The organism is Rickettsiella endosymbiont of Dermanyssus gallinae (assembly GCF_019285595.1).
Lineage (GTDB): Bacteria > Pseudomonadota > Gammaproteobacteria > Diplorickettsiales > Diplorickettsiaceae > Rickettsiella_B.
In genome coordinates this window covers 288358-749730 of the sequence record NZ_CP079094.1, presented here as the reverse complement: position 1 = coordinate 749730, position 461373 = coordinate 288358, and the positions used below count along the sequence as shown (strand labels likewise).

Sequence of the window (461373 nt, the reverse complement as noted above, 5' to 3'; positions counted from 1 at the left end):
CTATGATGCCCTCAACGAAATGTTAGGTTTTGAACAAGTGCTACAATGTGTAGAACAACATATTATTGAAGTCGTTGCATTAGCTTATATGCGCGGCCGTACACTCAACGATGCATTTATTATTTTAGATGAAGCACAAAATACGACCAAAGAACAAATGAAAATGTTTTTAACACGTATAGGCTTTAACTCTAAAGTCGTCATTAACGGCGACATTACACAAACTGATTTACCACGCGGTGTAGAATCCGGTCTACGCCACTCATTAGCTATTTTAAAAGGTATTAAGGGTATTAGCTTTACTGAGTTTGATTCACCCGACATCGTCAGACATTCTCTTGTACAAGCCATATTACATGCTTATGCCCAATACGAAACCCAAAAAAAAGCAGATTAAAATCGCCATACAAAACATGACGCGCCGATCTTTTATTCCTAAGCGCTATTATTTTCAACGTTGGGTCGATAAGGCGCTGATTAATCGCACACGCTTATCAGAAATTACCATTCGATTGGTGGACAAAAAAGAAAGCACGGATCTCAATGAAGCTTTTCGTCATAAAAAAGGACCGACGAATATCTTATCTTTTCCTTTTGAACCACCGCCTGAAATTTATTCGCCTTTATTAGGTGATTTAGTAATTTATGCCGGTCTTGTTAATCAAGAAGCCAAACAACAGAAAAAAACACGTTTAGCGCATTGGGCACATTTAGTGATTCACGGCTGTCTGCACTTAATCGGCTATGATCATGCAAATGAAAAAGATGCCACTAAAATGGAAACACTTGAAATTCAATTATTACAGGAACTAGGTTATGCAAACCCCTATCTCTGACGATAAACGACAAAGAAAAAAAAATCGTCACTCCTCCTGGTTAAAACGGTTTAATCAAATATTATCCCGCGGCCCTAGAAATAGAGAGCAATTAGTCCAGCAACTACGCACCTCCAAACAACGTAAATTACTGGATGCACAAGCACTAAAAATGATAGAGGGTGTATTACAAATATCGGATCGTCACGTACGCGACATCATGATTCCACGCGCTAAAATAACCGTTATCTCAGACACCACCTCCCTACCTGAACTTTTACCGATTGTGATAGATTCAGGCCACTCTCGTTTTCCTGTTATTAGCAATAGTAATAAAGAAGTCATTGGATTATTACTTGCAAAAGATTTACTTAAATATAATCCTCTAGTGCACTCACAGCAATTGGATTTTCGGCAAGGCGCCGCGAAAACGAAGCCACCGGAGTGTATTAAAATACATGAGGATGGCGAGTTGAGCGGCAACACAGCCGAAGATTCAAGTGCGCAGATTGCACATCAAGATAACTTTAATATTCGCGATATTATACGTCCTGCGGTGTTTATACCCGAAAGTAAACGCTTAGATAGCTTACTCGAAGAATTTCAACATAAACACTATCACATGGCTATTGTGGTAGATGAATATGGTGCGGTTTCAGGACTTGTCACCATTGAAGATGTACTCGAAGAGATTGTGGGCGAGATTGAAGATGAATATGATGATAACGAAGAAATTTTTGTGCAAAAACAAACAGAACATCAATTTTTAGTCAAAGCACTCATGCCGATTGAAGCATTTAATCATTATTTTTCTTCCGATTTTACAACCGAACAATTCGATACCATTGGTGGATTTATCGCCAACCGTTTTGGCTACCTACCCAAACGTGGCGCTAGCATTACGCTAGCACCTTTACATTTTAAAGTATTGCGTGCCGATAATCGTCAAATCCGTTTATTACAAGTCACTAGCGACAACGATACCTAATCGTGTTAGCAGAAATTTCAATCGTTTCTTTTTTATTTTCTAGTCTGTCCTGCATTTTTTTTAACGGAGAATGCAGACTGCTAAAAGCTTCTTTGTGTTTAAGACGCGCTTGATCTTCGCTTCCATTCTCCTTTTCTTTTTCAATATAAGCGGCTACTCCGTCGTAATGCACTGCAGGCGCATGAGATACCGGCTTATTAAAAGCGTTAATCTTTGCCCGGATATTTTTTATTGGCTTTATAATAAACCGTTCAACGATTTCTTTAATTGTATAGAAAAAATTCTTTAACCAATTAATTTTCCTTGAAATAAAGGCTTTAAAGTAGGCTTTGCGAGCATCCCTATAACGTCGAAGCATCGGATAGAATTGCTTTTCTCTATACCATACGAATCGCCTATAAGCCTCATCACCTTTACCCTTCGCATTTGCCGCTAACTCAAGATTTTTTTCTTTAAGATAGGTATCCCTTAAACATTTTAACGTCTGCTCTGCACACTTTAAATCATAACGCGCCTCTACGAATGCTATTTTGAAAGAAAGATAGGATGGCTCTAGAAAGGCTTCCTCTTCTTCCTCACAACAAGATTGTTCGGCAATCGCCTCATTCGGCAATTGAGGTTTGACTGCCACGCTCTCTGCGCACGCTTGAAACTTTGCGCTTGCTCGCATTTGAAACATTGCTACTGCCTCTTCCGCTGCTAACATGCTGCTATCTACCTCGTCCTCGTTTAATTGAGACGACGAGCAATCACTCAAGCTTTGATGAGGCATTGTCAATTTTATCTGTCAATATAGAGATAACTCATGGTACTGACAAATCCTTAAACAACCCTTAAGTTGACCCCCATAACATCAATTGCATCTTTAAACTAAAAAATTTCTACTTCTATTTCTCGCGGCTAATACTAAGGTTTAATTACATTAAAAGCTCTGTGCTATCATAATATTTTCTACGCCACATAGAAAAAACAAAAAAATCTCAATTATAAATTAAACTATTTAAATCATCTTACTTAACAAATATGCATAAAAATAATATTACAAAAAAAATAGTTAACCACTGGAACAACTTCGTGTTACCCATAGAAGAAATGATCTTAACTAGAACACCTGAAGAAGCATGCTATAAAAAAATAATCAATCCCTTACTAGATAGCTATAGAAAAAATATGACACACAGTATTAACTTATATAGAGAAAATAGAGAATTAAAAACTATATTAACCAAACGACTCACTTGCATAGAAAATTTTGTTAAATTAAAAAAATATTAGCAAATAAACCCTCGTTCAATGAACAAAATGAAAATAATATTTTTTTTCATACCGAAAGAAACTCCCTAAAGCAATTGACGAAGGAACTAATCAAACATAACCAATACATTCAAACCCATAGTATACGCCTAGCAAGTCATCAAATACCTGAAGATCATATACAACCATTAATATTTAATATTCTTGCCGAAGCTTTTGATCATTTAGCTGCTTTAGATTGGAATAGCATGGTTCTAAACCGAACCGATTCAAATCCGGAGGAGTTTTACCCTATTTGCTTAAGCGTATTAAACGCCTATGAAACACGCCTTAGATGCCTAAGAGCAGAAAAAGAACGCTTACCTAACATCGAAATGCGTCTATTATGTGATAAAAAAATATTAAACACCCTTGAAAATATAAGCATGACGATTTATGAATCCTATAAAACATATAATATCCTTTTATCTACTCGCTATTTAGTAAATAGCGGGCAAGAATTAAATGCTATCGGAAATAAATCCGATATCCCTCTGAAACAGGCACCTATAACCCGTAAAAAACGATTAAGTAAAGATATGCGTCAAAGTAATAACGATAGTAGTTTCTTCAAATGTAAAAAACCTAAACTTACACCTATTAAACAAGTCACAAAACGCCAGGCAACACAACGGTCATAAGTTAAAAGACCAGATGTATCAGCAATAAAGCATACAAGTGACTTGTATGCTTTATTTTATTGCACACCTGAATGACCAAATCCGCCTTGCCCACGCTCGCTTTCAATAAATTCAGGAACAATCTCAAACTGCGTTCTGACCACAGGAACAAAAACCAGCTGAGCAATGCGCTCCCCCGGCTGAATAGCAAAACTATCTTTGCCTCGATTCCAGCAAGAAATCTTTAACTCACCCTGATAGTCCGAATCGATTAAACCTATCAAGTTACCTAATACAATGCCATTTTTATGCCCTAAACCCGAACGTGGCAAAATAACCGCCGCCATATCCGGCTGTGCAATATGCATGGCTAATCCGGTGGGAATCAACTCCACTTGATTGGGCAGCAATTGGACTGTTTCTGTCAGGCAGGCGCGTAAATCGAGGCCTGCCGACCCATCCGTGGCATAAGCGGGCAATGGGAAAGCTTGTCCTAAACGCGCATCTAGAATTTTAAGCTGTATATTTTTCATACAATTTCCTTCTTTTAGACCATGGTTTTGCCCGCTAGATTATACCCTCTATCTGGCAAATAGCCCCTCCCCTACTATACTTTTCTTATACAGACAGTGAATAGAAATACAGCATTTTTTTTCTTCGTGGAGAATAAATTATGAAAAAATTCAATTCTTTTCTATTAATCGGCGTTGCCCTCGTTGGGTTAACAGCTTGTGACAGTATGTCACCTGACCAACGTGCTGTTGCCGGTGGATTAGGTGGTGCTGCTGTAGGTGGTCTTTTAGGTAACACTATCGGTGGCGGTACAGGTCGAACCGTCGCTACCATCGCTGGCGCAGGTATCGGTGCTGTTGCAGGTAGCTCATTAGCGCGTGGCAGCAACAATAATCAACAACAAGTACGCTACTATCGTGGTCAAGACGGTAGATACTATCCTGTTCGATAATCTAAAAGGGATTCAATGTCGTTCAAGCATATGCTTTTAACCTAGCACATGCTTGAACACTACCCCTCTCTCCATCCCCCTCTTTACAACCGTATCGCTGAATTTACTGAAAATGCTATACTTTGAAGCTTAAAATCACTATTTGGCTTACTATGCGTTTAGAAAGTATCAAATTAGCGGGATTCAAATCATTTGTTGATCCAACGACCCTCGCCTTTCCTAGCAATTTAACGGCAATTGTAGGGCCCAATGGCTGTGGAAAATCAAATATTATCGATGCCATTCGCTGGGTGATGGGCGAAAGCTCTGCGAAACAACTACGCGGTCAATCCCTAGACGATGTCATCTTCAATGGCTGTACCACACGTAAACCCCTGGGCCAAGCCGCCATTGAGCTCAATTTTGATAATTCTGATGGTAGCCTAGGCGGCAAATATAGTAGTTATGCGCAAATTTCTATACGACGTGAAATCACCCGAGAAGGCCAATCCATCTATTATCTCAATGGATCACGTTGTAGACGTCGCGATATACGAGATATCTTTCTAGGCACTGGCCTAGGCCCTAGAAGCTACGCCATCATCGAACAAGGCATGATTTCACGAGTGGTAGAAGCAAAGCCCGATGAATTACGTGCCTATATAGAAGAAGCGGCGGGAATTTCCAAATATAAAGAACGACGCCGCGAAACGGAGAACCGGCTAGAACATACGCAAGAAAATCTAAATCGATTAAATGATCTGAGAGAAGAGCTCGCTAAACAAGCTAAACATTTACAACGTCAAGCCAACGCGGCGGAACGTTATAAAAACCTTAAAGAGGAAGAACGCTTACTCAAAGCCCGTCTTCAAGCACTGCGCTATCGAACACTGAATAATCAATTACAATCCCAATTAATTGCTATTACTGAAACCGAGGGACAGCTTAATGAAACACAGGGTCAGCAACAAACGCTACTAAAAGAGTTAAACCAGGATCGCGATCAGCAAAATGTAATAAGAACAGACTGTGATGTGTTGCAAAGTCGTTATTATGAATTAGGTAATGAAATAACGCGTTTAGAAGAAAAACTACGCAGCCAAACCGCGCAGTTTAAACAAAACCAACAGGAAGAAAGTGAGCTCAGCCAAAAAAACATTTTCTTAGATCAACAATCGCAAGAAAACCAAGCCCTACAAAATCACTTGAATCAAGAGATAGCGATCTTACATAAAGACTGGACTGCCGCTCAAAAAACCACAGCAGAAAGTCAAACCGCCTTAAAACAAAGCGAACAAGACTTAAAAAATTGCCAATTACAATGGGAAGAATTTCAAGCGCATGTTGCGCAATTAACACAGCAAAATCGTGTTGCACAAACGCAACATCAACACTATCAACAACAGTCAGAAACATTAAAAAAACGCATTGAACGATTAGAGCAAGAACAAACGGAACAGAATCAAGTTTTGAGCAACGATAAAGATATTGCCGATCTGACTGTCGCGTTAACCGAATCTCAGCAAAAACAAGCCGATGCTCAATTAGAACAAACACAAACCACCCAACAAATTAATGCACAACGCTTAGCGTTGCAGCAATTAGCCAAAGAATTAGATCATTGTAAAAGCCAACTGCAAAAAAATCAGGGACATACCGCTTCTTTAATGGCGTTACAACAAGAAGCGTTAGGACAGCGTGAAGAATCACTGCTGACTTGGCTAAAAAAACATAACTTAAATGAACACCCTCGTCTTGCACAATTAGTACAGGTTGAAACCGGCTGGGAACGCGCGGTAGAAGTCGCTTTAAATCAGCATATACAAGCTGTTTGTTTCACTGATCGCGACTCCTTAGACGACTTTTTCCAGCAATCACTACCTGACAGTTCCGTTAGTTTGATGGCAAAATCTACGCCGTGTGAACACACCTCATTGCAATTTGAATCGCAACTCCCGCTGCCGCGACTGAGTACAAAATTAACCGCGCCTTGGCCACTTGATAACTTATTAGCGGGCGTTTATGTCGCCGAAACGCTGTCAGAAGCACTGACACACAGCAAACAATTAAAAGGCTATGAGTCTATTATTACCCGCGAAGGTGTTTGTTTAGGCAATCATTGGCTTAGCTTGAGTAACAATAGCACGGTTAAAACAGGACTCTTACAACGTGAGCGTGAAATAAATACTTTAAAGAAAGAACAGAATGCGCTTCAAGCACAAATTGACACACAACAAACCGATTACACCGCTAAACAAAAACAGCTTAAAGAACTAGAAGAAAAATTAGTAGAAAAGCAAAAACAATTAAGCGAAGTGATGTCTTGTCAAGCGGATTTAAAAGCACGCCATCAAGTCAAAGAAGCTCGGTTATCGCAGGCAAAACAACGCATGCAACGTATCCAGCAAGAACTACAAGAAAATAAAGCACAATGCGACGAAATGGACATACAATGGCAGCAAGTCAGACACGATCAAATAAGCACGCAAACACAACTCGATGAAGTACAGCCACAACGCGAAGCTTTACTTGAAAATAAAGCCCAACTACAAAAAAGATTAAGCGCAGCGGCAGAAAAAGCGAAAACGGATGAAACCCAACGCCATCAACTCGAACTACGTAAACAAACGGCAGAACATCAATTTAAAACGCTAGAAGAAACGATTACACGCTTACAGCAGCAACAAACACGGCTAAAAGAACGTGTTTCGCATCTTCAGCAAACACTTGAAGGCGCAGAAAATCCCTTACTCACGATAAAACAGCAACTGGATTCCCTGAGCGAACAACGTCATACGCTAGCAAGCGAACTCAAACAAAGCCAAACAATACTTCAAGATATTGAACAACGTTTGAAGCGCAAGGAACAACAGACACAAAGCTTAGAAACGGATCTTAGCCTGGATCGTGATGATCTAGAACAGCGACGTCTGCAATGCCAAGAATTACGCGTGCGTGCTAAAACGCTGGAAGAACAACTACACGAACAAGCCTATGAAGTAGAAACCTTACTAAACGAATTACCAGATGAAGCTGATATTTCAAACTATGAAACACAACTTAGGGAAATAACACGCCATATTGAACAAATTGGCGCAGTTAATCTAGCCGCCTTAGAAGAACACCAATCTGTTTCAGAACGAAAAATCTATTTAGATGCACAACATCACGATTTAGAACAAGCATTAGAAACCTTAAAAACAGCCATCCAAAAAATGGACAAGGAAACACGCAGTCGGTTTAAAGAAACGTTTGATAAAATTAATCAGAATTTTAAAGACTTATTTCCGCGTTTATTTTCTGGTGGCGAAGCGTCATTACAACTTCAAGATCCTGATTTATTGAGTAGCGGCATTTGCATCATGGCGCAACCGCCAGGAAAGCGTAATAGCAGCATCCAATTATTATCGGGTGGAGAAAAAGCGCTGACCGCAACAGCGTTGGTATTTTCATTTTTCCAACTCAACCCAGCGCCTTTTTGTATGTTGGATGAAGTAGATGCGCCGCTTGATGACACCAATGTGCTTAGATTTTGTAAACTGGTAAAAGAAATGGCTACTGACGTACAATTTATCTTTATTAGCCATAATAAAGTCGCTATTGAAATGGCACAACATTTAGCCGGCGTTACGATGCATGAACCTGGCGTATCGCGCTTAGTTACCGTAGATATTGAGAAAGCGATAGCCATTGCATCCGCTTAAGTCTACAATTTATTATTTGCAAAGCGTTGGAGAGTGTAGAGTATGGATATCGATTATTTATTAATCATTCTACCTGGCATTGTTTTCCTTGGATTTCTCGGGTTAATTCTCGTTATTTGGCAATATGGTAATTTCCGTAGCAAAAAAGACGACGAAGATGAAGATGATGTGCTATCAACCATGCCTTCTAAAAACCTCTATAAAACAACACCTCATTATTCTCATGTAGAAGATGAAGAACTCATACTCGATGAATCCATGAGTGAAATCAATACAAAAGAAACTAGCGCGAACGTAACAGAATCACTTATCATTCTGCATCTACTCGCCGCAGAAGAAAGACCTTATGTAGGTTATGAATTGGTACAAACACTGAGTAGCGCTGGATTTTACTATGGCACCATGAATATCTTCCATTACTATGAAGATCAAAATGAAAAGAACCCACGCTTATTTAGTCTGGCTTCGGCCGTTGAACCGGGTACGTTTGACTTAACACACATTGCTGAGATCCTAGCGCCGGGATTATGTTTATTTATGTCACTTAAAGATAAAAATGCGCTGGCTAACTTTGAATTAATGTTAGAAACGGCACAACTGCTTCTTCAAGATTTAGGCGGCACACTGTGTGATGGACAACGTCAAGCGCTCACTGACGACGTATTAACGCATTATCGTTCACAACTCTATAGCTATGCCTAAACCATCCTCCGCACTTATAAAAAAAATTACCGCACTTAAAAAAAAAATCAATGAACATAATTACCGTTACCATATTCTAGATGATCCACAAATCAGCGATGCCGCCTTTGATAAACTTTTTCGAGAATTACAAACACTTGAGCAACAACATCCCGAACTTATTACGCAAGACTCACCTACCCAACGGATAGGCGCGACACCTTTAAGCAGTTTTAATCAAGTTGAGCATGCCATGCCCATGCTTTCGCTGGACAATGCTTTTTCTGATGAAGACGTTTTGGCTTTTAACAAACGCATTCAGGATAGACTGGGTAGTGACAAAGCCGTCGAATATGCTTGCGAACCCAAACTCGACGGCATCGCCGTCAGCTTGACTTATCAACATGGAAAATTAATCCGTGCCGCAACGCGTGGTGATGGAAATATCGGTGAAGACATCACCTTAAACAGCCGAACTATTTTAAGCATTCCTTTACAATTACGCGGTTCTGATTATCCCGATACCTTGGAAGTACGTGGCGAAGTTTATATGCCTAAAAAAGCTTTTCAGCAACTCAATCAGAAGCTACAGCAAGCCGGCGAAAAAACGTTTGTTAATCCACGCAATGCCGCGGCAGGCAGTCTACGCCAATTGGATCCGAAAATAACCGCACAACGCGCCTTAGCTTTTTTTACCCACAGTGTTGGTGCCATTAAAAATGGTCAATTAGCAGATAAACACACCGCTATTTTGCAACAATTCGAACAATGGGGCCTACCCCGCTGTCCGCAAACACAATGTGCACAAGGCATTGAAGCTTGTTTAGACTATTACCATAAAATAGCTGAACAACGATCCCAACTACCCTATGAAATTGACGGTGTCGTTTATAAAGTCAATGCCTTGGCATTACAACAACGCTTGGGCTTTATATCACGTGCACCTCGTTGGGCACTGGCACATAAATTCCCTGCACAAGAGGAATTAAGCCGCGTTTTAGCGATTGAGTTTCAAGTGGGGCGTACGGGTGCCCTAACTCCTGTCGCGCGCTTAGAGCCGGTCTTTGTAGGCGGGGCTACGGTTAGCAACGCTACTTTACACAATATCGATGAAGTGACGCGCAAAGATATACGGGTAGGCGATACGGTTGTTGTACGCCGTGCTGGTGACGTCATTCCAGAGGTCGTTCGTGTTATTAAAGAAAAACGCCCTCAACACACACACCTGATACAACTACCCAAAAACTGCCCTGTCTGTGGTTCAGAGGTCACTAAATTAGCCTCTGAGTCCGTGGCACGCTGTAATGCTGGTTTATATTGCCCCGCACAACTTAAAGAGGCCATTAAGCATTTTGCTTCACGCAAAGCCATGAATATCGAAGGCCTGGGTGATAAAATTGTTGACCAACTCGTAGAAAAAGCGCTGATCAACGATGTAGCCGATGTGTATACACTCACTACCACTCAATTAGCTAGCTTAGAACGCTTAGGGGGAAAATCAGCGGGCAAACTATGTCGTGCCATTGCGGCCAGTAAAAATACCCGCTTTTCCCGCTTTCTATATGCCCTAGGCATACGTGATGTCGGTATTTCTACGGCTTTAAATCTTGCTCAACACTTTCAGCAACTCCAACCTTTAATGCAAGCCGATAAAGCACATCTACAGTCCATTTCTGATATTGGCCCTATTGTCGCGATGCATATCAAGAAATTCTTCACACAAACCCACAATCAAGAAATCATTCAACGTCTCTTGGCGGCGGGTATCCATTGGCCCAAACCCACCTTAAGTAAAAAACAAACGACCCTGGCAGGAAAAATTTTTGTTTTAACCGGCAGCTTAAATGATTTAAGCCGTGAAGAAGCCACCCATCAACTACAAGAACAAGGCGCAAAAGTCAGTAGCAATGTCAGCAAAAAAACAGATTATGTGGTCTTAGGCAAGGATCCTGGCTCAAAATTCAGCCAGGCTAAAAAATTAGGGGTTACTTGTTTGACCGAAGCAGAGCTGCAAGCCTTGTTAAGAAGCCTTTGAGGCTAAACACCATACACTTCGCTTTTTAACTAAAGTCTGTATTGACATTTAATGACTTATACAGTTTATTAGTCCTCTTTCAAAAATAGGGGTTTATCCTATTTTCATATGGAAATATCAAGGTAATTTATCGAGCTTATGTAAGTATTTTTAGCCTTTATGTGATTTTCGTCAAATCCAGAAGGTATAAAACCCAGGACCAACCGATTTTTTAAACATTTTTGGCCAGTCTACACTGCAAAGGCATTGCACTAGAAATAATAATAATAATAAATAAGAGGAAGATATGCGCATTCTTTTAGTTGAAGATGATGAGTCCTTAGGGGATGGCATTTACAAAGGACTCAAACATTATGGCTATACGGTCGATTGGTTGAAGGATGGGAAGACAGCCCTCAGCTTTATTAAGACAGAAACCTTCGATGTTATCTTACTCGACTTAAACCTACCGGGTTTAGCGGGCTTATCCGTTTTAAGTGAAATGCGCGCAGCTGGGATAACAACGCCCGTTCTGATCCTAACCGCTCGCCATGCGGTAGAAGACAGAATAAAAGGTCTAGACGGTGGCGCTGATGACTACTTAACCAAACCTTTTGATCTAGATGAACTATCGGCAAGAATCCGTGCTTTGCAACGCCGTTTTTCGAGTAATCGAGCCGTATCTGTTTTAACGTATCGCGATATTCAACTTGATCCCAGCTCATTCTCCGTCACGGCCAAAGGACAAGCTGTCAGCCTCTCTCGCCGCGAATTTAGCTTATTGCAAAAATTATTAGAAAATGCAGGCCATGTCATTTCTCGCGACTCGCTCAACCAATGCCTATATGGCTGGGACGACGAAATCGACAGTAATACACTTGAAGTGCATGTGCATAATATACGAAAAAAATTAGCGGGCATTAATTTTATACGTACTATTCGTGGTGTAGGCTACATGGCGGAAAAGGAAAATAATTAATGTACACCATTCTGTCCATTAGGCGATTTTTATTATTTAATCTGGTCACTACCGTCATCGCTACGATTATCATTACCGCCCTTGGTAATTATTATATTGATAATCAAGCCATCAATGAGAATTTAGATAGTTCATTAGTAGAAACGGGTTCGTTAATCAAGACGATGATGCATACCCCAGACATGTCAATGCCCTCTAAGCTTCAAGCTATTCAAGCACGATTTACCCTTCCTACCCTGCAAAAAGATCTTGCAGATGAGAGTAAATTCAAAATAGATGAAATAATTAAACAAAATAATCGTTATAAATTTCAATTATGGGATGGTGATGGCAAACTCCTACTCAACTCACCTCAAACCCCTACCATTCCTTTAACGGGAGCCCCTGGGCTTAGCAATAAAATCATTGATGGGACTAAATGGCGCACCTTTACTATTTATGATCATAAACAAGGTTTAATCCTTGCGATTGGAGAACAGTATAAATCGCGTTATACCATGATCCGCCACATGCTCATCGATGATACCTACCTCACACTACTCATTTATCCCTTATCCGGACTTTTTATCTGGCTTATTATTGGTAGTAGTTTAAAAAGCATTCGCTTTTTTGCTAAAGAGCTTGCTGAACGCGCTGCGGATCATCTTGAGCCCGTTGATCTTAATCAGGTACCCATAGAAATTAGTCCTTTAGCCGACGAACTTAATAAACTTTTTTCGCGTCTACAACAAGCTTTTGAGCGCGAACAACGCTTTGCCGCGGATGCAGCGCATGAACTCCACACGCCGCTCGCTGCACTGAAAACCCAAGCGCAACTCGCCCTTAAAGCAGCCGATGCACAAGAATGCTATGCGCATTTAAAACAGGTGATTGCCGGTGTTGATCGTTGCACGCATGTCATACAACAATTACTCACGCTGTGCCGTTTAAGCCCTGAAACCATCATGCCTGAGCACTTCACTCAGATTAACTTAGCACGCATAGCAGCTGAAGCAGTTGCACAATTAGCGCCCCAAGCTATTTTAAAACAAATTGAAATTGAACTGGTGGCGACAGACCCTGAATACAAACTATTAGGAAACGCTACTGGCTTACATGTTCTCATCCGCAATCTGGTTGATAATGCGATACGCTATACACCACACGGCGGTATGGTCAAAGTCGTTATTTCAAACCGCCCGGATACCATACATTTACATGTTATAGACAATGGTCCAGGAATTCCCGAAAAATTACGTGCACGCGTATTTGAACGTTTCTTCCGCGTATTAGGTAATAATGCACAGGGTAGCGGCTTGGGTCTTGCGATTGTAGAGCAAATTGCCAAACTCCATCATGGTTCCATTCACTTAGATCAACCTGAAACAGAAACAGGACTTAAAGTGGAAGTACGCTTCCCAAGAAATAAAAGCTAATACTTTCGTCATTGCGAGCGCCGTAAATGCGAGTAAAATTTTTATTTTAATTGCTTTTTTAATATTTTCCCTAACGATGATTTTGGAAGATAATCAAGAAAAGAAATTTGCGTAGGTAATTTATAAGCGGTGAGATATTGATGGCAATAACTTAATAACTCCTCTACCGTTAACGTATTATCACTACGTACTACAAATGCTTTAACGGCCTCACCTGTGCTTTCCGAAGGAATACCAATAACAGCAACTTCACTGACCTTAGGATTTTTTTGAATAACCTCTTCTATTTCGCCAGGATAAACGTTAAAACCCGAAACAAGAATTAACTCTTTCTTGCGACCCACGATAAAAACGAAGCCTTGTTGATCGAGCCTTGCTAAATCACCGGTCAATAACCACCCTTCATTATCAAAAACAGGAATTGTCTCCTCTTCACCGGCGGTCCAATACGCCTTCATCACTTGAGGACCTTTAACACCTAGTTCTCCCACTTCTCCTAAAGGTACTTCACGTCCTTGCGTATCACACAAACGAATATCCGTAGAAGGCAAAGGTAACCCCACATGATTACCGGCCACAATCAAATCCCAGGGCGGTGCACAAACCACCGGTGATGCTTCTGTCAAACCATAACCTTCTAGTAATAATTTCCCTGTCACTTCTTTCCAACGTTTTTTTACAACATCCTGAAGTGGCGCACCGCCACCTAATGCAATTTTTAATGAACTAAAATCTAATTGTACAAAAGCAGGTTTCTTTAAAAGTGCCCTAAATAAGGTATTCACACCTAGCAATACACTAAAATGCTGTTTTCCTAATACATTTATTAATTGCCGAATATTTCTTGCATCAGGAATGAGCACATTCGTCGCGCCTAAACGTAACCCCATTAAACCATTCACCATCAATGAAAAAATATGATACAGCGGTAATGCCGTAATCATCGTTTCTGAACCTTCTTTCAATATAGGTCTTACCCATGCAGTTAATTGCTCAATATTTGCTAGCATATTGCGATGCGTTAACATCGCTGCCTTTGGCGTTCCTGTTGTGCCGCCAGTATATTGTAAGAACGCAATATCCTGGTATTGTAATGCAGATGGTAGACAATGCAAACCTTTCGCTTCTTTTAAACATCGCGAAAATTTAATCGCTGAAAAATGACGTTTTACTTTTGGAGTATTTTTTATCGTTCGTCGCGCAAACCAACTGATAATCCATGAACGCCACCAAGGCAATAGATCGCCTAACTCACTACTAATCACATGTTTGACATGCGTCTCTTTTAAACCTTGTGATAATTTTGGTAAAAAATTTTCGAGAATAACAATCGTTTCTGCTTGTGAATGTTTAATTTGTTGAATCAATTCTGAAGGGGTATACAGTGGATTTACATTAACGACCGTCAAACCGGCTTGTAGCACTGCAAAAACACAAACCATATACTGCGGGCAATTAGGCAACATCAACGCCACCCTACCGCCTTTTTTTAAATTTAATTGTTTTTGCAAATAGGCAGCCAGCTGCTCACTAAGCATGGCCCATTTTTGGTAGCTAATTGATGTATTAAAAAAATTCAATGCCGGTAAGTTTTTAAACTTTTGACATGAGTCGGTAAATAAGGCGTTAAGTGAAGGATAGATATCAGGATCAATTTCAGAAGGTACTTGTTGCTGATAACGATTTACCCAAATCTTTTCCATTATTTAGTCCATTGGCGGTTAACGCAAGTTAAGTAAAGGCAGTCACCTCTTTTTTTTAGTATATAATACTTATCTATCTCTTACTCTGAATGTATACTCACAGCAATGGGATTTTCGGCAATTGCCGCGAGGCCGCCGAAAGCTCAAGTGCGAAGGGTATATTAGCAAATCACAGGTGAACATTACATGAACAGTTTAATGGGGGCATCAGAAAGCTTTAAATTAAAAGCAAGCCTGTTTACCTTGACGACATTGCATTTATTTAATGCAGATCCTTTATTCATACAACAACAATTAAAATCTTTAATTGAACAAACACCGCACTTCTTCCAACAGCTGCCTATTATTCTCGATCTCGCTGCGTTAAAAAATAATGCTGAACAAATCATTGATTTCCCTGGCATCATCAGTTGTTTGCGTCGTTCGGGTGTTATTCCGGTTGGTATTCGAGGTGGTAATGCGGAACAACAAACATTAGCCATTCAAGCAGGCCTTACTATTTTACCTAATGTCAAATTAGAGAATACCGATTCAACACCAAAACCTTCCTCTACCCCTACGGCTACCGCCAAACTGATTACCCAACCGGTACGTTCAGGCCAACAAATCTATGCTAAAAACGCTGATTTAATTGTACTTGCTTCAGTCAGCCCGGGCGCGGAATTATTAGCAGATGGAAACATTCATATTTATGGCCGATTAAAAGGCCGTGCGCTAGCCGGTGTAACCGGCAACCAAAATACACATATTTTTTGCAAACACTTAGAAGCTGAATTAGTTGCTATCGCAGGTCATTATTGGCTAAGCGAAGATTTACACGATTTAGAACAAACCCAATCTTTAGCCAAAGAGGGTGTACATATTTCGCTACATCAAGAGCGTCTACAAATAAAAACCTTGAATTAAGCTAAAGATAAGGTCGTTATGGACGTCCATTTTTCTAAGATGGACATTATTGATTCTAGACTGATAGGTTTAATCAGTACTTCATCCATGCCTGCCGCAAGAAATCTTTCTTTATCTTTTGCCTCACCATGTGCTGTGATGGCAATAATGGGTACTCGCTCTCCTTTTGTTTCCTGCTGTCGAATAATTTGCGTCAGATCTATACCCGAACTATCTGGCAAACAAATATCCATGAAGATCAAATCATAAGAATATTGCATATAATACTCCAACGCCATCTGCGCATTCATTGCACTATCTACAGAACAACCCTCTATTTGTTCTAATACAGCCCTATAAACTCGTTGCAGAAGATCATTATCTTCAACCAATAAAATGCGTAATTCACCTGCCCCCAATGATAGGCTTTTACGTTGTACCTCTATTTTTTCATCCAAACTATCTGTCATTCGCCGCAACGGTATGCTACAAGCAAATAAACCGCCTTTCTCTGTTTCACTTGCTATTTCTAAAGTGACATTCAGCAACTTGATATACGTTAGTGTAATCGACATGCCTAAGTCGATACCTCTATAGTCACGTATATAATTGGGATCAAACTGATCTAAGCATGCCTTTAATCTGATTAAATCTTTTTTTTGTATCCCTTGCCCACCATCTTTAATACTCAGTTTAAATTGATCCGGCTCTTGCTCATCCTGACTTTGTTCGCAATTTACTTGTATTACAATCGAACCATGATCCATATTTTTCATCGAATAATTACTTAAATGTATCACCATTTGATAGATCAAATCCGGCGCGCCAATGACATTGACAGGCACATGACTAGGATAATCCAGCAAAAATTGCAACCCTTTACTCTTCGCTTGAAATAATAATTGCTTAATCACCTTTTCTAATAACGTTTTTAAATTAAAAGGACGTACACTCCGCCTCATTTGCTGAGCTTCTTGTTCAGAAAGATTTAATAGCCGGTTAACTAAGGGTAAAATAGAATCGCTAACATTAAGAATATCCGTGACATATTGCTGTTGGGTAGGTAATAAGCAGTCCATCGTTAAAAGTTGCGCTGTACCCATGATGCTGGCCAGCGCGGTGCGTAACTCATAGCTTAAATTAGCAATCAGTTCGGATTTAGCACGCTCCGCTTTCATTGCCGCTCGTGCAACTTTAATGGTCGAGGACAACAAACATTTATCTTCTTGTATCATTGTTTCCTTCTCATCAAATACTTAACTGCTATTTCTCTATCATTAAACTTCCATGAGCTTAGAAAATTGAATCTCTGGCCAACGCTCTATAGTCAAATTTAAATTGACATTACTCGGTGCTAAATAAGCAAGATTATCTTTACTATCGACAGCTAAATGCATAAAGGCTTTGGTTTTGAATTCTTCTAATCGCTTCGCATCATTACAACTAACCCAGCGTGCGGTTACAACATTGATCGGTTCATAAGCACATTCCACTTTATATTCGTATTTTAAGCGGTATGCAACTACATCAAATTGTAAAACACCAATCGCGCCTAGAATTAAATCGCTGCTTGCTAGAGGGCGAAAAATTTGTATCGCCCCTTCTTCTGACAACTGCACTAAACCTTTTAGCAACGCTTTTGATTTCAGCGGATCTTTTAAGCGTACGCGTTGGAATAATTCGGGCGAGAAAGAAGGGATACCCATAAACTTCAGGGTTTCACCCGCGGTAAAGCTATCACCAATTTGTATGGTGCCATGATTATGCAAGCCAATGATATCGCCTGGCCATGCTTCATCGGCACGACTACGATCACCTGCCATAAAGGTAAGCGCATTATTAACCATTAACTCGCGCTGTGTACGTACGTGGTACAACTTCATTCCGGGTATATATTTTCCAGAACATAAGCGCAAAAAGGCAATTCTATCCCGATGTGCCGGATCCATATTCGCCTGAATCTTAAATACAAACCCGCTAAAATTCGGCTCTTCCGGTTTAACTAAACGCGTATCCGCTTGTCTTGGTTGAGGAGAAGGCGCAAACTTAACAAATGCGGCTAGTAATTCTTGTATACCAAAATTATTAATGGCTGAACCAAAAAATACCGGGGTTAATTTTCCATCTCTATAAGCCCGCTCATTAAATACCGGACATGCGCCCCGCACCAGCGCTAATTCCTCTTGTAATTCTTGATATAAAAACCCAATGCGCTCTTTCACGGTAGGATCATCTAATCCAGAGAAACATTCACCTTCCTTTCTTTTTAAATTACTTGAAGGTGCATGAAAATAAACCTTGTCCTCGGGTATATGATAAATACCCTTAAATTGTTTGCCCATACCTATAGGCCAGGTCATCGGTACACAACTAATTCCCAACGTAGCTTCAATATCATCTAATAGTTCAATAGGCGGCCGCGCTTCTCTATCCATTTTATTAATAAAAGTTAAAATGGGTATCTGACGTAAACGGCATATCTCAAGTAATTTTTTCGTTCGAGGCTCAACACCTTTGGCGGCATCAATCACCATCAAAGCAGAATCGACAGCCGTTAAGGTACGATAGGTATCCTCTGAGAAATCAGCATGCCCTGGGGTATCTAACAGATTAAAAATACAACCTTGATAAGGAAATTGCATCACCGACGTAGTGACCGAAATACCACGCTCTTTTTCGAGCGCCATCCAATCAGAAGTAGCATGATGGGCCGCTTTACGCGCCTTCACCGTCCCTGCTAGCTGTATGACCCCACCCCACAATAAAAGCTTTTCCGTGAGCGTGGTTTTACCCGCATCGGGGTGCGAAATAATGGCAAATGTCCGTCTAGCTTGTATTTCAGGTTCTAACATTCGGCCCGGCCTATAAAAATGGATGGGAGATATATAACATAAGGATGATATAATTCTACACGACTCTCTATAAAAGTGTTTAAAATTTAATCGTAGAAAAACCGATTAGGAATAAAATAAAGGCGGGCGTTTTTTTTCATATAAGCTGTCTTTTATAAAAGCTTTTATTTGATAAAATCTTTATTCTAGTTTAACCTGGGCCCCTTTCTTATGGGAGAGGTGTCCGAGCGGCTTAAGGAGCACGCCTGGAAAGTGTGTGTAGGTTCATCCCTACCGCGGGTTCGAATCCCGCCCTCTCCGCCAATGGTGGTTATATGGGTCCCTTCGCAGCGCGAAGCAACGAACCCCGTCAGATCCGGAAGGAAGCAGCGGTAGTTGTAGATGCGGGTGCCGAGGTGAGGCTGGTATAACCGCCGCCATTCAAGGTGATCGTGAAGTATGAGTTACCAAGTCCTTGCTAGAAAATATCGACCTCGTTCTTTTACTCAATTGGTGGGCCAAGAATCCACTTGCCGTATTCTAAGAAACGCCCTTGAAAGTCAACGTATTCACCATGCTTATCTGTTCACAGGAACCCGTGGCGTTGGAAAAACCAGCTTAGCAAGACTGCTTGCCAAATGCTTAAACTGCTCCACAAAAATAACGTCTGAGCCCTGCGATCAATGTTCTGCATGCCAGGCGATTAATGCTAATCGATTTACCGATCTCCTCGAAGTCGATGCGGCTTCGCGTACCAAAGTAGAAGATACGCGTGACCTACTGGCCGACATTCACTATGCGCCTAGCCAAGGACGCTACAAAGTTTATCTGATCGATGAAGTGCATATGCTGTCGTCACACAGTTTTAATGCCTTACTAAAAACACTGGAAGAACCGCCACCGCATGTGGTTTTTTTGTTGGCTACCACCGACCCACAGCGTCTGCCCGCTACTATTCTCTCGCGTTGCCTACAATTTCATTTAAAAGCACTGTCTGTTGAGCAAATTAGCCTGCACTTAGAAACGATTTTAAAAAACGAGCACGTCCCTTATGAATTGAATGCATTACACCTGCTTGCTCAAGCTTCAAGAGGAAGTCTACGCGATAGCCTCAGTTTATTAGATCAAGCTATCGCTTATGCCAAGCAAACGATTACAGAACAAGATATAAAAACCTTATTAGGCAGTGTGGCCACAACCGATATAACAGAACTACTTGAAGCACTCATTTTACAGGATGTAGTTAAACTCTGGGCTATCGTAGAAAAACTCAATACACAAGCGGCTGATTTTTTACAAGTGATTGATGCGCTTTTAGCACACTTACATCAGATGGCACTTGCTCAAGTAATCACGGTTAGCATTACTAAAGAAAATGAGCACATTCAGCAGCTAGCACAACAACTTTCTGCCGAAGATACACAGCTTTACTATCAAATTGCTTTACTAAGCCGACGTGACTTATCGCTTGCACCTACGCCTCGCTTGGGTTTTGAAATGATGCTGTTAAGAATGCTAGCCTTCAACCCCATCAAACACGCTGAAAGCAGTCAACCCGCTGCGAAAAAATCGTTACCCAGTGAAACGGCTTCGCTAGCAAAAAATCGGCAGCCCATCGAAAGCAAGCAACTCGATAAAACGATTAAAAAACCAGCACTAGACTGGATTACACTAGTTAAACAATTAAATTTAACCGGACTAAGCTACACATTTGCCTGTCAATGTACGCTGCAAGAATATGCTAATAATCAAGTTAAATTATTACTGGATCCCAAACAAACTGCGTTACACACGCCCAAGCAAGAAGAAAGATTAGCGCAGGCGCTTTCTAAGCATTTTGCTCAGCCAACTGGTTTATTGATCAGCCTAGGGGACAGCAATCTTTTAACGCCCGCACGTTACGAACAGCAACAAAAAGCACAACGACTCGAGGAAACAACAAAAAACTTACAAGAGGATCCGACGCTGCAAGCTATTATCAAAACATTTGATGCTAAACTACAGCCTGAATCCATACAGCTCTTAGATGAAAATTAACGCGATAAAAATTGATATTCTTAAATAACAGAGGAAAATAAATATGAATATGAAAGTTGATCTTAATAACCTTTTAAAACAAGCGCAAGATATGCAGTCGAAAATGCAATCTGCTCAGGAAGAGTTGGCAAAAATAGTCGTCACTGGTGAAGCTGGCGGTGGTTTAGTTAAGATTGATATGGACGGCCGACACACCGCCAAATCTATCTGGCTTGATCCTTCTTTATTAAAAGAAGCGAAAGAATTTATAGAAGAATTGTTGATAGGTGCATTTAACAATGCCCTACAAAAAGTTGAAAAAGCTTCGCGACAAAAATTAACCGATTTAACCGCGCAAATTCAAACTAAATTTACTGACAGCGCAATAGAAACCGAGTGATTCATTACGTAACAACATAACTTTATGCTGATATACTCACAGCCATGGGATTTTTGGCAAGGCGCCGCGAAAACGAAGCCACCGCAGTGTATATAACATACATGAGGATGGCGAGTTAAGCGGGAACGCAGCCAAAATTTCAAGGGCGAAGAGTATATGAGAGAGGAAACATATGGCCTTTAGTCCTCTAATAACACAGCTCATGACGCATTTGCGTTGTTTACCGGGCATTGGCCCTAAGTCGGCGCAACGTATGGCCTTTCATTTACTAGAAAGAGCGAGGCCCGAAGGTTTAGCGCTAGCAAAAACCATAGAACAAGCGATTCAGAAAGTTGGCCATTGTGAGCAATGCCGAAGTTTAAGCGAAACACCGATTTGTACACTTTGCGCAAACCCCAATCGAGATAATGATCTGCTTTGTGTGGTTGAAACACCTATTGATGTCAGGGCCATTGAACAAACCGCTAGTTATAATGGTTATTATTTTGTACTCATGGGGCGCTTATCCCCTTTAGATGGGATTGGACCTGAAGAAATCGGCATTAAACACTTCATTCAGCGACTACACATACATCCTCCCAAAGAAGTTATTTTAGCGACAAATCCCACGGTAGAAGGAGAAGCCACTGCGCATTATCTTGCAGAGCTGCTTAAACAACACCACATTAAAACAAGTCGTATCGCACACGGTGTTCCCTTAGGTAGCGAGCTTGAATTTATAGACGGCAATACCATTATTCGATCACTGCATTCACGCATTACTCTTGCAGAAAATGCTTAAGGCCCGGGCGATTCAATTTTTATTTTTTTCTGCGCTGGCTCACAGAAGTCGGAGCGAAGATCCTGAATAATAGCGTCTAATTGATCGCTAGGAATATCGACCTTTAAGCTAGCCGAAATATCCATCGCTACGTCACTTGCATTATCAGCCGATAAAAAATTATTACCTTCTGCTTTCCTTTTGTTTATTTGTCCTTGCTGATGAACCCCTGTTGCTAGGCGAAAAAAACGAGCTGTTGTATTAGCGAAAAGATTTTCCTCTGCATTTAATAGCGAAGTAGACTCTGTTTTTGACATGTTTTTACTCCATTAACTTATTTGTTAACCCATACCTAGGTGTAGGCTAACAAACAAATTTATTCAAATTAAAAAACTCAACGCCATTTCTCAAGCTATCATCGCTATGCTAAAATCCATCTGATTTATTTTGCACATTAAAAATAAATTTAAATACGCATAAATATCAGGGAGAAAGTAAAAATGAAGATGAATATTTTCCGTTAGGAAAAGAAGATAAAATATTTGCCGTGTGTCCTAGTAAGCCTGTTAGCGATTTAATCCGTGTACCTGGCCCCGCTATAAAAAAAAACCCTACTCAAATAATTCCAGTGATTTACCTAGGTAGTGAGGAAAGGAATTTCCCCCCCGATTTAAAACGTACTGCAAAGTTAGTGATAAGCGGTCACTATTTCCCTTCTTTTGCCATCGATGAGCTGTGCAGAATACTCAATGTATCCAACCACTTAGATACTAAATATATTCGCCCGATCCTTCGAAGTGAATCACTACAAAAATCGCTTAAAAGTACAATCTTAGGCACGCTATCCAATTTTACAGCGGCTCGGCGAACGACAAATATAAGTGCTTTAAACTATGCACAAATTCTGAAAAATGAAACGCTAGAAGCAGCGAAAGAGTTAAAAAATGTCTTAGCTTCAGTGTCCAAGTTAGAGCAACAGGAAATTGCCGATATTTTAAAAGACTCCCCATTAGGCAAGTGTTTAGAGAAAACTGACCTAGAAAAAGCAGCCGCTATAGCAACCACGAGTTTCCGTCATTAAAGAAATTTTTGCTTAGATGAACCGCTAGCCAATCCTCTGGTTTTTCGACCAGAGGACAGCGCACGGAATCGAGAATAATGCGTTAAACTAAAGCTTGTTTTGCTTTTTCTACCAACTGAGCAAAGGTTGCTTTGTCGGTTACAGCTAAATCAGCTAATACTTTACGATCAACTGCAATCTCTGCTTTAGCGAGACCTGCAATTAAACGGCTATAGGATAAACCGTTTTCACGCGCACCCGCATTAATACGGACGATCCATAACGCACGGAAATCACGTTTTTTCTGTTTTCTATCACGGTAAGCATATTGACCTGCTTTTGTTACCGCTTGTTTTGCAGCCCGTATAACGCGACTACGCGCGCCTTTATAACCCTTCGCTGCTTTTAATATCTTCTTATGTCGGGCTCTAGCAGTGACCCCTCGTTTTACTCTTGCCATTGTATTAAACCTCTATCAATCTCTAATTATTTTAAGAACCTTGCAGCATACGATCGACAGAACGTACGTCACTTGGGTGAACTAAATTTGTTTGACGCAAGTTTCGTTTGCGCTTGGTATCTTTCTTCGTCAAGATATGGTTATGATGTGACTGTGCACATTTATAACCTTTAGCTGTAGGCTTAAATCGCTTAGCAGCCCCTCGATGGCTTTTTAACTTTGGCATAATAATCTCCGCATTACTTATTTAAATAATATATTTGTTACTTAGTTTTCTTAGGGCTAACTACTAAAACCATCTGTTTCCCTTCCATCTTAGGTCTATCGTCAATCACGGCATAAGCAGCGAGATCCTTTTCTAAGCGTTCAATTAGCTTAGCACCCAAGTGGATATGTGCGATTTCTCGACCCCGAAATCGCACGGTAATTTTAGCTTTGTCGCCCTGTTCTAGGAAACGGATCAGGTTGCGTAGCTTGACCTGATAATCTCCCTCTTCTGTCACGGGTCGAAATTTAACTTCTTTTAACTGAGTCCTTTTTTGTTTCTTCTTTTGCGCTGTTTTCTGTTTGCTAAGCTCAAAAAGATACTTACCATAATCCATAATACGACAAACAGGCGGTGCTGCTGTTGGTGCAATCTCTACTAAATCAAGACCGGCTTGTTGAGCCTGACGTAAAGCTTCTGTTAAAGAAAGAACACCTAATTGTTCGCGCTCAGGACCTATTAACCTAACTTGAGGAACTCGAATTTCCCCATTCACTCTTACTTTCTTCGTATTCCCACTACCTGTTCTAGGTTGATACGCGCCCCCTGGCCTTGGCCTCACTGGCTGCTGAATCACTTTTTCGTTGCTAATAATTATTTCTCCGCCTCATCAATTCGACATTGTTCAAGCCCTTCTCCCTTCACCATCTTTTCGAACTCTCGAACGGACATAGAAAGAGGCTGAGGGGGGGACATACTACCTAAATTACCCCCCCCCTGTCTACGTACATTAACCTGTTTGGCCTGCACTTCTTTATCGCCTATGATCAGCTGGTAGGGGACTTTCTGCAAACTATGCTCGCGGATTTTATAACCGATCTTCTCATTTCTCAAGTCTAACTTTATTCTAAACCCTAGAGACTCTAATTCTTGGGCCACCGCCTCCGCATAATCATTTTGTTTGTCCGTAATCGTCATGACAACGGCTTGGATAGGCGCTAACCAGACCGGGAAATGCCCGGCATAATGTTCGATAAGAATCGCTATAAACCGCTCAAAAGAGCCTAAAATAGCCCTATGTAGCATAACCGGCGTCTTGCGCTCCCCTTGCTCGGTCGTATATTCAGCCCCTAAACGACCTGGTGTAGAGAAATCAACCTGGATCGTCCCACATTGCCACGTACGTCCCAAACAATCCTCCAAAGTAAATTCAATTTTAGGCCCATAAAAGGCGCCTTCACCGGGTAAATACTGCCATTTTAGCGCTTTGCCATCCAATGCCTGGGCTAGCGCCTGCTCTGCCTTATCCCAGTTTTCGTCGTTACCCACGCGTAAATCAGGGCGTGTGGCTAATTTGATCAAGATTTCATTAAAACCAAAATCCGCATATACCGCATAAAGTTGGTCTATAAACGCCGCAACTTCTGACTGAATTTGTTCTTCAGTACAAAAGATATGTCCATCATCTTGTGTAAAGCCACGCACTCGCATCAAGCCATGCAACGCACCCGATGGCTCATTACGGTGACAACAACCAAATTCAGCGAACCGTAAGGGTAGATCCCTATAACTTTTCAAGCCTTGGTTAAAAACGAGAACATGTCCCGGGCAGCTCATAGGCTTTATGGCAAACTCGGTATTTTCAGAAGCACGGGTCGTAAACATCTCGTTAAAAAATTTATCCCAATGGCCTGAGCGTTCCCATAGCTGGCGTGCCAGTAATTGTGGCGTGCGTATTTCCTGGTAGCCACATTTTTCTAGCCGTTTTCGGATATATTGTTCGATGATTTGATAGATACTCCAGCCCTTGGGGTGCCAAAATATCATGCCCGGTGCTTCTTCTTGGATATGAAATAATTCTAATTGTTTACCCAATTTACGGTGATCACGCTTTTCTGCTTCTTCAATGCGTTGTAGATAGGCATTTAAATCATCCTTAGTAAACCAAGCGGTGCCGTAAATCCGCTGCAACATCTCATTTTTAGCATCACCGCGCCAATAAGCACCGGCCACACGTGTTAATTTAAAAACCTTTAATTTACTCGTATTGGGAACATGAGGACCGCGACAGAGATCAACAAAATCACCCTCTTGATAAAGCGACAATACCTCGCCTTCAGGAATATCCTCAATGATTTTGGCTTTATATTCCTCACCCATTTTACGAAACAGTTCAATGGCCTCTGTTCTAGAAAGCGTAAAACGCTTCACCGGCAACGCTTGCTTGACCAATTCCTGCATGCGCTTTTCTATCTGTTTGAGATCATCGGGTGTAAAAGGACGCTCAAAAGCAAAGTCATAATAAAACCCATTCTCAATGACAGGCCCGATAGTTACTTGGGCTTGAGGAAATAATTGTTTGACCGCATGGGCTAGTAAATGGGCGGTAGAATGCCGAATCACCTCAAGTGATTCAGTATCACGCTCAGTAAGGATACGCAATGCAACATCGGATTCAATCACATAAGAAAGATCAACGAGTTGTCCATCCACGGCCGCCGCTATAGCATTTCTTGCTAAGCCAGGGCTGATGTCGGCAGCGACTTGATAAGCGGTAGTAGGCTCAGAAAAAGTCAGCTGTTTTGAATCGGGTAAGGTAATAACAGGCATAACATATAAAATTTTTGGTAGGCACGAGTGGGATCGAACCACCGACCACCACCATGTCAAGGTGGTGCTCTACCACTGAGCTACGTGCCTGTCGTCATTAATCGTGCGTTTATGCTTTTCAAGCACCCACAGCGGTAACCGTTATAGTCGGGGCCCTGTCACCCGGGTACGCTTTTTTTGATGTCTTACGCCACAAAAGAAAGCGCACCCGGGTGCACCCCTCGCAGTCATTATTTCTTAACCTGCAATTGTATGAAACACACGATTAATTTGTGTTAATGGGGTTTGTTAAAAGAGGAGAAAATAGCATTCTTATTTTCGCGATGCAACTCTTTTTAAATTAACGGAATAACACGCTCAAGATCCGCGTCATTATTAATAAAGGGGGTTAGAATATCTTTAACGTAAGGAAATAGAAGCTCACGTCGTTTAGCATCTAACTCTTTAAAAACGAACTCAAACTTATCGATATTCGTAATACAAGTGAGTCGCTATGCTCCCGAAGAATTTCGGCCATCGTGTCCCCGAAATTCGTTCGCATGACGCGACTGAAATTAGGCCGCGATACGTCCTGCGTCCGGCACGCACTCACTCCTTCGGAGTTCATGCCCGTGCCTCCCACAAATGACTTTACGGCGTGATGCGTTTCCTGCTTCGCCCGTCAACGCACGCCTATCGCGGGCTCTTCGACTTCGCATTGCTTTCACAATGCTTTCCTGTCTCATCGATTGAAGATAGAGCACTAGAAATCATGCTAACAAACTCAACACTATCATCAATTTTTAATTGTTTAAAGAACATTATAAATTTATCCGCTGTATTAATAATAAGGTTTTTTTGTAGCCCATCAGCCAAAGATAAATGAAAATTCGATCCAAAAGCGTTAAAAATAGCTTGAAAGCTGGCCTCCTTGCCAAATAATATGGCGGTTTCCTTTATAGTTAACAGCACTTTGAATACTTCTAAACGGTCTATAGTAGGAAATTTTTTAAGAAACATTATGACACTTGAAGTATCCTTAAAATTAAGCAATGTATTTATTTTTCCTTCTTTATTTAATTCATTAAGCACAACTAAATAATCACTAGGTTCGAAATAGTCTAAAAATCTTTGAACGCTAGGCAAATTACCAAATAAGGAACTTACTTTCCCTTCGCTATTTAACATACTAAGAACAAGGAAACGATCTTTACGTTCAAAACGTAAAATAATCAAATAAAGTTTGGATATATCATCAGATAGTAAGCTTACTTTACCTTTTCTAATGAAGAAAGTAATTAATTTAAAACGTAGAACAGGGATTAATGCGTTAAAAATATCATAAAAATTACTAAAATTTTTTATCAGTACTATCATTCCTTTATAATTATTGAGTATCTGACTTTGTTGATTTCTATCTAAACAAGAAAAAACCAGAAAAAAATCATATGAATTTTTGATTAAATGAGGCAACTTATATTTTATATACGGAAAAATAGCATTACGTTGAACAGTAGATAATAATTTAAAATAATCGAAAAAAGAGCTTGCTGTCTGCATAGACATTATTGTAAACAGAATTGGTGAAGCACTAGGCACATCCATATATCCTCCTGTTATTTTTATTGATTATAAAAATAACAAAGAATATAAGCAATCATAGATTTATGATGTTAATCAATACCTATTATTTTTTCTTTTAAAAGTTTTAATTGATCTCTTACTTTTGCGGCATCTTCAAATTGCATATTTTTGGCGTATTGCAACATTTCTCGTTCTAACTGCTTGATTTTTTTTACTAATTCTTCGGGGGGTAAAGCGGCATAGTGGGCTTGCTCTTCAGCAACTTTAAGAAGATGTTGTTTGTTGGTTGAAACATCGGATCGCGCACCTTCTAAAATGTCATGCACCGCTTTAGCAATCCCTTTGGGCGTAATATGGTGCTTTTTATTATAGGCTTGTTGCTTCTCACGGCGTCTATCGGTCTCCCCTATCGCCCGTTCCATAGAACCGGTTATTTTATCGGCATAAAGAATAGCACGACCATGGATATGGCGCGCTGCACGGCCAATCGTCTGTATCAGTGAACGTTCTGAACGTAAAAAACCTTCTTTATCGGCATCCAAAATAGCGACCAAAGAAACCTCTGGCATATCTAAACCTTCGCGCAGTAAATTAATCCCTACCAACACATCAAATTTACCTAAACGCAAATCACGAATAATTTCTACCCGTTCAACGGTATCAATAGCAGAATGTAGATAACGTACTTTTACATCATGTTCCGCAAGATATTCGGTTAAGTCTTCGGCTAATCGCTTGGTCAGCGTGGTCACTAAGACGCGTTCTTTTAATAAAACACGCTTATGAATTTCAGAAAGTAAATCATCCACTTGCGTGCCTACAGGACGTACTTCAATAATCGGATCGACTAAACCGGTTGGGCGCACGACTTGTTCAACCACCGCACCTGAATGTTCTAACTCGTAAGCGCTGGGTGTTGCAGAAACATAAATCGTTTGTAACGCGAAATCTGTAAATTCTTGAAATTGTAACGGTCGGTTATCCAAGGCGGAAGGTAAACGAAATCCATACTCCACTAAGGTTTCTTTACGGGAACGATCACCTTTATACATAGCACCCAACTGCGGTATGGTGACATGTGATTCATCCACCACCATCAAACCATCACGCGGTAAATAATCCAGTAAGGTAGGCGGCGGTTGACCCGGATCACGCGCGGATAAATAACGCGAATAATTTTCAATGCCGTTGCAATAACCTAACTCCAATAACATCTCAATATCAAATCGGGTACGCTGTTCTAAACGTTGGTATTCCACCAATTTATTAGCGAGTTTGAGTTGCGCTAAACGTTCTTTTAATTCTACCTTAATGCACTCTATAGCTTCTAGAATACGTTCCCGTGGTGTCACATAATGCGTTTTTGGGTAGATGGTCAAACGCGGCACTCGCCTTAATAATTCACCCGTTAACGGATCAAAATAACTTAGGCTTTCAATTTCATCATTGAATAATTCAATACGTACCGCTTCTTCAGCGGATTCTGCCGGGTAGATATCGATAACATCACCACGTACACGATAATTAGCACGACGAAAATCAGTATCATTTCGGATATATTGTAATTCAGCTAAACGTCGCAAGATAAAACGTTGATCGACTTTATCGCCGCGACGAATATGTAACATCATATTGATATACGTATTCGGATCACCTAAACCATAGATAGCTGAAACCGTTGCCACAATAATCACGTCGCGACGCTCTAATAACGATTTTGTCGCTGACAAACGCATTTGTTCTATATGTTCATTAATGGCCGCATCTTTTTCTATAAACGTATCGGTGGTGGGCACATACGCTTCTGGCTGATAATAATCGTAATACGAAACAAAATATTCCACCGCATTATTAGGAAAGAAGCTGCGCATCTCCCCATATAATTGTGCGGCTAATGTTTTATTAGGCGCTAAAATAATGGCGGGTCTTTGTATTTTTTGTATCACATGCGCAATACTAAAGGTCTTACCCGAACCGGTAACACCGAGTAATGTCTGATGCGCTAAACCGGCATCTAATCCCTCTAGTAACCCTTTAATAGCCTGCGGTTGATCGCCGGCAGGTTTAAAATCCGAAACTAATTCAAAGGGTTTTGACATAGGACTTGCTCTTAATCAAACGAGAAACTGAATCATACTAAGGTCGAAGGCTATATAACCTATCTAGCCTGAAAAAGCCAAACTTGCTTTATTATTAATCTCTCGCCGATAATAGCGCCATTAATGGATAATTAACTCTTTATTTTAACTCAACTATCTCATTCTATGAAAATAACACTTTCGCGCCGTGTTGCGCAAATAAAGCCCTCGCCTACTTTAAGTCTTTCCGCGGCGGCTAATCGTCTAAAGGCTTCCGGAAGACCTATTATCAACCTCACGGTGGGTGAACCTGACTTCGATACACCTGAATTTATTAAGCAAGCCGCCCATCAGGCGCTTGATCAAGGCTGTACTAAGTACACCGCAGTCGATGGCATCGCCAGTCTAAAACAAGCGATCATTGATAAATTTAAGCAAGAAAATAAATTAAGCTATGAAGCGAATCAAATTATTGTTTCTAGCGGTGCTAAACAATGTATTTACAACCTCATGCAAGCGCTATTAAACCCAGGTGATGAGGTTATTATCCCTGCGCCGTATTGGGTTTCTTATCCTGATATGGCCCTGATGGCTGAAGCAAAACCAGTTTTTATATCCACCACTATCGAACAGCATTTAAAAATTACGGCAACGCAGCTTGCGCAAGCCATCACGCCGAAAACGCGACTATTGATTATCAACAGCCCCTCAAATCCAAGTGGCATGGTCTATACGCGTGAGGAACTCACTGAGCTTGCGGCGGTCTTATTAAAAAACCCACAGGTTTTTATTCTAACCGATGATATCTATGAACATATCTATTGGGGAGAACAAGCATTTGAAAATATAGTGAATGTATGTCCTGAACTTTATGAGCGAACCATTGTATTAAATGGCTGTTCAAAAGCGTATGCGATGACGGGCTGGCGAATCGGCTATGCCGCAGGCGCTAAAGAAATCATCCAGGCCATGACAAATATACAATCTCAAAGCACTTCAAACCCTAACTCCATTGCCCAAGTTGCCGCAAAAGCCGCATTAACGGGTAATCAAGATTGTGTACGCGAAATGAATAAGGTTTACCAGCAAAGACATCAGTTTTTTTCTGAAGGGCTTAATGATATTCCGGGTGTAAACTGCTTAGCGGCGATGGGCGCCTTTTATTGCTTCCCTTCCTTCAGTCATTTTATTGGCGAAGGCAAAGCATTTAATTCTGACTACGAACTAGCGGATTATTTGCTTAATAAAGCGGATATCGCCACTGTCCCAGGCTCCGCCTTTGGCGCGCCGGGACATTTACGACTTTCTTTTGCTACCGATGAGATTAATCTAAAAAATGCATTGGTTAAATTAAAAGAAGCATTGAACGCCTTCAAATAAAAAGCCTACTAATCATTGCGATTGCCACTCTGCACTCGCAATGACGAATTTTTTATCATTTGGCGATAGTACCGCGTGTCTCTTTGACAAAAAGTGTCAGTACTGCTGCAAGAACAAATGCAATAGGAATAATACTCAGCGCATGCTGAAAGCTTGTCGTTGAAAATGCCATTAAATTGCCTTTTACATGCACGCCGGTTAAAACATCCAACACTTTTCCTATCAAAGGCTGTGATAATGCGCCGCTTAACATGACTAAAGAATTAATCACCGCAATCGCTGTTCCCGCCAAAGCCACTACGTTAAGTTCTCTTGCAATCGGAAAAACAATAATCTGCGTTGAACTACACACACCAAACGTAAAAAGTAATAGTTTCAGGTAATGGGTGGACATACTAGGGAAATAAATAATCAAAGAAAACAATATCGAGCCTAATAAAGCACCTAGAATAATCGGATAACGTCGATTACCCATTTTATCTGAGATCCAACCCACCAGCGGACTCCCTATCGCCCAACCTAGAAATACAAAGGAAATAGCCGTTGCTGCCGAGACGTTTGATAAGCCGTACACGCGTATCAAATAAGGTATACCCCAAACTTCTGCAAACCCAGAAAGTGATAAATATAAAAGACTTCCTATTACACCAATCAACCACATTTGCGGATTTTTACAGAGCTTAAAAACCGCCTGAAAAAATTCTCTATAGCTTAATTTAGATGATGCAGACGCCGCGGCTGTTTTAACGGCTTTCGTTTCTGGAATTACCAGCCACATGGCGACAGTTAAAACCACACCGACCACAGCGGCAAGATAGAGTGTGGTGTTAGAACCTATAGAAACGACTAGCTTTGATAATGTGATATCACCGATCATCGCCCCAATCATACCGAGTGAGGTAGCCATACCGGCAATGAAAGCAAAACGCGAGGGGGGGAACCAAAGGGAAGCGAGTTTTAGAACACCTACAAAGGCAAACGCAGAACCAAATCCGACTAAAAAACGACCGACTTGTGCCGTAGGCAAATAATGGTGAGCAAATAAATAAGTACCCAAGGCACAGACTAAGGATGCAAATACCAACAATTTACGCGGACCGAATCGGTCCATCATAATCCCGACGGGCAATTGCATCGGTGTATAAGCGTAATAGTAGAAGGCCACTAAGTTACCAAAGGCAACCCCACCGATACTAAACATTTTTAGCAAATCTTCCGTCATCACACTCGGTAAGATTCGCAAAAAATATTCATAACAGTAGAAAAGGGCCCCTAAACCACATACTAACCAAGGAAATATGCTAATAGGTTTTTTCGGCATAAATCTACCCCACCGTTATAATAATTAGTAAATTAGGCTAGCTTTGTCCCTAAATTAAGCGCCTAATGTAAGCGCTTAATTCAGAAGCAAGCCGATTCAATGAAATGATAAGAGATTAAGCAACTTCTGCTGTATCACTGGACTTAGCAGAAGACGCTTTAGAGGAACGATTGCCGTACTTCTGTTTAAATTTATCAATACGTCCACTGGAGTCAACGATCTTTTGCTTACCCGTATAAAAAGGATGGCATTTCGCACAAACCTCTATAGAAAGATTTGCATCGCCTAAGGTGGAGCGAGTTTTAAAGCTATTGCCACAGCTACACGTTACCGTAACCACTTCATAACCTGGATGGATATCTTGTTGCATATAATTTTTATATCCCTTGAAAACAAATTAGGGCGGCATTATAACAGAAGGAACTGCAAAACAAAATTTTGCGTTAGCAAAAAGTCTTCTCATCGGAGCTAAATTCAGATATAAAGCGCTTAAAGCGCTAAAAAGTAAGCATTTTTTTGACAAAAAATCGCCTGGAACGGCCCCCAGGCAGCGTCTGTGTGATAAAAACTCATTTAGGCAAAAGGACAGGTCTATTTTGATAAAAACAAGCTTGTATACAAATAAAAAACTCCGCCTTTGCGGCTTAATCCTCAGCCTTATTTTTGTTTATTTTTACCCTAAAAAAGCCTTTGCCTTCAAACCCGGATTAAGCCTTTCTTATGGAACAGGGAAACCTGACCATGTAAACGGCTATAGAATAGCGCTACAAGATTTTTGGCCCTTTGTAGGGTTTCCAGAATCAGCCCTCAACTTTACCGGCTACTGGGATTTGAGCTTGGCCAATTGGGCAAACCACCCGCCGCTAGCGAATCAACCGCGCCATATTTCCATTATCGCCGCCTCACCGGTCATCCGATTACAAACTCGAAAATATTGCTTTCTATATGCCCAACCCTATTTAGAGTTGGGGATAGGGGCTAGCCTATTGTCCAATAATCACTTCGGACATCGAAACCTAGGCGGTCAATTTGCCTTCCAGGACTTACTTGGCATAGGATTACGCTGGAAAGCAAGCCAAGTCTGGTCATTAAGCTACCACTATGTACACTATTCAAATGCACATCTACTACCGCCCAATCAAGGTATAGACGTAAAACATTTATTCAGTTTAGGGTATGAATTTAATTAATAAATGATGAACTTCTTTAAAGAAAGTGCTATGAAAAAACCAAGTGTTGTAAAATCTATTCAGCATCTTATACTGCATTCACTTATGATTTGGACCGAATCCATCCTTCTAACGGGGCTCAGCCATGGCCAAGACTAAAACAACTGAATTATCTACCACAGAACATCAACCCTTACGTGTTTTTACTGAAAAAGCGTATCTTGATTATTCCATGTATGTCATCCTTGACCGGGCATTACCGCATATCGGTGATGGTCTAAAACCGGTACAACGCCGTATTGTTTACGCCATGTCGGAATTAGGGTTAACCGCTGTAGCAAAATATAAAAAATCAGCGCGAACCGTGGGTGATGTACTCGGTAAATTCCATCCACACAGTGATGTCGCCTGTTATGAAGCCATGGTATTAATGGCGCAATCTTTTTCCTATCGTTATCCATTGGTTGATGGTCAAGGCAATTGGGGCTCGCAAGATGATCCTAAATCGTTTGCCGCGATGCGTTACACCGAATCGCGGCTCACGCAATATGCACAAGCCTTACTCTCCGAACTCGCGGATGGTACGGTTGATTGGGTACCTAATTTTGATGCGACCTTAGATGAACCGCATCTTTTACCGGCCCGGTTACCCAATATCCTTTTAAATGGTGCAGCGGGTATTGCGGTAGGGATGGCAACCGATATTCCTCCACATAATCTTAGAGAAATCGTCAGTGCCTGTATTCGTTTACTCGATGATCCAAAAACAACACTGAAGGATCTTTTTGATCATATTCAAGGACCTGATTTTCCAACCACCGCTGAAATCATTACGCCCGCCGATGAAATTCGTAAAATGTACCAACAAGGCCAAGGCGCTGTACGTGCACGTGCTGTTTATAAGGAAGAAAACGGACAACTTATTATTACCGCTTTACCTTATCAAGTATCCGGTGCAAAAATTATTGAACAAATTGCCGAACAAATACGTGAGAAAAAACTTTCGCTCATCGAAGATTTACGTGATGAATCGGACCATGAAAACCCAACCCGCCTGGTGATTACGCCACGCTCAAATCGTGTAGATACCGAAGCCTTAATGAGTCATTTATTTGTAAGCACCGATTTAGAACGTAGCTACCGCATTAATCTCAATATGATCGGCCTTGATGGCCGTCCTCACGTCAAAAATCTGTTAACCATTTTAAAAGAATGGCTAGACTATAGGCAACAGACCGTTCGTAAACGTTTAGAATTTCGTTTAGACAAGATTTTAAATCGACTGCATTTATTGGAAGGTTTTCTGATCGTTTACCTTCATATCGATGAAGTCATTAAAATTATTCGACAACATGACGACCCCAAAGCACAATTAATTAAACGCTTTAAATTAAGTGAGCTACAAGCCGATGCCATTTTAGAAATACGTTTACGTCAACTGGCTAAACTTGAAGAAATTAAGCTACGCACGGAACAAAAAAACCTGGCGACTGAACGCGATGAATTAGAAAAAATCCTGGCTTCTAACGCAAAATTAAAACGTCTTATTCGCGATGAATTACAAAAGGACGCAAAACTATATGGTGATGAACGCCGCTCAAAGCTCGTGCAGCGCAGCGCCGCTCAAGCCATGCAGAAAACAGAAATTATCCCCTCCGAACCCATCACCGTTATTCTTTCTACACGCGGCTGGATACGTGCCGCCAAAGGTCATGACTTTGATGTCAGCGGTTTAAATTTCAAAACCGGCGACTCACTTAAAATGGCCATTCCAGGCCGTAATAACCAACTCGTTGCCTTCATCGATTCAACAGGACGCAGTTATTCAACCTCTATTCATACCCTTCCTTCTGCACGTAGCAGCGGTGAACCCTTAACCAGTCGCTTTAATCCTGCTCCCGGTGCTAGTTTCCAAGCCATGATTACGGGTAACCCTGAACAATCTATTTTAGTCGCATCGGATGCGGGTTACGGATTTATCACACAAATCAGCGAGCTTTATTCTAAAAACCGTAATGGAAAAAACCTATTAAAATTACCTACACAAAGTCAGGTACTACAACCACGAAGGATAGACAATCTTGAAGACAACTATCTTGCCATCGCGACAAACAGCGGTTACTTATTAATTATTGCTGCCAAGGAGTTACCGATTTTAGCTCGAGGCAAAGGAAATAAAATAATACAAATACCCACGGAAAAATTAGAACAACGTGAAGAATTTGTCATTGATATCGCTGTATTACCTACAAAAAATAGTTCACTGGATATCATTGCAGGAAAACGACAAGTCACCTTAAAAGCGTCGGACTTAGCCCATTACCGAGGAAAACGTGGACAACGAGGTCACAAACTACCACGCGGTTTACAAAAGCTTGATCGGCTAGCCGTTCATACAAGTTAATTTTATGTCGAATAAACACCTTAATTATCTTTGGTTTTTCTTACTGGCCTCATTTTGGGGTGGTTCATTTGTCGCTATTAAAGAAGTAGTAAGCACCGTTCCGCCTTTTTTTGGCGCGGCGCTACGCGTTGGTTTGGCCTTATTTTTCCTTATCATTATGTTGTGTTGCTTAAGGAAAAAGGTATCCGCGCCTTTTTCCACTCGTTGGCGCATTTGGATTATGGGACTTTTCTCACAGGGGATTCCATTCTCCTTTTTATTCTGGGGCGAACAACATATTTCATCCGGTTTAGCCGGTATATTAAATGGAACCGTCCCTATCTGGACCTTATTATTTAGCCTAACCTCGCCTAAAACCAGAAACTTTTCGGCTTTGAAAGGCATCGGTTTATCCATTGGCTTATTAGGTATTTGTATTATCTTTTGGCCCATGCTGCACTTTAACCATACGCCTTCCTATTTATTAGGTACGATATCCGTACTGTTCATGGCGGTTAGCTATGCGATAGGAAACTTACTCAATCAACGTATGTTATCTGGCAAAATAAAATTAGATTTTTATGCCAATATCTATCATCAACATTGGGCCAGCTTAGTTTTTTTAATCCTGGCTTCGCTTTGCTTTGAAAATTTACCGAGCAAAATCGTGCTGCTTCATACGCCTTTACTCTGGGTAGCCAGCATTTATATGGGCTTATTCTCTACCGCCTTGGCTTGGATTATTTACTATCATCTGATTCGAGAATGGGATGCTGTTCGAGCCAGCGCAGTCATGTATATAGTTCCTATTATGGCGATACTGTGGGATTTTATTTTTTTCCACAATCGCCCGCAATGGACAGAAGGCTTAGGCATTATTACGATCTTATTCGGCGTTATTTTAATACAACTACCCAAAAACAGACGCCTTCAACCAGCGCCCTGAATTTAGCCGCGCATCAAACAACGCTATTTAGCGGATAAAACCTGCTGCAAATGCTTAGCAAACGCTTCATGACCTACTTGGCCAACGATTCTTTGCGCATTTAACTCTTTACCATCTGGCGTAAAAAACAAAAAAGTCGGTGGTGCAATCACATTAAACTTTTTCTCTAAGGCTTTATCAACGGCATCATTTGCCGTGACATCCGCACGCAATACGATAAAACGCGATAACAACGATTTCACCTGCGCCTCAGGAAATACCGCATGCTCCATTTCTTTGCACGAGATACACCAGTTCGCATAAAAATCTAATAATACCGGTTTATTTTCCTGCTTCGCTTTAATCAACGCTCGATTGAGATCCGGAATACCTTTTACCGCCTGAAAATTGCCATTCACGGCGACTTGATTTGATTTAAATAAATTAAAAGGCTGTAAATTTGGCGGAACAATGCGTAATAATAACCAGCCCGCCATGATTAACATCATAATTCCCAATACTATTTTCACACCATTCATCCAAGGGCCTGATTTCGGCAACCATTTCCCAGCGGAAGTACCAATAATCAATAAGGGCACACCCGAACCCAAGCCCAAAATAAACAACGCAAAACCACCTAAAACGGCATTACCGGTATTACCAATATACGTCAACACACCGACTAAAGGCGCAGTGATACAAGGCGAGATAACCAAGGTGGACAAACAACCCATCAAGGCGACACCCCAATAATCCCCCCCCTGTTGACGATTGGTTAAATTATTTAGTTTCTCCTGCCAACTGGCGGGAAGCTGTAACTCATAAAAACCAAATAAAGAAACAGCCAGCAATACAAACATTAAGCTAACAAAAATAATAACCCACGGACTTTGTAGAAACGATTGCAAATAGCTACCGGCCAACCCGGCAAAAACACCCGCCAGCGCATACGTTAACGCCATCGCTAGCACGTAGGTTAAAGATAAGCTAAATGCTTTCAGCGTCGTTAATTGTTGTTTCTGGCCTAAAATAATGGCGGATAGCACGGGGATCAGGGGGAGAACACAAGGCGTTAGTGATAATAATAACCCAAAGCCAAAAAAACCTAATAAAATTAAGCCAATATTATGACTGGCTAACAAGCGCATAGCTTTGCCTTGCTCGCCCTTCGCTGGCAATGAGCTACTGCCTACTCCCTTCTGCACTGACAAAGTAAGCTGCTGAGTAACCGGCGGATAGCAAAAACCGGCCGCCGCACAGCCCTGGTAATGGATACTGAGCTTTAAAGTATTTTTTAAAGGATGAAGAAACTTCAGTAAGACGGTCGTTCCACTTTGATATACTTGATATTTATTGAGAAATTTATTCTGTTTAGGGATACCCGGCGGTAAAACCACAGGCTTTATAGGCTGATCGCTTTCAAAATGAATTTTTTCACGATAAAGATAGTAGCCCGGCTTGATGGCCAAGTGAACTGAGATAGTTTCAGCATCCAGTTGCTTCGTTGTTACTTGAAAAACCTGTTCCACCGGTAGGGGTTGGTCTGCATAAGAGGGAGCGAATACCCCGCCTAATAGTAAACCTAACACGAAAATTTTGATGAGTTTAGAAAAAAATAACAAAATACACCCTCTCAGATAAGCAACAACCTAGAAAATCTGTTGAATCGTGAAAACCCCAAGCCGGATTTATTATCCTTAAATAGATAGTCCTTTTCCCAAGATTTTTCTAGCCGATCAATGAAATAATAATGAAAAACACAGTAATTTTATAAAAATCTCAACCCTACTTTCCAAGCGCTCTAGCACTAAAGCTTTAAAATCTTGGGCTTAATGCCCAAACTTCTTCACAGAATCCCTAAAAAAATTAAAATGGTTGCTATAATACGCTTGTCGCCACACCGCCCCTACTATATCATGGGAACTCCTCTGGCCTAGTCAAGATTCAAAGGATACTGTATATGCAAAATGCAATTGATCAACTGCCCGTTCTATCCATTCAAGCTAGTCCTAGCACGGATACCGCCCAACAACCATTAAAAACTTACGTTAAGCGGGCATTAGAAAATTATTTTTCACACTTAACTACTGAAAATAACTTGTCTTCTACACCGCCTAAACTGGATCTTTATGGACTCGTTTTAAGTGAGGTTGAATACCCGTTACTAGAAATTGTGTTACAACAAACCCGAGGCAACCAAACCAAAGCAGCAAAATTGCTTGGGATTAGCCGAGGCACGCTGCGTAAAAAATTAAAACAATATGATCTTGCATAACCAGATATGAATGTCTAATTAGCTTCAGCTTCTTTCTTATAAAAAATAACAATAAAAATAAAAAACAATGGCTTCTTCGGCTATCAAGAAAGCTTATATAAACTGGATATTCTGGTTTTTTGTCGGTAACGCTATTTTATTCTGGGTGATAGGACTACACTATTTCGCCGTCATCCTTCCTTTTCATTTATCTACGTCTACCGTCGTTAATCAGTTTATTGCCTGGCTATTTTTACTGAGCGCCTATTTTGGTCAATTGGGCCTATTTGCCTGCTTAGCCGCTGCTTTACCAACCCTACTCGTATTTATATACCCAAAAAAATACCTGGTTTTTACTAGCTCAGTGATCCTTGCGTTTTTAATCACGTGGCTACTTTGCCTAGATACCTTTGTATTTAGCCAATACCGTTTTCACTTAAATGGGATCCTATGGAATTTACTCACCAGCGGCCAAGCCACTGAAGTCTTTGATCTATCTTGGCTAGAATGGCTTACGACTGGATTGCTGTCCCTCTTTCTACTCGGTTTAGAAGTAGGCTTAGCCATATTGATATGGAAAAAATGTAGCACCAAGCCCTTTCGTTCGAAATATCCGCTTTCTTTAATAGGGTGTCTCTTATTTTCCTACTACATGTTAGCCTTGATTGTGCCTTTTTCAGGCTCCTTATCGTTGAATCAACAAGCCTATACCATTCCACTTTACTATGAGATTCTCGCTAAATTTTTACCTGGAAATAGATTGCCGGCACTAGAAAGTCTATATCGACAGGATTTTGTGGAAATTAATCATACCAATGCAAAATTAAATTATCCCCTTCACCCTTTAATCTATAAAACCACTCAAAAGCCGCTGAATATCGTCTTTATACTTATTGATACCTGGCGATTCGATATGATGAATGCGGTTAATACACCGAATATTTATCGTTTTGCACAAGAAAGCTGGCAGTTTCAGCAGCATTTTAGTGGCGGCAACGGCACACAACCCGGTATTTTCTCATTATTCTATAGCCTACCCGCTACGTACTGGACCGCTACGATTAACGAACATAAAAGCCCTGTATTCATCAATAAACTTTTAGATGAAGGTTACCATACCGGTGTTTTTGCTAGCGCAACCTTACTAGCACCGGCCTTTAATCAAAACGTCTTTAGCCAGATAAAAAATTTACAAACCATAACGCCCGGTGATTTTCCTCCGCAGAGAGACGAACGCATCACCAACGAGTTTAAACAATTTGTTAGCCACAACAGCTCATCGCCTTTTTTCAGCTTTCTATTCTATGACGCAGCACATAGCTTCTGTTATGGAAAGAGCCCAGAAAATCCATTTCAACCGAGTATTAGTGTCTGCGATCGTCTGACCTACACCAACCATACCGATCCAATGCCCACTTTTAATCGCTATAAAAATGCCTTGTATTATATTGACGAATTGGTAGGGCAAGACTTAGCATTACTTAAAAAACAACATTTACTCGACAACACAATTGTTGTAATCACCGGTGATCATGGGAATGAATTTAATGATAACCATCTAGGTTACTGGGGACATGCGAGCAACTTCACTCACTATCAAACACAAACGCCTTTAATCATACATTGGCCAGGCCAAAAACCGGCTGTGATTAAGCATCGCACCACCCATTACGATATCGTGCCCACTATTTTAAAGCGCCTCTTTGGATGCCAAAACCCTACGGATGATTACAGTATCGGCCAATCATTATTTGACCAGAAAAAGCGCCCTTATTTACTCTTACATAGCTATACTAATTTAGGCATTATCAAAGATAAGCATATTATTAGCATTTACCCTTCAGGTTATTTTCAAGTTCAGGATATGCACGCAAAAATACTAGCTCATGATCAACTACCCATGGAAACTATATTAAGTGCCCTATCACAAACAAAACGATATTATGCTGCCCAATAAAATTCATTATTTAAAGGTTTTAGCTTGACAGGCTTAGCCCGCCTTTAGCACAATAGGCGACCGTTTGGCTATGTAGCTCAGTTGGGTGAGCAAGAACAAGAAAAAGCAACGCTTTTTCCTTGCGAACGCCCGAAGCAGGAGCGTAGGGCCGGCTTTCAAGCGGAGCAGGATTGCGTAGCGCAGAAAGGAGCACACCCAGAATAGTTCGAAGATAAAAAGTTTTGGCTATGTAGCTCAGTTGGTTAGAGCACAGCATTCATAATGCTGGGGTCGGTGGTTCGAGCCCACCCATAGCTACCAAAATAATCGTGTTAATTCAAATAGTTACTTAAAATTTCCTCTTCCCTACCTTAAGCTGTTCGAGTGTACTGTAGGGAATTTGTAACAATCCTTTCAGCCGCATCCTTTAAATGGTCACTGCTCAAGTGAGCATATCTCAATACCATATCAAAAGAAGCCCAGCCACCGAGCTGCTGCAACTCCTGTAACGATGTTCCATTTTGTACATGCCACGAAGCCCAGGTGTGGCGCAAATCATGCCAGCGAAAATTTTCTATTCCTACTCGTTTTAATGCTTTCCGCCAAGCTTTAGTATTACACTGTTCAATAGGCTTACCTTTATAAGTAAAAACAAACTTGGTATGTTTTCCCATTTGTCTTTTTATAATAGCAACAGCTTCACTGTTCAGTGGAACAGGAATAGCTTTTTTAGATTTCGCAAGTGAGTCGCTATGCTCCCGAAGAATTTCGGCCATCGTGTCCCCGAAATTCGTTCGCATGACGCGACTGAAATTAGGCCGCGATACGTCCTGCGTCCGGCACGCACTCACTCCTTCGGAGTTCATGCCCGTGCCTCCCACAAATGACTTTACGGCGTGATGCGTTTCCTGCTTCGCCCGTCAACGCACGCCTATCGCGGGCTCTTCGACTTCGCATTGCTTTCACAATGCTTTCCTGTCTCATCGACTGAGCAGCGCGAACAAATGCATGTCGCTTGACCAAATCGATATCCTGCCAACATAATCCTGTCACGTTCTTTTTTCGTAATCCTGTCGCTAAAGAAAAAGTAGCTAAATCAGCTAGATGAGATGGTAATACTTGAAGTAGCCTTTGAGCCTCTTCTCGTGTCAACCAACGTTCTCGCCTTTCTCCCAAACGGCGCATTTCCACAAAAGGAGCTTTTTCAATCCATTTCCACTTTTCTTCTGCTTTTTTTAAAATTGCTCTTAACACAGCTAACAGCCGATTGACTGTAGCAGGCGCAACGCCCTCCTTTTCTTTTTCTCTTGCAATGTCCTCAAGCAAGTCACCGTCGATTTCACTTAATTTCTTATCCTTAAGATAAGGACATACCCAATCAAGGTGAAATTTGTCAGTATCAAGACTACGTTTATAAGTTGCTTCGTTTAACCAACGTATTACAGCTTCTTGCCATAAACGTTGTGGCTTTTCTTTTAATTTGCTTCGACGCCATAAATCAGCTTTTAATCGATCATGCAATTCCTGCGCCGCCGCTTTGTTTGACGTCCCAGTAGTTCGTTGTATTCTTTTTCCATTGTGAGTAAGGTCAATCCACCAAACTCTGTTTCTCGCGTAGAGTGCCATGTTTCTCTCCTATTATTAGAGACACCCTGCGATATTTGGTTGCAGGGCTGATCGTAAAGCGAACGAACATAATTAACAAGGTCTTCTTCTAAAAAACACCAACCCCGCCCAGGTTTAGCGGCAGGAATTTTTTTACTTGCCGCTAACCTTCGAAGACCACCCGGGCTCATCTTTAAAAATTGCGCCGCTTCTTCAAGATTGAAGGTTTTCATATTGCTAACTCCTATTTGTACAAACAAATCAAACTACGGATATTGATTGCCCCCCCCATTTCAATTCATCCAAATTGATTAACTGAAACCTAATTTAGATTACTAAATAAAAATGTATGCATGCGTACATTTTTTTTGAATAAACTACGCGGGTAGCCAAAAAATAATAAGGAGTTTTTTTATGCAAGAAACAACTCTAAGAAAAATAATTCGTTATTTTGGAAGCATTACTAAAATGGCCAATAAAATTGGGGTTAGCCGAACAACTATTTATCGTTATCTCGATGGGAGTTCCATTCCACCGGACATTGCCTTTCGTATTGAGACTAAAAGCAAAGGAAAATTTAACTATAAGGCGTTAATTCCTTGGAAAGTTAAATACAACTTAGAGCTTGATACTTTTCCATCAACCCTAATGCACTTACCATTAAAGTACATCGTTATTCCAGAAGAAATTCCTTATTTTACCGATCAAAAAAACCTATCGCTGCATGAACACCGTGCTATCTGCGTAGATGAAAATAATCAGCTTATTTATGGCTTAGAATCCATCGAAACCAGCAAGAAACATGAGAAGAAAACGGTACTTGCTTGGCGGATTTCTTTATCCGCTCTACTAGAAAAAAAATATGAACTCACTGTATTAATGCAAACGTTTTTAATAAGCGAGCGTGTAGCAATAGGAATTGCACTAGAAAAATTTTTAGGAGAGCGTCGTGGTAGACAAAATGTGCAGAATTCTACACCTTTCAATTTTAAAAAAGGAATTAAAACGAGAAAATTGGTTGCTACATATTTAGGTTTTGGCAGTCACTTTACCTACCAGAGAGCCAAAGAAATATTCAAGCAAGGTTGTGGAGAATTGATTGAAAAAACCGATCAAAAAAAATTAGCGATATCAAAAGCCGCACATTTAGCAAAGTTTACTCATCAAGAACAGAAAAATAAATTAAATACTAATTAATCAATAAATTTTTATTAAAAAAGGAAAAAATACCATGCGTGATTATGCAAAAATCTCATCCGAATTTTGGATAAGTCCAATGGGTAAAAAAATAAAAAATTGTGGGTTAGAAGCAAAAGTCATTGCATTCTATTTAATGACCTGTAGCCACACCAACATGATTAGTTTTTATTATTTACCCCTCTATTTTATCGCTCATGAAACAGGAATCCCCTTAGAGGACGTTTCAAAAGGAATCAACGATCTTATAGAAATAAAATTCTGCTCCTATGACGATGATACCGATCACGTTTGGGTGCATGACATGGCTGCGGATGAATTAGGATCACTTAAAAAAAGCGATAATCGTGTTAAACATATTCATAAAATATATAAAAAACTCCCTAACATATCCCTTCGAAGAGCCTTTTTTGAAAGATACCGTGACTCGTTTCATCTACAACCCATTCTTAGCGTTTCTTCTAAGCCCCTTCGAAGCCAGGAACAGAAACAGGATCAGAAGCAGAAACAGAATCAGGATCAGAAACAATTTCAGAAACAGGATGATGATGATGTTGGCGCGACAGATGTCGCGCTCAGCAGCAGCCCATTAAAAATTCCTGTTAATAAATCTTTATGTTTAGTAAAAACACCACTCGCTATCGACATTGCCATACCGTTAAAAAATAACCATCATTTTTTGGTAACGCCTACACAGCTAGAAAATTGGCAAAAAACGTATCCAAATATCAACGTTTTACAAGAACTACGCCAAATACAAGCCTGGAATGAAGCAAATCCCACCGAGCGTAAAACAACATTGACAGTTTTTCGACATATCAACACCTGGTTGGCTAAAGAACATCGGGAATCGTTACATCGTCAACAATCACCGCCCGTAAAACACGCTAATCGCTTAGCTGAGCGCGGCCTAAGCCCTACCTTAGACCATAACCTTATTGTGTGCGAGAAGTGGCTCAACCGAACCGTTGTAACAGAAGAATAACTTGGAGAAAACAACATGACTGACGACGATAAAAAAGAATTTTTAGAAGGGCTAACGTTTTTAGCAGAGTCCTTTAACAAAAGAGTTTCTAGTTTATTGCTCGAAACTTACTGGCAATGTCTACGGCCTTATCCTATCGCTAAAGTGAAAATGGCTATGGCAAACATATTGACCAATCCTGATCGCGAAGTATGGGGTATGCCTATACCTGCTGAATTAATCTCATTAATCCAAGGCGACTGTCGGCAATTTGCCCAACATGCTTGGGCGCAAGTTATCCACGCTATAAAGACAATCGGACGCTATGACAGTGTGGTCTTCGATAACTCAATTATTCATTGCGTTATATGTGACCTAGGGGGATGGATTTACTTGTGTCATCAACCTGAACGGGATTTATCATCTTTACGGGAAGAGTTTATAAAACGTTTTCAAAAATATTACGCTAACCCAAGCATTCATTATCCCTGCGTGCTCAAAGGTATTTCAGAGCACGATAATGAGGCAAGAGGATTTTCTCATAACAAGCCCGATCCGACCCTGATAGGTAATTCTAAACGTGCTTTAGAGGTTTATAAAAACGGTAATAAACAATTGGAGGTAAATCCCCCATTGTCTCTTTCAAAAGCCACTCAGCAATTTGAACCCGAAAAATAAAAATAAATAGGAAACAAATTATGTTTAATTTAGTTGAAGCCATCTTGCAGTACAATCAAGCACATCAATCAAACATAAAATCAAATAAAACCTGGGGTCTTGCCTATCTACAACCCGAAGGCTTGGCTGCTTTAAACGACTGTGAACAACTCACTGAAAAATACGTTTATCATGCCTCACACTTTGTTACCGATCGTAAAGCCTTACGCAAGGCATTAGCCGAAACAAGACATCAATCGACCCATCAATCGCTACCCGTTTTAAAAGATATCGTTCAACGACTAAAAATCGATCAATCTATTTTAGATCGCTTCAATTGGGAAGAATTGATCGCACGTTCATTCAGTTATCCTATTTTACAGCAACGTTTTAAGGAGGCAAGAGTAGAAAACGATGACAAGACTCAACAAATGATTATTCAAGCCTATAAACAATGGAAAATACATGAACCTTTTCAATATTATTCAAGCCAAGGTTTATTATTTTTATTAGATGTTATTACTCAATATCAAGATCGTTTTTCAGAAGCGCAAAAAGAACTAGCAGCAAAACAAAAAGCGTGGATGACCTCTATGCGTCTTCCTACGGCTATTGCTGAAAGTTATGAACATTTTTTATTGACGGAGTCAAATAAGCTGGTCGTATTAAGGGAACAGGTGATTGAAGCGTTGTTATTACGCTTAAAAGGCATCGAATCTCAAAAACAAGTCACGTGTGATGACCCTAGTTATACGTTTGTAAAATGTATCCCTTCATTAGGGTTGCCCGCTATTTCCTTACCTCACTATCAATTGAAGCTGGATAACGCTACCTTTTATCAAATTCAGTATGCTATCGAAAAATACGGCGATGTGAATCAAAAGAAACGGCTATATCAGCCAAATAGGTATCAATCCAAAGGATATAGTTCTATCACCCTAGGATCACACCGTTTATTAATTCCAAGACCTATAAAAAAATGGGTTGGGTTATTTTCCCGTCGTCGCCGCTTACAATTTTTAGAGTCACAGCAAGCGTTATTAGCGCAACTTTCTTTTCCTATGATTTTTTATGTTCAATCACCGGATGCACTGACCTTATCGGATCCCGCATTACAGGTGTATATGGCACGCCATCAAGCATTACAACAGTCACTTCAATTACTCATTAAACAACAGCCTAATCGCTGGTGGCAATGGCAGCAAAAATGCTGGTATAAAGCATGGCAAGCCTGGCTGATCGAACAGATTCATAAAAACCAAGAAGGTTTGTCAGATTGCGTAGTGGCTTTTTATGAGCATGTGCAAAGCCATCAAGAACGGCTAAATGAAACGACGTACCGAGAGAAAGTACAAAATACTATTCAAGTTATCCAAACATTAATCAACAATGATCTATCTGACCATCAAGATATATTATTAAATTCGACACTTGAAGGCTTGTCTACCTTGCTAAAAGAACAAGAGGAGAAACATAACAGACACTCCTTTTCTGCTTCAGATGTTTTGTTACTGAATTTTAAACAGGACTTATCGACTGTTTTAGCCAATTATATGCAATCTTACCAGAATCAAGGCGTTCCTATTCCGGACAAAATACTCTCAGAGATTAACTATTTATCAAACATGCTCACAAACTCCATTGATATTGTGAAATTTGGGGAGGAACTTACGCAGCGCTATCGACAACCTATTTTGTTTAAATGGGTGTCTGCATTGGATTTCAACACATTGCGTCGTCATTTAAAAACCGTGCTTGATAATCCAAAATACAGTATGGAGCAGTTAACACTAGCCGCGCAGCCTCACGTTGAGCAAGCTGTCTCTCAGGATACTGATGATTTATCAGATAGCTCATGGGAAAAAATTGATCCGCTACCAACTCAAGCCCAACCGTTAATAAATAATTCCAAAAATCCCCCTTCTTTTTTTAGAAATTCTTTTAAATTCACTGAGCAAGCATCAAACGCTTTTACCATTCGTGCGACTGCATAAATAAACTTCAAAAGAATTTCTGACGAGGAAAAATAATGATCGATAAACAAAAAAATATCACTACTATAAAAGGGCATAGGGATACAGATGACGTTTATTACCAAAAAGCACTCAAGATTAATCAAATATTACACGATGGCTCAATCAATAAGAGCAATCGGGTACGGGTTGTTGCAACCACCATTATAGCTTTATTAAAAGACAGTGATATAAATCGTGAAAATGACTGCCTTTCTATGATAAACGAGTTAAATAGTAGGGCTGAAGAAGCATTACACGAAAAAGACAAACGAGAATTTATACATTACATAAAAATATCAGTTCCGCCTATCTTCGATAATCACCTTAAATTTAGAAACGCATTACTAGAAACCCTGCACGTGCTTGAGAGTATCAATATTCGTTCATCAATGAATTCAGGTACGGATATTTTGGGTATATTTTATGAGAAATTTTTAAAATATGGCAATGCAGCAAAAGAAATGGGGATTGTTTTCACGCCTAAACATATCACTCGTTTTGCTGTTGAGGTATTAAATATTACAAACAAAGATAAAGTTTTAGACCCTACCTGTGGAACAGGCGGGTTTTTAATTTCTGCGCTTGATAAGGTAAAAAATGAAGTTGACCACGAAGAATTTGAAAAATTTAAGTCAGAAGGGATTTATGGCATAGAACAAGACCCCGAGATTGCTGCGCTAGCGCTTGTAAATATGATATTTAGAGGAAGTAGCCGCGTTAATCTTGAAGGCGGAAATTGTTTTACAACCACGAAATTTATGGACTTAAAAGTATCAAAAGTCCTCATGAATCCGCCTTATTCCCTTAAAAACCCCAATGAAAAAGAATATAAATTTATAGATTTTGCTTTAAATAAGATGGAAAAAGGAGGTTATTTATTCGCTATCGTTCCTAACTCCGTCATGTTGCTATCGAATGCTAAAAAATGGCGTTCTAAGCTATTAGAGGAAAACACCTTAAAAGCGGTGATAAAGCTGCCAGATGACCTGTTTTACCCTGTCAATGTATGCACTTATGCCATTATTATTCAAAAAGGAGTTCCCCATCAGGATGCTAGTGTTATGTGGGCTTGGCTAAAAGATGGCCTGGTAAAAAGGAAAGGTATTATGGTTAGCGCTTCTTCACAAAAAAATAATATAGAAGCGATAAAGCATGCGCTTATTTCACACCTTAATAACATTAAGGTAGAGGCTAGCCGGCGTGAATTTATACAGAAACCAATCAATTATGATAGCTATCTTGAATACGCTCCAGAGAGCTATTTAGAGGATGAACAATTTTCAGATACCGAATTAGCATTACAAACCAAAATCGTCGTAAAAAACCTTATTCCTTATTATTTATGCAAACAATAGATTTTTATTTTGATATACAACGGTGCGAGTCTAGTAATTTATATGATTACTCCGCGGGGGAAATTCCTTTTGTCTCGAGTACAAAATTAAATAATGGCGTGGTGAAACATGTCAGCCTTTTAGACGAAAGCGAGCTAATAAAAAATGTTCCTTGTATCGTGGTCAATACCTTTGGCTTTGCGACGGTTCAAACAAAACCATTCATTGGTGGTGGTAATGGAGGCGGTTATATTAATCCATTAATTCCAAAACAAGCCATGAGTATGATTGAGTTAGCTTATTATGCCGGTCAAATAAATTTACAATCTTGGCGTTTCTCTTATGGCAGACGAGCCATTAAACGTAGATTGATAGCGTTAAAACTGAAAAAATTTGACAAAAATATTTTCAATGAGAATATTTTAATCGATTTAAAAAATAATATGATGCTTCAAATCAACAACTTTATTGATGATTTTAGTCATATCGCGTTGTTATCTAAATAAATTGTATTAAAATAATATATTATCTTTATTTTTAAACAATGTGTACCTCCATATATCCCTAATCCCGTTTCTTTCTCCCTTTTTTATATAAATTTCTTTTAATAATCTTTAAATAGAATGAAAATTTTTATGGTATATTAATGCAACATATATTTTTAATAGATGCTTACTATGTCTAGAATATATCAAACATTAGTCTGTCTTTCTTCAGGTGTTATTACGCTCGATCAATATCTACAAATCCCATCATATAAACGCGAGAGCATGCAATATCTTTTCTCACCCGATGGACGACAAGCTATTGCTGAAGGTGTTATTACACTTGAGCAATACCTACAAATCCCATTAGATGAACGCAAAAGCATGCAATATCTTTTTTCACCCGATGGGCGGCAAGCGGTTGCTGACGGTGTTATTACACTCGAGCAATATCTACAAACCCCATTGGACTTCTGGGATCAACGCAAGAGCATGCAATATCTTTTCTCACCCGATGGACGACAAGCTATTGCTGACGGTGTTATCACACTCGAGCAATACCTACAAATCCCATGGAATGAACGAAAAAATGTAATAACTGAATTACAAGACTACTGTTTTAGCTATATGCGACAAGCTATTGCCAATGGGATTATCACATTCGAGCAATACATACAAATCCCGAATCGTTATAGCATGAAATATCTTTTTTCACCCAATGTGCAACAAGCAGTTGCTGACGGCATTATTACATTCGAGCGATATCTACAAATCCCATCAGATGAACGCTATAGCATGGCATATCTTTTTTCACCCGATGGGCGACAAGCACTTGCTGATGGCATTATTACACTCAAGCGATATCTACAAATCCCATCAGATGAACGCAAGAACATAGAATATCTTTTTTCAGCTGATGGGCGACAAGCTATTGTTGATGGTGTTATTACACTCGAGCGATATCTACAAATCCCATCAAATGAACGCAAAAACATGGGGTATCTTTCTTCATCTGATGGGCGACAGGCAGTTGCTGACGGTATTATTACACTTGAGCGATATCTACAAATCCCATCAAATGAGCGCGAGAGCATGAAATATCTCTTTTCACCCAATGGGCGACAGGCAGTTGCTGACGGTATTATTACACTTGAGCGATATCTACAAATCCCATCAAATGAACGCGAGAGCATAGAATATCTTTTTTCGCCCAATGGGCGGCAAGCTATTGCTGACGGTGCTATTACAATCGAGCAATATCTACAAATTCCACGGCATGGGTATAAACGCCAAAATGTAATGATTGCATTAAATGTTCCCTATATGCGGCAAGCTTTTGCTGACGGTATTATTACACTTGAACAATATCTACAACCCAGATGCGATGAACGCCAAAATGTAATTTTTGCACTACAAGATCCCGGTGTACAACAAGCTATTGCTGACGGTGTTATTACACTCGCGCGATATCTACAAATCCCATGGTATGAACACCAAAGAGCAATGATTGCATTACAAGATCCCGATGTGCGACAAGCTATTGCTGACGGTGTTATTTCGCTCGAGCGATATCTACAAATCCCATCAAATGAACGCAAAAATGCAATGACTGCATTACTGGATCCCCATATGCGACAAAGAATAATAAATGGCCAGATCGCTATTGAAAACATTATAGGCACCGATCCTGCTCGTCATTATGCTGACGTTGTTGCCTTTGCTGCACCCAATATTAACAACACACAAAGTACTCATACCACTAGTGTTCATCAATCTGTTTCTGAATCTGCGACTCGATTAGCTAATCTTTATAAATCAAGAATTAATGGTGCTTGCTTAGAAAGTACTATCGGAAAAGCACAAACCTATATCAATAATTTACCAGATGACTCTGAAAAAAATACAGCAGCTAAACGAGGTTTTTTAAGGATCGTAGCGCCCGATTACACTTTTACGGATCCTAAATCTCAAATCTCAATAAAACAGTTATTAGCATTGGTATATTTAGCAATACATGATGACGAAAACCGAACCAGTAGTCTTGAAGATGCGGAAACTCAATTTGTCGAAGCGCTATATGAAATACAACGAGAATATAACTTATCAAAATCAGGCATTGATCTAGGCGGTCAAGAAGACCAATATACTTGTTCAGCAGGGGCATTTAATAAGTTCATTGAGAAATTAGTTGGTATTCATCCTGAATGTCGAGTTCTATTTATTACAAGAGAAACTGCTTCATTTAAATTACCTATCGTTGTTCGTGAAGAAGCCATGAGGTATTTAACAACCTTTGCTAATCTTAATACGGCTGAAGCACTATCCTCATTCACACACTTAATAACACAAGTAAAAAAAGATGGCGTAGAAGTAATTTGGGAGCATATTAGAAATAATATCGCTACGCGTATGTTTGATGAATTTGGCCGCCTCTATCGAAATAGAGCCGATCCCGATTTTACCGCGCTCATTGAAGCGGGTAAATATGAGGAATTAAAAGACTTAAACACATTTCAAGAGCAAATACAAAAGGGCTACCTTAGTAAGCACAAAGCTGATGGTGCAGAATCTCAGAAAGAAGATGTTATAAATCCAGAAAAATTAATCTATACCCAAATTGAGATGCAACTAGCTAAGCTTGAAAATAAAGCTAAAAGTTTACGTGCTTATGACCACATCCTAGCTTATTGCAAAGCAACTAATATAGTTCTTATATTACGCGATTTAAATCGTGACTATTTCTTAGAGAAAAAAATCGACTATAAAACTTATAAGGAAAAATCATTCGATATCATTAACCAACAACGACCTGAATTAGATAAACATCGTGGCTATAAACAGGTTTTAGGCAATTTATTGATATTAATTGCCACATTAGGCATAGGGCAACTACTTAATAAAGCATGTACAGGTAACTTTCTATTTTTTAAGACAGATTCAGCAAAACACATTGATACGTTGAGTAATATGATAGAGAAAATGGAATTTACTTGTCCAAGCCGAGGGGTTTCCTAATTTTAATACAATGTAATCTGTTACGGCTGTTAGAAATCATGTTTTCCATGTTTCATTTGGTGAATAGCATATCAGCGTTAGGAACCCAAAGGATATTTTGCTATGACGAGATTTTTAACATCAGTCGATGCTTGAGATGTAGTTGGAAGCGAAAAGAAAGTCGCCGGTGATTCTGCTACGGTTACTACTGGCGCTGGAGTATTTTGTTCTGGCTCAGCTAATAAAGCTTTTAGATGTTCTATCTCCACTTGATTCTTTTTTATTCGAGCTTCTGCTTCTTTTGTATTTTTGCGTGTTTGGGCTGTAGTAGCATCCATCTGCTTGCGTTCATTGATGTGTTGACGGGTTTCTTCGCTATACGCTTGTAGTTCATCAGGCGAGAGAGAGAACATATAAACACTCCATTGCATGCTGTTGACATGATAATGCATGCAATCAAGCACAACATTTTTCAGGTGCATTAATAAGGAATCTGCTGCTCGTTCAGCATCGGAATTTTTTAATTCATTGGGATTTCGCTCTCTGAATTTTTGCAAGTCATTTTTTACAGACTTGATCTGTCCAAGATAGTACTGCGATTGCTCTTTTAATAGCGCATCATTCCTGTGAACTTCAGATTTTTTATCCAAATGAAACATCAATAATAATTCTTTAATGATCCCGGCAATTTTTGCATCGTATTGATGTACAAATTCTACGGCATTACCTGAATGTGCGGTCAACACTTCTTGAAAAGCAAACCAACGTTTTTGGAACGGTGGAAAGAAATAGAAGCCAGCGCCTAAACGTTCGACCGCTTGCAGCATGAGAAGGGCAAGCTTAGGAATAGAATCTTCTGTCCATATTACTGGTTCTTGGTTTTTTTGATATAACCAACGTCCTGGTTTTAATAGACTATTGGCTAAATCAGCCTGAGGAATAATGAGTCCAATTTCTTGAAACCAAACACTTAGAATCATTTGCGTGACCTGATTTAAATCAGTGCAAAAATCTTTATGAATCTCTTGCACCAAACGATAAAGGTTTCTTTTGTCAAAAAAAGGAATTTCCTTTTTTTGGAAAGCCCATTCTTCTTTGCTTGCATACTCCTTGATCTTGGCCATGAGACGAGGTTCCTGTCGAGAAAGTAGCCACTGTTGAAAGGATCCCTTATGGGGATAACCATGATACTCAAACCAATCCCTCATAAAGAAATCAGCACACAGTTTATTTAAGGCGGGATCCAGTAAGGATTCCCAATCCTCAAGCGGTATGCCTTGTCTGGCACTATGGCGTAAAATTTTTTCTTTAAACTTAATGAGCCAACCAGAAGATTTTAGAGGATTCTCGCCTAAAATCCCTTTTTCAAACGTATTTGGCCAATCAAACGTACTCATAAAACTTTTAAATAAGGCCAGTGCTGTTGATTGATATTCTGAAGCATGTTTCTCCTTATCCACCCATTGGGTAATGAGTTGCTCATGCAATGAAAAATATAACCAACAACCTTCTCGTATCAACTCGGGCGATTGGAGTTTTTTGTTTCGAGCGGCTTTTTTAGTGGATTTTCGCAATCGCTCACTGATAGTGAGTAATTGTAAATAGGAAGTTTTTGCAGCGCTGGGTGTCGTTGTATATAACGACGTCAATTGACTAATACATTCTTGTACCCACTGCTTCAAGCGTTCTATCCAGGAAGGCGATAAATCCAGTGTGCTGGTTTTTTCTATAAGTTGCGTTAATTGTTCCAGTAAAAGCTTTGATAAATGTGCTGTTTCTTTTTCTTTTAGTGATGAATCATCTATTTCACCAATGTAAACATGTAGTACACCAACCATTTTAGTATAGTGATTATAGGCACTATCTTCTTCATCGGAACGCAGATGGTCTTGGGCCGTATTACCCAGCTCATCCAAAAATTGTTTAGAGTAAAAATTCAATGCATGCTTCTGGATTCTAAGTAAAGCACGATCGACTGTGCGGTCGATGGGTTTTTTATAGATGGCTTTATAGACTAATTGGTGCAACTGATGTAAGTAGGCCGCTTTAGGTACCGTCGCTATCACCTGGTCAGCATGCTTTGTCCATGACATTGCGGGGAGTTCAACTAATTGATCACGATAGCATTCTGTAGCGTTTTCTCTATAGACATACATCACAAGTAGCTTTAATAATAAAGCAGACGTCCAATCATTTTGTATATTCTCGTCAGTTAGGTGTTGCTGTCCCAGCAGGCTGTTGAATTCTTCAGTGAGTAGCTTATATCCCCATTTAATGGTCACTGAGCTTGTCTTTTTCAGTTCTATCTGCAAGGGTTCGAGCCAATCGGATGCCCATACGCGACTCTTGATTTGAGACATCGGAAAACAATTTGTTATCCAGCGGTAGAGAAGTGGGTTGCGCTGCAACAACTGGTTTGCAGAGTCTGTACCGGGAGTGTTGGTTTTAGGAGGCATTGCTACATCCTGGTAAATTAAGATTAGCAGCCTCAGTATTTGGTGCTTGGGATTTAGTTGGGGGCGAAAAGAAAGCCGCCGGTGATGCTGTTACAGTTGCTTGTGATGTAGTTGGTCGTCCTTGTTTAGCTAATAAAGCGTCGTGTAGCCGTTTCTTCTCTGCTTCTGTCGTTTGTTCTTGCACGTTTGTCTTTTGTCCTCGAGCTTTTTCCCCTGCTATCTCTCTGTGTTCGTCAGTGGCTGCCGGTGTTTCTGTTCGTTGCGCAGTGGGTTCCGAGCCTGAGGCGAGCCCAGGAGCATTTTCCTTCAGTTTTTTGATGTCTACAAGAGGGCCATCTATGAATCTTTCCATTATCTTATACAAAACACTGCTACGGCCAAGTGTGGCTTTCTTACTCATGTCCCCATAATTTTTTTCCAAATTGACTAAAGCCTTGTTAATGGCTTTTACATCCTCTTCCGATAATAGAGTGCATAAATCGCTAATATATATTCGCACACTGTCCAGTCGCTCTTGTCTGACTTCAGGTTGCCCTTGTGCAACTTGAAGATTAGATCTAATTCCATTTTTAAATGAACACTCCCACCGCTTTATAAACGGTAATTCGTTGTAATACTCCGGCTCCATTCTCGCTAAAGCTGACAAATAGTAATCTAGCAAATCTGTAAAAATAATCTCTAGTGTTTTCACCATTTCCGGTGGCACACTGCTCAATGCCTTACTGTTAGTAATGATAGACAGCGTTTTTTGGGAATCTTTGACGATAGCTTGTATGGAAAGACTATTATTAATCGCGACTAGTGATGATGTTGGTGCTGGGTTAGGCGTGTTTGTTGAAACTAAGAAGCGATCGGTAAATAAATGAAAGAATAGAGGCACCCTATCTATTTGACATTCGGTGCAAGCGTAAAACCAAGCTTTCTTTCTTGAGTCATCTTTTTTTTTATCCGGGTAAAAATAATGCGTGAGTTGCTTGGATCGGGAAGAGGTTTTAGTATTTTCTTTCCAGTCGCAAACCCCATTCGGATCGACTCCTCTATAAATCACATAGGATAAATCATCTAGGGTTGGTACTTGCTGTTCTTTATCTGCTTTATTGATGGTTTTAGTCTGATACAAATAATGAAATAAGCTGATGGTTGAAGAGGGAGAAGAAAATCTCATTACAGATACGTCTTTGGGCTTGCTTGATACGTGCTACGCTCGCTTGATGTGCTTGATTTTCGTGTACCTCGGAAGCTGTTGTTTGTTTTCTGGGGAAGGCGTTAATTATCTCTGTATAACGAGATTGACTTCCCTCCAACGCCTTTTGTAACCGTTTAAGATCGGCAACAACATCTTTGGATAGTTGCCACATCTCAAGAGAGATGGGGAGAGATTTTTGTCTTGGGTCATCTGTGCGATGCTTCGATCCAACATTCGTCGTAAATGATTTTGGTAACTGGATCAAGGTATCATTTTTTTTCCAGATAGCGCCCCAGCGGCTGCCTCGATGTTCTTGAATAAGCTCATCAGACAATAAGCTTTTTCAAGTGCTGATTTTATGTTGTCTTCGCTAAAACAACAGGGTAAAACTAAAATTTCTTTGTACAGTTCGATCAAACTCTGTTTTCTTTCGTTTGTTCTGAGCCACTCTATTAGCAAGTGCCGATCCTTCAGTTCCCGTCGCAGTTCCTCCAGTTGCCGTTCTACTGGTCGCTGCTCCTCCGGTTGTAGTCCTTCCAGTCGTTGTCGCAGTTCCTCCAATTGCTGTTCCTCGTAATCCTTATCCGGTAACCATACTATTTCTATTATTGTACTGAGAAGCCGAATAAGTTGTATGCACTTCTCGATTTGCCAATTGCGTAAACTGCATGCCATCTTATGAGCCTGCTGATCGACTTCAATTTGTTCCATCTCGTATTCGGAAATAGCTTTAGGTAAGAAATATGAGCCATCAGTAATTTTTCATCCTCTTTGGCAGCGTGCACATCCATCGTATGTAGAAAAATACGCTGCCCGACTACTCTCTGTTTAGCTTCAGTTAGTAGGGGAGCCCAATCTGGTTTGGTCTCAAATGGGTTGGTCAGTTTTGCTTTGTAGGCTTGTTGAATGGTTATGAATAGCTTGAGGATATCAGTACAGGTAGTGGCAAGTACTGGATTGTTTGGCAGGAACGCATGCATTCTTTGCGATATTTGATCAGGGTAATTCATGCACAGTTGGATGATTTGCTGTAATGGATCATTAGGCCGCACTCTACGGAAAACGCTAACAGTGCTTGAGTTTGTTGCAGGTCTCAAGTAGATGGCACTGAAGCTTTGATAAACCTGGGCAGCAATTGCTTGTTCTTTTTTTTCAGTTGTTCAATGCAACCCTCAATGCTTTTTAAGCGGTTATTATATCGAGTGATTACGCTTGGCGCTTTTGGCTCTTTCTCACATAATAAATCGGCGATATACAACGTTTGACGAGGTGGCAATACAAGCGAATCAATAAATTTTGTGAAATTGTTTTCAAAGATTTGAAAGTAACCGCTAACCCTTCCTAAATAGGAGGAAAGCGTGCGGTAATCATCAGAGGTCAATACAGAAACGAGATTTGTTAAAGCTGTCTCGATTTCTATAAAACTTGTTAGTGCCTTTTCTAAATCACTAACACGATCATTTAGATTAGTCAGATACTCTTCAGCTTCTTTTTTAATTTTCAGAATAGCTTTGTCAGCATTGCCAGTAATCTTAAAATCGTAGCGTGTTTTTGCATTTCGCACTATTTCTTGATTTGGATTTTTTTCATCTTGGCGTTTTTGATACTGCTTTTGGGCGAAATGTACAATAAAGCTCCCTCCTTCATAAGCCTTGTGGAGAGCCTCTTCAGATAAGATTACACGATGCAGATATTCAAATAGTATATGTATGACTTCAGCCGCCGTGATTCCTGCCCCTACTACTGCTACTGCATGCATTGCTATCTCCTGTAAAGTATTTATTTACTAATAAAATTCCGTAGAATGTATGATAATTGAATATATTTTATAAATAGATAAATTAATTGTCCTTAATATACCATTTGCTAAACTAATATTCAGTTTAACTTATTATTAATTTATAAATTTTATAATAATCACTTTTTAAATTAAAAATAATTTATTTAGAAAATACTATCGATATCCAGGAACAAGAAAACCTATTATTGATGTTTTTTATGTATTTGCAACAAAATAAGTAAGCTATTACCCACTATATTGAGCTAGCTATTTGAAGTTTAGTAGACTGCAAATGCTTCTAAGCTTGATTTATAAAGGATGCCCGCCCATTTCACGATGTGAAAACCAGCCAAGACCTCACTTTTCCATCGTCTCTACGATACTTGTAAAACTGAGGTCTTGGCTGTTGGGCGGGCATAACAATAAATCAAAGTAGAAGTAGTAGGAAGGAAAGAGAAGGAAGAAGAAAAAACAACATATAAAAACTATTTCTATTGTTATAAGCTTATGATCTATGTTTAATACTAAGGATTTATTTCATGGGTACAAAATATATTTTCTTAGATACCTGTGCCATTGACCAATTAATACGTTGTGGTATCTCTCCAGAATTATTTATCAAACTATTAAAGAATAAAATTCCTGTTGTAAGTCCCTATGTAATGTATGAACTTGCAAGGGTCATTACAACTGATAGTTCTAGAAAAGCAATTGCCTTATTTACTTTTTTAAAAGCTATAAATCCCAAATTTAGCTACCGCTCTGATGAATATTATAAATTAGAAGTTCAGAGGTTAAGATATGATATACCTTTTAACCCCTTCTTAGATCAAGAAAGAGAAGTTGCTATTCTTCAAAGGATAGAAAACCTTATCAATGGAAAAATTGATCCAGAAATAGAAGAATTTATTAAACAACGTCAGGATCTCGTGAAAAAATCTTGTAGCCTTTGGAACCAAAAGCCATGTGAAAAATATAAAAAATATAAAGGTGATTTCCAGTTTCGTTTCAATTCTCGTCTCAATGATTTTTTCAAGGATTTTAAAGTTACGATTGGTAAAATAAAATCTGTTAGAAAATTAATTAGATATACACCCTGGAATGAATGTAATTTAACTGGTAATGAAATATTTAAATTTTACGATAACATGGAAACTTATCCTTCACTTACAAATTTACTTCGCTCTCAGTTATATTTGGATTTTTTAACCAATACAAATCCTGACACCCCATCTGAAAATAAATTTACGGATGCCATTGTATTAATAGAAGCATCGTATTGCACCGACTTTTTGAGTCATGATAGAAATTTTATTAAGATGCATGCAAAATGTATTAACCCTAAAATTAATAGCATTATTTTAAATGAGTTTTTAAGCCCCAACAAAACGAAAGAAGAAGAAGAAGAAGAAGAAGAAGAAAATATAACAGAAATAAGCTGAAAAATTATCCACAGTCGCTTGGGCTTTTATGAATAGCCCCGCTTTGTGGATAATTTTTTTAACTATTTTATAAGTTGAAAATGACTTGGTTTCTATACAAAAAGTGTCTATTATTTATATAAAAATAAGTAGGATAATTCTTTTTGAAATTAACATCACGTGATGTAGAGATTTTAAAATTTATCAATGAATTTGGCTTCTGTGAAATGCCACAGCTCAACCAACGCTTTTCCTTACGAAAACCCCGTAATTATCAATTACTCGGTAAACTAGTTCGTCATAATCTGTTACAGCATGAACGAATTTTGTATAAGGAGCATGGCATATTTCGCTTAACTCCAGCTGGCGCACGTTTCACGCCATTACCTCCGATGCGCCGAGTCACTTTCGCAAATTATTACCATGATCGCATGGTAATCAATCTTCATATTAAATTAAGAGCGATTTATCCCGATGCCACCTGGATTAGCGAACGAAAGCTAAAGCATGAGAAATGTAAACTAGGCGTGGGTAAAGAAGGCCACTTACCGGATGGGATATTAGTGTTTCCCAATGGAATCCAGGCTGCTATTGAAGTAGAACTGTCCTCTAAAAGCAGACAGCGCTTAGATGATATTTTAAAAACCTATGCGACCCAATTTGCCTTACAGGAAGTTTGGTATTTTTGTCATGAACCAATGGTGCCACGATTAAAAGAAGCGGCAAAAGCGATGCCTTTTGTCAAAATTTATGCGCTAAAAACATTTTTAGAAAAACAGCCCACTCACGTGCCTGCGCTTACAGGATAGTGTTTTATCGAACAACCACGAGAAATTATACAATGCGTGCTGATTGGACTTTGTTGTTTATGGCAAAGTATCGTCGGTTTGCTGGGTGCTTTGCTTTTTCTTATCTTAATTCGTGGACTTCGTTATTCCGTTTGGTCGATATTTTTAGTGGGTATGGTGTTGGCACTTGCCAGTATTTTATTGATCGAATGGCAATCACACTTCACCTTATCTTTTTTGGATTTTATTCACGCCGGCTTTGCAACACAGTATTTTTGGAAAGTGTTGTTTTCATATGGCTTTGGTACCGCCTATTTATTTGTTTATCAGCAGGTATTTTACTATGTGCTTGGCTTTCCATTAGTATTTGCTGGTATTTCAGGCATGACCGAATGGATTCCGAATGCAACGCATGAATTTGAACTCAAAGCGATACGACGAGGCAAAGCTTCATTGTCGAATCAGTCAGAATTTAAGTGGAAAAAATACATTACCCATCCGCGTAAACAACCACAAGAAGGAACTCTATTGGGCTTCTCTGTTAAACAAGAAGCGGTGGTTATTCCTGATGACGCTATCAATCAGATGCTCTTGGTATTGGGTACGACGGGCGGTGGTAAGACAGTGACTTTACGGCGCTTTTATCAACGGGCTGTGCAGCAAGCGTATCCCCTGATTATTATTGATGGTAAACCCACCGAAGAAAACGTCGCTTGGTTACAGAAAAAAGCACAGGATCACGGCCGCACCTTCTATGGTTTTAACTGCGCGGATAAACACCATTATGATCCCCTCGCCCACGGTGGTTATACGGAACTTAAAGACAAGCTGATTAGTTTAAAAGATCAATGGGAAAACGATTATTATCGCTCGATTGCTGAAGATTATTTGCAAACTACGTTTGAAGTGCTATTGCATTTGAATAAACCCTTTGATTTAAAGACCGTCGTTAATTGTTTAGATTTTCGAGAATTGGCACTTAAAGCACGTTCCATTGATGATGAAAAACTGAAAACCCGTGTACTCCGTTTACAACAGTATGACGCGAAAGATATTACGGGATTACAGGCACATTTGAATTTATTAATCCATTCTGAACTCGGTGCTTTTTTTGAAAGAACAGAGCATACTTTTAATTTAGAGGAAATCATTCAAACTAACAGCGTAGTGTATTTTGCCCTACCCGCCTTACGTTTTCCCAGCTTTGCAAAAGTTTTAGGCAAGTTAATTATTAATGATATTAAAGCGGTGATTGATCGTTTAGAAACCAAGCAACGTATTTTTACGGTATTTGACGAGTTCTCTGTTTTTGCCGGCGAGCAAGTATTAAATCTCGTGAATATGGGGCGCGGTAAAGGCATTCATGCGATTTTTGGTACGCAAGGCTTAGCGGATTTAAAGCGTGTTGATGATAATTTTGGTAATCAATTATTAAATTGCGTGAATACACTCATTTGTCATCGCTTGAATGATCACGAAAGCGCCGAAAGCGTAGCCAGTTGGATCGGAACACAAGATGGATTTGTGGTTACCGCACAGATTAGCGAAGATAAATCAACGGGAATGGGTACAGCAAAACGTAATAAATCCTTCATTATTCATCCTGATTCTATTAAACAAGAATTACAATCAGGCGAAGCGTTTTACATTAGCAAAGTGAATCAATTTCAGCATAAAAAAGTAAAGATTATTTTTACAAAATAATTAAAAAAATACTATTTTTATAGTGATTTTTTATAAAAATTAAGTTAAAATAAGTGAATCAAATACTATCCTTTTTTATTAAAAAATGTCATTACGAAAAGGGAAAAAAAGAAGATTCAAATTAATCTATTTAGCACTAAGTCTTTTCTTGTTTTTCCCTTCCTTATCCTGGGCCTATGGTGGTGAAACACCGGTTAGCCAAGGCCTTAGTTATATTATTGATGCTATTTTTGGCACAACCGGCATAGCGCTTGCGACTGTTTCTGTTTTTGGTGTGGGAATAGCCTGTGCGTACCATTATTTTGAATGGAAAATATTTTGGCAAACGTTACTCGGCATCTCCGTTATGTTTGGTGCCGACGGCGCAGTCAGAGTGATACATAGCCTTTTGCATTAAAAATGATAATAAGGAGTAGCATGAAAGATTATCCGATCGAAATTGATTCTTTAGCACTCGCTTTAACACGACCTGCCCTATTTATGGGCATACCACTGCGTCTATTTTTCGCTAATCTAGGGGGAAACATAATTATTTGTCTTAATCTGCATTCCTTAATCGGCATCCCCTTGTTTGGTGTCATACATCTCATTTTATTTCGATTAACGATGAAAGATTTGCAATTTTTTCGAGTGTGGCACAAATACATCACCCAAACACCACCGGTCTTAAACAGTGGCTTTTGGGGTGGAACGAATAGTTATTCGCCAGAATAAAATAGGCTTTCTATCATAAAAAAACTAAAAAAGCGTAAATTTAAGCCATTAGAGCGATTGCTGCGAGTAGAAGCCAAGGCATCACGGCACATTAATATCATAGGACACTATGACGATCATACCTTGATCGATAAAAACGGGAAATTCATTCAGATTATTCGATTAGCCGGTATAGATGGACTCGCACAAGGTGAAGCCACCTTAGATGCCTATAAAAATCGTCGCAATAGTTTATTAAAAAGTTTTTCCTCTGAATATGCTATTTATTTTTGGACAATACGTCGTCGAACCACTGATTTCCCTAATGGCGACTTTAAATCAGGCTTTGCTCAACAATTAAATGAGAAATATCGCCAGCAAATTCAGCAACGACCCCTATTTCAAAATGACATGTATATCGGTATCGTTACCAAATCCGCTGAAGGGATTTTAAATCAAGGATTTGATTGGTTTAAAAAACTAAACCATCAAGCAAATAAGCTGGCACAGCAACAACAGTTAATAAAAACGCATGAAGCCTTAACGGCGGCGACTCAAAAAGTATTACAAACCTTATCGGACTATCAACCCCATTTACTCAGTGTTTATGAGAAAGGTAGCATTACCTTTTCTGCGCCTTTAACGTTTATCGGACAACTGATCAATGGAGATAAGCTGTCTATCCCCTTACTCAAACAGGATGCGTCCTGTTATCTACCTCGGAAACGATTATTTTTTAATCGACATAGCGGCAGCCTTGAATGTCGTACCAATGATCAATTAAAACAATTTGCCGCCGTCATTTCGATTAAGGCGTATCCTGCCATGACTTATCAAGGGATATTAGATGGTCTTAATTCACTACGGATAGACTATACGCTCACCCAATCGTTCCGCTTTTATGATCGCTACCTCTCTAAAAAACGCTTACGTGATCAGCAATACGATATGCGGCAAACCAAAGAAGAATCGATCCGCCAAACCGAACAACTTGATGACTCGTTTGATGATACGGCGAGTGGTGAGGTCAATTATGGTAAACATCATTTTAGCTTGGTTTGCTATGCTGAAACCTTAGAACAATTAAACCAACACGTGAGCGAAATTACCGCCTTATTATCCGATCGCGATATTGTCTGTGTTCGGGAAGATGTGGCATGTGAATCGAGTTTTTGGGCACAACTACCAGGGAATTTTAATTACATTGTACGAGAATCCGATATCTCGACTAAAAATATCGCCGCCTTTGCGAGCTTGCATGATTCGCCTCGTGGCCAACACGAAGATAATTTCTGGGGTAATGCGGTTACGGTGTTAGAAACCTTATCCGGTAGTCCGTATTATTTTAATTTTCACTATAAAGATGTTGGCAACTTTATGGTGGTGGGTGCTACGGGTAGTGGTAAAACTGTTCTGCTTGGATTTTTGATCGCCCAGAGTATGAAATTTGGCGGAAAACGTGTTATTTTTGATAAAGATCGTGGACTAGAAATCTTAGTCCGTGCCCTGGGGGGTATCTATGAAGTGTTAAAGCCAGGTATGGATACTGGCTTTAATCCTTGTCAATTAGCGGATACATCAGAAAACCGCACTTTCCTGCTACAACTCTTTAAACAACTTTTAACATCACCGACGAAGCCATTGGATGAGTCCGATATCAAAGTGATAGAAGACGCCATTACTGGCCTGTATCGTTTGGATACTAGTGAAAGACAATTTTGTCATGTGGCACCGTTTTTCGGTAAAAATAGTAAAGGCTCACTTCGTGCACGATTTGAATCATGGCACAGTGGCCGTGAAAATAGCTGGTTGTTTGATAACGCACAGGATTGTTTTGAACAGCAGCATTATGATTCCGATGTCGTTGGTTTAGATTTAAGCCATATCCTAAAGGATAAAAGCTGCAAGACACCGACTTTAATGTATTTATTACATCGTTTTGGTCAGCAACTGGAAGGTCAACGTGGCATGATCTTTCTTGATGAAGGCTGGTTAGCCTTACAAGACGGGTATTTTAAAAATATTATCAGCGATTTATCTCGTACACCGCGCAAGAAAAACAATTGCTTTGGTTTAGCCACACAGGCCGCTTACGATACGACCGCATCAAAAAGTTACCAGGTTATTAACGAAGCGGCGGCCTGTAAGATATTTTTCCCTAATCCCAGCGCCGATCAAAAAACTTATATTGATGGCTTTGGTTTAAGTGAACGCGAATTTGAATTGATTAAAACATTACCCGATGACAGTCATTATTTTTTACTCAATTACGGTCGCGGTAAAGAATCTGTGGTACTCAGAGCAAACCTACTCGGTTTAGAAGACGAGATTGCCATTATTTCAGGACGTACAGAAACGGTGGCATTGCTGGATAGGATTCGTGTTGAAGTGGGTCATGATCCCGCTGTATGGCTACCGATTTTTCATCAGCAGAGAAAATCTCATGCGGCGTAACGTGGTCAAATTTATCCTCTTAAGCTTATTGATACTTTGCCCCTTAAAGAGTTATGCAGACCCTTTCATTAGCAGCGTGTTGCAAATTGCGTCACAAATCAAAGATTATCAAATGCAAATGGCCGATATCCAATCGACAATTCAACGCTTAGATAGTCAGATACAACAGGCAGTATCTGGTCACTCGGAATGGGGAAATTGGCAATTTAACGATTTTAACTCTTGGGGACTTAATGCGGATCGTTGGAGTTCGCTTTTAAATAGTACGGTCAATGGCGATACTAATAGTCAATTAGGATCAATGCTGCGTTTATTATCGCGAGAGTTTCCATTAGCCGTGGAACTTTACAATCGTGTTAATCCGAACAAATCCGATCAAAAATTCTATAGCTTAAAAGCAAAAACCGCGTTAGTAGCAAGAGCCGCCAGCCAATTGAGCTACGATAAAATTCAAGAACAAATTAACTACACGAACCAGTTACGCCAGCAGATTGGGACAACCGCTACCTTAAAAGAAGCCGTTGATCTCTCAAGCCGTTTAACCATCGAAAATAATTTGATTCAGATTGAAGTATTGCGTCAATTAGCACTCATGAATCAACAGCATGCGATTGATGCACAAGCTGAGATCAATGATGAATTAGAGAATGCACGTTTTGTTGATGCGATGAGGTAACACATGAAGGAATATCCACTATGTCAAAATTAACGCCGTATATCACCTTAATTTTATTTTTAGGCATTTGTCTTGTGAGCTGTGCCGCAGAACCCCTACGGGCACCGTGTGATGCGATGGTGCTGGCTAAAACAAAAATTAATACATGGTAATGCTTTTTGTCGAAAGCTTTATTACGGATACGTTAGCGGCGGTTGATGAGGTCATTGGCTACTTTGTGCATACGACCTATGAACAATGGGTACAACACTATAGCAACACCTTAGTCGCATTGAGTACCCTTTATATTATGTTACTCGGCTATCGTTTTCTCATACGTACCTTGGATGCCGATTTAATGACTATTTGTCGGCATCTGATCGTTTTATCGATTGTGTGTAGTTTATGTACCAATTGGTCGCTTTATCATTTATTGATCTATGACGTGTTCACTAACGAACCCAATTATATCGCACAAATGATCGGACAAGCCCCAGGCCATGCCACCTCTCATGACTCCGTTGCACAAGGATTAAATCAAATCTTTAGCACGGGTATGGGCGCTGCAAAAATGATGTTTAACAAAAGCATTCGTCTTTTTTTCTGTGCGGCGGCTGTCTTTGTCTTTACTTTTTTATGTTGTATCTGTGCGTTAGGACTTTTAGTTTACGCCAAATTAGCGATGGCCATTGCCTTGGCACTAGCGCCACTTTTTTTGACCTTTGTATTGTTTGAATCCACACGCGGTTGGTTTGTAAGTTGGTTAGGAAAGCTCTTTAATTTTTCACTGGTACCTATCATCACCACCGGCATCCTGGCGTTGATGCTATCGGTTATCCATCTGGTGTTACCGGATTTAATTTATGAAGCCAGCGTCGGTAAGCCGAATCTTTTTACGATGGGAATTTTTGGCGGCTTATCGTTAGTCACCGCGTTTCTATTAAAACAAAGCTTATCCATTGCTGGCACTTTAAGTGCGGGACTTACCTTAGCCGCCTTAAGCCAAGTTGGCGGTATGGTCAAATCGGCATTAAAGAATAGTGGTATTCATGCCGCCGCTAACTTAGCCGGTCAAGGTTTTAACACGGCGCGCCGTGCATTCTCAAATCGTGCTGCCGCCCAAAAACACGCCACAATGAATGAGGCGGTACAACAAGGGAAAAATCATTAAATCGGGCTGCTTTTTAAATAACAAAAAATAGTAAAAAAACGATGCGTGATACAAAAGAAATGAACAGCGATTTAAAAGAAGTGTATTACCAAACGGCAGCCGATTGGCGTTACGATATTTATCAAAGTAAAACGCTTTGGTTGCATTATTCCTTGATAGGTAATGCCGGATTATTACTGGCTTTGCTATTGGCACTGCTTACGCTGGCTTGTTTAGTGCCACTCAAACAAAAAGTGCCTTATCTGTATGCGTTTAATCATGCGACCGGCGAAATAACTAAGCTTGGTGAATTAGAACCCTCGCACTTAAGCGCCAATTGGCAAATGACCCGCTTTTTCCTCATTCATTATGTCATTAATAGAGAAAGCTATGACAGTGATTATTTGGAAGAGCCTTATCAATTAGCGTGGGCACAATCCAGTGCAACGATTCGTCAACAATACGATGCTGAAGTGGATAGTCAGGCCAAAACATCCCCTTACCAGAAATACGGTAAAAATAAAGCGATTAAGATACCTCTATCTCAAGTGTCGGTTTCTCCTTTAAATGACCACACAGCCGTTATTCGATTTGAAAAGCAATTGCGTGATAAAAGCACCCATACACAACAAATCGCGTATGAAGAAGCCATTGTGAAATGGCAATATCAATCCGTTAAAGCCACACAAACCCAATTAGATAGAAATCCACTCGGATTTACCGTGACGTATTACCAAGTAACGCCCGTGACTTTAAGCGCTGAAGAAGGAAAATAAAATGACTAAAAAACTAAGTTTCTTTGTTTGCATCCTCATGATCATTGTCCCGCTTCATGTGGCAAACGCCGCTTTAGTACCTCGATCTGTCACGGCGGATCGGCATATTAAAATCGTGAATTATGATCCGAATAATGTGGTCATGATCCAAGGTGCTTATGGTTACGAAACGCACATTGTCTTTGCACCCGATGAGGAAGTACAAAATATATCGATTGGCGACAGTGTCGCCTGGCAGGCGGCACCCGTTAAAAACAATTTGTTTATCAAGCCAACCACTGCCTCTAAAACCAATATGACCGTGCTCACGAATGTGCATAGCTATAATTTTCAACTCGATTCTAATGATGCAAAGATTTCACCGACCTATCAATTAAAATTCAACTATCCGGTAGCCGGTTATGATCCTCAAGGACAAAGTAATGCGGTAGGTGTATGTGATCCGACAAAAATTAACTGGAAATACAGTTTCACTGGCGACCCACGCTTAGCACCGATGGAAATATTTGATTGCAACGGTCAGTTTACTTATTTTCGCTTCAAAAGTAATTTGCCAGCCATTTTTGTGGTGGATAAAAAGCATAAAGAGACATTGGTTAATTATCATATGAAGGGTAACTACGTGGTGGTTAATACCACCGCCGCGCGATTTACTTTACGTCATGGGTCTACTGTCACCAGTATTTACAACAATGCGCTTATAGGTGATTGGCAAGACGTGGTTAACGCGAGGTAATCGAATGGAAAAGCCAACCTCACAAACAGCCTCCTCGGAAGGATTACCCGAGATTGCAGCGACAGCGAGTAAAAAGCGGGTACTACTCGTTATTATCGGTGGACTGTTATTGTTATTAGTGACGCATTTTTATTTTAATTCTAAAAAAGCAACGACTAAGAGCGAATTTCCCGTCGAAGAAAGCTATATCACGCCAAATACCCAGCCAAAAAAATCAAAAGAAAAATCAGATTCAGTCGAAACAAAACCTTTATCCGAACAACAACTCGCTTTATTGGGAGAAAAACAAAAAGAATTACAACAACGCTTAGCCGCACCGATGATGGTATTCAATCAAGAAAATAACAGCAGCCCTACCGTCAAGTCTAATAAAACAGCGAATGCCGGTGAAGTGGATGCTAACCGTCAGTTTTTACAACAAGCCAGTACGGCTTCCAATTCCAATCAAACTGTTAAAGCGACAAAGATGGGTGCTTTAAATCAATTGATTGCAGAAGGACACATGATCCATGCCATTTTAGAGACCGCGATTAATTCTGATCTGCCAGGCAATTTAAGAGCAACGATTGATCAGCCGGTTTATGCCGAAGATGGATCGCAAGTATTAATACCGCCAGGCAGTCGCTTAATCGGCCAGTATAAAAGTGGCATGCTGCAAGGCCAATCACGGGTTTTTGTGGTGTGGACACGTTTAATGACGCCAGACGGTGTGAGCTTAAATCTGGCTTCGTCTGGTGTGGATTCGCTTGGAATGGCGGGCATGTCAGCAGACTCCATTAATCATCATTTCTGGCAACAGTTTGGTACAACGGCATTACTCTCGATCTTAGGCGTCGGTACATCGAATGTTGGTGTAGATAGTAACGCGTCTTATAACGCTTCACAGGCTTATCGTATGGCGATAGCCAACAGTTTCAACCAAACAGCACAGCAAACGCTACAGGCCGGTATGATTCCACCGACCCTATGGGTTAATCAAGGCCGTCCTATTCAAGTGTTTGTTGCACATGACTTAGATTTTAGTGCGGTTAATCAAACGACTGCTTCAAAAATGAGTATTTTTTAACCAATAAAAAATCGATGTCGACTAAAGCCTTAGAAAAATACTTAGCCCCGTTACAACCCTGTTTTCAAACAGACGGTGTTACGGAAGTGTGTATAAATCAACCCGGTGCGGTGTTTGTTGAAGAAAAAGGGAAGTTTACCCGATACACCAGTGAACCACTCGAATTAGGGTTTCTTGAAACCTTAGCCAATCTGATTGCGGAATTTAATCATAAGCACTTTCCTCATCCTTTGCTTTCCGGCTATTTACCCACCGGCGAGCGGGTGCAATGTGTGATGTCACCTGCTTGTGAAAAAAATAAGATTATCTTTTCGATTCGCTGTCATTCACGACGCGATATAAGTTTACAAGATTATCAAGCCAGTGGGGTTTTTGATCACTATGCCACTTCAAATGAAGACACACATAAAAAAATCAACGACTCGCTCAAAGCGTTGCATAAGAAAAAAGATGTTTTTGGTTTTCTGAAAGTAGCCATAAAAGCCAAAAAAAATATGATCATTAGCGGAGGAACCGGCACAGGTAAAACCACCTTTCTGAATGCGTGTTTAAAGTTGATTTCGGAAACAGAACGATTAATCACCCTAGAAGATACGCGCGAGGTCAAGGTTAATCAGCCCAATACTGTACATTTATTGTTTAACGAAGACGATGAAACCATCACTGCAGAAAAGCTATTTAAAGCCTGTTTACGTCTAAGACCCGATCGAATTCTGCTTTCTGAATTACGTGGAAGCGAGGCGTGGTCTTTTCTGAGAGCCGCTAATAGCGGTCACCCCGGCAGTATCAGCACTGTGCATGCTGATACACCGCAAGGTTGTTTTGATCAGCTCGTTTTTATGATGCAACAAGCAAATTCGACATCGAGTGAAAAAAATTTACGGGATTATATTCGATCCATTATCCCTATCGTTATCCAGCTAAAACGCCGCACTAACCCAAATAGATTTGTGGAAATAGCCGAGGTTTATTTTGATAGCAGATCAATGTAGCTAAAATTATCAATCAATTTCTTCCTGTTAATAAAGGCAGGCTTGAAACAGAATCATTCAAAGCCGGTGTGTTAGCAGGATTCATAAATAATATACTCTTCTTAGTGGTCGACTTTATGTCTGATAACTTATGCGAGCTAGTTGCAAGCTCTCTTTTTAGAAAAAATCCTGTTTTCTGTCCGAAGTTAGCATTTTTGCCAAACGTTGCTACCGCTTTTTCAAGCTTTGCTTCTATCTCATCTAATCGATTTGACGACGTATTGTCAGGTGTCAGTATTTGTTCTGCTTGATGCATTCGCTCTGCAAAAGAAGTCTTGCCAAACAAATAAGATAAAAATCGAGCGCCTAAGGTTAGATGCGTCGTATCAAATGCGATGTTGTTACTAGCTTGCTGACTGGCTATCGTTGCTCGGCTTTGAGCGATCTCTCTTTTGCTTCTGACTTGGCTTATTTTCTGCGCTTGAAGTGAATAGACGGCTTGCTGCTGATGATCTAGCGTAAAGGCATTACGCTTAAACAGCTTTGATTGTTCGTTAAAATCACTGGCTTGATTTATTTTTTCCATTTCTGCTTTGAGCGTTATCTCTTTGTCTTGGAACTTGATGGTTAGCGTTTCAAATGTTGGCGTTTGATAAAACTCCTTAAGAACCAGCGTAAAACATTCACTACTATTGATATTCTTAATAAAGACATTGCTTAGCATTAAATTATTTTCTGAACGATAAAAACCATAATCTTTAGCTGATTTTACTATCACTAATTCACTGTGTGCGCCAACGTCTTCGGGATTAACTACCATGATATTTTTATCCGCACCAAACACTAAGGGCTCGGGTTTTAAATCAAAGCCTTCTAGCTTCATAGGAAAATGTGTGATGATAACGTGCAATCGCTCATACCAATGGGTTAGCAACGCCTCTTTTAATCGTACTGTCAGCAGCGCCTTCTCTCGCTTAGGACAGCATAATTCAATTAAAAGATCTTTATTATCCAAACTCGTTTTTGCTTCAACCTCACACTGCAAATCTTTTTGAAGCTGTTGGTTTATTTCACGTAAATCTAAGGTGTCCATTTTATTTTCGGTATCTGCATCGTAAATAATGACTTCGGGTAACGGTAATTTCTTCTCGTCTAAGGTTTGGTAACCTGAGCTTACGACAAAGATATTTTCTCCACCGTTTCCAATTAAATGGCTTTTACGATAAGGATCATTGTAAAGCACTTCCTGTTGGCCATGACCGATGGCAATGCTTTCATTGCTTGATAGCGTTTGCACAAATAGCGATAGCTTTAAACGGTTCGCTAGCGCGGGGTAATGTTGAATGATGTGTTCTAGGGACTTATTGCTGGCTTGCATCGCATAGAAGCCCTTTTCCCCTATTGTTAGCACGGTATTATCGTTTAGCTGATACTGTGTGCTCTCCGCTTCTTGATTGATCACTGTCATCGTAAAACGGGCATTGGGCTCATAGTGACCCGTGGGCTTGATCGGTTTGAGTAATCCTTCCAACACACCCTGTTTTATAAAACTAAGCGTAAGCGTATGGTTTATACGCGCTAACGTATGCAAATCTTCTAAGCTATAAGCAAACTGAAATTGATGTGAACTATTGCGACTGCTTATGTCAATCCATGCCTCACCTTCTGTTGCAACAGGCATAATATAGGTAAATCGGCTGTTATCGGCCTGATTGATTACTTTAGTATAAGGCCTAATCATCAGCGTCAGATCGTACGTACACGCATTATTTTGCTGAATAAAAATGCTATCTACGTTCGCTTTATTCTCTCCGCCCCTTGCATCGATCCACTGTGTATTACAAACCGGATAAACATGATCCTGTTTGTTTTCCCTTAAAAGAACGTTATGTATTCCATACACTTCTAATAAATCACCTTTATCTAGCGCATGGATATAACCGACACCTAGCGTTAAATGCACATAGATGGCTTTTAAGGTCTTAGCAAAAAATCCTAAATCTAGCGTGTTAGTGCCCTTTCCTCCATCGAGAATACCCGTTGTGTCTCCCTCTAAAAAATAGTGATCATTTCCTGCTCCTAAGCGAACGTTTTTATATCCATCGCCCAATACCACGATATGATCGCCATACGGAAAGCCTATCGCCACATCATTTCCATTTCCCAGGTTAAGATAGGTCGTATTGCCTGTACGAGATTCCGTATATTCTACCCCCATTACTCCGTCGCAAAGATAGGCGGGTTCGCGGGAGCGTTCGCCATCCTTTCCTTTTGGTACACAAAAAAGACGACCTTCGCTAACCTCCGGTTTTGCTCGACTCCACCTAATATCATCACTTTTTTCATTAAGATTAACTTCATTATTCGAATGTATTTCTAATTTATCTATACATTCTGTTATTCTTCGCTCGAATGGGGGTGAACAAACCGCGTCCCCTAGGCCACCACCGCAAAACGAGGGAATAAGCGCCTTCACCTCTTTGCACACCTTCACTGTTTTTGCTGTTGGCAGAATAGATCGCTGTATATCCGTGTTGTTTTTTAAGAAAGCCATTCCATCCATAAATAACCGCGTATTAGCCTGCTTTTCTTCTAGTAACCTCGCTATATTTTCTGCAGCGCTCAGCCCTGTAAAAGCACGCAAGCCTTCAATGAATCTTTCTTTGCCGGTTAAATGAATCAGCGTGTCTTCTTTCTCTACCTGTTTAACCGCTACATAGACATCGGTTCCCACAAAGACTATCGCGCCTATACCTGCACCGATAGGACCGGTAATCGATGACACCCCTTCTAATAGCGCAAACGCTTCGGCTACCTCTATTCCAACTTCTGCCGCATCGACGCCTAAGTAAATACTATCGCCCACGATACTCACGACGGCATCAGGATTTCCTTTTTGATAGGCTTTTATTTGATTCACTAAATCATACGCCACAAAAACAGAGGTGCCTCTGGCTAAAAACGGTGACGCTGCTCTTAATGACGAACCTAATAAGCGACGACCTTCTAAAGCCAGTTGGCTTCCCTTCGCAGAGGCTATTTGCGCCACTCTAGCAAAACCTTGACCGCCCGCAATAAAACCTAGATTGATTGCAACACCCGTATTATCGCCGCGCATGAAATCTCGGAAGGTGTTTTTTAGCATCATCCCCTGCATCAACGATCCCGATAGACGTCCTACCCGATGTAAATGTTGTAATATTTTTTTTTATTAATCAACTCGCTAAGATGATGCGTCGACTTGCCTGTAACCACCACGCTATCCGCTAAATTAATGAGCTGCGCCGCTTTAACCTCTGAGTGCTGTTTGCTTTGCAGGTAATCGATAAATTGCTCGCTATTTATTTTTATCTTATCAAAATCTCGGGGCTTTTCTTTCTCGGCATTGAACTCGTCTACATCTTCCCAACTAATCTCACAGCCTTTATCCGCTGCATTTCTTTTCTGTCGTGTAGAGGGGCCAGGTAGACAGTCTAGTGGCGATCGGTTGCCATTAGCCGATAATTCCGCTTTCTGTTGAACCAGCTTCGATTCAAGCAACGTGATCATCGTTTGATAAAGCGCTTTTTGCTCTTGAGTCGGATTTAACGTATTGATTAAATCTAATGGCGTTCGAGATTGTGTATCTTTAACCGTAACATCAGCACCTCTTTGAATAAGTCTCTTAAATATTTCTAACTGAGGATTTCTAATGGACCAATGTAAGGCTGTCATACCTTCATTATTTTGGGCATTAATGTCTACTCCATAATCTAGTAGTACAGTCACCACTTCACTTTTCCTTTTCTCCACAGCCCACATCAATGGCACATCACCTTCCGAATCTTTTGCATTAATAGCTTCATACCACGCCCGTGGATCTCCACCACCCACTTTTTCTTTAATTTTTTCGAGCATTAATTTGACTATCTTTTCATTAGTATGTATCGCTTGATGCAATACCGAGTCATGATTATTTTTTTTAAGAACATCAGCACCGTTTTCTATCAAAAACTCAACGATATCTACATTGACTTGGACAACGTTAATAATAAATGCTAGTTCTAAAAGCGTTTTCCCTTCTTTATCTACTGCATTAACGTTAGCGCCGTTTTCTAACAAATATTTAACGATAAGAACCCGGTTAGTTAAAACTGCAAAATGTAATGGTTCATTTCCATATTCATCTTTAATAGCAACAGGAGCGCCTGCCTCCACCAAGTATTTAACGCTATCCAAATAGCCATTTTTAACTGCTTTGTGTAAGGGAGTAAGTCCCCATCTATCGGCTGTTTGAAAAATTTCCTCTAAAATAACGTCAGCACCCTCTCCTAAATTTTCCTTAACAAGATCTAACAATACTTTGACCATTTCCGCCTTCCCACTCTCAACAGAACGGCAAAAAATAGTGAGATCCCACAAATCTGCTTCAAAAAGCTCAGCAGTAAGCTTTCTTATAACAAGGTCAGAGTCCACATCTAAATTCGCTTTAATAAAATTAAATAGTTTTTTAAGTAGATCCGCATTACGACCTTCAGCTACGTTATATAACGCACTCTTACCAAAATAGTCCTTTGCTTGAATAATTTCTTTTAAATCCTCCAGCTTTTCTGCACTTTTTAAACTATCAAATAAAAAAGAGATAACCGAAAAATTATCTTCACTTGCCGCAACATGAAATATTGTCTTTCCATTTTCACCGCGCCATGAATTTTCGACTTTTGACTGACGCCATAATTCTTCAATCTTATTCCCACAGAATTCTAAAATATTTTTTGCTAATGGATTCCCCTCAATATTGCTATTTAAAAAAGCACGTATAACTTTATATTCAGGTTTAAGTAAAATCTCTTTCAGCAAAAAATCTTGTATTTTCTGATTTTGATTATTAGTCGCTAATTGATCAGCAAAAAAATCAGCCACAAAGTATTCTGCGAACGTGGGATGAATAAAATGAGGTTTGCCTTGAATAACTCGTTCAACAATACCTGTTCTTTCTGCTCCTTCTTTTACACTAGCTAAAACCTTAGCTTTAAAATCATTTACTTCTTTCTCCGACAATAAATTCCTTATAACTTCCTCACCCAATACGCTATATAAGGCTAACTGCCGATGGCTTTCTAAAAGAATTTTATAATCCCTTTTAATCCGTTCTTGTACTAGAGAGTTACTGAAAACAGCTTGATATTTTTCACCTTCTAAAACATCACAAAATTTTTTGTATACAAAGAGTTCATATAAATTATGCAAATTAAGCTTCTCTGGGAACTTAGCTTCCTCTTTCCCAGAAGTATAAAATTCTTCTAGCCCTTCTTCTATGATAAAAAAATCTTCTTTTAGTATGCCTGGGACTTGAATTTTTTGTTGTTTCTTTTCAAAAATTTCAGCGAGCATTCTGAGCTGCAACGGAATACCCGTAAATGTTTTTTCTTTTTCGCTAATCCATTGATTAGCCTGAACAATGAGCTTTTCTGCATAGCTTTCTACTTTATTAGTATCCCTTAGCATGGGGTTTCGCGTTTGCCAAAATTTTTTCAAAAATGTTTTCTTGTCGTTTTCAGAGAAGGATTCTAAGGTATAGGAGAATTGCTGTAGCGTATCTTCCAAAGCTTCTCTCAAATGCGGTCGAGTTGAGATCCAAAACTGCTCAATCGCACTTTCTTTCAGTGTATTGACTAAGCCCATCACCGCATCTTTACGCTCTGGACTAACTTCATCAATACCATCAAACATCACGATTATTTTCCCTTCTTTCTGACTACAACGTTCAAACAAAACCTGGGCTAATGAAGCAGACTCTAGATTTAACGCGGTTTGAGATAAAAACTGCATGACACCAGTCGGTTTCTTTAACCTACCCACCTTCTGTGCTTCATCCAATAGCTTGGCATAATTAGATGAATCGAGTCTCACGACCCATCGATCAGGATACTGCTGCTTGATCTGTTGTGCTACGTGGGTTAGAACGGTCGACTTCCCCATCCCCGGCGTATCCGAAACAATCACAACCTTGGAATGCTTTTCCGAATTTAACCAATCGCTATTCTGATAGGTTTGGGTATATTCAGGATCAATATATTCACGCAATGCCGATAAGCTACCTTGCGATTGCTGCCAGATTAGGTGCTCTGCTTCCAGTTTTAACCAATGCACGCTTTTCTTAGGATGCTCTTGACACAGTTTTTTAAACCCCTCTTGTGTTTCGCTCCAAAAATCTGAAAATGATTTAGCATTCTTTATTTCAGGCTTGATCGCTACCTGATAATTAAACGTTCGATCAATATAATAAGCATCCATTTCACCTAAGGTGCTTAGCTGTTTTCCTATTATGATTTCTTTATTACTAACCAGTTCTTCCAACATTTTCGTATTGATAAGCGCCGCTGTCTCTTTATCCAGTAATTGATTTAAAACCGTGGTTTCCCCTTGAAAAATAACCTTTTTTTCAAGCAGGGCTTGTTGTGAAGCGACTGTCAGATCTTTCCAACGGTACGCCTTATCTTCTTCTACTGTAAACAATGCTTCGTCAGAAAGCTTTAATGCATCCACTAGTTTTTGCCTTAGCATAGGCGTCGTAATCAATATAATCCTTTTTTTGGCGATACCTTTAATCGTCTCCCTCACCGTTTCTAACGACTGCTCTTCAGCAGGCTCAGAGTAGCTAATAATTAATCGTGGCTGCGCCACCGATTGACACGCCTCCAATATTTTTTCGGCTAAAAATTGATTATTGAAATCATGTATTTGCGTAAAAATAGAAGACTTAGTGACATCCTCTAGCCCATTCTGCTCAAAGTCTTGATAAAGATTTAAACGACTTAAAGCAGGACTATCTGTCTCTAACAAGAGAATAAATTCACCGCTTTTACTTAAGGTACTTACTAAGTCGACTGACTCTAAACGTATAGGCGACCCTTCTAACGCTGCCTGGCTACCGAGTTGTTTGTTTAAATCTCCGATATGGTAGCTACCCTTAAATGGCTCTGGATTTTCTATATAGATTTTAAAATCAGGTGTAATCTTTTCCTCGTAATACTTCCATAATTCCGGCACTTGCGCTTGCAGTTGGTTCACACCGCTTACACGTTCCTTAGCCAATAGATGCGGTACTCTGACAATTAATTCCGGCACCCAGCGGTCATAAGGATAATTTACAAATACTCGCTTAATCACGTCATCCAGTGCTGCCTGTTTAGAATCCAGCTTCTTCTCTTTTATTAAACCAATAAAATCCTTTATCCCTTGCGTTATTTTTTCATTCTTACCAAGAGTATATTTACTTTTGGCTTGTAATTGCTCCAGTATGATGACTTCATCACTCGAATCGAGAATCACAGGGTTTTCAAGTAGGGCTTTAGCCTTTTCACTGAGCTGCGGCAACGCTTGCTTAAAAACTTGCTGCACTATTTTCTCAAACCATTCCTTTTTTTCTATATCACCCGCTCCATAAGGCTTAGCGTCATTTTTATAACGCAGTTGCATCGCAAAATGCGTCATTTCATGCGCCAAGGTACCCAGCACCTCCCCTTTCATCGCCGACTCGCCTTCAACATTGGCCCCCTTCGCACCCATATAAAGACGCCCCCCATTCTTGGGGTTATATAGTCCCATTTCATCGCTTGAGCGTGAGGTCGGATCTAAATCTTCAATACATGCTTTATTAAAATCAAAACAGAGCTTCGCCGTTTCTGATGTCGCCACCACTTGCATGACGGCTTTTAGCTGAGGAATTTTATTTAATGTCCAATAAAATTCATTCACAAATTTAAACTGGTCTCGCGTATTATCCCGCCCCAGTTGTGACTTGTTTGATAGAGAAGTAAGATAGGAATCTTCTGGCTCAAGAAATTTCGCGGCTAAAAAGGGCCTGAGTGCCTCCCGTTCAGGCATCCCTAAGTTATTGAAATAATACTCTTCCTCTGGGTGATGAGAAAAGCGCATCGAAAGAAGCTCTACATAAATCTCATACTGTTTCGCCTTCAATGCCGTGACAAGGACGGATTGGTTTTCAGCATTCAATCCATATCGTCCACAGGTCGACGAGCTAATAATGCTTTTAACGCCGGCGACATCCCCTGTTTGAATTAATTGATGTAATTGATTACGCTTAGCTATCCATTTTTTTAAATCTTCAATTGTCTCAATCTCACTTTCTATTTTTTGCGTAGGTGCTAAGCCTTTTTTTTCTTCACCTTTCCCTTTTTTCTCTTCTTCTTCTTTTGCAAGGGTACTTAGAACTGCTGGAAACGCCATATCGGCTTCTAATAATATCCGTACACACCCATAACACTTTTCTTCCCAAGCGACATCCATTACATCGTATTCATTTTCATTAACTTTTTTTTTATAATGTAGATCCGAACCACTCTGAATTAATAACTTTACATTTTCTTCCTTGCCTGCTTTAGCCGCAATAAAAAGTGGCGTATTCTCCTCTAGATCTTTTAACGCTAATAAGACTTTTGTTTTTTCTGAAACAAAAAATCCAAATCTATTGGCAGTTGCTGACAATGGAATATCCAATAACGCTTTTAACGTCGCTTCATTGGCCTGTTCCGCTGCAATTTCTAACGGCCTCCGACCCGCTTCGTTCCGCTTGGCGAAATTCCATTGATGTAACCGTAAAAAATGTAATGATAAATCATCACTGTATTGCGCGGCGCAACCCGCTAAGGTCAATTCATCAAATTCTGCTTCTTTATCAAAGCTAATCCCTAATAAACTTCTTCGAGAACCTTGTTCTTTAAAATGACCCCCTAACCCTGATTTCAAACCATCGAGCAATATCGATAGATCAAAATGACCCTTTTGAGTTTGATCGGCTTGCTCAAGACTAATCTTCGCTTCAAACGCTTCTTTATCTGAAAATGAACTGGCGGCATTTAAGTCGAACAATTTAAATTCTGTCGTTTGCGCTGGCTTGATATAGATTTTGTTTCCTGACGGGAATTCCCATTGCGTCATTAAGGGACGTTGTTGATCAATATTACTGCTGAATTCCTTCAAAAAGACTTCTGTTAATCCCTCTTCTTGTTCCTTGACGCGTACCACAATCAGAAACAAGTAATTGCTTTTATCGAAGTCATTGTCTTTGATCAACTTGGATTTAATAAACGCTTGCGCTGTACTTAACTTCTGACTCCTTAACGCTAAGATCTTGAAGGTGTTATCTTCTGCTAAGGCTTTCTCCCAGTGTGATTGGTAATCTGTGTCTAAATTGAGCGTTAAAGCAATGTGCTCAAGTTCCGAAGGAATGAGTGGGCTGTCGTCAGGTTGAAGAATATCCTCCTGTGCTTTTCGGGTTGCCAATAACGAGAGAATCTTTGGATTATCTTTAGCCAGATCTAACGGTGTCTCGCCTTTGTTATTCTTTAGCTGAACATTTGCGCCTCTCTGTAGTAGGACATCCACTGTTTCCTCTTGTTCTTTTTTAACTGCAAGATGCAAGGGAGTATTTTTATTGTTTATATTATCGTGTTGAGCATTAACATTGGCACCTCGCTCTAGTTCCTCTTTAACTCTTTCTAGCCTTGCATCGGGTGTTAAATTCTTTTTAATAGCATTAAATAATTTAGCATCCCTTGCTGCCTGCTCAGCATCCCTTGCTGCCTGCTCAGCATCCCTTGCTGCCTGCTCAGCATCCCTTGCTGCCTGCTCTCCTTCACTATCACTATCCGAACGACGCTCCCGTTTTAAAAGCTTAGCTTCTTCTTTTTCCAATTCCTCTATACGATGAGTCAATAATTCCTTACACTCTATCCATTTCGCTACCGCTTCAGCGGGGTCGGTATAGCCGATCATTATCTCTAGTCTTGATAGCCTATAGGGATTTTCTGAAGCAGGCCCTGTGTAATCGCTCAAATATCCTTCAATCACCTGAAGCGAACTAACACCATCTTTACTCAGTCTTCTTGGCTCAGAATTAAACTCTAACAGTAAAGCCACTGCTTCCGGACGCGCTTGATAAACAGCCCAAGATAATGCTGTACTACTAATGTCATCGAGTTCATCTACCTTAGCACCATTTTCAAGCAAACATCTTAAGGTATTAACACTAACCCATTTACTGCGGAAAATAGCATAAATTAGTAAGGGGACGTTACCCCTTTTACAGTTAACATCCGCCCCTTCTGCTATCAATCGCTTTACTTGCTCGATGTCATTTCCTTCAACAGCAGAAATTAATTTTCCATTTAAGGCATAATCGGTTTCATTTGGCATATTTACTTCCCTTTATAATTTTAATATTAAACGTAACTTGGATATTTCTTTGTTATCTTTTCTGAGTTGATAATGTTACCTCTTCTTGTTGCTCAGTCTTTACTGCCTTAAGCGGTGGCGTATTAATCTCTAAATCTTTTAACGCTAATAAGTCTTTAGTGCTTTCTGAAGAAAAGAGTGCAAATCTATTGGCTGTTGCTGGCAAAGAAATATCACTCGATGTGCTTGCTGAATCGACGTTAATGACCGGCTGAACAGCCTCCAGATCAGCACCACTCACGTGCTCTGTCAGCAATTTCAGAATTCCGGGATTATTTTTAGCAAGGTCTAACGGTGTCTCGCCTTTGCCGTTCTTTAGCTCAACATTTGCACCTCTCTGTAACAGAAAAGCTATCGTTTCCGCTTGCTCTTTTTTTACTGCAAGATGCAAGGGAGTATTTTTATTGTTTATATTATCGTGTTGAGCATTAACATTGGCACCTCGCTCTAGTTCCTCTTTAACTCTTTCTAGCCTTGCATCGGGTGTTAAATTCTTTTTAATAGCATTAAATAATTTAGCATCCCTTGCTGCCTGCCAAGCATCCCTTACTGCCTGCTCTCCTTCACTACTACTACTACTACTACTACTACTACTACTACTACTATCCGAACGACGCTCCCGTTTTAAAGACTTACCTTCTTCTTTTTCTAATTCCTCTATACAACGAAGTAATAACTCCCTACATTCTTTCCATTTTTCTGCTGCTCGGTAACAACTGCTATATCCAGTCTGTTTTTCTAGCTCCATAAGCGTCATCGAACAGAATGAATAACGGTCGTACTCTTGCGTATAAATTTTAATAAATCTTTCAGCCAGATCGAGAGGGGTTTCCTCTTCTTTATTACGCTCTCTTGGATCAGCACCAAACTCTAACAACAACGCCACTACTTCTGGCCGTGCCTGCCAAATAGCCCAATATAATGCGGTTTTTCCACGGTCATCGTGTTCATTCACCCTAGCACCATTTTCTAGCAGACATCTTAAGGTATTAACACTAACCCAAACTCTATACATCCTTCCCACTTCATCCATATGAGAAAAGTATTCAGCTTCTCGAAGGGCATAAATCAGTAAAGGCCTATTTTTCTCTTTACAGTTAACATCCGCACCTACCGCTATTAACTGCTTTACTCGATCCGTGTTATCTATTTCAACCGCGGAAATTAATTTTTCATTCGCGTGCGATTTCAACCGCTCTAGAATCCCGGAGTTATTTTTTACTAACGCTAACGGCGTTTCTTCTTTATTATTCTTTAGCAGAACATTAGCGCCTCTTTGAAGCAGAAGCGCCACGATGCTAGCTTCATCGATTTTTACGGCTAGATGCAGTGGCGTATTTTTATCGTTTATATTATCGTATTGGGCATTAACATTGGCACCTCGCTCTAATGCCTCTTTAACTTTTTCTAACCTTGCCTCAGGCGTCAAATTCTTTTTACGAATAGCCTTAAATAATCGATCATCTTTGATTAGCTCACTTTCACTTCCACTACTACTATCCGAACGACGCTCCCGTTTTAAAAGCTTAGCTTCTTCTTTTTCTAATTCCTCTATACGCTGAGTCAATAATTCCCTACATTCTTTCCATTTTACTGTCGCGTCTTCTCGTGCGAGGCCTGTCCAACTCTCTAGGATATTTTGCATATTCAGTGTTATATTGGGTCTATGCATCATTTCCAAATAGTAATCAACCGTATCAAGCGCGCTATCTCCTCCTATCCTCTGCCTTGGATCTACACCAAACTCTAATAGCAGCGCTATAAACTCTGGACGAGCCTGCCCGCTAGAAGCAACTAATGCTGTTACACCAGAGGAATTAGTTGCATCCACCTTCACGCCGACTTCAAGCAACCCTCTCAATGTATTAACATTAACCTGGTTGCGAATAGCATGAATTAGTAAGGGGTTTCCATCTTTTTTACAGTTAACATCTGCGCCTTCTTCTATCAATCGCTTCACTTGCTCGATGTCATTTTCTTCAACCGCAGAAATTAATTTTTCATTTAAGGCATAATCGGTTTCATTTGGCATATTTACTTCCTTTTATAATTTTAATAGTAAACGTAACCTGAATATTGTATTCAGTTATCTTTTATTTTTTTAACTCAATAAAATTCACAGTTTCTAATAAGTTAATTATACATTTTTTCTGCAAATTATTTCATTAATCTTGGATTATAATTTTTTCAGAAAAATTAGCTGAACATTATGACGCGGCCAAAAGCCTTTTAGCTGAAGATATGCTCATAGAACTGCTAAAAAGTAACTGGGCGTTATTTTTATTTTAAAGTGGACTAACTCGCCATATTTTTTCAGTTTTTCCATGAAATTTCATCCAAAAAAATCTCGGTTATCTAGACTAACCTAATTATATTGGCACCAAAATTTAAAATAAATTTAATAATTAAAAATATCACTACACGTAAGTTAGCCTTGTACTAGAGAATTATTCAGAAAATGAAGTTGAATTAGGTTATGCCATAAGACCTGAATACTGGGAAAAAGGTATCGCTGTAGAGATGTCTTTAATAGCTATTGAGTTAGCATTTAATAGGCTCTCTTTGCCAGAGCTTATCTGCTTTACGAGAGTTCAAAATTACCAATCACTACGTGTTATGCAGAAACTGGGATTTGGCTATGAAAAAGATTTTGTCTATTTGGATATCCCTCATAAATTGCACCGTTTAAAAGCCTTTTAAGAAAATTAACTTACTGAAAAACGGGCCTCATACTTGGCGTGAACGATGTACAATGCCTTAAAACCTTATCTGCACTATCCCACGAAGCACTATGCCCTGTGTCGCCATGTCCATAGCAATGCACAATAAGCAATTGTTTAGCATGCGTATTATCTACTTCTTCTTTAATTGATATTATCCTTTTTCACATAATACCTTTTTAATAAACTCACCTTTTTTATCTGTATATAACTCACGATCGGTTAAATGCGCTTGTGACAATTTAAGCTTAAGTGTTTCGTATTCAAGTCTAATTTTTTTATCGCGTCTTAAGATATCTCTAAATAAAACTCGATGCTCCATTTTATCACTGCTGTTCTCGATAACAAGTGAGTCGCTATGCTCCCGAAGAATTTCGGCCATCGTGTCCCCGAAATTCGTTCGCATGACGCGACTGAAATTAGGCCGCGATACGTCCTGCGTCCGGCACGCACTCACTCCTTCGGAGTTCATGCCCGTGCCTCCCACAAATGACTTTACGGCGTGATGCGTTTCCTGCTTCGCCCGTCAACGCACGCCTATCGCGGGCTCTTCGACTTCGCATTGCTTTCACAATGCTTTCCTGTTTCATCGTCGGTAATTACTTTTTTGAGATAATCAGGAAGATGATGGGTTATTCCATCCAATGATCTGAGTTGATAGGGATCACGGCGCTGTACTTCTTGACCGACGGTTAAAAATTTTAATAAGTAATCCGGCAGCAACATCGTATGTAGCAACGGCGAGTGATGCAGCGTCGTCGGCGCAAAGCGCATTTGGTTAAAGGGGTGATACGGCATGTCAGGATCGGCCGCATCTAAACTGAATATAGCGGAACCCAGGCGACGCTGGAACATCTGGTCGAGATCAAATAGCGTTAATAAACGCAAGTGAGTCGCTATGCTCCCGAAGAATTTCGGCCATCGTGTCCCCGAAATTCGTTCGCATGACGCGACTGAAATTAGGCCGCGATACGTCCTGCGTCCGGCACGCACTCACTCCTTCGGAGTTCATGCCCGTGCCTCCCACAAATGACTTTACGGCGTGATGCGTTTCCTGCTTCGCCCGTCAACGCACGCCTATCGCGGGCTCTTCGACTTCGCATTGCTTTCACAATGCTTTCCTGTCTCATCGAATGATTTTTGTCATATTTATAAAAATTTAAATGTAGCACAACGTGCGATTTTATTTGATCAGGTTAAGGAACGGTTCCCATCATTTATCCAGGTTTCGGATGATTTTTACCGTGTTTATAAAAATTTAAATTCTGAGCAGCGCGCAATTTTATTTGATAGCGCTAAGAAAACATTGCCATCGCTCATTAAAAGTGCGGACGATTTTTATTTTATTTTTATAAGTTTAAATCTTGAGCAGAAAATAAATATATTTGACATTGCCCGGTACACAAGAAGAAACAGCGCTTGAAACGGAAAATTATCCGGTTGTTATTCATGATTCCGTCATAGAAACTGAAAAAAATCAAATAGAGGATAACGCAACGCCTGTTTTTATAGAAGAAGCGCTTTGGTATGAAGAAGGGAACGTACAAAAAAAATTAACCCTAATGATACAGTTTATATTTTTGAGCCGGTCAATCTGATTGGAATAACCTTCAATAACGATAATACTATCTACTTATTATATAAGGGGAAGGCATGTGGTTGTATTTTCATAGCGAGCTATGATGTCAAAGAACGAACCCTGTCCCCCTTAGTTTATTCTATTACGACCGATGAAAGCTTAGAAAATGGAAATGCGATATTTGGCCGAATAACCGATAAACAAATCACGTGCTTTCTATTGAATAAAACAAGTGAGTCGCTATGCTCCCGAAGAATTTCGGCCATCGTGCCCCCGAAATTCGTTCGCATGACGCGACTGAAATTAGGCCGCGATACGTCCTGCGTCCGGCACGCACTCACTCCTTCGGAGTTCATGCCCGTGCCTCCCACAAATGACTTTACGGCGTGATGCGTTTCCTGCTTCGCCCGTCAACGCACGCCTATCGCGGGCTCTTCGACTTCGCATTGCTTTCACAATGCTTTCCTGTCTCATCGTAGGGGTTTTTTCTCTCAAGATTGATTTATTGAATCATTTTCAGGGTTCTTATCAGCAGTTTTATAGTGTGCCTTGCCCTTTAAACAACGCAAGTTTAGCAAATATAGCGGACTATCCCTATGTGCTGGGGGGGGAATTGGCAGAGATTTATCAGGCTGTGCTGGCATAATAAAAAGTGAGCTTACGCGCTACGCACCCTACCCCAGACAACAATTAAGTTATGCGCGAGATAATCCTCTCGTTGAATACTTTCAAAACAAAATAATCGTGATAGGCGCTAATCGTGATATGACACAACCCTGTATAGAGATAAGAGAAGTCACCTTGCCAGAAAAAGAAAATTTTTATGAGACGGGTGATCTTATTTTAGCTTCTCCTAGCTTTCCGGTATTACGTTGTTCGGAAAAAGATAACTATCAAGCCTGCTTAAGTACGGTCAATTCATTAACACATGTGCATTGTCGAGTGGAAGGAAAAATTTTTATTTTTCCTTCCACTTACTTCAAGAAGAAGGCATTAAATTTTATATCTATGATCTGATTAATTTAACTTTTTCTAGTCAAGTACTTCCAATGGCTTTTTTAGAAAAGATAAACTTTGAAAGTTTAATCTATGATACCTATAAAGTAGTGCCCGTTAATAAAAAAATATACTTTTTTTAACTCAAAGTAATAATCAATACTTTCGCCAAAAAACCCTGGTTTTTAATTCTGAAAAATTAAATTTACCATGATTGTTGTTTTGTTCAAAAAGTTAGCCTATAACCCAATGACTGTTAATCATTGGGTTGTATCATTGAACCCTGCCCTAGAAGCCAGAAATATTAAACCATCAGACCCTGCATAGATTCCAGTTATCATATACTCTGTGCGACTTTTGCGTCTTTTAAAAAATGCTAGCAAGCACATTCGCTGGAATAGCCGTGTTCACTCACTTTGTGGCAAAAGGAATGGGGAGAATGGAAAATCAATAGAACTCCCCCTAGGTTGGATAAATTCTTTAGCGCCTGATATTTAAATCAAAATATCAGGAGGATAAGAGATTAATCGCCATGCGTTTCTCCTTATTGGGATAATTTAAATAGGCATAAATTTCAATGGACGTATAACGTTCATTACACTTAGGGCAAAGCCGTCTACGTAAAACACCTTTTCCCTGTTGTGTTTTTCTGGAATTAATCACTTTTGTTTTTGGATAATTACACGATAGATTTAAACACTTCATTATCATACTCCCTATTTATTACCATTAGATTTAAAAACGTCGAATGCTTTGCGCTAACATCAAATAGCGCTTTAAATATTTATTTCTCTCTTGTTTAAGATACCTATAGATTCTTCTTCTTTTTCGCTGCATTTTTTTCTTAAGTGGTATTGTCGCAACCAATAAAAATAACTAAAAAATATCGAGATAGATGAAGGTAATTTCAGCATAATGAATCCTTGTATAAGCTTAGGCGATTTTTGATAGCACATGATTTTCCTCATTAGACGTAGATTTAGCATGCAGCGATAATTCGTTTGAACAACAAACCCTGCCTATTTCAAAGGCTTTTTTAATAATATTCTTTTTACTTTGGGTTAAAATAGTATTTTGCTCGGCAATAGAAAGTTTACTCAGCCGTGCGGCTGTTGAAATTGCTAATTCTTTCTGATCAACGCGTGCTATCAACTGCTCACTCCCATTCGATTTAATTTTTTTTGCACTCAGATAAGTAAAATGACTGCCGAAACCTAATCGACTTGCAACTAATGCACGCAGCTTTCCAAAGTTTTTAAGACAAACTTGTGCAGAATGCTGCATAAGTTTAGAAGAAATCTCTTCTTTTATAGGTTCTAGCGCTGATATTTTTTTATTTTTTAAGTCATTACGCTGCCCTTGATGCTTTCCTAGAAAGTTTTCTAGTGCAATACCAATCGCTACCCGCTCACTAATAAAGAATGCCCGAATAAATAATTCCTGTTCATAGCATCCTTCGGCTAAGTCAGCTAAGGAGATTCTCCAAGCAGGTATGGTCCTTTTATGGTGTTGCTTATAAAAACTTAAGGTTTGCTCACCAAAAATAAGTGAGTTATCGGAATCGATACAAATAGGGCGCTTTTTATTAAGTAGCAGCGGATCGTTTTCTGATTGAATCAAATAAGTATGCGCCTTGGCACATTTAATACGTTCTATTGACACATACACTAACTCGCACGGTGGTAAATCAAACTTTGGCAACACCAAGGTTAAATGTCTTAATCGCTGTACGACATGAAAGGGAACTAATTCTTTCCAATCAATCTCTCCTCCGGTTAAATAATCAATTTGCAGTGCATACTCTAATGGGATCTTACTTACCCCCTTAATCCAGGCATAAATATGTTCACGTTGTATGCCTAATTTCTTAGACATATCTTTAACTGAACCCAAATTATAAATTGCTTTATATAAACTATTTTCTTGCATCAACTCATCCTTGTTTTTTTTAAGTTTATGAAAGTCTATATATAAAAAAGTTAGTTTTTTTTACATCTTTATTGCATACCCTTATCAGGAAAAATTGATTTAAAGTGCGCCTAGGGCGGCCTTTTAAAATACTGATGAAAGACAGCTTAGAGATAAGCTAACTTTTAACTTAGAAAATAATCGTTTTATATCAGGAGGATGAAAGTCTATAAAATAGAGCGCTAATACAATTGTGTTATCAAAATTTCGCATTGATAATAAACTTATTATTAGAAAAGGTTTGACGCGTATCCTTATGAATTCAAAAAAATTAATACAATGGCTTGGTCACTAAACAATTCTGACATCTATTAGCCGTAAATACAAAATTGAATTGACCTTATCAGTCATCCTTATTTAAATGTTTTTGCACCACCATTTGATGGGCTGATACTTTAATCGGTAGCGGAATATACTGCTCAAAACCATGTACCCTATTTTGGTGTTCTATTTGTCCTGTTAAATGATCGGGTGTAACCATCATTTTATTACCTGAAGAGTAATCTTTATAACGACGCTCAAATTCTTTTTGTAAAAAAATCAATTCTCGTTCGGGTTGTTTACAAAGAAATATCCACCCCCCCATATCGTTGATAACGGTATGAATGATGGGATCACTAAAGCTAACACTTTCATACTGCCCCACATGACGAATCGTCTTAATGACTTTAGTCCAAGCCGCTAAGCTCCTGGTTTCGCTATCGCCTTCTATCGCTTTGACCCAATCGGCAGGACTAGGAAACGTTTTTTTTGCATAATCTGGATTTTTTAAAAAATGATAAAGTGCCTTCTGAAATAAGGGTAAAGAATATGCTTTTAAACAATCCCAATAAGTCTGTAATAGCAACGCAGAAAGCTTTCTATTATAAACTTCTGCTAAAATCATCATGCCTTTGCTAAATTCAATTTTTTCAGTGCTATTCATACTATTTATTAAGACTTAATTGCTGCCAAGCAAAAAAATGATCCTCTTCATGATCTATTTTATTCAGCCAACCCATTGCAACCGTAAGATTATGTTCGACCGTGAGCATATAATTTCCTCCTACACTTTGCCTTCTCTGGGTTTGTCTGTTAGGAGCACACGCGGGATGTAGTTTTAGTTTCCTAATTTCCTGTTCCTGTTCCTGTTCCTGTTCCTGATTAAGCAAAGGCTTATAAGCTATAGCTTGTCTTTTTGCATGTGCTTTACATAAAGATTCTTCAAAGGCTTGCGCAAAAGCTTTACCTAAACCTTGCGTAGCACCTTTAAGAAATTTATAGGCCTCATTTTTAAGTGCACACTCGGGTATTTCATCCCAATGCAACGCCCAACTTTTCACAACATTAGGCGATTGTGGTTTATTATATTTAATGGCGTTCGCTATAAAAATGACGCGTGCCTTCAGATCGACTTTAACTAAACCCTGCTCAATAATCTCTTGCAATGCACGATTAAAGCCCAGTAATGACCAACCTAACTCTTCTGCCATTGCCGCAGCGCCTGCGCGATATAAGCCTGGAATTGAAGTCGTGTTTGGGTTAGTTAATAGATAAATAAAAAGTGCTTGCGCACTTGGCTTTAAGGGACTTAAAGCACGGAATTTTTCATCACACCAAATTCTGACATCTAACATTCGATAGCGCATGTTTTTCTCCATTAAGCGTAAATTTAAAATTCACAGATAATTTGTTTTCATATAAACTTGTGCAGAATGCTGCATAAGTTCCTAAAAAATACCTTATTTTTTATCGCTCCGCACAGCCGCATCGTTTTATTTTTTAAGTCATTACGTTGACCTTGACGCCCCTCCTTAATCCAAGCATAAATATGCGCAGGTTGAATCCATAATTTCATCGCTACCTCTTTAATCGAAACAAAATTATAGATTGCTTGATATAAACTATTTTCTCGCATCAACGCATCCTTGTTGTTTTGAGCTCATGAAAGTTTATCTATATAAAAGTTAATTTTTTTTACTTATTTATTGAATATATTTATAAGCGAAAAGGAATACCCCTGGATAAAATAGGATATTTTATGCAACCTCGTTTAATTCGTTTACGTGACGCACCGCGCTATCTTGGCATGGATAGAAATCGATTCAATATTGAAGTAAGACCTTACCTAGTCAATATAAAAATTGGCCAACAAGGCATTGCTTTCGATCGGCTTGATTTAGATAAATGGACTGATTCGTATAAACAACAGAAAGGTTTACCGGCAGAAAGGAGAATGATATGGGGCGCAAACGATTGCCAGGACTCATTAAACGCGGCGCAATCTGGCACATCAATAAAAGAATCAGAGGACAACGAATTTCAGAAAGTACTGGAACACATTATCTTGAAGAAGCCGAATCCTATTTAATGCGACGTATCGAACAGATTCGCCAAGCGAGGATTTATGGTGTACGGCCTAGCAGAAACTTCTGCGAAGCCGCCATTAAGTTTTTAAAAGAAAATCAACATAAAGTCAGCTTATCAACCGATGCGCGTTTATTAAAACAGTTAGACCCTTTTATAGGTCGTTTACCGCTGGCAGCTATTCATAGTGTTAACCTACAACACTATATTGATTCACGTAAAGCAGCGGGCGTTAAAAACCGTACTATTAACTATGGATTACAAGTGGTACGGCGAATTCTAAACTTAGCGGCACAAGAATGGCGAGATGAACACGGTCTAACGTGGTTATCGATTGCACCCAAAATCCGTTTACTTAAAGAAACCAACAAACGTTTACCCTATCCTTTAGATAGAGAAGAAGAGACGCGGCTGTTTAATCAACTGCCCCTTCATTTACGCCAAATGGCTTTATTCGCGGTTAATACCGGTTGTAGAGATCAAGAAATCTGTCAACTCAAATGGTGTTGGGAAGTCGCTGTGCCTGAACTACATACCTCTGTCTTTATTATCCCGGCTACACACGTTAAAAACCGTCATGATCGTTTAGTTGTTTTAAATGATGTGGCTAAACGTGTTATAGAAACGCGACGCAAATTACATCCGCGCTTTGTATTTACCTATCGCAATAAAGCCTTAACACGTATGTCAAATTCAGCCTGGCGCCGTGCACGTATTAAAACAGGATTAACCCAAGTACGCGTACATGACTTAAAACATACCTTCGGACGTCGATTACGTGCCGCTAACGTCAGTTTTGAAGATAGGCAAGATTTATTGGGACACAAAAGCCAGCGAATTACCACACATTACTCATCTGCTGAATTGGGTAACCTGATTATTGCGGCTAATAAAGCCTGTTCGCAAAAAGACAGTACGCCTATTTTCTCCTTATTAAAAAAATCAATTTATTGTAAAACTATTTACCAATAAGCCACGTATGATCTTTTAGCCTATTAATTCAATAAAAAACGGAGGTTTTTTATGAAAACTATTCTTATAACCACTTTATTAAACACGGTAATAACAAAACTGACAGCAATACGTAGTTTAGTCGATCACCTCGATGGTATACAGGAGGTACATCAACAAATAGTAGACAAGCTAAACAATGCCATCTTTTCACTAAAAAATGCATTAGCACACGTCAATACAAATGCACTCGTTAAATAATTTTAATACACAACACCTATTTTATTGATATTTACTTAACATAACCAAAAGGAAAAAAGTATGAATTCCCTTATAGTTTCATTATTAACAACTGAGGTTGATACACTTAAAACGGCAATATCGCTGTTAACATCAAGACCCGGCGCAGGAGATGCCATTACGCCAACACAAACCGCTAAAGCAGAAATTAGAGTGGTATTAAATATTCTAAACGCATTATAAAAATCCATCTATTATAAAATAATTTACAAACAAATCATTTATTATTATTTGGTTTATTAACTCAGTAACAAAATTGGAGGTTATTTATGAACACTGCGATTATAATAACATTATTGAACACGGCATTAACAACGCTCACCACGGTACTTGGCTTGGTGAATACAGTACCTGGCGTGGCGAACCTATCTCAACAAATCAATGCTGCCATAACAGCAATTACAGGGTCATTAAACATACTTTCCATCCCTAACCGATAATCTATTGCCTATTTTTTATTAAAAAATAGCACTTTAAAAACATGAAAAATTATTTAAATATTTTTAAATTAATGGTTACACAAAATCAATTAACATTATTGTTTTATTACGAAGCAACTGATAATTTATATTTATCATAAACATATAATAATGATATAAAAATCTATTATGATAAAAAATAATTAAATATCAAAAACTTTCATGAACAAGGAGATTATCATGGGCGTAAATGCACTGTTACAAACTGTTTCAGGACTTCTGTCAACTGTATTAAGCTTATTGCCCGCAGGAAATCCAGCTGCAGCCGGGATACAAAGCGCCTTACAAATAATTCACTCCGTATTGGCTGGTCTACCTGCAACGGGTACATTGCCAATATAAAATAATAATAAAATAGAATAATAAATTCACGAGGCCAGAAAAATTATTTTTTGTCCTCGTGAAACTTAAATGCATTTTGCATGCTTAAGTCCTGCAGACTAAGGCACGATAAGACAAACAGCATTCTCAATGCTCTTCAAAAAGAAATCTTAAATCAAAAAGTTAGCAAGCCAAGTGCATGACTGTTAATCATTGGGTCAACGGTTCGGATCAAAAACTTTAAGTCCGTGCTTAAATCGCTGGATTTTTTCAAGATAATGTTGTGAATATTTTTTCATCCGATGAGACAGGAAAGCATTGTGAAAGCAATGCGAAGTCGAAGAGCCCGCGATAGGCGTGCGTTGACGGGCGAAGCAGGAAACGCATCACGCCGTAAAGTCATTTGTGGGAGGCACGGGCATGAACTCCGAAGGAGTGAGTGCGTGCCGGACGCAGGACGTATCGCGGCCTAATTTCAGTCGCGTCATGCGAACGAATTTCGGGGACACGATGGCCGAAATTCTTCGGGAGCATAGCGACTCACTTGGCTTCTATTTGTTGTTCCGATAAGGTGGCTTTTATTCTGCCTGTACCAATCACAAACGACGCATCTGGGATGGTCTGATTCTCAAGCACCAATGCATTTGCGCCGATCATGCAATTTTTTCCAATTACCGCATTGCTCAATACTACCGCACCAATCGCAATAACCGAGTTTTCGCCAATACTACGACCATGAAACATCGCATTATGTCCAATAGTAACGTTTTTTCCTATTGTGACCGGATGTCCTGGATCGGTATGAATAACCGCACCGTTTTGAATATTCGTATTTTCGCCAATCTCAATCGTATCGTTATCGGCACGAATAACCGCCGATGAGACAGGAAAGCATTGTGAAAGCAATGCGAAGTCGAAGAGCCCGCGATAGGCGTGCGTTGACGGGCGAAGCAGGAAACGCATCACGCCGTAAAGTCATTTGCGGGAGGCGCGGGCATGAACTCCGAAGGAGTGAGTGCGTGCCGGACGCAGGACGTATCGCGGCTTAATTTCAGTCGCGTCATGCGAACGAATTTCGGGGACACGATGGCCGAAATTCTTCGGGAGCAGCGACTCACTTGATTAGAAAGAATGATGACATTATTATGAATAATGACTGAACCGATAATATCGGCACTTTCAGCAATAAAATAATGATCGCCTATTAACGTGGGCGTTCTCTCTTCAAAAGAATAAAGCATGTTAAAAACCTAATGTTAGTTTAAAACGGATAAGCACATCTGTGACTCTCATCGCCCAAGGTTGGTGCTGAATCATTTTCTTTTATATCCGCTTTTACAGAAGGAAAGAAACCTGGTTTGGAATGACCTGCCACTTCGTTGCTTTCTTTCAATGGTGCTCGAGACGCATTTTCTGTCTCTTGCGCTAAGAATAGGTTTATCTCCTTCATTAAACGTTTTAACTGTTTCTCACTTTTTACGGTATGCCTATGTGTATGTATATTATTGATGCCGGTGGCTATACCCCAGCCTATGGCTGAACCTAACAGCCCAAAGATGGCGACAGGAATACAAAGACTTACCACGGCCATTACTGCTATCCCAATGGTCAGGGGCAATGCAAAAATCGAATAGACTGCCGTCTCCTTGCAAAAATTAAGCACGTTTGTAATAAAAGAACTATATCCACCCAATAAAAACACGCCATACAGCCAAATAATAATACCCAGATAAAGCCCAATCTTGGCTCCCAGCTCCTTCGCCGCTTGAACATCGAGTGGCTTTTCAGTCGCCGTTATATAGATTCTAAGTGCTTCTATTAACTCATTTTGCTTTTCATCCTCAGACGGCATTCTTTCTAAAGTTTCAAGAACCGTTTTAATTAACTCAAATTGACAATAGAGCGGCAATGCACGCATATCAACCGTAGTTTCTTGCCTGTCTTCTACCAGTTTCTTTTTAATACCTGGCAAGCCATAGAGAAACGATGCTTGTTCTGGCAAAACATTCATATTGTTTTCCATTGATTATCCCCTACCAATAAATGGCATGTGTTCTTTTATCTTAGGGAGCAGAAGACGAAAGCGTTTGCGGTACTGTTTCATTTTCTTTTACCTTTGGTTTTGTAGCAGAAAAAAAAGATCCTGAAGAACTTTCGGAATAATCTTCACTGCTTACTGCATGTTTGTCATCGTTAGCCGCCAATGATGCTTGGACCTCATATTCTACTTCTTGTTCTAGCATGGGCTTTATTTCCTGAAGTAAATCTTTTAAGCGTTTTTCACTTTTTGCCGTGTTCATACCCCTATTACCTAAGCATAGCGTTAAACCAACAAGGCCCCTAACGGTTAATAGGCCCGCTCCTGCTGCAATTAGACCTGCCGCTATTATGTTGCCCACAACAGCAGGCTCTGATCCTGTTCGTATCGCATATCGCATTCCTGCCCAGCCAACCATAAAGCAAACCAACGTACTGAAAGAAGCAACCAGTAGCCGCTTCCAAACTGAGTCAAAATCTATAGGCTTTTTAGTGGTGGTTATGTATGTTCTAAACGCCTGTTCTAAGGCTTCCTGTTGCTCTTCACAGCACCCTACTTCTTCCAAAACGTTAAACGTATTAACCGTTGCTTCAACTAACGCGTATTGGCAATGTGCGGACAATGAATCCCTATTAATCACCATCTCTGCCTTATCTCCCCCGCTTACCATTTCAATGCCTAGTAATTCAGGGAGGAAAGATGCTTGTTCACTAGCAAAATGAGTATTGTTTTCCATAAACACGCTCCTTATGAATAAGCTACATTCTGACATCCGTATTGAAGACAATAAAGACCGAAATCTATAGGTAATATGACCAATCCTGTCATGGCGTAACGCCTTTATTGCCAAAGCAGTCTATCCTTTATAAGAAAGACGACAAAATCGTCTGAAAACCCCAAAAAAACCCTTTAGAAGGGTCAGGCCCCATCCTTCATTCAGGCTCTATTTGTGTATCATTTGCTCAATAAGCCTGATAGAATGACCGCTTTTAGAGCTAAAGACTTACTTGGCTCATTTATTAGCCAGGATACTTTAGTGAATTTCAGCAAATTTAAGTTAGACCCCCGTATTTTATTAGGTGTAGAAGCCTTAGGTTATAAGGACCCAACGCCTATTCAAGCACAAGCCATACCTCTTGTCCTACAGGGCAAGGATGTCATCGGCTTGGCACAAACCGGAACCGGAAAAACCGCTGCCTTTACCCTCCCCCTATTACATAAGCTAATGGATGGACCTAGAGGACGGCTACGCGCTCTGATCATCGTTCCTACCCGTGAGCTTGCCGAGCAAATCCATGATGCAATTAGACTGCTAGGCAAAGAAACCGGCTTACGCAGCGTCACCTTATATGGTGGTGTCAATATCATGAAGCAATTCCAAACCCTGCGTCGGGGTGTTGATATTGCTATTGCTTGCCCCGGACGCCTACTGGACCATATCAATCGAAGAAACATTGATTTAAGCCAAGTACATACACTGGTGCTCGATGAAGCCGATCAAATGTTTGATTTCGGATTTTTTCCCACCATTCGTAAAATTCTTACGTATTTGCCTAAACAACGCCAAAGCTTACTTTTCTCAGCCACCATGCCAAAAGCGATACGCAGCTTGGCGGAAGAAATCTTAAGCAATCCTGTCCCTGTACAAATTGGGGAGTTAGTGCCGGCTACCACCGTGACACAGAAGCTGTATCCGGTGAATGAAACGCTTAAAACAGAATTATTGGTAAAAATCATACAAACCCATGACACAGAATCCGTGCTCATTTTTACACGTACCAAACACCGTGCAAAACGATTAGCTGAGCATCTTGAATCATTGGGCTATAGCGCAACGTCTTTTCAAGGCAATCTATCGCAAAGCAGACGCCAAATGGCACTGGATCGATTCCGTACCGGGAAATTAAAGTTTTTAGTGGCTACGGATATTGCGGCGCGCGGCATCGATGTTCAAAACGTATCTCACGTTATCAATTTTGATATGCCTGCTACCACCGAAGCTTATACGCACCGTATCGGTCGTACCGGTCGTGCCAGTAAACTAGGTGCGGCTTTTACGTTGATTACTAACAGTGACCGACATCAAATACGTTCGATTGAACGCAAGCTCAATCAAGTATTAGAAAAATGCATCATTCCTGACTTTGATTATAAGGCAACCGCCAATAGCAACACCGCACTCATCACCATGGATGATGATGAACGACCAAGACGAAATATGCATGCACCACGTGGCGGCGCACATCATGATGCTAGAAAAAAATTCAGTGGCGCACCTAAATCGAATAGAGGCCCCGAAAGCGGCTCACAGAGCACGGCTTTCAAAAAAAGCAAAAAGCCTTTCTATTCTAAATTTAAGAGTAGTGCTGGCCGAAAATGAAGTGGCGATAGATAGTATTCGTACCTAAAGCGAGAAAGGCCCTTCTGCCTTTCTCTTTAGCAATCTTGATAGACTCATAGCAATGGGGTTTGTGGCAAGGCGCCGCGAAAACGAAGCCGCCGCAGTGTATTCAACATACATGAGGATGGCGAGTTAAGCGGGAACGCCGCCAAAAATTCAAGTGCGAAGAGTCTAGCATTCCTATAATATAGAGGGTACAGACTCTCTATTATATTGCTCATCAAGAACTCCTCTATGAAACAAAAATTCGTAGTCGCTTCAAAGTTCATTCATCATAGCCTACAACAGTTTAATGATACCGGTTGCAGTTATCGTGCCGCCGCGTTGAGTTTCACCACGTTGTTGTCATTAATCCCCTTAATGACTTTAGGTTTCAGTATTTTAGCCAAATTTCACCGATTCAAAAACCTTAGCCACCAAATCCAAGATTTTATTTTTACCAACTTTTTAGCCAGTTCTGGCACAGGGAAAAGTATTCAAGTTTATCTAAATAACTTTGTCGCACAAGCCGGTCAATTATCCTTGATCAGTTTAATCTTCTTGATCATTACCGCGACGATGATGATGTTTACACTCGAACAAACCTTAAATAGCATCTGGAAAACTGATAAACGGCGACACTGGACATTAACCGCCTTACTTTACTGGACCGCACTACTCTTCATTCCTATTCTGATTGGGTTTGCACTGTTCTTATCTTCGCATCTTGCACCCTTGCCGTTCTTGAAATCGAGTTTGATTAGCAAATCCTTTTTATTATGGCTACCTTTCTTTCTAAGTATTTTTGCATTTACTTTTTTATATACACTGGTACCACATTGCAAAGTACCTTTTCGTTATGGATTGATCGGCGCACTGATTGCTACCTGCTTGTTTGAAGGCGCTAAATATACGTTTAGCCTTTACCTGCATTATTTCTCCACCTACAAAATCATTTATGGCACGCTATCGGCCTTTCCACTTTTTTTAGTATGGATTTATATCTGTTGGGTCATTACTTTATTAGGTGCTGTTATTAGTTATTCTTTAACCGCACAAACTCTTCGTACTTAAATTCATAGAAACTGTTATACAATACGCCACCAATAAAAAATTTTCCTGACGGAGATAGCACGCATGAATTTTTTTGACAATCCTCAATACCGCGTAAAAATAGGTCTTGCCGAAATGCTAAAAGGTGGCGTGATCATGGATGTTACCACGGCAGAACAAGCTCGCATTGCCGAAAAAGCCGGCGCCTGTGCCGTAATGGCTTTAGAACGTGTTCCTGCTGATATTCGTAAAATGGGCGGCATTGCACGCATGGCATCACCACAAATCATCAGCGACATTATGGCCGCTGTTTCTATCCCCGTGATGGCTAAAGTACGTATTGGTCATTTTGTTGAAGCACAAATTCTACAAGCACTTCAGGTTGATTTTATTGATGAAAGTGAAGTATTAACCATCGCCGATGATGAATGCCATATCGATAAACAGAATTTTGAAATTCCTTTTGTTTGTGGATGCCGTAACCTCGGTGAAGCGTTACGACGTATTGCAGAAGGTGCCGCCATGATACGCACCAAAGGCGAAGCCGGTTCGGGTAATATCCTTGAAGCCGTCAGACATATGCGTGCGATTAGCAGTGAGATCAAACAACTTTCAGTTTTAAAAAAAGAAGAACTGTTTTCTAGAGCAAAAAATTTAGGCGCGCCCTTAGAATTAGTACAATGGGTAGCGGAAAATGGAAAATTACCCGTTCCACATTTTTCGGCTGGCGGTGTTGCGACACCGGCTGATGCGGCATTATTGCGTCAATTAGGCGCAGAAAGTGTGTTCGTAGGCTCAGGCATTTTTAAATCGGCCGATCCTGAAAAACGCGCCAAAGCCATTGTTATGGCAACAACCCATTTTGATGATCCGGATGTTCTACGCGATGTTTCTATGGATTTATTAGAAGCCATGTCGGGTTTTCAAGTATTAGAAACCTGCCCTGCTTAAGTATGAATATCGGTATTTTAGCCTTACAAGGTGGCTATCAAGCACATGCAGCGTGTTTAAAAAAACTCAACGTTGGCTATTCTTATGTACGCCACCCGAATGAACTTAAGCATAGCGATGCTTTAATTATACCGGGTGGCGAAAGCGCTGTTTTTATCAAACTATTATCAGAAAATAATTTATGGGACGCATTAATAGCCTATAAAAAACCTATCTTAGGCACCTGCGCGGGCGCTATTTTACTGGCAAAAAAGGTATGTTCGCCTGCGCAAGCAACCCTCAATCGCATCAATATAACTATAGAAAGAAATGCCTATGGACGACAACTATCTAGTCACATTGCAACAGGCACTTACTTAGCAACACAAAGCGACATCGAAATGCTGTTTATACGCGCACCAAAAATTACGGCAATTGATAAAAAAACAGTTAGTGTATTAGTTTCTCACGACCATCAGCCCATGGCTGCTCAAGAAGGTAATTGCATTGCGGCTACGTTTCATCCTGAATTAAGCCGCGACAGTACCTTACATCGCTATTTTATACAGCAAGTCTTAACTCAGGAGACAGCGATTGGCTGATTCTGATTCTTGTTCTTTTTTCTCTGCTTTCTCGGCCTGTTGTGTCTTTTGGCAATATTCAAACGCTTGCCAAAATAAAGTCGCTCGGCCTGTACTACGGAAAAAAGACTGGTGAAAAGGCGCGGGTGGCTGTTCATCTTGATTCAAACTTTTTGAATCCGTATAAGCACAAAACAAATCTATTAATAAACTATTAGGTTTAGAGATTGATCCATCGCAATCCTGCTTATATTGGATTAATTCATCTAACTCTTTTTTAAAGCCATTCACATTATTTATATTTTGCATCGTATTTAAATTTAATGGCTTAGCGGCCAATTGATCGGCATCCCGAGCAAACGCTTTTTTCACTTGTATTAACAGTGCTATTAAATAGTCACTATCATTCTCTTCATTCTTTAAGGTTTTAGCTAGCCCATATATTATATATTTTATTTTTATTTCTATTTTTGATTTTTCTATAAACAGCCCTAATCTATTTTCCTTTTCTAAGTGATGAAGTTTATTTTTTAATTCGTGGGCGTAAACTAATGTCTCCTTTATAAGTGCAACATGATTGCTTTCTACGCGATGAGATGCAGGATGGCTCAATGCCTTATTGTTTACATCCACCACTGTATTTTTCTTTAAAGAAAATAAAGGGTTTTTACTCGCATAATAACAGCTTAAGGTATGGCCCTCTAAAGGATTGCTTGTGACTAAGTTATCAGGCAATTTAGGGCGATCTGATTTTGTTTTAAAATAATAATAAGATGAATTGACTGCGTCGTATAAATAAAATAAAACCAGAAAAGCAGGTATAAGCCCTAATGCCGGCACGGTTGGAAGCGCACAACTAACACCGACCAGCAAGCAACAAACTGACCAAAATGCAAAAACTTTCGCAAAGTTTTTACTACTCTCATCATACGCTGTCTTTTCATCGGCTATTTTGCTCTTATAGCGTGTATAAATAAGACCCAAAAAATATCCAAGTGATGTGAGCGTGACAACACTCGCAACGGCTAGCGTGAGTAGAATAACCGGGCTCGTCCACACGATACCCGCTACCCCGCCGGCTAAAATAATGCTTGTCATTAGCGTCATTGCAATGCCTGGCGCTAATATACTCATATGTTTCTTGGTATTATCCCAATACTGCGCACGTCGCCATTGGTTTTCTGGTAACCTTTTATCAATTTTAAAATGCGCTACGATACTAAAAACCAAGACGCCTGCGCTATCCACCATTTTTAAAACACTATACAGAAGAAATGATGTCAAAAGAACGGTCGGCACTGGCATAACAAAACATAAAACAAAAACAGCAATCGCCATTGTCATTTTAAAAGCAGAAAATAAAAGCTTACGTGTTTCACCTAAATTTTTATTTTTTGTATGACGAAAATAATTTATTACCCTTAAACTCGCACGTAGAAAATGTAAGGCATAGAGCAGCGGCGTAAATAGAAAAGGAAGCTTGGAGAAAATCTTGGCAATACTGATGAGGCGCTTCCCTACCAAGGCAAAAAGACGCCAAAATTCAGAAGAAGTGATATGCTCTAGTGTTTTTTCTAGCGCCACACGACGGCGCTCCAGATATTTGAGCGATAAGTGCCAAAAATACAAAATGCGGCTTCTTATCATCATTCGTTCAGCCCGTCATAGAATGACGCTGCATTATATCGAATATTTATTTTAAATCATTAACGAAAACTTAAAAACATAAATAATTTTTTCAATAAAAACTTGCTACACTAATAAGGTTTTTATTTTGTAGGTTAAGCTATTATGACTTTAGGCTCTCCCATCCCGCTTTTTGATAATTTAGTCTTTTCTGATCCTAAACAAGCTCAGCAATATCTTAGCCACCAAACACAGAAACTTCCTTTTGCAAAAGGCGATTATCAGCAAGCACTGCAGTTTCTATATAGCTATCGCGGCAGTGATGCCACGTTTAACGCTTATAGGCGTGAGGTTGAACGATTGCTGCAATGGAGTTGGTTTGTCGCCAATAAATCCATCAAAGAAATTCGCCGCGATGACTTTGAGACATTTGTTAGCTTTTGCCAAAAGCCGCCCAAACATTGGATAGGCACAAAAACAGTCGCCCGCTATATTGAACAGGAAGGCACTCGAAAACCACATCCTGAGTGGAAACCCTTTGTCGCTACGGTCAGCAAATTAGCCAGCCGTGAAGGCACTGTGCCCGAAATAAAGAAATTTATTTTATCGCAAAAGAGTTTGCAGGCCATTTTTGCCATCTGCGGTAGTTTTTATAATTATCTCATCCAAGAAGACTACATAGGCTTCAATCCCGTTGCTCAAATTCGACAAAAAAGTAAATTTATTCGTCAACAAACAACAAAAATGATTATTCGCCGCCTCAGTGAATTGCAGTGGTCTTATGTCATTGAAACAGTAGAAATACTGGCGCAACAAACACCGCTGCAACACGAACGCAGTTTATTTATTATGAAAGCGCTTTACGGCATGTACTTACGTGTTTCTGAATTAGCGGCCTCCACGCGTTGGGAGCCACAGATGGGTCATTTCCAAAAAGATAACGATGGCAATTGGTGGTTTATGACAGTCGGTAAAGGTAATAAAGAACGCTTAATCAGTGTGAGCGATGATATGCTCAAAGCGCTAAAGCGCTATCGCCAATACTTAGGGTTATCGGCACTCCCCAGTCGTGGCGAAAAAACACCTTTAATTAGTAAATCGGGTAGCAATGCGCCGCTTGGCAGTACGCGTCAAATTCGTAGCATTGTACAAAGCTGTTTTGATGCCGCCTTCGAGCGTATGGTCGAAGATGGCTTAAAAGAAGAAGCCATAGAGTTAAAAACCGCGACGGTACATTGGTTACGACATACCGGTATTTCAGAAGATGTAAAACACCGGCCTCGCGAACACGTTCGCGACGATGCGGGTCATAGTTCCAGCGCTGTTACCGACAAATACATCGATGTAGAAATGCGCGCCCGACATGCTTCTGCAAAAAAGAAAAAATTAGATCCCTTGGCTTAAACCCAATCTCTAGGCACTAAAAACTGTTCGGTTAGTGTTGATTCCACAGAACCTGCTTCGGGTTGCCAATTGTATTTCCAATTCGCAACCGGCGGCATAGAGATCAAAATAGATTCTACACGCCCACCACTTTGCAAACCAAATAAGGTACCGCGATCATAAATCAGATTAAACTCTACGTATCGACTGCGCCGGTAGGCTTGAAACTGTCGTTCTCGTTCAGCATACGGCTTGTCTTTATGCCGCTGCATAATCGGTAAATACGCCTTTAAAAAATGATCGCCTATGCTTTGCATAAACTGAAAACAGGTCTGAAAATCCCAGTGATTTAAATCATCAAAAAAAAGACCGCCTACACCACGCGACTCTTTTCGATGTTTTAAATAAAAATACTCATCACAATTTTTTTTATATTGCGGATAAACCTCTTCGCCAAAAGGATCACAGGCAGCTTTAGCCACTTGATGCCAGTGTTGGCAATCTTCTAGAACAGGATAATACGGCGTTAAATCAAAGCCGCCACCAAACCACCAAACGGGCGCTTCCTTAGGACTTCGCTTGAGCGTAATAAAACGTAAATTCATATGCACAGCGGGCACATAGGGATTTCGTGGGTGAATGACTAAAGAAAGACCCAAAGCTTGGAAAGGGGTGGCATTAAATTGGGGATGTCGTGCCGTGGCACTGGGCGGTAAGTTAGCACCCGAAATATGCGAAAAGTTAACCGCGCCTCGTTCAATCACAGTACCTTCCGACAAAACGCAGGTCTTTCCACCTCCGCCTTCTTCGCGCAACCAATCATCAGCGATAAATGTCTCTTTGCTATCTTCCGTTTCTAAGCTTAAACAAATTTTTGCTTGTAACTGTAATAAATAATCTTTGATCGTTGGGATTATTAGGTCATAATTCATTTTTTATATTCTGCTTATTAAAGTCACGCGGAGAAATAATAACGAATGGCCTGGATTAAAGCTTTCCATATCATTGCCATGGTCGCCTGGTTTGCCGGCCTATTCTATCTGCCACGCTTGTTTGTCTATCATGCGCAAGCCAATGACGCTACCAGCATAGCGCGCTTTAAAATAATGGAGCGTAGACTCTATTATTTTATCATGCTCCCAGCGGCTTTAATAACCGTGCTACTAGGGGTCTGGTTAATCACTTATTCACCTGCGTATTATTTACACGCCCGATGGATGCAAGCAAAACTATTTTGCGTGCTGCTACTGATTATTTTTCATGTTTATTGTGGAAAAGTATGCCGGGATTTTAAACACGATAAAAACAAGCGCTCTAGTCTATTTTATCGATTTTTTAATGAGTTTCCGACGTTAATGCTGATTACTATCATCCTTGTTGCCGAAATAAGACCTTTTTAGACACCCTGCCCCTATGAAGGGCAGGATCCCAAATTTTATTGAATTAAAGCTCGACCATTTCAAAGTCTTCTTTCATCGCCCCACATTCAGGACAACGCCATGTCAGTGGAATATCTTCCCAACGGGTTCCTGGAGCAAGCCCTTCGTCTTCGTCTCCTTTTTCCTCATCGTAAACCCACCCGCATAGTAAACACATGTACTTTCTAAATACTTGAGCATTTTCTTGCATTTTTCAACTCTTTTTAAATAGCGCTACGCTAAAGCAATAACCACTGAGTACTCTATTTAGTACCCACCGGCTTAGAATATAAAGAAATTCATTCGTTTTAGCAAAATTTTTATGCTTGCCTTAAGCCTATAGAAAGCTCATCCGAATTTGAAACCTCCTGCGCTTGTTGTGGATTTACCTTAAAAAAAGCAAACAGCTTGAATGTTTTTCTAGAAAATACCGTCTGGTAAGCATCTTGCATCGCGGCCACAAAAGAAGATTTCGTGGGAATCGATTTTTCTGAAACAACTTCGTTTTCATGGTGCAATAACGGTGCCACCGATTTAACTTTATTTTCTTGGACGCTAGGCGTCGAGGGTAAACAGAGGTTAATTAGATTGACCGTTAGCATGTAACCCAATGTTTTCATCATCGGTAAAAAATACCATTGCAGAAATAATTGGTTGAATTTATCCGTTAATTCAGGCAAGAATTGTGGCTGCCCCGTCAATGTCCATAGATTAGAAAAACCATATTCTAATTCGGTGATACTCAAAAAAAGCATCAGCGAGATAAATTTTTCTGCAGGTACAGTGGCTTTATTTTTTAAACTATTTTTTATAGTCCCCTCCAAAAAAGAAGCACCGGCTATTAAGGAGAAATTCAAAAGTTCAAAATAATCCAAATACCATAAAGCGACTCGTGGCAATACTTTTAGCCCCGATTTTACATAAGCATGTAACGACGTACTATCAACTGCTCCTTCTAAAACACCCTGAGCAAAAGGGATTGTTATACAATAATTAACTTGCATACCCAAGCTAGATGACGGCTTTGCGTGTTTAGTTTGCCGCTGTGCTAAAAAAGGCACTTCTCTAGAAACCTTGCGACCTGAAAGATTAGCTAAACTAGCGTTGACATCCAATAAAAAAGAAACAAGACAGGTTTTATTCGCTTCTCCATTCAAAAAAACAAAACTTAGATTACGCTCCGTCGTATCTTCAACTAAAAACATACAATGTTGAACCGGTATATAGCTTTCCAACGTACTATTAACCCAGCCGCAACTTAATCTTTTTTCAATGGGATAGGCAACCGCCTGACACGTGTCTACTAAATCGATATAAAAATCTTCTAGTCCTTCTTCCATAAGATAAACAGCGTGGCTTTTTCCTAGCAGCACTCTATTTTTAACTTTTATATCTTCCACTAACAATCTAAGACTATACACCCATTTATTTGTATGCTGGCTAAAAATAACCGGAACCTCATATTCGCCCACTAACTCTAATACACCATGAATAAAACAATCATAATCTACACTTAAGCGTTCAACCAAATTAGGAACTTTGTGTTTTTGTAAAGAGCAACTCAAAGGGTAATTATTCAAATTAACGATTTTTAATGCATCCGTAAGATTCTTAGAAAAAAGCTCATCTTTTTTAATCATTAAGGTCACATTTTCTTGCTGCAAAAGAGGATAATTAAAATTTTCAACATGCTTCAGTGTATTTATCATCTTTATAAACTTTAATTTATCTTCTTTTGCTAGGTACATCCCATCAACAAAATAGTAATTTGGAAAGTTAAAATGATTACCTACTAAACTATCGGGTGCTATATGATAAATAGCAGTCGCCAACGCAAGCAAATCTTGATAGGTATAAACAAAATATTTTCCTGCATACTTATCTAATAAGTAGAAATAATTATGTTTTATCTCTTCGCTAACTTTATAGCTATCCAATAACTCACTAATACGCGTTCTATTTAGAATACGGTATTCTTTATAGGCATCGACAGGGTAGTGTTGAATTGAAAAAGGTGAAATTAAGGTATAATTGTCTACCGGATAGTTACCATAATTATAAACGTCCAGAAGTGTTGTTAACGGTGGCATTCCCCGTCCGGGATTGAATATATCAGCCGGCTTAGGTTTCCTAGTCGGAAATATTCCATTGGTATTGTCAATAGTATGCGCATGCTTAACACCAAATAAATGGTTGAATTCATGCTGAATCAACCCCAAAAATATTCGTGAAAATTTTCTATACTGTTGATTACACGCTATCTCTGCAAAAGGCGGCAGCGTAGTGTTATTGTCAGGCGCAAATGCCGTATAAAAACCAGAAAATTCAGCATTATAAAAATGATTAAAATTAACCTTACATCCTATTTTATCTTGAGCATTCCTAGGTTTATAATAGTTAAAAACAATATGGTTTCTATGTTTAAATTTTAAATAGTCTCTATCTATAGCGCAATTTTCTAGATACACGCCCATTTCAACCGGCTGATAAACCAAACGTGCCAAACCTAAGCGATTAAAATTTTCTACCGCTACTTCAATAAACTCTTTATATTCTAAATCTTCTGAGATGAGAGTCGAATAATCGTAAGTCAACGTCAAAAGCTCGCCTTTATTGCTAGCCCATTTATCTTTCAAGTCCTCTTTATCATCCAAAAGAAAACGTTTTTTTCGAATCACTTCTTTTTTTGACACAGAAAATCCCTGCCTTTAATAAAAGTTAAATAATTAACTATAGGAAATTAAAAATAAATAAAAGTCAGCAGTCGCCAGATCATGCGAGGATTAGAAAAGATATCCTTCAATCATTCAGCTTTTTTTAGCAAAAGCTCCTTTTTATTTATTATATTGAACGAAACAAGAAAACGATTGCGTTTCTTATTTCGGGCGCGGATTGTAACACAAGAAATAGAAATAATGTTTATTAAGCTACTTTGTTAATATCAAACAACGCATTAATAAATTCTTCAGATGAAAAGGGTTGTAAATCCTCGACACCTTCACCTACACCGGTAAAACGAATCGGTAGCTTAAGTTTCTTAGCAATTGAAAAAATCACGCCGCCTTTTGCAGAACCATCCAGTTTAGTCAGTACGACGCCGGTCAATTGAATGGCCTTATGAAAAACCTCAGCTTGTACTAAGGAGTTTTGTCCAATGCTAGCATCCAGCACTAATAATGTTTCATGTGGCGCTGTTGCATCTAACTTCGCTAATACTTTCTTTACCTTATGCAATTCTTGCATTAAGTTATCTTTGGTATGTAAACGACCTGCCGTATCCGCAATCAACACATCGATATTTCTTGCTTTAGCCGCCTGCAAAGCATCGTAAATCACCGAAGCACTATCCGCCCCTTGGTGTTGCGCTATCAACGGCAGCTGATTTCGCTCTGCCCATACCGCCAATTGTTCTGTCGCCGCGGCACGAAAGGTATCGCCTGCCGCCAACATCACTTGTTTGCCTTGTTGTTTAAAATAATGTGCTAATTTTCCTATCGTGGTCGTTTTCCCAACCCCATTAACGCCCACAACCAAAATCACAAACGGTTTATGTTCGGGATTTATTTGCAATGGTTGCTCACACGCCTGTAACAAACTCATTAAATGTTGTTGTAATACATCCCAAACGGCCTTTCCATCTGCTAACTGATTGCGTTTTAACTGCTGATTTAAGGCATCAATAATTTCTTCAGTAACAGCAGCGCCTACATCGGAACTCAACAGTAAATTTTCAATCTCTTCGATTAAATCGGCATCAACGGTTTTTCTACCTAATACCAAATTGGCAAGGCCTTCGACCAACTGGTGGCGAGTTTTCTGCAAACTTTCTTTTAAGCGCCCAAAAAAAGCGGGCTTTTTTGGTTGCGCCTGATTCTCAGGCGTCTCTTTTCTTTTTAAAAATTTAAACATACGCTAACCACCTTCTTGTGACTTTATTTTAGCTTCGGCTGAATAATAAATGACACGAGCCGCTTAACGCAATAAACTATGACATTAAGCAAATTACTCAGTTTCGAATTATGAAAAAAGGCCAAGTGCGGATTATCGGTGGCCAATGGCGCGGAAGAAAATTAAATTTCCCCGCCACAGCTGATTTACGCCCTACACCCAATCGTATACGAGAAACTCTATTTAATTGGTTAGGCCCGATGCTGCCCGATGCCCATTGTTTAGATTTGTTTGCCGGAAGCGGCGCATTAGGCTTTGAAGCCCTTTCTCGGGGTGCTAAATCCGTTACCTTTATAGAGCAATCTCTACCCTTGTTCCGTTATTTAAAAGCGCAGATAAAACAATTAGCGGTCGAAGACAAGGCCGCTGTCTATCATATTGACTTCCCCTTTAACGCCGCTCGTTTGTTTAAATCACAAAACCCTGGTTTCAATATCGTATTGCTTGACCCGCCCTTCCACAAGAACCTCATTGAGTCAGCGTGTACCTGGCTAGTCAAAGAAAAGTTACTAATTGAAAAAAGTGCTATTTATATAGAGTCAGAAGCCACGTTAGAAGAATTTTCTTTAGCTGAAAATTGGCAAATAAGCCATTGCAAAACAGCCGGCCAAGTCAAGTATGCCTTGATTAGAACAGACACTTGACTTTATATACCCTTCTTGCTTCAATGCGCGCTAGGCGTATAGGGTTTTTTAGCTAATAAAATAAGATATCATGAAAAAAATAACAGCGGTGTTTCTGATGAGTTTATTGGGGGGTTGTTCCACCACACAAAATTTATCAAGCTCCATTACGCCTTCTTCTATTAGTCCGCAATCGAATGACACGGCTGCCATTCAGCTCGCTGAAGCGGCTCGTTCGGTCAGTCAATCACTAAACGACCTTAAAACCATTGAAAAGGCTTCTAACCCACCGGTTAAAGCATTGCCTTACCCTACGTCATCTGGCTTAGAAAAAATCACCGCTTCCGTCGATTGGTCGGGTCCTATTGAGCCATTATTAGAACGTATTGCAAAACTAGCTAATTATAAACTCGAAGTCATTGGTCATCATCCGGCTATCCCCGTATTAGTGACCATTTCCTCACAAAATACACCCCTGTCCTATATCGTACGCAATGCCGATCTACAAGCCGGTGTAAAAGCCAACATAGCCGTATACCCCGGCATCCAAACGATAGAATTACGCTATGCTAAAAATTAAGTTTAGACATCTTACTTATTTTTTTAGTTTTTTATTATCAGCCTCTTTAGCAGGTTGTAGCACTGTCGCACCTAATTATAAGACCGTTGGGAACCTAAATAATTTATCGCAGTTACAAGATTTACATGCCGCCGTCGTAACCGCTAAAAAAGCGGATATGAACAAACTACATGCGCAAGCGTTACAAGACGTCGCGATGAGTGTCGGTGCTCAAGCCGGACTGGCATGGCGGTCTAAAGCGGTTAATACCCTCTTAACAAAGAACGCCAGCTATCTTGATCATATTTTTAACTTTAATTTAATGCTACTTGAACATAATGTCGTGCCACCGGTACTCGTTCAAGGCAATAGTTCATTAAATTTGGCGGACCCACGAACCTTACGCATTAACGATCGCGTTTATCAAATTATTAGCCAAGCGCATTTTACGACGACTCCACCACAATGGCGTAACTACCTATGGATGGACTATCAAGCACCTGACATGCCATTACCGGCTTTTCTACCTAAAACCGCTGAAGAGCGTGCTATTTGGCGAACGTATGCCACCTTAGGTTGGAAAGATGGTATTAACCAAGCGAACTCAATTTTTAGTGATAACTTAGCACGTCTAACCAGGGACTATACCGGCATGCTGCTTTATCGCTCGCTCTTATTGAAAGGCATGGTAAGCAAGCCTTTTGTAGCACAAACGGATCTAGGCGTGACGGGTGATGATTCTGACTTACATATTAATGATCAGATCTTCAGAATCACTTCATTGCCTAAATTACAACCTAAAGCCAGCCAATGGAACCCGGTCGTTACCAATGATAGCAGCCCAACTCAGCAATGAACCGGTACGTTTTACGCCGGCTTGCTTGGCTGATCTACTGATTCATTGTCAAAAACTTTCCGCTTCTGACATCACCTTACAAACGGGCGAACCTGTTTTTGCCGAAGTCTATGGTCGTTTGCTAAGAATAACGCGACGTAAACTATCGAATACCGAAGTTTCTGAAATACTCAACCTGATTTATGGACCCAATGGCAGCGCACAAATTTTAAGTGGTGTTGATATCGATACCCATTACGAATTTCGTCCGAATCGAAATGAACGCTATCGTTTTCGTGTTAATGCAACCGGCTGTTTAGTCGAAGGTCATGATGCGATTCAAATTACCTTCCGAACCATTCCCAGCACACCGCCCAAGCTGGCCGAACTCAATTTAGAACCAGCGCTGATACAGTCCTTATCGCCCTCACAAGGTATTATTTATGTCACCGGTTCAACCGGTTCAGGAAAAAGTACCTTATTAGCGGCGATTATCCGTGATCTGGCTGAAAAAGAAGACAGTCACCGTAAAATCCTTACGTATGAAGCACCGATTGAATTTGTCTATGATGCGATAGATAAACCGAGCGCCATCGTCAGTCAATCTGAAATTCCAAGACATTTACCTTCGTTTGCGGCGGGTGTACGGAATGCCCTGCGTCGTAAACCCCGACTTATCTTAGTCGGAGAAGCACGTGATCCAGAAACCATTGGTGCCGCTATAGAAGCCGCATTAACAGGCCACCCTGTTTACACCACACTGCATAGTAACGGTGTGGCCGAAACACTACGCCGATTAGTGAATTCCTTTCCTGCTGACGAAGCGTATGGTCGAATGATCGATATTATTGAAACCATCCGCGTGGTCGTTTGGCAACAACTTGTTCCCACGAAGGATGGCAAACGCATCGCATTGCGTGAATTTTTAATTTTTGATGAAAAATTACGTGATCAGTTAATTGATTCTAAACTTGAAAATATTAGTGCGACCACACGGCGTTTACTAAGAGAGCATGGACAACCGATGTCCGTCGATGCAAAACGCAAATTCGATGCTGGCCTTATTCCCGAGCGCGAATACAAACGTTTAATCATGACCGAAGAACGAGCCAGTCAAGATGCTTGAAGCTAATCTATGCGCACAGCCATTGGATGTTTGGCAACCGACTGCCTCATTAAACATGCTACATTTACGTGCTCGTCTCTTAAGCCGTATTCGACAGTTTTTTGCAGAACGGCAAGTCTTAGAAGTAGAAACACCCCTGCTTTCACAAGCAACCGTCACAGATAAACACTTACAGAGCTTCCAAACCGACTATCATTTTTCAAACCCCGAACAAAAACAAACGCTTTATTTACAAACTTCGCCTGAATTTGCCATGAAACGCTTACTCGCTGCCGGCAGTGGCGCTATTTATCAACTGTGTAAAGCATTTCGTAATCAAGGCGAATCGGGCCGTACTCATAACCCTGAGTTTACGATGTTAGAGTGGTACAGACCTGGCTTTAACCATCATGATCTCATGGATGAAATGGAAAGCTTACTTAAAATTATCCCCGATTGCCCCAGCGCGCAACGTTTCAGCTATGCGGAATTATTTCAGCACTATCTGCAAATTGATCCGCATCAAGCATCGATTGAACAATTAAAACAAACGGCACATCGTTTTAATCTCGGTACGGAAAATTTAGCTGCGCTAGAAAAAGATGATTGGTTGAATCTCTTAATGACACATTGCATCGAACCGCAATTACCAAAACATCCGGTCTTTATTTATGACTTTCCCGCTTCACAAGCGGCGTTAGCCCGCATACGGCCTGGAAAACCTGCCCTGGCTGAACGCTTCGAAGTGTATGTGCAAGGATTAGAACTAGCGAATGGGTTCCATGAACTCAGTTCAGCATCTGAACAACGTCAACGCTTTAAGAGTGATTTAATACAACGTGAAAAAGCTGGCTATCCGCTGCCGCCTATCGATGAACGCCTCTTAGCCGCCTTAGAACAGGGTCTTCCGGATTGTGCGGGTGTAGCACTCGGGATAGACCGACTTATCATGCTAGCAACCGGGAAGAACGCTATAAATGAAGTACTTAGCTTTCCTATAGAGCGCGCTTAAATCATTTCGTCATTGCGAGCGCGAAGCGCGCGGCAATCCAGATAAATGACAATAAGTACGGTTTAACTAAAGTAAGAGCTCTGAATAATATTAGCGCCCGCGGCTTGCATCTCTTTAATCGCGATAGCGCCATCTTCTGGGTTTAAATTAACCGCACGACATCCATCTTCAATCAAATAAGTTTTAAATCCAAGCTGACAAGCATCCAGTACCGTATATTTAACACAATAATCCAAGGCCAAACCCATGATATATACATCACTCACATGCTGCATTTTTAAATAATCACCTAAACCAGTTGGTTTACGATGGCCATTATCAAAAAAACCACTATAGCTATCAATACAGGGATCAGAACCTTTTTGAAATATCTTCGTTAGGCTATCCTGCTGAAGATCAGCAACCAATGCCGCGCCCTCTGTTCCTTGCACGCAATGCACTGGCCATAAAACCTGCGGCAATCCGGCTAACTCAATACGATCACCGACTGATTTACCCGGATGGTTAACCGCAAAGCTACCATGATTGCTCGGATGCCAATCTTGCGTGGCGACAATGCATTCAAAATGCGATGGTAATGCATTCGCAATGGCAATCACTTCATTACCCTGGGGTACCGCTAAACTTCCCTTTGGTATAAAGTCATTTTGAAGATCGACCAGGATCAGTGCTTTTGTCATATAGAAAGTAATTTTTTTAAGTTTTACTTAAGCCATTATATATTATAATGGCTAATGTTATTTAGTTATCAATCTTCAAAAGATATACAGCCAAGGTGAACAATATAATGAATTTAGAAGATTTCACAACGCTAAAAACCCGCGGCGATGGTAATTGCCTCTTTAGGTCTATTATCCAATCTTTGCTTGTTCAAGGTCTTATAAAAAATGAAAAAATAGAGGTAATGAAATTTATTCATGGTCTCGTACAGCGAACAAAGGAAGACCTCGAATTGAATGACATGGAATTTAGAACTGAGTATAAAGATGAGGTATCTCAATACAATGCCCAAGTAGAAGGATCAACGTTAAAATTAAGCAAGCCTGTAACTTTTAATAATTTCATTGCAGAATATAACAACCTATCCCTTGAAAACCTGAGCAATCTTTTAAATGATAATGAACCCGTTCTTTATTATTTAAGCGCTTGTTTACGAAAGGACATACTTTCATATCATGTCGAAAACGGAGCGGGGCAAAATCTGATAAATGACTTCGGTTCTTTACATACGCATGCAGATATAATCAATTGTTCTGCCTATTTAAATGAACATAAAATAAAAATATTCGTCGCTACAGAGGGCGATAACCCTAACTCAAGCCTCTCTAATTATTCTGCTCTTTATGATGCAAATGGGGAAAAAACTTATAAAATTGATATCCATCTTAAATATACAACTCAGGAGGGTGGACCGCATTATGATGCATTACTGCTGACTAAAGAGCTGGATCTTAAACAAGGTGAAACCATTGCAAGAAAATTTCATCTTGATAAAAACAAAATGCCTGAGGAAAGACTTCAAATTGAAGAGGAAGAAGAAGAAGATGATGATGATGATGAGGTAACACTTGCGCAAAATTTGCCAATAAAAGAAAGCGAAATGCCTGAGGAAAGACTTCAGACTGAAGCAGATGAAGAAATTGTAAAAAAACTTCAGGTTGAAAAAGGTGTAACACTTGCAAAAACTCTGCAAATGGAAGAAATAGAATGCTTTGCGGAAAAATTTAAATCATCTGGCAACAAAAATAACCAGTCTTTTATCAACGATGTTATTAAAAGTTTAAGATTAGACAATGAATTAGACGCTGAGCAATTAAGTCGCTTACATGCTCTGCAAACCATAAAAGAAGTGGTCGAATCATTACAGTCTATTATTAATGAAACAGGATACTCTTCCCAGTTTAAGGAACAAATACAAAATCATTCTTTTTTCTCAACCCCAACCCACAGGCCAGAAATAGCCGATACGGCTCAAACGCTGGGTTCAACACCGGCTATTAAATGTCATTGAAGAGATGACTGTAACTAGCACTTATTTCGAAAAGCCTTTTGCTTTTAAAATAAGTTGTAGTTTTAACTCGTAGAGCTTTTCCTCTAAACCTACCGGGTATTGATGCGGGTTTAAAAGTCGTCGAATGGTTTCATCGAATTGTTTAAGCTCGCTTTTGGTTTTTTCTTGCGTCATTTTCAGTGAAGGCCTTTTATAAACTAACTGACCTTTTCTAAAGATAGGTTGCATCAATTCACGATAAGGCGTATCGCGTGGAATTAAACAGCGTCGAGTCGAATCTAAAGGATCAATAATCGTACAAGACTCGGAAATCCCTTGCTGTTCATCATAAATAACATCCGCCATAGCCTGTTTACACTCAGTGTCCCAATAGAAACGACGCACGGATAAAATACCCGGTGTTGAAATCTTGACGGCCTGTTCAGACAATTTAACTTTATATTCCCATTCGGCTTTTTTAGACGATTTAATAGCGCTTAATTTATAAACGCCTTCTAGCGCGGGTTGTTCATACGCCGTTATTAAATGCGTACCTACGCCCCAGGTATTAATCTTAGCGCCCTGCCCTTTTAAACTGGCAATCACAGAGGGATTTAAATCGTTACTTCCTACAATCAGACTGTCTTTGTAACCGGCTTTATCTAAAAGATGACGTGCTTCTTTACTCAAATAAGCTAAATCACCCGAATCTAAACGCACGCCCGCTAAATGGAATCCTTGCGGTTTTAATTCATCCGCAACCTTGATCGCATTTTTTACACCCTCTAAGGTGTTATAGGTATCTACTAAAAAAATGCAGCGGTCCGGAAAAGTTTTTGCATAGGCACGAAAAGCATCTAATTCAGATTCAAAACATAAAACCCAGCTATGTGCATGGGTGCCTCGTACAGGAATATCAAATAGCTTGCCCGCCAACACATTGGAGGTTGCTATACAACCGCCAATATAAGCAGCACGACTTGCCATCACTGCACCATCAAATCCTTGAGCACGGCGCAATCCAAATTCAAATACCGGCTCATCATTTGCCGCTTGAACAATGCGCGCGGCACTAGTCGCAATTAAAGTTTGGAAATTGATGATATTCAATAAAATACTTTCGAGTAATTGGCATTGTAATAAAGGGCCTTTAATGCGTAACAAAGGTTCATGAGCAAAGACTACCGAACCTTCTTCTATGGCATCAATATCACAACTGAATTTAAGCTGACTCAGATAATCCAAAAAAGGCTTACTAAATAAAGCCTGCTCCTTCGAATCTTTCAGTCCCGCTAAATAATCAATATCTTCTTTAGAGAAATGAAACAAAGCGAGATAGTCAATGAGCGTGCCTAAACCCGCACTAATCGCATAACCACCCGTAAAAGGCGCTTTACGAAAACTATGGTAAAAAACGGCTTCGTGCTCATGAAGATCGGCCTGCCAATAGCCATAAGCCATGGTAAGCTGATAAAAATCAGTTAATAAAACGAGCGATGATTTATAAAGTTGGTGTAATGAATTCGACATATTGTAATTATAGATGAAATAATCCCCGCAAGGGCGGACATCTTACCGCCCTTGAGTAAAAACTAACCACCCATTTGTTTTTCTCGAATTTCATCCACGGTTTTGCAATCGATACATAAAGTGGCTGTGGGCCGCGCTTCTAAGCGACGAATACCAATTTCAATGCCACAGGAGTCACAAAAGCCATAATGTCCTTCATCTAGCTGATGTAAGGCATCTTCAATTTTCTTGATTAACTTGCGCTCACGATCTCTAGCGCGTAGTTCTAGGTTAAATTCCTCTTCTTGCGTAGCACGATCACTGATATCGGGCAAAGAAGCACCCTCGTCCTGTAAATGATGTACAGTACGTCCCATATCTTTCAACAACATTCGTTTGCGTTGGAGCAATAATCGTCTAAAGTGCGACTGTTGGTCTGCACTCATGTAGTCTTCCCCAGGCCGTTCCTTATAAGGCGCTATATTTAAATCAGTGTCTTTCACTGATTCTGACCTTATTTCTGCTAATGGAGCTTGTTTTTGTATCCGTTTCTTCAATTTTTTAGGTTCTGCCATTTTAGTTTCTTGTGATGGTTGTTGTTCTACTACAGGTAGCGCCTGGGAATCAGACTTTGCTTGCCTTTGTTTTTTTTTAGCGGTTGCCCGAATAACTTTCGTCACCTCTGGAACCGTACTCGCTTTCTTTTTTACACTTCTAGGTTTTCTATTGATTTTAGTACGCGAGGTTTTCGACGTTTTTTTCGAGGTTTTGCTTTTACTAGGCTTTTTTTTTACCGCCGTCTTTCTTTTAGCAGGCTTTCTACGTGTCGCTGTTTTTCGTTTACGAGTGGTACCCGCTTTTGTCTTTCTGCGTGTCGTTGTCTTCCGTTTACGAGTGGTACCTGCTTTTGTCTTTCTACGACGTTTAACAGTGGTTTTGTTTACCGCTGTTTTTCTTTTACGACGACGTACTGGCTTAGCAGCTGTTGTCGCTCTTTTCTTTCTTCTCGTAGATTTTTTACGTGTTGTAGTCGTGGATTTTTTTGCAGCTGTTGTGCGGCGTTTACGTCGCTTTGGAGCTGCAGCTTTTCTCACTGCCATAAAAAGTTCTCCTTGAGAATTTACAATCTGCCGGAATTGGCGTACTCAAAAAAACCAAACACATCTATACCAAAAATAATTCTGCATGGCAATCACTTCTAATTCTTACGAACCCTACCATGCATTTTCTTTTTATTAATGGTTTATAGATCATATTTTCAATTAATGCCATTTTCCACTACTAACTCGTTGGTGACCGGCTAAATCCTTATGTTGTTGTGGACTATGGTAGCCGTATTTCAAAAAAAACTGATGAACAAACTCGGCTTGATCATAGCCATGTTCTAAAAATAATTGTCCGCCTGGTACTAGGTAATGACAGGATTGCCGGATAATGGTTTCTAAGTGTTTTAAGCCATTTTTATCGGCAATTAATGCTGTTTTTGGCTCGAACGTTAAAGCCAATTCAGATCGAAGATGGAGATCACGCTTAGAAAGATAAGGCGGATTACTGACAATCACATCAAACTGTTCACCTGTCTGAAACGCATCGCACCAATCACCTTGGCGCCACCCAACATTTTTTATGTCATGACGCCGTCTATTCCGTTCAGCAAGCTGTAACGCATCGCGGTAATAGTCTGTAGCCAGGAGTTGCCAAGCGGGTCTTTCTGTTGCTAATGCCAATGCAATAGCCCCTGATCCGGTTCCCAAATCGGCTATCTTTCTTGGTTCATGCGTATAGTTTTCTAGTAACAACTGAACCAATAATTCGGTTTCAGGACGTGGAATAAGCACCGTTGGATTGACTTCCAGAGAGAGAGACCAGAACTCCTGCTCACCGATTAAATAGGCGACCGGTTCTCCTTGTTTCCTGCGTCGAAGCAACTCTTTAAAAACGCTTTGCTGAGACAGCGATAGCTCTGTAGATGATGGCTGGCTGTAGAGTTGGGCACGCGTCAACCCTAAACAAATGGCCAATAAAAGCTCTACGTCTAAATAAGGGGTTGTACTGCTTGGGACTAATTCTTTGACCGCCCAACGCCATAGTGATTGTAATAACATCTAAACACTACTCAGAACTAGGATTTTGCTTGCGCCTTATATACGAAACAAAAAACAAAATAAGAAACAAGGGCAGCAAAACGGGCAATAAAACCGGAAATAAGAAAATGGCGAATACGGTCCAAGCCGCCGCAATAGCCCCTAAAACCAGCACGCCGGTCCAGGTCAAAATAAAAAACAACAAAATACTCACACAAAAGAAAAAAACCGAAGCCACCAAAAGGCCCCACACGGTTAAACTAATCGCCACCGCTCCGCCGAGCACAGCGATCGCAATATGCCCACCCAAAATAAGCAGTAACATGATGATCAATGCCCATGCTAATGATCGAAACATACCATCTCCTTCAAAAATCTATTCGCCCATCGCGGCTAATTTATCGGCCTGATACTCTCTAATCAACGATTGAATCACCGGTGATAAATGCCCCTCCATGATATCAGATAATTGATACAGGGTTAGGTTTATCCGATGATCGGTCAAGCGACCTTGTGGGAAATTATAGGTACGTATCCGTTCTGAACGATCGCCGCTCCCCACTAAGTTTCGCCGTGTTTGCGCTTCCTCTCGCTGCTGCTTTTCCTGTTGTGCCGATAACAACTTCGCTTGTAGTAAGGACATGGCACGCGCACGATTTTTATGCTGCGAACGCTCATCTTGGCATTCAACCACTAATCCTGTGGGAATATGGGTAATTCGAATCGCTGAATCTGTTTTTTGTACGTGCTGCCCACCTGCCCCCGAGGCTCTGAAGGTATCAACTTTTAAATCGGCGGGGTTAATCGTCACTTCATCAATCGTTTCTATTTCGGGCAATATAGCGACAGTGCACGTAGAGGTATGCACACGACCTTGTGCCTCTGTTTCTGGCACACGCTGTACCCGATGTGCCCCCGATTCAAATTTTAAGTGTGAATAAACATCGCTGCCTGCAATACGGGCAACAATTTCTTTATAGCCGCCTTGTTCACTCGGGCTGCTATTAACAATCTCAACCGACCATCCTTGCATCTCGGCATAACGTGAATACATACGAAATAAATCACCCGCAAAAATGGCGGCTTCATCGCCACCGGCAGCCGCACGGATTTCTAAAAATACATTGCGTTGATCATTGGGGTCTTGGGGTATCAATAAGTGCTCTAACTCAACTTCTAAGTTAGATTTTTTAAGCTGAGCCGCTTTAAGTTCTTCCTGTGCTAACTGTTGCAACTCGGGATCGGCATCCTGCAACCAATGTTCTGCTTGTGTAATGGCATTCAAGTTCGTTTGATATTGCTGAAAACATTGTACGACAGGGCCTAAGCGAACATATTCCTTAGAAAGTTCACGAAAACGATTTTGGTCATTAATAACACCAATATCGCCTAATAAGGCTGTTAATTCTTCATAACGCTCAACTAGCGCCGTAAGTCTTTTTAGTAAAGAGGTCTTCATAAGACCCTCTTTATACCTAAAGAAATGCGTCAAGTCGAGATGAGCTGACTAAAATAGGAATTCGTTTACTTACAGTAAGTCTTTCATTCTGATTCTTCGTACGCTTACTTATAAAACTACACAAGCTACCTTGATACTAAAAATTAAATCCGCTGCTAACCTTTTATGGTATGTATGAACATCTTAATTATTTGTTAATAATCCGATGTTAAATTAAGAATCGTATAAACGTATTAACTAACAGGAGAACAAACTCACCTACTCCAGCAAGAGATAAAAAACGACACCACAATAATAATAAATAATTAGGAGAATAATATGTCTACAAGTAAACGTAACTATCCAAAAAACACTATGTCACATAGTGAATACTACCAAACTCCGACCCTATTTATTGAAGCAGTGGATACGTTTATTAAAAGCACGCAAGCATTTGCAGCGAAAGTGCGCAATCAAGAACTAAGTCCCCAATTAGCTATAGGTAGTAACGCTATTCGCACTTATGTAACAAACGCAAAAGAATTCGAAAAGTTTCAACAATTCAGTAAAGATAAAAACTCCCCTAAAATTCAATATGCGCTAGCCATTGCCGCCTTAACTAAAGCACCTGGCCTATTGCAACCGTCATCAGCGCCTGACATTAACTTTAAGGATTTAACCATAACCGCTATAGGCACGCATGACGCCACAAACCCAAGTGAATTCTGGAATAGATACAGCGCACTCAGTAATGAAAATAAAGCTAAGTTTAATGAACACTTACTTGGTATCCTAGAAATACAAGAAAAATCGTTACAGCTATTAAAGGCGAATATAAAATCTCCGTCTATTCTGAAGGAATATGCGCATAGCCTCGACTTTAGTATTAGACTCATGACCATGAAAGAAGGTGGCAGTACACCACAGCAAATCAATTTGGGACTAGCTCAAAAAATAACAAAGAGAAATAAAGACATTGAACATAAAAAACAAAAGTCTTTCTCCGCTACTGTCACAAGACAATTGAAAAATATAAAAAAAATCAGTAACTCACCAGCCAAGGCATTAAAGCATCTCTGGTTAAACCTGACTGAAACACATTCAAATCAACCTGAAAAACAACAAACAGAACAGACAACTAATCAGCTAATAAATATATTACCTGGACTAGAAAATCTATTACATGAATTAAAAGGTTTAGAAAAACAACCTGAAAATATTCAGGCCAGCTGGTTATCTGACGGAATAGGCAATTTATTAGCCACTTCAAATAAACCTGACGCTAATCAGCCAGGAAATAATAAGGAAGAAGTCGCTGACAGATTAATCAGACTAGAAAATACATTCGATGAATTAATAAAACAAAAACAAAGCCATGGAGATCATAAGCTAGCGCAAATATTGGACAGATTAAAATCTGTAGTCGCTATCACCGCAAAATCGATGCAGGAAGCGAATCAGGACCTAGGAATACAATCCTCTCCTGCTAAGCACACACAGAAAAACAGTTCTACGCCTGAGAACAAAACTAAACCCACGTTTGTTTCTTATCTGGACAGCGCATTAGAAGAAAGACAGGCGGCGAATAGGCCGGTTGCTCGAGAACAGCACATAAAAACAATTTATAAAGGCCCTTCATTCTCCTTTTTCAGTGCGCAGAAAGGGACACCAACACCCCTTTCTTATCAAAAAATCGCCGAAGAAGGCACACAGGCTATGGATAATGCACCCAGAACTTCTTTCTCGTCCTAATCCATACGGATAGGCCCATCTACACTTGAAGTGGGAGCGTTCCCCCACTTCAAGTGCCCTTCTTTTCACGATGGGGATAGACCCCATACCCAGCCATAAAATTGAATCTTCCGCATTCATCAGCTATTCTAAAAAGGAGTAAGCCTCTATAGCGGGCGCTATAAGGTTTTACTGATATTACCTAAGGGGAATAGTATGAAAAAATTATTAGTAATGGCTTCAGCTATTTGCATGGGTTTATTAAGTAGCATCAATGTGGCTAATGCAGCCCACTCAGGTCAAAGTGCCTGTGCATTTGATGCACGCTTAATAAAAAAAGCGGGGTTTGTTTCTGGATCGTACTATGACTCGGCAAGTATACGTCAATTACTATCCAGAGTCGGTGCTACACCACGCGCTTGTACAAATATTGCTTCATGCCAGTATCGCTATGTATGCAGCGAATATCATTATTTAGCAACTAACAAATTAATACCTAACCGCGGTGCTACTATCTATTGGCACACATCACAACCTTTCTAATACAAAGACAATATTCGCATATCCCTTCCTTTGGAAGGGATATTTTTATCCTGCCTTTGTTATTACGTTCTCCTACTCGAAACAGAAACCGCTCACTCTCTTTCTTCCCATTCTCCTCCTGATCGCGCATTAGCAACCGCTTAGAAAAATTGCTTATGTTTTTCCTCATCGCTTGTAATATAATTATTGAAAAAGAAAAATTTTCGAAAGTATTCGTTATATTTTTGTTAGGATTTTTTTATAAACAATAAGGATTATTAATCAGCTACTACTTTAGTGTGATTGATGCGAACTGTCATGAATTCGAATTAGTTCAAGAAGCATTTGATCGTTTAATCAAGCCTGTCTATGGATCACAAGAAACTGCCATCGATGAGACAGGAAAGCATTGTGAAAGCAATGCGAAGTCGAAGAGCCCGCGATAGGCGTGCGTTGACGGGCGAAGCAGGAAACGCATCACGCCGTAAAGTCATTTGTGGGAGGCACGGGCATGAACTCCGAAGGAGTGAGTGCGTGCCGGACGCAGGACGTATCGCGGCCTAATTTCAGTCGCGTCATGCGAACGAATTTCGGGGACACGATGGCCGAAATTCTTCGGGAGCATAGCGACTCACTTGTAAAAAAATTGGCCTTGGCGCTGACAGATTATGTGAGGGGCTTTTCGTTGATAATGAACTGAAAGGAATACTCGTCTATAAAAAAGCGTTAACCACGGAAAAGTCACTCGAAATTAAGACCCTGGCATTAATTCACCCCAAAGAAAATAGTGGCAAATGTTTAGGCTCTGTGCTTTTTAATCGCGCGTTAGACGTTGCAAGACAACGGAACGCAAACAGTTTGGCATTAACTGTTTCCTCATACGATGAGACAGGAAAGCATTGTGAAAGCAATGCGAAGTCGAAGAGCCCGCGATAGGCGTGCGTTGACGGGCGAAGCAGGAAACGCATCACGCCGTAAAGTCATTTGTGGGAGGCACGGGCATGAACTCCGAAGGAGTGAGTGCGTGCCGGACGCAGGACGTATCGCGGCCTAATTTCAGTCGCGTCATGCGAACGAATTTCGGGGACACGATGGCCGAAATTCTTCGGGAGCATAGCGACTCACTTGCAAACCTGAAGCATTGAACTTTTTACAGAAAAAAGGCTTTAATATCATTGTATCTGTTAAAAACAAGTATCTCATGGGTGCAACAGAGCATGAATTGCGTTTTTCTTTACCTGCCTTGCAAACAGTCACTACCGTTACGCCAAGCGTATCAACATCGAATGCTTTGGAACGCATTAGAAATCCTTCCGATTCTTTTAACAACCTAAAATTCCATAGCTGTTTCCTCAGAAATCAATATATTTACAGCATGCTGAGGGGAGAAAAAACATGGGAAGGTCGTTGTAATACGTTTTTCTTTAAAAATTACAACGTGGGCGATACAGCCGTTTGGAAAGGCCAGGGCATTCACGCAAATACAAAAATTACACAACGTCGTGAATATAGATCCTTTGAAAGCATGTTGCAGGATATCGGATACGAAAATCTGGTTCCAAAAGCTAAGTCTTTTAAAGAACAAGTGAGTCGCTATGCTCCCAAAGAATTTCGGCCATCGTGTCCCCGAAATTCGTTCGCATGACGCGACTGAAATTAGGCCGCGATACGTCCTGCGTCCGGCACGCACTCACTCCTTCGGAGTTCATGCCCGTGCCTCCCACAAATGACTTTACGGCGTGATGCGTTTCCTGCTTCGCCCGTCAACGCACGCCTATCGCGGGCTCTTCGACTTCGCATTGCTTTCACAATGCTTTCCTGTCTCATCGGCTGTGCGAATCTATAAGAGTATACCTAACTATGAGGAACGAGCACGTAGCGCTGGCGTAGCGGCCTTCCAGGTTACCTTGTCTCAACCGGCTGAATACCACGCAGAAGCGCGGGCCTCGACCTCTTATGGAGGATAAGCAGATGAATCCTAGGGAAAACATTCGAGCCTTGTGCGACACCATCAATGTCGCACCTAAATATTTTAAACAAATTCGGGATAGAAAAAAAACAGTTGAAGGGCGACTTGCCAAAGAAAAATTTTCTGCCATGCAAGTAGGTGATTTATTGGAATTTGTATCGGGTGGCGATCGAATTCTCACCAAGATACTTGAAATAAAAAAATTTCCAACATTCAAAGAAATGCTAGAATACTATGGTGTCAATCAATGTCTGCCTGGTATCGACAACTTAGATGAGGCAGTCTCCATATACCATGCATTTCCGGGCTATCGGGATGCTGAAGTGTTGCTTGGCGTTTTGGGAATTAAAGTAGCATTAGTCAATGTTACCCTGACGTGCACGGAATCTTCTGGACCCATAGCGACAAAAAATATAGAAAAATAAAATAGATCACTCAATCAGCCCGTGTACTTCATTTATCCTCTTAAGATCTAGGCGCGCTATGCGAACAACCGCCGGGAACACAGCGGCCGACATTTTTCGTGGGCATCGCCGCTTGTTTATTTATAAACAATTTAGATCGTCTTAAATGATTGAATATGGCCTGTTTTGCGATTGGAGAAAATGTAACGGGTTTACGCGCTTTGGCTTTTAAAAGGATAGGCTTATTCGAATAGTTTGAAGCATTCAGTTTAACTTTAAAGTCATTTCTTCTTGCATTTAAAATAAGAAAAAACGCTCTACGATCGAAAACTTCCTTATTCCTCATAGCAGTATTCGCTTTTTCTATTAATACCTGCTTGTGCTCCATAAAATATTCTTTTTTTCCAGTTTTAGTGTTTTTTAACAAGGCTTTGTAAATATCTTTTACCTCTTCCGTAAAACCACTTTCTCTATCTGACATAAAATAAAATAAATCTGAATTTAAAAACCACGCTATATGTTTAGAAGTCACCATTTTATAAGAAAAGATAGATGTTAACTCTTCTAATTCTTCAATAAAAAGTTCAAAAGCAGAGTCTTTTTGACTTGGATTTTCCTTTTTTTCAAATTCTAACTCTTTAATTAAATAATCTTCTAGCCTCGAAAGTAAGCTAAGCATGGCCATTTCAGCTTGCTCCGCATCTTTAATTTTATTATCAAGTATTTTTAAAAAGCAGGGGTCCGTATCAAGCTTAAATTGCCTGCAAAAAGGATTTGCTTGTAGCGCGCCAATCGCTTGCCGTAGCAAATCTGGAAAAAGAGCACCCTGCACCAAGGCTTTAAAACTTTCATATCCCCTAAGTAACGCTTTTTTATCAGGCACATTGCTAGAAGCTAGTCGCCTCACTAATTCATTAAGCCTGATCTTTGTATTCATAAACAGTGGCTCTCCTTTTTATACTAAATCACGTATCATAATAATTATTTATTATTAAGATTTCCTCAAGCTCTAATTGAACATAAAATAAACAAGTTCAAGCTTATTAATTTTAGTGATAGACTAAACTCTAAAAAAACCCCTGCAATAAAAAGCATGCTGATTTCTGAGCTAACTTTTTAACACTATAAACTATGCCAAACGCCACACCACCCGCCTCACTTTCATTCAAAGAAGGTCAAAAAAATCAATTGCAGTGTCTGGGCGCATGGACACTGGCGGGTATTAATCAAAAAACCTTGGACGTATCTTTTAGTAAAATAAATAAACAAAAAATATCGCCGCTCATTCTAGATGCCAGTGCCATTACTGCCATGGATTCGAGTGGTGCCTGGCAACTCAACCAGTGGATCAATCAACTCATCAAGCAAGGAAGCGAGATACAATTACAAGGTCTGCGTGACGAATACCAGGCCCTTTATACGGGTATACAAAAAATAGCCAAACCCTTAAAAAATACGCCTCAACGCGAAGAGCTGAAGGGTTTAGCACATCTAGGCAAAAAGACCATCGATCAATTATTGGAAGCACAATCATTTCTGCAATTTATCGGTCAATCCTTTATCGATGGCCTAACTATCCTTTTTCATCCTAAACAATTTCGCTTTAAAGCATTACTGAGTGTGCTTGAGGATACAGGGGTACGCGCATTAGGTATCATTGCCTTATTATCTTTTATGATTGGTATTGTATTAACCTATCAAATGGGTTTCCAATTAAAAAACTATGGTGCAACGCTATTCATTATCGATTTATTAGGTTTAGCCATATTGCGCGAATTTGCACCGTTACTCACCGCGATTATGATTGCTGGACGAAGTGGTTCCGCCTTCACCGCACAACTTGGCATGATGAAAATTAAAGAAGAAATTGATGCCTTAAACACCATGGGCGTCTTACCCAATCAATTATTAATTTTACCGCGAATTTGGGGATTAACCTTAGCGCTACCACTGCTCACCATATGGGCGGATATTTTTGGCATACTCGGTGGTATGGCGATGACACATTCCATGCTGCATATTGGCTATATTGATTTCCTGCGTCGTTTCTCCAAAGTGGTTGAACTTTCATCTCTTTTAATCGGCATAGGAAAAGCGCCCGTTTTTGCGCTTATTATTTCCAGTGTGGCCTGTTTTCAGGGGTTACGTGTACGTGGAAGTGCCGATAGCGTGGGAAAACAAACCACGCGTAGCGTTGTACAATCCATTTTTTTTATTATTGTAGCGGATGCACTTTTTTCCATTTTATTCAGCACGCTGAATATTTAAAGGCGTATTTATCGTCATTACGAGCGCCGCAGGCGCGCGGCAATCCAGGCAAAGACAACTATACTTTATATTATGAACGCATCAGACCTCGTCATTAAACTCGATAACGTTAAAGTATCCATTGCAGGACAATGGATACATAAAGGCATTAATCTAGAGGTTAAACGCCGCGAGATCGTTGCGATCGTCGGTAGCAGTGGTTCCGGTAAATCAACCATTCTTCGTGAAATTTTATTATTATTAACCCCGACTTCTGGCACTATTGAAGTGTTTGGAAAAAACCTTAAAAAGCTTTCCAGCGCTGAAACCATCGCTCTAAAATGCCGTTGGGGTGTTTTATTCCAGCAGTCGGCTCTTTTTACTTCTTTAACAGTTTTAGAAAATATCGCTTTTCCATTGCATGAGCACAGCCAACTCGACAATAAAACGATTAATGAACTCGCTTTATTAAAATTATCCGCCGTCGGTTTACCCCTCAGCGCCGCAATTAAATATCCTTCTGAACTCAGCGGCGGCATGCTTAAACGCACGGCTTTAGCGCGTGCTTTAGTGATGGATCCTGAATTACTGCTCTTAGATGAACTCACCGCTGGACTCGATCCACAAGGTGCCGAAGGATTTGATAAATTACTGCTAACTTTACGCGATATTTTAGGCTTAACCATTTTAATGGTCACGCATGATCTTGACACCTTATGGCAAATCACCGATAAAGTGGCTTTTTTAAGCGAAGGCACTGTTTTAGCCTTTGCCCCTATGGAAGAACTAACGCAATCAACCGATCCGGCTATACGCACCTATTTTCAAGGACCGAGAGGGCGCATTACTAAACAGTTTTATGGGGAATCTCATGGAATCTAAAATCAGCTACACACTCGTAGGCGCTTTCGTACTTATTTTAATCGTGGCGCTTATCCTTTTTATTACCTGGCTTTCAACCGGCTTTACGACCAAGCAATATAATACCTATCTAGTTATTATGAACGAATCCGTTGCCGGTATAACCACCAATTCTTCCGTAAAATACAATGGTGTCGATGTTGGGAGTGTAAAAGATATTGTTTTGTCGAGTAAAAACCCAGAACAAGTACGATTATATTTACAAATAGAAAAGCATACCCCTATCACCGCCGGTACCCGCGCAACATTGAATAGCCAAGGTTTAACCGGTATTACTTATATTTCCTTACAAGGCAGTGACAGCTATACCACCCCGCTCACTGTTTTAGCGGGTGAAAAATATCCTATTATTAAAACCAGTCCTTCACTTTTTGTACGTTTAGATACGGCCTTAAGTCAGTTAACCATTAACATGAATCAAATTACCCAAGATATTAACGGTGTACTCGGTGGAAAAAATACTGAATTATTTAGAGAAATTCTCACTAATTTAAATACCACCACCGATCATTTAGCCGCACAAAGCCACCAACTGGATACCATCTTAATCAATACCGCTAAATCAACGCGATTATTTCCTTCTTTGATCGAGACCTTAACGCAACGAACACTGCCGTCTACCAACGAAGTGTTAGATAATTTAACCCTAATGAGTGATAACTTACTTGAACTTTCGGATAGCCTAAAGCAAAATCCAGCCGTATTATTACGCGGCCAGACGGCACTGCCGCCGGGACCAGGAGAAAAATAAATGTTATACTCTTCGCACTTGAATTTTCGGCGGCGTTCCCGCTCAACTCGCAATCCTCATGTATATTGCATACACTCCGGTCGCTCATCTTCGCGGCGCCTTGCCGAAAACCCAATTGCTGTGAGTATAAACAACATCCCCTTTAAAATAAGCCGCTTCTTTATTTTGCTCGCGTGCTTGCTAAGCTTGCACGCTTGCACACTGTTTAAACCTATCCCAACAGAACCCTTACACTATTATACGCTGACGGCACTACCACCGGCTTGCCAAACCACACAAAAAACACGCAGCACGATATTAGTCACGCAACCGCGCGCCAATGCGCTCTACAGTAATCCACGCATGATCTATAGTCCTGACTGCTATCAGATCCAATACTTTACTCAAAACCGTTGGATCGATACGCCACCGCATATGCTGCATCCGTTATTAATAAAATCATTACAAAATACCGGTTATTTTCAGGCTATTATTAATACACCGGCCACCACTTACTATGATTGGATTCTGAATACACAGCTATTAAGTTTTCAGCAAGAATTTAGAAGCAACCCTAGTCAATTCCGCATTGCCATGCGTGTTCAATTAATTAATGCACATACCAACCGCATTGTTGCAACAAAAGATTTTATGGTGGTACAACCCGCCCCGATGGATAATCCACACGGTGCAGCGATTGCTGCCAATATGGCGACAAGCAAAATATTAAGAAAAATAGCCGTTTTTTGTTTGAATTGGACAGAATAGTACTGTAACCAAAGTATATAATTGCTACGATCAGTTTTACTAAGTAAAAAAATGGGCAATGTCATCAATAAGGAAATATTACTGACCCAGAAATTCGCGGGACAGATACGAAACAAGGTCGATCACGAAAAAATACAACTTCAAGCGGGATATGAGCATCGTATTGCTAAAGGGTTTTTGAACCTATTAATAGAATTAAAAAAAGAATTAAAAAACAGGCCGTATTTTCCTTCTGAAAATAATAAAATAAATTGGACACCCGAAATTGAGAAAAAAATTTCCATCTTATATCAACAATTAAAAAAGCTATTTTCCCCCATAGAAGGAGGATGCCGTCCCGATAATCAATCGGCTTATTGGTCTTCAGATGGACGTAAGGCGGCAGAAAAAATAGGTATGGATTTTGCACACACCGTCATTGGTTCCGTGGTTAACCAGATGATGCCAAGCATTCAAACGGTCATTGCTCGCAATAAGAAAACACAAGTGAGTCGCTATGCTCCCGAAGAATTTCGGCCATCGTGTCCCCGAAATTCGTTCGCATGACGCGACTGAAATTAGGCCGCGATACGTCCTGCGTCCGGCACGCACTCACTCCTTCGGAGTTCATGCCCGTGCCTCCCACAAATGACTTTACGGCGTGATGCGTTTCCTGCTTCGCCCGTCAACGCACGCCTATCGCGGGCTCTTCGACTTCGCATTGCTTTCACAATGCTTTCCTGTCTCATCGAAAGAAAGGGCTAGCCTTCTTTAATACGGCCTCTTCTCGCACTTGCCGCGATAACGAGCTAGAAACTGTAACAGATAAAAAAATAGCTATAAAAATTCAATAACAATTTTTTTCGGCTATTGCTCTGCCAATATAGCGACAAGAAAAATAGCTGTTTTTTATTTGGACTGGACCTAAACAGTGACTTAACAAGTTGTTAATGTAACAAAGAAATTATCACCTATTCGCTTTTGCATATAACACCTTTATTTTCGTACAATGCGCCCTGATATTACAATATTAAGGGTGATTTATGATAATAAGCGATTATTTTAGTATTGAAAAAATCAAACTTCTCTTCCAAAAAAAAGCGCGCGAATATAGAAAAAAAACCCCCGTACTCGCAAGACACGTCTCTGCCAATGAAATAGGCACAACACTAACAACCTATATCTATGATGCAAACAATTTACTTGGCTGTAAAGCCGAAACAGAATGTATTTCATCAAAGGATATGGTTATCGTAAGAAATATGACAGAACTACGTGATTCAAAAGGCAATCCTTTACAGGATAACGAAAATAAGCCTATTTATAATGAATATGCCATGCCAATCACCACCTTCAAAAAAAACTATGGCCATCTCGATCAGTTATCAAAAAATTTTAAACACAAGTTCTATAAAAAATCACTATAAAAGCCATAGAAATTAATGATGAAGTCATTTCTATTCTAGGAGAACACGACAACTCGAATAGCCCAACGCCTAGCGAGATTCGCATAAAAACTTCCTGGGGCGATGAATTGTTAGAACACGGTGGATTATTGACGACTGAACATTATGCTATCTCAAGAAGAGAATCTCTAGAAACCTATATGCCGGTTAATCATAGCGACGCCGAACAAGAAGATTTAGAAGCTAAAAGTAGTACAGCTAAGATTTCTCCTAGATAATGAGGAAAACTCATCGTCATTGCGAGCGCCGGAGGCGCGTGGCAATCTAGACTAATATTTTCTACATCCATTGGATTGCTTCGTACCTACGGCACTCGCAATGACGGTTATGGCTAAACTTGATTTAAATCAAATAATTGCAAAACCGCTGCTAATAATTCTTTTTGATTTAAGGTAGCCGCCTGACGTAACGCAACGCTCGGCACATGCAATAATTTATTGGTTAACCCATGAGCTAAACGTTGCATTACTTCTTCGGTAGAAAGGCCTTTTTCTAATAAGGAAAAGGCCTTTTTTAATTCTTGGTCACGCCACTGTTCGGCTTGCTGCCGGTAAGCACGAATGATCGGCGTTGCTTCTTTTAGGCGTAATAATTCAAGATATTCTTGAAGTTTATTTTCAATCAACGCTTCGGCTTTTATCGCTTCTACTTTACGATGCGATTGATTTTTTTGAATCATTTTTTGCAAATCATTCAAGGTATATAAATAAACATCCTCTAGTTGATTAACTTCCGCTTCAATATCACGCGGCATACCTAAATCTGCCATAAATAAAGGACGGCGACGCCGTTTTTTTAAGGCACTTTCCAGCATGCCTTTGCCTACGATAGGTAATGGACTAGTGGTTGCCGTCACAACCAAGTCAACATCCGGTAAATAGCGCGGAATTTCATTTAAAGCGATGGTTTGACCACCTACCATTACCGCTAATCGCTTGGCATGCTTAGCCGTACGATTCGCAATCAAAAAATGTTGAATGCCTTGCGAAAGCAGATGTTTAGCCACTAAAGAAATCGTTTCTCCGGCGCCAATGAGTAACACTCGTGAATCGGCTAAATTTGCAAAAATACATTTTGCGGATGTCACTAAAGAAAAAGCTAATGAAACAGGATGCGCGCTAATAGCCGTTTGATGGCGCACTTGTTTGCTCACGTTAAAGATATACTGAAATAAACGTTTAAATTGATTGCCGGCCATACCCAATGAATGGGCAAAAGAAAAAGCCGTTTTAAGCTGCCCGGTAATTTGTGGTTCACCTAAAATAATCGAATCTAAACCGCTGGCGACACGCAGAATATGACGTACTGCATTTTCTTCGCGATAAACGTACCAATGATTCTGCAAACTCGTTTTAGATGCATGCTTAGTACGACATAACCAATCCAACGTATGCTGCGCTTGGCCATTAATACAATAAAACTCGGTACGATTACAGGTTGAAAGAATCATGACTTCTTCAGCCTGCGTCTCTTTTAAAAGTTCCTGTAAAGAACTGGCTAGATAGTCCGAGGAAAAACTAAGCTGCTCGCGCAGCGATAAAGGCGCCGTTTCATGATTAATGCCACAAGCAACGAGATTCATAAAAGTTTAAAAATTATATACTCACAGTAATGGGATTTTTGGCAAGGCGCCGTGAAAACGAGCAACCGCAGTGTATACAACATACATGAGGATTGCGAGGCTAGCGGCAACATAGCCAAAAATTCAAGTGCGAAGAGTATTTGGAAGAGAAAAGACTATCCTTGCCCATTCATGCTTATGTTGAATATCAACACAGCTAAAACCTTGCTCAACGTAATGCTGCTGAATACTTTCTACTTGCTCACTTAAGATGCCCGCCAAAACACAGAGTCCGTCTTTTTTCAGGTGCTGTTTAAACACCTTCGCTAAATCCATCAAGGGTTTTGCAAGAATATCCGCCATCAGTACATCCGCTTTAATATCCTGCGTCAATTGCTGTGGAAATAAACAGCTTATTTGCTCCGGTGGAATAGCATTCTGTAACGCGTTAGCTTGCGTCGCTTCAATGGCTTGCTCATCATGATCAACCGCAAACACTTTTTTTGCACCGCATTTTCAAGTGAGTCGCTATGCTCCCGAAGAATTTCGGCCATCGTGTCCCCGAAATTCGTTCGCATGACGCGACTGAAATTAGGCCGCGATACGTCCTGCGTCCGGCACGCACTCACTACTTCGGAGTTCATGCCCGTGCCTCCCACAAATGACTTTACGGCGTGATGCGTTTCCTGCTTCGCCCGTCAACGCACGCCTATCGCGGGCTCTTCGACTTCGCATTGCTTTCACAATGCTTTCCTGTCTCATCGAATGCCGCAATCGCTAAAATGCCGGAACCGCATCCATAATCAATCAGCGTTTGCCCGCTTTGCATATGGGCATCTAACCATTCTAAACACAATGCGGTACTGGGATGTGTGCCGGTACCAAAGGCTAAACCGGGATCTAATCGAACGATAACACCCGAGGGATCAGGCGCTTCCATCGTGGTTGGGCAAACCCATAAACGTTGTCCAAAACGCATGGCTTTAAAATCATCTAGCCAAACACGTTCCCAACATTTATCGAGAACGACTTTAACACTGGATTTTAAAATTGTTTTGTCATCAAATTCACGTTGCAATGCATCCATTAAGTCGGAGATAGACGTGTCTTCTGAAAATAATGCATTCACCTCTACACGTTGCCACAAAGGCGAGGTGTTTAAATCAGGTTCAAACAACGCTTGTTCATCGGCGGCTTTCCAGGTAATTGAAACCGCGTTGGCTTGCTCTAAAAAATCACTGACTGATTCAGTATCGCTTTCTTTTGTTTGAATAGTAAGTTCTAACCAAGCCATAACATTACTGCGTTAAACGCTTTTCAAGATAATGAATATTGGTACCACCTTGAATAAAGTGAGGATCGCGCACTAACTCTTGGTGCATAGGAATATTGGTTTTAATCCCTTCAATAACAATTTCATCTAAAGCATTACGTAAGCGCGCTAAGGCTATTTCTCGTGTTTCACCATACGCAATCAGTTTACCAATCAGCGAATCATAATTCGGGGGGACACGATATCCCGTATAAATCGCGGTATCAACACGGATCCCAGGTCCGCCGGGTGGATGGTACAGTGTAATCGTCCCTGGTGAAGGTAAAAATGTTCGGGGATCCTCGGCATTGATACGACATTCGATCGCATGACCGCGGAACGTGATCTCTTTTTGTTTATAATCCAATGACTCACCGGATGCGATACGTAGTTGCTCACGCACTAAATCAATACCCGTGATTTCCTCGGTAATAGGATGTTCAACTTGAATACGTGTATTCATTTCAATGAAATAAAAATTTCCATTTTCATACAGAAATTCAAAAGTACCTGCACCACGATATTTCATCTCACGGCAGGCTTTCACACATAATTCACCGATTTGATTGCGTTGTTTTTCAGTCACGCCCGGTGCAGGCGCTTCTTCAATGACTTTTTGGTGTCGTCGCTGCATCGAACAATCGCGTTCGCCTAAATGAATGGCGTTACCTTGACCATCCCCTAATACCTGAATTTCAATGTGTCGGGGGGTTACCAAGTATTTTTCCATATAAACACTGGGATTTTTAAAATTAGCTTCCGCTTCAGCACGTGTTAAAGAAATAGCATTTAATAAAGCGGCTTCACTGTGTACCACCCGTATTCCACGTCCACCACCACCACCGGCAGCTTTGATAAGTACCGGGTAACCTATCTTTTGCGCAATTTTTAGATTTTTTTTATCATCGTTATCTAATTCGCCTTCTGAACCGGGCACACAAGGTATTTTAGCCTTTCGCATCGCGGCAATAGCCGATACTTTATCACCCATTGTCCGGATCGTTTCGGCGGTAGGACCAATAAAAACAAAACCACTTTGTTCCACACGCTCTGCAAAATCGGCATTTTCAGATAGGAATCCATAACCTGGATGAATACCTGTTGCATCGGTAATCTCAGCCGCTGCAATAATCGCCGGTACATTTAAATAACTGGCTGCCGCAGAAGCAGGCCCTACACAAACCGTTTCATCGGCCAATTTAGCGTGCTTCAAATTCGTATCGATCTCGGAATGAATAGCGACTGTGCGTATACCTAATTCTTTACAGGCACGTAATATGCGTAAAGCAATTTCACCCCTATTTGCAATAACAACTTTATTCAGCATTATTTTTACCTATTAGCGACTATACTGCCCTGCATATATACTTTTTTATTCGATAATGAATAGAGGTTGATTGAATTCAACCGGATTTCCATTTTCGACTAATCTTTTTTTAATGACACCCGCTTTATCCGCTTCAATTTGGTTCATCATTTTCATGGCTTCAATAATGCAAAGCACATCGCCTACTTTAACAGTCTGTCCTATGGCGACAAAAGGAGCCGCCGCTGGATTTGGCGCTAAATAAACCGTTCCTACCATAGGCGAACGAACGTGATGACCTGACTCGGGCACTTTTTGCGCATCATCTTTTGCCGGGAACGCAGAAGGAGCAAGGATAGCCGCTGGTTGCGAGGAGGCGGCTTGTGTCAATTGGCGTTGAATCCGTATTGACTGCTCACCTTCTGTAAATTCGATTTCACTTAAGTTATTCTCATTAAGGAGTTTAATAAGCTGATTAATTTTTTCCGAATCCATATAAAATGGGCCTCTTCTTTCAATCTAATAATAGCGGCTTATTGGAGCATATCCGATGGTACTTTACTAGTCTTTAGGGAAACCCTATGAATAATCTAGCGCAAATAAAATGCCAAACACTGGTAGGCGTTGGTCCAAAAATAAGCACTTATTTGGCCAAATGCGGCATTCATACCTTACAAGATCTGCTCTTTCACCTACCTCACCGTTACGAAGATAGGACGCAGATAACGCCCATCAAACAGCTAAAATCCGGAACACAGGTATTAGTCAAAGGCACTATTATTCAAGTAACGAGCAAATTCGCCTCCAAACGCCAGCAAAGCCTCTATTGTCGCCTACAAGACGAGACCGGCAGCTTGGGGCTACGGTTCTTCCATTTAACCTTAGCGCAGCGCCAGCAATTTAAAACGGGCGCTATTTTGCTTTGTTTTGGGGAAGTACGCGCCTCATCGAGGAAGTTTTTTGAGCAAGAAATCGTTCATCCCGATTATGAATTTTTAAGCCCCCATAAAGAATTTACCTTACCTCCTCACCTCACAGCGGTGTATCCCAGTACACAGGGTTTAAGTCAACGCACCTGGAATAAACTGATACATCAAGTACTCTCGTTATTAAACCCTGCATCGCCCGATAAAAATACCGCGCAACATCACTTCCGCGATTATTTACCCAAAGCCCTTTTAAAACTATTACAACTACCTGATCTCATCAGCGCTTTACATTTTTTACATAAACCACCCCCCCATACATCGCTTGATGCATTAAGCGCAAAAAAGCATCGTGCACAACAACGCCTCATTGTAGAAGAACTACTTGCGCATTTCTTGAGTGTTCGAACCACCAAAAAAAATCGTGAACAAGAAGTAGCGCCGTCATTGCTCGCAAAAAACCAATTAACCAAGCGTTTTCTTACCGCCTTACCTTTTCAACTCACCGCAGCTCAACAACGCGTTAATCAAGAAATCAGCGCTGACATGGAAAAACCGTATCCCATGCAGCGATTATTACAAGGCGATGTAGGCTCTGGTAAAACCGTTGTGGCCGCCTTTGCAGCCATTCAAGCCATTGAAAATCATTACCAAGCGGCCATCATGGCGCCTACTGAAATTTTAAGCGAACAACACTATCAACATTTTCATCGTTGGCTAACGCCTATAGGCTGTCATGTCGTTTGTTTGCGTGCAAAACTTAAAGCAAAAGAAAAACGCAAAATTTTATCCGAGATAGAAACGGGGAAAGCACAAATCGTGATTGGTACCCACGCCCTTTTTCAAGCCCAGGTTAAATTTAAAAAACTTGGTTTAATCATTGTCGATGAACAACACCGCTTTGGTGTACAACAACGCTTAGCACTTTTAGAAAAAGGACAAACTAACGCCTTGCAGGCGCATCAATTATTTATGACCGCAACACCGATTCCTCGTACTTTAGCCATGACTTCACTCTGCGATCTCGAACTTTCTTTCCTTGACGAACTTCCACCCGGCCGATTACCGGTACAAACTATTGTGCTTTCAGCCAAACACCGCACCGATGTCATCGCACGTGTTCGAAATAATTGCCTGCAAAAAAAACAAGCGTATTGGGTCTGTCCGCTGATTGAAGAATCCGATTTAGTCCACTATGAAGCGGCTAAAAGCACACTCAAACTATTACAATCCTACTTACCTGATTTACGTTTAGCACTCATACATGGTCGTCTTTCGTCAGAAGAAAAAGAAAGTATCATGCATAAATTCAAAGCCCATGACATTGATGTACTCGTTGCTACTTCGGTTATCGAAGTCGGCGTGGATGTGGGTAACGCCAATTTAATGATCATAGAAAATGCAGAACGCTTAGGACTCGCACAACTTCACCAATTACGCGGACGCGTCGGTAGAAATCAGCAACAAAGTTTTTGTGTATTACTTTATGAACGCTTATCGCCGATTGCAAAAAAACGTCTATCTATTATGAGAAAAACGAATGATGGCTTTATGATTGCGCAGCATGACTTAGAACTACGCGGACCCGGTGAAATCTACGGGCTGCGTCAAACCGGCTGGCAACAATTACGCATTGCGGATCTGAGCCGTGATTATTACTTACTACCGCATGTAGAGCGACTTAGCGACACGATTACCAGAAAACATCCTGATTTAATCGCGCCTATCATTCAACGTTGGACAAAAACGAATAGTCAGGATTGCAGTAAGGTTTAAATTAACGATATCGTCATTGCGGGGCGTGGCAATTTAGTTACCTATTCCCCTGGATTGCTTCGCACCTACGGCGCTCGCAATGACGATGAGTTCTCAAGGAAGCTTGGATTAACACTCGCATCTGCTATTCTACATACTTGAAAAAAAGCACTATTATTTGAGGAAGTAAATGCTATGCCCTTTTTATGTATGAAGGTTAGATAAGCATCATCTCCTACAATAGAATCTATTTCAGTTTGACTCAATTTTTTAACCCAAGGAAGAATCTGTTCAAGTGAGTCGCTATGCTCCCGAAGAATTTCGGCCATCGTGTCCCCGAAATTCGTTCGCATGACGCGACTGAAATTAGGCCGCGATACGTCCTGCGTCCGGCACGCACTCACTCCTTCGGAGTTCATGCCCGTGCCTCCCACAAATGACTTTACGGCGTGATGCGTTTCCTGCTTCGCCCGTCAACGCACGCCTATCGCGGGCTCTTCGACTTCGCATTGCTTTCACAATGCTTTCCTGTCTCATCGTATGACTTCTGCCTTTTTCTTTTTAGGCATGTAAAGATCAGTAATGCTGCCTTCAAATATTTCACTGGCTAACATCACTGTTTCAGACAGTGTTGGATGCGGATGTATCGTTAATGCAATGTCTTCCGCTTCACAACCCATTTCAATCGCTAAGGCAATTTCACTAATTAATTCACCGGCATTCGGACCGACAATGCCAGCGCCTAATACACGTTGTGTTTTAGGATCAAATAATAATTTAGTTAAACCTTCATCACGTCCCTGACCTAATGAACGACCGCTGGCCATCCAAGGAAACACGGCTTTTTCATAAGCAATACTTTTTTCTTTGGCTTCCATTTCAGTCAATCCAACCCAAGCGATTTCTGGATCGGTATATGCAACCGAAGGAATACAACGCGGTTCAAAAAAGTGTTTTTTACCGGCAATCACTTCAGCCGCAACACGCGCTTCAGCCACTGCTTTATGCGCTAACATAGGATTACCTACGATATCGCCAATCGCAAAAATATGATCGACCTTTGTTCTTAATTGTTTATCCACAGCAATAAAACCGCGATCGTCTATATCAATACCTAAAACTTCGGCACCAATTAATTTTCCATTCGGTTTACGCCCTACCGCGGATAAAATACGATCATAACGTTGTGGTTTATCCGGTGCATTCTCACCTTCAAAACTAACCCACAAGCCATCTTTTTTAGCTTCAACTTTGGTGACGCGTGTATTGAGGATAAATTTATAATGTTTACTGAGGCGTTTAGCCAGCGGCTTAACAATATCTTCATCGGCACCGCCAATAATTCGACTGCCACCTTCCACTACAGTAATAGAAGCACCTAGCGCATGATAAACCGTCGCCATTTCCATACCAATAATACCGCCACCTAATACTAAAAGATCGCCTTTTGTTTCTTTCAGTTCTAGCGCACCGGTTGAATCAATAATACGTGGATCATCTGGCAAGAAAGGTAAACGAACTGGCTGTGATCCCGCCGCAATAATGGCTTGTTCAAATTGAACGACCTGATTACCTGTTGCGGTTTTTATCGTTAATTCATTTTTAGCCGTAAATTTTCCTTCGCCTTGGATCACTTCTACTTTACGTTGTTTGGCTAACATAGATAAACCACCGGTTAGCTTTTTAACGACACTGTCTTTCCAAGTACGGAGTTTATTGATATCAATTTTTGGATCACCAAACTCTACACCAAACTCTTTCATCGCGGCCGCATCTTCAATTACTTTAGCGGCGTGCAATAACGCTTTAGAGGGAATACAACCCACGTTTAAGCAAACACCGCCCAAAGTCGCATCCTTTTCCACTAATATGACTTTTTTCCCTAGATCAGCGGCACGAAAAGCTGCCGTATAACCACCTGGCCCACTCCCTAACACCAGCACTTCAGTCTTTTTAGTTTCTAAGTCAGCCATATTTTCCTCTATAAAACTTATAAATATAAAAAATTATTCTCTCTGCTCACGTCATGGCGAGCGAATGTAATAAGCGTGGCCATCCAGGAAAAATCAAATTATGATACTGGATTGCCGCGTGCTTCGCACTCGCAATGACGACCCTCTCTATTCTCTACAACAACCAGCGACGGATATCCGATAAACAATCCGCTAGAAACACGCTAAATCGTGCACCTTCTGCACCATCGATAACACGGTGGTCATACGATAAACACAAAGGCAACATCAAACGAGGAATAAATTCTCCGTCTTGATATTGCGGTTTAAACTGCGCTTTGGATACGCCTAAAATAGCCACATCCGGCAGATTAACAATCGGCGTAAATGCCGTACCACCAATACCACCTAAACTGGAAATGGTAAACGAACTACCTTGCATATCGGCACTGCTCAATTGTTTTAAACGTGCCTTATTACTCACCTCGGCTAATTCTTTGGCTAATTCTAAAAGACTTTTTTTATCAACGTCTCTTATAACAGGCACTACTAAACCTTCGGGCGTATCGACTGCAATACCAATATGAAAGTATTTTTTAAGAATTAATTGCTCGCCATCAGCTGATAAAGACGCATTAAACGCAGGAAATTCTTTCAGCGCTGTGACTACCGCTTTCATAATAAAAACGAGCGGTGTTAATTTAACGTTTTGTTTTGCAGCAAACGCAGCTTGTGCTTTGCGAAAAGCTTCCAGCTCGGTAATGTCCGCCTCGTTAAACTGCGTGACATGCGGAACCAGCAACCAATTACGATGTAAATATTGTGCGCTTAGTTTTTTAATACGCGATAGCGGTTTATTTTCTGTTTCACCAAATTGACTAAAATCAATTTGTGGCGCACTTGGCAAGCCCGCGCCCGTACCACTGCTTTGACCCGTTTGATTTAAACGAGATTTCACAAAATTTTGTAGATCTTCTTTTACAACACGGCCTTTTTGACCTGTACCCGTTATTAGATTGAGATTCAATCCAAATTCTCGCGCTAAGCGGCGGACACCCGGCCCTGCATGCACATCCCCTTGATCATCATCTTCCGATGACACCGCTGTATCTTCGGTGTTTACCACTGTAGTTATAGTTTCAGCTGGTTTTGCTGTTTCTTGCTGAACGTTTGCTGCGGCTGTTTCTGTGGTTTCTTTTTTAGCTGCCGGTTTTTCTTCTGCTACCGCGGTATCTGCTTCTGTTTCTAGCAGTACGATAAAATCACCTTTAGAAACTTTATCACCAACTTTTACTTTTATTTCCTTTACTTTACCTGCAAAGGGCGCAGGAATATCCATCGAGGCTTTATCACTTTCCAAAGTAATCAATGCCTGTTCGGCTTGAATAGACTCACCCACCTTAATCGGTATTTCAATGATCGCCGCTCCAGAAACGTTACCTAAATCAGGTACGCGGACTTCTTTTAAATTAGACAAACGAATTCTCCTCTAGACCGTAAAAGGATTGGGTTTTTTAGTATCGATAGCATACTTTGTAATAGCGTGTTCAATGTCCTTAGCACTCACCACGCCCTCTGCACATAAGGCATGTAAGCTCGCAATAACAATATAAAAACGATTCACTTCAAAAAATTCACGCAGTTTCTCACGCGTATCACTGCGACCATAACCATCCGTACCCAATACCACGTAATTTTGTTTTATAAAACCACGAATTTGATCGGCATTTAAACGAATATAATCAGTCGCCGCAATCACTGGGCCTTTGCGCTCAGATAAGCAGCTTGCGACATAGCTTTGTTTTGCTTGAGCACTAGGATGAAGTGAATTATCACGTTCAACCGCCAAAGCTTCTTTACGTAATTCTGAAAAACTGGTCACACTCCAGATATCAGCCGTCACACCAAAATCTTTTTCTAATAATTCAGTCGCTGCAATGACTTCATTGAGAATGGTACCGGATCCTAATAATTGCACATGCTTATGCTTTTCATTGGCTTGCTTATTTTCCGACAACAAATACATACCCTTGAGAATGCCTTCTTCACTTCCTTTAGGTAAGGCAGGCTGTTTATAGTTTTCGTTCATCAAGGTCAGGTAATAAAATACATTTTCCTGTTTTTCGAACATACGACGTAAACCATCTTGAATGATGACGGTTAATTCGTAACCAAAACAAGGATCGTAGGCCACACAATTAGGCACGACCGAGAAAAATAAAAGATTATGTCCATCTTGGTGCTGTAAACCTTCGCCCGCTAAAGTGGTTCTACCGGCGGTTGCACCTAAAATAAATCCGCGCGCTTGCATATCACCGGCTGCCCAAACAAAATCACCAACCCGTTGATAACCAAACATCGAATAATAAATATAAAAAGGAATCATACTTAAATTATTCGTACTATAAGAAGTCGCTGCTGCCATCCATGAACAAAAAGCACCGCCTTCATTAATACCTTCTTCTAATAACTGGCCTTTTATATCTTCACGGTAATACATCAGCTGATCGGCATCGACTGGTTTATATAACTGTCCTACTGGCGAATAAATACCAATCTGACGAAATAAACCTTCCATACCAAAGGTACGCGATTCATCGGGAACAATGGGTACAACACGAGGACCCAAGGTTTTATCTTTTAAAATATGCCGTAAGATATCAACAAACACCATGGTGGTAGAAATTTCACGATCATTCGATCCTTGTAATGGATTAGCAAAGTGATCCAGCGATGGCGCGGTCATCGTTTCATCGCAGCGCGAACGTCGCGCGGGTAAATAACCACCTAATTTTTTACGATTCTCTTGTAGATATTTAATCTCGGGACTTTCTTTTCCAGGATGATGGAAACTTAAGCTTTCCACCTCTTCATCACTCATCGCCAACTTGAATCGATCCCTAAAGGCTAATAACTGTTCGTGGGTCATCTTCTTTTGCTGGTGAGTAATGTTCTGTCCTTCACCCGCCGTTCCCATACCATAGCCTTTGATCGTTTTAGCTAAAATAACTGTGGGCTGACCCGTGTGTTCAACCGCTGCTTTATAAGCGCTATATACTTTCTGAATATCATGTCCGCCACGCTTTAAGTGCCAGAGATCTTCATCACTCATATCAGCAACCAACGCCTTTAGTTCAGGACATTTACCAAAAAAATGTTCACGAATATAGGCACCATCTTTAGCACGGAAATTTTGATATTCACCGTCAATGGTTTCCATCATCACCTGTTGTAACAAACCTTGTTTGTCTTTTGCCAACAGTGCATCCCAAGCACTACCCCAAAGCACTTTAATAACGTTCCAACCTGCACCACGAAATACACCTTCTAATTCTTGGACAATTTTACCATTACCACGTACCGGTCCATCTAATCGTTGTAAGTTGCAATTAACCACAAAAATAAGATTATCCAGTTTTTCTCGTCCTGCAACCGAAAGTGCACCTAATGATTCAGGTTCATCCATTTCACCATCACCACAAAACATCCATATTTTTCTATTCTGTGTATTCTGCAAACCACGATTCTGTAGATATTTTAAAAAGCGGGCTTGATAGATAGCCTGCATAGGCCCTAAACCCATAGAAACTGTAGGAAACTGCCAAAAATCGGGCATTAACCACGGATGTGGGTAAGAGGTGATGCCTTTTCCACCTATTTCTTGTCGAAAGTGCGTCAGCTGTGTTTCGTTTAATCGACCTTCTAAAAAGGCTCTGGCATAAATACCGGGTGAGGAATGACCTTGTATATAAAGTAAATCACCACCATGCTGCTCAGAAGCCGCATGCCAAAAATGATTAAACCCTACTTCATATAAGGTGGCAGCCGACGCATAGGTCGCAATATGCCCACCCAACTCAGAAGACACTTTCCCTGCCCGTAACACCATCATGACCGCATTCCAACGAATTAACGCTGCGATACGGTGTTCTAGTTTTTTATCGCCGGAAAAAGCCGCTTCGCGACTCACGGGAATGGTATTGATATAGGGTGTTGTTAACGCACCGGGTAGTGCTACACCTTGCTGTCGTGCTTTATCGATAAGCTGTTGTACGAGGAATTCAGCCCGCTCAGCGCCTTCGACCTTTAAGACGGACAATAGGGCATCTAACCACTCTTTGGTCTCAATGGGATCAGAATCTAGGTGTAAAGTTCGCTGCGTCATGGATAGTAGCTGCCCTCAAAAATATATTTTTATAATACATACTCTTCGCACTTGAATTTTTGGCGGTGTTCCCGCTCAACTCGCCATCCTCATGTATCATCTATACACGGCGGTGGCTCGTTTTCGCGGCGCCTTGCCAAAAATCCAATTGCTGTGAGTATAACGCGTTGCTCGATATTCTACCTTAATTACCATTAAAGTAGAGATGCGTGCGCCGTTATAACAGCACGCCTAAGGTAACAGCAAACACAATAACTAAGAAAATAACTAAAGACCGGTCAATCAATTTTAAGGCCTGAGGGTAATTTTCTGCGCTTAATTCAATGTTTTCTTCTAAACCTAAGGCAATACGTCCACTTTTTTCAATCAATTCACGATTCAAAGATAAATCTCTTAATAAGTAATCTAACCAAAATTGACAAGTGTTCACAAAGTTACCTGCCAGAGCGAAAAGGATAGCGAATAAGCGAACAGGTAACCAGTCTAGAACAGCAAGTACCTGACCAGCTGCCTTGCCTAATGCAGGATAACTGGCATGGATATGTGCAGAACGTTCAACTAAACGATAAACGAGCGCCGCAATCGGTCCTAATACAGCAAACCAAAAAATAACCGCAAATAAAGTTTCATTCGTTTGCCAAAATAGGGGTTGATGGACCTTTTCTGTTTCAGAAATATTCATCGGGCCCAAACAATAAAAAAGTACAAGGGCACCAATCAGAAAAGCGAGCAAGCCATGCACAATAAATGCACTCAAACCATAAAGAAGTGCAACCGGTATAACAATAGGCAACACCACCAGCGCTAAAGCAATATAATCCTGTTGTGCCCAACTCTGGTTGTGGGTCAGTTGATGTACTTTACCCACATACTGTTCAAACCAATTAAAGCGAGCAAGCAAATTACCTTTGTGCAAAAACCGCTCTATACTTAAACACAATAATAACGTAATGAAGGTCATAAAATTCTCCAGCTCCTGCTTATTCCTGAATAATTTTTATTCAGTAAATAAAATAGAATTCACACTATAGCACTTCGATTCAGTACTGTCGTTTAATCGACACGCAACTTATCATCCAAGGCCAATGGTGTAGGATAACGTAAAACCACCCAATAAGACGAGCCAATAAACGTCAAAATAGTGGCCGCTTGAATAAGATAGTTGGCTTTCCCACCAATTAAAGCCGGTGTAGCCTCTGCCGCTAAATAAGCAATCAATAAAGAAAACTCGCTCGCCTGCCCTAAACGTACACCCGCTTCGCGCGCAATATTTCTTTTCTCACCTGACCAACGCAGTAATACTTGAAACAACCACGGTTTAATCAATAATACTAAACCGGCGAGTAAAAGCGCAGGAACAATGACTTGTGGCAAATAATGCAGATCGAAGCTCGCGCCAATCGCAAAGAAAAACATAATCAAACAAAAATCACGCAATGGTTTTAAGTTCTCGGCAATAAAAACCGCAATCGGTCCTTCGGCAATAGAAACACCCGCTAAGAAAGCACCTATTTCTGCTGAAAGCCCTAAGGCACGCGATAATTCTGCTAAACCTAAACACCAACCCAATGCAACTAAGAAAAGGTATTCTTTAACGCGGTCAAAACGCATAAAGAGTTTGCTAATAAAATAATGTTGTACGACAAAAGCAAAACCCAATAACAAAGGAAAAGTAATGAGCGTTAATCCTAAATCAGCCCATTTAGAACCAGTGAGGTGTGCACCATGCACTAATAACAACATCACAATCGCTAATAAATCTTGTAACAATAAAACACTGATGATCGTTTCACCGATGGGTTTATTATGTAAGGCCAGTGTCGGTAATAATTTTAAACCAATGATGGTACTGGAAAAAATTAAGCTTGCGCCTATCAGCAAACTTTCTAACGCGGTAAAACTAAATAGATAACCGACGGCAAATCCAATCGTCGTAAATAAAGCACTAAACACCAATGTCACTAAGGCGGTTTTTTTCAAACTATGCAAAAACTCTTGCGGCGTCAGATCTAAACCCACTAAAAACAACAGGAATATAATGCCAATATCGCCAATGTCACGCGCAACGCCTATATTAGGTACTAACTTTAATCCGCTGGGACCAAAAATCACACCTAGCAATATATAGGCGACTAATAAAGATTGACGGGTATAAAGTGCAATCGTCGCTAAGACGGCTGCACCGGTAAAAATGACAAAGGTAGAAAAAACGAAACTATGATCCATCCATTACTCCTCTAAGCACAACAGTGAGGCGTTACCTCCTGCTGCAGTGGTATTAATAGACAATGAACGCTCCACACATAATCGAGGAAGATAATAAGGACCGCCTGCTTTTGGTCCTGTTCCAGATAGACCTTCGCCACCAAAAGGTTGTACCCCCACAACTGCACCTATCATTGTCCGATTGACGTATTGATTACCCACATGCACATTGCGTGTAATCGTATTAACTGTATTTTGAATACGACTTTGTATTCCCAGTGTTAAGCCATAACCGGTCTGGTTGATAGAGGCTATCACCGCATCACGATCTTTTGCCGCATAACGAATCACATGCAAGATAGGACCGAATACTTCTCGCTTTAACTGCTCTAAATTATCCAATTGAAATAACGCCGGTGGGAAAAAGTTAGTTTCATCAACACCATCTGGCATAGCAACTTGATAAAGCAATGTCGCTTCTGCTTTCATGCGCTCAAAATGTTCTTGTAAAGTTTTCTTAGAGGCTTGATCAATAACAGGCCCTACATCAGTAAACAATTTTGCTGGATTACCTAACTGTAGTTCAGCCATTGCACCACAAAGCATTTCAATTAATTTATCGGCTATTTCATTTTGTACGAATAAGACACGCAAGGCCGAACAACGTTGCCCTGCACTACCGAAAGCTGAATTTAAAGCATCCGCTACTACTTGTTCAATCAATGCGGAAGAATCAACAATCATGGCATTTTGACCGCCGGTTTCGGCAATAAACGGTAAGATACCGCCAGTACGGCTTGCCAAACCTTGATTAATTTCACGTGCAGTTTCTGTTGAACCGGTAAATACGATACCTTTAATACGCGGGTCTAGGGTTAATTTTGGCCCTACGACCGCACCACTAGCCGGTATTAAATGTAATACTTGACCTGGAATGCCCGCTTCGTGCAATAAACGAATCGCGGCGGCGGCAATCAGCGGCGTTTGACCCGCTGGTTTTGCAATCACTGCATTACCGGCGACTAACGCCGCTGTTATTTGGCCAATAAAAATGGCCAGCGGGAAATTCCAAGGACTAATACAAGCAATCACGCCACGCCCTTGAAAACTCAACCAGTTTTCTTCGCCGGTAGGGCCCGGTAACAATTGCGGTACCAAATCCAAACGCGCACGCATGGCATAATAACGACAGAAATCAATCGCTTCACGTACTTCGGCAATCGCATCCGGTAACGCCTTTCCACCTTCACGAACCGCTAATGCCATAAATTCGGCGGTTCTTTTCTCAAAAAGATCCGCTGCACGCTCAAGACAAGCCGCCCTTTCTTCTACCGGTGTATTTGCCCAATGATGCGATATCTTATCAGCGCTATTCAGGGCTTTTTCGAGTTGCGCTAAATTGGCTAAGCTCACTTCACCGATGATCTGTTGGGTTTGTGCCGGATTGACCATCGAGCGTTTCTTTTCGCCTTCTTCTAATTGCCCGTCAATAACAGGCCCTGCCACTTCATGTTTTTTAGACGCTTCTTCTATTTGTTGTGACAATACCTGCCACGATTCAGTATCAGAAAAATCAATTCCCAGCGCGTTTTTACGCCCTTCACCATAAATATTAACCGGTAAAGGAATCTTTGGATGTGGAATTGATTTCACTTGTTTCACTTTATTAACCGGATCAATCAACATCTCTTCAATAGGCACAGAGGGATCAACAATACGATTAACAAACGAAGTATTCGCACCATTTTCTAATAAACGTCTGACTAAATAAGCAAGTAAGTCTTCATGACCGCCTACCGGCGCATAAACGCGACAAGGAATATTAAGATGTTCAAGCCCTACAATATGGTCATATAAGGTGTAACCCATGCCATGCAAACACTGAAACTCAAAATCGCGATTTTTTCCAGCCAACTGCAACACCGTTGCCAAGGTATAAGCATTATGTGTAGCAAATTGAGGGTATATCTCTTTGCTATGCGCTAATAATTTTTTAGCACACGCAACAAAAGAAACATCCGTCGAACTCTTACGCGTAAAGACCGGATAAGCTTTTAAACCCCTAATTTGTGCAATTTTAATTTCTGTGTCCCAATACGCGCCTTTAATCAATCGTACCATCCAACGCTTGCCTTGTTTTTGGCTTAAATCAATTAACCAATCCAGCACAAAAGGAGCACGTTTTTGATAAGATTGAACAGCCAGACCAAATCCTTCCCAACCTGCTAATGCTGGATCACAAAACACAGCACCGATAATATCTAAAGAAATATCTAAACGATCGGCCTCTTCAGCATCCACGGTTAAACTAATATTATTTTCTTTGGCTTGTATCGCTAAACGTTTGAGACGTTCGATAAGAAAAGGTACCACGGTACTTTCTTTGGCGAGTTCATAACGAGGATGCAACGCCGACAATTTAATAGAAATACCCGGTGCATCATTCAAGGATTTTCCTAATGCGACTTTGCCAATCGCATCAATGGCGTTTTGATAGGCTAGGAAATAGCGCTCTGCATCTCTTTCGGTACGTGCCGCTTCGCCCAACATATCATAAGAAAAACGATAGCCTTTTGCTTCCTGATCTTTAGCACGTTTAAGCGCTTCAGCGATTGTCTGGCCCATAACAAACTGCTTACCCAGTAACTGCATGGCCTGTTTAACCGCCTTACGAATAATAGGTGCACTGGTGCGTCCCATAAAACGACGCAATAAACCATTTAAACCACCTTGTTCATCGGACTTGAGTAATTTACCGGTTAGCAAAAGCCCCCAGGAGCTGGCATTGACAAAAAAAGAAGAACTTTGACCAAGATGAGAAGCCCAATCCGCGTTACTGATTTTATCTTCTAAGAGTGCATCGATCGTGGTGCTATCCGGAATACGTAACAGCGCTTCGGCCAAACACATTAAGGCGATACCTTCCTGGCTCGATAAATCATATTCATACAGAAAAGCATCCAAACCGCCCTTAGATAGGCGTTTCGAGCGAATTTGTTCCACTAAACCACGCGCAACCCTCGCTATGTTTAAGGTGGCATCATTGGGTAGCGCCGCCGCTTCAATTAATTGATGGACAACGTCTGTCTCGTCGGCATAATAAGCCTTCGCAATCGCTGCCCGTAAAGGAGTTTTGTTCTCTGACTCTGGGGAAAACAACATCCGAACCTCGTAAAAGAATACAAAAATTATTTTTTTATTAATCGATGTCTGGTTACATCGCTGTTTTGAACCTAATCGTACATCAATTCATCCAGCGGGGTTTGTGTCGTAGAACCACCGCTTTGAATCAATTCACAGATAACATCCGTAATACAAAGGTAACGTAGAATATTAGGTGTCACTTCGTCAAAGCTGGCCTTGACCCCTAACAAAGATCGCTCCACTTCATGGAAACTAACACCGATCCCATAACCCAAGCATAAAGAGCAGAGTTGATCGGCCCTACGCGCAATAGCTGGCAATAAGCCCACTTCAGAGAAAACCTCTTCATAGGTAATGACCCGCCCATTCAGCGTAAAAGTCGCTTTCAAGGTTTTTGCAATCGCATGCAAGCTTTTTTTTAATTCCATGATAGGTCCCCTATTCCTTCCACCAAGGAATGGCGATCTTGCGTGGGCCCGCAAAAACCGTTCGTAGCCACCGTAAAAACACCGTTACAGAAAAACCATAACGTCCCAATAACCCAAAAAACGCCATCGCAACGAGTGCCAATACAAAGCTCCAAACGCGTATATGTAGCAAAAACAACAGCAAAGGAAACGCCGCTCGCGCATCGATCAAAAAAAATCGAGGGGTACGTGCGGAATCACGCCAATGTGCTTCTGTAGGGACCCGGGCCATTCTTTATAGTTTCCGATTGTTAATTTTTTAATCATGTCCAGACTAATGGCCGAAATAATACAGCATGTACTCTGGAATTTAAAGTTAAGAAAATAAACAGTAGCCTCTTAACCACAGGTTATATCATCTATTCCTCTTTTTATGGGCTCAATCCTATCCTCAAAGCGGATGTATTGGCCGGCCCCTCCTGAGCATTGGCTTGCATAGCCGCACTCGCCTGATAAAGATATTGTTTTAAACGTTCAACGCAATGACGAGACTCTGTTACCGTCGTTTGGCCTAAGATATAATACTTAAGCGCCTGGTAAATCATCACACCTAGTATCAAATAAAATCGGTATCGCTGTTTATCGATAACCGCCCCAAACTCAGTTTCCCAATTTTTAATTTTCTCATCCAGCACTTGATTATCAATTAGATTAGGTAATGTTTTCAGTTGCTCTTTTAATCGCTCAAGCGCTTCTCGTTTTTTAACCTTCACATCACTATTTAAGACGAAGAAGCTTGCTTTATAATTGCTTTTTTCACCATTGATGTTCTCGATTGCGTTCCTAAGAAAACTAATGGCATCCATGGTACTAAAAAAACAATCTCTATCCTGAGGGGTGGTAAAAAAAGGTAAAGGCCGTTGATAGGTGTCAACGCTATGAAACCATTCACAAATTTCCCACAATAAACCCGCATGATATTTACTTTGAAAATCCAACAGCTGTTTAGTCGATATCACTCGCTTAATCGTATCTTCCAAGTTCGGTTTATTTTTAGCAAGCGCCTCAAGCTGACTAAGGTCACAATAATTTAGATATCTGTTTAATAAGCTAAATGGACCACAATCACGCCCGCCACGCTTGTTATGCAAATATTCGCCTATTTTTTCAGACTGTTGTTTAATAAAATACGCTAGGTGCCTCCCTCTGAGAGAATCTCTCAATTCTTTCTTAAGTAAAAACAGGTAGTCTGGTGATTCAGAGGATGCTAGCGGGACTTCTTCTGCCTCAGCGAATTGCAAGAGATTCTCTATATAAACACCAAATTTACTTGACGGTACCTTTCCTAAAAGATGAAAAGCCTTCTCAGTAATACTTTTTACCAATTTTTTTCGGCAATCCGGATCTTTTATTTCCTTAAAGAAAATATCAATTTCCGCTTTATCTACGCAACGCGATTTTTCGAGAATCAGCGCTACCAATCTATATTCCGCTGCTTTTTTTCTTACTTCTACAGAATGCAGCTTAATCATTTCTAAAACAGTGCAGTAATAGTTTGACACCTCGTAAAAAGAGCTTAATTTATGATAGTCATTTATGCTCACTTCAAACGTTAACTCGAGTGCCCGTAACCTGCCATTATACTCATCAATGAGGTTATTTAGCGGCTCGCTCGAATCCCCTAATTCACGATTAGTTTCTTCAAGGTTTTTTACCTCGCTATCTAACACCGTCCTGAAAGCCTGTTTTAATATTCTCAAAGAGACTAGTTCGTTCTTTTTAAATTTTTCTAAAAGACGCTCGAATAACGGTTTTTCTGTTGAATGCGCTTCTATGTAATTGACTAGGCCTGGATCATCCCTATCCAACCTCAGCAACAAACTAAAATAATCTTGAGCAGTCATTAAATAATGCTCAAGTGGCCCCACTGATTTTTCGTCTAAAAACCTTCCCAAACCCTGTATACGCGCGGTTATAGATGCATTCTCGCACCCTATTTCGCTAAGTCGGCTAGGAACCGTATTAAAGGCGGCATTTAAACTAAAAATCATCAATTTGGCATTTTTAGATGAGTTTAACTTTTCAAATAATCCCAGCAATTGCTCTCTAGTGACTTGAGACAATGCTTCAGAGTCTACAAGCACGCTTAGTGTTTTAAATAGATGCTCATCAGGCGCTAGCGCCCACGCTTCACTTTGTATATTCGTCAAATCTCTGCGTATAGCGTCTCTAATCTGATCCGTTATATGAAGAAGTGGATCACTCTGTTTAAACGCAACGGTGCTGAGAAGACCCAGCAGCTCGGTAATATCTTTATTGACTTGCTGAAAAAACTCCTCAGCAATTTTTTTTATATCTAACAAACCAACATTCAGTTTTTTCTGATAACCTACTAGCGCCGCTTCAGAGCCTATCTGTTGTTTCTCGGCTAGTTCGCTTAAGGTAGTTAGCCTTTGTGTTAAACCAATAATTTTCTCAGCATATTGATCTTTAAACCTCCGAACTAGCGAATGATGCTCGAGTCCTTCTTCTAAGCTCACAAGCCGTGCTGAAAAATAGCTTTGTACGGCGTCCTGATATTCACTCATATCTAATAAGGGTTGAGTAATATCGAACTTAAATTGCGCTAGGTTGTTAAGAAATACTTCTTTATAGGCTTCTTTTCTTTGTTGTAGAGTCTCCTTTCCACTTATAAAAGCAAATAGCTTTAGCATTTTTTGATATTATTATTCTTGGATGTTATTGGCTTAATTTATATCATGCTAAGGTTAAGGGACTATTAAACTAATAACCGAGGGAAGGGCAGGACAAATAGTTGATCTAAACACTACGTAGGGGGATCCCCATTAAGCGATAGCTAGGCGTCTCAATTGGCGATTAAGTCTATGAAAAAAGGCAATAAAAACAAGCTAATTGCTAAAGTTAGAGAGATTGATTACAATCTACCTCCCCTATACGGGCCGAATAGCTCAGTCGGTAGAGCAGAAGACTGAAAATCTTTGTGTCGGTGGTTCGATTCCACCTTCGGCCACCAGATAATCTAAGGGTTTAACTAACTTATAAGGAAATATTAAAAATCACGTGTCGTATGAGTGTCGTAATCAGCGCCAACTTTTAGATAAAGTGATACTGAACAATCAATATTCTCTAGTGTATTTTATAATTAGTTCTCTTACTCTAGCTTCTTGAATATTATCATCCATGGTCATATTGAGCTTCACTTTCTTATCGGGTGCATAGTACCCTTTAATTTTATTGATTTCAGATATAGCTCGAATAGAACAGGATAACGCGTTGTAATTAATTGAACCATCGTCAGAAATGCCCGCCCTAACTGTACATACCAGCTTTTCCATTATCCAATCCATCGTAGTGGCAGCAGAATGAGCAGATTTTACTTGTAGAGATTTTAGGTAAGATTGACCTTCTGGCTTTCTCAAAAGACGAGTAGCAATTCGTGAAGCACTTGTTGAGCAATATCCTGCTGATACAGCCGCTTGCTTAGCGTCCATCCTGCCTGTCTCATTCATTTGCTCGATTAATCGGTTATAGAAGGCAAACTGACGCTGGGTAAGTCCATTGGGTAAACGGGTTTCGTTAGCCATCTCAATAGTCCATTGTTGACTGTTAACTGTATAGAAGATGTACAATTATACACCATTAAATATCCATTCATTAAACAAATATTTAATACGTAAATTAACCAATTAATTAAATTGCATAACTATTTAGAGGGCAAATAATCAAGACTGATTGGCCTATATAAACAGCATAGTCAGAATTTATACTTCCAGGCCATAACCGTCTCTCGCGTTTAGCACACACTCATCCTCTTAAAGGTACTTCTACTTGGAAGGTTGAGCCGTTGCCTAGACTACTCGTTAGGCTGATTTTTCCATTTAACTTTTCTACGAGTTGCTTTACTAGATATAAACCCATACCAACCCCTGTAAATTCTGAGCTTTTGTAAGAAGGCTTAATCTTCTCATATTGTTCAAATATTCGATCGTGATTGCTTTTATCAATCCCTATACCCGTATCAGATACTTCTATCTTTAACTTACCTGTAGTCCGCTCAAAGGATAAAATAACCTTACCCTTAGGGGTAAACTTAACCGCATTAGATAGGAGATTGGCCAAAATTTGTTTCAATCGGATGTTGTCACTAACAATTTCTCCTATATTTTTATCTACTTGTAGTTCAAATTCTAAACCATTTATAGATATACTAGGTTTTATAAGCTCTTCCATTTCTTGAGCAAATTCGTATAAAGCTATCTTATCTTTTTTGATATCATCGATGTTATTCTTTTCAAGCGCAATGATGACTGAATCTAATATTTCTAGTAATTGATTACCTGATTGATAAATCATCGTCCCATTATCTCTTACTTCTTCGGGTGTTTTTAATCCATACTTGCTTGCATTGGCAAGGCCTACCTGCAGAAACAGGCGTGCGTGTATGTGCTTCTCGTTGTGTTTAGTTGTCCGTTGTGGTGTGTGGCAGACGGAGCACGGGGGGGGCCCGGGGGCGCGGGGGGGCGGCAGGAAGGGAACGGAGGCCCCAAAAGAGGTCAAGAAGCCCGGCAGTCGGGGCCGAAGAGGGGGGGGAGCGGGGCAAAGAAGAGAGAAGACCGGGAGAGGCGCGGCGACGACGAGGGCGCGGGGGGGGCCGCGGGGGACAACGCCGGGACGCCGCAAAGGCGGAGGGGAGCCAAAGAGGCCCGAGAGCGGCAGCAAAAAGAGAGGCCAGCGGGCGACGGGAGCGGCGTGAAGAGCAGCACGAACCCAACCAAGGAGGGACCCGGGCCAGGGGCAAGAAACAGGGAGAGGGGAAAAACAGGGGGTCCCGAAAAAAAAGGGAGGAGGTTGGGGGGGAAAGCGTGGGGAGACACATCAAGCGGCGGGCCAGAGCCGGGCCGGGGAGGGTGAGTTCTTCGCTTCGAGTATTGTTGTGGTCGCTTATATTTGTATAATAGAAAACATGACCTTATCATAATTATTTAACTCTTTTAACAAGGTTTTCGTAGAACACAAAATTTTCTTATCTAACTGTTTAGAATTACAAAAAAATCTTGGGCCATAAACATCGACAGCAGAATCGTTTGATGCCGTTTCTTTCTTCACCTGTTTTGGCATAGTCAAACTATACTCAATGTATCTTAAAAACTCTTCTCTATCTGAAAAGTAATTTTTATATATATGAGAAGCACACGGGTTCATTTTCCCAGGATAAACCAAATAATCTGCTAAACGATTCAGGCTAACTAGCACTGCACACTCGTCTAACACATAATTAATCGCCGCTTCTCGACAAGCATCTAACGTTATATCAGGCATTTTTTGCCTTAACTTTGCGTATAGTTTTTCAGCATAATATCCTCCACTATGTTGGAGGACCTTACTTCTAAAAGCTTTATCCTTAGAAAGATAATCATTCTTAACTTGTACAAAAAATACTTGAAATTCTTCTTTATCCTCTAGTAACTTATCCCAAGTGATAATCTGATAATCAAACTTGAGACAATTAAGAATCTCTTGATTAGAAGCTATCCAGGCCTCATCCATGTCATTTGCTAGCTTAACTACCTGCTCACCAGCCAATTTTTTATCTAGACCAATATAATGTCGATGTAATCCACCAGAAACAACAATAATCAATTTATGAACCCGTCCAAACTCATATTGCTCATTAAGAGCTAAAAGAAATGCCTTGAAATTATCCTCCGACTGTTTTTCGCTGTTCATGCTTATGACAGTTAACACACAAACTGAATTTTTACTGGGATGGTTAAAACTGCTTTTAAAATTTGCTTTTATTGGCATATTATTCTTATAATTTATAGAAAAAGATGCCATTCTAATATACATTAAAATGTAATAAAACCTATACCGCTTCATAGCCTACACTCAAATCAAGTCCTTTCTTCATAAGACATTTTTCAATCGCCTTTTTGAGCATCTCTATATAAATAGGTTTTATTAAAACCTGCTGAGTACCTAACTCTTTGCATTTTTCTTCTTTTTTTGAGTCGGCATGTCCAGTGCAAACTATTAAAGGCGTTAACTGATTAAATTCAGATTTTCTGGTTTCTTCAATGACCAATTCACCTGAATCATCCGGCAACCCTAAATCTGTTACAATTAGCGTATAAGGTTTATTTTGTATAAATTGAATTGCTGTTTTAGCGTCTCTTGCTATTTCAACCTGATATTCTAAAAGATATAAAAAACGACAAAGTGCCTTTACTTGAATAGCACAATCTTCCACCAATAAGATTTCCTTTACTATTTTTTTATCTCTTATCTCTTTTTGTTGTTCCACTTTTTATATCCCTTTAAGAGCTTTAAAGCGGTAAATTATAGAGAAAAAACGGCACAATAAAATATAGGAATTTCCCTATAGGACTTTTACTGTGGTTTTTAGAAAAGATCAGATATATCCGATAGTTTGTGAAAATTAAAAATTGACAGCGTATTATTCCCTATCCCGAGAGCGTTTTTTGTTTTTATCGATGATGTTATTTATTCCAATGTTTTCTTCCAATAAATAAATCCATCCTTCTTTTATAGCTCGACTTACTATTTCGAGTTGTGACCTACACTGTAATTTCTGCTTCAATTGTTTTATGATACAATCTATTCTTTTCCTAGAGAGACCTAATATAGATGCCATTTTTATGGATGAAAACCCATGGAGAATGCATTTAAGTACTTGTACTTCACGTTTGGTAATATATTTCTCTCCCCAAAAAGAACCCAAATAAAATTTCTGCTCATCCTCACTCAACTTACCCATTTTTTTTCGAATATCCATGTCGATATCGTCAATAATAATATTTGTTGATATTATCGCTACTAAATCACCATTGTCTTTGCGTAATCCTGTTTTACTAACCAACACTTTGTGCATGCCCGATGAGCCTTGTATCATTTCTAGGCTATTGATTTGTATTTTTTTGTTTAAAATAAGATCGCTATCTGCTTGAATGAAAGACTCTGCAGAATCTTTCCATATCATTTCGTAATCTGTTTTTCCATTAATATTTTTAGGGGAATCAAGTCCTGCCTCCTCAGCTACCGATTCACTACACCCAATGTACTTAGAATTAAGGTCTTTAAGCACATAGTAGTTATTATTTTTCAAAAATTTATTCAAAATTTTATTAATTGATTTCATTTTTATTTCTCTAGAATTTAAAAATTCTTTTATTATTGATATACTTTAAGTCCCTTATTATATCGAGATATTTTTTCAAAATAATGCAGGGAATATTTTTTTAAATTTTCTATTTGATTTTCAGTTAGTTTTGACTTTATTCTTCCTGTGCCAATGACGAGTGATCCATCAGGAATTTCTTGATTTTCAAGCACCAGTGCTTTCGCTCCAATCATACAATTTTTCCCAATGACCGCATTGGCTAATACAGCAGCCCCTATACCAATCACAGAGTTGTCGCCAACGCTTCGTCCATGGAACACAGCGTTATGTCCCATCGTCACGTTTTTCCCTATTTTTGTTGAAAACCCAGGATCGGTATGAATAATAACTCCGTCCTGAATATTCGTATTTTCACCAATTTCGATAACATCATTATCCCCACGTACAACGGCATTTGAAAGGATAATAACGTTATTATGGATAATGACGGAGCCAATAATATCGGCGCTGGCAGCGATAAAATGATTATCGCCAATGAACTTCGGCACTCTATCTTCAAAAGAATAAAGCATTTGAAACATCTCCTTGGGAATTAATTTTATACTAAAATACCTTTTCTTTTTCCTGACTTTTTAACGTTGCTTTGAGCTCGTTAATTTCCTGGATCAGTTTTTCCATTAAGCTAGTATCTCGATAGGCTGTCAAAACACTCATTAGTGATTTAGCCTGATCGGGGGTTATTTCCTGTTTAGCCACATCCCTTAAAATAGCGTTACCTGCTTCCAGTAAAGCGCCTGGCCTAGCCAGCTCCTTAGGTAGCATTAGGTTAACGGGTCTATCTTTGGCTTTAGGAATTAGTCGTTCCAAGCAAAAACGTAAGGTATTAGCATCACCTGATTGTGCTAGTTCAATCGCTTGCTCTACCAGCTTATCCGCATGAGACTCAAGTAATTGTAACCATCGCGTCTTTTTATTTAATGCGCCTTTCGGCTTACCTTTGGGATTGCCGCTTTGGCCTGGTTGATATTTCATTTTCTGTTTATTTCCTCTATTTTTCAGGTTTGGCAAAAAAATGTTGTAAGGTTTGTAAGGCTGTAAGGAAATTAAAAAACCATTTAAAATCAATAACTTAAGAAATATTTTCCCTTACAAAAGATAAGATAGGGTTTGTAAGGTTGTAAGGATTTTTGAACTTCCTTACAATCCTTACAAGCCTTGCAATGAGATTTGTAAGGATATTTTTAAAAAAAAACATAATAAAATCAAATGCTTATAAAATTCCTTACGACATTACAAACCTTACAGCGTTTTTTAATGAGCTCTTGTTTTTTCTCCTAATATTAAAGACGGAAAATGGTAGAGACGCATCGATTTTTCACAGGATGGCACCCAAATGGGCTCGCCTATTTTTCCAGCCGCATTAGGTTTCAGCAACCCTTTCTTTAATAACAATTGCTCTACAATTTTTGGCTCAAAACCCTTACACAACTCTTGCTTAAAGGTTTTTACAAAAACGTAATAGTCGCCTGACATTGGCTTATGGTGCGACTCATCCACAAAGCCAGCTCGGTTGCCCTTGAAGAATGATTTGACTAAGAACGAATCAAAACGTGATGATTGCGTCTCAAAATAATGCCGGACGTGTTCTAGTATTTTTTCCTCTTCAGACGAACTCATACCGCCTTCACGATGATCGTTCATCCACGATTCAAAACAGGTAAACGTGGCTTCGATAGAATCTTCTTTTTCCGAGTCTACAATGTCCCATTCTATCGCCAATTCGCCGGCCGCCGCTACCAAGGCAAATCGTTCTACCACACGTTTAACTTGTCCGTGTGCATTATCACCTTTAATGCGCGTTAGAAATTCCTGCGCTATCTCATTTCGTTCCTTTAGAATCTTTTCTTTATCTGCCTTCACTAAATAGGTTAAGAAAGCATCAATAGCACTGCCATAAGAACGTTGACATTGCTCCTTAAGATAATTTGATAAACTTGCACCGTCTTTATGACCATGTAAATCTTCAAATATCCCATAACCTTTGCCGGCATCAGCTGAAATATTAATTGAGCGAATTTCCTGACCTGCTTTGATGGTTTGTCCTGCTGATTCTAAGTGAGCCCGTAATGACAGTTCACCGCTCGTTAAAAAAAGTAAACACCAAGTCGCTATGTTTTTGGCTTGTCCGGTTCTAAATGCACGCGCTTTGCCTTGACCATTTGCCAACATATAAAACACGTCACCTGCAATACGTGAATTAAGCTGCGATAATTCATCCAAAATAAGTAAGGCATGATTATGTTGTGCGGCTAATCCTTCCAAACCATTATCGGTGGTGCGCAAGGTACGAACGTAGTTTTTACCGCCATAAACCGAAGCGGCCACAGCTAAGGCGGTACTTTTTCCTATGCTGCTTTCTCCTACAAGATGAAAACCGCCGCTTTCTAGCCCTAATAAACCCACGAGTGGTCCTGCAAACGCCAGTGCCACTGCAAACATCAATCGTGAATTACCGGCACAATATTTAGAAACATTGTAAGTCCATTCATCTAATGTGCCCAATTTACTATAGTTATGTAGTGTGTAATCGCTATGGTAAATCAAAGCCTCTTCATTTTCAGAAGAAGGATAATAAACCTTGTCTGGCAATAGAAACGATTGCTTATACCAACCGGTATGGTCTATACAACGTACTTTAGTTTCCACGGGGGAGGTAGCAAGATACTCTAAAAGATGTCTTTTTTGCTTTAAGCCAGGATGAAGCGTCAGTCCTTGGCGAAATAGCTCGCTTGTTGCCTGCTCTCCATTTCCCAAAAAAGTGTCCGGCATAACCCAGCGATGCGAATGTCCATCTGCATCATTAAATTTTAACACACGCCCCCAGTTCTCATTATTTGGGTCACGGCTTAATGCGGTTATCTCTAATTTCGGACAAAGCCAGATAGGCAATTTCTCTTCTTCTTTACAATAAAAAACCCCGTCATCTCTGACCTCAAATGGACAAAAAGGGATGGGCGCATCTTCTAAATTCGGTGCATCAATTAAAGGTAATTGCAGAATGTCTTCTTTTGTAATGTTACCCTTTGCTTCCATCCAGTCAATAAAATCACCACCTTTCGGAAGATGTAATTGTTCAACATCGACCCAACGAACCGTACAGCCTAATGCCTGTAACTTAGCCGTGACATTTTCTCGATACTTAATGCCTGCCTCATCATAGTCACAGAAAAAATTTACTTTACGATTGGCTAAAGGTGAGAAATCAGTCGTATTGTCTGAATTGGCTGAACCAGATGTTGTTGCTAATAATCCGTAGCTTTCCATCGCTTCTACACAACTTTCTCCTTCACAGAACCAAATAGTCTCATCGGTGCGCTTAATTAGCTCAGGTAAGCGATATAACGGCTTACCGTGATCTAACTTAGGCTCTCCTATGATATACTTTCCGTGTTCACTATCATAGTGAAAAGGCCTTATCCATTTTTTGCCAGTGGTAATGTCCTTTAGACGGATCTTTAACAATGCAACTGTTTCATCTTTATTATAATAAACATGTGTACCTGTATGTTTATAATCTTTCAATGCGTCCTTTAGTTCATTTTTTGCAAACTTATTAATTAAGCCTTGGATAATTTCCTGTGTCAGTAAGTTATTCATACTTCCATGCTCCCAATTCAGTGACAGCGTCAATAAACTCAATTCCGCGCAAACGCATGTGAAAATCGAGAACATTTCCGCCTCTTGCCCCACAACTGAAACAAAAGAACTTTCCCTGCCTTAGATTGACAGAGAAAGAAGGATTTGACTCTTTGTGAAATGGACACAGTGCGGTCGCTTGTTCTTTTCGAGGATGAAATTTCTTTAACACCCCCGCATAATAAACACGAGGGTTAGGGAGCATGTTTCGGTCAAACTGACGTTTTGTCGTAGTACTTTTATTTTTAACTAGCGTTGTTTGCCCATTTAACTTATTATGCGATTGTATGTGTTTATTTTTAAAGGGCTGAGTACGGCCAATACCCAGTCCTTTGCTATTTTTAGACATCATAGTTATCCTCCCTATCAAATTGAGAAACTAAGGCATATTGTCTTATTCGGTGTACGCCACCATTAACGTCCTTAACAACTATCAAACTTTTATAAATAACATACCCACTTTTTATTAACTCTGTAATGCGAGCCGCTGGACTGTAAATATTAAACTTCGTACGAAGTTCCCAGGTGTTATAAGGACGCTCTATTAATCTATCTCGCAAAAAGAGTGTTTGCGGTTTTAAATATTTTCTTTCAGTCTTAAGCATTTTTACCTCCTGTTGTTTCGCTGGTACTTTGTTTTAAGCCAGAAGTGGAAAACCATTTATCGGTGTCTTCTAGGGGGTAAAGTACTTTGCCGCTAATTTTGAGAAACTTAGGACCTGTGCCTTTCCAACGTTCGCGCTGGAACCACTGACGACTATAGCCATAGCGGTAACTTGCTTCACTTTCATTGAGATACAGTTTATTAACCTGCATGTGTATATAACCTCACAATTAAAAATAATTAATATGAGGTTTAATTATGCTTTGGGGGTGTGCGCAGTAAGCCGCTTATTGCGAAAGCGCAGTAAAAAAGATATTAAACTGCGCAGGAGTAGTAAATTTTAAGCCTTATCTACGCAAGAGCAGGGAAAGAGTAGTTAAAAGGTCTTTATCTACTCTAAGTTTTATTAGATAGAGCATCTTACACTGGAGAAACTAGCTCGGAACTTTCTTTTATTTTTCTATTTTCTTCACTAAAGTAGCGTTTCAAAGTATAAATAGAAATTTCCTGTTCTTTTTCTTGAGTATCTGTACTGTAATACATAATAATCTCTTTACCATTATTTATAAGGTAAATTGAATAGCAAACACCTTCGATTCCATCGTATGCATCAATCTCTTGAGTGTGTTTTTTTTCTAACATCGCTTTAAATGTCGTCCATGTGTGGCCTTTTTTTATCTCGTATTGCGCCAATAGCCTTAATTCTTTTTTTTCTTTAAGTTGCCTACCCCCCTTTTCTCCAAATTTACTAAAATGCTGTTTTAGAGGGTTAATAATTGCCTCTTGCGGCTCTTTATTTTTTTCTAAAAATTCGTACAAATAGGGAAATTTCTCTTTAAAGGTGTTAGGAGCAACATCTTTTCTATCATTAAGGACTTTTATGATCAATTGTTCATGTACTGAAAAATTTTTATAGTTAACACCCATTTCACAAAATTTATCAGCCATATAAAGGGGGTGTTTAACGGACCAACTTTTAAAAAGTATGATGAGGGTTGACATATGATATAACATTATTTTTTCAACCATATTTAGTCCTAATTCTAATGTTTCATCAATTAATGATGTTAAATCCATTTCATCATAATGGCCACTACTAATAATATTAACTACTATTTCCTCAAATTTAGAAAATTCATCTATACATTTAGCACAAACATTTTCATCGATTACAAGAGTTGGATTAGCTAACCCCTTTACCCCTATAAAAATATAAGCCGCTTCTTCAGCCGTGCAGCTTTCCCTCGAAAAAAATATTTTTAACGTCCATTCATCAATGTAATTTTTTTCCTGTGTGGCAGCTATATAAGAATAGATTAAATAGTGCGCAAATAGCCTTGCGTAAGCCACCTTTGTTATATTTAAGTCTTTTTGAGTAACTATTAGTAGCTCTTTTAATTCAATAGGTTTCGTGCAATTAATATCTTGATAGGCTATTTTCACCTCAATAGACTCTTTTTCTAAAAGTTCTCTTAGTATATTTATAGGTAAATATAAAAGATCAGACTTAACCTGAACTGCCAATGTGATAGGAAATTTTTTTGATTCAAGAGTCTCATATACGCTTTTAAAACTCGAGTTTTTAACCCAATGATTAAATTGCTCTAAAGCTTTCTCCATTTCATAACTTCCTTGCTATATTAAGTAATCTATATTTTTTCCATTTAATATTTTTCTAAACAGCGCTGTTGCCTTCTATTCCCATCAACTTAACCAAGGCATCAGTAACAAGCTGCATAGGCTTTCGTAAGCGTTCAATATTAATCACAACGTAACCTGCTGTCACGTCTGTTACAAGAGCATGATTTAGCAAGCGCTTTAGAACGTAAACAGGAATATCTAATGATTCCGCCAAGGTGATAAATGTGCGGCGCAAATCGTGTACAGTAAATTCAATCCCTGATTCCTTTGCTACTTTTAACATCGCTTTACGAGGCTCGGTTAAATGCCCTTTTTTACCGTTAGTAGCGGGAAAAACAAAATCGCTTATAGTCTCGTTTTTACGGCGTAGCAATAACTCATAAAGAAAAGTTGATAACGGTAGCGTATGTACTTGCCCATTCTTAGTTTTAGTAACTGTTAATGTAAAATCTTTAAAATCAACATTTTCCCACCGCACTGTAGCTGCTTCTTCACGACGCAAGCCTGTAAACAATACAAATAAAAAATAATCTTTCATCATTTCGGCTTGCTTAGCATCATAACGATGAGTGAGTTTTTGCAGTCCTTGGTACCATTGTGCTAATTCATGCCGTTTAATCACACTTTGTCGGCGTTCAATGCGATACCAAGCACGCTTATGAGATAAGCGCTTTACAGGGTTTTCAAATATCAATGGCTTTCCCTTATCATCTTCATATTCGTTCATAGCAAAATTAAATAAAGCCCTTAAAACACGCATAGCGTCATTTGCCCTTGACTCGCTTCGTTCTTTTCCATGCGCCTCATGACGCAAAAAAACCATTTCCTTTGTAATACTTAAAAAAGATTTATTTAACCAATCAGGTATTACTTGATTAAAAGCACGCTGATAATCCAATATTGTTGAAGGCTTAAGAGATTTTCGAGCATTAATATAGTCATTGAAAACTTCTTGGAGGGTGAAAGAACGTTGTTTAGACGCTTTGCTTTCTGCAATAGGATCAACACCTGTAGCAATTTTACCTAATAGCTTTTGTGCCTCTTTCCGAGCTTGTTCTACCGTTAACGCAGGATAACGCCCTATTGTTAAGCGCTTTTGTTTTCCTTTTATCATCTTTTCTACAAAAAAAGCTTTAGCACCTTTAGCAGTTACCCTTACACCAAAACCTGTCATGACCGAGTCATAATAACGCTTTTGATTTCCTGACGTAGGCAACTGAAGTTTATCTACTACAATTTTTGTTAGCTTCATGTGTCGTAACTATGTCGTAGCCAGAAGTAAAAAAGACTAAAAAAGATTAGAAGTTATTATATACCTTAAACTCCTATATACAAGTAAATTTAAGGTAAAATTAGAAGAAACCAAAAGAAATTAAAAATAGATAAAAATGTAAAAATTAAGACTGAAAATCTTTGTGTCGGTGGTTCGATTCCACCTTCGGCCACCAGATAATCTAAGTAAAATCAAACACTTAAATAAAACCTAATCCGTTACAAAAAATACATTGCGCGACTTTTGCGCGACGCTTAACACTAGGCCGCTCTTTTGAGTACCGTTAGCATGGGTATACCTTTCCCCAGTCTGCATATCTTATTCGCTGCTTGAATTAAATTATCTAACTCTACTTTCGAATAGTGCGTTGTGATGCGACTACTTCTGTGTCCCAATAAATCTTGACGATCTTCAAAGCTTACCCCTGCTGCGCGTAATCGTCGACCAAATGTATGTTTAAGATCGTGAACACGTACTTTAGGTAATCCAACACGCGCACGTGCCTTTAACCAAGCTGAATTAAGCATCCGGGTAGTAGGCTTTCCTAAATAAGTAAAAACATACTTAGGGTGCATACCTCGAACTTGATTAATGACAGAACGTGCAATGTCATTTAAAACAACTAAGCGATCTTGACGATTCTTCACAAACTCTCCAGGAATAATAAAAACTGAACTCCCATTGAATTGAACTTCCCACTGCCATTGTAAATTACATATCTCTTGGTCACGACAACCTGTATTAACAGCAAATAATGCCATTTGCCTCAAATGTATAGGTAACTCATTGAATAAGCGGGTTTGCTCTTCTTGATCTAACGGGTAAGGTGGTTGCTTATCTAATTCAGGAAATAACCGAATTTTCGGGGCAACCGCTAGCCATGTTAAACCGTATTCGTCTAACCATTCTGTTGCTAAATTTAAAATACGTCGCACAACTTGCAATCCATGATTAATAGTTCTTGTCTTCACACCGTCTTTTCGACGTGAATCCACATAAGTCTGTAAACTCCCCATATGAATTCTATCTAAAGGTAAGTTACCTATAAATTTATCAAGAAACCTAATATTAGCTGCATCAATATGTAAACTTGCTTTATGTTGGTTTTCTAATAAATACTTAGTTGCTGCTTCCCTAAAAGTCCGCTTTGGTCTTACTCCATAAACACTGGCTTGTCGAATCTGTTCAAGACGACGAACTAAATACCGTTCGGCTTCTTCGAGAGAACCTGATCCAGTGCTTTCTGAAATGCGACGTCCGTTGACTTTTTTGTTAATGTGCCAAATGTTCCCGCGTTTAACGAGTCCTGGCATTTTCTTTTTTCCCATAATGATCTCCTCTTTAATGGAGGGCGACCCTTACATTGCTTATAATCGTCTACCCACGCATCTAAATCAAGTCTGTCAAAAGCAATTCCTATTTCTCCGATAGGAACCACTGTTAAGTAAGGTCTAACCTCTTCATTAAATCGATGGCGATCCATCCCTAAATAAGTCGGTGCATCACGTAAGCGAATGAGTCGTGGCTGCATACTCTTCTCCTAGTTACTTAGTAAGCATTTTTACTACATAAATGTTCTTAATTTTTTTATTAATTTATGAAGATCTTACGCGAAATATTCATAACAATTGTTATGAATATCTTAGGTAAGCTGGTTTTACCTATTAGAAAGATAAGGAGCATTGTTTAGATGGATAACAATACTTTTGAACTTTTTCTTAAAACCTGTGGCACCGAAAGATTTGCAGCGAGTTTGTTAGGAATTACACAACCACATATTAGTCAAATAAGAAATGGTTATAGAGAACTTAGTTATGAGAAAGCAATATTAATTGCAGATTATTTAAAAGAAAAAATAAACTTAGATATTAACCCTATTAATTTAATTTCAGACAGCAAGAGAAACAAATTTATACTTTCTAAGAGTTCACTATTTTCAAACATTCCTATTACATATGGAAAAATAGATTTACGAAAAATAGTCATCAACAAAGATATTCGATTTAAAAAATTCAAAGAAAAACCCCCAATCATCATTGACGAATTTAATCATTTAATTTCTGGAGAAGAAACCTATTTCTATCATTTAAATGAAAATAAAAAAGTAATTGATGGTTACAAATTTCATTTACAAAAGTTAGTTAACCAAGACTCTGGGAAAGCCATCAGGACATATCTTGCTGGCGAGTTTGATTTAATCACAAGAACAAAACTTGCATAAAGAGTTGAAAATTTGAGCGGGGATCGACGAGAAAATCTGTTCAAAAAAGACGCTAAGGTGGATAATTATCCACATATAGCACTTCCTCCAGGAGGCAAAACCCGAGATTTTGTTGCTCAACTTTTTGGTCTAGGGAGTGCTTTCTCCTATCGAATGCTCAAACGGATTATTGCTTATAACGATGAAGAACTCATTGAGAAAGTTCGGCGCGAAGAAATTACCCCTCATGCGGCTTACCGAAAAATCAGATTTTTAGAAAACCCTCTTTTTACCTGTCGTTCACTTTTATTAACTGTTATTGGGAGATAGTTATGCAATTTATACGTTATCCACAATCAAAATTACCCTTTAATTTTTGGGATGATACATTGGGTCTAACTAATGACAAAAAAGTATTTTTGGCTTACTTATATACAAGTCCTTTCAGTAATCGGCTAGGATGCTTCTATTATCCCCTTGACTACATCGTTCGTGATTTAGAATATGATCAAGATGAGGCTATTTTTGATTTATATGCCCTTCAAAAAAATGCATTTGTTGCTAGCGATGCTTTAAGAAGATGGATTTATTTACCCAATTATCTAACCTATTTTCCTATACGAAATCCTAATCAAGGGAAACATATAGAAAAACTTTTTTATCACGTACCGTGGGGATGTTCTTTTTACCCTGATTTAGTGATCCGCTTACTTGGTATAGACCATCTATCAAATTCATTTCGTAAATATCTTGGACAAGAGTTATCTCAATTAATTAAAAAACAAGTTATTACGAGGAGAAAATAATGAACTATTATTCTCCTGAAGCTGAACAAGCGGTGCTAGGTGGGCTATTACGCGATAATACCACTTGGCCAATCATACAAGAACAATTAACCTTTAAAGACTTTTATCGAAGAGAGCATCAAGTTCTCTTCGATTTGATTTCCCAAAAATTAGAACAAGGTGAATGTGTTGATGCGTTAAGTCTCGGCAATGAAGTTAAAATTATTCCCGAACTCAAAGAAATTAACGGCGAAATCTATGTTTTAGAGTTACTAAATCAACCCTATAGTATTTCCAATATTGCCTCCCATGCAGCTATTGTTAAAAGTCATTCTCAACGTCGAAAGTTTAAAGAGATGTTGGATTATCTTGATAAACAGGCAAATGAAGGCGATGTAAAAAAACTCATTCAACAAGCACAAATCGAGTTAAGCCATTTAGAACCAGAAAAGGTTACACGAGAACATGGTATTTTGTATCAACGTTTTTCTGATGTTGAACAGCAATCCATTACCTGGCTTTGGCCTGGACGTATTGCTCGAGGTAAAGTCACTATTATTGCTGGTAATCCCGGCTTAGGTAAGTCGCAAATAAGCGCAAGTTTAGCGGCTATTGTAACCACCGGAGATATTTGGCCTGTTGATAAAATCCTTTGTCAATCAGGGAATGTTATTTTTCTTTCAGCAGAAGATGACCCAAGTGACACATTAGCACCACGACTAAGTGCGGCTGGCGCTGATTTAACTAAGGCGCATTTTCTAAAATGTGTTCAAATAAAAAACAAACATGGAAAGCTATTACAAAAATCATTCAGTCTTAAAACAGATATTGCCAATCTTGATAAACTTTTAGAAGAAATAAAAGACGTAGCATTACTCATTATTGACCCCATTACCGCTTATTTAGGAGAAACAGATAGTTACAAGAATGCTGAAATCAGAGCTTTGCTCACTCCTTTGAGTGAACTTGCGGCTAAACATAATCTTGCTGTTTTAGCTATTTCACATTTAAATAAGACCTCGAATCAAGACCCACTCATGCGTGTTAGTGGCAGCTTAGCCTTCGTAGCGGCTGCCCGTGCTGCTTTCTTAATAGCTCAAGACCCCAACAATGATAACCGTCGTATGTTATTGCCTATGAAAAATAATATAGGCAATGACAAAACAGGTTTAGCTTATTCAATAGAATCATGTGTTTTAGACAGTGGTATCAGCACTTCTCGTATCGTTTGGGAAACAGAACCTGTTGATATCAAAGCTCATGAGGTCATGTCTTCACCCAGTGATCCTGAAGAACATACCCTATTAAAAGAAGCCATGGACTTTTTGTCTGATCAACTAGCACATTTTTCTAAACCAGTTAGTAAACTAAAAAAAGAAGCAAATGATTACGGCTTATCCTGGCGAACCACTCTACGAGCAAAGACTGCGCTAAAAATTATCACTCAGAAATCAGGAATGAATGGGGGTTGGATGTGGTCTTTACCGAAGGAAACTAAAGCTACCGAAGAGTACCATCAAAAAACTTTGGCCTCCTTCGGAGAATTTGGCCTCCTTCGACAAGATTTGAACAATTTTAAAGAAAATAATAAGGAAGTTGGTCAAAGTTTGATGAAGGAGACCATGGAATATGAAGAAATAGTATCTCCCGCTGAAGAGCTTGGCCTCCTTCGACAAAATTTAAACAATTTAGAAGCTAAAAACAAAGAAATTGGTCAAAATTTGCTGAAGGAGACCAAAAATCCCGAAGAGTGCCAAACAAATTATATGGTCTCCTTCGAGAAGGACGATGGTTACCTTCGACAAAATTTGACCAACTCTGAAAAGACAAAGGAAGAAGACATTTTCATTATTGATGTCAGCGATCTGATGGAGAAGAAAGATGAGTAATAACAATTTTCTTAACCAACTTCGCCAACGCGGGATCAAAGTCAGTTTGGAAGGGTCAAAAATTAAACTATTCCCAACAGAGCACCTTACAGAAAAAGTTCAGTGCTGGTTAGTCAAATATAAAGACTCATTACTTGTTCTCATACGAAAAGAGCAACAGCAACTCAAAAAGCTAATTGAAAACGTAGGTCGTCATGATAATTGGACGAATGAAGAAATCGAGGAGATGTTTGATTACGCGATTAATCAGATTAGCTTAGACGTCGCTATCTCCAGCTATCAAGTTACCGCCCTACGGCAAGCACGTGTTGTTTCTATCAGCTATAACAAGACTGTTTTCTGTAAGGCCTGCCAAAAACATATTCTGCTAGGGAAAGAAAGTCCCTACGAAGTCCCTCATTGCCCCTATTGTGAAAGAAACAAGGAGTCAACTAATGCTTAAGAACCTACTACAGAGAGTAATACCTTCCCTAGCACAATTCAGGGAAAATAGGACAAAGAAAAAATATGAGAAAAAGAAACAGAAAATTTATTCCAAACTAGAAACAGAAAAACAAAAGCGTCTCTATCATTTTCTAAAAGCTAACAAATCTATCCGAGAAGAATGAAAACATTATAAATTCACAGTGATACCGGAGAAATAGATGCGTTGTATTAACCCTAACTGTAATTATCCCAAAACATCGGTAACCAACTCACGCCCCCAATTTGGCGGACGTTTATATCTTCGCCGACACCATTGCCATAAGTGCAAAACCCGTTATACCACCTACGAGAGTATTCTTTATGACCGAGACGCAGCACCACATTGGTTTGATGATGTGGGCGAAGACACAGCCGATTTTAGATGAATATCTCATACATATTCCCAATGGCGGTTATCGTCGACCTCAAGAAGCAATAAAGCTTAAAAAGATGGGAGTTAAAGCGGGTGTTTCTGATCTATTTCTTGCTTACCCTAATCCTACTTACCATGGCTTATGGATCGAATTAAAAAGTGAAAGGGGCCATTTAAGCCCAGAGCAAAAACACTGGTCAAAATTAATGGCAGAAGTGGGTTATGCCACTGCTGTTTCTTATAGCATCGAAGAGACTTACGATATTTTGCAAGATTACTTCGATTTATTTTAAAAGGGAATACTACTATCAAAGTCGCTATCAGAGGATTTATTTGTAGAGCTATCTAGCATTTGTAGTTCGTTAGCGACAATTTCGGTAGTAAAACGATCTTGGCCGTTTTTATCTTGCCATTTTTTAGTTTGTAATTTCCCTTCGATATAGACTTTAATACCCTTCTTTAAATAATCACGAGCAATTTCAGCTAAGCGTTGAAATAATATGACACGATGCCATTCTGTTTTCTCTTGTTTTTCACCGGTTTGTTTATCTTTCCAGGCTTCGCTCGTCGCTAAGCTTAAGCTAGCAACAGATATACCGTTAGGTGTAGCCCGTATTTCAGGATCTTTACCTAAATTTCCAATTAAAATAACTTTATTTACACCACGGGCCATAAGAAAATCCTAAAAAAGAGAGGGAATATCATTGTATTTTTTAAAGGATAAAAAGAAACGTACCGTATAAGGTAGCTGTTTTAATGGGGTTTTTATTCTATAGTCAGAGTTGCATAATTATTATTTCCTGTTGCAATGAATAATAAAGCTCCTAAAACAACTGTATCTCCCTCCGAGTCTTCGGACTCGGAATCTCTTTATGTCAAGCTAGCCAAATCCCATGCAGCAAATGCCTATGCGCTGGTTAATAAACGTTATTTGGGCAACGCTGAACCTATTTTTGTGGATCATAATCGGGGATGAAAGTAGGACGGCCTACCAAGTTTAATCCTGAGCGCGCAAAAAATATTATTGCTGCCGTTTCAAATCTAGTCCCTTACTCACTAGCTGCTGAATCGAATGGAATTAATCGCGCTACCTTATCTGATTGGATTAATACCGGCCTTGAACATTTAAAAGAAGGTAAAAAAACTGCATTAGCTGAATTTTCTAGCACTTTAAAAAAGTGTGAGTGCGAAGCGATTATTGGGTTATTGGATGATATTAAAGCTGGCGTAAAAAGCTGGCAATCACGTGCTTGGATCTTAGAACGACGTTTTCCCACTGAATTTGCCGTAGGCGCACATGAATTAGTCCTATTGCGGCAAGAACTCGATGAAATTAAGAAGGTATTAAACGATGGCTAAAAAATGGATTCAAAAAGCAATTAAACAAGTGAGTCGCTATGCTCCCGAAGAATTTCGGCCATCGTGTCCCCGAAATTCGTTCGCATGACGCGACTGAAATTAGGCCGCGATACGTCCTGCGTCCGGCACGCACTCACTCCTTCGGAGTTCATGCCCGTGCCTCCCACAAATGACTTTACGGCGTGATGCGTTTCCTGCTTCGCCCGTCAACGCACGCCTATCGCGGGCTCTTCGACTTCGCATTGCTTTCACAATGCTTTCCTGTCTCATCGCATGAAGGTGCTTTACGTAAAGCACTCCATATGAAAAAAGGTGAAAAAATTCCTGAAAAAAAACTAGAAAAAGCAACGCATTCTAAGGATGCTTTGTTAGCAAAACGAGCTCGATTAGCAGAAACTTTAAAGAAACTAAGAAAGCATAAGTGATTTCGGTTTTCCTGTTTTATAACCGTGGGATAGGAAAATATAACCTTTTTAGTTTTAGTCAGGAGCTCGTTCATAGTGCTTTGCTCTGTTACCAAGGTGACCACTGTATTTTGTTTGAGATTGCGCCCGCAGGTTTTATTTATCGTATTTTGAAATCTAAAGATGTGAATAGAAATCTAGAGAGTATTAAAAAACTACCGATGCTAACGGCTTTTATCGTTACCTTTATTAAGGAACCTAAAAAAGTTAAGGAATTTCCTATCAAATGGTACACCTGTAACGAGGTGTGTCGTTATTTTAGTGGGATTGATATCGGTTGGACATTTAACCCTAGGCATTTATATCGAAAACTCTTGAAATATAAAGATAAATCCAATTATGAGTTATTAGCTCACTGGAGGCGTGCATGAGTGGTGGTGGCGGAGATGATAGTGCTAATCGATTAATGGACGAGCAAATTCAACTTCAAAAACAAGAATTAGAACAAAAACGTCAAGCCATTGCACAACAACGTATGGCTATAATCAAAGGCCAAGATGCGCAACAGTTTAGTAATCCTGATAACCCTACTCCACCGGCACAGATTATCCAATGAACTTTGCTCAACTGTATGCTCGTTATGAGGAAAGTAAACGCTATAAGGATAGATGGTTAGCGTTATATAAAGATTTATATACTTATGTTATCCCCGATCGAGATGCATTCAATATAAAATTCAATTATCGCGATGAAGGTAAACCCACCGGATTAATGATGTGGGATAATACGGCGCTTCTAAGCGCCTATCAGCGTGCGAATGACCTACACGGTCTGTTACTCCCTCAAGATCGTACCTGGGGCAAATTAAGCCTTGATCTGCATTTCACTAAACAAGACAACATTTCAGATTTACAACCTGTTATTGACGAAATAAACGAACGATTATTCTTTTATTTAAACCAATCAAATCTATCCCGCATGGTTGCTTGCAGTAATTTGGATTTAGTCGGTGGAACAGCTGCCTTATGGGTTGAATCCATTGATGATGTGACGCCTTTATATTTTCGTTCTATCCCCGCCATTGCATTAACCATAGAATACAGTACCGATGATGTGTTAAACACCTGCTGGTACCAATGCCGCATGAGTGGCAGAAAAATAGCGGAAGACTTTCCGAAATATAAAAATAAACGACGATTACTAGAACAACCCAATGAATTATTTACGGTTATTTATGGCCAAATCAAGCTAAAAGAAAATAAATTTTATCTCTATGCCATATTAGAAGATGATCCATTAACGCCATTATGGGAAACAGAGCGCGAATATAACCAGATTATTATTTACCGAGATCGGGTTAGACCCGGTGAATGTGAAGGACGAGGCATCGGCATTGATTTATTACCCACCATACGTGATCTTAATCGTATCATCGAATACAGTCGTAAAAACTTAGCGTATAAGGCTAATCCTCCGTTATTTTACGATGCAGATAAATACTTTAACCCACACATGGTACGGCAATGGGCTGGCGCGTTAATTGCACGTAATCCGCAAGGAAGAAATCCTTTAGAAGCATTACAGTTACCTGAATATCCTGAAGTACTTGAGCATATCAGAGATTTACGACAGATTATTCGCGATGGCTTTCAAGTCGATCCCATTGGTGAAGTGAATACACCGGTTAAATCAGCGACTGAAGTCTCTATTCGAGAAAATAGAGCACAAAGAACCAGCGCAACCGATATTTCAAGACTTATTAACGAATTGCCTAAACAGATTTTTACCATCAGCGCCAAGATTTTAGCCAAACGGCGTTTACTGTCTCAAGATAGAGGTGTTAGTGGTATTAATCCACATTTATTACGCTTTGACTTCCAAAGTCCGCTTTATGATTTACAGAAACAGGACGATTTAAGCCACTTCACAATGATGGCACAAATACTCCAACAGTTTGGTGGAGAAGGTGCCGTATTAACAGCAACCAAGATGGAAGAAGTCTTACCGTTCTTAGCCGATAAACTAAATCTACCATCCAAGCTTATGAAATCTAAAGAAGAATTTGCTAGTTTCTTACAACACATGGCACAGCAGATTCAGCAATCCCAAACGCCTACGCCTCAATTACCAACGCCAGCTACTAGAGCCAGCCCAATTTCTATTCCTTCTCCCTCTCAGGTACAGGTTTAATGTTAAATAAACTCGATACATTACTGAGTAAAAAGAAAATTAGTAAAGAACAGTACGACTTGTTTCTATTGTTTTCAAAAAAACAAGGCTCTGAATTTTTGAAAAATCAATTACTGCGTACTGCAATGGAAGAATCACCAGCACCTACTAATCCAGGCTTTGCTTGGACGGATGGTAGACGTTCTGTCTGGCGTGATATTCAAAATACCATGACCTATATTCATCAATTACTGGAGGAAGACGATGGAAACAACGAATAATGAGGAAGTAAATCCAGTTACTGAAGAAACTGTAGTCACTGAACCACCTAAACTCTATGCGGGCAAGTACAAAAGTGTCGAAGAACTAGAAAAAGCCTATAAAAACAGTGCGAAAGTCTTTAATGAAAATAAGATTTTGCAAGAAAAGCTTAAAAGCTATGAAGTGCCTGAAAATTATAGTTTGCCCGAGGTTTCATTAGCTGAACCTGTATTGTATGATATACAGCAATTAGCTAAATCAGCTGGATTAAATCAGGAACAATTTAATAAAACGCTGTTATCCATGCAGGAACAGCAACTGCAGTACCAAAATCAATTAGAAGAACGTAAAAAGCAGCTCGGTAGTCAATTGAAAGTGGTTGAGGATTATGTAACGAAAATATATCCCGCTGCTTTGCATAACACCGTTCGATGAGACAGGAAAGCATTGTGAAAGCAATGCGAAGTCGAAGAGCCCGCGATAGGCGTGCGTTGACGGGCGAAGCAGGAAACGCATCACGCCGTAAAGTCATTTGTGGGAGGCACGGGCATGAACTCCGAAGGAGTGAGTGCGTGCCGGACGCAGGACGTATCGCGGCCTAATTTCAGTCGCGTCATGCGAACGAATTTCGGGGGCACGATGGCCGAAATTCTTCGGGAGCATAGCGACTCACTTGTTAAATACGATTTTAGGAGACGAAAACGCCATGTCAGATGCCATGAAACACCGTGATCAAGTATTAAATAGCCAAGTCCCAGGCTTAAGTAACCAACGTGCCAATCTGTCCGACCCTTATGAAGGCCGAACAGAGTTACTCAATATCGCAAAGGAATATCAAAAAAATCCTACCGAGAAAAATAGGAACCGCTATATTAGTCTTGCTAATGAAGTTGCTGAAGCAAGATTTAAAAAATAAAGCTCTTTATATGTTAAAATAATTTTAATGAAAATAATAAAAGTGGGTTTAAAAGTATGGCTTTTTTCCAAAATCATAGGGCGTTAGGCAAGTTCATTATCGATAGCGACCAACAGGTAACTAAAGAAAAATTAACTTCCTTATATAAGGAAGAAAATTTTTACAAAGACTTTAATAGGATGCAGGAAGAACTCAGCATTAATGGTGTACCATTAAGTTCAATTATAAATATCGAAGATTATCATTTATCAGAAGCCTCTAATTTGATGTTTGCAAAACTTTTTGAGGATTGTTCTAGTATCAATAAAAAGGAGACTCTTGAAAAGTTTTTACGAATTTTTCTTCATCAAAATTTCCTTTACCCACACATAAATATGCTAAATAGCAGTGATCGCTATATTTTATGTAACCCCGAAAAAAATGTAGATATAAGCTTAAAGAATGGTGAATTATATATTGAAGTTAGTTTTTCTTGTCATAAATTATATGATTTTAATAGAATTGAGGGATTGATAGAGGATCCGAATGGAGACTTTCTTGTTCAAGGTAGCGCAGTGTATAAAATCAATGCTATTCCAATCAGAAATGGATGGATAGCAAAATATGGTGTGGTATCCTCTCACATTGAATGTAAAGATGTAATTAAAGATATCTTGGATACCAGAAGTATTTTAGAGAAAATTATAGATTTTTTTAATTCAATTATGGAAAATGTAGTTACATCTCTAAAATCAAACTCAACAATAAAAAGTAAGCCTATTTTCTTTATATCAAAAGATGGTAAATCAGTAGACAATGAATTTATTAATCTACCCCCAGATTTACTGATTAAAGAAATGATGGCTATATAAGGTACTTGAATATTTTGGCATACGAAATAAACTGAAATTATCAACTAAAAAGCCTTTTCGTAACCTTTTTAGTCGATCGTGTGCCATATCAGCCCTAATGTTATTTTAGGCAACCTGATGGATGGAAATTAATTAATTTTTATTTATTGGGTTGCGTATGCCAGATGTTAATTTAGAAGCGGCGTGTCAATTATTTGATACCGAAGTCACGCTGCAATATCAAAACCGTTTAAAACTCCAAGATACCATTGAAGAACGCCATGGATTACATGGTACTGCGCTGAATGTGCCTGTTTCTGATCTGGTAGAAATGAATCAAACCAATTTCGCACCGACGGATATATTTGTTACACCGGTTAATGAAACCAATGTACAAGTGCCTACCAATGATTACCATCTTAAGACAGTGATCGGTGGTGGTGAAAAGACTTTGTACAACTTTGATAAGATTCGTGACCACGCTAGGTTACATGGTTTAGCTGCTGCACGTTTAACTGATTACATTAAGATTAATGCCATTTTCAGTGACCCCGCATTTATCAACGGTGATATTTATACCGTCCCCTTAAATGTGGGTGTTAATACAGGCTTAAACGAAGAAAAATATGCGTTAGCAATTGCTTATTTAGAAAGCCAAGGGATGGATGTGCATGATCTTGAAGTATCTACCTGGGCACCAGCATTATTAAAACCTTCTTTGTATAATGATAAACAAGTCACTAATTTTTTCTATAACGATGTAAAACCTTTAACGAACAACAAAGTTAAAGTGTATTTAGACATCGATTTTCGCTTCTTAGGTGAAAATGGGATTAATAGTATTCCTCGTGTAGCTGATGAAACTGGTGTATTTAAATATACTGTCCCGGTCGTGCATCGCGATGCCATCATCCAAGGCTATAACCGAGATATTACAACGAGTATTACTTGGTTACCGCATCAAGACCGTTGGGAATTGCTCACCTGCTTAACCAGTGGTGCCAAGATCATTCAACCTCGTGGCATTGCCTTAATTACCGCTAACCAAAAATTTGCCCCAAATCCTTAGGAGTTAAGATGGCCAGCCCTGTTAAAACCTCAAATTTTAAAACCTTTACGCCCTTAGCCGGTGGCTTTCCGGGTACAGCTTTAAACGTCTTTTCTGCTTCGACTGAGGATGATAAAGCGGCTTTAACCAAAGATAGCTACATGAATGATTTTTACGAAGATGGCATCGTTAAAGTCAATGATGTAGTGTTGGTTTCTTCTGAAAAAGATGGTACCGGCGTATATGCTGTTATTAATAAAGAAACGGATAAAACGAAACCACCGAAAGCGAGTTTAAACTTCTTAACCGCTTTAGCGCCACCGACAACACCACCGCCTGAACCTTCTTCTTAAGCAATGAATAAAAAAAATGGCGCTGTTATTTTCGAAGTTGACCGTCATTAATCAGGTTTTATTGGCAATAGGTGCCTCACCGGTTGCCAATGAAAATGAAAGTGAACGGTCAAAGTTTATTTCCGAAAAGCTAGACTATCTTTTACCGATATTACTACTGAGTGAAACCTGGCGTTTTGCCATTAAATACCGTGAAGATAATACGCCGATTACGCAAAATTTTTCACCGGATTATCGTTATACCTATCAATTACCCTTTGATTATGGACGTTTTATCAAATTGGCTACGTATCGTTTTAATTTAAATTTTATGTTGGATTTTGCGATAGTGGATCGTCTTATTCTGGCTAATAGCAACCCTTTTATGTATTACTACGTGGTAAATACAATAGATTACAGCATCATGCCGCCGATTTTTGCGCGGACTTTAGCATTGTATGCAGCCGCTGATGCCGCCATTCCACTGACACAAAATATTCAACTCTCTAATTTATTAAATACCAAATTCTTACAAGAAAAAACGAATGCGCTATTACTCAATAACATGGAACGGGATATTAAAACTGCACCGTATAACAACTTTGACCGTGTGATGTGGGTGTAACATGGCGACTGAACTGATTCGTCAAGCGATGTTCAGTAGCGGTGAAATTGATGCGATACATTATCATCGTACTGACTTTAAAGATTATTTAACGGCTGCTCAGTCTCTTTTAAATGTAGAGGTTGGTACCACCGGGTTAGCGAAGAAAAGAAAAGGCACAAAATTTTTACTTCAAACTCATAACCACGACCCCAATTCAAAACTGTATGGCTTTCAAGATAAGAATAATCACTTTTATATTCTCCTCAGCTTGGATAAACAATTTGATGTTTATAAAATAAACAATGATGAGAGTTTAAGTTATTACCAAACGCTAACGACACCTTATCTTTCTGCCGATTTAGATGGTATTGATTACACCCTCGATAATGATTCGCTGATTTTAGTACACGGTAAATACCCACCGGCACGTATTACGATTAAAGATTACGCGAACACTGTCTTTACCTATGAAGTATTAAACCTTTATCCATTACCTGCCTATGACTTTGGGGATGTGGATTATTCGAAAGCAAAGATTGCACTTTCAACAACAAATCAGGTCATCACTGCAACGGTGTACGGTGTTATCTTTGATTCAAGCTGGATCGGTGGTGAATTAATTGGCGCAGGCACCAGTGAATTTAGCCCTATCGGTTATGGCATTATTACCGCTGTGAGAATTGCTTCAGGGAATACCGTATTCACCGCCAATGAGATCGTCCCATTTAAAACCGGTGATACCACCGGCACACGCTTTTCCATACGCAAACCGGCTTTTTCTGCGGTGCTTGGCTATCCCTCGCGAGTACTGTATTACCAGAACCGTTTATGGTTTGCTAATACCGCTACCTTATCCAATACACTGTTTGGTTCTAGAATTAATGCGCCGGTTAACTTTGATGTGGGCACGGGACAAGATACCGATGCCATCATTTATACCTTAGGTCAAAGTGATTCAGGCGGTATTGTATGGATGAATAGTGGTAAACAATTAGAAGTTTATACCGCTAATTATGAGTTCGTAGCCCCACAAGAACAGAATGTGGGATTAACTCCAAGTACATTCTCTATACGTCAACAGTCCGCGTATGGTGTTTCTGAGAAGCTAAAACCTTTAAGTTATTTGAACGATAGTTATTATTTAAACAAAACTGGAAATGCGATCATCAATTTTCGATTTCAAGGGATTGGCCAGAGTTATTTAGCCAGTAATATCTCACAGGCCTCTAGCCATTTAGTAAAAAACCCAACCAAAGCTGTCTTATTACGTGGAACAGATACATCTCAAGATAATTTTATTTATTTTTTAAATCCAGATCATAGTATTACGGTTTTTCAATTTGCCCATGAAATTAATCTTGCGGCTTTAACACCCATTTCGGTACAAGAACAGGTTCAGATACAAGATATTGTATCTATCAATAATACGATCTATTTGCTAAAAATCTATGGAAATAGCCAACAAACCGTCTTAGAAAAGATGGATGAAAACGTAAAAATAGACGGCTATGAGATTAAACAATTACCGGAGAGTGGTCTGATTGAAGGACTCAATCGTTTTGAAGACATTAGTGTCCAAGTTATTTTTAATAACCAAGATTACGGCATTTATCCGGTTAAAGAAGGGAAAATTCAAGTAAACAACCTTGAAAAAAATAGCGGTGCTTGTTTTGTGGGTTTACTTTACCCGGTTGAAATAAGGCCGATGTATTTTTATGCAGGTTCTTCTCATGCTGATTTGATGAAGCAAACCACTAAGATTTATGTCGAATATTTCCAATCATTAAATTTTTACATCAACGATCAATTAGTCAATTACCAAGTATTTACTGATATTCAACAAGGAAAGAATTTAACCACACGTTCAGGAACCGCTATTACAGTACCTATTTTAGGTTGGAATCGCGATAAAACCTTTGTAATCAAACAGAATGCACCCTTTGATTTGAACATTACCGCCATCGCCTATCAAGTGACGGCCACTATGATTTAGGAGACTTATGCCACAAGCCGGGTTACTGATTTTAGCGACTGCTGCCGCAATGGAAGTAGGGAAAGGTGTGATGGAAGTACAAGCCGCTAAAGCACAAGAAAATCAATTAGATTTACAAGCTAAACAAAATGAATTGCAGTATCAACAAAAAACCTTAAGCAATTTAGATAGCTTAGATACGGTCATACAACATCAAACCGCCCAAATGACAACGCGCGGAGTAGCTTTTTCATCGCCGAGTTTCAATGCTATTCAACGCAATACTGAAAATATAGCCGCCAGACAACAAGCTAATCTCGATACACAAAAGAGTATTTCCGATGCCAATGTAGATATCGAAAAACGGAATGTAAAATATAGTTTATATGGCCAGTTATTTGGTGATGGGGCTAATACCTTAATGACCTTTGGACAACTGAGAGGGATGAGGCCTAAAACCAATGGCTGAACCCTTAGCACAATACCGTGATGCTATTCCGATTATTCGTGATACGCCGGTGGCCAGCACTGCCAAAGGCTTTGATGCGATAGGCCAAGCATTAGGCAATGTTTCACAAGGCTTAATGCAAACCGCCCAAGGAATGGAACAAGAAAAAAGTAGTGCACTCTTATTACAAGCCACTAGTAGTGCCAGCCAAATTAAATCCGATGCGTTGCTTAAACTTAAAACCCAACCGCAATTAGCCAGTCAAATTGCTCAAGATACACAGCAACAACTCGATAATATTAAAAATACCACACCGGTTAATAATAAAACCAAAGGCCAATTAGATTATTTACTGCAATCCGGATTTCAACAAGTTAATGCACAAGCGCAGTTAACGAACTATCAAACCAACCAGCTGAAATTAACCGGCCAATTTTACACCGAATGGCCGAATGTCTTAAAAGACCTTTATACCTCGGTCAATGATGAGAAATTATTCCAGAAAAAGTTAGATGTAGCGCATCAAACGGTAGAAAAGGCGATGGTCGGTAGAATCATTACGCCAAAGCAAGGTAGTGTACTGTTTCAAACACTATCGCATACAATGGATAGCTTACAGGCATTGCATCAATTGCAACAAAACCCTGAAGCACGATCAGCGGATTTACAGACAGTATTAGCCTCACCGTTCGCACAGAACGTCGATAAATCTAATACGCCTATCTCTCAAGACACCTTACATCTACAAAATCACTATGACAATGATTTGACGATGCAAGGTGTTAAATCTGATTTAGTGAAAGGCAATGCGATTAATCCACTCGCCTGGATGAAGCTAACACCCGATCACTTAAATGAAGTGGTCTTATTTGGCCAAGGGGTACAAAAAGCACAAGGCTTATTTAATAACGGTGAGAATTGGCAATTACTTAAACAGCGTTTAGATGAATTAAATACTAAAAATGGATTACTGACTCAAGCGGAGAAAGGTGAACGATCGGGCTTGCAGCATCTGGTGAATGGTTTTACCTCTGGAGAATATGCCCAAGTCATTCAACAGACACCGCAAGGCCAAGCTATCTTAAAAGATTACGCGCAAAATGCGAATAGCATTGATCCTCGTACCGCGTATAACGATTATATTTCGCGATCGGTGCAACTTGGCCATGCCATGCACATCGATAATCACTTTATTCAGCCCATTCCCAATGATTTAAAACTGCAAGCACAATCTTCTTTTATACAAGGTGCTGACCCTGATGGATTATTACAAGTATTAGACCATCACGATCCAAATAATAAGGTTTATCTTGCTGCAAGCTTACAGAAGCCTTTGCAACAGGAAGTGGCCTATACCGCAGGTTTATTACAGGGCAATACTGATCCGGCTTTTTTACGGCAATTGATTTCTGCTAATCAAACCGGTCAAGATTTTTCAAAAATTGGCATTATTAATAAAACTGATTCCGAAGTAAATGATAAATCCTTAAAGAATCTAGTGGTTTCACAGTTAAACAGTAGCTCTGGTTTTTTTAGTAGCGTCTTTAACGCTGTTAGGGATAACCCTAGTACAGATAACAGCGATATCTTTAATTATCTAAGCCAATCGGGTGATCCTTCGCGCACCTTAAACATTGTCGATATGGCCACCAACTATGTGAAATACCAGGGATTAATTCACAATGATCTCGGATTAAAAAACGTCAATGACTATATGCAAACGTTTAATGACAACTTCTCTAAAGCCTATCAAATTTCCAAAGGCGACGGTTATCTCTTTAATACTAAAGCACTGGGGATTACCGATAGTGAAGCAGCCCACTTAGCCCAGCATGTGAAAGAGGAAGCGTATGAAGCCTTAGGGATAAGCAGTAAGGAGCATACCTGGATTGACGGACTTAAAAGCTATTTTGAAAGTGATCGTAATCCTTTAACGGTGACCAATACGCCCGATGGTTTAATTATTGCGGTTGACCAAGCAGGTACCGTGGTTTATTCGCAGCCCTATACGGATAGCTTATTAACTTATGCGCATAGGAAGAAATAAATGTTACTCAGTAATGCGATCGTTAAACCTGATTTTAGGGAACAATACCAACAACAAGAAGCGTTTTCTCAACCTTCTTCTGGTGCCTCAATCAGTGGTAGCTTTCTAAAACAATTGATTGAACCTGAAATAGCCCTGGAGAAAATAGCACCGCTAGCTGGATTGCACCCACACTTTTCAACCTTGAATGACGTTTATGATGCCGTACAACATGTTACAGAAACACCCGGTGCAACGTTAACACAACAGATAGGAAATGGGATTGCCTCATTACTGGGCTTTGCTTTAAACCCAATTAATATCGCCTTAGGTGGTACAGGTGGACTGTTAGCTAAAGGCGCTGTTAAAGGTGTTTCGGCTTTAGCACCTGAATTCTTAAGCAATCTTGCTAGTAAGACCATCACAAAATTATCGACTGAAACAGTGGGGTCACTGGGAGAAAAGGCGTTAACCGTTTCTGGTATTGGTACTGCGCCATTGATTCCTCAAAATCTAGCTGAATCAATAACACCAGATAATAAAGTGGACATTTCACATTTTATTAAAACGACTGCTATTGCCGGTGGTATTGGATTAGCCTTAGGTGTTGTTCCTTTTGTCGGTAATTTGATTCGTTCTAAGTTCTTTAACCGTGCAGAAACAAGCGATATAACAGAAGAAACACTCAGTCAAGCAGAAAAAAATAAAATGGTTACACCGGAAGAAAAAGCTTGGTTTCAGGAATATCTAAAAAATCCAGATAACCCAGAACTCGAACAACGTGCAGCTGAACTACTGCAAAAAAATCATCCTGATATCGCCGTTAACCCTATCGATAATAAAGTGAATGTATCACTATTAACACCGAATGATATTAAAGCCTTACAGTCGGTTATACCGGAAGAGTTATTAGCCCGAGAAGGTATCGATAACCCTAATGTACTCTCTGATTTCATACAAAAAAATGCTTTAGATCGACTCAAACAAAATCCTGCGTTAAGTGATGGTCTAAAAGGCATTCTTACAGAATTAGAAAATAAAGGCGAAGGGGATTGGAAACCATTTTTATCCAATGTTATTCACCATATTGATGCTGGTTCTGAATATTTAGCTGATAGTAACGCTGTCAAAGATTACTTAAAGCAGCGCATTGAAAATAAGATGCCTGATGCAAAATTGTCTGAAAAACAAGCTTTCGAAGCTAAAGATCGTTTAAAACAGTACGAGGATAATATAAAAGCCGGTGTTAAAGAGGAGTCAACGCCTATCGAACTCTCTTCAAAGCATTTAGATGACAGTGAACTAGCAAAAGAAATACAGCCTACAATCAAAAAATATCAAGAATTTAAAAGTAAGTCGCAAGTATTTAGTGATCTGATGCAGTGTTTACAAGGTAGCTTATGAAGAATCAACACTGTTTTGATACAGCGCTTAAACAATTGGCTCATTTTAATACCGATGATTTACACACTTACGTCAATGAGGTATTAGCCAAAGCCAAAAATTACGATAATTTACGCAGTCAGAAAGCCATTAGCCAAGCTATTGATGAGGTCAATAAAGAGCATTTGCAGTCTTTCTTTGAAGACGCCTTAGTCACTCAAAACAATATTCGTAAATTTGATGCCTTAGCAACCACTTTAAAAACTAAAAAGATTGATCTGCGTTCATTACTAGTGCAACGCTATACGAACTTATCTATGAATGTTGAGGCCTATCAGAAAGCCGCCAAACAGCGCTTGTTCAAATCGCTATACCAAGGGATGTCAGATGAGGAATTAAGTTATCTACAGAATAAGGATAATGATATTTCCATTGCCCGTGCCTTAGATGGTAAAGCCGCACCTGATTTAGCCAAACAGCTCGCCAAGAAAATAGAAAATTATATCGATGTGCGTAATCCTGAATTAATTATTTCCAATGCCTTACGTCTGCGTGAAGTGAATACCGATCGGTTTATCCGAGCCGTCCATGATCAACGATTAGTGATGCAAGGTGGGCGAAGTATGGCAAAGCGGTTAAGTCTCGATAACTTATCTGCGGAAATGCGTTCTAAGGCCATTCAAAATGCAGAAAAACGATGGGTTTCATTCATAAAAACGCATATCAATTTAGAGAAAACCTTTGCTGGAAGTAAAGCTATTGATACGGAAGGTAATATCATTGAATCCGAAGTGAATAAACGATTACAGGCTATTTATGACAATATCACGACAGGTAAAAGCGAAATATTCACGCGTTCAACGATTATCAATGATAGAGAAGCCGTTAAAAGAAAAGCGCATCTATTCTTTTACTGGAAGGATCATGAATCTTTTTTGAATTATAGCCGAGAATATGGTCAAGGGAATTTATTTAAAGCCATCAATGGTGATCTCAATAGTTCTGGGAATCGTATTGGAACTTCTGAACTAATGGGTGATAACCCGGCATCTGTTTATCTTGATCTGAAAAAGATCCAGATGAATAAATCACCTAAAAATCAATATTGGAATGATAATACTGACAAGATATATGCAGAAGTCATGCAACAAAATAAGGGTGCAGTAAGCCCCACCATCGCTGCATTTGGTTCTAATGTCCGCGCTTTAACCGCAACAGCGAGGCTATCGACTATCGTATTACAGAGCTTACCCGATTCTGTCTATATCGCTTCGTTTGCACAGCGCTGGGGAAATCAGTATTTCCAAAGTTTTGCTTCGACGATAAGTCATACCTTTGATACGTTTGCGGATGAAGAACGAAAATTTATTGCGAAACAATTTAAGCTTCTTGCAGATAGTCATCTCGGTTATATCGCTCGATTTGCTGACTTAACTAACGGAACTGAACTCATTCAGAAAGTGACTACCGGATTTTTTAGAGCCAATTTGCTGGAGGCTTTTGATAAAGGGAATCGTCATTCCTTAATGCACATTATCTCTAAAGGATTATATAACCAACGCGATCAATCTTGGAAAAACTTAAATAACGCCACTCGCTGGCAATTACAAAAATATGATTTAGGTGAAAAAGAATGGAATTTACTTCGAACTAAGAACCAACAAGGACTATTTACGACGGCCAATGTAGAAGCTGTTACGGATGACGAGTTAAAAGCATTGTATGGCGATACAAAACCTCGCTATGAAATGCGTAATGATTTGTATCGCAAGGTTTATTCGATATTTTCGGTTGCTTCTGATAATGCGGTATTAGCCCCTGATAACTTTATGAAAGCCTTTATGTATTATGGTACACGGCCAGGTACAGGCTGGGGTGAAGCATTCCGGATGGTAATGCAGTTTAAAGGGTTCGCTTTAACCTATGCGGATAAAGTGATATGGCAAGGATTTCAAGATGCTATGAATACCCAAATGCGTTTACGGTGGGCATTAGCCATGTTTGCCGCAACGCTACCCTTAAGTTACATGTCAAATCTATTCAATAACTTATCGCATGGCAAAAGCATGCCATTGTTTTCCAAAATGAACGTCCCTCAAAAAATGAGTTATTTATTGGATTTAGTTAACCCAAATTTTGGGGTTTTCATGCAAACCGTTGACCCTGATTATAGAGGATCAGGCGATTTGGTAAAAATGTTTACACCGCCTAGCGTAAAACTATTGCTAGATACCGTTTCATTAGGAGGGGCTGTAGTGACAGCTAATCCAAAGAAAGCAGGGAAAGAAATAAAAAATATTGCTAAAAATATCCTCCCTATCGATACGATGCCGATTATCGGCCCTTATCTCAATCAGATTCTCGGTGATAAATCTTATTTAGCACCAGGTCAAAAAATGTATTACGGACAATAAGTCAATGAATATTACAAGCTATTTACCGCAGCAGAAAACGATTAATCAATATATTGCAGATGGTACAACGGCTGTCTTCAACTACACCTATTTAATCTTGATCGAAGAAGATATCGCTGTTTATGTGACACAGCCAACTGATGCGGCTAATCCGGATAAAGATCTTTGTATCTTAAATCAGGATTATACTGTTCAAGATACGGGAACCATGACGGGTGGTACCATTACCTTTGTTCAAGATAAAATACCTAGCAACGGTAGTATTGTTACTTTAGTACGTAGCATGCAAGTGAGTCGCTATGCTCCCGAAGAATTTCGGCCATCGTGTCCCCGAAATTCGTTCGCATGACGCGACTGAAATTAGGCCGCGATACGTCCTGCGTCCGGCACGCACTCACTCCTTCGGAGTTCATGCCCGTGCCTCCCACAAATGACTTTACGGCGTGATGCGTTTCCTGCTTCGCCCGTCAACGCACGCCTATCGCGGGCTCTTCGACTTCGCATTGCTTTCACAATGCTTTCCTGTCTCATCGCAGGTCAGTATCGATACAGAGTTTGGCAATGCACAAACCTTTAATGGCCATACCTTAGATGCCGCCTTTGAACGTGTTTTGCTGATTATGCAGCAGTTTCAAACCCAATTAGATACCGATAGCTTGCAGTATGTGATTAATAGTTATCTACCTTCTAATTTATCTAATAAATTACCCATCTTAACCACCAAAGACAATCAAGTCTGGCTCAGTCGAAACGGACAAATTATCGCAGCCCAAATTGAAAATACCAATGTCAGTACCTTACGTTCGGAATTGGCTAGTCAATTACCGAATGGAGGAGATGGAACGGGCTTAATTGGTTATTACGATAATATTCAAAAACAAGGTTTGACCTTGCAAGCCTTTTTAAATCAATTACAGACCTATATTAAGTATCTACATGATTTTTTACCAATACCAGAACCCGATGGTTTAAGTGAAGGCTTACCGGTTTATTATGGTAAAGGCAGCTTATTTATTTATGATGGTGATGTGGGAAAGATATTTGCTGCTGTTTATCCTGAAGCTCAGATGGGTGAATTACTCTGTGTCGGCACACGTTATTTACGATCAGGTTCTTCGGCCGATAATATTCCTTACCTACGTCTAGCAAAAAAACTTTGGAATGAAGAAACAGGGTATTATCGATTTGGTACGAGTACTAGCTTTGTTACTGCCAACCTTAATGCCAACAACCAACTCATTTTAACCACAAATCAATCCGGTGCAGCAAGGGCAAGTACAGCAGGAACATCAGGATTTAGCATAGAAACGCCATTTTCAGGCAATAATTATGCGGTCAATGCCTTCCTAAGTTCTGATTACCCTAATCGTGTTTATGTACAAGGAAAAATAGCCGCTTCTGTTTCAGCACCCGATGTAAAAACCAGTGGGTTTAATATCGTTCAACTAAGAAATGTTGCAGGAGTAAAACCTCTTTTCTACATCAATTGTACTGCTGCTAATAATTTAGCCGGTAAATGGTTTCAATTTTCAAATACAACCAATACCTTCGGAGTGTGGTTCACTGTAAATGGCCAAGGCACCAATCCTGTCCCATCCAACTTAACTGCAATCTTGCTACCACTTTTATCGACACATACCGCTAGAGATGTCGCTATTTATCTCGCTGAATTTCTAGGCGGACATCAATTAACACGTATAACGTGTACCGATGCAAGCACGATTAAACCCGGCGATTACTGGACGTTTTCAACGAACGCCGAAAACTTTAATGTCTTTGCTAGAATAAATGATCAAGGTGAACCGCCTCCTATTTCAGGTACTAATATTCCAGTCGATTTCATCGAAACGGATACGATGCCGGAAGTGGCTCAAAAAATTAAAATAGCAATCAATCAATTTTGTTTTGCTGTGCCTGATTTACAAGATGCATTTATTCGCGGTTGGAATCAAGATGGCAGCGTCAAAGTAGATGACCGTTATTTTAATTATGGCCAAGGGTTGATTGGAAATGGTATTGGATCATTCCAGTTTGATGAAATCTTAATTCATAGTCATCCAACTCCTTCCGCTGTTAATGGTCAATATTTATTCCAAGCTTTTAGTGGTGCTTCAAATGCTTATTCAGGTGGAGATAATCCCGTTAAAAACTATCCAAATACAGGCGATAGAGGAGGAACAGAATCACGCCCTCCAAATTTTGCAGCTAATTTTGTTATAAAATATTAGAAATGCAACTCGCTACTTTTAAAAAAGAAATTAATCACTTAAAAGTCCATTTACAAAAACGGTCGTATGGACAATTTACATGGGAACGGGATGATAAAAATAACCTTATTTTAAAATTTGGCAAAACAGAGAGCATTTCTTTACCCTGTTTACAGCTAAGGCCTTATCAATTAGAGATACAGCACAAATTATTTATTGAGCACTACAAACGTTTCTTCTTAGTCAGGCCTCGACGTTCTGGTAAAGAGATTGAATCGTGGAACCTACTGATTCAAGGGGCGCTCACTCAAGCCGGCTTATATTTGATGATTTATCCCACCAATGTACGAGCCAGATTAGTGCTTTGGGAAGGTGCCGTATTATTAAATGATGATAATGAAGGAAAAAGTCTTCGCTTCCTGGATATGATCCCTAAGCGGTGTATCAAGCATATCAATAACCAAGATATGACCATACAGCTCATTAACGGCTCTGTGATTCGAGTACTAGGGTCAGATATCGACCCAGATAAGTTAAGAGGGGTAAACGTCCTAGGCGCCGTCTTCTCCGAATATGCCTTCTCCGATCCTAGAGTGCTGCATATTTTAATGCCTGTCTTTCGGCAAAATAACGGTTGGTTTATTTTACAAACTACCTTTAACGGCATGAATCATGCCTATCGTTATCTACAATCCATCAAAACGAACCCGGCTTGGGTATGGCGCATTGATAGCGTTGAAAGCCTCAAAGACGAAAATGGCAATAGATACGTTACCGATGAGCTCATCGACGAAGACCGAAAAGCCGGTATGCCTGAATTTCTGATTCAACAAGAATATTACTCCGTCATTACCGTACAACATGAAAGATTATATTTTTCTAAAGAAGTTCAAAATTTGGACGAAACTAAGAAAATTATTCCTGAGCTCATTTTACCCAATGTTCCAGTCTATGCCTTCTATGATTTAGGAGTTAATGATTCAACTGCTGTGGTTTTAGCACAATTCGATCATTTAAATAATCCGGTCATTATCCACTTTATTGAAGCCAATAATCATCCGATTCAATATTATGTCAATGAAGCGCATCGCCTTTGCACTCGACACCATCTTCGTTTACACAGCCATTTTTTACCGCATGATGGTAAAAGCCGAGATAAGGCTACTGCCAAAAGCACTCAAGACATTCTACAAGAACTAGGGGAGGCCGCTTATTGCGTACCCAAGCCTCAGCGTAAGATTGATGCCATTAATTTGATGCGACGAATACTTTATAGAACCAAGTTCAATAAGGAAAATACGGAAAGGCTCATTGATTGCCTATCCAACTATTCCAAGGTCTTTGATGAGAAAAACAATATCTACAAAGATTCACCTCTACATGATTGGACATCTCATGCCGTCGATGCTTTTCAAACCATGACCTTAGCTATTGAGCATCAGATGGTTCGGGATGTGGGGTATGAAGTTGTTTATTATACTTAGCCAAACAATAAACCATGCTAAACCCTCATCGATTGCATCGCAAACAATGAGGGTCTAGTGCGGTCATTAACTGTAACAGAATTTAGCTACTCTTCTTTTATGGTTATTTTCCTAAGTAATGACTTCTCTTTTTTAGGAATTTCTATTTCTAGCACTCCATTTTTACTTCTAGCCGATATTTTATCGGAATCGGCTGTATCGGGTAAGGTAAAGCGCCGGTAAAACTTTCCCTGCGATCGTTCTACTCGCGTATATCCTTTTCTCTCCTCTTTATTAAAGAGGCTACGTTCACCTTTGATACTGAGAACACCATTTTCCATGTTAATTTCAATATCTTTGCAATCCACACCTGGGATATCTGCTGTTATCAGAAAGCGATCGGATTCGCTTTTAATATCCACCGAGGGGGCCCAGCCACCCGTTTCAACAAATGAAGCATCATTAGGCGAATAGGCAGTCTCAGAAGATGGCCAATCCATAAATCGATTAATATAATCAAAAACAGAAGGTACTTTATATTCATAACGTGCTAAATTAGTCATAATAAACCTCCTTTCTGGTTGAGTTGAAATTACCTTCACTACTAAAAATGGTGGTTTTCTTATAAAAATCAAGAGCAAAGTAAGAAAAAATTTATATCGTGTGTAAAAACAAAAAAGCCGATCCCCGCTACGCAGTAACCAGCTCTCTGCCTTAGTTTAAATTACTCTACATAAGTTTAAAAAAAGACAGACTCTATCTAGACTTACTAAATAGCTATATCTCTTTTAATATATTCATATTTCCTATTGAAACATCGTTTGAATATTTATAAATCTTTTCTATCGGCTAATCCCACCATTTTAATTTTAATAGAGTATCAGTAGTTTTATCATCAAATCTCTTACGAATAAGTTTTGCCGGATTGCCGCCTACAATACTATAAGGCTCTACATCTTTTGTAATAACGGCGTTAGATGCCAATATAGCCCCATCACCTATCTTAGTGCCGGGCATAATTGTGACTGCATTACCAATCCAAACATCATTGCCTATTACGGTGTCCCCTTTGGACGGTGGATATTCATAGGTTTTACCCCATTCATCACCAAAAATAAGGAATGGGAAAGTAGAAAATCCACCCATGGAATGATTCGCGCCATTCATTATAAAACGCACACCAGATGCTATTTGACAAAATTTCCCAATAATCAGTTTGTCGCCTATAAAATCAAAATGGTATAGGACATTCTTATTAAAATTATTAACATCGTCGGGATCATCATAATAGGTATAATCACCCACTATAATATTAGGGTTAGTAATAATTGTTTTTAGAAAGCATAGCCTTTGCATGCTTTCTAATGGGAATTTTTTATTGGGGTTGATCATATAAACAAAGGTATTTCTATTTGAAAGGTCGATCCTTTATCTAATTCACTTTCTAGTGTTATGGTGCCTTTCAAATCTTCTAGAAGTTGTTTGACAAGATATAACCCCATCCCACATCCAGTGAAAGTTGAACTCTTGTAAGAAGGCTTAATTTTTTCGTATTTTTCAAATATTCGATCGTGATCGCTTTTATCAATTCCTATACCTGTATCAGATACTTCTATTTTTAACTTATCTACAGTTCGCTCAAAGCGATAAAATAATCTTACCTTTAGGAGTAAATTTAACTGAATTAGATAGAAGATTAGCCAAAATTTGTTTCAATCGGATTTGATCAGTAACAATTTTTCCTATATTTTTATCTGCGTTTAGTTCAAAACCTAAATTATTTATAGAGATGCTAGGTTTTATAAGTTCTTCCATTTCCTGAGCAAATTCGTATAAATCTATCTTATCCCTTTTAATATCATTAATGTCATTTTTTTCAAGCGCAATGATGACAGAATCTAATATTTCTAATAATTGATTACCTGATTGATAAATCATCTTTCCATTATCTTTTACTTCTTCTGGTGTTTTTAATCCATACATTGCTTGGCATTGAGCAAGGCCTACAATTGCAGAGAAAGGTGTTCGGATATCATGTGCCATATTCATGACAAATGCACTTTTTGCTTGTTCTGCTTGTTTTTGTTTAGTAATGTCTAATGATGTTCCAATTACCCCTATTACCTTTTTAGTTTGAGGATCATAAAGTGGCATTTTACGAGAAAAAAATATAAAACTTTCACCTTTCGAGTTAAAAACTGTTTCCTCAACAGAATATTCCTCTCTTGTCTCCATTACCTGGTTATCAATTTTCCTTAAAAGTGATGCTTGTTCTTTCCAAGGCAAATCAAAATCTGTTTTACCAATGAGGTCTCTAGCAGACTTATAACCTAAAAAAATAGCTTGGGCATCATTAGAACCTTGGTAAATTCCTTCTTTATTCTTCCAATAAAAATGACCAGGCGCTTTTTCTAAAATATTTATAAAATATTCATAGGTACTAGTTCTATCTATATTCTTCATAATAATCCTTTTCTAATTGATATTTACTTTAAAGAGCATGCGTTGGTAATGATTTTTCAAATAATCCCTCTTCATCTTTATAAGAAACTGATGAGGGAGCAGGATTGAAAAAAGTATTTTTTATTTCTACTTTCGAATTTATTTTTTTATTTTTAGTCGGTTTTAATTCTATCCAATGCATTGGATAATCCGCTCTATCCCAAACATTTATCTTTTGGATTGCATAATGAAGAACGTCAGTTGCTTTTCCTGGATATAGAATAACTTTTGTATTTTTAACTTTAGATAAAATCCGTAGTACGGCACATTCCTCTTTTAAAAATTCACTTGATTTTTCTAATGCTAAAATTTTATCTTTTTCAGAACGAGAAGGACGATTAATATATTCTTCAGATGACTTTAAAAGTGATTCTTTAAAATAATCATCTGATGAAACTAGATCAATGACACTATTATAAAATAGAATATAATCTTTATTACTTTTTAAATCTTCCCAACGAATAAATTCATAAGACTGTCCTAATATTGAAAAATGTGGTTTGTATTTTTCTATCCAGGCTTCACCACGAAGGTTAGCTTCTTGCATAGCTTGTTCTTCAGATAAATTTTCATCAACTTCGAGATTAAATCTTTGTAAGCTATCAGCAACAACGATAAAGGTTTTTTGCGGCTTTATGTCTTCAACAAAATTTATAAACCTTTTTACCCATTCATTCTCAAATTTTTCTTTACCAACACTAACTAAATATACGATATTTATATTATCTAAAGATAAATTATCTACTTTATAATGAGGGAAATGTCCACAATGTGCTATTCTATAACTTGGTTTTTTTTGATCCGGGGATTTTAACATAGTATTTACCATTTTTTATTATTATTTGAAGCCTAGATAATTCTGCCGCATAAAATTCATATACTATAAGACATAGCCTTTATGTATGTTAATAATTAATATTTTCATTCTAATAAATATGAGCCGTTATTTTACATTATTATTTAATAAAGCCCACAAAATATTTATCCTATTGCCAATTTTAAATCATGAATAGAGTAAGGCTTAATTAAAACCGCATGTGCCCCTAAATCAAGATAATCCCCTATTTCGGAATCATGTATATGAGAAATAGTTAAAATAGTACGGGTATTGCGATTTATTTTTGATAGCCTAGATTCTATTAATACCTCATTGCCGGGTATATAAGGTAATGAATAATCAGTTATAATCAGATCATAATATTTCATATGAATTTTCTGAATTGCAGTAAACCCATCGGCTGCAATATCAACCTTGTAATTAAGAGATTCTAAATAACTTTCTAATATACTGCATTTACTTGACTTATTTTCAGCCATTAAAGCTATTTTTATTTTTACTCTGTCATCTTTATTGGAAGACATTTTTAGTCCCTTCTGAATTATCTTTAGAAAAATAGGCCTCTCCTTTGATTTCCAACGCGTCTTCCGTGACTAAAACAGCTATTTTGCTAGGGCTGTTTAAGTTAGCGCCTTGTTCGATGGTGAAGGTGTAATCTATTAAGGGAGTACTTAGGCTTATCATTTGGCAAAGTGCAGCAGCAGCCGTACCGGTAGCAATATCTTCTTGATGGCTAAAGAGAGGGTTAAAGTTACGACCTATATAATCAAAATCAGAATGCTCTGTATCACTAGAATAAGCATAGATACCGTTAATATTATTATCTCTGCACCATTCAGAAATTAGCTTTAAATTGGGATTTATATTGAATAAGATCGCCCTATCTATAATAGGAACAAATAATTTAGGGTTGCCTACAGAAGCGACTAAACAAGGCAAGTTTTTATCAATGCAAGATTGGCTTATTCTTAATAGTTTACTGATAGCCCCCATATCGATAGGTGCTTTTATAACCTTACTTCTATTCGGTATCGATATAGAGGCTACATTATCCTCACATCGCATTTTCATGCGGGTTAGTTCAAGGTAAGACGCTAAATCTATCTGATTAACCCCATGCAATTTACAGAGATAAAATGCTGCCCCTAATGCGCCGTGATAGCACAGAGGATGTTCCTTTTTAGTAGCAAAGAATCGGAGTAAAACCTGTCGCTTATTTCGAAGAACGAAAACTGTCTCAGGCAAATTTAAATGCGTGGCTAACGCTTGCATTTCCTTTGTGCATAGATGATCAGCGTTATCTACCACCGCACAAGGATTGCCGCCTTCACTATTAATGGAAAATACATTGATAATCTTTATATCTTCTTTAGATGGAGGCATTTTCTGCCTCCTCTGTTCCTAAAATATATTTTTGTTCTTTATGGAAGGGGTATTTTTGTACCCCCAAGAAAGAGGATTTTTCTAATGTTTTTTTCTTTTTTTCAAATAAAGATTTAGCTAGATGGGTTACTTCATAAATAGTTCTACAGCCGGTCTTTTGTATGAGTAGATTACGATGCTTTTTAGCAGATCGTTCGCTTATATCTAATATTTCTGCTGTTTGCTTTGCATTTTTTCCTGCACAAGCGCATACAAGGCAATCATATTCTAGTTTAGATAAGGGTTTGATATATTTTGAACTTTCTTTGCCATTTTTATAAATTAAATGGCACTTTTCTTGTTCTATGTCTTTTTTGGTAGGATTTTTAACGCCTTTATCAAAAAGACTAATGCGGGCTTTTATTTCAAAGCACTCATTTTCTTCCGAAATTAATTTGCTGAATAACTCTTCACGAGTTAAGCTATCGTAAGCCATATCAACTCCTTGGGTTGATGTTGGTCAGCGCCCCGAGTATCTCACTACTCGGGTAACGCGGGGGCGTGCTTTATGCACGCCTTTTATTTTTTAGAAATTAGCTGATACTTCTGTACATCCTATAAAGAGATTGATAAATATGTAAGATGTACATTTGTACCCCCTAATCGTGGTTTAACCGGTTTAGTAATTAATCTTCTGGTTGAATTCTAAATTCAACACCTGCCTTTTTAAGTTCTGCCTTTGAAAGTTCATCGGCAATATCATTTTCATCTCTAGGTATCCATTCCAAGTGGATATCTGTAAAGTTCTGTAAAACCTTTTTAGCTTTCCTGGCAACAGGAATATAAAAACCTTGGCGCATTTTCCACTGTACTTTAGATGGATCAGGGTTCATTTGATTGATAACTAACTTTGAATCACCATAAATGGTAATAGATTCATTCTCATAGCTCTGAGATTTAAGATATTCTAAGATGGCTAAAAACCCAGAATATTCAGCTACGTTATTTGAGGTCATCTTTTCTTTCCCTTTAATGGGTACAAACAACTCGGAACATTCCCATATTCTTTCTTCATTTTTAAAAATCACTGCACCGTAGCTCGCAACTCCACCTGGATTAATGGGTTCGCAGCAACCATCAAAGTAGGCAATGAATTTGTTTTTATTTTTTTTGTTCATATCGAAACCTTTTAATGAAATAAATGAATTAAGAAATTAGAAAAACCAAAGATAACAGCTAATCCCAATGCAAAAAGTACATCTCTTTTAAACTGAGCAAACTCTTTCTCTAATCGTTCTAGTCTTTGAATGATTCGAAATTCACTGTCTTGATTAAACATATTCATATTATTATTCCTATTAATTAGCTTGTCTTCTTATCAGCTCTTGATCCGCCAAAGACTTATAGTCTTGATTATTGGCAGACAACCATTGCAAATAATTTTCAGGTATTTCATCCATTGATTTACCTTTGTATTTGCCAATTGGCATAATGGGTAAACCTTCGTCTACTATCTCTTCATGCGCTTCTTCAGTAATAATTTCTTGCGTTTCAGTAGCTGAAATATTTAAGGCTTGTTTAAGCTTATCAACACCATTTACTGAGGAAAATTCTAAAACCTTATCGGTATCTAATATTTCCGTTTTTCCTTCCATTTCTTCATACGTGACTGTTCCGCCTAGTTCTTCTGGAAAAGCTTTGCGAAGTGCCTGTGCTTCCGTACATTTAGCTAATTGACCGTAGGGTCTTTTTAGCCACATTTTATTAGGTGCTAAAGTATCTTTGCTTGCCGTGGCATAATTTTCCTTCCAAAGTTCACGCGCTTCAAATTCAGCAATATGGCCATTGACTAATTTTTTTGCTTTAAGATAGCACCACTCCGGGTAAGTGACTTCTACTCCATCTAATACCTCTGTTATAGCTGGTCCAAATTCTGGCACAGTCAAGCCAATGTATTGACCGGTACGATGGGCTGTTATTCTATACAAGGCTATACCTGGCATAACAACATCGCGGTAATAAGAACGGTTTATGTTTTTATCTGTAACGTACATGGGAACAATATGGGCGACCTTTAATAAAGGATCTAAGTTTTTAGCCTTACAATAGCTATAGATCATCTTTACACTTTCCTCTTTAGCACCTGGATAAATACTGTTCTTTAACGCTAAAAATATCTCTTGATTCTCATCACTATTTTTAATTGGCAAATTCATATAAATTCCTCTCAACAGTTCTAAGTAAACGATAACCAGCTTTGGTTGCTTTAAACGTAACAATGGGTTTTCCAGCACACTGAATACCGGATGTTTCACCGATATAAAGCGTTATTTTGTCATTGAAATTCTTCTCTTCCTTTTCAAGTTTCTTTTTCTCTAGCTTTATTTCATGGAGTTTTTTAGCTGACTCCATCATTTCTAGGGTCGCTTCCTTGTAAGCGCCATTATCTTGAGGATAAAGCAGAGAAATATCAGCTCGATTGGATGGGTCAGGTGGCTTATTAGCTAAAACATGCTCATGCCAAAAGTATTTTTCTTTTTCTATTAAGGCTTTAATAATGGCTTCATCGCGTTTCACTTCAAAAGTCATCAACCGATTACCACCTACCAAAGCCGCTATATAATCTAATCCATAGCCCGTAACCGCTAATTGGTGTTGAATTTGTGTCATGTAATGCAACAAGTGAGTCGCTATGCTCCCGAAGAATTTCGGCCATCGTGTCCCCGAAATTCGTTCGCATGACGCGACTGAAATTAGGCCGCGATACGTCCTGCGTCCGGCACGCACTCACTCCTTCGGAGTTCATGCCCGTGCCTCCCACAAATGACTTTACGGCGTGATGCGTTTCCTGCTTCGCCCGTCAACGCACGCCTATCGCGGGCTCTTCGACTTCGCATTGCTTTCACAATGCTTTCCTGTCTCATCGAGGGATTTGATCTGTTCCTTCATCGCCCCATTGATAAAACTTAAACGATCGTTCGCTGACATTTTTACATTCAACAATTTCATCCTTACCAACAACTTTTCTATCCAGATGTGCAATCATCCATGGATAGTCAGGATGTTTTAAGGTTTGTGGGACTTCTTCGAGAGAAATCCCTTTAATGTCAGAAAATAACTGGGCAATACTGTCTTCTAATACACTCCCGATATGACGAGGATCATTGCAAGAAACTTCTTCCTCTTCACTTTGACCCATTTTATCCAGCCATAATTGATACGGAGTGCAGTAAGGATTAAGTCCTAATAGGCTCGCTACATCACTACTACCGATGCCTTGTCTTCTTGCTTGTCGTTGTTCGGCTGTAATCATATTCCCTCCTTCTTTTCTATTCCGAGAGCGAACCCGATAAATTTTTTCAGATCAGATTGACTTCGATTCCATGCTGGAATTTTTTTAACACTATCTTTTGATGATGATTCCCATAACCGAGCATATTTAGGGCTTAATGGCTTTTTATACTTTATGAACTGAACAATCTCCCAAACACAATTATCAAAATCTCTATAAGAGGAAAATTTAAGCATGTTTCATTCCTCCTTTCTTTGTGTTTATTTGTTGCTCAATTGAGTCATTAATATCGCCAATAAAATGCTTATTAGACATAAAACTATTGAGAAGATAATCAGACAAATCATTCAGACTATCTTGAGAACCTGCATTTAAAAGGATATGAAAAAGATATTTTTCTATTCTGTAATTCTGGTCATAATATGAAAAAATAGAATCTTTTTCGGCTTTGACAATTTCTAGCGCGAGATTGTATTTTAAGCTTTTAGGTAAATCGTTATAGCTTTCATAACCCTCTGCAACCGCCTTCATAATAAGCCGATCATATTCCTTCGTTACACACCAGATGCTTTGTCCCACCGATTCAGCATTACCTGAACCTAGGGAGTTTCCAACTGCTAGATGTTGTAGATTAGGCATGGGTCACCCCCTTTAATTCTTTTTTTATGGATTGGTAGAAAAGATTCAGAACGGCACTATGATTGACGACTAAAATGTATAATTTTGTAAAATGCTCAATCGATATATCGTTTTTATAGAATCGATCGGTTTTATCCCAATGCGTTTGTACTTGATAGACAAATTCCTCGTCTTTTTCTATTACCTTGTTCAATAAATTATTAATTAATTGATAACGGGACATTATTTAATCTCCTTTTCTAAAGCGGAGGAATAAGTCTCAAAACCATCGTATAGGGCTAAATTATGGGATGTATCTAATAGAAGATTTCTTAATTTAGTCAGATCATCAGCCGCTTCTATCAGAAGGTCTGCACCTTGTTTTTGACAAAGGTATAAGGATTGAAGAGAAGGATAGGGATTAATATCAACATCCAATGCATTATGCGATTCTTCAATACCTATCTGGAATGATTCCAGAAACATCTCTAATGCTTCGATTAAACTGCCAAATTGAAGACCCTTTTTAGTGTCCTTTAATTCATCAATTAAGTCCTTTATATGAGCTGATATTTGGTAGCATTGCGATAGATAATCACTTGCTGCTTGTCGTAGATGGACGGATTGATTTAAACTGATGTTAGCCATGGTTTACTCCTCGAAAGTAGATTGTGGTTAGTGGTGCGCAGGGTGTTCTAGACCTTACGCGCCACGCTCTAAATAAATTCTATTATTTCTTCATAATATTGATTAAATTGATTAATAAGAAACTCTGTATGATTCCTCCTACAACTACTGTAGTCAAAATCGTAGTATCGAAAAAATAGTTCATAATATTCTCCTTACTTAGTTATTCTAGCCCTTATGGATATCAGCGCCTGGGCTACTAGCTTTCTATTCATAACAACTTATTTAAGTTGTATAAGTATTTTAAGTTTTATAAGGTGTTTAGTCAAGACTTTTTTATTGTCATAAGTTATAATACTTATTCCATATATCTAAGTAGTTTACATTTTATGACCAAGAAGGCCTCGAGCAAAGATTCGTTTGATAACGATAAAATAGTTAGAATAACTTTTGATGTTCCTTTATCTTTAAGAAAGGCCTTTAAATTGAAGGCTACAGCTGATGACAAAGAAATGAAACAGGCTTTTTACGAGCTAATGCGAGGATATGCAGATGGGAAATTTAAACTTAAATAATTTTACAAATTAGATAAGATTTACTTTGCCTAATTCTTAATAAGGAATAATAAAAATTGACCATCAAAATCCATGATCCACATGACCGCTTATTTCGTAATTTTCTAGCTGACATTAATAAAGCAAAAGATTTCTTAGAAACCTATTTACCAATAAATATAAAGGAACAATGTGATTTTTCCGCTTTGACCTTTAAACCTGGTTCATTTGTTGAAAAAGATTTAAAACATCATTTCTCAGACATTCTTTACTCAATCAAGATAGCAGGAACAGAAGGCTATATTTATACCCTTATCGAGCATGAAACTACGCCTAATAAGCTTACTCCTTTTAAGCTGTTGCGTTACCAAATAGCCATCATGAAACAGCATTTAGACCAAGGTAACAAAACCTTACCTATAGTCGTCCCTTTGCTTTTCTATAGGGGGAGGAAGAGCCCATATCCATTTAGTACAAACATCGTAGATTGTTTTGAAAACAGGGAGTTAGCTCAAGAAATATTCTTAAAACCCTATCCCTTGATTGATATTACTGTCATACCAGACAATGAATTGCGCCAGCATAAGGGCATCGCCATTTTAGAGCTTGTTCAAAAAAACATCCATCAAAGGGATGCACTAGAATTTATAAAGGATATTTCCCTACAAATAGCAAAGAACCTTCTAACACATGAACAGTTCCAAAGTTTATTGTATTATATCAGTCAAGAGGGTGAATCTAAGGATTTTAAGCAGTTTTATTCGACCTTAGCAGAAGCTCTCCCTAACTATAGAGAGGATATTATGACCCTGGCACAACAGTTAAAACAACAAGGTTTACAAGAAGGCCTACAAAAAGGCCTAGAAGAAGGCGAACACCGAAAAGCCATCGCCATAGCTAAAAATCTTCTAAATGATGGAACTTCTCCTCAAGCTGTTCAAAGATTAACCGGATTATCTGAAAAAGAAGTGATGGAACTAGCGTAAAAGTTCTATTTATAAAATAACAAGGAGGTTATATGCGCTACCCTCTTAACCCGGAATTTGATGCAAGACTAAAAGAAGTATTTGATGAAATTGGTTACCCTAAAGAAGGGCAAGAAGTACTTTTAGAACTAATGGATCGTGCTGCTTTAGCTTTTGCTGATAAAGTGTGTTTCCGTATTGCCAAAGACCTATTAGAAGAAGGTCTATCCCCTGAAAAAATTAAACGCATTACCGGTTGTGATGTAGAACAATTTACATCGACTATACATTAGTCATCTTTCTTTCTAATTTACCTTAAAAATCCGTGCGCGACATTTGCGCGACTGAACATGACATCCATGGCCATTATTATACATTTGTAAGGGTCGTCCTGTTTATAATAATGTTGTTTTTTCAATAAGTTACGATCTAAGTGCCTAACTGAAAATCTTTGTGTCGGTGGTTCGATTCCACCTTCGGCCACCAGTAAAATCAAAGACTTATAGAGATTTAAGAAGACATTGAAAAACAGGTGTCGCAATCAGCGATAACCCTTCCCCCTTAAGAGCATCGATATCAGCAAGCTATTGCTCAAACAATTTTTTATCGCCTTCAGCAATGGCTGTTGCCATCTCAGTAATTTTTTCAAATGGCCAGTCCCACCAAGCGAGACGGATTAATTTATGGATCGTTTCGTCATCAAATCATTTGCGAATCAACCTAGCCGGATTACCACCAATAATTGAATAAGGCGCTACCTCTTTAGTTACCACCGCTCCTGAAGCGATAATAGCGCCATCGCCTATTTTCACCCCTGGCATAATCGTAACGTCATAGCCAATCCAAACATCACTTCCAATGACCGTATCACCTTTATAAGTTGGTGTAAGTGGCACAGCTTGCCATTCATTACCAAACGCACGAAATGGAAAAGTCGAAAAGCCATTGCTTGCATGATTAGCGCCATTCATAATGAAGCGTACATTCGTCGCTATTTGACAGAATTTACCAATAATCAGCTTATCGCCAATAAAGTCAAAGTGATATAATACGTTTTTGTTAAAGTTCTCGACATTTTCAGGATCATCATAGTAGGTATAGTCTCCTACGATAATATTTGGGTTCTTCACAATATTTTTTAAAAAGCACAGCCGATCGACATTAACCATAGGGAATTTTTTACAGGGATCAATCATAGATTACCTCTTTCGTCTCGCTTCTTTCTATTAAGGGCAAGTGCTCTTTAATTTTTATTTAATAATAAGCCTGTAGAATCGCTAAAATCATAAATTACGTATTTAGTATATCCGCATGGGAATTCAACAAAAAAATTCATCTCTAGCAGCATTAAATGAAGATGATGAGCTAAAATCTAAATTGTCTAAACTTTTAGGCTACCTCCTCAACGACCCCACAATAGATGAGCATATTAAAGCGTTAACCGCTAATCATAATGGCTATAATCCAAATTTTTTAGATCAAATAACTACAAAAATAAACGTTTATAAAACAATAGTTTATGATAAAGGAAGAAATTTTTCACTTTCATCTAATGACACAACTGCCATTGGCTTAGAAGCGGCTAACATAATTTTTTTCATCCCTTATATTGGATCAGCGCTTTCAATACCTATAAGACCCATGTTATATGCCCTGGATAGGCAAAGAAAGCTAAGACGAACCAGAAGAAAGTTTTTTCGCCTTATAAAGAATGCTGATTTCCTTAAGCTAATCAGCATTCTCCTAACCAATACCCACCAACCAGAATTTTCAACTCAACATAGAGAGCTAGATAAAGCAAGAAAACTTGACGAAAAAATATTTCGTGAATTTTGGCTTTGTTTTAAACATCAAGTTCGCCTTGATAGCCCAGAAACAGAGGATACGCATAAATTCAAATCTTTTTTAGAGGACTTTTCCTCGGCAGCAAAAAAGTTTTACTCTAAAAAGAGTATGGCTATTTTTATGCCTACAAGCCTAGTTACACTTTCAATTATTGGCCTAATATTTTTTTCGCCTGCTGCGCTTGCTTTTTTACCTATCGCACTGACCAGTATTACTCAAAAATTGGCGATTGCTGGTATATTACTTATACCTAGTTTGCATTTTATTGAAGCCGCTGCGCTATTGGCATTAAAAAAAATACTAGACCTTTATGAAGCAGTGATTAACAAAATAAGCCCCGATAATAAAAAGAGCCCTAAACAAGATGAACCGGAGTCAACCCGTGCAATAGATTTAAAAAAATTCTGGATCGACTGTTTATACAACTATCATGAAACTTTAACACCTGATTTAAAACAAAACTTTCAAGAGAGTTTAGACAACCTACTACAACCACTGGAAAAAGAAAAAACGTTAGCTACAGCGCCGATGAAATCGGCCATGAATAAAAAATCAACCTTATTTCAACATGATCATCGCCGCTCTCGTGCAGCGAAAGTTAAAACCCCAACTAAAATGGCAGATGCGCCTGCTGTAGCAAGACAAAAAACGCTACACAGCAACGCTAGAAATAATTCTTCTTTCACTCATACCCAAATAAAACAACCTGCGAACCGTCATGGCAAGTACAAAAAAACTTTCCATGCAAGCGACCTGTTTCGCCGCCCGCCAACCCGAGCTACTGGGGGCTATTCGGCTGAGCATCCGCTTACGCAATGCTTTGCCTTTTAAACAGCTAGTCATTTTTTCAAGATAGCAATTATTCAGCCACAATCGCTTTCATAGCCGCTTCTTTGGTTGCCTCGGCAACTTGAATTAACTGCTGATAAAGTACTTCCATTTCTTCAGGCGACTTTGTTTGTATCGCAGCCGCTAGCTGCTCACACGCTTGTTCTAAACGACTAGCACTGCAATAACTTGCTCCACCCTTCCATTTATGTGCCATGTTTCTAATTGCTAGCCAATCACTCTTTTTATGCTGTTGTTTGATGATCTCTACTTCTTCGTTAAGCCCACTGACCAGTAAATCTAAACATTCTTTTACCACTTCTTTTTTTCCTATAAGCTCAACGGCGCGTTCTATATTTAAAAGAGAAGTAGATTGTAGAGAGTCCGTTGCTTTAGGAACTGCTCTTTGAGACTGGTCTTTATGTGAAATAAAAGCTACTAATATCTCAGCGGCTTTTTCAGGGGTCAACGGTTTATTAAATACCGCATCCATTCCATTGGCCAGACAACGTTGTTTCTTATCATTCTCAACATGTGCTGTTAATCCAATAATTGGTACCGATGGATTTCGTTGCCATTGCTTTAGTCGAATTCGTCGCGTCACTTCACAGCCGTCACTATCCGGTAAACCCATATCCATTAAGATGAGATCATAATGATTTTTTTCTATTTTCTTTATCGCTGTCTTTCCATCAGGTGCAACATCGGTACGGCAGCCAAGTTCTGATAGCACGTTTTGTGCTACTCGTACTGCGATAAAATTATCTTCCACCACTAAAACACGACTTCCATGGGCAGCTTCAACGGCTAACGGTTCATTAGCCGCTCTTCTTTCCGGTAAAATACTCGTTTCTTTTAACTCGTTTGATACTTCTGTATCAATTTTATCTAATAATGATTTTTGAAAAGGTATCACACAAATAAAACTTGCTCCCTTTCCTACATCACTCTCAATATGTATTTCACCATTTAGGTCTTCTATAAACTGTTTAACTACCGACAACCCCAATCCTGTGCCTGGATAAGTACCTTTGAATGACGGTATTAAGCGGGTAAAGCGGTTATAAACTTCTTTATGCTTATCTTGAGGAATACCCATCCCTGTATCACTGACACGTAACTCAATAATGGCTTCACGTTTTTTATCTTGTATTACACGAGCGCTGACTTTAATTGAACTTTCATCGGTATATTTTAGGGCATTCGTCAACAGCTCTAATATAATCCGTTGCACTCGGATACCATCACCTATCAAACAAAAAGGGATTGTCTCGTCATAGTCTAAACTTAACTCCAAGCCTTTTATGACCGCTTGTGGTTTATTCAGTCGTACAATTTGCTATAACGCTTCTTTTAAATTAAATCTATTTTTTAAGACTGGAATTTCACCACTACCCACAGTGATACTTTCCAAGATTTTATTCAAAAACTCTAACAAGGCCTCACTCGATTGCACCAGGCCATCCGCAAATGCAGTCACTTTTGTTGGAAGATCCGATTGCATTTTAATCAGATGCGCACAACCCACAATCCCCGATAAGGGCGTTCGCATGTCATGACGCATGTTTTCTAAAAATTCGGTCTTGGCCTGATTCGCCGCTTCTGCTTTTTCTTTGGCCTTTTTCAAGCTCTTTTCGAGCTTTTTTTGTTTTGTAATGTTAATTGATAACCCTAGTAGACCTTCAACAATCCCTGTTTCACCTTTAAGTGGGGTTTTTATTGATAGGTAATATGCTTGTTCTCCATTTTCATCAAAGCCAATTTCTTCTGCTTGGTACTCTTCTGCGGTATTAAATACTTTTTTATCTAACTCTCCTACCGTTTTCGCTAATTTAGAATCATATAAGTCATAATCAGTTTTCCCCTTAATCTTAGCTTGATCTTTTAAACCTAATACACTTAAATATTTTTTATTACACCAAACATATTTACCATGAATATCCTTCCAATAAATATGACTATTAAATAAATCTAGTGCTTTATTTAAAACTTTATCTATATTTTCTGTAGTTTCTGATTTTTTTGTCATATTAACTTTAAAATTAAATAATGATCGGAACTTTATAGTGATCTGTTAGAGAGCCCTGAACTTTACATTGTCATTTAACCCGTCTTTGTTAAGACTGCTGTAATCAGGCAGCCCATCGAATGGTTTAAGTACACAAGAAAAAGCTTTAAACATAGTAAACTCATTCTTAATAAAGGATATAGAGTTTGTTAATCGGTTTGGATAAACAAGAGAAGTATTTCCAATAGAGACTATGTCTCTATCCCAAACAATAAAGCCTGCACATTCATCTAGCAAACACGTTCTACAGCCTTCCCTATCTTTTTCTATAAATAATTCTTTTTTTCGATTAAAATGTCTTCTTTCAAATTCTATTATGTCCTTCTCTATACTCTCTTTGAACTCATCATTATTATTATACAAATTTTTAATATATCCCATAGCGATATCATAATATGGATGATTTACCCAGCTATCCCATTTTATAAATTCAATTTTACAAGTTAATTTGTCTTCAGCAAGAAATTTACAATCTTTTTCCCATTCATCCCCAAGTTTCTTAGCTTCTCCAAGCATGGACTCAAAACTTACTTTTTTATCAATAGCTAACCTAAAACGCTGAGGTGAGTCCACCACTATAAAACGAACAAGTAGTAATTTTTGAAAGTTTTTTTCTATCAAATTAAGAAATTCTAAAAACATTTTTTTATCGTGATAGGATTGACCAATGCTGATGGGTGCATATAAAATTTTGGTATTTCTCGTATATTTTTCTTTCCTTTTAATTCTTTCCCTTTCTGTTTCTTTTTTTAAAGAAGGTTCTAATACTAATCTAGAATTTTTACTCATATTTTTATTTTAGCTTTAAATAGAATTTATTTTAATTAATCAAAACCATATTAATTCATGCGAAACGTATTTACGCTTGATTCTTCTACATCAGACTCATCTATTAACAACGATTTTTGAAGAGGAACCACACAAATAAACGTTGCGCCCTTTCCCATATCACTCTCAATATGGATTTCGCCACTTAATTCATCGATAAATTGTTTAACCAGTGATAACCCTAACCCTGCCCCCGAAAAAGTACCTCGACATGAAGGTGTCAAGCGGGTAAAACGGGTATAAACCTCATTATGCTTATCTCTAGCGATGCCCATACCGGTATCACTGACGCGTAATTCAATAATCACTTCACGTTTTTTATTTTTTACTAAACAAGCACTAACTTTAATCGAACCTTTATCAGTATATTTTAAGGCATTAGTCAACAGCTCTAATATAACCCGTTGTACACGAAAGGAGTCGCCTATCAAATAAACCGGAATTGTTTCATCATAATCTAAACTTAACTCCAAACCTTTTACTACGGCTTGGGATTTATTCAGACGTATAATTTGCTCTAAAACTTCTCTCAGATTAAATCTATTTTTTAAGACTGGAGTTTCACCCCTAGACACGGAGATACTTTCCAAGACTTTATTCAGAAACTCTAATAAAACCTCACTCGATTGCACCAGATCATTGGCAAATGCAGTCACTTTTGTTGGAAGACCTGATTGCATTTTAATCAGATGAGCACAACCAACGATGCCACTTAATGGCGTCCGTATATCATGACGCATGTTTTCTAGAAATTCAGTCTTGGCTTGATTTGCTATTTCCGCGTTTTCTTTTGCTAGTCTTAATGCTTCTTCAGCTTTTTTTCTTTCAGTAATATCCGTATAAATCCCCAAAACCCCAGGAATGTTACCGTAGACATCGCGTAAGGGAACCTTACTAGTAAGTAATACAGTATCAATGCCATTTACAAGTGTTTGGAATTCTTCAACGTTAAGCTTGGGTTGGCCACTTAAAATAACCTCTTTATCTATAGCAATATAATGATCGCTTTGCTCTTTACTCCAAGGAAGATCATAATCAGATTTTCCAACAATATCTTTAGGAGATTTTAATCCAGCAAGTTTTGCAAATAACTCATTACACCCTAAAAAAATAGAATTTCTATCTTTCCAAAAAACAGTATGGGGAACTGTTCCTTGCAATAACTTTTCTTTTTTTCCAAAAGAAATAGAGTTGCATGAGAAAATTCTTCTGATAACCCAATTTCTGCCATTTTTAATTATCTCTCTAAAACTTTAAAATTATCACATAATTAAATATTTTTGTGTTACGTAATTTTATTACAAAAAATTATCCATCGACTAAATTAATCTTTTTAAGACAACGCTAACAATCGCTTACCGATACCAATCAACTTATTACGCATCAAAAAAAGCTGCCAGCGCGAACCACCCAATTGTCGCCACAGCACCGCCGATCGAACACCGGCTAATAACGCCGCACGTATTTTACAAATCACTTCGGTTTGACTTAAATATTTACCGTGGCCTACTACATGTAAACGATAAGAAAGGCGCCCCACGGTGGACACATAAATATCTGCCAAACTATTAATCATTATTTGAGGCGAGGAAGAAAAATAATTGGATCGATAAGCCGCATGCTTAATCCGTCGGCTTAAGGTTTGTTTTATTTCTGAACTGCGATTCAGCTTACGCTCTAAATGCATTAGCCCTACTAAATAACGGGTCACATCTCTATCACCCATCATTTTGGCATGACCTAATACTTTCACCAGTTCTTGAAAACCCACCTGCAGTGTAGACACTCGGCCATAAACCTGCTCAACACTAGGGGCATCAATTCGGTAAATGGTTTGAATGCTGGCATCAAATACACTATTTTCAACTTGCCCTGTTCTTGCCAAATTCTTAACAAGCGCCGCGGATTGAAAAATACCTGCTAATGCTAAGCTGAGTTCAACTATTTTTTTTTCATTTTTTTGCACGGATAAATTGACTAAATTAAAGATAAGAAAAAAATCTAGCGTAATTTTAACGTCGCTAGACCCAATAAAACTAATACTACCGTGATAATCCAAAATCGTACGATCACACGTGGCTCTGGCCAACCTTTTAATTCAAAATGATGGTGAATAGGCGCCATGCGAAAAATACGTTTCCCGGTTAGTTTAAATGAAACCACTTGCAGAATCACTGAAATCGTTTCCAAAACAAAAACACCACCCATAATCAGCAACACTAATTCCTGTCTGACTACGACCGCAATACAACCTAAAGCAGCACCCAGGCCTAAAGCACCGACATCACCCATAAATATTTGGGCCGGATAGGTATTAAACCATAAAAATCCTAAGCCCGCGCCCACAATAGCACCACAGATGACAACTATTTCACCCGCACCCGGCACAAAAGGAATCGCTAAATATTTTGCGTAAGCAATATTCCCGGTCAAATAAGCAAAAATACCTAAGGCACCACCGACTAATACGGTCGGTAAAATCGCCAGCCCATCCAGACCGTCCGTTAAATTAACTGCATTACTGCTGCCTACAATCACTAAATAAACCCAGGGAATATAAAAAATACCTAAGGGAATCAGCAAGTTTTTAAAAAAAGGAATCACTAGTTGTGTTTCAATCGGCAATTGCGCACTTCGATACAGTGCAATCGCAATACCTAAACCCACCACCGATTGCCAAAAATACTTCCAACGCGGTACTAAACCTTTGCTATTCTTTAAAACCAACTTGAGATAATCATCCGCAAAGCCAATTAAACCAAACCCTACAATAGCAATTAAAACCACCCAAATACTGTGATTGCTCAGATTAGCCCACAACAAGGTGGTCAATACAATGGCAATTAAAATTAATGCGCCGCCCATGGTCGGCGTACCGGCTTTGGTTAAATGGATTTTTGGACCATCATGGCGTACGTGCTGGCCTATCTGATGATAGCTTAAAGAACGTATCAGCTTTGGGCCTAATAAAAGTGAAATCAAAAAAGCCGTTAAACTTGCTAAAATAGCGCGCAAGGTTAAATATTGAAAAACATGAAAAGCACGATAGTAATTCGACAAAAAGTCAGTTAACCACAACAACATAGGTTCTATTCTCTACAATAAGCTCTAGTTTGTCTCTACTCAATCAATGAATTAATGCCGCTACTACTTTTTCCATCTGTGCACTGCGCGAGCCTTTAATTAATACAGTCACATCTTTCTCTAATAAAGGTCTCAACGCTTGGATTAAATCTTCCTGATTCGCATAATGCTTCCCTGAAGAGCCAAATGCTTGAGCCGTTGAAGCGGTTAATTCACCGCAAGTATACACAGTTTCAATCCCCCATTCTTTTGCTAACTCACCTATTTGACGATGGTAATATTCGGTATTATCACCCAGCTCCCCCATATCACCCATCACAAAAATACGACGCCCTGGATAGTGCGCTAAAAGTTGTAGCGCAACGGTGACAGAACGTGGGTTAGCATTATAAGTATCATCAATAATAGAAGCGCCCATTTTATTTTTTATGATCGCCAATCGACCCGGTACATCCTGCATTTTTTCTAAACCGCTTTTAATATGCGCTAAGGATATCCCTACTTGGCTTGCGATGGCTGAAGCCGCTAAGGCATTAAATAAATGATGTTGTCCTGGTAATACCAGATGAATCGGGATTTCCCCTTTGGGACTCACCAGAATAAACTGCACTCTACCTTCTGCGTCTAAACGAATCTCTTTCGCTGAAAAATCAGCTTTCTGCTTTAAACCAAAGCGAACGACTGGATGCTTGGCTAAGCGCGCTTTCCAAGATTTTTCAAAATGATCATCGGCATTAATAATGGCGATGCCTTGTGCGGATAAACCTAAAAAAATTTCAGATTTCGCCTGCGCTACTTTTTCAATGGATCCAAATCCTTCTAAATGCGCGGGTGCAATATTGATTATCAATGCAATATCAGGCTTGGTTAGCTGACTTAAATACGCAATTTCTCCCGGATGATTAGCGCCCATTTCAATCACGGCAAATCGATGTTGTGCATTTAAATCCAGCAAGGTTAAAGGCACACCAATGTCATTATTGAAACTTTTTGTGCTCGCTAACACAGGACCACTTTCACTTAAAATAGCGCGTAACATTTCTTTGGTCGTGGTTTTTCCACAACTGCCTGTTAAGGCAATGATTGGAATAGAAAACTGCTCGCGATGTGCCGCGGCTAATTGGCCTAAGGCTTTGCGTGTATCGGCGACTAAAATCTGCGGAAGCTCAGAAGAAACAGCCCTGTCTACCAGCGCGGCGACCGCACCGTGGTTTTTAGCCTGCTCAATAAACGTATGGCCATCAAACTTCTCCCCGGTGACCGCTACAAAAAGTGCACCCGCTTTAATTGCCCGCGAATCAAGGCTCACGGCGCTAAAATCCCCATCCGCGCCTATTAATTGCCCTTGAAGAATCGATGCTAGCGTTGATAATTTCACAAAATTTTGTACCAAAAATAGACTAATGTTTTAAATATATACTATTATCCGGTATATAGACCGGAAATTGAACTAAAATACTAATATGCGTCTTTTATTTTGTAATTTTCATGAAGCCAATGGTGGTGGCCAGGATACCTATCTTCTCAGTTTAATTAAAACCTTACAGCCCCATCATACTGTTGCTTTGGCATGTCCACCATCTTCCCGACTCTATTTAACACTACAAGAAACGGTTCCCTGCTGCGGTATCAACTATAAAGCCCTTTTCCGAGAATGGAGGTCATTATTTAAACAGTTGTATGCCTTTAAGCAATGGGTTGAAAAACAAGCCTTTGATATTATTCATGTTAATGGTTCGGCTGATCATCGCGCTGTGCTGCTTATTTATCCCTTCTTAAAACACCGACCTAAATTAGTATTAACGAAGCACAATGCTTTACGCATTAAGTGGGGTGCTTGGCTGAGAATGCGTTATTTCACGGATGCCGTGATTGCCGTTAGTCAATCCACTGAGCAACATCTGCTTCAGGCCGGTATACCACCGACACTTATTCAAACCATTCCTAACGGAATAGACACAAACTTTTACAAACCCATCTCTGCCGAACAAAAAAAGCAATTACGCCAACGCCATGGCTTAAGTATGGATGATTTTATTTTGGTTTCCAGTGCAGGAACAGCCGACTGTAAAAATTGGCCTTCATTAATTGCCGCCATTGCTGCACTACCTGTTGAGTTAAAAAATAGGATTAAGGTTATCATTGCAGGCAAGCTCCCTTCACCACAAGAACAAATACAAGCCGTCGATCAATTTAACTTAAATAAACAAGTTATTTTTACGGGTCTACTTTCCGATACCCGAGAATGGATGACGCTAGGTGATGTGGGTTTTGTGTTATCCAATGCAGAAGAAACCATTTCTTTTGCGTGTAGAGAAATGATGGCAATGGGTCTTCCGGTGATTGTCTCTAATTATGGTGGCCTGCCAGAAAATATCACCGATCAGGTTGATGGCTGGGTTGTACCGGTTAATAACATCCCGGCCTTAACCCAATGTTTAATCATGCTTTTAAAACAAAACGATTTAACACCCATAGCGCAGCATGCCCGAGAAAAAGCGCTAAAAAGCTTTGATAAAGATATTTTTATTCAGACGACATTGCAGCTTTATCAGGGTTTAATAAACAATTAATAAATCCCTCATAATTCATTAATTTCAGCCTGCTACATTAGATCATCCGTATTTTATCTAAAAAAATAAAAATAGCATGGCCATAACATTTCAAGAAACGCTAGAATCGCTGAAAACAATAGAAATTTTATACGCTAAAAACAAGCCTGATCAAGCAGAGGCCCTACTAACCCAGCTATTAGAATCCTATAAAGCAGATGTAAACGCACTAAAATGTTTAAATGAAATTTTTCAGACTATAAAAAAGCCCCTCAATCTACCACCAGGGGAACAGATAGATATAAGTATTGAATATAACACTCCAAATGACGGCAAAAAATACGGCGAGCACTTCGATACTGAACGTTATAAACAAATACTCCCTTATTGCGAGTTAGCCTATTCAACTGAAAAACAAGGTGTTGCTGAAGAGCATGCCTTAAAATTATCGGCATTATTTGATAGTACTTCTGAGGCATTGACGTATCTTACAAAAAGTATAAAAAATAAATTATCGGTGCATGATGCCTGCAAGTTTAACTTGCCTGATGTATCACAATGTGATTTTAAAGCTTGGAAAAAAATCATTAAAAAAAATCTTGACGATACTTCATTCCTTAAGCTATTAGTTGACATTCCCGAGCCCGAGCTGGAAAAATTACTACTAAACAATAAACTGCAACCCGGTCAAAAATTTGATAGAGCCGCATTTATAAATAAAAAGAAGGAAGTTCAGCAGGTAAATATAAAATTTAAAGCTTTCAAAAGACGACATGCTACCTTAAACAATGAAGAAGAAAAAGAATATCGCAGCTCAATTATAAGATTATCAACATTAAGAAAAGAATTATTTAAACTGAGCGCAGGAATAAAATTATCTGAAGTCGATTTACCCCTATTAGTCGCTTGTCATGAGGTTTGGATGGATACTCAAGAACTGGGAATTGTTCGTGAAATGATGTTAAACAATGGATTAACCACAAAGGATTATGAAAAGTTTGCAACACTAGACCGCGAGCATGGCGGGAAAAACATTCCAGAAATCACCTTAGATGGCACTGTAGATAATTATCCTGGCGTTTATTTAAAAAAACTCTGTGTCCAAGATATACAACAGGCCGCCATAGCAACCTATCTAGGTAAATTAACCGACTGCTGTCAATCACTTTCTGGCGAAACAGGAGAACGCTGTGTTATCCACGGTTTGACGAGTCCTAATAGTGGATTTTACGTGCTTTATCAGGGAGACGCTAAAAATCCGCAAATAACCGATCCCGTGCTAGCGCAATGCTGGGTTTGGCGTAGCCAGTCCGGTGCATTGGTGTTTGACTCGTTAGAATATTCTCAAACGTCTAACAAAGTTAATCCCTCCATGGTCAAAACTTTATACCAACAACTTGCCAAACAGTTAGTACAAACCGGTTATACGCACAAAGTTGCACTGGGAATACGTTCAGGCACCGGCATTACTTTGAGGAGACAAGCTGCCAGCCTTTCAGAAATAGAACAATTTATAGATGGTAAGGGTTATGGCGATTCTTCAGTACAAATTGCATTATATGATCGCAACAAACCATTTTATACCTATACCGAAGATGATAGATCACGCGCAGAAGTTGATCGTCGTCTAACAGAAATAATGCACGCGACATCTCCGCTCGTTAAATCTAATTTTCTAGAGGCCTTACTCAATTGGGTGTTATTAACTCGGAACCGACCCGTGCTGAACACAATCAATCAAATCGCGATGCTAAATAATCGTTCAGATGAACTGAAGGCTATTTTAAACGTTTTTAAAGCCTATTTAAACTCCGAGCTAACATTAACGCCAAAAAATTGTTTACTACTCATTGAAAAAAATAGCTTTTTTTTATCAATGATGGATAAACAAGGCAATACCCCTTTACACTATGCTTGTAAAAATGGTAACGAAGCCTTTGTGAAATTATTATTAGAAAAAGGAACCGTTATTGATATCGCCAATGGAGAAGGCAATACCCCTTTACACTACGCTTGCGAGAATGGCAACGGAACTATCGTAAATTTATTGTTAAAAAAAGGGGTCGGCTCTTCTATTAACTCCGAAAATGACGAGGGTACTACCCCTCTACACTACGCTTGCAAGAATGGTAACGGAATTATCGTAAATTTATTGTTAAAAAACGAAGCTACCTCTTCTATTAACAACAAGGATGAAAAGGGCAATACCCCTTTACACTACGCTTGCAAGAATGGCAACGAAACTATCATAAATTTATTGTTAAAAAACGGCGCTGTCCTTTCTATTAACCATAAGAATGAAAAGGGCAATACCCCTTTACACATTGCCTGCGAGAAGGGTAATAAAGGGATTGCAGCAATCTTGCTAGGAAAAAAAGCCTCTCTTGATATAGAAAATGCAGATAGTGACACCCCTTTACACATTGCCTGTGAGAATGGTCATGAAGCGATTGTAGCATTATTGCTAATCATGAGAAGAGGCGCTCCCATTGATATAGCTAATGATTTTGGCGATACCCCTTTAGATAAAGCGCGTGAGAACGGCAACGCAGCCATTATAAAAATGCTATCAGCACATACGGCTAATGTTGAGATGAAAAATGGAAAAAATAATACCTCACTGCTCACTTCTAACCCCAGTTTTTTTAATCGCCCACAACCGATAGAACAAAAACGGCCACAAGAAAACGATAGGCCACTTCCAAGATTATAAAACGATTAAGCTTTATCAGGATTTAATAAACATTCCACTTCCGCCGCGTCACTAAACGGGTATTTTATTCCGCCTACCAATTGATAGTCCTCGTGCCCTTTACCCGCTATGAGTACAACATCTTCCACCTTAGCGTTTTGAATAGCGTAGCTAATTGCAAGCCGTCTATCGGGCTCTACATAAACCGGCTTCGCGCCGCTTAGACCTTGTTGTATCTCTTGAATAATCTGATTCGGATCTTCAAAACGCGGATTATCATTGGTAATGACAATACTATCGGCGTGTTGCTCCGCTACTGTTGCCATCAAGGGGCGTTTTCCTTTATCTCTATCTCCCCCACAACCAAACACACAATATAAAGATCCTCGACAATGTGTTCGCAACGCCTTGAGCGTTTGTTGTAGCGCATCTGGTGTATGTGCGTAATCAACCACTACCAACGGCTGATGCATGCGATGAAAAGCCTGCATGCGCCCTTTTACACCTTTCACGCCTGAAATAACCTTTGCAATCTCTGATAAAGAAAAATCAAGTAATTTCAATGTCGTTAAAACCAATAATAAGTTACTGAGATTAAAAGTTCCTATTAAAAAGGGATTTTCAATACTGATATCGCCCCACGGCGTGGCGATAGCAGCCTTCAAACCCTGTAACTTAAACTCATAGTGTTTCACCCATACCTGCGGAATAGATGACAACGCCGCCGAAGGTTTTGTAATAGAGTAAGCGATCATGGGTAGCTTTCCCGCTAGCTCGCTAAGCCATGCTTTTCCATATGGATCATCCGCATTGAGTACCGCGTGCTCTACACCAGGCAAATCAAAAAGCGATCGTTTGGCTTGTGCATACGCTAAAAGACTACCGTGATAATCCAAATGATCGCGCGTGAGATTAGTAAAAGCGGCAATAGAAAATTCCATGCCATTCAAACGTTGTTGTGCTAAGCGATGCGAAGATACTTCCATCAATACGGCTTCTGCTTTCCCTTTTAATAATTCCGCTAATAATCGTTGTAATTCAATCGCATCTGGTGTCGTTAATTGAGTGGATTCTAGATGGCCATAAAAACCATTACCTAATGTGCCAATAACACCACAGCGTCTATCCAGTTGTTGCAAACACTGCGCTAAAAAGTGTGTACAGGATGTTTTACCATTGGTGCCTGTAATCCCCACCACGGGCAAGCGTTGACTCGGATAATCAAAAAATCGAGCCGCAATAAGACCCAAATAACGTGTTAAATTAGCAATAGGGATCAGCGGAACCGAGGAAGACAGCATAGATCGTGCATCTGACTCCAACAAAATAGCCGCCGCCCCCTTTTCAATCGCTTCATTGAGGAAATTTCTACCATCCGATTCAACCCCCGGGTAAGCAAAAAACAAATCCCCGGGCTTAAGCTGGCGACTATCTTGGCAAAGTCCGGTTATTTGCGGATTCGGCCCTGGGCTACAAATACCGTCTAATAGTTGATTTAAATGCATAAAACTAAGGATATCATCAGCAACATGCCAAGCAAAGGAATCGCTTGCGTCTGGGCTGAAAAATCACTATTATAAATAGTAATCATTCTCATTTAGAGATTTTATGCTTAAGGCAGCGGTTCCTCTCACCCAACTACGATCAGGGCAATCGGCTATTGTACAGGGATTTAGCCCAGATATAGCCTCACATTGCCGCAAACTTTTGCAAAATCTTGGCATTAATCGACAAACCATTATCACCCTGATACGACGCGCACCGTTTGGCGATCCCTTACAGCTGCAAATACTCGGTAGTCAATTCAGCTTGCGAGCAAGCGAGGCCTGCCACATTTATGTGGAATGTCCCAATTAAATAACTCAGTCATGACAAAAAAAAATAAAATCATTGCCATCGCCGGCAACCCCAATTGCGGGAAAACCGTTATATTCAATGCACTCACCGGCAGTCGGCAAAAAATAGGTAACTGGTCAGGCGTCACCGTTGAGAAAAAGAGTGGCTCTCTCACGCTGGGTGATCAGTGCTATGAAATTATTGATTTACCGGGCACCTATTCACTCAGTGTCGTTTCAGACAATAGTGGCGTCGATGAATGCATTGCCTGTAATTATCTACTCTCCAATCCGCCCGATATGATCATCAATGTCGTTGATGCCAGTAATTTAGAACGTCAGCTCTATCTCAGTACACAACTCTTAGAAATGCGACTGCCTGTCATTATTGCACTCAATATGATGGATATTGCTAAACGCCGTGGCATACACATTGATGTCGCACAACTCAGCCAATCATTAGGCTGTCCTGTTATTCCTTTAACGGCCATTCGTGGCAAAGGCTTAGCTGAATTACGTCACGCCTTCACAAACGTCTCAGTTTCAGCCGCTGCTATTACTTATCCACTGGAACCTGCACTACAAACAGCCTGGGAAACACTGAGTAAAAAAATAAACGGTGCCGTCAAATCGCAGAACAACCGTCTTTGTACCCGTTGGTTAGCACTGCGTCTATTAGAAGATGACAACCTGGCAAAAAGCTATGCCCGCGCAGAAGAACGCAGTGATGCAAAATCGCTACGCGACGAATTACGTAGCCAGCTAGGCGAAGAACCAGACCTACTCATCGCCGACGCACGTTATCGCTGGATACAATCCGCACTCAAACAAAGTATAAAAAAACAAACGTACAACAAAACGTTTACGTCTTCCATCGATCGCTTCATCCTGAATCGCTGGTTAGGTATTCCTATTTTTCTATTGGTGATGTACTCCCTGTTTTTATTTGCCATTAACGTCGGTGGCGCATTTCAAGATTTTTTCGATATAGGCAGTACCGCGATTTTTATTCATGGCACTATCACGCTGTTAAATTCTCTACACCTACCCGCCTGGCTGATTGCATTGATCGCGAATGGTTTTGGTAAAGGTATTAATACCACTATCAGCTTTATTCCTGTTATTGGTGCCATGTTTTTATTCCTATCGTTATTGGAAGACTCCGGCTATATGGCACGAGCCGCTTTTGTTATCGATAGACTGATGGCTGCGGTAGGCTTACCAGGAAAAGCCTTTGTTCCCCTTATTGTCGGTTTTGGCTGTAATGTACCGACTGTGATGGCCACACGTACCTTAGCCTCACCACGCGATCGTATTTTAACGGTGATGATGGCGCCTTTTATGTCCTGTGGTGCACGCCTGACAGTCTATGTTTTATTTGTCAGCGCATTTTTCCCACACGGCGGTGCGCTCATTATTTTCGCCCTCTACATTATTGGGATTATTACCGCCATTTTAACGGCCTTTTTACTGGGTTCTACCACTTTAAAAGCTGAAAACACGCCGATGATTTTAGAATTGCCTACGTACCATTGGCCACATTGGCGCACTATCTTTATGAGTACCTGGCAACGACTGAAATTATTTTTAATTAAGGCGGGACGCTTCATTATTCCTATTTGCATGCTCATCGGTTTTTTAAATGCCGTCAGCATTCATGGAAAACTTATTTCAGGCGAAGCAAACCAAAATTCATTATTGTCTTCTATTGGAAAAACCATAACACCCGTCTTTTATCCCATTGGTATTCAACAAGATAATTGGCCGGCAACGGTTGGTTTAGCCGGCGGCTTGCTGGCTAAAGAAGTCGTTGTGGGTACACTGAATACGTTATATTCACAAGTAGGACAACTCACTGAAGAAGACGACGCTGCTAATATCTTAACGGAATTAAAAACAGCCGCACTCTCCGTGCCTAAAAATCTTGCTGAACTCAAAGATAGCTTATGGAATCCCATGGCAGCAAAAATGGCCGCGCCCGATACCACACCCGGTGTTTACGGTGTGATGTCCCACTATTTTGACTGTAAAATTGGCGCGTTTGCCTATTTATTATTTATCTTATTGTACTTCCCTTGCATTTCAACCATGGCTGTCATGCAGCGAGAAATAGGCCGGAGCTGGGCTTATTTTTCAATGGCATGGAGCACCGGTATTGCTTACGCTGTAGCAACCGTGTTTTATCAAACAGCCACGTTTATGCAACATCCTTTGCAATCATTACTCTGTTTTTTAATCATTGGTCTTACTTTAATCGCAACAATCTGGGCTTTACGCTATAAAACCAGTGGCTTAACGACACTAAGCACACCTAGCGATTGTTCTGGAGGAGGCTGCCATGGCTAGTTTAATCGACTTAAAAAAATTTATTGCCGAAAAAAAAGTAGTTAATCTCTCATTGCTATTACAAACCTTTCAAACCAATAAGGAAGAAATAGTCGCTATTTTGGATTTATTAATACGCAAAGGCTGCGTAAAAAAATGCCTTAAAACACCCGCTTGTGCGACCCGCTGTTTTAAATGTCAGCCCGAATCGTTTGCGTTATATCAGTGGATTGAGCCCGTCACCAGCCCTTAATAACTCAATCTAGATACATGATGCGTCGAATGATATAATTTATGGTCATAACAAAAATTATAATAAAAATGTTTTCCCGCCTGATTAAAGCCACCCGATGCTCTCTACAAGGACTAACCACTATCTGGCGACATGAGCCTGCATTTCGCTTGGAATGCCTGCTTTTAGCCGTGGTGATCATTGTCACCTTATATATCGATGTGAGTAAGGTAGAACGCCTGACGCTGATTGCTTCCATAGGGCTTGTTTTAATAGCCGAAGTCATCAATAGCGCGATAGAAAAAATAGTCGATCGCATTGGCACTGAGCAGCATGTGCTATCAGGCCAAGCCAAAGATATAGGCTCTGCAGCTGTATTTCTGACGCTACTACTGGCTATCTTTACTTGGATTTCTATACTGTGGAAATAATAAGATCGCTCTATTCTAGCGTTGTTGAGCTACCCAATAAGCGACACTATGCGATATTACTTCTATTTTCTATCATCATGGATGCCTCTTTTGGGTATCCGCTAGGTATCGTTCATTCATTTGCACTATTTTTTCTTTTACTGTTAATTCTAAAATATAATCGACAACTCTATCTAATTATCACGCTTTTTTTTGCCTTACTTGCCGCCTTTTATTTTCCTATTGGGCAGATTTTTGGCGATCCGAATTATACTGTCATTACAGCTGCATTTTATACTAATAAGGGTGAAGCAGCAGGTTTATTGAGCAGTATCCCTATCATTTATTATATAGGTAGCGTTTTAATTCTTATTTTATGGTTTTCTATCGCTAGACTACCTAAAAATATAGCGATAACAGGTAATAAATGTATCGTAGCCTTCGTGTTGATAAGCACCTTATTTATGCCACTAAAAAGAGCCTTATTAGAAGGTAAATTTGATTTCTCTGGGATAGGCATTACACCCGTAAAATTTTTATTAGACGCATACAAAAATAGCTACTTTGTTAGTGAGCAATACAAAGAATTCAAAGAAATACTAAGCAAAAAAGATAGCTGGAAAAATGTCTCTGCGCATCCAAAATACCAAACTTATATTCTAGTGATTGGTGAAAGCGTACGGAAAGATTTAATGCACAATTATGGATTTTCCATTAACAACACACCCTTTGCTAGCCGATCCAACGGGCTTTTTTTCAACAATTATTTATCTGCCGGGCCTGCTACCGTTATTTCTTTAACACATACCTTAGCCGAACATCACAATAATGCATTACAACTGCAAAATAATATCATCAACCTAGCCAAAAAAAGTGGCTTTTATACCTGGTGGATTTCCAATCAAGGTTATCTTGGCGAATTTGATACACCAATTAGTGGCATTGGCAAAAACGCTAACGAATCACTATTTTTACAATCAAAGGATTTAGCGCGCTTTAAAAATGCGAGTGATAACGCATTACTTCCTTTTATCCAATCTGCACTCAATAGCGCAACCATACACAAACCAAAGTTAATCGTCATTCACCTTATTGGCTCTCATCCTCCTGCTTGCCAAAGAACAAAAAACCAGTTTAATGTTTATTTCCATTCCAAAGAGTTATCCTGTTATATCCAAAGCATTCACAATACCGATACCTTATTAAAAAACATTGTCTCACTATCAAAATCGAGCGGAAATAGCTGGTCGATGATGTATTTTGCTGATCATGGACTTGCGTTAAGAAAAGGTTTTTTAGAACATAGTGATAAATACCAGCAAAATTATCGTGTTCCGATGTTTATTATTTCCTCCGATGACACACATAAAAAAACAATAACTGCCTATCGTTCTGCACTTAACTTTCCTTTCCTCTTCTCACAATGGATAGGTATTCATGCGCAAGGCTTAGAAACCACATGCAACTATCTGTCAAACGAAACATGTAAAAATCAGACTAAAATCATATTGATGGACAATCAAACGCAAAAAGATATTTACACCTTACCTTTAAATCCTATTAAAAAATAAAGAATGAGCATCAATAGGATTTACTGAGCCTACAACAGGTGCATAGCGCCAGCTAAATCACTGACACCCCCTTATCTAGTACGGTTATTTATAGTGTTTTTCAATATCTAGTATGGCTATTTGATACACAAAAAAAACTTATAAGGATATTATTTACTTTCTTAGAATTAAATAACTTTAATGGAGTAAATTCAGATGAAAATAAAAAGTTTAATTACAATGGCTATAATAGCCCCGCTGCTAACGCTTAGCTTAGCCGCAAAAGCAGGTACTTGCCCAATCCCAGAAGAGTTTGAACAAAAAATAAATGCGTTTGGCAATATTGTCTTTACCGATCAAGATGGCGATTTCGCATTAAAAGAAAAACCCATTGCTTTTGCAGGTGCTATATTTATGCACCCTGACGAACCAATTGCTAAATTACGATATGGTAAGTTAAGTGCCTGCAGCTATGTAACAGAAGAAGGAACTGTGAGGGCTGCTTTATTGCAGGGTACTGCAACTAAAGTTGCCGCTTTTGAAGCTAATTCAATAGCTTGGAAAAAACACATCGATGCAAGAGGCAATGAAAGAAATAACCGTTACGATTGTAAATCTGATACCGTTGACGGGTGCCCGTTTCTTTTGTATCACTTAAAAAAATAAATAATTTTATAGCTTAACCGTGTCTATTATTTGCTATCTCGATTAACATTTTTCGCAACACAACCTCAGGCGCTACATTCATTTGTATCGCCTGAGTTAACTGGTAACGCCATTCTCTAGCACCCGCAACGCCATGAAATAAACCGAATAACGGCTGTAATACATGCGAAAGACTTTCACCGCGCATAAAAGCGGCTTGCGCATAAGCTATATAGTCTTGAACGATAGCGATACGATCCTCCACGCTACCCTTCCAATCAACAAGCTCTGGAAAAGCCAGTGCTCTAAATAGATAAGGGGTATGCCACGCCGCACGTCCTATCATCACACCATCCACGTAACGTAAATGCTCGCGTGCTTCGGCTAAATCTTTAATACCACCGTTGATAACAATCGCTAACTGCGGAAAATCCCGCTTAATTTGATAAACCCATTCATAATTTAAAGGTGGCACTTCGCGATTTTCTTTAGGACTTAAGCCTTTCAACCAAGCTTTTCGCGCATGAATAATAAAGGTCTTGCATCCGGCTACACTCACTTTTTGAATCAAATCAGCTAAATAAGCATAACTTTCATAATCATCTACACCGATACGGGTTTTTATCGTGATAGGAAGCGACACAGCCGCTTTCATGGCCGCAATACATGCGGCCAGATGATGAATATCTTTCATCAATACCGCACCAAAACAACCCGATTGCACTCTATCGCTGGGACACCCTACATTCAGGTTAATCTCGGTATAACCATAGCGTTGCGCTATCTTTGCAGCTTCCGATAATTCTGCAGGAACACTACCACCCAGCTGCAGGGCTAAGGGTTGTTCACTCGCATGGAAAGCCAAAAAGCGGTCGTGATCTGAATTATTTAACAGCGCACCGGTCGTGATCATTTCAGTATACAGCGTGACTTCTTGCGAAATAAGCCGCATAAAATAGCGATAATGACGCGTTGTCCAACCTATCATCGGGGCGATCATAAAGGGACTTCTAAGCTGTTTCGGCTGTTTTAGCATATTTTTTTTCTAAAAAGGTCTTCACACTGCGTTTTTTACTGGGTATGATAGCGCCTCATGTCTTTTTACACAAAAAAGTCATGTTTACAATTCTTATAATAAATTGGAGTCCTTCGACATGAAATTGAAACAAGCTCTCGTATTAGGCTTAACCACTGCCGTACTAGCCATCCCGGCCTTTGCTGCAGACGAAGCTATTAACGCTACGAGCCAGCCTTCTTCAGTTACCACCATTGAAAAAGCACCGGTAACACCTGTTAAAAAGGACGCTGTTCAAAAAAATGGATAAAAGGACACTTTAGCGGCTAACACTTCAGAAGCTAAAAAAATCGACAAAGATGCTGATCTTAGCAAACTAAGCACGGTTAATCCTAGCGACACAGAAGCTAAATAAAAACTATACTCTTCGCACTTGAATTTTCGGCGGCGTTCCCGTTCGACTCGCAATCCTCATGTATGTTGTATACACTGCGGTTGCTTCGTTCTCACGGCGCCTTGCTGAAAATCCCATTGCTGTGAGTATTAAAAACGTTTTTAATACGCTTTAGAAAAGGCCAGCTTGCTGGCCTTTTTCTTATTCTGCTTCCAGCGTTTCTACTATCAATTGGATTCGCTTTCGACCCTGATAATAATTCACACCTAAACGATAAGTCGCCATAATCTGTTCCGCTCTATGATTAGGCCAATCACTCAGGTTAATATTAAACGCAATCGCTTCCAGTTGCTGGCTCGATTCCATCAGACTCAGCGTCATTTTTAAATGTTTATTACCCACTAATCGTTGGGCCAATACATTAAATCGGCCTTCAAACAGCGGCTCTGGAAAACCTTGCCCCCAAGGTCCCGCTTGATAACGCAATATTTCTGCTAAATCCAACGAAAAATCCTGCTGATCTAATTCACCATCGGTATAACATTTCCCCTGCAAGGTATCTGCATCAAGATGATGGGTTAACTCCGCTTGAAAAGCCGCTGAGAAACGACTTAAAGCATCTCGTTGCAACGTTAAACCGGCTGCCATGGCATGACCACCAAATTTAGCAATCAATTGTGGCTCGCGCGTTGCAATCGCTTCTAAGACATCACGAATATGAACACCGGGTATAGAACGTGCAGAACCTTTTATTTCATCGCCCTGCTGACTCGGCGCGAAAATGATACTAGGCCTATGTAAACGCTCAGTAATGCGCGAAGCAAGTAACCCAATAATACCTTGGTGCCAACTCGGATCAAACAAACATATCCCATTTCCCAAGGGTTTTTGCTCTATTAGTTTATCTAAAGCAACAAATGCTTCGCGGCGCATTCCCTCTTCAATCGTACGTCGTTCTTCATTTAATGCACTGAGTTTTAAAGCCGTTTCATAAGCCTCATTCGGATCATTCGCTAGTAAACAGGCTACGCCCAATGACATATCGGCTAAACGGCCCGCTGCATTTAAACGCGGTGCAACACCAAAACCAAAATCACTCGCAACCAGTTGATCCACTTCACGTTTTGCTAGTTTGAGTAAGGCATAAATACCGGGTCTTGCTTTACCCGCCTTTATCCACTGTAACCCTTGATACACCATTAAACGGTTATTGTGATCCAGCGCCACTAAATCAGCAACGGTTCCCAATGCCACCAAATCGAGGAACTGCAACATATTCGGTTCAGGTTGTGTGTTTGGGTTAAACCATTGTCGTTCCCGCAATGCATGGCGTAGCGCCAGCATCACATAAAAAATAACGCCTACACCGGCTAAGTTTTTACTGCTAAATTGATCATCCGCTTGTTGTGGATTAACGATAGCGTCCGCATCGGGTAAAGATAAACCAGTCAAATGATGATCGGTAATAATTACCTTTAAACCTGCTTTTTTAGCGGCGGCTACACCTTCATAACTGGAAATACCATTATCTACCGTTATAATCAGATCAGGTTTTTTAGTGCTGATGGCCACCGCCACAATTTCAGGTGTTAAACCATAACCATATTCAAATCGATTAGGTACTAAATAATCAACCGACTGGGCACCAAAGCTGCGTAGTGCGCTCACTGCCAATGCGCTACTGGTTGCACCATCACTATCAAAATCACCTACCACCAGTAGTCGTTGCTGTTGCATCAAAGCCGTGGCTAAGATCGAAGCCGCCTCTTCAATGCCTTTTAAGGATTGATAATGTAATAAACGACTTAGACGATAATCTAATTCAGCAGACGATTGAATAGCTCTAGCCGCATAAACCCTGGCTAAGACTGGATGCAAGCCTTCTAAAAAAGGAACTTTATCTGTTGAACGACGTACGCGTGTTTTTTGCATGGATAAATTCTACACGTAGGTGGGCTGTAAACGCGAGCACTTAAAGATAATATAAAGGGAAACTCGTAGACATAGACTCAGGAATCAATCACTAATTTTAAGGATGAAGTTCAGGCGCTATTTCGTGCATGGAAGATCCCTCTTCCTAAGCAACGGATTACCTAAGCGATTTTCCTTGACCATTAGCAATTCTTTCAATTTCATCCATTTCACTCACGTCCTGTATTTTGTTACCATGAAAAAGAATATCGAGATGAGTGAATTCTTTTTTTAAACTAAACAAGGCAATAGCCCCTTCTCTGCCTATAACATTAAATTGCAAGCTCAGTTGAGACAGCTGGTGAAACCCTCGCAACGCATTTGCTAAAGTAACGGCGCCTTCATCCTTTAGTTGGTTCCGATCGAGGTTGAGCATAGAAAGCTTAGGCTGCAATTTTTTGATTTTTTGCATTATTTCTGGAATTTCAGCATCCGTTATCTTCAAGTTTTCTAAATCAACATTCTCTGTTTTTACACATTCATTTTTTCTAAATCAACATTCGCTGTTTTTACACATTCATTTATTTTCTTTAATATTTCTTGTCTCATAATTGCGCTTCCTAAAAGTTATTTCAAATTACCAATCATAATACTTTTTATCTGCAAGTCGAGCGAGGAGATACGTTATTATTTTCATCTTCTCTACTTGTCTTCCTGGGCATTTCTGTAAAAAATTTTGCTTTAAACTTTTTTAAGGTTATGGCAGATCCTTTTTTACCAAAAAAACGATGCTTTCCTAATTCTTTCATAACCGCTTTACAAGATTCTGATTGCTTGAAGTTACATCGATCTTGAACAGAAACTTTACTCATCGCTGCCTCGATTTTATCTGCCTTTGCATGCCTTCCCATAGAAAAAGGACCCGCCCTTTTTCTAAAGTCGGCAATAATTTCTCTCACTTGCCTAACTGCGTTATCCTGTTTTAGAGTGCATTCTAGCGCCAGTGCACACGCATTTAATCGAGATACAACGTCGCATTTCTCTTCCCTCGTTAATGCGCTATCAAATTCATTTTTATATCCTTGAATAAATTTATTCATTACTTCATCTTTAGGGCCAAATTTTAAATTTTCAAGAAACCCGATAACTCGCTTGAAATATTCTTGCATCCTTTGCATCGCTTGTGCCTCTTGTACTGTTGGACATGGTGTAAAACTTAAATCAATTACCCTAACCGTAGCGCTTCCAAAAAAGTGCGGTGTATTCGTCTCTTCTCTGATAATCTGGGTCGCATCTTTTTTAGAACCTTGAGGAGAATGAAAGGGGTCGACATGTACTACTGCACCAAAACAATTCATTGGCATTGATTCAATAATATTGGAGACCAACATATGTGAAATTGGCTGACTCGCTGCGCTAGGGTTTTCACGTAGAAGCCTTTCCATATTAATCTTCGCCACGCCCCGAGCATGATCTAAACAAATATCCACTGCAGTCAGAAACGGCTCTGTCCCCGGCGTCTTACAAGCTATAACGTTATTAAACGTAAAGAAGCTAGGTTTTCCATCAATATCAATCTTAGACACATGTCCTGCCCCTTCTGAGCCATCCCGATTATCGAATGCACTTAAGTGTTCAAAATAGCCATTAGCATTTTTCTCTTTATAACGTACATCAATAGATGAAGTATGATTCTTGACGATCAAATTAAATGTTAGTGGAGAACCAGAAGTAATATGGGGCGTCACATTCATCACTTGGTTATCCGCGGTTTTTACAGCGAAAGAACCCCGCACTAAGTGTATGCCAGAAGGTAGTTTTTCTACTTTCTCAGCTACTTTATTTTGTAGTGTTTCAAACTCTTGCAAGCTTAATGGTTCGCTAGTATAGAAAAAAACTCATTCGTACTTATTCTCGTAATGTAATTACGATCGACGTCATCTCCTTTTCCTCTACTTTTTAAGTGATCTATTTCAGCCTGTTCTATTAAGTTGCCAATCCCTATGAATAGACGATCGACCATATCAACACGATCCATTGGTGTCATCTTCTGATACATATCATAACGGCCAGGCGCTTCACCAATCGGATTACTTGGTTCACATAAAGCCACTACAACGATATCTTTAATTTTCAGCTTTGACATACATAAATCCATGCCGTATTATTAATGCTAGGCATTCTAAACTAGACTGCTTAAGATATTATTAACTCATCTCTCTTCATCAATGGAATTAAATCTAGACTCTGGTGAAGGTCAGTATCACATACGCGGCTATGGTGATGGCTTCATTCAAATTAATGATGAAAAAGTTGATCACAGTATTATTGTTAGTGCCAATAAACTGATTGATCCTTGGCCGCCACAATCCTTAGCGGAGTTGAATCCCACTCATTTTCTTTTACTGTTTGATTTAAAACCAGAAATTGTATTACTCGGTACGGGACTACATTCATCTTTCCCCGACCCTGCTCTTTTAGCCGATTTCTATGCAAAAAAAATTGGTATAGAAATCATGAGTACGGCAGCAGCCTGTCGCACGTATGCGGTATTAATGGCAGAAGGACGTAAAGTAGCTGCCGCTTTATTAATACGCTAAAACACTTTTAAACCGCTTGCGCTAACGCTTTTTCTACTATTTCTTTCTGAGTTCCAGAAAACTTAGGATCCTTTGAATAAACATCATCCCAAAAATGTAAAATACCGGATTTATCAACCCAAGCGGTGATATAAGTCAAATGGATGGGAATTGCTTGTTTTAAGCGTATAATCACCGTCTTTCCTGATTCCAATGTTGACTCTATTTGTGATTCGCTTTGTTTAATTGAAGGATCAAATTCCGCTAAGGCTTCCAACAAATCAAACGGATCTTCCATGCGTACACAACCCGAACTAAATAAACGTCTCTCCGCATCAAACAAACGTTTTGATGGCGTATCATGCAGATAAATCATATGCGCATTGGAAAACTCAAATTTAATCTGCCCTAATGCATTATGTGGACCGGGATCCTGGCGTAAAATAATGCGATAAGGGTTTTTTTGTGCTGCCAACCAATCGACTTCATCTGGATCCAACGCTTTGTCTGGTCGATTAGCGGCGAATACACGCATGCGGTGTTGCTGTAAATAATCTTTATTTTTTATAATCTGTGGGATAACATCGTTGCGCGCAATACCAGGAGGGACTGTCCAATAAGGATTTAATATAATACGTGTTACTTTTGAATTAATTTCTGGCGTCTGTCGTGAGATTTTACCCACAATAATGCGTGCCATTAACATGGAATGATGGTCTTTTATAAGACGCAGGTAATGATCAGGAATATTAATCCAAATATAAGCCGGTTCGGCTAATGCGATTAAACGCGACCAACGCTGTAAATTAACTTGAATTTGATGCACACGTTGTTCAGGCGAAACATTGAGCGCTTGCCTAGTCAGCTTACCCACATCACCATCGGCTAGCAAACCATGTCTTTCCTGAAAAAATTCTACGCCTTCTTCTACTTGTTCATCAAAGATCGCATTATTTGCGTGTTGATTACATACTGTTTGCGATAAATCATGCGTCGCACACAAACGCTGACGTAGCGCTAAAACATCGGGGCCCTGCATACCTACGCTTAAGGTTTCATCGGCATTTAATTGTGGCCACGGATGTTGAACAGCCGCTTGATAAAGTGGCAACATGGCTTCTAAACGTTGATAGGCCGGGTTATTATTCGATTCCGCTGCACTCGCTGCAGAAAAAAAGCTAAATAGTCCTAAACTTAAACCAAGATAGCGTAAAAAAATCAGCTTTCTTTTCATATTCATAAAATGCTTTGCTCAAGTTCACTGTTTTTATTAGCGTTTAATTTCAAGTGAGTCGCTATGCTCCCGAAGAATTTCGGCCATCGTGTCCCCGAAATTCGTTCGCATGACGCGACTGAAATTAGGCCGCGATACGTCCTGCGTCCGGCACGCACTCACTCCTTCGGAGTTCATGCCCGTGCCTCCCACAAATGACTTTACGGCGTGATGCGTTTCCTGCTTCGCCCGTCAACGCACGCCTATCGCGGGCTCTTCGACTTCGCATTGCTTTCACAATGCTTTCCTGTCTCATCGAAGGTAGTGCGTTTCTATATACGCTTCTACAATTTTTTGAAATTGATTAGCAATATCATCGCCGCGCAAGGTCGCTGTTTTACGACCATCTTCAAACACCGGCGCAACCGGGTTTTCCCCTGTGCCAGGCAAACTAATACCAATATTGGCATGTTTGCTTTCACCGGGGCCATTCACAATACATCCCATGACCGCCAACGATAGATTTTCTACCCCTTGATACTGCTGACGCCAGACGGGCATACGTATTTTAATATAGGCTTCTATTTCATTCGCCAACCGTTGGAAATAGGTACTGGTGGTACGACCACAACCCGGACAAGCCGAAACCGAGGGCGTAAAGGCACGAAGGCCCATAGATTGCAGGATTTGTTGGCAGACTTTCACTTCGTGCGTTCGATCACCACCCGGTTCAGGCGTTAGCGAGGCACGAATCGTGTCACCAATCCCTTCCTGCAATAAAACCGCCAAAGCCGCTGTGCTCGCCACAATCCCCTTAGAACCCATGCCGGCTTCCGTCAAACCCAAGTGAATCGCATAGTTACAACCACTCGCTAGCATTCGATGGATAGCAATCAGATCCTGCACACGACTAACTTTACACGATAAGATGATGCGATTAGCCGGCAGTCCTATCTTCTCAGCTAAAGCGGCACTCGTTAATGCGGATAGAACCAGCGTCTCACGCAGCACCTCATTAGCCGAAAGCGGATGCAAGGACTTGGCATTTTTATCCATCTGTCTGGCACTCAGATCTTGATCCAGACTCCCCCAATTCACACCGATACGAACCGGTTTATTATGTTTTAGCGCTATTTCTATGAGTTGAGTAAATTGGATATCGCGTTTTTCACCATAACCCACATTCCCGGGGTTAATGCGGTATTTATCTAAGGCTTCGGCACAAGCCGGGTAATCGCGTAGTAAACGATGGCCATTGTAATGGAAGTCGCCAATGAGAGGGACCGAACAACCTGCAGCGCGAACCCGGTCGCGAATAAAAGGCACCTGTTGTGCGGCCTCTTCGGTATTGACGGTCAGTCGGACCATCTCGGAACCCGCCGCCGCTAATTCAAGAATTTGCTGTACAGTAGCCGGAGCATTCGCGGTATCGGTATTGGTCATCGATTGGACCACAATAGGAGCGCCGCCACCCACTAACACCGATCCGATTTGGACCCCGGTACTGATACGGCGTTTTATTAATAGATCTTCATACATAGATGTCAGTGATGAAACCCTCTATTTAATGCACTAAACCAGGTGAAATAAGAAACAGATTGGGTTATACTCTAGCACATTATCAAGTCAAGTGAACGGCTGAAAACAATTCGAAAGACGAGATGGAGGCCCCATTGAATAACACCAACTTACAAACACTTTCACTTTATACAACTGCCTTCCCAATCAGCAGTACGGATGCCTATATTTCTAGGCTGAAACAAATCCCGGTGTTAACCACTCAGGAAGAAACCGAATTAGCTCAACGTTATTATACCGATCACGATCTTAACGCGGCTAAAAAACTGGTTATCTCTAATCTAAGGTTTGTTGTGCATATTGCACAAACCTATACCGGCTATGGGCTTGCCCTCGCCGACCTAATTCAGGAAGGTAATATCGGCTTAATGAAAGCGGTTAAACGTTTTGATCCTAAAGTCGGTGTACGACTTATTTCTTTCGCTGTTCATTGGATTAAAGCTGAAATTCAAGAGTTTATTCTCAAAAATTGGCGCATCGTCAAAATTGCCACCACCAAAGCACAACGTAAATTATTCTTTAACCTACGTAAAATGAAAACGCGTCTAGGTTGGTTTAATCAAAAAGAAATTGAACATGTTGCGCAGGATCTCGGTGTAAAACCAGAAACCGTGCGTGAAATGGAATCGCGTTTAGCCTCTCACGATATGAGCTTAGATATTACGAGTGATGAAAACTCAGATTCCTACGCGACTTACCCTCTACTCGGTACGCATTTTGAAGATACGCGCTACGATCCAGCCCGTTTATTAGAAGCGAGCGATTCCGCAGAATCTAGCCAAAATAATCTACATCAAGCACTGGCACAATTGGATTCCCGTTCCCAAGCTATCATTAGAGAGCGCTGGCTGGCTAAACCTAAAGCCACCTTACAAGAATTAGCGAACCGTTATCAGGTCTCTGCCGAACGCGTGCGCCAACTTGAACAAAAAGCCATAAAAGAACTACGTATTGCAATAGAGAGCATCGCATGACATCCATTATCAATGGTCTTAAAGCCGATAAAAAATATATCAGTGAAACCGATACGTTTTTAACTCAATTCGATAAAAAAAATCCGAGTAAATCACCGTCGCAACAAAAAGAAATAGAAAATTATCAGGCGTTGTACCAACAACGCGATACAAAAATAATAAATAAATCTCAATAATGCGGCGCTTATTATGTTTCTCGAAATTGAACTCAAATTAAGTATTGATGCAAACCCTGCACATATCGCATTACTTTTTAATCATTCCCTTTTAAAAAACATTCATCCGGTTTCTGAAGAATTAATCAGCCGCTATTTTGATACCCCTGATTTATGTTTATGGAAACAAGGACTCTCGCTACGCATTCGAGAAGCAGAAGGCCGCACGATACAAACCTTAAAAACCGCGGGCGAACAGCTGGGTGAACTCCAACATAGGCATGAATGGGATCAGCCCATAGAAGAGACATCACCTAATATCCATGCTTTTAGAGATAAAGAAGTCTCTAAAAAGTTAGAAACTATCATTGGCAAGCAACCTTTAATAGAGCTATTTCATACGCGATTTAACCGCACACAATGGAGCTTGGAAACAGAGGATAGTACACAAATTGAACTAGTCCTCGATCAAGGCACCGTGAGCACCGCCACCCAACACATGCCTTTACACGAAATTGAGCTAGAATTAAAACAAGGTGACGCCAAGCAAATCGAAAAAATCGCTGAGCTGCTAAAACAAACCATTCCATTAACCCTAGAAACACGTAGTAAAGCAGAAAGAGGCTATAAACTTTATACCCAGACGCTTTAAGAAATAGTGCTCCCTAGTGAAGTAAGCATTATTCCTGTAATATAAATGTACTTTATAAGAATTTGAAAAGTTATGTTAGAAACAACGACATCTAAACACACGAAAGAAAAACGAATCATCATTGAAGGGATCACAGAAAGTGGTGAAACATTTCGCCCCAGCGATTGGGCGGAGCGGATGTGCGGATGTCTAGCCAGTTTTGAAAATCGACGCATGGCCTATTCGCCCCAACTACGTCCTAGTGTTAATAATGAAAGCCATGCAAAATGCCTAGTGCTCGATCCTCGACTTAAAGAAACCAACCCCGATGTATTTGAGTGTATTATGAAATTTGCCGGTGAAAACCGCTTAAAAATTCATGAATCCTACGAAGACGCTGAATAAGCATTCAGCTTAGTTAACTGACACATCTCACATACGGGCTTATTTATTTTTGCGCCCGCACCACATTGTTTAGCATGCACCACAATCAAGGCATGAAACTGCTTATATAAATCCACTCGTTTCGGTAAGTTTTCCTCAAACAAGCTTCGTAGCGCTTCATAACCTTCACTTCCCTTTATCATTTGTAAATGTACTAGTAAACGCCGTGTATACGCATCAATGACAAAAACCGGACGTTCAAACGCATATAATAAAATATCATCAGCCGTTTCTGGACCTACCCCATGCACATCAAGCAATAATTTACGTAACCGTTGTGTGCTTAATTGTTGCAACGCATGATAACCACCTTGTAATAGATACCAACGACAATAAAATTGTAACCGTTGTGTTTTTATTCGGAAATAACCGGAAGGTTTTAAACACGCTTCTAATTCCTCTTGAGCAAGACTTAGAATACTATCAGCATCCAAGCTAATTTTTTGTTTCAAATTAGCTAAGGCTTTTTCTACATTCAACCAATTGGTATTTTGCGTCAGAATAGCCCCCACCATTATTTCAAAAGGACTATCCGCAGGCCACCAACCTTGGCGGCCATACTGAGTTAATAAGCATTGATAAAGTTCTGAGAGGGTGGAAGGCATAGCCATGAAAATGTATAGCGATTAACCCTCTAAAATATTACGATAATCAACGGCGATCATCTCAAGATCTAATTTATTTAAAAACAACGAATAACACATCCAACAACTTAAAGCGGCTAAATCTTTAAGTTGATGAGGAATATATTGCGGCGCAATAATTATTTTTTCTTCATAGAGATGCGATAACAAACGTTGATCTTCTAAACTGGTTTTCCCTACAAATAATAGTGGAATTCTATTCACTAAGCCTTCTTGTACTGCTAAACGTAGATAATTATAGATTAAAATAAAGCTCTTACTATAAACTAAATCTTTGGTAAAAGGCCCTTTATCCGGCAAACTACCGCGAAAAATACGCACAGAACTTTTATAACTATCTTCATCATTATAATGTTGAGATTGAAAAAAATTAAAAATCTCTAGAAAGTTAGCCCCTTCTTCAGCCATCGCTATCGCGCTAACCCTATCTGTCAATTTTTTAATCCGTAACGGTGAAGAAACGAAATGAAAAATTTCCATAATAATGGCCAATCCTTCTTGTGTGACGGTTGAAGAAGGAGGACCTTTACTTAAAAAAGTGCAAATAGGTTGCTGTAACCCATTCAGGGTGGTTCCCATATGCACCCACCCTTCATGAACCTCTAAAATTTTTAAATCACGTTCACTAAAAAGTGCATCTTTACGTATTTTTATCCATTCTGATCCAGCCGCTGCATCGGCAACAATACCATCACTGACCTTAACACGATTCGTTATATCGGCGTTTACAAAATACTGCGCTAAACGTTCATTGAGGATTTTTGCGGCTTGTGTACTGCTATATTTTTTTTCGTCGAATTCATTGGCTGTTTTATCTTTGATATTATCCAGTGCCGCAGAAATCGTTTTAGTAAGATCCTTTAAACGTGGTGCATTTACATAAAAAGCATCATCCGCACTACCATACAGCTCTTGAGACAAGCCACTAAACTCTGCTGTGCCACGGGCAGCTAAAAAACGTAATACATAGCGATATTCTCTACACATCCGTAGCATAATGCTACCAACGGAACTAAATTGGCCGACTTGACGACTAATATCACGTTCTAGCCTTTGAAATTCTTCGCGTTTTTCATCAAAATCAAATGAAAATTTATTTTTTTGATAATAATCCTTATCTACTAGCGGTAATTCTTTACATTTTTTTGTAAAAAACGCTTGTTGTATTTCACTGCCCCACTTAATACTATCTAAAATACGAATGGGTTGCTGTGCTTTAACAATACGATCAGATAAATCACGTAGTAGCTGGCGATAATTTTTGGTACGATTTGGCATAGACTCCCCCAACGTGGTCAATTCAAAATTAGGTATTTTTTACTATGCTTGCTAATAGCTCACTATGCGCTGTAGCAGCATTTAAAGCAGGAATATAATGAAAACTCTCTCCGCCTGCTTTTAAAAAGAGCTGCTGATAACGTTGCGATATTTCTTCTAAGGTTTCTAAACAATCCACCGCAAACCCAGGGCAAACGATAACGACTTTTTTTACGCCTTGTGCGGGCAGTTGCTGTAATACTACATCACAATAAGGCTGTAACCATTGCGCCTTTCCAAATCGTGACTGAAATACAATATGGTACTGTTCAGGGGATAAATTTAATTGTTTCGCTAACAAATTTACTGTGGCATGGCACTGCTGCGCATAAGGATCACCTAATTCAACACTACGTTGAGGCAAGCCATGAAATGAAAATAAGACCGTGGCATCGTTTCCATGTTTCCTCCAATATTGTCGTATGCTCTCTGCTAGAGCTGCAATATACAAAGGATGATCGAAATAGGATGAAATAAATTGTAACGAAGGAATAAAACGCTGTTGTTTAAGCGTTTTCGCCACCTCGTCAAAACAACTAGCGGTGGTCGCCGCAGAATATTGTGGATACAGTGGCAAAACGGTCAATGATTGAATGTTATCTGCTTGCAATAAATTTTTTAAAGTCATCGCCATAGAAGGCTGCCCATAGCGCATCGCTAAAACCACTTTAAATGAATCACCTAAGCTTTGTTGAAGCTTTTCAGCCAGTCTTTTTGAATACACGGCTAAAGGCGATCCCTCTTCCATCCAAATCGATTGATAAAGTCTTGCCGTGCGTTTGGAACGTAATGGTAATAGGACTGCTTTTAAAAACAGTTGCCACAGCCAAGCCGGCAATTCGACCACTCGTGGATCACTTAGAAATTCAGCCAGGTAGTGACGCACTGCTTCGGGAGAGGGCGTACTCGGCGTACCGAGATTAAGCAATAATACGGCTTTAGGATTAACCCCTGTCACGTACGAATACCTTTTCCTCTATTCAATAAATAAAGGTTAAGCAAAAACAAAGCCACGCAGCAGAAGAAAATAACCACTAAGGCTTGCATCACGGGAATATCGCTAACGCCTAATAATCCAAAACGAAAGGCATTGACAATATACAAAATCGGATTAAATAACGATAAATACTGCCAGAAAGTAGGTAGTAAATGTATGGAATAAAAAACGCCACCTAGATAAGTGAGCGGTGTTAAGACAAACGTAGGCACTAATGAAACATCGTCAAAGGTCTTAGCAAATAATGCATTGGTAAACCCAGCCAGCGAAAATAAAATAGTCGTCATCGGCACAATCGCTAATAAAACGAAAATACTATGCACCTGCAAATGGGTAAAAAATAAAGTTAATAACGTGACTAACAATCCAACCAACAAGCCTCGCGCCACACCACCCGCAACAAATCCTGATAAAAGTAACGCGTTAGGTAATGGTGCAACGATCAACTCTTCTATACTGCGTTGAAAACGCATACCAAAAAAAGAAGTCACTACATTCGTATACGCCGCGGTAATCACTGACATCATAATCAAACCGGGCGCAATATATTGCATATAACTAAAGCCTTCAATCGTCCCTAAGCGCTTCCCAATCAACCCCCCAAAAATTAAAAAATACAGCCCCATGGTAATTAAAGGTGGTAATAGCGTTTGCATCCAAATACGTAAAAAACGCTTAATCTCTTTACGCAATAAACTAATAAAAGCGACCCAATAAATTTTAGCGCGCATGATTTTTTTTCTATCCCCAATATTTTTACGAATTCGTCATTGCGAGCGCGAAGCGCGCGGCAATCTAGACAATACACATTTATTGCTTTTTATTTTCGGCAATTAAATTTAAAAATAACTCTTCCAGTCGATTAGCTTTATTACGTAAGCTCGTCACTTCTATATGATGCCCTTCTAAGAAACCAAATAAATTATTCAACGACTGCTCTTTTGCGACATCGACTTCTAAAGTCAGATTATCTCGCAAGCGCATGGCAAAGGGCGAGGCAGCGTCAGGGAGTGTGTCTAAGGGCTTTTTTAAATCAAACACAAACGTTTCCATATTGAGCGTCGCCAATAAATTTTTCATACTGGTATTTTCTATGATGCGTCCTTTATCAATAATCGCAATATTTTTACAGAGATATTCTGCTTCTTCTAAATAATGCGTCGTCAAAATAATGGTCGTTCCTTGACGGTTAATCTCCTGTAAGAATTCCCACATCGAACGGCGTATTTCTATATCTACACCGGCGGTTGGTTCATCTAAAATTAATAATTTAGGCTCATGCACTAATGCTCTTGCGATCATTAACCGTCGTTTCATGCCGCCAGAAAGCTGCATAGAAACTTGATTACGCTTATCCCATAGATCGAGTTTTTTGAGGTAAACTTCAGCACGTTGTTTGGCTAAACGCACAGGAACACCATAGTAACCGGCTTGATAGACAATAACGTCTATTACTTTCTCAAAAATACTAAAATTAAGTTCTTGTGGCACCAAACCAATGCAGGATTTTGCTGCTTCTAACTCGGTATCGAGACTATGTCCAAATACCTGGACCTGCCCTCCCGTTTTATTAATAAGGGAAGTGATAATACCAATGGTCGTCGATTTACCGGCGCCATTAGGTCCCAATAAAGCAAAAAAATCGCCCTGGTTAACGCGCAAATCGATTCCTTGTAGCGCAACTACACCATTATTGTAGATTTTTGTCAGGCCTTTAATATTTAATGCTTGCATAAGAATGACGGTGCTTTTAAATTATTGCGTAGATTGCCGCGCGCCCCGCGCTCGCAATGACGAGTTGATGAGATTATAACATGACAACGTTAATACCCTTCCCTTTAAGTCGCGAACAGCGCTTGCTACTCGCAGGCCCTGCCGGCCAACTCGAGGTACTAACAACCTATCCTGAATCCCCGCGTAACCCGCCTGTCATCGCCGTTATTTGTCATCCACACCCTTTATTTGGTGGCACGCTGACGAATAAGGTCGTCACTACCTTAGCGCGCAGCTTTAACACCCTGGGATTTAGCACCGTGCGCTTTAATTTTCGTGGTGTCGGAAAAAGCCAAGGCGAATATGATCAAGGAATAGGCGAAACCGAGGATTTACTCGCCCTACTACAATGGCTAAAAACAGCCTGTCCTGACCACGCTATTTGGTTAGCGGGCTTTTCCTTTGGTGCTTATGTTGCAGCGCGTGGCGCTAAAAAATGGCCGATAGAACAGCTTGTTTGTGTTGCACCGCCCATAGAAAACTTTCCCTTTAAATCCCTGCCACCTTTTCCTTGTCCTTGGCTACTGGTTCAAGGCGATCAAGATGAAGTTGTTTCGCCAGAGGCCGTCTTTTCTTGGGCAGAAAGCTTAGCTAATCCACCGCCGGTTATTAAAATAAAAGGTGCCACGCATTTCTTTCATGGTCAGTTGATTGAATTACGTGAAGAACTCATCGCCGCAATAACGCCTACGCTAAAAACAACATGACGCCCTTACAAGCCTATACACAAAAAGTTCAAGAAAAAACCTTGTCCTATGATCCACGCCAAGAAATGGCGATGCAGCAATTACAACAAATCTATACCGCGCTGCTAAGCGCAAGAAAATGGCGCTTATTCAAAAAACAAAAAACGTGCCAAGGATTATATTTATGGGGTGAAGTGGGTCGAGGAAAAACTTATTTGATGGATCTTTTTTATAACCATCTCCCTGTGCCAAAAATGCGCCTGAATTTCTATCAGTTTATGCAATCTATTCATACTGAACTAACACGACTACAGGGCCAATCTAATCCATTAGATAAAATTGCACACGATCTTGCACGCAAAACACAAGTCATTTGCTTAGATGAGTTTCTGGTGCATGAAATAGGTGATGCGATGTTGCTGTCGCAACTACTACAAAGCTTATTTAAACAAGGTATCATGCTAGTCACGACGGCAAATATGCCACCGGATGCCTTGTATCAGCATGGCCTGCAACGAGAGCTCTTTTTGCCTGCTATTACACAACTCAAACAACACCTCACTATTTTCCATTTAGAAACCTGCCGTGATTACCGCTTATATCAAGATATTGAAAAAAATAATAGCCTGGATAATCCGACACTTGTCATGCCCTTGAGCCATGTGCAACATTTATTTGATGATCTAGCCAGAGGAAAAACCATTCACCATCAATCACTTTCTGTCCATGGGCGTCTGATTAATCATAAAGGCTATACCGATAATACGATTTGGTTTGATTTTGCTTCAATCTGCGCTATTCCTCGTAGCCAAGTCGATTATTTAAATATTGCAAAACGCTTTTCTACGGTTTTAATTAGTCAGCTTACGCCAATGGATGAACACAATGATAATAGCGCACGGCTTTTCATACATTTAGTCGATGTGTTCTATGATGCCGGCATACAATTGATAGTAACGAGTGCCACGACGATTGATGATCTTTATCCACAAGGCCGTTTTCTGTTTGAATTCAAACGGACTAAAAGCCGTCTGATGGCTTTTCAAAAGGAAGCTTTAAAACTCATTAACGAAAAAAAGGGCATTTAAGCGCCCTTCTTTTTTTCACACCAGAAAATTAAACAGCTGCTTTTAATTTCTTCAACGGTTTAATTTTTACAACCTTACGAGCAGGTTTTGCTTTGAAAACGGTAGGCTCTCCGGTGAAAGGATTAATACCTTTGCGCGATTTGGTAGCTGGTTTTCTGACTACAGTCACTTTAAACACACCAGGCAAAGAAAAAGCATGACCTGCTCTTGCGTGCCCGTGCATGATTGCTTGTAACGTGTCAAATACTTCAACTACTTTTTTCTTAGGTAATTCAGTTCCTTTTACCACGCAGTTTATTAATTCAGTCTTTGTAAAAGACTTACTAATAGAAGGTATTTTTTTACCGGATGTTACTTTCGCTTTTTTACGAGCTTTCGTTGTAACAGACTTTTTCTTAGCTAACTTTTTAGCCATGATTCATATTCCTCTTACATTAAGGAGTAAACAGAAGGTTTGGATTTTATAAAATAGCATATTTTTAGCATTTTGCTAGAGGGGCGTGCAAATATTTATTAGAACCGATTTTTTACACAACCATTTTCAAACATGTTGTATGATTTGAACAACGATTTCAATAAATATTAATAAAATAATAACGGACTCTAAAATACTGGAATAACGGTGCTCAAGCTGACTATTGAGCATTTCTAAAATTTCATGTACCACATCTAATTTATGGTTGAGCGCTTCCACGCGCTTAGTAATGTCTAGAAATTTTTCCGCCATTACATAATATTCTTCAAGATTAGAGTAACGCCAAAAATATTCCGGAACATCAAGATATTCACTACTCAAGTTAACAGAACTTCGTGTTAGGAAAATTTCACCAATACGTTTCGATATTGCTTTACGTGACAGCGATATTTTTCCGTCTTCGGCTAACTCCTTAGGGAAACGGCTATTTGCGTGTATGGTTTTCTGAATAGACTCTTCATAGAACTCTAATTTGATAGATTGCGCTAAACCATATGAAATGGCTAATTTCATTTGTATGTTATCGGTTTCGCCTTCCTCGATGCTAATCACATCCACATTAAATCGTTGATGCGGAAAAATTCGCGTCTCTTTATCAATATGATAGATAAAACGATCTCTTTCTATTTCTGCTTTTTTAAGCACACCCTCCGAGAAAGGAGCGATTTGTTCGATTAACTTTTCTTCTTGTGCTTTGCGTAAACCCCACGTCACAAAACAACCATGACTAAAAAAGAAAATATCTATTTCTTTATTATTTTTAGTGATATACAACACATTACGAAATAATTTAGCGATATAATGGCGACTTCGAAAAAAGTCGGCCAATATGCTTAAATTATAACTTGCAGCCGTACAAAAAGAAATACAACGCATAAAATTTACTATGATTCAAAAAGTTTATTCTATACCCATGGCATTTTAAGAAGAATGGTGTGAAGCAGCTTTTAAGGCGTCTTTTGGCATTCCAATGATTTGTGGAATTCCATTTTGCCTTAATGCAATTTTATCCACTGATTGCCATTGGATGTTAGCCGCTTTATCGCTATTAACTTCCATTAACTTTTCCATTGTCGCTCGTTGCTGCGTCAATCGTAATGCCGATCGCCCTTGTAAGGGTACATGTGCTTCTAAATAAAGTCTATCTTTATCCCAGCCTACTTTATAAGGGGAATCGACGATATAAACACGCTCTTTACGTTTAACTTGCGGATATAAACTTTCTATATCTTCAGGCAGCAGTCGAAGACACCCTGCACTACTTCGCCTTCCTACACCTTCATAATCATTGGTACCATGAATTAAAAAGGTCAATTGTTTAAGGCGCATCGCATAGCCTCCCAGAGGATTATCAGGCCCTGGTGGTACTTTTAAGGGTAAATGAACGCCATCTTTTGCACGATCTTTTCGAATCGACTCAGGAACAAACCACGTTGGATTACTAATTTTTTGTGCAATCCAAGAAGGTCCTAAAGGGGTATCCCAACCTTCTCGACCAATACCCACCGGATAAGTAATCACAACATGACGGTGCGGTGGATAATAATAAATACGTAATTCCGCTAAATTAATAACAATACCCTGACGAGGACCTGCTGGTAAGATAAAACGACTAGGAATAACAACGATGGTGCCTGGCGCAAGATGTACCGGATCTATCGTTGGATTCGCTTCTACTAATTCAAAATAACCCATATCATAGCGTCTTCCTATTTTACTAAACGTATCGCCCGGTAATGCTTGTGTCCATTGTACGTGCCCTACAACACTATCGCCATGCGGAGGCAACACAAACGTTAATGCAAACGCTTGCGTAACGAACATCAAATAGAAAAAAAAACCACCGGCTAAACGTAAAGAATAATGCTTGAAATATTGCATAGATACACAAGTTGCTTAGAATCAACATATTGTACATCGAATTACCAACCACGCAACCAACCTTAATTGCTCGCAATTTCAAGCATGAAGCGTATACATAGCAAAAACGAATCAACCCTGAAAGCAAAACAAACCAAGGTTTTATCGGCAATTTATCCTATACTAGAACTTTTCATTAAGATGCCATTTTATGTATGAAATTCAAGACTACCATCGTCGGCTTTCCCGACATGGGATAAAAGAATTCTTTCACATTGATAAACCCTTATTAATTGGCTTACTTAGCCTTGTCATCATTGGTTTGTTTATACTCTATAGCGCCAGTAACCAAAGTATAGAATTAGTAAGTAAACAAGCACTGCGTATGTTGTTTGCTTTTACAGTGATGATCATATTTGCACAAATTCCTCCTTCCGTTTATAGAATGTGGGCACCTTGGGTATTTACGATTAGTTTTTTACTTCTTATTGCCGTATTGCTAATCGGTGTGATTGGAAAAGGCGCACAACGCTGGCTCAACCTTTGGTTATTTCAATTCCAGCCTTCAGAACTGATGAAATTATCAGTGCCTCTCATGCTGGCATGGTATTTACACGATAAATCGCTACCGCCTTCCTTTTTAAATCTACTCGCCACATTAGCAATTGTGCTAGTACCTACTTTATTAGTGGTTAAACAACCCGACTTAGGTACCGCCTTATTAATTGCTGTTTCAGGCTTTTCTGTTATTTTGCTGGCGGGTATTAGTGCGCGCTTGCTCCTATTAGGCGGTCTATTAATTTTAGTGATAGCACCGATTGGCTGGCACTTTATGCACGACTATCAAAAACTTCGTGTATTAACCTTCCTCAATCCAGAAAGAGATCCCTTAGGGGCGGGGTATCATATTATTCAATCTAAAATTGCGATTGGTGCCGGTGGTTTTTTTGGCAAAGGATGGCTACAAGGCACACAATCACACCTGCAGTTTTTACCTGAACATACGACCGACTTTATTTTTGCAGTCTGCGGTGAAGAATTTGGCTTAATAGGCAGCATTGTGCTCTTAGCGCTTTATTTCTGGGTTACCTTCAGAGGCCTTTATATTAGTATGAAAGCGCAAGACACCTTCTCACGTTTACTTGGGGGGGGCTTAAGCTTGAGTTTTTTCATTGCGGCCTTTGTTAATATTGGCATGGTAAGCGGTCTATTACCCGTCGTCGGTGTGCCATTACCCCTTATTAGCTATGGCGGAACTTCGTTAATTACTTTAATCGCAGGGTTTGGTATTCTGATGTCTATTCAAACACACAGAAAACTAGTCGGTAATTAAAGGAAGGGATAATATGCAAAAAAATAAGAGTTATTTGAGCTTTTTGTTCCGAAAATCCAAATATAATAGATACATACTACAAACCGTGGTTTTATTAATTGGTTTTTGCTTAACCGCCTGTTCAGCCTATGCCGATAAGCCAGAGGTCAATCATTTTATCGATAAAATGGTTAAGAAATATCACTTTGACCGCCAACAACTACAACAATTATTCAAGACCGTCAAACCAAACCGGTTTATCATTTCGTCCTTTGCCAAACCAAAAGAAAGTTTAACCTGGTCCGATTACAAACCTATTTTTGTGACTGAAAAACGTGCACGTAACGGTGTGAAATTTTGGAACGAGCATAAGCAAACCTTACGCTATGCACAACAACACTATGGCATTCCCCCAGCCGTTATTGTCGCTATTTTAGGCGTAGAAACACGCTATGGTGAGGTAACCGGTAAATACCGCGTCTTAGATTCACTCAGCACACTGAGTTTTAATCACACCCGCCGCGCTGACTTCTTCCAAAGCGAACTTGAACAATTCTTATTGTTAGGTCGTGAAAACCCAACGATTAATCCTAAAACCACAAAAGGCTCCTATGCAGGCGCAATAGGTCAAGTACAATTTATGCCAAGCAATTATCGACATCTTGCGGTTGATGCTTCCCGTAAGGGTTATAGCGATCTCATCAATAATTCAGACGATGCCATTCTTAGCATAGCGAATTACCTTAAGTATTATGGCTGGGTAAAAGATGGCCCTGTTGCCACGCGCGTTAAAAATAAAAACCAGTCTATGCAACATCTACCGGCTTCTTTCAAAGGATTTACATTAAAAACCTTTGAAAAGTATCATATCTACCCCAACAAACCTTTACCTTCGCAACTAAAAACCACGCTGGTTGCTTTACCTATCAAACACGGTAAAGAATATTGGCTAGGATTTACTAACTTTCAGGCCATTAAACGGTATAATGCCAGTTCACTGTATGCCATGGCAGTCTACCAATTAAGTGAATTAATCAACCATTACTATCAACAAGAGCAGCATTTACATGTTAATAAAAAATAAGGCTTGGCAAGGAAGCCTTATTTTTAAGTCGGTATTAGGATCGTTACTTTTCATGCTTATTTTGGCCTTAACAGCCTGTAGCACCACCAGCTCGCGCCGTTACCCACTACGTCAGGATAAACCGCCTTCTTTTAGAATCAATGCCAATAAAATTCCGAATGCGGTTCCTAAAGCAGAACCTTTAAGTAAACGCGGTAATCCAAAATCCTATGTCGTTTTCGGACGTCGCTACTACGTGTTGAGAAGTGCTAAAGGTTACCATGCCACAGGTACTGCTTCGTGGTATGGTATGAAATTTCACCGCTTTCAAACATCTAATGGCGAATACTATAATGTCGCTGGCATGACTGCTGCGCATAAAACACTGCCATTACCTACTTACCTGCAAGTAACCAATCTACGTAACGGCAAGAAAGTCATTGTTAAAGTCAATGATAGAGGGCCTTTTGTGGGTAACCGGCTCATTGATCTTTCTTACGTCGCAGCCAAAAAATTAGACATGACTGGCTCAGGAACAGCACCCGTTGCAATCCGCGCTATCACACCCGGCGTAACGCGGCTTGTCAGCAATACTTCCTATTCCAAACCACCTGCTCAACAAAGATCACAAAACCCAAGCAATCTCTTTATTCATTTAGGCCTTTTTAAGCAGCACCAACAAGCACAAAAATTGGCGTTGCTCGTTAAACACTGGACAGATTCGCCCGTTAAAATAGAAAAAAAATCTATCCATAAACGTCTTTATTATCAGGTGGTCATCGGTCCTTTACCCAATACAAAAAGTTCACAACAACTGCATAATCAGTTGCAATTAGCGGGACTTAATCAGCCTAGAGCTTTTAATTAAGCATTAAAATAGGTTGCCACGCTCATTACACTTGCTCGCCATGACGGGTAAAAGTTTTATCGTCATTGCGAGTGCCGTAGGCACGCGGCAATCCAGACAATAAAATAATAATAGGATGAAACAACCAGCTGTTTATATCGTAGCTAATAAAAAGAATGGGACCCTTTACACTGGGGTAACATCAATGTTAGCTAAAAGAATCTATGAACATAAAGAAGGGGTTATTCATGGCTTTACTAAAAAATATAACTGTAAATTATTAGTATTTTATGAACTACATGAAACAATGGAGTCAGCTACCCTAAGAGAAAAACAAATTAAAGCAGGTTCTAGGAAAAGTAAACTACAGCTGGTAGAAACTACTAATCCAAATTGGACAGATTTATATGAAGAGATTACATAACTGGATTGCCACGCGCCTACGGCGCTCGCAATGACGGAGGAAGTATGCAACAACACCCCCGCTACCACAAAACAATCTATATTCTCTATTCTTTATTAGGAATTGCTGTTCTGAGCGTATTGTTTAGCCTTAGCTACACCTATCCGCTCACCTTAGGTAAACGCAGCATTCTTTATAGTGATTATGGTAAGTTTTACCATTCACAACGCCTGATGCTCGAAGGACGTAACATTTATTCCCCCATTTATTTCATTAAGAATAAAAAATCGTCGGAATCGGGTCGCGCACTTTTAGCAAAACCGGAATCAAATCCCAAACACACTATTCGTTTAGCCGGAAATCTCAACCCACCTTTTTTTACCTTAATTAGTTTTCCCTTCGCTTATTTGAGCTATACACATGCCTTGTTGTTATGGACTTTTTTTTCCATATTAGCGGGCTGTTTAAGTATTTTATTGATTCAACAAAAACTTGATCCGCCGTCACTCCATTCATTGCCAAGCTGTTTATTACTTTTAATTGCTTTTATTAGTTATTTCCCTACCTTCACCACACTACAGTTTGGCCAAGTTAGTTTAATACTGCTGCCCTTTCTTGTTTTAGCCTGGCGCGCGGCTCATGAACAAAAAAGTACAACCGCCGCTATTTTTTTAGGCCTAGCCGCTAGTCTAAAACCTTTTATCGCTTTATTTATTCTTTATTTTTTAATCCGTAAAGAGTGGCGCGCACTAGGCGTTTTTATTTTAACGATACTGATATGTGGCCTTATAGCCGCTGCATTTCTTGGCATAAATACCTATTATGCCTATTACCAAGTCGGTCATCAGATAGCGTGGGCCGCTTCCAATTGGAATGTTTCTATTTATGGCGTTTTATTACGTCTAATAGGTGGAACGGAAGCGAATACGCCCTTAATACCTATTCATGGTCTTTTTACAGGCGCGTATCTTTTCCTATCGGGATTATTATTATTAGCGCTCTACTGGTTTTTACGCCCTATTAAGGGTGTTGATCTACAAAAAAAAACCGATCTGGACTTTTCGTTTATTTTAATCGCGATGCTATTACTTTCTCCATTAGGTTGGATGTACTATTTCCCATTTTTAAGTATCCCTTTTCTAGTATTGTGGCACTTTTCAAAAAAAGGATTTTATCCCATCGCACTTCCTTTGCTATTAGCCGCATTACTTCTGTTGTCTAACATCCCTATTACCTTAATACCCACCAATGAAATAAAAGCTAGCAATGTACTCTCTGTGTTCTTAGGCGCTATGCTGTATTTTGCGGTACTCATCGGTTCAATGAGTCTACTTTTTATTATGCGCAGACTTCTAAAAAAACAACCTGCGCCAAATTTTGAAAGAATACCCTCCGGCCTGCTATTATTGGTCTACATCGTCGTTTTTTTACCTTCAATCCTTGGCATCACAAAGACAACGAATAGCTGGATGCGCTATGCTGTTAACTACAGCACGGAATACACATTGATCTCTCATCAGGACTAAATTTATGTTGCCCTATCCTTCCATCAATCCTATTGCCTTTAGTCTAGGCCCCATTAAAGTCCATTGGTATGGATTAATGTATGCCGTTGGATTTATCGGCGCTTGGATATTGGCAAGCTATCGCGCTAATAAGCCCAACAGCGGTTGGACGATGGATCAAGTGAGCGATCTGATTTTTTATACCGCCTTGGGTGTTATTTTAGGTGGCCGCATCGGTTATATGCTTTTTTATGATTTTACTAATTTCTTAGCGAACCCCTGGATCATTTTTCAAGTCTGGCAAGGTGGTATGTCCTTTCATGGTGGACTACTTGGCGTTCTGTTAGTCATTTATCTCTTTGGTCGAAAAACGGGTAAACACTTTTTTGATATTACAGACTTCGCAGCCCCTCTCGTACCCATTGGTTTAGGCGCTGGTCGAATTGGTAATTTTATTAATGGCGAATTATGGGGTAGAGTAACGGATGTGCCTTGGGCGATGGTATTTCCTCACGCAGGTCAATTGCCGCGACATCCTTCTCAGCTGTATGAGTTTTTCTTTGAAGGAATCCTACTGTTTTCGTTTCTATGGATTTATTCAAGTAAAAAACGACCACGCATGGCGGTTTCGGGTTGGTTTGCACTGTTATATGGTGCTTTTCGTTTTATACTTGAATTCTTTCGTCAACCCGATACGCAAATTGGTTTCATCGCTTGGAATTGGTTAACCATGGGTCAGTTGCTCTCACTACCAATGATTATTGTGGGTTTAGCTTTAATTTATAAAGCTTATGCGACTAAAACTAATAATACGCTGAACACTTGAATACATCGCGTTGAGAAATAAACTGTTTTTTGCGCTAGGAAAAGCGCGCTATAAAAAGAATTTAATAATATAATACTCACAGCAATAGGATTTTTGGCAAGGCGCCGCGAAAACGAAGCCGCCGGAATGTATACAACATACATGAGGATGGCGAGTTGAGCGGGAACGCCGCCAAAAATTCAAGTGCGAAGAGTATATTTAAGTCGCTAACGACTTCTCATTTTCCAAGCCCTATGTTAAGCCCAGCGATTCAACATAAAAAAACTTTTTTTTCTGAAAGCAAACTATTATTATTTTTAGCGATACCGCTCATCATGAGCGGTGTCATTGAAACCTCTATTGGTTTTTTTTCTAATATATTTCTAGCGCACCTTGGTACAGAAAGCCTCGCGGCTGGTGCACTGGTAAATTGGGTATTTACCACCATCATGGTCATTGTATGGGGTACATTTTCTGCCGTCACCACCTTAGTGGCGCGTTATTATGGCGAAAAAAATCAAGATCAAATATGCTGCGTACTTTATGCGGGCCTGCTATTAGCCTTAGTATTAATGCTACCTTCCATGCTATTGCTATGGAATCTCGCCCCGATATTTTTATTTTTTGGACAAAAACCAACCACCGTAGCATTAGCACAACCTTATTTACATGGCCTTACTTGGGCCATTATCCCTGATTTTATTATTACGATATTATTACAATTTGTAGCAGGACTCGGTCGCACAAAAACTAATTTAGCCTTTAGTTTACTGTTTGTGCCCATTAGTCTCTTTTTCAATTATAGTTTGATGTTTGGAAAATTTGGCTCCCCCTTAATGGGTATTGCCGGTATCGGTTGGGGTGCTGCGATTTCTTTTTGGATTATTACCGTTGGATTCACGGCGTATTTTTACTTAAATAAAAGTTATCACATTTATTTTAAACTCCCTCGTTTTCATAAAATAGGACCCGCATTAAAAGAAATCTTTCAAGTAGGTCTACCTTTAGGCTTGATGTACTGCGTTGAAGTAGGATTTTTCTTGGCAATGACCATTATCATGGGTCTGATTAGTGAAAACACGCTGAGCGCTAATCAAGTCACACTACAATTTTATTGGTTATTTTCGATTGTGACCTTTGCCTTAGCACAAGGTATCACCATTAAAGTAGGTCATAGTATTGGGCAGAACGACCGTCAAGCAATCAATTATGCCACCTATTTAGGTGTATTTTATGCATGTGCATTCATGTTGCTTGCCGCCATTCTGTATTGGTTTTTTGCCGAACAATTAATCAATATTGATTTTAAATCAACCGCAGAAAATGCAGCCATTATTCATTTAGCCAAAGAGTTCTTCGCCATTGCGGCTTTAGTTCAATTAGCTGAAGCGGTGCGATTTTCCTTCTTTGGCGCACTACGCGGTTTGAAAGATACACGCTTTACACTATTAACTTCTATTTTCATTTATTGGGTGATGACCTTGCCATTTGGCTACTTATTAGCCATCGTTTTTGGTATGGGCGGCTATGGTATTTGGTGGGCTACGTTAATAGGACAAATCATAGGAACACCCTTGCTGATTTGGCGTTACCACCGCAAGCTGCAAGAATATCTTCTTTAAATTAAAACAAAAAAATGACTTCTCATCATTCAAAAACTGATTAGGTGATTATTTATTATTTTAAATATTATATCAAACATTGTATAGGCAGTTGCATTTAAATATAATACTTTAAGGAATTTGTGCGCTGTTCTTTAATGGTATTATATTTAAATGAATCACTTAGATAAAAAATCTCTAGAAAAACTCTAACTCACTTTTTCAGATCTACAAGGTTTGAGCGAAGCAGAACAAAAGAAAAAAATTAATCAGTCTTATCGACTATTAGCTCGTCGATACCACCCCGATAAAGGTGGTAATACTACGTTATTTATAGAAATAGAAGCTGCTTATCGTACAATCATCTCGCCTTTCGAGAGTGAATATATACCAGAATTTAATCATTATTTTGCTCCAACGATGAGACAGGAAAGCATTGTGAAAGCAATGCGAAGTCGAAGAGCCCGCGATAGGCGTGCGTTGACGGGCGAAGCAGGAAACGCATCACGCCGTAAAGTCATTTGTGGGAGGCACGGGCATGAACTCCGAAGGAGTGAGTGCGTGCCGGACGCAGGACGTATCGCGGCCTAATTTCAGTCGCGTCATGCGAACGAATTTCGGGGACACCATGGCCGAAATTCTTCGGGAGCATAGCGACTCACTTGTGCCGATTAAATTTCCTGATACTGCCTTTGATTTATTTCTTGAAGAATCTATTATAAATACTTATCAAGATTTACTTTGTACCTTCTCCCAACTTCCTGTTCATGAAAAACAACCCTTTGCACAACGCTATAAGCAATTTATAAATCTTGCCCAAACACTAGAAAAAAAGCAAACTGATTTAATGGAAAAACGTCAAACTACTTACCAAGAGCAACTATTTGATGAATCGTTTTCGCAATGCTGTCAACGTGACTGGCGCAAACTCATCATTATCTTATTCGGAGAAGAATATTTAGATGATTTTCAGTATAGGCATGCTATTGCTACAGGAGAAATCCGTTCGGTTTTAACTTGGAGAAAACTATTTTCACCCATTAAAGTGATACTAGTTTTAGTACATAGTATACATTTAGCACTGACAGTTCTACGTAACCATATAATGCATAGAATTTTTGTACCTTTTTTATTCGAAGTTATTCAATCTGCTAAAAATTTTACCGAGGGGTGTGCTGATAAAAAAGCTTTGGCTCTTTGCGTATTAAAAGTACTGGGATTTTGTACTGTTCTATACGTTCTACCAGCTACCACTTTTTTTATATTATGTATGCCTTACTTCATAAGTAATTTTTTATACCTGATTGCTTGCCCAATCAATAAAATAATCCGGCCTATGGCCCAATATACCAACCTTTCTCCTTACCTAGTTGGCCCAGCATTGCTAGGGCTTGTAGGTGCTCTAGGTTTTTTTACTGTCAACTTTTTCCCTCTTCTTAGTGGATTTGCAAGTTTATTCACTGTTAATAATTTATTTCTTGTATTGGTGATATCTTGTTGTATCTATAACTTCGTTAGAACAGAAGATACAAGTGAGTCGCTATGCTCCCGAAGAATTTCGGCCATCGTGTCCCCGAAATTCGTTCGCATGACGCGACTGAAATTAGGCCGCGATACGTCCTGCGTCCGGCACGCACTCACTCCTTCGGAGTTCATGCCCGTGCCTCCCACAAATGACTTTACGGCGTGATGCGTTTCCTGCTTCGCCCGTCAACGCACGCCTATCGCGGGCTCTTCGACTTCGCATTGCTTTCACAATGCTTTCCTGTCTCATCGATGGTGCTAACATTATAGCAACATTTCCCTTACCGGAAGAAAATGTTCCTGAGCAAATTAGAGAAATGGTGCTACGAGAAATCAAAATTGGCCATTGCTCGGCGCAATTTTTCAATACGCCTAAAGATGCACCTTATCTTACAAAAGAAGATAAAACATTTTGGCAACAAATAGACAGTTTCTTTGGTGGTGGTGAAAAAAAAGCCCCCCTTGTAAAGGAAGCTCAAAAGGGAAGCTTTATTCCGCTGCCTCTTTTCATAGAAGGTCCATTACCTTCTTAAACCATTACACGCGTTAGTTTAAATAAAATCATACCATAACCTTGAAAGTCCCTATCTCAAAATGAGAGACTTGCTCAGGTAATTTATACTCTTTATCCAACACAGCGAGTGTCTCCATGCCAGAATCTAAACGACCCAAACCTATTCTATTGTTAATCCTTGATGGATGGGGCTATAGCGAAGAAAGAGAACACAACGCTATCGCGCTTGCTAAAACACCGCACTGGGATCACTTAATTAAAACCTGTCCTCATACGCTGTTAAATGCATCTGGACTATCGGTAGGCCTACCTGAAGGCCAGATGGGAAACTCCGAAGTCGGACATCTAACCATGGGGGCAGGCCGTGTACTTTATCAAGACTTAACACGGATTAATAAATCCATTGCAGACGGTGATTTTTTTAAAAATGCAGTCTTTTTATCTGCTTTAAAAAAAGCTAAAGATTCTCAAAAGGCTATGCACATCCTTGGTTTGTTATCGCCTGGTGGCATTCATAGTCATGAAAACCATATTTATGCCCTATTACAATTGTGTGCCCAAGAAAATATAAAAAATTGCTATATACACGCTTTTCTCGATGGCCGAGACGCACCCCCTAAAAGTGCAACAAGCTACATTACTGCACTAGAAAATAAGTGTAACGAACTGGGATTGGGGGAAATAGTCAGTCTCATTGGGCGTTATTATGCGATGGATAGAGATAAACGTTGGGAACGCACGCAAGCAGCGTATGACTGCTTGACCAACGGCGAAGCAGATTACCAAGCTAATACAGCCTTAGATGGTTTACAACAAGCCTATGATCGTGGCGAAAGCGATGAATTTGTAAAACCAACTTGCATTCATGCACCGAATGATCCAGCGATTAAAATTGAAGAAGGTGATATTGTTATTTTCATGAACTTTCGTGCCGATCGTGCACGACAATTAAGTCGTGCTTTTCTTAATACGGGCTTTGGCGATTTTAAACGCAAGCAACATCCTCGTTTAGGTGACTTTATCTCGCTCACACAATATGCAAGCGATATCCCAAGTCAAATCGCTTTTCCGCAACAATCCTTAGCGAATGATCTAGGTAGCTATCTTTCAGAACAAGGTTTGACACAACTTCGCATTGCAGAAACAGAAAAATATGCGCATGTTACCTTTTTCTTTAATGGTGGTGTTGAAGCAGAACATCCGAATGAAACACGTGTATTAATTCCTTCTAAAAAAGTAGCCACTTATGATCTAACACCCAAAATGAGTGCTGTAGAAATTACGACTCAACTCCTTGAAGCAATTGCTGAAAAAAAAGTCGATGTCATTATCTGTAATTTTGCTAATCCAGACATGTTAGGCCACACGGGTAACCTAAATGCTACACAAGAAGCCATCACCTGTATTGATGACTGTATTGGCAAGCTTGTTTCTGCTTTACAAGAACAAGGTGGAGAAGCCATTATTACGGCGGATCATGGCAATGCAGAGTGTATGTACGACGAAAAAACACAGCAAGCACATACCGCACATACCGCCGAGCCTGTCCCATTTATATATATTGGTCGTCCTGCAAAAATAAAACAACAACACGACAGTGGCACATTAGCTGATATCGCACCTACATTATTAGCCCTATTAGGACTAGCTAAACCAAAAGAAATGACGGGTGAAAATTTAATTATATTTGATTAAATTATTTAAATAATAAAAAATTAATTCAAACTTATATCCAAAAGCTGACTTGACGAGAAATCACTTCAATTTTAGAATGATTATCAGCAATCAAGGAATATATAATGGATCCTGACATCTCGCTACATGATGAGCCTAATATACAGGAGCTTACTCTTTCCTTATTCAAAAAATCAAATCACTCTGCAGAAGAATATAAGCTTATTAAGAAGAGCTTGCAGCAAATAAAAGAAATAACCGATCTTCGCTCAAAACTTATTAGATTAGGATATGCAGAAGTAAAAGAGTTAGATACGCTCGAAAAAGGATTTATAGTAAGTCTACATCGCATTCTTGATCATAAAATTATAACGGGCATTTATTTACACAGTCAAAGCTTAGCGCGTCTTATATTTCGCACTAATATTTTTTTCGCCTTAACAATAATTGCTACTATTCTAGCCATCGTGATATCCCAACCAATCATTCAGCCTGTAGCCATATTATTAACCTCAGTCATCGCTAGTACACTAATACTTCTGCAACTCAATGCAATACTTTTAAAAGACGACTCACCTTTTTTATCTGAAATAAGAAAAGAGATTATTCTTTCAATAATCCAATTAAAAAATTTACTGAGGAACTCAAATAAATGCATAGATTCAATTAACAAAGCAATAAATCGTGATAAAAGCGTATCATCTAAAAGTAATATTTCTTTTGGAAGCACTGCTCCCGCTGAAAAAGAAGAAATAGATCTTGAAGAAATGGATCTTGAGGAAAGCATATCATCTAAAAGTAATACTTCTTTTGGGAGCACTTCTTCCCTTGGAGAAGAAGAAGAAAAAAAAAAAATAAATCCTGATGGAAGCCTACGGCCTAAGTCGTCCCCTCAGTATTTTAAGAACTTACTACCAACAGAAGACCGCATCCTCTCATCATCATTGCCAGTTACAATCCCAAGACCTTATCCAAGCCCTGCCCCTTCTCCAATCAACTATTAGACCGTATCATAAAAAACGACGCAGCCCATTCATTTCCTTGTCCTTAAAATTATCTGAGCAATAAAGAATCTATTTTTCCGTGACAAACTCGCAAAATCACTAAAGTGGATTAGACTATAAATAGATACCCTAAAAAAAATCGCGTAAAAAGTGCGCAAAAAAACAGCCATGCGCCTCAAAAATAGGGCTTATACATACTTTATTAACAGAAAAGTCTGTATGAGTAAGGAAATAGCTCGTTATGCGACTAAAAATTATACTATTAATTCTGCTCAGCGGTGCTTTATTAGGCTTTAGTACTCCCTTTTCAAGTCCCCCACCGTTAAAAACTAAAAGCGCTCCAACAAAGCCAGAAGACATGCTTTCTAAAGATGTACTGCGCTTTAATCGAGAACTACAAGTTATCAAAGCAGAATATGTACAACCCACTTCCGAACATCAGTTATTACAGAATGCCATGCAAGGCATGGCCAATGGTTTAGATCCACATTCTAGTTTTTTAGATGCCGATGATTTAAGGGATCTACAAACAGCGACCACGGGCGAATTTAGTGGCTTAGGCTTAGAAGTCGCCATGGAAGACGGTTTATTACACGTAGTCACACCGATTGATGATGGTCCTGCACAAAAAGCAGGTATAAAATCGGGCGATTGGATTTTACGCATTAATAATAGCCCTATTCAAGGTTTAACCTTACGCGAAGCCGTAAAAAAAATGCGCGGGGAAAAAGGAACACTGATACACCTTACGCTTATTCGCAAGGGATTACATAAACCCTTCACCACTGATCTAAAGCGCGAAATCATTCGAGTACGCAGCGTCAAAGGGCGTCTATTAGAACCTAATTTTGCCTATGTTCGAATTAGTAGCTTTCAAGAAAGCACGCGCAAAGATTTAGATAGCATCATCAATCAACTACAACATAAACAAAAAACACCCCTTAAAGGCTTAATACTTGATCTTAGAAATAATCCAGGTGGTCTATTAACATCGGCCAGCGATGTTGCTAATGCATTTTTGGATCCCAATAAAATGGGCTATCACCACGTTATTGTTTACACACAAGGTCAAACGCCTGAAGCTAACATGAAACTCATCGCTAAACCCAACAATCAAGTTTACCGTGAAGCAATGATTGTATTAATTAACCAAGGTAGTGCATCAGGCGCAGAAATTGTTGCCGGCGCACTGCAAGATAACAAGCGCGCCGTAATCCTAGGAACAAAAAGTTTTGGTAAAGGTTCTGTACAAACGGTTATCCCACTCGATGAAACCAGCGCGCTGAAGTTAACAACGGCACTCTATTACACACCTTCTGGCCGTTCTATTCAAGCGGCAGGCATTTTACCTGATATTACCCTAGATGAATTAAAAGTCAGTACCGTCGATGAAGATCCGGTCGATTCAATTTATCTGCACGAATCTGAATTAAAAGGGCATCTACAAAATGGGAATGCATCACCCAAAAATATTTTTGAAATGCCCACTACGATTGCAAGCAATGATTTAGTCAAAAATGATTATCAGCTCTTTGAAGCATTCAACTTATTAAAAGGCATGGTGGTGCTACAAGAAACACCGATGAAAGGTTAAACGGTTTTATGAGGTTCGGGTCCATCAAGATAAAAGGGGCTATTGCCCCTTTTTTTTAATTCAACAAACGCATTTATAAATAGCTTTTGATAAAGAGTCCCTTATCCTCCTCTATCAAACGTATATCCAGCATTTGTGTTTGTGAACGAATTATCAGACCTATTATTTGCCGCCTCTTTAGCTTCACGCGGCTCGCCAAAAAATGCAGACGAAGAAGAAGCTTTAGTGTTACCAGCAAACTCTTTGCTTACTGGATGCGCCGCCGTAGAACTAACCATCGGTTCGCCCACTAACTCTTCAAATAAAGGAGAAAAAGGACGTTGGCCATAAGAGTGCCCGCCGCTTACTTGGTGTACTACCTTAGGAGTAACCATCGGTTCATCCAATGCTCTGTTTTCATTGATTCCCGCATTAAGCTTACCTTCAAGCTCACTTAAATTAGAGGGTTCTTGCTTAGCTCCTACCAAACTTTTAAGAAATCTGCCAATTCCAAGCCCTATAGAACCATTCAAAAGTCGATCGATGAGACAGGAAAGCATTGTGAAAGCAATGCGAAGTCGAAGAGCCCGCGATAGGCGTGCGTTGACGGGCGAAGCAGGAAACGCATCACGCCGTAAAGTCATTTGTGGGAGGCACGGGCATGAACTCCGAAGGAGTGAGTGCGTGCCGGACGCAGGACGTATCGCGGCCTAATTTCAGTCGCGTCATGCGAACGAATTTCGGGGACACCATGGCCGAAATTCTTCGGGAGCATAGCGACTCACTTGTAGCCTTAAAGACAGCGGCCGTAAAAAGGCACGCAGCAGCGGCAATAAGCCCAACAGGAAGAGAAAAAAAAGCTATAGCGGCAACCAGAGGAAAAATACCTACTGCCAGCAAATTAAAGCGAGCCTTATATTCAGCTGCACCCATTCCCGTTCCCATCTTTGAATACCATTTCTGTTCATAACGGCTATTCTTTGTATATTCCCCTAATGCGTTTAATAATTGAGTATTTTCAGGATGTTTTTCTAGGCTAGCTAAAGCATTCGCGATTAATTCTAATTTACAGTGTTCGGGCAATAAGTGTTTATCAAAAATGAGGGCTAACTTTCCTTCTTCGCCGCTTACTGTTTTTTCGCTATCCAAACGAAAAGCAAGTGATCCATTCTGTAAAGCTGATTTCAATTGATCTTGATAATGACCATCAAACTGATACTTACTTTTATTATTTTGTGCATCTATAGACATAAATTACCCTTATATAATAATGGAATTAGCTATCCCTTTAAACATATTAAATATACACGTATAAAAAAAATCAATTTTTCTTATTACAACGCATTTAAATATCTAAAAAATGAATTATATATCGCTATTTAACTAAGGTTGTACACTGAGGTAAATTTTCCCCTATTTTATCTATTTCTTTATAAATTTGTTCAGAAAAAAATAAGGATATGCTAGGTCGATCAGGAAGAATATAAACCGGTGTAACGTGAGTTGCCGGACCAGCGCTAATCATTACATAATGTTCACCGCCTCTAATTTTACTATATTGTAAATCCCTGCCAAGGAAACAATTGGCTATTCCAAGCAAGATAGCTTTTAATTTGAGGATAATATATTGTAATTTACTATCATACATCTCTTTGCTAATAAAATTTTTCATGTCGCTTAATGCCACATCAAAATTTTTAATCTTATCTTTAATCTCTCTCATATCATCTTTATCTAAGGTACCAGCACTCCTTTTATTACATACAACTTCTAAATCTTTAGACAATAATTCAAAAGAATTTTTCATATACTCACGTATAGATTTATAATTTTCTATATTGCAACAGCTAATTTTTAACTTAGTATCCAGCTCTGCAAGAAACCCCTTTCTCAAATCTACACCTAAGAATTCTTCTTTTAATTTACTAAACCACCCTGCCAGTTCATCATCCTCATATTGATGGATACTGGCATAAAAACCACAATAAACTGAATTAGAACTCATATTTCGTTACTCCTGTAATGGTATGTTGATTAAATATGAAAAAAGAATTGATACTTAGAACTATAACTAAATATCTGCTGCACGAGAAGAAAAAAAGCTTAAAGTATTTTTTAAACAGCTTTGACGAAGTGAAGTAATGACAAAATCTTTATCATTTCAATTGGCGGTTGGTGGGCCGTGGTGGATTCGAACCACCGACCAATAGATTAAAAGGCATACACTTAAAATATAAGTCATTGAAAAAAGAAGATTATTAATGGTGGCGGTCATTACACAAGTGAGTCGCTATGCTCCCGAAGAATTTCGGCCATGGTGTCCCCGAAATTCGTTCGCATGACGCGACTGAAATTAGGCCGCGATACGTCCTGCGTCCGGCACGCACTCACTCCTTCGGAGTTCATGCCCGTGCCTCCCACAAATGACTTTACGGCGTGATGCGTTTCCTGCTTCGCCCGTCAACGCACGCCTATCGCGGGCTCTTCGACTTCGCATTGCTTTCACAATGCTTTCCTGTCTCATCGAAGGAAAATGTTGATGAAGGTTATGTTTCTTGATGAATCAGGCGATCATAGCTTGTCAAAAATAGATAATAATTATTCCGTTTTTGTACTAGCAGGTGTTATTCTCGATAAAAATTATGCCGATGAAGTTTTAAGCAAGGAGTTTGATAATTTTAAATTAAAATTCTTTGGAAGAAAGGATATCATTCTACACACAGCTGATATCACAAGAAACAAAAAAGGATTTGAAAAATTAAGTAATTCTCATTTCCGAGAAGAATTTTATGAAGAACTCAATATTTTAATTGAAAAACTTGAATTTAAAGTTGTTGCTTGTGTAATAAAAAAAGATAAACATTTATTAAAGTATGGTTTTACCGCTGCTATAGATCCCGATTTTCTAAGTTTAGATATTCTCGTTGAAAGATTCTGTATGGAACTTAAAACTCAACCTGATAGTGGATTGATTATAGCCGAACGTCGTGGTTATAAGCTCGATGAGGCTTTGGAACTTGCTTGGCTAAACTTAAAAAATCTAGGAACTAACTATATGCCAGCAAAAAAGAGCCTGTAAACAATTTTGTGTAAGTGCCGTGTCAGGAGAACCTACCCTCGAATTCGATAGCGAATCGATTCATAGCGGCTCTCCAATCATGTAAAGCCATCGTCCACTTTTGTGATGCCTTCTGTACCGCTAAATATACTACTTTTAATGCCGATTGGTCATTAGGAAAGATTTTACGATTATTAATTGATTTTCTAATCACACTATTGAGTGATTCAATGGCATTGGTGGTATAAATAATTTTTCGTATGTCGTCAGGATAATCGAATAAGGTCACCATATTACTCCAGTTTTTATGCCAGGTACGGCTAATGGCGGGATATTTTTTATCCCATTTTTCACTGAACATCAGAAGCGCTTCTTCGGCTTGCTCTATAGAAATAGCACGGTAAATAAGCTTAAGATCCGCTACCACGGCTTTCATGTCCTTATGCGGTACGTAGCGTAAGGAATAACGAATAAGATGCACAATGCAGAGCTGAACCTTCGTTTTTGGGAATACCGCGTTTATTGCCTCTGGAAACCCGCTTAGTCCATCCACGCAAGCAATAAAAATATCCTTTACCCCACGATGATTTAATTCGGTTAATACAGATAGCCAAAATTTTGCACCCTCGGTTTCAGCTATCCACAAGCCGAGTAATTCCTTTTGTCCTTCACAATTAATGCCCAAAGCCAAATAGATGGATTTATTGATCACACGTTTATCTTGATGGCATTTAATAACGATACAATCTAAATACACGATAGGATATACCGTTTCTAAGGGGCGATTCTGCCACACCGTCACCTCATCCATCACGGCTTCAGTCACTTTAGAAATCAAGCTGTGCGATACCTCCGCACCGTACATTTCTTTGAACGTCGCCGCTATATCACGGGTAGTCATCCCTCGGGCATACAGCGCTAAAATCTGTTCATCAAACTCCGTCAAGCGCGTTTGTCCTTTGCGTATAAGTCGAGGTTCAAACGTACTATTTCGATCCCTAGGCGTGTTAATCTCAACTTCGCCAAAATCACCCTTTAATCGCTTCGGTGAATAACCATTGCGGCTATTTCCCGTATTCTTGCCTTCTATCGCGTGCTTTTCGTAGCCTAGATGCTCCTCTAGCTCTGCATCCATGGCTCGTTCTACCGTGAGCTTTAATAGCTGCTTGCTCAGCGCAGATATATCTTTTTCACTCTTTATGGATTTAGCCAATTCACTGATTAATTCGGGAGCTATATTTATTTCTTGTTCTTGTTTCATTACTTATTTCTCTTTTATCGCTAGTGCTTTTTTCAGCGCATTAGCTTAGGTAATAATAAGCATTTACACAATTTAGTTTACAGGCTCGCAAAAAAAATTGAACGGTGCATTACTACACTCAATTTACGCTCTAAATCAGATAATATCGCCGGCCTACAACTTGCCGATCTTGTTGCTACTCCAATTGGAAGGCTTGTTATGGGCAAAACAGAGAAAAAAGATATTAAATTAATTACTAAGAAACTTAGGTGTAACGAGAATGGACACCCTCACGGGTACGGACTTGTCCTTCTTCCAAAGGAAGAAAGCCGATCCCCGCTACGCAGTGACCAGCTCCCTGCCTTAGTTTAGCTTACTCTAAATAAGTTTACAAAACGAAAAACCCCTTTTGACCCTACTAAATAAGGAGTATCAATCTATTTATCAAATAACAATGGAAACAATTTGACCATATCTTATGTCTGCATAAAATTAATACGAGGGGAAATAGCTATACCCCTTTTAATATACTTAAATTTCCTTCAGTAATATCATTAAAATTTTCATGTATCTTTTCTATAGGCCAATCCCGCCATTTTAATTTTAATAAAATCTTTGAGAGTAGGGATTGAACCAATTAGTCGCTCTGTTTCTACCTGGGTAGGAAAATTTTTTTTCATTTATCCTAAGAAATTTCTTTTTTAGCTGCTTCATTAGTTTCTTCTGCGACTTGAAGTAACTGCTGATAAAGCATTTCGAGCTCTTCAGACGACTTCGTTCTCAGTACAGTTTGCATTTCTTTACAAACGTGTTCTAAACGACTCGCCCCACAATAACTTGCCCCACCTTTCCATTTATGAACCAACTTCCCTATATCCTGCCAATTTTTGTCCTGATGATATTGTTTTAGTTCTATTATTTCTTTAGTCAGACCACTTACTAGTAAGGCCAATAGCTCATGAAGTGTTTCTTCACTACCCAGTAGTTCTAACGCCTTCTCCTTATCTAAAAGAGGCAGTGATTGTAAATTATCAGAAGATTTAGCCTGGGTTTCTTTAAGAACAGGGGCTTGTGCACGCGATAGAAACGCACTGAGTATCTCTGTGGCTTTCTCTGGCGTTAAGGGTTTGCTATAGATCGCATTCATTCCATTTTCAAGGCAACGTTTCTTTTTTTCTTCAACGGTATGCGCTGTTAATCCAACGATGGGAACCGATGGATTACTCTGCCATTGTTTTAAGCGAATACGACGTGTTACATCACAACCATCCCTATCCGGTAAACCTATATCCATTAATATCAGATCATAATGGTTTTCTTCTACTAAGCTTAACGCCGTTTTCCCATCCGGTGCGATATCAACTTGGCAATTAAGATCTAATAGAGCACCCTTTGCTACTTTGGCAGCAACAGGATGATCTTCAACCACTAACACGCGACTTCCTGTCGTCAATGGTATTTCTTCTTGTGCCCCAGTCGTTTTTTTAGTGACGATGTGAGCACCTTTTGCAAAGGCTAAAGTCTCTTCTGTATCACTTTCATCGACAGCGGGTGATAATGATTCTTGCAAAGGAATGAAACAGGTAAAGGTTGATCCCTGATTAGGTTGACTATCCAGCTGAATCTCGCCGCCTAATTCATCCATAAATTGTTTAACGACTGAAAGACCTAGACCGGTACCTGGATAAATACCCTGATATGAGGGTGTTAAACGGGTAAAGCGAGTATAAATTTCATGGTGCTTATCTTTAGGAATGCCCATGCCGGTATCACTGACACGTAATTCAATGATCAGTTGTCCTGAGCGCGTTTTATTATCTATTAAACGTGCGCTGACTTTAATTTCGCCTTTATCCGTATACTTTAATGAATTTGTCACCAGCTCTAGTACAATACGTTGTAATCGTATGGGATCGCCCAGCAAATACGGAGGAATATTTTCATCATAATCCAAATGTAAATGAAGGTTTTTTACATCAGCTTGTGGTTTGTTTAAGTGTACGACCTGCTCCAATATTTTATGTAAGCCAAACCGCCGCTTTAAGAGCGGAATTTCTCCCGTAGCCACCTTGATACTTTCTAAGATTTTATTCAGGAATTCCAATAAGGCATTGCTTGAATCTACAAGGTCTGTCGCATATTCTTCTACTTTTTTTGGATTTTTTGATTGTGTTTGAATCAAATGAGCGCAACCCACAATTCCAGATAAGGGCGTTCGGATGTCATGCCGCATGTTTTCTAGAAATTCAGTTTTGGCTCGATTTGCTACTTCTGCCTTTTCTTTAGCAATCCTCAAATCTTTTTCTGATTTTTTCCTTTCCGTAATATCTATAGATATATCTAAAATACCCTTAACTTGGGCAGTATGTATAATAGGTTTTCTTATTACTAAGTAATAAAAATCGTTAAAAGATTCTTCCATAGTAATTTCTTTGCCAGTCTCTATAACCTTTCTACAATGTTCCCATCTACTTTCACCTGACGCATCCCACGTAGATATATGTTTCCCTACAAACTGATCAATAGAATGCAAACTTAGTGTATTTAGCATTCGCTGATTTCCCCATGCAACATAACCTTTTATATCAATAATAGTTACATTTACAGGTAGATCATTTAACAAAAAACTACTTAATTCAGGCCAAGCCATTTCATAAAGTTTATGAAATGGTTGTTGACTATGATCTGGATTTTTTTTAACCACAAATTATTCCTTTTTATCAACACTAGAAAGAAGAGCAACGAAACCTTTATAAAATTTTTTAACTTGCCCATCATCCCAGTTATAGCTAACGTGAGTTAGCGCTGTATCAACACTTTCTTTCAATTTTATTAAAGGTACTGGGTTAGATTTGTTTTTTAAATTTGTAGATGGAGATTCTTTATCAGTTATAATTTGATATCTTTTCCATGGCAATGGATCGGTCTCCATAAGATATTTTTTATAAATATATTTTAAAACAGGATTACTTCTATCAGGATAAATAATATAATCAGCGCCTAATTTAATTAATTCAAAAATAATAGTCCCTTCTTCAAGGAGATAATTTTTCGCTGCTTGAAAACAAATATCAAATTTTATTTTTACACCCCGCCTATCCCATTCATCCACTAATTTAAAAGCATAACTCCTTGATAAGGTATTAACTAAGTGCTTTAATCTATCGTCTTCCTTCTCATAATCCCTTTTTATCCTAGCAATATGAGAAGAAAAACTCGTGTCTTTCTCATCAAGCGAGCCCCTGCGAGTAATTTCCTCCCAACTTTTAATTTCATAAGGTATTTGCAATCCTTCTAAATGTACCTTATGACTTTTAATCCATTCTTTACCCCATTGTCTAGCTTTCTCGTTTGCATCCTCAATACTAAGAGTCGCGTCTAATCTAATATAATGTCGTTTTAGATATCCTGTTTCAAGGATAATTAACTTATTTACACGTTTGTTTAATTCATACTCTTGATTTAAGAGTTGACAAAAAGCATTAAAGCTTTCGCCTTGTTGATAGTCCTGATCAAGACTAATAACGGTTAATAAACAAACGGAATTCTTTTTCGGATGCTCAATAGAATCTTTAAATTTAGCAACTTTAGACATAGTTAATGAGTTCTTTTAATTATTAGTAATATTTACGCCAATGGTTAGATAGAAAATTATAGGTTTAATTTTTTCACTGGCTCATCTATTTCTCTATCTGGAATGAATTGAGCTACAGAGGGGCTTTTATAAAAAAATGCACTACTATTATGCATTGATATATCAGCCGGCTCTTCTACAAGAGAGACACAATAGTTCAAATAAATACTTGCTGTAAAGAACTTTATAAGTTGTGCGGCATAGCGTTGCCCAGGGCAAGCACGTGATCCTAAGCCGAAAGGAATATAGGCACCTTTTGGGATTTCTTTCTCTGGCCCAAATCGCTCTGGGTCAAATTTGTCCGGATTTTCCCAAACATCGGGTAAGCGATGCGTTAAGTAGGGCGATATAAAAACAGTATCTCCTTTTTCTAAAGTAACTCCACCTATATGTAAAGTCTCTTTAACCTGTCTTGGTAAAATGAAAGGAGCTGGAGGATACAATCGTAGGACCTCTTTAATGATGCTATCAAGGTAGCTAAGTTGGCTAATATTTGAGAGACTTGGGATAGTGTCTTTTAATTTTTCGCTAAGTTCTTTACGTAATTTTTTTTCTATTTCAGGATGAGTTGCAAGCAAATAAAGCACCGTTTGTAAAACAAAAGAATTAGTTTCGGTCCCTGCAAGAAGAAGAAGATTAAAATCGGCCATAATGTCTTTTGGACCCACATCTTCTTCGGAGTCTACATTTATTTTACCGATGGTATTAATTAAGTTATTGCTATTTAACAGTGGAAATCTTTTTATTATATTTTGAAAATGGCGCTCTAGATTCTCAGCCGACTTCCCACCAGATTCTTGTATGCCGAATAAACTTGTTGCTGTTAACATGGTTTCTGTTAAGTTTCTTTTATAATCTTCTATCCCTATTGCTTCATTAGGTGATGTAGCTGGCAATCCCATTAATAAATTTGCATTGATTTTAAGCGAAAAAGCATCAAATAATTTTTTTAAGTTGATTTCGGATTTATGGTTGGCTTTAATATAAGCTATGTAACCTCTTACTATACTTTCTACATCTGAATTAGTGTTATTAGAATTCAAATGAGAACTATAAGCTTCTCTTTTTTTTCTCCAAATCTTCCCCTCTTCGGTAAGAATTGAATGGGTTTCGCCATGTAAATAATCAAATGATTCTACTTTGCTGGATATTAATTCTTTTTGTTTTATCTTAAAATTATATATATCCTCTGGTTTTGTAATGATTAATATACGTTTATTGCCCAACCAAAAAGAACACATTTTACTGGAATGATTCTCCACTAACGGTTTGGCAGCTAACAATGTATGCAATATTGCATCTTCTTCTTGAAAATGCGGTAATCTTCCTGTAAATAAATTACCTCTTAGGTGAGGAATATTAGGAAAAGGCTTTCCGCTTAACCATAGTAAATTTTCATAAATAGTTTCCAACCATCCTTTTCTTTCTTTTTCATTATTAATTAAACCCGAATCTTTTTTTAATTGTTGTAAATACATAAATTTTCTCTTTAACTTAGCAAAATTATATTAAATTTAACGTATCCTCCTTAATATGTTGGCGACGAAGTTTCCTTTCCTCGCCCGAGACTAATAAACATTTTTCGATTTATTTTTCAACTATTCTCTCATGGTTTATGGGTTTAATTATGTAGTCATCCGCAACCAAATCTAGACATTTTCGTTTTATCTCTAAGGAGTTGTAAGAAGTACAAACTATCAAAGGTGTTTTTTGATTACACTCATATTGACTAACCGCAATAATCACTGCCTCATCGGAACTCAAATCTGTTACGATTTGTGAATAATATTTTCTTTATATATCATTCATTTTTTATATTAAAAGCCATTTATAAAAATAAATTATTGTTATTTACTAGAGTAACTCTTATAAAATATATAAATTAATAATAAGTTAAACTGAATATTAGTTTAGCAAATGGTATATTAAAGATGATTAATTTATCTATTTATAAAATAGATTCAATTATCATACACTCTACGGAGTTTTATTAGTAAATAAATACTTTACAGGGGACAACAATGCATGCAGTAGCAGTAGTGGGGGCAGGAATCACGGCGGCTGAAGTCATACATATACTATTTGAATATCTGCATCGTGTAATCTTATCTGAAGAGGCTCTCCACAAGGCTTACAAAGGGGGAAGTTTTATTGTATATCTCGCCCAAAAGCAGTATCAAAAACGCCAAGATGAAAAAAATCCAAATCAGGAAATAGTACGAAATGCAAAAACACGCTACGATTTTAAGATTACCGGCAATGCTGACAAAGCTATTCTGAAAATTAAAAAAGAAGCTGAAAAGTATCTGACTAATCTAAATGATCGTGTTAGTGATTTAGAAAAGGCACTAACAAGTTTCATAGAAATCGAGACAGCTTTAACAAAGCTCGTTTCTGTATTGACCTCTGATGATTACCGCACGCTCTCCTCCTATTTAGGAAGGATTAGCGGTTACTTTCAAATCTTTGAAAATAATTTCAAAAAATTTTTTTATTCGCTTGTATTGCCACCTCGTCAAACCTTGTATATCGCCGATTTATTATGTGAGAAAGAGCCAAAAGCGACAAGTGTAATTACACGATATAATCACTGTTTAAAAAGCATTGAGGGTTGCATTGAACAACTGAAAAAAAAAGAACAAGCAATTGCTGCCCAATTTTATCGAGGCTTCAGTGCCATCTACTTGAGACCTGCAACAAACTCAAGCACTGTTAGCGTTTTCCGTAGAGTGCGGCCTAATGACCCATTACAGCAAATCATCCAACTGTGCATGAATTACCCCGATCAAATATCGCAAAGAATACATGCGTTCCTGCCAAACAATCCAGTACTTGCCACTACCTGTACTGATATCCTCAAGCTATTCATAACTATTCAACAAGTCCACAAAGCAAAACTGATCAACCCATTTGAGACCAAACCAGATTGGGCTCCCCTACTGACTGAAGCTAAACAGAGAGTAGTCGGGCAGCGTATTTTTCTACATACGATGGATGTGCACGCTGCCAAAGAGGATGAAAAATTACTGATGGCTTATATTTTCTTACCTAAAGCTGTTCCCGAATACGAGATGGAACAAATTGAAGTCGATCAGCAGGCTTATAAGATGGCCTGTAGTTTACGCAGTTGGCAAATCGAAAAGTGCATACAGCTCACTCAGTTTCTCAGTACACTGATAGAAGAAGCGCGGTTGCCGAGCAATGATCACGAGGAACAGCAACTAGCGATACTGCAACAACAACTGGAGGGACTACGACCGGAGGAACAGCGACCGGTAGAACGGCAAATGGAGGAATTGCGATGGAAACTGAAGGAGCGGCAATTGCTACTAGAGTGGCTCAAAACAAACGAAAAAAAACAGAGTTCGATCGAACTGTACACAGCAATTTTAGTTTCACCCTGTTGTTTCAGCAATTGCAATGTAAAATCAGCATTTGGAAAAAGCTTATTGCCTGATGAACTTATTCAAGAATATCGAGATAGCCATTGGGGCGCTATCTGGGAAAAAAATGATACATTGATCCAGTTACCGAAATCATTTAAGACGGATGTTTGGTCGAAGCATCGCAAAGATGACTCAGAAAAAAAATCCATCGCCATCCCTTCTGAGATGAAGAAACTAGCCAAAGATCTTATTGCCGATCTTAAACGGTTACAAGACGCGTTGGAGAAAAATAAATCTCATTATACAGAGGTGATTAACACCTTTTCTAACAAACAAACAAAAGCTTCCGAGGTACACAAAAATCAAGCACATCAAACGGCTGTGGCACGTATCAAGCAAGCCCAGAGACGTATCTGTAAAGAAATTGACTCTTCTACTTCTTCAACCATCAGCTTATTTCATTATCTGTATCCGACTGAAACCATCAATAAAGCAGATAAAGAACGGCAAGTACCAACCCTAGATGATTTATCCTATGTGATTTATAGAGGAGTCGATCCGAATGGGGTTTGTGACTGGAGAGAAAATCCTAAAACCTCTTCCCGATCCAAGCAACTCACGCATTATTTTTACCCGGATAAAAAAGATGACTCAAGAACGAAAGCTTGGCTTTACGCTTGCACCGATTGTCAAGCCGATAGGGTACCTCTATTCTTTCACTTATTTACTGATCGCTCCTTAGTTTTAACAAATACGCCTAACCCAGCGCTCGAGTTAGCGTCGCCTACCGCGATTAATAATAGTCTTTCAATACAAGCTATCGTCTACGACTCCAAAAAAACGCTGTCTATCATTACTAACAGTAAGGCGTTGAGCAGTGTGCCGCCGAACGCGGTGAAAAAACTAGAGATTATTTTTACAGATTTGCTAGATTACTATTTGTCAGCTTTAGCGAGAATGGAGCCGGAGTATTACAACGAATTACCGCTCATAAAACGATGGGGGTGTTCATTTAGAAATGGAATTAGATCTAATCTTAAAGTTGAACAAGGGCAACCTGAAGTCGGACAAGAGCGACTGGACAGTGTGCGAATATATATTGGCGATTTATGCGCTCTATTATCGGAAGAAGATGTAGAGAGCATTAGCAACGTGTTAGATGACTTGGAAGAAAATTATAAGAACATGAGCAAGAAAGCCACACTTGGCCGTAGCAGTGTTTTGTATAAGATAATGGAAAGATTCATAGATGGCCCTCTTATAGACATCAAAAAACTGAAGGAAAATGCTCCTGGGCTCGCTTCAGGTTCGGAACCCACTGCGCAACGAACAGAAACACCGGCAGCCACTGACGAACACAGAGAGATAGCAGGGGAAAAAGCTCGAGGACAAAAGACAGACGTGCAAAAACAAAAGACAGACGTGCAAAAACAAAAGACAGACGTGCAAAAACAAAAGACAGACGTGCAAAAACAAACGACAGACGTGCAAAAACAAACGACAGAAGCGCAAAAACAAACGACAGAAGCAGAGAAAAAACGTCTACACGACGCTTTATTAGCTAAACAAGGACGACCGACTACATCACAAGCAACCGTAGCAGCATCACCGGTAGCTTTCTTTTCGGCTCCGACTACATCACAAGCATCAAATGCTGAGGCCGATAATCTTAACTTACCAGGATGTAGTCATGCCTCCTAACAACACAGATATTCTAGTTGTAGAGCCTGCAGAGTTTGCAGACTCTACAGACCAGTTGTTGCAACCCAATCTATCTCTCTGGATAACAAATTGTTTGTCGATGTCTGCAACCAAACAAGATATGTGGACATCCGATTGGATTGAATCCTTGCGCGCAGGACTAAGAGGAGCAGATTCAAAAACTATTGTAGAGAGATTTCAACAACTCGCTGAACAACTCAACAGTCTGCTGACGCTGAAACAGCAATACTCAGCTGACGATAATAGCCAAGATGATTGGCTGTCTGCTTTATTGCTACTATTACTCACAATGTATGTCTATCGAAAGAACGCTACAGAATGCTATCCCAATCAATTAATTGAGTTCTACCAAACAATGCTATGGACAAAGCATGCTGACCAGATGATAGCGACGGTACCTAAAGCGGCCTACTTACATCAGTTGCACCAATTAGTCTATAAAGCCATCTATAAAAAACCCATCGACCGCACAGTCGATCGTGCTTTACTTAGAATCCAGAAGCATGCATTGAATTTCTACTTTAAACAATTTTTGGATGAGCTGGGTAATACGGCTCAGGACCGTCTGCGTTCCGATGAAAAAGATAGTGCCTATAATCACTATACTAAAATGGTTGGTGTACTACATGTTTACATTGGTGAAATAGAGAATTCATCGCTAAAAGAAAAAGAAACAGCACATTTATCAAAGCTTTTACTAGAACAATTAACGCAACTTATAGAAAAAACCAGCACACTGGATTTATCGCCTTCCTGGATAGAACGCTTGAAGCAGTGGGTACAAGAATGTATTAGTCAATTGACGTCGTTATATACAACGACACCCAGCGCTGCAAAAATTTCCTATTTACAATTACTCACTATCAGTGAGCGATTGCGAAAATCCACTAAAAAAGCCGCTCGAAACAAAAAACTCCAATCGCCCGAGTTGATACGAGAAGGTTGTTGGTTATATTTTTCATTGCATGAGCAACTCATTACCCAATGGGTGGATAAGGAGAAGCATGCTTCAGAATATCAATCGATAGCACTGGCCTTATTTGAGAGTTTTATGAGTACGTTTGACTGGCCAAATACGTTTAAAAAAGGGGTTTTAGGCGAGAACCCTCTAAAACCGTCTGGCCGGTTCATTAAGTTCAAAGAAAAAATTTTACGCCATACTGCCAGGCAAGAAATACCGCTTGAGGATTGGAAGTCCTTAGTGGATCCGGCCTTAAATAAACTGTGTGCTGATTTCTTTATCCAGGACTGGTTTGAATATCATGGTTATCCTAAGAAGGGATCCTTTTTACAATGGCTGCTCTGTCGACAGGAGCCTCGTCTCATGGCGAAGATCAAGGAGTATATAAGCACCGAAGAGAGGGAGTTTCAAAAAAATGAAATTCCTTTTTTTGACAAAAGAAACCTTTATCGTTTGGTGCAAGAGATTCATAAAGATTTTTGCACAGATCTAAATCAGATCACACAAATGATCCTAAGCGTTTGGTTTCAAAAAATTGGGCGCATAGTTCCTCACGCCGATTTAGCCAATAGTCTATTAAAACCAGGACGGTGGTTATATCAAAAAAACCAAGAACCAGTAATATGGACAGAAGATTCTATTCCTAAGCTTGCCCTTCTCATGCTGCAAGCGGTCGAACGTTTAGGCGCTGGCTTCTATTTCTTTCCTCCGTTCCAAAAACGCTGGTTCGAATTTCAAGAGGTGTTGGATGCACATTCAGGTAATGCCGTAGAATTTGTACATCAATACGATGCAAAAATTGCCGGGATCATTAAAGAATTATTATTGATGTTTCATTTGGATAAAAAATCTGAAGTTCACAGGAATGATGCGCTATTAAAAGAGCAATCGCAGTACTATCTTGGACAGATCAAGTCTGTAAAAAATGACTTGCAAAAATTCAGAGAGCAAAATCCCAATGAATTAAAAAATTCCGATGCTGAACGAGCAGCAGATTCCTTATTAATGCACCTGAAAAATCTCGCGCTTGATTGCATGCATTATCATATCAACCGCATGCAATGGAGTGTTTATATGTTCTCTCTCTCGCCTGATGAACTACAAGCGTATAGCGAAGAAACCCGTCAACACATCAATGAACGCAAGCAGATGGATGCTACTACAGCCCAAACACGCAAAAATACAAAAGAAGCAGAAGCTCGAATAAAAGAGAATCAAGCTCGAATAAAAGAGAATCAAGCTCGAATAAAAGAGAATCAAGCTCGAATAAAAGAGAATCAAGCTCGAATAAAAGAGAATCAAGCTCGAATAAAAGAGAATCTAGCGGAGATAGAACATCTAAAAGCTTTATTAGCTGAACCAGAACAAAATACTCCACCACCAGTAACCGTAACAGCATCACCGGCGGCTTTCTTTTCGGTTCCAACTACATATCAAACATCGACTGATGTTAAAAATCTCGTCGTGGCAAAATATCCCTTAGGCTCCTAGCACTGATATTCTATACTAAAACCTCTAGAGTAAATTTTTAATAATACATCGCGAAAAGATATAGGTTATTCTTCTTGTATAACAACGTTTTTAGATGGCACTTTTTCTGTTTTTGGAATAATAATTTCTAGAACACCGTATTTTGTTTTAGCTGTTATTTTTTCGCTATCTGCCGTATCAGGTAATAGAAAGCGATAATAGAAGTAAGATTGAGATTTTTTGGTTGCTGTAATGCAAAGTGTTCGGTTTTGTATCGATATATTGATATCTTTCGGATTTATCCCAGGTATGTTTATAGAAAATAGAAACTGATTAGGCTCTTCCTTTTCCTTTAACGTCGAAGATAACGTGCCTTGATTAATTTGGGAGAATGAGTTATCAAAGACCAGCGCATTATGATGAAAAAGACTATCAAATTCTTTATTGAATTGTATAAATTCATTGAGTGAATAGATAGGAGAAAAAGAAGATAGCGGCTGATCATTGGCGACTTTTTGAACTATATTAGATTTTACAGCAACTGCTTGCTGCTTCTTATAAAACAAGGCGACGCCGCATAACATAGCCAAACTGATGATAGCTATTGCTATTAGCGTTATTTTTTTATTGGTTTTTGACATAAGACACACCTATCAAAATTTGTCCGGTTGGTACTGATTTTAACTATCCCAAAATTTTAAAATAAAATAGAGAAAATAAGCAACTCTGCCCTAAGTACTAAATCTTTTTGATAATTGCTAGCTAGTTTAGTAGCCTCGATAGATCGTACAGACGGCTTTTAAAGGCCACAAAAAACACCCAAAAAGCTCGAAAAAGCTTTACCAGAGCCTGTAAACTAAATTGTGTAAATGCTTATTATTACCTAAGCTAATGCGCTGAAAAAAGCACTAGCGATAAAAGAGAAATAAGTAATGAAACAAGAACAAGAAATAAATATAGCTCCCGAATTAATCAGTGAATTGGCTAAATCCATAAAGAGTGAAAAAGATATATCTGCGCTGAGCAAGCAGCTATTAAAGCTCACGGTAGAACGAGCCATGGATGCAGAGCTAGAGGAGCATCTAGGCTACGAAAGCACGCGATAGAAGGCAAGAATACGGGAAATAGCCGCAATGGTTATTCACCGAAGCGATTAAAGGGTGATTTTGGCGAAGTTGAGATTAACACGCCTAGGGATCGAAATAGTACGTTTGAACCTCGACTTATACGCAAAGGACAAACGCGCTTGACGGAGTTTGATGAACAGATTTTAGCGCTGTATGCCCGAGGGATGACTACCCGTGATATAGCGGCGACGTTCAAAGAAATGTACGGTGCGGAGGTATCGCACAGCTTGATTTCTAAAGTGACTGAAGCCGTGATGGATGAGGTGACGGTGTGGCAGAATCGCCCCTTAGAAACGGTATATCCTATCGTGTATTTAGATTGTATCGTTATTAAATGCCATCAAGATAAACGTGTGATCAATAAATCCATCTATTTGGCTTTGGGCATTAATTGTGAAGGACAAAAGGAATTACTCGGCTTGTGGATAGCTGAAACCGAGGGTGCAAAATTTTGGCTATCTGTATTAACCGAATTAAATCATCGTGGGGTAAAGGATATTTTTATTGCTTGCGTGGATGGACTAAGCGGGTTTCCAGAGGCAATAAACGCGGTATTCCCAAAAACGAAGGTTCAGCTCTGCATTGTGCATCTTATTCGTTATTCCTTACGCTACGTACCGCATAAGGACATGAAAGCCGTGGTAGCGGATCTTAAGCTTATTTACCGTGCTATTTCTATAGAGCAAGCCGAAGAAGCGCTTCTGATGTTCAGTGAAAAATGGGATAAAAAATATCCCGCCATTAGCCGTACCTGGCATAAAAACTGGAGTAATATGGTGACCTTATTCGATTATCCTGACGACATACGAAAAATTATTTATACCACCAATGCCATTGAATCACTCAATAGTGTGATTAGAAAATCAATTAATAATCGTAAAATCTTTCCTAATGACCAATCGGCATTAAAAGTAGTATATTTAGCGGTACAGAAGGCATCACAAAAGTGGACGATGGCTTTACATGATTGGAGAGCCGCTATGAATCGATTCGCTATCGAATTCGAGGGTAGGTTCTCCTGACACGGCACTTACACAAAATTGTTTACAGGCTCCTGCTTTGGGAGCATAGCGACTCACTTGATTAGATCAAATTCGCCTACAAGATATGTCCTGATAGTTTTTCTAGATTCTTGGTTAACTAACTTTTGTAAATGAAATTTGTAACCATCAATTACTTTTTTATTTTCATTTAGGTAATAAAAATAGGTTTCTTCTCCGGAAATTAAATGATTAAATTCATCAATAATGATTGTGTATTTTTCTTTGTATTTTTTAAATTTGTATTTGTTGTTAACGACAATTTTTCGTAAATCTATCTTTCCATATGTAATTGGAATACTTGAAAATAGTGAGCATTGAGAAAGTATAAATTTGTTTTTCTTACTATCTGAAATTAAATCAATGGGATTTATCTCTAAGTTTATTGTTTCTTTTAAATAATCTGAAATTAATATGGCTTTCTCATAGCCAAGTGCTCTATTGCCATTTCTTATTTGATTAATATGTGATTGCGTAATTCCTAATAGGGTTGCTGCTTTTCTTTCATTGCCGCAGGTTTTAATAAAAAGTTCAAAAGTATTGTTATCCATCTAAACAACGCTCCTTATCTTTCTAATCAGTAAAACCAGCTTACCTAAGATATTGATAACACGAGTTATCAATATCTCGCGTAAGATCGTTTATAAATAAATAAAAAATTAAAAGAATTTATGTAGTAAAAATACTTACTAGATAACTAGGAGGAGAGTATGCAACCACGACTCATTCGCTTACGTGATGCGCCGAATTATTTAGGAATGGACAAAAATAGATTTAACCAAGAAGTAAAACCTTATGTATCAATTGTTCCAATAGGTAAACGAGGAATTGCATTTGATCGACTTGATTTAGATGCGTGGGTTGAGCATTATAAGGAATGTAATGGCCGCCCCGCTAAAAAGAGGAGTAAAAAATTATGGGGCGAAAAAGAACATCGGGGCTACTCAACCGTAAGGGGATATGGCACATCGATAAAAAAATACTCGGACAACGCATTTGCGAAAGCACTGGATCAGATTCTCTTGAAGAAGCCGAAATCTACCTAGCAAAACGTATTGAAGAGATAAGGCAAGCGAAAATTTATGGCGTTAGACTTAAACGAACTTTTAGGCAGGCTGCTATAAAGTATGTGGAGGAAAACCAACATAAGGCAAGCATCCGAGTAGATGTAATTCAACTAAAGGCTCTAGATGAGTATATAGGACATTTACCTCTTGAAGAAGTTCATATGGATAGTTTGAAGGGTTATGTTTTTCGTCGGGAAAGGAAAAATAATAATGCTAAAGAATTAAAAAAAAGAACTATTAATTATGGACTACAAGTGGTCAGGCGTATTTTAAATTTAGCTGAACAAGAATGGAAAGATGAATATGGATTAAGTTGGTTGATTAAAGCGCCTAAGATCAAGTTGGAAAAACAAACTGACGCGCGTAAACCTTATCCTTTGTCTCATGATGAACAAATGAGGTTCTTCAAAGAACTTCCTATACATTTAAAAAGGATGGCGTTGTTTGCAGTTAACACAGGCTGTCGTGATCAGGAAATTTGTAGCTTGAGATGGGAATGGGAGATAAAAGTACCAGAAGGTTCTGTATTTCTTATCCCAGAATGGCGAGTTAAGAATAGAGAGGAACGACTTGTTGTGCTCAACAAGATAGCTTATAAAATGATTGAAGAAGTGCGTGGGATACATCCTGAATATGTGTTTACCTTTCGAGGTAAGTCTATTACTCGGATATTAAATTCAGCATGGAAGAAAGCGCGTGCAAGAGCTGGATTGCCTCATGTTAGAGTTCATGATCTTAAACATACTTTTGGACGACGTTTACGTGCCGCTGAAGTGAGTTTTGAAGATCGACAGGACTTGCTAGGACATAAGAGTGGACGAATTACTACACACTATTCTCAATCTGAATATAGCAACTTAATTCGAGCTGCTAATAAAGTATGTGATTTACGAAATAACTTAGTTGTTTTAAACAGGAAGAATAAACTACTAGCTCCCGCAAAAGTCCCGCAAGGGAATTTTCAGGAAACAAAAGTAAATTTAATTTCTGTTTAACACTTTGATTTTAAAGGGAATTACTGGTGGGCCGTGGTGGATTCGAACCACCGACCAATAGATTAAAAGTCTACTGCTCTACCAACTGAGCTAACGGCCCCAAATTGAACGGCAGATTGTATTCAATTTGGCAGAAAATAGCAATCCCGTCCTTTTTCTCACTATTTTCAACCCTTAAAATCACACCCGGTTATTTTTTTGAGTTATTTACTCTATAAAACCCGAAACCTAAACCCACGACGCTCAGAAAACCCAACGCTATAGCCAAACTATTCCACTTAGCCGGCATGATAGCTAATATCTCTGGATTACTGGTTAGTGACATCGGAATAGCTAATACCACGTCCATTAAAGCGGCACCGGCTACAAGTCCGCACGCAAGCAGTACAGCATAGTGTTGATACTGATCTATCTTTGCCTTTTCCTCTTCGGACGCCCCTTTTAAGCGTTGTTGAAAATTTCGTCTGATAAAGAATGCAAATAAACTTCCTATAAATAAGGGAACAGAAGAACTTAAGGGTAAATAAACACCCATCGCTATCCCTAATAAAGAAAGTTTTTTTAGCCCCAACCATTGCAGCACAATGAAAAACACCAGAATCAAGGCACCTATACCCAACATAGCCCAGGGTAAATCGTGATTAAATATGCCTTGTGTTAAGCCTGCCATCATTGCAGCAGGGGGTGCCGATAACGTCTGTGTTGGATCCATACCCGCATGCGGCAGAATCGTGGTCAACCCATAGACGTTAAATAACAGTTCCATCACATAAGGAACGACCAACGCCGCTACGATGACGCCCAAGACCAACATCAGCTGTTGCTGCCAAGGAGCAGCACCAATAATATGACCTACTTTCAGATCTTGAATCGTATCATTTGCAATAGCCGCCGTACCTGCCACTACCGCACCGATTATGATGGTCATCGCCGCCATATTAAGCCAGTGTCCGGAAGTAGCCGCGTGCCCCTGAAAAACAAACAAAGCACGTAAAATGAGGGCGGTTAGTAAAAGACCTCCGATCAAAATGGCTGAGCCGGGACTAGCGGTTACACCTACTAACCCAGAAAAATATCCACAAATGGCAGCAAAAACAAACCCTAAGACGACGACATAAGCAACAGCACCCAAATTAATGAATAAAGAAACACTGCTGCTAAAAATGTGTGCTGGAAATATAGAGTGAAATAAAAAATAAATGCATACCATTAGAACAGGTAATGCCCACAATAAATAAGTGCTAGGTATATCCCGTTCTTTGGAAAGTATCGGCCCATTTGTAGAAGCTTTAAACAACCCCTGCGTTGAAAGCCGGAAACGTTGGTAAAAAGGCTTTAATAAATTAATCAGCGTCCAAAACCCAGCCGTCAGCATAGCGCCTAAACCAATATAATGAATATCGTTTCTATAAGCCGCTAAGCTGGCTGTTAGATGGAAAGGCTTTATTGCAGCCACCACACTTAACAGTGGTAAGGCTAGTCCCCAGGCCAGCAGCGCGCCTAAAACCAGACTTAGCCCTACATCAAATCCAATTAAATAACCCACACCGATTAATGCCGGAGAAAAACCGATACCAAAACCAACGATCGTCGATTTCCCTAGCACAACCCATTTCTCAGCCGCACTGGCAATCACTTTAAAACCGCTCTGTGCTAATTCTAATAAAGCACCTAAACCGGTACCAATAACTATTTCACGAAGATGAAAAACATTTTTTTTGACTAACTGTAATACCTCTGCAATCGCTTTCGCTTCGGGAAAATACAACTGTGGTGTATTTATTAATACCTTACGCAAGGGAATAGAAAATAAAATCCCTAACAAACCACCTAATAGTGCAATAGCCACATTTTCAAAATACGGAAAATGATTCCAATAGCGCATAATGACCAGCGCTGGGATCGTATAGACAATCCCCCCGGCCACCGCTTCACCCGCCGAGGCAGAAGTTTGGATCAAATTGATTTCATAAATACTAGTACTTTTAAAAAAACGCAGAATGGCCATCGCGAGTATGGCTGCCGGAATAGAAGCAGAAGGTAAAATACCAATTTTTAACGCTAAATAGGTACTGGACGCTGCCAGAAGAATCGCCAAAAAAATCGATAACAAAATAACTCTTAATGAAATCATCCCGCTTTGGTGTGCCTGTGTATTTTGCATAACTTACTCATTTTCAAATAATATCTTCATTGATATACGCTTTTAGTACGTCAGGAACTCGTATCTTGCCTTCTGCATCCTGATAATTTTCCATAATCGCAACCAGCGTACGCCCTACTGCTAATCCCGAACCATTGAGGGTATGGATTAATTCAATAGCATTTGCATTATCAGCGTTACGCCAACGCGCCTGTAATCGACGCGCTTGAAAGGCCTCAAAATTACTACAGGATGAAATTTCACGGTAAGTGTTTTGACTGGGCAACCAAACTTCTAAATCATAGGTTTTGGCGGCACTAAAACCTAAATCGCCGGTACAAAGAGAAACAACACGATAAGGTAATTTTAATTTTTGTAGAATGGATTCTGCTTCCTGCGTCAGTTCTTCCAAGGCTGAATAACTGTCTTCTGGTTTTACAAATCGGATCAATTCTACTTTTTCAAATTGATGTTGACGAATCATCCCTCGGGTATCGTTTCCATAAGAGCCTGCTTCACTACGAAAACAAGGCGTATGCGTGACATATTTTTTAGGTAATTTATCCGCTGAAAAAATAACATCGCGGGCTAAATTGGTGACCGGCACTTCTGCGGTTGGAATCAAATAAAAATTTTGCTCACCTTTTAGTGCAAATTGTTCATCCGCAAACTTAGGTAACTGACCTGTGCCAATTAAACTGGTGCTGTTAACGATATAAGGCACATAAAGTTCTTCATAACCGTGTTCTTTGCTATGAACATCTAACATAAATTGGATCAAGGCGCGCTGAAGCTTGGCTAATTTCCCATACAGCACCACAAAACGTGCGCCTGCGATTTTTCCGGCTGCTTCAAAGTCCATATCCCCACTCTGCTGACCTAAATCAACATGATCTTTGGGTGAAAATTTAAAACTAGGCACTCCCCCCCACTGGCGTACCGTCTGATTTTGGCTTTCATCTTTGCCTATAGGTACCGTAGCATGCGGTAAATTAGGGATAGTCAGATAAATGGCTTCTAACTGTTCTTTTATATCCCGGAGCTGGCGCTCACACACTTCGCGTTGCCCTTTTATCGTTTTTGCTTCTTCTGAGATAACGGCAACCGCTTCACCCTTTGCTTTCGCTAAACCTATAGCCTTGGCGCTTTGATTGCTCTGGCTTTGCAGTTCTTGGGTATGCATTTGCAATGCCTTACGCTGCTCTTCTAGCTGTTTTATTTGTTCGGTATCGAGCTGATAGCCGCGTGGCTTAAGCCTTTCTGCAATTTCTTCGATATGGCTACGTAAAAGTTTGGGATCTAACATATAATATGGCCTTGCTCTACAAGAAAAATCTCTCTTCCTAACAACGGTAATTTGAAGCAATTATGACGGCAAAAATCATTGATGGCAAAGCAATTGCCCAAAAAATTCGCGAGAACCTAAAAGATGTAGTTCAACGCCGTCTCACCCAAGGTCAATCTGCCTCCGGCTTGGCGGTCATTCTCGTGGGTGATGATCCGGCTTCACACATCTATGTACGAAATAAACGCGAGGCATGTAGCGAATGCGGGATAAAATCAGTCGCTTATGATTTACCGCAGGATATCTCGCAAGAAAAGCTATTATCTCTGATTACACAGCTAAATAGTGATACCTCTATACACGGCATTCTGATCCAGCTTCCGCTTCCCAAGCATATAAAAACACCACTGATTTTAGATAGTATCGATCCAAAAAAAGATGTGGATGGCTTTCACCCTACTAACTTGGGTTTGCTTGCCCAAGGACGACCTTATTTACGGCCTTGCACCCCGTATGGCGTGATGCGTTTACTGGAGCATGAAAAAATTACGCTGCCTGGTTTAAATGCAGTGGTAGTAGGGACTTCAAATATAGTGGGTAAACCCATGGCATTAGAGTTGGTTAATGCAAAATGTACTGTTACGCTCTGTCATAAACAAACACGTGACTTACAACAAGCTGTTAAACAAGCGGATTTATTAGTCAGCGCCATAGGAAAAGCTGGTGTTATTAAAAGTGAATGGATTAAACCCGGCGCTATCGTGATTGATATTGGTATTACACGATCGCCAAATGGAAAACTGCACGGTGATATCGAGTTTGAAACAGCAAAACAATCGGCTGCTTATATTACACCTGTGCCGGGGGGCGTTGGGCCGATGACCGTGGCGATGTTACTCAGCAATACCTTGTTAGCTGCTAACATCGAACTCTCTTAGAGATTTTAAGCGCTATACTTTTTAACTAAGTAACCCAATAAACTAAAGATCGCCATGGCTTCGCCACCTTCAGGTCTTCCGGGTCTCGCCGCCACATTGTAGGCATTAAAATCGATATGCACCCAATGGGTTTCTTCTTTGATAAAATTTGCCAGAAATAAAGCCGCTGTAATAGCACCAGCGTAAGAAGAACTGGCTGAATTATTGAGATTGGCAATTTTACTCTCTAATAATTTTTGGTACGGCTTATACAGTGGTAACCGCCACATAGGATCCTGCGCTTCTTCGCTATTTTTTAATAATGCGCTTGCCAAGCCCTCTTTGTTTGTAAAAAATGCAGCGATTTCTGTACCCACCGCTACTCTAGCCGCACCGGTTAAGGTAGAAAAATCAATCAGTAAATCTGGATTTTCACTATCGGCTTCATTTAAAGCATCCGCTAAAATAAGTCGACCTTCGGCGTCTGTATTGCCCACCTCTACGCTTAAACCATTACGCATTTTAATTACATCACCCGGTTTATATGCATTGCCTGAAACCACATTTTCAGCCGCAGGGACCAGCAAGCGCAAACGCACCGGCAATTTAAGTAACATGATCATTTCTGCTAAACCAATCGCATTGGCAGCACCACCCATATCCTTTTTCATCAATGTCATACCTGAACCGGACTTTAGGTTTAAGCCACCGGAATCAAAGCATACGCCTTTACCAACTAAGCTAACTTTAGGATTATTTTTATCGCCCCATGTTAAATCAAGCAAACGTGGTTCACGTGGACTTGCTCTACCCACTGCGTGAATAGCCGGATAGTTTTCCTTTAAAAGATCATCACCAACAATTTGTTTTACTGAAGCATGAAAACTTTTACCGAGCTTAACAAAGGTATCGGCTAATTCAGCAGGACCCATATCTTCTGTAGGTGTATTAATTAAATCACGTACACGATAAATCGCTTTAACTTTAGCATTCAATGCCTGAATATTAGCTGTAGGAGGAATCAGTAACTGAACCTGTGGTTTTGTCGCTGCTTGATAACGTGTAAATTCATAAGCACCTAATCCCCAAGCCATCGCCGCACGATGAAAAAAAACCTCATCGTTGATATCAACATAATGATAATGTCCTGGCGGTAATGAACAAGATAAACAACCAAACGACCAAAAATCGGCTGCATCATTCAGTATGAGAACGACTTGATCTAATTGCCCTTCGCTGCCAGGAAGCAGTACTGTGCTCCCTGGTTTTACAGAAAAATTAAGTGTCGCAAGCCATTGCTGTGCAGCAGGCTTTTGTTTTGCTAACCACGAATCCCATTGTTTCGCTGTTAGCGAAACAATGGGAATGGATCGTTCCGTTTGCTCAATAAAACACTTAAGCACTTAAGGCCTCCTGGGCAGGGATATACAATTTATCAAAAACGCTCGCCACGGCCTGATGCGTTATTTGACCTCTACAAATATTAAGGCCATTACGCAAATGACTATCTTCGGCCAATGCGCGTTGAATGCCTTTATTGGCGAGTGCAAATATATAAGGAAATGTGGCATGGGTTAAAGCAAAGGTAGAGGTACGTGGAACAGCCGCTGGCATATTGCTAACACAATAATGCACGACATCGTCTACCACATAGGTCGGCTCCGCGTGTGTGGTGGGTCGGCTTGTTTCAAAACATCCTCCTTGATCAATCGCCACATCCACAACAACCGTGCCTGGACGCATTTTTTTTATTAGTTCTCTACTCACTATTTTCGGCGCTTCTGCGCCAGGTACCAGTACTGCACCCACTAAAAGATCAGCTAAGGCGGTATATTTTTCAATGGCATCGCGCGTTGAAAAAATAGTATTTAACTGGCCACCAAACTGTGAATCTAACTCCTGCAGACGTGCAACGGATTTATCTAATACGGTTACCTGCGCTTGTGCACCCAACGCCATACGAATTGCATTGCTTCCTACCACACCACCACCTAAAACAACGACACTGGCTGAAGCAACACCTGGTACACCCGATAATAAAATACCGCGCCCACCTTGCGCTTTTTCCAAACAGTGCGCGCCCGCTTGTATAGCAATACGTCCTGCTACTTCACTCATCGGCGCCAACAAAGGCAATCCACCCCGTGCATCGGTCACGGTCTCATAAGCAATGGCCGTACAACCTGACTTTAATAAAAGCTCTGTTTGATTTTGATCGGCCGCTAAATGTAAATAGGTAAAGAGTGTTTGCCCTTCTCGCAAGTAACCACATTCTACCGCTTGTGGTTCTTTTACTTTGAGTATTAACTCCGCTTTATCAAAGACTTCTTTTGCGGTGTTAAGAATTTTGGCACCGGCATCCGTATAATCGCTGTCCGAAATATCGATACCTTCGCCCGCTTTTGTCTGTACGAATACTTGATGTCCATGTGCTACCAATTCACGCACTGTAGCCGGAACAAGCGCCACTCTAAACTCGTTGTTTTTGATTTCCTTAGGAACACCTATTTGCATACCATTTAACTCCAATTAATTGTTATCCCTGCGCACTTTACCAGAAGCACTATGCGGTAGCTAGATAAGAGGAACTAGGCTGGGATTAGACAATTAAGAACATTTAGCAACGTTGACTCAAATTATTTTTCGCCTCGAGTACTCAATATTAACTGATATAAGTGTCTTTTCTGTTCTTCTGTTAAAACCGACTGTTTAGCTTGATGCAATAATTTATCGATGCTTTGTTGAACAGCCATGTTCTGCAAATGATTCAGTAAGTCATGAAATTCAGCTTGAATACCCGTCGTAGGGATAGTGACCGAATAATGAATTAATTGTTGCAAAATTTTATAAGAAGCTTCATCGTCACGCCAATATTCTAATAACATAGCACTACTTAATTCCGGCGATTCTTTCAATAATAAAAATAACTTAATTAACAGGGAACTACCGGGCAAATCTAATGTTTTAAGCAATTGGCATTGTTGCTCAGAAAGTGTTTTAGCCAGTTGTGGGTATTGCACTAAAAACGCAATGGCTAAGCGCATCGGAGAAAAGCGCTTAGCGCTATCTGTTTTTTTTATTCGTGGTTTCACTGGTGTGTTTATCTCGCTCTGTGTGACTTGTTTTAAGGTACGCACATCCATATTGATCAAAGCAGCCAGTTGTTCAAATAATTTATGCTGCATAATGCCTAGCGGAATCTTCTCTATCAGTGGTATCGCTAATTTAGCCAAACGTGCTTTTCCCTCTAGTTGGCTAATATCAAGTTGCGTTAATAAATGTTCAAATAAAAAGTCACCTAAATAATGCGCTTGTCGTACTAAAGCCATAAACGCCTCTCGCCCCTGCTTGCGAACGAACGAATCGGGATCTTCCCCATCGGGCAACAACAGAAAGCGCATTGAATACCCATCTTGCAGCAAAGCTAAACCAATCTCTAAAACACGCCATGCAGCTTTTCTACCGGCTTCGTCACCATCAAAACAAAAAATAATTTCTTGTTTTATACTAAACAAACGTAAGATTTGATCACTGCTGGTCGCTGTTCCTAAGGTAGCTACGGCACAAGGAATCTGCGCTTGAAATAACGCCAATACATCCATATAGCCTTCTACTACAATGATGTACTCAGACTGACGGCTTTCATGACAAACCTCATGCAAGCCATACAATTCTTTACCTTTGTGAAAAAGTATTGTCTCCGGGGAATTCAAATATTTAGCTTCACTTTGGCCTTGGGTTAATATACGTCCCCCAAAACCAATCACGCGTCCCCTTTTATCACGAATAGGAAAAATAATTCTGTCACGAAAACGATCGTAGAATCCTTTTCCTTCAGATTTTTTTATCAGTAATCCAGCGGCTAATAATGCGTCGGTATCTTTAAATGCTTTCAGTAAATGATCCCAGGCAGCAGGTGCATAACCTAAGCTAAATTTTTTAGCTAGCTGTCCTGATAGGCCGCGCTGCTTTAAATATTCAATCGCCGCCGGCGTAGCGCGCAATTGTTCGGCATAAAATGCCGCCACTTTTTCCAACAGTGGATAAAGTGTTGTCGCTATGCCTTTCTGTGCAGATTGATAAGATTCAGAATGGGGTACTTGCAGACCAAACTGTTCCGCTAATAATTCAACCGCTTCCGGAAAGCTTAAGCGCTCATAATCCATCAGAAAGCTCAGCGCATTACCGCCTGCCGAACAACCAAAGCAATAATAAAATTGCTTTTCAGCCGCTACGGTAAAGGAAGGTGTTTTTTCAGTATGGAAAGGGCAGCAAGCGGTATAACTCTTGCCTTTTTTGCGTAAAGGAACACGCTCATCGATTAGCTGAACAATATCACAACGTGCTAAAAGATCATTGATAAAATCTTGTGGAATTGGGGTTGATGACATGCATTATAACCCTCAGATGGATTTAGTCAGATACAATTCAGGATAAGCGTTCTTTTACTTTAACACTTAAAGCCGCTGTATCCGCTCGACCCTGGCATTTTAACTTCAGTTCTGCCATGACCTTTCCCATATCTTTGATAGACGTTGCACCGGTTTGTTCTATCGCTTGGGATAGCAGTTTATTTACTTCTTCTTCACTTAAAGATTCTGGTAAATAAGTTTGAATAATGCCTTCTTCAAAGCGCTCCTGCTCGACCAAATCATCACGCTTAGCTTGAGTATATTGCGCAATAGAATCACGGCGCTGTTTGATCATCTTGTTAAGCGTCTGAGAAATGCGCGCATCATCTAATTCAATACGCTCATCTACTTCTATCTGCTTAATCGCTGCTAGTATCATCCGGACAACACCCAAACGCGGCTTATCCTGCGCACGAAGCGCGGCCTTCATATCATCTTGAAGCCGCTGTTTGAGAGGAGAATCCATTGTTAATCCAGATTAGTGCTTACGCTTCATTTTAGCTAAAAAGACGGGGTTATCGCGCATTAATCGCTTACGTGAACGCTTAACCGCCGCTGCAAAGCAACGCTTGCGTGCTTCGGTTGGCTTTTCATAATATTCTCGGCGACGTACTTCAGCAAAAATACGTGACTTTTCGCAAGTACGCTTATAACGACGTATTGCAGACTCTAGCGCCTCACCAGGTTTAAGTATTACACCAGGCATGTAGTGTACTTCCTCAATTAAAGTTAAAATAGGGGGACAATTCTAACCATCAATCGAGCAAAATGCAAAGTTTCTATTCAAAACAAGGTGTCTTAAAACATTCTATAGGTTGTGTGCTCGGCGTTGAAACCTCCTGCGATGAGACGGGCATTGCCATTTATGATGCCAAAAAAGGCTTACTCGCCCACACGCTCTATAGTCAAATTGAGCTACACAATCAATATGGTGGGGTCGTTCCTGAGCTGGCTTCACGTGATCATATCCTCAAAATATTACCCCTGCTCCAGGAAACCCTAAAAGAGGCCGATCTTAGCCTCTCTGAGATTGAAGGTATTGCCTACTGCGCTGGACCTGGCTTAGCCGGCGCTCTTCTGGTAGGCGCTGTCTTAGGCCGTAGCTTGGGCTGGGCGCTAGCTATCCCAACCCTTGGGATACATCATATGGAAGCTCATCTACTCGCTCCTATGCTTGAAGAAAACCCACCTGAGTTCCCCTTTCTTGCCCTATTGGTATCCGGTGGCCATACCTTGCTGGTTAGTGTCCACGATCTAGGTCATTATGAGATTTTAGGCGAAAGTGTGGATGATGCCGTAGGAGAAGCCTTTGACAAAACCGCTAAATTACTCGGCCTAAATTATCCTGGCGGCCCTGCTATTGCCAAGTTAGCTGAAAAAGGCAACCCGAAACGATTTCGTTTTCCTCGTCCTATGCTAGATAGACCCGGTCTAAACTTTAGCTTTAGCGGCTTAAAAACATTTGTCAGCAGCACAATTAATTCAAATGCGAAGGATGAACAAACTAAAGCGGATATTGCCCAGGAATTTCAAGCCGCTGTCGTAGAGACTTTGGTCAGAAAAACACAACGTGCACTATTACAAACTGGGTTAACCCGCTTAGTGGTCGCAGGTGGCGTCGCGGCTAATAAATCTCTACGAGAACAATTAGGCGCTATGGCAGAAAAAAACAAAATAACGGTTCATTATCCACGCCCCAGTTTTTGTACCGACAATGGCGCTATGATCGCTTATCTAGGTTATAGACGTTTAAATCTAGGCCAGCATGATGATCTTGCTATAAAAACCATGACTCGCTGGCCCCTAGACAAACTAGACTAGCACCCTAATCCAGGAGAAGAAGTAGCCATCGGTGGTGTAGCCGCTCCTTCGATGACAATGGTGGGCACCGTTAATGGCGGTTGGCTATCTCGTTTTGCCCCCCTATAAAACACCGGACTAGCAACAGAAGTAGAAACCATGGCAGGCATCTCTTCTACGCGGCTGTTTAACGGAACCTCCCCTCGATTACTTAGCACTTCACTTTGACTAGGCCCTTCATTAACAACAGAAACGACAGGTACGGCAGGATCTACAGCACTTCCATTTTCCAGTGTTTCACACCATAAAAGACGCGCATAAAGCGTCCCTTTTTTACCCGTATACTCAGCTAAAGTGCCCTCATTTAGATTAAACAGTTCTCGATAAATATCCTGGACAGAAAGATTATCCGAATACTGTTGGTTATCGTATCCTTTTAAAAGCTGCTCAACCGCTTTAATGTGATGACGTCGCCAAGCACCCGTCAATAATCTCCAAAAAAAACCACCTTTAGTATAATCACGCAATAATGCAATACACGTTTTAGTAGGATTTTCAGAGCAAAATCGAACAAAAGGAGAATTAATAAGATCAACTTCATTTGTATGCCGTTGTGGAAGAGAACCCACTTTAATTTCTTTCAAGTTGATTTCAACATGATGTAATGCTGCAGATAATACGCTTTCTCCCTTTCTCGCTACTATCCCTAACTTATTCGCATGTTGAAATTTCAAATTAAAAATATAATGAAGCCAATTATCCAATTCATTGCCCACAAAACTTAAATCGATACCATGACTATCTTTTATTAACTGTATCGCTTCATTAACTTCGCCGTAGTTTTGACGGGCAGTTTTTCCAGTAAATTCTTTTAAAGTAACGCCATCCTTATTTTTTATTGACAGTATAGATTCATTAATTTCACATAAATTTTCATAGATGACTTTGTCAACAGCTTCTTTTAAAGCAACAACTTTATAATCTTTTTTAGCTTGAGCCCTGCTTATGGATTCAATGTTTCTTTTAATTTCAAATAACTTTTCATGGATAGATTTCTCAAGTGTTGCTTCCGACTCAACATCAGAATTATTTTTTTCAGCCTGGCTATTTATATTTTTATTAAGCTTTAAAAATTTATTACGAGTAATTTTACTAAGAATATTTTTTAAACTATCTCCGTCTCTATTTTTCATTAACTCGAGATTTTCATTAATTTTGCACAAATTTTTATAAACAGTTTCATCAACCACTGCTTTTATAGAAAAGCCAAATTTATTCTTTATTAATTCGCTATTTTTATTTATTTCAGATAGCTGTGCATCGATAGTTGGTCCCGCTATTTTAAATAAATCATTCGGCAAATCATTTCTTATCAGTGCTAACAAAAGATTAACGATAGCAGTTTTTAACTGATCCTTTTTAGTTATTAATTCACTGATATCCTTTTTATTTCTAGTGCCTAAAATGCTGTCGTCTATACTTAAAAAAAGCTTAGATAAAATTCCTTTAACATCTAACTCCTTATTTTCAGCTATCGCTTTAGCCAGAGGAAAACGACTTTCATTTAGATAAAAGGGAACTATCTGTTCTGACTTAGGAATCTTATTTGATTGACTGGTTTCTGGATGCAAGATAACATCTCCCTGCTCATTAGCAATGAAGATATTTTCATTTGAAACAGACAGTCCTTTTTCCCGAAGAACAAAAAGAATAATAGGGATATAATCCCATCCAAGTTCTAAATATTCACTATAAGGTGAAATAACTATTTTTCCGTTATCTAGTATTCGTATCTTGCCCGCGGCTTTTAAAAAAGTGCCGCAATCCATCGTTTGGTGATTAAACTCAAATTGATGTGTTCCTTTTGCTGTTACTTTTTCGATCTCACGACTCGTATAATTTAAAATAAATTTATTATCATAGCTAATCACAAACTCAGACCATCCCTCTGGCCCTCTTGTTATCGTGGAGTCTAGATTTCGCTTATAACAACCTGGCATTGTCTGAGAGGCTTCTACACCAAGACGCTTAGCTTGCAAGGGATCAGTTCCTTTTTTATGACCAAAAATAAGCTCACATTTTTTCCTGCCTCGCTCCATTTCATATAAAAATAATTTTAATTCAATTTCCTGACTATGACTTTCTAAAGAGGAAGAAGATGATGAAGAGGACGAAGGGCTTGGCACTCTTTCTGTTGTTAATGAAGGCGGCGCATGCTCACCATTAGATGCATTCGCTTTTTTAGGGACATCCGCCAGTGAGTTTTCTTTAGCAAGTTGACGCATTTTTTGTAAAGACTCAACTTGTCGCTTCGCATTTTCTCTTATAATAGAAGGGGAAACATCTGCTCCTGCAGGAATAACTTCAAAGTACTGTTTAAATAAACTTTTAAGCGCTTCTTTTCGTATAATCATAACACCCCTTCGTTTTGCTAAAACTTTTAGCCTTCTGTATTTAATACGATGACGTCTTTGAAACTAACATAAAAATAAAAAGAGCGCCATTTGCTAATGGTGTCGCTTAATAATCGAGAATAAAGATTAAAGACGCATGGTTTAATTATAACTTTTTAGCGTTATCTTTTTTCATTAAATTTAATTTTGGCTCCTGACCTGCCAATAAGCGTCTAAGATTGGCATGGTGACGAAGCACTAACAAAACACACATCAGTAAGATAGGAAAATAAGCTGCAGGTGGTAGCAAATAAAGAGCATAACAAAATGTGAATAATGCTGCCGAAATAGAGGCTAAGGATATAATACGAAATAAAAATAATACGACAAGCCAAACCAGTAAGGCGAATAAGCCAAGCGGCCACGCTAAAGCAAGTAATCCACCCAAGGCTGTCGCTACGCCTTTGCCGCCACGAAAATTAAAAAAAATCGGAAATAGATGGCCTAAGAAAGCAAAAAATGCGACCCATGCCAAAACAGATAAAGGTAACCCTAAGTAACTGGCGATGATAACCGGCAACCACCCCTTGAACATATCAACTAAAAAAACAATGCTGGCTAAGCCTTTACCACCCATTCTTAATACGTTGCTCGCGCCTGGGTTACCCGAACCTTGGGTTCGGGGATCCGGCAAACCCGCACACTTACAAACAATAATGGCACTTGATAAAGCGCCCATCAGATACGCCAGCAAACAAAAAATTAATGGTAACAGCATAGTTTTTTTCGGATATAATAAAAAATTACGAGTAAAATACTAGGACTCCCCTCAACATGACACCTAACTTCAGTAATCTAATTTGGATCGACCTGGAAATGACCGGGCTTGATACAACAAAAGATAAAATCATTGAAATCGCCACTATTATTACTGATTCAGAATTAAATATTATAGCGGAAGGCCCTAGCTTAGCCATCTCTCAAGCTGAGCATATCTTAGTCGGTATGGATGATTGGAATCAACGACAGCATGCAGGCTCAGGATTACTCACGCGTGTTAGGGAGAGTAAAATATCAGAAGAGGATGCTGAGAACCAAACCTTAATCTTTATTGAAGAGTATGTGCTCAAGAATAAATCACCCATGTGTGGCAACAGTATCTGCCAAGACCGTCGCTTTTTAGCGCGCTGCATGCCTAAATTAGAAAGCTATTTCCATTATCGAAATCTTGATGTCAGCACATTGAAAGAACTAGCTTATCGTTGGTATCCTTCCATTACGAAAGGCTTAAAGAAAAAGTCGAAACATTTAGCCTTGGAAGATGTTAAGGATTCTATCGAAGAATTACGATATTATCGCGAACATCTTTTTATTGATTAAGCTTAAGATTAATATATTCACCGAGTATCTCAGTGGATTAGTGGAATAAAGATAATGGCCTATTACAGCACCAACGAATTAAAAAATGGCATGAAAATCATGCTAGATAATGAACCTTACACTATTCTGGAAAATGATTATGTAAAACCAGGAAAAGGCCAGGCCTTTAACCGTATAAAAATACGTAATCTTAAAAACAATCGCGTTATTGAGCGTACTCTAAAATCCGGCGATAGTTTACTTGCAGCGGATGTCTATGATATTGAAGTGCAATATCTTTATAACGATGGTCAGGTTTGGCACTTCATGGCTGCCGATACTTTTGAGCAATATGCCGCCGATGTAGCCGCTGTCGCCTCTGCCAAACAATGGTTAAAAGAACAAGATACCTGCACCCTTACCTTATTTAATGGCGCTCCGTTAACAGTAGCCCCACCTAATTTTGTCACCTTAAAAATCGTCGATACGGATCCCGGTGTACGAGGCGATACCTCGGGTGGTGGTGGAAAACCCGCTACATTGGAAACCGGTGCGGTGGTACGTGTTCCACTCTTTATTCAAATTGGTGAGTTGATTAAAGTTGATACGCGTACTGGAGAATATTTATCGCGTATCAAATCATAAGTTAACTTATAATAAGTTTTTATTTTAATAATAATAATCTACTATAACCATGAAAAAAAATTTAATCAGTTTATTAACTGCTTTATTACTATCTGGATGCGCAGCGCAAACGTCGATGCCTGGTTCTGCTGAACCTCTACCAGTCCATTATAAAACCCCTTTTCAAGAGGCAACCAAAAATTTTGAACGTAGCAACAGAGTTGATATGCCGTATGCTGGAAAGAGGGGTTATTTTTCATAAATAAAAAAGAGGGGTGAATACACCCCTCTACTTCCGCTCCTGCACTAAACAATCGCTAACGTTAGCGATTAATCTTCCTATTAGCTACTTACCCAGTAAACTATTTTAGCGTTTGTCTTTTTGTCCTGGCCATTGTGGTTTGCTTGGGCCGTGACCTTGGCCTGGATTATGGCTAGGGTTTTGGTTAGGATTTTGTCCTGGCCATTGTGGTTTGTTACCACCTTGGAAAGGATGTTTTTGCTGTTTTTTATCGTGAGGAAATTTACCTTTGTTCATGATGAGCTCCTAATTAAAGCATAAAAATACTTCTCTCTTTAAGCCTAGCAAAGACCCCAGCATTTACCATAAAATCGCACCGAATTGTTCAAAATATGTACAATAAATGAACAATAAGTACTTGGAGATTAAAAATGGAAGCTATAAATCAGCTCGAAGGATTAAACGAGCCGATTTTAAACGTCGTCCTGACGAAAGTCAGGATCCAGAAGAAATAGCGTTTGTTTATTTAGATCCTGCGGTCAAGCCGCAGGATGACAGCCTAACGTTGTTCTATTAAGCGGCGAGGCGCCACCCTTCCATCCTCAAGCACCTCACCCACGCCTATAAACTGATCATTAACGGTATGAACCAAACGCACCCAACCTTTTTCAGAAATATTAGGCAGGAGAATAGCTTGGCCACGATAAAGGTAATAAACCGCTGCCTGCGAAAGTTTTATACATGGCCAAGTATGCAACAAACTATCTAAAGGCAATAAATAGCGATCACGTTCTTCTTGAGTAAACGCTTCCAGTTGCTGCAAGCTGATCATGCCGGTTTCATTATAGTTTCCAACACTAAGGCGGCGTAATCCTTGTACATAAGCCCCACATCCTAAGGCTTCACCAATATCCTCTATTAAAGTCCGAATATACGTTCCTTTAGTACACTTAATTTCTAATTCAATACTATCGGCAGTGGTACCTAATAATGTTAATGCGTGCACCGTTACTTCGCGCGCAGAACGTTCGACCGTAATACCTTGGCGTGCAAGTTCGTATAAGGGTTTTCCTTTAAACTTTAAGGCAGAAAACATCGGTGGAATTTGTAATATAGGACCACGAAAAGTAGATAAAACAGATTCTAGCTGATCAAAACAAGAAGAAGGTATAGCGCGCTCTTCAATGACTCCCCCTTCTGCGTCACCGGTCTTTGTTTTAATACCTAAGCGTGCACTAACCCAATAGGATTTATCCGCTTCAAGTAAAAATTGTGAAAATTTAGTAGCCTCACCAAAACAAAGTGGTAACAATCCGGTTGCTAAGGGATCTAAACTGCCCGTATGACCTGCTTTTTTTGCTGCAAATAAACGTTTAACCGTTTGCAGTGCTTGATTTGAAGTAATTCCTTGAGGTTTATCGAGCAACAAAATACCGTTTATAGCGCGTTTTACTGGTTTTAGTGGATGGGAATGCATAGCAATTTTTATTGTAAAATAGTGTCGACTGTATATTATTCAGAACGTTTTATTTGATCTTTTTTTTCTTGATCTTTCGTAACAGCTTTGTCGATTAAATCATGTAAACGTTGACTTTGTACATCTAAATTATCATAAAAAAATCGCAACATAGGCGCAACACGTAGCTTAAGTCGCTGTGCTAAGGCATAACGCAACCGCGGTGCTGCTTTTTTAAGTAATTTAACGGTTATTTCTTTATAGTGTGACTCTTGCAAGTGTTCAGGATCAATCTGGGTAAATAAGATATCAGCAAACGCTAAATCTTTTGTCACCTTAACCGCAGTAATGGTAATAAAGCGCAACCTAGGATCTGCTATTTGTTTTTGAAAAACAACCGTTAATTCTTTATGAATTAAATCCGCAATCCGATCAGTACGACTATACTCTTCGCACTTGGATTTTTTACTGCGTTGTCCGCTCAATTCGCAATCCTCATGTATGTTACATACACTGCGGTTGCTTCATTTTCGCAGCGCCTTGCTAAAAACCCCATTGCTTTGAGTATATATTCTTTCATTAGATGCTTCTTGCTATTGAAGTACGTTCAAACACTTCAATAACGTCTCCAACACGGATATCAGTGAAATTCTTAATGCCTATACCACATTCCATACCATTTCGTACTTCTGTTGCATCTTCTTTAAAGCGACGTAAGGAATGCAGTTCGCCTTCGTGCATAACGACGTTGTCGCGTAACACGCGAATCGGTGCATTACGTCGTACTAGTCCGCTTGTCACCATACAACCTGCAATAACACCCAATTTAGCGGAACGGAAAACTTCCCTCACTTCAGCCATTCCTAATACTGTTTCTTTTATCTCGGGTGATAATAGACCATTCATCACATTTTTAACTTGATCAATCAGGTCGTAAATAATGCCATGGTAATGCATTATTAAGCCTTCTTTCTCTACAATACGTTTAGCCGTGGCATCTGCTCTGACATTAAACCCTAAGATCAAGGCTGTAGACGCTAAAGCAAGGTTAACATCCGATTCAGTAATAGCACCTACGCCTACATAAACCAGCTTTACTTTAACTTCAGAAGTAGACAATTTACTCAATGCTTCTTGTATCGCCTCTGCAGAACCTTGAACATCCGTTTTTAAAATAATATTCAGTACTTTCGCTTGGCCTTCATCAAGATGGCTAAAAATATCTTCTGACTTAATAGCACGTTGTTGCGCTAATTTAGTTTCACGTAATTTTCCTTCACGGAATAAAGCAATTTCACGTGCTTTACGTTCATCGATAACTACCTGCACTTCATCACCTGCATCAGGTGCCTTCGACAAACCTAAAACTTCTACGGGCATAGAAGGACCAGCCGATTCCACAGGTTTGCCTTGTTCATTCAGTAGTGCACGCACCCGACCAAACGCCTTACCCGCTACTAAGAAATCACCTTGCGATACTTTTCCACGTCGAACTAAGATGGTTACAACAGGACCTTTTCCTTTATCTAAACGTGATTCAATAACAATACCTTGCCCTGGTCCTTCTTGTGGTGCTTTAAGTTCTAACACTTCGGCCTGAACTAACAGTGAATCCAATAAATTATCAATCCCTTCCCCGGTTTTTGCAGAAACAGGAACCAGCATCGTATCACCACCCCATTCTTCAGGGATAAGTTCATGTTTTGCTAATTCATTCTTAATTCTATCTAAATCAGCTTCGGGTTTATCAATTTTATTAATCGCAACAACAATAGGTACATTGGCAGCTTTTGCATGTTGAATAGCTTCCACCGTTTGTGGCATCACGCCATCATCGGCCGCGACCACTAACACGACGATATCAGTGACTCGTGCGCCACGCGCACGCATGGCGGTAAACGCAGAGTGGCCGGGCGTATCTAAGAAAGTAATAACACCCTTGGGAACTTTCACGTGATAAGCACCGATATGCTGTGTAATACCACCCGCTTCTCCCTGAGTGACTTTAGTACGTCGAATATAATCTAATAAAGAAGTCTTCCCATGATCAACGTGTCCCATAATGGTAACCACGGGTGGGCGTGGCAATAACTCACCCATTTGTTGCTGTGTGGTATGTACTAAACCTTCTTCTAAAGCATTGGAACTAATAAGCTTCGCTGCGTGTCCCATTTCTTCAACGATAATAGTCGCTGTATCCTGGTCAATGGGCTGATTAATCGTGGCTATCACACCCATTTTCATTAAGGATTTAATTACTTCTGCCGCTTTAACTGACATCTTTCCTGCCAGCTCACCAACCGTGATCGTTTCAGGAATGCCTACTTCATGTTTTATTGCGGCCGTAGGTCTTTCAAATTGTTGTTGTAAGAATTGATCTGCTCTTTTGTTTCGACCTCCCTTTTTCCTATACCGAAACTCCTCATCGGTTTCATCGGCTAACTGATAAATATTTTTATGTCGGTATTTCGTCATTTCTTTTTCTTTTAAGCTGCGTGCTTTATGTTTTTTATCGCGTTCTGCTTTTTCTTTATTCGCTGATAATACAACGTTTGGTTTTTCAGGCAGCTTTTTCTTTTCAGCTTCAGCAGGCGCTAATTTTTTTTCTTCAATCGGATGTTGATCTTTTTTTGGTGTTTCGCTGACAACGGTTGGTTCAGCTTGGGTGGTAGGAGGTGTCGCTTCTGGAAGCGCCTGGCTTTGTTCTACCGCTTCCTGCGCCACTTTTTCTTGTTCTACTTTTTCTTGCTCTGCCGCTAATTCTTTTTCTTTTGCTTCTTTAGCGCGGTTTGTCTCTTCATCGATTAAACCTTCATTACTTTTAACATAAGTCCTTTTCTTACGGACTTGAACCTTAATGGTTTTTGCCTTACCTGAAGTATCTTTGACTTTAAGTAGACTCGTACTTTTACGCGTACGGGTTAAGGTAATAAGCTTTTTAGGATTATTATTAGCGGCATCTTCCTTTTCATTTTCATGAGAAGAAATCTTATTGGTCACTTTATCTTTGATACTCTCTGTCATGCAAATGCCTCTCCTGCCAATATATGACAGCTTAGCGAACCTAAATTGATGTACCCTTCGCACTTGAATTTTTGGCAGCGTTCCCGCTCAACTCGCCACCCTCATGTATCATCTATACACTCCGGCGGCTTCGTTTTCGCAGCGCCTTGCCAAAAATCCCATTGCTGTGAGTCTAGCTAAATTAATGGTAAAAGTTATCTGTCTATTTCTCTTTTTCAAACCAAGGCGCGCGCGCTGCCATAATAAACTTACCCGCTTGTTTACGCTCTAGTTTGATAATATCCAATAGATCATCCGTAGACAGTTCAGCCAATGCTTCTCGTGACGAAACACCATGCTTTGCTAAAGTAGCCGCAAGCTCTTCTGTCATTCCCTCTATCGCAAGTAAATCTTGATTAACTTCTAATGGATTTTTCTTCTCATTCTTATCCGGGCTAGGACGTGCAGCAAGTACTTCTTTTGCACGACCTTGCAAAGCTTCCACTAAATCTTCATCAAACTCTTCAATATCAAGTAATTCGCTTTCCGAAACATAAGCAATTTCTTCTAGGCTAGTAAAACCTTCGCGCGCCAGTACCTGTGCAAGCTCTTCATCAATGCCTAATTGTTCCATAAAAAGGTTTTGTAAACCTTCCGATTCTTTAACAACCTTTTTAGCGGCGTCGTCTACCGTAATCACGTTAATCGTCCAGCCGGTTAATTCGCTGGCTAAACGAACATTTTGTCCGTTTCTACCAATGGCTTGTGATAACTGATCTTCTTGTACGGCGACATCCATGATGTGGGTATCTTCATCCACAACAATAGATGCAACTTCGGCAGGCGCCATAGCATTAATAGCGAGCTGAACGGGGTTATCATCCCATAAAACGATATCAATACGTTCGCCAGCTAATTCACTGGATACCGCTTGTACACGCGCACCCCGCATACCTACACATGCACCAATCGGATCAATGCGTCCGTCATTGGTTTTTACCGCAATCTTAGCGCGTGAACCTGGATCACGTGCAGCACTCTTTATTTCAATGAGTTCTTCACCAATCTCAGGCACTTCTATTTTAAATAATTCGATTAACATTTCCGGACGTGCGCGGCTCATTAATAATTGTGGACCACGAATTTGCGGATTAACGGCATACAAATAGCCACGTAAACGATCTTCTGAACGTACTTCTTCACGAGGAATCATTTCTTCTCGGGGAACAAACGCTTCTACGCCACTGCCTAAATCAATAATCAAGCCTTCGCGTGTAATGCGCTTCACAATACCGGAAAGCAGTTCGCCAATTCGTGCGGCATAGGCCTCGGCAATTTTAGCACGTTCCGCTTCTCTAACTTTTTGAATAATGACCTGCTTGGCTGTTTGCGCTGCAATGCGTCCAAACTCTACAGAAGCCATAGGCTCTTCAATCACGTCACCCACTTGGAGATTGGGGTCACGCTTCTTCGCTTCGCTTAAGATAATTTGTTGTAAGGGCTCAAAAACAACATCAATTGCTTTTTCAACTTCGTCTGGCACAACTGTCCAGCGACGAAAGGTTTCATAGTCACCCGTGCGGCGATCGATAGCGACTCGGACGTCAATATCCTCACCCGCCTTTTTTTTAGTTGCCATTGCTAAAGCCGCTTCTATGGCTTTAAAAATAAGCTCTTTATCGACATCTTTTTCGTTTGATACCGTCTCTGCCACTAATAAAATTTCTTTTTTCATAGCCTGCCTCCGCTTATTTAATTGTCTCAGGCAACACATTCGCACGCATGATATTGTCCCAGGTTAACGTTAAGTCTTCACCTTCTTCTGATGGGCTCAGTACGATGCCCTCTTCGTTCGTAGACTTTAAAAGTCCTTTGAATTTTCGTTGATTATCAATTGCTGTGTGCGTTTGAACACTGATCTTACACCCAACAAAACGCTGGAATTGATCCGCTGTAAATAAAGGCCGATCTAAACCAGGGGAAGAAACCTCTAAGTTATATCGAGTTAATATCGGATTTTCTACGTCGAATAACGCACTAATCTGGCGACTTACTCGCTCACAATCGACCAGCTTAATACCCTGCTCACTGTCTATATAGACACGCAGTATGCTTCGCTGACCTTGCGTTACGTAAACACAACCCCATAACTCATAACCTAAGGACTCAACCGTCGGCAAAATCATTGCTTTTATTGCTGCTGAACTATTCCTCATCGCTCCATATAAAGGAGCCTTTCAAAAAAGCCCCTACCTCTAAATAAAAAGCCCCGAAACGGGGCCTTTAAAACGTAAAATTGGTAGCGGGGGTAGGATTTGAACCTACGGCCTTCGGGTTATGAGCCCGACGAGCTACCAGACTGCTCCACCCCGCGATAATAGCGGTAGAAGTATACCGCAACCCTCAGCTTAATTCAAACGGATTTTACTCGGTAATTTAGACAATAGAGCCATCCTGTTTCATTTGATATACCCACAGACAGTGACCACTGAATATTTATTTATCCTGACGGACAAAATGATCTGCTGAGATGATTAAACTCAGATTCTATCTCGCATTTAGATAGCGATGCTATCTTTTTGGAGGCTATAAAAGCCCTCGCTAAGTCTTCACTATCTGACATTTTTACTTTAAAGGATTGAGTAAACAGTTTTGAAGAAGAGCCTCTACCACCTACCCCCTCTTTATCATTGCAAACCAATAATATCGCCCATAGCGTATTTTCAGATCCATTATCAAGTAAAAGAGCAGGCAGAACCTCCCCCTTTTTTTTCTCAAATTCAGCCTCAGAAAAAGTATATTTTAATAATTCATTGATATTATTTTTCAAGTACGCTAGCTCATGTTTTCCGATTAGGCGACGATGCTCGCCCCCCCCCTTTTCATCTAACGCTTTATCATCCTCTTCTAAACTACGTATTACCTTAAACAAAAGCGTTACATTTGTTTTGAGATTAACCCCCAACTGTGACGCGGCTAAACGTTTTAAACCCTCTATTTTTGTCTTTATTTTTTTTTCTTCTGAAAAAAAATCCAAAAAAATAGGCGTTTTTCGTGCTTGAAGATACTGAAGCTTGTTTTTCAAAATCGTAATTTTGACGAAACATTCTTTTAAAAGATAAATTTTATTGGCCTGATTATCGGTTGTCAGATTAGCTGAACGACATTTTCTATAATAATAGTCATCGCGCGAAACATCGATTAATGAATTCACGGGTGTTTGGGTGCTCGGCTTGGGCTCAGGTATCACCGTATAAAAAAAATACCCGTAAATAGAAATGCCGATATCCAGCACCGTAACAACACAAAGCAATACACCCACGGCCATCAACCATCCACCCGCCAGCACAGCGCTTGCAAAAAGCGTCGCCAGGATAGCGAAGACTACCCCGAAAGCCAGCACGCTTGAATTGTATTTAAGATTCTCTTTATAGTGATTTTTTGACCACTGATTTTCTAGCCTTGGGCTATCACCACTAAAACGATTTAAGTAATAACAACTAAATCCAAAGATAATGACACTACGAATAACCTTCAGATAGCTATAGACCAAAAAGGCTGATAATAGAACGCTGATCAGCGGTAAATTAAAACAAAGCACACTCATCAACATCGCTATTGAAATAAAAACCTTAAAAAAGGCAAACAGTAGTTGGGCAGTGGCTCCTAAGTTTTTATTTTTTACGCTATAAAAATAATTAACTATTCTGAGAATAGCCCTAAACAAATGCAGCACATAAAAAATAAGTGTACAGGGAATCGAAAGTGATTGTAATTTCAATTTATCAATCACCTTGATAATATTGATCAACCGTTTCAAAACATAGAATGTTAATCGCCAAAAGCTAATGGAAATAATATGTTTTTTTACAGTTGACTTCATTCATATCAACCGCAGATTTAGCCCACACGCATCCAACAACGCTAAAAAGGATTTTCCAGAACGCGTGTTACTTAATTTCCAATACACCTCTACATACCCCTTTAATAGATAGCGATGATCAGGAAGATTAAGTATCTTTAAAATCTTTTCTGCGAAACTTAAATCATGGTAATACTGCGTAGCGCCTTGAAATAAAATAGCGGCTAATAATGTCGCTTTTGAGACCTGTCTCGCTTTGCTGCCAGAATAGAACCCTTGTATACACTCTTCTAAGGCTCGGTCTTTATCCCATTGATGCCAAGCTTGGTAAAAATCTAAGGCATACGACTGATGCATTTGTACCGCATGGGGTTCTTGCGCGGTGCTCAGCTGCAATATAAACAACATCGCAGGAATACTGGCTTCTATATTAGCCCATGAGCAATTACCTATTACTTGTGCACCTATAGGCAAGGTTGCTATTGGCTTTAAACCCAATACACGATGAATGGTTTTAGTCAGAAACTCCCGTGACTGGCGATTGAAAATTAATTGTTTACAAAAATCCATAGTCCAAGCATGACGATTTTGTAACTGATAGATGACCACACTCCCTTCTCTCTGGCTATTTTCACCACGATCACAACGAATCAACCAATCTTGGTATTTGATCAAGGCAATGGCATGGCCTTCATAAGCAACGGGTAATAATAATAGCTCTTGTTGGCCGAGCAACGCATCGATACTATGCTGATGCTGTTTAATATCAATCGTATAACGTTGGTATTTTAACAAGGCTTGTGCAATAGAAAATGCCTGAATTACTTTTTGTAAACTTTCAAAAAAAGAACGTAAATGACGTGAAGAGAAATTATTTTTATATCGTTTTAAGGAATGGATAATCACATCCACTGTGAATTCTAAAAAAAACCCTTCATAATCGATTTCAATAAAACGACCGTCTACATTGACAATATCAACGTGTCCGCTTAATTCATAACGATGCCCTAATAATTTTGCTTGAATAAAATCCTGAGCAAAGTTCAACTTAGCACCGTGTTGATAAAGCAGTTTTTTTAATGCCTGTTGTTGTCTCAGTAATGGATAGACTAAGATCGGTTGCCCTGCTGTGGTATATGCATTCGGATCGGCTTTATTGGCCAATAATAATTGGCACAATTCGATATTGTGATTATCAACCGCCCAGTGTAAAGCAGAACGACCGGTAGCATCTGGCTTATTAATCTCAGCGCCGTACTCTAATAATAAAGCCGCCACATCAACCTTATTCGCAATAACCGCTTCTATTAGAGGTGAAAACCCATATTCATCCGCTTCTTCAATATCTGCACCCATTTGAATAGCATGCTCTACCCTTTCTAAGGTGCCAAATAAAATTTCGTTTGCAAAGGAAGGCATAAGCGTTCTATTTACCGAGAAAGCGTAACGCTTTTGCTTCTACCCAAACTATGGCTGTTGCGCAATTGGTTTTCTAAACGTAATTCAGGAAACCGTTCTCTTGCTTTGGGGTTATCGGAAGGAATAGCGGTCAGTTTAGGATCATCTCCACTAAACTGTTGACTCTTGGCTAACAAAGGATGCGCATGGGGTTGCTCGCCACACATACCCTGTTGCGTTGCTTTTTTTCCTAGTAAGCTATTTGGATCGTCTGTATAAGGGACCGGACCAAACTTTTGTTGGCCTTTGCGACGCTCCTTGGTAAAGCAAGCCAATAAATAGGCATTAAGCTGTTCTACACTTAAGCTAATAGTGCCGGCGCCACCCTCATCGGCATCCACGTCCTTCTTTAAAGGCTTCTTTTTATTGACAATAGCCAGGGGCTCAACATCTATGATATTCGGCTGATTATTTTTTTCATCCACTACAGGAAAGTTTATTTTAGAGTGATCAGACATACCATTATTTTACCGCATTTTTTTAAATACCGCTAAAATGCTTGGCTTATAGATAGTCCTGAACCAAACATTCGGCAATCTGCACCGCATTGAGCGCGGCACCTTTACGGACATTATCGGATACAATCCAAAGATTTAATCCTAAGGGATGAGAGATCTCTTCGCGAATGCGGCCAACCATGACGGTATCTTTATGTTTTTCAGCGTCTTTCATAATCGGCATAGGGTAACCATTGTCCGCATACCTATCGATAAGCTCAATGCCCGCTGCTTTTTTTAATAATTGTTTTACCTGAGAGACACTTATTTTTTTCTTAGTCTCAATATGTACCGCTTCAGAATGACAATGCAATACGGGTACACGCACGGCAGTAGGATTCACTTGAATTTCTTTATCGGCAAATATCTTTTGTGTCTCCCAAACCATCTTCATTTCTTCGCGCGTATAGCCATTTTCCTGAAAATCGTCGATGTGTGGAATCACATTAAATGCAATCTGAGTCGCAAAAGCTTCTGGTTTTTTAATCGCCATGCCATTCAGTAAACGTCCGCACTGATCCAGTAATTCTTTAAAGGCTTTTCTTCCGGCACCGGATACCGATTGATAAGTGGCTACATTAATTCGGCTAATACCAACCGCATCGTAAATGGGTTTTAATGCGACTAACATTTGAATGGTCGAACAATTTGGATTAGCAATAATATTGCGCTTGGCGTAGTTTTTTAAGGCTTGCGGATTCACTTCAGGTATAACTAAAGGAACATCGTCGTCATAACGAAATTGAGAGGTGTTATCAATAGCAATACAACCACTTTTGGTTGCGATGGGTACATATTCCGCTGAAACGGCGGCACCCGCCGAAAACAAAGCAATATCTACTTTTTTAAAATCAAACTCAGCTAAATCTTCAATCAATAAAGATTTTTTATTAAAGGTAATGGCTTCACCGGCTGAACGCTGGCTAGCAATAGGATAAAGTTGGTTAATCGGAAACTGGCGCTGTGCTAACAGCGCTAACATTGTTTCGCCCACCAAACCAGTGGCGCCTATAACGGCTACATTAAATTTTTTTGTCATCCACTAATTGCTCTTGGGTTAATAAAAAGACTTCTGCCTCGCCTCGTTCAAACTCCAACCATACAAAAGGAAGATGAGGAAAACGCTGGATCAAGGCCGCTTTGCTGTTGCCAACCTCAACAATTAATAATCCCCCTTTCTGCAAGTGGTGTTTAGCCTGTGCTAACAACCGAACCACGATATCTAAACCATCGGTTCCAGCCGCTAATGCCATTGCTGGTTCATGACGATATTCTGGTGGCAATTGTGCAAAATCATCGGCATCAACATAAGGTGGATTACTAATAATAATATCGTAACGCCGCCCTTTTAAACGCTCGAAATCATCCGATTGAATGAGGTCAATTTGTTCATCTAACTGATGTCGCTTAACATTCATTGCAGCAACGGCTAAGGCTTCTTCAGAATAATCTACCGCATCTACCTTAGCATCAGGAAATGCATAAGCACAGGCAATGGCAATGCATGCACTACCCGTTCCTAAATCTAAAATAGAAACCACCTTCTCAGGATCAACCCAAGGACTAAACTGTTGTTCAATCAATTCAGCCATGGGTGAACGCGGTATTAATACGCGTGAATCCACATAGAAAGGCAATCCTGCAAACCAACTTTCATGAACCAGGTAAGCGGTAGGCAATCGCTCGTTGATACGTTGGCTTATTTTATGTAGTAGTTGAGTACGTTCTTCTGGCGTTAAATGTGCATCTAACCACACCGGATTTAACACGGGTCCTAGCTTTAAAACAGCTAATGCTAAATAAATGATTTCATCCCAAGCATTGTCGGTACCATGCCCGTAAAAGAGTTCTGCACGCTGAAACTGGGTAAAGCCCCAACGTAATATATCGCGTAGCGTACGAAGCCCCGCTAAGGCTTCTGAGACATTATCGGCAGTCAGCGAAAAATGGGATTTATTCACTATGTTATTCAAAGTAAAGGAATTGTCCGTATTTAAACATAGGCCCTAGAAACAAGCAAAAGACTAAGCCACGATCGAGCACTATGGAAGGCTTGGTCTTTGATAAAGCATCGCTTCAATATGATTTATATGTTTATCTTCTGGAGCTTGGGTATCAAAGAAGCCCAAACGGAATTTACCGCTACTGGCCTTATGATATAAGCCATTGGTAATGGCGATGGGGAGAACAACAAGTGCTACGCATATCGCAATCTTATCCAACAATAGCCACGCTAAAGATCGCTTTGGAAACACCTGGCGCATTTGTTGAATATAGGCGGTGGCGTCGTGGCTAAATTTATCCGAGTCAATTTTTCCTTGTTTTCTATCTTCGACTAACTGGGTAAAATGCTTTGCGCTTTCGATTCCTTTTGCAGCCAACTCAGGCGACTTTAAATACTCCAGCATCCTAGCACAGTTAACTAGCTGAAAAATGTTAAGCTGATCAGCTATTTTCTCATTACCCAAAACAGCAACTAATCTGTCCAATGGTAGCAATGTTTTATCTAGTGAAGAAGATTTTTGAATAGCATATTCAAGAGCAACTAAATATCGAACATGACCATAAATAAATTCAGCTGGTCTTTCCGATGCAACAGCACCAAAAAACTCCTTTGGCCTATCATTTTTCATTTTAATGAAATAATCATCTAACCTTTCTCTTAGAGCATTATCATACTTAGCTTTTGGCAGCTGCTTTGGTTCATCGGATTTAGGTTTAGGCTTCAGTAGCACATATTTTTGTTGTCGTACTATATCTTCCATGCAACCCCCTTATTATTATTTATCACTCAAAAATAGTATTTTAAACAGCTTATATTATAGAGCCCTTTTCACTGAGAAATAGAAATTTTCATTCCTATACAAATGATTATAGATATTGTAACTTAAAGAAATATTAGTAAGGGAGAAAAGATTGGAGCATGGAAAAAGATCGTTCTACTTTGGCTATCATCAATTTAGATTTAGGCAAAGAATTTACAAAAGATTCATATAAATTACTACGTGAATTACTGCAGCACTTTATAAAAGAAGTACCTGAGTTTCAAAAAGAAATTAACCAAGCCTTTCAAGATAAAGAAAAACAAAAATTAAATGATCAGTTACATAAGCTAACTGGCTCATGTCTTTACTGTGGATTGGATAGATTGAAAGCAAGCCTGTTAGCCTTTAAAGCCGCTATAAATGAAGGTAATTACGATAGGGAATTACTAGATGATTTGAATCAAGAACTAGAAAGTGCAACGCAAGAAGCACAGAAGTTTAAGATTTAGCTAAGGCTTTACGAGCCCCGTTTTCACGAGGCTCGTAGCTAAATCTAAATCTTAGGAAGAACGCTCAACTAATTCTACTATAGCCATAGGCGCACTATCACCGGCACGAAAACCGCATTTTAAAATACGTAAATAACCACCTGGTCTTTTTGTAAAACGTGGCGCTACGGTGTTAAATAAGGTCGCTACCGCTTCCTTATCACGCAAACGATCAAAAGCTAAACGGCGATGAGCAACCCCATCTACTTTTGCTAAAGTAATTAACGGTTCTGCTACACGGCGAAGCTCTTTTGCTTTTGCCAAGGTAGTAGAAATAACTTCATGTTTTAACAATGAAGCCGTCATATTACGAAACATCGCCTTTCTATGGCTAGATGTACGACCTAATCTTCGACCTGAATTAAGATGACGCATAGCGCAGTGCCCTTTTAATCTTTTTTAATTTCTTCAGTTTTTTCTATTTCTTCAGTATTCCCTTCCATTGATTTTTTCAAAGAAGAAAATTGCTGAACTGGAACATCCATACCTAACATTAAATTACGTTTCTGTAAGGCTGTTTTAATTTCCCATAAAGAAACTTTACCTAAATTAGGTGTTGATAATAGCTCTTGTTCTGTTTTTTGTACTAAATCACCAATACGGTATATGTGTTCGGCCTTTAAACAATTAGCCGCACGAACTGTTAACTCAAGTTCATCAACCGGAAGCAGTAAAATAGGATTGATATCCGCGTCTGGTACAGGCACTTCTGCTTCTGTTTCATGACGAAGTTCAACAAAGGTGCTTAATTGTTCTTGAACGATGGTAGCCGCACGACGTATCGCTTCTTCTGGCTCAATCGTACCATTTGTTTCTAAATCAATAACTAACTTATCTAAGTCTGTACGTTGCTCTACCCGTGCATTTTCAACAGAGTAAGTCGCACGTAAAATGGGATTGAATAATGCATCTAATTGTAAAGCACCCACTTCACTCACATATTGATCCGTCTTACGTAGCGAAGCTGGCTGATAACCACGCCCTCTAACTACTTTTAAGGTCATCTTAAATTCTTTAGGTTTCGTTAAATGCGCTATAACATAATCAGGGTTCTTAACCTCAACATCATGTGGCAATTCAATGTCACCGGCATGAACAGGACCGACTGTATTTTTTACTAATTCAAGTGTGACTTCTTCTCTATCATGTAATAGAAAAGCAATGCCTTTTAAATTAAGTAGAATATCAATAATGTCTTCTTGTACGCCTTCTAGACTACTGTATTCGTGAAGAACACCTTCAATTCTTACCTCGGTAACGGCACAGCCAGGCATAGAGGATAACAATATACGACGTAAAGCATTCCCCAAGGTATGACCAAACCCTGGTTCAAAAGGTTGCAGACTAACTAAAGCTCTGTTTTGACTTAAAGTCTGAACTTCAATCGTCTGTGGTGTCAAAAATTTCTTAACATTCGTCGACATGGTTTACCTGCTTTACTTGGAGTAATACTCTACAACTAGATTCTCATTAAATTCTAAAGGTAATTCACTGCGTTCAGGAATCAATTTAACAATACCTTGTAACTTAGTAGAATCAATATCTAGCCAACTGGGTTGGGGCTTTTGTTTAGCAAGTTCTAACGCCGCTTGTATACGTGTTTGAGTTTTGCTTTTTTCTTTTATTTCAATCACATCCCCAGCTTTAACCTGATAGGAAGGGATATTAACAATCGTTCCATTCACTTTTACCGCACGGTGCGTCACTAATTGTCTTGCTTCTGCGCGTGTAGCAGAAAATCCAATACGAAAAACGACGTTATCTAAACGGCATTCGAGTAACTTTAATAGATTCTCACCGGTAATTCCTTTTCGCTTAGCCGCTTTCGTATAGTAAAGTCTAAATTGTTTTTCTAATACGCCATACGTACGTCGGATTAACTGCTTTTGGCGTAACATAACACCGTAATCAGATAATCTTCCACGCTTCGTACCGTGCATACCCGGAGGGGTAGCCAACTTACATTTACTATCGAGTGCACGAATGCCACTTTTTAATTGTAAATCACTACCTAATCGGCGTGCTAATTTACAAGTAGGACCTCGGTATCTAGCCATTAACTTTACTACTCCGCTTGAATAATTTTTCTAAACTCGACGACGCTTTGGTGGACGGCAACCATTGTGCGGCACACCCGTAATATTAATAATTTGCGTCACTTCAATCTCTTTATTTTTTAAAGCCATGATAGCTTGCTCAGATCCTTGACCTGGCCCTTTTATTCTGACTTCAATCCGGCCTAAATTATGTTTATATTTAGCTCTATATTTATCACACGCTTTTTCAATCGCTTTCTCAAAAGCAACTCGCGCTGCAAATGCAGTTCCCTTTTTAGTCCCTTTAAACTCACAAGCTCCAGCAGAAGAAATACCTAATGTTTCCCCACCCTTACGAATACAGATAATGGTGTTATTAAATGACGTTGTCAGATGAACAATCGCATCTGGAATAATTTCTTTGCGCTTGCGCATAGTGCCAGCCAATGCTTTATCTGCCATCGTCGGCTGAGCTGAATGTGCGTTATAATCTGTCATATTAATTAAATAACCACCTTATATGTTATGGACGCTATTGCTATCATTGCTTAATCCTTACGAATCATTTTACGAGGGCCTTTACGTGTACGTGCATTAGTACGGGTACGTTGACCACGGACAGGTAATCCACGTCGGTGTCTGATGCCTCTATAGCAGCCCAAATCCATCAAACGTTTAATGCTGAGCTGAACTTCTCGTCGTAAGTCGCCTTCTACTTTAAAATCAAGCAGCGCTTGACGGATGGCATCTATCTGCGCATCCAGAAGATCTCTAACTTTCGTTTGTGGCGCAATAGCCAAATTCTGGCATATTTTTGCTGCACGTGAACGACCTACCCCATAGATTTCCGTTAAACCTATGACGACATGTTTATTTATTGGTATATTTACACCGGCTATTCGAGCCATTTTTAAACTCCAAACCCTTAAATTTAAGATACTTCAAAAGGCGCAGTAGGGTATCTCACTGGCACCAAAAAATCAACAAAAATCGGCTTTTTTCTCGTCATTGCAAGCACGAAGTGCGTGACAATCTAGAGCTAAAACCCATTGGATTGCCGCGCGCCTACGGCGCTTGCAATGAGAGTCGCATTAGCCTTGGCGTTGTTTATGCCTAGCTTCTGCAGAGCAGATAATTCTCAATTTGCCCTTGCGCTTAATGACCTTACAGTTGCGACATATTTTTTTAATCGATGCCCTAACTTTCATAAAAACCTCACAAATATCTAGTACATTCTCTTTTTTAATACAGCCCGTTGGGGCCACCTGGTAATCCTTTTAAATTCGCCTTTTTCAATAATGATTCATATTGCTGTGACATCAATAAGGACTGGACTTGAACCATAAAATCCATGATGACCACAACGATAATTAATAAAGAGGTGCCACCAAAGTAAAAGGGAACATGCCAGGCAAATATCATAAATTCGGGTAATAACGCCACCAAAGCCAGGTAAATACAACCTATCAATGTTAGCCGCGTCATCGTTGCATCGATATAGCGAGCACTTTGCTCCCCTGGCCTAATACCGGGAATAAAAGCCCCTGATTTCTTCAAATTATCAGCGGTTTCGCGGGGGTTAAACACAAGCGCCGTATAAAAGAAAGAGAAGAATACTATAGCGGCAGTAAATAGCAAGATATAAAGTGGTTGCCCTGGTGACAGCCAAAAGCTGACATTTGAGAGCCAAGCCATGCCTTTTACATTAGAAAACCATTGCGCAAAGGTACCCGGCAGCATCATGATGCTGGAGGCAAAGATAGGGGGTATAACGCCCGCCATATTGATTTTTAAGGGTAAATGGCTGCTTTGTGCACTGAATAGCTTACGCCCCTGTTGTCGCTGAGGATAATTGACCGTAATGCGACGCTGGCCTCGCTCCATAAAGACGACAAACGCCGTTACCAAGACAATAACCGCTAGAATACAGAGTAACGTTAAAAATTGAATTTGGCCCTGTCTAAGCTGCTCTAAAGACTTAGCAATAGCCACTGGGAGGCCGGATACAATCCCTGAAAATATAATCAGCGAGATACCATTCCCTATACCATGCTCGGTAATCTGCTCACCTAACCACATCAAAAACATCGTGCCTGTCACTAGGGTCACCGTGGCTACAAAATAAAAAAACAAGCCTGGGTTCAATACCACCTGATGGCTCACTAGCCATTTTGCCATCCCTACGGATTGGAATAAGGCTAAAATAGTCGTTCCATAACGCGTATATTGATTAATCTTACGACGACCTGCTTCACCTTCTTTCTTTAGCTGCTCTAAAGCAGGTACCACCGCTGTTAATAGCTGAACGATAATAGAAACCGAGATATACGGTAAAAGACCTAAGGCAAAGACCGTAAAGCGCGACAACGCTCCACCCGAGAACATATTAAAAAGACCTAAAATACTATTATTTTGGTGACTGAATAAGTCAGCTAGGCGGTGTGGATCTAAACCGGGAACCGGGATGTGTGCGCCAATCCTATAAACAAGGATAGCAAGCAATACGAATAGTAAACGGTGCTTTAGTTCGCTAAAGCCGCTGCTGCTTGGTAGATTTCCCTTTCCAGGTGAAGCAAAACGGCTTAGTTTACTCATTTAGCCCTCGACGCTGCCACCCGCAGCCTCAATTGAGGCGCGCGCACCTTTCGTTAATTTGATGCCTTTTACACGCACTGCCTTTTCAAGTGTACCTGTTGCAATCAGCTTTACTTCTTTAACAGACCCTTTTATTAAACGCGCGTCTCTTAAAACTTGTAAATCAATCACATCAGCCGTTAATTTATTTAACGCATCCAATCTCAGGACTTGAGTAGATAGGCCATCGAGTGGCGTAAAACCAAACTTTGGTAATCGACGTTGTAAAGGTGTTTGTCCACCTTCAAAACCTAATTTATGAAAACCGCCGGCACGCGCACGTTGACCTTTATGACCACGTCCACTGGTTTTTCCTAATCCGGAACCAATCCCTCTGCCTACACGCTTTGCCGATGGTTTAGAGCCCGGCGCTGGCTTTAATGTATTAAGATGCATGCTGTTCAATCTCCTCTACTTTTAACAAGTAGGCGACTTGTGTAATCATTCCGCGCATAGCGGCATTGTCTTTTACTTCTATTACTTGGTTTAAACGTTTTAAACCTAATGCAGCAATAGTAGCGGTATGTACAGGTATTCGACCTGAAATACTTTTAGCTAAAGTCAAACGCAGTTTTTTATCTGACATGGGTATTTACTCGTTTATGCAACAATTTCTTTTACTGATTTGCCACGTTTATCCGCGATCATTTCCGGTGTAGTCATGCTTGATAATGCTTTCAAAGTTGCTCGAACCACATTAATACGGTTTGAAGAACCAATAACCTTAGCAATTACGTTTTTTATACCCACTACTTCAAAAATAGCGCGCATAGGACCGCCTGCAATAATACCTGTTCCTTCAACTGCAGGTAATATAATTACCTTAGTCGCGCCATGACGGCCTTCCAGTTTATGAAAAACAGTCTGGTTGTTAAGTTCTATATGCAACATATCGCGTCTAGCCTTTTCTAAGGCTTTTTGCATTGCAACAGATACTTCACGTGCAGGGCGCTTGCTAAAACCTATACGGCCTTTACCATCACCTACAACAACACCGGCGGCAAAGCTAAATATGCGACCACCTTTAACTACTTTTGCGTGACGATTGACCGCAATAAGCTTTTCTTGCAAACCATCACTTTTCGTTGATTGATCAAAACTCATTTATAAATAACCTTTTTAATTAGAAGGACAGCTCAGCCTCGCGTGCTGCCTCTGCCAATGCCTTAACACAACCATGATACCTGAAGCCAGAACGGTCAAAAGCAACTTCTTTTATTCCAACGGCGAGTGCGCGTTTAGCAATAAAATTGCCTACAACCATCGCTGATTTTACATTATTTGCATTAGCGCCACCTGCTTTAACTTCCTTATCTAAGGTTGATGCACTTGCCAACACCTTGTCGCCCTTCTCGCCTGAAACAATAATTTGTGCATAAAGATGCTTAGCTGTTCTTGCTACACAAAGACGTGGCATACCTAACTGGCGAATTTTCGCCCGAGTCTTTGTAGCCCTACGTTTTCGCTTTAACTTCTTGTCTAACATGCGCGTAAACCCTCTGCCTTATTTTTTCTTGGTTTCTTTTAATTTAATTCGTTCATCCGCATAACGAACACCTTTACCTTTATAAGGCTCTGGTGGTCTATAGCGACGTATTTCTGCGGCTACCTGTCCTACTAATTGTTTATCCGAACCTTGAATAACAATTTCAGTTTGGGTAGGTGTAGTAACCGTTATACCTTCTGGAATGTCATACACAACAGGGTGTGAAAACCCTAGGGTTAAATTAATTTTTTGACCTTGTACATTAGCACGGTAACCCACACCGACTAATTGCAACACTTTTTTAAACCCTTCACCCACACCAATAATGGCATTCGCTACATTGGCACGTGTGGTACCCGCTAAAGCATCTGCTTCATTGCTGCTGTCTAAAGGCTCAACTTGCAATATTTTATCTTGCAACGTTACTTTCACACGCGGATCAAATTGACAATTTAATACGCCTTGCTTGCCTTTAATAACAACTACTTGACCATCCAACGTTACGCTGGTGTCACCGATATTTATTGGACTTTTTGCAACTCTTGACATACAACTTTAACCCTTATTCAACAGTGGCGATAATTTCACCGCCTTGACCTAAAGCACGGGCCGCCTTATCTGTCATTAATCCTTTAGGTGTTGAAATCATTGCAACTCCTAAACCATCAACAACCTTAGGCAATTGGTCAGCCGAACGATAAATACGTAGTCCTGGACGGCTCACTCGTTTAAGTGAAGCAATAACAGGTTTCTCTAAATGATACTTTAAAGATACGGTCAGCGATGATTTAGCTTCATGTTCTTCACATTGAAAATCATTAATATAACCTTCGTCTTTTAATAATTTAGCGATAGCTAACTTTATCTTTGAAGAAGGCATAGAAACAAAAGGCTTCTTGACCGCCTGGGCATTTTTTATTCGGACAAACATGTCCGCAATTGGATCTTGCATACTCATAATCGTTAACCTACCAGCTTGATTTTACTATTCCAGGAAGCTCACCCTTCATGGCATAAAGACGCAGCATGCTTCGTGATAACCCAAATTGACGATAAACACCACGGGGACGACCTGTTAAACGACAACGATTACGTAATCGTACAGGCGAAGAATCCCGCGGTAACAATTGTAACTTTTGTTGCGCAGCCCAACGATCTTCATCGCTCAAATTAAGGTTGGAAATAATTTCCTTTAACGCGGCCCGTTTATGCGAATATTTTTTTACAATTAATTCGCGTTTATGTTGACGCGCGATGACGCTCTTTTTTGCCATATCTTTTAATTCTCTTTAAATGGAAAGTCGAATGCCGCTAATAAGGCACGCCCTTCTTTATCAGTTTTTGCAGAGGTAGTAATGGTAATATCCATTCCTCGCAATGCATCGATGGTATCGTATTTAATCTCAGGAAATACAATCTGTTCACGAATACCTAAACTATAATTTCCACGTCCATCGAATGATTTGGGTGTAAAACCACGAAAATCACGAATTCGCGGAATAGCCACTTGGATCAAACGATCAAGAAACTCATACATACGCTCGTTACGTAAGGTTACTTTACAACCAATAGGCCAACCTTCACGAATCTTAAATCCTGCGTGAGATTTCTTAGCCAGTGTGACGATGGGCTTTTGCCCAGCAATCAAGGTCATATCAGAAACCGCTGAGTCGATCACTTTTTTATTAGCGACAGCTTCACCGACGCCCATGTTAATGGTAACCTTCGTTATCCGAGGCACTTCCATATTACTTTGATATGAAAAGCTCTCTTTTAACTGTGGTATTACCTTCTTTGCATAATATTCTTTTAATCGGGCCATTAGCTCACCTAAAATTAAATATCGACCAATTCATCATTGGATTTAAAAATTCTAACCCGTCTTCCATCTTCTAAGGTCTTAATTCGGACCTTATCAGCCTTTTTTGTTACCGGATTGTAAAGCGCTAAGTTGCTCATATCAATGCTGGCTTCTTGCGTTACGATTCCACCCGTCACATTCTTTTGTGGGTTTGGCTTAACATGTTTTTTAACCTTGTTAACTCCCTCGACCACTGCTCGACTCTTGCTAGGTAATACACGAAGTACTTTACCTTGCTTGCCTTTATCTTTTCCAGCTAAGGCGATGACAATGTCACCTTTTTTAATTTTATGCATAGTTAATTTCCGCTTAAAGCACTTCAGAAGCTAATGATATAATTTTCATAAATTTTTCTGTACGTAACTCTCTAGGAACCGGTCCGAAAACACGTGTGCCTAGTGGTTGTAGCTGTGCTGTTAATAAAATAACGGCATTACCGTCAAAACGTAAAACGCTACCATCTTGTCTACGAACACCTTTTCGAGTACGCACAACAACAGCATGACAAACTTCACCCTTTTTTACTTTGCCACGTGGTACCGCATCTTTAACACTAATTCGAATGACGTCACCAATACCAGCATAACGGCGCTTTGAACCGCCTAATACTTTGATACACATCACACGGCGTGCACCACTGTTATCAGCTACTTCTAGCTCTGATTGCATTTGTATCATATTGCATCTCCTGCGACAGGTGCAGCAGCATTTCCAGCTGTTTTTTCTAATACTTTTAACAATACCCAAGCTTTACGTTTGGAAATAGGACGACCTTCTTGAATCGTAACCATATCGCCTTCATGACACTTGTTCTCTGGATCATGTGCTAATAAATTAGTACTACGTTTTAGATATTTACCATATTTAGGATGCTTGACCTTTCGTTCAATGCATACATTAATGGTTTTATCCATTTTATTACTAATAACGCGCCCTATCAGGGTACGAGTGACTTTGCTAGTTTGGCTCATGCTTTCTGGCCTATTTTTTCATGTAAAATGGTTAATAATCTCGCTATTTTTCGTCTAACGATTTTAAGTCTATTTGTCGCTGTTAACTGACGCGTTGAATGTTGTAACTTTAAATTAAACTGCTCACGTCCCGTCTGAAATAATTCTTCTTTTATTGCGGATATATCCATCTCGCGTATTTCTTTTGTCTTCATTACAACACCGTCCGCGTTACAAAGTTTGTTGTTACTGGTAATTTTGCTGCAGCCAGTTTTAATGCGGCTTTAGCAATCTCAGGGGTAATTCCTTCCATTTCAAATAAAACACGACCTGGTTGAACAACAGCTACCCAATATTCAACACTTCCCTTTCCTTTACCTTGACGCACTTCTAAAGGCTTTTTAGTAATTGGTTTATCTGGAAACAATCGAATCCAAATCTTACCGCCTCGTTTAACGTGTCGTGTTAAAGCACGACGCGCTGCTTCAATTTGCCGCGAGGTAATAAAACCTGCCGTTGTCGCTTTTAAGCCAAATTGACCAAAGCTGACTTCCGTTCCTCGTGAAGCCATACCCCGGTTACGACCTTTAAATTGTTTGCGATATTTTGTTCGCTTGGGCTGTAACATAATCTATTTCCAGTCTTTAATTCTTAATAAAATTTATTGGGCACTCTCAACGGTCTCTTTAGAAGCAGGTTTAACCCCCCCTCTATTAGGTGGACGACGTCGGTTATAATGTCTTTGATCTTTTTCTTCAGAATATTGCGATCTCGCTTCTGAGCTTTCTGGAAAGCTAATTTGCGAACGGTCGAATATCTCACCTTTATAAATCCAAACTTTAACGCCTAATTTACCATAGGTCGTTTGCGCTTCTGCTAAGGCGTAATCAATATTGGCTCGGAAGGTATGTAAAGGAACACTGCCTTCTTGTGAACGTTCACTACGTGCAATTTCAGCACCACCGAGACGTCCGGAAACCTCAATTTTAATACCTTTGGCACCTAAACGTAGCGCTGTTTGTACCGCTCGCTTCATGGCGCGTCTAAACATAACGCGACGTTCAAGCTGCTGGGCTATATTTTCAGCCACTAATTTTGCATCTAACTCCGGTTTCTTTACTTCTACAACAGAAAGTGAAACCGAGGTTGACATCGCTACTTCAAGTTTTCTTCTCAGGCTTTCAATAAACTCGCCTTTCTTTCCAATAACGACACCGGGTCTTGCCACATAGATAGTAATCTTGGCATTACGTGCGGGTCTTTCTATTTGTATCGATGAAATACCTGCTTGAACCAATGTTTTTTCTATCAATGCACGTGCTTTTAAGTCAGCGGATAGTAAGTCTGCATATTCTCTAGGCTTAGCATACCATTTCGCTGTCGATGTTCTCGTTATATTTAAACGAATTCCAACAGGGTTTACCTTATGGCCCATGATTACTTCTTCTCCCCATTGTCAGATACTTTAACCGTAATATGGCACGTTGGCTTTAATATACGATTACTGCGACCTTTTGCTCGAGCATGCATACGTTTTAAAGTAGGTCCTTGATCAACAAAAACCGTACTCACTTTCAGTAAATCGACATCAGCACCTTGGTTATGTTCTGCATTAGCAACAGCAGACTCTAAAACCTTTTTTAATACCTTGGCATTCTTCTTAACGCTAAAAGTTAGCAACTGAAGCGCTTTTTCAACTTTTAAACCGCGTATTTGATCCGCCAGCAAACGGCATTTTTGCGGCGATAATCTCGCGAATTTTAAGTATGCAGCAATTTCCACTTCTTAATACCTCAAATTAATACTATTTCTTTTCGTCAGCGCCTTTAGCTTTTTTATCAGCTGCCCTGTGGCTACGAAACATCCGAGTTACTGAAAACTCACCTAATTTATGGCCTATCATGTTTTCTGTTACATAAATTGGCACAAAATCACGACCATTATGAACGGCTATGGTTAAGCCAATCATTTCAGGTGCAATCATAGAGCGGCGTGACCATGTTTTAATAGGTCGTTTCACCGTCGCACTTTGGGCCGCCTGTACCTTTTTCGTCAAATGTACATCGATAAATGGACCTTTTTTTACAGAACGTGGCACTTAACACCTCACGAATTTAATTACTTCTTTTTACGTCGTTGCACAATCATTTTTAGATTGCGTTTATTACGACGTGTCTTATAACCTTTTGCTGGAACACCCCAAGGACTCACAGGATGACGTCCACCAGATGTTTTACCTTCACCACCACCATGTGGATGGTCAACCGGATTCATGGCAACACCCCGAACAGTGGGACGAATACCACGCCATCGTGAAGCGCCCGCCTTACCTAAAGAACGGAGATTATGATCATTATTACTGACAACACCGATAGTCGCTTTGCACTCAACAGGCACTTTTCTTAGCTCGCCTGAGCGGAGACGTATAGTAGCATAATCTCCCTCTCGCGCAATTAATTGAACGTAAGCGCCGGCACTTCTTGCTAACTGAGCACCCTTACCAGGTTTCAGCTCAATCGCATGAATAATGGTACCTACAGGTATATTCCGTAAAGGCATTGCGTTGCCCGGCTTTATGGGGGAAGAAGAACCTGCAGTTATCTCCATTCCGACCTTAAAATCGTTTGGCGCTAAAATATAACGACGCTCGCCATCCGCATAAAGGATCAAAGCAATATGCGCGGTACGGTTAGGGTCATATTCTATACGTTCAACCCGACCTAAAATGCCTTCTTTATTTCGTTTAAAATCGATTAAACGGTAAAGCTGTTTATGTCCACCACCTTGATGACGGGTGGTAATTCTTCCGTTGTTATTGCGCCCACCATTCTTAGGTTTAGGTGCTAATAAATTACTAAAAGGCTTGCCTTTATGTAGTCCCGCCTTTGACATCTTTACGACAAAACGACGGCCTGGCGATGTAGGATTTGCTTTTTGGCTAGGCATATAATTAGGTACTCTCTATTTTGTTCCAGTAAAATCAATATCATGGCCTTCTGCTAAACTTACATAAGCCTTTTTCCAAGCCTTAGAACGTCCTTCTGTTTGCTTAAAACGTTTAGCTTTTGGTTTAACATTCAGAAGCTGAACCGCGTCGACTTTTACGCTAAACAAGGATTCAACCGCTTGTTTTATTTCAGACTTATTCGCATCGATTTGTACTTGAAAAACAAATTGACGGTGCTTATCCGCTAAAAGCGTCGCTTTTTCTGAAACATGAGGCCTTTTAATCAGTTTAAATCGGCGCTGTTGTTGATGTGTTGTTGTGGCAAGGGTCATGCTAATAGTTCCTCGATTTGCTTCAGAGCCGCTGAGGTAATTAAAATCTTTTCGTGATTGATTAAATCAACCGGGTTAATCGCTTCCACATCGGATAGCTCTACATTGGCAAGATTACGTGCCGCCAAATAAACTCCGCTGTCCACTTCATTCAGAATAATTAAAACCTTCTTTGGCATATCGAATGCTTTTAACTTAGCCAATAATTGGCTCGTTTTAGGCTGTTCTAATGTGAAAGAATCAGTAATAACAAAACGGTCTTTACGTAAGAGTTCTGAACAAATCGAACGCATCGCTGCACGATACATCTTTTTGTTTACTTTCTGTGAATAATCTTGCGTCGTTGCCGCAAAGGTTACTCCACCACTACGCCATAGCGGACTACGAATTGTTCCTGCACGTGCACGCCCCATACCTTTCTGCTTCCATGGTTTTTTACCACCACCACTCACCGCAGAACGATTTTTTTGTGCATGCGTACCTTGTCTTCCACCTGCCAGATACGCAGTAACCACCTGGTGAATTAAAGGTTCGTTAAAACGGCAATCAAAAATAGCTTCAGATAATTGAAGTTCTTGTTTTGAGCCACTCTCTGTTACTAACGCCACTTGCATAGTGCCATTCCAATAATTAATTTATATTAAATTTCTAATCTTTTTTTACTTTGTTTTTCATTCGTACGGCTGGTTTTACAATAACCCGCCCGCCTGGTGCACCGGGTACAGCGCCTTTTATAAGCAATATATTCCGCTCAGCTTCTACTTTTACAACTTCTAAGGACTGAATGGTACAACGCTTATTTCCTAATTGACCCGCCATCTTTTTCCCTTTGAAAACACGTCCTGGCGATTGACGTTGTCCTATAGAACCTGGCGCACGATGGGATAAAGAGTTTCCGTGTGTTGCATCTTGCATTCTAAAATGGTGACGTTTAATGACCCCGGCAAAACCTTTACCTTTATTGGTGCCTGTCACGTCTACCAGCTGCCCTATGGTAAATAAACTATCTAAAGTAATTTCTTTACCAGGTGCTAAATCCTTAACAAATTCTTCACTCTCATCATCTAAACGAAACTCATACAGTCCTTTACCCGCTTCAGTATTCGCCTTGGTAAAATGACCGGCTTCACCTTTACTCAAACGTGAAAGCGATTTAGTTTCCGTCGTTAGCTGCACAGATTCATAACCATCGCGTTCTTTGGTTTTCACCTGAACCACTCGATTAGGCAATACTTCAATGAGTGTGACAGGAATAGCTATACCATTTTCAGTATAGACCTGTGTCATCCCACATTTTCTACCTATTAAACCCATTGTCATGATTATTACTACCTAAAATTAATCAACCTTAAATGCCTAAATTGCCGCACGCTTCGCGCTCGCAATGACGAACTTTATTCTCTATCTTTTCTCGTTCTTACTTCAATACTAACTTCAGAAGGCAAGTCATCTAAACGCTTTAAAGCATCTGCTGTCTTTTCCGTCGAAGCATAAACATCAATTAAACGTTTATGTGTACGTGTTTCATATTGATCACGCGCATCTTTATCTACGTGTGGTGATGTCAACACGGTTAATTTCTTTATCCGTGTAGGTAAAGGAATTGGGCCGCGAAGTATAGCACCTGTACGCTTCAATGAGGCAACAATTTTCTCTGTTGCCTTATCAATTAAACGGTGATCAAATGCATTCAACAAAATACGAAAGTCTTGGCTTTTCAGGGACATAACTATTTCCTACCGGCCTATTAAGCCTTTTTACCTTTTTTAACGAGTTTTGAAACAACACCTGAACCTACCGTTCTACCACCTTCACGTATTGCAAAACGTAATCCTTGTTCCATCGCAACACCGTATTCATTCATCAGTGTTACAGTGATGCTCACGTTATCGCCTGGCATAGCCATCTCAACACCTTCAGGAAGTTTAATGGTTCCTGTTACGTCAGTTGTTCTGAAATAAAATTGTGGCTTATAGTTATCCATAAAGGGTGTATGACGACCACCTTCATCTTTACTTAATACGTAGATTTCGGCTTCGAACTCTACCCAAGCTTCTACAGTACCTGGTTTAGCAAGCACTTGACCACGCTCTACTTCTTCACGCTTCAAACCACGAATCAACGCACCAATGTTATCGCCTGCTCGACCTTCGTCTAACAATTTACGGAACATTTCTACGCCAGTTACAGAGGTGCTTTGTACAGGTTTTAAGCCTACGACTTCTACCGGTTCACCCACTTTAACAATACCGCGTTCTACACGACCCGTTACTACCGTTCCTCGGCCTGAAATCGTAAATACGTCTTCAATAGGCATTAGGAATGGCTTATCGGTTTCCCGAACAGGCTCTGGGAAATATTCATCCATTGCTTTAGCTAATGCATAAACACCACCGCCTTCACAATCGCCTTCTAAGGCTTTCTTAGCGGATCCTCTAATAATAGGAATATCGTCGCCTGGAAAGTCGTATTTGCTTAACAATTCACGTATTTCCATTTCAACTAAGTCGAGTAATTCAGCATCATCGACCATGTCACATTTGTTCATGAACACAACAATATTAGGCACCCCTACTTGTCGTGCTAACAAAATATGTTCACGGGTCTGTGGCATAGGACCGTCAGCCGCACTAACGACGAGAATTGCTCCGTCCATTTGCGCTGCACCGGTAATCATATTTTTTACGTAATCGGCGTGACCTGGACAGTCCACATGTGCATAGTGGCGGTTTTCAGATTCATATTCGACGTGTGAAGTCGCAATGGTAATACCACGTGCTTTTTCTTCAGGCGCTTTGTCGATTTCATCAAACGCTTTTACTTCACCACCAAACTTTTCGGCCATACATTTAGTAATAGCGGCAGTCAGTGTTGTCTTACCATGATCAACGTGGCCAATAGTTCCCACATTCAAGTGGGGTTTATTTCGATTAAATTTTTCTGCGGCCATAATTTTTTACCTCAATAACTATTAATAACTAACTATCTTTTTTACGAATAATACCGTCTGCAACATTCGCTGGTGCTTCATTATACTTAGCAAACTCCATCGTATAGGTTGCACGTCCTTTCGTAGCAGAACGTAAAGCTGTTGCATAACCAAACATTTCTGAAAGGGGCACCTCAGCATGTATTATCTTACCACCACCCGCTGGCAAATCTTCTTGGCCAAGCAAAATTCCACGTCTACGGCTTAAATCACCGTTGACATCACCCATATTCTCTTCAGGTGTAATCACTTCAACCCGCATAATGGGTTCTAGCAATACAGGACTTGCTTTACGTGCACCTTCTTTAAACGCCATCGAGCCAGCAATCTTAAATGCCATTTCATTGGAGTCTACATCGTGATAAGAACCATCAAAAAGTGTTACTTTAACATCAACAACCGGATAGCCAGCGATGACACCATTTGCTAATTGTTCTTTAATCCCTTTATCTACGGCAGGAATATATTCCTTAGGAATAACACCCCCGACAATAGCATTCTCAAACTCATAACCTTTTCCTGCTTCTAGTGGGGCTAACTTGATCCAGACATGTCCGAATTGACCACGACCACCACTTTGTCTAACAAACTTACCTTCTTGTTCAACCGCTTTACGAATCGTTTCACGGTAAGCTACCTGCGGTTTACCGACATTCGCTTCTACACTGAATTCGCGTTTCATACGGTCAACAATAATATCTAAATGAAGCTCACCCATACCTGAAATAATAGTTTGGCCGGATTCTTCATCCACACGTACACGAAAAGAAGGATCTTCTTGCGCTAATTTTCCTAGCGCGATACCCATTTTTTCTTGATCTGCTTTCGTTTTTGGCTCTACCGCAACCGAAATAACTGGCTCAGGAAACTCCATGCGTTCCAAAGTAATGATGTTATCCGTAGCGCATAAGGTATCACCGGTTGTTGCATACTTAAGCCCTATGGCAGCAGCAATATCACCCGCTCGAACCTGTTTTATTTCTTCACGGCTATTAGCATGCATTTGTACAATACGACCAATACGTTCTTTTTTGCCTTTAACCGCGTTATAAAGCGTATCACCACTGTTCACAACACCAGAATAAACCCTAAAATAAACCAGCGAGCCAACAAAAGGATCGGTCGCCACTTTAAAAGCAAGTGCAGCAAAAGGAGCCTCATCCGTCGAGGGCCTATCCGCTACGGTTTGATCTTTATCATCCAACACACCCTTAATAGGTGGCACATCATTTGGCGCAGGCAAGTATTCGATAACACCATCTAACATCGCCTGAACACCTTTATTCTTAAAGGCTGAACCACATAATACGGGAACAATCTTATTTCCCAACGTTAAGGTACGAACGGATTTCTTAAGCTCTTCAGGACTAAATTGTCCACCTTCTAGATAACGCTCGGTCATCTCTTCAGAAGCCTCTGCGGCCGACTCTACAAGATTGTCATGCCACTTTTTCGCTTCAGCCTGTAATTCAGCAGGAATATCGCGGTACTCAAAGGTCATACCCTGATTTTTCTCATCCCAATAAATTGCTTTCATCTGGATGAGGTCAGTAACACCTTCAAATTTATCTTCTGCACCAATCGGTAAGTGAATAGGCACTGGCTGTCCGCCTAAACGCGCTTTAATTTGTTCCACAACACGAAGAAAATCAGCGCCTGCTCTATCCATTTTGTTCACAAAAGCAAGACGTGGCACTTGATACTTGTTTGCCTGACGCCAAACGGTTTCAGATTGTGGCTGAACCCCACCTACCGCACAAAAAACAACACAAGCACCGTCCAACACACGTAAAGAACGTTCTACCTCAATCGTAAAATCAACGTGGCCTGGCGTATCAATGATATTAATTCGATACGGCTCAGGATATTGATTCGCCATCCCCTTCCAAAAGCAAGTGGTTGCTGCAGAGGTAATGGTGATACCACGTTCCTGTTCTTGCGCCATCCAATCCATAACGGCAGTACCTTCATGAACCTCACCTATTTTGTGTGATTCACCGGTATAAAATAAAATCCGTTCAGTTGTCGTTGTTTTTCCGGCATCGATATGGGCAATAATCCCAATATTTCGATAGCGTTCTATAGGCGTTTGTCGGTCCACTCTCAGTACCTTTTAAATATTTTTAAAATTAGCTCCACCGGAAATGTGCAAAAGCCTGATTTGCTTTTGCCATACGGTGGGTATCTTCACGTTTTTTAACAGCGATGCCTTTGTTGTCATAGGCATCTAAAATTTCGGCCGCGAGGCGCTGTGCCATCGTTTTTTCACTGCGTTGTCCTGCGGCTGTCTTAAGCCAACGCATTGCCAATGCTGTTTTGCGAGAAGGACGTACTTCGACGGGAATCTGATAAGTCGAACCACCTACTCGTCTTGCTCTTACTTCAACATTAGGCCGTATGTTATCTAAAGCCTGATCGAAAATATCGAGCAATAAACCGGGATCAATTTCTTTTTTAGCACCTTCAGCGGAGGCACCTGCTTCTTCTACCCTTTTAGACTTGTATTTTAGACGTTCATCTAACCGCTCTAACGCGCCATAAACAATCTTTTCAGCGACGGCCTTTTTTCCATTTTTCATGATGGAATTAATAAATTTACTGAGCAGTTCACTATTGAACTTGGGGTCAGCAAGTATTTCTCTTTTAGCGGCAACACGTCTTCTTGGCATAACTCTAATTCCTACCTAATTACATTTATTTATCTTTGGGCCGTTTAGCACCGTACTTCGAACGCCCTTGCTTACGGTTTGCAACGCCGGAGGTATCTAAAGCCCCACGGACTACGTGATATCGAACACCAGGTAAGTCTTTTACCCGGCCACCACGCATGAGAATCACCGAGTGCTCTTGCAGGTTATGGCCTTCACCACCGATATAGGTAGTTACTTCCATACCATTGGTCAAACGCACCCGAGCCACCTTACGTAAAGCCGAGTTTGGCTTTTTAGGTGTCACGGTATATACACGTGTACAGACCCCTCGCTTTTGCGGACATTGCGCTAAAGCAGGAACCATCGATTTTGCACGTCTTTGTACACGTGGCTTTCGGACTAACTGATTAATTGTGGCCATTCAAAATCTACTCAAAATGTGGCTTAAAATAATTAAAATGCAGCTGATGTTAAGGGCTTTTCAACATTAACTTTTAGCGCAATAAAATCCTTCTTCGTTGAACGAAGAGGGGCGGGATTGTAAAGAGACCGCTCTAAGATGTCAAGTATAGAGCTCATTTTTTCTTGTTATTTTTCACTAAAATTCAGTGCTTTTTCTTCTTCTAAGACGCCAGTCTAGAAAAAGAATTAAAGCCGCAAAAAAACGTACTTGGGCAACAGATCATGTGCTTACGAGCCCTCTGAGCTCGTCAAACAAGGGCTACTAGAGCCATGCTGAGACGGGCAATCCCCATCAGCCACCTTTGACGGAAAGAAGGCCTGAAAGCCTGAAAAAGATGCCGCACGCGTCAAATCAGACTGCCTGGGCATAGAAACAAAGGTAAACACCTCCTGCTGTGGCGATATAGACTGCTTAGAGGCCCTGCTATCTGCCTCAGGCGCCGTCGTCGTATCGAGGCCATCCTTAAGCGCCTCTTGTTCTTGCACAGGCTTAGAGGCCTGCTCTGTGGCACTTTCCGCTTTAGCTGCCTTTTTATTAAGGCTATTTAGCCAATTTTCATCTAGGAATCCCTCTTTAGCCGCCTTAGGGGCTACTAAGCTCTTAAAAAAGTGTTTAACCCTCTCAAAAAATCCCACTAAAACCCCTAGCAAGCCTGTTTTTTTGAAGAAATAGGGCTTCAATTCTTTCGCTTTACAGTCTACGACAACATGATTAACGCTAGTCACTACTTCATGGCCCTTATTTTTAGCGGGGCTCAGCGTAACCGAAATACAAGAATGCGTTTGATAATGATACCCCCCCTCTTCTAACGGCACTTCCTCAAGATCCCCATCAAGCTCCCGTTTAAATTTCTCAGTACAGGTGGTGATTTCTTCAACCTGAACGCCATCCCCTAGAGGAGAAAAATTTATTTTAAAATCTGGCTTTTTGAAAACAGTACCGCTATGAAGCCTCACGTCATTAGAGAAGTTAAACCCTAATGTACTAAATACGTGTGAAAAACCTCCTTGATGAAAAGCAAAAGGAAGTAACGCTAAATAATACTCTTTTAAATTATTATCTTGGATCTTATTAAGCAATTCCATCTCAATAAAACTCATTAAATCTTCTTCGTCCTCAAATTGCTTTCCGTTGCGTAATTCCTTAATACTTTTACCTAAAATGAAATAACTTTCACTTTCCAAGCCGCGTTGCCAATCAATCAGTATATGCGCATCACCTTTATCTTTCTTTTCTATTTTATGCTTCATGTCCTGCAGTTCTTTTTCTAAAGATTGATGATTAAAAACCTCAGTCAATCCTTTAAGCTTTGGTTTAGGCTTATTGATGCGCGATAACTCTGTTTCCATCTGAACCTGTTGCGCATCTAATTTGATATCATCTGGAAAATATAACTTTGGCCTAACTAATCCTTCAGCGCCCTTAGCGTTTTGTGAAGCCACTTGTTGATGGTGCCCTGATTCGAATAAGTTTTTATAAATCTTTAAGTAATCAGTTCTGTCAGAGTCTGTATCATCATAACGAGGAAATCTTCCATATAACTCATAAAAAATTGCTGCTGCATCATAAGCAGCCGATGCACCACCCGTACGATCCTTTCCACTCTTACAAGCCACCCAAAATGTAGCGCCTATGCAATTGCTAATAATCGCTTCCATAGCAGCCGCTAAGGATTGCCGATGACGCTTATCACCTATTCTTAAAAACCCTAAAATCCCTAAACTACCTTGCCCAGACGGAATTGATAATAAAGTTTGTAATGCATCAAACAAACGCAGCGTATTTTTATCAAACTTTGCGCTTCCTTCATCACTTAAAAGTACTCCAAGTGTATCAATTAGCGCTTGTTTTTTATCACTTGATATACTTTTCTCTTCTGCACACGCATTCAGTTTTATTAATAAATCGTCTTTTTCAGAAAGCCGTGCTGATAAATAGCGTCCTACAGCACCTAATAATAACGCGGTATTACGGTCATTATTTTTAGTTTGTTCAGGATGAACACCAAAACGACGCCATATATTGAGTGGATGATTCGTCGATAATAAAGTAATTTTACTAAAAGAATGCTCTTTATATTTCAAACTTCCATCGCGCTGCACCATCAAACCCCACTTTACTAAAAAAGTTTTGTTTGCAGGTTCAGTCGGATCACTTAGAGCGGCCTGAAAGCGTTTAACTGCTTTCTCTTTCATTTCATATATCTTTGTATCGTTATCACTAGAGTCTGAAGCATGTCGACTCTTTAACGTAGCTGCCGTTCCAGGCGACACGAGTGACTGCGTTAAAATAACAACCTCACGAATCTTCTCACCACCACTCGATTTATTAAGCTGTTGATCCAGGCTCAATCTAATCTGTGCGGCTAAATTTAAACAGGTTATGCGAAAACCCTCTTGCTCAGCATAAGCCTGCTTCAGCAAATCAATAGGAAAAGGGGTTGCATGCCGAAAATACGTTAAGGCTTCTTGATTATTAATGGAAAAATCATGCCGCGACATATTAGCAACGCCCGGAACAGAGCGCAGTGAGGAAGGTATTGATTTAGCGCAGAGATCCTTCCAATTGGCTTTAATAAAATTCTGTTGCCATAAAGCTAAGCGCTCAAACCAAAGCGGCGGTAGTAGTGCATTGTTAATTTTAATGTATTCTTGAAATGAACTTTCTTCATCAACAGTAGGTGTTTCACTCTGAACTAATGCATGGAACACAGGGGTTTTAAAGTTTCCAGATTCTTCTTTCCATAAGATATGTGATACAGGGGTTTCAAAATTTTCACGCCCTTTTTTCCAGACTGAACAACTCTCGGCGAGCAGTAGTGATTTAAACGCATCTTTTAGCGTTGTATGCTGAAGTAAAATATCGTTATATTTTCCCAGTAAGCTATCAAAGTGTTTTTTGTTTTGATTAAAAGAAGCGTCTTTATCAAGATGCTTCACATAATCTGTATAAATGGCTTCAATACTTTTCTTTATTAAATCCAATCTGACTGAAAATTTAGTGCCTGTCTTCCAGTCTTTAGCCGTCAAGTGCTCTATTAAAAGCAACATTCCTTCTTTATACGATTCCCCTCGGTGTCCCAAATTTTCAACAGCTTTTTTTTCGATTAACATAAGCACACCCGGTTTTCACCTAAATTTTCAGCATAATTATTTATTTTCCCATTAATAACATTAACAGAATATTATTAATAGAATATTAACCCCCCCTATTTTCCAGGCTTACATACATAAATATCACGGTATTTAATTAAAAAATAATAAAATTAGAAATAAAAAATGCACCTAAAAGGTGCATTTTTCTAGTTAGCTTTGTAACCGTTAAATAGGAAGCAAGAAATTACTTTGCTTCGTCTTTAGGTTCAGATAACGCCTGACTCAATGCCTGCTCTGCATCACTGGCTGTCACTTGCGGAGCCACTAATTTTTGCTTTCTTGCTAAGCTATTAGCTGCTCGCTGACGTCGTGATTCAGCATGATAGGCAAATCCTGTACCGGCTGGAATTAAACGTCCTACAATCACGTTTTCTTTCAGTCCTTTCAGATCATCACGTTTTCCTGTCACCGCAGCTTCAGTTAAAACACGTGTGGTTTCTTGGAAAGAAGCCGCTGAAATAAACGAGTCTGTCGCCAAAGAGGCTTTAGTAATCCCCAATAATACTGACTCAAAACGTGCAGGCAGCTTATCTTCGCCGATTAACTTACGGTTTTCTTCTTTGACGCGCGCCTCTTCAAGCTGCTCGCCTTTTAAGAAACGCGTTTCGCCAGAATCCAGAATGTTCACTTTACGCAGCATTTGACGAACAATAACTTCGATGTGTTTATCGTTAATCTTAACACCTTGTAGACGGTAAACTTCTTGTACTTCACTGACAATATAATTGGACAGTTTATTAATCCCTAAAAGACGTAAGATGTCATGTGGATTTAAAGGACCATCCGCCACAACTTCACCACGCTCAACATGTTCACCTTCAAAAACGGTGACATGACGCCATTTTGGAATTAATGCCTCAAAGACTTCGCCACTATTGCCGGTAATAACCAAACGGCGTTTGCCCTTGGTTTCTTTACCAAAACTAATAATTCCAGAAATCTCTGCCAAAATAGCCGGTTCTTTTGGTTTGCGTGCTTCAAAGAGATCCGCTACTCGTGGTAAACCCCCGGTAATATCTCGAGTCTTAGATGTTTCTTGCGGAATACGTGCCACGATGTCACCGACACCCACGGCCGCACCATCTTCTAAGCTCAAAATAGCGTTAATCGGCAAGAAGTAATGCGCTGGTAAGCGTGTACCCGGTAAAAACAAATCATTACCTTCTTTATCGGCCAATCGAACCATCGGTCTTAATTCTTTACCACCAGAACCCCGTTGTTTAGAGTCCATCACCACGATACTAGTTAAACCAGTCACTTCATCGGTTTGGCGATTCATGGTAATACCATCAACCAAATCAATAAATTTAATATATCCGGCTACTTCAGTCACAACGGGATGTGTATGCGGATCCCACTGTGCGATGACTTGGCCTGGCACCACTTCGGTACCATCAGAAACCTTAATACTCGCACCATAAGGTAGTTTATAGCGCTCACGTTCACGGCCTTGAGCATCTAACAGCGTTAGCTCACCGGAGCGTGAAACCGTTACAAAATGGCCATCAGCATGCTTCACTAACTTAATATTGTGTAGCTTAATTCGGCCTTTGGATTTCACTTGGATATGATTCGCTAAAGCGACCTGTGAAGCGGCACCCCCGATATGGAAGGTACGCATGGTTAACTGTGTACCTGGCTCACCGATCGACTGTGCAGCAATAACACCCACCGATTCCCCGATCACAACTAAGTGTCCACGTGCTAAGTCTCGACCATAACAAGCCGCACAAATACCATAACGTGCTTCACAAGTAATTGGAGAGCGTACATTCACTTGATCCACAGCGCGTTCTTCTAAAATGTTAACCCACTGTTCATCAAGCAAGGTACCTTTATTAACCACGATATCATCGCTACCAGGTAGGCTCACATCTTCGGCTAATACACGACCTAATACACGTTCGCGTAGTGGCACCATGATTTCGCCGCCTTCCACGTGGGGCGTAATCAGAATACCTAATTCCGCTCCACAATCGAGTTCCGTCACTACCATATCTTGTGCAACGTCCACCAACCTACGGGTTAAATACCCGGAGTTAGCGGTTTTAAGTGCTGTATCGGCAAGACCTTTACGCGCACCGTGTGTGGAAATAAAGTACTGTAATACGTCTAAACCTTCGCGGAAGTTAGCCGTAATCGGTGTTTCAATAATACTACCATCTGGCTTGGTCATTAATCCACGCATACCCGCTAACTGACGCATTTGCGCCGGTGAACCCCGCGCGCCTGAGTCTGCCATCATGTACACAGGATTAAACGATTCTTGTGCAACCATCTTGCCTTCTGCATTCATGACATCTTCGGTCGCCAATTTTTCCATCATCGCTTTTGCGACTTGGTCATTGGTACGCGACCAGATATCAACTACTTTGTTATAACGCTCACCTTGTGTTACCAAACCTGAAGAATACTGTGCTTCAATTTCTTTTACTTCAGTTTCAGCTTCGGCAATAATTGCGTCTTTACTTTCAGGAATAATTAAATCTTCAATCCCTATAGAAATACCCGCACGTGTCGCGTAGCTAAAACCGGTATACATTAACTTATCAGCAAATATCGCAGTCGCCTTCAAGCCTAAACGACGATAGCATTCGTTAATAAGGCTTAAAATAGCCTTTTTATTCAAGGTTTTATTAATTAAAGAAAACGGTAGTCCGTCTGGTAAGACTTCACGCAGTAAAGCTCTACCGACGGTACTGTCTAACAGTTTGGTTGATTCTTGTTTGTTACCTTGCTCATCAAATAGCAATTCGGTAATACGCACTTTGATTTTGGCATGCAGATCAGCATGTTCCGTATCATAAAGTTGGCGTACTGCGTTTATATCAGCACAAACTAAACCTTCACCCTTGGCATTAATTCTATCGCGCGTTAGATAATAAAGACCTAATACCACATCCTGTGTAGGAACAATAATAGGTTCACCATTAGCAGGCGATAAAATATTGTTAGTCGACATCATTAAAGCACGTGCTTCTAACTGCGCTTCGATGGTTAATGGTACGTGTACTGCCATTTGGTCACCGTCAAAGTCGGCGTTATAGGCGGTGCAAACTAAAGGATGCAACTGAATAGCCTTACCTTCAATCAAAATAGGTTCAAACGCTTGAATACCCAATCGATGCAGTGTAGGTGCTCGGTTTAATAATACGGGGTGTTCACGAATAACTTCTTCTAAAATATCCCAAACTTCGGGCGATTCGTTTTCTACCATTTTTTTAGCGGCTTTAATCGTAGACGCTAAATCATGTAATTGTAATTTGCTTAAAATAAACGGCTTAAATAACTCTAAAGCCATTTTCTTCGGTAAACCACACTGGTGTAATTTAAGTGTAGGTCCTACCACGATGACAGAACGACCAGAATAATCGACTCGTTTACCTAATAAATTCTGTCTAAACCGACCTTGTTTACCTTTAATCATATCCGCTAATGATTTTAAAGGTCGTTTATTACTACCGGTAATCGCACGTCCGCGACGACCATTATCTAATAAGGCATCAACCGACTCTTGTAACATACGCTTTTCATTACGTACGATGATGTCAGGCGCATTTAAATCAAGTAAACGTTTTAAGCGGTTATTACGGTTGATAACACGGCGATATAAATCATTTAAATCGGAGGTTGCAAAACGTCCACCATCTAAAGGCACTAAAGGACGTAAATCAGGCGGTAATACCGGTAATACGGTTAGAACCATCCACTCAGGCTTATTACCTGATTGTTCAAAGGCTTCTAAAAGCTTTAAGCGCTTCGCATATTTTTTTAATTTTGTTTCTGAATTGGTATTAGGAATTTCTTCACGTAAGCGATTAATTTCTTCGCCCATTTCTAAGGTAATAAGCAACTGTTGTATCGCTTCGGCACCCATACGCGCATCAAATTCATCGCCGTGCTCTTCGATCGCTTCTAAGTATTGTTCATCCGTTAAAAGCTGCCCTCGTTGTAACATGGTCATACCAGGCTCAATCACAACAAAGGCTTCAAAATACAACACGCGTTCTATATCGCGTAAGGTCATATCGAGCAGAAGACCAATACGTGAAGGCAAGGATTTTAAAAACCAAATATGGGCAACAGGACTAGCTAATTCAACGTGACCCATACGTTCACGACGTACTTTGGTCAATGCCACTTCAACGCCACATTTTTCACAGATGACGCCACGATGTTTTAGTCGCTTATATTTACCACATAAGCATTCATAGTCTTTGATAGGTCCAAAAATTTTCGCACAAAATAAACCATCTCTTTCAGGTTTAAAGGTACGATAATTGATAGTCTCGGGTTTTTTTACTTCCCCATAAGACCAGGTACGGATCATCTCAGGCGAAGCTAATGAAATACGAATATTATCAAATTCATCCAGATAATCTTCTTGCTTTAAAATGCCTAATAAATCAGCCATTAAAGGTTTTTCAGCGACAGTAGCCTGCACCGCTTCTGCCATGCTTGCTAAGCTTTCTTGGGGCAAAGGTTGTTTAGCTTCTTGCGCAGACACTTCTTTATCCGCCGCTATTGATTCTGTCGCAGCACTTTCAACTTCATTATTCATAGGGTCCACTTTTGGTTTAGTTGCCAAGGTTATAACTCCACATCAGATTAATCTTTGGTTTCTAATTCTGCATTAATTGCCAAGGAGCGTATTTCCTTGACTAATACGTTAAACGATTCTGGCATACCCGCTTCCATATGGTGGTCACCATCAACAATATTTTTATACATCTTCGTTCGACCAGCGACATCATCTGATTTCACCGTTAACATTTCTTGTAAAGTGTAAGCTGCACCGTAGGCCTCTAAAGCCCACACTTCCATTTCACCAAATCGCTGTCCACCAAACTGTGCTTTACCACCCAACGGCTGTTGAGTGACTAAACTATAAGAACCCGTTGATCGAGCATGCATTTTATCGTCAACTAAGTGATTTAGCTTGAGCATATACATATAACCGACCGTCACAGGACGTTCAAAACGCTGACCCGTTCTACCATCATAAAGCGCTGTTTGGCCTGATTCGGGTAGATCCGCTAAGCGTAACATGCGTTTGATTTCCGTTTCAGTCACACCATCAAAAACAGGGGTCGCCATAGGCACACCTTTACGCAAATTCTGCGCCAACTCTAGCGCTTCTTCATTCGATAAGGCATCGAGATCAACCTTTTGCGCGGTTTGCTTATTATCGTTATAGATAGAGCCCAAAAAGGTTTTGACTTCCTTCATGCTTTTCTTGCTATCTAACATGCCGCCTATCTTTAAACCTAAGCCCTTGGCTGCCCAACCCAAATGGGTCTCTAATACTTGTCCCACGTTCATACGCGATGGAACCCCTAATGGATTCAACACGATATCAACCGGCGTACCATCTTCCATATAAGGCATATCTTCGACAGGGATAATGGTTGAAATAACCCCTTTGTTACCATGTCGACCTGCCATTTTATCCCCTGGCTGGATACAACGCTTAATAGCCAAATACACCTTAACGATTTTGAGAATCCCGGGCGCTAAATCATCGCCTTGGGTTAATTTTTTACGTTTACTTTCAAACTTTTCGTCTAAGGCTAAACGAGCGGCTTCAAGTTGCTTAGCAACCGCTTCTAATTGCTGATTATCGGCTTCATCACGCAAACTAACTGAAAACCATTGATCTTTAGACAGTGTATTTAAATATTCTAGCGTTACCTTGCTACCCGATTTGAGCTTATTAGGGCCGCTACTTGCAACAGCACCCACTAATAATGTTTCTAAACGTTGGTAACTATCATTTTCTAAAATTCTAAATTCATCGTATAAGTCTTTCTTAATTTTCTCTAAAGCCGTGGCTTCGATACTTAAAGCACGTTGATCTTTTTCCAAACCATCACGTGTAAAGACTTGCACGTCTATAACCGTTCCTCGCATACCGGAAGGCACACGCAAGGAACTATCTTTTACATCGGAAGCTTTTTCACCAAAAATAGCGCGTAATAGTTTTTCTTCTGGCGTTAATTGTGTTTCACCTTTTGGTGTCACTTTTCCAACCAGAATATCGCCACCTTCAACCCAAGCACCTAAATGTACAATCCCAGACTCATCTAATTTAGAAAGCGCACTTTCACCGACATTAGGAATATCCGAAGTAATTTCTTCAGAGCCTAATTTAGTATCTCGTCCAATACAGGTCAGTTCTTCAATATGAATCGTCGTAAAACGATCTTCAGAAACAACACGCTCTGAAATTAAAATAGAATCCTCGAAGTTGTATCCATTCCAAGGCATAAACGCGACTAACAAATTGCGCCCTAATGCTAACTCACCGAGATCCGTAGAAGGACCATCCGCTAAGACATCCCCTTTCTTAATCTTGTCGCCTTTATTGACTAAAGGTCGTTGGTTAATACAGGTATTTTGATTAGAACGTGTATATTTTGTCAGGTTATAGATATCAACCCCGGCTGTACCCGCTACTGTTTCCTCATCATCTACACGTACAACGATTCGACCCGCATCAACGGAATCAATAAAGCCACTACGTTTTGCGACTACAACAACACCGGAGTCCACCGCAACTTTACGTTCCATCCCCGTTCCAACTAAAGGCTTCTCAGTACGTAAAGTAGGAACTGCCTGACGTTGCATGTTAGAGCCCATCAATGCACGGTTTGCATCGTCATGTTCTAAGAACGGAATTAAGGAAGCCGCTACGGAAACAACCTGTGACGGCGAAATATCCATATAATCGACTTTATCCGCCGTTGTCAGCATGGACTCATTGCGATGACGTGAAGGAATTAAATCATCGATTAGTTTTCCATTGCTATCCAAGCGTGTATTAGCCTGTGCAATAACATATTTACCTTCTTCAATCGCCGATAAATATTGGATTTCTTTGGTTACTTTACTGTTTTCAACTTTTCGATACGGCGTTTCAAGAAAACCATAATGGTTTGTTCGTGCGTAAACCGCCAATGAGTTAATCAAACCAATATTAGGTCCTTCCGGTGTTTCAATCGGACAGACACGACCATAATGGGTTGGATGCACGTCTCGCACTTCAAAGCCTGCACGTTCACGGGTTAAACCGCCCGGTCCAAGTGCAGAAACCCGTCGTTTATGGGTAATTTCTGAAAGTGGATTCACTTGATCCATGAACTGCGATAATTGACTGGAACCAAAAAATTCTTTTATCGCTGCAGAAATAGGTTTAGCGTTAATTAAATCTTGTGGCATTAAGTTTTCAGATTCTGCCACACTGAGGCGATCTCTAACCGCCCGTTCCACACGTACTAAGCCAACACGGAACTGGTTTTCGGCCATTTCACCCACACTACGCACACGTCGATTGCCTAAATGGTCAATATCATCGACATCGCCTTTACCATTACGAATATCAATCAAGACTTTTAAAACATCAACAATATCTTCTTTAGCTAAGGTGCCGGATCCTAAAATTTCTTCACGTCCTAAGCGCCGATTAAACTTCATTCGGCCTACGGCGGATAAATCATAACGATCAGGGACAAAAAATAAATTTTTAAATAAAGCTTCTGCCGCTTCCTTGGTTGGCGGCTCACCCGGACGCATCATACGGTAGATTTCTACCAACGCTTCTTGTTGGCTATTGCTAGGATCAATGCGCAGAGTCGTGGAAATATAAGCGCCTGAATCTAAATCATTGGTAAAGAGTGTTTCAATAGTCTTGATATCGGATTCAGCCATTTTTTTAATGGTGTCAGCGGTTAATTCCGTATTCGCTTCAAATAAAATCTCACCTGTTTCCGGATCAATCAGCGGTTTTGCTAAGGTCTTACCTAGCAAATATTCAGTCGTAAATTCTAATTGTTTTATTTTTGCTTGTTCTAACAGTCGAATTTGTCGTGCCGCAATACGGCGACCTTGTTCTATAATAACTTTACCGGCTGCATCCTTAATATCAAACGTGGCGATTTCACCGCGTAGACGCTCAGGCACTAAGTCCAAAACAACGGACTCGCCTTTAAGATGGAAGGTATTATTCGTGAAAAATAATTCGAGTATTTCTTCGGTTGTAAACCCTAAGGCACGTAATAGTATCGTTGCCGCTAATTTACGACGTCTGTCAATACGAACAAAGAGGTTATCTTTTGGATCAAATTCAAAGTCTAACCATGAACCACGGTAAGGAATAATGCGTGCCGCATAAAGCAATTTACCAGATGAGTGTGTTTTACCTTTATCATGTTCGAAAAATACACCGGGAGAGCGATGTAATTGCGAAACAACCACACGGTCAGTTCCATTAATAACAAAACTACCGGTATCCGTCATCAAGGGTAATTCACCCATGTAGACTTCTTGTTCTTTAATATTTTTAATTCGGTTGGTGCCTGGCGCTGCTTCTTTATCAAAAATAATCAAGCGCATTTTGACACGCAAAGGAGCACCATAGGTTAGACCGCGTGCTTGACATTCTTTAACATCAAAAGGCGGTTGCCCTATTCGGTAGCTGATATATTCTAAGGTCGCTTCACCACCTGAATAAGAAGAAATAGGAAACACGGATTTAAAAGCCGCATTCAACCCAAACTCTGCTAAAGCGTCCGATGGGGTATCTGTTTGTAAAAAACGATGGTAAGACTCGATCTGGGTCGCTAAAAGATAAGGCGCCTCCATAATCGTGGCTTGTTTACCAAAATTTTTCCGAATACGTTTTTTTTCTGTGAATGAATAAGGCTTAGCCATTGACTCAGTTGCTTGGGATGTCCGAATTACCATCAAAGTTCACCTAGTTTAGAGAACAGAATTACAATTACATTGAAAAAAGTACTAACATAAGAATGCTCAAGCATAAACTTGAGCATCTTATCGGTTTAATAAATACCAGCTACTGCCCTGTCATAAAGACAGAGCAGTCACTTTTATTAAATAAACCCAATCTATTTAAAACGCGTTGACTTTATTTCAGTTCAACTTTAGCGCCAGCTTCTTCAAGCTGTTTTTTAAGCGTTTCTGCATCGGCTTTAGAAAGCCCTTCTTTAACAACCGGTTGTGCTGATTCAACGAGGTCTTTAGCTTCTTTTAAACCTAAAGCGGTTGCTGTACGTACTACTTTAATAACGTTAATTTTATTAGCGCCAACGTCTGTCAAAATTACGTTAAATTCAGTTTTTTCTTCCGCAGCAGCAGCTGCTCCGCCCGCACTAGGAGCCGCTACAGCAACAGTCGCTGCGGCAGCAGAAACACCAAACTTCTCTTCCATGCTCTTAATTAAATCAACAATATCCATTACGCTCATATTTGCAATCGCGTTTAATACATCTTCTTTCGAATTAACGGCCGTACTCATAATCTTCACTCCAAAAAATAAAATATTTCTTCTATAACCTTTTAATTACCCTGCCGCTTGACGCTGATCGCGTACTGCAGCAACGGTACGTACAAATTTGGCATGTGGTTCAGCCAAGGTACGAACCAGCTTGGTAATAGGCGCTTTCATAACTGCCATTAAGGTGGCAATCGCTTCATCACGTGTCGGTAAACTAGCCAGCTTATCAATATCATTCGCAGGAAGCAGTTGGCCATCAAACGCTAATGCTTTGACTAGCAATTTTTGGTTCTGCTTTGCAAATGTTTTAATAAGTCGCGCTGCTGCACCAGGTTCTTGTTGAGAAAACGCTAAGAGCAAGGGACCGACTAAGGTGTCCTGAAGACACGCAAAGTCTGTTCCTTCCAAAGCACGTCGTGCCAGTGTATTGCGTACAACACGCAAATAAACACCGGAGCTACGCGCTTGTACTCGCAATTGACTCAACTCTCCCACGCTCAATCCGCGATATTCAGCAGTGACTGCTGATAACGCGTTTTTTGCAACTTCTCCGACTTCCGCGACAATGGCCTGTTTATCTTCAAGTCTTAGTGTCACGTTCTAGTTTCTCCTCATTCTGAATGGCGCTAAGCCGGGTTTTAGAGTGGCGCGCACGCGTCGTCTATCATCCGCTTTAGCGTTACCTCAGCAATTTAATTAAGGTGGCCGTATACGGTTCACCGTCTGCGTAGGAAATATTAAGCATTGATAAAAAACCTAGATTGCCACGCCCGCCACCTTCTTTTAAAGGTGACGGGCTCGCAATGACGGACTTTTTTATCATCACACCTACGGTCTTCGACAGTTAGTAGGGTTTTTACCTACCTTCTGCGAATGTGTTAGACCTAAAATGCAGCGTTTCGTGCTTTGTTTGCCGCATTTAAGAGGTCAATGTTCTGCCCTTACAGGGGGTAACCCTTCTATACCAAATAGAGGAGTTAGTCAAGCGCCAACCACTCAAATCCTAGGCTGTTTCGGTAACCGACGAAAGGTTAACTAACAATCCAGGGCCCATGGTGGTAGACAAATGTAATCGTCTTAAAAAGATACCCTTAGCTGTACTTGGCTTTGCTTTTTTAACGGCAGACAGTAAAGCATCTAAATTTTGCTGTAGCTGCTGTGCTTCAAAGTTAATTTTACCAATTGTACAGTGCACAATTCCGCCTTTATCGGCACGGTATTGCACCTGACCTGACTTTGCATTCGTTACTGCAGTGGTCACGTCCGTTGTCACGGTACCTAGCTTAGGGTTAGGCATTAAGCCTCTAGGGCCTAATATTTGACCTAATTGTCCTACAAAGCGCATTGCATCGGGTGTAGCAATCAACACGTCAAAATCTAAATTACCGACCTTAATTGACTCGGCGAGGTCTTCAAAACCAACGATATCAGCACCGGCTGCTTTTGCCGCATCTGCATTAGCTGCTTGAGCGAAAACAGCAACACGTGTAGTCTTACCAATCCCGTGCGGTAATACAACAGCGCCACGAACCGCTTGGTCCGATTTGCGCGGGTCTACACCTAGATTAATACTAACATCTACACTTTCATTAAACTTAACCGTAGAGACTTCTTTGAGTAAAGCAATCGCCTCTAAAACAGAATACGTTTTATTAAGAGGAAGCTTTTCTTTGATCAGCTTGAGGCGTTTAGTCAGTTTAGTCGTCATTTTATATTCCCCCTTCCACTTCAACGCCCATGTTGCGCGCGGTACCTGCGATGGTACGAACCGCTGCATCCAAATCGGTTGCTGTTAAATCAGGCATTTTAATCGTCGCAATCTCTTCCAATTGCTTACGTGTAATTTTACCGACTTTGTCTTTATTCGGCGTACTACTACCCTTGCTAATACCTACTGCTTTAAGCACTAGATAAGAGGCGGGTGGGGTTTTTATAACAAAGGTGAAGCTACGATCACTGTAAACAGTGATAATAACGGGCATAGGCATACCTTTTTCATCTTTTTGCGTGCGTGCGTTGAACGCCTTGCAAAACTCCATAATATTCACCCCTTGTTGACCCAATGCAGGACCAATAGGCGGTGCAGGATTAGCTTCGCCAGCCTTAACCTGTAGCTTTACATAGGCTTGAATTTTTTTTGCCATTTTTTATCTCCGGGTAGTTAGCGCTTATCGAAATAAGCTCCCCAAATACTCTTCGCCCTTGAATTTTTGTCTGCGTTCCCACTCAACTCGCCATCCTCATGTATGTTGAATACATTCCGGTGGCTTCGTTTTCGCGGCGCCTTGCCAAAAATCCCATGGCTATGAGTATATTTCCGTCCCCCTCTATATTTAAAGAGGGGGGCCTTGATAGATTTACCGGGGTAAATCTAAATTACATTAAGCTTTTTTAACTTGCCCAAATTCCAATTCAACCGGCGTAGAACGACCAAAGATGACTACCGCCACACTTAAGCGGTTCTTCTCGTAATTGACCTCTTTAACTTCGCCATCAAAATCAGCGAAAGGCCCATCGACCACCCGTACCACTTCTCCCACTTCAAACAAGACCTTAGGTTTGGGTCTATCCACACCTTCTTGCATGCGATGGAGAATTTTATCAACTTCTTTTGGACTCAGTGATACGGGCTTATCACTCGTACCACCAATAAATTTAATAACGCCTGGCGTTTTTTGCACTAGATACCAGCTATCTTCATCCATTTCCATTTCTACTAACACATAGCCTGGATAGAATTTACGTGCTGTCTTGCGTTTACGACCCTGACGTATTTCCACGACTTCTTCAGTAGGAACGATAATCTGGCCAAATTTATGCGTAAGCCCTTGCTGCTGGATACGGTCGTTTAGCGCCACTAATACCTTACGCTCATAACCTGAACGCGCCTGTACAACGTACCAGTGCATTTTATTAGGAGCCATGTTGTTTTCTACGACTTCCGATGACTTTTCAGGCTGGCTGGAAGAATCTTGTTCAACCTCAGTTTTTTTTTCTACCATAAATGTAAACTACCCTCTTCTAACCAGTTAAAAACGCAACAAGCCACAATAAGAAACTATCTACTGCCCACAAAAACAAACCCGCTAATAAGACCATCACCATGACCAGAAGCGTCGTACGCACCGTCTCTTGCCGAGTCGGCCAAACTACCTTATGCAACTCAGCACGCGCGGCCTGTGAAAATAACCACAGACGCCGTCCCTGCGTTGTATAAAAAAAAAGCGCTGCCAGTATAAGCGTGCCTATTATCCAAGCTATCAACCGAATAGCAAGGGGCTGATGCGAGAAATGGTAATTAAGGCCAATAGCCAGCGCTAGGCCTAGACCTATTGCCAACCATAGGAAAACATCTTTTGTCGATGCTTTGCTTTCTAATTTCGAGTTCTTCATCTTACCTTTTCTATCTGGCAGGCCAGGAGGGATTCGAACCCCCAACTTTCGGTTTTGGAGACCGACGCTCTACCGTTGAACTACTGGCCTAAATTGGAGCCCACAACCGGGATCGAACCGGTGACCTCTTCCTTACCAAGGAAGTGCTCTACCACTGAGCCATGTGGGCGACCGATTGTATAATAACAAATCTTCTTCACGTGGAGCGGGTGATGGGAATCGAACCCACGCTATCAGCTTGGAAGGCTGAAGTTCTACCATTGAACTACACCCGCGAGTACTCGAACTTACGTAAAAAGCCGTCTTTTGCACAACACTTAGGCCAGGAATACTAGGACCTATGCGCTACGCTCAAAACCCAATTTTTTGCGTAAACTCGAACCTTTTAAAATTTCTGGTGGAGGGGGAAGGATTCGAACCTTCGAAGGCTGAGCCAGCAGATTTACAGTCTGTCCCCTTTGGCCACTCGGGAACCCCTCCACAAAATTGAGGGGGCTATTTTGCGAAAGTCAAGGCTAGATGTCAACAACTATTCTCACTAAACTGCTATTATATATTTTTTATTAACGCCAACGTAATGAACATCTATTCTGCTGCCGTCACGCTTTATTTAGTTATGGATCCATTGGGAAATATTCCCATTTTCCTTTCCTTACTCAAACACGTTGATGCCAAACGGCGTACTCGAATTATTTTACGTGAGAGCCTCATTGCGTTTGGCGTCCTGACACTTTTTTTATTCTGTGGAAAAACAATTCTGCACAGTTTGAATATCAGCGACGAAGCCTTAAGCATTGCTGGAGGAATTATTTTATTCCTTATCGCCATTAAAATGTTATTCCCCAGCCCAAGCCGCTATACAGCCGATGAAGCCCCGGCAGAGGAACCCTTTATTGTACCCATGGCCATCCCATTTATAGCTGGCCCTTCTGCAATGACCACGGTTATCTTGCTTGCCAGCCAAGTTCCTAATCAAATGGGACACCTATTCATGGCGGTGGTACTCGCCTCTATCGTGTCCACGCTGACGCTTCTAGCCGCCACACCCTTACAAAAACTACTAGGCCCTAAAGTCATCGCCGCCTTAGAACGTTTAATGGGTATGATATTAACGACCATTGCCGTACAGATGTTTCTAACGGGATGGGCCATGTTTACTCTTCGCACTTGAATTTTTGGCTGCGTTGCCGCTCAACTCGCAATCCTCATGTATGTTTTAGGAACGAAGGCTGCTTCGTTTTCGCGGCGCCTTGCCAAAAATCCCATTGCTGTGAGTAATACGGCTGATCCCTGAGTTTTTAAATAGTCATACTCAGCAATACTTTTCTTAATATACCCAAGGCTTTATCCAGCTGCTCTTTTGTAATCACTAACGGCGGCGCTAAACGGATAACCGTTTCATGCGTCTCGTAGCTTAATAACCCTTCCTCGAGTAACTTCAAACAAATTTCCCGTCCTTTTACTCCCTCAACAAACTCTAAGCCTATAAATAAACCCTTACCACGAATCTCTTTAATAAAGGGTGTTTCTATTTTTAACAGCTCCTGGTGTAAATAATCCCCCAACTCTTCTGAACGCTGAATAAGATTTTCATCAAATAATACATCCAGCGCTTCTAAAGCAACGGCAGCGGCTAATGGATTACCACCAAAGGTACTACCATGATCACCTGGGTGCATAACATCCATTACCTCACGCTTACTTAAAAACAAAGAAACAGGCAACAATCCAGCACCTAAAGCCTTACCTAAAATTAAACCATCCGGTTTAACCTGCTCATGTTCGCAAGCTAAAAAACGACCTGTTCTACCCAAACCCGTTTGTATTTCATCGAGAATCAATAAAACATTATTTTTCCGGCACAACTCAGCCGCTTGTTTGAGATAACCGGTAGGCGGCACGACAATACCCCGCTCTCCTTGTATAGGCTCGACTAAAAAAGCCGCCGTATGCGGCGTAATCGCCTCGGATAAGGCTTCTATATCACCATAGGCTATGGTTTTAAACCCTGGTGTAAAAGGACCAAAACCTCGTTTATATTGTGGCTTTGAAGACACTCCCACCACGGTGGTGGTACGACCATGAAAGTTTCCCTTACAAACAAGAATTTCAGCTTGATCAGCAGGAACTTTTTTAACGGTATAAGCCCATTTTCTAGCCGCTTTTATTGCAGTTTCTACGGCTTCAACACCGGTATTCATCGGTAAGGCGCAATCCATTTTGCTAAGTTCGCAAACGCGTTGTAACAAAGCGCCCAGCTTATCGCTATAAAAAGCACGCGAACAAACGCTTAAGCGTTGTGCTTGTTCCGTTAACTTGCTGACTAAACGTGGATGACAATGACCATGACTGACCGCAGAATAAGCGCTCATCATATCGATATAGCGCTTACCGTTAGTATCTATCAGTTCAGCACCTAAACCACGGCTCAATACCACCGGTAAGGGATCATAATTGGCCGCACCATAACGCTTTTCCCTATCGATGACTTCTTCTTTTATATTTCCTGTAGAATTCAATATCGCAGGATTAAGGGCTGCATCATTTGGCATAAGGATTTAATCTCCAAAAATACTTAACACGATGTTGTTAATTAATAATTCAGTCTTACTATCTTTATCAAGATTCGGATTATATTCAACAATTTCCATACCGAGTAATTGTTTTTCCTGTTGTAACAATGTTAATGCTTGACATAAATCCTTACCTTTAATGCCATCCGGCTCTGGCACACCTACACCCGGTGCATCTTCAGGATCAACTGCATCCAGATCTAAGCTCACACCGAAACCGGCTGTGCCTTGCTTAGCACGTACCATGGCTTCCTGTAATACAGCGGCTAGACCTCTTTCTTTAATTTCTGGCATTTCATAAATACGCACACCTAAACGGCGTAACAGTTCAGCTTCCCCACTTTCAAAACTACGACTACCTATCAAACTGACATGTTCTGGCTTTAATTTTGGTGCTGATGCTAAAATCTGCGTCAAGTTCGATGCGCCATGGCCTAACAAGGCCGCCAATGGCATACCATGAATATTACCACTGGGTGTTGTTTCAAACGTATGGCTATCCATATGCGCATCTATCCAGATCAATCCTAAGGCCGCATTTTTTCTACTTAATTCAGCGGCAACACCACTCCACGTGCCTATTGCACAGGAATGATCACCACCTACCACTATAAATGTTTGTTCCTGTTCTGTTAAACGCTGTGTAAGGCCTGCCAATTGCGTGTTGAGCTCAACAACCTGCGCTAAACGATCTTGATTTGAGTCATGTTGAGGAACCAACATGGCTTGCCAATGACTTTTTAAACCTTTATCTAACCACTGTTTTTCAACAGCGCCTTCCTTAAGTCGTAATGGCCCATCAGCACAACCTGGATTATTTGCAGCAATTCCTGAAGCATAACCCAGCAATACCAAAGACTTCGATATCATCATTAAATTCCTATGTGTACTCTTCGCACTAGAATTTTCGGCTGCGTTCCCGCTCAGTTCACAATCCTCATGTATCCCACATACACTGCGGTTGCTCACTTTCGCGGCGCCTTGCCGAAAATCCAATTGCTATGAGTATATTATTTATTTATTTTGAAGCGTTGTTCACTCGCTGTCATGAAAAAAACAACGAATAGTATATAGACTCTATATTTATGAGACCACATAACTTTTACAACCGGTATTCAAATAAGACTTGATATATCAGCAAAGCTGACTAACAATAGATCCATGCAACCACTTGCGCCACTCATCAAGGACCTTGCCGTTATATTGGGCGTAGCCAGCTTGGTTACACTTTTATTCCAAAAAATAAGACAACCGGTGGTACTCGGTTATCTTTTGTCTGGCATTATTGTAGGTCCGCATTTACCCCCTTATGACTTAGTCACAGACGTTCCTAGTTTGCACACCTTATCTGAGCTAGGCGTTATCTTCTTGATGTTTTCTTTGGGCTTAGATTTTAGCTTTCACAAGCTCAAACGTGTTGGAAGCCCGGCTATTATCACGGGCTTATTTGAAGTCCTGCTCGTACTGGTTATTGGTATAGGGCTAGGAAAACTCCTAGGCTGGCCTATTTATGATTGTATTTTTTTAGGCGCTGCCCTTTCCATCTCATCCACGACCATTATTATCAAAGCCATGGAAGAGTTAGGCTTAAAAAGTAAACACTTTGCAGAACTCGTCTTTGGCATACTGATTGTCGAAGATCTGCTGGCCATTTTATTGCTCGCCGGTCTTTCTATTGTCGTCGGTACACATGCTGTACTATCGGCAACGCTGGTGGATTCAGCGATTAAACTCTTCATTGTCGTTGGAAGTTGGTTTTTAGTCGGTTACTTTTTAATTCCTTCCCTAATCCGAAAATTAGTTGATGTCGCCAATCAAGAAACATTGACTATCGTATCCGTCGCCCTTTGCTTATTATTGGTCTGTATAGCGGCTTATTTTGGTTACTCTAGCGCATTAGGCGCGTTTATTATGGGCTCTATTCTGGCAGAAACAGATTTAATTCAGTTCATCGAACAATATATGCGGCCCATTCGTGATATTTTTGCGGCTGTGTTTTTCATTTCAGTGGGAATGCTTATCGATCCCGCTGTCATTATTGATCAACTGTGGGTTGTATTACTCATCTCTGCTGTCACCATTTTTGCTAAAGTTTTAACCACCGCAAGTGGTGCTTTAACCGCAGGTCAAAGCTTAACAACCTCCGTACGCGCTGGATTTAGCATAGCGCAAATTGGTGAGTTTTCCTTTATTATTGCTGGCTTAGGTCTCTCATTAAACGTCACACGACCTACCTTATTCCCTATCATCATCGCCGTCTCTGCTGTTACCACCTTTACAACACCTTATCTGATTCAAGCCTCTGCTGCCGTCAGCCAACAGCTAGAAAAAAAACTACCGGCTTCGTTTAAAAACTTTTTAAGTCACTATGCGATATTAATTCACCGTTATTTAATGTTGAAGAAGAAACGCGCTATCTATAGCCAATATATTGCCAAGTTATTAATTAATGCCGTCATGGTTGCCATCATTTTCACACTCAGTGAAAAATGGATCTTCCCTCGAATTAGCGAATGGGTAACAACCACCTATTGGGTGAATACGCTCAGTTGTCTTATCGCTTTATTGCTAGCTTCACCTTTTGTTTGGGGGATGATTTTTGCCTATAAAATGTTCCCGTATCGCTCTCATGCCGTGATAAAACCCATTATCGCCATGGGGTGGATATTTACTTTTACGGTTATCACAACACTGGCTGTCACTTATTTCCATACTTGGTCGATTACATTTCTTTTAGCGCTTATTGCCTTCCTGCTGTTTAGCGTACTGCATAAGCCCTTACAAAAATTTTATCCTTGGTTAGAAAAAAGATTTTTAGACAATATTAAAACGCCTAGCCACCAAGAAACATCAAAAGATGAATTAATAGCCTGGGGAATAAATCTAAAAGGGACAGATATCAGCAGTAATTACTACTTCATTAATAAAACGCTTGAAGAATTAGCACTACATCAGCAATTTGGAATTCATGTCATAGCGCTTTATCGCGGTAGCAAAGTGATACTTGCGCCTAAACACCAAGAAAAAATTCGTCTGTATGATAAATTATTTATTTTAGGTAACGACGAACAAATTGACGCCTTTAGCCAACTTTTACAAACGGGTATTTATCAAGAAGAGCTTGAGCTCTTTAATCACTTTGAATTAAAAACGTTTTTACTGGATAGAACACATCCTTTTGTGGGGCTGACGATCGAAGAAGCCATGGAAAAAAGTCAGTTAACTGGGATTATACTTGGCTTAGAGCGTAAAGGCGTCAGAACTATTAATCCAAGCAAAGAAACTATTTTAAACAAAGATGATTTGTTAATCTTGCTTCTAAGTAAACCATTTACCTAGACTTCATCTAGGCAACAGGTCAAAAAGCAGGCAATATGTTAGCATATTAAACGGTTATATACGCACAGCCGAAAATCCAAGAGCGAAGCGTATAAACAACCCGTTTTGTCATTTAGAGGACCATTACCATTATTAAGCAGTTTTTCCACCGTCTTTTCCCCAAAAAGAAAGTTTATCCAGAAGCGACTATCATCCCCCGGGCGGAACATACAATCTCGCGCAAAAACATCTCTGCGAATGCGCTTAAAGTACTTTACCGGCTTGATCAGCATGGTTATAGCGCTTATTTAGTAGGTGGTTGTCTACGTGATATATTACTTCAAATAAAACCTAAAGACTTTGATATCGCAACCGATGCACGCCCTGAAAAAATAAAAAAACTCTTTCGCAATTGTCTTTTGATTGGCCGACGCTTTCGCCTTGCCCATATTCGCTTTGGCCGCGAAGTGATTGAAGTCACGACTTTCCGTGCCGATGCTGAAAAAAAATCGTTAAAACACCGAACCGTGGCCGCTCATGGCATGTTGTTACGTGACAATATCTATGGAAGTATTGAAGAGGATGCATGGCGCCGTGATTTTACGATGAACGCTTTATATTATAATATCGCTGATTTTTCGTTAGTGGATTATTGTGGAGGACTTAGCGATATTCAACATAAGACTGTTCGTATCATTGGTGATCCACACACACGTTATCATGAAGATCCGGTGCGTTTATTACGTGCCATTCGTTTTGCGGGGAAATTAGGTTTTACATTAGATCCAGCCACGGCTGAACCTATCCCTGAACTAGCCAATTTATTACGTCATGTTCCCCCTGCACGTTTATTTGAAGAAATTCTCAAACTGTTTCACCATGGTCAAGCGTTTGCAACCTATCAACTTTTACGCCATTACCAATTATTTAATGAATTATTTCCACAAACATTTGCTTGCCTTGACAAACCAGCCACCGAAAAACTACTAGAAATTGCCTGTAAAAACACCGATCAACGACTTCAAGAAGGCAAAACCGTTTCACCGGCTTTTTTATTTGCTATCTTTTTATGGCCAGCCGTACAAGCAAAAGTTCAACATTACAATAAACAGCAGACGCCTCTATTCATTCTTTATCAGCACGCTATCAGTCATGTTCTGGCAGAACAACAAAAACAAATTACTATTCCACGCCGTTATAGTACGACGATTCGAGAAATATGGGATCTACAGCAGCGATTAATTCAACGCCGTCCTCATATGATCAATCGATTGATAACACATCCACGCTTTCGTGCGGCGTATGACTTTTTACTGTTACGTGCACAAATACAAGAAATACCCTCCGAGATCGCAACCTGGTGGACCGACTTTATAGCCGCTGATGAAAGCACAAAAACACAATTAATTGAACAAATTATAACGCAACACAAAAAACCAAAACGCCATAAAAAGCGAGGAAAATTTGTATGAATGGACCGACAGAGGCACCGATATGGAAATCCCTAGCGCAACATGCTTCTGAGGTAAAAAAAACATCGATTGCAGAATTATTTGCAAATGATCCGCAGCGTTTTAAACATTTTTCTTTACATCAAGCGGGCTTAAGTTTTGACTATTCTAAAAATCCCATTACTAAAGAAACATTGGATTTGTTATTCAAACTTGCCGACTCATGTGAAGTAAAGAAACATATTCTCGCTTTGTTTTCCGGCGCATGTGTCAATACCACTGAAAAATTGCCGGCACTGCACACGGCATTACGCGACCCACGAACATCTGGATTAAGCGTCAATGGCGCTGACATACTCCCGCCTATTCACGCCGCTTTAGATAAAATGACGGGTTTTGTCCAGCAAATACACAGCCATACGTGGCGTGGCGCAACCGGAAAACCCATCACCGATATTATCAACTTAGGGATTGGCGGATCAGATTTAGGCCCATTAATGGCGATAGAAAGCTTAAAACCTTATCAACAAACACCGCTGCGGTTTCATTTTATTTCTAACGTCGACGGCTACGCGCTCAATCATTTACTAACGCAGCTCAATCCAGAAACAAGCTTATTTATTATTGCTTCAAAATCTTTTTCTACTCAAGAAACCTTAATCAATGCAAAAACCATTTTAAAATGGATGCAAGAAAAAATTACGCACCATAACCCACTACCCCAGCACTTTTTAGCGATTACCGCACAAACGAAAAAAGCCCTGCAATTTGGTATTGCAGAAGAAAATATCTTTCCACTTTGGGATTGGGTCGGAGGCCGTTTTTCCTTATGCTCCTGCATCGGTTTATCACTGGCATTATCCATTGGTATGAAAAATTTCCGCGAACTTTTACGTGGCGCTCATACGCTAGATCAGCATTTTTTCAAATCGCCTTGGCAAGAAAATATGCCGCTCATTCTGGGATTACTCGCCATTTGGCAAAGGAATTTTTTTCAATCCGAAGCACATGTTATTCTGCCCTACGATGCTGCACTCAAGTATTTTCCGGCTTATTTGCAACAGCTAGAAATGGAAAGCAATGGTAAATCAATTCGTATCGATAATAAAAAAGTAAATTACGCAACCTGCCCAATCATTTTTGGCGAGGTGGGACTGAATGGACAGCACGCCTTTTACCAACTTTTTCATCAAGGCACTAATCGCTTTTCTGCCGACTTTATCTTATCCCTGCGCAATCCGCAGCACACACTGCAACATCACCATCAACATGCGATTGCCAGCGCATTAAGCCAAAGCAAGGCATTGATGCAGGGTTATCACAGTGATATACCCTATAAAACCTTAAGTGGAAATCATGCCAATAATATCTTGGCACTCGATGAACTCACACCGTTTAGCTTAGGGATGCTCATTGCCTTATACGAACATAAAGTATTCGTACAAAGTGTCATTTGGCAAATTAATCCTTTCGATCAATGGGGTGTAGAATATGGAAAACATCTCAGCCAATCTATTTATAACGCTTTAGATAAAAACACCGCCACATCAAGTGATGACAATTTTGACGCATCTACACGAGGTTTAATTCAACAGTACCAGCACATTAATAGTAATGATGTGCCGAGAAAACATCCTAAAAATGAACCCTCCTAATTTGAATACTCTGCATTGTAAACGACTCAATACACTTATATACTGAAAGTATTATTAATCACAAAGCTAATATGGCCTGATGGACATTAATCACGCAAAACCTTTTTCATCGGCGAAAACCGAAGTCAAAAAACGCAGCAAAAAAGTAGCCTGGCCTGCTTTTGAACTTGCCTTTTTAGACCACGATTTTTTATTACATAAATCCTTACGATCAGTACGGTTACAACTTGAACTATTAAAACCGGAACTCTCGCAGCAAAAACTCAAGATCGAATCGACCATCGTTGTTTTTGGTAGTGCCAGAATTCCTGACCATGAAACCGCTAAACAACAACTCAAACAAGCGCAACAAAAATTAAAAACTAAACCTAGCAGCCTTACTTATAAAAAAGCCGTGCAAATAGCTAGCAAACGGCTTGAAGGCGCTAAATATTATCAAGAGGCACAACGCTTTGGCCAGATTGTCTCTGAACGCTGCCAAAAAAATCGACGCCGCCATTTCGTTATCGTAACGGGCGGTGGACCGGGTGTTATGGAAGCTGCTAATCGTGGTGCACAGGATGTCAAAGCCAAAAGCATTGGTTTGAATATTGTCTTACCACATGAGCAAGCACCGAATCCTTACATCTCACCTGAGCTTTGTTTTCAATTTCATTATTTTGCTATACGTAAAATGCATTTCTTAATTCGTGCACGTGCTTTAGTTTGCTTTCCTGGTGGATATGGCACATTAGACGAATTATTTGAAGCACTGACCTTACTACAAACAAAAAAAATAAAACCGATCCCGCTACTATTATTTGGAAAAAGTTATTGGTCTAAGCTGATTAACTTTAAACTGTTAGTCGATGAAGGCATGATATGCCCGAGTGATTTAAAATTATTTCATTACGTAGAAACGGCTGAACAAGCTTGGAAAATCATCGCAAATTTTTATAATTTGCCGCTAAAATAATTACCTAGACAACCTATTATAATTACTCTGTTCCAAATTAGTGAAACATATTGCCTCTCTCTGCTGAGTTTTCTCAGTAGAAACCTGGCTATCTAAAGGCGATGTCAACAGGCCGCATGCTGTTGGCTCATACAGCTTCGCTGATGTTTTTTTATTTTCCTGACCAGAACCCACTATAAACGTATAAGCTTGTTCAACAAACCTAGGTATATACTTAACGGTTATCGCCGTTACGATTGCCGTCGTAAATGCAATGGCTAATAAAAGGGGCGTTGAGCTAAGAGAATAAAAAGATAAAGTGATGCCTAACACCACCATCGAAGCCGCCACAAAAAAACTGAATAATCGTTGTAACAAAACAAGTACATAGGCACTGTTATTTTCTACTTGTACTTTGTTGATATCGCCTTTTTTTTCAAACGATTTAATAATAGCGAGGCACTCATCGCCTGCAATACCACGTGGCGTATGTCCACCATCTGTTACCGCATCGACATCCGCGCCCGCTTCAAGCAATAATTTGAAAATCGCGGGATATCCGCCGCCGTCTACGGCACAATGCAGCGCAGTCAATCCATCGTTTGCTGTCGCATTAGCATCCGCACCTGCTGCAAGCAATAATTTGACAATCGCGGTATATCCACCTTCTACAGCAACATGAAGCGCGGTAAGACCATCACTTGTTTTCGCCTTGATATTAACTTCCTTTTCAAGCAATAACTTAACCGTCTCGGTATGCCCACTCCCTGCAGCAATGAAAAGCGGAGTACGCCCATCACTTGTTGCCATATTGACATCTGCTCCTTTTTTCAACAGTAATTCAACTGTCTGAGTATGCCCACTCTCTGCAGCACGAAAAAGCCATGCCCCTCCCCCTTGCCCTATCACCTTTGCTTTTTCTGCCGTAACCTGATGAATTTTTTCACAACGCGCATGCCAACTATCAATAAGCAATTTAGCCTTTTCTAATTGATCACCTATAGAGTAAACAGCGGTGCACAAAATAAGTGGCTTGTCATTTGCGGTGTCATTAGTAAAAATTTTTCTTATTTTTTTAGCTACTTCAACATATTGATCGCTAGAAAATTGCGTTACTGTAGCCGCATCGTCGATAGTCCAAGGGAACACTGAATTAGCGGCATCATAACCCAGCATAATCAAATGCCTAGGACTAGAAAGTAATAATCCGCAACGTGTTTCTTTATGAAGGGGTGTTTCCATCACTTTTTGCAAGGAAGTTAAATAAACGTCCATTTCGGTATACTTATAAACAGCTGAAAAAGAAGATACTTGATGTATTCCGCCTCGCTTTTCTGCTAATTGACTTTGTGCAATGCTCGCAACGGCAGCAACATCAGATTGTCTAAGCACTGTTAAACTATCAAACCAGTCAAGGTACTCATCAGGCGAATGAAAAAGCTTTACCGTCTGTAAATGTGCAAGAATATCAGAATATTTCAGCACGCCCTTCTCATCACGTGATTCTAACTTATGCTTAAGCACGTCATCAGGCTCTAAATTTAACTGAGCCATTTTTTCTAAACGTTCAATATAGTTTTGCTGATATTCCGTACCTAATATAAAAGCTTGTAAAGCCAAAACAGCAGAACCATGACAGACACCTTGCTCTTCAGAACCAAGTCCTGCGAGCCTTATTAAACGAATAATAGTATCTTTCATAAAATGCTCTGATATTATTTTGGCGTTAGCCTTGGCGAGCATAAATTCGCTTGTAGGTTAAAAATATTGGCATGTTCATCGCTCCCCACTTGCGTTTTATATTCTTCTATAAAATTATCTTCGAGCTTTTTTAGTTCAGATTTAAGCGGTTTATTCTGCATAACATCAACAACACTATAGTTACCTTGTAAGAATACAGCAAAGGGATATCTATATCGTGTTGAAAATAATGCTTGGTGTGCCTTGATAAGCGCATAGTTTACTTTCCAGTTTGAATGGTAGCTAGACAAGGTTAAAAAGATGGGCTCTTTTATTTGGCCTTGCATTAACTCAAGCGCGCATTGCATTTTTGTTCTAGCAAAATCAAGGTTCATATTGCTTTGTATGAAAGAAGGATTGGTATTTCCATTAATCGAATCAATAGAAACTTGCAAATCACTACCATCACGAGCTGTTTTTTGGATAAATACGACGTCACGTGCTTTTTTAAAAAAACTGCTAAGCGTGGTGACTTTAGTAGCTTCAAGTAAAGTATGCGTTGAATTAAATTTGATAACCGTATGGGTATGCTCAAGTGATGTAGACGAATTATCTTTCACTTGGGGTGATAATATTTTATTGATAAGCTCCTTACGTGCGCTAACTAACGCTTCCGGTTCTTCTTTGTATCTCTCATCGCCCTCATCTTCTGGTATGTTGATAACTTTAAAAAAATGCCAAGGACTTTCTGCTTTAACGATCAACTGCGTTGAATCGTTATCATTTATTTCGATGATAGCACCCAGTGATTTCTCGATGTTTTCTAATGCCGTTATATAGGCCGGAATATCTCCTGATTGCTGACAAATGTCCTCTATAGATTTAACGGCCTGTTGATAACTTTTTCTATCTTTATATGACAGCCCAAATTCATTTAATTTTTTTTGAAGTGCTTGTTTTTTATCATCGAACGTTCCAGCCTCTATCAAATTTGCTAAATTTTCTAATGCCTCTTTATCAGATTTAACAATAACGTGTAGTTCTCGGCTAGTCGCATTTTTTAGGTTTAATTGTAATCGTATAGCCGTATTTTTAATAAAATTGTTTGTTAATTGGTAATAGTTTTCTAAATCTTGTGCTGTTTTATTTGGGTAAATGTCAATTACTTGCTGAGCAAAATCAGTGGCCATACCTTCTGCGTGCTTCGCTAAACTACTTTCAGTCGCTAACCATACAATTATTTTATCGAAATTCTTTTTTAAAACAATCATTTCATCTATCATTCTTTTTTCGATGAGGGCCATTAGCTCATCCTCCAGCACTTTCCGCTTTACCGGATCACCATCCAGCCATAAGTGAGTCAAGCGATAGAGTTCATAAGCTAACTGAGCCGCAATGCGCTCATTGCTTAAATAAGCTTTTTTAGCTAATTCGTTTACTAATATTGGCTTTGCATGGTTGAGCAAGGCTTTACTGACTAAGTCTCTTGTTACTTTATTACGCCTTATGTCCATAAAAAAATCAGGAAGTTTCCTTTTCAACGCCTTGTATCGCTTTACTTCAAACTGGTAAACCTCATCTTCCGCCCAGGCTTCAATCTCTTTTTGCTTAGTTAACACAAATTGGGACAAAGCTGTGTCAGAATCAACCTTTATTTTCTTTAAAATTGCAATCAAAATACTATTTATTTCTAAGCTGTTTAACGTTTGAGGCAATAAAACCGCCGTAGAAGTAGAAGAGATAGGCTTATTGTTTATTTCAGTAATTTTTTCCTTTATTACCGCTAAAATTAATTGCTCAATCTCTTCTTTTGTAAGCGTTACAGTATTCGCGACTGCAATTTGTCCATCTTCCTTTATCATTCTATTTCTCCTTTTCCCTATTATTATAAATCCATTATTAGCGTATATAATTTTAACGCGCTGGCGTGAATAAACTCACTTGCGTATTAAAGCTATCTACATACTCATCACTTCCTGCTTGCGCCTTATATTCTTTTATAAATTTATCTTCGAGCTTTTTTAGCTCAGATTTAAGCGACTTCACTGTAATAAGGCTGACGTTATTATACTTACCTTCTAATAACACAATAGGCATACCTTGTTTTGGAAATACCGCTGCGTGTGCTTTGATAAGTGCATAGCGTGTCTTCCAATTTTTATCATTGGTATTTAGAATTAAGATACCAGACCCTTTATTTTCAAGCCCTTCCCCGCTACCTTGGGATAATTCAAGCATACTTTGTGTTGAGCTTCTGACAAGATCAATATTTTCAATGTGCTTTTTTATAAAAGAAGGACGCGTATCTGCATTAACTGAGTCTACAGAAAATTCAATCACATGATCTTTCTTAACCGCTTTATAGGTCAATGTAATTTCACCCTCTTTTCTAAATAAACCGCGCGGGGGCGTATTAACTCTGATAGCCTCAAGTAAGGTGCTACCTGTGTCAAGTTCGGTCGTAGTATGCGTACACTCATAATTCTCCTGTACCGTACCATACGGAGCAGGGTTTATTTTAGGTGATAGTCTATTGGAAAATTCCTGACGTGCACTAGCCAGCTCGTCCGGTGTTTTTATAACCTTAAATAAATGCGAAGGGCTTTCTACCTTAACTATCGTTTGTTTTGAATCTTGATCATTTTTGGCAATGATGGCATTCAGTGGTGTCTCGATGAATGTTAATACGCCCATACGTGTCTTAGCCCTACCTTCTCCCTGGCAAATTCCCTCGATTAATTTAACAGCCTGCTCATAGCTTTTTTTATCTTTAGGCGCTAATCCAGCCTCATTTAGTTTTGCTTGAAGTTCTTGTTTCTTCTCATCAAATTTTCCATTATTTATGAGGGTTACTATGTTTTCTAGTGAACCTCTATCTTCTCTAACAAAATCACGTAGTTCTCGACTAGTCGCATCCCTCATCGTTAATTGTAGTCGGGCATCGGCATTTTGAATAAAGTCGTGCGTTAATTGGTAATAGTTTTCTAAATCTTGTGCCGTTTTATTTTTATAACTATCAATTTCTTGCTGAGCAAGCTTAGCCGCGTGCACTTCTGCTTGCTTAGCTAAACTGTTTTGCTTAACTTCTGTATGAATTAACTCCCCAATCACTTGATCGGGATGTTCTCTCAAAGCGTTAATCTGCTCTATAGTTCTTTCTTCTATGAGCGTGGCGGCTAGTTTTTTCTTTACTACTTCCAACACTGAAGGTTGCAACGCATAAAGTTTCTGTTCTAACTGCTGGCCTGTAGATCGATTGAGCAAGTAACCCTCTTCGGCCAGTTTAGTTATTAATATTGCTTTTGCATAATTGACTAGTGCTTTGCTGACTTGAGCACAATCGATTTTTTCAAACAGTTGATCAATGATCGCTTGTTTTTCCTGCTTATCTTTCTCGTTAGCTTCTAGCTCTGTCAGTGTTTGCTCAACAGCCGATTTAATTGCGTCTTCATTCTCAACAAAAATAGCATCACTTTGAGACTCCGCTTGTTCCTCATCTACTGGATTAGCCTTATATTTTTCAGCTACTTCGACTATTAATTTTCTTGCGAGTGCTTCGGTAACTGGATTTTGTAGCGTTTCCTCAGCTAATGTTCTTGCATCTATCGCTAAGGTTAGCGTTCCTTGTCGATCAGCAAGTATCGCCTGGGCAGCCTCTTCAAAAACCTGATTCATTTTAGCTACTGCTGCTGTTTGGAACCTATTTAGGTGCTTTTGAGCCTGTGCTTGACCTTGTTTTATGGCCATTTCTGTAAGTGAACCCGAACTAGATGCTATTGCCAATAATTCATCCATTACCGTAGCACTTTCTAATTCTTCGCCTAGGGGCATCGCATTTAATTTATCCGATAATAAATCTTTATAAGTCGCCAAGTGTTGATTAGCCAGGGCTGCCATCTGTTCGTTCAAATCCTGTAGCGCCGCATTGGCTGCAGCCGTTCCGTGACTATTATCTTTAGCTTTATCCAGCTCTTGTAAGAAGCTGGTTTTTGCTGTGCCTTGTAAGCTTGCAGTGAGCATCTCTGGCGTAAGCTGCGAAAGCATTTCAGCAATTTTTTGTTTTTTCTCTATTTCTGGTGTAGAAATTACAGTAGATATCTCAGCATCATCACTAGCTGATGTTAAAGAAAAACCACTATCATCGCCACTGCTACCATTGGTGTTTTGTCTAGTTAAAGAAGCAGGCGTTGTGCCTTCGCTACTTGCTTGACTCATGCTTGACGCAGTAGAGGTATCGTCCCCCGAAGTTTCTTGAATTACTGTTGATCCATTCTCTGACATAACATTTCTCCTATCTTGTACTGTTCCGGATGCATCATCGCTACCGTGTTTCTTAAATGAACTACCTAACGAAAACCTTTTCACGTTAGAGGATATTTTTTGTCGTTGCGCTAGATTTTCTTTATCAGCTAAAGCCGTATCCGATGTAGTGCACGATCTTTTTCGAGCGTTTTCGGGGTTTAGCTTACTATACCCTTTTTGATGATCAGATTCTAATTGACCATTCCGATTAGTTAAACTTACTACTTGATTATCTCTTTCTTTAAGCTGATGTTCTGCTGTTACTTTATCTTGATTAAGTTGATTAAGCTGCCCTTCCTGTTCGGTAACTTTAGTTTTCTGTTGTTGAAGCGCTCGTTGACTTGCTTCAAACGCTTCTTGAGCTTGTTTAACTTGCGACTCAGCTTGTTGAAGTGCTTCCAGCTTAGCTTCAGCATCAGCTTCCGCTTTAACTTTAGCTTCGTTCGCCTGAGTAAGTGCTCCTGCAAGCGTTTCGGTTTTAGCTTGCATTTGTTGCAAATCGTTTTTCAGCCCTTGCGTTTGCTGCCCTAATGCAAGCCTTTCTGATTGATAGTTTTGAACAGCTGTTTGAGCTTGTTGAAGTGATTTTTCCTTAGCTTTAACCTCAGCTTCCGCTTTAAGTTTAGCCTCATTCGCTTGCTCAAAAGCTTCATTCGTTTCCTGAAGTTGTCTTTCCTGATTTATAGCGCTAATTTTAGCTTGTTTAGCCGCTTCTTGAGCTTGTTCAAGACTTGTTTGCAATGTTTCAATTCGTTGTTTTAATGTATCATTAAATTCAGTTAGGCTTTTTACTTCACCCTCTTTTTCAAAGATATTTCCTTTTAGTGCTGACAGTTTTTCCTCTGCGGTTGCTTTAGCTTGAACAACTTGCCCAAACTTACCTTGCAACTCTTTAATCGTTGCTTGAGATTGTTCATCTTTTGATTTAGCTTGCTGAAGTGCTTTTTCCTTAATTTTAACGCTAGTTTCCGCTTTAAGTTTATCTTCATTCGCTTGCTGAAGCTGTCTTTCTTGTTCAAGAACTTTAGTTTGCGCTTGTTGAAACGTTCTTTGACTTTTTTCAAGCGCTGCTTGGAATTGTTCAGTTTCTAATTTAGCTTGCTTAACGCCGTCTCGAGCTTGTTCAAGACTTGTGCTTAATGTTCCAATTTGTTGGTTTAGTGTAATATTACGGTCAGTTAGGCTTTTTATTTGACCCTCTTTTTCAACAGTATTTCCTTCTAGAACTGACTGTTTTTGCTCTGCTTGTGCTCTAGCTTGAACAAACTTACCCTGCAATTCTTCAAGCGCTGCTTGAGATTGCCCAGCTTCTAATTTAGCTTCTTGAAGTGCTTTTTCCTTAACTTTAACGTCAGCTTCCGCTTTAAGTTTATCTTCATTCAATTGAGTAAATTGTCTTGCTTGTTCGCTAGCTTTAGCTTCCGCTTGTTGAAGCGTTCTTTGACTTTCTTTAAGCGCTTCTTTTAATTGTTCAGCTTCTAATTTAGCTCTTTGAAGTTCTCTTTTGCTTTCTTCAAACGCGAGCTCATCAGCAAAACTTAAGGCTTCTTTTTTTTCTTCTACTTGAGGTGTGTTGCTAATATCATGTAAATCCTGCTGCAAATTACTTAGTTTACGCTGTAAATCATCCCGTTCAGACTGCAACTTTTCATTTTGTTGTTTACTTTCGCTTAACTCTAATGCCATCGCGCTATCAAGGACGTTATTTACTAATGGCTTGCTTGTATCTTTTTTATCGGCAACCGGATTTTCCTCACGTAATATTTCTATATTGTGTTGTTGCTCGGATACCGTTGTCTTTAGCCCTTCAGCCTCAATCCTAAATGCTTGCTTTTCACGCTCAACAGTTTCAAGTTGTTGCTCAATCTCTCTCTTCTCTTCTGCAACCCCATTAAGCCTCCCTTGAACTTGTTGCAACTGATTTTCTTGAACTCTAATCCATTTACCTTGTTGTTGTACTGTGCCATTAAGTTCATCTATATAACGATCAGACTCTTCAGCTAAACGTTTATTTTGAAGCTTACTTTCATTTAATTGCCCCGTTAATATACCGTTTTGTTCTTGAAGTCCTTCCACTTGGCTATGCAAAGCCTTTTCCGTAGACTGAAAGGAATCTCTTTGCTCTAATAGCTTATATTCTTCCGCTCTAAGTGCTTTGCCAAGTTCGTCTACTTTACCTGCTTGCTCTTCAACTTGTTGCTCTAACACAGCCTTTTCGTTTCGAGCCTCTTGAAGCCTTCTTTCTAATAATTCAACTTGGTTTTTTTGTTGCGTTTCTTGCGTGGATAATTTCTGATCTGCTTGAGCAAGCCGATGATCAAGTTCTGTTTTTTCCGCTACAAGGTCATTTACCCTTTTTTCTGAAGTCGTTAATTCTTCTTGTGTAGTGCTTAACGTGTTTTCAAGATCTTGAAGTTGGGTACTAAGTTGCTCTACCTTAGTTTGCTTTCCTTCAAGCTGATTTTGTATCCCTGCTTTTTCACCTTCTAACGTTGAAACTCTTCCCGATAGTTCAGCCTTCTCTGTAGTCAGACTTAAAATTTGTTCATCTTTTTCTGTGGCTGTCTTTTTAGTTTCATCTAGCTGTTGTTCTAATCCTGTCACCAGCTTTTCATGGGTTGCTGTTAATTGTTGTACTGCATGTTGTTTTTCGCTCGCTTCTTGCTTATATTCATCACGCTCCGTTTCAACTTTTTGCTTCTCTACCTGTTCTTGTTGTAGTTCAGATCGTGTTGTCGTGAGCTGTCTTTCTAAACCTGATAGCTGATCCTTTTTTCCGCTGAGCTCGTCGTTAAGATCACGTTGGCTATTAGCTGACGCTTGGAGCTCACCTCTCAATTTTTGTAAGAGCGTTTGTAAGTCTGTAAAGCTATGCTCTAATTCACTGTATTCGCTTTCCCATTCCTTTAGTTTTCCTATTAACGCTTCGCGTTCCTTTGACCATTTACTTTCAGAGTTATCCTGCCCTGCTGTATTTTCTTGGCTAGATAATAATGCTATACGGTCGTTCTGCTCCGAAATCGTTTGCATTGCACTTGCAAGTTTAGCTTCAGATCCTTGGTTATTCTGTTTTAGTGTTTGATTTTCTTGCTCTAAATCAGCTTTTTCTTCACTGATCCCACCAAGTTTTTTTTGTGTTTCCTCAAGCTGCTTGCGCTGCTGACGAAGCTCGTCACTTAGCCGTGCTGCTCTTTCATCTAATTCTTTACTATCTCTATCAAAATCCTCAGCTAAAGATTGATGAAGTTCCTGGCCTTCTTTTAATCTTGTGGCTAGAACAGTATTTCCTTCCCGTAGTTCCTCCACCTGAGACTTTAAATTGTCGACCTCGTCTAAAAGCTGCTGCGAATTGACTCTAAAAAGTTCTTCGGCACCTGCTTGCGCTAAGTCAACCAAACTAGTTTGCAGTTGCTTTTGCATTGCCGGTAAACCCTGGTTCTCTTCTTCTAAAAATCCGACTCTTTCTGTCAGAGTAGATACGGCTTCTTGGTCTTCCATAAGAGGAGTAGCAAGCGACTGCGGTTTATTTTCTTGCTGATCTTCTAACGCTAATACTCTTTCATGAAGCACTCTATTTTCGTTTACTAACTGTTCAATGCGTTGCTCAGATTCACTCGCTTTGCGAGCTTTAATTTCAGTTAAATCCGTCGTTAGCTGTGCAACTTCATCTAATAGCGCCTTACCATTAGTTCGCATTTGTTCCAGCTCACGTTCCTTTGCCGCAACTTGAGCTCTAGCGTCCTCTACATTTGCTTGATAGTTTCGCTGCTTACTTGAACCGTCTTGTTCTTGCATTGCCTTATAACGTTCAAACTTTTCTTGCTCCACTTTAAACTTATCCTCCATATCTCTTAAGTTATCTTGTAATGTAGATAAAGCTTCTTCCGCTCGAGAAGCACCCTTTTTAACGGCTTCAAGCTCGCTTTCCTGCATTTTCAGTTGTTCTTCTAACACTGTTTTAGCGCCTAGATTCTCTACATTTTCAGTCTCTAAGCTGTTAACTGTTAGCTCTAGCTTATCCTTATCTGCCATTAGACCGGCTATCTCTCTATCTCTTTGAGCAACGTCCTGCCTAAAATCCTTAATATCGTCAACAAGATCAAAGAGTTGCTTTCTTGCAACCTCAAGCTCATGACTTATAAGATGGAGTTCCGTATCAGATGGCTCAATCGGAGCATTAACGTCAACTTCTGTTTGCGTTTCTACCGTCATGTAGGCCACATCTCTGATAGGCACCGCCGATGAAATAACCGTGTTTTCATCATCCTTATCAGCTATATTGCTCCCAGCGTTAGCATCTATCTGGCTACTAGGCCCTGCAACTGCTTCTGATACAGCAGTTTGTTGTGCTGAATCTTTAGACTCTTCTGGGTTTTCTTGAGTTGGGTTTTGCTGAGGGGAGTTAGATGTTGTCGCAATAACTTGATTAACATCACTAGATAATACCAGTTTCTCTTTTTGTTGCTGAGCAGCCTGTTCAAATGCTTCAACTTTTTCCCTCAAACCATCATCATCTTTATTAACTAATCCCTTCAACTTTTGAATCTGCTCTTCAATTTTTTTATAATTATCTTCAATTATTTTTTGAATAACCTTTTCAAACTTACCTGTTATCAATTTATCCTGACTCTTTCTCTCTAGGTTACATTTGATTATATGATCGTTAAGTTTTTTTAGCGGACTTTCAGCCTGGGTTTCAATATCTTTAACCATCCCTCCAATAGCATTAAGAACATCCTTCATCTTTCTTCGTTCGTCTACGGTGTTTTTTCCTATTGTATCGACTACTGCCCGGTGCAAGTTTGTAACTTTATTCTTAATAGTAGTAAAATCCACTTTCCTAATAGGAGCAAGATCTGCTTTTCTAGCACTTGACTTGTTTAGCGTTGCCATTCCTAGCGGAGAATTTGGTTTACGGTTATTATCTAGACCCATTATCGCTATCCCTCTAATTAAAGCTTTCTGACTAGTCACCATATCAAAGAAATCTTAAAGATAACTTAAGGCATCAAAACTCACTTCTATCCTTAATTTATACCCCCCATCGATAGGGCTAGAACCTTTATTTCGACACTTAGAAACCCGGGGGAGAAGCGATTAGAAGCCATCTATACCGGAAGCTTGCTGAGCCTAGGCGGTATTTATCTCGAGGATCACGAGCAGGGGTATAAACTTATGGATTAAAGCCACATCAATTAAAGGGAGAAGAGTTAATGTATTTTTAATATATCTTTTGTATAATAAGCTGTATAAAAAAAAGAGGAGAGTATTAAATGTCGACACCTACCGGTATGCCTTATTATTTCGCAGAGAACAATGCGCACTCCATTGTTAAGAGCATTTACTTTGCCGTAGGAGAATTAAAAGGATCTGCCTTTGATGCTTCTTCTTCCCTCCTTAACTTTAAAAACCATATTACTCAGACAGTATCTTCAGAAATATTGGGTTTAGAAGATAAGGCGTTTTTCAAGCAAGACCTTAATAGCGATCCTGCTTTTACAGCGTATCTTGCCTCTGTCAAACAGCTTACAGACCTGAATCATAGAACACTTCTAAATGACCCCTATGCAGCTATACCTCTTATTAATGAGGCCAAAGAAAAGTATCAAGCTTTTGTTGAACAACAAAAGATGAAATTTAATATAGACTTTAAGGATTCTATACCAGAGAAACAAAGAACAAAGCTATGGGAAAATTATGAAAAAGGCCTATCTTCTGCAGTTAAACCCGTTGAAGATTTTTCTGACCGAGTTAGTCCGAGTGGTTTATTAACCCAAGCCATGCGCTTCTACGTTAATAAAATAATGAATAATAAGGAAAAAAATAAGGATTTTTCAAAGATACCAACAAGCTTAGAAGATACTCTGTTTACCCCGCGTCCACAATTTTTGGGCAGTGATGATAAACCCATTACCGTCGAATATGACCAAGAAGGCCGTGCGAAATCGATACGCGTTCACCCTTATACTGGCAATGTGGGTGATGCCCTCGCTATTTTTCTTGCATCCCGTAAGCCAGGTGAAGAAATACCACCGATTAAAATAGTATGCCCACTTTCAAACGCTGATATCCTAAAATCTGAGATGAGCCCTGGGTTTACGCTCTTGGCCCTTTTATTGGTGCATACGATGGTTAATCGTTGGCAACAAAACGCACAAAGAAAACAAGTTTTAAACGCAGCGATTGAAAAAGGTATTCCTTTAAAACATATCTCACTAGAAGATAAACGTGGCAGACCTATTCCTATTATAGAACCTAAATCTATCGCAAAGATGGTTTTTAATGTTAAATCTGATCAAGAACAACTGGATGAAGCCCGTAAAAATAATCTAGAGGGGCATCTAAAGGATCTTCCTGAGATCATTCCTGCTGCTGGTATGGCTGCTCCTAGTATGACTGCTTGAATATAAGAGAAGTACTATTCTATTCATATTTGCCAGGGAAGGCGAATTAAATAGAAAAATGGGTCAATAACTATTTCTTCGAATACGTCCTATATTTTCTTGGCACTTATAATCCTCATCGCTAGGACTGAAACGCGTTTCTATCCCTGCTTGTTTGCATCGCAGCCATGCAAATCGTTTTGCAGACACCGAACCTGAAAACATTACTTTTTTAGCCCCTCTTTCAATCAGACAGTCAATCATGTAATTCACTGTTTTCAATAAAGGACCTGTGGAATAACTGCCGTAGTTTTCTCCCGCCGACGTAATTAAGCCATCGCCAAAATCTAAAACTTTCCAACCTTCTTTTAAACGAATGATTTGAGGAAAGCTTTCAAAAGAACCTGTTCCGGTAGTTCCTTCTCCATCTTCTTCAGATACCTTTGATAGTGCATTTGGCTCAAGTTGATAGATAGAAAAACTAGGCCATAAACTTAATAGATACTTAAAAGGCTTTTCTCGTTTAGGATTTTCCTGGCTAAACAACGCATCGAGCTCACTCAATGCGTTGTTTAGTAAAAAATCAACTGAGCCTACTGTAATCAGATCATTATCTTGGCTCTCAGAAACTAAATCCTGGTTTTCTAACGAAGATTCAGACTGGCTTTTCATACAAGGATCTCATTATAAAGTATTTTTATCCACGTCACGCAGTCGGCTTATTAGCCCCCCGATCCCGATACCGTGGCGCCGCCTTTAGCTGCATTTTTATTCTCTTGCGCTTGTTTGCCAATAGCTTGCATATCCCTAGTCTTATGTTGCAGTTCCGATTGAGCCATTTGTGAGCCTGCTTGACCTAGTTCGCGCATACTACTATCCACATTACCGCGAATTTGATGCAACATACCTTCTTCTGGTGTATTTTCAGCTTGTGCGCCTATCCAACGCATCACTTTGTTTGGCACCTCATAAATCATACTAAAACTACGATTAACGACCGCTAACACGATACCTGTGTAAATAATCATTAAGGTAGTCTGTGATACTAATGCTAGAAAGTCTCCACTCAAGTCGCCCATAAAACGCAGCGCGATACTAAAGCCCTGATTGAGCAAGGACACTGAAATATACGACAAAATAATCCCGAAAATAAAACCAAACACCATTAACATAGGTCTCAAAAAGACACTCGCTAATAACATAACTGCTTGTTCAGCTTTACCTAAGAAATCATGCCCTTCTGGATGGGTAATACCCAATGCAACTAGCGGTGCCGCCATCACCGATTCCAAAACAATGGCAAACCAAGTTATTGCACCAAATGTAAATAATATAAAGGGGATTAAAGGTACGTAATAAGCTAATGTTGCACCCAAGCTTAAATTGATCATCAGCCAGAAAGTAAATACCGGCATGAAAAATCCAATAAAGCCAAATAAACCGCCTAATACTCCGATAATCGGGCCTGCAGGTGCAAAAAACGAAACCGCTGCTCCCGCTACACCACCCGCAACAACCAGGTAAGTCATAATAGCAAAGAACCCGACCCAAACACTTTCTACCGTATGGACTAAATCATCACCAATACCGGACAAAGTTAAAATAGGATCGGAACCACTATTTAAACCATCTTGTAACTTTTTCTGGAAGCCCTGCGCACTCTGAAAAATACTTCCCATCATTTTAGCAAATAATCCGCCGCCGCCAGCACTTGCATCACCGCCACCCGTTGAAGGAAAGAGTTGATTATGGTTACCCGTTGCGTCACCTGCGTTCGTGGTTTCACTTTGAATATAATCATCGATAGCGCCGCCGCTATTCGGTACATTATTCTTTAGGTTATCGAGAATAATCGGATTATTAATGTCTTGGAAAGCACTACTATCGTAGTCAGGTTTAAAATTCGGTGAGATCTGATCCTTAATCACTGATAAATCATTTATTTTACGTAAATTTTCGTTAAGTTTGGCCATTTGGTAATAATAACTTCCTGCTAATATCCAGCCAGTATCTTTTGCATCTTTAATAAAATCTTTGAGTTTTGCATCGGCATCGCCTTTCAAAGTTCTCAAAGCTGGCTTAACAATCGCGAAATAATCCGTCGAGGTATACACCAAGGAATTACTCGCAAAAAGAGGATCCCCTTTTTTCAAACTAACCTTAGAAACTTGATTGTCATCCTCTGGCGCTAATTTATCAGCAATGCTTTTAGCCATTGAATTCACATCTAAGGTCATTTGCCTGACACCAATACTCGCGCTGTCGTTAGCGGTTAAATTAGCTGGATTAGCAACTTGACCCTTATCAGCCTTACCAATGAAGTCCCAACTGACCGAACCACAGGCACCTTCATATTTAGAGAAAGTTCCGTCCATTTTTCCTGGGAAACTAATAAATCCGCCCTTATCTTTGGTGTAATCTATGAGCTTGCCGGTGTTGCTTCCATTAGGACCTTTACCTGTTACTGATAAAGAAGAAGCAAAATCGGGCACTGCTACACCTTTACCTTTATATTGACGAACTAAACCATTATAAAGCGTGTACATACACACTTCTGATTTGAGAATATCACCCGATTTAGCCACTAAAAAGGTGTTATCTGCCGCTCCTGTTCCTTTGTTTGGACCTAATCCTTGTGAAGGTTCTACAACCGTACCATTGCGATTCATATAATCTAAAGCAACATTCCATACCTGGTCAGCGGCGCCTACACCTTGTACCACCACCCACATCACTAAAATCTGAATAAAAGAATAGCCGGTTGCTTTAGGTAATAATAAACCAACACCAGAAACCATCCGTAACGGCACCCATATCGATGACCATTTTTGGCCTAAAAACTCACCTTGGTGAGCTGTATTTAATATTGATATAAATAAGGCGTAGGTCAATAAAACAGAGGCCATTACTAATATAGCCGCGTTAAAAGAACCCAACATGGTCCCTAAAATTTGGCTGCCTGTCCCATGTAACACGCCATCAACAACACCAAAAATAGTTGCTAAATAAGAAACCGATAAATCACTAGCTGGTGGCGCTAAGCTATCAGCCAAAAGCAAACTAGGGAATAAACTAAAAAATAAACTGATTAGAATTTTTTTCATGATGTTTTTTTTCTATTAAGAAAGTAAGCGTTGAACCAGTCGCGAAAGGTGCAACCTAATCGCCGGTGTTTAATCTGAAAAACCCAAAAATGATAACGAAAGACTTGGGTTAGAATAACCAAACTTAGCCCTATACAAGGAAAAAATCCACGTAAGGCATGTTCAGATAAGAGATGAATACTATAAGCGACGCATATCAGGAGAAGGGTTATCCATATCCACATCAAACGCCTAAATTCTTTTAGTCGCTGTACTAAATCCGCTTCAGTGACCTTAAGCCGCAGCAAGGCTGCTTCAAATGACTCTTCCGTGGTTGCTTGCTCAGGAACAAAAAACTTTTTCGCAAAAGAAAACAACTCGCGATTGGTTTTAACGAGCTGGCGATAACCGATCCACTTAGGGACATCGACTAAAGGCTTTGTTATTTTTTTTATACCGCCAAAAAAACTCACGATTACTCCGTAGTTTATTAGATTTTTTGTAGAAACTAAGTACTTTGCCCAAGTTTTAGCACCGTTATCGCCGTTTGTAGCAACTAACCGCTATGTAAAGCTCGACAAAATCTTATCTGCTTATACTATTATGCTTGTCTAAAACATGCAATTAGTTTACTAAGCTAGTTGATTTTAATTAAATACCCCTAGAAAAATGACTGTGCAAACAACTTAGGTTTGATTTGTGCGCCATTACGTTGGATAATCGCAGCATCTGGCACTATTTTCCGGGTTTATAATCACAGCAATGGGATTTTCGGCAAGGCGCTGCGAAGTGAGCAGCCTTCGTTCCTGTGAGAATACATGAGGATTGCGAACTGAGCGGGAACACAACCGATGTCAAGTACGAAGCGTATATAAAAGTAAAACAAGAGTAAAAGTTTATGCCTGACCTAAGCCACAAAGGCTCACACCTCTACTGGAAACAGTATCAAGACCCTATGATCTACCGTGTCTTAAGCTTCATGGAAAGTGTTGAGCAGTGGACCAAAGACGGCGATTCATCTTTAGAAGCAGCGCTTACCCAATTAGGACAAGAGATTGATGAACTTGACAAGGTTGATCTCGATAAACTAGGTCGCCAAGCGTTATTTATTCGTCTAGGTAATCATTTAGGCATGACGCGTACCCTACGTTTGTTGCAAGCACTAGATACCTCGCATCCCGGCTCTGCGGCTAAATTATTAATTCATGCCGAAGAAACCAGTGATAACCCAGAAGACGAAGCCGGCCTATTTCTACGTCGAAATATCGCCTTTGAGCGTTTACGGTTGCTAGCACGGGTTTTTTCACAGGATCGTCTTAGTTTAGTTTTAAAAGCATTAGAAGGTGAATGATGATAAAAATACAAATGCTTATGTTATCGGCGGTCTTTAGTTTTTTAGCGACGCCTTTGGTTGCCCATGCGGACAACAAACAAGATCCCTTACAAAGCTATAGGGATGAAATTAAACGTATGGAAGCAAATGCTTCGCAAACGGTGCTCGATCAACTCAAAGCGAACGAATCAAATGCGCCTTCGAACTCGATTCCTCGTCAATCGGCTCCCGCACCGCTTCCGCAATCTCCTATTTCAAACAACGACAAAGCTTTTTCTCCCCCTACTGCGACACAAAATAATGCTGCACCTAAGTCGAGTAACGACAATAATCCTTGGTTAAAGCCAAATCCTTGGGAAGCACAAGCACACGTAAACCCCTGGGCAAATGCACCCATTCCCAGTGCTGGCAGTACAACAGCGCCCATTGCACCACCTCCACCTCCCCCGAATATATTTGCGCCGCCTCACCCTACGGTGAGCGCACCGAATAAAACAACCAACAATAATCCAAACCGTTAAACGAGGAATTTTTTTATGCCTGTAAAATCAATAATAAAAAACACTATTTTAAGTGTTACGCTCGCTACCCTCAGTGTTAGCATGCCTATGCTGAGCTATGCAGACACACCTGCACCACCACCCGCTGACTCAGGCGTCCAAAACTTGGTTGCTGGTTTTGGTTCTTCGGCAATCCAAAGTAAGTTAATGAACACAGCACCTCCAGGAAATGACATCACAACGTTCACAGGTACTGCACAGGCAGCTTACTTACTTTCCCCCAACTCACCGTTAGTGGGACCACTCACGAAAAATTTATTGGGCCAAATCGCAAATCTAGGAAAAGATAACGCAAACGATGCACTGTCTTTCACATGGAACCCTAATTCAAAAGCGAATCCCAAGTTAGACAAAGAACCCATCAAGTCGGTTGATGTTAATAGCCTGCTCCAGCCTATGACCTACAATGATGTAGAAGCAACACAAGCTAAAAATGTTATCGATGCCCTCAGTGGCGCATTAGCACCGCTGGATACTGTTAACTTTAACCGGCTCATCGCTAATTTAAGTGGCGATAAAAATACTAATTTAAAAGCGACCCTGAATCAAAAACAAAACCAAGAATATCTTTCTGCCTTACGTAGTTATATTGCTACACAAACAGTTGCCGTCAGCAATCTTTATCAAATCTATGCGGAACGCCAAGCGATTGATACCAGTGGGCTTAGTCCGCAGCTAAAGGATGCGATCAAAGTCGTTGCTGACCAAACCAAACAAAAAACAGTTAGTCCGCTGCAACTTGAAAACTTCATGGCAACACGCCGTATTCTTGATAAAAGTTGGTACGATAATTTAATTAAAGAAAATCCTGCGACTTTACAACGTGAGCAAGTTCAGTTGTTAGCTGAAAACTTAGCAGAAAGTTACCGAACTCGGATGACAACAGAACGTTTACTCGCTACTATGTCAGTCTTGGTATTAGAATTAAACCAACAAATCCGTGTTCAACTACAAGGTCAAATACAAACTATTAGTAATCCCCCACAAAAATAGGGGATGTGCTGTACCACGAGATGGACTTTAAAAAAAAGTATCCTTTATTACATTCTATTGATACACCGAAACAGTTGCGCACATTGGATGCGTCGCAACTGCTTCAATTAGCGATTGAACTCAGAACGTTTCTTATCGAAACCCTTAATCAGTGCGGCGGTCATTTTGCCGCTAATTTAGGCACAGTAGAATTAACCATTGCATTACATACGGTTTTCAATACCCCTGATGATGATTTAGTGTGGGATGTTGGACACCAAGCTTACCCGCATAAAATTCTTACTGGTCGGCGCGATCAGCTAGGGACCATTCGTAAAACTTTTGGTTTAGCGCCCTTTCCCTCTCGGCAAGAAAGTGAATTTGATAGTTTTGGCGTCGGTCATTCGAGCACCTCGATTAGTGCAGCCTTGGGCATGAGCATGGCAGCTAAGCAACAAAAAACGGGACATAAAGCCATTGCAGTCATTGGTGATGGCGCAATGACAGCAGGAACCGCTTTCGAAGCCTTAAATCATGCCGGCGATATTCATGCGGATTTATTAGTGGTATTGAATGATAATGATATGTCCATTTCAAATAACGTGGGCGCTTTATCTAATTACTTCGCGCGCATCTTATCCAGTAAACTGTATACGAGCGTTAGAGAAGGCAGTAAAAAAGTTTTAGAGGCGATACCGACGGTACGTGAATTTGCTAAACGTACTGAAGAACATGTAAAAGGCATGTTGATCCCAGGTACCTTGTTTGAAGAATTAGGATTTAACTATATTGGACCACTTGATGGTCACGATCTTCCAGTCCTGATCAGCACCTTAAGCAATTTGCGTCAGTTGTCGGGGCCTCAACTATTACATGTCGTCACGACAAAAGGAAAAGGTTTTCCAGCTGCCGAAGCTGATCCTATCGCCTACCATGCCGTCAGCCCGAACTTTTTAACTAAACCAACAACCCCTTCTTCAAAAACAAAACCACTGACTTATTCTAAGGTGTTTGGCCAATGGATTTGTGACATGGCCGCGCTGGATGAACGTTTAATTGCTATTACGCCTGCTATGCGTGAAGGATCTGATCTGGTTGAATTTTCAAAACGCTACCCAGATAGATATTACGATGTGGGTATTGCCGAGCAACATGCCGTTACCTTTGCTGCCGGGCTTGCCTGCAAAGGACAAAAACCCATTGTGGCTATTTACTCTACTTTCTTACAACGTGCTTATGATCAGCTGATTCATGATGTAGCACTACAGAATTTACCGGTACTTTTTGCGATTGATAGAGCCGGCATTGTGGGCGGTGATGGACCCACACACCAAGGCTGTTTTGATTTATCGTATCTACGCTGCATTCCTAATCTCACGATTATGACACCCAGCGACGAAAATGAATTATATCAAATGCTGTATAGCGGTTTTCAACAATCCACGCCCTGTGCTATCCGTTATCCACGAGGATGCGGCCCGGGCGTTGCTATAAACAAAGCGATGTACGCTATTCCCCTAGGAAAAGCAGAAATTAAGCGCAAAGGACTCAATATTGCTTTATTGGTTTTTGGCTCGTTGTTACAACCAGCGCTTGCCGTCGCAGAAAAACTGAATGCAACTGTTGTTAACGTGCGCTTTGTCAAACCCTTAGACACTGTATTACTTAAGCAATTAGCCAGTACGCATAGCTTATTCGTCACACTAGAAGAAAATGTGATCGCTGGGGGTGCCGGTAGTGCGGTTGGCGAATATTGTCAGCAACAACGCTTGGACTGTGATCTACTCTCTCTAGGGTTACCCGACACATTCGTAGAACATGGCGACCCGAGCGAATTATTATCTCAAGCCGGTCTAGATATAGCTGGCATCCTGGCGGCTATAGAACAGCGACTGGCGAAGCAGCCTGCTTTTTAGTAAAGTGGGGTCATTTTTATAGCACTGCCCAGCCAAGTTTTGGGTGGTATTAAATGCGAATCTCGTGTCTCATCTCAAGATTCAAGGTAACGATTTTTAATTATGATCGCAAAACTTTTAAGTAAATTTATCCCTAGCCGCAACCAGCGTCTTCTACAAGAATGTCAAAAAACCATAGCGGCAATTAATCACTTAGAACCTAATCTACAGGCTTTATCTGATACTGAACTGCAAGCTAAAACCACCGAATTCAAAAGCCGCCTAAGTGATGGCTGTGCTTTAGATGAATTACTGGTAGAAGCCTTTGCGGTGGTTCGAGAAGCGAGTAGCCGCGTGCTTGGCATGCGCCACTTTGACGTGCAATTAATCGGCGGCATGGTATTACACAACGGTAAAATTGCTGAAATGCGTACCGGTGAAGGTAAAACCTTAGTCGCCACGCTTCCCGCTTATTTAAATGCTTTAAGTGGAAACGGTGTGCATATCGTTACCGTTAATGATTATCTCGCTAAACGCGATGCACAATGGATGAATCCGCTTTATACCTTTTTAGGATTAAGTACTGGCGTTATCGTCTCTGATTTGCCATTACCGGAAAGACAAGCCGCCTATGCGGCCGATATCGTTTATGGAACCAATAATGAGTTTGGCTTTGATTATCTACGCGATAACATGGCTTTTTCTTTAGCAGAAAAATCACAACGCATTTTAAATTTCGCCATTGTTGATGAAGTCGATTCTATTTTGATCGACGAAGCGCGCACCCCTTTAATCATTTCCGGTGCTAGCGAAGAAAGCTCCGAGCTTTACATTAAAATTAATCAACTCATTCCTGCACTCACTTTACGAAAAGAAGAAACGGGCCCGGGTGATTTTTATCTGGATGAAAAAACTAAACAAGCCCATTTAACCGAAGAAGGCCACCAGAACTTAGAACAGCTTTTGGTAAAACAAGGTTTACTTAATGAAGGTGAAAACCTTTACCATCTGAATAACATTGGCTTAATGCAGCATGTTAATGCGGCTTTGCGTGCCCATTATTTATTTCAATGTGATGTTGATTATATTGTACAAAACAATCAAGTTGTTATTGTTGATGAACATACCGGCCGTTTAATGAGCGGACGACGTTGGTCAGATGGACTGCATCAAGCAGTAGAAGCCAAAGAAAAAGCAGATATCCAAAACGAAAATCAAACCTTAGCATCGATCACCTTCCAAAATTATTTTCGTCTTTATCACAAATTGGCGGGAATGACTGGAACAGCCGATACAGAAGCGTATGAATTCCAACAAATTTATCATTTAGAAGTGGTTGTTATCCCTACGCATTTACCTGTTTCTAGGCAAGATTTACCGGATCAAATCTATCTCACCACCGAAGAAAAGTTTGTCTCTATTATTGATGATATAAAAGCGTGTAGAGAACGAAAACAGCCGGTACTGGTAGGAACTGCATCCATAGAAACCTCAGAATATCTCTCACGTTTATTAGATAAAGAAAAGATTCCGCATCAAGTACTCAATGCTAAGTTTCATGAGAAAGAAGCACAAATTATTGCAGAAGCGGGCCGCCCTGGCACAGTAACGATTGCAACCAATATGGCAGGACGAGGAACCGATATTGTTTTAGGCGGTAATCTCAAAACAGAACTTGCCAATTTACCCGCCAATACATCGGATGAAGACATAGAACAACACAAAATAGAATGGCAAAAACGCCATGATGATGTGATTGCTGCCGGCGGCTTACATATTATTGGTAGTGAACGACACGAATCGCGCCGTATTGATAATCAGTTACGTGGTCGCTCAGGCCGCCAAGGCGACCCTGGTTCTTCTCGTTTCTACTTATCGTTACACGATAATCTCATGCGTATTTTTGCGTCAGATCGTGTTGCGATGGTCATGCAAAAATTAGGCATGCAAGCCGGTGAATCCATTGAGCATCGCTGGATTACTCGCGCCATCGAAAATGCGCAACGTAAAGTAGAAGGCCGTAATTTTGATATTCGTAAACAATTATTAGAATTTGATAATGTCGCTAACGAACAACGTAAAGTTATTTATGAACAACGTAATGAGTTATTGGCAACCGAAGATATTTCACCCATTATCAAAAACTTATGGGCGGATGTACTGAATGCGACCATTGATCAATTCATTCCACCACAAAGTCTAGAAGAGCAATGGGATATCCCCGGCTTAGAAAGTCGATTGCAGCAAGATTTTACACTGAGATTACCATTACAAAGCTGGTTAAACGATCCAAACTGCACTGAAGAAGACTTACGCCAAAAAATAGTGACTGCTACAGAAACCGCGTATGCAGAAAAAGAAAAACAAGTAGGCAGTGCTACCTTGCGCCAGATCGAAAAAACATTGATGTTGCAAACACTGGATAATTTATGGAAAGACCATCTCGCCGCCATGGATCATTTACGCCAAGGAATCCATTTACGGGGTTATGCGCAGAAGAATCCAAAACAAGAATACAAACGTGAGTCTTTTACTCTTTTTGCTTCGCTGTTAGATCAATTAAAATATCAAGTCATTAGTCTGTTGAGCTGTCTACAAATACAAACGGCCGAAGATGCAGAACGCTTAGAAGAGCAACGTAGACAACAAATGCCACAGTTACTTGATTTCCAACATCCTAACTCCATCAATACCGGCGCTGAAAGCGATGATTTGGAAAACACTAAACAGCAGACTGCCCAACGTAATCTGAATAAAACCGGTAGAAACGAAGCGTGCCCCTGCGGTTCAGGGAAAAAGTATAAACATTGTCATGGCCAATTAAACTAATATGTCACAACCACAAATTATTATTAAAACAGCCGAAGAAATTGAGAAAATGCGCGTAGCCGGCAAGTTAGCTGCTGAAGTCCTAGAAATGATAGCGCCTTATGTCAAACCCGGCATCACAACCAATGAATTAGACCAAATTTGTCACGATTACATCGTCAATGTACAAAATGCAATTCCTGCACCATTGAATTATCGTGGATTCCCTAAGTCTATCTGTACGTCTGTCAATCACCAAATCTGCCACGGCATTCCTAGCGAACGCGTTTTAAAAGACGGTGATATTATCAATATTGATGTCACTGTCATTAAGGATCACTACCACGGTGATACCAGTAAAATGTTTCTTCTAGGTAAACCTTCTATCTTGGCGCAACGTCTATGCCGTGTAACTCAAGAATGTTTATATCGTGGCATTCGTTTAGTCAAACCAGGAGCCTATTTAGGTGATATTGGAGCTAGCATTCAAAAATATGCCGAATCAGAAGGTTTTTCTGTTGTTCGCGAATATTGTGGCCATGGTATAGGACGAATTTTTCATGAAGACCTGCAAGTATTACACTACGGCCATCCTGGCACGGGCGTTCAATTAGTTCCTGGCATGACCTTCACCATTGAACCAATGATCAATGCAGGAAAACGCTATACAAAACAATTACCTGATGGCTGGACGGTGGTAACAAAAGATCACAGTTTATCCGCACAATGGGAACACACCTTAGCTGTTACTGAAACAGGGTATGAAATATTAACCCTACGTGCAGAAGAAAAATCCTCTTTTATCTAGGGGTAGAAAACGTATCTCCTAAAAATGAAAGATGCTGTTTAGCTGATTCTATAATTGAGCTTACTAGGCTATCATCATCTTGTATTTTTTGTTTGTTAGTTAATATCTGTGTTGCGTCGCTATAACCAGGTCCCCATAGCTTTTTATTGTCTTTAATATCTTGATAAATAGATATTAAAGGCTTATTGAATGCTGCCGCAATATGCACAATTGATGTGTCTGGCGAGATGACTAAATCTGAATTTGATATGATTGATACGGTGTGAAAAATAGACTTTGGGCGATAAATTTTGGCATTTTTAAATAAAAACGGGTCAATTTTTTTCTCATAATCCAATAGAATAACATTAACTTTATTAAAAATACTGTCAATTTTATTTACTATTTCTTGAACTTGTTCCAAAGGTAAACATCGGCGCTCCGCGCCAGCAAATAGATTTAAAATAATATTTCTATTGCCTGCACCCATATGGTTTAAATATTCCTTTACTTCATCGTCTATGACTGAAGGGTAATGAATATTATAGTTACCATTATCAAAAATAATATTTTCACCGTAGTGATTTAACCAACGACACTTATTAAACCCTAAGGTATTTTTAGGATTGATTTTTTTTAATAATGATGCCCTGTGCATTGGTGTATTAAATAACGAAGGATCAACCACTAAATCATAATTATTTTCTATCAGTTGCTCAATGACGTTAGCGGGTACATTATGCTTAAAGCTATGTTCAAAATCATTTAAAGATATACTATTTGCAATATATATATTACGAACATATGGATTGTATTGTAATATTACGGCGTTTGAATTTGTAACTAAAATATCAATGGCATAATCAGCTAATGATAAATTTTTAATAAGCAACGTATCAACTATAACATCGCCAAGCTTCCCTTGGTTACAAAGAAGTAAAATGCTTTTAACTGAGTTAATATCTAATTCGACCTTATTTCTTTTATCCCATATCAATTTAGTAATAAATAGGCGTGTAAGATATCTAAATCTTTTGATTAAAAGATTGCGCTTACGATTCCAAGCTCTGATTGTTGCAAACTTTTTCTTATTCATATCAGTGATTTTGGTTGGTATATCTCATATAGGGCTACAATAGCCTATTTTGCCAGCATTCTTACATAAATAGGTCAATGGGGACTCTACCACGGTAATGCTACTAACTCACCAGAACAGTCTATAAGCGCTGGCAACAACGCGGCTATCCCCGAACTGGCCAGCAAAACATTGATTTACCCTACCCAAACTTATATGCTCCAGTCTCTAAACGATAAGTTTGAATAAAATAATAAGAGTAAATGTATGCTAAAGCGCTTAATTGCCATCTTTTTTTTAGGGGTATTGGCCCTCACGCTCATCAGCTGCGACCTCCTTCATAGCAGTAAACCCGCTAGACCCCCTGTTGTGGTGGGTGCTGTTCAGGCCGTACTACAACCTTGGCAGGAGACCATTCAAGCCGTTGCTAGCTTATCGGCTAGCCAAGGGATTATCATTAAACCTGAAACCAGTGGCCGTATTACCGCTATTTACTTCCGATCCGGTGAAACCGTTAAAGCAGGCGATCCACTGCTGCAGCTTAACCCAGCTATGTTACAAGCAAAATTTGATGCCGCTAAAGCCCAAACTGAACTAAGTGCGGCTGATTATGCAAGAGCATCTGCCCTTTTTAAACAGAAGGTATTTGCTAAAGCCGACCTAGATAAAGCCTTAGCAAGCTATCGTGCCAATCAAGCCCAGCAAGCCCAAGCCCAAGCGGCGCTTGATCAAACGCTTATTCGAGCGCCTTTTAGCGGTCGATTAGGTCTGCGTTTAGTGGACCAAGGCGATTATATCGACCCCAGTAAACCTGTTACTAATTTAGATGCCATCGACCCGCTACGTGTTGATTTTAAAATCCCAGGTATAGACGCCAGCAAGGTAACCGCAGGAACAAAAGTGATCATCCATAGCGATGCCTACCCCAACCAAGGTTTTCTAGCGACGGTCTATGCGGTCGATTCGCAAATAGACGCGGATACTCGAAGTTTGGGTGTACGTGCAAGCCTTGGTAACAGCAAACAACAATTATTACCCGGTGCTTTTGTGAATGTCTCTGTACAAGTCGCTCAACCACAATCATTAACCACCGTCCCTGAAACCGCTGTTAATAATGATGAAGCCGGTAGTTATGTCTACCGAATCATCGATCATAAAGCCGTTAAAACACTTGTCAGCGTTGCTTTTCAACGTGATGGAAAAATCGCGTTAAGCACGGGATTAAAAGAAGGCGAACAGGTTATTAGCGTGGGTGGTTTTAAGGTGCTCGATAAAGCACCGGTCATCGTTGGGAAGTAATTGCCATGAAATTCACTGAACTTTTCATTCGCAAACCCGTACTAAGCCTTGTCGTAAGCTTACTGATCCTCTTAGTCGGTATTAAATCCTTTTTCTTATTACCGGTTAGCCAATATCCTTTAATTTCCCCCTCTGTTATTACGGTAAGCACCAGCTATCCTGGCGCACCTTCTGAATTGATGGAAGGCTTTGTTACGACGCCTTTAGAAAATGCCCTGGGCGGTATTCAAGGTATTGATGTTATACATTCGAAAAGCAAACAAGGCAGCAGTCAAATTACCTTACAATTTAAGCTAGGGTATGATCTGACTAAAGCCATGTCTGATGTCAGTAATGCGGTGGCTTCTGTGCGTAAACAGCTGCCTAAAGCCGTACTGGATCCGGTTATTGATACAAAAGACCCTAATGCCGATCCTACACTTTTCATTTCTTTTTCCAGCAAAACAATGGTACCAGCTGCCATTTCTGATTATCTAAGCCGCGTTATACAGCCACAACTGCAAAACATACCCGGCGTCAGCCAAGCACAGATATTTAGTAGTAATACCTATGCGATGCGTTTATGGTTAGATCCACAAAAAATGGCTGCACATCATGTTACCGCTATGGATATTACCAACGCGTTAGCTCAAAATAATGTTCAAGCGGCACCCGGTAATTTACGCACGCCCTGGGAAACGATTAAGATTGATGCCAACACCGATATGACCTCGGCGGGACAATTTAATAATCTTGTTATTCAAAATAAAAATAATTATCTTGTCCGCCTCTCTGATGTAGGACATGCCGTATTAGGCGTACAATCCGATCAAATGGATGCCGCTGTTAAAGGTAATCACCAAGCCATTATCATCGGGATTATTCCGCTTTCTACTGCCAATCCACTCACCGTTGCAAACGCAGTAAAAGCTTTATTACCGCAATTACAAGACAATATACCCAGCGATATCAAAATTCATATTGTATGGGACTCTTCAAAATTTATTTCTGAATCCGTACACGACGTTAAACGCACCTTTTTTGAAGCCTGTCTTTTTGTATTCATTGTCATTTTTCTATTCTTAGGTACGTTACGTGCCACGTTAATCCCTTTAGTTACGATTCCTTTATCTATTCTTGGCGTGTGTACCGCCATGTTAGTCTTAGGTTATACACTCAATACATTAACCTTATTAGCCTGGATTTTAGCGATAGGTTTAGTCGTCGATGACGCCATTGTGGTATTAGAAAATATTCATCGACATATTGAACAAGGACTTACGCCTTTTAAAGCCTCGATCGTTGGTGCAAAAGAAATCGGCTTCGCTATCATTGCCATGACAATAACCTTAGCCGCCGTCTATGCACCGATTGGCTTTATCAATGATATGACCGGCATATTGTTTAGGGAGTTTGCCTTTACCTTAGCCGCTTCCGTTATTATCTCAGGCTTTGTCGCTTTAACCTTATCACCCATGATGTGCTCCAAGTTACTGAGTCACTCAGCGAAACCATGGCCATTTATGGTGAAAATTGAATCACTGTTAAATCGCTTAACACAGGCTTATAAACAAGCCTTAACACTGATGTTAAAACGCCGCAAACTGGTATTAAGTTTAGCGGCCATCATCTATGTGGCTTGTTTTGCACTATTTAAAAGTTTACCTGCCGAATTAGCACCGGCTGAAGATCAAGGCGTTATCATCACCTCCGCAACAGGCCCTACTTCGGCTAATTTAGCGTATATGAAAAAATATATGGCGCAGGTCGAAGCGATTTATAAAACAATACCCGAAGTTGCTACCTACATCACCATAACAGGCATGCCTACCCTGAATGGTGGATTATCTTTTTTAATTCTTAAACCTTGGAATGAACGAAATACGTCTAGCCAAGCAATTATACAATCATTATTTAAACGCTTTTGGGCCATTACCGGCATACAAGCCTTTCCTTTTAATCCACCGGCATTGCCAGGATCAACAGGACATGCGCCATTAAATATTGTCCTCAAAAGCACTGACAGTTATCTTTCGCTCAATCAACTCGCCAAAAAATTACAGGTAGCTGTAGCACAAGATAATCCGCGTATTTTAGGCCTGCAATCCAATTTAAATTTGGATATGAAGCAAGTCGATATCCATGTTAATAAAGATAAAGCGATTGCATTGGGTATTTCGATGAGTGACATTGCCAATAGTTTAAATATTCTTATTGGCGAACCACAAAGTAGTGTTTTTAATTGGAATGGACGTAGTTATCAAGTTATTCCTCAACTTTACCGTAACTACATGAGTGCGAGTGAGCAACTTAAAGAACTCTATGTACGTAGCCAAAGTCAAAAGCTCATTCCTTTGGCTAACATCGTTAGTTTACAGTCCTCCGTATCTGCACAGAGCCTCAATCATTTTCAACAACTTCGTGCCGTCACACTCAGTGGAAATTTAGCACCGGGCTATACCGTAGGCGAAGCAGTTAATTATTTAGACCAATTAAGTAAAAAAGTTTTACCTAAAACAGTACAAATCGATTTTGATGGTGAAACACGCCAGTTTATGCAATCAGGAAATAGCATGGAACAAACGTTCTTGTTTGCACTGATCTTTATCTTTTTAGTATTGGCTGCCCAATTTGAAAGTTTTAGGGCACCATTTATTATTTTACTCACGGTTCCGCTCTCATTAACCGGTGCTTTACTGGCGCTTCACCTCACCGGGGGCACCTTAAATATCTATACTCAAATTGGGCTCGTAACATTAATTGGTTTAATTACCAAACACGGTATTTTAATTGTTGAATTCGCCAATCAATTAAAAAAGAAAGAAACACTTTTACTTAATGAAGCGGTGATAGAAGCCGCATCCTTACGTTTACGCCCGATCCTAATGACCACCGCGGCTATGTTATTAGCTGCAGTCCCACTTGCCTTAGCCAAAGGGGTAGGCGCTCATGCGCGAAACCAACTAGGCTGGGTTATATTAGGTGGTATGGCGATAGGAACTTTCTTTACCTTGTTTATTCTTCCCGTCATGTACACGCTAGTCTATGCGAAAAAACCGTCGGTTATCCCAACAACCGATAGCGGCTCTGAAGAAAAACAAGAATCGCTTGATCATACGCAATAACTCCGCCAATATTAAAGTTAATCGCTAGGTGTTACACACAACACCTAGCATTTTATATGCTTTTATATTATTCAGGCGTTAACCCCCATGAAGACATTACAACCGCTCATTGAAGATGCTTATAAAAAAATAAGCCAAATTAATCCTGAAAAAATCGACACGGCCACAAAAAAAGCTATATTAGAGACTATAGAATTACTTGATAACGGCACGCTTCGTGTTGCTGAAAAAAAAGATCAGCGTTGGGTAGTACATCAGTGGTTAAAACAAGCTATTTTATTATCCTTTCGCATTTCTTCTAATCAAATATTCGATGCGGGTTATACACAATATTTCGATAAAATCCCTTTAAAATACGCAAATAACAATCTGCAACAATTACAAGCTCAACAAGTACGCATTGTGCCGAATAGCTGTGTACGCAAGGGTGCTTTTATCGGTAAAAATACCATTCTCATGCCCTCCTTTGTCAACATCGGCGCTTATGTAGATGAAGGCAGCATGGTAGATACTTGGGCAACTGTAGGTTCCTGTGCACAAATTGGCAAAAATGTACATCTTTCTGGCGGTGTAGGTATTGGCGGTGTATTAGAGCCATTACAAGCAAACCCAACTATTATAGAAGATAATTGTTTTATTGGCGCACGCTCAGAAATTGTCGAAGGCGTTATTGTTGAAGAAAATAGTGTTATTGGTATGGGCGTTTTTATAGGCCAAAGCACACCGATTTATAATCGGGCAAGCAATGAAATAAGTTATGCGCGTGTTCCCAGTGGATCCGTCATCGTCGCTGGCAGCTTACCGTCTAAAACGGGACATTGTCATCTCAATTGTGCGGTTATTGTAAAACAAATTGATAAAAAAACACGAGAAAAAGTAGCCATTAATGAATTATTAAGGGACTCATGAGAAATAAGCAAACACCTCCACTAGAAGTACAGCTCAAACGATACTTTTGGTTGATTATGTTTTTGCAGCTCTTTCTATGGAGTTTTTTGCCGGCTTTTATTAGGCATTCCACGACACATGATCTCATCGAGGCGCTTACTTGGGGACGTCAGTTTGAATGGGGATACGAGAAAAATCCCTTTTTAGTCGGCATTCTAGCGCATCTAGGCGGATTATTTGGCAACAGTGGTTTTGGCATTTATCTTATTCAACAATTATTCATTCTTTTAGGTGTATGGTCAACCAAGCAATTAACCTTTGAGCTTACCCATAACAGAAGTTATGCTTTTATTAGTGCCACGGCGGTGCTGCTTTATTTTTTTTATAATTTCGAAGTTCAGCTGAATAATGATAATTATATTTTACAAGGATTATTGCCGCTTTCTGCATTATGCTTCTATCGCGGCGTAAAAAATAATGATCTAAAACAATGGTTTTTTTCTGCCGCTAGCTTAGCTTTAGCCACATTAGCAAAATACAGCGCTATTCTTTTTTTTCCTTTGTATATTTTATATTTATTATTTTCTAAACAAGGCAAAAAATATTTATTTTCCAGTAAACCTTATCTTGCTTTTTTACTTTATAGCCTGGTGCTTTTACCTCATCTGATCTGGCTTCATCATCAAAGCTTTCATGCCCTACACTATGCATTCTTAGAAAGAGGCGAATTACAGCAATTAACTAACTTAGCGTATCTACGTAATAACTTATCTTCCTTATTATCTATTTTCTTAGAAACACTTCCTGGATTATTGGCCATATTAATCGCTATTGAATATAAAGCCGGTGCTACTGTTAAATTATTAGATCCTGACGGTCAATTTTTTAGTTGTTTACTGGGCCTGGGCCCCATCATCCTTCTATTCATGTTGGCCAGTGTATTAGGCTTTTTGATACGCACAGAATGGTTCATGCCATTCTTAAGTTTTTTAGGCACCGCTTTTTTTGTTACTTTTCAACCCGCGACTTCAAGGCGCTCCATCACCCGATACATCGTATTTCTTATTGCGCTGATGTTAACAACTGGTTTTGTCTATATTATGGTTTCCAAAAAAAGAACTGCCATTTATTACCCTGGACCAGAAATAGCAAAATTTGCCACGCAATTATGGCATACGCAGTACAAAACAAAACTGGCTTATGTTGCAGGTAGTCGCTACACAGCCGGTTACATTGCTTTTTACTCAGCTGATAAACCACAGGTTTGGATTGACTGGAATAGTAAAAAATCACCTTGGGTCGATATAAATACACTACGTTGTAAAGGAGGATTATTTGTTATTGAAAGCTCTAATGATAAATCACACAACAATAATGATTTCTCTCCTATACTACATCAGCAATTCCCAAGGCTTCGCAATGTCCCCGTACAAGATTTTCAATGGCACCGAAACCCTAAAAATCAACCACCCATAAAAATACACTTTGCACTTCTTCCTCCTAATAAAGCTTACTGTCATTTAATCAATAATTAAGAGACTCATGAAAAACAAACAGACACTCCCACTGGAAATACAACTCAAACGATACTTTTGGTTGATTATGCTTTTACAGCTCTTGCTATGGAGCTTTTTGCCAGTTTTTATTCGACACACGATTGGTAATGATTTAATTGAAGCACTCACCTGGGGTCATCAATTCCAATGGGGTTACGATAAAAACCCCTTTCTACCCGGTATGCTCGCACACCTAGGTGGCCTACTTGGCTTCAATGGTTTTGGTGTTTACTTCATTCAGCAATTATTTATCCTGCTGGGTGTTTGGTCAGTAAGAGCATTGACCTTTGATCTGACTAATAATTCCGCTTCTGCCTTTATTGCTGCCGTCGCCTTATTACTTTGTAGCGCTTACAACGTTGATGTACAGATATATAATGATAACTATATTTTACAAGGATTATTGCCACTCTCTGTATTATTCTTCTATCGTGGTGTAAAAAATAATGATTTGAAATACTGGCTTTTTTCCGCGGCTATCTTAGCATTAGCCACCTTAGCAAAATACAGTGCGATTCTTCTTCTACCACTTTATGCACTTTATCTTTTACTTTCATCTGAACGTAAAAAACATTATTTTTCCGCAAAACCCTATTTAGCATTACTACTCTACGGTTTAGTATTATTACCCAATCTTATTTGGCTTTATCAACAAGATTTTAATGCCCTCAGTTATGCATTTTTAGCGAGGGGTTTACTCAACCAATTAGGCTATTTACAGTACTTAAATAATAACTTGGATTTTTTATTAAATTTTTTAATCATAATCCTTCCTAGCCTGTTTGCTCTATTAGTTGTCATAGAATATAAAAAAAACGTAAATAATATTCCTGTACCATCGTCTATTACGTCTGATGCTTATTTATATAGTTTTTTAATGGGCTTAGGACCGATTGTTTTACTTTTCATACTCGCTAGTTTGCTGAGTTTTTCTCTACATAGAGAATGGGGCAGTACCTTTATCAGTTTTTTAGGCAGCGCTTTCTTTATCTTTTTTAAACCGAGGATTTCGCAACGTTCTATTAACCGATTTACGATATTTATAGTCACCGTGATGTTAAGTTTTGGACTCGGTTATATGATTGTTTCTTTAAAGAATGATAGCGGTGCTTACCCCGGCTCCGAAATAGCAAAAGCCGCCACTCAAGTGTGGCATTCCCATTATGCCGAAAAACTCGCTTATGTTGCAGGGGATCGCTATACCGCCGGCTATATCGGTTATTATTCAGCCGATAAACCACAAGTTTGGATGGAATGGAATGCCAGTACTTCGCCTTGGATTGATAAGAAAAAATTGCGTTGCAAAGGTGCTCTATTCGTTATTGAAAGTGGACACACCGTTCAACATTTTTTTAAGGGAACACAGTTTCCAAGCTTTGTACGCAATCAATTTGCAAACCTGATTCAACTCCCTGAACAATCATTTGCTTGGTACCGCAATCATACGCAACAAAACCCTATACAAGTCCGCTTTGCACTGCTTCCGCCAGATAAAAATTATTGTAATTAATATTAAGAAAAACGATTAAGGCAAGTAAAGGAAACAAGACTTTAATTCAATGGTGTCGAAGGCGGGACTCGAACCCGCACAGCTTGCGCCACTACCCCCTCAAGATAGCGTGTCTACCAATTCCACCACTTCGACAATCAAATAAAAACCTTATGAACTAGAATTTCCTGTTGTTTGAATAGGCTCTTCCTGATTGGGAAGTGTGCCGCTATTAACTTGGGCAGGTAATTGCTGCGCTAAGCTCGCTAATTTATGGATAGGATCCTGTTTAACACGGTGTCCTGCTACATAACCTAAGGAAAGGCTACTGACAAAAAATAGTAGCGCAAATAACCCGGTTAATTTAAATAAAAAAGAACTGGAGCCTTGGCTACCAAACACGGTAGACGAAGCACCACTTCCAAAGTTAGCACCCATTTCTGCCCCTTTACCTTGCTGCAATAAGACCAAAGTAACCAGTGCAATGGAAACAAGTACATGAAATAAAACTAAGAGTTGCTGTAACATAGAGTTAGATTATAAACAGATAACCAAGTGAAATATCAGTCGGTTATAAAAACACAATCCCCGTAAATCTGCAAAAAATCATGCGCATGCAAAGATGCGCCGCCAATCAAACCACCATCAATATCAGGCATCTGAAACAACGCCTTCGCATTGTCGAGTTTAACGCTGCCACCATACAGGATAGGTAATTTTTGCGCAAGATCAGGATAACGTAGGGCTATCTGCTGGCGCAAAAACTGGTGTACTTCCTGGGCTTGCTCAGGGCTTGCCGAAACCCCCGTCCCTATCGCCCAGACTGGCTCATAAGCCAGTATCCCTTGCTGGAATACAGCCTCGCCTAATGCCATGCTCTTGTCGAGTTGGTGCTGTAATACCGCGTGGGTCTGTTCAGACTGGCGCTGTTCAAGCGTTTCACCAATACAAAGAATCGGCGTCAACCCCGACTCCGTGGCTAGCTTAAACTTTTTGGCAATCAGCTTATCCGTTTCTCCGTAGTAGGCACGACGCTCTGAATGGCCGAGTAACACATACTGGCAACCAAATTCATGCAACATGGTGGCAGATACTTCCCCCGTATAAGCCCCTTCTTCCTCAGCTGCCATATTTTGCGCTGCCCATGCAATTTGGCTTCCTTCTAATAAAGTCTGCGCCTCAGCCAAAAAAACATAAGGGGGACAAACAACCCTATTTACATTGGCTGAAGGGGTTACCGCGGAAGATTTCAATGTCGTTAATAGCGCCTTTACAGAAGCCTTACTACCATACATCTTCCAATTGCCTATAATAAATTTTTTCCGCATAGGAGGATCACATACTCCATTTTGATGAGTGTACTAAACAATATTAACTTTTTAGCGAGTATACCGATCGTTGCTGAAAATACGAAGCATCCATAAAAAATTGACTGTTTGATCTTTTAAGTTGATCTAGTCATTAATTTTAATATAGTTTCAGGTTCGAAACCTTTCGCAAAATTCGCCAAATTAGCGACGCCCTCTGTCGGGTTATTTAAAAAAGTAGACACACTCTTTATTATCGGGCTGTTAAAAAAAGCAGGCGTAGGCATTACAGCTTCTGAATGTTTCTGCGCTATGGGAACCAACCGCCGTTGAATAGTTGGCATTTCGTTTGCTTGACAGTCACGCGTATTGTTCATGCGAGTGATTGCACCATTAGGTTGAACTACTTTAATCTCCGACTTTCCAACAAAATCGTTTGTTTTAGGATTATCTGCTAATGCTTTATGATAAGCGAGAAAACTCAATACAATAAAAGTTATTATCGCAATCGGCGCTGTAATAAATGCCGGAATAAAAATTGAACCCACAAATCCAGTACCTATTGCAGTAATAAATGCAAAAATAGTTCCTGTAACCCAATCTTTTAAGACAGCGTAAAAATGGTTATTTTCATTTTTATTATTATAAACTCGAACTGGTGCAGATAGCCCCGCCTCAGCTTCTTTCTCTAGGTATAAATTAAGATTTTCATTGTCGCCATCCCTATGAAAAGTATGGCGATATACCTTTGCTATTCCATTTTCCCTTACAATAAAATAACTCATTCCTGCCTTTATCTCTAAACCTAATGCTAACTTAGAAAGATCTTGCATCACTTCAGCCGGCTCAAGTCGCGGCGCATCATTTGTCTGTGCTGCTTCAATCTGATTTTCTAGCTTCTTTATTTGGCTACGAAAAAGAGCTGCAAATTTCTGTCCTACAGACTTGCTTCCCTTTTCATAAATAATAATAGGTCTATTTTCTTCAATTTTTATAGTATTGCCAACTAAATCGGCTATGTGTGGTATAAAATCTCGTGAAAATGGCGTTAAAAACCAATTCAATATTTTTCCGCTATATTTTTTATCCTCGAACTCATTAGCAGCCCCCATAATTCTTAAGCGATCACCGCTTGGTTTTAAACACTCAATGCTATTGAGTTTTTTATTTTTAAAAGGAATTAAAAGCGGTGTACCACTCGTATTAAGCCCCTTAGTTTTTAACCACTCTTCAGCTTCTCTTCTAGAATCAAAAGGGACAAGCAATACAGGTACACTACAAAAACTGGGCGGTGTATATTTATTTCTAAATTTAGACATAAACAACCTATTTAGTTTTTATTATTATTTTTCAAAAAATATAGTAATAAAAATTAAATTTTTTAGCAAATAAAAAAAATAGAATTTAATATTAAAAATATTGATAACTGATAATTAATTTTATAAAAATTAAATTTATTTAATATGATTGTTTTTATTCCAATGCAGCTTAGTGCGCAGCGTTTCAAAATAATTATAATCGTGCGGATGAATCAACCGTAATGCTTTTGAGTTTTTTTGAATACGAATATCGGCACCAATCGGCACAGAAATCCGTGCTTGACCGTCACAGCTTAATGCAGGCGGGGATAAACTATGTGTATGAATATGAATATCAATCTGACTATCCGCACTAACCACAATCGGTCTGGCACTTAAGGTATGCGGAAACATAGGCACTAAGACAATAGCATTCAATTCTGGGTGTAAAATCGGTCCACCCCCCGATAAGGCATAGGCAGTTGAGCCCGTGGGCGTAGAAACAATTAAACCATCCGCCTGTTGCACACAGACAAATTGATCGTCAATCGTAATAGAAAATTCAATCATGCGTGCCACATTTCCAGGCATCAGCACCACTTCATTTAATGCGATACCGGCCTGTGTTTTATTGCCTTCTAATGCAATGGTTGCATTTAATAAAAAGCGTTTTTCTTCATGATAATCTCCCTCCAACACCTCGCCAATTTTATTTTCTAGATCTTGCGGATGAACATCCGTAAGAAAACCTAAACGACCTCGATTAATACCTAAGACGGGAATATCATGCTGCACTGCGCTATGTGCGGCATTAATCAAACTACCATCACCACCGACCACAATCAGCAAATCGACTTTGTTATGCAAGTCTGACTTAGAAAAGCAATTACAGGTGCGCCCGCGCAAGGATTTTGCTGTTTCCTCCTCCACCAGAACCTGCCGTTTCTTTGCTTGCAAATAATCTAGCACTGCGATCAGCGTATCGCTAACATCCCGCATGCCTTGCCTGCCGATTAAGCCGATGGTAGAAAATTTTTTGGACATAGTATGAGTTACCTATATAAGTTGGCGCTATCCTGGGCAAATAGTATCGCCTAGTCAAATATACCCTTCGCCCTTGAATTTTCGTCTGGGTTGCCGAAAATCCCATTGCTGTGAGCATAGATTAGCAAATTTTTACACTAAGCACCGATTTTAAGCTGCCACTTAAGCTTGAATCTTGTGACCATAGCCTCCATAATTTATATCTAATTATAGGATATTGTATCTACGATTGAATTTAGGCATTCATAATTTAATCGTTGTCCTTCTTAAAATAATGGGAGACTTATTATAATGAGTAAAAACGAGAGCTCTAAAAAAACAACCTGGGAAAAATTAAATAGTGCGGCCGCTCAAGAAACGACCGAGCCAGAATCAACCACTAAAGAGGAAGCAACCACACAAAAAACGGAGTCCTCTGCCCAGAAATTAACCCATCCTTCCTATGAAGCCTTGGAAGAGCAGCTCGCTAAAACCGAAGCCCAGCTAGAGCAACATAAAAGCACCTTAATCTATCAACGTGCTGAAATGGAAAATATAAAGCGCCGCTCCCAACAGGATATAGAAAAAGCACATAAATTTTCCTTGGAAAAATTTATTAGAGACCTACTCCCCGTTAAAGATAACCTCGAAAGAGCGCTTGAGCTCACCCAGGGGACCAATAATGATCCCACCTTAAAGGGTATAGAATTAACCCTACAGGCGTTTCAAAAGGTATTAGAAAATAATGGCGTGGAAACCATTGCCCCCGCTGCCGGCGATGCATTTGACCCCAATTACCACCAAGCCATGTCCATGCAGGCAACCAGCGAGCAAAAGCCTAATACGATTCTTCTAAGTCCACAAAAAGGCTATTTGCTTCAAGGAAGGTTAATACGCCCTGCTGCGGTCATCGTGGCAAAGGCACCGGAAAAAAATTCATAACAAGCTTCAGCTACACCTTGAAAAGGCAATCATTAAGCCCAATTTTAGAGGTGTTGTTGGTCTATAAGCTAACAGATCGTTTTTTTTAAAATTTATAAAAGAGCTATTTTACGCGGAGAACATTATGGCAAGTGCAAAAATAATCGGCATCGACTTGGGGACCACAAACTCGTGTGTTGCCATTATGGAAGGTGGCAAACCCAAAGTGATAGAAAACAAAGAAGGGCGACGAACAACCCCTTCCGTTGTCAGCTATGACAGTAACGAAATTAAAGTCGGTGATGTAGCAAAACGACAATCTGTCACTAAGCCAACCGATACCCTCTATGCGGTAAAGCGTTTGATTGGCCGTCGCTTTGAAGACGAAGCTGTTCAAAAAGACATTAAGATGGTCCCCTACAAAATTATTAAGGCCGAAAACGGCGATGCCTGGGTAGAAGTAGGCGGCAAGAAATTATCCGCTCAACAAGTCTCAGCTCAGATCTTAATGAAGCTAAAAAGTGATGCGGAAGCCTATTTAGGCCATGAGGTCACTGAAGCAGTCATCACGGTACCGGCTTATTTCAACGATTCTCAGCGTCAAGCAACTAAAGATGCCGGACGTATTGCGGGACTTGAAGTTAAACGTATTATCAATGAACCGACTGCCGCTGCGTTAGCCTATGGTCTAGACAAAAAGCGTGGTGACTCCACCGTTGCTGTCTACGATTTAGGGGGCGGTACTTTTGATATTTCTATCATTGAAATCGCTGAAGTCGATGGAGAACATCAGTTTGAAGTATTAGCAACCAACGGTGATACTTTCCTAGGTGGTGAAGACTTTGACCTACGCGTTATTAATTATCTCGCGGATGAGTTCAAAAAAGATCAAGGTATTGACTTACATAATGATCCATTAGCGTTACAACGACTTAAAGAAGCCGCTGAAAAAGCTAAAATTGAACTTTCTTCTGCACAAGAAACTGAAATTAATCTGCCCTATATCACCGCGGATAGCAGTGGTCCAAAACATTTACATATTAAACTGACTCGTGCAAAATTAGAGTCCTTAGTAGAAGACTTAATTGAGCGTACTGTAAAACCTTGTGAAACAGCGCTTAAAGATGCAAAAATTTCTAAGGATAAAATCACTCAAGTTATCTTAGTGGGCGGACAGACACGTATGCCTAAAGTACAAGAAGTGGTTAAAAGCTTCTTTGGCAAAGATGCGCGTCACGATGTGAACCCCGATGAAGCAGTTGCCATTGGTGCGGCTATTCAAGGTGGTGTATTAGCCGGTGATGTTAAGGACGTTTTATTATTGGATGTCACTCCCCTCTCTTTAGGAATAGAAACCCTAGGTGGCGTGATGACAAAACTCATCGAAAAAAATACCACCATCCCAACAAAAGCGAGCCAAACCTTTTCTACAGCGGATGACAATCAAACAGCCGTTACCATTCACGTGTTACAAGGTGAGCGGGAAATGGCTTCTGCCAATAAATCATTAGGGCGTTTTGACTTAGCAGAAATTCCACCTGCAGCACGCGGCACACCGCAAATCGAAGTAACCTTTGATATTGATGCAAACGGAATCCTTAATGTATCGGCTAAAAACAAAACCACGGGTAAAGAACAAAAAATTGTCATTAAAGCCGCCAGTGGTTTATCTGAAGCAGAAATTCAGCAAATGGTTAAAGATGCTGAAACACATGCCGATGACGATCGTAAGTTTCATGAACTCATACAAGTTCGTAACCAAGCCGATAGCTTAATTCATGGCACCAGCAAAGCACTGAAAGAAGCCGGTGACAAAATTACCGCTGACGAAAAAACACAATTGGAAACAGCGATTGAGGAACTCAAAGAATCGCTTAAAGGCAGTGACAAAGAAGCGATGGAAACAAAACTTAAAGCCTTAACCGATGTATCGGGGAAAATGGCGGATCGTCTGTATGCCCAATCGGGTGCTGATGCAGGAAACACAGCCCAACCGGCTGACTCTGCTCAAGCAAGTGATAATAAGGAAAAGGGAGATATTGAAGACGCGGTATTTGAGGAAGTAAAGGATAAAGGCCAAAGGAAGAAGGATAAGGACAAGGATAAAGAATAATTTGTTGCTTATAGCTAATGATGGATTATTTATGATCCATCCTTAGCCTCTTAAAAACACTCTATTCCACTAACATTTTTTAAAATCCCTTTTTAACAGGGATTTTTCTTTACTTGGCTCTCTGATTATGGCGAAACAGGATTATTATAAAGTATTAGACGTTCCCCGAAATGCGAGTGATCGCGAATTAAAAAAAGCTTATCGAAAACTTGCGGCAAAGTATCACCCTGATCGTAACAAATCGGATGAAGCCGAGGAAAAATTTAAAGAAGCAAAAGAAGCTTACGAAGTTTTATCCGACTCACGTAAACGTGCTGCTTATGATCAATTTGGCCATGCGGGTATAGAAGGTGGTATGGGCGGTGGTTCCGCAGGAGGCTCACGCGGTTTTAATTTCAGTGATGTCTTTGGCGACATGGGCGATGTCTTTGGCGATATTTTTGGAGGTCGTGGTGGACAACAAGGACCACAGCGTGCACAACGCGGCGCGGATCTACGTTATACCTTAGAACTCGACTTAGAATCTGCTATTCATGGCACGACCGTAGAAATTCGTATTCCTCGTGTCGTTGCTTGTAAAAGCTGTGCCGGCACTGGTGCGCGCAAAGGAAGCAACCCTATTACCTGTAACACCTGTGGTGGTGAAGGACAGGTACGTATTCAACAAGGTTTTTTCACGATTCAACAAACCTGCCGTGAGTGCCACGGTCATGGTCAAATCATAAAAGACCCCTGCCCGGATTGTCGTGGCCAAGGTCAAGTACAAGAATCCAAAACCTTATCCGTCAAAATCCCTGCCGGTATTGATGAAGGTAATCGAATTCGTTTAAGTGGCGAAGGTGAAGGTGGGTTGCATGGTGCGCCAGCAGGTGATCTGTATGTACAAATTCACCTAAAACCGCATCCACTCTTTAGACGCGAAGGTAACCACTTATATTGTGACGTTCCTATCAGCTTTAGCTTGGCCATATTAGGTGGTGAAATTGAAGTCCCTACCTTAACCGGTATTGTAAAACTACACATTCCAGCCGAGACCCAAAGTGGAAAAATTTTACGCTTACGTGGCAAAGGTGTTCCTGGACGACCTGCCGTAACGGGTGATTTATTATGCCGTGTCTTTGTAGAAACACCGGTTAATTTAAGCAAAAAACAAAAAGAGTTTCTCACGACCCTTGAAAAAGAACTACAAACAGGAAATCATTACCCTAAAGCACGTCAATGGTTTGAAAGCGTTAAAAAGTTCTTTACCCAAAAAAGCTAAGCTCGAAAAAACTATTTAAAACAGGTATGATCAGCTTGGATGCTTATTACATATAAAAATACGGATTGAAAATTCAGAGAAAAAATCATGAAGAAAGTTCCAATGACAACCGCTGGTGCTAAAAATTTAGCACGAGAGCTACAAGATTTAAAAACCATAAAACGTCCGCAAGTCATTGATGCGATTGCAGAAGCACGCGCCCATGGTGATCTCAAAGAAAATGCGGAGTATCACGCGGCTAAAGAATCGCAAAGTTTTATTGAAGGAAGAATTGCTGAAATTGAAAGTAAATTAGCCACGGCGCAAATTATCGATGTCACCAAAATGTCTAATCACGGCAAAGTTATCTTTGGTGCAACGGTTCAGCTTATTAATAGCAAAACAAATGAAACAGTTTCTTACCAGATCGTTGGTGAAGACGAAGCAAGTATCAAAGACGGTAAAATTTCAGTTGCTTCACCTATTGCAAGGGCTTTAATAGGTAAAGAAGAAGGTGATGCCGTTGATGTACAAACACCAGCCGGCCCACTTAATTTAGAAATTGATAAAGTAGAATATATCTAAACACTACAGTTTAAGGATGATCTTAAAGATTCGCTTTGAGTGTTTGAGCCTGTAAACTAAATTGTGTAAATGCTTATTATTACCTAAGCTAATGCGCTGAAAAAAGCACTAGCGATAAAAGAGAAATAAGTAATGAAACAAGAACAAGAAATAAATATAGCTCCCGAATTAATCAGTGAATTGGCTAAATCCATAAAGAGTGAAAAAGATATATCTGCGCTGAGCAAGCAGCTATTAAAGCTCACGGTAGAACGAGCCATGGATGCAGAGCTAGAGGAGCATCTAGGCTACGAAAAGCACGCGATAGAAGGCAAGAATACGGGAAATAGCCGCAATGGTTATTCACCGAAGCGATTAAAGGGTGATTTTGGCGAAGTTGAGATTAACACGCCTAGGGATCGAAATAGTACGTTTGAACCTCGACTTATACGCAAAGGACAAACGCGCTTGACGGAGTTTGATGAACAGATTTTAGCGCTGTATGCCCGAGGGATGACTACCCGTGATATAGCGGCGACGTTCAAAGAAATGTACGGTGCGGAGGTATCGCACAGCTTGATTTCTAAAGTGACTGAAGCCGTGATGGATGAGGTGACGGTGTGGCAGAATCGCCCCTTAGAAACGGTATATCCTATCGTGTATTTAGATTGTATCGTTATTAAATGCCATCAAGATAAACGTGTGATCAATAAATCCATCTATTTGGCTTTGGGCATTAATTGTGAAGGACAAAAGGAATTACTCGGCTTGTGGATAGCTGAAACCGAGGGTGCAAAATTTTGGCTATCTGTATTAACCGAATTAAATCATCGTGGGGTAAAGGATATTTTTATTGCTTGCGTGGATGGACTAAGCGGGTTTCCAGAGGCAATAAACGCGGTATTCCCAAAAACGAAGGTTCAGCTCTGCATTGTGCATCTTATTCGTTATTCCTTACGCTACGTACCGCATAAGGACATGAAAGCCGTGGTAGCGGATCTTAAGCTTATTTACCGTGCTATTTCTATAGAGCAAGCCGAAGAAGCGCTTCTGATGTTCAGTGAAAAATGGGATAAAAAATATCCCGCCATTAGCCGTACCTGGCATAAAAACTGGAGTAATATGGTGACCTTATTCGATTATCCTGACGACATACGAAAAATTATTTATACCACCAATGCCATTGAATCACTCAATAGTGTGATTAGAAAATCAATTAATAATCGTAAAATCTTTCCTAATGACCAATCGGCATTAAAAGTAGTATATTTAGCGGTACAGAAGGCATCACAAAAGTGGACGATGGCTTTACATGATTGGAGAGCCGCTATGAATCGATTCGCTATCGAATTCGAGGGTAGGTTCTCCTGACACGGCACTTACACAAAATTGTTTACAGGCTCGAGTGTTTAAGTAGTTATCCAATTCAGTCACCCGGCCATGGCTCGTAACACGACGCTCTAGAACTGTTGGGTTAATGCTACCAATCAAATAAAAAAAACAGTTGAACACAGACCAGTGTCTATGCTGAGAGATGATTTCTTTTTGATCTCGAATAATTTCTTTAATTTTAGCAATCTGTTCTCTGGATAAAGACTCTTCTCTATTAGCCTGTCCCTGGCGTTGACCCATTCCTCCATCACGGCATACCTTAGCAATCGCTTCAAGAGCTATTGATTTATTTTTAGCTATTTGAGAATGTTTTTTATTTAATATTTTGCTGTAGCTTTCAATGTCAGATACTAATGATTCTTCTTCAGGTTTTTTTATAGGTATCGATTCATTAAAATAATTGAAGCATTTATCTTTCACTTCATCACTACCCTCATTTGTCTTCGCAGAACAAATTATTGTAGGAATATTAAAAATATCAAATTCACTGATATAATCTTTAGAAAGCTTAGAACCTTTATCATCACTTTTATTGAAAACAATCAATTGCAAACAACCAGAAGTAGAACCCTTCAATGTAATTCCCGTATTAAACTCCTGAAATATCTTTTTATTTTCCTCTGCTTCTTTAGTAGAATCTAATACATAAATAAAGGCTGATGTATCTCTATAATATATTTTTAACATACTTCCAAATTTTTCATATCCTCCGATATCCCATATATGAAATGCTATGGATTCTCTCTGAAACCTAAAAAAATCTACCCCGATAGTACACCGGTAATTAGAATAAAATTCTTCGCCGACTATACGGCGTATTAAGGCTGATTTACCTGCTCTCTCGTTACCTACTACAACAATCTTAAAGCTATTCATCTCATTATGATTGAACATTTTACAACCCCATTATTAAAATATTAGTATCACCTTTTAAAGGCTACCGGCATGTGCTCAACACCCGCATCGCTATTTTCAGTAAGCGAAGCAACCTTAGTGCTAACGCTTAGAACTCTATCAAGCAACGCTTCTATTTTATCAAGTTTCTTTTCTTTTGAACTTTTGCTAAAAAAACTAAACTCAAATTTATTACCCTTCACAGCCGTATTATAGAACCCACAGGCTATCGCGATAGGTATTCCCAGGGGTAGAACAATGATCATTACTATCACCACAAAACTAGCGACTATATCCAGCAACTTCCAAGCAAACGATAATGGTGGGATCTGCAAACGTATCTGTTCAATAGATTGCTTAGCTTGTTGATAAAAATCTTCGGGTTGTATTGTTCCAACTTGCATCTGTTTGGCCAGTTCGATTAACTGATCCACCTCTATGATTTCGCTTTTATCAAAGCAAGGTGAGTTTAAATAGGCGATTATCCGGGCACAATAATGATGCAATTTATTAGATAGGTTTGGATTCGATTCAATACCCTCTGTTAGAGGACATGTAGTTTTTTTAGAAAAAATATTATTAAAGTCTCTCATCCTCACCTTATTATTTTCCCTGACTATTAATAATACACTAAATACTTTTTACACAGGTATTCACTATAGTTCATGGCCTTGCTGACCATCAAGCTTTTTCTAGCGCAGATGTACAAACAGCAGTGCTCTACTTAATCAAGTGAGTCGCTATGCTCCCGAAGAATTTCGGCCATCGTGTCCCCGAAATTCGTTCGCATGACGCGACTGAAATTAGGCCGCGATACGTCCTGCGTCCGGCACGCACTCACTCCTTCGGAGTTCATGCCCGTGCCTCCCACAAATGACTTTACGGCGTTATGCGTTTCCTGCTTCGCCCGTCAACGCACGCCTATCGCGGGCTCTTCGACTTCGCATTGCTTTCACAATGCTTTCCTGTCTCATCGTTAGAAATTGATAAAGTAAGAGATATCTAGCACGCTATAATTTAAGGATTAGTCGATATGAAGGGTGATTTTAAAAACTCATCTCGATTGTTTAAGTAAGCATCTAATTTAGTTACCAGCTTATTACTTTCAACACGATGCTCTAGTGCTGACGCGCTAAGCATATCAATCACGTTAAAAAAGCAATTAAACACAAACCAGTGCCTATGCTGCCTGATGGTTTCTTTTTTATCGCTAATAATGCGCTTAATGTCAGCAATCTTCTCTGTAGACAACGGCGTCTTTGGCTGAGACCGACCCATTCCTCTATCGCGGCATGCTTTAGCGATCGCGTTAAGGGCCGTTGATTTATTCATAGCTATTTACGTATGTTTTTTCCTTAAACATTTGCTGTATTTTTCAATTTCAGATAGCAGCAACTCTTCTTCAGCCTCTTTTGTAGAGACTAAGCCACTAACATAATTGAAGTTTGTATCTTTTATTTCAGCAACCCCTTCATTTGTTTTTGCAGAACAAATCACATAGGGAACATTAAATATAGCAAATTCATTGATATAATCTTGGGAAAGTTTAGAGTTTTCAGCATCGCTTTTATTAAAAACAATCAATTGACAAGCATTAGGAATAAAAATCTCTGATTTAATTTCCCTATTAAATTCCTGAAATATTCTTTTGTTTTCTTCCACATCTTTAGTGGCATCTAATACGTAAACAGCGCTTGAGGCCTGTTTATAATAGGCTTTTCTTATGAAACTAAAGCGCGCAGCTCCAGCCAAATCCCATAGATGAAATTTTATGTTCCTTTTCTTAAGAAGAAAAAAGTCTATGCCCATAGTGGTACATAATTAGAATGAAATTCTTTGCCAACTAAGCGGTTCATTAAAGCCGTTTTACCGGACTCTGCATTACCTACAACAATAACTCTTATAATTTTATTATCCACGTCAGGCATATATCAGTTATATTCTAAGGAAAATTAAGAATATTCTAGCCAAGTTAACTTAAAGTTTTATGAATAAAACCAGATTTGCTTAAACCGCAACAGCCGCTTTAATAGCTGGATGATATTGGTAATCACTCAATACAAAATCTTCAAAGTGATAGTCAAAAATAGAATCGGGTTTACGCGTGCATCACGAGTGTCGGCAAACAAAGTGGTTGTCGCGATAACTGTAACTGCACTTGTTCACGCGCGATTACTATTTTCCATATTATTTTCTTCTATAATGGTAGCACCACGCACTTTATCAACCCACACTTCTAGACGGTTGAGACTTTTTTCTTCTGGGCTTTTAAAGAAACTAAGCTCAAATTTACCGTTTACCGCCTTATTATAGAAGCAATTAGCAATCGCAATGGGTGGAACAATAATTGCTATCAAACTAGCTATCGCATCAAGTAACCGCCAAGCTAACGATTGCTTTGGTACCTGCTCACGTATCTGCTGAATAAGCACGGTTGCTTCTTCTTTAAATCGATCTGGGTTTATTGAACCAGCTTGTTTTTTTTGAACGAGCTCACTTAATTTGTGCTTCTTTTCTTTAATTTCTTTTTCATCAAAGACAGGTAAATTTAAGTAAGTGAGTATCTGATCATAAGCTATTTTTTCAGAAGCAAATTTATTAAAGTACTCCATCAATCTATCTTTTATTGTCATTCCTGTTTGATCAGTACTATTGTCCTTTGCAGAACAAGCTATCGAAGGAAGTTCAAACGCATCAAACGCCCTTATATACTCTTCAGAAAGCCTAGATTCCAGATGATCACTTTTAGCAAAAACGATCAGTTCAGAGAAATCAGCAGAGTTAGATTTTGTCGCTTGCCTATATTGTTGCAATAACTTTTTATTTTTTTCTATGTCTTCAGTAGAAGACAATACATAAACGATAATTGATGAAGATCTGTGATACATTGGCCAAAGACCTCTATACCTTTCAGCGCCTGCTACATCCCATACATCAAATATTACTGTTCCTTCCGTCAATTTAGAGAAACTTGAACCTATCGTAGACTCTACCCGATCAGAAAACGCCCGATTTTTCATTCTATTGAGCAAGGATGTTTTACCGACATTCTCGGCACCTAAAAATACAACTTTAATATTATTAGACATTTTCTTTTCTCTGAAGAAATTATTAATTTTTTAAAATTCTATATTACAATAATAATCTTCAAGTGAGTCGCTATGCTCCCGAAGAATTTCGGCCATCGTGTCCCCGAAATTCGTTCGCATGACGCGACTGAAATTAGGCCGCGATACGTCCTGCGTCCGGCACGCACTCACTCCTTCGGAGTTCATGCCCGTGCCTCCCACAAATGACTTTACGGCGTGATGCGTTTCCTGCTTCGCCCGTCAACGCACGCCTATCGCGGGCTCTTCGACTTCGCATTGCTTTCACAATGCTTTCCTGTCTCATCGATGGAAAAATTAAATAAATGCTAATTAAATGGCCACTACGGCTTTGATAGAAGGGTGATATTGGTAATCACTCAATACAAAATCTTCAAAACAATAATCAAAAATAGAATCGGGTTTACGCTGCATCACGAGTTTGGGCAAACAAAGTGGCTGTCGTGATAACTGTAACTGCACTTGTTCACGATGGTTATTGTAAATATGGCAATCACCGCCCGTCCAAACAAACTCACCCACTTGCAAACCACACTGCTGTGCAATCATATGTATTAACAACGCATAAGAAGCGATATTAAAAGGTACACCCAAAAAGGCATCGGCACTGCGCTGATAAAGCTGACAGGAAAGCCGTGCGTTTGCCACATAAAATTGAAACAGTAAATGACAAGGCGGCAGCGCCATCTGATCTAAATCACCCACATTCCAAGCACTGACAATTAAACGCCGCGAATCTGGATTGGTTTTTATCTGGTGTATTAACTGACTCATTTGATCAATGATTTTATTATCGGCGGTTTGCCAGCTGCGCCATTGCTTACCATACACAGGGCCTAAATTTCCTAACTCATCGGCCCATTCATCCCAGATAGTCACGCCCTGCTCATTCAAATAACGGATGTTAGTATCGCCGCGTAAGAACCACAGTAATTCGTGAATAATACTTTTTAAATGTAATCGTTTCGTCGTGACCAAAGGAAAGCCTTGTGCTAGACCAAAGCGCATTTGATAGCCGAAACTACTGAGAGTACCTGTGCCCGTCCGATCCGTCTTGGATACACCCGATTCAAGAATATGCGTCAAAAAATTAAGGTAGGTTTGCATAAGATAATGGCTATTAAAAGCCCAGCTCCGGTGGATATAGCGGTTAAGCTAGCGTTGTTGCATCCCATTTTATAGGGTACCATCACATTATTTCTAGTATTTTTTAAAATTCTTATGCGTATTAATCTGTTTGGGGCTGGTTATGTTGGATTGGTTACCGCCGCTTGTCTCGCCGAACATGGAAATCAGGTCCTTTGTATCGATATCGATCAGGAAAAAGTTAAACGCTTGAAGCAAGGGGAGTGCCCTATTCATGAGCCGGATCTGCCTGCCTTATTACAAAAAAATTTAGAAGCGGGTCGGCTTAATTTCAGCCATGAGCCCGAGGAAGGGGTCCACCATGGGTTTTATCAATTCATTACCGTCGGTACCCCACAAGATGAAGATGGCTCAGCAGATTTAAGCCATGTTTTAGAGGTTGCCCAAACCATTGGCGCTTCACTGACTGAACCGCGCCTTATTATTAATAAGTCCACTGTTCCTGTGGGCACAGCTGATAAAGTAAGCGCTGCTATCCAAAAACAGCTCACAAAACGCAAGCTTTCTATTGCCTTTGATGTGGCTTCTAATCCAGAGTTTTTGCGTGAAGGGGCGGCGGTTAATGACTTCATGCGCTCAGATCGCATTATCATTGGCACCGATAGCAGCGATGCAGAAAATCACTTACGCCAATTGTATAAACCTTTTAATCGCAATAATGATCGCTTAATCGCGATGGATATTCGCTCCGCTGAGCTCACGAAGTATGCAGCCAATGCTTTTTTAGCCACCAAAATTAGTTTCATTAATGAAATAAGCCGTTTAGCAGAACGCTTAAATGCCGATATAGAACAGATACGCATCGGCATTGGTTCCGACCCACGTATTGGTTATCATTTTATTAATCCTGGCGCTGGTTACGGTGGCTCCTGCTTTCCTAAAGATGTACTGGCTTTAGAAGCAACCGCAAAAAGTTTTCACTATACGCCCCTACTTATTAATGCCGTCCATAAAGTCAATGACGCACAAAAACGTGTTTTATTCGAAAAAATAACACACCACTTTAATAATAAGTTGAGTGGCAAAACGATTGCTTTGTGGGGACTTTCTTTCAAACCCAATACAGATGACATGCGCGAAGCGCCCAGCCGTGTATTGATTGATGCGGCACTCAAGGCAGGCATGAGCATACAAGCCTATGATCCAGTTGCGATGCCAGAAGCACAACGTCTTTATAAAACAAAACCCAATTTTAGCTGCTGCGAAAGTCCAGAAGCGGCGCTGATCAATGCGAATGCACTGGTTATCGTCACCGAATGGAATCTATTTTTTAATCCTGACTTTGAGAATATCAAGCAACAATTAAAAGAGCCCACTATTTTTGACGGTAGAAATCTCTATGATCCGCATTACTTAAAGCAATTAGGCTTCAATTATTACGGCATTGGTCGTGGGGAACCATTTAATCCATGAAAAAAATTAGTAAAGCTATTTTTCCTGTCGCAGGATTAGGTACGCGCTTTTTGCCTGCTACTAAAGCAAGCCCAAAAGAAATGTTACCAATTGTTGATAAGCCATTGATCCAATATGCGGTAGAAGAAGCGATTGCGGCAGGTATTACTGAATTGATTTTTGTGACCAGTAGCAGTAAACGCGCCATTGAAGATCATTTTGATTCAAACTATGAATTAGAAGCCAAGCTTGCAGAAGCCGGTAAAAATGATTTATTGCAGATCGTTAAAAATATATTGCCTAAAGGCGTAAGTTGTATCTACCTACGCCAACCGGATACCTTAGGTTTAGGCCATGCTGTTCTTTGTGCGCAACCACTGATTGATAATGAACCTTTCGCTATTCTACTTGCCGATGATTTAATTGATTCTTCGGTTTCATGTTTAAAACAAATGCTAACGGTGTACCAAGAAAAACAGCACTCTGTCATTGCTGTTCAAGCAATCAATCCCGAAGGGAGTGATCAATATGGCATTATTGGTTATAAAGCTAAAGAAAATAGGTTGAGTCTCATCGATAAGATTATAGAAAAACCCAGCATTAAAGAAGCGCCTTCCAATCTAGCGGTAGTTGGACGTTACATTCTGACATCGGCTATTTTTCCCTATCTAGCGAAAATACCACCGGGCAAAGGTGGCGAAATTCAGCTAACGGATGCGATTGCATGCTTATTAGAAAATGAACCACTGTATGCTTGGGAGTTTGAAGGAACACGTTATGATTGCGGAAGTAAATTAGGTTATCTACATGCTACTATTGCCTACGCCTTAAAACATTCTGAAACTAAAACTGCCTTTGCAAATTATCTAAAAAACTTTAAGTTATAATCATAATAAAAAATACAACTGTAAAAAAACAGTGCCTATTTATGTACATCCACATGAAAATTTGATAGTCTTTATAATATAATTTCAGGATAAAGGACATCAAAATTAACTTTATCCTAACGATTTTTTGTACTATTTTCGAAAAACAGGATCTATCCTAATTTGAAAAATAAAATAATAATAGGTTTTTTATTCCCTCCGGCTTTTTATCCCGAATTCGCGTTTATACTGTTTTAGTTTTTTGTATCCAATAATTATTACTCGTGCTAAAAGGGGAAATTATATGCCTATATTAAATTCTGATTTAAACGAAAAATGCTATAACCTCACCCCGTTAAAGCTTCCCCATCTAAACCAGCTACAATCCTTACCAAAAGATTGGTTGCCAAAATTAGCTGCGCTATGCAAAGTAAAAATTGAACATTTTAATAGACATATAAAAACGTCTCATTCGTGCAATTATGTTATTTTATTAGGAAACACTACTCTTTCATTAACAAACGCATTGCAGCTTATTTATTTACGGCTTTCTGATTTAAACGCCACAGATTCGCACCATACTGCTATGATTCTTAAGTTACAAGTGAGTCGCTATGCTCCCGAAGAATTTCGGCCATCGTGTCCCCGAAATTCGTTCGCATGACGCGACTGAAATTAGGCCGCGATACGTCCTGCGTCCGGCACGCACTCACTCCTTCGGAGTTCATGCCCGTGCCTCCCACAAATGACTTTACGGCGTGATGCGTTTCCTGCTTCGCCCGTCAACGCACGCCTATCGCGGGCTCTTCGACTTCGCATTGCTTTCACAATGCTTTCCTGTCTCATCGACTGAAGGCATCGAACTCTGTACGGAAGGTTTTTTTAACCGTGCCTCAGATATAGTAAATAGTTTTCAGGAACCAAAAAATTTAAATGAGTTACTCTACCAGGCAAGATCTGAGCTTGTAAGAAAGGTAGCGAATACTATGGCAATAACTCAGGAGCAACAAATTCATGCAGTTAACCAAACAATAGACATCGCCGTTAATGAAGGGTTAGGCATTGAAAAAAATTTTAATGACCCCTATTCTTCGGATTTAAAAACTTCTGTCACTAAAGAAGCTCTACAAGTGAGTCGCTATGCTCCCGAAGAATTTCGGCCATCGTGTCTCCGAAATTCGTTCGCATGACGCGACTGAAATTAGGCCGCGATACGTCCTGCGTCCGGCACGCACTCACTCCTTCGGAGTTCATGCCCGTGCCTCCCACAAATGACTTTACGGCGTGATGCGTTTCCTGCTTCGCCCGTCAACGCACGCCTATCGCGGGCTCTTCGACTTCGCATTGCTTTCACAATGCTTTCCTGTCTCATCGAAAGAAGAATTCTCCAAAAACTTTACCCCCTTTTATTTACCTTTTTTATTAGAAGAGCAACTGCGGAGATTGCTTAGTTCTTCTGGTTATCAGGGGCCTCAAGATTCTGAGTATACTACAGGCATAACGGAAACGATATCTGAAAAAATCAAAACTTATCTCCACGCAGAAACGTTTAAAAAATATAATTGGCAACAGTTTTTTCAAATAATTGAAAACGATGATTTTGATATTACTATACGAGATATGGATTGGGCTGCAATAATAAAATATCTTTTTGAAACCTTAGTCCAGGAAGGTTATTTTGCTCATCAGCGTTCCTATAAAAATATACACAACCTAGTAGATTGTGCTTCTTTTAGTAACCTATTTCATGATAACCAACTTTTGGAAATCGAAACTAAATACCTTGTAGATGAATTTTTTGATAACAAGCATTATTCTTTACAATTAAAGAAAATTAAAATAGATTTTCCTGGTTACTGGAAAAACCTAAAAAATCATCCACATTTAATTAGCAGAATACCTTTATTGATCAGCGATATAAAAAACTCACCTGCTGCCACCAACATAGATGAAAAAATTAATTTATTACTTTCGTTAAATTTAAAAGATATACATAACCATCCTAATATTATTAAATCGTTAATAACAATATGAGTTACGAATATTTATCAATATAAATCTGAAACCATCCTTTCTTTATTAAACTTTGTATTTGCAAAAGATAACGACTATAAAATCGATCCGAAAACAATCCAGCAAATGCTTTTAAATAAAAATAAAAGTGGCCTAAGTGCATTGACGATAGCAGCGTGTTATCAACCTAAAGTCGTTTCCTCGCTATTAGGCTTTGTACAGGATAATAAAGATAAAATCGATCCGGAAACAATCCAGCAAATACCTTTAAATAAAACTAAAGATGGCTGGAATGCATTGATGGCAGCGGCGCGTTATCAACCTCAAGCCGTTCCTTCTCTATTAGATTTTATAAAGGGTAATGACGATAAAATCGATACAAAAACAATCCAGCAAATGCTTTTAAATAAAAATAAAGGTGGCGTAAGTGCGTTGATGATAGCAGCATGTCGTCAACCTAAAGTCATTTCCTCGCTATTAGGCTTTGTACAGGATAATAAAGATAAAATCGATCCAGAAACAATCCAACAAATGCTTTTAAATAAAACTAAAGATGGCAAGAATGTATTGGTGTTAGCAGCACAGTCTCAACCTAAAGCCGTTCCTTCTCTATTAGATTTTGTAAATGATAATAAAGATAAACTTGATCCAGAAACTCTGAATCAAATAATTTTCTCCTGTCAAAATGGTGACAATGCATTGTCGTTGGCTATAAAAGATTCGGAAAAACACTCGGAATTGATATCCATCATAGAATTTATAGACAATAATATTAAAGATTTTTCTCCAAAAAACTTGTGTATAAATTTTTAAATCACCAAAATGATCCTGATTGGAATCTATATACCGTTAAAACATTATTAGATAGATATTTAGAAGATCTTTCTAACAGAAAAAAGCAAAATATTACACATACAACCCGATTTTTTAACAAGTGAGTCGCTATGCTCCCGAAGAATTTCGGCCATCGTGTCCCCGAAATTCGTTCGCATGACGCGACTGAAATTAGGCCGCGATACGTCCTGCGTCCGGCACGCACTCACTCCTTCGGAGTTCATGCCCGTGCCTCCCACAAATGACTTTACGGCGTGATGCGTTTCCTGCTTCGCCCGTCAACGCACGCCTATCGCGGGCTCTTCGACTTCGCATTGCTTTCACAATGCTTTCCTGTCTCATCGATGGAATTTTGGCTATTCGACACAGGAAAAAACAACTGCTGCATTAGCATTACAAACTATTTTAGCTGAAGGAGACATAACATCTCTAGCCACAAAAAATAGGATATTAAACCTAAAAAAATCCGATCCCTGTTTACGAAATGGAAGGTTAAGAAAGATAGTTGATATTTGTTGTAAATTAACACTCGAAAAGACTGAAAGCTTGCAAGAAAATAATACTTCTAACGAATCGCTAAACTATAGGTTATTGTTTAGCATTGCTATGCTAAATGAAACGCTGTTTGATATGATTGGACAATTAACTGATAAGCTGTGTTTTATTTATTAGCTTTGCTTCTCTGTGGTTTTAAGCAGGCCAAAAAAAACGGGATGAGTGGTTAAACCACTATCCCGTTTACATCCTTACTGATTTTTTGCTAACCGCACGACGGTCTTATGTTTAGTAGGAGCGGTCTTCTGTTTAGCCGTTTGCTGTAAAGCAAGCTTATCCACAGAAGGTAATGCCGCTAACTGTTTCCTATATAAAGCTATCCTATCTATAGGTAAAGCAAACTGGCCTTGGGTTAAGGCAGCCGTACTGCTCTTAACACCCGGGTTGAGCTGTTGAAGCTCTGATAAGCTCATACCCGCTAACTTAGCAGCGTGCGATAAACTCATCCCCGTTCTACCTACATCAACCAACTCAAGGTAAGGCTTGGCACTAATAGGCGGTAAAGTCACGCCATATTTTGCTGGATCTTTAACAATCGCAGCGAGCGCCAATAAACGCGGAATATATGAACGCGTCTCATCAGCTAATGGTAAAGCCCAGAAATTTGTATTTTTATCACGTTGCGTATTGTGACGTATCGCATTCTGAACGTTACCTTCACCGGTATTATAAGCGGCAATCGCTAATAACCAGTTTCCACCGAAGAAGCTCTTTAGATACGTTAAATAATCTAAAGCCGCCTTGGTTGAGCTAGAAAGGTCTCGACGACCATCAAAGCCTTTATCCTGATGGACACCATAAGCACGCGCTGTAGTAGACATTAACTGCCACATACCCGCTGCACCTGAGGAAGCATTGGTAGCCGACGGATTATAACCACTTTCAATAATAGGTAATAATACCAATTCGGTCGGCAAGTTACGCTTAGTAACCTGCGAATAAACATAATCCATATAAGGAGCAGCACGGCTAACTGCATCATTCAGATAAGCCGGGTTTTTAACAAACCATCGAATCTGTTCCTGTACGGCAGGCTGGCGTTCTTCACTAGCCGTTAACTGTAAGTGAGCTCGAATAGGGTTCCATAAGGTTCCCTTTTCTGCTACTGCACTAAAAAGAGCCTTAGCATCATGCGGTGCTAAACTTCCCCCTGTAGGAGCTGTTTTAGCACCCTTAGCTGGGCCATTTTGGTCAGTTGTCGCGGTTCCACTCAAAGGAGGGAACTGAACACAAGCCGTAATACCTACTGCAAAAACAAGCAATAGGGTGAGTAATAATGTATAAATTTTGAGCGTTTTATAAGTCATAATAGGATGTTACGGGAGCTACCTACATAGATCAAGCCAATAGGCTTACATATGCTAAAGAAATGGGCTTACATGTAAGCTAAATACCTACTTTTCATGGGTTTTTTGCCCTAGGCAAAAGTGGTTAAAAACAGATGATTTTAGGGCTGAAAAGGCTGTCCAAATGGGTCTATCAACAAGTGAGTCGCTATGCTCCCGAAGAATTTCGGCCATCGTGTCCCCGAAATTCGTTCGCATGACGCGACTGAAATTAGGCCGCGATACGTCCTGCGTCCGGCACGCACTCACTCCTTCGGAGTTCATGCCCGTGCCTCCCACAAATGACTTTACGGCGTGATGCGTTTCCTGCTTCGCCCGTCAACGCACGCCTATCGCGGGCTCTTCGACTTCGCATTGCTTTCACAATGCTTTCCTGTCTCATCGGCCGTGATCTGGCAAGTTCTCAGCTAAGCCGCTCAGGACCCACCCCAAAAACCCATCAAACAACGACTTTTCGTGTCAGTCCTGCTTGTGCCATAATAAGGGGTTAATCCTGCCCTTATCGTGTACGAAATGACGATCATTTTCTACTTGGGGAAAAACCTTGAATTACGACAATGCGCTCAAATTAGAAAATAAGCGATTAAGTCGCTTATTGATTAATTACTCAGGCCGACATTTACTACTGCTGAGTAACCATGTTTTATCGAGTCTAGAATCTAGCCCTATTCCACACAAAATTCGCATCAGCCAAGCACCAGAATCCATTTCTGACGACACGCTCAATTGTGCTTTTTTACAAAGTAACTACACTGATTTGCCGTTTGCGAGTGACAGCATTAACCTCATCATTTTACCCCACACCCTAGAGCATGATAAAAATGCAAAACATATCCTCAGTGAGGCCTGGCGAGTATTAACACCGAATGGCCATTTAATCCTCTTAGGTATTAACCCCACTAGCTCATGGGGTCTTTACAAACTTTTTTCATATAAACCCCCGCCTTGGAACGGTTATCTTTATACGATTCCAACGATTTGTCAGTGGATTCAACATTTGGGCGGACAAATTTGTCACACAGAAAGTTTCTTTTTTCGCCCCCCACTCACCAGCCAATCCGGAACCTGGTTATTTGATAAGTTATTTTGGTTAGAACAAATATCACCGTGGCTATTTCCTTATCTGGGCGGAATTTATTTAATTATCGCCCAAAAACATATACGACAACTTAGCCGATTGGGGCTTGCCTGGCAATTTCCACCGGTATTAACCAACAAGGCCTTAGCTTCTAACGTACGAGGAGCACACTGTGCCTACACCACCTAAAATAGAAATCTTTACTGACGGTGCTTGCAGAGGAAATCCTGGCCCAGGTGCTTGGGCAACCTTGTTACGTTATCGAGAAAAAGAAAAAATGTTATCTGGCACTGAACTCAATACGACCAATAATCGCATGGAACTCATGGCCGCTATTCAAGCATTAATGGCATTAAAAAAACCCTGCCAGATCGTATTAAGCACGGATTCTCAGTATGTAAAAAAAGGGATTACGGAATGGCTACCACAGTGGAAACGACGCGCTTGGAAAACTGCCAATAAAATGCCAGTCAAAAATAGTGATTTATGGAAGCAGTTAGATAAACAAGCCGCGCGTCATACCATCGAATGGCAATGGGTAAAAGGACACAGCGGTCACCCTGAAAATGATAGAGTTGATAGTCTAGCGAATGAAGCCTTAGATAAGCTGCTCAAATAATAGATTTCTTTCCTAAGTACGATTTTCTGTTTTTTCTGGATACCGCGGTCAAGCCGCGGTATGACGCTTATCTTTATCTACTTCAAGGCGTCTAATCAGGTCGGATCGAGTAATAAGGCACGTCTATAAGCTAATGGTGCTTTGACTTCATCCTCAAACTCTACATATTCCCAAGCCGCTTCATTCTCTAATAAACGACGCAGCAATAAATTATTTAATGCATGGCCCGATTTATAGCCACTAAAAGAACCAATAAGACTGTAGCCAAGTAAATATAAATCACCTACCGCGTCGAGAATTTTATGCCGAACAAATTCATCTTCATAACGCAAACCATCTTCATTCAGCACTCTATATTCATCTACAACCACTGCATTATCTAAACTTCCGCCTAAAGCCAAACGTACTTCACGTAACTTCTCATAATCGGCCATGAAACCAAAGGTACGTGCACGACTAACCTCTTTTATATAAGAAGTCTTTGAAAAATCGATACTCGCTTTTTGGCTACGATTTTGAAAAAGTGGATGGTTAAAATCGATTTCAAAGGAAATTTTGAAGCCATCAAATGGTTCGAAAGACGCCCACTTATCACCATCAGTTACTTTGATAGGTCGCTTAATACGAATAAAGCGCTTTGCTGCGCTCTGCTCTTCAATACCTGCTGACTGAATAAGAAAAATAAAGGGACCTGCACTACCATCCATAATGGGAATTTCTGAAGCGGTAATATCAACATAGGCATTATCAATGCCTAAACCCGCCATCGCTGACATCAGATGTTCAATCGTTGCAACACGAACACCATTCTTGACTAAAGTCGTTTGTAACGTGGTATCACCTACATGTTCAGCACGTGCTTGTACTTCAATAATAGGGTTAAAATCAATTCGACGAAAAACGATACCGGTATTAATAGGCGCCGGTCGTAACGTTAAAATAGCTGTCTCACCACTATGTAAGGTAATCCCAGCTGCTTTTATCACATTTTTCAAGGTGCGTTGTTTTAAAGCACGCGCCATTTTCGATCCAACACCATTGATTACGCGTTGTTTTACAGTACGAGTAGCTTTCGTTGAATTATGTTTTCTATGACTGTACACCCTTAAGAAACCTCTTCTTGTCTACGTAAAAAAGCCGGAATATCAAGATATTCTATATCGGTCGCATTTGAATCCACTGCAGGCTTAGCTGTAGCCGTTACACCCTGCTTACGCAATACGGTAGGCCTTTCAAGTTGGTGATAATCTAAAGAGCCATCGGCTGCTCTTGCCAAACTTGAGCTTCCTACTGGATTGGCATAAACCATTCCAAGCCCAGTCACCACAATAGTAACCCGTAATTCATTACTCATCTCTGGGTCAATGACTGTTCCTACTACCACGGTTGCACCTTCAGAAGTAAACTTTTTAATCACTTCACCTACTTCTTCGAATTCACCAATGGATAAATCAGGCCCTGCCGTGATATTCACTAGTACACCACGCGCGCCCCCTAAATTGATATCATCTAATAAAGGACTGGCAATCGCTGCTTCCGCAGCCAAACGCGCCCTCTCTTCACCGGAACCAATCCCTGTTCCCATCATGGCCATACCCATTTCTGACATCACAGTACGAACGTCGGCAAAGTCGACGTTAATTAACCCTGGACGAGTAATTAGCGCTGCAATACCTTTCACGGCGCCGAATAATACATCATTTACTGCCTTAAATGCATCTAAAAGGCTAACATTTTTCCCTAAAACGTCCATTAGCTTGTTATTAGGTATCGTAATTAAGGAATCAACATACTGACTTAGCTGTTTTATACCCTCTTCAGCTAAATGCAACCGCTTCTTGCCTTCAAATACGAACGGCTTCGTTACCACAGCGACTGTCAAAATACGCATTTGCTTAGCAAGCTCTGCAACCACAGGTGCTGCGCCTGTCCCAGTACCACCACCCATACCAGCGGTAATAAAAACCATATCGGCCCCTTCGAGGGCTGCTCGAATACGTTCTCTATCCGCTTCAGCGGCTTGGCGCCCTATATCTGGATTCGCACCCGCTCCCAACCCTTTAGTAATTTGCTGCCCTAGTTGCAGTAAACATTTCGCCGATGAATTTTTTAGTGCCTGTGCATCGGTGTTAGCACAGATAAACTCAACACCCTCAATGTCTTGAGCCAACATATGTTCAAGCGCATTTCCACCGCCACCCCCAACACCAATCACTTTTATAATGGCATTTTGCAACGGGGTATCAACCAAACCATATAGGGAACTCATGATATAACTCCTCAGACTTTAGGTATTATTTAGGATTAAAAATTTTCACGTAACCAGTTTTTCATACGTGTTATCTTTCCACGCAATAGCGCTTGGTTCGGTTTACGTTGCTCATACTGCTGTTGGTAGCCATAAAGTAATAAACCTGTACCGGTCGCATACATTCCATTTGTCATCACTTCCGTATTTCCATTGATATATTGCGGATTACCTAACCTAACGGGCAATTTGAAAATTTTCTCAGCCAGCTCAACCGATCCGCTGACATTAGATGCCCCGCCAGTCAATACAACACCTGCAGCAAGAAACTCTTCAAAACCACTACGATGCAATTCCGTTTTTACTAAATGGAAAAGTTCTTCGTAACGTGGACCCACTACTTCAGCTAATGCACGCTTAGAAAGTGTTTTACCCGGACGATCACCAACCCCTGAAACTTCAACTAATTCTTCTGAACTCGCTAACTCCGCTAAAGCGCAGGCATATTTCCTTTTGATCTGTTCAGCGCTTTGTGTGGGTGTTCTTAAAGCAACCGCAATATCATTGGTCACTTGATCACCTGCAATGGGTATCACTGAAGTAAAACGAATAGCACCTTCAGTAAAAATGGCAATATCGGTTGTTCCACCACCAATGTCTATCAAACACACACCCAATTCTTTCTCATCTTCTGTCAATACAGACTGGCTAGAAGCTAATTGCTCTAAAATAATTTCAGAGACTTCTAAACCACAACGCTGAATGCATTTAATAATATTTTGTGCCGCACTCACAGCGCCAGTCACCATATGTACTTTGGCTTCCAATCTAACACCCGACATACCGATGGGTTCACGAATGCCTTCTTGGCTATCAATGATAAATTCTTGCGGTAAAATGTGTAATATTTTTTGATCCGCAGGAATAGCAACTGCTCTTGCCGCATCAATCACTCGCTCAACATCCGCATGGGTTACTTCTTGATTTTGTATCGCGACGATACCATGCGAATTTAAACTACGAATGTGATTACCCGCAATACCGGTGTACACACTTCGCACCGGACAACCTGCCATTGCTTCAGCTTCCGCTACCGCTTGTTGAATGGAGTCAACAGTCGCATCAATATTAACAACCACGCCCCGCTTTAATCCTAATGACGGATAAACGCCCAATCCTATTACTTCAATTCCATCTGGCGTTACCTCACCTACTAAGGCATTGACCTTAGAAGTACCGATGTCTAAACCTACAATCAAATTTTTAGTCGGTTTTTTTGCCATAATCTCTTTACCTTCAATCAATTAAATAACTTAGTGTCAATAATCCCGTTCTTTATATTAAGCAACCCGCTTTTTAAACTTTACTGCCATACCATGTGCATAACGAAGATCCACGTAATCTATCATAGATGCTTTACTCTCAATAACATCAGGATAAACGGCTACAAAACGTTTTAGTTGTACCTCAGGTTCTGCACGACTTAGGTAAAGTGCCAAACCATTATTTAAACGTAAATACCAATATTGTTGATCAACTAACTTTAGTAGCTTTATTTTTAATGATAAATTCGAAATAAACGGTTGCATCGCTTCATAAGCTTGCAATAGATATTTTTGATTAGCTAAGGGACCGACAAAAACTGGAAGATCCAACGACGCCGTATTCATTTGACCTTCACTAAACACATTGCCTTGATCATCAAGCAAATCATTATTACCTATTAATGCCACAGGTCTTCTTGTTGTGAAGTTCACTGCGACAGTATCGGGCCAAAAACGTTTTATTGTTACGGCAGCTATCCATGACTCTTGTAGCAATCTATCTTTTAGCTGGCGACTATCTAGTCGTAAAAAACCTTTATCCGTAAAAGGCAGAATAATTTGTTGTAAGCTATCCCGCTTAACATGATTCAGATCACCGCTAATTTTAATATGCTTCACAGGAAAAAAAGTAGGATCGCCACATTTTTGCCAAACTAATATTCCACTCAATAGAATAAGTAGTGTCAGCGAAAATCTAAAAAACCAACGTCTAAGAACGTGTAGAGAACGAGAATGAATTCTTGGTTTATTGCGTTGCCTCTGAAACTGTTGGCTTTCAATGACCTTCCCATCTTTAAGCATCACATAACCGTTTGAAGTGCAGAACAAAAAAGGATGATAATCTATCCCTTGTGTTTCCGCCAGTTTTGCTGCTATTTAACGTAAAAAGCTGTTTTTTGCATAACAGCAATTAATATTGGATAACGACACTCTCATCACCAAAAAGTTGCCGCAGAATCGTTAAGAGATCATCTGTCGGTTTGACTGTCCACTCATCCCCTAAACAGAGCTGTAATCGTGAATGCAGCACAGGATGATGATATTCAATCACGGTAGAACAAAGACCTGGACAAAAAATGCTCATCTTTTCTTTTAAGGTTTCAAGTTGACCGGACTTAATTAAAGGCTTAGAAAGTTTTATCAGCAACCGCTTAGCATAAATTTCACGCGCTTCGCTTATATCTAATATCTTCTTAGCTAACACACGCATATTACCGGTTAATTCATCCTGTTGGCTTTCCCCTTCAATAATTAATAATTTATCTTTATTCAATTTATCTCGATAGCTAGCATACGTATCGCTAAATAAGGTCACTTCTAAACGACCACTGGCATCCTCTACATTTAAAATCGCCATACGATCACCGCGCTTGGTCCATAACGATCGAATACTAAGCACCCAACCCGCAATCGTCAGTGAATGTCCGGCTTTTAAAGAACACTCATATAAATTTGAAGTAATAAAACAGCTTAATTCTTGCGCATAATTTTCTAAAGGGTGGCCACTCAAATAAAAACCTAAGACTTCTTTTTCAGCTTGTAGGCGTTGCAACGATGGCCAATCCGCTTGCTGTGTTATCTCCTGCTCCGTTGAAACCATGGCAAGACCAAAAAAATCTTGCTGCCCTGAAGCTATAGTTGATAATTGCTGCTCCGCCGCTAATAAAGCGGCCTCTAAACTAGCTTTTAGCGTAGCGCGATTAAAGCCAAAACTATCCAGGCTGCCGGAATAAATAAGCGCTTCTAAACCTCGGCGATTTAATGTATGCAGATCAGCACGATGACAGAGATCAAATAAATCCTTAAACCGCTGCTCCTCGCGCTTTTTTATTAGCATGGCTATAACAGCACTACCTAAACCCTTCAGAGCGCCCAAACCATAACGAAGTTGGCCTTTTTCAGTCACGGTGAATTTATAGTAACTGGTGTTGATATCTGGCGGTAACACTTTTAACTTCATCAAACGACATTCGTCTAAAAAAAACACAACTTTTTCAGTGTGTTCCATATCAGAAGATAAAACAGCCGCCATAAACTCAGCAGGATAATGCGCCTTAAGCCATGCGGTTTGATAAGAAACAAGTGCATAGGCGGCTGAGTGTGATTTATTGAACCCATAATCCGCAAACTTTTCCATCAAATCAAAAATTTGATTTGCTAAATCAATGGCAACCCCTTTTTCTTGCGCCCCTTGCGTAAAAATAGCGCGTTGTTTTGCCATCTCTTCTGATTTCTTTTTACCCATCGCACGACGTAATAAATCAGCCGCGCCCAAAGTAAACCCAGCTAATACTTGAGCAATCTGCATGACTTGCTCTTGATAAAGAATAATTCCATACGTGGGGCGTAAAATAGGTTCTAAACAAGGATGAGGGTATTCCACTTTAGCTTTGCCCTGTTTACGATTAATAAAATCGTCCACCATCCCTGACTGTAAAGGTCCCGGGCGAAACAACGCTAACAAGGCAATAATATCTTCAAAGCTATCCGGCTGTGATCTTTTTACGAGATCACGCATACCCCGCGACTCTAATTGAAACACGGCTGCCGTTTTATAGGCTTTTAATAAAGCAAATGTCTTAGGATCATCTAGCGGAATCGCCGCAATATCTAATAATGCACTCTCTGCTGATTTTTTTAAATTAATTGACTGCACCGCCCAATCAATAATCGTCAACGTACGTAGTCCAAGAAAATCGAACTTAACAAGGCCTACTTTTTCTATATCATCTTTATCAAATTGGGTAAGACAATGTGTTGAGCCTACTTCACAATAAAGGGCAGTAAAATCAGTCAGCTTAGAAGGTGCAATCACAACGCCTCCCGCATGCTTACCTACGTTACGTACTAAACCCTCTAGTTTTTTAGCCAGATCAATTAATACTTTAATTTCATCCTCATTATCATATCGCTGCTTAAGCTGCTCTTCTTGAATAAGTGCTTTTTCTAGGGTAATTCCTAATTCAAAAGGAATTAATTTGGCAAGTTTATCAACCATCCCATAGGGATAGCCTAGAACACGTCCTACATCTCTAACCACCGCACGTGCTGCCATACTACCGTAGGTAATAATCTGTGATACCGATTCGCGGCCATAGCGCTCTGTTACGTAATCAATCACCCGATCACGCCCTTCCATACAGAAATCAATATCAAAATCTGGCATAGAAATACGTTCTGGGTTTAAAAAACGTTCAAAAAGCAAACCGTATTGCAAAGGTTCTAAATCAGTAATTTGTAAGGCATAAGCAACTAATGAACCTGCCCCAGAACCTCTTCCTGGCCCTACGGGAATACCCTGTTCTTTTGCCCAACGAATAAAATCCGCCACGATAAGAAAATATCCGGCAAAACCCATACTGGTAATGACTTCAAGTTCGGTATGCAGCCTATCGAAAAAAATCGTTTTGCGATCCTTAGAAGTTTCAGTTACCGCTTCAGTCGTTGAAGACGGTAAGAATTCGGACGAACTTTTTACAAAATCCGAACTCATTTTTTCTAAACGCTTTAACAATCCCTTTTTAGCTTCTTCGATTAAGAAACTTTCGGGCGTCATGCCCTGCGGGATAGGAAAATTAGGTAAAAAAGCTCTGCCAAACGTTAATTCTAGATTGCAACGTTTAGCAATCTCTATTGAGTTAAGCAACGCTGAAGGAATATCAGCAAATACCTGCTGCATTTCTTCACTAGAGCGAAGAAATTGCTGTTCGGTATAGACTTTAGGGCGATTGGGATCATTTAAGATATGCCCACTATTAATACAAACCCGCGCTTCGTGCGCATCGAAATCAGCTGCAAATAAAAATCGTACGTCATTAGTCGCTACAACAGGCGTACTACACTCAGCGGCTAAATCCGTTACAGCCATAATGTATTCTTCCTCGTTCGCACGAGCCAAACGTTGTAGTTCCAAATAAAAACGATTAGGAAAAAGTGATAACCATACCTGTAATAATTCCTTAGCCTGTGCTGGCTTCTCTTTGAGTAATGCTTGAGCAATATCACCTTCTCTGCCACCAGATAAAGCAATTAAACCCGTTGAGTGCTGGGTGAACCAACTTCGTTGCAAAATCGGTTTACCTGCTCGCCCTTCTACATAAGAACGGGAAATTAAGTGGATCAAATTTTGATAGCCTTGTTGGTTTTGACATAACAAAACTAATCGGAATGGCTGTTCGGGAAATTGACTATTTTCTATCCAACATTCAGCCCCTATGATGGGTTTAATCCCTGCCTTGATGGCCGCTTGGTAAAATTTAATCGTCGCAAATAGATTCGATTGATCGGTTATTGCAATTGCTGGTTGCTCCAATGCCACGGCTCTAGCAATCAGCTCGTCAATACGAAGTAAGCCATCGCTCAAGGAATATTCAGTATGAAGATGTAGATGAATAAAGGGGGATAGCATAGTGACGTTAGCAAAGTAGTAAACGACCCCTATTTTGCCACAGATCGGCACCGAGAACAGTCATGCTTGAAATCTACAAGAAAGTCTTTTTACCAAAGGGAAAATTTAATGATGCGAGCATTACCCGATTAACACTATATAGTCCTTGCATTCTTTACCAAACTAGTAAATTATTTTTACCATTTCTGAATCACCTAACATTAATCCGCTATAATTATTTTTCTGTGTAAATAAGGTATTGCTATGACTAAAACAAGACAATTAATTACTGCGCTTGAAAAAACCGATTACCATAGGATGAAAGAGTTAGTTGAAGAAGGAATCGATGTCAACGCACTTCTACTCCCTTCTCATGCAACAATACTGCACCACGCAGTTTGCGCTCAAAATTTAGAATCTATAAAGTTTCTAGTAGGAAAATTACATTGCAATCCAAATACTTTAGATCATGATGGGAACACGGCATTACACTGGCTTTTTACTAATCAACGAGGAATATATGCGATAGATAATTTGTTATCGGTTACTCAGTTTTTCGCAAAAAATAGAATGGACATTACTATAAAAGATCGTCATGGATGGACCGCACTCGATTGTGCGATTTATTACTATGGTAGTTACTATTCTAGATGTCCTCAAAGTAAAGAAATGCTTGATAAAATATTTGCTATATTAATCGTAGCTATTTTGTCAAAAAATCCAACCCAAGCAGAACCTAACACAATTCAAGAACATAAACCTATTTTAAATATTTGGAAAGAATTTAACCGGCTACAGGAAGAAAAAATTAAAAAATCTTCTCTTTCTTATTTAGTAACAAAAAAGCCTGAAATGATAGCTACTCGGCTTTCTGTTGGTCAGTGTTTAGAAAGTCTAGATTACATTAAGAATGAATTTCCAATCATTCATAACGGCTTAGTGAAGCATAAAACTCCTCGAATAGAAAGAGAACTAAAAGAAAGATCTTCTCTCTTATGTAAATTAAAAAATTCTGTTTTTTCTACTGAAAACGATATAAGTAAAAAATTAGATTCTGATAGTCTTGATGAAATTTTAAGTTTTTTACATAATTCCGATCTCAAAGGCGGTATAAAAGCCTTTATTTTTGATAAAAATACAGGTAAAAAAAAAGAAAATTTAATTTAAACGACTCTTTTTAGTTCGTCATCTATTGAAAATTCTGAATCCAGCAATTTATCTGAAACCGCTGACCAGCATAAATCTCTAAGCTCTTCAAAATAAAAAACTATTTTTTAACCTTTCCTCTGCTATTGCACTGGCGAGGTTAATACCTTTAAACAAAGAATAAAGCTTGGATTAATCAAATAATTAAAAATCTGGTGACATTTATAAAAGAATGAAGTAAAAAAGAGGGGGGTTAAAAGAAAGGAAGCAGAATGTTAACCGATAAAGAACAGAATCCAAAAACACATATTGAACGCATTACCAATAAATATGTTGAAAATCCCTTAAGTCAAACGCTGGCTAATTTATCCAATACGGTGATTGAAACCGCATTAAGCGGCCAAAGTAAATTTTTATTTGAAATATTACAAAATGCGGATGACGCCACCTGCGAACAACAACCCATCAAAATTGAGTTTACTTTAAAAAAAAATTATCTTATCGTTCGGCACAATGGCAAAGGATTTGATTATAACGACATCGAAAGAATCTGTGACTATGCGTCACAAATCGAGGAAGTTAAAGCGACCGACCTAAACAAAACAGGTTACAAAGGACTAGGATTTAAAGCCTTATTTAATGTATCGAATTGCATCACACTCTACTCTAACGGTTATTCCTTCCGTTTCGATAAAACACATTGGGAAAGCCCAGCAATCACTCCCTGGCAAATCATCCCTATTTGGTGCGAAGAAGAGCAGCTTCCTTTTCATGAAAGCTACGATTATCAGCACAAATATGTTAATTTTATTCTAAAATTGACAGATGTAACCGCTGTAAAACAACAACTTAAAGCAATGATACAGCAACCCGAAACATTGCTGTTTTTACGTCAAATTAATCAATTGACTGTTGATATAGAAGGTGAAAAAAATGATTTGCAAATAAAAATAGAACCACAAGCGACCTTCCAACACGCAGATTTTTATAAAAATAAAAAAGTGGATAGTAGTTGGCTATTAAAGAAATATGATCGAGCTGTGCCAAAAAATGTAAAAGAATTAACACAAGAGCCTGTAAACAATTTTGTGTAAGTGCCGTGTCAGGAGAACCTACCCTCGAATTCGATAGCGAATCGATTCATAGCGGCTCTCCAATCATGTAAAGCCATCGTCCACTTTTGTGATGCCTTCTGTACCGCTAAATATACTACTTTTAATGCCGATTGGTCATTAGGAAAGATTTTACGATTATTAATTGATTTTCTAATCACACTATTGAGTGATTCAATGGCATTGGTGGTATAAATAATTTTTCGTATGTCGTCAGGATAATCGAATAAGGTCACCATATTACTCCAGTTTTTATGCCAGGTACGGCTAATGGCGGGATATTTTTTATCCCATTTTTCACTGAACATCAGAAGCGCTTCTTCGGCTTGCTCTATAGAAATAGCACGGTAAATAAGCTTAAGATCCGCTACCACGGCTTTCATGTCCTTATGCGGTACGTAGCGTAAGGAATAACGAATAAGATGCACAATGCAGAGCTGAACCTTCGTTTTTGGGAATACCGCGTTTATTGCCTCTGGAAACCCGCTTAGTCCATCCACGCAAGCAATAAAAATATCCTTTACCCCACGATGATTTAATTCGGTTAATACAGATAGCCAAAATTTTGCACCCTCGGTTTCAGCTATCCACAAGCCGAGTAATTCCTTTTGTCCTTCACAATTAATGCCCAAAGCCAAATAGATGGATTTATTGATCACACGTTTATCTTGATGGCATTTAATAACGATACAATCTAAATACACGATAGGATATACCGTTTCTAAGGGGCGATTCTGCCACACCGTCACCTCATCCATCACGGCTTCAGTCACTTTAGAAATCAAGCTGTGCGATACCTCCGCACCGTACATTTCTTTGAACGTCGCCGCTATATCACGGGTAGTCATCCCTCGGGCATACAGCGCTAAAATCTGTTCATCAAACTCCGTCAAGCGCGTTTGTCCTTTGCGTATAAGTCGAGGTTCAAACGTACTATTTCGATCCCTAGGCGTGTTAATCTCAACTTCGCCAAAATCACCCTTTAATCGCTTCGGTGAATAACCATTGCGGCTATTTCCCGTATTCTTGCCTTCTATCGCGTGCTTTTCGTAGCCTAGATGCTCCTCTAGCTCTGCATCCATGGCTCGTTCTACCGTGAGCTTTAATAGCTGCTTGCTCAGCGCAGATATATCTTTTTCACTCTTTATGGATTTAGCCAATTCACTGATTAATTCGGGAGCTATATTTATTTCTTGTTCTTGTTTCATTACTTATTTCTCTTTTATCGCTAGTGCTTTTTTCAGCGCATTAGCTTAGGTAATAATAAGCATTTACACAATTTAGTTTACAGGCTCTAACACAAGGTGCTAGTCGTTTTATCTACCGCGATAAAATAAAAAAAGCTACCCGTGTTCCTCTTACTTTTGCACTAAAAATTGATAAGGAAGCCACACAAATCTACCCAATCCAAGGTCTGTGTTATAGCACCTTACCCACCCAACTGAATTTAACGCTTCCCTATCACAGTAATAGTCTTTTCATTCTGAATCTGGATAGAACACAATTACATTAAAATGAATGGAATAACTTTTTAATACAACAGATAGGTTATTTATAATTAAATAGACTAGACGTGGACGCCTCTATCGTTTCTCTATTCGAGTCAGCAATAGATTCTTCTAAGGTCTTATTATTTCCATTTGACTGTTGTTTGATTTGAAAAAACAATAGATTAGTGACTGATTTGCCTGGCAGCGTAATGGTTGCATTATTGTCAGTATTCTCTAAGCCATCATCCGATGCATCTCTACGTTGTCTAGTAGAAGATCCACAAACTTCAACCTGCCAACGAGCTGATCGTATAGGACCTTTCAGCCAAGTAAATACATATCGTCTATTATCATTGTATTTGAAACTATTATAAAGCGTTTCGCCATAATAATCGTTCAATAAGATAATTTCTGACTCCGCTGCCAACTGTATTCGCCATTTACCTTGCATCTCTCGCACTTGAAAATCAACGATATACCATCTATCGTCATCATACTGATCTTTGATGGCATGTAGGTATGCATGCTGTTTTGAATTATAGATATAGCATGTTTTTCCATTATCAGAGGACTCAATACGCCAAATCGCTTCTTCTCCTGCATATTTACCAGGAATCCAAGTGAATACACGATTGTCCCTATTGTTGGGCATCTTAAACCAAGAGGCATATAAATATTCGTTACTGTGCGCCACGCTTTTGAGACAAAACCCATTATCTAATAGATACTTTATAGCTTGTGGAAACTTAGATTTCTCTGACTCACAAAGCAACTTAAATTCTGGAGTTAATTTAAGATAATTACTATTCCTCATAAATCGCCTAAAGTTATAGGCTAATCGTAAGCTTTCCGATGTAAATAATTGGTCATATTTTATTATTTCCGCCAGAAGTAGTTGACACGCTACTAGCTTTGACCCAATTGAGTTTAAGCCCTCCAGTATAAAACTCTCAAGTTTATCAAAGTTACACACATTACCACGATAAACGCGTTCGATAATTCTTCTAAGCGCGACCTCACCATGATCTAATATCATAAGATCACGCCAAATTTTTCCTGCCTTTCTAAATCCTCATTGCTAATAGCCATAATACAATCTTCAACGGCATCCTCTTTTTCTACATGATGCTGGCCATCTCGCTTAGTTCGATATAGTGTTTTATTTAAAAAAGTATCATTCGTATTTAACCAAGCCTCTGGAACAAGCTCCATTTGATTTATATCAGCTTGGTTTAGCCACGTTAAATTAAGTGCAGGCAATGCACGCTGCTCTATCAACGCTAAACTATCATTCAAGTGAGTCGCTATGCTCCCGAAGAATTTCGGCCATCGTGTCCCCGAAATTCGTTCGCATGACGCGACTGAAATTAGGCCGCGATACGTCCTGCGTCCGGCACGCACTCACTCCTTCGGAGTTCATGCCCGTGCCTCCCACAAATGACTTTACGGCGTGATGCGTTTCCTGCTTCGCCCGTCAACGCACGCCTATCGCGGGCTCTTCGACTTCGCATTGCTTTCACAATGCTTTCCTGTCTCATCGTTTGTTGAAATCTGGCACATGCCTGAGTTACATCAGCATAGATGTTAGTAAATTCTGTATTGTTTAGTGGACGTGCCTGCATTATTTCCGAATAAGCAATCTCTTGTTCTATTTCCTCTAGTCGCTTAATGTAATTTTTAATGTCTATTAAACTACTATTGTACCGTTCAATTACTTTTATTTTATTTAAACCAGCGATATACAGTAATTGACGAGGCGGGGGTTCAATCGAAGATAAAAATTTATTAAATTCTGCTTTAAAGCGTTCAAGGTTATTCTCAAGGCTTAATAAATAGGATGAACACTTTCTGCTATCATTAGATTCCAAGTCTTTAGTAATATCCGTTAAGGTAGAATGGATATCTACAAAATATTTTTTTGCTTTATCTAAATTTCTAACACTACCTTCCAAGTTAACCAGGTAATCTTCTGCTTGCTTATTAATGTCCTTAAGAGTGGTATTACCGACAGCCTGGAAATCATAAGATGTTTTTGCTTTCCTCTCGAGTGATTGATCTGGATTTTTTTGTCTTCCCATTCCTGGCATCGCTGTTGTATAGCATGTTTAATATGACTCCCGCCTTTATAACTAGCCTTACCAGCAATATGAGCGACATGTGCCAAATGTAATCCTTCGAGTGTCTCCCATAAGATTTTAAGCATCATAAACGCCAGTCGTTCAATACCCATACTATCTCCTTTTAAGTCATTTTAATTTTTTAGTAAAATCACACCGAGTACTTGATCATTCTATTTAATAATCCGATAAATTAATTATCCTTAATATATCATTTACTAACTTAATAATTATCTTAACTTAAGATGGATTTATTATTTTTATAATAATCACTTTATAAATTAAGAATTGTTGATTTAGAAATCATAATTGGCAGCCAGGACTTTCAAGAAAACCAATCATTGATATTTTTCACCAATATTTACACTGTAGCAATAATGCCAGACATTAAATTTTTATTGTCTTTCATTATCCTATCAACATACTTTTATCTTTTGCAATACGCTTAGCAAAACATAATAAAACTATTGAAAACTTAGATATTTACGATACAAAAACGGACTTTAATCCTTTTAGCCTTAATATCCAGTATCGTAAAAAAGATAATAACTCAGAAGAAAATTAATTTACCGCAAAGTTGGCTTTATACTGGGAGTAAACGACATACAATGCTTCACGACTTCCTCCGCACTACCCCACGAAGCACTATACCCAGTGCCGCCATGCCCATAGCAATGCACAATGAGTGATTGTTTACCATTAGCATTCTTCACCTCTTCTCTCTCTATTCGTACCTCGGGCCTTCCACAACGAATACCCGCCTTTGAGGTTGCCTCTATACTCTTATCCTTGGCGTAAGGAAAAAAAGCAGAAACTTCAAGTGAGTCGCTATGCTCCCGAAGAATTTCGGCCATCGTGTCCCCGAAATTCGTTCGCATGACGCGACTGAAATTAGGCCGCGATACGTCCTGCGTCCGGCACGCACTCACTCCTTCGGAGTTCATGCCCGTGCCTCCCACAAATGACTTTACGGCGTGATGCGTTTCCTGCTTCGCCCGTCAACGCACGCCTATCGCGGGCTCTTCGACTTCGCATTGCTTTCACAATGCTTTCCTGTCTCATCGTTTGAAAAATTGCTTTTTTATCACTTTCTCTTACCGCTCTGTCACAATCACCCACTTGATAGGTCGTCCCAATAACACAATCTTCACTCAAAGGACGAAAAACAACATAAGCATCCATCGCTTCAACATTAAGAGAGTAACTAGCCCCTAAAGCTTGAGGTACTTTCATTGTTTCTGTTTGGCCTCGAGCTGGGTATATCAAGGGATCATGAGTTAAATATTTGGCTTCCCATCCTGCGCTGTTTACTACAATGTCATGGGTATCGGCCAATTCTACTAAAGAATCAATTTTTTCTATTTTAAGCTTTCCACCCAATGCTTCAAATTTTTTCAGCATATAGGGTCTATAAATGGTAGGGTCTATCAGAGGATTATGCACAAGCACTGAAAAGGGGAATCCTGGTATTTTTGCCCGATCAACCGGCGGCTCAGTAAGATTAATTAATGTTCTCAGGGGTTCTTTTGCCCAAACACTGTTTATAAAATCTTCTTCTCCTTTAAAATAAAGGATGACTGGAATTTTTTTCACACCGGAATAAGTTTCCGACTCTATTAATTCATTGAATTTAGCTAAACTTTCTAAACAATATTTATGTAAAATTGGCTTAGAATCACCAGGCGTATACCAGGTTGCTACAGCCGCATCTGAATTTGTTTCAAGTGGCTCATCTTTAGTAAAAATAGTAACTGAAAAGCCTTCTTGTAAAAGGCGAACTGCATTAGTTATTCCAATAATGCCAACACCCACAACTGCAATTTTTTGTTTCAAAAAACTCTCCTATTTACATAAAAAACACATGATGCAATATGATACGTATCTCACTCATTAAAATGCAGTATAAAATAATAATTTTTGTTATTTATTTAATCAACTTTAATTGAAATAAATGATTGTTATTTACTATAGCAATCCTTATAAAATTTATAAATCCATTCTGAGTTAAGATGAGTAGTTAGTTTAGTCAATGATATATTAAGGATAATTAATTTATCTATTTATAAAATAGATACAAGCATCAAGCACGCTACTCGATTTTATTAAAAAATAAAGATTACTTTACAGGAGATAGTAATGATTATTGAGAAAATAACAGCATTTACGACCGTTAAAATCGCCTGGGAGATACTTGAAATTCTGCATTTTATGCATGTTGGTCATATAGCGAGCAAAGCCAGTTATAAAGGAGGAAGTTCTGTTAAACACGCCATGCAACACTGCTATCAGGAATGGCAGGATAAAAAAGATCCAACCCAGCGACGCATGCGAAAAGCAGAAACGCCTTACGATTTTAAAGCGATTAGCGATACGACCCAAGCCATTAATGATATTAATACTCAAGTGGAAACTTATCTAGCTAAATTGAATAGTAGTGTTGAGAATTTACAGAAAGCAAAAGATTGTTTTTCAGATATCCACGATATCTTAACAAAACTCGTTAATGCGTTGAAATCTAATAGTGACGACCAATTCTCAAACCTTTTATTGCAGCTTAAGAGTAAGTTTATATCCTTTAAAGACGAATTTGACAAATTTTCATTTTCGATAAAACCACCACCTCGTCAACTATTATATGTTGCTGATTTGGATGGAAATAAGATGGGCGTAATTAATCAGTATAATAACCGTTTACAAACAATGAAGGATTATTTTGATTTGCTAGAAGAAACGGAACAAAAAATTGCGAATCAGTTTAAGAAAGGCTTTAATGCCATTCCTACATTGCTACCTTCAACAAGCTCGAGTTCTATTTATTCTCCTGAACAATTACAACAAGCCATCACACAGTGTATAGATTCTCCAAAAAATACATCAGAAACAATGCTTGCAATTTTTCAAAACGATACAGAACTTGCGACTACCTGCGCCGATATAGTCAAGTTATTTGCCTCTTTTCAAAAAATTCACAAAACAATGCAGACTATCTCATTGGAGGACGATCCTGCTTGGTTTTGCTTACTGACTGACGAGAAAGAAATAGAAGAAGTTGGACAGCGTATTTTTCTGCACGCGATGAACGAGGCTAAAATCTCCGATAAAGATAAATTACTCATCGCCAAAATTTTCTTACGTAAACCTGTTCCTACACATTTGATGAAACAAATTGAAGTGGATGAGCTGGCCTATGAGATGGCTGACATTTTACGGCGTTGGCAAATCGAAAAGTGCGAGCAACTCACACAGTTTCTCAGCACGTTGACGAAAGAAGGAGTGCCGTTGCCGTCTAGGAAACAAGATCCCGATGGACGGCTAGAGTGGGAATTATTAGAGTGGCTCAAAACTCAAAGAGAAGAGCAACATTCAATCGATTTATTTAAAACGATCTTAGTTTCACCCTGTTGTTTTAGCCAATGCAGCATAAAATCGGCGCGTACTCAGCTCAAAGATTTATCACTTGCTGAAAATATCGATATCCTTATTCAAAAACATCTGAACAGTCACTGGGGTACTATTTGGGAAAAAAGTGATAACTTGATCCAGTTACCGCTAAAGTTTAAGACAGATATTCTACCAACAGATCGTATGAAGCCAGATACATCGGAAAAACCTAACGTTGTTTCTTCTGTGATACAGGAATTAGCCGTTAAGCTAATAACCGATCTTGAAAAATTAAAAGTAGAACTGGTAAAGAGTAGATCCGATTATTCAAAAAAATTAAAAGAATTTAACCCCGAAAAAGAGAAAGCTATCGCAATACAAAAAGATCAAGGACATGAAAACGGAGTAGAACGTATTAAGCAACTCCAGAGCAGTATTCAGGATATTGATTCTTCTTTAGACAGCAGTTTAGCGCATTATCTGTATCAGCCTAAAGCGATCAATCCCAATGTTAAAGCTCGGCAAGTTCCAACCATCGATGATTTATGCTACGTGATTTATAAAGGTGTGGATCCAAATAGTATTTGCCAGTGGAAAACCCATTATCAAAATGTTCCCCAAAACGATAAACTGATACATTATTTTACGCCGGATCAGCAACAACAAGATGAAACTAGAACGAAAGCTTGGCTTTACGCTTGTACCATCTGTCAAGTCAATGCGATGCCTGCATTCTCCCACTTATTTACTACTGATCGCCTCTTAGCATTAGAAAATACACCTGAATCGCAGGCCGCTATTAAAAATAGTCTTTCAATACAAGTTTTTTTTAAAGACCCCAAAAAAATATCGTCTATCGCTACTAACAGTAAAGCATTGAATGGAGTGACACCGAAAACGGTGGAAGAAACAGAAACTGCTTTTCAACAATTGCAGGATTACTATGTGTTAGCGTTAGTGAGAGTGCATCCAGAGTACCGCAACCAATTACCGTTCGGAGAACAATTGAAATGCTTAGTGAAAAATTTATTTAAAGTGGGTCAGGAAATTGGAAAAAATCGGCTAGAACATGTGCAAGTCTATATGGGTGATTTATGTGCTGTATTATCGGGAGAACATGTAGAGGCCATTAACACAGCAATAACTAAATTGAACGAGAATTATAATAGCCTATGTGCAACAGCCAAACGGGCTCATAAAAGTCAGTTATATGCCATCATGGATAAGGCAATAAAGGGTCCTATTGCAGAGATCAAAAGACAGATGGGTGGTCTTTCAAAAGAAATGCCTAAAACACCTTCAGATCTGAACTCGATGGTGAAACAAGTAGAAGAGAAAAAAGACACATTCAAAGAATTAGAAAACGAACGTAAAGAAAAAGAAGCCGCACAAGCCCGAGAACAAGAGGAACGTAAAGAGAAAGAAAAAGAACGAGAAGAGAAAGAAAAGGAACGAGAAGAGAAAGAAACTGAACGTAAAGAGAAAGAGGCTGCACAAGCTCGAGAAAAAGAGGAGCGCAAAGAGAAAGAAGCGGCGCAAGTTCGAGAACAAGAGGCACAAGCAGAAATAGAACGTCTAAAAGCATTATACGCTGAACTAAAAAAGCAGGTACCTCCACAGCCTATCGCAACAGGATCACGGGCAACACTATTTCCTGCACCACAAGCAACTAATACGATGCCTGAGAATCCTGTTTTACCTGAGAATAGCTATGCTCCCTAATACGAATATTTCAGTTGCAGACTCTGCAGAACAGTTGTTGCAACGCAATTCACTTCTCTATCGTTGGGTAACAAATTGTTTTTCGATAGTTAAGATCAAGAGCAACATATGGACACCTGAGTGGATCGAATCATTGAAAATAGCACTGAAAAAAGCGAATTCAGAGACCATTAAACAGGGATATAAGCTACTCACTGAAGAATTCAATAGCAAACTGGGGCAGCTATACTCAACCAATGAGAATTCACAAAATGATTGGGTGTCCGCTTTATTGCTACAGTTACTTGCTATGGATGTGTATCGAAAAACCACTACAGAATGCTGCCACGATCAATTAATGGAATGCCCATCAATGCGATGGACAAACTATGCCAATCGTGTGATAACGATTGTGCCTAAAGAGGTTTATTTAAAGCAGTTGAGCCGATTAGTAGGTGAGGCCGTATCTAAGAAACCCATCGACAGCACAGTAGACTATGTTTTGCTTCAGATTCACCAACACGCACTGAAATTCTGTTTTAAACGATTTTTAAATGGGCTGCGTCATACGACTCAAGATAGTCCACCCCCTGATGAAGAAAATAGTGCATATCAATCCTATATTCAGATGATTTGTATGCTACATGTTTACATCACTCGAGTATCTAACTTACCACTAAAAGAAAAACAACGTTTACCGAATCTGTTATTAGAACAATTAAAACAACTGATAGAAGAGACCTGTGAACTGGATTTATCGCCTTCCTGGATGGAGCGCTTAAGGCAATGGATACAACAGTTTTTTGGTAAACTGAAGTTGTTGTATACGACAATACCAAGTACTGTAGAAACCTCTTCTTCAGCATTACTCATCATCAGCCAACAATTACGAAAATCGGCTAAACAAGCCGCTCAAAAAAAAGAATCACACTCCTCAGAATTGATACGAGAACGTTGTTGGTTGTATTTTTCATTGTATGAACAAATCATCACGCAGTACTGGGATAAAGAGAAGTATGCACTGAACTATCAATCGACGACACTGGCCTTATTTGAAAGCTTTATGAGTACGTTTGCATTTGAGCCGCCGAGTACGTTTGAAAAAGGGATTTTACGTGCGAACCCTCTAAAATCACAGGGATTTTTTACATTCAGCCGAAAGAAAGTAGCACCAGAACATTTAGAATTCTTACTGGACACCGCCTTAAATAAACTCTGTGTTGATTTCATCAATAACTGGTTTTATCATGATTACTCTGCTAATAAGGGGTCGATATCCTTATTACATTGGCTGATTTTTCGACAAGAACCTCGTCTCATGGCCAAGATCAAGGCCTATGCAAGCACTGAAGACTATACGCAATTTCGGGGATTAGCTGAAATTCCTTCTTTTGAAAAAGAAACGCTTTATCGTTTTGTTCAAGATGCTCATAAAGATTTTTGCATCGATTTAAATCTACTCACACGAATGATCGTAAGCATTTGGTTAAAAAAAATTGGGATCATTGTCTCTCACTATGATTTAGCCAATAGTTTATTAAAGCCAGAGCGCTGGTTATATCAGACAAACCCCGTCGCATCGGTGCCCTGGAAAGACACTATTCCTAACCTTGCCTGGGTTCTATTGCATGCGGTTGAGCGTTTAGGTGTTGGCTTATATTTTTTCCCACCAATACAACAACGCTGGTCTGTTTTTCAAGAAGCGTGGACAGAACATTCAGGAAGCATTGCAGAATTTGTATATCAGCAGGATAAGGAAATTGCAGCAATCCTTAACAAATTATTCTTGACGTTTCACTTAGACCACGAATCTGAAGCTAAACGAAATGATCCTATGCTAAAGGATTGGGCACAGAACTACATTCCTTATATTAAATCTGCCAAACAGACCTTACGAAAATTCAGAGCACGAGATCCCAATGAATTACAAAGTCTCGATGCAAAAAAGGAAGCCGAATCATTATTAAATGAACTGAAAGACATTGTGCTCTATTGTATGCATTGTGATGTTAAATACGTGCGATGTATGCTCGAGGATGATCCCGACATCTCATCTAAGTTAAGTGAGCTTAGGCAATTACACGTCGAGAGGATCAGAACACGTAAAGAAACAGAAGAAATAAACAAAAGGACAGAGGAAATATGCAAAGAGACAGAAGAAATACGCAAAGAGACAAAAGAAATACGCAAAGAGACAGAAAGTGAACGTAAAGAGAAAGAAGCTGCACAAGCTCGAGAAAAAGAGGAGCGCAAAGAGAAAGAGGCTACACAAGCTCGAGAAAAAGAGGCGCAAGCGGAGATAGAACATCTAAAAGCATTATTAGCAGAACAAGAAGGACAGACGTTACCACAACCTAGCGTAGCCGGATCACGGTCTATGCTATTTCCTGCCCCAACTACACCCCAAGCATCAACCACTGCTGCACAAGATACAGAAATAGCAGGAACAAGTAACTCAGTTTTTCCAAATAGATAAGGCTTTTGAACTCCACAAAAAAGCCCAAAAAGCTCGAAAAAGCTTTGTCAAAACCCAAACGTAAGTCATTGATTTTACGGGGGTGTATACGGCTCAAAATGGCACTTTCTTTTATCACCACAACCTTAAAAATATATCTTTTTTCATATGGTTACGCGTTTTATAGCACCAAACTCTTAATTTATTGGTCGATGGTTCGAACCCATCACGGCCCACCAATAAAATCCTTAATAAAAAAATCCAAAAAGAAAACCTGAAGGCGCCTGCCATCAATGTGGTGTAACTATCGCTGATATTTTTTTGACTGGAAAGTCCAACATCGATGTATCAGAAAATTCCAAATTAATGTAACAACCGATGTTAATACTTGGCTCCATACATAAGGATAATGTATTAAGAGCAAGCTCATCATTACAAAATTAAGAAATAGCCCAAAAAGGGAATTGATTGAGAAACGTAATACAGCTTGTCGATGCGGCAAGGTGCTTTTAAATGTAAAATAATGATTAAGAAGATAATTAATCAGTGCGCCCCCTAGATAACCTAGGGTAGAAGCAACTATAGGCTTTACAGAAAAAAGCTCTACTAATCCTATTAAAATAGAAAACTGAACTAAAGCCGAGGTCGCACCTACCACAAAGAAGCGCGAAAATTGCCAAAATAATGCTTTCATAAAAACCGCTTCATTTATAGCGCCCTGCTAAAATTGCCAAAAAAAAGTAAAGGCCGCCAATAATCGCAAAGCTTACCATAAAATGCCCTTCTGCTTGTATCAGAGTGCCCATAATAATACCTATCAGATTGCCTAATTTTGACGCAGTATTACCTAAGCCTACTGCTTTCGCTCTTGCCTCATCACCAATACCTTTTAATAAAAAGGTAAAAAGTAAAAGTGAGATAACGCCTAAACTTATCCCCCAAAATAAACTCACAGTAAAAGCAAGATAAGCTTTGCTAATGAAAGCAAAGCCCCATTGTGCTAACCCGCTTAATAGTAGTGCAGCAATCAGTAATCCTACCCCGCCATACTGACCCGGTTTATTATCGATAATACGCCCTAAGGTTGAAGTCGTTAAAGACATCGTTAACGCCATCGTCGCATAGATAAACCCTAAGGTTAAATTACCCGCATGTAGCTGCTCTGCAACATATAAAGCAAAAAAAGGCGCCGACATCCAACGTGCGGCTTGGGTACTACAAATTAATAAGAGTAATAAATTTTTTTTGCATTCATCCAGAAAAAATCTTTTTTGCTGGATCGATGATGGTGCTCGTATCGATTGAACTGGATTTTCTTTGAGATAATTAGCTAAAACCAATGAAAGCAATAAACAAATACAACCCGCAGAAACAAAAATCGATAAGTATCCATAATAATGTGAAATAATCCCACCACATATAGGACCCACGATGCTTCCCATCGCTGTCGCTGCTTGTAAGCGGCCTACTATTTGGCTATGGGTATTGGTGGGCGTTATTGCGAGTGACCAGGCTTGCGCCGCGGTAGAAAACCCTGCTAACCCCCCTTGTATTAACCGAATAATAAAAATAGCCCAGGGATTAACAAAAAAAAACAAAAACCATTGCGTAGCCGCCAGCGCAAACCCAGCACGCAATATCATTTTTTTATAGCCTATTAACTCGCCAATTTTTGTCCATAATAATGTGGTCAAAATGGTCGTTAATAACGGCGCCATATAAATAGCGCCACTCCAGTATTGTAATGAACGTGGATTAAATGAATGAAATGAAGATAAAATAAGCGGCCAATACGGATCGCTCATATCCAGCGCTAAAATAATAATAAACTGAGAAAAAATGACCAACCGCGCTTGATTACGCCAAGCAATACCCGAGATTACCTCCATTAAATTATATAGCTAAAGGGTTTTCTATATAAGAAAAAATACCTTCCCGTACATACTGTTTTTCTAAACGCATACGGAATAATGCTTTTACAGGCCAATCTGCTTTTAAAATCGCCTGGTATTCATCTTTCCATCTGGCAGTATCTACACGTTCTTCCAATGCGAAGAAACGCTCTTCTGTTTTTTCGCGTATTATATTCCAAAAATCTTTTTCTTCACCTTTAAAATGCGCCGCTAGTAGCAAAACTAACTCACCTAAGTGAAGCTGATATACGGTATGTAATAGCTGATTTCGTACTGTCATTTTATTATGGGTTACAAATGGCGGAGACAATGGAGAGTTTAAATTAAAATTATGTGAATTCAAACTATCTGCATATATTTCTATTCCGTCAAAATCCCTAGCAATAAATCGTTTAATATGCCCGTTTTCGAAAACCGCTAAAGTATTTTGCTGATGCCCCTCTAAAGCGATGCCATATATTAAGTAGATATCTAAATAGCTACCAAGCACTAAATCAACATATTTAGCAAAATAATTTAATGTATCTTTGTAACTTAAACATCCCGCAAGCTGTACCAACTCTATAAATAAGCTGGTGTCATTTGCTGATAATTTTTCAAATAAAGCAGAAACAACAATTGCAATTTCATTATTAGCAAGATAATTAGTTACATTTTCTCTAAATATAGCGGTAAAATGCTTTGCTTTATCGTCTTCAACTGCATTTAAATAAAGTCCACAAATTTCTGGCAAAATAGCTAATCTTTCTGAAATAGAATTTTCCTTAGCTAAAATATTTTTCATAATGTGCGTAATTTTAGGCGTATTTTTAATAGAGGTAACCGATAACGTCCTAAGTACACCGCTTGCATATATTCCAATGGGTAATTTGATATAGGGAGCATACCAATTTTTAACTGGCGCTAAAGTTCGAAAGGAAGAAGTAGGACTCATTTCTATTGCCACATTATCAAATAAAATAACTTCATTGGCACTAATATGATCGGAAAATAAATTCTTTACGCTATTTATAGCTTGCCATGGATGGAGTGGAAAAGGGATATAATCTTCATGATGTAAGTTTCTCTTGTTTAATTCATAAACCCAAAGATCCCATGCATCAGGATAATACTCAGAAAACCAGCGAGAAAATACAAATTTTTCTTGCGTCATTTCTATACACATGGCATCCTTACGCACAGCTGCCAATAAAATAAATACTTTTGGTCGAAATTCGGTTGTATAGCTAAGAATATCTTCTATAGAAAAACCTACTTTGGTTTTAGCAAAAGGATGGTAAGGATGCCCGTTAAAAGCTAATTGCTCAAATTTAAAAGAACAATCTGATAATTTTTTATGCTCCCTAAAAGAATTTGAAAAATCATTACTATCTCTTTTTACAAGATCATTTTTTATCTTATCTTTTTGCCAATTAATTAAGACAGTATTTTGAATATGATTCCCCACCTCTCTAGAAACTTTATCCCACTGTTCTACATCAAACGTTATATTTAATTCTTTCTTAACTATCTCCAATAGCTTAATAGGATCAGTAATATTTTCTGTCACATTCTGTTCACTATTAACTAAAAAAACTTTCTCAAACTCTGTAAAACGTAATAAAGAATTTAATCTAACCTGACTTATATAGATAAAACATTTTAGCTTAGGCAATTTAAAGGTTAAATTGCCATCCTGGTAGTAACTTTCTAAAATATTCTCACGCAAAAAAGCAATCAAAATTTGACGCAAAGATTGTCTATTAACCTCTGACAGGTAATCCCTTAAATAAAAATTATTTGTACTAACATAATTTTTATTTAAAATAGGATCCTTTTTCTTAATACTTCCCTCTAATACCTGCATAAATGCGCATTCCTCAACGTTATAATTAAACAAGATATAGTCCCTACCTAATTCGCTATTATTCACGGTTTTACACTCGAGTCAAGAATTGATGAATTGACTTGTTTTCCTACCTGATTGATATATCTTTACCTTATCGCTTGCAATTAAGAGGGAAATTTAATGTCTACGTTACTTATTTTTCTACTTTTATTGCTTAGCATCCTTTCTGGAGCATTCTGCTATAAAAAACTAAGCTTCTTAATCGGCTTAATTACCTTAGTTACTTTTCTACTAACAGGGAATGGTTTTATTCCATTTTACTTATTAAAATCCTTACAAATATACAAAGAACCCCAGGCTATCAAATGGAAAAAAAGTAACACCATTATCGTTTTAGGGGCGGGTACTAGCAAACCAGCTGGATCAGGCGAGACAAAACCTAGTTTAATGTCTTTTTCACGCATTACAACTGCGGCTATGTGGTATCACAATTGCAAAATTAATTCATCGCACTGCCACATTCTAATCAGCGGCGGAGATCCGCAACATAATGGAAAAACCGAGGCGGCGACTTATAGAGAGACATTAATAAGTTTAGGTATCAAGGACACTGATATTCAATTAGAACCAGATAGTAAAAATACTTTCCAAAATGCCAAATTTATCAGTGCTTTATTAGAACAACAGCCTAGTGAACAAATATTACTCATCAGCTCAGGGTTAACCCTAAGACGGGCACTATTGTATTTTTCTTATTTTAAGGTTCATCCTACTCCTATTCCATCAGATTTTATTACGATTCCTTTCACTAAATTTCCATTAGCCTATAATCTCGCTATCAATGATTTTGCTGTTCATGAAGTAATTGGAATTGCCCAATTTTATATTTATAACTTTCTTGGATGGGACGAGAAGAAAACCATTACCAATAAAAATAGTTGAACGAGGGGGTTCTCTATTTTTAATGGTCAGAGGTATATTCAAAGGCTTTTTTTAGGCCAAGCAAAACTAACTCTGGAATGAGAATATCAAACAATTCTTTTCCTTCATAAAGTTGCGAAAAGCCGCCTGTGCCAATCACTTTTACTTTTTTCCCAGAAAAAACTTCTTTTTTAAACCCTAAAATAAGCTCTTTCAGCGCACCCAGATGCCCATAATAAAGCCCACTTTGTATACTCTCCCGTGTGGTCTTACCTATATAAGAAACCGGCTCTTCTATATTGACCGCCATAAGCTTAGCGGTATTATTTTTTAAAGCTTCCATGCAAAGCCTCATACCAGGCAGAATAGCACCACCTAAATAATCACGATTTGCTCTAATAGCACATAATGTTGTTGCTGTTCCCATATCAACGACAATCAGTGGCTTTTCAGGAAAAAGCGCAATGGCGCCAATTGCATTGGCGATTCGATCAGCACCTACCTCATTTGGATTTTTACAGCGAATATTTAACCCTGTTTTAATCCCTGGCTGTAATAGAAAACATTGTGCTTTTTTAAAATACTGAGCAAAACAATGCCTTAATGTATAATCATAATTGGGGACAACGGACGATAAAGCAACTGCTTCTATTTCCGTAGGGTTAAGACCATGAACCTTAAGAATACTAATCAAAAAGATACCAAACTGATCGGCACTTCCCAGTAAAGACGTAGCATATCGAAACCGAAAAATAGGTTTGTCTTTTCTTGGTCCCTTCTCAAAGACCCCACCTAACATATGCGTATTGCCTACATCCAAACATAATAACATGAATCACCTATATGCCCGCTCGTCGCTAACGTACCAAATTAGTTAAATAGGAGCCGCGCGATATCTAAAGAAGTCTAAAGTACTAGAAATAGTACCCTACTATACTTAGAATACCCTCATCATGACAATCACTCTTCAGAAAAGATCTTACCCCGATAAAACGAAAACAGGGCCAATTAGACTCGATCACAATGAAAACCCATTAGGGCCCAGCCCATTAGCAATAAAAGCCGCTCAACAAGCACTATTAAACTGTCACCGCTACCCCGATAGTCATGGATCCGCTTTAAAAATAAGTTTAGCGGCGCATTTAGGCATCTCTCCCGACTTTCTTACGCTTGGGAATGGCTCAGAAGGATTATTAGAATTGCTAGGCAACACCTATTTAACAACAAAAAATTCTGCGGTATTAACAAACTATTCTTTTATAGGCATCAAAAAAATTATTCAGCGCACGGGCGCACAACTTAGAATCGCTACGAATACGTACCAATATACGACTGCTGAACACATTCTAGCGGCTGTTGAACCCACTACAAAAATAATTTTTATTGTAAATCCTAACAACCCTACGGGGACTTATATCAACGCTCTTGATTTAAATTACTTATTAGAACAGCTACCTTCGCATATATTTACCGTTATCGATGAAGCGTATGCTGAATATGTTGAGGCCTCGGATTATCCCAACACAATCAAACTCTTATCTGCCTACCCCAATTTGATAATTAGTAGAACCTTCTCTAAATTCTATGGCTTAGCAGGATTACGCTTGGGTTATCTCATTAGCCATCCCAACATCGCAACGTATTTAAACAGCCTATGTTTAGCATTTTCAGTTAATTCTATTGCTTTAGCCGCCGCACAGGCCTCGCTATATGACCACACACATGAAATTTTAAGCCTTGAGGCAAATCAGCAAGCTCGCAAACAGCTCATGGAAGGCTTAAAAAAGCTATCGCTTGACGCGATTCCCTCCCATACCAACTTCATTTGCGTAAACGTACAGAAGGATAGCTCAGCTATTTATAAGCAACTTATAAATGATGGCATATACGTAAGACCTTTACATGATTATGAGCTACCCAACCATTTACGTATCTCTATTGGCTTGAAAAACCAAAATCAACAGCTTCTAGAAGCACTTTATAAAATCCTATCCCAGCAACCCTAAGAGGGCCATCATCGTGCAATTGAAACAAAGGGTATCTAAGCTTATTTTTTTCCTTTAAACTCACAATAAAACGATAAAAACTTAGAAAGGAAAAAAATAATGACAGGGCTTGCCCTATTTCTACGCGAAGCAATTACGCACCCCAACACCGTAGGCGCGCTCTTTCCTAGCTCCAAAAAGCTAGCAAATGCTTTGGCACAGCAAATACCCCCCAATAGTCCGGGCCTCATCATTGAATTAGACGCGGGAACTGGTGCTATTACGGCTGCTCTTTTACATCAAAAAAAACCTGAACATCAACTTATTGCCATTGAGCGGTCAGCTAAACTAGCTAAATATCTGGCTGATCGTTTTCCAGGTTTAAGCATTATTCAAGGTGATGCAGCCCATTTACATCAATTACTTAGCAAGCATGCTTCAAGCCCTGTGCAAGCCATTGTATCTAGCTTACCCTTACGCTCTTTACCATCCGATACCATAAAAAAGATAGGCCAGGAGGTGAATCAGATTTTGAAGAAAGGAGGTATATTTATACAATATACCTATAGTCTATGGGGAAAAACCTTAACCCCTTCTTCAAATCTAAAGCTTATTCACAATCAATGGGTATGGCAAAATTTACCGCCTGCCCGTATTGATGTTTTTTGCGGCCAATGACTTCCATTAAGAAAGGCTTTATTGCTGTCACTGCCTCTGAACCTCAACAACAGCTAGCGGCACAAAACCTAGCAAAGCAATATTTTCTGCCTTATATAGATAGCTCTCAACAAGAAAAATTTTCTTTTGTTTTAGTACTCTCTGAAAAAGAGTTAATGTTAAAAAATATTGAACAAAAAGATTGGGGCAACTTACAAATTGATTTTTTGAAAGGCAGCATAGGTTATCGATTACGACATGTACAAGGTCAAAAACAATTACTTGCCAAAGCAATAGGATCTAAAACACCTCCAAAAGCGAGTATTTTAGATCTCACTGCAGGATTAGGAAAAGATGGTTTCATTTTCGCGCAATTGGGATTTACAGCCACCTTATTAGAACGTTCACCTATTATCGCCGCTTTATTACAGGATGGATTAGATCGTGCTTTAAGTTATAAAAGCTACTCGGCCTGCAATATACAACTCATTCATTCAGAGGCAAAAACATACCTAAGCCAGATGGATACAGAAAAATTACCTGATATTATCTATTTAGATCCCATGTACCCACATTCAACCAAATCTGCTTTAGTAAAAAAAGAAATGCGCTTTCTTCGCCAAATCGTGGGGGATGACACCGATTCGCAAACACTATTGCCTTTGGCTCTGACACATGCACGTAAACGTGTCATTGTAAAAAGAGCACGATCAGCGCCCTTTTTATCAGAATTAAAACCACAACACAGTATTTTTGGAAAAAAACTGCGCTTTGATATTTATTTAACGCCGATGACGTGCCATAGCGTTGGAATTTAAATCTGAAGAAGATTTCACGTTATTTTCACTCTCTTGAAAATTAAGGTGTTGTAAAGAACTTCCGAGCTCAGCTTTTTTTAGCGGGCAATTCAAACTCGGCGACTTAGAACCAGACGCTTTCCTCCCCTCTTCTTTTTGAGGATTATTAAAGCTTATCTTAGTTATTGTTGCCGCATCAGGCGATGCACCACCCGAATCATTAGCATGGCGTTTTTTTAGATCTGCGCTATCTATATTCTGATCAGTAAGACATATTTCACTCTTTGAGATAGAAAGTAACTTAGGGCTGGCAAATGGCTCAGTGCGTCGCTCTTCTTTTTTATCAGGCGATGCCTTTTTATAAATCATTTCTTTTACGGCCACCATCCTTGCTGAATAAAAATGATTTATAATATTTACTGCTTTCTTGTATTGCTTTTCAACATTATAAGCACAAACATGCCACACGGCAAAAATCACTGCGGAACCAATGATAAATGGAATTGTGATAGGTGCTGCAGCCGCTATGGCTGAAGTGCTCATAAAAGCCGTTACACTTCCCCATATTACAAGACGAAACACTAGGCTGCCTGTGCCTAAGCGACTGATAACAACCCACGATCGGTTTAAAAATTTTTTACCCTGTGTCCATCTTGGCTGCTCTAGGCTAAAGCGTCGAAGAACACGATCATAATCATGTGACCCTACATTCAATACTTCCGTTTTATGCTCTGGAAATCTTTCCAGCTTCTGCACCTCGTTTTCTAATTTTTCATATTTCTCATCCTGCTCCTTAGCTGCTTCGATAGCTTTTTTAATCCCGTAACTCACCCCCAACACTAGAGTAACACTAGCTATTACCATAAAAACAATTGGCGCTGTAATGGGTACTGTAGCAGGCGCTACTACTACACCCCCGATAGCAAGCCATGCCAGTACTTTAAACAAATCAGTAAATAACCAAATGCCAAAAAAAGGTGCAAAGCATCCACTGATAAACCCATTTACTATAGCAACAGCCTTCATAAAACGGCGATGACCCAGTACTTTCCATAAATCCTTGCGTAATTTTGAATCTTGAAAAGACGTGATCCCAGCAATATGCGCTACCTTATCGTTTACAAAAATCTCTTGTTTTTTCAATTCAACATCATCGCTTTCATACTTTCTTTTAAGAATTACTACCTCTAGATCATCTGCCTCTTTATTATTTAGCAAACGTATCTGTTTATTAACAAAATCTTTTTTAGAAGCATACGTAACGTAAACACATCTTATAGTAAGAAAAGATAATGCCAAGGCTAATGGAACGCCGGCAATCAACCCTACTGTTGGTGCAAAATAAAAAGCAAACATACAAATCCAATAAAAAAAACTGGCCTCTTCAATTGCCCCTAAAATAGATTGACCCAAACTTACATTTTCTTTAGATTTTTCAGGAAGAGCAATTTTCTCAGGAAAAAATACTTTCGAATATTCTTCGGAAAAACCAATTAAGTAAGAACCTTCCTTCCGCTGAAACTTTTCAGATAGATCTGAAGCGCTTGTTTTTTTATTTAAAAATTTAACCAACTTGTCTATCGTTTCTATAAAAATACTATCCAGTATTTCTTTTTCTGTTTTTTTACGAGCTAACCCTTCCTTAGTTAAATAATCCTTTAAGTCAGCATACTCTTTGCGCCGCTTACCCCAACAAAAAAAACGACGCTTCCAACATACTAGCCTGGGAATGCCCGGAGAATAAAAATATGCCGCCGCGTTTAATATCTCATAATCAATTCCATCCTCTCCCATAATATTTTTAATTTTGTTATTTGTATCAGATTGAAGTAAGCGTCTAAAATAAAAAAAATGGCTTTTCTTTTCATCATTGCGCAGAGCGCGGTAAACTGATACAACATGGCCTATTAATAATGCTAGGAGTCCAACTCCAACCAAAGAACCATACCAAACTTTTGCATAACGGCTGTGATTGATAGCCTCAACAATATTAGAGCCAGAAGCCTCTTCCAGTGCCTTAGCATTAGCGAAGGGTGTAGCAACAAATTGGTCAACCGGGCCACAATAATTACCCAACACCCGCTGTACCGGGCCTAGAGATTGTTCAAACTGTTTAGAAGGATGGTTACTAAGCACCTGGGACCAGTGCTTTATAAAAAAGGGATCTCTAAACATAAAAAGCACCTCAGTGAAAAAAGGTCCTAACTTCCATCTCAACACCTCATGGGATAAGACCCTGCCAATTTTAAACTTACATTTTAGTATATATTAATTTTTCAAAAATTTTACCGATAGATCACTGACATACAATAAAAAACTCTTAAGCAGCTTAAATTAATTCAATCTATACTAGCGGCTAAAATTTCTAAAATATTATCTTATGAAATCTTTTCTGAAATGGGCTGGAAATAAATATCGTATTATTGAACACATAAAGGGGTGCTTGCCTACAGCAGCTCGCTTAATTGAACCCTTTATTGGTTCTGCAGCGGTTTTTCTTAATACACGTTACCCCGCTTATCTTTTGGCGGATAGTAACCACGATCTCATTCAGCTGTACTTATATTTACAACAAGAAGGGCAACGCTTTATCAATTATTGCAGAATATTCTTTGACCCCTGTTTCAATAATGCCGAAGAATTCTATCGTTTGCGCCGTTTATTTAATGATAGCAAAGAAAATCGTATTCGAGCCGCCTTATTCCTCTACTTAAATAAACATTGCTTTAATGGATTGGTACGATTTAATCGACAAGGACAATTTAATACCCCCTTTAGTGATTATAAATCGCCTTATTTCCCTGAAAAAGAAATGCAGTTTTTTTATCAACATGCTAAAAATGCTAAAATTATTCATGCTGATTTTAGTACTACATTAATGTTAGCCAAACAGGGTGACGTTGTTTACTGCGACCCCCCTTACGTAAGCCTATCTAAAACCGCTAATTTTACTCACTATACCGCAGATGGCTTCAGCCAAACACAACAGATCAGTTTGGCAAATACAGCAAAAAATTTAGCTTCTCAAGGAATTGTAGTGATTGTTTCTAATCATGATACTGAATTTACTCGAGATATTTACCAAGGTGCTAAATTTATACCTTTATCTGTACAACGAAATATTAGTAGTAAAGGAACGAAACGAACAAAAGCAGCAGAGATACTCGCTATTTTTCAATAAGATCTCGTAGAACTCAATATTTTGTTTGAGTGATAGGCAGGAGTGACCCTCTAAAGATGAGAGTTATAAAACTATTTGTCTTTGTCTCTAAATTCGATTTTTATCGGGCTCCCTACTATACGCAAAGCCTTACGATAAAAATTCTCAAGATAACGCCGATAAGATTCGGGTAAGGCACGCGTATGCTGTCCATGGATAAGAATAAAAGGTGGGTTATAGCCGCCTGGATGCGCATAACGTAATTTAACAGCTCGGCCTCGACTTAAGGGAGGTTGGTGCGTACTCACCGCTTCCTCTAATAAACGGGTTAACCGTGAGGTTGTTAATGGGTGTGTTGCCGAACGATATGCCTGCTGAATTAAAGTAAATAAATTACCAACGCCCGTCCCATGCAAGGCAGAAATAAAAATAATCTTTGCAAAACTAACAAACTGTAAACGCCGATCCAATTCTTTTTTGACTTGCGCACGTTCTTCCGAAGACAAACCATCCCACTTATTAACTGCGATAATCAATGCTTTGCCTGTTTCAAGAATAAACCCTAACAGATGTAAATCTTGTTCACTGATGCCCTCTCTTGCGTCAATTATCAGCAATACTACATGACATGACTCAATGGCTTGTAGACTTTTTATAACAGAAAATTTTTCAACACCCTCTTCCGTTTTCGATTTCCTACGAATACCGGCGGTATCAATCAAGGTATATAATTTATTTCTATAACTAAATTCATGTGCTGTACTATCGCGTGTAGTTCCTGGCATATCAAATACAACAACGCGTTCTTCACCCAAAATACGGTTGAGTAATGTTGATTTTCCTACATTAGGTTTCCCAATAATGGCAACTTTAACTCTTGCTGTCGTTGGTGATTCTTCTTCATTTTGTTCTTGATCCGCTAACTTTATAGGTGATGGAAAATGCGCTAACACCTTTTCCATCAACGCTTCAATACCTTGAGCATGGGCAGCAGAAATAACAAAAGCGGTATCAAAACCTAATAAAGCAAACTCACTTTGTAATAAGCCAGGATTTAAACCTTCAGCCTTGTTAATAACTAAAGTGATATTTTTATTAAGTCGCCGTAACTGTTGTGCTATTAGTTCATCCAGTGCAGTTAAACCAGCACGCCCATCGACAACAAAGAGCACGTAATCAGCCTCGCTGATAGCGCGTTGTGTCTGCTGCTCCATTAAGGCATCAATACCTTCTTTTTTTCCTGTGCTTAATCCACCTGTATCAACAACAATATAAGGCTGCGATCCCACAACGCCCTGACCATATAAGCGATCGCGTGTTAAACCAGGAAGATCCGCAACTAAAGCCTGGCGAGTCTTCGTCAAACAATTAAATAAACTGGACTTCCCTACATTGGGCCGACCTACAATCACAATACTGGGCAATGGAGTAGTTATCATATGTGTACTGCCGATTGCGTCCAAACAGACAATCCACCCTGCTGAGTTAAAACACAAACCAGCGGGGAAGCCACGCGAGGAGCAGCTGCAATGCTTGCGCTGTCATGAACTAAAACACGTGCTAAAGGACGACCATCTGCTTGTGCAAACCAGTGAAGGTAACCTTCTTTATCACCTAACACCAGACTATTCCCCATGATGACAGGCGCTGTTAAACCTCTATTCTGCAATAATTGGTTGTGCCAAAGCATACGCCCTGTTGAACGATCAAACGCCCACAATCCACCTTCACTATCCGTAACGTACAAGTTTTTCCCTAAAGTAAGCCCTGAATAACTTGAGAAAGGTCGTTGCCATTGTATTTGACCTGTTTGTAAGGAAACCGCGCTTAATTTACCTTGGTAAGTGGCAACATAAATCGTTTTACTGTCTAATCGAGGATCGGCTGCAATATCAACCAGTTGATCCGCTTGTGTTACGCCCTGAGGATATGCAATCGTATGCTCCCATAAAAGCTTTCCATCCTTTAAATTTAATGCGGTGAGTGTTCCATCAGAAAAACCGATTAATACCTTATTACCTATAATCCTTGGCATACTACTTGCACGCAACACTAAAGTGGGCGCACCATGGTTATAAACCCATAATGGTTGTCCGGTTTTTAAAGCAAACGCTAATACTTTCCCATCCACTGTTTTAACCACTACATGGCCCTGGTCGATGATGGGAGGCGCTAAAACCTGATTAGGCAATGCCGCTCGCCACATTAAATCACCACTTTCTGCTGCTAAAGCAATTAATTGTGGTTGCATGCTGGTAAGAACGACAACACCTTCGCCAACAGCCGGACTACTGCTGATAGGATGTTTTAAATTCGGTTGCCATAATTTATGGCCATTACTCAGTGTAACTGCCGTTACAAGCCCTGACTTATTACTGACAAAAACTTGGCCATCCTTAATCACGGGCCCTAGTCGTAAAAAATCTTTATCCATTCCACCGCCCGTTACTATTGACCACAAGAGCACAGGCTGGAATTGGAAAGCATAAGAAGTCAATGCCGCCGGAGGAGGGGTATTGTCATCACCTAAGCCTGCACAAGCAGACAATAGAAAAAATAAAAAGAATAGAACTAAATTACGAAACTTAGGCATAGCGTACATGTCTCATTAAAAACTTTAATTTAATTTGATTTAAGCAGATTACTAATCTTCGTTGATAAGAGTGGTTGCTCAATAGCGCTTTCCGAAAATAATTTCTCAGCCGCCAAATAATTTTGTAAAGCACCCGAAAGATTCCCTAAATGTCGGAAAATATCACCCTTTTCTTCAAGAATAAGTGGCTGGTAAGCAGCATTATCATTTTCATCCAAAACCTTCAAAGCACGTTCTGCTTGATTTTCTGCAAGTAAAACACGTGCTAAGCGAGTACGTGCCACTGCACGCAAGCTTTCACTCTTTCCATGCTGGATAACCCACGTTAATTTATTTTCAGCCTCGTTCAGGTTATTCTGATTAACCGCTTGTTTCGCTAATTGCAAAGCAGCCAATGAAGCATACGGTGTTTTTGGATAATTCTGTAATAAACCCTTTGCAATAGACTCAACGACAGTTAGATTGTTTTTTTGCATAGAAGCAGCAAGCAAGCTTTCATACGCCATGGTTGCATTAGCAGCATTATTTTCTCGAGCCTGCTGCCAATAATGCCAGCCTATACTGGCAACAACCGCAAAAATAATCCCCAGCATAATGCCTAGGCCATATTCTCGGCACCAGCCTTTGATACGCTCTGCTTGTTCTAACTCTGCCAGTTCATTCACGTGTTAAGTACCTGGGTTATTTTTTGCATTAATTCAGATTGCTTCAAGGTCTCTTGTGGTTTTTTTTGCTTTAAATCTTTAAAAGCAATGGTATCGGACTTTACTTCATCATCGCCTAAAATCAAAGCAAAACGCGCCTGACTTTTATCGGCGCGTTTAAACTGCGATTTTATTCCGGCACCGCTACAATCTAATACTAAACTCATATTAGGCAAGGCCTTACGTAACTGCTCTGCCAAAATTAAACCTTGTTGTCTTGCAAGTGCGCCCGCATTAATAAAGTAAATATCTGGATTTTGTACTTCCGATAAATCTAAAGGTGGTAATAAATCAATTAAGCGCTCTAAACCAAGCGCAAATCCTACTGCAGGTGTCGCATAGCCACCCAGTTGCTCAACTAAACCGTCATAACGGCCACCCGCACAGACAGTATTTTGTGCGCCCTGAGCCTCTGTCATAGCCCATTCAAACACGGTTTTATTGTAATAATCTAAACCCCTAACTAAGCGGGGATTAACGACAAAACAAATCTCTGCATTTTTAAGTAATGTTTGTAACTCAGTAAAATGCTGATCAGACTCTTCGTCAAGAAAATTTAATAGCTGCGGCGCTTTCTGAATTAAATCCTGTAATTCAGGATTTTTACTATCGAGAATCCGTAAAGGATTAGTCTGTAAACGACGTTTAGAATCTTCATCCAGCTGATCTTGGTGCTGGTTTAAGTATTCAATCAGGCTTTTCTTATATTCTTCTCGTGCCGCGGCTGAACCTAAAGAATTAATTTGCAAACTTAAACGATTTTGTAAACCTAGTTCAGCCCACAAACGGGCTGTCATTAAAATAATTTCTGCATCGATATCGGGCTGTGCTAGACCAAACACTTCCACACCAAACTGATGAAATTGGCGATAACGACCTTTCTGAGGCCGTTCATGCCGAAACATAGGGCCTAAATACCACCAACGCTGAATTTGGTTATAGAGTAAGCCGTGTTCTATACCCGCTCGTACACAACCCACCGTTCCTTCAGGCCGCAAAGATAAGCTTTCATTATTGCGATCCAAAAAAGTATACATTTCTTTCTCGACAATATCGGTTACATCACCGATAGAGCGTTTAAACAACTCTGTTTTCTCGAGAATGGGTAAACGGATTTCTTGATACCCGTATTGCCTAGTCAGCATACGTAATGTTGCTTCTAGCTTCTGCCAAGCAGCAATCTGCTCAGGCAGAATATCATTGATGCCACGAATTGCCTGGATTTTATTAAGCATAATCAGTAATAAAGTTGTTTCTTTTGTTGTTTAGTTTTTAGTTTGGGGGTTTTCATTAATGCTTTATAAGCATCGGAACTAGGAAACCTTGTTTGCAACATTAAAGTATAGCGTCCTGCTTCTGCTTCATTGCCTAAAGCACGTGCTAAAACAGCGCCTAACCATAAAGCATTAGGGGTTGGGTCCTTGATTAATTGCATATATTGCTCCAAATACTGCTGTGCTTGCGGATAATTTTTTTGCTGATAGCTTATTCGGCCTAATTCTAGCCAAGACATCGCACGTTTCGGATCCTGTGTTATTGCCTGTGTAAAATAAGTACCTGCTTTGTTTGTATCAGGTATTTGCATCGCACATAAACCCGCATTTTCATAAACTTGAGCGGTATTAAGATAACTGGGATCTTGCAAAGCTAATAAAAAATGCTGGTCGGACTCCGCATAACGTCCCCGACGACATAAAAAAGTACCATAGTTATTTTGTGCAGCCCCCGATTTCGGATTAAGCGTTACCGCTTTACGATAATACGCTTCTGCTTGAGAGAAACTACCGGTCGATTCTAAAAAGTATCCCATTGCAGCTTGGCTTTCCGTCGACGCGGGCGCCTGTTGCTCAGCTAATAATAATTTTTGCTTAGCGCGCTGCATATCGCCACTTTGCAAATAAGCTAAGCCAAGTTGTACATTAGCATTGGAAGCTTGTGGGCCCGTGCTAGGAATAGACGAACGAGAGAAAATACTACACGCCGTCATGTTTATAATTAAACCTATTATAATAATTTTCTTTAACATCGGTAGTGTTCTCTCCTTTTATATTTGCGAATAGAAACCCTGACCCTTAGCCAGAATAAAAGTAACAACTATTCTAACTAACGGCAGACAGCGCAACAACGGCAGGAATAATTTTGTGTTGACGACTACGATGACTCTTATCCTGCACACGCCCCACAAGCTGACCGCAAGCTGCATCAATATCCTCACCGCGTGTTTTTCGAGTAATGGTATTAAGCCCTGCTTTAAGTAAGTAATCTCTAAATCTATCAATCGTTATCTGCGGTGAACGACGATAACGTGTATTCGGAAAAGGATTAAAGGGAATTAAATTCACCTTCACAGGAATTCCCTGCAAAATCTTAGCTAATTGGCGCGCATGTTCTATCTGATCATTGATGCCGTCCAACATAACATACTCCATTGTAATACGACGGCGACTGTCTCCTTTAAAATAATCACGGCAAACAGCCAGTAATTCCTTTAAAGGGTATTTTTTATTAATAGGAACCAACTGATTTCTTAACTCATCATTCGGTGCATGTAAGGAAACAGCCAGTGCAACCTCACTTACTTCAGATAATTTTTGCAATGCGGGTACAATGCCGGAGGTACTTAAGGTCACGCGACGTTTAGAAAACCCATAAGCAAAATCATCCATCATCATATCCATTGCCGAAACAACGTTTTCAAAATTTAACAACGGCTCTCCCATTCCCATCATCACAATATTACTCACACTATGATCATGACGTAATGATTCCCCTGCCAAATAACGTACAGCAATCCATACTTGCCCTATAATTTGTGCCACCGTTAAATTACGACTAAATCCTTGTTGCGCCGTCGAACAAAAACTACAATTCAGCGCACAACCTACTTGAGAAGAAACACATAATGTTCCGCGGTTCGCTTCAGGAATAAAAACAGTTTCAATACAGTTATTGTCTTTTAATCTTAATAACCACTTTCGTGTTCCGTCTTCAGATAATTGATCCAGAACTACTTCGGGTAATTCAATTGACGTAATGGACTTTAAACGCTCACGTAAACTAACGCTAAGATTACTCATCGCATCAATGTCTTTCACACCGCGCTGATGAATCCACTGCATCACTTGCTGTGCTCGATAGGGCTTTTCACCTAATTCACTAAAAAAAACCTGCATCGCTTCACGATTAAGATCTAACAGGTTTGTTATTGCTTGCATAAACTATTCTCGGCTAAAGCATTGTGCCTCTGTGAAGAAAAAGGCTATTTCCTGCTTAGCTGTTTCGCTGCTATCTGAGCCATGAACCGCATTTTTATCGATGCTTTCTGCAAAATCAGCGCGAATAGTACCCGCCGCCGCTTGTTTCGGGTCGGTAGCACCCATCAGAGAGCGATTTAATAGGATAGCATCAGGGCCTTCTAACACTTGAATCATAACGGGACCCGAACAAATAAAGGCGACCAGATCATTAAAAAAAGGTCTGTCTTTATGGACCGCATAAAAGTCTTGTGCTTGTTTAAGCGTTAATTTTTCCATTTTTGCGGCAATAACCCGTAAACCCGCCTCTTCAAAACGCATGATGATTGCGCCAATCTTATTAGCTTTAACCGCATCGGGCTTAATGATGGAAAGTGTTCTTTGTATTCTCATATATCTACCTATTGTTCTATGCATCTAAATTGTAAATTTCAAGGGTATTATACAGACTTAATGAGCGCACGATAGTACCGTTTAGCGGCGCAAACCCATCAAAAAGGAAGCTAAGTCCGACTCAATAAGGCAGGCTATAAACAGGGGAAATTAAACATAAATTTCAGGTGGTTTATTCGTTCGTAACACATTGATTAGCCGATCGGGGTAATCCGTTAAAATACCATCCACTCCCAAAGCTAATAATCGCTCCATCTCTTCAACTTCATTAACCGTCCAAACGTCAACACGCTTGTTTTTTTTATGTGCCGCCTTTACAAAGTGCGCGGTTACAGCCTCAACAGGCACTTCAAAAGCAGTAGCCTTGATTGAAGAAAACCGCTCTAAATAGGCTCGACTCAGCCTTGAGAAACGATGGATTTCAGGATCAGACGCTGCGTTGGCAATCTTAGGACAAAGCCTACGAAAAACTTTCATCGTCCGCGCATCAAAAGCAGAAACCAATACCTGCTTCGATTTACCATGGCGATTAATCGTCTCTCTCAAAGCAGCGACAATAGGTGGGTCTGTTTGCTTTATCTCTAAGCTAATGACCTGCCTAGGAAAAGCAGTAAAAATTTCATTTAAAGAAGGAATCGTGATGCCTTGTCTCCTAAAAGGGAAGGTATGCCCCCCATCATTTGTCCATTGATAGCCCGCATCTAAACGTTTTATCTCTGCTAATGTCAGCTCTTGTACGAGACCTTTTGCGTTCGTGGTACGATCCACAGATGCATCATGAATGACGACTAGGACCCCATCGCGCGTCATATGAATATCAATTTCACTTAAATCGGCCCCTGCTTTTGCTGCCTCCTGCAACGCAAACAAGGTGTTTTCAGGCCATAAACCAGCGCCTCCTCGCTGGGCAATAACCAGTGGTTTACTATTAGCCTGATAATTTGGAAACATAGAAATCTCTATATCTAATAGATAGATTTATCTATCAATATAATATACAACGGGTTATTGGTTTATAGCATGTTAACTCTAAAAATACTAACTTTTTGCGCTTTATTAGAGAACCCGTTTCAAAAAACAATCCCACTATCAGACAAAAAAACCGACTTTTAGTGAATAGGTATTGCCACAAAACCTAAAAAAATACCTTTTTGAATATATCCCTGTGCTAAACTAACCCTTAAATAGCTAAATAAAAAAAGATAATAAACTCACCCGCTATTTATCTTTCACTGCCCCTTATATTCTTCCGCTACTAGACTTTATAGAGCGCTATAAGGTACCTTTTAACAAATTTTTATGGCCGCTATTATTTTATGAAAGTGATTCCAGAAGGATTAACCTTTGACGACATATTACTACTTCCCAATCATTCAGAAGCGTTGCCTAAAGACGTCTCCCTTATTACGCAATTAACCCCCACCATTAGCCTAAAAGGCCCTTTGATTTCAGCGGCAATGGACACTGTAACAGAAGCAAAGCTTGCCATTGCCTTGGCGCAGGAAGGCGGATTAGGAATCCTACACAAAAACATGCCGCCTGAAATACAAGCCAGCGAAGTCAGGAAAGTAAAAAATTTCGAAAGTGGGATTGTAAGAAACCCTATTACTATAGAGCCTGAAGCCAGCATACGAGAGCTATTAACATTAATGGCGGCTCATTTTATCTCTGGCATACCCGTCGTCACTAAAGACAAACAGCTTGTTGGGATCGTCACCCACCGCGATAGCCGATTTGAAAAAAATTTAGAGCTCCCTGTATCGTCTATCATGACGCCAAAAGAGCGATTAATCACTGCAAAAGCACAAGCATCCGCGGATGAAATTATAAATTTACTGCATCAACATCGCTTAGAAAAAATCCTACTGGTTGATGAGGGATTTCATTGCTATGGACTGGTCACTGCGAAAGACCTACAAAAATCTAAAGAAAAGCCATTGGCGAGTAAAGATAAACAAGGTCAACTCCGTGTCGGTGCAGCGATAGGTGTAGGTTCTGATACAAAAGAACGTGCCCGTGTCCTAATAGAAGCCGGGGTTGATATTCTTTGTGTTGATACGGCGCACGGACATTCACAAACCGTGATTGAAACAGTGCGTTTCTTAAAAAAAGAGTATCCTGAAATGCCCCTTATCGCCGGCAATATTGCAACCGCCGCCGCCGCAGAAGCCTTAGCCAAAGCCGGTGCCGATGCTGTCAAAGTCGGTGTAGGTCCGGGCTCTATTTGCACAACACGCATCGTAACAGGTGTTGGTGTTCCTCAGGTTACGGCCATCATGGAAGTCGCTAACGCGCTAAAAGGCCAAGCGGTTTCCATCATTGCCGATGGCGGAATCCGTTATTCCGGCGATCTTTGTAAAGCACTGGCTGCCGGCGCTCATGTCGTGATGATCGGTAGTTTATTTGCAGGCACTGAAGAAGCACCTGGGGAAATAGAATTATACCAAGGCCGACCCTATAAAACCTATAGAGGTATGGGCTCTTTAGGTGCAATGCAACAAGGTTCTTCTGATCGTTATTTTCAAGCTAACATCGAATCAAGTAAATTGGTTCCTGAAGGGATAGAGGGTAGAATCCCCTATAAAGGCCCTTTGCAAACCGTTATCCATAATTTATTAGGAGGTGTACGAGCAGGCATGGGATACACAGGAAGTAAAAATATCGCGGAGCTACACAAACAAGCGCAGTTTATAAAACTAACCAGCGCGGGTATGCGCGAAAGCCATGTCCATAATGTCAGTATTACAAAAGAGGCACCTAACTATTTCAAAGAAGATTGAAATTTGTTAACGAATAAAATAAGCCCAAAATTTTTTCCATGATTCTATTTCTTACTTTAAATAAAAAGCGGAGCGTATTACCATGACCATCCCCAAAGAACGTATTCTTATCCTCGATTTCGGCTCCCAATACACCCCACTTATTGCACGACGTATTCGTGAACAACACGTTTACTGTGAAATTCATCCTTACGATATGCCTGAATCAGAAATTAAAGCCTTTTCTCCTAAAGGTATTATTTTATCAGGCGGGCCTGAGACGGTTACTTTAGAATCAACCCCACGTGCGCCCAAAATAGTTTTTGAGCTGGGTTGCCCCGTTTTAGGTATTTGTTATGGCATGCAAACCATGGCCGAACAACTTGGAGGAAATGTAGTCGCCTGTTCACACCGTGAATTTGGTTATGCGCATGCTCAAATTACAGAACCCACCGAATTATTGAAAGGGATTACGGATAAAGAGGGAAATCCTTACCTTGATGTTTGGATGAGTCATGGCGATCACGTTGAGCAAGTACCGCCTGAGTTTATTGTCGTACTCAATACGCCTAATACACCTATCGCTGGCATGGCAGACCCTAAACGAAATTTTTATGGCTTACAGTTTCATCCCGAAGTAACCCATACCCAGCAAGGGGAAGAAATCTTAAAGCGATTCGTCGACAAAATCTGTGATTGCCGCCCGAGTTGGACAGCGCATAACATTTTAGAACATGAAGTCGCTGAAATAAAACAAAGAGTAGGTCAAGAAAAAGTATTATTAGCCTTATCAGGTGGCGTAGACTCCACCGTTCTTGCAGCCCTATTACATAAAGCCATTGGCAAACAGCTACTCTGTGTCTTTGTAAACACGGGTTTATTACGGACCACCGATAAAGATTCTGCTATTCAGGCATTAGCTGATGATATGAATATCTCAGTTGTAAAAATAGATGCCTCGGATCGCTTTTTAAAAGCATTAGTTGGCATCACTGATCCTGAAGAAAAACGCAAAGCAATCGGTAATCTGTTTGTAGAAATATTTGAAACAGAATCTACTAAACATGCAGATATAGCCTGGTTAGCACAAGGTACTATTTATTCCGATGTCATCGAATCGGCTGGCACTAGCACACAAAAAGCGCATGCGATTAAATCTCATCATAATGTCGGAGGCTTGCCCGATACACTTAAGCTTAGGCTATTAGAACCCTTACGCGAATTATTCAAAGATGAAGTTTGCGAATTGGGATTGGAATTAGGTTTACCCCCTGAACTGGTCTATAAACATCCTTTTCCAGGCCCTGGTTTAGCGATACGTGTTTTAGGCGAAGTAACTCCAAAAAATGTTGATTTAGTTCGTAAGGCCGATGTTATTCTTCAAGAAGAACTCAGAAAACACAATCATTACGATAAAGTAAGCCAAGCTTTCTGTGTGTTTTTACCGGTTAAATCCGTAGGTGTTATTGGAGATGCGCGACAATATGCGCCAATTATCGCAATACGCGCCATAGAAACCATTGATTTCATGACCGCACGATGGGCACATCTTCCCTATGCTTTATTAGAAACGATTTCTAATCGAATTATAAACGAAGTCGCTGGGATCTCTCGCGTTGTTTATGACGTATCAGGGAAACCGCCAGCCACCATTGAATGGGAGTAACCCCAGGGTCGTTGTCTTTCGTCATGGCGAGGCCGAAGCGAAGGCCGTGGCCATCCAGGAAAAAGTAAGATTTCCCACTGGATTGCCGCGTGCTTCGCGCTCGTAATGACGAATAACTTTATGTGCTTACAATTGGGCCATCTTTGACTTTAACGCATCCGTTCAATAGACTCCAAGTTAATCCACTTCAACGTAGTTAATAAGTTTATGCTGCAACTCGTTAAAACCTGGCTATCTCGTTACATTCTTGATCCAGAATTAGCTATTCTTTGGCTATTTTTAATTTTCATTGTCGTTGTATTTGCCGTACTGGGAAAAATTCTAGCGCCGGTGCTCGTCAGTATCGTTATCGCTTATTTACTACAATGGCCCATTAGCACCTTAGAAAAACTTCGCTTACCTAAAGTCGCTGCTGTTTTAAGCGTTTATATTAGTTTTATTGGACTCGTTGTTTTAGGCATTGTGGGCTTATTGCCTTTGCTCGTTCGCCAGCTAAGTAATTTGATAGCAGAATTACCCAACATGGCCGCGCGTGGTCAAGAAATTTTACTATTTTTGCCCTCTCGTTATCCCGACTACCTTTCAGCAACACAAATCCAAGACTGGATCCTGCAATTTAAATCGGGATTAACCCATTTTGGACAGTGGATCCTTTCTGCTTCATTAGTCTATATTCCGAACATCATTGCATTTGCTATTTATTTCGTATTAGTGCCTTTATTAGTTTACTTTTTCTTAATCGATGAGAAAAAGATTATCGCGTGGATCACGCAATACTTACCGGAAAGACGACGTTTAATTTCACAGGTATGGCGAGAAGCGTATGCACAAACAGGAAATTATGTACGCGGAAAAGCCTTAGAAATGCTGATCGTTTGGATTGTTACTTATTTATCATTCGCATTACTAGGATTGCAGTACGCGATGTTATTGAGCGTTTTAGTGGGCCTTTCAGTGATAATCCCTTATATCGGTGCGGTAATGGTCACCATCCCTGTTCTGATTATAGGTTTTTTACAATGGGGCTGGTCAGCACATTTTGCCTACCTTGTTGCTATTTATGCCGTCATCATCACCTTAGATGCCAATGTACTCGTGCCCTTCTTATTTTCTGAGGCAGTCGATCTACATCCGGTTACCATTATTATTGCCGTATTGATATTTGGTGGGTTGCTTGGATTTTGGGGAGTATTTTTCGCTATTCCTTTAGCAAGTGTCATGAAAGCAATTCTAAATGCAGTGGCTTATAAAAAACCAGTACCTACGAAACAACTTAATTACTGATAGATTTTCGGCTAGGTTGCCGAAAATCCAAATGCGAAGAGTATAATTATAATTCGCCTACGGCTTGTAGCACTTCTTGCACGTGACCGCGAACTTTAACGCCTCGCCATTCGCGTCGCAATATTCCTTCTTTATCAATTAAAAAAGTACTGCGTTCTATGCCTCGCGTTTTTTTCCCGTACATCATTTTTTCTTTTAGTACACCATAAAGTTCGCAAACTTTTTGATCCGCATCAGACAGTAGCTCAAAGGGAAACTGCTGCTCTGATTTAAACTTCATGTGTAGTTTTATCGTATCGCGAGAAACACCTAAAATAACCGTATTAAGTGAAGCAAATTTTTTATAATGTTCTGTAAAATCTTTTCCTTCTTGCGTACAGCCTGAAGTACAATCTTTAGGATAAAAATATAAAACAACATTTTTTCCTATTAAATCACTTAAAGTAATTGATTTAGCATTGGTTGCAGCTAAGCTAAAAACAGGTGCAGGTTTATTAATGGCTAACATTTCAAATCCGATTTCGAACATTAAATAAAAAGAAACTTAATTCTTCTGTGGCTCCATCGCCACATCAAAATTGTTTTCATCACAAAACACAATAAAGTGCTCACGAAAATCAGCGACTAAATGTGTTGCGGGAAAGCCAAACGCTACGGAAATACCGAGCATCGCGGCTTCTGTTATAGGTGCTTTATAAGATTCTACTTGTATATTATAAAGTGTTATTTCCTGCTCAGCTAAAAACTCAGTAATCTTAGTTAAGACATCTGGGGTATCAGGGGCAACAATATAGGAAGTATAAGGAAAGCTATCCGGCTGGGCAGTACGAACCTGCGTACGCGCCACTAAGATCTGGTCATCGTATTTTTTTATAACCGCTTCAAATTTGGCGATCGTATTCCAAGCCCCCCCAATCAATATCGTCATAGTGACATGGGTATCAGTTGTATTCACACGTGCGTCCATAATATGGCAACCACTATGAGCCACCGAGCTAAAAACGTCTTCGATAATGGGGGATTTTTTAGGGCCTAGGACAACAACAACCAGATTTTCCATATGTATTAATCATGTTTTTCTAACGAGCCGGTAGTCTATTCTTTTTTCATGATGTTGTCACTAGGGAGCCAAATAGGAAACTATTTGACTAGATTTCGGGGGGTAAATGGGGTCAAAACCTCCATATTTTGTCAGCAATAGGCTTACAGGAGGCGCTGGGATCAGAGAAAATAGGAAGAAGGGAGGGTGAAACAAATAGCAAGAACTCTGACTGTCGCTATCAGGGAGAGGATTCAACGAAAAACATATAACCACAGAGACTCTCTTACTTCATATAAAAGTGTCTTTGAAAGTTAATAAGACCGTACCATCCATGGCTACCCAGTCATTTAGTCGCATTGTGTACAGCATGACATTTTATATTTAGAAGCTTAGGTAGCTTTTCTTCACTCAGTTCTTCAACACTCGACAGTTTTTTCATGATGGCGCATCTCCGACTCCTGCATCAATAATGCCATTGCACGTTCTTCATTTTGTTCAATCGCTACTTCTACGGCACGTTTAGCAACTTCAAGCAACCTTTTACTTTCCGCTTTAAGAAAAAAACTTTTTTGGACGAGATTAGCAATCTGAGTTTGAGTTTTCATAGATACAAGCGGTATATAAACTTCTTCAATCTCTCCTACACGCCAATGTAAAATAATTGAGCCCCCAGCATCACGTTCGGCCTGCATTTGTACAAGCGTTAAATAATCAGGCAGTAATTTCGTAGTTTCTTTTATAGAAAGATGCAAAATTGCACCCGAAGTAATAAAATCTACATCCTCACGTAAACAATAAGCTTGTCCCACACTACCATCTTTTGAAAATAAAATGGTATTTTTTTTAAGCTTAAGTGTGCATATCTTTTCATAATTTTCAACAACAAAAGAATTTTTCAACTTTCTCTGTGGAATAGTTATACCGCACTTACTGTAATCCGCAACACGTAAAAATGGCAACCCATCCTCTTCATCCGTATAAAAATCAGAACCTGGCTCAATAGATTTTCTAATAGTAACTAAATCAGCTAATTTCGCATAAGATCGTATAGTAATATGTGAAACTATTTGTTCATATTTAGGCTGATAATATTCAGCATCTAATCTTCCTGTTCTACCGAAAGATTCTTTAAAAGATTTAATGTTTATTTTCTGCGTACTAGAAGTAACATTATGCAAGCCAAAAATATCGAGGAGTAAAAATTCGGCGCTTGCATAGGTGGACTTTGCTTGCTTTTCAGTAACAAGTGAACGTTCAAAAATATGCTGAATTGCATGCTGTATTTTCTCAGAGGCTAAATAAACACTTAGAGTTTTTAAATCATCGAGATTTAGCCCCTTTTGTATTGCACCCCTTTCTTTACGGAGTAATAGAGAACGTGCATATTTTGTATTGATATAAGCTAACAAATAGGTGGGGCTAATATTTTTTACCCTCAGAACCGTGCTCTTACAACTAAATATTGCTGGCAAGTGCTCCTTCTGAACAATTGCTGCATTTCCTAGAGTCCCTACTACTGAAACTAATATATCGTTTTCTCTAAGTGCATATTTAGATAGTCTTTTAAAATCAGCTTCTGGCATATAGACATTATCGTCATCCATTAATCTCATCTGCTTAATGTCTTTGCCCCGAATATAGCGATATTTTTGATTTTCTGTATAATTTTCAACTGTGAATGCCGAGCCAAAAGGACCAATTAAAAAACTACAAACATCTATAAGGGAGCTATATTTTTTCCCTTTCAATAACATTTCATATTTTAAAAATAATGGCCGATAATATTCAGCGTCTAAGCGCTTACTATATTCCAAATTACTCAGTCTAATTTCACTAATCTCCAGACCTTCCAACAACGCTTTATATTTTTTCGCGTTAAATTTATCAGAAGAGCTTAGAGAAAAAAATTTAATTTTTCCTTTTTAGCAAATTCCATAAACGCTTCAGCAATACCGTCTGGCGTCTTCAAGCCATTTTGTAGCGGATGACTGAAAAGATCGTGCTTAACCACTAGATGTCCATGCTCATCTAGCACATAGTCATTGATATCCTTCGCCGTTGCATTGTAATAATTCACAATCTCAGCCACCTTGAAAGGCTGGCCCTCTTTTGCCGCTGATTTACACTCCATACTCCAATCAGCAAGATTTTTTTGTTTTAGATATATTTTATCTCCAGAGTTATCCTTGCTGGGTTCTTGCATAGTCGCAAACAAGTGAGTCGCTATGCTCCCGAAGAATTTCGGCCATCGTGTCCCCGAAATTCGTTCGCATGACGCGACTGAAATTAGGCCGCGATACGTCCTGCGTCCGGCACGCACTCACTCCTTCGGAGTTCATGCCCGTGCCTCCCACAAATGACTTTACGGCGTGATGCGTTTCCTGCTTCGCCCGTCAACGCACGCCTATCGCGGGCTCTTCGACTTCGCATTGCTTTCACAATGCTTTCCTGTCTCATCGAAAGATAGGGTAGTCTTCTACACGGCGACATAATTTATCATCCCATTTCTGCAGGAATAACACACTAGTTTTGGTTCCTGTGTGTGGTTTAAATACATTGCCATGTAAACCTACTACCGCCAAAATACGGCAGCGTTCAGCAATGAATTCACGAATATTTTTGTCGCTTGAATTGTTAAAACGACCTTGTGGTAATACCACCGCCATACGTCCGCCAGGCTTTAAGAAGTTTAAATTACGTTCGATAAATAGAATATCGCGACCTACAGCATTTTGGTGTTTACCTCCAGGCTTTTTCCCTAATTCATATTTAGCTAAAATACGTGTTTCTTTAATATCGCCAGCAAAAGGAGGATTAGCCATTAAGATATCAAAGCCAAAATCACGATTACTACCTTCTAATACACGTAGCTTACGTAACTTTTTCCAACCTGCTTCATAAATATCTGACCATTCTTCATCTTTGATTTTTTCATCCCAACGTTCATAATCTAAGGTGTTTAAATGTAATACATTAGTTTGACCATCTCCAGCTATTAAATTAAGAGTACGACTAACGCGTACTGCTTTTTCATCAAAATCAATAGCGAACACTTTGTTTTGTACATAATCTTCACAGCGAGCAGATTTTTTCTCAGTCAAAATATGATTTTTATCTTTGCCTTGCTCTTGCAGGATTTTTTCCCATACATGGAAAATACCATGTACAGGAAAGCCACAACTTCCTGCGGCTGTATCAATCAATGACTCATGCTCTTTCGGATTCAGCATTTTGACACACATATCAATCACATAACGCGGCGTAAAATATTGGCCTTTTTCTCCTTTACTGGATTTATTAATGAGATATTCAAATGCTTCATCAACCACATCTAAATTAGAATTAAGTAGCTTTATGCCTTCTAGCGAGGACACACAAATAGCTAAGTGACTGGATGTCAGTTGAATTTTTTCACCAGGAGTAAATACCCCTTCCCATTTTTTACATGCCTTATTAAATAATTCTTGAATTTTCTTTTTAAGCTCATCATCCGTATCACCATAATTTTTAAATTCAAGAAAACGCGTCTCATCTCGCCCACTTTCTATTTCATCGTATAGTTTGGTAAAAATTAATTTAAATAACTCTTCAAAAACATCTACATCTGCATTTGCTAAAACTTCATCTTCCATCTCTAAAATTAAATCTTTAAGAGATTTTTTCTCATTAATGGGCTTATTTTTTTAACAAGTGAGTCGCTATGCTCCCGAAGAATTTCGGCCATCGTGTCCCCGAAATTCGTTCGCATGACGCGACTGAAATTAGGCCGCGATACGTCCTGCGTCCGGCACGCACTCACTCCTTCGGAGTTCATGCCCGTGCCTCCCACAAATGACTTTACGGCGTGATGCGTTTCCTGCTTCGCCCGTCAACGCACGCCTATCGCGGGCTCTTCGACTTCGCATTGCTTTCACAATGCTTTCCTGTCTCATCGTATGAATAAAATCTATACATATCCTTGATGCGTGCCAGCCAGAGTCTGCAAGTTATTTTATGTAAAATCGCTGTGGAGACATTTAAATTTAGGGAACCCGCATCTCTAACTTTCTAGTGGAGTTACTTCACTTTGCATTCTTTAGTTCATCTAAATAATCCGCCCACCACTGCATCATTTTTCTTCGCTCGGGCAAATATTCTGCATAGTTGTATGCGGCGCGAATATTGTTGCGTTCTGCATGTGCGAGCTGCCTTTCAATTGCATCACGATTCCAACTGTTTTCGTTGAGTAAGGTCGAAGCTAACGACCTGAAGCCGTGACCTGTCATTTCATCTGCTGTGTACCCAAGTCTGCGTAATGCGCCTAAAACAGTGTTTTCAGACATGGGGCGTTTTGATGAACGAATGCTTGGAAAAACGTACTTGCCATCGCCAGTAAGCGCTTTAAGCTCTTGCAGAATGGTGATTGCTTGCGTGGAAAGTGGAACAATATGTTGTTCGCGCATTTTCATTTTTTCTGCTGGTATGCGCCATTCTGCTTTTTCAAAATCAAATTCACTCCATTCAGCATGACGCAATTCACCAGGGCGAACAAAAAAGAGTGGCGCAAGTTGTAGTGCACATTTTGTAACAAAAAAACCTTCGTACCCATCGATAATGCGGAGCAATTTACCCACTTCTACAGGGTCAGTAATGCTGGCATGATGCCTCTTTTTCACTGGCGCCAATGCACCGATTAAATCTACAGACACGTTGCGTTCTGCTCGACCAGTAGCAATAGCATAACGGAAGACTTGGCTGCAAATCTGTAATATACGGTGAGCAGTTTCAATCGCACCTCTCTTTTCTACGCGGTGCAGTGCAGACAACAACTCAGGCGCAGTAACTTCGGCGACAAGTGAGTCGCTATGCTCCCGAAGAATTTCGGCCATCGTGTCCCCGAAATTCGTTCGCATGACGCGACTGAAATTAGGCCGCGATACGTCCTGCGTCCGGCACGCACTCACTCCTTCGGAGTTCATGCCCGTGCCTCCCACAAATGACTTTACGGCGTGATGCGTTTCCTGCTTCGCCCGTCAACGCACGCCTATCGCGGGCTCTTCGACTTCGCATTGCTTTCACAATGCTTTCCTGTCTCATCGTTGGTCGCCTGCCAATCCAAGGAAAGATATTTTTCTCAAGCCGAATTAAAGTTCGTGAGCCATGCTCTTTTGTCCACTTGGGAGTAAATTTCGTGTGCCACTCACGAGCAATCGCTTCAAAACTGTTTTCAGCAACAAGCTTCTTTGAACGTTTGATAGAATTTTTAAGGATGCCAGGGTCGATGTTATTAACGAGTTGCTTGCGAGCTTCTTCACGTACATCCCTAGCGCAGCCAAGCTCACTTCAGGATAGGCACCTAAAGACAATTTCTTTTCAAACCCAGCAAACCGATACTTTAGCTTCCATAGCTTAGAGCCATTTGGGTTGATTAAAAGATATAACCCGCGCTCATCAGCCATTTTATAAGCCTTCTCACTCGGCTTCGCATTCTTCACTTGCACCACTGTTAATGCCATGGGGGCCTTATTTTTCTTTATACAGATTAAGCCCCCAATCAGGCCCCACTTTAGGGCTGGATGTTGGGGGCTTTATTAATATTTCACTGGACGAAGAGTAATAAAAAAACCCCTTATTTACAAGGGGTTTTAGACGATATTGGATGTATTAGGATTAGAATTTGGTGGAGGCGGTGGGAATCGAACCCACGTCCGCCAATCCGCTGCCCTTGGCACTACATGTTTAGTGCAATCATTAAATTTAGTCGCTAAACCTCCGATTGACAGGGAGCCTAGCAACGAGTCTGTTTAGTTTTAGTAGCTTCTGCCTCAGACAGACTTGGCTACGATCTTGCCAGTATGACCACTCCCCCCACATGCAAGCCTATGGAATTCATGGCGCTTGCCGTTGTTTAGACGGCGCAAACGTTACACAGTTACTGCGGTTTAGGCAGCAATAGCAACGTTTTCAGCGGTATAGTTACGGTCGTTTGCAACTATAAGTTTGCAACATGATTAACGAGGCAAAGTTGCGTCCTCGACATGCACCTTGGGGTTTGTAATCAACGTCGAAGCCGATCGCCCCCAGATCTGCATTATAACCTATCCCTTTGCAGAAGCTTGCTATTTTCTTATCCAAACTCTATAAAAAACTCAAAAATGTAGGTTAAATACCTACCTGGAATAGCGTTCTAAACGCTGTTTCTCCCGCTGCCAGTCTTTTTCCTTCAAACTGGTTCGCTTATCATGCTCTTGCTTACCACGGGCTAATCCAATTTCTAGCTTGACGCGATTCTTCTTCCAGTACATTTTTAAAGCAATTAGGGTATACCCTTTGCGCATGATGCTACCGGCCAATTTACTCAGCTCACGCTCATTTAAAAGCAGTTTACGGGTTCGAGTCGGGTCAGGTCGGGTATGCCGAGTAGAAACCGTAGATAGCGGGGTAATATGGCAGCCTAAAAGCCAGGCCTCACCATTTTTTAAAGTGACATAGCTTTCACTCAATTGCGCACGACCATCACGCAGACTTTTGACTTCCCAGCCTTGCAAAACAAGCCCTGCTTCTAAAGACTGTTCAATGAAGTAATCGTGCCGTGCACGCCTGTTTAACGCAATGGTACTGGATTGCGATGCTTTCTTAGGATTCATACGATATACTACTCGCCCGTTTTAGGCTCTTATTATACAGACTCTATAAAGTAGCAAATATACAAAATAGGGTCTATGAAATGGTTATGCCAATTATTCAAGAAACGTTAGACGTGCCCTACAATGTGGCAGAGATGTATGAGCTCGTCAATGATATAGCCGCTTATACTGAATTTCTTCCTTGGTGTACGGAAAGTAAAATAATCAAGCAAGATGAAGATGCGATACAAGCTAAACTGACGCTACGCGGCGGTGGTTTTTCAAAATCATTCACTACTTCTAACCGCTTACAAAAAGATAAGATGGTTGAAATAAGCCTTATCGATGGGCCCTTTAAACATTTGGAAGGTTTTTGGGCATTTGAACCCACTAAAAAAGGCTGTAAGGTTCGTTTGAATTTAGAATTTGAATTTGCTAGCCCTCTACTGGCGATCGCTTTTTCACCTGTTTTCGAAAAAATCGCGCAGTCACTTACTAAAGCCTTTTCTGATAGAGCCAAACAAGTTTATGGAAAACGTTGATACACGCTTAACAATTGAAGTGGCATTTGCTACTGAACACAAGCAACTTATTATACCGCTATCCGTATCCGCTACATGCTGTATAGAAGAAGCCATACAACATTCAGGCATTCTAAGGCATTTCCCTGAAATTGATTTAACAAAAAATAAGGTGGGAATCTTCGGAAAACTACGTGCTCTTAACACGCTCGTGCAAGCAGGGGATAGAATAGAAATCTATCGCGCCTTAAGCGTTGACCCCAAAAAAACTAGAATCAATCGCGCTAAAAAACAAAAAGCTTCGCTATAACGCCTTAATTAGGATGTTATTTCTTAATACTAACTAATCGATTCGCTGAAAAAATGAGCGTTACGTGCCCTTGAGTCGATTCCGCATGCCCTGGTTGGTAAAAGTAAACGTAATCGCTGCGATTAGGCTGGAAAGGCGTTTGCAAGACGCAACTACCTAGAAGATAACGAACTTGTTCCTCTGTCATACCGAGTTTCAATTGCTCTATGGTAGACTGCTTCAGTACGTTGCCCTGTTGAATGTCGGGACGGTAAATAATGCCGCAGCCTGAAAGCAAAAAGAGTAAAAAACAGTTAACGGCCCATTTTGTCATAAAAATAATATCATTATAAACTTACACACTATTCTAAAACACAAAAAAACAAACTAACGCCAGGAGTTTAGAGATAATCTAATGGATAATCAACAACTACGCCAAGCCGGCTTAAAAATAACGGCCCCCCGATTAAAAATCCTTACACTACTTGAGCAAGCTTCGACACGTCACTTAAGCGCCGAAGATATTTATAAAGCACTGCTAGAGTCGGGTGATGATATAGGCCTAGCGACGGTCTATCGCGTATTAACACAATTTGAAACCGCCGGACTGGTTAAACGACAAAATTTTGAGGACGGCTATTCGGTATTCGAACTTAACCAAGGCCCCCATCATGACCATCTGGTTTGTATAAAATGCGGGAAAGTAGATGAGTTCGTCGATAAAATAATTGAGCAACGTCAAGAAGCCGTCGCAAAACAGACCGGTTACAAAATGACAGACCATAGTCTAATCATTTATGGGATTTGTAATAAATGCGCTAAAAAAGGCCCTAAATAAATAGCGCGCTTGATTTTAGGAAACGTCTAAAATTTTAAGTGTATTCGTTCCACCTTGTGTCTTCAAAAGATCCCCGTACGTAATAAGAATACGTTCGCCTTTATGTAAGGCACCATGCTTTTTTAATTCAGCAATAGCTAAATCATTGAGACGTTTTTTATCTAATTTATCAATATTAAAATAGATGGGATAAACACCACGATAAAGCGCTAATCGGCGTGTTGTTTGTACACTATGTGCAAGCGCGTAAATAGGGATTCCTGAACGAATGCGGGACATCCATAATGGCGTAGCGCCGGACTCCGTTAACGCAATAATGGCCTTAATATTATAATGATTTGCGGTATACATCGCTGCCATCGCAATCGCTTCATCCGGCCGCTGAAATTGGCACTCCACACGATGTCTTGACACCTGCGTTTTTACTTGCCGCTCAGCACCCAAACAAATTCGCGCCATAGCAGCCACCACCAAGTCGGGGTGATCCCCGGTCGCTGTTTCTCCTGACAACATAACCGCATCCGTTCCATCTAATACCGCATTGGCGACATCAAAAACCTCTGCCCGAGTAGGAATCGCATTATGAATCATAGACTCCATCATCTGCGTGGCAGTGATAACCACTTTATCGAGGCAGCGCGCACGCTGAATAATATGTTTTTGCACCGCTGGTAATTCTGCATCACCAATTTCAACCCCTAAATCACCGCGTGCTACCATCACCGCATCTGAAGCCCTAATAATTTCATCTAAAAGTGGAATTGCATCGCTACGTTCTATTTTTGCAACCAATCCCGCCTTTCCCTTAGCGGCTTTTAACAAACTGCGTGCCTTTTTCATGTCCGCTGCATTGCGTGGAAATGAAATCGCAATATAGTCCGCATTTAATGCCACGGCAGTTTTTAAATCTTTTTTATCTTTAGGTGTTAAGGCTACCGCAGAAAGTCCACCGCCTTTGCGATTAATGCCTTTGTTATTAGATAGTTCGCCACCGACTTCTACTTTACAAATAATCTTATTTTTTTGAACTTTACGAACCTTTAATACTAAGCGTCCATCATCCAGTAATAACAGATCGCCACCTTGTACATCTTTAGGTAAGTTTTTATAGTCAATACCGACTGATTTTTCATCACCGGCTTCTTTAGATAAATCCGCATCTAAAATAAACTGTGCACCTTCTTTTAAAAAAATTTTACCTGACTTAAAGCGCGCAATACGGATCTTAGGGCCCTGTAAATCTGCCATAATCGCAATTTCACGACCGGCTGCTTTAGCACATTCACGCACTAAATTAGCTCGCTTTATATGGTCTTCTGCCTTGCCATGTGAAAAATTCAAACGCACAACATCTAAACCCGCCGCTATCATGGCAGGCAACACATCTTCTTTATCGGTTGCTGGACCCAGTGTTGCTACAATTTTTGTTCGTTTAAATCTATTCATGTTTAGACCTCTGAGAATCACTTGTATGTTTTTCTAATACTGTTAATGCAGGAAGTGTTTTCCCTTCAACAAATTCAAGAAAAGCGCCTCCGCCTGTAGAAATATAGGAGATTTTATCGCTTATATTATATTTTTCTATAGCGGCTAAGGTATCGCCACCTCCGGCAATAGAAAAAGCTCCACTATCTGCAATCGCTAAGCTTAATGCACGTGTACCGCCTTCAAAGGGCGCCATTTCAAAAACGCCTATAGGTCCATTCCATAAAATAGTGGCTGCCGATACCACCGCGCGATTATAAAGTCGAATGGATTCCGGGCCAGCATCTAAAACCATTTCATCATCTTCTATTTCGGTTAATTTCTTAACCTTTGTTTTTACGGTAGCAGACATTTCTTTAGCTACCACTACATCCGTTGGCAAGATAATTTCTACATGTTTCTGCTGCGCTAAAAGCATTAAGCGTTTCGCCTCTTCAATTAAATCATTTTCAACTAATGATTCCCCCAACTTATAGCCCTGCGCAGCTAAAAAGGTATTTGCAATTCCCCCACCCAAAATCAAACTATTCACTTTATCGATTAAGGCCGCTAATACATGTAATTTACTAGAAATCTTAGAACCCCCTACAATGGCCAGTAAGGGTCGCGCTGGGTTTTTTAAGGCTTGTGTTAATGCTTTTACTTCTGTCATTAACAATAAACCTGCGCACGCTTGTGGGGAAAATTGTGCGGCGCCAACCGTTGAAGCTTCGCTGCGATGCGCTGTCGCAAAAGCATCCATCACAAAAATATCCCCTAGTTTTGCTATTTTTTTAGCAAGCAGTGGATCATTTTTCTTTTCTCCCTTCTGAAAACGCACATTTTCACAAAGCACCACTTCTCCAGGCGCAACCTCAAATCCATCTAACCAATCAGTAACAAATTTTACGGGGCGATCGAGCAAGGTTTGCAAACGCTCTGCAACAGGTGCAAGAGAAAGCTCAGCGCTCACATGCCCTTCTTCTGGCCTACCTAGATGAGAAAGTATAATAACAGCCGCTCCTTGCGCCAGCGCATACTGGATAGTAGGCAAGGCTGCTTTAATACGCGCATCGCTGCTAATATGGCCATTATCTATAGGAACATTCAGATCCTCGCGAATGAGCACACGCTTATTTCTACAATCTAAATCTTTCAAGGTAGGTAACACCATAAGCAAGCCCTAGCAAAAAAACTAGTTTACCCTAAAATGCTATTAAATGCCGACCACGTCGCTAAGCCGAAAACTTGATTACAACACGAATTAAAAAGAGTTTAATCCTAATGGAAACACCACACCGTTTAAAAGTTCTGATTACACGCCCAGCACATCAAGCTGAAAAATTAGCTAGCGACATTCAGGCGCATGGTGCCATCCCTGTTTTTTTTCCTAGCATAGAAATTGTACCTATAGACAATACGGTACTTTTATCGCAGACGTTTAAAAATATTGACCATTATGATTGCATTATTTTTATTAGTCCTAACGCTGTATTTCAATCAGCCCATTATATCCATCATTTTTGGCCTCCTTGGCCTAAAAAAACCAAAATAATTGCCATTGGTCCCGGCACTGAAGATACGCTAAAAACACTTAATTTATCTGTAGATTACCGTCCAGAAAAAAATTTTAATAGTGAAGGCTTGCTCGCACTTCCTCCATTACAAAACCCTAAACAAAAAAAGATCTTAATCTGTCAAGGCGAGAATGGCGGCCTATCACTTATTACCCTACTAGAAAAAAGAGGCGCCCACGTTGATACTTTAAATCTCTATAAGAGAGAATGTCCTCGACTTATTAAAAATAATATCCCTCAACAAAACGAGGTTGATGTCATCATCTGTACGAGTAATACCGGCCTTAAAAATTTAGTCAATCTATTGCAGGCTGATTGGCATGATGCGCTATTTGATAAACAACTTCTCGTTATTAGTCCGCGTATTGCCGAGTTTGCAAAAAAATTAGGCTTTGTAAAAGCGCCCGTAATATCGGATAATGCAAGCAATGAAGCCATTTTACACACACTTTCCCGATGGAAGAAAGAGATATGGAGCAAGAACCACCAATCATCAAAGCCAACGAGTTAAACGATGAGATGCCTACTCCGCCTACTCGACCAAGGAATTGCATCATCGCTTGCTGCGCTATTGGTTTATTATTAGCGACCTGGATATGTCTTCTTCTTGCTTTCGCTTTGTTTTGGAAAAAAAATAACGACCTACACGGCAACAGTGCCGCTAGTCTAACGCAAATCCAAACCCAACTTTCCCAAAATCAAAAGAACTTAATCCAAGTACAAAATGTTATTCAGAAAAATTTTACATCGAATACTAAT

The 461373-nt window shown here is 39.8% G+C and carries 461 protein-coding genes, 11 tRNA genes, 2 other RNA genes and 5 pseudogenes (2 of these 479 cut by a window edge); 203 read left to right on the top strand and 276 right to left on the bottom strand.

Annotated elements, in window-relative coordinates:
- The 3 genes in view from KX723_RS03810 to KX723_RS03800 are tightly spaced (each overlapping or abutting the next) and all read left to right on the top strand, a layout consistent with a single transcriptional unit that may run on beyond the window.
- On the top strand, nucleotides 1-397 hold the 3' portion of the coding sequence (locus KX723_RS03810; protein ID WP_218814740.1) for a PhoH family protein. The gene continues 587 nt to the left of window position 1, outside the view; the window shows 397 of its 984 coding nt (coding positions 588-984); its start codon lies off the left edge, out of view; it ends in the stop codon at nucleotides 395-397.
- Nucleotides 363-836, top strand: coding sequence for an rRNA maturation RNase YbeY (ybeY, locus tag KX723_RS03805; protein WP_218814952.1), 474 nt, complete (start codon nucleotides 363-365; stop codon nucleotides 834-836). The genes KX723_RS03810 and ybeY overlap by 35 nt, the downstream gene beginning before the upstream one ends.
- Nucleotides 817-1803: a CorC family transporter gene (locus tag KX723_RS03800; RefSeq protein WP_246562536.1), complete on the top strand. Its 987-nt coding sequence runs from the start codon at nucleotides 817-819 to the stop codon at nucleotides 1801-1803. Before ybeY ends, KX723_RS03800 begins: the two co-directional genes overlap by 20 nt.
- Here KX723_RS03800 and KX723_RS03795 read toward each other — a convergent pair.
- Nucleotides 1784-2509: a hypothetical protein gene (locus KX723_RS03795; protein WP_218814739.1), complete on the bottom strand. Its 726-nt coding sequence runs from the start codon at nucleotides 2507-2509 to the stop codon at nucleotides 1784-1786. The two genes, KX723_RS03800 and KX723_RS03795, sit on opposite strands and share 20 nt — an antisense overlap.
- A gap of 643 nt (nucleotides 2510-3152) precedes the next feature.
- Between KX723_RS03795 and KX723_RS03790 the strand changes: the two genes are divergently transcribed.
- Complete coding sequence (locus KX723_RS03790) at nucleotides 3153-3737, top strand: hypothetical protein (RefSeq protein WP_218814738.1); 585 nt, start codon at nucleotides 3153-3155, stop codon at nucleotides 3735-3737.
- 56 nt (nucleotides 3738-3793) lie between these two features.
- Here the strand turns inward: KX723_RS03790 and dut are convergent, their stop codons facing one another.
- Nucleotides 3794-4249: a dUTP diphosphatase gene (dut, locus tag KX723_RS03785; RefSeq protein WP_218814737.1), complete on the bottom strand. Its 456-nt coding sequence runs from the start codon at nucleotides 4247-4249 to the stop codon at nucleotides 3794-3796.
- A 140-nt stretch (nucleotides 4250-4389) separates the two neighbouring features.
- Here dut and KX723_RS03780 point away from each other — a divergent pair, with 140 nt between their 5' ends.
- The 6 genes from KX723_RS03780 to KX723_RS03755 all read left to right on the top strand — a co-directional run bounded on the left by KX723_RS03780 (nucleotide 4390) and on the right by KX723_RS03755 (nucleotide 13452).
- Nucleotides 4390-4680: a glycine zipper 2TM domain-containing protein gene (locus KX723_RS03780; protein WP_218814736.1), complete on the top strand. Its 291-nt coding sequence runs from the start codon at nucleotides 4390-4392 to the stop codon at nucleotides 4678-4680.
- 152 nt (nucleotides 4681-4832) lie between these two features.
- Nucleotides 4833-8363 carry a chromosome segregation protein SMC gene (gene smc / locus KX723_RS03775; RefSeq protein ID WP_218814735.1) on the top strand — a complete coding sequence of 1177 codons (3531 nt, stop codon included), beginning with the start codon at nucleotides 4833-4835 and terminating at the stop codon, nucleotides 8361-8363.
- 42 nt (nucleotides 8364-8405) lie between these two features.
- Nucleotides 8406-9065 carry a cell division protein ZipA gene (gene zipA / locus KX723_RS03770; protein WP_218814734.1) on the top strand — a complete coding sequence of 220 codons (660 nt, stop codon included), beginning with the start codon at nucleotides 8406-8408 and terminating at the stop codon, nucleotides 9063-9065.
- Nucleotides 9058-11079, top strand: coding sequence for an NAD-dependent DNA ligase LigA (ligA, locus tag KX723_RS03765; RefSeq protein WP_218814733.1), 2022 nt, complete (start codon nucleotides 9058-9060; stop codon nucleotides 11077-11079). The genes zipA and ligA overlap by 8 nt, the downstream gene beginning before the upstream one ends.
- Nucleotides 11080-11365: 286 nt before the next feature.
- Nucleotides 11366-12037 carry a response regulator gene (locus tag KX723_RS03760; protein WP_218814732.1) on the top strand — a complete coding sequence of 224 codons (672 nt, stop codon included), beginning with the start codon at nucleotides 11366-11368 and terminating at the stop codon, nucleotides 12035-12037.
- Nucleotides 12037-13452 (top strand): ATP-binding protein, encoded by a 1416-nt coding sequence (locus KX723_RS03755; protein WP_218814731.1) that lies wholly within the window; start codon nucleotides 12037-12039, stop codon nucleotides 13450-13452. Before KX723_RS03760 ends, KX723_RS03755 begins: the two co-directional genes overlap by 1 nt.
- 41 nt (nucleotides 13453-13493) lie before the next feature.
- Here the strand turns inward: KX723_RS03755 and KX723_RS03750 are convergent, their stop codons facing one another.
- Nucleotides 13494-15155 carry an AMP-binding protein gene (locus tag KX723_RS03750; protein ID WP_218814730.1) on the bottom strand — a complete coding sequence of 554 codons (1662 nt, stop codon included), beginning with the start codon at nucleotides 15153-15155 and terminating at the stop codon, nucleotides 13494-13496.
- A 186-nt stretch (nucleotides 15156-15341) separates the two neighbouring features.
- Here KX723_RS03750 and minC point away from each other — a divergent pair, with 186 nt between their 5' ends.
- Entirely contained in the window at nucleotides 15342-16061 is a 720-nt protein-coding gene (gene minC / locus KX723_RS03745; RefSeq protein ID WP_218814729.1) for a septum site-determining protein MinC, read from the top strand.
- On the opposite strand, the gene KX723_RS03740 is transcribed toward minC, so the two are convergent.
- Together KX723_RS03740 and KX723_RS03735 are read right to left on the bottom strand one after the other, a co-directional pair.
- On the bottom strand, nucleotides 16058-17275 hold the full coding sequence (locus KX723_RS03740) for a response regulator (protein WP_218814728.1): 1218 nt from the start codon (nucleotides 17273-17275) through the stop codon (nucleotides 16058-16060). The genes minC and KX723_RS03740 overlap by 4 nt on opposite strands.
- Before the next feature lie 42 nt (nucleotides 17276-17317).
- Nucleotides 17318-18892 carry a peptide chain release factor 3 gene (locus KX723_RS03735; RefSeq protein ID WP_218814727.1) on the bottom strand — a complete coding sequence of 525 codons (1575 nt, stop codon included), beginning with the start codon at nucleotides 18890-18892 and terminating at the stop codon, nucleotides 17318-17320.
- A gap of 213 nt (nucleotides 18893-19105) precedes the next feature.
- Here KX723_RS03735 and KX723_RS03730 point away from each other — a divergent pair.
- The 5 genes from KX723_RS03730 (at nucleotide 19106) to recR (ending at nucleotide 22068) form a co-directional block, all read left to right on the top strand.
- Nucleotides 19106-19195, top strand: a tRNA-Ser gene (locus KX723_RS03730).
- A 10-nt stretch (nucleotides 19196-19205) separates the two neighbouring features.
- Nucleotides 19206-19302: signal recognition particle sRNA small type (ffs, locus tag KX723_RS03725), an RNA gene on the top strand.
- Between the two features lie 28 nt (nucleotides 19303-19330).
- Nucleotides 19331-20908 carry a DNA polymerase III subunit gamma/tau gene (gene dnaX, locus KX723_RS03720; RefSeq protein ID WP_218814726.1) on the top strand — a complete coding sequence of 526 codons (1578 nt, stop codon included), beginning with the start codon at nucleotides 19331-19333 and terminating at the stop codon, nucleotides 20906-20908.
- 43 nt (nucleotides 20909-20951) lie between these two features.
- Nucleotides 20952-21287, top strand: coding sequence for a YbaB/EbfC family nucleoid-associated protein (locus KX723_RS03715; RefSeq protein WP_246562535.1), 336 nt, complete (start codon nucleotides 20952-20954; stop codon nucleotides 21285-21287).
- Nucleotides 21288-21459: 172 nt separating this feature from the next.
- Nucleotides 21460-22068 carry a recombination mediator RecR gene (recR, locus tag KX723_RS03710; protein ID WP_218814725.1) on the top strand — a complete coding sequence of 203 codons (609 nt, stop codon included), beginning with the start codon at nucleotides 21460-21462 and terminating at the stop codon, nucleotides 22066-22068.
- Here recR and KX723_RS03705 read toward each other — a convergent pair.
- On the bottom strand, nucleotides 22065-22364 hold the full coding sequence (locus KX723_RS03705; protein WP_218814724.1) for a hypothetical protein: 300 nt from the start codon (nucleotides 22362-22364) through the stop codon (nucleotides 22065-22067). The two genes, recR and KX723_RS03705, sit on opposite strands and share 4 nt — an antisense overlap.
- Nucleotides 22365-22594: 230 nt before the next feature.
- On the opposite strand from KX723_RS03705, the gene KX723_RS03700 reads away from it, so the two are divergent.
- Nucleotides 22595-23128 (top strand): hypothetical protein, encoded by a 534-nt coding sequence (locus KX723_RS03700; protein WP_218814723.1) that lies wholly within the window; start codon nucleotides 22595-22597, stop codon nucleotides 23126-23128.
- Between the two features lie 82 nt (nucleotides 23129-23210).
- Here the strand turns inward: KX723_RS03700 and rplT are convergent, their stop codons facing one another.
- From rplT to uvrB, 8 genes are all read right to left on the bottom strand, one after another.
- A complete protein-coding gene (gene rplT / locus KX723_RS03695; RefSeq protein WP_218814722.1) occupies nucleotides 23211-23567 on the bottom strand; it encodes a 50S ribosomal protein L20 in 357 nt (118 codons plus the stop codon).
- Between the two features lie 31 nt (nucleotides 23568-23598).
- A complete protein-coding gene (gene rpmI, locus KX723_RS03690; RefSeq protein WP_218814721.1) occupies nucleotides 23599-23793 on the bottom strand; it encodes a 50S ribosomal protein L35 in 195 nt (64 codons plus the stop codon).
- A gap of 37 nt (nucleotides 23794-23830) precedes the next feature.
- A complete protein-coding gene (gene infC, locus KX723_RS03685) occupies nucleotides 23831-24394 on the bottom strand; it encodes a translation initiation factor IF-3 (protein ID WP_218814949.1) in 564 nt (187 codons plus the stop codon).
- Nucleotides 24395-24426: 32 nt separating this feature from the next.
- Nucleotides 24427-26382, bottom strand: a complete 1956-nt coding sequence (gene thrS, locus KX723_RS03680; RefSeq protein WP_218814720.1) for a threonine--tRNA ligase — start codon at nucleotides 26380-26382, stop codon at nucleotides 24427-24429.
- 15 nt (nucleotides 26383-26397) lie between these two features.
- Nucleotides 26398-26472 (bottom strand) — tRNA-Val (locus KX723_RS03675).
- A gap of 464 nt (nucleotides 26473-26936) precedes the next feature.
- The gene (locus KX723_RS03670; protein ID WP_218813323.1) at nucleotides 26937-27107 is read right to left on the bottom strand and encodes a hypothetical protein; all 171 of its coding nucleotides are present in this window, start codon (nucleotides 27105-27107) and stop codon (nucleotides 26937-26939) included.
- Nucleotides 27055-27966: a hypothetical protein gene (locus KX723_RS03665; RefSeq protein WP_218814719.1), complete on the bottom strand. Its 912-nt coding sequence runs from the start codon at nucleotides 27964-27966 to the stop codon at nucleotides 27055-27057. The genes KX723_RS03670 and KX723_RS03665 overlap by 53 nt, the downstream gene beginning before the upstream one ends.
- A gap of 68 nt (nucleotides 27967-28034) precedes the next feature.
- A complete protein-coding gene (uvrB, locus tag KX723_RS03660; protein WP_218814718.1) occupies nucleotides 28035-30044 on the bottom strand; it encodes an excinuclease ABC subunit UvrB in 2010 nt (669 codons plus the stop codon).
- 165 nt (nucleotides 30045-30209) lie between these two features.
- Between uvrB and KX723_RS03655 the strand changes: the two genes are divergently transcribed.
- Nucleotides 30210-31403, top strand: a complete 1194-nt coding sequence (locus KX723_RS03655; RefSeq protein ID WP_218814717.1) for a pyridoxal phosphate-dependent aminotransferase — start codon at nucleotides 30210-30212, stop codon at nucleotides 31401-31403.
- Between the two features lie 55 nt (nucleotides 31404-31458).
- On the opposite strand, the gene KX723_RS03650 is transcribed toward KX723_RS03655, so the two are convergent.
- Together KX723_RS03650 and rpmE are read right to left on the bottom strand one after the other, a co-directional pair.
- The gene (locus tag KX723_RS03650) at nucleotides 31459-32628 is read right to left on the bottom strand and encodes an MFS transporter (RefSeq protein ID WP_343230283.1); all 1170 of its coding nucleotides are present in this window, start codon (nucleotides 32626-32628) and stop codon (nucleotides 31459-31461) included.
- A gap of 211 nt (nucleotides 32629-32839) precedes the next feature.
- A complete protein-coding gene (gene rpmE, locus KX723_RS03645) occupies nucleotides 32840-33094 on the bottom strand; it encodes a 50S ribosomal protein L31 (RefSeq protein WP_218814715.1) in 255 nt (84 codons plus the stop codon).
- 226 nt (nucleotides 33095-33320) lie between these two features.
- Here rpmE and KX723_RS03640 point away from each other — a divergent pair, with 226 nt between their 5' ends.
- From KX723_RS03640 to KX723_RS03630, 3 genes are all read left to right on the top strand, one after another.
- Entirely contained in the window at nucleotides 33321-33914 is a 594-nt protein-coding gene (locus KX723_RS03640) for an acyloxyacyl hydrolase (RefSeq protein ID WP_218814714.1), read from the top strand.
- A 124-nt stretch (nucleotides 33915-34038) separates the two neighbouring features.
- On the top strand, nucleotides 34039-36297 hold the full coding sequence (gene parC, locus KX723_RS03635) for a DNA topoisomerase IV subunit A (protein ID WP_218814713.1): 2259 nt from the start codon (nucleotides 34039-34041) through the stop codon (nucleotides 36295-36297).
- A gap of 4 nt (nucleotides 36298-36301) precedes the next feature.
- Nucleotides 36302-37222 (top strand): DMT family transporter, encoded by a 921-nt coding sequence (locus tag KX723_RS03630; protein ID WP_218814712.1) that lies wholly within the window; start codon nucleotides 36302-36304, stop codon nucleotides 37220-37222.
- Nucleotides 37223-37245: 23 nt separating this feature from the next.
- Here the strand turns inward: KX723_RS03630 and dsbD are convergent, their stop codons facing one another.
- Complete coding sequence (gene dsbD / locus KX723_RS03625; protein ID WP_218814711.1) at nucleotides 37246-38823, bottom strand: protein-disulfide reductase DsbD; 1578 nt, start codon at nucleotides 38821-38823, stop codon at nucleotides 37246-37248.
- A gap of 338 nt (nucleotides 38824-39161) precedes the next feature.
- Here dsbD and fis point away from each other — a divergent pair, with 338 nt between their 5' ends.
- From fis to KX723_RS03610, 3 genes are all read left to right on the top strand, one after another.
- On the top strand, nucleotides 39162-39476 hold the full coding sequence (fis, locus tag KX723_RS03620) for a DNA-binding transcriptional regulator Fis (RefSeq protein WP_218814710.1): 315 nt from the start codon (nucleotides 39162-39164) through the stop codon (nucleotides 39474-39476).
- 67 nt (nucleotides 39477-39543) lie between these two features.
- A complete protein-coding gene (locus KX723_RS03615; protein WP_218814709.1) occupies nucleotides 39544-41412 on the top strand; it encodes a sulfatase-like hydrolase/transferase in 1869 nt (622 codons plus the stop codon).
- Between the two features lie 223 nt (nucleotides 41413-41635).
- Nucleotides 41636-41712, top strand: a tRNA-Met gene (locus KX723_RS03610).
- Between the two features lie 50 nt (nucleotides 41713-41762).
- On the opposite strand, the pseudogene KX723_RS03605 reads toward KX723_RS03610, so the two are convergent.
- The 3 genes and pseudogenes from KX723_RS03605 to KX723_RS03595 all read right to left on the bottom strand — a co-directional run.
- Nucleotides 41763-42128, bottom strand: a pseudogene (locus KX723_RS03605) (site-specific integrase); the annotation flags it as partial.
- A gap of 76 nt (nucleotides 42129-42204) precedes the next feature.
- Nucleotides 42205-42912 (bottom strand): tyrosine-type recombinase/integrase, encoded by a 708-nt coding sequence (locus tag KX723_RS09665; protein ID WP_246562531.1) that lies wholly within the window; start codon nucleotides 42910-42912, stop codon nucleotides 42205-42207.
- The gene (locus tag KX723_RS03595) at nucleotides 42897-43229 is read right to left on the bottom strand and encodes a helix-turn-helix domain-containing protein (RefSeq protein ID WP_218814707.1); all 333 of its coding nucleotides are present in this window, start codon (nucleotides 43227-43229) and stop codon (nucleotides 42897-42899) included. The genes KX723_RS09665 and KX723_RS03595 overlap by 16 nt, the downstream gene beginning before the upstream one ends.
- 181 nt (nucleotides 43230-43410) lie before the next feature.
- Here KX723_RS03595 and KX723_RS03590 point away from each other — a divergent pair, with 181 nt between their 5' ends.
- The 7 genes from KX723_RS03590 (at nucleotide 43411) to KX723_RS03560 (ending at nucleotide 52663) form a co-directional block, all read left to right on the top strand.
- On the top strand, nucleotides 43411-44193 hold the full coding sequence (locus KX723_RS03590) for a Cro/CI family transcriptional regulator (protein ID WP_218814706.1): 783 nt from the start codon (nucleotides 43411-43413) through the stop codon (nucleotides 44191-44193).
- A 34-nt stretch (nucleotides 44194-44227) separates the two neighbouring features.
- On the top strand, nucleotides 44228-45178 hold the full coding sequence (locus KX723_RS03585) for a hypothetical protein (protein ID WP_218814705.1): 951 nt from the start codon (nucleotides 44228-44230) through the stop codon (nucleotides 45176-45178).
- Nucleotides 45179-45193: 15 nt separating this feature from the next.
- Nucleotides 45194-45835 (top strand): DUF6475 domain-containing protein, encoded by a 642-nt coding sequence (locus tag KX723_RS03580; RefSeq protein ID WP_218814704.1) that lies wholly within the window; start codon nucleotides 45194-45196, stop codon nucleotides 45833-45835.
- A 20-nt stretch (nucleotides 45836-45855) separates the two neighbouring features.
- The gene (locus KX723_RS03575; RefSeq protein ID WP_218814703.1) at nucleotides 45856-47808 is read left to right on the top strand and encodes a hypothetical protein; all 1953 of its coding nucleotides are present in this window, start codon (nucleotides 45856-45858) and stop codon (nucleotides 47806-47808) included.
- 35 nt (nucleotides 47809-47843) lie between these two features.
- Nucleotides 47844-49184 (top strand): HsdM family class I SAM-dependent methyltransferase, encoded by a 1341-nt coding sequence (locus KX723_RS03570; RefSeq protein WP_218814702.1) that lies wholly within the window; start codon nucleotides 47844-47846, stop codon nucleotides 49182-49184.
- Entirely contained in the window at nucleotides 49172-49669 is a 498-nt protein-coding gene (locus KX723_RS03565; RefSeq protein WP_218814701.1) for a hypothetical protein, read from the top strand. The genes KX723_RS03570 and KX723_RS03565 overlap by 13 nt, the downstream gene beginning before the upstream one ends.
- A gap of 171 nt (nucleotides 49670-49840) precedes the next feature.
- Nucleotides 49841-52663: a hypothetical protein gene (locus KX723_RS03560; RefSeq protein WP_218814700.1), complete on the top strand. Its 2823-nt coding sequence runs from the start codon at nucleotides 49841-49843 to the stop codon at nucleotides 52661-52663.
- 77 nt (nucleotides 52664-52740) lie between these two features.
- Here KX723_RS03560 and KX723_RS03555 read toward each other — a convergent pair whose 3' ends face one another.
- The 4 genes from KX723_RS03555 to KX723_RS03540 all read right to left on the bottom strand — a co-directional run bounded on the left by KX723_RS03555 (nucleotide 52741) and on the right by KX723_RS03540 (nucleotide 58043).
- Nucleotides 52741-55098: a hypothetical protein gene (locus tag KX723_RS03555; protein WP_218814699.1), complete on the bottom strand. Its 2358-nt coding sequence runs from the start codon at nucleotides 55096-55098 to the stop codon at nucleotides 52741-52743.
- A complete protein-coding gene (locus tag KX723_RS03550; protein ID WP_218814698.1) occupies nucleotides 55088-56263 on the bottom strand; it encodes a hypothetical protein in 1176 nt (391 codons plus the stop codon). Before KX723_RS03550 ends, KX723_RS03555 begins: the two co-directional genes overlap by 11 nt.
- 282 nt (nucleotides 56264-56545) lie before the next feature.
- Nucleotides 56546-56995 carry a hypothetical protein gene (locus tag KX723_RS03545; protein WP_218814697.1) on the bottom strand — a complete coding sequence of 150 codons (450 nt, stop codon included), beginning with the start codon at nucleotides 56993-56995 and terminating at the stop codon, nucleotides 56546-56548.
- Nucleotides 56996-57377: 382 nt separating this feature from the next.
- Nucleotides 57378-58043: a hypothetical protein gene (locus tag KX723_RS03540; RefSeq protein WP_218814696.1), complete on the bottom strand. Its 666-nt coding sequence runs from the start codon at nucleotides 58041-58043 to the stop codon at nucleotides 57378-57380.
- 560 nt (nucleotides 58044-58603) lie between these two features.
- Here KX723_RS03540 and KX723_RS03535 point away from each other — a divergent pair.
- The 13 genes from KX723_RS03535 to virB11 all read left to right on the top strand — a co-directional run bounded on the left by KX723_RS03535 (nucleotide 58604) and on the right by virB11 (nucleotide 70499).
- Nucleotides 58604-59506: a hypothetical protein gene (locus tag KX723_RS03535; protein ID WP_218814695.1), complete on the top strand. Its 903-nt coding sequence runs from the start codon at nucleotides 58604-58606 to the stop codon at nucleotides 59504-59506.
- A 143-nt stretch (nucleotides 59507-59649) separates the two neighbouring features.
- Nucleotides 59650-60294, top strand: coding sequence for a hypothetical protein (locus KX723_RS03530; protein ID WP_218814694.1), 645 nt, complete (start codon nucleotides 59650-59652; stop codon nucleotides 60292-60294).
- A 36-nt stretch (nucleotides 60295-60330) separates the two neighbouring features.
- Complete coding sequence (locus tag KX723_RS03525) at nucleotides 60331-61977, top strand: type IV secretory system conjugative DNA transfer family protein (RefSeq protein ID WP_218814693.1); 1647 nt, start codon at nucleotides 60331-60333, stop codon at nucleotides 61975-61977.
- 85 nt (nucleotides 61978-62062) lie between these two features.
- Nucleotides 62063-62374: a TrbC/VirB2 family protein gene (locus KX723_RS03520; protein ID WP_218814692.1), complete on the top strand. Its 312-nt coding sequence runs from the start codon at nucleotides 62063-62065 to the stop codon at nucleotides 62372-62374.
- Between the two features lie 20 nt (nucleotides 62375-62394).
- Nucleotides 62395-62691: a VirB3 family type IV secretion system protein gene (locus tag KX723_RS03515; RefSeq protein WP_218814691.1), complete on the top strand. Its 297-nt coding sequence runs from the start codon at nucleotides 62395-62397 to the stop codon at nucleotides 62689-62691.
- Between the two features lie 57 nt (nucleotides 62692-62748).
- Entirely contained in the window at nucleotides 62749-65124 is a 2376-nt protein-coding gene (locus tag KX723_RS03510; RefSeq protein WP_218814690.1) for a VirB4 family type IV secretion/conjugal transfer ATPase, read from the top strand.
- Nucleotides 65114-65800 (top strand): type IV secretion system protein, encoded by a 687-nt coding sequence (locus KX723_RS03505; RefSeq protein ID WP_218814689.1) that lies wholly within the window; start codon nucleotides 65114-65116, stop codon nucleotides 65798-65800. Before KX723_RS03510 ends, KX723_RS03505 begins: the two co-directional genes overlap by 11 nt.
- 20 nt (nucleotides 65801-65820) lie before the next feature.
- Entirely contained in the window at nucleotides 65821-65952 is a 132-nt protein-coding gene (locus KX723_RS09740) for a hypothetical protein (RefSeq protein ID WP_281421148.1), read from the top strand.
- The gene (locus KX723_RS03500; protein ID WP_218814688.1) at nucleotides 65952-66950 is read left to right on the top strand and encodes a TrbL/VirB6 family protein; all 999 of its coding nucleotides are present in this window, start codon (nucleotides 65952-65954) and stop codon (nucleotides 66948-66950) included. The genes KX723_RS09740 and KX723_RS03500 overlap by 1 nt, the downstream gene beginning before the upstream one ends.
- A gap of 41 nt (nucleotides 66951-66991) precedes the next feature.
- On the top strand, nucleotides 66992-67705 hold the full coding sequence (locus KX723_RS03495) for a VirB8 family type IV secretion system protein (RefSeq protein WP_218814687.1): 714 nt from the start codon (nucleotides 66992-66994) through the stop codon (nucleotides 67703-67705).
- A gap of 1 nt (nucleotide 67706) precedes the next feature.
- Entirely contained in the window at nucleotides 67707-68441 is a 735-nt protein-coding gene (locus KX723_RS03490) for a TrbG/VirB9 family P-type conjugative transfer protein (RefSeq protein ID WP_218814686.1), read from the top strand.
- Between the two features lie 4 nt (nucleotides 68442-68445).
- Nucleotides 68446-69507: a TraB/TrbI/VirB10 family type IV secretion system protein gene (locus tag KX723_RS03485; protein ID WP_218814685.1), complete on the top strand. Its 1062-nt coding sequence runs from the start codon at nucleotides 68446-68448 to the stop codon at nucleotides 69505-69507.
- A 14-nt stretch (nucleotides 69508-69521) separates the two neighbouring features.
- Entirely contained in the window at nucleotides 69522-70499 is a 978-nt protein-coding gene (gene virB11, locus KX723_RS03480) for a P-type DNA transfer ATPase VirB11 (protein WP_218814684.1), read from the top strand.
- Between the two features lie 13 nt (nucleotides 70500-70512).
- Here the strand turns inward: virB11 and KX723_RS03475 are convergent, their stop codons facing one another.
- The 3 genes from KX723_RS03475 to KX723_RS03465 are packed head-to-tail and all read right to left on the bottom strand — an operon-like array spanning nucleotide 70513 to nucleotide 82749.
- On the bottom strand, nucleotides 70513-73596 hold the full coding sequence (locus KX723_RS03475) for a hypothetical protein (RefSeq protein ID WP_218814683.1): 3084 nt from the start codon (nucleotides 73594-73596) through the stop codon (nucleotides 70513-70515).
- Between the two features lie 59 nt (nucleotides 73597-73655).
- Nucleotides 73656-80678 (bottom strand): ankyrin repeat domain-containing protein, encoded by a 7023-nt coding sequence (locus KX723_RS03470; protein ID WP_218814682.1) that lies wholly within the window; start codon nucleotides 80676-80678, stop codon nucleotides 73656-73658.
- Between the two features lie 52 nt (nucleotides 80679-80730).
- Nucleotides 80731-82749, bottom strand: a complete 2019-nt coding sequence (locus KX723_RS03465; protein WP_218814681.1) for an ankyrin repeat domain-containing protein — start codon at nucleotides 82747-82749, stop codon at nucleotides 80731-80733.
- Between the two features lie 425 nt (nucleotides 82750-83174).
- Between KX723_RS03465 and KX723_RS03460 the strand changes: the two are divergent.
- Nucleotides 83175-83417 (top strand): annotated as a pseudogene (locus KX723_RS03460) (GNAT family N-acetyltransferase); the annotation flags it as partial.
- Between the two features lie 174 nt (nucleotides 83418-83591).
- Here the strand turns inward: KX723_RS03460 and KX723_RS03455 are convergent.
- The 4 genes from KX723_RS03455 to KX723_RS03440 all read right to left on the bottom strand — a co-directional run bounded on the left by KX723_RS03455 (nucleotide 83592) and on the right by KX723_RS03440 (nucleotide 84567).
- On the bottom strand, nucleotides 83592-83819 hold the full coding sequence (locus tag KX723_RS03455) for a GrpB family protein (RefSeq protein ID WP_218814680.1): 228 nt from the start codon (nucleotides 83817-83819) through the stop codon (nucleotides 83592-83594).
- A 37-nt stretch (nucleotides 83820-83856) separates the two neighbouring features.
- Nucleotides 83857-84027 (bottom strand): hypothetical protein, encoded by a 171-nt coding sequence (locus KX723_RS03450; RefSeq protein WP_218814679.1) that lies wholly within the window; start codon nucleotides 84025-84027, stop codon nucleotides 83857-83859.
- Nucleotides 83975-84325 carry a hypothetical protein gene (locus KX723_RS03445; protein WP_218814678.1) on the bottom strand — a complete coding sequence of 117 codons (351 nt, stop codon included), beginning with the start codon at nucleotides 84323-84325 and terminating at the stop codon, nucleotides 83975-83977. The genes KX723_RS03450 and KX723_RS03445 overlap by 53 nt, the downstream gene beginning before the upstream one ends.
- A 71-nt stretch (nucleotides 84326-84396) precedes the next feature.
- Entirely contained in the window at nucleotides 84397-84567 is a 171-nt protein-coding gene (locus KX723_RS03440) for a hypothetical protein (RefSeq protein ID WP_218813323.1), read from the bottom strand.
- 255 nt (nucleotides 84568-84822) lie between these two features.
- Here KX723_RS03440 and KX723_RS03435 point away from each other — a divergent pair, with 255 nt between their 5' ends.
- A complete protein-coding gene (locus KX723_RS03435; RefSeq protein ID WP_218814677.1) occupies nucleotides 84823-85035 on the top strand; it encodes a hypothetical protein in 213 nt (70 codons plus the stop codon).
- 115 nt (nucleotides 85036-85150) lie between these two features.
- Here the strand turns inward: KX723_RS03435 and KX723_RS09735 are convergent, their stop codons facing one another.
- Complete coding sequence (locus KX723_RS09735; protein WP_281421178.1) at nucleotides 85151-85282, bottom strand: hypothetical protein; 132 nt, start codon at nucleotides 85280-85282, stop codon at nucleotides 85151-85153.
- Between the two features lie 37 nt (nucleotides 85283-85319).
- The gene (locus KX723_RS03430; RefSeq protein ID WP_218813323.1) at nucleotides 85320-85490 is read right to left on the bottom strand and encodes a hypothetical protein; all 171 of its coding nucleotides are present in this window, start codon (nucleotides 85488-85490) and stop codon (nucleotides 85320-85322) included.
- Nucleotides 85491-85781: 291 nt separating this feature from the next.
- Between KX723_RS03430 and KX723_RS03425 the strand changes: the two genes are divergently transcribed.
- A complete protein-coding gene (locus KX723_RS03425) occupies nucleotides 85782-86033 on the top strand; it encodes a hypothetical protein (RefSeq protein ID WP_218814676.1) in 252 nt (83 codons plus the stop codon).
- Between the two features lie 486 nt (nucleotides 86034-86519).
- Here the strand turns inward: KX723_RS03425 and KX723_RS03420 are convergent, their stop codons facing one another.
- From KX723_RS03420 to KX723_RS03405, 4 genes are all read right to left on the bottom strand, one after another.
- The gene (locus tag KX723_RS03420) at nucleotides 86520-86717 is read right to left on the bottom strand and encodes an NrdR family transcriptional regulator (RefSeq protein WP_218814675.1); all 198 of its coding nucleotides are present in this window, start codon (nucleotides 86715-86717) and stop codon (nucleotides 86520-86522) included.
- 228 nt (nucleotides 86718-86945) lie between these two features.
- On the bottom strand, nucleotides 86946-87941 hold the full coding sequence (locus tag KX723_RS03415) for a YdaS family helix-turn-helix protein (protein WP_218814674.1): 996 nt from the start codon (nucleotides 87939-87941) through the stop codon (nucleotides 86946-86948).
- Nucleotides 87942-88323: 382 nt separating this feature from the next.
- Nucleotides 88324-88905 carry a DUF6475 domain-containing protein gene (locus KX723_RS03410; protein WP_218814673.1) on the bottom strand — a complete coding sequence of 194 codons (582 nt, stop codon included), beginning with the start codon at nucleotides 88903-88905 and terminating at the stop codon, nucleotides 88324-88326.
- Between the two features lies 1 nt (nucleotide 88906).
- The gene (locus KX723_RS03405) at nucleotides 88907-89608 is read right to left on the bottom strand and encodes a hypothetical protein (RefSeq protein WP_218814672.1); all 702 of its coding nucleotides are present in this window, start codon (nucleotides 89606-89608) and stop codon (nucleotides 88907-88909) included.
- A 392-nt stretch (nucleotides 89609-90000) separates the two neighbouring features.
- Between KX723_RS03405 and KX723_RS03400 the strand changes: the two genes are divergently transcribed.
- The 6 genes from KX723_RS03400 (at nucleotide 90001) to KX723_RS03375 (ending at nucleotide 92850) form a co-directional block, all read left to right on the top strand.
- Nucleotides 90001-90330, top strand: a complete 330-nt coding sequence (locus KX723_RS03400) for a hypothetical protein (protein WP_246562528.1) — start codon at nucleotides 90001-90003, stop codon at nucleotides 90328-90330.
- 32 nt (nucleotides 90331-90362) lie between these two features.
- Nucleotides 90363-91298, top strand: a complete 936-nt coding sequence (locus KX723_RS03395) for a tyrosine-type recombinase/integrase (protein ID WP_246562568.1) — start codon at nucleotides 90363-90365, stop codon at nucleotides 91296-91298.
- A 51-nt stretch (nucleotides 91299-91349) separates the two neighbouring features.
- Nucleotides 91350-91538: a hypothetical protein gene (locus tag KX723_RS03390; protein WP_218814670.1), complete on the top strand. Its 189-nt coding sequence runs from the start codon at nucleotides 91350-91352 to the stop codon at nucleotides 91536-91538.
- A 60-nt stretch (nucleotides 91539-91598) separates the two neighbouring features.
- A complete protein-coding gene (locus KX723_RS03385) occupies nucleotides 91599-91760 on the top strand; it encodes a hypothetical protein (RefSeq protein ID WP_218814669.1) in 162 nt (53 codons plus the stop codon).
- Nucleotides 91761-92236: 476 nt separating this feature from the next.
- Nucleotides 92237-92398: a hypothetical protein gene (locus KX723_RS03380; RefSeq protein WP_218814668.1), complete on the top strand. Its 162-nt coding sequence runs from the start codon at nucleotides 92237-92239 to the stop codon at nucleotides 92396-92398.
- A 281-nt stretch (nucleotides 92399-92679) separates the two neighbouring features.
- A complete protein-coding gene (locus KX723_RS03375; protein ID WP_218813323.1) occupies nucleotides 92680-92850 on the top strand; it encodes a hypothetical protein in 171 nt (56 codons plus the stop codon).
- Between the two features lie 67 nt (nucleotides 92851-92917).
- Here the strand turns inward: KX723_RS03375 and KX723_RS03370 are convergent, their stop codons facing one another.
- Nucleotides 92918-93283: a gamma carbonic anhydrase family protein gene (locus KX723_RS03370; protein ID WP_246562525.1), complete on the bottom strand. Its 366-nt coding sequence runs from the start codon at nucleotides 93281-93283 to the stop codon at nucleotides 92918-92920.
- Between KX723_RS03370 and KX723_RS03365 the strand changes: the two genes are divergently transcribed.
- Nucleotides 93256-93426: a hypothetical protein gene (locus KX723_RS03365; protein WP_218814666.1), complete on the top strand. Its 171-nt coding sequence runs from the start codon at nucleotides 93256-93258 to the stop codon at nucleotides 93424-93426. The genes KX723_RS03370 and KX723_RS03365 overlap by 28 nt on opposite strands.
- Before the next feature lie 212 nt (nucleotides 93427-93638).
- Here the strand turns inward: KX723_RS03365 and KX723_RS03360 are convergent, their stop codons facing one another.
- A complete protein-coding gene (locus KX723_RS03360) occupies nucleotides 93639-94400 on the bottom strand; it encodes a hypothetical protein (RefSeq protein ID WP_218814665.1) in 762 nt (253 codons plus the stop codon).
- Between the two features lie 40 nt (nucleotides 94401-94440).
- Nucleotides 94441-95151: a hypothetical protein gene (locus KX723_RS03355; RefSeq protein WP_218814664.1), complete on the bottom strand. Its 711-nt coding sequence runs from the start codon at nucleotides 95149-95151 to the stop codon at nucleotides 94441-94443.
- Nucleotides 95152-95394: 243 nt separating this feature from the next.
- Between KX723_RS03355 and KX723_RS03350 the strand changes: the two genes are divergently transcribed.
- The 4 genes from KX723_RS03350 (at nucleotide 95395) to pdxT (ending at nucleotide 99380) form a co-directional block, all read left to right on the top strand.
- Nucleotides 95395-96795, top strand: a complete 1401-nt coding sequence (locus KX723_RS03350; protein WP_246562523.1) for a DEAD/DEAH box helicase — start codon at nucleotides 95395-95397, stop codon at nucleotides 96793-96795.
- A 255-nt stretch (nucleotides 96796-97050) separates the two neighbouring features.
- On the top strand, nucleotides 97051-97869 hold the full coding sequence (locus KX723_RS03345) for a YihY family inner membrane protein (protein WP_218814663.1): 819 nt from the start codon (nucleotides 97051-97053) through the stop codon (nucleotides 97867-97869).
- 63 nt (nucleotides 97870-97932) lie between these two features.
- A complete protein-coding gene (gene pdxS, locus KX723_RS03340; protein ID WP_218814662.1) occupies nucleotides 97933-98799 on the top strand; it encodes a pyridoxal 5'-phosphate synthase lyase subunit PdxS in 867 nt (288 codons plus the stop codon).
- Between the two features lie 2 nt (nucleotides 98800-98801).
- On the top strand, nucleotides 98802-99380 hold the full coding sequence (gene pdxT, locus KX723_RS03335; RefSeq protein WP_218814661.1) for a pyridoxal 5'-phosphate synthase glutaminase subunit PdxT: 579 nt from the start codon (nucleotides 98802-98804) through the stop codon (nucleotides 99378-99380).
- Here pdxT and KX723_RS03330 read toward each other — a convergent pair.
- A complete protein-coding gene (locus tag KX723_RS03330) occupies nucleotides 99354-101009 on the bottom strand; it encodes a hypothetical protein (protein WP_218814660.1) in 1656 nt (551 codons plus the stop codon). The two genes, pdxT and KX723_RS03330, sit on opposite strands and share 27 nt — an antisense overlap.
- A 141-nt stretch (nucleotides 101010-101150) precedes the next feature.
- Between KX723_RS03330 and KX723_RS03325 the strand changes: the two genes are divergently transcribed.
- A complete protein-coding gene (locus tag KX723_RS03325; RefSeq protein ID WP_218814659.1) occupies nucleotides 101151-102389 on the top strand; it encodes a tyrosine-type recombinase/integrase in 1239 nt (412 codons plus the stop codon).
- On the opposite strand, the gene hemF is transcribed toward KX723_RS03325, so the two are convergent.
- Nucleotides 102386-103300 carry an oxygen-dependent coproporphyrinogen oxidase gene (gene hemF / locus KX723_RS03320; RefSeq protein WP_218814658.1) on the bottom strand — a complete coding sequence of 305 codons (915 nt, stop codon included), beginning with the start codon at nucleotides 103298-103300 and terminating at the stop codon, nucleotides 102386-102388. The two genes, KX723_RS03325 and hemF, sit on opposite strands and share 4 nt — an antisense overlap.
- A 45-nt stretch (nucleotides 103301-103345) precedes the next feature.
- Here hemF and hemJ point away from each other — a divergent pair, with 45 nt between their 5' ends.
- On the top strand, nucleotides 103346-103768 hold the full coding sequence (gene hemJ / locus KX723_RS03315) for a protoporphyrinogen oxidase HemJ (RefSeq protein WP_218814657.1): 423 nt from the start codon (nucleotides 103346-103348) through the stop codon (nucleotides 103766-103768).
- Between the two features lie 43 nt (nucleotides 103769-103811).
- On the opposite strand, the gene KX723_RS03310 is transcribed toward hemJ, so the two are convergent.
- The 3 genes from KX723_RS03310 to ftsY form a co-directional block, all read right to left on the bottom strand.
- Nucleotides 103812-103997, bottom strand: coding sequence for a rubredoxin (locus tag KX723_RS03310; protein WP_246562521.1), 186 nt, complete (start codon nucleotides 103995-103997; stop codon nucleotides 103812-103814).
- Nucleotides 103998-104106: 109 nt separating this feature from the next.
- Nucleotides 104107-106479, bottom strand: a complete 2373-nt coding sequence (locus KX723_RS03305; RefSeq protein ID WP_218814656.1) for a hypothetical protein — start codon at nucleotides 106477-106479, stop codon at nucleotides 104107-104109.
- 229 nt (nucleotides 106480-106708) lie between these two features.
- Nucleotides 106709-107695, bottom strand: a complete 987-nt coding sequence (ftsY, locus tag KX723_RS03300; protein WP_218814655.1) for a signal recognition particle-docking protein FtsY — start codon at nucleotides 107693-107695, stop codon at nucleotides 106709-106711.
- Nucleotides 107696-107805: 110 nt separating this feature from the next.
- Between ftsY and rsmD the strand changes: the two genes are divergently transcribed.
- The 5 genes from rsmD to epmA all read left to right on the top strand — a co-directional run bounded on the left by rsmD (nucleotide 107806) and on the right by epmA (nucleotide 111868).
- Nucleotides 107806-108378 carry a 16S rRNA (guanine(966)-N(2))-methyltransferase RsmD gene (gene rsmD / locus KX723_RS03295; protein ID WP_218814654.1) on the top strand — a complete coding sequence of 191 codons (573 nt, stop codon included), beginning with the start codon at nucleotides 107806-107808 and terminating at the stop codon, nucleotides 108376-108378.
- A 70-nt stretch (nucleotides 108379-108448) separates the two neighbouring features.
- A complete protein-coding gene (dotD, locus tag KX723_RS03290; protein WP_218814653.1) occupies nucleotides 108449-108937 on the top strand; it encodes a type IVB secretion system lipoprotein DotD in 489 nt (162 codons plus the stop codon).
- Nucleotides 108924-109772 (top strand): type IV secretory system conjugative DNA transfer family protein, encoded by an 849-nt coding sequence (locus KX723_RS03285; RefSeq protein ID WP_218814652.1) that lies wholly within the window; start codon nucleotides 108924-108926, stop codon nucleotides 109770-109772. Before dotD ends, KX723_RS03285 begins: the two co-directional genes overlap by 14 nt.
- Nucleotides 109747-110877 carry a Dot/Icm type IV secretion system ATPase DotB gene (dotB, locus tag KX723_RS03280; RefSeq protein WP_218814651.1) on the top strand — a complete coding sequence of 377 codons (1131 nt, stop codon included), beginning with the start codon at nucleotides 109747-109749 and terminating at the stop codon, nucleotides 110875-110877. Before KX723_RS03285 ends, dotB begins: the two co-directional genes overlap by 26 nt.
- Complete coding sequence (gene epmA / locus KX723_RS03275; RefSeq protein WP_218814650.1) at nucleotides 110870-111868, top strand: elongation factor P--(R)-beta-lysine ligase; 999 nt, start codon at nucleotides 110870-110872, stop codon at nucleotides 111866-111868. The genes dotB and epmA overlap by 8 nt, the downstream gene beginning before the upstream one ends.
- Nucleotides 111869-111930: 62 nt before the next feature.
- Here epmA and pncA read toward each other — a convergent pair whose 3' ends face one another.
- Nucleotides 111931-112548, bottom strand: a complete 618-nt coding sequence (gene pncA / locus KX723_RS03270) for a bifunctional nicotinamidase/pyrazinamidase (protein WP_218814649.1) — start codon at nucleotides 112546-112548, stop codon at nucleotides 111931-111933.
- Between the two features lie 107 nt (nucleotides 112549-112655).
- On the opposite strand from pncA, the gene KX723_RS03265 reads away from it, so the two are divergent.
- Nucleotides 112656-113879, top strand: coding sequence for an OTU domain-containing protein (locus tag KX723_RS03265; RefSeq protein WP_218814648.1), 1224 nt, complete (start codon nucleotides 112656-112658; stop codon nucleotides 113877-113879).
- 21 nt (nucleotides 113880-113900) lie between these two features.
- Here the strand turns inward: KX723_RS03265 and KX723_RS03260 are convergent, their stop codons facing one another.
- From KX723_RS03260 to prfA, 5 genes are all read right to left on the bottom strand, one after another.
- Entirely contained in the window at nucleotides 113901-115388 is a 1488-nt protein-coding gene (locus KX723_RS03260; RefSeq protein ID WP_218814647.1) for a nicotinate phosphoribosyltransferase, read from the bottom strand.
- Between the two features lie 62 nt (nucleotides 115389-115450).
- Nucleotides 115451-115942 carry an RNA polymerase-binding protein DksA gene (gene dksA, locus KX723_RS03255; RefSeq protein ID WP_218814944.1) on the bottom strand — a complete coding sequence of 164 codons (492 nt, stop codon included), beginning with the start codon at nucleotides 115940-115942 and terminating at the stop codon, nucleotides 115451-115453.
- Between the two features lie 687 nt (nucleotides 115943-116629).
- Nucleotides 116630-117472 carry a peptide chain release factor N(5)-glutamine methyltransferase gene (prmC, locus tag KX723_RS03250; RefSeq protein ID WP_218814646.1) on the bottom strand — a complete coding sequence of 281 codons (843 nt, stop codon included), beginning with the start codon at nucleotides 117470-117472 and terminating at the stop codon, nucleotides 116630-116632.
- Between the two features lie 7 nt (nucleotides 117473-117479).
- Nucleotides 117480-117809: a hypothetical protein gene (locus tag KX723_RS03245; protein WP_218814645.1), complete on the bottom strand. Its 330-nt coding sequence runs from the start codon at nucleotides 117807-117809 to the stop codon at nucleotides 117480-117482.
- Nucleotides 117810-117827: 18 nt separating this feature from the next.
- Nucleotides 117828-118910, bottom strand: a complete 1083-nt coding sequence (prfA, locus tag KX723_RS03240) for a peptide chain release factor 1 (RefSeq protein ID WP_218814644.1) — start codon at nucleotides 118908-118910, stop codon at nucleotides 117828-117830.
- A 318-nt stretch (nucleotides 118911-119228) separates the two neighbouring features.
- On the opposite strand from prfA, the gene KX723_RS03235 reads away from it, so the two are divergent.
- The 4 genes from KX723_RS03235 to KX723_RS03220 all read left to right on the top strand — a co-directional run bounded on the left by KX723_RS03235 (nucleotide 119229) and on the right by KX723_RS03220 (nucleotide 122196).
- Nucleotides 119229-120641 carry a hypothetical protein gene (locus tag KX723_RS03235; protein ID WP_218814643.1) on the top strand — a complete coding sequence of 471 codons (1413 nt, stop codon included), beginning with the start codon at nucleotides 119229-119231 and terminating at the stop codon, nucleotides 120639-120641.
- A gap of 195 nt (nucleotides 120642-120836) precedes the next feature.
- Entirely contained in the window at nucleotides 120837-121163 is a 327-nt protein-coding gene (locus tag KX723_RS03230; RefSeq protein ID WP_218814642.1) for a hypothetical protein, read from the top strand.
- Between the two features lie 372 nt (nucleotides 121164-121535).
- Complete coding sequence (locus KX723_RS03225) at nucleotides 121536-121706, top strand: hypothetical protein (RefSeq protein WP_218813323.1); 171 nt, start codon at nucleotides 121536-121538, stop codon at nucleotides 121704-121706.
- A gap of 319 nt (nucleotides 121707-122025) precedes the next feature.
- Nucleotides 122026-122196: a hypothetical protein gene (locus tag KX723_RS03220; RefSeq protein WP_218813323.1), complete on the top strand. Its 171-nt coding sequence runs from the start codon at nucleotides 122026-122028 to the stop codon at nucleotides 122194-122196.
- Nucleotides 122197-122207: 11 nt separating this feature from the next.
- Here the strand turns inward: KX723_RS03220 and KX723_RS03215 are convergent, their stop codons facing one another.
- Nucleotides 122208-122444, bottom strand: a complete 237-nt coding sequence (locus tag KX723_RS03215) for a hypothetical protein (protein ID WP_218814641.1) — start codon at nucleotides 122442-122444, stop codon at nucleotides 122208-122210.
- 136 nt (nucleotides 122445-122580) lie between these two features.
- On the opposite strand from KX723_RS03215, the gene KX723_RS09920 reads away from it, so the two are divergent.
- A complete protein-coding gene (locus KX723_RS09920; RefSeq protein ID WP_218814640.1) occupies nucleotides 122581-122787 on the top strand; it encodes a hypothetical protein in 207 nt (68 codons plus the stop codon).
- Between the two features lie 11 nt (nucleotides 122788-122798).
- Here the strand turns inward: KX723_RS09920 and KX723_RS03205 are convergent, their stop codons facing one another.
- Nucleotides 122799-122969, bottom strand: a complete 171-nt coding sequence (locus KX723_RS03205; protein WP_218813323.1) for a hypothetical protein — start codon at nucleotides 122967-122969, stop codon at nucleotides 122799-122801.
- Nucleotides 122970-123113: 144 nt separating this feature from the next.
- On the opposite strand from KX723_RS03205, the gene KX723_RS03200 reads away from it, so the two are divergent.
- Entirely contained in the window at nucleotides 123114-123536 is a 423-nt protein-coding gene (locus KX723_RS03200; protein ID WP_218814639.1) for an ASCH domain-containing protein, read from the top strand.
- A gap of 40 nt (nucleotides 123537-123576) precedes the next feature.
- On the opposite strand, the gene KX723_RS03195 is transcribed toward KX723_RS03200, so the two are convergent.
- Nucleotides 123577-124452: a hypothetical protein gene (locus KX723_RS03195; RefSeq protein ID WP_218814638.1), complete on the bottom strand. Its 876-nt coding sequence runs from the start codon at nucleotides 124450-124452 to the stop codon at nucleotides 123577-123579.
- Between the two features lie 194 nt (nucleotides 124453-124646).
- Here KX723_RS03195 and KX723_RS03190 point away from each other — a divergent pair, with 194 nt between their 5' ends.
- The 5 genes from KX723_RS03190 to KX723_RS03170 all read left to right on the top strand — a co-directional run bounded on the left by KX723_RS03190 (nucleotide 124647) and on the right by KX723_RS03170 (nucleotide 128727).
- The gene (locus KX723_RS03190) at nucleotides 124647-125783 is read left to right on the top strand and encodes an ABC transporter permease (RefSeq protein ID WP_218814637.1); all 1137 of its coding nucleotides are present in this window, start codon (nucleotides 124647-124649) and stop codon (nucleotides 125781-125783) included.
- Nucleotides 125784-125855: 72 nt separating this feature from the next.
- Nucleotides 125856-126644, top strand: coding sequence for an ABC transporter ATP-binding protein (locus KX723_RS03185; RefSeq protein ID WP_218814636.1), 789 nt, complete (start codon nucleotides 125856-125858; stop codon nucleotides 126642-126644).
- The gene (locus KX723_RS03180) at nucleotides 126634-127434 is read left to right on the top strand and encodes an MlaD family protein (protein WP_218814635.1); all 801 of its coding nucleotides are present in this window, start codon (nucleotides 126634-126636) and stop codon (nucleotides 127432-127434) included. Before KX723_RS03185 ends, KX723_RS03180 begins: the two co-directional genes overlap by 11 nt.
- Before the next feature lie 177 nt (nucleotides 127435-127611).
- Complete coding sequence (locus tag KX723_RS03175; protein ID WP_246562519.1) at nucleotides 127612-128181, top strand: ABC-type transport auxiliary lipoprotein family protein; 570 nt, start codon at nucleotides 127612-127614, stop codon at nucleotides 128179-128181.
- A gap of 51 nt (nucleotides 128182-128232) precedes the next feature.
- Nucleotides 128233-128727, top strand: coding sequence for a hypothetical protein (locus KX723_RS03170; protein ID WP_218814633.1), 495 nt, complete (start codon nucleotides 128233-128235; stop codon nucleotides 128725-128727).
- Between the two features lie 11 nt (nucleotides 128728-128738).
- Here the strand turns inward: KX723_RS03170 and KX723_RS03165 are convergent, their stop codons facing one another.
- A complete protein-coding gene (locus tag KX723_RS03165) occupies nucleotides 128739-128909 on the bottom strand; it encodes a hypothetical protein (RefSeq protein WP_218813323.1) in 171 nt (56 codons plus the stop codon).
- Nucleotides 128910-129203: 294 nt separating this feature from the next.
- Between KX723_RS03165 and KX723_RS03160 the strand changes: the two genes are divergently transcribed.
- Both KX723_RS03160 and KX723_RS03155 read left to right on the top strand, forming a co-directional pair.
- Nucleotides 129204-129587, top strand: a complete 384-nt coding sequence (locus tag KX723_RS03160; RefSeq protein ID WP_218814632.1) for a hypothetical protein — start codon at nucleotides 129204-129206, stop codon at nucleotides 129585-129587.
- A gap of 107 nt (nucleotides 129588-129694) precedes the next feature.
- A complete protein-coding gene (locus KX723_RS03155) occupies nucleotides 129695-129844 on the top strand; it encodes a hypothetical protein (RefSeq protein WP_218814631.1) in 150 nt (49 codons plus the stop codon).
- Between the two features lie 113 nt (nucleotides 129845-129957).
- On the opposite strand, the gene hemA is transcribed toward KX723_RS03155, so the two are convergent.
- From hemA to accB, 6 genes and pseudogenes are all read right to left on the bottom strand, one after another.
- Nucleotides 129958-131208 (bottom strand): glutamyl-tRNA reductase, encoded by a 1251-nt coding sequence (gene hemA, locus KX723_RS03150; RefSeq protein WP_218814630.1) that lies wholly within the window; start codon nucleotides 131206-131208, stop codon nucleotides 129958-129960.
- Nucleotides 131209-131331: 123 nt separating this feature from the next.
- Nucleotides 131332-131691 (bottom strand): annotated as a pseudogene (locus tag KX723_RS03145) (50S ribosomal protein L11 methyltransferase); the annotation flags it as partial.
- An 87-nt stretch (nucleotides 131692-131778) separates the two neighbouring features.
- Nucleotides 131779-131949: a hypothetical protein gene (locus tag KX723_RS03140; protein WP_218813315.1), complete on the bottom strand. Its 171-nt coding sequence runs from the start codon at nucleotides 131947-131949 to the stop codon at nucleotides 131779-131781.
- On the bottom strand, nucleotides 131897-132481 hold the full coding sequence (locus KX723_RS03135) for a 50S ribosomal protein L11 methyltransferase (protein WP_218814628.1): 585 nt from the start codon (nucleotides 132479-132481) through the stop codon (nucleotides 131897-131899). The genes KX723_RS03140 and KX723_RS03135 overlap by 53 nt, the downstream gene beginning before the upstream one ends.
- Nucleotides 132482-132485: 4 nt before the next feature.
- Complete coding sequence (gene accC, locus KX723_RS03130; RefSeq protein ID WP_218814627.1) at nucleotides 132486-133826, bottom strand: acetyl-CoA carboxylase biotin carboxylase subunit; 1341 nt, start codon at nucleotides 133824-133826, stop codon at nucleotides 132486-132488.
- Between the two features lie 45 nt (nucleotides 133827-133871).
- Entirely contained in the window at nucleotides 133872-134300 is a 429-nt protein-coding gene (gene accB / locus KX723_RS03125) for an acetyl-CoA carboxylase biotin carboxyl carrier protein (protein WP_218814626.1), read from the bottom strand.
- An 86-nt stretch (nucleotides 134301-134386) separates the two neighbouring features.
- Between accB and recG the strand changes: the two genes are divergently transcribed.
- A complete protein-coding gene (recG, locus tag KX723_RS03120) occupies nucleotides 134387-136507 on the top strand; it encodes an ATP-dependent DNA helicase RecG (RefSeq protein ID WP_218814625.1) in 2121 nt (706 codons plus the stop codon).
- A gap of 65 nt (nucleotides 136508-136572) precedes the next feature.
- Here the strand turns inward: recG and KX723_RS03115 are convergent, their stop codons facing one another.
- From KX723_RS03115 to KX723_RS03065, 11 genes are all read right to left on the bottom strand, one after another.
- Nucleotides 136573-136815, bottom strand: a complete 243-nt coding sequence (locus KX723_RS03115; protein WP_218814624.1) for a hypothetical protein — start codon at nucleotides 136813-136815, stop codon at nucleotides 136573-136575.
- Between the two features lie 37 nt (nucleotides 136816-136852).
- Nucleotides 136853-137023: a hypothetical protein gene (locus KX723_RS03110; RefSeq protein WP_218813323.1), complete on the bottom strand. Its 171-nt coding sequence runs from the start codon at nucleotides 137021-137023 to the stop codon at nucleotides 136853-136855.
- Nucleotides 137020-138459, bottom strand: coding sequence for a dihydrolipoyl dehydrogenase (gene lpdA / locus KX723_RS03105; protein ID WP_218814623.1), 1440 nt, complete (start codon nucleotides 138457-138459; stop codon nucleotides 137020-137022). The genes KX723_RS03110 and lpdA overlap by 4 nt, the downstream gene beginning before the upstream one ends.
- 154 nt (nucleotides 138460-138613) lie before the next feature.
- Nucleotides 138614-139915, bottom strand: a complete 1302-nt coding sequence (aceF, locus tag KX723_RS03100; RefSeq protein ID WP_218814622.1) for a dihydrolipoyllysine-residue acetyltransferase — start codon at nucleotides 139913-139915, stop codon at nucleotides 138614-138616.
- A 12-nt stretch (nucleotides 139916-139927) separates the two neighbouring features.
- Nucleotides 139928-142603 (bottom strand): pyruvate dehydrogenase (acetyl-transferring), homodimeric type, encoded by a 2676-nt coding sequence (gene aceE / locus KX723_RS03095; protein ID WP_218814621.1) that lies wholly within the window; start codon nucleotides 142601-142603, stop codon nucleotides 139928-139930.
- A 217-nt stretch (nucleotides 142604-142820) separates the two neighbouring features.
- A complete protein-coding gene (ampE, locus tag KX723_RS03090; RefSeq protein ID WP_218814620.1) occupies nucleotides 142821-143564 on the bottom strand; it encodes a regulatory signaling modulator protein AmpE in 744 nt (247 codons plus the stop codon).
- A 92-nt stretch (nucleotides 143565-143656) separates the two neighbouring features.
- On the bottom strand, nucleotides 143657-144829 hold the full coding sequence (locus KX723_RS03085; protein WP_218814619.1) for a cation:proton antiporter: 1173 nt from the start codon (nucleotides 144827-144829) through the stop codon (nucleotides 143657-143659).
- Nucleotides 144830-144832: 3 nt separating this feature from the next.
- Nucleotides 144833-147970: a bifunctional proline dehydrogenase/L-glutamate gamma-semialdehyde dehydrogenase PutA gene (gene putA, locus KX723_RS03080; protein WP_218814618.1), complete on the bottom strand. Its 3138-nt coding sequence runs from the start codon at nucleotides 147968-147970 to the stop codon at nucleotides 144833-144835.
- A gap of 71 nt (nucleotides 147971-148041) precedes the next feature.
- Nucleotides 148042-148380, bottom strand: a complete 339-nt coding sequence (locus tag KX723_RS03075) for a type IV secretion IcmS family protein (protein WP_218814617.1) — start codon at nucleotides 148378-148380, stop codon at nucleotides 148042-148044.
- A 10-nt stretch (nucleotides 148381-148390) separates the two neighbouring features.
- Nucleotides 148391-148651 carry an IcmT/TraK family protein gene (gene icmT / locus KX723_RS03070; protein WP_218814616.1) on the bottom strand — a complete coding sequence of 87 codons (261 nt, stop codon included), beginning with the start codon at nucleotides 148649-148651 and terminating at the stop codon, nucleotides 148391-148393.
- Between the two features lie 139 nt (nucleotides 148652-148790).
- Nucleotides 148791-151073 (bottom strand): hypothetical protein, encoded by a 2283-nt coding sequence (locus tag KX723_RS03065; RefSeq protein WP_218814615.1) that lies wholly within the window; start codon nucleotides 151071-151073, stop codon nucleotides 148791-148793.
- Between the two features lie 244 nt (nucleotides 151074-151317).
- Here KX723_RS03065 and KX723_RS03060 point away from each other — a divergent pair.
- Nucleotides 151318-151393 (top strand) — tRNA-Phe (locus tag KX723_RS03060).
- Between the two features lie 103 nt (nucleotides 151394-151496).
- On the opposite strand, the gene KX723_RS03055 is transcribed toward KX723_RS03060, so the two are convergent.
- From KX723_RS03055 to KX723_RS02990, 14 genes are all read right to left on the bottom strand, one after another.
- Nucleotides 151497-151964 carry a terminase small subunit gene (locus KX723_RS03055; RefSeq protein ID WP_218814614.1) on the bottom strand — a complete coding sequence of 156 codons (468 nt, stop codon included), beginning with the start codon at nucleotides 151962-151964 and terminating at the stop codon, nucleotides 151497-151499.
- 220 nt (nucleotides 151965-152184) lie between these two features.
- Nucleotides 152185-152733 (bottom strand): sensor histidine kinase, encoded by a 549-nt coding sequence (locus KX723_RS03050; RefSeq protein ID WP_218814613.1) that lies wholly within the window; start codon nucleotides 152731-152733, stop codon nucleotides 152185-152187.
- Nucleotides 152734-153321: 588 nt separating this feature from the next.
- Nucleotides 153322-154218, bottom strand: a complete 897-nt coding sequence (locus tag KX723_RS03045; RefSeq protein ID WP_218814612.1) for a hypothetical protein — start codon at nucleotides 154216-154218, stop codon at nucleotides 153322-153324.
- Between the two features lie 28 nt (nucleotides 154219-154246).
- Complete coding sequence (locus tag KX723_RS03040; RefSeq protein ID WP_218814611.1) at nucleotides 154247-154684, bottom strand: response regulator; 438 nt, start codon at nucleotides 154682-154684, stop codon at nucleotides 154247-154249.
- A gap of 153 nt (nucleotides 154685-154837) precedes the next feature.
- The gene (locus tag KX723_RS03035; RefSeq protein WP_218814610.1) at nucleotides 154838-155539 is read right to left on the bottom strand and encodes a helix-turn-helix transcriptional regulator; all 702 of its coding nucleotides are present in this window, start codon (nucleotides 155537-155539) and stop codon (nucleotides 154838-154840) included.
- A gap of 32 nt (nucleotides 155540-155571) precedes the next feature.
- Nucleotides 155572-156102, bottom strand: coding sequence for a gamma carbonic anhydrase family protein (locus tag KX723_RS03030; protein ID WP_246562517.1), 531 nt, complete (start codon nucleotides 156100-156102; stop codon nucleotides 155572-155574).
- 22 nt (nucleotides 156103-156124) lie between these two features.
- The gene (locus KX723_RS03025; RefSeq protein WP_218814609.1) at nucleotides 156125-156553 is read right to left on the bottom strand and encodes a DUF5681 domain-containing protein; all 429 of its coding nucleotides are present in this window, start codon (nucleotides 156551-156553) and stop codon (nucleotides 156125-156127) included.
- A 279-nt stretch (nucleotides 156554-156832) separates the two neighbouring features.
- Nucleotides 156833-159178 carry a DUF927 domain-containing protein gene (locus tag KX723_RS03020; protein ID WP_218814608.1) on the bottom strand — a complete coding sequence of 782 codons (2346 nt, stop codon included), beginning with the start codon at nucleotides 159176-159178 and terminating at the stop codon, nucleotides 156833-156835.
- Entirely contained in the window at nucleotides 159171-159569 is a 399-nt protein-coding gene (locus KX723_RS03015) for a CHC2 zinc finger domain-containing protein (RefSeq protein WP_218814607.1), read from the bottom strand. Before KX723_RS03015 ends, KX723_RS03020 begins: the two co-directional genes overlap by 8 nt.
- Nucleotides 159559-159822: a helix-turn-helix domain-containing protein gene (locus KX723_RS03010; RefSeq protein ID WP_218814606.1), complete on the bottom strand. Its 264-nt coding sequence runs from the start codon at nucleotides 159820-159822 to the stop codon at nucleotides 159559-159561. Before KX723_RS03010 ends, KX723_RS03015 begins: the two co-directional genes overlap by 11 nt.
- Complete coding sequence (locus tag KX723_RS03005; protein ID WP_218814605.1) at nucleotides 159815-160033, bottom strand: helix-turn-helix transcriptional regulator; 219 nt, start codon at nucleotides 160031-160033, stop codon at nucleotides 159815-159817. The genes KX723_RS03010 and KX723_RS03005 overlap by 8 nt, the downstream gene beginning before the upstream one ends.
- A gap of 208 nt (nucleotides 160034-160241) precedes the next feature.
- On the bottom strand, nucleotides 160242-161441 hold the full coding sequence (locus tag KX723_RS03000) for a hypothetical protein (protein ID WP_218814604.1): 1200 nt from the start codon (nucleotides 161439-161441) through the stop codon (nucleotides 160242-160244).
- A gap of 55 nt (nucleotides 161442-161496) precedes the next feature.
- Nucleotides 161497-162714: a tyrosine-type recombinase/integrase gene (locus tag KX723_RS02995; protein WP_218814603.1), complete on the bottom strand. Its 1218-nt coding sequence runs from the start codon at nucleotides 162712-162714 to the stop codon at nucleotides 161497-161499.
- A 281-nt stretch (nucleotides 162715-162995) separates the two neighbouring features.
- Nucleotides 162996-164063, bottom strand: a complete 1068-nt coding sequence (locus tag KX723_RS02990; RefSeq protein WP_218814602.1) for a tyrosine-type recombinase/integrase — start codon at nucleotides 164061-164063, stop codon at nucleotides 162996-162998.
- A 362-nt stretch (nucleotides 164064-164425) separates the two neighbouring features.
- Here KX723_RS02990 and KX723_RS02985 point away from each other — a divergent pair, with 362 nt between their 5' ends.
- From KX723_RS02985 to KX723_RS02955, 8 genes are read left to right on the top strand one after another with little or no spacing between them, the layout of a single operon-like run.
- Nucleotides 164426-164956, top strand: a complete 531-nt coding sequence (locus KX723_RS02985) for a helix-turn-helix domain-containing protein (RefSeq protein WP_218814601.1) — start codon at nucleotides 164426-164428, stop codon at nucleotides 164954-164956.
- Nucleotides 164957-165013: 57 nt separating this feature from the next.
- A complete protein-coding gene (locus KX723_RS02980; protein ID WP_218814600.1) occupies nucleotides 165014-165265 on the top strand; it encodes a hypothetical protein in 252 nt (83 codons plus the stop codon).
- A gap of 2 nt (nucleotides 165266-165267) precedes the next feature.
- Entirely contained in the window at nucleotides 165268-165741 is a 474-nt protein-coding gene (locus tag KX723_RS02975) for a hypothetical protein (protein ID WP_218814599.1), read from the top strand.
- Nucleotides 165741-167609, top strand: a complete 1869-nt coding sequence (locus KX723_RS02970; RefSeq protein WP_218814598.1) for an AAA family ATPase — start codon at nucleotides 165741-165743, stop codon at nucleotides 167607-167609. Before KX723_RS02975 ends, KX723_RS02970 begins: the two co-directional genes overlap by 1 nt.
- On the top strand, nucleotides 167602-168051 hold the full coding sequence (locus KX723_RS02965) for a hypothetical protein (RefSeq protein ID WP_218814597.1): 450 nt from the start codon (nucleotides 167602-167604) through the stop codon (nucleotides 168049-168051). Before KX723_RS02970 ends, KX723_RS02965 begins: the two co-directional genes overlap by 8 nt.
- Nucleotides 168044-168217, top strand: a complete 174-nt coding sequence (locus KX723_RS02960; protein ID WP_218814596.1) for a hypothetical protein — start codon at nucleotides 168044-168046, stop codon at nucleotides 168215-168217. The genes KX723_RS02965 and KX723_RS02960 overlap by 8 nt, the downstream gene beginning before the upstream one ends.
- A 36-nt stretch (nucleotides 168218-168253) precedes the next feature.
- Nucleotides 168254-168460, top strand: a complete 207-nt coding sequence (locus KX723_RS09835) for an NrdR family transcriptional regulator (protein WP_425516592.1) — start codon at nucleotides 168254-168256, stop codon at nucleotides 168458-168460.
- The gene (locus KX723_RS02955; RefSeq protein ID WP_218814595.1) at nucleotides 168396-168740 is read left to right on the top strand and encodes a VRR-NUC domain-containing protein; all 345 of its coding nucleotides are present in this window, start codon (nucleotides 168396-168398) and stop codon (nucleotides 168738-168740) included. The genes KX723_RS09835 and KX723_RS02955 overlap by 65 nt, the downstream gene beginning before the upstream one ends.
- Here KX723_RS02955 and ssb read toward each other — a convergent pair.
- Nucleotides 168737-169120 (bottom strand): single-stranded DNA-binding protein, encoded by a 384-nt coding sequence (gene ssb, locus KX723_RS02950; RefSeq protein WP_218814594.1) that lies wholly within the window; start codon nucleotides 169118-169120, stop codon nucleotides 168737-168739. The genes KX723_RS02955 and ssb overlap by 4 nt on opposite strands.
- 299 nt (nucleotides 169121-169419) lie before the next feature.
- Here ssb and KX723_RS02945 point away from each other — a divergent pair, with 299 nt between their 5' ends.
- Entirely contained in the window at nucleotides 169420-169806 is a 387-nt protein-coding gene (locus KX723_RS02945) for a hypothetical protein (protein WP_218814593.1), read from the top strand.
- 99 nt (nucleotides 169807-169905) lie between these two features.
- On the opposite strand, the gene KX723_RS02940 is transcribed toward KX723_RS02945, so the two are convergent.
- Nucleotides 169906-170076 carry a hypothetical protein gene (locus KX723_RS02940; RefSeq protein WP_218813323.1) on the bottom strand — a complete coding sequence of 57 codons (171 nt, stop codon included), beginning with the start codon at nucleotides 170074-170076 and terminating at the stop codon, nucleotides 169906-169908.
- Nucleotides 170077-170108: 32 nt separating this feature from the next.
- Between KX723_RS02940 and KX723_RS09730 the strand changes: the two genes are divergently transcribed.
- The 18 genes from KX723_RS09730 (at nucleotide 170109) to KX723_RS02855 (ending at nucleotide 184965) form a co-directional block, all read left to right on the top strand.
- Nucleotides 170109-170231 carry a hypothetical protein gene (locus KX723_RS09730; RefSeq protein ID WP_281421177.1) on the top strand — a complete coding sequence of 41 codons (123 nt, stop codon included), beginning with the start codon at nucleotides 170109-170111 and terminating at the stop codon, nucleotides 170229-170231.
- Nucleotides 170228-170641: a hypothetical protein gene (locus tag KX723_RS02935; RefSeq protein ID WP_218814592.1), complete on the top strand. Its 414-nt coding sequence runs from the start codon at nucleotides 170228-170230 to the stop codon at nucleotides 170639-170641. Before KX723_RS09730 ends, KX723_RS02935 begins: the two co-directional genes overlap by 4 nt.
- Nucleotides 170638-170826 (top strand): hypothetical protein, encoded by a 189-nt coding sequence (locus KX723_RS02930; RefSeq protein ID WP_218814591.1) that lies wholly within the window; start codon nucleotides 170638-170640, stop codon nucleotides 170824-170826. Before KX723_RS02935 ends, KX723_RS02930 begins: the two co-directional genes overlap by 4 nt.
- A complete protein-coding gene (locus tag KX723_RS09660; RefSeq protein WP_246562515.1) occupies nucleotides 170823-172400 on the top strand; it encodes a portal protein in 1578 nt (525 codons plus the stop codon). The genes KX723_RS02930 and KX723_RS09660 overlap by 4 nt, the downstream gene beginning before the upstream one ends.
- On the top strand, nucleotides 172400-172660 hold the full coding sequence (locus tag KX723_RS02920; RefSeq protein WP_218814590.1) for a hypothetical protein: 261 nt from the start codon (nucleotides 172400-172402) through the stop codon (nucleotides 172658-172660). The genes KX723_RS09660 and KX723_RS02920 overlap by 1 nt, the downstream gene beginning before the upstream one ends.
- Entirely contained in the window at nucleotides 172644-173075 is a 432-nt protein-coding gene (locus KX723_RS02915) for a hypothetical protein (protein ID WP_218814589.1), read from the top strand. Before KX723_RS02920 ends, KX723_RS02915 begins: the two co-directional genes overlap by 17 nt.
- Nucleotides 173072-173242 carry a hypothetical protein gene (locus KX723_RS02910; protein WP_218813323.1) on the top strand — a complete coding sequence of 57 codons (171 nt, stop codon included), beginning with the start codon at nucleotides 173072-173074 and terminating at the stop codon, nucleotides 173240-173242. The genes KX723_RS02915 and KX723_RS02910 overlap by 4 nt, the downstream gene beginning before the upstream one ends.
- 104 nt (nucleotides 173243-173346) lie before the next feature.
- The gene (locus KX723_RS02905; RefSeq protein WP_246562513.1) at nucleotides 173347-173556 is read left to right on the top strand and encodes a hypothetical protein; all 210 of its coding nucleotides are present in this window, start codon (nucleotides 173347-173349) and stop codon (nucleotides 173554-173556) included.
- A gap of 56 nt (nucleotides 173557-173612) precedes the next feature.
- Complete coding sequence (locus tag KX723_RS02900; protein WP_218814588.1) at nucleotides 173613-174407, top strand: hypothetical protein; 795 nt, start codon at nucleotides 173613-173615, stop codon at nucleotides 174405-174407.
- Between the two features lie 157 nt (nucleotides 174408-174564).
- Entirely contained in the window at nucleotides 174565-175455 is an 891-nt protein-coding gene (locus KX723_RS02895; RefSeq protein ID WP_246562511.1) for a phage capsid protein, read from the top strand.
- An 8-nt stretch (nucleotides 175456-175463) separates the two neighbouring features.
- Complete coding sequence (locus KX723_RS02890) at nucleotides 175464-175787, top strand: hypothetical protein (RefSeq protein ID WP_218814587.1); 324 nt, start codon at nucleotides 175464-175466, stop codon at nucleotides 175785-175787.
- 16 nt (nucleotides 175788-175803) lie between these two features.
- Complete coding sequence (locus tag KX723_RS02885; protein WP_218814586.1) at nucleotides 175804-176391, top strand: hypothetical protein; 588 nt, start codon at nucleotides 175804-175806, stop codon at nucleotides 176389-176391.
- A 1-nt stretch (nucleotide 176392) separates the two neighbouring features.
- Nucleotides 176393-178366: a phage tail protein gene (locus KX723_RS02880; RefSeq protein WP_218814585.1), complete on the top strand. Its 1974-nt coding sequence runs from the start codon at nucleotides 176393-176395 to the stop codon at nucleotides 178364-178366.
- Nucleotides 178367-178373: 7 nt separating this feature from the next.
- Nucleotides 178374-178814 carry a hypothetical protein gene (locus tag KX723_RS02875; protein WP_218814584.1) on the top strand — a complete coding sequence of 147 codons (441 nt, stop codon included), beginning with the start codon at nucleotides 178374-178376 and terminating at the stop codon, nucleotides 178812-178814.
- Nucleotides 178807-180840: a hypothetical protein gene (locus tag KX723_RS02870; RefSeq protein ID WP_218814583.1), complete on the top strand. Its 2034-nt coding sequence runs from the start codon at nucleotides 178807-178809 to the stop codon at nucleotides 180838-180840. The genes KX723_RS02875 and KX723_RS02870 overlap by 8 nt, the downstream gene beginning before the upstream one ends.
- Nucleotides 180841-182223, top strand: a complete 1383-nt coding sequence (locus tag KX723_RS02865) for a hypothetical protein (protein ID WP_218814582.1) — start codon at nucleotides 180841-180843, stop codon at nucleotides 182221-182223. It abuts the gene before it with no gap.
- Entirely contained in the window at nucleotides 182220-184616 is a 2397-nt protein-coding gene (locus tag KX723_RS02860) for a hypothetical protein (protein WP_218814581.1), read from the top strand. Before KX723_RS02865 ends, KX723_RS02860 begins: the two co-directional genes overlap by 4 nt.
- A gap of 4 nt (nucleotides 184617-184620) precedes the next feature.
- Nucleotides 184621-184965 carry a hypothetical protein gene (locus KX723_RS02855; RefSeq protein ID WP_218814580.1) on the top strand — a complete coding sequence of 115 codons (345 nt, stop codon included), beginning with the start codon at nucleotides 184621-184623 and terminating at the stop codon, nucleotides 184963-184965.
- A gap of 11 nt (nucleotides 184966-184976) precedes the next feature.
- Here KX723_RS02855 and KX723_RS02850 read toward each other — a convergent pair whose 3' ends face one another.
- Nucleotides 184977-185147: a hypothetical protein gene (locus KX723_RS02850; RefSeq protein WP_218813323.1), complete on the bottom strand. Its 171-nt coding sequence runs from the start codon at nucleotides 185145-185147 to the stop codon at nucleotides 184977-184979.
- On the opposite strand from KX723_RS02850, the gene KX723_RS02845 reads away from it, so the two are divergent.
- Nucleotides 185120-186844, top strand: a complete 1725-nt coding sequence (locus KX723_RS02845; RefSeq protein WP_218814579.1) for a hypothetical protein — start codon at nucleotides 185120-185122, stop codon at nucleotides 186842-186844. The two genes, KX723_RS02850 and KX723_RS02845, sit on opposite strands and share 28 nt — an antisense overlap.
- A gap of 2 nt (nucleotides 186845-186846) precedes the next feature.
- Complete coding sequence (locus tag KX723_RS09655; RefSeq protein WP_246562508.1) at nucleotides 186847-188307, top strand: hypothetical protein; 1461 nt, start codon at nucleotides 186847-186849, stop codon at nucleotides 188305-188307.
- An 86-nt stretch (nucleotides 188308-188393) separates the two neighbouring features.
- On the opposite strand, the gene KX723_RS02835 is transcribed toward KX723_RS09655, so the two are convergent.
- The 17 genes from KX723_RS02835 to KX723_RS02755 all read right to left on the bottom strand — a co-directional run bounded on the left by KX723_RS02835 (nucleotide 188394) and on the right by KX723_RS02755 (nucleotide 197546).
- Nucleotides 188394-188849 carry an Hsp20/alpha crystallin family protein gene (locus KX723_RS02835; protein WP_218814578.1) on the bottom strand — a complete coding sequence of 152 codons (456 nt, stop codon included), beginning with the start codon at nucleotides 188847-188849 and terminating at the stop codon, nucleotides 188394-188396.
- Between the two features lie 286 nt (nucleotides 188850-189135).
- A complete protein-coding gene (locus KX723_RS02830; protein ID WP_218814577.1) occupies nucleotides 189136-189678 on the bottom strand; it encodes a CatB-related O-acetyltransferase in 543 nt (180 codons plus the stop codon).
- Nucleotides 189675-189875 (bottom strand): sensor histidine kinase, encoded by a 201-nt coding sequence (locus KX723_RS09830; protein ID WP_425516600.1) that lies wholly within the window; start codon nucleotides 189873-189875, stop codon nucleotides 189675-189677. Before KX723_RS09830 ends, KX723_RS02830 begins: the two co-directional genes overlap by 4 nt.
- Nucleotides 189876-189924: 49 nt before the next feature.
- Complete coding sequence (locus KX723_RS02820) at nucleotides 189925-190749, bottom strand: PAS domain-containing sensor histidine kinase (protein WP_218814576.1); 825 nt, start codon at nucleotides 190747-190749, stop codon at nucleotides 189925-189927.
- 28 nt (nucleotides 190750-190777) lie between these two features.
- Nucleotides 190778-191605, bottom strand: a complete 828-nt coding sequence (locus tag KX723_RS02815; RefSeq protein WP_218814575.1) for a hypothetical protein — start codon at nucleotides 191603-191605, stop codon at nucleotides 190778-190780.
- 164 nt (nucleotides 191606-191769) lie between these two features.
- Nucleotides 191770-192150 (bottom strand): response regulator, encoded by a 381-nt coding sequence (locus KX723_RS02810; RefSeq protein WP_218814574.1) that lies wholly within the window; start codon nucleotides 192148-192150, stop codon nucleotides 191770-191772.
- Nucleotides 192137-193009, bottom strand: coding sequence for a PhzF family phenazine biosynthesis protein (locus tag KX723_RS02805; protein ID WP_218814573.1), 873 nt, complete (start codon nucleotides 193007-193009; stop codon nucleotides 192137-192139). The genes KX723_RS02810 and KX723_RS02805 overlap by 14 nt, the downstream gene beginning before the upstream one ends.
- Nucleotides 192996-193484: a helix-turn-helix transcriptional regulator gene (locus tag KX723_RS02800; RefSeq protein WP_218814572.1), complete on the bottom strand. Its 489-nt coding sequence runs from the start codon at nucleotides 193482-193484 to the stop codon at nucleotides 192996-192998. The genes KX723_RS02805 and KX723_RS02800 overlap by 14 nt, the downstream gene beginning before the upstream one ends.
- A gap of 190 nt (nucleotides 193485-193674) precedes the next feature.
- Entirely contained in the window at nucleotides 193675-194166 is a 492-nt protein-coding gene (locus KX723_RS02795) for a ribonuclease HI family protein (RefSeq protein WP_218814571.1), read from the bottom strand.
- Nucleotides 194167-194177: 11 nt separating this feature from the next.
- Nucleotides 194178-194333, bottom strand: coding sequence for a hypothetical protein (locus KX723_RS02790; protein WP_218814570.1), 156 nt, complete (start codon nucleotides 194331-194333; stop codon nucleotides 194178-194180).
- Between the two features lie 13 nt (nucleotides 194334-194346).
- A complete protein-coding gene (bet, locus tag KX723_RS02785; RefSeq protein ID WP_218814569.1) occupies nucleotides 194347-195204 on the bottom strand; it encodes a phage recombination protein Bet in 858 nt (285 codons plus the stop codon).
- Nucleotides 195188-195658 (bottom strand): hypothetical protein, encoded by a 471-nt coding sequence (locus KX723_RS02780; protein ID WP_218814568.1) that lies wholly within the window; start codon nucleotides 195656-195658, stop codon nucleotides 195188-195190. Before KX723_RS02780 ends, bet begins: the two co-directional genes overlap by 17 nt.
- A gap of 83 nt (nucleotides 195659-195741) precedes the next feature.
- Nucleotides 195742-195912, bottom strand: coding sequence for a hypothetical protein (locus KX723_RS02775; protein ID WP_218813323.1), 171 nt, complete (start codon nucleotides 195910-195912; stop codon nucleotides 195742-195744).
- A complete protein-coding gene (locus KX723_RS02770; RefSeq protein ID WP_218814567.1) occupies nucleotides 195909-196301 on the bottom strand; it encodes a YqaJ viral recombinase family protein in 393 nt (130 codons plus the stop codon). Before KX723_RS02770 ends, KX723_RS02775 begins: the two co-directional genes overlap by 4 nt.
- A 207-nt stretch (nucleotides 196302-196508) precedes the next feature.
- A complete protein-coding gene (locus tag KX723_RS02765) occupies nucleotides 196509-196919 on the bottom strand; it encodes a hypothetical protein (RefSeq protein ID WP_218814566.1) in 411 nt (136 codons plus the stop codon).
- Nucleotides 196912-197142: a hypothetical protein gene (locus tag KX723_RS02760; RefSeq protein WP_218814565.1), complete on the bottom strand. Its 231-nt coding sequence runs from the start codon at nucleotides 197140-197142 to the stop codon at nucleotides 196912-196914. The genes KX723_RS02765 and KX723_RS02760 overlap by 8 nt, the downstream gene beginning before the upstream one ends.
- Nucleotides 197142-197546, bottom strand: a complete 405-nt coding sequence (locus KX723_RS02755; protein ID WP_218814564.1) for a hypothetical protein — start codon at nucleotides 197544-197546, stop codon at nucleotides 197142-197144. Before KX723_RS02755 ends, KX723_RS02760 begins: the two co-directional genes overlap by 1 nt.
- A 368-nt stretch (nucleotides 197547-197914) precedes the next feature.
- On the opposite strand from KX723_RS02755, the gene KX723_RS02750 reads away from it, so the two are divergent.
- From KX723_RS02750 to KX723_RS02740, 3 genes are read left to right on the top strand one after another with little or no spacing between them, the layout of a single operon-like run.
- On the top strand, nucleotides 197915-198100 hold the full coding sequence (locus KX723_RS02750) for a hypothetical protein (protein WP_218814563.1): 186 nt from the start codon (nucleotides 197915-197917) through the stop codon (nucleotides 198098-198100).
- A gap of 56 nt (nucleotides 198101-198156) precedes the next feature.
- Nucleotides 198157-199065, top strand: coding sequence for an Rpn family recombination-promoting nuclease/putative transposase (locus KX723_RS02745; protein ID WP_218814562.1), 909 nt, complete (start codon nucleotides 198157-198159; stop codon nucleotides 199063-199065).
- A gap of 32 nt (nucleotides 199066-199097) precedes the next feature.
- Nucleotides 199098-199337 (top strand): hypothetical protein, encoded by a 240-nt coding sequence (locus KX723_RS02740; RefSeq protein ID WP_218814561.1) that lies wholly within the window; start codon nucleotides 199098-199100, stop codon nucleotides 199335-199337.
- Nucleotides 199338-199628: 291 nt separating this feature from the next.
- On the opposite strand, the pseudogene KX723_RS02735 reads toward KX723_RS02740, so the two are convergent.
- Nucleotides 199629-200240: pseudogene (locus KX723_RS02735) on the bottom strand (CatB-related O-acetyltransferase).
- 115 nt (nucleotides 200241-200355) lie between these two features.
- Between KX723_RS02735 and KX723_RS02730 the strand changes: the two are divergent.
- Nucleotides 200356-201720: a hypothetical protein gene (locus KX723_RS02730; protein ID WP_218814560.1), complete on the top strand. Its 1365-nt coding sequence runs from the start codon at nucleotides 200356-200358 to the stop codon at nucleotides 201718-201720.
- A 28-nt stretch (nucleotides 201721-201748) separates the two neighbouring features.
- On the opposite strand, the gene KX723_RS02725 is transcribed toward KX723_RS02730, so the two are convergent.
- From KX723_RS02725 to KX723_RS02695, 7 genes are all read right to left on the bottom strand, one after another.
- Complete coding sequence (locus tag KX723_RS02725) at nucleotides 201749-203014, bottom strand: ATP-binding protein (RefSeq protein ID WP_218814559.1); 1266 nt, start codon at nucleotides 203012-203014, stop codon at nucleotides 201749-201751.
- A gap of 42 nt (nucleotides 203015-203056) precedes the next feature.
- Nucleotides 203057-203746 carry a PAS domain-containing protein gene (locus KX723_RS02720; RefSeq protein WP_218814558.1) on the bottom strand — a complete coding sequence of 230 codons (690 nt, stop codon included), beginning with the start codon at nucleotides 203744-203746 and terminating at the stop codon, nucleotides 203057-203059.
- 45 nt (nucleotides 203747-203791) lie between these two features.
- Nucleotides 203792-204574 (bottom strand): hypothetical protein, encoded by a 783-nt coding sequence (locus KX723_RS02715; RefSeq protein WP_218814557.1) that lies wholly within the window; start codon nucleotides 204572-204574, stop codon nucleotides 203792-203794.
- 50 nt (nucleotides 204575-204624) lie between these two features.
- The gene (locus KX723_RS02710; RefSeq protein ID WP_218814556.1) at nucleotides 204625-205773 is read right to left on the bottom strand and encodes a PAS domain-containing sensor histidine kinase; all 1149 of its coding nucleotides are present in this window, start codon (nucleotides 205771-205773) and stop codon (nucleotides 204625-204627) included.
- 173 nt (nucleotides 205774-205946) lie between these two features.
- A complete protein-coding gene (hflD, locus tag KX723_RS02705; protein ID WP_218814555.1) occupies nucleotides 205947-206579 on the bottom strand; it encodes a high frequency lysogenization protein HflD in 633 nt (210 codons plus the stop codon).
- A gap of 35 nt (nucleotides 206580-206614) precedes the next feature.
- Nucleotides 206615-207697, bottom strand: a complete 1083-nt coding sequence (mraY, locus tag KX723_RS02700; RefSeq protein ID WP_218814554.1) for a phospho-N-acetylmuramoyl-pentapeptide-transferase — start codon at nucleotides 207695-207697, stop codon at nucleotides 206615-206617.
- Nucleotides 207698-207740: 43 nt separating this feature from the next.
- Complete coding sequence (locus KX723_RS02695) at nucleotides 207741-209075, bottom strand: UDP-N-acetylmuramoyl-tripeptide--D-alanyl-D-alanine ligase (protein WP_218814553.1); 1335 nt, start codon at nucleotides 209073-209075, stop codon at nucleotides 207741-207743.
- Between the two features lie 85 nt (nucleotides 209076-209160).
- On the opposite strand from KX723_RS02695, the gene KX723_RS02690 reads away from it, so the two are divergent.
- Together KX723_RS02690 and KX723_RS02685 are read left to right on the top strand one after the other, a co-directional pair.
- Nucleotides 209161-210270, top strand: coding sequence for a glycosyltransferase family 4 protein (locus KX723_RS02690; RefSeq protein WP_218814552.1), 1110 nt, complete (start codon nucleotides 209161-209163; stop codon nucleotides 210268-210270).
- A 76-nt stretch (nucleotides 210271-210346) separates the two neighbouring features.
- A complete protein-coding gene (locus tag KX723_RS02685; protein WP_218814551.1) occupies nucleotides 210347-212962 on the top strand; it encodes an ankyrin repeat domain-containing protein in 2616 nt (871 codons plus the stop codon).
- 5 nt (nucleotides 212963-212967) lie between these two features.
- On the opposite strand, the gene KX723_RS02680 is transcribed toward KX723_RS02685, so the two are convergent.
- Complete coding sequence (locus KX723_RS02680) at nucleotides 212968-214446, bottom strand: UDP-N-acetylmuramoyl-L-alanyl-D-glutamate--2,6-diaminopimelate ligase (protein WP_218814550.1); 1479 nt, start codon at nucleotides 214444-214446, stop codon at nucleotides 212968-212970.
- Nucleotides 214447-214549: 103 nt separating this feature from the next.
- Here KX723_RS02680 and KX723_RS02675 point away from each other — a divergent pair, with 103 nt between their 5' ends.
- The 6 genes from KX723_RS02675 to KX723_RS02650 all read left to right on the top strand — a co-directional run bounded on the left by KX723_RS02675 (nucleotide 214550) and on the right by KX723_RS02650 (nucleotide 219959).
- Nucleotides 214550-214798 (top strand): FeoA family protein, encoded by a 249-nt coding sequence (locus KX723_RS02675; RefSeq protein WP_218814549.1) that lies wholly within the window; start codon nucleotides 214550-214552, stop codon nucleotides 214796-214798.
- Between the two features lie 11 nt (nucleotides 214799-214809).
- Entirely contained in the window at nucleotides 214810-217122 is a 2313-nt protein-coding gene (feoB, locus tag KX723_RS02670; protein WP_218814548.1) for a Fe(2+) transporter permease subunit FeoB, read from the top strand.
- Nucleotides 217115-217354, top strand: coding sequence for a FeoC-like transcriptional regulator (locus tag KX723_RS02665; RefSeq protein WP_218814547.1), 240 nt, complete (start codon nucleotides 217115-217117; stop codon nucleotides 217352-217354). Before feoB ends, KX723_RS02665 begins: the two co-directional genes overlap by 8 nt.
- A gap of 149 nt (nucleotides 217355-217503) precedes the next feature.
- Nucleotides 217504-217764: a diacylglycerol kinase gene (locus tag KX723_RS02660; RefSeq protein WP_246562504.1), complete on the top strand. Its 261-nt coding sequence runs from the start codon at nucleotides 217504-217506 to the stop codon at nucleotides 217762-217764.
- Nucleotides 217755-219314: a phosphoethanolamine transferase gene (locus KX723_RS02655; protein WP_218814546.1), complete on the top strand. Its 1560-nt coding sequence runs from the start codon at nucleotides 217755-217757 to the stop codon at nucleotides 219312-219314. The genes KX723_RS02660 and KX723_RS02655 overlap by 10 nt, the downstream gene beginning before the upstream one ends.
- Before the next feature lie 195 nt (nucleotides 219315-219509).
- Nucleotides 219510-219959 carry a hypothetical protein gene (locus KX723_RS02650; RefSeq protein WP_218814545.1) on the top strand — a complete coding sequence of 150 codons (450 nt, stop codon included), beginning with the start codon at nucleotides 219510-219512 and terminating at the stop codon, nucleotides 219957-219959.
- Nucleotides 219960-219972: 13 nt separating this feature from the next.
- On the opposite strand, the gene dusA is transcribed toward KX723_RS02650, so the two are convergent.
- Nucleotides 219973-220974: a tRNA dihydrouridine(20/20a) synthase DusA gene (gene dusA / locus KX723_RS02645; protein WP_218814544.1), complete on the bottom strand. Its 1002-nt coding sequence runs from the start codon at nucleotides 220972-220974 to the stop codon at nucleotides 219973-219975.
- Between the two features lie 118 nt (nucleotides 220975-221092).
- Here dusA and KX723_RS02640 point away from each other — a divergent pair, with 118 nt between their 5' ends.
- Nucleotides 221093-221263 (top strand): hypothetical protein, encoded by a 171-nt coding sequence (locus tag KX723_RS02640; protein WP_218814543.1) that lies wholly within the window; start codon nucleotides 221093-221095, stop codon nucleotides 221261-221263.
- A gap of 285 nt (nucleotides 221264-221548) precedes the next feature.
- On the opposite strand, the gene recJ is transcribed toward KX723_RS02640, so the two are convergent.
- The 4 genes from recJ to KX723_RS02620 form a co-directional block, all read right to left on the bottom strand.
- Complete coding sequence (gene recJ, locus KX723_RS02635) at nucleotides 221549-223279, bottom strand: single-stranded-DNA-specific exonuclease RecJ (protein WP_218814542.1); 1731 nt, start codon at nucleotides 223277-223279, stop codon at nucleotides 221549-221551.
- A 157-nt stretch (nucleotides 223280-223436) separates the two neighbouring features.
- The gene (locus KX723_RS02630) at nucleotides 223437-223763 is read right to left on the bottom strand and encodes a hypothetical protein (protein WP_218814541.1); all 327 of its coding nucleotides are present in this window, start codon (nucleotides 223761-223763) and stop codon (nucleotides 223437-223439) included.
- Nucleotides 223764-223914: 151 nt separating this feature from the next.
- Entirely contained in the window at nucleotides 223915-225126 is a 1212-nt protein-coding gene (locus tag KX723_RS02625; RefSeq protein ID WP_218814540.1) for a hypothetical protein, read from the bottom strand.
- 2 nt (nucleotides 225127-225128) lie between these two features.
- Nucleotides 225129-225404, bottom strand: a complete 276-nt coding sequence (locus KX723_RS02620) for a hypothetical protein (RefSeq protein WP_218814539.1) — start codon at nucleotides 225402-225404, stop codon at nucleotides 225129-225131.
- A gap of 82 nt (nucleotides 225405-225486) precedes the next feature.
- Here KX723_RS02620 and KX723_RS02615 point away from each other — a divergent pair, with 82 nt between their 5' ends.
- The gene (locus KX723_RS02615) at nucleotides 225487-225858 is read left to right on the top strand and encodes an Mth938-like domain-containing protein (RefSeq protein WP_218814538.1); all 372 of its coding nucleotides are present in this window, start codon (nucleotides 225487-225489) and stop codon (nucleotides 225856-225858) included.
- A gap of 7 nt (nucleotides 225859-225865) precedes the next feature.
- Here the strand turns inward: KX723_RS02615 and KX723_RS02610 are convergent, their stop codons facing one another.
- From KX723_RS02610 to ispG, 3 genes are all read right to left on the bottom strand, one after another.
- The gene (locus tag KX723_RS02610; protein ID WP_218814537.1) at nucleotides 225866-227077 is read right to left on the bottom strand and encodes a L,D-transpeptidase family protein; all 1212 of its coding nucleotides are present in this window, start codon (nucleotides 227075-227077) and stop codon (nucleotides 225866-225868) included.
- 118 nt (nucleotides 227078-227195) lie between these two features.
- A complete protein-coding gene (locus KX723_RS02605) occupies nucleotides 227196-227366 on the bottom strand; it encodes a hypothetical protein (protein WP_218813323.1) in 171 nt (56 codons plus the stop codon).
- Nucleotides 227363-228589 carry a flavodoxin-dependent (E)-4-hydroxy-3-methylbut-2-enyl-diphosphate synthase gene (ispG, locus tag KX723_RS02600; protein WP_218814536.1) on the bottom strand — a complete coding sequence of 409 codons (1227 nt, stop codon included), beginning with the start codon at nucleotides 228587-228589 and terminating at the stop codon, nucleotides 227363-227365. Before ispG ends, KX723_RS02605 begins: the two co-directional genes overlap by 4 nt.
- 134 nt (nucleotides 228590-228723) lie before the next feature.
- Between ispG and rpoH the strand changes: the two genes are divergently transcribed.
- The 4 genes from rpoH (at nucleotide 228724) to KX723_RS02580 (ending at nucleotide 230793) form a co-directional block, all read left to right on the top strand.
- A complete protein-coding gene (gene rpoH / locus KX723_RS02595; protein ID WP_246562502.1) occupies nucleotides 228724-229602 on the top strand; it encodes an RNA polymerase sigma factor RpoH in 879 nt (292 codons plus the stop codon).
- Complete coding sequence (locus tag KX723_RS02590; protein WP_218814534.1) at nucleotides 229599-229778, top strand: CBU_0585 family protein; 180 nt, start codon at nucleotides 229599-229601, stop codon at nucleotides 229776-229778. The genes rpoH and KX723_RS02590 overlap by 4 nt, the downstream gene beginning before the upstream one ends.
- Nucleotides 229779-229791: 13 nt before the next feature.
- Entirely contained in the window at nucleotides 229792-230409 is a 618-nt protein-coding gene (locus tag KX723_RS02585) for a CYTH domain-containing protein (RefSeq protein ID WP_218814533.1), read from the top strand.
- A 72-nt stretch (nucleotides 230410-230481) separates the two neighbouring features.
- Nucleotides 230482-230793: a DUF3579 domain-containing protein gene (locus KX723_RS02580; RefSeq protein ID WP_218814532.1), complete on the top strand. Its 312-nt coding sequence runs from the start codon at nucleotides 230482-230484 to the stop codon at nucleotides 230791-230793.
- On the opposite strand, the gene KX723_RS02575 is transcribed toward KX723_RS02580, so the two are convergent.
- From KX723_RS02575 to KX723_RS02555, 5 genes are all read right to left on the bottom strand, one after another.
- On the bottom strand, nucleotides 230775-231443 hold the full coding sequence (locus KX723_RS02575; RefSeq protein WP_246562499.1) for an endonuclease III domain-containing protein: 669 nt from the start codon (nucleotides 231441-231443) through the stop codon (nucleotides 230775-230777). The two genes, KX723_RS02580 and KX723_RS02575, sit on opposite strands and share 19 nt — an antisense overlap.
- 15 nt (nucleotides 231444-231458) lie before the next feature.
- Nucleotides 231459-232754 carry a flavohemoglobin expression-modulating QEGLA motif protein gene (locus KX723_RS02570; RefSeq protein WP_218814531.1) on the bottom strand — a complete coding sequence of 432 codons (1296 nt, stop codon included), beginning with the start codon at nucleotides 232752-232754 and terminating at the stop codon, nucleotides 231459-231461.
- Nucleotides 232755-232782: 28 nt separating this feature from the next.
- Nucleotides 232783-233751, bottom strand: a complete 969-nt coding sequence (gene hemH, locus KX723_RS02565) for a ferrochelatase (protein ID WP_218814530.1) — start codon at nucleotides 233749-233751, stop codon at nucleotides 232783-232785.
- Nucleotides 233748-234521: an ABC transporter permease gene (locus KX723_RS02560; RefSeq protein WP_218814529.1), complete on the bottom strand. Its 774-nt coding sequence runs from the start codon at nucleotides 234519-234521 to the stop codon at nucleotides 233748-233750. The genes hemH and KX723_RS02560 overlap by 4 nt, the downstream gene beginning before the upstream one ends.
- A gap of 79 nt (nucleotides 234522-234600) precedes the next feature.
- Entirely contained in the window at nucleotides 234601-235524 is a 924-nt protein-coding gene (locus KX723_RS02555; RefSeq protein ID WP_218814528.1) for an ABC transporter ATP-binding protein, read from the bottom strand.
- 80 nt (nucleotides 235525-235604) lie between these two features.
- On the opposite strand from KX723_RS02555, the gene KX723_RS02550 reads away from it, so the two are divergent.
- Nucleotides 235605-236270, top strand: coding sequence for an alpha/beta hydrolase (locus tag KX723_RS02550; RefSeq protein ID WP_218814527.1), 666 nt, complete (start codon nucleotides 235605-235607; stop codon nucleotides 236268-236270).
- Nucleotides 236267-237337 (top strand): cell division protein ZapE, encoded by a 1071-nt coding sequence (gene zapE / locus KX723_RS02545; RefSeq protein ID WP_218814526.1) that lies wholly within the window; start codon nucleotides 236267-236269, stop codon nucleotides 237335-237337. Before KX723_RS02550 ends, zapE begins: the two co-directional genes overlap by 4 nt.
- 28 nt (nucleotides 237338-237365) lie before the next feature.
- Here the strand turns inward: zapE and KX723_RS02540 are convergent, their stop codons facing one another.
- From KX723_RS02540 to KX723_RS02530, 3 genes are all read right to left on the bottom strand, one after another.
- Nucleotides 237366-237752 (bottom strand): HU family DNA-binding protein, encoded by a 387-nt coding sequence (locus tag KX723_RS02540; RefSeq protein WP_218814525.1) that lies wholly within the window; start codon nucleotides 237750-237752, stop codon nucleotides 237366-237368.
- 126 nt (nucleotides 237753-237878) lie between these two features.
- The gene (locus tag KX723_RS02535; RefSeq protein WP_218814524.1) at nucleotides 237879-238688 is read right to left on the bottom strand and encodes an RMD1 family protein; all 810 of its coding nucleotides are present in this window, start codon (nucleotides 238686-238688) and stop codon (nucleotides 237879-237881) included.
- A 45-nt stretch (nucleotides 238689-238733) separates the two neighbouring features.
- Nucleotides 238734-239693 carry a L,D-transpeptidase family protein gene (locus tag KX723_RS02530; RefSeq protein ID WP_218814523.1) on the bottom strand — a complete coding sequence of 320 codons (960 nt, stop codon included), beginning with the start codon at nucleotides 239691-239693 and terminating at the stop codon, nucleotides 238734-238736.
- Between the two features lie 190 nt (nucleotides 239694-239883).
- Between KX723_RS02530 and rodA the strand changes: the two genes are divergently transcribed.
- The 13 genes from rodA (at nucleotide 239884) to KX723_RS02465 (ending at nucleotide 253518) form a co-directional block, all read left to right on the top strand.
- Entirely contained in the window at nucleotides 239884-241005 is a 1122-nt protein-coding gene (rodA, locus tag KX723_RS02525) for a rod shape-determining protein RodA (RefSeq protein WP_218814522.1), read from the top strand.
- Between the two features lie 13 nt (nucleotides 241006-241018).
- Nucleotides 241019-242068 (top strand): lytic murein transglycosylase B, encoded by a 1050-nt coding sequence (gene mltB / locus KX723_RS02520; RefSeq protein ID WP_218814521.1) that lies wholly within the window; start codon nucleotides 241019-241021, stop codon nucleotides 242066-242068.
- Nucleotides 242052-242915: a septal ring lytic transglycosylase RlpA family protein gene (locus KX723_RS02515; RefSeq protein WP_218814520.1), complete on the top strand. Its 864-nt coding sequence runs from the start codon at nucleotides 242052-242054 to the stop codon at nucleotides 242913-242915. The genes mltB and KX723_RS02515 overlap by 17 nt, the downstream gene beginning before the upstream one ends.
- Nucleotides 242916-243030: 115 nt before the next feature.
- Nucleotides 243031-243318 (top strand): GIY-YIG nuclease family protein, encoded by a 288-nt coding sequence (locus KX723_RS02510; protein WP_218814519.1) that lies wholly within the window; start codon nucleotides 243031-243033, stop codon nucleotides 243316-243318.
- A 44-nt stretch (nucleotides 243319-243362) separates the two neighbouring features.
- Complete coding sequence (locus KX723_RS02505) at nucleotides 243363-244823, top strand: glycosyltransferase family 87 protein (RefSeq protein WP_218814518.1); 1461 nt, start codon at nucleotides 243363-243365, stop codon at nucleotides 244821-244823.
- A gap of 4 nt (nucleotides 244824-244827) precedes the next feature.
- Nucleotides 244828-245628: a prolipoprotein diacylglyceryl transferase gene (lgt, locus tag KX723_RS02500; RefSeq protein WP_218814517.1), complete on the top strand. Its 801-nt coding sequence runs from the start codon at nucleotides 244828-244830 to the stop codon at nucleotides 245626-245628.
- Between the two features lie 155 nt (nucleotides 245629-245783).
- Entirely contained in the window at nucleotides 245784-247229 is a 1446-nt protein-coding gene (locus tag KX723_RS02495) for an MATE family efflux transporter (protein ID WP_218814516.1), read from the top strand.
- Nucleotides 247230-247445: 216 nt separating this feature from the next.
- Nucleotides 247446-247799: a J domain-containing protein gene (locus tag KX723_RS02490; RefSeq protein WP_218814515.1), complete on the top strand. Its 354-nt coding sequence runs from the start codon at nucleotides 247446-247448 to the stop codon at nucleotides 247797-247799.
- Between the two features lie 37 nt (nucleotides 247800-247836).
- Nucleotides 247837-248898, top strand: coding sequence for a hypothetical protein (locus KX723_RS02485; protein ID WP_218814514.1), 1062 nt, complete (start codon nucleotides 247837-247839; stop codon nucleotides 248896-248898).
- A 67-nt stretch (nucleotides 248899-248965) separates the two neighbouring features.
- A complete protein-coding gene (locus KX723_RS02480; RefSeq protein WP_218814513.1) occupies nucleotides 248966-249265 on the top strand; it encodes a hypothetical protein in 300 nt (99 codons plus the stop codon).
- Between the two features lie 116 nt (nucleotides 249266-249381).
- Entirely contained in the window at nucleotides 249382-250941 is a 1560-nt protein-coding gene (gene gpmI / locus KX723_RS02475) for a 2,3-bisphosphoglycerate-independent phosphoglycerate mutase (RefSeq protein WP_218814512.1), read from the top strand.
- 104 nt (nucleotides 250942-251045) lie between these two features.
- The gene (locus KX723_RS02470; protein ID WP_218814511.1) at nucleotides 251046-251924 is read left to right on the top strand and encodes a hypothetical protein; all 879 of its coding nucleotides are present in this window, start codon (nucleotides 251046-251048) and stop codon (nucleotides 251922-251924) included.
- A gap of 241 nt (nucleotides 251925-252165) precedes the next feature.
- Nucleotides 252166-253518, top strand: a complete 1353-nt coding sequence (locus KX723_RS02465) for a S41 family peptidase (RefSeq protein ID WP_218814510.1) — start codon at nucleotides 252166-252168, stop codon at nucleotides 253516-253518.
- Nucleotides 253519-253619: 101 nt separating this feature from the next.
- Here KX723_RS02465 and KX723_RS02460 read toward each other — a convergent pair whose 3' ends face one another.
- On the bottom strand, nucleotides 253620-254057 hold the full coding sequence (locus tag KX723_RS02460; RefSeq protein WP_218814509.1) for a hypothetical protein: 438 nt from the start codon (nucleotides 254055-254057) through the stop codon (nucleotides 253620-253622).
- On the opposite strand from KX723_RS02460, the gene KX723_RS02455 reads away from it, so the two are divergent.
- A complete protein-coding gene (locus KX723_RS02455) occupies nucleotides 254041-254211 on the top strand; it encodes a hypothetical protein (RefSeq protein ID WP_218813323.1) in 171 nt (56 codons plus the stop codon). The genes KX723_RS02460 and KX723_RS02455 overlap by 17 nt on opposite strands.
- 37 nt (nucleotides 254212-254248) lie before the next feature.
- Nucleotides 254249-254467: a hypothetical protein gene (locus KX723_RS02450; RefSeq protein ID WP_218814508.1), complete on the top strand. Its 219-nt coding sequence runs from the start codon at nucleotides 254249-254251 to the stop codon at nucleotides 254465-254467.
- A 405-nt stretch (nucleotides 254468-254872) separates the two neighbouring features.
- On the opposite strand, the gene KX723_RS02445 is transcribed toward KX723_RS02450, so the two are convergent.
- A complete protein-coding gene (locus KX723_RS02445) occupies nucleotides 254873-255502 on the bottom strand; it encodes a hypothetical protein (protein ID WP_218814507.1) in 630 nt (209 codons plus the stop codon).
- Between the two features lie 348 nt (nucleotides 255503-255850).
- The gene (locus tag KX723_RS02440; RefSeq protein ID WP_218813323.1) at nucleotides 255851-256021 is read right to left on the bottom strand and encodes a hypothetical protein; all 171 of its coding nucleotides are present in this window, start codon (nucleotides 256019-256021) and stop codon (nucleotides 255851-255853) included.
- A gap of 15 nt (nucleotides 256022-256036) precedes the next feature.
- Between KX723_RS02440 and KX723_RS02435 the strand changes: the two genes are divergently transcribed.
- Nucleotides 256037-256576 (top strand): DUF3800 domain-containing protein, encoded by a 540-nt coding sequence (locus KX723_RS02435; protein ID WP_218814506.1) that lies wholly within the window; start codon nucleotides 256037-256039, stop codon nucleotides 256574-256576.
- Between the two features lie 22 nt (nucleotides 256577-256598).
- On the opposite strand, the gene KX723_RS02430 is transcribed toward KX723_RS02435, so the two are convergent.
- The 4 genes from KX723_RS02430 to KX723_RS02415 all read right to left on the bottom strand — a co-directional run bounded on the left by KX723_RS02430 (nucleotide 256599) and on the right by KX723_RS02415 (nucleotide 262907).
- Nucleotides 256599-257816: an IS256 family transposase gene (locus KX723_RS02430; RefSeq protein ID WP_218813425.1), complete on the bottom strand. Its 1218-nt coding sequence runs from the start codon at nucleotides 257814-257816 to the stop codon at nucleotides 256599-256601.
- 664 nt (nucleotides 257817-258480) lie between these two features.
- Nucleotides 258481-260499 carry an ATP-binding protein gene (locus tag KX723_RS02425; protein ID WP_218814505.1) on the bottom strand — a complete coding sequence of 673 codons (2019 nt, stop codon included), beginning with the start codon at nucleotides 260497-260499 and terminating at the stop codon, nucleotides 258481-258483.
- A 3-nt stretch (nucleotides 260500-260502) separates the two neighbouring features.
- Entirely contained in the window at nucleotides 260503-261390 is an 888-nt protein-coding gene (locus KX723_RS02420; RefSeq protein ID WP_218814504.1) for a hypothetical protein, read from the bottom strand.
- 56 nt (nucleotides 261391-261446) lie between these two features.
- Nucleotides 261447-262907 carry a cytochrome P450 gene (locus KX723_RS02415; RefSeq protein WP_218814503.1) on the bottom strand — a complete coding sequence of 487 codons (1461 nt, stop codon included), beginning with the start codon at nucleotides 262905-262907 and terminating at the stop codon, nucleotides 261447-261449.
- A 543-nt stretch (nucleotides 262908-263450) separates the two neighbouring features.
- On the opposite strand from KX723_RS02415, the gene KX723_RS02410 reads away from it, so the two are divergent.
- Both KX723_RS02410 and KX723_RS02405 read left to right on the top strand, forming a co-directional pair.
- Nucleotides 263451-266516 carry a coiled-coil domain-containing protein gene (locus tag KX723_RS02410; RefSeq protein WP_218814502.1) on the top strand — a complete coding sequence of 1022 codons (3066 nt, stop codon included), beginning with the start codon at nucleotides 263451-263453 and terminating at the stop codon, nucleotides 266514-266516.
- Nucleotides 266506-268989: a coiled-coil domain-containing protein gene (locus KX723_RS02405; protein WP_218814501.1), complete on the top strand. Its 2484-nt coding sequence runs from the start codon at nucleotides 266506-266508 to the stop codon at nucleotides 268987-268989. The genes KX723_RS02410 and KX723_RS02405 overlap by 11 nt, the downstream gene beginning before the upstream one ends.
- A gap of 65 nt (nucleotides 268990-269054) precedes the next feature.
- Here the strand turns inward: KX723_RS02405 and KX723_RS02400 are convergent, their stop codons facing one another.
- The gene (locus KX723_RS02400) at nucleotides 269055-269609 is read right to left on the bottom strand and encodes an Hsp20/alpha crystallin family protein (RefSeq protein ID WP_218814500.1); all 555 of its coding nucleotides are present in this window, start codon (nucleotides 269607-269609) and stop codon (nucleotides 269055-269057) included.
- A gap of 291 nt (nucleotides 269610-269900) precedes the next feature.
- On the opposite strand from KX723_RS02400, the pseudogene KX723_RS02395 reads away from it, so the two are divergent.
- Nucleotides 269901-271117: pseudogene (locus tag KX723_RS02395) on the top strand (IS256 family transposase).
- 53 nt (nucleotides 271118-271170) lie between these two features.
- Here KX723_RS02395 and KX723_RS02390 read toward each other — a convergent pair.
- Nucleotides 271171-271686 carry a helix-turn-helix domain-containing protein gene (locus KX723_RS02390; protein ID WP_218814499.1) on the bottom strand — a complete coding sequence of 172 codons (516 nt, stop codon included), beginning with the start codon at nucleotides 271684-271686 and terminating at the stop codon, nucleotides 271171-271173.
- Nucleotides 271687-272051: 365 nt separating this feature from the next.
- Here KX723_RS02390 and KX723_RS02385 point away from each other — a divergent pair, with 365 nt between their 5' ends.
- Nucleotides 272052-273197: a tyrosine-type recombinase/integrase gene (locus tag KX723_RS02385; RefSeq protein ID WP_218814498.1), complete on the top strand. Its 1146-nt coding sequence runs from the start codon at nucleotides 272052-272054 to the stop codon at nucleotides 273195-273197.
- 24 nt (nucleotides 273198-273221) lie between these two features.
- Here KX723_RS02385 and KX723_RS02380 read toward each other — a convergent pair.
- The 3 genes from KX723_RS02380 to serS all read right to left on the bottom strand — a co-directional run bounded on the left by KX723_RS02380 (nucleotide 273222) and on the right by serS (nucleotide 276646).
- Nucleotides 273222-273297, bottom strand: a tRNA-Lys gene (locus KX723_RS02380).
- Nucleotides 273298-273387: 90 nt separating this feature from the next.
- On the bottom strand, nucleotides 273388-275361 hold the full coding sequence (locus KX723_RS02375; protein ID WP_218814497.1) for an OPT family oligopeptide transporter: 1974 nt from the start codon (nucleotides 275359-275361) through the stop codon (nucleotides 273388-273390).
- A 13-nt stretch (nucleotides 275362-275374) separates the two neighbouring features.
- Nucleotides 275375-276646: a serine--tRNA ligase gene (gene serS, locus KX723_RS02370; RefSeq protein ID WP_218814496.1), complete on the bottom strand. Its 1272-nt coding sequence runs from the start codon at nucleotides 276644-276646 to the stop codon at nucleotides 275375-275377.
- 62 nt (nucleotides 276647-276708) lie between these two features.
- Between serS and folD the strand changes: the two genes are divergently transcribed.
- Nucleotides 276709-277563: a bifunctional methylenetetrahydrofolate dehydrogenase/methenyltetrahydrofolate cyclohydrolase FolD gene (folD, locus tag KX723_RS02365; RefSeq protein WP_218814495.1), complete on the top strand. Its 855-nt coding sequence runs from the start codon at nucleotides 276709-276711 to the stop codon at nucleotides 277561-277563.
- A gap of 5 nt (nucleotides 277564-277568) precedes the next feature.
- Here the strand turns inward: folD and KX723_RS02360 are convergent, their stop codons facing one another.
- The 5 genes from KX723_RS02360 to rpsU form a co-directional block, all read right to left on the bottom strand.
- Nucleotides 277569-278945, bottom strand: a complete 1377-nt coding sequence (locus KX723_RS02360; protein ID WP_218814494.1) for a leucyl aminopeptidase family protein — start codon at nucleotides 278943-278945, stop codon at nucleotides 277569-277571.
- Nucleotides 278938-280056, bottom strand: coding sequence for an alanine dehydrogenase (ald, locus tag KX723_RS02355; RefSeq protein ID WP_218814493.1), 1119 nt, complete (start codon nucleotides 280054-280056; stop codon nucleotides 278938-278940). Before ald ends, KX723_RS02360 begins: the two co-directional genes overlap by 8 nt.
- A gap of 122 nt (nucleotides 280057-280178) precedes the next feature.
- Nucleotides 280179-281933 carry a DNA primase gene (gene dnaG, locus KX723_RS02350; RefSeq protein WP_218814492.1) on the bottom strand — a complete coding sequence of 585 codons (1755 nt, stop codon included), beginning with the start codon at nucleotides 281931-281933 and terminating at the stop codon, nucleotides 280179-280181.
- 37 nt (nucleotides 281934-281970) lie between these two features.
- Complete coding sequence (locus KX723_RS02345; RefSeq protein WP_218814491.1) at nucleotides 281971-282420, bottom strand: GatB/YqeY domain-containing protein; 450 nt, start codon at nucleotides 282418-282420, stop codon at nucleotides 281971-281973.
- A gap of 12 nt (nucleotides 282421-282432) precedes the next feature.
- Complete coding sequence (rpsU, locus tag KX723_RS02340) at nucleotides 282433-282660, bottom strand: 30S ribosomal protein S21 (protein ID WP_218814490.1); 228 nt, start codon at nucleotides 282658-282660, stop codon at nucleotides 282433-282435.
- Nucleotides 282661-282722: 62 nt separating this feature from the next.
- On the opposite strand from rpsU, the gene tsaD reads away from it, so the two are divergent.
- Complete coding sequence (gene tsaD, locus KX723_RS02335) at nucleotides 282723-283775, top strand: tRNA (adenosine(37)-N6)-threonylcarbamoyltransferase complex transferase subunit TsaD (protein WP_218814489.1); 1053 nt, start codon at nucleotides 282723-282725, stop codon at nucleotides 283773-283775.
- Here tsaD and KX723_RS02330 read toward each other — a convergent pair.
- Together KX723_RS02330 and plsY are read right to left on the bottom strand one after the other, a co-directional pair.
- Nucleotides 283772-286168: a DUF5617 domain-containing protein gene (locus KX723_RS02330; protein ID WP_218814488.1), complete on the bottom strand. Its 2397-nt coding sequence runs from the start codon at nucleotides 286166-286168 to the stop codon at nucleotides 283772-283774. The genes tsaD and KX723_RS02330 overlap by 4 nt on opposite strands.
- Before the next feature lie 145 nt (nucleotides 286169-286313).
- A complete protein-coding gene (gene plsY / locus KX723_RS02325) occupies nucleotides 286314-286925 on the bottom strand; it encodes a glycerol-3-phosphate 1-O-acyltransferase PlsY (protein ID WP_218814487.1) in 612 nt (203 codons plus the stop codon).
- 56 nt (nucleotides 286926-286981) lie between these two features.
- Between plsY and orn the strand changes: the two genes are divergently transcribed.
- Together orn and efp are read left to right on the top strand one after the other, a co-directional pair.
- Complete coding sequence (gene orn, locus KX723_RS02320; RefSeq protein ID WP_218814486.1) at nucleotides 286982-287527, top strand: oligoribonuclease; 546 nt, start codon at nucleotides 286982-286984, stop codon at nucleotides 287525-287527.
- A 54-nt stretch (nucleotides 287528-287581) separates the two neighbouring features.
- The gene (gene efp / locus KX723_RS02315) at nucleotides 287582-288151 is read left to right on the top strand and encodes an elongation factor P (RefSeq protein WP_218814485.1); all 570 of its coding nucleotides are present in this window, start codon (nucleotides 287582-287584) and stop codon (nucleotides 288149-288151) included.
- A 346-nt stretch (nucleotides 288152-288497) separates the two neighbouring features.
- Here the strand turns inward: efp and KX723_RS02310 are convergent, their stop codons facing one another.
- Entirely contained in the window at nucleotides 288498-288668 is a 171-nt protein-coding gene (locus KX723_RS02310) for a hypothetical protein (RefSeq protein WP_218814484.1), read from the bottom strand.
- 106 nt (nucleotides 288669-288774) lie between these two features.
- Here KX723_RS02310 and KX723_RS02305 point away from each other — a divergent pair, with 106 nt between their 5' ends.
- On the top strand, nucleotides 288775-288948 hold the full coding sequence (locus KX723_RS02305) for a hypothetical protein (RefSeq protein WP_218814483.1): 174 nt from the start codon (nucleotides 288775-288777) through the stop codon (nucleotides 288946-288948).
- Here the strand turns inward: KX723_RS02305 and truB are convergent.
- From truB to KX723_RS02245, 12 genes are all read right to left on the bottom strand, one after another.
- Nucleotides 288931-289854: a tRNA pseudouridine(55) synthase TruB gene (truB, locus tag KX723_RS02300; protein WP_218814937.1), complete on the bottom strand. Its 924-nt coding sequence runs from the start codon at nucleotides 289852-289854 to the stop codon at nucleotides 288931-288933. The two genes, KX723_RS02305 and truB, sit on opposite strands and share 18 nt — an antisense overlap.
- A gap of 29 nt (nucleotides 289855-289883) precedes the next feature.
- Nucleotides 289884-290312: a 30S ribosome-binding factor RbfA gene (gene rbfA, locus KX723_RS02295; protein WP_218814482.1), complete on the bottom strand. Its 429-nt coding sequence runs from the start codon at nucleotides 290310-290312 to the stop codon at nucleotides 289884-289886.
- Between the two features lie 94 nt (nucleotides 290313-290406).
- Entirely contained in the window at nucleotides 290407-292851 is a 2445-nt protein-coding gene (infB, locus tag KX723_RS02290) for a translation initiation factor IF-2 (protein ID WP_218814481.1), read from the bottom strand.
- A 202-nt stretch (nucleotides 292852-293053) separates the two neighbouring features.
- Nucleotides 293054-294565 carry a transcription termination factor NusA gene (gene nusA / locus KX723_RS02285; RefSeq protein WP_218814480.1) on the bottom strand — a complete coding sequence of 504 codons (1512 nt, stop codon included), beginning with the start codon at nucleotides 294563-294565 and terminating at the stop codon, nucleotides 293054-293056.
- A gap of 13 nt (nucleotides 294566-294578) precedes the next feature.
- Nucleotides 294579-295046, bottom strand: coding sequence for a ribosome maturation factor RimP (gene rimP, locus KX723_RS02280; RefSeq protein ID WP_218814479.1), 468 nt, complete (start codon nucleotides 295044-295046; stop codon nucleotides 294579-294581).
- Nucleotides 295047-295127: 81 nt separating this feature from the next.
- Nucleotides 295128-295204: transfer RNA gene (locus KX723_RS02275), tRNA-Met, on the bottom strand.
- 126 nt (nucleotides 295205-295330) lie between these two features.
- Nucleotides 295331-296713 (bottom strand): hypothetical protein, encoded by a 1383-nt coding sequence (locus KX723_RS02270; RefSeq protein ID WP_218814478.1) that lies wholly within the window; start codon nucleotides 296711-296713, stop codon nucleotides 295331-295333.
- Nucleotides 296714-298111 carry a Dot/Icm T4SS effector AnkH/LegA3 gene (ankH, locus tag KX723_RS02265; protein WP_218814477.1) on the bottom strand — a complete coding sequence of 466 codons (1398 nt, stop codon included), beginning with the start codon at nucleotides 298109-298111 and terminating at the stop codon, nucleotides 296714-296716.
- 11 nt (nucleotides 298112-298122) lie between these two features.
- The gene (locus tag KX723_RS02260) at nucleotides 298123-298608 is read right to left on the bottom strand and encodes a hypothetical protein (protein ID WP_218814476.1); all 486 of its coding nucleotides are present in this window, start codon (nucleotides 298606-298608) and stop codon (nucleotides 298123-298125) included.
- Nucleotides 298609-298654: 46 nt separating this feature from the next.
- Nucleotides 298655-299686: an aspartate-semialdehyde dehydrogenase gene (locus tag KX723_RS02255; protein ID WP_218814475.1), complete on the bottom strand. Its 1032-nt coding sequence runs from the start codon at nucleotides 299684-299686 to the stop codon at nucleotides 298655-298657.
- Nucleotides 299670-300611: a 50S ribosomal protein L3 N(5)-glutamine methyltransferase gene (prmB, locus tag KX723_RS02250; protein WP_425516599.1), complete on the bottom strand. Its 942-nt coding sequence runs from the start codon at nucleotides 300609-300611 to the stop codon at nucleotides 299670-299672. Before prmB ends, KX723_RS02255 begins: the two co-directional genes overlap by 17 nt.
- 78 nt (nucleotides 300612-300689) lie before the next feature.
- Nucleotides 300690-301412, bottom strand: coding sequence for a hypothetical protein (locus KX723_RS02245; protein ID WP_218814474.1), 723 nt, complete (start codon nucleotides 301410-301412; stop codon nucleotides 300690-300692).
- Between the two features lie 158 nt (nucleotides 301413-301570).
- Here KX723_RS02245 and KX723_RS02240 point away from each other — a divergent pair, with 158 nt between their 5' ends.
- On the top strand, nucleotides 301571-301921 hold the full coding sequence (locus tag KX723_RS02240) for an Hpt domain-containing protein (RefSeq protein WP_218814473.1): 351 nt from the start codon (nucleotides 301571-301573) through the stop codon (nucleotides 301919-301921).
- A 51-nt stretch (nucleotides 301922-301972) separates the two neighbouring features.
- Here the strand turns inward: KX723_RS02240 and rplQ are convergent, their stop codons facing one another.
- The 45 genes from rplQ to KX723_RS02015 all read right to left on the bottom strand — a co-directional run bounded on the left by rplQ (nucleotide 301973) and on the right by KX723_RS02015 (nucleotide 336629).
- A complete protein-coding gene (gene rplQ / locus KX723_RS02235; protein ID WP_218814472.1) occupies nucleotides 301973-302335 on the bottom strand; it encodes a 50S ribosomal protein L17 in 363 nt (120 codons plus the stop codon).
- 14 nt (nucleotides 302336-302349) lie between these two features.
- A complete protein-coding gene (locus KX723_RS02230; protein ID WP_218814471.1) occupies nucleotides 302350-303384 on the bottom strand; it encodes a DNA-directed RNA polymerase subunit alpha in 1035 nt (344 codons plus the stop codon).
- A 12-nt stretch (nucleotides 303385-303396) separates the two neighbouring features.
- Complete coding sequence (gene rpsD, locus KX723_RS02225) at nucleotides 303397-304017, bottom strand: 30S ribosomal protein S4 (protein ID WP_218814470.1); 621 nt, start codon at nucleotides 304015-304017, stop codon at nucleotides 303397-303399.
- A gap of 30 nt (nucleotides 304018-304047) precedes the next feature.
- Complete coding sequence (rpsK, locus tag KX723_RS02220; protein WP_246562490.1) at nucleotides 304048-304494, bottom strand: 30S ribosomal protein S11; 447 nt, start codon at nucleotides 304492-304494, stop codon at nucleotides 304048-304050.
- Nucleotides 304495-304544: 50 nt separating this feature from the next.
- Entirely contained in the window at nucleotides 304545-304904 is a 360-nt protein-coding gene (gene rpsM / locus KX723_RS02215) for a 30S ribosomal protein S13 (protein WP_218814469.1), read from the bottom strand.
- Between the two features lie 183 nt (nucleotides 304905-305087).
- Nucleotides 305088-305204 (bottom strand): 50S ribosomal protein L36, encoded by a 117-nt coding sequence (gene rpmJ / locus KX723_RS02210; protein ID WP_126323028.1) that lies wholly within the window; start codon nucleotides 305202-305204, stop codon nucleotides 305088-305090.
- Between the two features lie 34 nt (nucleotides 305205-305238).
- The gene (gene secY / locus KX723_RS02205) at nucleotides 305239-306591 is read right to left on the bottom strand and encodes a preprotein translocase subunit SecY (RefSeq protein WP_218814468.1); all 1353 of its coding nucleotides are present in this window, start codon (nucleotides 306589-306591) and stop codon (nucleotides 305239-305241) included.
- Nucleotides 306592-307026: a 50S ribosomal protein L15 gene (gene rplO / locus KX723_RS02200; protein ID WP_218814467.1), complete on the bottom strand. Its 435-nt coding sequence runs from the start codon at nucleotides 307024-307026 to the stop codon at nucleotides 306592-306594.
- Nucleotides 307016-307216, bottom strand: coding sequence for a 50S ribosomal protein L30 (gene rpmD / locus KX723_RS02195; RefSeq protein WP_218814466.1), 201 nt, complete (start codon nucleotides 307214-307216; stop codon nucleotides 307016-307018). Before rpmD ends, rplO begins: the two co-directional genes overlap by 11 nt.
- Nucleotides 307217-307230: 14 nt before the next feature.
- Entirely contained in the window at nucleotides 307231-307734 is a 504-nt protein-coding gene (gene rpsE, locus KX723_RS02190; protein WP_218814465.1) for a 30S ribosomal protein S5, read from the bottom strand.
- A 19-nt stretch (nucleotides 307735-307753) separates the two neighbouring features.
- On the bottom strand, nucleotides 307754-308116 hold the full coding sequence (rplR, locus tag KX723_RS02185; protein WP_218814464.1) for a 50S ribosomal protein L18: 363 nt from the start codon (nucleotides 308114-308116) through the stop codon (nucleotides 307754-307756).
- An 18-nt stretch (nucleotides 308117-308134) separates the two neighbouring features.
- The gene (gene rplF, locus KX723_RS02180; RefSeq protein ID WP_218814463.1) at nucleotides 308135-308665 is read right to left on the bottom strand and encodes a 50S ribosomal protein L6; all 531 of its coding nucleotides are present in this window, start codon (nucleotides 308663-308665) and stop codon (nucleotides 308135-308137) included.
- A 13-nt stretch (nucleotides 308666-308678) separates the two neighbouring features.
- Nucleotides 308679-309068 carry a 30S ribosomal protein S8 gene (gene rpsH, locus KX723_RS02175; protein ID WP_425516598.1) on the bottom strand — a complete coding sequence of 130 codons (390 nt, stop codon included), beginning with the start codon at nucleotides 309066-309068 and terminating at the stop codon, nucleotides 308679-308681.
- Between the two features lie 16 nt (nucleotides 309069-309084).
- Nucleotides 309085-309390, bottom strand: a complete 306-nt coding sequence (rpsN, locus tag KX723_RS02170) for a 30S ribosomal protein S14 (protein WP_218814461.1) — start codon at nucleotides 309388-309390, stop codon at nucleotides 309085-309087.
- 5 nt (nucleotides 309391-309395) lie between these two features.
- Nucleotides 309396-309938, bottom strand: coding sequence for a 50S ribosomal protein L5 (gene rplE / locus KX723_RS02165; RefSeq protein ID WP_218814460.1), 543 nt, complete (start codon nucleotides 309936-309938; stop codon nucleotides 309396-309398).
- A gap of 14 nt (nucleotides 309939-309952) precedes the next feature.
- Complete coding sequence (gene rplX, locus KX723_RS02160) at nucleotides 309953-310273, bottom strand: 50S ribosomal protein L24 (protein WP_218814459.1); 321 nt, start codon at nucleotides 310271-310273, stop codon at nucleotides 309953-309955.
- Nucleotides 310274-310286: 13 nt separating this feature from the next.
- Nucleotides 310287-310655 (bottom strand): 50S ribosomal protein L14, encoded by a 369-nt coding sequence (gene rplN / locus KX723_RS02155; RefSeq protein WP_126323050.1) that lies wholly within the window; start codon nucleotides 310653-310655, stop codon nucleotides 310287-310289.
- Complete coding sequence (rpsQ, locus tag KX723_RS02150; protein ID WP_218814458.1) at nucleotides 310652-310948, bottom strand: 30S ribosomal protein S17; 297 nt, start codon at nucleotides 310946-310948, stop codon at nucleotides 310652-310654. The genes rplN and rpsQ overlap by 4 nt, the downstream gene beginning before the upstream one ends.
- Nucleotides 310945-311142, bottom strand: a complete 198-nt coding sequence (rpmC, locus tag KX723_RS02145; protein WP_218814457.1) for a 50S ribosomal protein L29 — start codon at nucleotides 311140-311142, stop codon at nucleotides 310945-310947. The genes rpsQ and rpmC overlap by 4 nt, the downstream gene beginning before the upstream one ends.
- Complete coding sequence (gene rplP / locus KX723_RS02140) at nucleotides 311142-311555, bottom strand: 50S ribosomal protein L16 (protein ID WP_126323055.1); 414 nt, start codon at nucleotides 311553-311555, stop codon at nucleotides 311142-311144. Before rplP ends, rpmC begins: the two co-directional genes overlap by 1 nt.
- Nucleotides 311556-311588: 33 nt before the next feature.
- Entirely contained in the window at nucleotides 311589-312362 is a 774-nt protein-coding gene (gene rpsC, locus KX723_RS02135) for a 30S ribosomal protein S3 (protein WP_218814456.1), read from the bottom strand.
- 2 nt (nucleotides 312363-312364) lie between these two features.
- Nucleotides 312365-312709 carry a 50S ribosomal protein L22 gene (rplV, locus tag KX723_RS02130; protein WP_126323059.1) on the bottom strand — a complete coding sequence of 115 codons (345 nt, stop codon included), beginning with the start codon at nucleotides 312707-312709 and terminating at the stop codon, nucleotides 312365-312367.
- 22 nt (nucleotides 312710-312731) lie between these two features.
- Nucleotides 312732-313025, bottom strand: a complete 294-nt coding sequence (gene rpsS / locus KX723_RS02125; protein WP_126323061.1) for a 30S ribosomal protein S19 — start codon at nucleotides 313023-313025, stop codon at nucleotides 312732-312734.
- A 20-nt stretch (nucleotides 313026-313045) separates the two neighbouring features.
- Complete coding sequence (rplB, locus tag KX723_RS02120; protein WP_218814455.1) at nucleotides 313046-313873, bottom strand: 50S ribosomal protein L2; 828 nt, start codon at nucleotides 313871-313873, stop codon at nucleotides 313046-313048.
- Nucleotides 313874-313888: 15 nt separating this feature from the next.
- Nucleotides 313889-314206, bottom strand: a complete 318-nt coding sequence (gene rplW, locus KX723_RS02115; protein ID WP_218814454.1) for a 50S ribosomal protein L23 — start codon at nucleotides 314204-314206, stop codon at nucleotides 313889-313891.
- Entirely contained in the window at nucleotides 314203-314820 is a 618-nt protein-coding gene (gene rplD, locus KX723_RS02110; protein WP_218814453.1) for a 50S ribosomal protein L4, read from the bottom strand. Before rplD ends, rplW begins: the two co-directional genes overlap by 4 nt.
- Nucleotides 314821-314854: 34 nt before the next feature.
- Nucleotides 314855-315526, bottom strand: a complete 672-nt coding sequence (gene rplC / locus KX723_RS02105) for a 50S ribosomal protein L3 (RefSeq protein ID WP_218814452.1) — start codon at nucleotides 315524-315526, stop codon at nucleotides 314855-314857.
- Nucleotides 315527-315600: 74 nt separating this feature from the next.
- A complete protein-coding gene (rpsJ, locus tag KX723_RS02100; RefSeq protein ID WP_425516590.1) occupies nucleotides 315601-315933 on the bottom strand; it encodes a 30S ribosomal protein S10 in 333 nt (110 codons plus the stop codon).
- Between the two features lie 20 nt (nucleotides 315934-315953).
- Nucleotides 315954-317156 carry an elongation factor Tu gene (tuf, locus tag KX723_RS02095; protein ID WP_218814451.1) on the bottom strand — a complete coding sequence of 401 codons (1203 nt, stop codon included), beginning with the start codon at nucleotides 317154-317156 and terminating at the stop codon, nucleotides 315954-315956.
- 28 nt (nucleotides 317157-317184) lie between these two features.
- Nucleotides 317185-319302 (bottom strand): elongation factor G, encoded by a 2118-nt coding sequence (gene fusA, locus KX723_RS02090; protein ID WP_425516597.1) that lies wholly within the window; start codon nucleotides 319300-319302, stop codon nucleotides 317185-317187.
- 22 nt (nucleotides 319303-319324) lie between these two features.
- A complete protein-coding gene (rpsG, locus tag KX723_RS02085) occupies nucleotides 319325-319864 on the bottom strand; it encodes a 30S ribosomal protein S7 (protein ID WP_218814449.1) in 540 nt (179 codons plus the stop codon).
- Nucleotides 319865-319889: 25 nt separating this feature from the next.
- Nucleotides 319890-320267, bottom strand: a complete 378-nt coding sequence (gene rpsL, locus KX723_RS02080) for a 30S ribosomal protein S12 (RefSeq protein ID WP_126323079.1) — start codon at nucleotides 320265-320267, stop codon at nucleotides 319890-319892.
- Between the two features lie 269 nt (nucleotides 320268-320536).
- Nucleotides 320537-323422 carry a hypothetical protein gene (locus KX723_RS02075; protein WP_218814448.1) on the bottom strand — a complete coding sequence of 962 codons (2886 nt, stop codon included), beginning with the start codon at nucleotides 323420-323422 and terminating at the stop codon, nucleotides 320537-320539.
- A 226-nt stretch (nucleotides 323423-323648) separates the two neighbouring features.
- The gene (gene rpoC / locus KX723_RS02070; RefSeq protein WP_218814933.1) at nucleotides 323649-327878 is read right to left on the bottom strand and encodes a DNA-directed RNA polymerase subunit beta'; all 4230 of its coding nucleotides are present in this window, start codon (nucleotides 327876-327878) and stop codon (nucleotides 323649-323651) included.
- A gap of 194 nt (nucleotides 327879-328072) precedes the next feature.
- Nucleotides 328073-332206, bottom strand: a complete 4134-nt coding sequence (gene rpoB, locus KX723_RS02065) for a DNA-directed RNA polymerase subunit beta (RefSeq protein WP_218814932.1) — start codon at nucleotides 332204-332206, stop codon at nucleotides 328073-328075.
- 181 nt (nucleotides 332207-332387) lie between these two features.
- A complete protein-coding gene (rplL, locus tag KX723_RS02060; protein ID WP_218814447.1) occupies nucleotides 332388-332777 on the bottom strand; it encodes a 50S ribosomal protein L7/L12 in 390 nt (129 codons plus the stop codon).
- A gap of 45 nt (nucleotides 332778-332822) precedes the next feature.
- Complete coding sequence (rplJ, locus tag KX723_RS02055) at nucleotides 332823-333353, bottom strand: 50S ribosomal protein L10 (RefSeq protein ID WP_218814446.1); 531 nt, start codon at nucleotides 333351-333353, stop codon at nucleotides 332823-332825.
- A 406-nt stretch (nucleotides 333354-333759) separates the two neighbouring features.
- On the bottom strand, nucleotides 333760-334464 hold the full coding sequence (rplA, locus tag KX723_RS02050; RefSeq protein ID WP_218814445.1) for a 50S ribosomal protein L1: 705 nt from the start codon (nucleotides 334462-334464) through the stop codon (nucleotides 333760-333762).
- A gap of 1 nt (nucleotide 334465) precedes the next feature.
- Entirely contained in the window at nucleotides 334466-334900 is a 435-nt protein-coding gene (gene rplK / locus KX723_RS02045) for a 50S ribosomal protein L11 (protein ID WP_218814444.1), read from the bottom strand.
- A gap of 237 nt (nucleotides 334901-335137) precedes the next feature.
- Nucleotides 335138-335680, bottom strand: coding sequence for a transcription termination/antitermination protein NusG (nusG, locus tag KX723_RS02040; RefSeq protein ID WP_246562486.1), 543 nt, complete (start codon nucleotides 335678-335680; stop codon nucleotides 335138-335140).
- 97 nt (nucleotides 335681-335777) lie between these two features.
- Complete coding sequence (gene secE, locus KX723_RS02035; protein WP_218814442.1) at nucleotides 335778-336149, bottom strand: preprotein translocase subunit SecE; 372 nt, start codon at nucleotides 336147-336149, stop codon at nucleotides 335778-335780.
- 15 nt (nucleotides 336150-336164) lie between these two features.
- Nucleotides 336165-336239: transfer RNA gene (locus KX723_RS02030), tRNA-Trp, on the bottom strand.
- 4 nt (nucleotides 336240-336243) lie between these two features.
- Nucleotides 336244-336318, bottom strand: a tRNA-Thr gene (locus KX723_RS02025).
- 32 nt (nucleotides 336319-336350) lie between these two features.
- Nucleotides 336351-336424: transfer RNA gene (locus KX723_RS02020), tRNA-Gly, on the bottom strand.
- 120 nt (nucleotides 336425-336544) lie between these two features.
- Nucleotides 336545-336629 (bottom strand) — tRNA-Tyr (locus KX723_RS02015).
- A gap of 97 nt (nucleotides 336630-336726) precedes the next feature.
- On the opposite strand from KX723_RS02015, the gene KX723_RS02010 reads away from it, so the two are divergent.
- The gene (locus KX723_RS02010; RefSeq protein WP_218814441.1) at nucleotides 336727-337320 is read left to right on the top strand and encodes a YhgN family NAAT transporter; all 594 of its coding nucleotides are present in this window, start codon (nucleotides 336727-336729) and stop codon (nucleotides 337318-337320) included.
- A gap of 127 nt (nucleotides 337321-337447) precedes the next feature.
- Here the strand turns inward: KX723_RS02010 and rocD are convergent, their stop codons facing one another.
- Entirely contained in the window at nucleotides 337448-338701 is a 1254-nt protein-coding gene (rocD, locus tag KX723_RS02005) for an ornithine--oxo-acid transaminase (RefSeq protein WP_218814440.1), read from the bottom strand.
- Nucleotides 338702-338707: 6 nt separating this feature from the next.
- Complete coding sequence (locus KX723_RS02000) at nucleotides 338708-339595, bottom strand: arginase (protein ID WP_218814439.1); 888 nt, start codon at nucleotides 339593-339595, stop codon at nucleotides 338708-338710.
- A 288-nt stretch (nucleotides 339596-339883) separates the two neighbouring features.
- Between KX723_RS02000 and KX723_RS01995 the strand changes: the two genes are divergently transcribed.
- The 4 genes from KX723_RS01995 (at nucleotide 339884) to KX723_RS01980 (ending at nucleotide 346101) form a co-directional block, all read left to right on the top strand.
- Nucleotides 339884-342061 (top strand): cation:proton antiporter, encoded by a 2178-nt coding sequence (locus KX723_RS01995; RefSeq protein ID WP_218814438.1) that lies wholly within the window; start codon nucleotides 339884-339886, stop codon nucleotides 342059-342061.
- Between the two features lie 122 nt (nucleotides 342062-342183).
- Nucleotides 342184-343512 carry a polynucleotide adenylyltransferase PcnB gene (pcnB, locus tag KX723_RS01990; protein ID WP_343230285.1) on the top strand — a complete coding sequence of 443 codons (1329 nt, stop codon included), beginning with the start codon at nucleotides 342184-342186 and terminating at the stop codon, nucleotides 343510-343512.
- On the top strand, nucleotides 343509-345146 hold the full coding sequence (pgi, locus tag KX723_RS01985) for a glucose-6-phosphate isomerase (RefSeq protein WP_218814437.1): 1638 nt from the start codon (nucleotides 343509-343511) through the stop codon (nucleotides 345144-345146). Before pcnB ends, pgi begins: the two co-directional genes overlap by 4 nt.
- A 79-nt stretch (nucleotides 345147-345225) precedes the next feature.
- Entirely contained in the window at nucleotides 345226-346101 is an 876-nt protein-coding gene (locus KX723_RS01980) for an LOG family protein (RefSeq protein WP_218814436.1), read from the top strand.
- On the opposite strand, the gene KX723_RS01975 is transcribed toward KX723_RS01980, so the two are convergent.
- Genes KX723_RS01975 through KX723_RS01965 form a run of 3 tightly spaced genes read right to left on the bottom strand, consistent with a single transcriptional unit; the run spans nucleotide 346102 to nucleotide 356805 of the window.
- Nucleotides 346102-347781 carry an ankyrin repeat domain-containing protein gene (locus tag KX723_RS01975; RefSeq protein WP_218814435.1) on the bottom strand — a complete coding sequence of 560 codons (1680 nt, stop codon included), beginning with the start codon at nucleotides 347779-347781 and terminating at the stop codon, nucleotides 346102-346104.
- A gap of 14 nt (nucleotides 347782-347795) precedes the next feature.
- Nucleotides 347796-349622, bottom strand: a complete 1827-nt coding sequence (locus KX723_RS01970; RefSeq protein ID WP_218814434.1) for a hypothetical protein — start codon at nucleotides 349620-349622, stop codon at nucleotides 347796-347798.
- Nucleotides 349623-349674: 52 nt separating this feature from the next.
- On the bottom strand, nucleotides 349675-356805 hold the full coding sequence (locus KX723_RS01965) for a hypothetical protein (protein ID WP_218814433.1): 7131 nt from the start codon (nucleotides 356803-356805) through the stop codon (nucleotides 349675-349677).
- Between the two features lie 530 nt (nucleotides 356806-357335).
- On the opposite strand from KX723_RS01965, the gene KX723_RS01960 reads away from it, so the two are divergent.
- Nucleotides 357336-358466, top strand: coding sequence for a hypothetical protein (locus KX723_RS01960; protein ID WP_218814432.1), 1131 nt, complete (start codon nucleotides 357336-357338; stop codon nucleotides 358464-358466).
- 63 nt (nucleotides 358467-358529) lie between these two features.
- On the opposite strand, the gene KX723_RS01955 is transcribed toward KX723_RS01960, so the two are convergent.
- Genes KX723_RS01955 through icmV form a run of 3 tightly spaced genes read right to left on the bottom strand, consistent with a single transcriptional unit; the run spans nucleotide 358530 to nucleotide 362001 of the window.
- Nucleotides 358530-359117 (bottom strand): hypothetical protein, encoded by a 588-nt coding sequence (locus tag KX723_RS01955; RefSeq protein WP_218814431.1) that lies wholly within the window; start codon nucleotides 359115-359117, stop codon nucleotides 358530-358532.
- A 50-nt stretch (nucleotides 359118-359167) separates the two neighbouring features.
- Nucleotides 359168-361549, bottom strand: coding sequence for a type IVB secretion system protein DotA (gene dotA, locus KX723_RS01950; protein ID WP_218814430.1), 2382 nt, complete (start codon nucleotides 361547-361549; stop codon nucleotides 359168-359170).
- Entirely contained in the window at nucleotides 361546-362001 is a 456-nt protein-coding gene (gene icmV / locus KX723_RS01945; protein ID WP_218814429.1) for a type IVB secretion system protein IcmV, read from the bottom strand. The genes dotA and icmV overlap by 4 nt, the downstream gene beginning before the upstream one ends.
- Nucleotides 362002-362426: 425 nt before the next feature.
- On the opposite strand from icmV, the gene icmW reads away from it, so the two are divergent.
- The 6 genes from icmW (at nucleotide 362427) to map (ending at nucleotide 369904) form a co-directional block, all read left to right on the top strand.
- Nucleotides 362427-362879, top strand: a complete 453-nt coding sequence (gene icmW, locus KX723_RS01940; protein ID WP_218814428.1) for a type IVB secretion system protein IcmW — start codon at nucleotides 362427-362429, stop codon at nucleotides 362877-362879.
- The gene (locus tag KX723_RS01935; protein ID WP_218814427.1) at nucleotides 362876-363382 is read left to right on the top strand and encodes a hypothetical protein; all 507 of its coding nucleotides are present in this window, start codon (nucleotides 362876-362878) and stop codon (nucleotides 363380-363382) included. Before icmW ends, KX723_RS01935 begins: the two co-directional genes overlap by 4 nt.
- Nucleotides 363383-363397: 15 nt before the next feature.
- Nucleotides 363398-364414, top strand: a complete 1017-nt coding sequence (locus KX723_RS01930; protein WP_218814426.1) for a hypothetical protein — start codon at nucleotides 363398-363400, stop codon at nucleotides 364412-364414.
- 20 nt (nucleotides 364415-364434) lie between these two features.
- Nucleotides 364435-366309, top strand: a complete 1875-nt coding sequence (dxs, locus tag KX723_RS01925) for a 1-deoxy-D-xylulose-5-phosphate synthase (protein WP_218814425.1) — start codon at nucleotides 364435-364437, stop codon at nucleotides 366307-366309.
- Nucleotides 366310-366411: 102 nt separating this feature from the next.
- Nucleotides 366412-369117, top strand: coding sequence for a preprotein translocase subunit SecA (secA, locus tag KX723_RS01920; RefSeq protein WP_218814424.1), 2706 nt, complete (start codon nucleotides 366412-366414; stop codon nucleotides 369115-369117).
- A gap of 1 nt (nucleotide 369118) precedes the next feature.
- Nucleotides 369119-369904, top strand: a complete 786-nt coding sequence (map, locus tag KX723_RS01915; protein WP_218814423.1) for a type I methionyl aminopeptidase — start codon at nucleotides 369119-369121, stop codon at nucleotides 369902-369904.
- Here the strand turns inward: map and KX723_RS01910 are convergent.
- A complete protein-coding gene (locus KX723_RS01910) occupies nucleotides 369897-370979 on the bottom strand; it encodes a glycosyltransferase family 9 protein (RefSeq protein WP_218814422.1) in 1083 nt (360 codons plus the stop codon). The two genes, map and KX723_RS01910, sit on opposite strands and share 8 nt — an antisense overlap.
- A 246-nt stretch (nucleotides 370980-371225) precedes the next feature.
- Between KX723_RS01910 and KX723_RS01905 the strand changes: the two genes are divergently transcribed.
- The 5 genes from KX723_RS01905 (at nucleotide 371226) to KX723_RS01885 (ending at nucleotide 379315) form a co-directional block, all read left to right on the top strand.
- Nucleotides 371226-372257 (top strand): efflux RND transporter periplasmic adaptor subunit, encoded by a 1032-nt coding sequence (locus KX723_RS01905; RefSeq protein ID WP_218814421.1) that lies wholly within the window; start codon nucleotides 371226-371228, stop codon nucleotides 372255-372257.
- Between the two features lie 5 nt (nucleotides 372258-372262).
- Nucleotides 372263-375361: an efflux RND transporter permease subunit gene (locus KX723_RS01900; protein WP_218814420.1), complete on the top strand. Its 3099-nt coding sequence runs from the start codon at nucleotides 372263-372265 to the stop codon at nucleotides 375359-375361.
- Between the two features lie 87 nt (nucleotides 375362-375448).
- Nucleotides 375449-376270, top strand: coding sequence for a 2,3,4,5-tetrahydropyridine-2,6-dicarboxylate N-succinyltransferase (dapD, locus tag KX723_RS01895; protein ID WP_218814419.1), 822 nt, complete (start codon nucleotides 375449-375451; stop codon nucleotides 376268-376270).
- Complete coding sequence (locus KX723_RS01890; RefSeq protein WP_218814418.1) at nucleotides 376267-377784, top strand: glycosyltransferase family 39 protein; 1518 nt, start codon at nucleotides 376267-376269, stop codon at nucleotides 377782-377784. The genes dapD and KX723_RS01890 overlap by 4 nt, the downstream gene beginning before the upstream one ends.
- Nucleotides 377785-377791: 7 nt before the next feature.
- Nucleotides 377792-379315, top strand: a complete 1524-nt coding sequence (locus KX723_RS01885; RefSeq protein ID WP_218814417.1) for a glycosyltransferase family 39 protein — start codon at nucleotides 377792-377794, stop codon at nucleotides 379313-379315.
- 50 nt (nucleotides 379316-379365) lie between these two features.
- On the opposite strand, the gene KX723_RS01880 is transcribed toward KX723_RS01885, so the two are convergent.
- The 5 genes from KX723_RS01880 to KX723_RS01860 form a co-directional block, all read right to left on the bottom strand.
- Nucleotides 379366-379450, bottom strand: a tRNA-Leu gene (locus tag KX723_RS01880).
- Nucleotides 379451-379465: 15 nt separating this feature from the next.
- Complete coding sequence (secG, locus tag KX723_RS01875) at nucleotides 379466-379822, bottom strand: preprotein translocase subunit SecG (protein ID WP_218814416.1); 357 nt, start codon at nucleotides 379820-379822, stop codon at nucleotides 379466-379468.
- A 35-nt stretch (nucleotides 379823-379857) separates the two neighbouring features.
- Nucleotides 379858-380622, bottom strand: a complete 765-nt coding sequence (tpiA, locus tag KX723_RS01870; protein WP_218814415.1) for a triose-phosphate isomerase — start codon at nucleotides 380620-380622, stop codon at nucleotides 379858-379860.
- A 116-nt stretch (nucleotides 380623-380738) separates the two neighbouring features.
- Complete coding sequence (locus tag KX723_RS01865; RefSeq protein ID WP_218814414.1) at nucleotides 380739-381920, bottom strand: hypothetical protein; 1182 nt, start codon at nucleotides 381918-381920, stop codon at nucleotides 380739-380741.
- 135 nt (nucleotides 381921-382055) lie between these two features.
- Nucleotides 382056-382943, bottom strand: coding sequence for an NAD(+) kinase (locus KX723_RS01860; protein WP_218814413.1), 888 nt, complete (start codon nucleotides 382941-382943; stop codon nucleotides 382056-382058).
- Nucleotides 382944-383234: 291 nt separating this feature from the next.
- Here KX723_RS01860 and grpE point away from each other — a divergent pair, with 291 nt between their 5' ends.
- The 5 genes from grpE to KX723_RS01835 all read left to right on the top strand — a co-directional run bounded on the left by grpE (nucleotide 383235) and on the right by KX723_RS01835 (nucleotide 389131).
- On the top strand, nucleotides 383235-383864 hold the full coding sequence (grpE, locus tag KX723_RS01855) for a nucleotide exchange factor GrpE (RefSeq protein WP_218814412.1): 630 nt from the start codon (nucleotides 383235-383237) through the stop codon (nucleotides 383862-383864).
- A 124-nt stretch (nucleotides 383865-383988) separates the two neighbouring features.
- The gene (gene dnaK, locus KX723_RS01850) at nucleotides 383989-385956 is read left to right on the top strand and encodes a molecular chaperone DnaK (RefSeq protein WP_218814411.1); all 1968 of its coding nucleotides are present in this window, start codon (nucleotides 383989-383991) and stop codon (nucleotides 385954-385956) included.
- Nucleotides 385957-386083: 127 nt separating this feature from the next.
- Complete coding sequence (gene dnaJ / locus KX723_RS01845) at nucleotides 386084-387217, top strand: molecular chaperone DnaJ (protein ID WP_218814410.1); 1134 nt, start codon at nucleotides 386084-386086, stop codon at nucleotides 387215-387217.
- A gap of 87 nt (nucleotides 387218-387304) precedes the next feature.
- The gene (greA, locus tag KX723_RS01840; RefSeq protein WP_218814409.1) at nucleotides 387305-387781 is read left to right on the top strand and encodes a transcription elongation factor GreA; all 477 of its coding nucleotides are present in this window, start codon (nucleotides 387305-387307) and stop codon (nucleotides 387779-387781) included.
- Nucleotides 387782-387913: 132 nt separating this feature from the next.
- Nucleotides 387914-389131: an IS256 family transposase gene (locus KX723_RS01835; protein WP_218813425.1), complete on the top strand. Its 1218-nt coding sequence runs from the start codon at nucleotides 387914-387916 to the stop codon at nucleotides 389129-389131.
- Here KX723_RS01835 and KX723_RS01830 read toward each other — a convergent pair.
- The 9 genes from KX723_RS01830 to thyA form a co-directional block, all read right to left on the bottom strand.
- On the bottom strand, nucleotides 389069-390046 hold the full coding sequence (locus KX723_RS01830) for a Rab family GTPase (RefSeq protein WP_218814408.1): 978 nt from the start codon (nucleotides 390044-390046) through the stop codon (nucleotides 389069-389071). The two genes, KX723_RS01835 and KX723_RS01830, sit on opposite strands and share 63 nt — an antisense overlap.
- A 29-nt stretch (nucleotides 390047-390075) precedes the next feature.
- The gene (locus KX723_RS01825) at nucleotides 390076-390480 is read right to left on the bottom strand and encodes a hypothetical protein (RefSeq protein WP_218814407.1); all 405 of its coding nucleotides are present in this window, start codon (nucleotides 390478-390480) and stop codon (nucleotides 390076-390078) included.
- Nucleotides 390481-391063: 583 nt separating this feature from the next.
- Nucleotides 391064-391378 (bottom strand): hypothetical protein, encoded by a 315-nt coding sequence (locus KX723_RS01820; protein WP_218814406.1) that lies wholly within the window; start codon nucleotides 391376-391378, stop codon nucleotides 391064-391066.
- Nucleotides 391379-391384: 6 nt separating this feature from the next.
- On the bottom strand, nucleotides 391385-391855 hold the full coding sequence (locus tag KX723_RS01815; RefSeq protein ID WP_281421172.1) for a GTP-binding protein: 471 nt from the start codon (nucleotides 391853-391855) through the stop codon (nucleotides 391385-391387).
- The gene (locus KX723_RS09725) at nucleotides 391846-391974 is read right to left on the bottom strand and encodes a hypothetical protein (protein WP_281421170.1); all 129 of its coding nucleotides are present in this window, start codon (nucleotides 391972-391974) and stop codon (nucleotides 391846-391848) included. Before KX723_RS09725 ends, KX723_RS01815 begins: the two co-directional genes overlap by 10 nt.
- Before the next feature lie 79 nt (nucleotides 391975-392053).
- A complete protein-coding gene (locus KX723_RS09825; protein ID WP_425516596.1) occupies nucleotides 392054-392134 on the bottom strand; it encodes a hypothetical protein in 81 nt (26 codons plus the stop codon).
- A gap of 74 nt (nucleotides 392135-392208) precedes the next feature.
- Nucleotides 392209-393135, bottom strand: a complete 927-nt coding sequence (locus KX723_RS01805) for an ADP-ribosylation factor-like protein (RefSeq protein ID WP_218814404.1) — start codon at nucleotides 393133-393135, stop codon at nucleotides 392209-392211.
- Between the two features lie 133 nt (nucleotides 393136-393268).
- Complete coding sequence (locus KX723_RS01800; RefSeq protein ID WP_218813323.1) at nucleotides 393269-393439, bottom strand: hypothetical protein; 171 nt, start codon at nucleotides 393437-393439, stop codon at nucleotides 393269-393271.
- A gap of 26 nt (nucleotides 393440-393465) precedes the next feature.
- Nucleotides 393466-394260 (bottom strand): thymidylate synthase, encoded by a 795-nt coding sequence (thyA, locus tag KX723_RS01795; protein WP_218814403.1) that lies wholly within the window; start codon nucleotides 394258-394260, stop codon nucleotides 393466-393468.
- A 114-nt stretch (nucleotides 394261-394374) separates the two neighbouring features.
- On the opposite strand from thyA, the gene KX723_RS01790 reads away from it, so the two are divergent.
- The 3 genes from KX723_RS01790 to KX723_RS01780 all read left to right on the top strand — a co-directional run bounded on the left by KX723_RS01790 (nucleotide 394375) and on the right by KX723_RS01780 (nucleotide 397221).
- Nucleotides 394375-395712, top strand: a complete 1338-nt coding sequence (locus KX723_RS01790; protein WP_218814402.1) for a UDP-glucose dehydrogenase family protein — start codon at nucleotides 394375-394377, stop codon at nucleotides 395710-395712.
- The gene (gene galU / locus KX723_RS01785; protein ID WP_218814401.1) at nucleotides 395709-396578 is read left to right on the top strand and encodes a UTP--glucose-1-phosphate uridylyltransferase GalU; all 870 of its coding nucleotides are present in this window, start codon (nucleotides 395709-395711) and stop codon (nucleotides 396576-396578) included. Before KX723_RS01790 ends, galU begins: the two co-directional genes overlap by 4 nt.
- Nucleotides 396579-396861: 283 nt before the next feature.
- On the top strand, nucleotides 396862-397221 hold the full coding sequence (locus KX723_RS01780) for a hypothetical protein (protein ID WP_218814400.1): 360 nt from the start codon (nucleotides 396862-396864) through the stop codon (nucleotides 397219-397221).
- 11 nt (nucleotides 397222-397232) lie between these two features.
- Here KX723_RS01780 and KX723_RS01775 read toward each other — a convergent pair whose 3' ends face one another.
- Nucleotides 397233-397403, bottom strand: a complete 171-nt coding sequence (locus tag KX723_RS01775; protein WP_218813323.1) for a hypothetical protein — start codon at nucleotides 397401-397403, stop codon at nucleotides 397233-397235.
- Between the two features lie 140 nt (nucleotides 397404-397543).
- On the opposite strand from KX723_RS01775, the gene KX723_RS01770 reads away from it, so the two are divergent.
- Entirely contained in the window at nucleotides 397544-397747 is a 204-nt protein-coding gene (locus KX723_RS01770) for a hypothetical protein (RefSeq protein ID WP_218814399.1), read from the top strand.
- Between the two features lie 11 nt (nucleotides 397748-397758).
- On the opposite strand, the gene KX723_RS01765 is transcribed toward KX723_RS01770, so the two are convergent.
- Nucleotides 397759-397929, bottom strand: coding sequence for a hypothetical protein (locus tag KX723_RS01765; protein WP_218813323.1), 171 nt, complete (start codon nucleotides 397927-397929; stop codon nucleotides 397759-397761).
- Nucleotides 397930-398000: 71 nt separating this feature from the next.
- Here KX723_RS01765 and KX723_RS01760 point away from each other — a divergent pair, with 71 nt between their 5' ends.
- Together KX723_RS01760 and KX723_RS01755 are read left to right on the top strand one after the other, a co-directional pair.
- Nucleotides 398001-398591, top strand: a complete 591-nt coding sequence (locus tag KX723_RS01760) for a hypothetical protein (RefSeq protein ID WP_218814398.1) — start codon at nucleotides 398001-398003, stop codon at nucleotides 398589-398591.
- Nucleotides 398592-398696: 105 nt separating this feature from the next.
- The gene (locus KX723_RS01755; protein ID WP_218814397.1) at nucleotides 398697-399383 is read left to right on the top strand and encodes a hypothetical protein; all 687 of its coding nucleotides are present in this window, start codon (nucleotides 398697-398699) and stop codon (nucleotides 399381-399383) included.
- Nucleotides 399384-399575: 192 nt separating this feature from the next.
- Here the strand turns inward: KX723_RS01755 and KX723_RS01750 are convergent, their stop codons facing one another.
- The 4 genes from KX723_RS01750 to KX723_RS01740 form a co-directional block, all read right to left on the bottom strand.
- Nucleotides 399576-399746, bottom strand: a complete 171-nt coding sequence (locus KX723_RS01750; RefSeq protein ID WP_218813323.1) for a hypothetical protein — start codon at nucleotides 399744-399746, stop codon at nucleotides 399576-399578.
- A 404-nt stretch (nucleotides 399747-400150) separates the two neighbouring features.
- Complete coding sequence (locus KX723_RS01745) at nucleotides 400151-401266, bottom strand: transglycosylase SLT domain-containing protein (RefSeq protein ID WP_218814396.1); 1116 nt, start codon at nucleotides 401264-401266, stop codon at nucleotides 400151-400153.
- Nucleotides 401267-401353: 87 nt separating this feature from the next.
- A complete protein-coding gene (locus tag KX723_RS09720) occupies nucleotides 401354-401479 on the bottom strand; it encodes a hypothetical protein (protein ID WP_281421169.1) in 126 nt (41 codons plus the stop codon).
- A 37-nt stretch (nucleotides 401480-401516) separates the two neighbouring features.
- Nucleotides 401517-401687, bottom strand: coding sequence for a hypothetical protein (locus tag KX723_RS01740; protein ID WP_218813323.1), 171 nt, complete (start codon nucleotides 401685-401687; stop codon nucleotides 401517-401519).
- Between the two features lie 162 nt (nucleotides 401688-401849).
- On the opposite strand from KX723_RS01740, the gene KX723_RS01735 reads away from it, so the two are divergent.
- Nucleotides 401850-402572, top strand: a complete 723-nt coding sequence (locus tag KX723_RS01735; protein ID WP_218814395.1) for a class I SAM-dependent methyltransferase — start codon at nucleotides 401850-401852, stop codon at nucleotides 402570-402572.
- Nucleotides 402556-403002, top strand: coding sequence for a ribonuclease HI (rnhA, locus tag KX723_RS01730; protein ID WP_218814394.1), 447 nt, complete (start codon nucleotides 402556-402558; stop codon nucleotides 403000-403002). Before KX723_RS01735 ends, rnhA begins: the two co-directional genes overlap by 17 nt.
- 95 nt (nucleotides 403003-403097) lie before the next feature.
- Here the strand turns inward: rnhA and lpxC are convergent, their stop codons facing one another.
- From lpxC to dnaE, 5 genes are all read right to left on the bottom strand, one after another.
- Nucleotides 403098-404024 carry a UDP-3-O-acyl-N-acetylglucosamine deacetylase gene (gene lpxC / locus KX723_RS01720; RefSeq protein ID WP_218814393.1) on the bottom strand — a complete coding sequence of 309 codons (927 nt, stop codon included), beginning with the start codon at nucleotides 404022-404024 and terminating at the stop codon, nucleotides 403098-403100.
- Between the two features lie 83 nt (nucleotides 404025-404107).
- Nucleotides 404108-405271, bottom strand: coding sequence for a cell division protein FtsZ (gene ftsZ, locus KX723_RS01715; protein ID WP_218814392.1), 1164 nt, complete (start codon nucleotides 405269-405271; stop codon nucleotides 404108-404110).
- Between the two features lie 35 nt (nucleotides 405272-405306).
- Nucleotides 405307-406533: a cell division protein FtsA gene (ftsA, locus tag KX723_RS01710; RefSeq protein WP_218814391.1), complete on the bottom strand. Its 1227-nt coding sequence runs from the start codon at nucleotides 406531-406533 to the stop codon at nucleotides 405307-405309.
- A 57-nt stretch (nucleotides 406534-406590) separates the two neighbouring features.
- Nucleotides 406591-407376: a cell division protein FtsQ/DivIB gene (locus KX723_RS01705; RefSeq protein WP_218814390.1), complete on the bottom strand. Its 786-nt coding sequence runs from the start codon at nucleotides 407374-407376 to the stop codon at nucleotides 406591-406593.
- Between the two features lie 109 nt (nucleotides 407377-407485).
- Nucleotides 407486-410983 (bottom strand): DNA polymerase III subunit alpha, encoded by a 3498-nt coding sequence (gene dnaE / locus KX723_RS01700; RefSeq protein ID WP_218814389.1) that lies wholly within the window; start codon nucleotides 410981-410983, stop codon nucleotides 407486-407488.
- Between the two features lie 243 nt (nucleotides 410984-411226).
- Here dnaE and KX723_RS01695 point away from each other — a divergent pair, with 243 nt between their 5' ends.
- Complete coding sequence (locus KX723_RS01695) at nucleotides 411227-412129, top strand: ankyrin repeat domain-containing protein (RefSeq protein ID WP_218814388.1); 903 nt, start codon at nucleotides 411227-411229, stop codon at nucleotides 412127-412129.
- A gap of 251 nt (nucleotides 412130-412380) precedes the next feature.
- Nucleotides 412381-413202, top strand: coding sequence for an ATP-binding protein (locus KX723_RS01690; RefSeq protein ID WP_218814387.1), 822 nt, complete (start codon nucleotides 412381-412383; stop codon nucleotides 413200-413202).
- Nucleotides 413203-413210: 8 nt separating this feature from the next.
- Here KX723_RS01690 and KX723_RS01685 read toward each other — a convergent pair whose 3' ends face one another.
- The 6 genes from KX723_RS01685 to KX723_RS01660 all read right to left on the bottom strand — a co-directional run bounded on the left by KX723_RS01685 (nucleotide 413211) and on the right by KX723_RS01660 (nucleotide 418660).
- Nucleotides 413211-414428: an IS256 family transposase gene (locus KX723_RS01685; protein ID WP_218813425.1), complete on the bottom strand. Its 1218-nt coding sequence runs from the start codon at nucleotides 414426-414428 to the stop codon at nucleotides 413211-413213.
- Nucleotides 414429-414768: 340 nt separating this feature from the next.
- Nucleotides 414769-415524, bottom strand: coding sequence for a hypothetical protein (locus KX723_RS01680; protein WP_218814386.1), 756 nt, complete (start codon nucleotides 415522-415524; stop codon nucleotides 414769-414771).
- A 218-nt stretch (nucleotides 415525-415742) separates the two neighbouring features.
- Entirely contained in the window at nucleotides 415743-416006 is a 264-nt protein-coding gene (locus tag KX723_RS01675) for a hypothetical protein (protein WP_218814385.1), read from the bottom strand.
- Nucleotides 416007-416077: 71 nt separating this feature from the next.
- Nucleotides 416078-416788: a hypothetical protein gene (locus KX723_RS01670; protein WP_218814384.1), complete on the bottom strand. Its 711-nt coding sequence runs from the start codon at nucleotides 416786-416788 to the stop codon at nucleotides 416078-416080.
- Between the two features lie 605 nt (nucleotides 416789-417393).
- The gene (locus KX723_RS01665) at nucleotides 417394-417681 is read right to left on the bottom strand and encodes an FAD-dependent oxidoreductase (RefSeq protein ID WP_218814383.1); all 288 of its coding nucleotides are present in this window, start codon (nucleotides 417679-417681) and stop codon (nucleotides 417394-417396) included.
- A gap of 37 nt (nucleotides 417682-417718) precedes the next feature.
- Nucleotides 417719-418660 carry an FAD-dependent oxidoreductase gene (locus KX723_RS01660; RefSeq protein ID WP_218814382.1) on the bottom strand — a complete coding sequence of 314 codons (942 nt, stop codon included), beginning with the start codon at nucleotides 418658-418660 and terminating at the stop codon, nucleotides 417719-417721.
- 303 nt (nucleotides 418661-418963) lie between these two features.
- On the opposite strand from KX723_RS01660, the gene KX723_RS01655 reads away from it, so the two are divergent.
- Together KX723_RS01655 and KX723_RS01650 are read left to right on the top strand one after the other, a co-directional pair.
- Nucleotides 418964-421930 (top strand): hypothetical protein, encoded by a 2967-nt coding sequence (locus KX723_RS01655; protein WP_218814381.1) that lies wholly within the window; start codon nucleotides 418964-418966, stop codon nucleotides 421928-421930.
- A complete protein-coding gene (locus tag KX723_RS01650; protein ID WP_218814380.1) occupies nucleotides 421920-424385 on the top strand; it encodes a cell envelope integrity TolA family protein in 2466 nt (821 codons plus the stop codon). The genes KX723_RS01655 and KX723_RS01650 overlap by 11 nt, the downstream gene beginning before the upstream one ends.
- A 283-nt stretch (nucleotides 424386-424668) precedes the next feature.
- Here the strand turns inward: KX723_RS01650 and KX723_RS01645 are convergent, their stop codons facing one another.
- From KX723_RS01645 to KX723_RS01635, 3 genes are read right to left on the bottom strand one after another with little or no spacing between them, the layout of a single operon-like run.
- A complete protein-coding gene (locus KX723_RS01645; RefSeq protein WP_218814379.1) occupies nucleotides 424669-425058 on the bottom strand; it encodes a GtrA family protein in 390 nt (129 codons plus the stop codon).
- Between the two features lie 10 nt (nucleotides 425059-425068).
- Nucleotides 425069-426253, bottom strand: a complete 1185-nt coding sequence (locus tag KX723_RS01640; protein ID WP_218814378.1) for an MFS transporter — start codon at nucleotides 426251-426253, stop codon at nucleotides 425069-425071.
- 4 nt (nucleotides 426254-426257) lie between these two features.
- Nucleotides 426258-428123 (bottom strand): IucA/IucC family protein, encoded by a 1866-nt coding sequence (locus KX723_RS01635; protein ID WP_218814377.1) that lies wholly within the window; start codon nucleotides 428121-428123, stop codon nucleotides 426258-426260.
- A 162-nt stretch (nucleotides 428124-428285) separates the two neighbouring features.
- Between KX723_RS01635 and KX723_RS01630 the strand changes: the two genes are divergently transcribed.
- Complete coding sequence (locus tag KX723_RS01630) at nucleotides 428286-429047, top strand: YdcF family protein (RefSeq protein WP_218814376.1); 762 nt, start codon at nucleotides 428286-428288, stop codon at nucleotides 429045-429047.
- Nucleotides 429048-429066: 19 nt separating this feature from the next.
- Here KX723_RS01630 and KX723_RS01625 read toward each other — a convergent pair whose 3' ends face one another.
- A complete protein-coding gene (locus KX723_RS01625; protein WP_218814375.1) occupies nucleotides 429067-429858 on the bottom strand; it encodes a type III pantothenate kinase in 792 nt (263 codons plus the stop codon).
- 121 nt (nucleotides 429859-429979) lie between these two features.
- Here KX723_RS01625 and hisC point away from each other — a divergent pair, with 121 nt between their 5' ends.
- The 3 genes from hisC (at nucleotide 429980) to KX723_RS01610 (ending at nucleotide 432486) form a co-directional block, all read left to right on the top strand.
- Complete coding sequence (hisC, locus tag KX723_RS01620) at nucleotides 429980-431032, top strand: histidinol-phosphate transaminase (RefSeq protein WP_218814374.1); 1053 nt, start codon at nucleotides 429980-429982, stop codon at nucleotides 431030-431032.
- A 99-nt stretch (nucleotides 431033-431131) separates the two neighbouring features.
- Entirely contained in the window at nucleotides 431132-431689 is a 558-nt protein-coding gene (locus KX723_RS01615; RefSeq protein ID WP_218814373.1) for a class I SAM-dependent methyltransferase, read from the top strand.
- A complete protein-coding gene (locus KX723_RS01610) occupies nucleotides 431686-432486 on the top strand; it encodes a class I SAM-dependent methyltransferase (protein ID WP_218814372.1) in 801 nt (266 codons plus the stop codon). Before KX723_RS01615 ends, KX723_RS01610 begins: the two co-directional genes overlap by 4 nt.
- Here the strand turns inward: KX723_RS01610 and KX723_RS01605 are convergent.
- The gene (locus KX723_RS01605; RefSeq protein WP_218814371.1) at nucleotides 432451-434640 is read right to left on the bottom strand and encodes a hypothetical protein; all 2190 of its coding nucleotides are present in this window, start codon (nucleotides 434638-434640) and stop codon (nucleotides 432451-432453) included. The genes KX723_RS01610 and KX723_RS01605 overlap by 36 nt on opposite strands.
- A 205-nt stretch (nucleotides 434641-434845) precedes the next feature.
- On the opposite strand from KX723_RS01605, the gene KX723_RS01600 reads away from it, so the two are divergent.
- Nucleotides 434846-435646: a Dam family site-specific DNA-(adenine-N6)-methyltransferase gene (locus KX723_RS01600; RefSeq protein WP_218814370.1), complete on the top strand. Its 801-nt coding sequence runs from the start codon at nucleotides 434846-434848 to the stop codon at nucleotides 435644-435646.
- A gap of 71 nt (nucleotides 435647-435717) precedes the next feature.
- On the opposite strand, the gene der is transcribed toward KX723_RS01600, so the two are convergent.
- The 8 genes from der to KX723_RS01560 all read right to left on the bottom strand — a co-directional run bounded on the left by der (nucleotide 435718) and on the right by KX723_RS01560 (nucleotide 443520).
- Nucleotides 435718-437064: a ribosome biogenesis GTPase Der gene (gene der / locus KX723_RS01595; RefSeq protein WP_218814369.1), complete on the bottom strand. Its 1347-nt coding sequence runs from the start codon at nucleotides 437062-437064 to the stop codon at nucleotides 435718-435720.
- Nucleotides 437061-438218 carry an outer membrane protein assembly factor BamB gene (bamB, locus tag KX723_RS01590; RefSeq protein WP_218814368.1) on the bottom strand — a complete coding sequence of 386 codons (1158 nt, stop codon included), beginning with the start codon at nucleotides 438216-438218 and terminating at the stop codon, nucleotides 437061-437063. The genes der and bamB overlap by 4 nt, the downstream gene beginning before the upstream one ends.
- A gap of 29 nt (nucleotides 438219-438247) precedes the next feature.
- Nucleotides 438248-438883 (bottom strand): YfgM family protein, encoded by a 636-nt coding sequence (locus KX723_RS01585; RefSeq protein WP_218814367.1) that lies wholly within the window; start codon nucleotides 438881-438883, stop codon nucleotides 438248-438250.
- Nucleotides 438880-440157, bottom strand: a complete 1278-nt coding sequence (hisS, locus tag KX723_RS01580) for a histidine--tRNA ligase (RefSeq protein WP_218814366.1) — start codon at nucleotides 440155-440157, stop codon at nucleotides 438880-438882. The genes KX723_RS01585 and hisS overlap by 4 nt, the downstream gene beginning before the upstream one ends.
- A gap of 2 nt (nucleotides 440158-440159) precedes the next feature.
- A complete protein-coding gene (gene pilW / locus KX723_RS01575) occupies nucleotides 440160-440948 on the bottom strand; it encodes a type IV pilus biogenesis/stability protein PilW (RefSeq protein ID WP_218814365.1) in 789 nt (262 codons plus the stop codon).
- A 73-nt stretch (nucleotides 440949-441021) separates the two neighbouring features.
- The gene (rlmN, locus tag KX723_RS01570; RefSeq protein WP_218814364.1) at nucleotides 441022-442137 is read right to left on the bottom strand and encodes a dual-specificity RNA methyltransferase RlmN; all 1116 of its coding nucleotides are present in this window, start codon (nucleotides 442135-442137) and stop codon (nucleotides 441022-441024) included.
- 3 nt (nucleotides 442138-442140) lie between these two features.
- Nucleotides 442141-442569 carry a nucleoside-diphosphate kinase gene (gene ndk, locus KX723_RS01565; RefSeq protein ID WP_218814363.1) on the bottom strand — a complete coding sequence of 143 codons (429 nt, stop codon included), beginning with the start codon at nucleotides 442567-442569 and terminating at the stop codon, nucleotides 442141-442143.
- Between the two features lie 150 nt (nucleotides 442570-442719).
- On the bottom strand, nucleotides 442720-443520 hold the full coding sequence (locus tag KX723_RS01560) for a glycerophosphodiester phosphodiesterase family protein (protein WP_218814362.1): 801 nt from the start codon (nucleotides 443518-443520) through the stop codon (nucleotides 442720-442722).
- Between the two features lie 365 nt (nucleotides 443521-443885).
- Between KX723_RS01560 and guaB the strand changes: the two genes are divergently transcribed.
- The 3 genes from guaB to KX723_RS01545 all read left to right on the top strand — a co-directional run bounded on the left by guaB (nucleotide 443886) and on the right by KX723_RS01545 (nucleotide 448278).
- Nucleotides 443886-445349 carry an IMP dehydrogenase gene (gene guaB, locus KX723_RS01555; protein ID WP_218814361.1) on the top strand — a complete coding sequence of 488 codons (1464 nt, stop codon included), beginning with the start codon at nucleotides 443886-443888 and terminating at the stop codon, nucleotides 445347-445349.
- Nucleotides 445350-445431: 82 nt separating this feature from the next.
- The gene (gene guaA, locus KX723_RS01550) at nucleotides 445432-446994 is read left to right on the top strand and encodes a glutamine-hydrolyzing GMP synthase (RefSeq protein WP_218814360.1); all 1563 of its coding nucleotides are present in this window, start codon (nucleotides 445432-445434) and stop codon (nucleotides 446992-446994) included.
- Nucleotides 446995-447201: 207 nt separating this feature from the next.
- Nucleotides 447202-448278 carry an AI-2E family transporter gene (locus KX723_RS01545; protein ID WP_218814359.1) on the top strand — a complete coding sequence of 359 codons (1077 nt, stop codon included), beginning with the start codon at nucleotides 447202-447204 and terminating at the stop codon, nucleotides 448276-448278.
- Nucleotides 448279-448324: 46 nt separating this feature from the next.
- Here KX723_RS01545 and KX723_RS01540 read toward each other — a convergent pair whose 3' ends face one another.
- The 12 genes from KX723_RS01540 to smpB all read right to left on the bottom strand — a co-directional run bounded on the left by KX723_RS01540 (nucleotide 448325) and on the right by smpB (nucleotide 455946).
- On the bottom strand, nucleotides 448325-448786 hold the full coding sequence (locus KX723_RS01540) for a peroxiredoxin (protein WP_218814358.1): 462 nt from the start codon (nucleotides 448784-448786) through the stop codon (nucleotides 448325-448327).
- A 36-nt stretch (nucleotides 448787-448822) separates the two neighbouring features.
- The gene (locus KX723_RS01535; RefSeq protein WP_218814357.1) at nucleotides 448823-449338 is read right to left on the bottom strand and encodes a glycine cleavage system transcriptional repressor; all 516 of its coding nucleotides are present in this window, start codon (nucleotides 449336-449338) and stop codon (nucleotides 448823-448825) included.
- 398 nt (nucleotides 449339-449736) lie between these two features.
- Nucleotides 449737-451176, bottom strand: a complete 1440-nt coding sequence (locus KX723_RS01530) for a restriction endonuclease subunit S (protein WP_218814356.1) — start codon at nucleotides 451174-451176, stop codon at nucleotides 449737-449739.
- A 38-nt stretch (nucleotides 451177-451214) separates the two neighbouring features.
- Nucleotides 451215-451523 (bottom strand): hypothetical protein, encoded by a 309-nt coding sequence (locus KX723_RS01525; protein WP_218814355.1) that lies wholly within the window; start codon nucleotides 451521-451523, stop codon nucleotides 451215-451217.
- 83 nt (nucleotides 451524-451606) lie between these two features.
- Nucleotides 451607-451777, bottom strand: coding sequence for a hypothetical protein (locus KX723_RS01520; protein ID WP_218813323.1), 171 nt, complete (start codon nucleotides 451775-451777; stop codon nucleotides 451607-451609).
- The gene (locus KX723_RS01515; RefSeq protein ID WP_218814354.1) at nucleotides 451774-452952 is read right to left on the bottom strand and encodes an HsdM family class I SAM-dependent methyltransferase; all 1179 of its coding nucleotides are present in this window, start codon (nucleotides 452950-452952) and stop codon (nucleotides 451774-451776) included. Before KX723_RS01515 ends, KX723_RS01520 begins: the two co-directional genes overlap by 4 nt.
- Nucleotides 452953-453081: 129 nt before the next feature.
- Nucleotides 453082-453252 (bottom strand): hypothetical protein, encoded by a 171-nt coding sequence (locus KX723_RS01510; protein WP_218813323.1) that lies wholly within the window; start codon nucleotides 453250-453252, stop codon nucleotides 453082-453084.
- 129 nt (nucleotides 453253-453381) lie between these two features.
- Nucleotides 453382-454188 (bottom strand): tyrosine-type recombinase/integrase, encoded by an 807-nt coding sequence (locus KX723_RS01505; protein WP_246562484.1) that lies wholly within the window; start codon nucleotides 454186-454188, stop codon nucleotides 453382-453384.
- A 37-nt stretch (nucleotides 454189-454225) separates the two neighbouring features.
- Nucleotides 454226-454510, bottom strand: coding sequence for a phage integrase central domain-containing protein (locus KX723_RS09820; RefSeq protein ID WP_425516595.1), 285 nt, complete (start codon nucleotides 454508-454510; stop codon nucleotides 454226-454228).
- Nucleotides 454444-454815: an Arm DNA-binding domain-containing protein gene (locus KX723_RS01495; protein WP_218814352.1), complete on the bottom strand. Its 372-nt coding sequence runs from the start codon at nucleotides 454813-454815 to the stop codon at nucleotides 454444-454446. Before KX723_RS01495 ends, KX723_RS09820 begins: the two co-directional genes overlap by 67 nt.
- A 162-nt stretch (nucleotides 454816-454977) precedes the next feature.
- Nucleotides 454978-455381, bottom strand: a transfer-messenger RNA (tmRNA) gene (gene ssrA / locus KX723_RS01490).
- A gap of 88 nt (nucleotides 455382-455469) precedes the next feature.
- Nucleotides 455470-455946: an SsrA-binding protein SmpB gene (gene smpB, locus KX723_RS01485; RefSeq protein ID WP_218814351.1), complete on the bottom strand. Its 477-nt coding sequence runs from the start codon at nucleotides 455944-455946 to the stop codon at nucleotides 455470-455472.
- 86 nt (nucleotides 455947-456032) lie between these two features.
- On the opposite strand from smpB, the gene KX723_RS01480 reads away from it, so the two are divergent.
- Nucleotides 456033-456467 (top strand): type II toxin-antitoxin system RatA family toxin, encoded by a 435-nt coding sequence (locus KX723_RS01480; protein WP_218814929.1) that lies wholly within the window; start codon nucleotides 456033-456035, stop codon nucleotides 456465-456467.
- Nucleotides 456454-456756 (top strand): RnfH family protein, encoded by a 303-nt coding sequence (locus KX723_RS01475; protein ID WP_218814350.1) that lies wholly within the window; start codon nucleotides 456454-456456, stop codon nucleotides 456754-456756. The genes KX723_RS01480 and KX723_RS01475 overlap by 14 nt, the downstream gene beginning before the upstream one ends.
- Before the next feature lie 16 nt (nucleotides 456757-456772).
- Here KX723_RS01475 and KX723_RS01470 read toward each other — a convergent pair whose 3' ends face one another.
- Nucleotides 456773-457069 (bottom strand): outer membrane protein assembly factor BamE, encoded by a 297-nt coding sequence (locus KX723_RS01470; RefSeq protein WP_218814349.1) that lies wholly within the window; start codon nucleotides 457067-457069, stop codon nucleotides 456773-456775.
- A gap of 81 nt (nucleotides 457070-457150) precedes the next feature.
- On the opposite strand from KX723_RS01470, the gene fur reads away from it, so the two are divergent.
- Nucleotides 457151-457573 carry a ferric iron uptake transcriptional regulator gene (gene fur / locus KX723_RS01465; protein WP_218814348.1) on the top strand — a complete coding sequence of 141 codons (423 nt, stop codon included), beginning with the start codon at nucleotides 457151-457153 and terminating at the stop codon, nucleotides 457571-457573.
- 15 nt (nucleotides 457574-457588) lie between these two features.
- On the opposite strand, the gene pyk is transcribed toward fur, so the two are convergent.
- Both pyk and KX723_RS01455 read right to left on the bottom strand, forming a co-directional pair.
- Complete coding sequence (pyk, locus tag KX723_RS01460; protein WP_218814347.1) at nucleotides 457589-459019, bottom strand: pyruvate kinase; 1431 nt, start codon at nucleotides 459017-459019, stop codon at nucleotides 457589-457591.
- Nucleotides 459012-460211 carry a phosphoglycerate kinase gene (locus KX723_RS01455; protein WP_218814346.1) on the bottom strand — a complete coding sequence of 400 codons (1200 nt, stop codon included), beginning with the start codon at nucleotides 460209-460211 and terminating at the stop codon, nucleotides 459012-459014. The genes pyk and KX723_RS01455 overlap by 8 nt, the downstream gene beginning before the upstream one ends.
- A 110-nt stretch (nucleotides 460212-460321) precedes the next feature.
- On the opposite strand from KX723_RS01455, the gene KX723_RS01450 reads away from it, so the two are divergent.
- Both KX723_RS01450 and KX723_RS01445 read left to right on the top strand, forming a co-directional pair.
- Complete coding sequence (locus KX723_RS01450; protein WP_218814345.1) at nucleotides 460322-461125, top strand: uroporphyrinogen-III synthase; 804 nt, start codon at nucleotides 460322-460324, stop codon at nucleotides 461123-461125.
- On the top strand, nucleotides 461086-461373 hold the 5' end (the start) of the coding sequence (locus KX723_RS01445; protein ID WP_218814344.1) for a uroporphyrinogen-III C-methyltransferase. The gene runs 726 nt beyond the window's last position; 288 of the gene's 1014 nt are visible here — the first part of the coding sequence; its start codon is at nucleotides 461086-461088; its stop codon lies beyond the right edge, outside the window. Before KX723_RS01450 ends, KX723_RS01445 begins: the two co-directional genes overlap by 40 nt.

Bases quoted from the DNA above. Each gene is read 5' to 3' on its own strand.
- KX723_RS02860 (WP_218814581.1), top strand. From the start codon at position 182,220: ATGAAGAATCAACACTGTTTTGATACAGCGCTTAAACAATTGGCTCAT.
- parC (WP_218814713.1), top strand. From the start codon at position 34,039: ATGGCCAAGACTAAAACAACTGAATTATCTACCACAGAACATCAACCC.
- KX723_RS03415 (WP_218814674.1), bottom strand. From the start codon at position 87,941: ATGCAAGAAAATAGTTTATATAAAGCAATTTATAATTTGGGTTCAGTT.
- KX723_RS01965 (WP_218814433.1), bottom strand. From the start codon at position 356,805: ATGAAGGATGTTCTTAATGCTATTGGAGGGATGGTTAAAGATATTGAA.
- pyk (WP_218814347.1), bottom strand. From the start codon at position 459,019: ATGAATAGATTTAAACGAACAAAAATTGTAGCAACACTGGGTCCAGCA.
- minC (WP_218814729.1), top strand. From the start codon at position 15,342: ATGAACAGTTTAATGGGGGCATCAGAAAGCTTTAAATTAAAAGCAAGC.
- KX723_RS02760 (WP_218814565.1), bottom strand. From the start codon at position 197,142: ATGTCCCGTTATCAATTAATTAATAATTTATTGAACAAGGTAATAGAA.
- KX723_RS03350 (WP_246562523.1), top strand. From the start codon at position 95,395: ATGACCGCTTTTAGAGCTAAAGACTTACTTGGCTCATTTATTAGCCAG.
- rplQ (WP_218814472.1), bottom strand. From the start codon at position 302,335: ATGCGTCATCTTAATTCAGGTCGAAGATTAGGTCGTACATCTAGCCAT.
- KX723_RS03400 (WP_246562528.1), top strand. From the start codon at position 90,001: ATGCAACCTCGTTTAATTCGTTTACGTGACGCACCGCGCTATCTTGGC.
- KX723_RS01775 (WP_218813323.1), bottom strand. From the start codon at position 397,403: ATGAGACAGGAAAGCATTGTGAAAGCAATGCGAAGTCGAAGAGCCCGC.
- KX723_RS03065 (WP_218814615.1), bottom strand. From the start codon at position 151,073: ATGCTAAAGCTATTTGCTTTTATAAGTGGAAAGGAGACTCTACAACAA.
- KX723_RS02665 (WP_218814547.1), top strand. From the start codon at position 217,115: ATGGCTAGTTTAATCGACTTAAAAAAATTTATTGCCGAAAAAAAAGTA.
- KX723_RS02885 (WP_218814586.1), top strand. From the start codon at position 175,804: ATGGCGCTGTTATTTTCGAAGTTGACCGTCATTAATCAGGTTTTATTG.
- KX723_RS09740 (WP_281421148.1), top strand. From the start codon at position 65,821: ATGTCAAAATTAACGCCGTATATCACCTTAATTTTATTTTTAGGCATT.
- ankH (WP_218814477.1), bottom strand. From the start codon at position 298,111: ATGCCTTCCTTTGCAAACGAAATTTTATTTGGCACCTTAGAAAGGGTA.
- KX723_RS02905 (WP_246562513.1), top strand. From the start codon at position 173,347: ATGTCAGATGCCATGAAACACCGTGATCAAGTATTAAATAGCCAAGTC.
- KX723_RS01495 (WP_218814352.1), bottom strand. From the start codon at position 454,815: ATGGCATTAACAGTGGTGCAAGTGAAGAATGCGAAGCCGAGTGAGAAG.
- accC (WP_218814627.1), bottom strand. From the start codon at position 133,826: ATGCTGAATAAAGTTGTTATTGCAAATAGGGGTGAAATTGCTTTACGC.
- KX723_RS01980 (WP_218814436.1), top strand. From the start codon at position 345,226: ATGGACATTAATCACGCAAAACCTTTTTCATCGGCGAAAACCGAAGTC.
- KX723_RS02615 (WP_218814538.1), top strand. From the start codon at position 225,487: ATGGAATTAAATCTAGACTCTGGTGAAGGTCAGTATCACATACGCGGC.
- ftsA (WP_218814391.1), bottom strand. From the start codon at position 406,533: ATGGCAAAAAAACCGACTAAAAATTTGATTGTAGGTTTAGACATCGGT.
- folD (WP_218814495.1), top strand. From the start codon at position 276,709: ATGACGGCAAAAATCATTGATGGCAAAGCAATTGCCCAAAAAATTCGC.
- KX723_RS02880 (WP_218814585.1), top strand. From the start codon at position 176,393: ATGGCGACTGAACTGATTCGTCAAGCGATGTTCAGTAGCGGTGAAATT.
- mraY (WP_218814554.1), bottom strand. From the start codon at position 207,697: ATGTTGTTGTGGTTAACTGACTTTTTGTCGAATTACTATCGTGCTTTT.
- KX723_RS02440 (WP_218813323.1), bottom strand. From the start codon at position 256,021: ATGAGACAGGAAAGCATTGTGAAAGCAATGCGAAGTCGAAGAGCCCGC.
- recG (WP_218814625.1), top strand. From the start codon at position 134,387: ATGAATAATCTAGCGCAAATAAAATGCCAAACACTGGTAGGCGTTGGT.
- KX723_RS03110 (WP_218813323.1), bottom strand. From the start codon at position 137,023: ATGAGACAGGAAAGCATTGTGAAAGCAATGCGAAGTCGAAGAGCCCGC.
- KX723_RS03330 (WP_218814660.1), bottom strand. From the start codon at position 101,009: ATGATGATAAGAAGCCGCATTTTGTATTTTTGGCACTTATCGCTCAAA.
- KX723_RS02800 (WP_218814572.1), bottom strand. From the start codon at position 193,484: ATGGCTTACGATAGCTTAACTCGTGAAGAGTTATTCAGCAAATTAATT.
- KX723_RS03185 (WP_218814636.1), top strand. From the start codon at position 125,856: ATGAACGCATCAGACCTCGTCATTAAACTCGATAACGTTAAAGTATCC.
- KX723_RS01935 (WP_218814427.1), top strand. From the start codon at position 362,876: ATGATGATAAAAATACAAATGCTTATGTTATCGGCGGTCTTTAGTTTT.
- KX723_RS03585 (WP_218814705.1), top strand. From the start codon at position 44,228: ATGCGTGATTATGCAAAAATCTCATCCGAATTTTGGATAAGTCCAATG.
- KX723_RS02010 (WP_218814441.1), top strand. From the start codon at position 336,727: ATGAACATCTATTCTGCTGCCGTCACGCTTTATTTAGTTATGGATCCA.
- KX723_RS01540 (WP_218814358.1), bottom strand. From the start codon at position 448,786: ATGTTAGCCATTAATAAACCTGCACCTGTTTTTAGCTTAGCTGCAACC.
- ispG (WP_218814536.1), bottom strand. From the start codon at position 228,589: ATGTATGAAGATCTATTAATAAAACGCCGTATCAGTACCGGGGTCCAA.
- KX723_RS03015 (WP_218814607.1), bottom strand. From the start codon at position 159,569: ATGATGTCTAAAAATAGCAAAGGACTGGGTATTGGCCGTACTCAGCCC.
- rpsE (WP_218814465.1), bottom strand. From the start codon at position 307,734: ATGAGTTTTGATCAATCAACGAAAAGTGATGGTTTGCAAGAAAAGCTT.
- rpsG (WP_218814449.1), bottom strand. From the start codon at position 319,864: ATGCCAAGAAGACGTGTTGCCGCTAAAAGAGAAATACTTGCTGACCCC.
- KX723_RS02540 (WP_218814525.1), bottom strand. From the start codon at position 237,752: ATGGCTAAAAAGTTAGCTAAGAAAAAGTCTGTTACAACGAAAGCTCGT.
- KX723_RS01835 (WP_218813425.1), top strand. From the start codon at position 387,914: ATGAAACAAGAACAAGAAATAAATATAGCTCCCGAATTAATCAGTGAA.
- KX723_RS02675 (WP_218814549.1), top strand. From the start codon at position 214,550: ATGCTTAAGGCAGCGGTTCCTCTCACCCAACTACGATCAGGGCAATCG.
- KX723_RS02535 (WP_218814524.1), bottom strand. From the start codon at position 238,688: ATGCGTTGTATTTCTTTTTGTACGGCTGCAAGTTATAATTTAAGCATA.
- KX723_RS02970 (WP_218814598.1), top strand. From the start codon at position 165,741: ATGAACTATTATTCTCCTGAAGCTGAACAAGCGGTGCTAGGTGGGCTA.
- KX723_RS03750 (WP_218814730.1), bottom strand. From the start codon at position 15,155: ATGGAAAAGATTTGGGTAAATCGTTATCAGCAACAAGTACCTTCTGAA.
- der (WP_218814369.1), bottom strand. From the start codon at position 437,064: ATGATAACTACTCCATTGCCCAGTATTGTGATTGTAGGTCGGCCCAAT.
- KX723_RS01650 (WP_218814380.1), top strand. From the start codon at position 421,920: ATGCTCCCTAATACGAATATTTCAGTTGCAGACTCTGCAGAACAGTTG.
- zipA (WP_218814734.1), top strand. From the start codon at position 8,406: ATGGATATCGATTATTTATTAATCATTCTACCTGGCATTGTTTTCCTT.
- KX723_RS02465 (WP_218814510.1), top strand. From the start codon at position 252,166: ATGCGACTAAAAATTATACTATTAATTCTGCTCAGCGGTGCTTTATTA.
- KX723_RS03545 (WP_218814697.1), bottom strand. From the start codon at position 56,995: ATGGAACAAATTGAAGTCGATCAGCAGGCTCATAAGATGGCATGCAGT.
- rpsU (WP_218814490.1), bottom strand. From the start codon at position 282,660: ATGCCTGGTGTAATACTTAAACCTGGTGAGGCGCTAGAGTCTGCAATA.
- KX723_RS03195 (WP_218814638.1), bottom strand. From the start codon at position 124,452: ATGAATACAAAGATCAGGCTTAATGAATTAGTGAGGCGACTAGCTTCT.
- dnaG (WP_218814492.1), bottom strand. From the start codon at position 281,933: ATGTCATCAACCCCAATTCCACAAGATTTTATCAATGATCTTTTAGCA.
- KX723_RS02450 (WP_218814508.1), top strand. From the start codon at position 254,249: ATGGCCGAAATTCTTCGGGAGCATAGCGACTCACTTGTAGCCTTAAAG.
- KX723_RS03325 (WP_218814659.1), top strand. From the start codon at position 101,151: ATGACTTTAGGCTCTCCCATCCCGCTTTTTGATAATTTAGTCTTTTCT.
- KX723_RS02870 (WP_218814583.1), top strand. From the start codon at position 178,807: ATGGCTGAACCCTTAGCACAATACCGTGATGCTATTCCGATTATTCGT.
- KX723_RS02605 (WP_218813323.1), bottom strand. From the start codon at position 227,366: ATGAGACAGGAAAGCATTGTGAAAGCAATGCGAAGTCGAAGAGCCCGC.
- KX723_RS03670 (WP_218813323.1), bottom strand. From the start codon at position 27,107: ATGAGACAGGAAAGCATTGTGAAAGCAATGCGAAGTCGAAGAGCCCGC.
- KX723_RS03425 (WP_218814676.1), top strand. From the start codon at position 85,782: ATGACACAACCCTGTATAGAGATAAGAGAAGTCACCTTGCCAGAAAAA.
- KX723_RS03715 (WP_246562535.1), top strand. From the start codon at position 20,952: ATGAATATGAAAGTTGATCTTAATAACCTTTTAAAACAAGCGCAAGAT.
- KX723_RS01770 (WP_218814399.1), top strand. From the start codon at position 397,544: ATGGCAATAACTCAGGAGCAACAAATTCATGCAGTTAACCAAACAATA.
- dotD (WP_218814653.1), top strand. From the start codon at position 108,449: ATGAAAAAAATAACAGCGGTGTTTCTGATGAGTTTATTGGGGGGTTGT.
- KX723_RS01975 (WP_218814435.1), bottom strand. From the start codon at position 347,781: ATGAAAGATACTATTATTCGTTTAATAAGGCTCGCAGGACTTGGTTCT.
- KX723_RS01520 (WP_218813323.1), bottom strand. From the start codon at position 451,777: ATGAGACAGGAAAGCATTGTGAAAGCAATGCGAAGTCGAAGAGCCCGC.
- KX723_RS02530 (WP_218814523.1), bottom strand. From the start codon at position 239,693: ATGCAATATTTCAAGCATTATTCTTTACGTTTAGCCGGTGGTTTTTTT.
- rpoB (WP_218814932.1), bottom strand. From the start codon at position 332,206: ATGGTAATTCGGACATCCCAAGCAACTGAGTCAATGGCTAAGCCTTAT.
- KX723_RS03265 (WP_218814648.1), top strand. From the start codon at position 112,656: ATGAATTTAGAAGATTTCACAACGCTAAAAACCCGCGGCGATGGTAAT.
- KX723_RS02375 (WP_218814497.1), bottom strand. From the start codon at position 275,361: ATGCAAAATACACAGGCACACCAAAGCGGGATGATTTCATTAAGAGTT.
- efp (WP_218814485.1), top strand. From the start codon at position 287,582: ATGGCCTATTACAGCACCAACGAATTAAAAAATGGCATGAAAATCATG.
- KX723_RS03570 (WP_218814702.1), top strand. From the start codon at position 47,844: ATGATCGATAAACAAAAAAATATCACTACTATAAAAGGGCATAGGGAT.
- KX723_RS03565 (WP_218814701.1), top strand. From the start codon at position 49,172: ATGCAAACAATAGATTTTTATTTTGATATACAACGGTGCGAGTCTAGT.
- hemA (WP_218814630.1), bottom strand. From the start codon at position 131,208: ATGAATCTCGTTGCTTGTGGCATTAATCATGAAACGGCGCCTTTATCG.
- KX723_RS03260 (WP_218814647.1), bottom strand. From the start codon at position 115,388: ATGTCGAATTCATTACACCAACTTTATAAATCATCGCTCGTTTTATTA.
- KX723_RS01905 (WP_218814421.1), top strand. From the start codon at position 371,226: ATGCTAAAGCGCTTAATTGCCATCTTTTTTTTAGGGGTATTGGCCCTC.
- KX723_RS01750 (WP_218813323.1), bottom strand. From the start codon at position 399,746: ATGAGACAGGAAAGCATTGTGAAAGCAATGCGAAGTCGAAGAGCCCGC.
- KX723_RS02720 (WP_218814558.1), bottom strand. From the start codon at position 203,746: ATGACAAAAAAATCAGAAACTACAGAAAATATAGATAAAGTTTTAAAT.
- KX723_RS01995 (WP_218814438.1), top strand. From the start codon at position 339,884: ATGCAACCACTTGCGCCACTCATCAAGGACCTTGCCGTTATATTGGGC.
- rplD (WP_218814453.1), bottom strand. From the start codon at position 314,820: ATGCAAGTGGCGTTAGTAACAGAGAGTGGCTCAAAACAAGAACTTCAA.
- rplK (WP_218814444.1), bottom strand. From the start codon at position 334,900: ATGGCAAAAAAAATTCAAGCCTATGTAAAGCTACAGGTTAAGGCTGGC.
- KX723_RS03420 (WP_218814675.1), bottom strand. From the start codon at position 86,717: ATGAAGTGTTTAAATCTATCGTGTAATTATCCAAAAACAAAAGTGATT.
- KX723_RS02620 (WP_218814539.1), bottom strand. From the start codon at position 225,404: ATGTCAAAGCTGAAAATTAAAGATATCGTTGTAGTGGCTTTATGTGAA.
- rplL (WP_218814447.1), bottom strand. From the start codon at position 332,777: ATGAGTACGGCCGTTAATTCGAAAGAAGATGTATTAAACGCGATTGCA.
- KX723_RS03450 (WP_218814679.1), bottom strand. From the start codon at position 84,027: ATGAAACAGGAAAGCATTGTGAAAGCAATGCGAAGTCGAAGAGCCCGC.
- KX723_RS02240 (WP_218814473.1), top strand. From the start codon at position 301,571: ATGGAAAAAGATCGTTCTACTTTGGCTATCATCAATTTAGATTTAGGC.
- prmC (WP_218814646.1), bottom strand. From the start codon at position 117,472: ATGTTATTACAATCACTATGGCGTTGGGCGGTCAAAGAATTAGTCCCA.
- icmT (WP_218814616.1), bottom strand. From the start codon at position 148,651: ATGGCCCGGGTCCCTACAGAAGCACATTGGCGTGATTCCGCACGTACC.
- dnaK (WP_218814411.1), top strand. From the start codon at position 383,989: ATGGCAAGTGCAAAAATAATCGGCATCGACTTGGGGACCACAAACTCG.
- KX723_RS03520 (WP_218814692.1), top strand. From the start codon at position 62,063: ATGTCATTACGAAAAGGGAAAAAAAGAAGATTCAAATTAATCTATTTA.
- KX723_RS02920 (WP_218814590.1), top strand. From the start codon at position 172,400: ATGTTAAATAAACTCGATACATTACTGAGTAAAAAGAAAATTAGTAAA.
- KX723_RS03475 (WP_218814683.1), bottom strand. From the start codon at position 73,596: ATGCGCGGCGATAATACGGGTGTTGCAATCAATCTAGGTTTTATTGCG.
- KX723_RS02445 (WP_218814507.1), bottom strand. From the start codon at position 255,502: ATGAGTTCTAATTCAGTTTATTGTGGTTTTTATGCCAGTATCCATCAA.
- KX723_RS03165 (WP_218813323.1), bottom strand. From the start codon at position 128,909: ATGAGACAGGAAAGCATTGTGAAAGCAATGCGAAGTCGAAGAGCCCGC.
- KX723_RS02900 (WP_218814588.1), top strand. From the start codon at position 173,613: ATGGCTTTTTTCCAAAATCATAGGGCGTTAGGCAAGTTCATTATCGAT.
- KX723_RS03560 (WP_218814700.1), top strand. From the start codon at position 49,841: ATGTCTAGAATATATCAAACATTAGTCTGTCTTTCTTCAGGTGTTATT.
- KX723_RS03590 (WP_218814706.1), top strand. From the start codon at position 43,411: ATGCAAGAAACAACTCTAAGAAAAATAATTCGTTATTTTGGAAGCATT.
- KX723_RS02420 (WP_218814504.1), bottom strand. From the start codon at position 261,390: ATGTCTAAAGTTGCTAAATTTAAAGATTCTATTGAGCATCCGAAAAAG.
- secY (WP_218814468.1), bottom strand. From the start codon at position 306,591: ATGAGTAAACTAAGCCGTTTTGCTTCACCTGGAAAGGGAAATCTACCA.
- rplO (WP_218814467.1), bottom strand. From the start codon at position 307,026: ATGCATCTTAATACATTAAAGCCAGCGCCGGGCTCTAAACCATCGGCA.
- rpsQ (WP_218814458.1), bottom strand. From the start codon at position 310,948: ATGAGCCAAACTAGCAAAGTCACTCGTACCCTGATAGGGCGCGTTATT.
- KX723_RS03575 (WP_218814703.1), top strand. From the start codon at position 45,856: ATGTTTAATTTAGTTGAAGCCATCTTGCAGTACAATCAAGCACATCAA.
- KX723_RS01820 (WP_218814406.1), bottom strand. From the start codon at position 391,378: ATGAATAAATCAACGGCCCTTAACGCGATCGCTAAAGCATGCCGCGAT.
- rplC (WP_218814452.1), bottom strand. From the start codon at position 315,526: ATGACAATGGGTTTAATAGGTAGAAAATGTGGGATGACACAGGTCTAT.
- KX723_RS03230 (WP_218814642.1), top strand. From the start codon at position 120,837: ATGAAAAAATTATTAGTAATGGCTTCAGCTATTTGCATGGGTTTATTA.
- KX723_RS01955 (WP_218814431.1), bottom strand. From the start codon at position 359,117: ATGAAAAGCCAGTCTGAATCTTCGTTAGAAAACCAGGATTTAGTTTCT.
- KX723_RS02405 (WP_218814501.1), top strand. From the start codon at position 266,506: ATGCCTCCTAACAACACAGATATTCTAGTTGTAGAGCCTGCAGAGTTT.
- KX723_RS01515 (WP_218814354.1), bottom strand. From the start codon at position 452,952: ATGGAAGATGAAGTTTTAGCAAATGCAGATGTAGATGTTTTTGAAGAG.
- KX723_RS02470 (WP_218814511.1), top strand. From the start codon at position 251,046: ATGGATCCTGACATCTCGCTACATGATGAGCCTAATATACAGGAGCTT.
- KX723_RS03705 (WP_218814724.1), bottom strand. From the start codon at position 22,364: ATGTCAAAAACAGAGTCTACTTCGCTATTAAATGCAGAGGAAAATCTT.
- KX723_RS03345 (WP_218814663.1), top strand. From the start codon at position 97,051: ATGAAACAAAAATTCGTAGTCGCTTCAAAGTTCATTCATCATAGCCTA.
- KX723_RS01780 (WP_218814400.1), top strand. From the start codon at position 396,862: ATGCCTATATTAAATTCTGATTTAAACGAAAAATGCTATAACCTCACC.
- rodA (WP_218814522.1), top strand. From the start codon at position 239,884: ATGTATGAAATTCAAGACTACCATCGTCGGCTTTCCCGACATGGGATA.
- KX723_RS02410 (WP_218814502.1), top strand. From the start codon at position 263,451: ATGCATGCAGTAGCAGTAGTGGGGGCAGGAATCACGGCGGCTGAAGTC.
- ligA (WP_218814733.1), top strand. From the start codon at position 9,058: ATGCCTAAACCATCCTCCGCACTTATAAAAAAAATTACCGCACTTAAA.
- zapE (WP_218814526.1), top strand. From the start codon at position 236,267: ATGACGCCCTTACAAGCCTATACACAAAAAGTTCAAGAAAAAACCTTG.
- KX723_RS01685 (WP_218813425.1), bottom strand. From the start codon at position 414,428: ATGAAACAAGAACAAGAAATAAATATAGCTCCCGAATTAATCAGTGAA.
- putA (WP_218814618.1), bottom strand. From the start codon at position 147,970: ATGTTGTTTTCCCCAGAGTCAGAGAACAAAACTCCTTTACGGGCAGCG.
- KX723_RS01645 (WP_218814379.1), bottom strand. From the start codon at position 425,058: ATGAAAGCATTATTTTGGCAATTTTCGCGCTTCTTTGTGGTAGGTGCG.
- KX723_RS03235 (WP_218814643.1), top strand. From the start codon at position 119,229: ATGTCTACAAGTAAACGTAACTATCCAAAAAACACTATGTCACATAGT.
- KX723_RS01885 (WP_218814417.1), top strand. From the start codon at position 377,792: ATGAAAAACAAACAGACACTCCCACTGGAAATACAACTCAAACGATAC.
- KX723_RS02400 (WP_218814500.1), bottom strand. From the start codon at position 269,609: ATGTCAAAAACCAATAAAAAAATAACGCTAATAGCAATAGCTATCATC.
- KX723_RS03410 (WP_218814673.1), bottom strand. From the start codon at position 88,905: ATGAATAGCACTGAAAAAATTGAATTTAGCAAAGGCATGATGATTTTA.
- rplR (WP_218814464.1), bottom strand. From the start codon at position 308,116: ATGTTAGACAAGAAGTTAAAGCGAAAACGTAGGGCTACAAAGACTCGG.
- KX723_RS01755 (WP_218814397.1), top strand. From the start codon at position 398,697: ATGCTTTTAAATAAAAATAAAAGTGGCCTAAGTGCATTGACGATAGCA.
- smc (WP_218814735.1), top strand. From the start codon at position 4,833: ATGCGTTTAGAAAGTATCAAATTAGCGGGATTCAAATCATTTGTTGAT.
- KX723_RS02775 (WP_218813323.1), bottom strand. From the start codon at position 195,912: ATGAGACAGGAAAGCATTGTGAAAGCAATGCGAAGTCGAAGAGCCCGC.
- rpsL (WP_126323079.1), bottom strand. From the start codon at position 320,267: ATGGCCACAATTAATCAGTTAGTCCGAAAGCCACGTGTACAAAGACGT.
- KX723_RS01900 (WP_218814420.1), top strand. From the start codon at position 372,263: ATGAAATTCACTGAACTTTTCATTCGCAAACCCGTACTAAGCCTTGTC.
- KX723_RS02245 (WP_218814474.1), bottom strand. From the start codon at position 301,412: ATGGAAGATATAGTACGACAACAAAAATATGTGCTACTGAAGCCTAAA.
- KX723_RS02330 (WP_218814488.1), bottom strand. From the start codon at position 286,168: ATGATTATACGAAAAGAAGCGCTTAAAAGTTTATTTAAACAGTACTTT.
- KX723_RS03470 (WP_218814682.1), bottom strand. From the start codon at position 80,678: ATGCCAAATGAAACCGATTATGCCTTAAATGGAAAATTAATTTCTGCT.
- KX723_RS03380 (WP_218814668.1), top strand. From the start codon at position 92,237: ATGGGCGTAAATGCACTGTTACAAACTGTTTCAGGACTTCTGTCAACT.
- KX723_RS02850 (WP_218813323.1), bottom strand. From the start codon at position 185,147: ATGAGACAGGAAAGCATTGTGAAAGCAATGCGAAGTCGAAGAGCCCGC.
- KX723_RS01970 (WP_218814434.1), bottom strand. From the start codon at position 349,622: ATGATAAAGGAAGATGGACAAATTGCAGTCGCGAATACTGTAACGCTT.
- KX723_RS02835 (WP_218814578.1), bottom strand. From the start codon at position 188,849: ATGACTAATTTAGCACGTTATGAATATAAAGTACCTTCTGTTTTTGAT.
- KX723_RS03085 (WP_218814619.1), bottom strand. From the start codon at position 144,829: ATGGATCATAGTTTCGTTTTTTCTACCTTTGTCATTTTTACCGGTGCA.
- KX723_RS03505 (WP_218814689.1), top strand. From the start codon at position 65,114: ATGCGGCGTAACGTGGTCAAATTTATCCTCTTAAGCTTATTGATACTT.
- rimP (WP_218814479.1), bottom strand. From the start codon at position 295,046: ATGAGGAATAGTTCAGCAGCAATAAAAGCAATGATTTTGCCGACGGTT.
- KX723_RS03630 (WP_218814712.1), top strand. From the start codon at position 36,302: ATGTCGAATAAACACCTTAATTATCTTTGGTTTTTCTTACTGGCCTCA.
- KX723_RS03005 (WP_218814605.1), bottom strand. From the start codon at position 160,033: ATGCAGGTTAATAAACTGTATCTCAATGAAAGTGAAGCAAGTTACCGC.
- KX723_RS01505 (WP_246562484.1), bottom strand. From the start codon at position 454,188: ATGGCCGAAATTCTTCGGGAGCATAGCGACTCACTTGTCGCCGAAGTT.
- KX723_RS01655 (WP_218814381.1), top strand. From the start codon at position 418,964: ATGATTATTGAGAAAATAACAGCATTTACGACCGTTAAAATCGCCTGG.
- KX723_RS02435 (WP_218814506.1), top strand. From the start codon at position 256,037: ATGAAGGTTATGTTTCTTGATGAATCAGGCGATCATAGCTTGTCAAAA.
- dotB (WP_218814651.1), top strand. From the start codon at position 109,747: ATGATAGCAGCCCAACTCAGCAATGAACCGGTACGTTTTACGCCGGCT.
- KX723_RS03800 (WP_246562536.1), top strand. From the start codon at position 817: ATGCAAACCCCTATCTCTGACGATAAACGACAAAGAAAAAAAAATCGT.
- KX723_RS03465 (WP_218814681.1), bottom strand. From the start codon at position 82,749: ATGCCAAATGAAACCGATTATGCCTTAAATGAAAAATTAATTTCTGCG.
- KX723_RS01910 (WP_218814422.1), bottom strand. From the start codon at position 370,979: ATGAATAAGAAAAAGTTTGCAACAATCAGAGCTTGGAATCGTAAGCGC.
- nusA (WP_218814480.1), bottom strand. From the start codon at position 294,565: ATGAAAAAAGAAATTTTATTAGTGGCAGAGACGGTATCAAACGAAAAA.
- KX723_RS02995 (WP_218814603.1), bottom strand. From the start codon at position 162,714: ATGAAGCTAACAAAAATTGTAGTAGATAAACTTCAGTTGCCTACGTCA.
- rplB (WP_218814455.1), bottom strand. From the start codon at position 313,873: ATGCCTAGCCAAAAAGCAAATCCTACATCGCCAGGCCGTCGTTTTGTC.
- KX723_RS02930 (WP_218814591.1), top strand. From the start codon at position 170,638: ATGAGTGGTGGTGGCGGAGATGATAGTGCTAATCGATTAATGGACGAG.
- KX723_RS02585 (WP_218814533.1), top strand. From the start codon at position 229,792: ATGTTTCTCGAAATTGAACTCAAATTAAGTATTGATGCAAACCCTGCA.
- KX723_RS03160 (WP_218814632.1), top strand. From the start codon at position 129,204: ATGATAATAAGCGATTATTTTAGTATTGAAAAAATCAAACTTCTCTTC.
- KX723_RS03220 (WP_218813323.1), top strand. From the start codon at position 122,026: ATGAGACAGGAAAGCATTGTGAAAGCAATGCGAAGTCGAAGAGCCCGC.
- KX723_RS01610 (WP_218814372.1), top strand. From the start codon at position 431,686: ATGACTTCCATTAAGAAAGGCTTTATTGCTGTCACTGCCTCTGAACCT.
- KX723_RS01615 (WP_218814373.1), top strand. From the start codon at position 431,132: ATGACAGGGCTTGCCCTATTTCTACGCGAAGCAATTACGCACCCCAAC.
- KX723_RS03190 (WP_218814637.1), top strand. From the start codon at position 124,647: ATGCCAAACGCCACACCACCCGCCTCACTTTCATTCAAAGAAGGTCAA.
- dnaE (WP_218814389.1), bottom strand. From the start codon at position 410,983: ATGCTATCCCCCTTTATTCATCTACATCTTCATACTGAATATTCCTTG.
- KX723_RS03000 (WP_218814604.1), bottom strand. From the start codon at position 161,441: ATGGAGAAAGCTTTAGAGCAATTTAATCATTGGGTTAAAAACTCGAGT.
- KX723_RS03050 (WP_218814613.1), bottom strand. From the start codon at position 152,733: ATGATTTATCAATCAGGTAATCAATTACTAGAAATATTAGATTCAGTC.
- ftsY (WP_218814655.1), bottom strand. From the start codon at position 107,695: ATGTTTAAATTTTTAAAAAGAAAAGAGACGCCTGAGAATCAGGCGCAA.
- KX723_RS02755 (WP_218814564.1), bottom strand. From the start codon at position 197,546: ATGGCTAACATCAGTTTAAATCAATCCGTCCATCTACGACAAGCAGCA.
- fis (WP_218814710.1), top strand. From the start codon at position 39,162: ATGCAAAATGCAATTGATCAACTGCCCGTTCTATCCATTCAAGCTAGT.
- pilW (WP_218814365.1), bottom strand. From the start codon at position 440,948: ATGTTAAAGAAAATTATTATAATAGGTTTAATTATAAACATGACGGCG.
- KX723_RS02945 (WP_218814593.1), top strand. From the start codon at position 169,420: ATGAAAGTAGGACGGCCTACCAAGTTTAATCCTGAGCGCGCAAAAAAT.
- KX723_RS03540 (WP_218814696.1), bottom strand. From the start codon at position 58,043: ATGCATGCAGTAGCAGTAGTAGGGGCAGGAATCACGGCGGCTGAAGTC.
- KX723_RS02965 (WP_218814597.1), top strand. From the start codon at position 167,602: ATGAGTAATAACAATTTTCTTAACCAACTTCGCCAACGCGGGATCAAA.
- KX723_RS01625 (WP_218814375.1), bottom strand. From the start codon at position 429,858: ATGTTATTATGTTTGGATGTAGGCAATACGCATATGTTAGGTGGGGTC.
- KX723_RS03285 (WP_218814652.1), top strand. From the start codon at position 108,924: ATGCTAAAAATTAAGTTTAGACATCTTACTTATTTTTTTAGTTTTTTA.
- KX723_RS03205 (WP_218813323.1), bottom strand. From the start codon at position 122,969: ATGAGACAGGAAAGCATTGTGAAAGCAATGCGAAGTCGAAGAGCCCGC.
- dnaJ (WP_218814410.1), top strand. From the start codon at position 386,084: ATGGCGAAACAGGATTATTATAAAGTATTAGACGTTCCCCGAAATGCG.
- KX723_RS01800 (WP_218813323.1), bottom strand. From the start codon at position 393,439: ATGAGACAGGAAAGCATTGTGAAAGCAATGCGAAGTCGAAGAGCCCGC.
- KX723_RS03735 (WP_218814727.1), bottom strand. From the start codon at position 18,892: ATGTTAGAACCTGAAATACAAGCTAGACGGACATTTGCCATTATTTCG.
- KX723_RS01470 (WP_218814349.1), bottom strand. From the start codon at position 457,069: ATGACAAAATGGGCCGTTAACTGTTTTTTACTCTTTTTGCTTTCAGGC.
- grpE (WP_218814412.1), top strand. From the start codon at position 383,235: ATGAGTAAAAACGAGAGCTCTAAAAAAACAACCTGGGAAAAATTAAAT.
- KX723_RS01455 (WP_218814346.1), bottom strand. From the start codon at position 460,211: ATGGTGTTACCTACCTTGAAAGATTTAGATTGTAGAAATAAGCGTGTG.
- KX723_RS03515 (WP_218814691.1), top strand. From the start codon at position 62,395: ATGAAAGATTATCCGATCGAAATTGATTCTTTAGCACTCGCTTTAACA.
- KX723_RS02765 (WP_218814566.1), bottom strand. From the start codon at position 196,919: ATGCCTAATCTACAACATCTAGCAGTTGGAAACTCCCTAGGTTCAGGT.
- KX723_RS02590 (WP_218814534.1), top strand. From the start codon at position 229,599: ATGACATCCATTATCAATGGTCTTAAAGCCGATAAAAAATATATCAGT.
- KX723_RS02895 (WP_246562511.1), top strand. From the start codon at position 174,565: ATGCCAGATGTTAATTTAGAAGCGGCGTGTCAATTATTTGATACCGAA.
- KX723_RS03055 (WP_218814614.1), bottom strand. From the start codon at position 151,964: ATGGCTAACGAAACCCGTTTACCCAATGGACTTACCCAGCGTCAGTTT.
- KX723_RS03030 (WP_246562517.1), bottom strand. From the start codon at position 156,102: ATGTTTCAAATGCTTTATTCTTTTGAAGATAGAGTGCCGAAGTTCATT.
- KX723_RS01690 (WP_218814387.1), top strand. From the start codon at position 412,381: ATGTTAACCGATAAAGAACAGAATCCAAAAACACATATTGAACGCATT.
- KX723_RS02830 (WP_218814577.1), bottom strand. From the start codon at position 189,678: ATGATCAACCCCAATAAAAAATTCCCATTAGAAAGCATGCAAAGGCTA.
- KX723_RS03355 (WP_218814664.1), bottom strand. From the start codon at position 95,151: ATGGAAAACAATACTCATTTTGCTAGTGAACAAGCATCTTTCCTCCCT.
- KX723_RS03500 (WP_218814688.1), top strand. From the start codon at position 65,952: ATGCTTTTTGTCGAAAGCTTTATTACGGATACGTTAGCGGCGGTTGAT.
- KX723_RS02955 (WP_218814595.1), top strand. From the start codon at position 168,396: ATGACCGAGACGCAGCACCACATTGGTTTGATGATGTGGGCGAAGACA.
- KX723_RS02460 (WP_218814509.1), bottom strand. From the start codon at position 254,057: ATGCTTTCCTGTCTCATCGATCGACTTTTGAATGGTTCTATAGGGCTT.
- tsaD (WP_218814489.1), top strand. From the start codon at position 282,723: ATGCAAAGTTTCTATTCAAAACAAGGTGTCTTAAAACATTCTATAGGT.
- KX723_RS02715 (WP_218814557.1), bottom strand. From the start codon at position 204,574: ATGAGTAAAAATTCTAGATTAGTATTAGAACCTTCTTTAAAAAAAGAA.
- KX723_RS02310 (WP_218814484.1), bottom strand. From the start codon at position 288,668: ATGAACAAAGGTAAATTTCCTCACGATAAAAAACAGCAAAAACATCCT.
- KX723_RS01790 (WP_218814402.1), top strand. From the start codon at position 394,375: ATGCGTATTAATCTGTTTGGGGCTGGTTATGTTGGATTGGTTACCGCC.
- KX723_RS02550 (WP_218814527.1), top strand. From the start codon at position 235,605: ATGACAACGTTAATACCCTTCCCTTTAAGTCGCGAACAGCGCTTGCTA.
- dksA (WP_218814944.1), bottom strand. From the start codon at position 115,942: ATGGCAGAACCTAAAAAATTGAAGAAACGGATACAAAAACAAGCTCCA.
- epmA (WP_218814650.1), top strand. From the start codon at position 110,870: ATGCTTGAAGCTAATCTATGCGCACAGCCATTGGATGTTTGGCAACCG.
- KX723_RS02740 (WP_218814561.1), top strand. From the start codon at position 199,098: ATGCGCTACCCTCTTAACCCGGAATTTGATGCAAGACTAAAAGAAGTA.
- KX723_RS03755 (WP_218814731.1), top strand. From the start codon at position 12,037: ATGTACACCATTCTGTCCATTAGGCGATTTTTATTATTTAATCTGGTC.
- KX723_RS02865 (WP_218814582.1), top strand. From the start codon at position 180,841: ATGTTACTCAGTAATGCGATCGTTAAACCTGATTTTAGGGAACAATAC.
- feoB (WP_218814548.1), top strand. From the start codon at position 214,810: ATGACAAAAAAAAATAAAATCATTGCCATCGCCGGCAACCCCAATTGC.
- KX723_RS02770 (WP_218814567.1), bottom strand. From the start codon at position 196,301: ATGATTACAGCCGAACAACGACAAGCAAGAAGACAAGGCATCGGTAGT.
- KX723_RS02810 (WP_218814574.1), bottom strand. From the start codon at position 192,150: ATGTCTTCCAATAAAGATGACAGAGTAAAAATAAAAATAGCTTTAATG.
- uvrB (WP_218814718.1), bottom strand. From the start codon at position 30,044: ATGTCAAAACCCTTTGAATTAGTTTCGGATTTTAAACCTGCCGGCGAT.
- rpmE (WP_218814715.1), bottom strand. From the start codon at position 33,094: ATGCAACAAGATATCCATCCAGGTTATGAAGTGGTTACGGTAACGTGT.
- KX723_RS03200 (WP_218814639.1), top strand. From the start codon at position 123,114: ATGAATCCTAGGGAAAACATTCGAGCCTTGTGCGACACCATCAATGTC.
- KX723_RS02305 (WP_218814483.1), top strand. From the start codon at position 288,775: ATGAACAATAAGTACTTGGAGATTAAAAATGGAAGCTATAAATCAGCT.
- KX723_RS01890 (WP_218814418.1), top strand. From the start codon at position 376,267: ATGAGAAATAAGCAAACACCTCCACTAGAAGTACAGCTCAAACGATAC.
- KX723_RS01635 (WP_218814377.1), bottom strand. From the start codon at position 428,123: ATGCAGGTATTAGAGGGAAGTATTAAGAAAAAGGATCCTATTTTAAAT.
- rpsN (WP_218814461.1), bottom strand. From the start codon at position 309,390: ATGGCAAAAAAGAGCGTCATCGCGCGTCAACATAAACGCGAATTAATT.
- KX723_RS02780 (WP_218814568.1), bottom strand. From the start codon at position 195,658: ATGACACAAATTCAACACCAATTAGCGGTTACGGGCTATGGATTAGAT.
- pdxS (WP_218814662.1), top strand. From the start codon at position 97,933: ATGAATTTTTTTGACAATCCTCAATACCGCGTAAAAATAGGTCTTGCC.
- pgi (WP_218814437.1), top strand. From the start codon at position 343,509: ATGAATGGACCGACAGAGGCACCGATATGGAAATCCCTAGCGCAACAT.
- KX723_RS01480 (WP_218814929.1), top strand. From the start codon at position 456,033: ATGCCAATTATTCAAGAAACGTTAGACGTGCCCTACAATGTGGCAGAG.
- ftsZ (WP_218814392.1), bottom strand. From the start codon at position 405,271: ATGAGTTCCCTATATGGTTTGGTTGATACCCCGTTGCAAAATGCCATT.
- KX723_RS03385 (WP_218814669.1), top strand. From the start codon at position 91,599: ATGAATTCCCTTATAGTTTCATTATTAACAACTGAGGTTGATACACTT.
- KX723_RS03455 (WP_218814680.1), bottom strand. From the start codon at position 83,819: ATGGCCGAAATTCTTCGGGAGCATAGCGACTCACTTGTTATCGAGAAC.
- KX723_RS01545 (WP_218814359.1), top strand. From the start codon at position 447,202: ATGCTGCAACTCGTTAAAACCTGGCTATCTCGTTACATTCTTGATCCA.
- secA (WP_218814424.1), top strand. From the start codon at position 366,412: ATGATCGCAAAACTTTTAAGTAAATTTATCCCTAGCCGCAACCAGCGT.
- KX723_RS01930 (WP_218814426.1), top strand. From the start codon at position 363,398: ATGCCTGTAAAATCAATAATAAAAAACACTATTTTAAGTGTTACGCTC.
- KX723_RS01695 (WP_218814388.1), top strand. From the start codon at position 411,227: ATGACTAAAACAAGACAATTAATTACTGCGCTTGAAAAAACCGATTAC.
- rpsJ (WP_425516590.1), bottom strand. From the start codon at position 315,933: ATGTCCCTGAAAAGCCAAGACTTTCGTATTTTGTTGAATGCATTTGAT.
- orn (WP_218814486.1), top strand. From the start codon at position 286,982: ATGACACCTAACTTCAGTAATCTAATTTGGATCGACCTGGAAATGACC.
- KX723_RS03020 (WP_218814608.1), bottom strand. From the start codon at position 159,178: ATGAATAACTTACTGACACAGGAAATTATCCAAGGCTTAATTAATAAG.
- pdxT (WP_218814661.1), top strand. From the start codon at position 98,802: ATGAATATCGGTATTTTAGCCTTACAAGGTGGCTATCAAGCACATGCA.
- KX723_RS01670 (WP_218814384.1), bottom strand. From the start codon at position 416,788: ATGGGAAGACAAAAAAATCCAGATCAATCACTCGAGAGGAAAGCAAAA.
- dnaX (WP_218814726.1), top strand. From the start codon at position 19,331: ATGAGTTACCAAGTCCTTGCTAGAAAATATCGACCTCGTTCTTTTACT.
- KX723_RS03655 (WP_218814717.1), top strand. From the start codon at position 30,210: ATGAAAATAACACTTTCGCGCCGTGTTGCGCAAATAAAGCCCTCGCCT.
- lpxC (WP_218814393.1), bottom strand. From the start codon at position 404,024: ATGGCGCGTGCTTTAAAACAACGCACCTTGAAAAATGTGATAAAAGCA.
- KX723_RS02685 (WP_218814551.1), top strand. From the start codon at position 210,347: ATGGCCATAACATTTCAAGAAACGCTAGAATCGCTGAAAACAATAGAA.
- ybeY (WP_218814952.1), top strand. From the start codon at position 363: ATGCCCAATACGAAACCCAAAAAAAAGCAGATTAAAATCGCCATACAA.
- KX723_RS03760 (WP_218814732.1), top strand. From the start codon at position 11,366: ATGCGCATTCTTTTAGTTGAAGATGATGAGTCCTTAGGGGATGGCATT.
- KX723_RS02575 (WP_246562499.1), bottom strand. From the start codon at position 231,443: ATGGCTATGCCTTCCACCCTCTCAGAACTTTATCAATGCTTATTAACT.
- rpmI (WP_218814721.1), bottom strand. From the start codon at position 23,793: ATGCCAAAGTTAAAAAGCCATCGAGGGGCTGCTAAGCGATTTAAGCCT.
- KX723_RS09735 (WP_281421178.1), bottom strand. From the start codon at position 85,282: ATGGCCGAAATTCTTCGGGAGCATAGCGACTCACTTGTTTTATTCAAT.
- tpiA (WP_218814415.1), bottom strand. From the start codon at position 380,622: ATGCGGAAAAAATTTATTATAGGCAATTGGAAGATGTATGGTAGTAAG.
- KX723_RS02555 (WP_218814528.1), bottom strand. From the start codon at position 235,524: ATGCAAGCATTAAATATTAAAGGCCTGACAAAAATCTACAATAATGGT.
- KX723_RS03615 (WP_218814709.1), top strand. From the start codon at position 39,544: ATGGCTTCTTCGGCTATCAAGAAAGCTTATATAAACTGGATATTCTGG.
- rpmC (WP_218814457.1), bottom strand. From the start codon at position 311,142: ATGAAGACAAAAGAAATACGCGAGATGGATATATCCGCAATAAAAGAA.
- KX723_RS02790 (WP_218814570.1), bottom strand. From the start codon at position 194,333: ATGAATATGTTTAATCAAGACAGTGAATTTCGAATCATTCAAAGACTA.
- KX723_RS01535 (WP_218814357.1), bottom strand. From the start codon at position 449,338: ATGGAAAATCTGGTTGTTGTTGTCCTAGGCCCTAAAAAATCCCCCATT.
- KX723_RS02570 (WP_218814531.1), bottom strand. From the start codon at position 232,754: ATGCCAAATCGTACCAAAAATTATCGCCAGCTACTACGTGATTTATCT.
- icmW (WP_218814428.1), top strand. From the start codon at position 362,427: ATGCCTGACCTAAGCCACAAAGGCTCACACCTCTACTGGAAACAGTAT.
- KX723_RS02820 (WP_218814576.1), bottom strand. From the start codon at position 190,749: ATGAAGAATATAGATAGAACTAGTACCTATGAATATTTTATAAATATT.
- hemJ (WP_218814657.1), top strand. From the start codon at position 103,346: ATGGCCTGGATTAAAGCTTTCCATATCATTGCCATGGTCGCCTGGTTT.
- thrS (WP_218814720.1), bottom strand. From the start codon at position 26,382: ATGCCTGTTATTACCTTACCCGATTCAAAACAGCTGACTTTTTCTGAG.
- KX723_RS03225 (WP_218813323.1), top strand. From the start codon at position 121,536: ATGAGACAGGAAAGCATTGTGAAAGCAATGCGAAGTCGAAGAGCCCGC.
- KX723_RS02390 (WP_218814499.1), bottom strand. From the start codon at position 271,686: ATGGATAACAATACTTTTGAACTTTTTATTAAAACCTGCGGCAATGAA.
- KX723_RS02480 (WP_218814513.1), top strand. From the start codon at position 248,966: ATGCTTTCCTGTCTCATCGATGGTGCTAACATTATAGCAACATTTCCC.
- dxs (WP_218814425.1), top strand. From the start codon at position 364,435: ATGGACTTTAAAAAAAAGTATCCTTTATTACATTCTATTGATACACCG.
- KX723_RS03045 (WP_218814612.1), bottom strand. From the start codon at position 154,218: ATGGCATCTTTTTCTATAAATTATAAGAATAATATGCCAATAAAAGCA.
- KX723_RS01745 (WP_218814396.1), bottom strand. From the start codon at position 401,266: ATGACTTATAAAACGCTCAAAATTTATACATTATTACTCACCCTATTG.
- KX723_RS01525 (WP_218814355.1), bottom strand. From the start codon at position 451,523: ATGCAAGAACCCAGCAAGGATAACTCTGGAGATAAAATATATCTAAAA.
- KX723_RS03390 (WP_218814670.1), top strand. From the start codon at position 91,350: ATGAAAACTATTCTTATAACCACTTTATTAAACACGGTAATAACAAAA.
- KX723_RS09730 (WP_281421177.1), top strand. From the start codon at position 170,109: ATGAAAAAAGGTGAAAAAATTCCTGAAAAAAAACTAGAAAAAGCAACG.
- rplP (WP_126323055.1), bottom strand. From the start codon at position 311,555: ATGTTACAGCCCAAGCGAACAAAATATCGCAAACAATTTAAAGGTCGT.
- map (WP_218814423.1), top strand. From the start codon at position 369,119: ATGTCACAACCACAAATTATTATTAAAACAGCCGAAGAAATTGAGAAA.
- KX723_RS03580 (WP_218814704.1), top strand. From the start codon at position 45,194: ATGACTGACGACGATAAAAAAGAATTTTTAGAAGGGCTAACGTTTTTA.
- KX723_RS03035 (WP_218814610.1), bottom strand. From the start codon at position 155,539: ATGAAATCAATTAATAAAATTTTGAATAAATTTTTGAAAAATAATAAC.
- rocD (WP_218814440.1), bottom strand. From the start codon at position 338,701: ATGCCAAATGATGCAGCCCTTAATCCTGCGATATTGAATTCTACAGGA.
- rpsK (WP_246562490.1), bottom strand. From the start codon at position 304,494: ATGACAGATTATAACGCACATTCAGCTCAGCCGACGATGGCAGATAAA.
- KX723_RS03740 (WP_218814728.1), bottom strand. From the start codon at position 17,275: ATGATACAAGAAGATAAATGTTTGTTGTCCTCGACCATTAAAGTTGCA.
- KX723_RS03245 (WP_218814645.1), bottom strand. From the start codon at position 117,809: ATGTTTCGATCATTAGCATGGGCATTGATCATCATGTTACTGCTTATT.
- KX723_RS01815 (WP_281421172.1), bottom strand. From the start codon at position 391,855: ATGGGCATAGACTTTTTTCTTCTTAAGAAAAGGAACATAAAATTTCAT.
- fur (WP_218814348.1), top strand. From the start codon at position 457,151: ATGGATAATCAACAACTACGCCAAGCCGGCTTAAAAATAACGGCCCCC.
- KX723_RS02975 (WP_218814599.1), top strand. From the start codon at position 165,268: ATGCAATTTATACGTTATCCACAATCAAAATTACCCTTTAATTTTTGG.
- serS (WP_218814496.1), bottom strand. From the start codon at position 276,646: ATGTTAGATCCCAAACTTTTACGTAGCCATATCGAAGAAATTGCAGAA.
- rplT (WP_218814722.1), bottom strand. From the start codon at position 23,567: ATGGCAAGAGTAAAACGAGGGGTCACTGCTAGAGCCCGACATAAGAAG.
- KX723_RS01475 (WP_218814350.1), top strand. From the start codon at position 456,454: ATGGAAAACGTTGATACACGCTTAACAATTGAAGTGGCATTTGCTACT.
- KX723_RS02915 (WP_218814589.1), top strand. From the start codon at position 172,644: ATGGAAACAACGAATAATGAGGAAGTAAATCCAGTTACTGAAGAAACT.
- rpmD (WP_218814466.1), bottom strand. From the start codon at position 307,216: ATGTCAGATAAAAAACTGCGTTTGACTTTAGCTAAAAGTATTTCAGGT.
- thyA (WP_218814403.1), bottom strand. From the start codon at position 394,260: ATGCAAACCTACCTTAATTTTTTGACGCATATTCTTGAATCGGGTGTA.
- KX723_RS03170 (WP_218814633.1), top strand. From the start codon at position 128,233: ATGGGCAATGTCATCAATAAGGAAATATTACTGACCCAGAAATTCGCG.
- KX723_RS01680 (WP_218814386.1), bottom strand. From the start codon at position 415,524: ATGAGGAATAGTAATTATCTTAAATTAACTCCAGAATTTAAGTTGCTT.
- KX723_RS02455 (WP_218813323.1), top strand. From the start codon at position 254,041: ATGAGACAGGAAAGCATTGTGAAAGCAATGCGAAGTCGAAGAGCCCGC.
- smpB (WP_218814351.1), bottom strand. From the start codon at position 455,946: ATGAATCCTAAGAAAGCATCGCAATCCAGTACCATTGCGTTAAACAGG.
- KX723_RS02855 (WP_218814580.1), top strand. From the start codon at position 184,621: ATGAATATTACAAGCTATTTACCGCAGCAGAAAACGATTAATCAATAT.
- rplF (WP_218814463.1), bottom strand. From the start codon at position 308,665: ATGTCAAGAGTTGCAAAAAGTCCAATAAATATCGGTGACACCAGCGTA.
- KX723_RS03595 (WP_218814707.1), bottom strand. From the start codon at position 43,229: ATGAAAACCTTCAATCTTGAAGAAGCGGCGCAATTTTTAAAGATGAGC.
- guaB (WP_218814361.1), top strand. From the start codon at position 443,886: ATGAAAGTGATTCCAGAAGGATTAACCTTTGACGACATATTACTACTT.
- secE (WP_218814442.1), bottom strand. From the start codon at position 336,149: ATGAAGAACTCGAAATTAGAAAGCAAAGCATCGACAAAAGATGTTTTC.
- rpsM (WP_218814469.1), bottom strand. From the start codon at position 304,904: ATGGCTCGAATAGCCGGTGTAAATATACCAATAAATAAACATGTCGTC.
- KX723_RS01605 (WP_218814371.1), bottom strand. From the start codon at position 434,640: ATGTTTAGAGATCCCTTTTTTATAAAGCACTGGTCCCAGGTGCTTAGT.
- tuf (WP_218814451.1), bottom strand. From the start codon at position 317,156: ATGGCCGCAGAAAAATTTAATCGAAATAAACCCCACTTGAATGTGGGA.
- KX723_RS02000 (WP_218814439.1), bottom strand. From the start codon at position 339,595: ATGATGATATCGAAGTCTTTGGTATTGCTGGGTTATGCTTCAGGAATT.
- KX723_RS01600 (WP_218814370.1), top strand. From the start codon at position 434,846: ATGAAATCTTTTCTGAAATGGGCTGGAAATAAATATCGTATTATTGAA.
- aceE (WP_218814621.1), bottom strand. From the start codon at position 142,603: ATGACGCAGCGAACTTTACACCTAGATTCTGATCCCATTGAGACCAAA.
- KX723_RS02690 (WP_218814552.1), top strand. From the start codon at position 209,161: ATGCGTCTTTTATTTTGTAATTTTCATGAAGCCAATGGTGGTGGCCAG.
- KX723_RS03535 (WP_218814695.1), top strand. From the start codon at position 58,604: ATGGGTACAAAATATATTTTCTTAGATACCTGTGCCATTGACCAATTA.
- KX723_RS09660 (WP_246562515.1), top strand. From the start codon at position 170,823: ATGAACTTTGCTCAACTGTATGCTCGTTATGAGGAAAGTAAACGCTAT.
- KX723_RS02890 (WP_218814587.1), top strand. From the start codon at position 175,464: ATGGCCAGCCCTGTTAAAACCTCAAATTTTAAAACCTTTACGCCCTTA.
- rpsC (WP_218814456.1), bottom strand. From the start codon at position 312,362: ATGGGCCATAAGGTAAACCCTGTTGGAATTCGTTTAAATATAACGAGA.
- rsmD (WP_218814654.1), top strand. From the start codon at position 107,806: ATGAAAAAAGGCCAAGTGCGGATTATCGGTGGCCAATGGCGCGGAAGA.
- KX723_RS03550 (WP_218814698.1), bottom strand. From the start codon at position 56,263: ATGAGATTTTCTTCTCCCTCTTCAACCATCAGCTTATTTCATTATTTG.
- rplE (WP_218814460.1), bottom strand. From the start codon at position 309,938: ATGGCCCGATTAAAAGAATATTATGCAAAGAAGGTAATACCACAGTTA.
- KX723_RS02560 (WP_218814529.1), bottom strand. From the start codon at position 234,521: ATGCGCGCTAAAATTTATTGGGTCGCTTTTATTAGTTTATTGCGTAAA.
- rplA (WP_218814445.1), bottom strand. From the start codon at position 334,464: ATGACGACTAAACTGACTAAACGCCTCAAGCTGATCAAAGAAAAGCTT.
- KX723_RS03555 (WP_218814699.1), bottom strand. From the start codon at position 55,098: ATGCCTCCTAAAACCAACACTCCCGGTACAGACTCTGCAAACCAGTTG.
- KX723_RS01630 (WP_218814376.1), top strand. From the start codon at position 428,286: ATGTCTACGTTACTTATTTTTCTACTTTTATTGCTTAGCATCCTTTCT.
- rlmN (WP_218814364.1), bottom strand. From the start codon at position 442,137: ATGCAAGCAATAACAAACCTGTTAGATCTTAATCGTGAAGCGATGCAG.
- KX723_RS01640 (WP_218814378.1), bottom strand. From the start codon at position 426,253: ATGGAGGTAATCTCGGGTATTGCTTGGCGTAATCAAGCGCGGTTGGTC.
- KX723_RS02485 (WP_218814514.1), top strand. From the start codon at position 247,837: ATGGCCGAAATTCTTCGGGAGCATAGCGACTCACTTGTGCCGATTAAA.
- bet (WP_218814569.1), bottom strand. From the start codon at position 195,204: ATGAATTTGCCAATTAAAAATAGTGATGAGAATCAAGAGATATTTTTA.
- KX723_RS02515 (WP_218814520.1), top strand. From the start codon at position 242,052: ATGTTAATAAAAAATAAGGCTTGGCAAGGAAGCCTTATTTTTAAGTCG.
- KX723_RS09725 (WP_281421170.1), bottom strand. From the start codon at position 391,974: ATGCCTGACGTGGATAATAAAATTATAAGAGTTATTGTTGTAGGTAAT.
- KX723_RS02940 (WP_218813323.1), bottom strand. From the start codon at position 170,076: ATGAGACAGGAAAGCATTGTGAAAGCAATGCGAAGTCGAAGAGCCCGC.
- KX723_RS02385 (WP_218814498.1), top strand. From the start codon at position 272,052: ATGGGGCGAAAAAGAACATCGGGGCTACTCAACCGTAAGGGGATATGG.
- KX723_RS02415 (WP_218814503.1), bottom strand. From the start codon at position 262,907: ATGTATTTACAACAATTAAAAAAAGATTCGGGTTTAATTAATAATGAA.
- infB (WP_218814481.1), bottom strand. From the start codon at position 292,851: ATGACAGAGAGTATCAAAGATAAAGTGACCAATAAGATTTCTTCTCAT.
- ald (WP_218814493.1), bottom strand. From the start codon at position 280,056: ATGCAAATAGGTGTTCCTAAGGAAATCAAAAACAACGAGTTTAGAGTG.
- KX723_RS01665 (WP_218814383.1), bottom strand. From the start codon at position 417,681: ATGGCCGAAATTCTTCGGGAGCATAGCGACTCACTTGAAGTTTCTGCT.
- virB11 (WP_218814684.1), top strand. From the start codon at position 69,522: ATGTCGACTAAAGCCTTAGAAAAATACTTAGCCCCGTTACAACCCTGT.
- ndk (WP_218814363.1), bottom strand. From the start codon at position 442,569: ATGAGAATACAAAGAACACTTTCCATCATTAAGCCCGATGCGGTTAAA.
- rplX (WP_218814459.1), bottom strand. From the start codon at position 310,273: ATGCATAAAATTAAAAAAGGTGACATTGTCATCGCCTTAGCTGGAAAA.
- dotA (WP_218814430.1), bottom strand. From the start codon at position 361,549: ATGAAAAAAATTCTAATCAGTTTATTTTTTAGTTTATTCCCTAGTTTG.
- galU (WP_218814401.1), top strand. From the start codon at position 395,709: ATGAAAAAAATTAGTAAAGCTATTTTTCCTGTCGCAGGATTAGGTACG.
- KX723_RS01740 (WP_218813323.1), bottom strand. From the start codon at position 401,687: ATGAGACAGGAAAGCATTGTGAAAGCAATGCGAAGTCGAAGAGCCCGC.
- KX723_RS01960 (WP_218814432.1), top strand. From the start codon at position 357,336: ATGTCGACACCTACCGGTATGCCTTATTATTTCGCAGAGAACAATGCG.
- rpoC (WP_218814933.1), bottom strand. From the start codon at position 327,878: ATGGCTGATTTATTAGGCATTTTAAAGCAAGAAGATTATCTGGATGAA.
- lgt (WP_218814517.1), top strand. From the start codon at position 244,828: ATGTTGCCCTATCCTTCCATCAATCCTATTGCCTTTAGTCTAGGCCCC.
- rpsD (WP_218814470.1), bottom strand. From the start codon at position 304,017: ATGGCTAGATACCGAGGTCCTACTTGTAAATTAGCACGCCGATTAGGT.
- KX723_RS02730 (WP_218814560.1), top strand. From the start codon at position 200,356: ATGGGAATTCAACAAAAAAATTCATCTCTAGCAGCATTAAATGAAGAT.
- accB (WP_218814626.1), bottom strand. From the start codon at position 134,300: ATGGATTCGGAAAAAATTAATCAGCTTATTAAACTCCTTAATGAGAAT.
- dusA (WP_218814544.1), bottom strand. From the start codon at position 220,974: ATGCTAAAACAGCCGAAACAGCTTAGAAGTCCCTTTATGATCGCCCCG.
- ssb (WP_218814594.1), bottom strand. From the start codon at position 169,120: ATGGCCCGTGGTGTAAATAAAGTTATTTTAATTGGAAATTTAGGTAAA.
- KX723_RS02680 (WP_218814550.1), bottom strand. From the start codon at position 214,446: ATGCATTTAAATCAACTATTAGACGGTATTTGTAGCCCAGGGCCGAAT.
- KX723_RS02430 (WP_218813425.1), bottom strand. From the start codon at position 257,816: ATGAAACAAGAACAAGAAATAAATATAGCTCCCGAATTAATCAGTGAA.
- gpmI (WP_218814512.1), top strand. From the start codon at position 249,382: ATGCCAGAATCTAAACGACCCAAACCTATTCTATTGTTAATCCTTGAT.
- greA (WP_218814409.1), top strand. From the start codon at position 387,305: ATGAAGAAAGTTCCAATGACAACCGCTGGTGCTAAAAATTTAGCACGA.
- KX723_RS09835 (WP_425516592.1), top strand. From the start codon at position 168,254: ATGCGTTGTATTAACCCTAACTGTAATTATCCCAAAACATCGGTAACC.
- KX723_RS02260 (WP_218814476.1), bottom strand. From the start codon at position 298,608: ATGTCTGATCACTCTAAAATAAACTTTCCTGTAGTGGATGAAAAAAAT.
- bamB (WP_218814368.1), bottom strand. From the start codon at position 438,218: ATGCCTAAGTTTCGTAATTTAGTTCTATTCTTTTTATTTTTTCTATTG.
- hisS (WP_218814366.1), bottom strand. From the start codon at position 440,157: ATGCTTAATAAAATCCAGGCAATTCGTGGCATCAATGATATTCTGCCT.
- KX723_RS02640 (WP_218814543.1), top strand. From the start codon at position 221,093: ATGAAATTGAAACAAGCTCTCGTATTAGGCTTAACCACTGCCGTACTA.
- KX723_RS03485 (WP_218814685.1), top strand. From the start codon at position 68,446: ATGGAAAAGCCAACCTCACAAACAGCCTCCTCGGAAGGATTACCCGAG.
- KX723_RS02650 (WP_218814545.1), top strand. From the start codon at position 219,510: ATGAAAATAAAAAGTTTAATTACAATGGCTATAATAGCCCCGCTGCTA.
- KX723_RS03025 (WP_218814609.1), bottom strand. From the start codon at position 156,553: ATGAAATATCAACCAGGCCAAAGCGGCAATCCCAAAGGTAAGCCGAAA.
- mltB (WP_218814521.1), top strand. From the start codon at position 241,019: ATGCAAAAAAATAAGAGTTATTTGAGCTTTTTGTTCCGAAAATCCAAA.
- ampE (WP_218814620.1), bottom strand. From the start codon at position 143,564: ATGACCTTCATTACGTTATTATTGTGTTTAAGTATAGAGCGGTTTTTG.
- KX723_RS03665 (WP_218814719.1), bottom strand. From the start codon at position 27,966: ATGGATGTGCCTAGTGCTTCACCAATTCTGTTTACAATAATGTCTATG.
- hemF (WP_218814658.1), bottom strand. From the start codon at position 103,300: ATGAATTATGACCTAATAATCCCAACGATCAAAGATTATTTATTACAG.
- recR (WP_218814725.1), top strand. From the start codon at position 21,460: ATGGCCTTTAGTCCTCTAATAACACAGCTCATGACGCATTTGCGTTGT.
- secG (WP_218814416.1), bottom strand. From the start codon at position 379,822: ATGTTACAGCAACTCTTAGTTTTATTTCATGTACTTGTTTCCATTGCA.
- dapD (WP_218814419.1), top strand. From the start codon at position 375,449: ATGAAGACATTACAACCGCTCATTGAAGATGCTTATAAAAAAATAAGC.
- KX723_RS02255 (WP_218814475.1), bottom strand. From the start codon at position 299,686: ATGACAAAAAAATTTAATGTAGCCGTTATAGGCGCCACTGGTTTGGTG.
- lpdA (WP_218814623.1), bottom strand. From the start codon at position 138,459: ATGGCTGACTTAGAAACTAAAAAGACTGAAGTGCTGGTGTTAGGGAGT.
- KX723_RS01705 (WP_218814390.1), bottom strand. From the start codon at position 407,376: ATGCTTAAAGATGGGAAGGTCATTGAAAGCCAACAGTTTCAGAGGCAA.
- KX723_RS01765 (WP_218813323.1), bottom strand. From the start codon at position 397,929: ATGAGACAGGAAAGCATTGTGAAAGCAATGCGAAGTCGAAGAGCCCGC.
- KX723_RS02230 (WP_218814471.1), bottom strand. From the start codon at position 303,384: ATGTCGACGAATGTTAAGAAATTTTTGACACCACAGACGATTGAAGTT.
- KX723_RS02805 (WP_218814573.1), bottom strand. From the start codon at position 193,009: ATGCCTCCATCTAAAGAAGATATAAAGATTATCAATGTATTTTCCATT.
- KX723_RS01830 (WP_218814408.1), bottom strand. From the start codon at position 390,046: ATGTTCAATCATAATGAGATGAATAGCTTTAAGATTGTTGTAGTAGGT.
- KX723_RS02910 (WP_218813323.1), top strand. From the start codon at position 173,072: ATGAGACAGGAAAGCATTGTGAAAGCAATGCGAAGTCGAAGAGCCCGC.
- KX723_RS02815 (WP_218814575.1), bottom strand. From the start codon at position 191,605: ATGTTAAAATCCCCGGATCAAAAAAAACCAAGTTATAGAATAGCACAT.
- guaA (WP_218814360.1), top strand. From the start codon at position 445,432: ATGACCATCCCCAAAGAACGTATTCTTATCCTCGATTTCGGCTCCCAA.
- KX723_RS02990 (WP_218814602.1), bottom strand. From the start codon at position 164,063: ATGGGAAAAAAGAAAATGCCAGGACTCGTTAAACGCGGGAACATTTGG.
- rpmJ (WP_126323028.1), bottom strand. From the start codon at position 305,204: ATGAAAGTTAGGGCATCGATTAAAAAAATATGTCGCAACTGTAAGGTC.
- KX723_RS03365 (WP_218814666.1), top strand. From the start codon at position 93,256: ATGAGACAGGAAAGCATTGTGAAAGCAATGCGAAGTCGAAGAGCCCGC.
- KX723_RS02510 (WP_218814519.1), top strand. From the start codon at position 243,031: ATGAAACAACCAGCTGTTTATATCGTAGCTAATAAAAAGAATGGGACC.
- hisC (WP_218814374.1), top strand. From the start codon at position 429,980: ATGACAATCACTCTTCAGAAAAGATCTTACCCCGATAAAACGAAAACA.
- dut (WP_218814737.1), bottom strand. From the start codon at position 4,249: ATGAAAAATATACAGCTTAAAATTCTAGATGCGCGTTTAGGACAAGCT.
- KX723_RS03440 (WP_218813323.1), bottom strand. From the start codon at position 84,567: ATGAGACAGGAAAGCATTGTGAAAGCAATGCGAAGTCGAAGAGCCCGC.
- KX723_RS09655 (WP_246562508.1), top strand. From the start codon at position 186,847: ATGCAACTCGCTACTTTTAAAAAAGAAATTAATCACTTAAAAGTCCAT.
- KX723_RS09720 (WP_281421169.1), bottom strand. From the start codon at position 401,479: ATGGCCGAAATTCTTCGGGAGCATAGCGACTCACTTGTTGATAGACCC.
- pncA (WP_218814649.1), bottom strand. From the start codon at position 112,548: ATGACAAAAGCACTGATCCTGGTCGATCTTCAAAATGACTTTATACCA.
- rplN (WP_126323050.1), bottom strand. From the start codon at position 310,655: ATGATACAAATGCAATCAGAGCTAGAAGTAGCTGATAACAGTGGTGCA.
- KX723_RS03135 (WP_218814628.1), bottom strand. From the start codon at position 132,481: ATGGCTTGGTTAGAACTTACTATTCAAACAAAAGAAAGCGATACTGAA.
- KX723_RS03215 (WP_218814641.1), bottom strand. From the start codon at position 122,444: ATGCGTTCCAAAGCATTCGATGTTGATACGCTTGGCGTAACGGTAGTG.
- prfA (WP_218814644.1), bottom strand. From the start codon at position 118,910: ATGAAGACCTCTTTACTAAAAAGACTTACGGCGCTAGTTGAGCGTTAT.
- KX723_RS01860 (WP_218814413.1), bottom strand. From the start codon at position 382,943: ATGTCCAAAAAATTTTCTACCATCGGCTTAATCGGCAGGCAAGGCATG.
- KX723_RS02750 (WP_218814563.1), top strand. From the start codon at position 197,915: ATGACCAAGAAGGCCTCGAGCAAAGATTCGTTTGATAACGATAAAATA.
- KX723_RS02960 (WP_218814596.1), top strand. From the start codon at position 168,044: ATGCTTAAGAACCTACTACAGAGAGTAATACCTTCCCTAGCACAATTC.
- rpsH (WP_425516598.1), bottom strand. From the start codon at position 309,068: ATGCAAGATCCAATTGCGGACATGTTTGTCCGAATAAAAAATGCCCAG.
- KX723_RS03310 (WP_246562521.1), bottom strand. From the start codon at position 103,997: ATGCAAGAAAATGCTCAAGTATTTAGAAAGTACATGTGTTTACTATGC.
- plsY (WP_218814487.1), bottom strand. From the start codon at position 286,925: ATGCTGTTACCATTAATTTTTTGTTTGCTGGCGTATCTGATGGGCGCT.
- KX723_RS03375 (WP_218813323.1), top strand. From the start codon at position 92,680: ATGAGACAGGAAAGCATTGTGAAAGCAATGCGAAGTCGAAGAGCCCGC.
- KX723_RS02610 (WP_218814537.1), bottom strand. From the start codon at position 227,077: ATGAATATGAAAAGAAAGCTGATTTTTTTACGCTATCTTGGTTTAAGT.
- KX723_RS03180 (WP_218814635.1), top strand. From the start codon at position 126,634: ATGGAATCTAAAATCAGCTACACACTCGTAGGCGCTTTCGTACTTATT.
- KX723_RS03115 (WP_218814624.1), bottom strand. From the start codon at position 136,815: ATGGCCGAAATTCTTCGGGAGCATAGCGACTCACTTGAACAGATTCTT.
- KX723_RS02075 (WP_218814448.1), bottom strand. From the start codon at position 323,422: ATGTTAATCGAAAAAAAAGCTGTTGAAAATTTGGGACACCGAGGGGAA.
- KX723_RS01805 (WP_218814404.1), bottom strand. From the start codon at position 393,135: ATGTCTAATAATATTAAAGTTGTATTTTTAGGTGCCGAGAATGTCGGT.
- KX723_RS01510 (WP_218813323.1), bottom strand. From the start codon at position 453,252: ATGAGACAGGAAAGCATTGTGAAAGCAATGCGAAGTCGAAGAGCCCGC.
- KX723_RS03140 (WP_218813315.1), bottom strand. From the start codon at position 131,949: ATGAGACAGGAAAGCATTGTGAAAGCAATGCGAAGTCGAAGAGCCCGC.
- KX723_RS03360 (WP_218814665.1), bottom strand. From the start codon at position 94,400: ATGGAAAACAATATGAATGTTTTGCCAGAACAAGCATCGTTTCTCTAT.
- KX723_RS02580 (WP_218814532.1), top strand. From the start codon at position 230,482: ATGTTAGAAACAACGACATCTAAACACACGAAAGAAAAACGAATCATC.
- KX723_RS02985 (WP_218814601.1), top strand. From the start codon at position 164,426: ATGGATAACAATACTTTTGAACTTTTTCTTAAAACCTGTGGCACCGAA.
- KX723_RS03010 (WP_218814606.1), bottom strand. From the start codon at position 159,822: ATGCTTAAGACTGAAAGAAAATATTTAAAACCGCAAACACTCTTTTTG.
- KX723_RS01865 (WP_218814414.1), bottom strand. From the start codon at position 381,920: ATGTCTAAATTTAGAAATAAATATACACCGCCCAGTTTTTGTAGTGTA.
- KX723_RS03405 (WP_218814672.1), bottom strand. From the start codon at position 89,608: ATGCGCTATCGAATGTTAGATGTCAGAATTTGGTGTGATGAAAAATTC.
- KX723_RS02875 (WP_218814584.1), top strand. From the start codon at position 178,374: ATGCCACAAGCCGGGTTACTGATTTTAGCGACTGCTGCCGCAATGGAA.
- nusG (WP_246562486.1), bottom strand. From the start codon at position 335,680: ATGGCTCCTAATAAAATGCACTGGTACGTTGTACAGGCGCGTTCAGGT.
- KX723_RS03430 (WP_218813323.1), bottom strand. From the start codon at position 85,490: ATGAGACAGGAAAGCATTGTGAAAGCAATGCGAAGTCGAAGAGCCCGC.
- KX723_RS02505 (WP_218814518.1), top strand. From the start codon at position 243,363: ATGCAACAACACCCCCGCTACCACAAAACAATCTATATTCTCTATTCT.
- KX723_RS02270 (WP_218814478.1), bottom strand. From the start codon at position 296,713: ATGAAGTCAACTGTAAAAAAACATATTATTTCCATTAGCTTTTGGCGA.
- KX723_RS01450 (WP_218814345.1), top strand. From the start codon at position 460,322: ATGGAAACACCACACCGTTTAAAAGTTCTGATTACACGCCCAGCACAT.
- KX723_RS03075 (WP_218814617.1), bottom strand. From the start codon at position 148,380: ATGGAATTAAAAAAAAGCTTGCATGCGATTGCAAAAACCTTGAAAGCG.
- KX723_RS03795 (WP_218814739.1), bottom strand. From the start codon at position 2,509: ATGTTAGCAGCGGAAGAGGCAGTAGCAATGTTTCAAATGCGAGCAAGC.
- KX723_RS03490 (WP_218814686.1), top strand. From the start codon at position 67,707: ATGACTAAAAAACTAAGTTTCTTTGTTTGCATCCTCATGATCATTGTC.
- KX723_RS03495 (WP_218814687.1), top strand. From the start codon at position 66,992: ATGCGTGATACAAAAGAAATGAACAGCGATTTAAAAGAAGTGTATTAC.
- KX723_RS03780 (WP_218814736.1), top strand. From the start codon at position 4,390: ATGAAAAAATTCAATTCTTTTCTATTAATCGGCGTTGCCCTCGTTGGG.
- KX723_RS02795 (WP_218814571.1), bottom strand. From the start codon at position 194,166: ATGAACAAAAAAAATAAAAACAAATTCATTGCCTACTTTGATGGTTGC.
- KX723_RS02345 (WP_218814491.1), bottom strand. From the start codon at position 282,420: ATGGATTCTCCTCTCAAACAGCGGCTTCAAGATGATATGAAGGCCGCG.
- recJ (WP_218814542.1), bottom strand. From the start codon at position 223,279: ATGCAAAAAACACGCGTACGTCGTTCAACAGATAAAGTTCCTTTTTTA.
- KX723_RS01560 (WP_218814362.1), bottom strand. From the start codon at position 443,520: ATGTTTCCAAATTATCAGGCTAATAGTAAACCACTGGTTATTGCCCAG.
- rplW (WP_218814454.1), bottom strand. From the start codon at position 314,206: ATGACCCTTGCCACAACAACACATCAACAACAGCGCCGATTTAAACTG.